This is a genomic window from Klebsiella sp. WP3-W18-ESBL-02, from assembly GCF_014168815.1.
Taxonomy (GTDB): domain Bacteria; phylum Pseudomonadota; class Gammaproteobacteria; order Enterobacterales; family Enterobacteriaceae; genus Kluyvera; species Kluyvera ascorbata_B.
The window spans coordinates 283,995-742,346 of record NZ_AP021972.1 but is presented as its reverse complement, the minus strand read 5'-3'; the positions used below and the strand labels follow the sequence as shown (position 1 = coordinate 742,346).

The window sequence follows — 458,352 nt, the reverse complement described above, 5'->3', positions numbered from 1 at the left end:
CGATCACCCCGGTTTGCAGACTGGCAAAAACGTCGCCAACCGGCAGCACGATGGGGTTCGCGCCCAGCGCTTTGAAGGTATCAAGGCCAATCGGGTTATTTTGCAGTCGGATCTTCACCCCTTTCAGATCCTCAAGCGTGGTAATCGGTTTTTTGGTGATCAAGCTGCGCGAGCCCGCATCCATCCAGCCAAGGAAGACCAGCCCGAGCTTACTGTCGGTGATCTCTTTCGCCAGCTTGCTGCCAACATCGCCATCCAGCACCTTATGCTGATGATCGGTATCGCGGAATACGAACGGCATGTTAAAGACGCTAACCTGCGGCAGGATGCCGCCAACCGGTGACATAGAGACGCGAAGAATATCAATAGCGCCCGCACGGGTCTTTTCCAGCGTGGTGCTTTCATCCCCCATCTGGCCGCTCGGGAACATACGAATGGACAGCCGCCCGTCGGTCTGTTGACTGAGCTTTTCCCCCATATGAATAACCGCTGCGGTAGTCGGGTAATCCGCCGGATGCACATCTGAAGCAATAAACACCGTTTTGGCCATTGCCGCCGCGGACCCCATCAGTAACGAGAAAGTTAAAGCGCTTACTGCCAGTTTTCTTCTTAACATAGACGATTCTCTTTTGATTAAAGATAAATTTCCCTATGCGAATCACTTGCCAGCATAGATTGACGTCCATGTTCAAAAGTGTGTGTTATATCCAGCGGAAGAATATGGTAGAAGTCATACAACTAAAGTGTGACCTGTCATACCAAATTTTAAAATGGCATTTCATAAAGTGCAGAAGTTAGAATTGAATCGATTAATTGACCCATTCAAAGGGTCGGTGAGGCGCGCGGCGGGTCATAAAAAAAGAGACGCAAGCGTCTCTTTTTTATTATCGCGGGTAGAGGCTGAGCATCAGGCTTCCAGATCGGCCATGTCACCTTTTTCCTGCAGCCAGTTACGACGATCTTCCGAACGCTTCTTGGCCAGCAGCATATCCATAGTGGCATCGGTTTGCTGTTCATCTTCATCGTTGATGATCAGCTGCACCAGGCGACGGGTGTTGGGATCCAGCGTAGTTTCGCGCAGCTGCATCGGGTTCATTTCCCCCAAACCTTTAAAGCGTTGCACGTTTGGCTTGCCCTTCTTACGCTTCAGCTGTTCCAGCACGCCCGCTTTTTCCTCTTCGGTCAGGGCGTAGTAAACCTCTTTCCCCAGATCGATACGGTACAGCGGCGGCAGCGCCACGTACACGTGGCCTTCTTTGACCAGCGCGCGGAAGTGCTTCACAAACAGCGCGCACAGCAGCGTGGCGATGTGCAGACCATCGGAGTCCGCATCCGCGAGGATACAGATTTTGCCATAGCGCAGCTGGCTGAGATCCGAACTGTCCGGGTCGATGCCAATGGCTACGGAAATATCGTGCACTTCCTGCGAAGCCAGCACTTCATCGGATGACACTTCCCAGGTGTTGAGGATCTTACCCTTCAGCGGCATGATCGCCTGATATTCGCGGTCACGAGCCTGTTTAGCAGAGCCGCCCGCCGAGTCACCTTCCACAAGGAACAGTTCGGTGCGGGCCAGATCCTGCGCGGTACAGTCAGCCAGTTTACCCGGCAGCGCCGGGCCGCTGGTGAGCTTTTTACGCACGACTTTTTTCGCCGCGCGCAGACGACGCTGGGCGCTGGAAATGGCCATTTCGGCCAGCAGCTCGGCGGCCTGCACGTTCTGGTTCAGCCACAGGCTGAAGGCATCTTTCACCACGCCGGACACGAAGGCCGCGCACTGACGTGAGGAAAGGCGTTCTTTCGTCTGCCCCGCAAACTGCGGATCCTGCATTTTTACCGACAGCACGTAGGCGCAGCGATCCCAGATATCTTCCGCCGACAGCTTCACGCCGCGCGGCAGAATGTTGCGGTATTCGCAGAACTCACGCATCGCATCCAGCAGTCCCTGACGCAGGCCGTTTACATGAGTACCGCCCTGCATGGTCGGAATCAGGTTGACGTAGCTTTCGGTCAGCAGCTCGCCGCCTTCCGGCAGCCACAGCAGCGCCCAGTCGACCGCTTCGCTGTCGCCGGAGAAGTTACCGACAAACGGTTTTTCCGGCAGCAGCGGCAGGCCGTTTACGGCCTCGCACAGATAGTCGTTCAGGCCGTCGGCGTAGCACCAGGTCTGTTCGGTGTCGTTAACCTTGTCTTTAAACACAATTTCAACGCCCGGGCACAGCACCGCTTTCGCCTTCAGCAGATGGCTGAGGCGGGAGACGGAAAAGCGCGGGCTGTCGAAGAAGCTTTCGTCCGGCCAGAAGTGGACGCTGGTCCCGGTATTGCGTTTACCGCAGGTGCCGGAAACGTGCAGCTCTTCAACCTTGTCGCCATTTTCAAAAGCGATAGTGTAGATCTGACCATCGCGGCGAACGTTTACCTCAACGCGCTTCGACAGGGCGTTAACCACCGAGATCCCCACGCCGTGCAGGCCGCCGGAGAACTGGTAGTTTTTGTTGGAGAACTTGCCGCCCGCGTGCAGGCGACAAAGGATCAGTTCTACCGCCGGTACGCCCTCTTCCGGGTGAATGTCGACGGGCATGCCGCGACCGTCGTCGATAACTTCCAGCGACTGATCGGCATGAAGGATAACCTCAACACGCTTTGCGTGCCCGGCCAGCGCTTCATCCACACTGTTATCAATAACTTCCTGACCCAGGTGGTTTGGACGTGTGGTATCTGTGTACATCCCCGGACGGCGGCGAACCGGCTCAAGCCCGGTGAGTACCTCAATGGCATCAGCGTTATAAGAAGATTGCGTCATGATCTATTCGTAGGTAGTTGGCGCTGCTTAATGCAACCCCAGAAAATCGATAATCTGTGTGAAGTGATCTTCAAAGCCGGTAAATGCGTGATTACCGCCCTCCTCTACCGTTTGCCGGCAGGAGGCGAAATAGTCCACGGCCTGGCGGTAATCAAGCACTTCGTCGCCGGTTTGCTGAAGCAGCCAGATGAGATCGGGCGCCTCAAGGGGGTCGACTTGCATCACTTTGAGATCGTAAATATGGCGAGACTCTAGCACATATTGCTGCCCGGTGTAGGGATTCTCGTTCGGGCCGAGGAAATTCACCAGCAGCTCAAACGGGCGTACCGCCGGGTTCACCACCACTGCGGGCAGCATAAAGCACTGCGACAGCCAGGTGGCGTAATAGCCCCCTAGCGATGAGCCCACAATGCCGAGCGTCTCGCCGCCATGCTCAAGCACCAGCGCTTCGAGCATTTCCGCCGCTTCCGCCGGGTAGGCCGGCAGCTGCGGGATCAGCATGTTGACGTCAGGATAGTGCTCTGCCAGCCACTGCTTAAGCGCCGTGGCCTTAGCCGACCACGGTGAGCTGTTAAACCCATGCAGATAAAGAAGCGTCGACATCAATAGCCTTCAGATGCGGTATCAGGGTGGAATTTCACCCCGGCAAGACGGCACACGTCGGTGGTTAATGAACCATCGGCATGTAGCTCAAGCCAGCGCCAGCCGGGAGAAACGGTGTCCAGCGTAAAGTTAGCGCAGTGCGGTTTAAACTGCACGCAGGTTGACGGTGTCGCCATAATGCGGCGGCCGTTCCACTCGACGTCCAGCTCCTGATGAATATGGCCGCAGAGCAGATGTTTCACCCGCGGATAGCGCACCAGCACGTTATCAAGCGACGCGGCGTTACGCAGGCTGTGCTGATCGAGCCAGCTACAGCCAGCCGGCAGAGGATGATGGTGCAGTAGCAGCAGCGTATGACGCTCCGGTGCTTCCGCCAGCCGTTTTTCTAACCATTCCAGCTGAAAGTCGCTCAGCTCGCCGTGCGGCACGCCAAAAACCTGGCTGTCGAGCAGCAGGATCTGCCAGTGTTCGCCGACCAGTACGCGCTTCGCCGGCGAGATACCCGCATCCTGCAAGGTGCTGTACATGGAGGGCTGGAAATCGTGATTACCCGGAAGCCAGACGCAGGGCGCAGTAAAGCTCGCGATGCCCTCAGCGAAGTGCTGATAGGCCGCGGCGGAGTGATCCTGTGCTAAATCGCCCGTCGCAACGACAAGGTCAACGTCACGCGCCGAGGCATGGATGGCCTGCAGTACAGCGTGGTAGCTTTCCCAGGTATTGACGCCCAACAGCGTTTCATTTTTTTCAGCAAACAGGTGAGTATCAGTAATTTGCAGTACCCTGACACTGGCCCCACCAGCCAGAGGAAGGTTTAAAAGGCTTTCCAAATGGTGTCCTTAGGTTTCACGATGCAAACATACACATCATCCTTTCAGGCAGCATCGTCGCTGGCAGCGCCTCAGTGGCAGCCTGAACGGTTCTATGTACAAACCGGAATCGCCATCGCTCCATGTGCTAAACAGAATCTAAGCCAGTCGGCCAGAAACTGATTAATTTGATGCTTTTCGTCGCGTTGATGCAACTTTTTATTTGGATAATCATATCGTGCTTTGAAGCGAAAGATCTGCTGAGTCGAACACACTTCAGCCACCATCGCGTCATGATACAGCCGCACGGTCATCGTTGGCAGGCTCCAGTAGCTCACCGCCGGGTGCGTTTGCTCAACCGTTACCAGCGTAGTGTAACGAGTCGATTCAACTATCGTTAAGCGATATTGCGCGTTGGCCACCTGATAGTTCACCGTTTCGCCGGCTTCGTCTACGCGCGGTAGCAAGCGGCGTAATTGTGCGAAGTTGGTTTCGCACAGACGCATCATTTCTGGGAAGTCAGGTGTATAGCGCTTCATTTTGCCCACTCTTTTCGTAAGTCCTGATAATGCAGCTGTAGCCATTGCAAAGCGATGACAGAAGCGGCGTTGTCAATTTTTCCCTCTTCTACACATTGATAAGCGTACTCCCGGCTTACCACATGAACGCGAATGTCTTCGTGTTCTTCCGCCAGGCCATGAATCCCCGTGGCCGTTGTTGCATCCACTTCACCCACCATAATGGTCAGACGCTCGCTGGTGCCACCGGGGCTTGCCAGATAGCTCAGGCACGGTTTGATGCGGCCCACGGAGAGGCCCGCCTCTTCCTGCGATTCGCGACGGGCGACGTCTTCCACGCTTTCGCCCTCTTCAATCATGCCAGCGACCATTTCCAGTAAATAGGGTGTCTCACTGGTGTCGTAGGCCGCAATGCGAATTTGCTCAATGAGCACAACTTCATCACGCACTGGGTCAAAGGGTAGCAAGACTGCGGCGTGACCGCGCTCAAAAATTTCGCGACGAACTTCGCCGCTCATCTCACCGTTGAAAAGGCGATGGCGAAAACGATACACATCAAGCGAAAAAAAACCGCGATATACCGTTTCTCGTGCAATAATTTCTACATCGTTTTTCGCAAGTGTGACCACTGGGTTATGTGATTGAGTCATGGACTGGCCTATGCAGTGATGGTGGTGAAATTGTCGATTTAAACTCTGTTTACCTTAGGATTCACTAACTCTATGGTAGATTGGTGCAAATTAACGCCGGATGGCACGTTACGCCAACTTTTTAACGTGGCGGACTCTGGTACAATCGGTGAATATTTTTTCTGTGAATGAGATCAGCGCTAAGCTTCACAACAAGGAATGCAAATGCAAATGAAGAAATTGCTCCCTATTCTTATTGGCCTGAGCCTTACCGGTTTCAGTACAATGAGCCAGGCAGAGAACCTGTTACAGGTTTATCAGCAGGCACGTACCAGTAACCCGGACCTCCGTAAATCGGCAGCAGACCGTGATGCGGCATTCGAGAAGATCAACGAAGCGCGTAGCCCACTGTTACCGCAGCTTGGTCTGGGGGCCGATTATACCTATACCAACGGCTTCCGCGACAGTAACGGCGTGAACTCCAACGTCACCAGCGGCTCTTTGCAATTAACGCAAACGCTGTTCGATATGTCCAAATGGCGTGCGCTGACTCTGCAAGAAAAAGCGGCAGGCATCCAGGATGTGACCTACCAGACCGACCAGCAAACGCTGATCCTCAACACCGCGACCGCTTACTTTAACGTGCTGAGCGCCATCGATTCGCTTTCCTACACCGAAGCGCAAAAACAGGCGATTTATCGTCAGTTAGACCAAACCACCCAGCGCTTTAACGTGGGCCTGGTTGCGATTACCGACGTGCAGAACGCCCGTTCTCAGTACGATACCGTGCTGGCAAACGAAGTCACCGCGCGTAACAATCTTGACAACGCCGTCGAAGCGCTGCGTCAGGTGACCGGTAACTACTACCCAGAGCTGGCGTCGCTGAACGTCGACAGCTTTAAAACCGACAAGCCGCTGGGCGTTAACGCGCTGCTGAAAGAAGCGGAAAACCGTAACCTCTCCCTGCTGCAGGCTCGCCTGAACCAGGACCTGGCGCGTGAACAAATTCGTCAGGCGCAGGACGGCCACCTGCCAACGCTGGATTTAACCGCGTCTACCGGGGTGTCTAATACGTCTTACAGCGGTTCTAAAACCAACGGTTCCCAGTACAACGACAACGACGCCGGCCAGAACAAAGTGGGCCTGAGCTTCTCCCTGCCGCTGTACCAGGGCGGGATGGTGAACTCGCAGGTGAAACAGGCGCAGTACAACTTCGTCGGCGCCAGCGAGCAGCTGGAAAGCGCGCACCGTTCCGTAGTGCAGACCGTGCGTTCCTCCTTCAACAACGTCAACGCGTCTATCAGCAGCATCAACGCCTACAAACAGGCCGTTGTCTCTGCGCAGAGTTCGTTAGACGCCATGGAAGCGGGCTACTCCGTCGGTACGCGTACGATCGTTGACGTACTGGACGCCACCACCACGCTGTACAACGCCAAACAGCAGCTCTCCAGCGCGCGTTACAACTACCTGATCAACCAGCTGAATATCAAAAATGCGCTGGGCACGCTGAACGAACAGGATCTGCTGGCGCTGAACAACACCCTGGGCAAGCCGGTTTCGACCGCCAATGCCACCATCGCGCCTGAAAATGCGCAGCAGGATGCCAGCGCCGACGGCTACACCTCTCCGGCCACCAGCAAAGCACGTCTCCGCTAAGATTCGCCTTTGCCGATCGTAGGGCCCGCCACGTGCGGGCCTTTTTATTGTGCCAACGTAAGGCAACGTAAAGATCGCCCGCTTTATCCCCTTCTTCGCTTCATTTTCAACCACTCATCCACTATCCTGAGCGCTAATGCAATACCATTCCACTGGGTCCAGGAAGAATAAAATGAAACGGACAAACAACATTCAGCACGCCGCTTTTCGTAAAAGCTGGGGCGCGCGCCACTTAACGCCGGTAGCCCTGGCCGTGACGGCCGTCTTTATGCTCGCGGGCTGTGAGAAAACCGACGAAACCGTCACCCTGTACCAGAACGCGGACGACTGCTCTGCCGCTAACCCGGGCAAGAGCGCCGAGTGTACAACCACCTTTAATAACGCGCTCAAAGAAGCCGAGCGCACCGCGCCGAAATATGCCAGCCGTGAAGACTGCGTAGCCGAGTTTGGCGAAGGCCAGTGTCAGCAGGCACCGGCTCAGGCGGGCATGGCGCTAACCGGCGAAGGTCAGGCACAGGCACAAAATCAGAGCAGCGGCAGCTTCTGGATGCCGCTGATGGCAGGCTACATGATGGGCCGCATGATGAGCGGCGGCATGGGCGGCTATCAACAGCAGCCGGTCTTCACCTCGAAGAACCCGTCCAGCCCGGCCTATGGTCAATACACCGATGCCAGCGGCAAAAACTATGGCGCCGCGCAGCCGGGCCGCTCGATGAACGTACCCAAAACCGCGATGGCGCCGAAGCCGGCCACCACCAGCACCGTCACCCGCGGCGGCTTTGGTGAGTCGGTGGCGAAGCAGTCCACCATGCAGCGTAGCGCAACGGGGACCACCTCCCGTTCAATGGGCGGCTAACGATCATGGAAAGAGTCAGTATCGTTGAACGCCCGGACTGGCGTGAAAAGGCGACCGAGTACGGTTTTAACTTCCACACCATGTACGGCGAGCCGTACTGGAGCGAAGAGGCTTATTACAAGCTCTCGCTCGCGCAGGTGGAAAAACTGGAGGACGTCACCGCCGAGATTCACCAGATGTGCCTGAAGGTGGTCGAGCGCGTTATCGCCAGCGATGAGCTGATGACGAAATTCCGTATACCCAAGCATACCTGGGGCTTTGTGCGCCAGTCGTGGCAGACCCATCAACCCTCGCTGTACTCGCGCCTCGATCTGGCCTGGGACGGTACCGGTGAGCCGAAGCTACTCGAAAATAACGCCGACACGCCGACCTCGCTGTATGAAGCAGCCTTCTTCCAGTGGATCTGGCTGGAAGATCAGCTCAACGCGGGCAACCTGCCTGCGGGTAGCGATCAGTTCAACAGCCTGCAGGAAAAGCTCATTGAGCGCTTTAACGAGCTGCGCGAGCAGCACGGCTTCCAGCTGCTGCACATGACCTGCTGTCGCGATACCGTTGAAGATCGCGGCACGGTGCAATATTTGCAGGACTGCGCCACAGAAGCTGGCGTCGCAACCGAATTCCTCTATATCGACGATATCGGGCTCGGTGAAAAAGGCCAGTTTACCGATCTTCAGGATCAGGTTATCGGCAACCTGTTTAAGCTTTATCCGTGGGAGTATATGCTGCGCGAGATGTTCTCTACCAAGCTTGAGGATGCCGGCGTACGCTGGCTGGAACCTGCCTGGAAGAGCATTATTTCGAACAAAGCGCTGCTGCCGCTGCTGTGGGAAATGTTCCCGGATCACCCTAACCTGCTGCCAGCCTACTTTGCCGAAGACGATCATCCGCAGATGGACAAGTTTGTGGTGAAACCGATCTTCTCCCGCGAAGGGGCAAATATCTCGATCGTAGAAAATGGCAAAACCATTGAGCAGGTAGAAGGGCCTTACGGCGAAGAGGGTATGATCGTCCAGCAGTTCCATCCGCTGCCGAAATTTGGCGATAGCTATATGCTGATTGGCAGCTGGCTGATTAACGATCAGCCAGCCGGAATCGGTATTCGTGAGGATAGAGCGCTGATCACTCAGGATCTGTCACGCTTCTATCCGCACATTTTCGTCGAGTAACCGTCAGCCTATCTGTACCGACAGCATGCTCAGGGAGCCCATTTCGATGCCATCAACCGGGATCGTGATGGGCTCTTCACCGTCCCACGCGCCCAGAACGTACAGCAGCGGCAGGTAGTGATCCGGCGTCGGGTTAGACAGCGAGCCGCCCTCATGCGCCAGATAGTTCACCAGCGGATGCTGCTCCGTTGGCCCTTTCCAGCCCAGGTTGGCTTTCACGTAGTCGTTAAACGACGTCGCCCACGGATAAGGCGCGGAATCGCCATGCCATTTCGCCGTACGCAGGTTGTGCACCACGTTACCGCTCGCCACCAGCATAATGCCTTCGTCGCGCAGGCTGGCCAGCTTTCGGCCCATCTCAAAATGCCAGGCCGCCGGTTTGGTGCTGTCAATGCTTAGCTGCACCATCGGAATATCGGCATTCGGGTACATTTTAATCAGCACGCCCCATGAACCGTGGTCAAAACCCCACGCTTCTTTATCCAGCGTCACCGGAACCGGGGCCAGCAGCTCAAGCAGCTGCTGCGCCAGCGCCGGAGAGCCCGGAGCCGGATAGTGCGTATCATAAAGCGCCTGCGGGAAACCGCCGAAATCATGAATGGTTTTTGGCGCTTCCATTGCCGTCACGCCCGTACCGCGGGTGAACCAGTGTGCGGACACCACGACGATCGCTTTCGGGCGCGGCAGCGTTTCGCCAAGGTGCTGCCAGGCGCGCGTATAAAGGTTATCTTCGAGCACGTTCATGGGGCTACCGTGACCTAAAAACAGTGCTGGCATTCGGCTACGAGACATGGTGTTATCCTTCCAGAGGTGTTGATTTAATAACACCACATTAACCTGTTTTCAGTGAGGATAAACTCAGATAAGCGTGATGATGATCTTCAGAAAATTTGAATGTAAGGATGACGTAAAGAATGCGTTCAGCCCTCGCAAGGGAAAACGATTTTCAATATCATGAATGATAATCATTATCATAAGGAGTGAACGATGTCGGTACCCCTGATTCTGACATTATTGGCCGGCGCAGCGACGTTTATTGGCGCTTTTCTCGGGGTGATTGGTCAGAAACCGTCTAACCGCGTGCTGGCGTTTTCCCTCGGCTTTGCCGCCGGGATTATGCTGCTGATCTCCCTGATGGAGATGCTGCCCGCAGCGCTTGATGCGCCGGGCATGTCACCGGTGCTGGGCTACGGCATGTTTGTCTTCGGGCTGCTCGGCTACTTCGCGCTGGACCGCGTATTGCCGCACGCCCATCCGCAGGACCTGGTGCAAAAAAATACTCCACCGCTGCCGCGTAATATTCGCCGTACCGCCGTTTTGCTGACCCTGGGCATCAGCCTGCACAACTTCCCGGAAGGTATCGCCACCTTTGTGACTGCCAGCAATAATCTTGAACTCGGTTTTGGTATCGCGCTGGCCGTTGCGCTACACAATATTCCTGAAGGGCTGGCGGTCGCCGGGCCGGTGTACGCCGCGACGGGATCGAAACGCAAGGCCGTATTCTGGGCCGGTATTTCCGGTATGGCTGAGATCCTGGGCGGCGTGCTGGCATGGGCAATTCTCGGCAGCATGGTATCGCCGGTGGTGATGGCATCAATCATGGCAGCGGTGGCCGGTATTATGGTCGCACTGTCCGTCGATGAGCTTATGCCGCTGGCAAAAGAGATCGACCCCAACAACAATCCAAGCTACGGCGTGCTGTGCGGAATGTCGGTAATGGGGTTAAGCCTGGTGATACTGCAATCCATGGGAATCGGCTAACCTGCTGATATCTCCCTTAAATAAGTCAAAATATTTAACAGGAGCGCACGCTGCGCTCCTATTCATTTATTGAATATATTTACATAAATAATTTATTATTCAAAAAGCGCGCACAATAATCATATAAATAAATTCCCATTTTCTCTGTTTACATTCCTTCATAGCGATAAAATCCTTTATTATCCGCAACAACGTTTATTTAATATGAAATTAGTTACTACCGTAATGCGTTCAATTAACGATAAAACACGCTTAAACAATAAACGGAAATTATCATTTTGATTTCGAATTTTATTTCCCAGAAATAAAATATGAGAAATAAATGAATTAACCTGGCAATACTACAAATGAAGGATCTTGATATGAATATGGGAAAAACAGCGCTGTTTGCACTGATTACGGCAGCCTTATCATCAACCGCAGCGCTGGCTGACGTGGACGGCGGCTCCGGCAAAATCACCTTTACCGGTGACGTTATCGCCGCACCTTGCGCCATCAAAGCGGAAGACGTCGACAAGCAGGTTGACCTCGGCGAAGTCCCGGCTAGCTATATCAACTCAAAGGGCCACTCTGACGCCGTGGATTCCAGCATTCATCTGGTCGATTGCGACCTGCCGAGCTCAGACAACGGCCAGGGCTCCCCGATCACGAAAGTGGATGTGACCTTCACCAGCACCGCGGTGACGACTGAAGGCGAAAGCCTGCTGTCCAACACCATGACCGGTGGCGCAACCGGCGTGGGCGTACGTCTGCTGGACGGCACCGGCCAGAATATCACCCTTGGCACCGCCAAAGAGATCGCGCTGGTTCAGGCCTCTTCAGAACAAACGCTGCCGTTCCAGGCCTATATGGAGCTGGTTGACGGTACGAAAGCCACCCCTGCCACCCCTGGCGCGGTGAATGCGAACGCCACCTACGTCCTGTCTTACAAATAAGATACCGGGCGGCCGCCAGGCCGCCTTTTTCCAGATAATCAGGTAGGGACGCCGTGAATATCGACAAAATTACTGCATCAGGCTGCGGTTTATTATTCGCCTGCTCGGCTAGCGCGACGGAATTCAACCTTAACGTGCTGGATAAATCTATGCGTAATAGCGTTGATGTCTCCCTTTTAAAAGATAAACCTGCGGTGCTGCCCGGCGATTATTTCGTCTCGATTGCCGTGAATAAAAATAAAATATCCTCTGGCCGGTTGCTCACCTGGCGACAAGAAGAACAAAACGTAGAACCCTGTATTCCGGTCGATTTGGCCGACAGTTTAGGGTTGAAAGACGAATTTCTCCGCACGCTGCCGGTCGATAACGGCTGCGTCAGTTTTCGCTCACATCCGGAAATGACGCTGAAGCTCGACTTAGCGCAACAGCAGCTCGATATTGCTATTCCACAGGCCTGGATGAACCGGAAGGTCAATGGCTGGATGCCGCCCGCAACGTGGAACGATGGCGTCGCCGGTTTTCTGCTCGACTATAATCTTTTCGCCAGCCGCTATCGTCCGCACGACGGCGGCCACAGCGAAAACCTTAATGCCTACGGCACCAGCGGCATAAACGCTGGCGCGTGGCGGCTGCGCAGCGACTATCAGCTTAGCCAGACCCGCAGCGACGATAGCAGCGAAAGCGCACACACCATTTCCAGAACCTACTTATTCCGCCCGCTCACCGCATTAGGCGCGAAATTAACGCTTGGCGAAACGGACTTTAGCTCCGATATTTTCGACGGTTTCTCCTATGCAGGCGCATCGCTGGTTAGCGACGATCGTATGCTCCCCTGGGAACTGCGCGGCTATGCGCCGCAAATCAGCGGGGTCGCGCAAACCAACGCCACCGTCGCGGTAAAACACGATGGCAGGATCATTTATCAAACCAAAGTCGCGCCGGGGCCGTTTATCATCAGCGACCTCAACCAGTCGGTACAAGGTACGCTGGACGTCGAAGTCACCGAAGAGGACGGCCGCGTCAATACCTTTCAGGTTTCTGCCGCTTCCACGCCATTCTTAACCCGTCAGGGCCAGATTCGTTATAAAGTCACCACCGGGCGTATGCGCCCCGACCTTTCACACAGCGTGGTAGACGACACCTTTATCAGCGGGGAGGCGTCCTGGGGGGCGCTCTCAAATACGTCGCTGTATGGCGGCCTGCTGGCAGCTGGCAGCGACTATCGTTCCGCCGCGCTTGGCGTGGGGCAAAATATGCTCTGGCTAGGCGCGGTTTCCTTTGATGTCACGCACGCCGTCAGCCAGTTTGATAACGGCCAGCAAGATAAAGGCTCCAGCTACCGGCTGAACTACAGTAAACGCTTCGACGCCACCGACAGCCAGGTTTCGCTGGCCGCCTATCGGTTTTCCGAACGGACGTTTCACAGCTACGCCAATTTTGTCGACCACCAGATCGATAGCGACAATACGCAGGACGAAAAGCAAACCATCAGTATTTCCGCCAGCCAGCCTATTGATGCACTGAACATGAATCTCTACGTCACCGCGCTGCGCCAGCTGTGGTGGGACGGCGATGCCTCCACGTCAGCCAGCGTGACCGCCGGTTTTAATTTCGATGCCGGTAGCTGGAAGAATATCTCACTGACCACCACGTTCAGCACCACGCACTATGAAGAGAGTGACAACGATAATCAGATCTACGTCTCTGTTTCCGTGCCATTCGGTTTCGCCCAGCGCTTAAGCTACGATATGCGCAACGGCGACAATACCAGCCATACGGTCTCATGGAACGATTCGTCCGATGCGCACAATACCTGGGGCGTTTCCGCCGGCGCGGCAACCGATAGGCCGGATAATGGCGCCCAGTTCCGCGGTAATTATCAGCATCGCTCTACCGTCGGCGACCTACAGCTTTCCGGCAGCTATGCCGCCAGCGATTACACCTCCGCCAGCGCCAGCTGGAACGGCTCTTTCACCGCCACTCGCCACGGGGCGGCGTTCCACCGTCGCAGTATCAGTAATGAACCACGGCTGATGGTCAGCACCGACGGGGTTGCCGATATTCCGGTACAGGGCGATTTTAATGCCACCAACCTGTTCGGCTACGCCGTCGTTCCAATGATCGCCAGCTACCAACCGACCACCGTCGCCGTCAATATGGACGCCCTGCCGGACGGCGTGACGGTAAGTGAAAACGCGCTGAGAGAAACATGGACCGAAGGCGCGATTGGCTATAAAACGCTGGCTTCACGCGCGGGGATGGACGTTAACGCGCTCATTCGCGCCGTCGACGGTAGCTACCCGCCGCTGGGGGCCGTCGTTCACGGCGAGGAAGGGAAAAGCGATGTCGGCATGGTCAGCGAAGAAGGCCACGTCTGGCTAAGCGGCGTCAACGCTGGCCAGCAATTTACCGTTCAATGGGCCGAGACTCGCTGTCGTATTACGCTGCCTGACTCACTCACCGCTATTCCGCAGCCATTAATGCTGCCCTGTCATTGATTAAGGATGAAGAAATGACGCCCATCGTAAAAAATCTGTTTTGTCTGGCGCTTGTCGCGCCGCTCATCGCTCAGGCGGCGGTGTCTCCCGATCGCACCAGAGTGATTTTTAATGGTGCCAACAAAGCCGCCAGCCTGAAGTTGACCAACGCCAGCCAGGAGCTCCCCTATCTGGCGTACTCGTGGATTGAAGATGATAAGGGAAAGAAGAGCGACGCTTTTTTTGCCGCCCTGCCGCCGATGCAGCGGCTGGAACCCGGTGCGATTAGCCAGGTGCGCATCGTCAAGCAGGGTAGCGCCGCCACGCTGCCGACGGATCGTGAATCGTTGTTTTACTACAACATTCGCGAAATCCCACCCACCCCAGAGAATGCTGATAACCACGCCGTCGTTCAGGTGGCGATGCAGTCCAGAATCAAGCTGTTCTGGCGGCCCGCTTCGCTGAAGAAAAAACCGGGCGACGCCACAGAGCAGCGCATGACATATCGCCTGAATGGCAAAACGTTGCAGGTGAACAACCCCACGCCTTACTACATTACGCTGGCCTATTTTGGTAAAGATCTCAACGGCGTGTTCCCCAGTTTTAAAACCACCATGCTGGCGCCGTTCACCGCCGCCAGCCTGAACGCGGGAGCGAACAGCGGGTCAGGATTCTATCTTGGCTATATGGATGATTATGGCGCCTTACGTATGCTGCGCCTGAACTGCCAGGGTAGCTGCAGCGCCACCGTGCCAGAGGCCAAAAAATGATCCGCCGATTAGCTTCGCTGCTGTTCTTGATGCTACTGCTGGCTCCCTTCGAGAACGCATGGGCCGTTCACTGCTACCTTGGCGCCTCCGGCGGTCCCACCGACAAATATCAAACCCTGGAAGAATTCGCCGTGCCGAATAACGCCCAGGTGGGGGATAAAATCTGGGAAAGCGGTGATATCAAAGTGCCGGTCTACTGCGACAACGGCGACCGGGAGGAGAGCGGTAAGCGCGTCGGAGAAAACGTGTTTGCCTGGGTAAACCCCTATTCCAGCGTGGATGACCCCCATTATCAATTGGGTGTGACCTATGCGGGCGTCGATTATGACGCGACACAGGGCGCGGTCGGCATTGATACCAACACCTGCATCGATAACGCTTATTATCAAAAATTCACAGCCGATCAAATCAGAGCATCGGGATGGGAAGATCGTCTCTGCAGCAAAAACGCTGACGATCCGCACTACTCGCGCACCTTTATGGCCCGCATGCGGCTGTACGTGAAAATAAAAACCATGCCGCCGCACGGCTATCAAAGTACGCTTGGCGACTTCACGCTGGTACAGTTTGACGGCGCCAACGGCTGGAACCAAAGCCCGGACGCCTATAACCTCAAATATCACGTTAACGGCCTGGAAAACATCCGCGTGCTCGACTGTAACGTCAACTTCAACATCGAGCCGGCCAACCAGGTGATTGATTTCGGTACGTTCACCCCCTACGACATCGACAGCGGCACGATGAACCGCACCTTTTCCATCACCACCACCAAAACCCAGGACGGCATGTGCAACGACGGGTTTAAGGTTTCGTCATCCTTCTATACCACCGAAACGCTCGTCGATGAGGATACCGCGCTGCTGATAGGCAACGGCCTGCGGCTGCAAATCCGCAACAGCGCGGATGATACGCTCAACACCTTTAACCAGTACGCGGAATATGCCGATTTCACCGGCTCGCTGCTGACGGTCACGCAGGACTATCAGGCTGAACTGTCAAAGGTCGCAGGGGAAGAGGTCAAGGTGGGCCACTTTGAATCCGTGGTGATCTTTAAGATTAACTACAATTAGAGACACAAAGGCCGGGATAACCCCGGCCTTCACGTTGACGGCACAAACCACGAAATTAGCTGGCTTTACGCTCGTGCTCGCGACGGTACGCCACCAGATCTTCAATGGTCACCAGCGCCATATTGTGTTCTTTCGCAAACTTGATGCACTCCGGCGCGCGCGCCATGGTGCCGTCGTCGTTGGTCAGTTCGCACAGTACGCCAGCCGGTTTAAAGCCCGCCAGGCTCACCAGATCGATGGTCGCTTCAGTGTGGCCGCCGCGGGTCAGAACGCCGCCCGGCTGCGCGCGCAACGGGAATACGTGGCCCGGACGGTTCAGGTCTGACGGCTTCGCGTTATCGGCAATCGCCGCACGCACGGTAGTCAGACGGTCAGCGGCAGAAACGCCGGTGGTCACGCCGTGTGCCGCTTCGATGGTGACGGTAAAACCGGTACCGTAGGCGCTGGTATTATTTTCGACCATCATCGGCAGATCGAGCTGTTTACGACGTTCGTCGGTCAGGCACAGACAAACGATGCCGCTACCGTGACGGATAGTCAGCGCCATTTGTTCAACGGTCATGTTTTCGGCGGCAAAGATCATGTCGCCTTCGTTCTCACGATCTTCGTCGTCCAGCACCATCGCGCCACGGCCTTCGCGCAGAGCAATCAGTGCGTTTTCAACGCGTTCAAACGGAGTACCAAAAGAGGAAAGTAGCGTCTGATTCATGGTAAAAAAACCTCATTAAAATTATGGTTACCAGAATCAGGGCAGTCTTAGGAGTGCCGACCAGCGGCAAATGGATAACGCGAGCGGGGTTTAACCCGACTGAATCGTTACTCTCTCCCATCCGGACTTTAACCGTCGGCCCCGGAATTACACCGGATCTGCTGACCCTCCCATTGGACATGGGAAGCGCTCGCGGGCTTTCAGCCGTAGCTGATTTACCGCCGGTGGGGAATTTCGCCCCGCCCTGAGAATAAGCGTACTTACTATAACGCTATTGATTATCTTCGGCAATGCATAAGCTTCGCACAATTCTGGTTTATCGCATCGGGAGAAGACACTACAATAACCGCAATGCCGACAGAATCAGGGAAACAGAGATGATCGACCCGAAAAAAATTGAACAAATCGCCCGCCAGGTCCACGAGTCCATGCCGAAAGGCCTGCGTGAATTCGGGGATGACGTAGAAAAGAAAGTTCGCCAGGTGATCCAGTCACAGCTGACGCGCCTTGACGTGGTCAGCCGCGAAGAGTTTGACGTGCAAACGCAGGTTCTGCTGCGCACCCGCGAAAAACTGGCGCTGCTGGAACAGCGGATTAGCGAGCTGGAAGCCCGCCAGACCCCGGCGACCAAAGACGAATCGGCCGCCGAACAGTAACAGCGTCGGCTTCGCCTCTTCGCGCGAGCAGCACAGAAACACCGCATCCCTGGCAGATAACGCCGGGGATTTTTTTAGCCAAAATTCGTCGGTCTGGAGCCACGCAAACCGTTTTTGCGTGCACGATTCCGCATTGAGAACGTGGAGAGAGAAAGGGCTTGTCGCTGGCAGTGCGTTCACCAACAATCGCGTTGTCAGCATGGGGCTGAAACGGGAAAGCCCCTACCGAAGAAGGGGCTTTGATAAGGAAAGGGTTATGATGAAGCAACTCATCATACTGGTTGTTCTGTTACTGATAAGTTTCGCCGCTTACTAACAGTCAATCAGAGGGGGGAGAAATCCTCTCTCACCCTTATTCCTTTAATCTAGGTCGAAAAGAGAACAGCGTCAACCGCAAGAGACGCAGCGCAGCAAAATGTTCGATGCGTCTCGCGCAATCACGACTTATCGCTGTCTTTTTGGATCTTCTTGATAATATTGGTGGTGGAACAGCCGTCTTCAAAGTTCAGCACCAGCACTTCACCGCCGTTGGCCCACACTTCTTCGCTGCCGGCAATCTGCTCTGGCTTATAGTCGCCGCCTTTAACCAGGCGATCCGGCAAGATCCCGGCAATCAGGCGCTGTGGCGTGTCTTCTTCAAAAGAGACCACCCAGTCGACGGATTCCAGCGCGCCCAGCACGATCATACGTTGATCCAGCGGGTTCACCGGGCGAGTCGGGCCTTTCAGACGTGCGGTCGACGCATCGCTATTAACTGCCACGATCAAACGATCGCCAAGCTTGCGGGCGTTCGCCAGGTAAGAAACGTGGCCTGCGTGCAGAATGTCGAACACGCCGTTGGTCATCACCACTTTTTCACCACGACGGCGCGCGGCAGCGACGGCCAGCTTCAGCTCTTCTTCGCTCATCACGCCAAAACCGGTATCGGCGCGACCACGCACGGCGTTTTCCAGCTCAATAGGCGAAACGGTCGAGGTGCCCAGTTTACCGACCACCACGCCCGCCGCCGCGTTGGCGAAGAAGCAGGCTTCTTCCAGCGTTTTGCCCGACGCCAGCGTGGCCGCCAGTACGCCGATCACCGTATCACCGGCGCCGGTTACATCGTACACTTCCTGCGCCTGAGTCGGCTGATGCAGCGGCGCTTTGCCCGGCTGTAGCAGCGTCATCCCCTGCTCGGAGCGGGTCACCAGCAGCGCAGCCAAATCAAAATCGGCAATCAGCTTCATACCGCGCTCGACGATCTCTTCTTCAGTTTTGCACTTGCCAACCACCGCTTCGAACTCAGAGAGATTCGGCGTCAGCAGCGTTGCGCCGCGATAGCGTTCAAAATCGGTGCCTTTCGGGTCAATCAGTACCGGTACTTTCGCCTGACGCGCCAGCGAAATCATCTGCTGCACGCTTTCCAGCGCGCCCTTGGCATAGTCGGACAGCACCAGCGCACCGACGGTCGGCAGCGCGCTCTGAATGCGATCGTGCAGCGGCTGCGGATCGACGCCCGCGAAGCCCTCTTCAAAATCGAGACGAATCAGCTGCTGGTTACGCGACAGTACACGCAGCTTGGTGATCGTCGGGTGCGTCGGCACGGAGACGAAATCACATTTGACGTTCACGTCAGCCAGCGCCTTATTCAGCGCGCGTGCCGCATCGTCGATGCCGGTCAGGCCCACGAGGCGCGAATTCGCCCCCAGAGACGCAATGTTCATCGCCACGTTCGCCGCGCCGCCGGGACGTTCTTCGATCGTTTCAACTTTGACCACGGGCACCGGGGCTTCCGGGGAAATTCGGCTGGTTGGGCCATACCAGTAGCGATCCAGCATCACATCGCCAACCACCATCACTCCTGCACGTTCAAATTCCGGCAGCGTCACTTTCATTCGTGTCTCCTGAGAGAATCAAAATTTTCGCGCGATAATAGCATACTTCACGGTTGGACCAGCCACTTCTGCCAGCTGGCGCTAACCAGCTCGCGCTCATGAGCGAAGCTCGCCAGATCGACATTGCCCGGCAGCTCTTGCAGCGCCAGGTGATGCAGCGCATCACGCAGCGTGGTGTAAGCGCGGGTCAACGCCAGCGCTTCCTGCTCGTCCATAATGTCATTTTGCGCCAGCAGTTCGAGAATGCGCACGTTATCCGACCAGCGCGTCAGCTTCGGTTTCTCGTGCGCGTAGCGCAGCACCAGATACTGGGTAATAAATTCAATATCGGTGATCCCGCCCGCATCAGTTTTGATGTCGAAACGGTCGCGCTGCTTGCCCCCGAGGTGGGCGCGCATTTTTTCCCGCATCTCGCGCACTTCGGTTTGCAGCGCCCCGCCGTCACGCACGTTGGTCAGGATCTGACGACGGATGGCATCAAACTGCTGCTGAAGCTGCGGATCGCCGTAGACCACGCGGGCGCGCACCAGCGCCTGATGCTCCCAGGTCCACGCTTCGTTTTGCTGATAGTCGGCAAACGCTTCGGCGGTGGTCACCAGCATTCCCGCCGCACCGGAAGGGCGCAAGCGCGCATCCACTTCATACAGAATACCGGACGACGTTCGGGTGCTGAACAGATGCATAATGCGCTGCGCCAGACGCAGATAGAACTGACGACCGTCGATTTCGCGCTCGCCGTCGGTCATCGCATCCATCGGGCAATCGTGCAGGAACACCAGATCCAGATCCGAGCTGTAGCCCAGTTCCCATCCCCCCAGCTTGCCGTAGCCGATGACCGCAAAACCGCGCCCGTGACGCTCGCGCAGATGCGTCGGCTGGCCGTAGCGAGCCACCATCTGCACCCACGCCTGCTGTACGACCGCATCGATCATCGCTTCCGCCAGCCAGGTTAAGTGGTCGCTCACCTTCATGACCGGCAGCGTACCGGCGATATCAGCCGCCGCAATGTGCAGCAGCTGTGCCTGTTTAAATTGCCGCAGCGCTTCCAGCTGCTGCTCTTCGTCCTCTTCCGGCACGCGCAGAAGATACTGGCGCAGCTCGTCACGGTAGGCATCGGTCGCCGTCGGCTGGTACAGCGTGTTCGGATCCAACAGCTCGTCCAGCAGCAGCGGATAGCGCGCCAGCTGGCTGGCCACCATCGGTGACGCGGCGCATAGACGAATCAGGTGTTTTAGGGTTCCGGGGTATTCGCTTAACAGCTCAAGATAGGTGGTTCGGGTGACGATACCGCTCAGCAACGGCGTAATACGCGACAGCAGCACCAGCGCATCTTCACGGGCGCATACTTCGCTGAGCAGGTGCGGCATCAACGAGTCCAGCACCTGGCGCCCGCGCGGGCCAATGGTGCGCTTATCAAGCTCTTTACGGAAATCGGTAATTTGCGCCAGCACGCGTTGGCCATCATCATGACTGAGGTGCATCAATACCGCTGGCGAATCTTCTTCCTGTAGCGCATCTTGCCACAGCTCGCGCCAGGCTTCTGACAGCTGCTCTTCCTGCGAGTTTTCTTCGTCATCGCCGATAAGTTCATTAAACACACGGCGTACCTGCGCCATCAGCGCATCCAGCCGTTCGGTGAGCGTCTGCCACTCGGCAAAGCCCATCCCCCACGCCAGTCGGGCGCGATTGAGCTCATCACCCGGCAGCGTTTGCGTCTGCTCGTCGTTGATGCTTTGCAGCAGGTTTTCCAGGCGGCGTAAAAACAGGTATGCCTCGCGCAGCGCGCGCGCATCATCTTCCGAGAGCAGGTGTAATGCCTCAATCGCCGTCAGGGTCGGCAGCAATGAGCGACTTTGCAGCGAAGGTTCGCGGCCACCGCGAATCAGCTGAAAGACCTGCACGATAAACTCAATTTCGCGGATCCCGCCTGCGCCGAGCTTGATGTTGTCTTTCAGGCCTCGGCGGCGGACTTCGCGGGTGATCATGCCTTTCATATTGCGTAAAGACTGGATCACGCTGAAATCAATATAGCGGCGGAAAACGAACGGGCGCAGCATCGCACGCAGCTCGCTGGTATACACGCCGTCATCATCGCCCATGATGCGGGCTTTGACCATCGCATAGCGCTCCCAGTCGCGCCCCTGCTCCTGGTAATAATCTTCCAGCGCCGCAAAGCTCAGCACCAGCGGACCGCTATCGCCGAACGGGCGCAGACGCATATCAACGCGGTAGACAAAACCGTCCTGCGTTGGTTGGTCGAGGACTTTAATCAGGCGCTGGCCCAGGCGGGTAAAGAACTGGGCGTTATCCAGCTCACGACGACCGCCCTGGGTGCTGCCGTGCTCCGGCCAGGCAAAAATCAGATCGATATCAGAAGAGAAATTCAGCTCGCCGCCGCCCAGCTTACCCATCCCGAGGATCAGCAGCGGCTGCGGAACACCGTCGGCGCTGCACGGCGTCCCCCAATCGCGGCAGCAGGCGTCATACAGCCAGTCGCGGGCGCTGACAATCAGCGTTTCCGCCAGATGGCTGAGCTGCTGAAGCGTCTCTTCTTCAGAAACCTGCGACAGCGCCTGCGCCCAGGCGATGCGTACCATCATCCGACGGCGGAACAGACGCAGCGCGCGCATCAGCGCCGCCTCGTCGTACACCTCTGCCAACTCGGCCTGCAGCCAGCCCGCGTATTGCCGCCATTCATCCGCCTGTGGCGGTTCGCTTTCCAGCGACGCCAGCCACGCTGGGTGCGCCGTTAAACTTTGCTGAACAAAATCACTGAAGGTGAAAACAGCCTGCGCCTCGGAACTCAACGACCGGATGGGAAAATCGTCCGGAGCGCGATCCACAAGCGTTTGCCAGTGCTGCTGTAACTGCGAAGAAAGCGGCGTCATACGCGGGTTCCCTGAAGTTAATTAACGTTTTCCGCTGTGTAGCCAGAACGGCTCAACCGACAGTGCCTCATTGCGGAAATGTTCAATTTCAATATGCTGGCGCGTTTCGATAGCGTGACGCAGGCCCTGCCAGTTCGCCAGCCAGTTAGCCGCCTGTTCGAGGGGATAATACCCAGCCAGCAGTTGAACGGTGTTGATGCCGCGCGTCAGACGCGGCAGCTGGTCGCCATAGGCATCACCCAGCGGGTAAGCGAAGGTGGTGCGCAACTCGGCGGCCTGACGTGAAAGGTGGATATCGGCAAAACGTTTAAAGGAGTCGGCCAGTTTGGCTTCGGCTTTTGCGTCGAGGAACGCCTGCCAGCCACGGGTCACCAACCACTCGGTGTAGGCCAGCTTGGTCAACGCAGTTTCACGGCTGAAAACGACATCCTGCGCGGAGGCATTGCTTGCCATCAGCGCATCAACCTGGGTCAACCCGTCGCGCAGGCTCGCGCTGGCTTTGCGCGGCACGATGCCGCCAAACAGCGTCAGAATATGACGCACCAGCCCCAAAGCGTTAACCACCTCGATCTTCGCTTTCTTATTGCCCCGCAGCCACAGCTCTTCGTGGTACTGCCAGTGGGCCAGCGCATTTTCCAGCGCGGCCTCCATCGCCTGCCCTACCGTCGATTTCGGCGGCAGGGTTAAAATCGCCAGCGGCTGAATCGGACGCTCCAGGTTGCCCTGCGCCAGGTGGTAGCCACGCGCGGCTTTGCTCAGGCTGCCCTGACGCAGCAGGCCGGTCTCAGCCAGCTGTTTCGCCAGCGCCAGTACGTCGGCAGTTTCACCGCTCAGCAGTTCCAGCTCCAGCTCGCAAATCGCTTCCTGGTGCTCGCCCGCTTTCACTTCCCCCTGATCCAGCGCGATCTCAATCCGGCTTCCGCCCTGCATAACCACCCACTTTTCACGATAAAAATCTGTGCTAAACAGCGGGTTAACCTGCGCGGCCAGCCCTTCAGGCATTTCACCGTTCGGACAGACCTCCGCCGGCAGCTTATCAAGCGCCAGCTCAGGGGTGTCGATAGCGATATTGTATTCCGGACGCTGATGCAGCCCGCCGACGGTACGCCCGGCGATTTTCAGCGTCATTTCATAACGGCCGTTATCGCCGCGAATGCGCAGCCCCATATCATGGCGACGCAGCCAGTTATCCGCAGTTTCGTAATAAATATTCAGCAACTGCCCCGGCGGGGTGTGCTCTGCGTTAAGGGTATGAAGGTGGTTGCGCAGCGTTTCAACGCCAGCGTCATCGACGATAAATTTGAGTTCGATTTCTTGAGCCATGACTGAATTCTTATGGTTTCGTTGCCGGAAAATACCTTTAGGGCGAACTTACAGGTATTCTTTTTGTCAGTAGATAGTATTTTGCGACAAATTGCCATGCAATGCGCAATTTGTCAGGCCAGCTGCTGATGACATTTTTACCTCCTGGAGGATTCTGATTGCCGCAGAATGCTTTGCGTCGTCAGACTGTTGCCACTACTATCGTTCCACTTTTATGACAAAAACGATGATCTGATGCCAAAATTACGCTTAATTGCCATTACTTTACTTGCACTTACCGCTTCAACCGTCACTCATGCCGATGAAAAGCGTTACGTTTCTGATGAACTGAACACCTGGGTTCGCAGCGGCCCTGGCGATAACTATCGCCTGGCGGGGACCGTCAACGCGGGTGAAGAAGTGACCCTGCTACAGACCAACGAAAACACCCAATATGGCCAGGTGCGCGACAGCAACGGCCGTACCGCATGGATTCCCCTCAAAGAGCTGACCGCGACGCCGAGCCTGCGCACCCGCGTGCCGGATCTGGAAAATCAGGTAAAAACCCTGACCGACAAGCTGAACAACATCGACACCACCTGGAACCAGCGTACGGCAGAAATGCAGAAAAAGGTCGCTGAGAGCGATGGTGTGATTAACGGCCTGAAAAACGAAAATCAGAAGCTGAAAAACGAGCTTATCGTGGCGCAGAAAAAAGTGAATGCCGCCAATCTGCAACTTGACGATAAGCAGCGCACCATCATCATGCAGTGGTTTATGTATGGCGGCGGCGTGCTCGGTATCGGCCTGCTTCTTGGCCTGGTGCTGCCGCACATCATTCCAAGCCGCAAGCGTAAAGATCGCTGGATGAACTAAGCCAACTCGCCTTAAGCCGACTTCTTTCGTATTATCAGAAGGAAATTGACGAGGAGAAGCGTGGCGTGAAGAGTTATCTGGTCGGCGGAGCGGTTCGGGATGGGTTATTAGGCCTACCGATCAAAGATAAAGATTGGGTCGTGGTCGGTGCCACGCCGCAGCAAATGCTGGATGCAGGCTATCAACAGGTAGGCCGTGATTTCCCTGTTTTCTTGCATCCCGAAAGCCACGAAGAGTATGCGCTGGCGCGCACCGAGCGTAAATCCGGCTCCGGCTATACGGGTTTTACCTGCTACGCTGCACCGGACGTTACGCTTGAACAGGATCTGCTGCGTCGCGACCTCACCGTTAACGCACTCGCTCAGGATGCCGACGGCACGATCATCGATCCGTACGGCGGCCAGCGCGATCTTCAGCAGCGCATTCTGCGCCACGTTTCACCCGCCTTCTCTGAAGACCCGCTGCGCGTCCTGCGCGTGGCGCGTTTTGCCGCACGCTATGCACATCTGAGCTTCCGTATTGCCGACGAAACCCTCGCGCTGATGCGTGCGATGGCCGACGCCGGCGAGCTGGCGCACCTGACGCCGGAGCGCGTCTGGAAAGAGACCGAGAGCGCACTCTCCACCCGCAACCCGCAGGTGTTCTTCCAGACGCTGCGCGACTGCGGCGCGTTAAAGGTGCTGTTCCCGGAAATTGACGCGCTGTTTGGCGTCCCGGCACCGGAGAAATGGCACCCGGAAATTGACACCGGCGTCCACACGCTGATGACCGTCTCTATGGCAGCCATGCTGAGCCCGGATATCGACGTCCGTTTCGCCACCCTGTGCCACGATTTAGGCAAAGGGCTGACGCCTAAAGAATTCTGGCCTCGCCATCACGGCCACGGCCCGGCGGGCGTCAAGCTGGTCGAACAGCTGTGCCAGCGTCTGAAAGTGCCGAATGACATGCGCGAGCTGGCGAAGCTGGTTGCCGAGTTCCACGATTTAATTCACACCCTACCCATCCTCCAGCCGAAAACGCTGGTGAAACTGTTTGATGCCATCGACGCCTGGCGTAAACCGCAGCGCGTAGAGCAAATCGCGCTGACCAGCGAGGCGGACGTGCGCGGGCGCACCCGCTTTGAGGCCTGTGATTACCCGCAGGGGCGCCTGCTGCGCGAGGCCTGGGCCGTTGCCAAAAGCGTAGGGAACAAAGAGGTGATTGAGGCCGGATTTAAAGGCCCGGCAATCCGCGAGGAGCTGACGCGACGCCGCATTCAGGCGGTCGCAAACTGGAAGGAAAAGCGTTGCCCCCAGCCGAAAGACTGAGGGCGCGTCTTCAGAAGAAGACCACGTACACGGCAGCCGCCACAATAAAGCGGTAGATGGCGAACGGAATAAACGAAATACGTTTAATCAGCTGCAGGAAGGTCTTGATGGCCACCAGCGCCACCAGGAACGCCATCACAAAACCGACGGCGAACATCGGAATATCGCCTGCGGTCAGGAAGTGCCAGCTCTTGTAGAGATCCAGCACGGTGGCGCCCATCATCATGGGCACCGCCAGCAGGAACGAGAACTCGGACGCCGCGTAGCGGCTCACGCCGACCAGCATACCGCCGGAAATGGTCGCTCCGGAGCGAGAGAAGCCCGGCCACAGCGCCAGACACTGGAAGCAGCCAATCATAAACGCCTGGCGATAGGTCATGTCGTCAACGCCAACCGCGCGCGGATTTTTCGGCTTCAGGCATTCGGCAGCAATCAACAGCAGGCCGCCAACCACCAGCGCATACATCACGTTAATGGGGTTAAACAGCGATTTAATAGCGTCGTGGAACACCAGTCCCAGCACCACTGCCGGCACCATCCCCAGCAGAATATGAATGAGCGACAGGCGACCTGTACCATTACCCTCGTGCACCGGAGGGCGACCGAAGTGGATGCCAATCAGACCAAACAGGCGGCGCCAGAACATGACCACCACCGCGAGGATCGACCCCAACTGGATCACCACCTCAAACGTCTTTGCCGTATCCCCTTCAAAGCCCAGCAGGTGGCCAACGATAATCATATGGCCGGTGCTGGAAACGGGCAGAAATTCCGTCAATCCTTCGACCACACCCAGAATGGCCGCTACCAGCAGCGAGTGTATATCGCTCATTAAATAAACCCTTAAAAAGTAACCAATAAAATAAACCCGGCACTAAGACCGGTATAAATCACTTTGGTTTAAGTTATATGACGAATAATAAGATTAATTAGGATTATGGCCACGCTGGATGATAACGCCAACGTTAGCCGCGCGCGCCACCGCGCCCGGCTTGCTGACCTTAATACGCACCCACGGTGAGCGGAAACGCGCCATCAGCAGGTCGGCGACCTCCTCAGCCACGCGCTCCACCAGCGCAAAACGGCTGCCTTCCACGTGTTTCACTACCGCCTCGCTGATATCAGCATAGCTCAGGCAATCTTCCACGTTATCGCTGGCGGCGGCTTTACGGTTATCCCAGCCTAATTCGATATCGAACACCAGCTTCTGTTCAATGGTTTGTTCCCAGTCATAAACACCGATAGTGGTGATTACCGAAAGTTGCTCTATAAATACAATATCCATCACGACCTGCTTGGTTTTAGGCTAAACCGGATACCACTTCCGGCGAATTATGCGTATTATCCACAGATGCAGAGAATACTTCGACATTTTCACAATGGAACAGCGTTATGAGTGCAATCGAGCCTGGAATGATCCTCCTTGCCTACCTTTGCGGCTCAATTTCCAGCGCCATTTTGGTCTGCCGCATTGCGGGGTTACCTGACCCGCGCACCAGTGGTTCCGGCAATCCCGGAGCCACAAATGTGCTGCGCGTCGGCGGTAAAGGCGCTGCCGTAGCCGTCCTGGTTTTCGACATCCTGAAAGGGATGCTGCCCGTCTGGGGTGCCTATGCCCTAGGCTTATCCCCCTTCTGGCTTGGGCTAGTGGCGATTGCCGCCTGTCTGGGCCATATCTGGCCGGTATTCTTCCACTTTCAGGGTGGAAAGGGCGTCGCTACCGCGTTTGGTGCCATTGCGCCTATCGGCTGGGATCTCACCGGCGTGATGGCCGGCACTTGGTTACTGACGATTTTATTAAGCGGCTACTCATCGCTGGGCGCCATCGTCAGCGCGCTGGTTGCGCCGTTCTACGTCTGGTGGTTTAAGCCCCAGTACACTTTCCCTGTCTCTATGCTTTCCTGCCTGATCTTGCTGCGTCACCATGACAACATTCAGCGTTTATGGCGACGCCAGGAAACCAAAGTCTGGGCGCGATTTAAAAAAAGTAAGAACCTATCCCAAAAGGAATTGTCAGATAATAAAATATGATAATTTCTGAGGGCGAAGCGTGGCGGGCAACAAGTGGCAGATCAGTGATGGACTCTGGGAGAAAATGGCTCCACTCATCCCGGAGCATAAAACTCAACACCCGCTGGGTACGCACCGCAAGCGGGTTGATAATCGCGCTGCAATGAACGCCATTTTCTTCGTACTCAGGACGGGCTGCCAATGGAATGCGCTGAATGCCACCGGTATATGCTCGTCAAGCTCTGCTCATCGCCGATTTCAGGAGTGGCGAGATGCTGGAGTATTTGAACGCTTCTGGCAAAATGGGTTGCTTGCTTGCGAACAGTTGGACTCTATTGACTGGTCGTGGCTGTCGATGGATGGTTGTATAACCAAATCACCGCTGGCAGGCTCAAAAAAACAGGCAGGAACCCTACAGACCGGGGGAAACAGGGCGTAAAGCGCAGTCTGATGACTGACGGGAACGGGCTACCGCTTGCACTGGTTGTTGCCGGAGCAAATACGCACGACATAAAGTTGGTTACGGATACGCTCGATGCCCTCCAGACGGGCAGACCGGGCAAGAGGCTCCGGTTGTGCATGGACAAAGGGTATGAAGCGGAATGGCTGGAATCGTATCTGAAAAGTCGTCGCTATGAACCTCATATCCAGTCACGAAAGGATGAGTCAGAGGCCATCAAATACACGGATTTTAAGGCTCACCGCTGGGTTGTAGAGAGAACACACAGTTGGATGAATCGCTACCGCCGTGTCCTGACTCGTTGGGAGAAGAAGGTCGAGAATTATGAGGCGATGCTGCATTTTGCCTGTGGTGTCATTGTCTGGAACAAAACCCTATTGGGATAGGCTCTAAGCCAAAAGACGCCGAATAGCCGACATAAAAAAGCCCTCCTGTTACAGAGGGCTTTTTTCATCGTGATGACCATGACTCAGGCCGCAGGCAGCTCAGCCAGCGGCCAGCGCGGACGGACGGTCACGCCAAGCGACGCGTTCACGCCGGTTTTCAAGCGCACCATTCCGGCATAGGCAATCATCGCGCCGTTGTCGGTACAAAATTCAGGGCGCGCATAAAACACTTCGCCACCGCGTTTGTGCATCATTTCCGCCAGCTTCGCGCGCAGCGTGCGGTTGGCGCTCACGCCGCCAGCCATCACCAGGCGCTTGAAGCCGGTTTGATCCAGCGCGCGTCGGCATTTGATCATCAGCGTATCCACCACCGCATCTTCAAATGCACGGGCAATATCGGCTCGCGTTTGATCGTCGTTACCGTTATTACGAATGGTATTGGCCGCAAAGGTTTTCAGACCAGAGAAGCTGAAATCCAGCCCCGGACGGTCGGTCATCGGGCGCGGGAAGACAAAGCGCCCTTCTGTTCCCTGTGAGGCCAGCTTCGACAGCATTGGGCCACCGGGATAATCCAGGCCGAGCAGCTTGGCGGTTTTGTCAAAGGCTTCCCCTGCCGCATCGTCAATCGACTCGCCCAGCAGCGCGTACTGACCGATGCCGGTCACGCTAATCAGCTGCGTGTGTCCGCCAGAGACCAGCAGCGCAACGAACGGGTATTCCGGCGGGTTGTCTTCCAGCATCGGCGCCAGCAGATGCCCTTCCATATGGTGTACCGGAATCGCCGGCACGTTCCAGGCGAACGCCAGCGAACGGCCAACCGTTGCGCCAACCAGCAGCGCGCCAACCAGACCCGGACCGGCGGTATAGGCCACCGCATCGATATCTTTGGCCGTCAGATTCGCTTCTTGTAATGCCGCCTGAATCAGGGGAACCGTTTTACGCACGTGGTCGCGCGAGGCCAGCTCAGGTACCACGCCACCGTAGTCAGCGTGCAATTTCACCTGACTATACAGCTGGTTGGCTAAGAGACCTTTTTCGTCGTCATAAATCGCGATGCCGGTTTCATCGCAGGATGTTTCAATACCCAGTACACGCATGGCTAAATTTACCTCGTTTCAATACCGCGCAGTGTAGGGCCAATGCCGGTTGATGTAAAACTTTGTTCGCCCCTGGAGTTCCGCTCGTGTATACTCCCTGTCCTTATAAAAGTCCCTCTCAAAATCGCGTCGGTGCTTTACAAAGCAGCAGCAATTGCAGTAAAATTCCGCACCATTTTGAAATAAGCTGGCGTTGATGCCAGCGGCAAACCGAATTTATTAAAGGTGAGAGTTACATGCCGGTAATTAAAGTACGTGAAAACGAGCCGTTCGACGTAGCACTGCGTCGCTTCAAGCGTTCCTGTGAAAAAGCGGGTGTTCTGGCGGAAGTTCGTCGTCGTGAGTTCTATGAAAAACCGACTACCGAACGTAAGCGCGCTAAAGCTTCTGCAGTGAAACGTCACGCGAAGAAACTGGCTCGCGAAAACGCACGCCGTACTCGTCTGTACTAATCTGTTGAGAGCATCGGCTCTCAGGTTGCAGACCGAGTTGTAGTTGCAAGGCCGTGCTTCCGAAAGGAATGCGCGGCTTGTTTTCGTTTATAAGTCTTCAAATAAACGGGGCCTATGGCTGGACGAATCCCACGCGTATTTATTAATGATCTGCTGGCTCGCACCGACATCATCGATCTGATCGATGCACGGGTGAAGCTAAAAAAGCAGGGCAAAAATTACCATGCGTGCTGTCCGTTCCATAACGAGAAAACCCCCTCTTTCACCGTCAACGGTGATAAGCAGTTTTACCACTGCTTTGGCTGCGGCGCGCACGGCAATGCCATCGACTTTTTAATGAACTACGACAAGCTCGAGTTCGTTGAAACCGTTGAAGAACTGGCGGCCATGCACAATCTTGAAGTGCCGTATGAAGCCGGAACAGGCCTTAGCCAGATAGAGCGTCATCAGCGCCAGAATCTCTATCAGCTAATGGAAGGGTTAAATGATTTTTATCAGCAATCCTTCGCCCAACCCATTGCCGAGCCAGCACGCCAGTATCTGGAGCAACGCGGCCTGAGTGCCGAGATTGTCCAGCAGTTTGCTATTGGTTTTGCACCGCCGGGCTGGGATAACGCCTTAAAACGTTTCGGGGGTAATGTCGACAACAGAAAGCTGTTGCTCGATGCCGGAATGCTGGTCAATAACGACCAGGGAAGAACCTACGACCGTTTCCGCAATCGCGTGATGTTCCCGATTCGCGACAAACGAGGCCGGGTAATAGGTTTTGGTGGCCGCGTACTCGGTAACGATACGCCGAAATACCTGAACTCCCCGGAAACCGATATTTTCCATAAGGGTCGCCAGCTGTATGGCCTTTATGAAGCCCAGCAGCATAACGCTGAACCACCGCGGCTGCTGGTTGTCGAAGGATATATGGATGTCGTCGCGCTGGCGCAATACGGTATTAACTACGCCGTGGCCTCGCTGGGTACGTCGACCACTGCTGACCACATCCATATGTTATTCCGTGCGACAAACAACGTGATTTGCTGCTACGACGGCGACCGTGCCGGCCGCGACGCCGCTTGGCGCGCGCTGGAAACCGCCATGCCGTACATGACCGACGGTCGTCAGCTACGCTTTATGTTTCTACCCGAAGGTGAAGACCCGGATACGCTGGTACGCAAAGAAGGTAAAGAGGCTTTTGAAGCACGGATGGAGCACGCACAGCCGCTCTCCGTCTTCTTATTTAACAACCTCTTACCACAGGTTGACCTGAGTACGCCGGACGGCAGTACCCAGCTCGCCGCGCTGGCGCTGCCGTTGATAAGCCAGGTCCCGGGCGACGCGCACCGTATTCAGCTGCGCCAGACGCTGGGCCTGAAGCTCGGCATCTTCGACGATGCGGCGCTTGATCGTTTAATGCCAAAACAGGCAGAAAGTGGCGTGGTACGCCCGCCTCAGCAGATAAAACAGACGCCTATGCGTATACTTATAGGGCTACTGGTGCAAAACCCGAATCTTGCACCGCTCGTCCCTCCTATGCATGGGCTCGCGCAGGCAAAGCTGCCGGGGCTCAACCTGTTCACCGAGCTGGTGAACCTGTGTGTTGCGCAACCGGGCCTGACGACCGGCCAGCTGTTGGAGAATTATCGCGGAGCAAGTGAATACGCAACACTTGAAAAACTCTCAACCTGGAACGATATAAAGGATGAGAACGTTGAAAAAATGTTCACCGACACGCTAAACCGAATTTTTGATTCAATGCTTGAACAGCGACAGGAAGAGTTGATAGCTCGCGATCGCACGCACGGTTTGAGCAGTGAAGAGCGCAGGGAATTCTGGGAAATAAGACAGGCCCTGGAAAAAAAGTGAATTTAACGGCTTAACTGCCGAATACCTATCGGGAAGCCCCCGACAGCCGCCCGAGGCGCAGCGGCACGAATATAAGTACGCCCTCGCTTTAAATGTCGGCGGTTCGTTCGCCGACCGACACCAATCAAATGAATTAAGTGTGGATACCGTCTTATGGAGCAAAACCCGCAGTCACAGCTCAAGCTTCTTGTCCAACGTGGTAAGGAGCAAGGCTATCTGACCTATGCCGAGGTCAATGACCATCTGCCGGAAGATATCGTCGATTCAGATCAGATCGAAGACATCATCCAAATGATCAACGACATGGGTATTCAGGTGATGGAAGAAGCACCGGATGCCGATGATCTGTTGCTGGCTGAAACCTCCAACAACACTGATGAAGACGCTGAAGAAGCGGCTGCACAGGTTCTGTCCAGCGTGGAATCTGAAATCGGGCGTACGACCGACCCGGTGCGCATGTACATGCGCGAAATGGGTACCGTAGAGCTGCTGACCCGCGAAGGCGAAATCGACATCGCCAAACGTATTGAAGACGGGATCAACCAGGTACAGTGCTCCGTTGCCGAATACCCGGAAGCGATCACCTATCTGCTGGAACAGTACGATCGCGTTGAAGCGGAAGAAGCCCGTCTGTCCGACCTGATCACCGGTTTCGTCGATCCGAATGCCGAAGAAGATATGGCACCGACCGCTACGCACGTTGGCTCCGAGCTGTCTCAGGAAGAGATGGACGACGACGATGAAGACGAAGACGAAGACAGCGACGACAACAGCGACGACGACAACAGCATCGACCCCGAGCTGGCGCGTGAGAAATTCGCCGAGCTGCGTACTCAGTACGAAGTGACGCGCGACACGATCAAAGCCAAAGGCCGCAGCCACGCTGCCGCTCAGGAAGAGATCCTGAAGCTGTCCGAAGTGTTCAAGCAGTTCCGTCTGGTACCGAAACAGTTCGACTACCTGGTCAACAGCATGCGTACCATGATGGACCGCGTGCGTACCCAGGAACGTATCATCATGAAGATGTGCGTTGAACAGTGCAAAATGCCGAAGAAAAACTTCATCACGTTGTTCACCGGCAACGAAACCAGCGAAACCTGGTTCAACGCGGCTATCGCGATGAACAAACCGTGGTCTGAAAAGCTGCACGACGTAAAAGAAGACGTTATGCGCAGCCTGCAGAAACTGCAGCAGATTGAAGAAGAAACCGGCCTGACCATCGAGCAGGTGAAAGACATCAACCGTCGCATGTCCATCGGTGAAGCGAAAGCCCGCCGTGCGAAAAAAGAGATGGTTGAAGCGAACTTACGTCTGGTTATCTCTATCGCCAAAAAATACACCAACCGTGGCCTGCAGTTCCTGGATCTGATTCAGGAAGGCAACATCGGTCTGATGAAAGCGGTTGATAAGTTTGAATACCGTCGTGGTTACAAGTTCTCCACCTATGCAACCTGGTGGATCCGTCAGGCGATCACCCGTTCTATTGCGGATCAGGCGCGTACCATCCGTATCCCGGTACATATGATTGAGACCATCAACAAGCTCAACCGTATCTCCCGCCAGATGCTGCAAGAGATGGGCCGCGAGCCGACGCCGGAAGAGCTGGCTGAACGCATGTTGATGCCGGAAGATAAGATCCGTAAAGTGCTGAAGATCGCTAAAGAGCCTATCTCCATGGAAACGCCGATCGGCGACGATGAAGATTCGCATCTGGGTGATTTCATCGAGGATACCACCCTCGAGCTGCCGCTGGACTCTGCGACCACCGAGAGCCTGCGTGCCGCCACGCACGACGTTCTGGCCGGCCTGACCGCCCGTGAAGCGAAAGTCCTGCGTATGCGTTTCGGTATCGATATGAACACCGACCACACGCTGGAAGAAGTGGGTAAACAGTTCGACGTGACCCGCGAACGTATCCGTCAGATCGAAGCGAAAGCGCTGCGTAAGCTGCGCCACCCGAGCCGCTCTGAAGTGCTGCGTAGCTTCCTGGACGATTAATCGCCCGGGTAAAATGCAAAAAAGCTCCCTTTTGGGAGCTTTTTTTTGCCTGTTAAGCGCGGAACATTCCCCGGCGGCGCTGCGCCTGGCCGGGCGACTCTGGCCTGTACGCCGCCATCCGGCAATCTGCACAGGCTCTGCCGGATGGCGCTTCGCTTATCCAGCCTACAAGCCCCGCACCTTCAACGCCACGTCCAGTTCCTGATACGCCTCTACCAATTTATCCAGCGTAATCCGGCTCAATCCGCTCGGATTCGGTAATACCCACACTTCGGTATCGCCAATCATGTACGTCTGCTTGCCCCACGTCGCCCCGCGCTGCCCTAAGCCGCGTTCAAAGGCCTGCTTACCCAGAACGGCTAATGCAGCAGGTTTGTAGTGCTCAACTTTCTCAATCAGCGCCTGCCCGCCGCTGCGTAACTCCTGCACGCTGACCTCACTCGCCTGCACCGTCGGGCGTTCAACCAGCTTGGTCACGCCACAGCGAAATTCCAGCATCTGCTCCGCCTCTTCCGGCTTTAGCTGGCGTTCGGTAAACCCCGCCAGATGTAGCACCTTCCAGAAACGGTTTGCCGGGTGCGCAAAGGGGTAGCCCAGTGAGGAAGACGACAGCCCCGGGTTAATACCGCAGAACAGCACCCGCAGCCCCGAATCAATAATGTCCTTAACCATAATATCCTCGACTAATACATCGTGAGACGAGTATAACGAATTGAAAATGCATTGTTTATAAAAACAGCATGTGCGCGCTTAACGCTGGATTGGTGGCCGCTGTTACATTATAATCGTCGGCTACCTGGCCCCTTAGCTCAGTGGTTAGAGCAGGCGACTCATAATCGCTTGGTCGTTGGTTCAAACCCAACAGGGGCCACCAAATTTTAGCTTTAACGTCATATCATTAAGCCACTTCCAGCGAAGTGGCTTTTTTGTTGGTTTTCCTACCCGGCTCCTTTTTGTCCCCACCGCGGCCCATCATCACAGAACGTAGGCAGTTCACAACTCTGCAGTCCCTCAATTACGCTGCGGATTTTCGCATGATAGGCTTTCCGAACGACCCTTTTCAGCTCAGGCCGCTGCGGATCCTATGAAACTCAAATTATCCTTCCAGGTGAAGCTCTTTCTCGCACTGGTGGTTTTTTCCTGTCTGCTGCTGGCGCTATTGGGCACGCTGCTCTTCCACTTTATTGACCGCCAGTTGCACCATGATTTAGGTCAGCGCGCCCGCGTACAGGCTAGCGAGATAGCATTAATGCCCGGGCTTGCGGAAAAGGTGCTGCAGCGCGATATTCCCGGCATTGCGCGGCTTATTCAGCCGCTGCGCGCCGAAAGCGATGCCAGCTATATTGTGATTGGCGACGTTCACGAACAGCATCTGTACCACTCGGAATCACCGGAGCGCCTTAATCTGCCGATGATCGGCGGGGATAACCGCGACGTACTCAACGGCAAAACCATTATCTCGGTGCGTAAAGGAGGGATTGGCGTGTCGCTGCGCAGCAAAGCCCCCATTTTCGATAGCCAACATCGGGTTATCGGTATCGTCTCCGTTGGCTACCTCACCTCTTATATCGCCAATATTAACGCCCGTTTGCTATGGCGAACCGCGCTGTATGGCTTCGCCCTGCTCCTGATGCTGTTTATCTTTTCCTGGCTGCTGGCTCGCACGCTGAAAAAGCAGATGTTCGGCCTGGAGCCCAAAGATATTGCCCAACTGGTATTGCAGCAAAAAGCGCTGCTTGAGGCCATGTATGAGGGGGTGTTTGCGGTCAACGTCGATAAACAATTAATCCTGATCAACCGCGCCGCGAGGGAAATGCTCAATATTCCCCACAGCGAGCAAGCGCTGCTGGGCAAGCCGCTTGATGAGGTTATTCAACTGCCGCCGTCGTTTTTTGCGCCGGGTAATACCGCTTATGATAGCCGCCATCACGATCACATCACCGTCCTGAATCAACGGGAAACCATCGTCAACCGGGTCGCCATTGAAGTCGAGCCCGGGGTTCCCAGCGGCTGGGTATTCAGTTTTCGCGATAAAAACGATATCAATACGCTCAGTAGCCAGCTGAGTCAGGTAACCCGCTACGCCGATAATCTGCGCATCATGCGCCATGAGCAGCTTAACTGGACCGCCACGCTGGTCGGCCTGCTGCAAATGCAGCGCTATGACGATGCGCTACGCTACATTCAGGTACAGGCGGAAGGTGCCCAGCAGGTGCTGGATTTTCTCTCCACGCAGTTTGTCTCTCCTGCCCTGTGCGGCCTGCTGCTGGGGAAATATGTTAGCGCCCGCGAAAAGGGCGTAGAGCTACTTTTCGACCCGGCCTGCCAGCTTTCTCGTCTGCCGGAAGGGCTGAGCGAAACCGAGCTGATGTCAGTCATCGGCAACCTGGTGGATAACGCCGTCGATGCCACGCTAAAAACATCCGCACGCGCCACGCCGGTTGACGTCTACATTTCAGATAGAAACCACGAGCTGGTTATCGAGGTCGCCGACCAGGGCTGCGGCGTCGATGAAAGCATGAAGCCGTATATCTTCGAGCAAGGCTTCACCAGCAAGACGTCCACAGGATGCGAACTCACCGGTGCAGAACATGGCATCGGCCTCTACCTCGTGGCGGGCTACGTCCGGCGTGCCGGCGGCAGCATCGAAATGAGCGATAACGCTCCGCAGGGAACCGTGTTTACGGTTTTCCTCCCATTCAATGCCCCTCCTTGTGCAGGATTTTCCTATGACTGATATCCGTCCTCTTGAGGTTGTGATTGTTGAAGATGAGCCGCATCTGGCGCAGCTGCATCGGGAGTATATTGAGCAAAATTTTCATCTGCGAGTGGTCGGCATCGCCGGTTCGCTGGAACAGGCCCGCGAGCTGATTTCCCGCCACCAGCCGCGTCTGGTACTACTGGACAACTATTTACCGGATGGTCAGGGCGTTGAACTCATCGACAGCCCGCTGCTCAAGCAGTTTAGCTGTGCCGTCATTTTTATAACCGCCGCCAGCGATATGCAAACCTGTAGCCATGCCATGCGCAGCGGCGCGTTTGACTATCTCATTAAGCCGGTTTTTTCCCATCGTCTGCGCGCTTCGCTTGAACGCTTTATGCTGTTGGAGCACACGCTGCGCCAGGTGAAGGTTGTCGACCAGCGCGCGCTGGACAAACTGTTTAATTTACCCGCAGGCGATGCCTCAGCAGCACCGTCGACAAAGGGGATCGAGCCCGCCACGCTGGCACGCGTCAAACGTCTTTTCAGCGAGCGCCCGGAGTTTAGCTGGTCCGTCGAACAGATCGTAGAAGAAGCCGGGATAAGCAAAACGACAGGACGTCGCTATCTGGAATACTGCGTGGAAATCGGCTTTATTACCATCGAAATTCAGTACGGCAATATTGGTCATCCACGCCGTTTATACCGTAAAAAAAACGACGCTAATTAACTTCGCGCACGCGGTTTCTATGGTGTTAATTGCTGAAAAAACGCCAACTATCACATTTCGGCCAGCCCGCGCTGGCCCCCCTCTTGTCACCTTTGCCGCGTCAGCTATGTTGACTTTTAGTTCCTCAAACGTAACTAAAAGGTTAATAATAATGTCGAACGTATTCCGTATTTCTCTGCTCTCTGCTGCTGTGTTCATGTCATCCTCCGCGCTGTCCGCTCTGCCGCAGGGCTATCCGGCCGACTATCAGAAGGTCGTTGATGCCGCCACGAAAGAAGGCAAAGTGGTGATTTACTCTACCACCGACACCAAAGCGGCCGGGCCGCTTATTCAGGGTTTTGAAGCCCTCTATCCCGGCATCAAAGTCGAATACAACGATATGAACAGCACCGAGCTGTACAATCGCTTTATCAGTGAACAGGCCGCCGGTGGCGGCAGCGGCGACGTCGTCTGGAGCTCCTCGATGGACACCGCGCTGAAGCTGGCGACCGACTACGCCCAGCAGTACGTTTCGCCGGAACAAAGCCAACTGCCAAAATGGGCGGTCTGGAGCAATAAAGCCTATGGCACCACCTACGAGCCGGTGGTGTTTATCTACAATAAGCGCCTCATCCCGGTGAATGAAGTGCCGGATTCTCACGCCGCGCTGGCCAAGCTGATCGCCAGCCAGGTCGACAAATTTAAAAGTAAGGTCACCACTTACGATATCGAAAAATCCGGGCTCGGCTTCATGTTGTCGGTACAGGATTACAAGGCCGATCCGCACTACTTCAAAACGCTGGCCGATGTCGCTAAAGGCGGCTTAGCCGTGCAGTCATCTACCGGCACGATGATGGAGCGGGTATCCTCCGGCGAAAACTTAATTGGCTTCAATATCCTGGGGTCCTACGCTGAAGCGCGAGCCAAAACCGATCCGTCGCTGGGCATTGCCTATCCGAAGGACTACACCCTGGTGCTGTCGCGCGTCTCCTTCATCAGCCAGCAGGCAGAACATGCTAACGCCGCAAAACTGTGGCTGGACTACGTTCTGTCTGAAAAAGGGCAAAACATTCTGGCCAACCAAGCGGATATCCCCTCCATCCGTAACGACATCGATGGCAAAAATGACATCGACGGCATGACCAAAATGCTGGGCAACGCGCTGAAACCGATCCCGGTTGATGAGTCGCTGCTTGAATACCTGCAGCCGAAAAAACGTCTGGACTACATCAAACAGTGGCGTGAAGCCGCGGCCAAATAAACGCGTAACCTAAGCGCGCCGTTCGCCGGCGCGCTTGCTGCTCGCTACCTGAATTCGTGTTATCGGATCTCTTCGCTTATGAATGCATTACGCAGAAAGTGGCAAAGCCTGCCGCGCGGCGTCGTCGTGCTGCTCACCGCGCTGGTTATCTACACGCCGCTGTCCTTTATTGTGATCCAAGGCTTCCTGTCCGCGCCCTTCTTTTCACCGGCAAAGACCTGGAGCCTGGAATCCTTCGGCTTCATTTTTACCGACCCTGACTTCTACAAGGCGCTGAAAAGCGGGTTTATTCTGGCTTTCGGCCTCGTCATCATCGCCATCCCTCTCGGCGGCGTGCTGGCGTTTCTGATGGTGCGCACCGATCTCCCCGGCAGACGGTTAATTGAACCGCTGATCCTGGTCCCCATTTTTGTCTCGCCGATGGTGCTGGCATTTGGCTACGTGGTCGCCGCCGGTCCCGTGGGTTTCCTGTCGCTGTGGGCGCAGTCGCTGATCGGCTTCGTCCCGTGGAACATTTACGACATGTCGAGCATCGTGGTCATCGCCGGGCTGACCCACGTTCCGCACGCCTATCTGTACATCTCTTCGGCGCTGCGCAGCGTGAGTTCGGACGTCGAAGAAGCCGCGCGGATCGCCGGTGCGTCTCCGCTACAGGTCATGACCTCGGTCAGCCTGCCGATGGTCCGGCCGTCCATTCTGTATGCCATTGTGCTGCTGTTTTTCCTCGGCCTGGAAGTCTTCGGCCTGATGCTGGTGCTGGGCGATCCGGAAGGCAACATGGTACTGGCGACTTACCTGTATCAGCTCACCAATAAGCTTGGTACGCCGTCTTACCATCTGATGGCCGCGGTGGCGGTGGTGCTTATCTGCCTGACTATTCCGCTTGTCATGCTGCAACGCCGCCTGATGCGTACGGCGAACCGCTTTGTCACCATGAAGGGAAAGGCCTCACAGGCGCGCGCGCTGCCGCTGGGGAAATGGCGCTGGGTGGCAGGGGCGGTAGTCGCCTTCTGGCTCACCGTGACCATCGGCGTCCCGCTGATGGGCGTGGTGCTCCGCGCTTTTATCTCCAACTGGGGCGTTGGCGTGTCGCTCTGGGACGAGCTCTCGCTCAATACGTTCCGCACCATCTGGGCGCAGCCGAACCTGCTGCGGGCCATCGTCAACTCCATGGCCATTGGCGTGATCGGCGGCGCGCTGGCGGTGGGCTGCTATCTGTTTATTGGCATCGCGATGCACCGTAAACCGGATAACACCACGCGCTTCCTCGACTACAGCGTGCTGGTCCCCCGTGCGGTACCAGGCCTGCTCGCCGGTCTGGCATTTCTGTGGGTCTTCCTGTTTTTGCCGATGTGGCTCGATAACGCGCTGAAATCCGGCTGGCTTTCGGGCATGCCGTGGTCACAGTGGCTGCGCGATACCCTGATAGTCTGGCTGCGCTCGTTACGTAGCACCATTTTCAGCGTTTGGCTGGCCTACACGGTAGTGTGGATGGCCTACGGCCTGCGGCTGATTTCCTCAACGCTCCTGCAGGTCGGGCCGGAGCTGGAAGAAGCGGCGCGCAGTACCGGCGCGACGCGTGGACAAATCACCCGCCACGTCACCATTCCGCTTTCACGCTACGGCCTGATTGGTTCATGGCTGCTGATGTTCCTGATCTTCGAACGGGAATACTCAACGGGCGTTTACCTGCTGTCGCCGGGGACGGAAACCATCGGCTCGATGCTGGTGTCCCTGTGGGCGGCTGGCGCAATTGATATCGTTGCTGCGCTCTCGTTTATTAACATTCTGTTGGTGGTGGTCGGTCTGGGTGTGGCCCTTCGTTTTGGAGTGAAATTACATGATTGAATTATCGGTCGAAAACCTGCACTTAACCTACGGCGATAACCCGGTGTTAAAGGGCGTGACCATGAACCTTAAACGCGGCGAAGTGGTTTCTCTGCTGGGCCCCTCGGGCAGCGGGAAAACCACGCTGCTACGGGCGGTGGCCGGGCTGGAAAAGCCCACGCAGGGCGCAATTACCATCGGCAATCGCAAAGTCTACGACGGCACGCCGCGCAGCGAAATTCCGGCCGAAGAGCGCAATCTGGGGCTGGTGTTCCAGTCTTACGCCCTGTGGCCGCACAAAACCGTCTCTGAGAACGTGGCCTATCCGCTGAAGCTGCGCAAGGTTCCCGGCCCGGAGATCAACAAACGCGTGCAGGACGTGCTGGATCAACTGGGTCTGGGACACCTGGGCAAGCGCCACCCGCACCAGCTTTCCGGCGGCCAACAACAGCGCGTCGCCATTGGCCGCGCGCTGGTCTACAACCCGCCCGTGATTCTGCTCGATGAACCGCTGTCCAACCTTGATGCGAAGCTGCGCGAAGAGGCGCGCGTGTTCCTGCGCGAGCTGATCATCAAACTGGGGCTTTCTGCGCTGATGGTGACCCACGATCAGAACGAAGCGATGTCAATTTCCGATCGTATTCTGCTGCTCAACAACGGCAAAATTGAGCAACAGGGCACGCCGCAGGAGATGTACGGGTCACCGAAAACGCTCTTCACGGCCGAGTTTATGGGCAGCAACAACCGGCTGCACGGCAAAGTGACCGAGATTCGGGACGGCAAAGCGCGTATTGAAGGCCAGGGCTGGACGCTGTGGGGCCAGGCGGGTGAAGGGATACAGGTGGGTCATGAAGGCACCGCGGTGATCCGCGTCGAGCGCGTGGCGCTGGTCGAGGGACCGGGGGAGAATCAGCTGGCGCTGCCGCTGCTCACCAGCATGTATCTTGGTGACCGCTGGGAGTACCTGTTCCGCACGCCGGGCGATAACTTTGTTATCCGCGCTTACGGTAACGATGTACGCGGTTCACAGCACTGTCATCTGGCACTGCCGGAACAGCACGTCTGGGTGTTTCCAAAATCCTGACGACAAACAGGGGCGGCGATTGCCGCCCCGAAGCCCGATCATAAGCGGCATCCCGCCATCGCGCTTAGCGGGCCCCGCCATCGTTACCGATTTCGTAACCGTCCAGATATGCCTGCGCCATCGCTTCGTGGTTGACTAAAAAACGCGACTGCTCCAGGCTCGGATGCAGTCTGTGGGACTCGGTTTCGACATTTTCAAATAACATAGTGAGTTTGCCCGTGTCGTGGTGATGGCCTTGCGTCATACCGTCCATACAAGCCTCCATCAGCATGCCGGACGTTTCATTCGTACGAACGGGGGAATATGCCAGTTCGGGCTTCTCTTTTAGCGCTTGTTCAATAAAGGCATAGGCCTGGCCCACGACCTGCAGACAATCATCGGCGTGCTGTTTTGCCCAAGCGGTATGTGACGCGGTAGTTATGACTATGGCAGCCAGAATGTGAAATCTCATTAGTAATATCTTGTTAAACTTATAATAAAGTAAAACCGGCGCCAGAAGTGCGCTGGTTTTTTAGCCTGTCGCTGTGAATGTTGAAATGGGTAACGCTAACCACATCATGCGTGAAATCAGGGGTTAAAACTGCTCGCATTAATATTGGAATGTTTCATCGGCATCACGCTCAAACAACATTAATAAATAAACACATGAACATGTATAAAATAAGATCATAACGCTAAAAAAACGCCATGTTATTTATACTTTGTTATTCAATGGAAATAATATTGTTAAAAAATAACAAATGATTCAACACAATGAATTTCGAACGAAATCCATTTAATAGAAATGCCCCTTTACTGTTTCGTGAATAATATTGCCACGTTACGCACCGGATAAGGCATTATTTTTCAGAAGAACATTGAAATAATTAACTGACTAATGAATCTTTCACAGTGCGCTTGCCGCCTGCACCTTCTTGCCTTCCTGACAATCAAAGCAGGAGAAGATGAAAATAAGGTTTTGAATAATTCATATTTTAATCAATGCATCTGAAATCATAATAAAAACCAATTCAGGATAATTCCGCTGTTCACCACAAAATATATCCACAATGCAGTTCACGGCAACTGAATCACATTTATGGCATAGCTTAACCGCCGTAGAGATTAAATAACCGCCATCATCGTATTCGCTGTCCGGGCTATTTATCGGTATTTGAGGCAACAAAAAGCCACTACAATGAGTGGCTTCGGCAGGCGGATGCTTTCACATCCGCCCTATCGGCATACAGGACTGTTTATACCAGAGCGCGCAGCTCTTCACGTATGTAATCGGAAAAATATTCCGGGTTTTTAATCAGCATATGATCGCCAGAGCCGACCTTCTCGGCCCAGCCCACAACCTTCTGGGTAAACCCGGCGTTCCAGCCATCGCGATCGCCTCGTGCCGTAATGTCGGCAGCGCTCACCGGCGTACCCAGTTCGTTCAAATACTTGAGAATTCCCTTCGCTGTACTTTCGTCCATAGACTGTGGCACCGGCTCAGACGTATTCATACCACCAATAAAATCCAATGCTTTATCAATGACTGCTGGCATATTCATGTCCTTAAATTAACCACGTAGTAAACAAGTCTATACTATTGCCCGGAATCAGCAGCGATTACAAAGAAACAGCTCACGTTATTGCACTTTTTCGTGAAGTATCCCCCGTTTTATCGTTTTACGGACAAAAAAAAGCCGGCACCCAAGCGCCGGCTGATACCGCAGAAAGAACAATCAGGCGTGAGTGGTCGGGCTCTGCTCCGCGCTGGATTTGCTGTTTTCCAGCATCCGGCGTACCGGCACAATCAGCACGCACAGCACTGCCGCGCAAATCAGCAGCGCGATAGAGCAGCGGGCAAACAGATCCGGCAGCATGTCCAACTGGTCAGCCTTAACGTGGCCACCAATCAGGCCCGCTGCCAGGTTACCCAACGCGCTGGCGCAGAACCACAGGCCCATCATCTGGCCGCGCATTCTTTCCGGCGCCAGCAGCGTCATGGTCGCCAGGCCAATCGGGCTCAGGCACAGTTCACCGAGCGTCAGCATCAGGATGCTGCCCACCAGCCATAGCGGCGATACGCCAGCCCCGCCGTTGCTCAACACGTTCTGTGCCGCCAGCATCATCAGGCCAAAGCCCGCCGCCGCACACAGAATACCGATAACAAACTTGGTGATACTGCCTGGACGCACGTTCCGACGCGCCAGCGCAGGCCAGGCCCAGCTAAACACCGGAGCCAGCAGAATGATAAACAGCGCGTTAATCGACTGGAACCACACCGCCGGGATCTCGAAATCACCGATCATGCGGTTAGTGTAGTCGTTAGCAAACAGGTTGAAGGAGGTGGGCTTCTGCTCGAACGCCGACCAGAAAAACGCGGCGGACACCAGCAGGATAAAACACACCAGCAGGCGCGCGCGTTCTTTACGGCTCAGGCCCGCAAAGGCAAACAGATAAACGAAGTACAACGCGACCGACGCGGCGATCACGTACACCAGCACGCTCGCCACCGCGACCGGGTTAATCACGATGATACCCTGGGCAATCAGAGTGATAATGACCGCTACGCCAACCGCCAGCGCCAGCAGCCAGGCCCCCACGCCGTTCTTCTTAGCGACCGGGCTATTCCAGGTGGAATCCAGCCCAACTTCGCTGTCGTAACGTTTCATCGCCGGCACAGCGAACACGCGGAAGATAACCAACGCCACCAGCATCCCGATACCGCCGATACCGAAGCCCCAATGCCAGCCGTGTGACTTGATCAGCCAGCCGGAAATCAACGGCGCGATAAACGAGCCCATGTTGATGCCCATGTAAAACAGCGAGAAACCGCCGTCGCGGCGGGCGTCGCCTTTTTTATACAGCGTACCGACCATCACGGAGATACAGGTTTTAAACAACCCCGATCCCAGAACGATAAACATCAGGCCGATAAAGAACAGGTTGTCGCCCATAAAGGCGGAGAGCGCAATCGACAGGTGACCCAGCGCAATCAGAATTGAGCCGTACCATACGGCTTTTTGCTGACCAAGCCAGTTATCTGCCAGCCAACCGCCCGGCAGCGCCGCCAGGTACATCGTGCCGGCAAAGATACCCACAATGGCCGACGCATTCTCACGCGCTAACCCCATGCCGCCGTCATACACGGTCGCGGCCATAAACAGGATCAGGAGCGGGCGAATGCCGTAAAACGAAAAGCGCTCCCACATTTCGGTAAAGAACAGCGACCCGAGCGGATACGGGTGACCGAAAAAGGTACGGCTTTCGTGTTTGTTAACAGAGGAATGCATAGTTTCTCCAGAGAAGGTGCGTTGTAACGCAGGTAAGTCGTGTAAGCAGGCTAGTCATTTTCTAATTTTGTCGAAATTTCACATTAAGCTCGGTGTTTTTTAACCATTTGATAACCATAATATGGTCATGTCTAGCCCCTTCACCGCTATTTTTAGATTAAAACTCGACAAACATCTAGTTTTATAGATTTTGCATTGGCAAAACGCTTAAGGTGATTGACATCACAATATCATGCAAACATTGTTTTATTTACCATATAAAACAAACAATTATCAAATCAAAACTCGACAATAATTGCGTCAAAGATGGGGAAAATAAAAGTATAAAAAGTAGGGAAAATAGCCTCTTCAACGGTACATAACCGATAAGTGGCAATAATGATCGCAGCAAGATTGCTGCTGTCGGGAGGCCTTGAAAATGGCGCAAGAACGCGCCATTGATATCGGCAGCCGCAGCAAAATCATCGGCGGCCGCAGGAGGAAAAATAGCGTTATTTTGCGTGCCAGTAGGCGCTGGAACGCACCAACTGAGGGTCGAGGTCGTCGGTCACAAAATCGTCGGTCAGTTTTTTGACCACCTTACCCTCGCCGGTCAGCCAGATAAAGTAATCTGACTCAGGAACCTTAAGCTGCGCCAACCGCGCGGCCACGGCGGCGCTATCATATCCACTAATCCACTCGATGTTCACGTCATCAAATCCGGCCAGATAGGCTTTGTCCGCCGTATTCCCCACCATCACCAGCGCAGTCACCTGCGGGCGCTTTGCTAGCGCACTCAGCGCTATCAAGCGGCGACGCAGCGCCGGCAGACCGGTTTCATCGCAAACGTAAAGCTGCCATGCATAATCTTCTGGCACAATCAGCGAGCCGCGCGGCCCGCCGAGGGTTAACGTATCGCCCACTTTGGCATTCATCGCCCAGCGGCTGGCGACGCCCCCTTCGTGAATAAAGAAATCGTAGGCCAGTTCATGACGCTCAGCGTTGTACAGCGGCGTGTAGTCTCGCGACGGTGGGCGAACGCCTTCGGCCCACACAATCCCTTCATCAGTCACCGTCGGCGGCGTGATGTTCATCCCGGCCTCAGGGAAAAACAGCTTGGTGTGGTCATCAAAACCGCGCGAGCTAAAGCCATCAAGCGCTTCACCGCCCAGCACAACGCGCTGAAAAGCGTCGCTGATACGCTCGACGCGCAGCACCGTCAGTTCGCGAAAGCGAAGTTCATTACGTACGCGCTGTGGGTACTTTTTTTCTTTCATCTGGCGTCTCTCTCATAAATAGATATATCTAAACAATTTGCAAATGATAATGATTGCTAGTTAAACAGAAAGCAAGCAGTTTTTATGATATAGCGATAAATGAGTAACAAAAAACCGACACAACAAAAAATAACAAATATTATCAATCAATTAAAAAAATTACTTATTTCTGCATTGCTAAATCATCATTATTAGATATAAATTAGATATATCTAAATAACGATAAGGAAAAAACAATGAAACCTTTCTCTGATACTGAACATCGTGGCCGTGGTCATCGCGGCGGGCATCGCGAGTGCGAACACCGCGGCGGGCATGGTGAGGGCCACGGCGGCGGACGTCGCCAGCGTTTCTTCGGCCACGGTGAGCTTCGTCTGGTCATTCTCAACATCGTGAAGGATAACGCCAGCCACGGCTACGAGCTGATTAAGGCCGTTGAAGCCTTGACCCAGGGCCACTATAGCCCGAGCCCGGGAGTGATCTATCCGACGCTTGATCTGTTGCAAGATCAGGGGCTGATTACCGTGCACGAAGAGGATGGCGGCCGCAAAAAGATCGCCATTACCGCCGAAGGAACGCAGGCGCTGGCGGAGAGCGAAGAACAGCTGGCGCAGATTCAGGTGCGTCTGAAGGCCAGAATGGTCGGTCACGAACTGCGTAAGCACCCACAAATGAAGCGCGCCCTGGATAACTTCAAGGCCGTACTCGACCTGAAAGTTAACCAGGAAGAAATCAGCGACGCGCAGCTCAAGCAGATTGTCGGCGTCATCGACCGCGCGGCGCTGGAGATTTCACAGCTGGATTAGTGCAGTACGGTGACGGCATCCTGAAGTCGGCTGGCGCGGTGCTTAACCATCGCCGATACGTTGGCGCTTTCCGCCACCAGCCCGGCATTCATCTGGGTGATTTCATCGAGCTTCGATACCGCACGGGTTAACTCAGAAAGCCCGGTCGCCTGCTCGGAGGTTGACTGGCTAATCTGTGCAATCAGTTGGGTGACATTCTGTACCTGCGAGACAATGTCATCCATCGTTTGCCCTGCCGCATGCACCTGCTCGGATCCCGACCGTACCTTGCTGGCGCTGGCTTCTATCAGTTGACGAATTTCGTTGGCCGCCGTTGCGCTTCGACTGGCCAAATGTCTCACCTCGCCGGCCACGACCGCAAACCCTTTCCCCTGCTCTCCCGCCCGCGCGGCTTCTACTGCCGCATTTAGCGCCAGGATATTGGTCTGGAAGGCAATATCGTTAATCAACGTCGTAATCGAGCCGATACGCTGGGTGCTGTCGGCAATCTCTTCCATCGTCTGTACCACCCGGTGCATCGCCTGGCCGCCCTGCGCCGCCGCGCCGCTGGCGGCCAGCGAGAGCTTGTCGGCCTCCGCTGCGGTCTGCGAGTTATTCTGCACCGACGTGGCCATCTGGCTCATGGTGGCCACGGTCTGCTGGACGTTAACCACCGTTTCCTGCGTGCGCTGATTCAGGTCTTCGTTACCGCGCGCCAGCACATCACTGCCGTTGCTCACGCTATTGACCTGGCTTGAGACATCGTTAATCAGCCAGCGGCACATCAGGCCCAGCTGGCCTACGGCGCGCAGCATCAACCCCAGTTCATCGCTACGCTGCAGATGCTCTACGCTATTACGCTCGCCGGTCGCAACGCTCAGCGCCTGACGCGCAACGTTTTCAATCGGGCGAACGATCTGCCATTCAAACACCGCCGTTGTCAGCAGCAGAATCAGCGCTGACACCAGTACCGCCGACACCGGCGCGCTCAGCGCCAGCAGACTCGCCGCCAGCAGCAGATAAAATCCCAGCATTACGCTTCTGGCGCGCCAGCGCAGCGGGAGCGCAGACAGACGGCCCCACCAGCGTTTGCTTACGACCAGACCTTTATCGAGGCGTTTATGGCTGCGCGCTTCACGCAGCGCCTGATACAGCGGCTCGACGGCGGCCACCTCTTCGGCCGTCGCACGCGTCCGAATCGACATATAGCCGATCGTTTTACCATTACGCACCTGCGGGATAGCGTTCGCGCGCACCCAATAATGGCCGCCGTTTTTTGGCTGATTTTTGACAATGCCGCTCCACGGTTCCCCCTGCTTGAGCGTGCGCCACATATCGGCAAACGCCGCCTTGGGCATATCCGGGTGGCGCACCAGGTTGTGCGGTTTGCCGTGCATCTCTTCGCGGCTGTAGCCGCTGACCTTCACAAAGTCATCGTTGACGTGGGTAATGTAGCTATTGAGGTCGGTGGTCGACATAAGCGTGGTGTGTTCGTCCAGCAGGGAGGCGGACGCGTTCAGATCGGACAGGGTAGACATACGGACATCCTTTTCAGGTGCAGAAAGAAAATGTATTACAATTGTTATATCGGAGGGATTTTAATTAATCTTAATTGTTAATTTTGCGTTAGATCGCAAAATGAGCAAAAGCCCTACTTTTTTTATGCCGCGCTATCCTGGCGCAAAACCTGCCCTCTCATGGCGCAGCGTGCCCTCTGCCGATACCGCCCCCAAATGCCCCTCCGCTGCGCTGGACGATTAAATCTTGTACACCCCCGTTCTTCACAGGCGTTTATCCCGATTTTCATTGCCGCCACTGAAGTGGCGTAATCCCTGCAATACTTAATCTCAGTATCGTGTGATACGTGACCCCCAGGAGCATATTTTGAACAGGTTACCTTCCAGCGCATCGGCTTTAGCCTGCAGCGCACACGCACTGAATCTCATTGAAAAGCGCACGCTTGACCATGAGGAGATGAAAGCACTTAACCAGGAGGTCAGGGAATACTTTAAAGAGCATGTGAATCCGGGGTTTTTAGAGTACCGAAAATCTGTAACTGCCGGTGGGGATTACGGAGCCGTAGAGTGGCAGGCGGGAGGATTAAATACGCTTGTCGACACCCAGGGCCAGGAGTTTCTGGATTGCCTGGGCGGTTTTGGTATTTTCAACGTGGGGCACCGTAATCCAACTGTGGTTTCCGCCGTACAGAATCAGCTCGCCAAACAGCCGCTTCACAGCCAGGAACTGCTTGATCCGCTGCGCGCCATGCTCGCCAAAACGCTGGCCGCACTGGCACCGGGCAAACTGAAATACAGCTTCTTTAGCAACAGCGGCACCGAGTCCGTCGAAGCCGCCCTGAAGCTGGCGAAGGCGTATCAATCGCCGCGCGGCAAATTTACCTTTATCGCCACCAGCGGTGCGTTTCACGGTAAATCGCTTGGCGCGCTTTCCGCCACCGCCAAGTCAACCTTCCGCAAGCCCTTTATGCCGTTGCTGCCAGGCTTCCGCCACGTACCGTTCGGCAATATTGACGCGATGCGCACGATGCTCAGCGAGTGCCAGAAAACGGGCGACGACGTCGCGGCGGTAATTCTGGAGCCTATTCAGGGTGAAGGCGGTGTGATCCTGCCGCCGCAGGGATATCTGCCCGCGGTGCGTAAGCTGTGCGACGAGTTTGGCGCGCTGCTGATTTTTGATGAAGTGCAAACCGGCATGGGCCGTACCGGTAAAATGTTCGCCTGTGAGCATGAAAACGTGCAGCCGGACATTCTGTGCCTGGCGAAAGCCCTTGGCGGTGGCGTCATGCCGATCGGTGCCACAATCGCCACCGAAGAGGTGTTCTCCGTGCTGTTCGACAACCCGTTCCTGCACACAACCACCTTTGGCGGCAATCCGCTGGCCTGCGCGGCAGCGCTGGCAACCATCAACGTACTGCTGACTGAAAATCTGCCTGCCCAGGCGGAACAGAAGGGCGATATGTTGCTGGACGGTTTCCGCTCAATGGCGCGTGAATATCCAGACCTGGTGCGGGAAGCGCGCGGTAAGGGGATGCTGATGGCTATCGAGTTTCTCGATAACGAAATCGGCTACAACTTTGCCAGCGAGATGTTCCGCCAGCGCGTTCTGGTGGCCGGCACGCTCAACAACGCGAAAACTATCCGCGTTGAGCCGCCGTTAACGCTGACGATGGAACAGTGTGACCAGGTGCTGAAAGCGGCACGTAAAGCGCTGGCAGCTCTGCGCGTTAGCCAGGATCAGCTTACCACCGAGCAGTAAACTCACGCCCCCTACGACAGCGTAGGGGGGCGTTCTTTGAATCCCATCACAATCATCGCAATCCCCTTTTCCCTTTTCCCCGCCGACGGCTAAATTAGTAACTCATCCGACCACATAACAATAATTTCACATACTGGACATTCTTATGAGCTATCCGTCGCTGTTCGCCCCGCTCGATCTGGGTTTTACCCAGCTGAAAAACCGTGTGCTGATGGGGTCTATGCATACCGGGCTGGAGGAGTACCCTGACGGCGCTGAGCGCCTGGCCGCCTTTTACGCCGAGCGCGCGCGCCACGGCGTGGCGCTGATCGTCAGCGGCGGGATAGCCCCCGATCCCACCGGCGTAGGCATGGCGGGCGGCGCGATGCTTAACGATGTCAGCCAGTTGCCGCATCACCGCACGATTACCGATGCGGTACACCAGGAAGGCGGTAAAATTGCCCTGCAAATTCTGCACACCGGCCGCTACAGCTATCAGCCAAACCTGGTGGCACCCTCGGCCCTTCAGGCGCCGATCAACCGCTTCACCCCACACGCGCTCACCCACCAGGAAATCCTGATGCTGATCGACGATTTTGCCCGCTGCGCTCAGCTGGCCCGGGAGGCAGGCTATGACGGCGTGGAGGTGATGGGATCGGAAGGCTACCTGATCAACGAATTTCTCGCCGCCCGCACCAACCTGCGCGACGATCAATGGGGCGGCGACTACGCCAACCGCATGCGCTTTGCCGTCGAAGTCGTTCGCGCGGTACGCCAGCGGGTAGGTAACGATTTTATTATCATCTATCGCCTGTCGATGCTCGATCTGGTCGATAAGGGCAGCATCTTTGATGAAACCGTCCAACTGGCACAGGCGATTGAAGCGGCAGGCGCAACGCTCATCAATACCGGTATTGGCTGGCACGAAGCGCGGATCCCCACCATTGCGACGCCGGTGCCGCGCGGTGCGTTTAGCTGGGTGACGCGCAAGCTGAAAGGCCGGGTGACGATCCCGCTGGTCACCACCAACCGTATTAACGATCCGCAGGTCGCTGATGACATTCTGTCGCGCGGCGACGCCGATATGGTGTCGATGGCACGCCCGTTCCTCGCCGACGCCGAGCTGCTGTCCAAAGCACAGTCCGGGCGCGCCGACGAGATCAACACCTGTATCGGTTGTAATCAGGCCTGCCTGGATCAGATCTTCGTCGGTAAAGTGACCTCGTGCCTGGTGAACCCGCGCGCCTGTCATGAAACCAAAATGCCGATCGTCCCTGCCGTCGTGCGTAAAAACCTGGCGGTGGTCGGCGCGGGTCCCGCGGGCCTTGCCTTTGCGATCAACGCCGCTGCACGCGGCCATCACGTCACGCTGTTCGACGGCAGCGCCGAGATCGGCGGGCAGTTTAATATCGCCAAACAGATCCCCGGCAAAGAGGAGTTTTACGAGACGCTGCGCTACTACCGCCGCATGATCGACGTCACCGGCGTGACCCTGGAGCTAAACCGGCGCGTTAACGCCGACGACTTACTCGGCTTTGATGAAGTGATCCTGTCCACCGGGATCTCGCCACGCACGCCGCCGATCGAGGGGATCGACCATCCGAAGGTGCTGAGCTATCTGGACGTACTGCGTGACAAAGCGCCGGTTGGGCAACGTGTGGCCATTATTGGCTGCGGCGGCATCGGTTTTGATACGGCCATGTATCTCAGCCAGCCGGGCAACCCCACCAGCCAGAATATTGCCGAATTCTGCGTGGAATGGGGGATCGATACTAGCCTGCAGCAGGCGGGCGGCCTGCGCCCGGAAGGTCCGCATTTGGCCCGCAGCCCGCGACAGATTGTGATGCTACAGCGTAAAGCCAGCAAACCGGGCGAGGGGTTAGGCAAAACCACCGGCTGGATCCACCGCACCACCCTGCTTTCACGCGGCGTGAAGATGATCCCGGCAGTCAGCTATCAGAAGATCGACGATGCGGGATTACACGTGGAAATCGGCGGCGAAAGTCAGCTGCTGGCGGTAGATAGCGTCATTATCTGCGCCGGGCAGGAACCGAACCGCGCGCTGCAAGAACCGCTGCTGGCGGCAGGGAAGATTGTGCATTTGATTGGCGGCAGCGATGTGGCCGGTGAACTGGACGCACGACGGGCTATTGCGCAGGGAACGAAGCTGGCGCTGGGGATTTAGCGGTTAATCAATAAATAACGCGGGTGAAATGCCAAATCGAGCGGCCAGCTTTTTGACATGATCCAGCGTTAATTTTCTTTGACCGCTGAGTACGCGTGAAACCATCGACTTGCTGCCAATCTCATCGGCAAAATCGGAAAGCGTCAGTTTATGCTGCTCCATCAGGGTTCGCAAAATCGCGATGCCCGTGGGAATAGCCTCAATCTCTTCACGTAACGCACGTAATTTCGGCTGGTTGTCCTCATACGCACGGATGCGAACGCACAGTAGATCAACCAACGGATTTGTTGGGTCGTCCATCAGCAGTTCAGCCAGCAGTTCCAGTGCGTCACGATGATCGGCCTCTGTGGGGTTATCTCCCAGAAGAGGAATTTCAGCAACCAGCGTTTTTGTGGCTTTCAGGGCTTTTGCCGTCATCATAATCATGATTTATTCCCCTTCGTTCTGTGTTTATCTGTGAACCTATCGTACTCAGCGTGGTTAAAAATGTGCCGGATATAAAACTTCTGGCTTTCGAAAAAAATCAACGCAATCACCCTGATATTGTTGTTAGCAATGTTCACAACATAGTGTTTATCAAGATATTTGAAGTTATCCAATGAGGGATAAAATGCCCTCAACGCTTCTGGCGTTGGACAGTTTGCTTTCGCAATCACCTTACCTAACAGCTTAATTTCTTTCGCAAACTGGGGAAATCTGCCACATCCCTCGTCAATTGCAGCCATTGATATCAGATGCATTCTTTATCACGTCCGTTGACAAATTGGCAACATAATAACATGAGTTGCCAATTTGGCAACTCATGACCTTGTAGGAATCAACGTGACGATACGCCAGAGATAACAAGAGAAGGAGGGGGGATAACGGGGAGAATTTATCGTTTGCGAACACGATTCCAGAACCAGGCCGGATAAGACGTTCATGTCTTGTCCGGCACCGATATTTAGCTATTTAACGACGACGGCCCAGCTTCACCGCCTTCAGAATCACAAACTTATTGTTCGTGGCGATGGTTTCGCAGTTACCGAAGATCTTCTTCAGCTTGTGGAAATAATCGAGATGGCGGTTGGCCACGATATACAGCTCGCCGTTAATCTTCAGGCAGCGACGGGCGTGATGGAACATCTCCCAGGCGATGTTATCAGTCAGCGCGTGCTTCTGGTGGAACGGCGGGTTACAGAACACGGCGTTGAAGCGGAACGGCTCGACGCCGGAGAGCGCGTTGTTGATCATAAACTCACTGCGGTCCAGCGCGTCCGGCAGGTTGGTTTCCACGTTCAGACGGCTTGACGCCACCGCCATCGGTGATTCGTCAACGAATACCACGCTAGCCTCCGGGTTCTTCGCCAGCAGCGTCATGCCCAGCACGCCGTTGCCGCAGCCCAGGTCAACAATCTCCCCTTCGAGGTTTTCCGGCAGATGCTCGATAAAGAAGCGCGCACCAATATCCAGCCCGGTACGGGAGAAAACGTTAGCGTGGTTGTGAATGGTCCAATCGGTGCCTTCCAGCTTCCAGCTCAGCGTTTGCGCGGTTTCAGCCAGTTCAGGCCTGGTGAAAGTACCGTTAATCAGACGCGCCTTTTTCCACGCCAGCGTGGTCGTCGTCGGGCCAAGCACTTTTTCAAACAGCTCCAGCGTGGAAGTGTGAATATCACGGGCTTTAGCCCCGGCGATAATCCGCGTTTGTGGCGTCACCACGTCGCGCAGCGCGCGCAGCTGCTGTTCCAGCAGCGCCATGGTTTTCGGAATTTTAATCAGTACGACGCCCGGTGCCTGCGGGTACTCCGCGGTGCTATCGAGGAATTTCACGCTCGATTCGGCGATATCGTTATGGCGCAGGTTTTCACGCGTTGCCAGTTCGCTCAGGTAGGAGTCGCCAATGCTGTATGGCGTGTGCTCCGCCAGCGCACAGGCCAGCGCGCCAAAAGTATCATTCAGGAGAAGCACTGGGCCGCTAATCTCGGTATCGTCCAGCTGTTGCAGCAGATATTCATCTGCCGCTTCCCACGCCAGCAGCGGGTTAACGTCGTCCGTCTCCGGGAAACGTTTAAGTGTCAGTGAACGGAAACCGTTGTCTGTGTGGCTCATCGGCCCTCCTGAATGGTAAAATTTCGGCGTATCCCTGAAAAGGGTGCGTGAGTATACACTTTTTATGATTGGCATGGGCAAAGATGAACCAACTAACTTACCTCCAGGGCTATCCCGAGCATCTGCTTTCTCAGGTACGTACGCTGATTGCGGAGCAGCGCCTGGGGGCGGTGCTGGAAAAGCGCTACCCGGGCACGCATGATTTCGCCACCGACAAAGCCCTCTGGCAGTACACACAGGATCTCAAAAGCCAATATCTGCGCAACGCACCGCCGATCAATAAAGTGATGTACGACAATAAGATCCACGTGCTGAAGAACGCGCTCGGGCTGCATACCGCCGTGTCGCGCGTGCAGGGCGGCAAACTGAAAGCGAAAGCGGAAATTCGCGTCGCGACCGTGTTCCGCAACGCCCCGGAAGCCTTTTTGAAGATGATCGTGGTGCACGAGCTGGCGCACCTGAAAGAGAAGGATCACAACAAGGCCTTCTATCAGCTGTGCTGTCATATGGAGCCGCAGTACCATCAGTTGGAGTTTGATACTCGTCTGTGGCTGACGCACCTTTCGCTAAAGGAAACTGCGTAGTCGGGCACTGGCATTGTCATAAAGGCATGGTACATTGACCAAAGAATCCCTTTATGGAGCCTGAAGGCGTTTATGATACGTTTCGCTGTGATTGGAACAAACTGGATCACCCGCCAGTTTGTCGATGCCGCCCATGAGACCGGCAAGTATAAGTTGACCGCCGTTTATTCCCGCAGCCTTGAGCAGGCGCAAAGCTTCGCCAATGATTATCCCGTTGAGCACCTTTTCACCTCGCTGGAGTCTATGGCGCAGAGCGACGATATTGATGCGGTGTACATTGCCAGCCCAAACTCGCTCCACGCTCCACAGACCGAGCTATTCTTGCGACATAAAAAGCACGTTATCTGCGAGAAGCCTCTGGCCTCCAATATTGACGAAGCCGAGCGGGTCATTGCCGCTGCGCGCGAAAACCAGGTGGTGCTGTTCGAAGCGTTTAAAACCGCCAGTCTGCCAAACTTCCAGCAGCTTCAGCAGGCGCTGCCGAAGCTGGGGCAGATTCGTAAAGCGTTCATCAACTACTGCCAGTACTCTTCACGCTACCAGCGCTACCTTGATGGCGAAAACCCAAACACCTTTAACCCGGCCTTCTCGAACGGCTCGATTATGGATATCGGCTTTTATTGCCTGGCCTCGGCCATTGCGCTGTGGGGCGAGCCAAAGCAGATTCAGGCTTCAGCAAGCCTGCTGGACAGCGGCGTAGACGCCCACGGCGTGGTGGTGATGGACTACGGCGACTTCAGCGTGACGTTACAGCACTCGAAAGTCAGCGATTCCACGTTGCCGAGCGAAATCCAGGGGGAAGCGGGCGCGCTGGTGATTGAGAAAATCTCCGAGTGCCAGAAGGTTTCCTTCGTGCCGCGCGGCAGCAAAGCGCAGGATCTTAGCCAGCCGCAGCATATTAATACTATGCTGTATGAAGCCGAGGCGTTTGCACGGCTGGTCGAAAACAACGAAGTGGACCACCCGGGGCTTGAAGTCAGCCGTATTACCGCCAAAGTTCAGACCGAAATTCGTCGCCAGACCGGCGTCGTGTTCCCGGCGGATGCGCCTGCTGCGTAAAGCAACGTAAACGGATATTGTCGGCCATTGACGAAATCAATGGCCTGTCATATTTTGTTACGTGCAAAGGGGAGTAACTTCCTTGTCGGTGGATCGTCATTACGATACGTGCAAAACCGTATCCGGTCGCCGGGCAACGAAAAAGGAATGCGTCAGCGCATTCTTTTTTTGTTGTAAGTGAGACCTTGCCGGAAGGCGAGGTCTATGCATAAAAAAGCAGCGGCTATCGTCTTCTGACGTTAGCCGTTTTTTTTATGCGTAAGGAAATTTCTATGAATACTGTCGGCACACCGTTGCTCTGGGGCGGATTCGCTGTCGTCGTGGTGATCATGCTTGCCATCGATCTGTTATTACAGGGGCGCCGTGGCGCTCACACCATGTCAATGAAGCAGGCGGCAAGCTGGTCGCTGGTCTGGGTTACCCTCTCGCTGCTGTTTAACGCCGCATTCTGGTGGTATCTGGTGCAAACCCAGGGGCGCGCGGTCGCCGATCCACAGGCGCTGGCGTTTCTCACCGGCTATCTGATCGAAAAATCGCTGGCAGTGGACAACGTCTTCGTCTGGCTGATGCTGTTTAGCTACTTCTCGGTGCCTGCGGCGCTGCAGCGTCGGGTGCTGGTCTACGGGGTGCTTGGCGCGATTGTGCTGCGTACCATCATGATCTTCGCCGGAAGCTGGCTGATTTCCCAGTTTGAATGGCTGCTGTACGTGTTCGGCGCGTTTCTGCTGTTCACCGGCATCAAGATGGCGCTGGCAAAAGAAGACGAAGGCGGCATCGGCGACAAACCGCTGGTACGCTGGCTGCGCGGGCATCTGCGCATGACCGACAAAATCGAAAACGAGCACTTCTTCACGCGTAAGAACGGCGTACTGTTTGCCACGCCGCTGCTGCTGGTGCTGATTCTGGTCGAACTGAGCGATGTGATCTTCGCGGTCGACAGCATCCCGGCCATCTTTGCCGTCACCACCGATCCGTTTATCGTACTGACTTCGAACCTGTTCGCTATCCTCGGCCTGCGTGCGATGTACTTCCTGCTGGCGGGCGTAGCAGAGCGCTTCTCGATGCTGAAGTACGGTCTGGCGGTGATCCTGGTGTTTATCGGCATCAAGATGCTGATCGTCGAGTTCTACCATATCCCTATCGCCATCTCACTCGGCGTCGTGGGTGGGATCCTGGTCGTTACGCTCCTGATCAATGCGTGGGTTAACCATCGCCATGATATAAAAAATAAAGCCCTGTAATGGCGTCCCCGGCAGAGCACTGCGATGCCGGGGATATCTCCTACCACATCCCCCGGCGTGAACGCCTCGCCCTGCCCCTCTTTTGTACGCGATTGGCGTCACGAAATGTGAATTATTGGTTAAAAAATATGACGCATGGCGTAAATTCCAGCATTTTGTACTTCCCCAAACGACGACTTTCCTTATACTCGATCTGGCAAACATTTTTTTACATCCAGACATAAACGTAACAAATAATACGTCACTGGAAAGACACGACACATCACATTAAGGAATGCATAAATGACAACAAAATCCTCGCTTCCCGGATTTTTGCGTGTACTGATGGCTGGTAGCCTGGTGAAACAAATTCTGGTGGGTTTGATCCTGGGCGTACTTCTCGCTGTCGTTTCCAAGCCTGCCGCCGAGGCCGCTGGGCTGCTGGGCACGCTGTTCGTTGGCGCGCTGAAGGCGGTTGCGCCGGTGCTGGTACTGATGCTGGTTATGGCCTCTATTGCTAACCATCAGCAGGGGCAAAAAACCAATATCCGCCCCATTCTGTTTCTCTATCTGCTGGGGACGTTTGCCGCGGCATTAACGGCCGTTTTGTTCAGCTTCCTTTTCCCGTCTACGCTACACCTCAGCGCGGCAGCAGAAGATATTGCACCGCCTTCCGGCATCGTTGAGGTGCTGCGCGGCCTGCTGATGAGCATGGTATCTAACCCGATTGCCGCCCTGCTTAACGCCAACTACATCGGTATTCTGGTATGGGCGGTCGGCCTTGGCTTCGCCCTGCGCCATGGGAATGAAACCACGAAGAATTTAATCAACGACATCTCTCATGCCGTGACCTTTATCGTGAAGGTGGTGATTCGCTTTGCGCCGCTGGGGATCTTCGGTCTCGTGGCCTCGACGCTGGCCACGACCGGGTTTAGCACGTTGTGGGGCTACGCACAGCTGCTGCTGGTACTGATTGGCTGTATGTTCCTGGTTGCGCTGGTCATTAACCCGCTGCTGGTGTTCTGGAAGATTCGCCGCAACCCTTACCCGCTGGTGATGACCTGCCTGCGTGAAAGCGGCGTCTACGCCTTCTTTACCCGTAGCTCAGCGGCCAATATTCCGGTCAATATGAGCCTGTGCGAAAAACTGAACCTCGACCGCGACACCTACTCCGTGTCCATCCCGCTGGGTGCAACCATCAATATGGCCGGTGCCGCTATCACCATTACCGTGTTGACGCTGGCGGCCGTGCATACCCTCGGTATTCCGGTCGATCTGCCGACCGCGCTGCTGCTGAGCGTCGTGGCCTCACTGTGCGCCTGCGGCGCTTCCGGCGTAGCGGGCGGTTCCCTGCTGCTGATCCCGCTGGCTTGTAACATGTTCGGTATTCCGAACGATGTGGCCATGCAGGTCGTTGCCGTGGGCTTTATCATCGGCGTCCTGCAGGATTCCTGTGAAACCGCGCTGAACTCGTCAACCGACGTACTGTTTACCGCGGCAGCCTGTCAGGCGGAAGACGAGCGTCTGGCGAAAAACGCGCTGCGCAGCTAATCACACCAGCCCCTTTGCCGTCAGGCGGAGGGGTTTTCTTCCTGCACTTTCTTCTCGACGTTAAACGGATCGATGCCTTTGCGCTGCATGCGCCAGAAGCGAATGATGTTCAGCCCGTTCATCACCAGGAAACTCCCCTCAATCAGCGTGCCGCCAATCGAACCAAGCCAGAAGTTGTGGATTACCCAGCAGGCGGTAGAGCACCACATCACGCTGCGTACCGTGAGCCCCTTACAGCGGAACAGCGCCCAGGTGCTGGCAACGGTACCGGCAATCGGCAGCAGCTCCATGGCGTGTTGAAGTTTGCCCAGCCCCAGGATCAACGTCAGCGCGATAAACACAAACATCACCCAGATACGACGCGTATAGACCGAAATAATGGTACGAATGACGTTCAGCTCGGCGCTCATTCCGGCGGGAAATGCCCCCATCAAAAAGAAGTGCACGCCAATCGTAGCGCTGTAGAGAGACAGCTGAAATTTAAAGCGTCGTTCATCGCGGTTGATAAAGGTGGTAATACCAATCAAAAACGCCAGAACGCCTACGCCCTGGGCAAGCCAATACGCAGTCATGGAGGGGGTCCTTGTTAAACAAGCATAAAAAAACGGCGCTTCAAAAGATGAAACGCCGTTTTATCGTATCAGATCACACTTTGATTACAATGTGACGCCGCTCTTAAAGATAGCCAGCTCGCGGAAGTCGTTGCGCTCGTTGCAGGTCTGCTTGCCGTTGGCGAAGTCGACGATAACGTCAACGAACTCTTCCAGCAGTTGAGGCATCGCTTTACCGTGAATCAGCTGGCCGGCGTTGAAGTCGATCCAGTGTTTCTTCTTCTCGGCCAGCTCGCTGTTGGTGGCGATTTTCACCGTAGGCACAAAGCCGCCGTAAGGCGTGCCGCGGCCGGTGCTGAACAGCACCATATGGCAGCCCGCGCCCGCCAGCGCGCTGGTGGCAACCGCATCGTTGCCCGGTGCGCTCAGCAGGTTCAGGCCGTGGGTTTTCAGACGCTCGCCGTAGCGCAGCACGTCAACCACCTGGCTGGAGCCCGCTTTTTGCGTACAGCCCAGCGATTTATCTTCAAGCGTGGTGATCCCGCCTGCTTTGTTACCCGGCGATGGGTTCTCGTAGATGGGCTGGTCATGAGCAATGAAGTACTGCTTGAAGTCATTGACCATGGTCACCAGCTTCTCGAAGGTCGCCTCATCGCGGCAGTGATCCATCAGCAGTTGCTCGGCACCGAACATTTCCGGCACTTCGGTCAGCACGGTGGTGCCACCATTGGCAATCACGTAGTCAGAGAAACGGCCCAGCATCGGGTTGGCGGTAATACCGGACAAGCCGTCAGACCCGCCGCATTCCAGACCAAACTTCAGCTCGCTCAGTTTGCCCGGCTCGCGCTTATCATTGCGCATCACGCTGTACAGCTGATGGAGATGTTCGATCCCGGCTTCCACTTCGTCTTCCTGGTGTTGGCAGACCATGAAGTGAACGCGCTCAGGATCGAACTCGCCAAGGGTTTCGCGGAACGCATCTACCTGGTTATTTTCGCAGCCCAGGCCCACCACCAGCACCGCACCCGCGTTCGGATGACGCACCATATTTTGCAGCATGGTACGGGTGTTGATATGGTCGTCGCCCAGCTGCGAACAGCCGTAAGTGTGGCTGAAGAGATGCACGCCATCGATACCTTCGGCGTCATTGGTCTCTTTCAGGAAACGGTTCTGCATCTGGCGCGCCATCGCATTAACGCAGCCGACGGTCGGCAGGATCCACAGTTCGTTACGTACCCCAACCTCACCGTTTGCGCGGCGATAAATCTGCACGTCGCGATCGGCTGGCTGGGCGACTTCGGCCTGGAAATCCGGTTGGTAGCGATACGTGTCCAGGTCGCTCAGATTGGTGCGCGTGTTATGGGCATGAATATGCTCACCCGCCGCGACGTCCACCAGCGTATGACCAATTGGCAAACCGTATTTAATGACGTTTTCACCTTTCGCAATATTGCATAAGGCGAATTTATGGCCACGGGACACCGCCTGGCGCAAGGTGACCACCTGACCGTCAACGGTGACTTCGGTTCCTTCAGCCAAATCAGCGAGCGCTACCGCGACGTTATCCAGCGCATGGATCTTGATGTATTGCATACCTTCACCCAGACCTTAGTTCAATTCAATGGCGAAATAGTCACGCGCATTGTTAAAGCAAATGTTTTTCACCATCTCACCCAGCAGTTGGATGTCGGCAGGCGCTTCGCCCGCAGCAACCCAACGGCCGATCATCTGGCACAGAATACGGCGGAAGTATTCGTGACGGGTGTAAGACAGGAAGCTACGGCTATCGGTCAGCATACCGACGAATCGGCTCAGCAGGCCGAGCTGTGCCAGCTGCGTCATCTGACGTTCCATACCGTCTTTCTGATCGTTGAACCACCAGCCGGAACCGAACTGCATTTTGCCCGGCATACCTTCGCCTTGGAAGTTACCGATCATCGTGCCCAGCACTTCGTTATCGCGCGGGTTCAGGCAGTAAAGAATGGTTTTCGGCAGCAGGTTCTGTTCGTTCTGTTTGCTCAGCAGCTTAGACAGTTCTTCCGCCATCGGACGGTCGTTAATGGAGTCAAAGCCAACGTCCGCGCCCAGCAGTTTGAACTGGCGCAGGTTGTTGTTACGCAGCGCGCCGATGTGGTACTGCTGTACCCATTCACGACGAGCATATTCCGCACCCAGGAACACCAGCACGGCAGTTTTGAACTGCGCCACTTCATGCTCGCTCAGCGTTTCGCCGCCCAGGCGACGGGCCAGAATGCTGTCCAGCTCGGCTTCGTTAGATTCCGCGAACAGGACAACGTCCAGCGCATGGTCAGAAACTTTACAGCCGTGAGCCGCGAAGTGATCCAGACGCTTGGTCAGTGCAGTTTGCAGGTCAGCAAAACGGCGGATGTCGGTGTCAGACACTTCACCCAGCTTCGCCATGTAGTCGTTGAAGGTCGCTTGTTCAATGTTGAAGGCTTTATCCGGGCGCCAGCTCGGCAGCACTTTCACGTCGAAGGAACCGTCTTTCGCGACGGTCGCGTGATGCTCCAGAGAATCGATCGGATCATCGGTAGTGCCGACCATTTTCACGTTCATCTGCTTCATGATGCCGCGCGCGGAGAATTTGTCCTGCGCCAGCAGCTCATTACATTCGTCCCAGATTTCACCTGCGGTTGCCGGAGACAGCAGTTTACCGGTAATGCCGAACGGACGGCGCAGCTCCAGGTGAGTCCAGTGGTATAACGGGTTACCGATAGTGTGCGGAACGGTCGCCGCCCACGCGTCAAACTTCTCGCGGTCAGACGCATCGCCGGTACACAGACGTTCTGCTACGCCGTTGGTACGCATCGCGCGCCACTTGTAGTGGTCGCCCTTCAGCCAGATGTCATACAGGTTTTTAAAACGATAGTCTTCAGCAACCTGCTGCGGCGGCAGGTGGCAGTGATAGTCGAAAATCGGCTGGTCTTTTGCGTAGTCGTGGTACAGACGGCGAGCAAATTCGGTATCTAACAGGAAATCTTCAGTCATAAACGGGGTCATTATCGTCTTCCTCTCAGCGAGTGGGTCAGATGTTTATCTGTAATGCAGACAAAGTTATCACACCAATTTCGCCAGACCGAAGATTTTTTCGTGAGTTAGATCAATAAACCTTGACAAAAAATGACATAAAAATCGCCAAAACAACGCTGCAAGCCGCGCCACGCCTGGTGTGCCCTATCTACCCCTTAAACTCTATGGAAAATACCTCTTTTGTGACGGTATTCACCTTTTAAAGTTGTATGACAAGTTATCTTGCCCTCCGTCGAAACACATTGAGCGACAGAATACATTAGCGGTGGTCGATACAGACACTTGATTGAGCGGTACGGATACCGAATTAAGCACGCTGATTTACTGGCAAGTTCGGGCCGTACCGGGGATCATTTCCACGGTAAGCCCTTCGAGAATGACATCTTCCGAGCAAACGGGAAGATGGCTGCAGGACCCGCAGTTATAACAACACGATGAGGTTTACATGCGAAAAATTAAAGGATTACGTTGGTACATGATCGCACTGGTGACGATGGGCACCGTGCTGGGCTACCTGACACGTAATACCGTGGCAGCAGCGGCGCCAACGCTGATGGCAGAGCTGCACATTTCCACACAGCAATATTCATACATCATCGCTGCTTATTCCGCAGCGTACACCGTGATGCAGCCGGTTGCCGGCTATGTTCTGGATATCCTCGGTACCAAAATTGGCTACGCCTTCTTCGCCGTTGCCTGGGCTATTTTCTGCGGCGCAACCGCGCTGGCAGGCAGTTGGGGCGGACTGGCTATCGCACGTGGTGCGGTAGGTGCCGCTGAAGCCGCAATGATCCCTGCGGGCCTGAAAGCCAGCTCCGAGTGGTTCCCGGCAAAAGAGCGTTCTATCGCTGTCGGCTACTTCAACGTCGGTTCTTCTATCGGCGGCATGATTGCTCCGCCGCTGGTGGTCTGGGCTATCGTGATGCACAGCTGGCAGATGGCGTTCATCATCTCCGGTGCGCTGAGCTTCATCTGGGCAATGTGCTGGCTGGTATTCTACAAACACCCACGCGATCAGAAAAAACTAACCGACGAAGAACGTGAATACATCATTGGCGGTCAGGAAGCAGCACACCAGACCAACAACGCGAAGAAAATGTCTCCGTGGCAGATTATTCAGACCCGTCGTTTCTGGGGTATCGCCCTGCCGCGCTTCCTAGCAGAACCAGCATGGGGTACCTTCAACGCCTGGATCCCGCTGTTCATGTTTAAAGTGTACGGCTTCGACCTGAAAGAAATCGCGATGTTTGCGTGGATGCCGATGCTGTTTGCTGACCTCGGCTGCGTTATCGGTGGTTACCTGCCGCCGCTGTTCCAGCGCTGGTTCGGCGTTAACCTGATTGTGTCCCGTAAAATGGTTGTAACCATGGGTGCGCTGCTGATGATTGGCCCTGGCCTGATCGGTCTGTTCACCAGCCCTTACATTGCCATCGCCCTGCTGTGCCTCGGTGGCTTTGCTCACCAGTCCCTGTCCGGCGCGCTGATTACGCTCTCTTCTGACGTCTTCGGTCGTAACGAAGTGGCAACGGCAAACGGCCTGACCGGGATGGCGGCGTGGATGGCAAGCACCATGTTTGCCCTGGTCGTTGGCGCCCTGGCCGACACCATTGGCTTCAGCCCGCTGTTCGCCGTACTGGCTATCTTCGACCTGTTAGGCGCAGTGGTTATCTGGACCGTCCTGCAAAATAAACAGGCTGACGACGGTCAATCCGGCGCTAACCGTCCGGCTCAGCAGGCGACGCAAAACTAAGTCTGCGAGCGAAGTAGGTTTTCTCCTAAGCCGCCTTGATCAAGGCGGCTTTTTTCATGTCAAATTGTGGTTAGCTGCTCGTAAAAGTGGTATAACAAATTCATTCTGCCGTACCCTGCCTGGAGAGCATATGGAAATCGCCGACGCACGTCGCTTGTATCAGCAACTGGCCGCTGAGCTAAAAGAACGCATTGAGCAAGGCGTTTACCTTGTGGGCGACAAGCTTCCCGCTGAGCGTTTTATTGCTGATGAAAAAAGCGTCAGCCGCACCGTCGTGCGTGAAGCCATCATCATGCTCGAAGTGGAAGGGTACGTTGAGGTTCGTAAAGGCTCCGGCATCCACGTTATTTCTAATCAGCCGAAGCACCACCAGGCACCGGACGAAAATCTGGAATTTGCCAACTACGGTCCTTTCGAACTGCTGCAGGCGCGTCAGCTCATTGAGAGCAATATCGCCGAATTTGCCGCCACCCAGGTCACCAAGCAGGACATCATGAAGCTGATGGAGATCCAGGAGAAGGCGCGCAAAGAGAAATGCTTCCGCGACTCCGAGTGGGATCTCCAGTTCCACGTGCAGGTTGCGCTGGCGACTCAGAACACCGCGCTGGCCGCCATCGTTGAAAAAATGTGGACCCAGCGGGTGCATAACCCGTACTGGAAAAAACTGCACGACCACATCGATGCCCGCACCGTCGATAACTGGTGCGATGACCACGATCAGATCCTCAAGGCGCTGATTCGCAAAGACCCGCACGCGGCGAAGCTGGCCATGTGGCAGCATCTGGAAAATACCAAGCTGATGCTGTTCAACGAAACCAGCGATGATTTTGAATTCAACGCCGACCGCTATCTGTTCGCTGAGAACCCGGTCGTCCACCTTGATACCGTCGCCCTCGGCGGTAAATAAGTCTCTCAGTTGTTCAACGAGGCTTGCCCGACATTCTGTGTGGGTAAGCCTTTGTAAATCCCCTAGCCTCTCCCCGCGCTAAACCGCAAAATCAAACAGCAACACATTGCAATTTCTATGACGGAAAACTGCACCGTTTGTTACAATTGAATGCATTTTGTCGCTTCGACAATCCGTTTGAGATTATTTCGCCAAAACAGGGACTGTTCAGCGCGTATTTACCGCGATGCTATTAAAATAGAAATAGAGAAGATATCGCAGCGCATTCAGGCATGACCTTAATCGAAGTACCAGGAATCGTGAATGGAACTACTAACCCAACTCTTAAATGCCTTATGGAGCCAGGATTTCGAGACGCTCGCGAATCCCTCCATGATCGGCATGCTGTATTTCGTCTTATTTATGATCCTGTTTCTGGAAAACGGGCTGCTGCCGGCCGCCTTCCTGCCGGGCGACAGCCTGCTGGTGCTGGTCGGCGTTCTCATTGCTAAAGGTGCAATGGGCTTCCCGCAGACGATTATACTGCTGACGGTTGCAGCCAGCCTCGGCAGCTGGGTGGGCTACATCCAGGGCAACTGGCTAGGTAATACCCGTGTCGTCCAGAACTGGCTGTCACACCTCCCCGCTCATTATCATCAGCGGTCGCATCATCTTTTCCACAAACACGGCCTCTCTGCACTGCTGGTAGGGCGCTTCATTGCCTTTGTTCGCACATTGCTTCCTACCATCGCGGGCCTGTCCGGCCTGAGCAACGCACGCTTCCAGTTCTTTAACTGGATGAGCGGCCTGCTGTGGGTGTTGATTCTGACCACCCTGGGCTTCCTGCTGGGCAAAACGCCGGTGTTCCAGAAGTATGAAGACGCACTGATGTCCTGCCTGATGCTGCTGCCAGTGGCGCTGCTGATTTTTGGCCTGTGCGGTTCGTTGGTCGTGGTGTGGAAGAAAAAATACGGTAACCGAGGCTAACTATGGTGCCGAGCCGCATTCATCTTCGCCGGTTTGCATTCAGCATGAGCGTGCTGCTGTTGTTATGCGCGCTTCTCTGGATGTGGGCCGCGCTGCAGCGTGAAGAGTCTACGCTGGCGATTCGCCCGATGAGCCAGTCCAGCATGCCCGATGGTTTTTCTATCTCACACCATCTGGATGCCAACGGTATTCGTTTTAAGAGCATCACCCCGCACAATGATTCGCTGCTGATCACCTTTGAATCCAGCGAACAAAGCGCTGCGGCGAAGCGCGTGCTGGATAGCACGCTGCCGCACGTCTACGTCGTTTCGCTACAGGAAGAAGAAAACGACCCCGTGGGCTGGCTATCACTGCTGCGCGATACGTCACACCGATTTGGCTAAAAACTTCCAGGAATCTGAATAGTTTCACTTACTTTGGTCATTTCGCCTTTTACTTACTATGCTTAGTAATGTGAGCGCCATCGCGGTGCTCACTTACTGGGAAAGTACATTCCAGATGTACTACGCAAAATGGAAGATTCATACATGAAATACCGCATCGTCTTTGCGCTCGCCCTCGCGTCTCTTAGTGCGAGTGCAGCAGCAACATCACTCTGTCAGGAAAAAGAGCAAGACATTCAGCGTGAAATTGGTTATGCCGAAAAGCATAACAATCAGAACCGCATTAGCGGCCTGAAAAAGGCGTTAAGCGAAGTCAAAGCTAACTGTACTGACAGCAAGCTTCGCGCCGACCATCAGGAAAAAATTGCCGAACAGAAAGACGAAATTCGCGAGCGCGAACACGATCTGCGTGAAGCAAAACAGAGCGGCGATGCGGAAAAAGTGGCTAAACGCGAGCACAAGCTTCAGGAAGCCAAAAAAGAACTTAACGCGCTGGAATCCCGCGCGTATTGAGTAAGTGGAACCTAAACAGGAGAGAGACGATGGCGAAAGATTCAACCTCAGATCAGTTACGTGCAGAGCTGAAGGCCCTGTCAGATACCCTGGAAGAAGTCCTGAACGCTTCCACCGATAAATCGAAAGAAGAGATGAGTAAGCTGCGTAGCAAAGCGGAAAGCGCGCTGAAAGAGAGCCGTGACCGTCTGGGCGAAACGGGGGATGCTATTGCGAAGCAAACCCGCGAAGCGGCGGCTAAAGCCGATGGCTATGTGCGTGAAAACCCGTGGACCGGCGTGGGCATCGGTGCCGCAGTCGGTCTGGTGCTGGGCGTACTGCTGACGCGTCGCTAAGCATGAGTGATTCTCAGCACGCGCCGGGGCCGGGGAAAAACGTCCTCGGCATTGGCCAGCGCATCGTCACCCTGCTGGTTCAGATGGTTGAAACGCGGCTGCGCCTGGTCGTCGTTGAGCTGGAAGAGGAGAAAGCGAACCTTATTCAGCTGCTGTTGATGGCCGGGTTAACCCTGCTGTTTACTGCCTTCGGCCTGATGAGCCTGCTGGTACTGATAATGTGGGCCGTTGACCCGCAATATCGGCTTCACGTGATGATTGCCACCACCGTTACGCTGCTGCTGCTGGCGTTGATTGGCGGCATCTGGACGCTGCGTAAAGCGCGCCGCTCCACGCTGCTGCGCCATACGCGCCACGAGCTCGCTAACGATCGCACCCTGCTGGAGAACGACGAACCATGAGCCCACGCCAGGAGCGCGAACAGCGCAAGGCCGCGCTGCTGCGCCAGATTCAGCAGCAGCGGCTGGATCTCAGCGCCAGCCGTCGCGACTGGCTGAACGCAACGCAGATCTATGACCGTGGCTGGAGCCGGCTGGTCAGCCTGCGCTCGTGGGCGATGGTCGCCAGCAGCGCCATGGCCGTAGTGTCACTGCGCCACCCACGTTTTCTGGTTCGCTGGGCGCGTCGTGGCCTTGGCGTCTGGAGCACATGGCGGATGGTTAAAAGCCTGCTGCATAAGCCAGTCTGACGGCGTCTAGCGGTTTATTTCAGCCAGTTCTTCTATCGACAGCCCGGTCGTCTGCGCGATGGTTTTCAGCGCAACGCCGTGGCTGATTAGGGCGCGGGCAATTTTCAGCGTTGTTTGCTGCTCACCTTCATTTCTACCCTCGTCATGCTGTATTTCAGCCCACTCCATTAGCGTCAGTTTCTTTTTCATCATCTTCTCCTCACGGGGCGTCATCCCCCCCGCCAGCTGTCGAAAGAACGCCTCCGGCTGCGTGGCTCTTCCCGTCTCGGCCAGATAGTGAATTAGCGCACGGAACTGGCTGTCGGTGGTGTACCCCGCGCGCAGCAACCTAAGCAGGTTTTCCGTCATCTCCATCAGATCGCGACGGCGAATATTTTTCTGTAAAAACTCCAGCAGCGCGATACGCCGATGCCCCATGATGTCATCATCCGACAGCACGGTGAGATCGACCAGAGGAAGCACGCCGTCATAGAGTACCCGCGCAACCTCGGGTTCAGCAAACGCATCCAGCCAACGCATGGAGAACGGATACGGACTTTTTTCTCCGTGGTAAAACAGCATGGGAATCACCAGTGGAAGCGTATCGTGCCCAGCCTCCAGATGCCGCTGCATGGCGGCAAAGGCATAGCGCATTAAGCGAAAAGCCATATGCTTATCCGGCGAACTCTGATGCTCAATCAGCGCATAGACATAGCCCACGCCGTCGCAGGTTTGCAGCGACCACAGCACATCGGAATAGCTTGCCCTGAGAGACTCATCAATAAAACTCCCCGACGCCAGCTTCAGCGTTTTCAGGTCGCAAAGGGCCAGCAGCTCTGCCGGTAGGTGTATTCCCAGAAAATCGCCCACCGTCTCGGGATGCGACATAAAGGTCTTAAAGAGTGCATCATGCGGGGTGTTCACCATCGCGTTTCGTCCCTGATAACCAGCCTGCCGCGAGTATCCTCCAGGGTCAGAAAGGCGCAATCGCACAAGTGCTTCTTTGCGTAGCGGCTCGGGAAAAATTGCGGAGTCGTACATCATTACTCAGATTCTTTGAAGGAGTTCAACAGTTTTCCTTGCTAACAATTGTCATACACCGCAGTTATATTGCTCTTCATCGACAGCAGCTACGCGCTATCGACGTGTAAATGCTCAATAAAATGGTTTAACTGCCCGCAAGGTTCTCTGGAGTGTAAGATGAAAAAATTAGAAGATACTGGTTTCCTGGTTGCTCGTATTCTGATGCCAATTCTGTTTATCACGGCTGGCTGGGGCAAAATCACCGGGTATGCGGGTACACAGCAATATATGGAAGCCATGGGCGTCCCAGGGTTCCTGCTGCCGCTGACCATTCTGCTTGAGTTTGGCGGCGGTCTGGCCATTCTGTTCGGTTTCCTGACCCGTACCACCGCGCTGTTCACCGCGGCGTTCACGGTACTGACCGCGTTTATCTTCCACAGCAACTTTGCGGAAGGCATGAACTCGCTGATGTTTATGAAAAACCTGACCATCGCTGGCGGCTACCTGCTGCTGGGCATCACCGGTCCGGGCGCCTTCAGCATCGACCGCGTGCTGAATAAAAAGTGGTAAGCGCACTATACTGAATACACAAAGCGAGGAGATATCTCCTCGCTTTTGCTATCTAAAGGAGAACATGATGGGACAACTTATTGACGGCGTCTGGCAGGATACCTGGTACGACACCAAATCCACCGGCGGACGTTTCCAGCGTTCAGTCTCCGCCTTTCGCAACTGGCTGACCGCCGACGGCGAGCCAGGCCCAACCGGCAGCGGTGGCTTTGCCGCCGAAAAAGATCGCTATCATCTGTACGTTTCCCTCGCCTGCCCGTGGGCGCACCGCACGCTGATTTTACGCAAACTGAAAGGGCTGGAGCCGTTTATCTCCGTGTCCGTCGTTAACCCACTGATGCTGGAAAACGGCTGGACCTTCGACGCGGACTTCCCGGCGGCGACCGGTGATGCGCTCTATCAGCATCAGTTTTTGTATCAGCTCTACCAGCACGCCGACCCGACCTACTCCGGGCGCGTAACCGTGCCGGTGCTGTGGGACAAGAAAAATCAAACCATCGTCAGCAACGAATCTGCCGAAATTATTCGCATGTTTAACACCGCGTTTGATGCCCTGGGCGCCAAAGCGGGGGATTACTATCCACTGGCGCTACGCGAACAAATCGACGAGCTGAACGGCTGGATCTACGACACGGTCAATAACGGTGTCTACAAGGCCGGTTTCGCCACCAGCCAGGCAGCCTACGATGAGGCGGTGGAAAAGGTCTTTATCTCGCTCGATCGTCTGGAAAATATTCTCGGCACGCAGCGTTACCTGACCGGCAATCAGCTTACCGAAGCCGATATCCGCCTGTGGACGACGCTTATCCGTTTCGATCCGGTGTACGTAACCCACTTTAAGTGCGACAAGCACCGCATCAGCGATTACCCCAATCTGCATGGCTTCCTGCGCGATATCTACCAGATGCCGGGCATTGCGGAAACCGTCGATTTTGGCCACATCCGCAATCACTATTTCCGCAGCCACAAGACCATTAACCCGACCGGGATTATTTCGGTTGGCCCGTGGCAGGATCTGGACCAGCCGCACGGTCGCGACGTTCGTTTTCGCTAAACCTTCAGGGTGCCGTCCATCGGCGCCCTAATTTATTCGCCTCATCAATATTTACCTCATTTTCATTCGCGACTATCCTTAGCTTGATCGCTTTAAAAACAAGTGATTAATGATCAACTGAGGCAAAAAAATGGATTGGTATCTCAAGGTTATACGTAACTACATTGGCTTTGGCGGCCGCGCCCGCCGCAAAGAGTACTGGATGTTCGTCCTGGTGAACGTGATTTTTACGCTCGTGCTGGGCGTAGTCGATAAGATGCTTGGCTGGCAGCGCGCCGGCGGTGAAGGGATCCTCACCACTATTTATGGGGTGCTGGTTTTCCTGCCGTGGTGGGCCGTGCAGTTCCGTCGTCTGCATGACACCGACCGCTCGGCATGGTGGCTACTGCTGCTGATTATTCCGGTGATCGGCTGGATCGTAATTTTGATCTTCAACTGTCAGAGCGGCACGCCGGGCAATAACCGTTTCGGGCCCGATCCGAAGGGGATTTCCTGATCCCAACCAGGCACAACGCGGGTCTGGTAGGCCTGATAAGCGCAGCGCCATCAGGCTATTCGGCACAAATCGCCGGATGGCGGCGTAAACGCCTATCCGGCCTACTGCTTTATTTTGCGGTTAACAGTTTCTGAATTTCGCGCAGACACCACGATTTCGCTTCGCCCATGCTGTCGCGGCGCCACGCCATAATAATGTCAATCTCTTTGCTGTACTCCGGGCTCACCACCCGCAGACGCCCTTGCGCAATATCCTCTTCAACCAGCTGATACGGCATGGTCGCCACGCCGAGCCCGGCGAGCAGCGCCTGACGCTTCTCTTCCATCGATGTCACCGTCAGACGCGGCTGTTTGTCCAGCAGCTGCACCGTCAGTACCGGGCGCTCCCGCGCGGTATCCGCAATCGCTACCCCACGATATTTCACGCGCGTCACTTCAGACAGCGGTTCCGCCTCCTGATGAATCGGATGATCCGGCGCCGCCACGTAAACGCTCATCAGCGAGTAGAGCTTGCGCGAGTTAATTTCCGTGGAAGAACGGAAGTGCATATCCGGTGCGATCACGATGTCCGCTCGCCCCTGCTCCAGACGCTCCCAGGCGCCCGCCAGCACTTCGGTGATAATCGACAGCTGGGTGTTAGACTTCGCCGCCAGCTTTTCCACCAGCGGGAACAGCGTTGCCGTTGGGATCAGCGCTTCCGCCACAATGGTGAGGTGCGTTTCCCAGCCGCGCGCCAGCGCTTCGGCATCGGTGGTCAGCTTATCTGCCGCCTCCAGCAGGACGCGACCACGTTCGAGGAGCATACGCCCGACGTTAGTGAATTTTGTTCGATGACCTGAACGGTCAAAAAGCACAACGTCCAGCTCTTCTTCCAGCTTTTGCATGGTATAGCTCAACGCCGAGGGCACGCGCCCAAGCTCATCCGCCGCGGCGGCGAAGCTGCCGCGTCGGTCAATGGCGTCCATTACTCGTAGTGCTTCCAGCGTCAGTGCTCTCTCTTTAGCCATGGCTTGCTCATTCAGGAAATTTGAACATACCGGGCAGAATATCTGGCTAACAATGCAGCGTCCATACCTTTACCATTGATTTAATGTAAAGGAGGGTCAAGAAGATGATTACCACAAGAACAGCGAAACAGTGCGGACAGGCGGACTTCGGTTGGCTTCAGGCCCGCTATACCTTCTCTTTTGGACACTACTTCGATCCGAAACTGCTGGGCTATGCGTCTCTGCGCGTGCTGAATCAGGAAGTCCTTGCTCCCGGCGCGGCCTTCCAGCCGCGGACCTATCCGAAGGTCGATATTCTGAATCTGATTCTGGAAGGCGAGGCCGAGTACCGCGACAGCGAAGGCCACCATATTCAAGCGAAGGCCGGTGAAGCGCTGCTGATTGCAACCCAGCAGGGTGTCAGCTATAGCGAACATAACCTGAGCAAAGACAAGCCGTTAACCCGGATACAAATCTGGCTGGACGCCTGCCCGGAACGCGATAATTCGCGGGTACAGAAACTGAAGCTGAAAGATACCGCGCACCAGCTGCTGGCCTCGCCGGACGGCAGTCAGCATAGTCTGCAGCTGCGTCAGCAGGTGTGGCTACACCATATTGAGCTGGCAAAAGGCGAGCAGGTTTCTCTGTCACTGCACGGGCCGCGCGCCTATTTACAGTCGATTCACGGCACCGTACATGCGCTGGCTAACGACGCAGAAAACAAATCGCTCACCTGCGGCGATGGGGCATTTATTCGCGATGAAGCCAATATCACACTCGTTGCTGATACCCCACTGCGCGCTTTGCTGATAGATTTACCTGTGTAGGTCTATTCAGGATAGCGGAAGCAAAAATGAGTAAGAGAAACAATAAAAAGCAGCAGACGATGAAGGTGGCCAACGCCCCTCAACCCACCAACGCGGCACCGGAGTTTGGTCTGGAAGACATGCTGAGCGAACTGGAAGCCATCGTGGCCCAGGCTGAGAGCAGCCAGGCGGAAGAACAGACCGCCTGAACAAATGCCCTGGTTTGGTAACCGGGGCTGACCGCCTCGCCATCCTCGCTCTGTCGGTGCGCGGCAGGGTACGTCAGAAAGCAAAAACCCCGCCATCAAGGCGGGGTTTTTTAAGAAGTGAAACTGACCGATAAGCCGGGTTCTGTCGTGGACAGTCATTCATCTAGGCCAGCAATCGCTCACTGGCTCAAGCAGCCTACCCGGGTTCAGTACGGGCCGTACCTTATGAACCCCTATTTGGCCTTGCTCCGGGTGGAGTTTACCGTGCCACGGACTGTTACCAGCCGCGCGGTGCGCTCTTACCGCACCCTTTCACCCTTACCTGATCCCGCTTGCGCGGGCCATCGGCGGTTTGCTCTCTGTTGCACTGGTCGTGGGCTGTGACACCCCCCAGGCGTTACCTGGCACCTTGCCCTATGGAGCCCGGACTTTCCTCCCCTCCGCCCGTCTCCCCCGAAGAGGACGACGACGAAGCGGCGACTGTCTGGTCAGCTTCGGCGCGAAGTATAGAGGGTTTACGAGCCAATGTCACCTTTCCGTCTGCATTCCCACCTGAAGGGTGGCAGCGATATTACGGGAAGTGAGATAAATATTGTCCGCCGCCTCACGGAACGCCTCTTCCAGCGAGCCAATACGGTTCAGCACGCTGAACACAGAATCAATGCCGTACTGGTGTACAACGCCGACATCGCGGGTCAGGCTACCGGCAATACCGATCACCGGCTTATGGTATTTCTTTGCCACGCTGGCCACCCCAACGGGCACCTTACCGTGAATGCTCTGGCTGTCCAGCCGCCCTTCACCGGTCACCACCAGCGTGCAGTCGTGAATATGCTCTTCGAGATTTAACGCCTGAGTGACTATCTCAATGCCGCTGCGCAGCTCTGCGCCGAGAAACGCCATCAGCGCGCCGCCCATTCCCCCCGCCGCGCCAGAGCCCGGCACCTCTTTAACATCCACCCGTAGCGATTTTTTAATCACCTCGGCATAGTGCGCGAGGTTGCGGTCCAGCTCGGCGATCATCGCCGCGGTAGCGCCTTTCTGCGGCCCAAAAATACAGGACGCGCCAGACGGCCCGGTTAACGGGTTGGTCACATCGCAGGCTACGCGAATTGTGCACGCCTGCAGGCGCGCATCGAGTCCGGAAATATCAATATGATTAAGGCTCATCAGGCTACCGCCGCCGAAACCAATCGGCGAACCGTTGGCGTCGCATAACTTTGCGCCCAGCGCCTGTACCATCCCCGCCCCGCCGTCGTTCGTGGCGCTGCCGCCGATACCGATAATAATGCTCTTCACTCCACTTTCCAGCGCCTGGAGGATCAGCTCACCGGTACCATAGGACGTGGTGATCAGCGGGTTACGACGTTCAGGCGGTACCAGCGCCAGGCCGCTGGCGGCGGCCATTTCGATAAATGCCGTACCGCCGTCGCCGGAGATGCCCCACTGAGCCTGCACGGGGTCGCCAAGCGGGCCGGTTACCGTCGACATCACCGCGCGCCCCTGAGTGGCCGCAATCATCGCCTCAACCGTACCTTCGCCGCCGTCGGCAACCGGTACAGACACAAACTGCGCTTGCGGAAAGATTTCCCGAAATCCTTTTTCTATCGCCTGTGCTACCTCGGTGGCAGAAAGGCTTTCTTTATAAGAGTCTGGGGCGATTACGATTTTCATATCTGAGCCTATTAGCGCGCGACGCCGGATGGCGCATAACTTATCCGGCCTACCTTGCCGGCCCGGCAGGCTAACGCCGCCGGGCGCAACGTCCTTAACGAGTCACTTCAACTTTCGCCAGTTTTTCGTAGTAGCACGCCAGGGCACTATGGTCGGCCGTGCCCAACCCATCGGCACGCAGCGCCTGCATCATTTCCATCACCGCTGCGGTCAGCGGCAGCTGCGCCCCAACGCCGTGGGACGTATCCAGCGCGTTGGCCAGATCTTTAATATGCAGATCGATACGGAAGCCCGGCTTGAAGTTACGATCCATAACCATCGGCGCCTTGGCATCCAGCACGGTGCTGCCCGCCAGACCGCCGCGGATGGCCTGATAAACCAGGTCAGGATTCACACCCGCTTTGGTCGCCAGGGTCAACGCTTCCGACATTGCAGCGATGTTCAGCGCGACAATCACCTGATTCGCCAGCTTGGTGACGTTACCCGCGCCAATCTCCCCGGTATGCACCACGGAGCCGGCCATCGCTTTCATCAGGTCATAATACTTGTCGAAAATCGCTTTATCTCCACCAACCATCACCGACAGCGTGCCATCAATGGCTTTCGGTTCGCCGCCGCTTACCGGCGCATCAAGCATATCTACGCCTTTTGCTTTCAGCGCCTCACTAATTTCGCGGCTCGCCAGCGGCGCAATTGAGCTCATATCGATCAGTACAGTGCCCGGTTTGGCACCTTCGATAATGCCATTTTCCCCCAGCGCCACTTCTTTTACGTGCGGCGAGTTTGGCAGCATCGTGATGATGACATCGCACTGCTCGGCAATGGCTTTCGCCGTGGTCGCCGTTTCCGCTCCGGCGGCAATCACTTCGGCAATCGTTTCAGGATTACGGTCCGACACCACCAGCGAGTAACCCGCTTTCAGCAGGTTTTTACTCATCGGTTTACCCATGATACCCAGGCCAATAAAACCAACTTTCATCGTCATTTCCTCAATATTGCGTTAATCGGTGGTGGTTACTTTTTAAAAGCATCAGCCAGTTTTTGAGTACCGGCGCGGAAGACGCCCAGGTCGCTGCCAACGGCCACAAAGGTGGCTCCCCACTCGAGGTAGCGGCGCGCGTCGGCTTCAACCGGTGCCAGGATGCCGCTTGGCTTGCCGTGGGCTTTCGCACGGGCAAAAATATGCTGAATGGCTTTCTGAACCTCCGGGTGCGAAGCATTACCCAGATGCCCCAGCGCGGCGGCCAGGTCGCTTGGCCCGACAAAGATGCCATCCACGCCTTCCGTTGCCGCGATGGCATCCACGTTATCGACGCCCAGCTGGCTTTCAATCTGCACCAGAATGGTGATGTTTTTGTTGGACTGCGCGAAGTAGTCCGGTACGGTGCCAAACATATTGCCGCGATGCGAAACGGATACGCCGCGAATCCCCTCCGGCGGATAGCGCGTGGAAGAGACCGCCTGCGCCGCCTGCTCCTGCGTCTCCACAAACGGAATCAGGAAGTTATAGAAGCCGATATCCAGCATACGCTTGATAATGACCGGCTCATTGGTCGGAATACGTACGACCGGCGCGCTCTGGCTGCCTTTCAGTGCCATCAGCTGTGGGATTAACGTCGTCACATCGTTCGGCGCATGTTCACCGTCCAGCACCAGCCAGTCGAAACCGGCCAGGCCTAACACTTCAGTACTGATCGGGCTGGAGAGGGCTGACCAGCAGCCAATCTGAACCCGTTGAGCAGCCAGCGCCGCTTTGAATTTGTTAGGAAAAATCGCGTTATCCATTTTTTATTACCTTACGTTAGTCGCGGCTTACTTCCGCAGTTCCAGACGTTTGATGTCGCCGACCACGACGAGGTAGCAAACCATCATCATCAGCGCGGAACAGCCGACAAAAATCAGTGCGCCATTAAAGGAGTGCAGTTCACTTACGATATAACCAATCACCAGCGGCGTAACGATAGAGGCGACGTTACCAAAGACGTTAAACACCCCACCGCACAGCCCAACAATCTCTTTTGGCGCCACGTCGGAGATAACCGGCCACCCCAGTGCGCCAAAGCCTTTGCCGAAGAACGCCAGCGCCATTAATCCTACGACCAGCGCCGTGTTGTCGGTGTAGTTACACAGAATAATCGTCGACGCCAACAGCATGCCCAGCACAATAGGCAGTTTACGTGCAAAGGTCAGCGTACAACCGCGGCGAATCAGGTAGTCGGAGAACAGCCCGCCCAGCACACCGCCGGCAAAACCACACAGCGCAGGGATAGACGCCACCATACCCACTTTCAGAATCGACATACCTTTGTCCTGCACCAGGTAAATCGGGAACCAGGTGAGGAAGAACCAGGTGATGGTGTTTAAGAAGTACTGGCCGAAGAAGATACCTAACATCATACGGCTGCTAAGCAACTGTTTGATGTAATCCAGTTTCGGACCTTTTGCCGCGTCGCTGCCCGGCTTTTTGTGGTCCATATCAACCACTGCGCCGTTATCCGCAATAAACTTCAGCTCTTCTTTGGTCATTCGTGGATGATCGGTTGGGTTGTGTACGAACTTCACCCACAGCCCGGTCAACACAAAGCCAATCACCCCCATCACGGTAAAGACGTGCTCCCAGCCCCAGGCGAAGGTCAGCCAGCCCAGCAGCGGCGAGAACAGCGCTAAAGAGAAATACTGCGCGGAGTTAAAAATAGCCGAGGCGGTACCGCGTTCTTTGGTTGGGAACCAGGCCGCAACAATACGCGCGTTTGCCGGGAAGGAAGGCGCTTCGGAGAAGCCCAGCATAAAACGCATGAAGAACATAGAAACGCCGGCCCATGCTAGCGGGAAGAAACCGACAAAGCCCTGCAGGAAGGTAAACAGAGACCAGAAGAACAAGCTATAGGTATAAACTTTCTTCGAGCCGAATTTATCCAGTAACCAACCACCGGGGATCTGCATGAGCAGGTACGCCCAACCGAATGCAGAGAAGATATACCCCATAGAAATCGCACTAAGTTCCAGTTCCTTAGCGACAGACGTACCGGCAATGGAAAGCGTTGCGCGGTCTGCGTAGTTAACGGCCGTAACAATAAAAATAATGAATAGAATTAAATAACGGGTAGGCATACCCTTTTTTGCTTCAACAACATCAGCAGTATCGTGTATCATTTTATTATCCTCGGGTACAGGATGCTTTAATTTTATTGTTTTTATTAAAGCGAATTTCGCTGATTATTTAATTACCAATGAATCTCGTAATAAAAAATCAGACGCCATGAATTCGAGGTTCAGTATAATCAGGATATCTCGCTCGCACATTGTGCAAATCACCAATTTAAACGCGCAATAAATTCATTTTATTGACCATATGCACACAGCACTGGGCGCTGATGCACAATTTCAGCCATTGACTCCCTTGTCTCCCGCGGCATGAAGGCGATAGGTGATCTTCATCACATTTTTATGGTTCAACTCCTGACATTCTTTATTTCATGTAGCAATGGGTATTTTATTTTCCATTACCAGAAACAAACCATAAATAACCCTAATTCTTTTACCCCCTGGCTGGAGAATGCTGGACAATGGCTAACATTGAAATCAGACAAGAATCGCCGACGGCTTTTTATATAAAAGTACATGAAACAGATAATGTCGCGATCGTTGTTAACGATAACGGATTAAAAGCAGGAACGCGTTTTCCTGACGGTCTGGAATTAATTGAACATATTCCCCAGGGGCATAAAGTTGCGCTGGTGGATATTCCTCAGAACGGTGAAATCATCCGCTACGGCGAAGTCATCGGTTACGCGGTGCGCGATATTGCTAAAGGTAGCTGGATTGACGAATCCACGGTTGTGCTACCGGAAGCGCCGCCACTCAACACCTTGCCGCTGGCGACCAAAGTCCCGGAGCCGCTGCCGCCGCTCGAAGGCTATACCTTCGAAGGTTATCGCAACGCCGACGGCAGCGTCGGCACCAAAAACCTGCTGGGCATTACCACCAGCGTGCACTGCGTAGCGGGCGTGGTGGACTATGTGGTGAAAATCATTGAGCGCGATCTGCTGGCAAAATACCCCAACGTCGATGGCGTGGTTGGTCTGAACCACCTGTACGGCTGCGGCGTGGCAATTAACGCACCGGCGGCGGTGGTCCCCATTCGCACCATCCATAACCTCGCGCTAAACCCCAACTTTGGCGGTGAAGTGATGGTCGTGGGACTGGGCTGTGAAAAGCTACAGCCAGAACGCCTGCTCGAAGGCACGGAGGATGTACAAAGCATCGCGGTCGACAGCGCCAGCATCGTGCGCCTGCAGGATGAGCAGCACGTCGGCTTTCAATCGATGGTCGACGATATCTTACAGGTTGCCGAACGCCACCTGCAAAAGCTCAACCAACGTCAGCGCGAAACCTGCCCAGCTTCCGAGCTGGTGGTTGGCATGCAGTGCGGCGGCAGCGATGCGTTCTCCGGCGTGACCGCCAACCCGGCGGTCGGCTACGCTTCCGATCTGCTAGTGCGCTGCGGCGCCACGGTTATGTTCTCTGAAGTCACCGAAGTGCGCGATGCCATTCATCTGTTAACGCCACGCGCGGTGAATGAAGAGGTGGGCAAACGTCTGCTTGAAGAGATGGCCTGGTATGATAACTACCTCAACATGGGGCAAACCGATCGCAGCGCCAACCCATCTCCAGGCAACAAGAAAGGCGGCCTTGCCAACGTAGTGGAAAAAGCGCTGGGCTCAATCGCCAAGTCTGGCAAAAGCGCCATCGTCGAAGTGCTGTCACCGGGCCAACGTCCGACCAAGCGCGGCCTGATTTACGCCGCGACGCCGGCCAGCGATTTCGTTTGCGGCACTCAACAGGTTGCTTCCGGCATCACCGTACAGGTGTTTACTACCGGGCGCGGTACGCCGTACGGCCTGGTTGCGGTACCGGTCATCAAGATGGCCACCCGCACCGCGCTGGCGAACCGCTGGTATGACCTAATGGATATTAACGCGGGCACCATCGCCACCGGCGAAGAGACCATTGAAGAGGTGGGGACGAAGCTATTCCACTTTATTCTCGATGTGGCCAGCGGGCGTAAAAAAACCTTCTCGGATCAATGGGGGCTGCACAACCAGCTGGCGGTGTTCAACCCGGCGCCGGTAACCTGACGGCAGACGGCCAATCGAAAATACGTAGGCCGGATAAGCAAAGCGACATCCGGCCTACCGTTCCTGCCCTGACTTCAACGCCTTAACGGACCAGCATTACGCCAGGGCGCCCCTTTTTTATTCCGACAGCGCCACCAGAATCACGTCGATACCGCTCTTACGTAATCCGTCGAGGCTCTCCTGCGGGATCCCCTCATCCACGATGATCATATCCACACGCTGCATATCAATAATCTTATGCAGGCTTGAGCGATTAAATTTGCTGGAGTCGGTCACCACGATGATCTTCTCAGCCACTTCGCTCATGCGCCGGTTCAGCCGCGCTTCATCTTCATTATGCGTGCTGATTCCACGCTCCAGATCGATAGCATCAACGCCGAGAAACAGCATGTCAAAGTGGTAGTTTTGCAGCGATTGCTCAGCCTGATCGCCATAGAACGACTGCGATTGGCGGCGCAGATGCCCACCGGTCATCAACAGCTCAACGCCTTCTGCTTCCAGCAACGCATTGGCGACATTCATACCGTTAGTCATAGCAATCACATCGCTGTGATGACGCATCAGCCGCGCGATTTCATAGGTTGTAGTGCCCGAATCCAGAATCACCCGATGCCCCGGCTTAATAAACTCAACGGCGGCCCTGGCGATACGCCGTTTCACCGCCGTATTCAGCGAACTTTTATCTTCAACGGAGGGTTCTGCGCCCGGCGTATTACCGTCGCAAATCAGCGCACCGCCGTAGGCCCGCACGGCAATACCCTGCTTTTCAAGAAAGGCCAGATCGTTGCGGATCGTCACGGTCGAAACGCCAAACAGCACGGAAAGATCGTTGACCTGCACGCTTCCCTGCTGTCGCAACCGCTGGATGATCTGCTCACGCCTTTCGCTGGTTCCAGGCACCCGCTTATCCGCAGAAGAGTCGGTGTTGCTCATAAGTAATCCTTTGATCAATTTCTTTCGTTTCATTTCGTTTGGCTTATTAACGCCTTTCTTTTATCGGAATGCAAGCCTTAAAAAGCCGAAAGAATGGCCGCAACACCGGGCACAAACCTTTCATTATGTTTCTTTTGTGAAACAGATCGGAAAACTATTATCTTTCGTTTTATTTTTAACACACCATGATGCAGTATCAAATGAAACAAAACGAAAGAACGATGTCACCATCATCTGACCTGGAGAGGAAAGTGAAACATCTGACTAACATGGTGGAGCAGCATAAACGGGGGAAGGCAAACGGGATTTATGCCGTTTGTTCCGCGCATCCACTGGTACTGGAATCTGCCATACGCTACGCCCACGCCAACCAGGCGCCGCTGCTGATCGAAGCAACCTCAAACCAGGTTGACCAGTTTGGCGGCTACACCGGCATGACGCCAGCCGATTTTCGCGGCTTTGTCTGCGGGCTGGCCGACGCGATGCATTTTCCCCAAACGCAGCTGATCCTCGGCGGCGATCATCTCGGTCCCAACCGTTGGCAGGATCTGCCAGCAGAGATCGCGATGGCTCACGCTGACGATCTGATCAAAAGCTATGTGTCCGCTGGATTTAAAAAGATCCACCTCGATTGCAGCATGTCCTGTCAGGGCGATCCGGTTCCGCTCACCGACGAGATCGTCGCCGAACGCGCCGCGCGTCTGGCAAAAATCGCCGAAGAAACCCACGCCGCGCTGTTTGGCGAATCGGATCTGGTCTACGTGATCGGGACCGAGGTGCCGGTACCCGGCGGTGCCCATGAAACCTTAACCGAACTGGCGGTCACCACGCCTGAAGCAGCACGGGCCACGCTGGAAGCCCATCGCCACGCGTTTGAAAAGCAGGGGCTGAACGCCGTGTGGCCACGCATTATTGCGCTGGTCGTACAGCCCGGCGTCGAATTCGATCATACCCATATCATTGATTATCAGCCGCAAAAAGCCGTCGCGCTGAGCAAGATGGTGGAAGCCTATGACACGCTGGTGTTCGAAGCGCATTCCACCGATTACCAGACGCCACAATCGCTGCGCCAGCTGGTGGTCGATCACTTCGCCATCCTGAAAGTGGGTCCGGCGCTAACCTTCGCCCTGCGCGAAGCGCTGTTTTCACTGGCGGCGATCGAAGAAGAACTGCTGCCCGCTAAAGCCTGTTCTGGCCTGCGTAACGTTCTGGAGAGCGTCATGCTCGATCGCCCGGAATACTGGCAGAGCCATTATCACGGTGACGGCAACGCGCGGCGACTGGCGCGCGGCTATAGCTATTCCGACCGCGTGCGCTACTACTGGCCTGATGGGCAGATTGATGATGCCTTCGCGCGGCTGGTGCGCAATCTGGCGGACGAACCTATTCCGCTACCGCTCATCAGCCAGTATTTACCGTTGCAGTACGTCAAAGTCCGCGAGGGAGATCTCAACGCAACGCCGCGAGAACTCATCATCAGCCACATTCAGGACATACTGCAGCAGTACCATGCCGCCTGTCAGGGCGTTACCCCCCATAACGGATAACAACAAAGAGGAAAACGCGATGCCAAATATTGTATTAAGCCGCATAGATGAACGCCTGATCCACGGCCAGGTTGGCGTGCAGTGGGTAGGATTTGCGGGGGCAAATCTGGTGCTGGTCGCCAACGATGAAGTCGCAGAAGACACCGTTCAACAGAACCTGATGGAAATGGTGCTGGCTGAAGGGATCGCCGTGCGCTTCTGGTCGCTGCAAAAAACGATCGACAACATCCACCGCGCCGCCGACCGGCAGAAAATTTTACTGGTGTGCAGAACGCCGGGGGATTTCCTTACGCTGGTTGAGGGCGGTGTCCCCATCACGCGCATCAACGTAGGCAACATGCACTACGCCGAAGGAAAAACACAAATTGCCAAAACGGTTTCTGTCGATGCCAACGATGTCCACGCGTTCAACGGCCTGAAGGCCGCCGGCGTGGAATGTTTCGTTCAGGGCGTGCCCACAGAACCTGCTTTGGATCTCTTTAAACTACTTTGAGGGATTCACAATGGAAATTAGTCTGTTGCAGGCTTTTGCATTAGGCATTCTTGCCTTTATTGCGGGTCTGGATATGTTCAACGGCTTAACCCACATGCACCGCCCGGTGGTGCTTGGGCCGCTGGTCGGCCTGATCCTCGGCGATCTGCATACCGGTATTTTAACCGGCGGTACGCTGGAGTTGGTGTGGATGGGCCTGGCCCCGCTGGCGGGCGCTCAGCCGCCAAACGTGATTATCGGCACCATCGTCGGTACCACGTTCGCCATCACTACCGGCGTGAAACCTGACGTCGCCGTCGGGGTCGCGGTACCGTTCGCCGTAGCGGTACAGATGGGGATTACTTTCCTGTTCTCGGTCATGTCCGGCGTGATGTCTCGCTGCGACCGTATGGCGGCAAACGCCGACACCGACGGTATTGAACGGGTTAACTATCTGGCGCTGCTGGCGTTAGGCACGTTCTACTTCCTGTGCGCTTTTTTACCGATTTACTTCGGGGCTGAACACGCCAAAACCGCCATTGACGTGCTGCCGGAACGCCTGATTGACGGCCTGGGCGTCGCGGGCGGCATCATGCCAGCCATCGGCTTTGCCGTCCTGCTGAAAATCATGATGAAAAACGTCTACATTCCGTACTTCATTATCGGTTTCGTTGCCGCGGCCTGGCTCAAGCTTCCCGTGCTGGCTATCGCCGCTGCGGCGCTGGCGATGGCGCTGATTGACCTGCTGCGTAAATCCCCTGAACCGACCCAACCTGCGGCACAGAAAGAGGAATTCGAAGATGGCATCTAATCAACAGACTCTGCCGAATGTTTCCGAGAATGAAGAAACGCTGCTGACCGGCGTAAACGAAAACATTTATGAAGATCAAACCATTGGCGCTGAGCTGACCAAAAAAGATATCAACCGCGTCGCCTGGCGTTCCATGCTGCTACAGGCGTCCTTTAACTATGAACGTATGCAGGCCTCCGGCTGGCTTTACGGCCTGCTGCCTGCGCTGAAAAAAATTCATACCAACAAGCGCGATCTGGCGAGAGCCATGAAAGGCCACATGGGATTCTTCAACACCCACCCTTTCCTGGTGACCTTTGTCATCGGCATCATTCTGGCGATGGAGCGCTCCAAACAGGACGTTAACAGTATTCAAAGCACCAAAATTGCCGTCGGCGCGCCGCTGGGCGGGATTGGCGATGCCATGTTCTGGTTAACGCTGCTGCCTATTTGCGGCGGGATTGGCGCCAGCCTCGCGTTACAGGGATCCATTCTTGGCGCCGTGGTGTTTATCGTGCTGTTTAACGTGGTGCATCTCGGCCTGCGCTTCGGCCTGGCCCACTATGCCTACCGAATGGGCGTGGCGGCGATTCCGCTTATCAAGGCCAACACCAAAAAAGTCGGCCACGCCGCCTCTATCGTCGGGATGACGGTGATTGGTGCACTGGTGGCAACCTACGTTCGCCTGAACACCACGCTCGAAATTAAAGCCGGCGATGCGGTCGTCAAACTGCAGGCCGACGTTATCGACAAGCTCATGCCCGCCTTTTTACCGCTGGTCTACACCCTGACGATGTTCTGGCTGGTACGCCGCGGCTGGAGTCCGCTGCGCCTGATCGCCATCACCGTGGTGCTGGGCGTCGTCGGTAAATTCTGCCACTTCCTGTAAAGCAAAAGAGGTCCTCGATGTTAGGTATTATTTTGACCGGTCACGGCGGCTTCGCCAGCGGAATGGAAAAAGCCATGCGGCAGATCCTCGGTGAGCAAACGCAGTTTATCGCGATTGATTTTCCGGAAACCTCAACCACCGCGCGGCTTACCGAACAGCTGGAACAGGCGGTGGCTACGCTGGATGCTGAAGAAGATATCGTGTTTCTGACCGACCTGCTCGGCGGCACGCCATTTCGCGTGGCATCAACCCTGGCAATGCAAAAGGCCGGGCGCGAAGTGATCGCCGGCACCAACCTCCAGCTGCTGCTGGAAATGGTGCTGGACCGCGATGGATTAAGCGGCGAGGCCTTCCGACTACAGGCGCTGGAGTGCGGGCATCGCGGCTTAACCAGCCTGGTCGACGAGCTGGGACGCTGTCGCGAGGCGTCCCCCGTAGAGGAAGGCATATGACGCAAATTCTCCGCGCTCGCCGCCTGTTAACGGAGTACGGTTGGCAGGATGATTGTCAGTTGCGTATTGAAGCGGGCACGATCGCCGCAATAGAACCGATACCGGCGGGTATTGTCTGGCGTGATGCTGAGCTGCTTTGCCCCGCGTATATCGATGTTCACGTTCACGGCGGCGCGGGCGTTGATGTGATGGACGATGCGCCAGGTACGCTGGATAAACTCGCCCACCATAAGGCGCAAGAGGGCGTCGCCGCCTGGCTGCCCACGACGGTGACTGCGCCGCTGGCGTCGATTCACCGGACGCTGGCGCGCATTGCCGAGCGCTATCATTCAGGCGGGCCGGGCGCCCAGGTACTGGGGAGCTATCTGGAAGGGCCTTACTTTACGCCACAGAACAAAGGCGCCCATCCCCCCGAGCTATTTCGCGAGCTGGACGCGGATGAACTGGATACGTTGATAGCCGTATCCCGACATACCCTTCGCGTGGTGGCGTTAGCGCCGGAAAAACCCGGTGCGCTGCGGGCTATCCAGCATCTCAAACAGCAGGGCGTGCGGGTTATGTTAGGGCATAGCGCGGCAACCTGGGCGCAAACCCGCGCCGCGTTTGACGCAGGGGCGGACGGGTTAGTGCACTGCTACAACGGCATGACCGGGCTGCATCATCGCGAACCGGGAATGGTGGGCGCGGGGCTCACCGATCCGCGCGCATGGCTTGAGCTCATCGCCGACGGCCATCATGTCCATCCAGCGGCGATGCGGCTCTGCGGCATCTGCGCAAAAGAGAGAATTGTGCTGATTACCGATGCCATGCAGGCGGCCGGAATGCCCGACGGCCGCTACACGCTCTGCGGCGAACAGGTCGACATGCGCGGCGGGATCGTTCGCACCGCCTCGGGTGGCCTGGCCGGAAGTACCCTGTCGGTTGACGCTGCCGTACGTCATATGGTCGAACTCGCGGGAATGACGGCGGAAGACGCGATCCACATGGCTTCGCTGCATCCGGCTCGCCTGCTCGGTATCGATAGTCAGTTGGGGTCGCTCAAACCAGGCAAGCGCGCCAACATCATTGCGCTCGACGGCGGCCTGCATCTGCAGCATCTCTGGATCCAGGGCCAGCCTTATACCCATTAATCCTTTCGTTTTTTCCTGCCAGGCCTTCGCTTTATCCGCGCAAGGCCTTTCTTTTCCTTTCCATCAGTAACAGCGCCATTTAGCGAAAATCTATATTAATCGTTATATATCAAATATATAAATATATCTTTCGTTTTGCGATCACAGTTTTCGTTTTATTTCTACGCACGCCATTGACCTTTCGATTTCTTTTCTATAGATTTTAATCAACCGCTAAAGTTAACAAGTGAAACAAAACGAAAGATAACAGCTTTTGCCAGCGTCTGATGTGGAATTAACAAGACTAAGGACCTACGTTATGCCAGAAACCTATACCCCCGCTGCCGCGACCACCGGCACCTGGACCGAAAAAGAGATCCGCCAACAGCCCGCTAGCTGGATCCGCTCACTCAAAAATATTGATGCAAACCGCTCGGCGATCGACGGTTTTCTTGCGCCGCTGCTGCGCAAACCAAACCTGCGGATCGTCCTGACGGGCGCCGGAACGTCGGCCTTTATCGGCGAGACGATTGCCCCCTGGCTTTGCCACCAGACGGGGAAAAATATCAGCGCCGTACCCACCACCGATCTCGTCACCAATCCAATGGACTATCTGAACCCGGCACATCCGCTGCTGCTGGTTTCATTTGCCCGCTCGGGCAACAGCCCGGAGAGCGTGGCTGCCGTTGAGCTGGCCAACCAGTTCGTTCCTGAGTGCTACCACCTGTCAATTACCTGTAACGAAGCGGGCAGCCTGTACCAAAATCTGGTCGACAGCGATAACGCTTTCGCCCTGCTGATGCCGGCCGAAACGCACGATCGCGGCTTTGCCATGACCAGCAGCATCACCACCATGATGGCAAGCTGTCTGGCGGTATTCGCGCCGGAGATCATTAACAGCCAGACCTTCCGGGACGTGGCCGATCGCAGCCAGGCGATCCTCGACTCACTCGGTGATTTTAGCCTGGGTGTCTTTGGCGACGGCGCCTGGAAACGCGTCGTCTATCTGGGCAGCGGCGGATTACAAGGTATCGCGCGTGAGTCTGCGCTGAAGGTGCTGGAGCTAACCGCCGGCAAACTGGCGGCCTTCTACGACTCGCCAACCGGTTTCCGCCACGGACCAAAATCGCTGGTCGATAACGAAACGCTTATCGTGGTGTTCATCTCCAGCCACTCTTACACGCGCCAGTACGACCTGGATCTGCTGGCGGAACTGCGCCGCGATCGTCAGGCAATGCGCGTGGTCGCGATTGCCGCGGAAACGGATGCCATCATCGAAGCTGGCCCGCATATTCTGCTGCCTCCTTCCCGTTCGTTTATCGACATGGAACAGGCGTTCTGCTTCCTGATGTACGCCCAGATCTTTGCGCTGACTCAGTCAATTCGTGTTGGCAATACCCCAGATACCCCCTCTGCCAGCGGCACGGTCAATCGTGTTGTGCAAGGCGTGATTATTCATCCGTGGCAGGCTTAAGAGGATCTCCATATGAGCATTATCTCAACGAAATACCTTCTGCAGGATGCGCAGGCCAACGGCTACGCCGTGCCGGCGTTTAACATCCACAACGCCGAAACGATCCAGGCGATCCTCGAGGTGTGCAGCGAAATGCGCTCGCCCGTGATCCTCGCGGGGACTCCCGGCACGTTCAAACACATTGCCCTGGAAGAGATCTACGCCCTGTGCAGCGCGTATTCGCTCACTTACGACATGCCGCTGGCGCTGCATCTCGATCATCACGAATCGTTGGATGACATTCGCCGTAAGGTTCATGCCGGTGTACGCAGCGCGATGATCGATGGCAGCCACTATCCGTTTGAACAAAACGTGAAGCTGGTGAAATCGGTGGTTGACTTCTGCCACCTCAACGATTGCAGCGTTGAGGCCGAACTGGGCCGTCTGGGCGGGGTAGAAGACGACATGAGCGTCGACGCGGAAAGCGCCTTTCTCACCGACCCGCAGGAGGCGAAACGCTTTGTTGAGTTGACCGGTGTTGACAGCCTTGCCGTGGCTATCGGCACGGCACATGGCCTCTATACCAAACGACCAAAAATCGACTTCCAGCGGCTGGCAGAAATCCGGGAAGTGGTGACGGTGCCGCTGGTGCTGCATGGCGCAAGTGATGTGCCGGATGAATATGTTCGCCGCACCATCGAGCTGGGCATCTGCAAAGTCAACGTCGCAACCGAGTTGAAGATCGCCTTCTCTGACGCCGTCAAAGCCTGGTTTGCTGAAAATCCGCAGGGCAATGACCCGCGCTTTTACATGCGGGTTGGCATGGACGCCATGAAAGAAGTGGTCAGAAGCAAAATCGCCGTCTGCGGCTCAGCGAATCGGTTACGGCTACCGGCGGAGGCCTGATCTTACAGCGTATTACAGCAATATCTCAAAATAACTATAAGCCTCGCAAATATGAAGGCGCGCCCTTAAACCGGGTAGCGCCTTCCATTATCCTAAAAATCCGAGGGTCCCTACATGACACAGAAAAAATCTTTTAAGTCAAAATCATGGGAGTTTTTCCAAAGTCTGGGAAAAACCTTTATGTTCCCGGTTTCACTTCTTGCCTTTATGGGATTGCTGCTGGGTATCGGTAGTTCAGTGACCAGCCCTTCCACCATTACGAGTTTTCCCTTTCTGGGCGGCGAATTTACGCAGTTGACCTTTGGCTTTATCGCCATGGTCGGTGGCTTTGCATTTACCTATCTGCCGCTGATGTTTGCCATGGCGATCCCCATGGGGCTTGCCAACCGCAACAAGGCGGTCGCCGCCTTTGCCGGGTTCGTTGGCTACATGCTGATGAATATGAGCATTAACTATTACCTGACGGCTACCCACCAGCTTGCCGACCCCGCCACCATGAAACAGGTGGGACAATCGATCGTGCTGGGCATTCAAACCCTGGAGATGGGTGTACTGGGCGGCATCGTGGTTGGGGTTATCACCTATTTTCTGCACGAACGTTTTCAGGACACGGTTCTGCACGACGCCTTCGCGTTCTTTAGCGGCATTCGTTTTGTGCCGATTATGACCGCTCTTACCCTGTCGCTGGTGGGTCTGTTCATTCCTCTTCTGTGGGAATACGTCGCGCTGGGTATCGCGGGTATTGGGCATATCATCCAGAGCACCAGCGTTTTCGGCCCCTTCCTCTACGGCGTGGGCGTGCTGCTGCTGAAACCTTTTGGTCTGCACCACATCCTGCTGGCGATGGTGCGTTTTACCCCAGCAGGCGGCATTGAAATGGTGAATGGCCATGAGGTCGCCGGGGCGCTGAATATCTTCTACGCAGAGCTTAAAGCCGGCCTGCCGTTTAGCCCGCACGTTACCGCGTTTCTGTCACAAGGGTTTATGCCGACCTTTATCTTCGGTTTGCCCGCTGTGGCTTACGCCATCTACCGCACCGCGCGTCCGGAAAATCGGCCAGTCATTAAGGGGTTGCTGCTTTCCGGCGTGCTGGTTTCCGTCGTCACCGGTATTTCAGAGCCGATTGAGTTCCTGTTCCTGTTTATCGCCCCCGCGCTTTACGCCTTCCATATCGTCATGTCTGGCCTGGCGCTGATGGTAATGGCCCTGTTGGGGGTGACCATTGGCAATACCGATGGCGGCATTCTGGATCTGCTGATTTTCGGCGTGATGCAGGGCATGTCGACCAAATGGTATCTGCTGTTCCCGGTCGGTATTGCCTGGTTTGCCATCTACTTCTTTGTCTTCCGCTGGTACATCCTCAAACACGACATCAAAACGCCGGGCCGCGAGGTGGATGCTCAGGGGGCGCAGCAAGCCGTCGAGGCTAACACCCGCGCGCGTGGAAAATCAAAATACGATCATGGTCTTATCCTGCGTGCGCTCGGCGGTAAAGAGAACATTGAGTCGCTTGATAACTGCATTACCCGCTTGCGTCTGGTGGTGAAAGATATGGGCCTTATCGATCAACAGGCGCTGAAAGCGGCCGGCGCGTTGTCGGTGGTGGTGCTTGATGCTCACAGCGTACAGGTGATCATCGGCCCGCAGGTACAGAGCGTCAAAACCGGCATTGAAGCCTTAATTTAACAGGGGGAGTGATGTTTGATTTCGACAAAATCATCGAGCGCCAAAGTGATAAGTGCCGTAAATGGGACCATGCCTTTGTGTGCTCACGTTTCGGTGACGTCCCGCAGTCCTTTATCCCCCTGTGGATAGCCGATATGGATTTCACCTCGCCGCCTGCGGTGATTGACGGCTTCCGGCGCATCGTGGAGCACGGCACCTTTGGCTATACCTGGTGCTTTGATGAATTCTACGACGCGGTTATCGCTTTCCAGCGTAAACGTCATCAGGTTGAGGTAGAAAAGTCGTGGATCACGCTAACCTACGGCACCGTCTCTACGTTGCACTACACGGTTCAGGCGTTCTGCAAACCGGGTGACAGCGTGATGATGAACACGCCGGTCTACGATCCTTTTGCGATGGCGGCACAGCGCCAGGGCGTGCAAGTACTTGCTAACCCGCTTCGCGTGGAGGACAACCGCTATCAGCTTGATTTTAATCTGATAGAAGAACAGCTCAAAACCCACCGTCCAACGCTGTGGTTCTTCTGCTCGCCGCATAACCCGTCCGGCAGGATCTGGCGCGCGGAAGAGATACGTCAGGTGTCCGATCTCTGTCAACGCTACGGTACGATTCTGGTAGTCGATGAGGTTCACGCCGAGCACATTCTGGATGGCAAATTCGTCAGTTGCCTCACCTCTGGCTGTGCCGCACAGGACAACCTGATCGTGCTCACGTCACCCAACAAGGCGTTCAATCTGGGCGGGCTGAAAACCTCCTACTCCATGATTCCGAACGGCTCGCTGCGCCAGCGCTTCCGCCAACAGCTTGAGAAGAACTCCATTACCTCGCCCAATATGTTCGGGGTATGGGGAATTATTCTGGCCTATCAGCAGGGTCTGCCATGGCTCGACGCGCTGAACGGTTATCTGCAAGGCAACGCCCGTTATCTGGCGGAGGCCATTACGACCCACTTCCCGGCGTGGAAGATGATGAATCCGGAATCGTCGTATCTGGCGTGGATAGACGTGAGCGCGGATGACCGTAGCGCAACGCAGCTAACCCAACATTTCGCACAGCAGGCGGGCGTAGTCATAGAAGACGGCAGCCACTACGTACAAAACGGCGAAAACTACCTGCGGATTAATTTTGGCACCCAGCGCTACTGGCTGGAGCAGGCCATTAACCGAATGCTGAAAAATTACAAATAAGGATCTTACCCACAATGAAAAAGGTGCTCACTCTCTCACTGCTGGCTCTCTGTGTTTCTCATGGCGCAGTGGCGGCAAACTACGCGCTCAATAACGACAATATTGCTCTCTCATTCGATGATACCAACTCAACGGTCGTGGTGAAGGACAACAGGGCTAACCATCCGCTCACGCCGCAGGAGTTGTTCTTTCTGACGCTACCGGATGAGAGCAAAATCCACACCGCGGATTTCAAAATCAAGCACGTTGAAAAACAGGGCAACGCGATTGTCATCGACTTTACGCATCCGGATTTTAACGTCACGGTGAAGCTGAACCTGGTGAAGGGAAAATACGCCAACATCGGCTACACCATTGCCGCCGTTGGGCAGCCGCGAGACGTGGCTAAAATCACCTTCTTCCCAACCAAAAAGCAGTCTCAGGCTCCTTACGTAGATGGCGCAATCAATAGCTCACCGATCGTTGCCGACTCGTTCTTTATCCTGCCGGATAAACCGATCGTCAATACCTACGCCTATGAAGCCACAACCAATCTCAACGTAGAACTGAAAACGCCGATTCAACCAGAGGCCCCGGTCAGTTTTACCACCTGGTTCGGCACTTTCCCGGAGACCAGTCAGCTGCGCCGCAGCGTGAACCAGTTTATTAATGACGTACGTCCACGGCCCTACAAGCCTTATCTGCACTACAACAGCTGGATGGATATCGGCTTTTTCACTCCCTACACCGAACAGGATGTGCTGGGGCGTATGGACGAATGGAACAAGGAGTTCATTACGGGCCGCGGCGTGACCTTAGACGCCTTCTTGCTGGACGATGGCTGGGACGATCTGACCGGACGCTGGCTATTTGGCCCGGCATTCAGCAACGGTTTTAGCAAAGTCAGGGAGAAAGCCGACAGCCTGCACAGCTCCGTTGGGCTATGGCTTTCTCCGTGGGGCGGCTACAACAAACCGCGCGATGTTCGCGTTTCGCATGCAAAAGAGTATGGGTTCGAAACCGTGGACGGCAAGCTGGCGCTGTCGGGAGCGAACTACTTTAAAAACTTCAATGAGCAGATCATCAAGCTTATCAAAAACGAGCACATCACCTCGTTTAAGCTCGACGGGATGGGTAACGCCAGTTCACATATCAAAGGCAGCTCGTTCGCCTCAGATTTCGATGCGTCAATCGCCCTGCTGCACAATATGCGTAGCGCAAACCCGAATCTGTTTATCAACCTGACCACCGGCACCGACGCCAGCCCGTCCTGGCTGTTCTACGCTGATTCAATCTGGCGTCAGGGGGATGACATCAACCTGTATGGTCCTGGCACGCCGGTACAGCAGTGGATGACCTACCGCGATGCCGAGACGTACCGCTCCATTGTCCGTAAAGGCCCACTGTTCCCGCTGAACTCGCTGATGTACCACGGGATAGTCAGCGCCGCGAATGCCTATTACGGGCTGGAGAAGGTGCAAACGGACAGCGATTTTGCCGATCAGGTCTGGAGCTACTTCGCGACCGGCACCCAGCTGCAGGAGCTGTATATTACCCCGTCCATGCTGAACAAGGTGAAGTGGGATACGCTGGCGAAGGCAGCAAAATGGTCGAAGGAAAACGCCAGCGTGCTGGTTGATACCCACTGGATTGGCGGCGACCCGACGGCGCTTGCCGTGTACGGCTGGGCCTCCTGGAGCAAAGACAAGGCCATTCTCGGTTTGCGCAACCCGTCGGATAAGCCACAAACCTACTATCTGGATTTAGCGAAAGATTTCGAAATACCAACAGGAGACGCGGCGCAGTTTAGGCTGAAAGCGGTATACGGCAGTAACAAAACCGTGCCCGTTGAGTATAAAAACGCGACGGTAATTACGTTACAGCCGCTGGAAACGCTGGTGTTTGAGGCGGTGCCCGTTAACTAAAGGCCTGCACCAATGAGTCGCCGGATAAAGCGCAACCGCCACCCGGCAAAACCGGCAGCAGGGGTTACTTACTCCCCCTGCTGCTCCAGCGCATACTTATACAAGGCATTCTTCTTCACGCCGTGGATCTCCGCCGCCAGCGCCGCCGCTTTCTTCAACGGCAGCTCCGCCTGCAACAGCGCCAGCGTACGCAGCGCATCGGCGGGCAGTTCGTCGTCCTGAGCTTTATGGCCCTCAACAATCAGCACCATCTCACCTTTGCGGCGATTTTCATCCTCTTTCACCCACGCCAGCAGTTCGCCAACCGGCGCGCCGTGAATGGTTTCCCAGGTTTTGGTCAGCTCACGCGCCAGCACCACATAGCGCGCTTCGCCCCACACCGCCACCATGTCTTCCAGGCTATCGAGCAGACGGTGGGTTGATTCATAAAAAATCAGCGTGCGCGGCTCGTCTTCAATCGCCTTCAGCGCGTCGCGACGGCCTTTTGACTTGGCCGGCAGGAAACCTTCATAGCAAAAACGGTCCGATGGCAGACCGGCGGCGCTCAGCGCGGCGATCGCAGCGCACGGGCCCGGCAGCGGCACGACCCGGATACCCGCTTCGCGGCAGGTACGCACCAGATGATAGCCAGGATCGTTAATCAGCGGCGTGCCCGCGTCGGACACCAGCGCAATGTTTTGCCCTTCTTTCAGTTTTGCCACCAGCGTTTCGGCCTTTTGCTGCTCGTTATGATCGTGCAGCGCAAACAAACGGGCGTTAATGGCGAAGTGTTGCAGCAATAAACCTGTGTGTCGGGTGTCTTCAGCCGCAATTAAATCAACAGCTTGCAATACTTCGAGCGCTCGTTGGGTAATATCAGCCAAATTTCCGATAGGAGTAGGTACAATAAAGAGCTGGCCTTGAGAATTATCCGCCGATTCGTGTTGTTTCATTGTTTCGTCCGTATTGCCGATTTAATATTGAGCATTGCGTAAAAAATATCACTGGATACAGTATGGTACCCTCAACATTTTCTCGTATGAAAGCCGCGCGTTGTCTGCCGGTTATCCTGGCTGCGCTGATTTTCGCAGGCTGTGGAACCCAGCAGGCTTCCGATCAGAGTGCCACCCAGCTTCAGGGGGCGTCGCAGGCTGATTCCGGCTTTTACCTGCAGCAGATGCAGCAAAGTTCGAATGATAGCAAGACCAACTGGCAATTACTCGCCATTCGTGCACTGCTGAAAGAAGGCAAAAGCCAGCGGGCGCTGGAGCTGTACAATCAGTTGCCTAAAGAACTCAATGCTGCCCAGCGTCAGGAGCAGTCTCTGCTGGCCGTCGAAATTAAGCTGGCGCTGAAGGATTTTGCGGGCGCAAAAGCGCTGCTGCAGCCGCTGAAGGCGAGTGATTTCGACAGTGCATTACAGGCGCGATTCTGGCAAGACACTATTTCGGCAGAACAGGGAAAACCCTCACTCACGCTGCTGCGCGCCCTGATTGCACAGGCCCCGTTGCTCGCGTCACAGCAGGAAAAACAGCAAAACAGCGACGCAACCTGGCAGACGCTGTCCTCAATGACCCAACAGCAGGCTAACGCGCTGGTGATCAATGCCGATGAAAACGACCTGCAGGGCTGGCTCGACCTGCAGCGCATGTGGTTTGACAATCGCAACGATCCCACCATGCTGAAGGCCGGTATTAAAGACTGGCAGACCCGCTACCCGCAAAACCCGGGCGCGAAAGTGCTGCCGTCGCAGCTGGCTAACGTGCAGAATTTTAAACCGGCTTCGGTCAATAAAATTGCCCTGCTGCTGCCGCTGAGCGGCCAGGCGTCGGTCTTTGGCCGCACCATCCAGCAAGGCTTTGAAGCGGCGAAAAACGGTACGACGCCGGTCACCGGAAGCGCTGTCCCGCAGCAGGTTGCCCAGGCGGCTAACGCCGCGGTCGTCAGCCCGTCACAGGCGGAAGTCACCGATCTGACCAGCCCGCAAACTCAGGCACCGGTTCAGGCACCTGCCGCCGCAGCCCCGGTCGAAGCCGCCGCACAGCCGCAAGCCGACGCGGAGCAGACTAACCCGGCCCCCGTTCCAGCATCTACTGCCCCCTCATCGCCGCAGCCGGTCGCCAGCGTAGCGGCCAATCCGTCTGCGGAGCTGAAAATCTATGACACCTCATCCCAGCCGCTAAACCAGATTCTGGCGCAGGCGCAGCAGGACGGCGTCAGCCTGGTGGTCGGCCCGCTGTTAAAAAATAACGTTGATGAGCTGCTCAAAAGCAATACCACGCTGAACGTGCTGGCGCTTAACCAGCCGGAGTCGGTCACCAGCCGCGCCAACGTGTGCTATTTTGCCCTTTCGCCAGAAGATGAGGCCCGCGATGCCGCGCGCCATATCCATGACCAGGGTAAACAGTCGCCGCTGCTGCTGATTCCGCGTAACGCCCTCGGCGATCGCGTCACCAAAGCCTTTGCCGACGAATGGCACAAGCTGGGCGGCGGTACCGTGCTGCAGCAGAAATTTGGTTCGCTCTCTGAGCTGCGCGGCGGCGTCAACGGCGGTTCCGGTATTTCGCTGTCAGGTACGCCGGTTGCCGCTTCTCAGGCGCAGGGTGTAACCATCGGCGGCTTAACGATTCCGGCAGCGCCAACCGATGCGCAGATTACCGGCAGTAGTAAAGTTGATGCGGCCTACATTGTGGCAACGCCGGAAGAAATCGCCTTTATCAAGCCAATGATTGCGATGCGTAACGGCAGCCAGAGCGGCGCGCTTTTGTATGCCAGTTCCCGCAGCGCACAGGGCACTGCGGGCCCGGACTTCCGTCTGGAAATGGAAGGTTTGCAGTACAGTGAAATCCCGATGCTGGCCGGCAGCAATCCGGCGCTGATGCAGCAGGCGCTACGCGCGGTCAACAACGACTACTCGCTGGCGCGCCTGTACGCAATGGGCGTCGATGCCTGGGCGCTGGCGAATCATTTCTCTCAGATGCGCGGTGTACCGGGCTTTGAACTGAACGGCAACACCGGCGATCTGAGCGCGAATCAGGACTGCGTGATTAACAGGAAGTTATCATGGCTCAAATACCAACAGGGGCAAGTCGTCCCGGCAAACTGACCGCCAGGCAGACCGGCGACGCCGCCGAACAACGCGCGCGTCGCTGGCTGGAACACCAGGGACTGGTGTTTATCGCCGCCAACGTGCATGAGCGCGGCGGCGAAATCGATCTGATTATGCGTGAAGGAGCGGTAACGGTTTTCGTCGAAGTCCGTTATCGTTCTTCCGGTGCCTACGGCGGCGCAGCCGCAAGCGTGACCCGGAGCAAACAAAACAAACTGTTACAAACTGCCCGCTTGTGGCTTGCACGTCACAATGGGAGTTTTGACACTGTGGATTGCCGTTTCGATGTGATAGCCTTCACGGGCCATGAGATCGAATGGTTTCAAAACGCTTTTAGCTCATAGAATGTAAAGGGATATCGTGCTCGAAAGAATCAAAGTGTGCTTCACTGAAAGCATCCAGACCCAAATTGCGGCGGCGGAAGCGCTCCCGGACGCTATCTCCCGAGCAGCGATGACCCTGGTACAATCGCTGCTGAACGGCAACAAAATTCTCTGTTGTGGTAACGGTTCATCCGCGGCCAACGCACAGCATTTTGCGGCCTGCATGATTAACCGTTATGAAACCGAGCGTCCCGGTTTACCCGCGATTGCACTTAATACTGATAACGTGGTCTTAACGGCAATCGCCAACGATCGTCTGCATGATGAAATTTATGCCAAGCAGGTACGCGCGCTGGGCCACGCCGGGGACGTTCTGCTGGCGATTTCCACGCGCGGTAACAGTCGCGATATTGTGAAAGCGGTCGAAGCCGCGGTGACCCGCGATATGACCATCGTGGCCCTGACCGGCTACGACGGCGGCGAGCTGGCGGGCCTGCTGGGCCAGCAGGATGTGGAAATTCGCATCCCGTCGCATCGCAGCGCGCGCATCCAGGAGATGCACATGCTCACGGTTAACTGCCTGTGCGATTTAATTGATAACACCCTTTTCCCACACCAGGACGACTAAGGAGAACACATGAAGGTAATTTCGACCCTCGCGGTCCTTATTTCCGCACTGCTGCTCCAGGGATGCATTGCAGCCGCCGTTGTCGGCACCGCTGCAGTGGGGACCAAAGCCGCAACTGACCCGCGAACGGTGGGGACTCAGGTCGATGACAGCACGCTGGAGCTTCGCGTGAACAGCGCTCTGTCAAAAGACGAGCAGATTAAAAAAGAAGCGCGCATTAACGTGACGGCTTATCAGGGCAAAGTCCTGCTGACCGGCCAGGCGCCGGACCTCAGCCTCGCCACCCGGGCGAAGCAGATTGCGGTGGGCGTCGATGGCGCGACCGAGGTGTTTAACGAAGTGCGCCAGGGCCAGCCGATTAGCCTGGGGACCTCGTCGTCCGATACCTGGATCACCACTAAAGTACGTTCGCAGCTGTTAACCAGCGATCAGGTCAAATCGTCCAACGTGAAGGCCACCACCGAGAATGGAGAAGTGTTCCTGATGGGCCTGGTGACCGACCGCGAAGGGAAAGCAGCGGCTGACATCGCCAGCCGCGTGAGCGGCGTGAAGCGCGTCACCACCGCATTTACCTACATTCAGTAATCCGTACGTTCGCCCGGTAGGTTCACTGCCGGGCAGTTTCTCTGAGCTGGCGTGACGTCAGAATCGTTACCGGTGATGTCCCCGGATTCTTCGCCATTTTCAGCATCGCTTTCGCCACATCCTGAGCAGCAATGGATTTCCAGTTCCCCGGTAGCAGGCTGAACAACGGTGCCAGCAGGCGCTCGTTTAAGCGCGGCGCGCGGCGTTCGCCCAGCAGCATCGAAGGACGCACAATCGTCAATCGCGGCCAGCCTTGTTCAATTAAGGCCGACTCCATTTCACCCTTCACGCGATTGTAGAAAAACGGTGAATGGGCGTTAGCCCCCATCGCGCTCACCACCAGCATTTGCTTTGCGCCCAAGCGTAAACCGGTTTGTGCGGTCTCCAGCACCAGATCGTAGTCAACGTGGGTGAACGCGGCTTTTGAACCTGCGTCGCGTATCGTCGTGCCAAGACAGCAAAAGACGATATCGATCGGTGAGTCTATCTGCGCCAGCGCGGCGCTGAGATCCGGATGATGCGGATTATCGATGCCGAAGACATCCTCCAGCGGATGGCGCGTAGGTGCGACGATGGATTCAACCTGCGACGCCCGGCGAAGTAAGTTAAGTAAGTGCCCACCAACAAGGCCGGTGGCACCGGTAATGAGGACGTGGTGCATGAGGGTCTCCCTATTTCCCTGGAATCGAATAGTTCACCGTTTGTAGTTTGTAGGCATGATAAGCGCAGCGCCATCAGGCAATACGGTGCACATTGCCGGATGGCGGCGTAACCGCCTTATCCGGCCTACAAACTACGCCTGTGCCGATGTAACCATATCAATTTATAGGCTGCCGGAATGATAAACAACGACAGCAGCGGCGCAGTGATCATCCCCCCTATCATCGGCGCGGCGATGCGGCTCATCACCTCAGATCCTGCGCCTGTCCCCCATAGTATGGGCAATAACCCGGCAATAATCACGGCAACCGTCATCGCCTTTGGCCGCACGCGCAGCACCGCCCCATGGTACAACGCGTCGTCCAGCCCTTGCTCGGTAAAAGTTTGCGGGCGCTGCAGTTTAGGGTCGGCCTCGACGGCGTGGCGCAGATACATCAACATCACCACGCCAAACTCTGCCGCCACCCCTGCCAGGGCGATAAACCCGGTGCCGGTCGCTACCGACATATGGAACCCTTGCCAGTACAAGAACCAGATACCGCCCACCAGTGCAAACGGCAGGCTCATCAGGATCAGCATCGCCTCTTCTACCCGCCGGAATGCCAGATAGAGCAGAATGAAGATAATCATTACCGTCATCGGCACCATCAGCTTAAGCTTTTTATTCGCGTGCTCCAGCAGTTCAAACTGGCCGGAAAACGCCACGCTGGTCCCCGGTTTGAGGGTGACCTGCTGGCTAATCGCCGTTTGCAGGTCATGCACCACAGACACCATATCGCGGCCGCGGGCGTCGATGTAAATCCAACTGGTGGGACGCGCATTTTCCGTTTTCAGCATCGTTGGCCCGGAAACCACCTTCACCTGCGCCACATCACCCAGCGTAATCTGCTGCTTTGCCGGCGTCAGAATCGGCAGCTGGCGCAGCGCCGTTGGGCCATCGCGGAAGCCCTGCGGATAACGAATATTAATCGGGTAGCGTGCCACGCCCTCCACGGTCTCCCCCACCGTCGTGCCGCCGATCGCCGATGAGACGAACAGCTGTACATCGCCAACGGTCATGCCGTAACGGGCCGCTTTCTGCCGGTCGATATCCACATCAATATAGCGCCCACCTTCCAGCCGCTCTGCCAGCGCAGAGACGACCCCGGGCACGGTTTTCGCCACGGTTTCAATACGCTGCGCCACGTCATCGATATCCGCCAGCGACGTGCCCGACACTTTGATACCAATGGGACTTTTAATGCCGGTAGAGAGCATATCGATACGGTTACGAATCGGTGGCACCCACAGGTTCGCCAGGCCCGGCAGGCGCACGGTGGCGTCCAGTTCATCAATGATTTTGTCGAGCGTCATCCCCGGGCGCCATTGATCCTGCGGCTTGAGCTGGATGGTGGTTTCAATCATCTCCAGCGGCGCGGAGTCGGTCGCCGTTTCCGCTTTTCCCGACTTGCCAAACACCGATGCCACCTCCGGTACCGTCTTTATCAGCTTATCAGTCTGCTGTAGCAGCACCGCCGCCTGGCCCGGAGAAATGCCCGGCAGCGTGGAGGGCATGTAGAGCAGATCGCCTTCGTTAATTTTCGGCAGAAACTCGCCGCCCACCTTGCTAAGCGGCCAGAGCACGGTCAACATCGACAGCAGCGCGACCACCAGCGTCAGCTTTGGCCAGCGCAATACATTCAGCAGCAGCGGATGATACAAGGCTATCAGCACGCGGTTCAGCGGATTGCGCGACTCTGCCGGGATCCGGCCTTTGATCCAGAACCCCATCAGGATAGGGATCACCACGATCGCCAGCGCCGCAGCCCCGCCCATGGCGTAGGTTTTGGTAAACGCCAGCGGGCCAAACAGCCGCCCCTCCTGCCCTTCGAGGGTAAAGATCGGGATAAACGACAGAGTGATGATCAGCAGGCTGATAAACAGCGCCGGCCCGACTTCGACCGCCGCGTCGGTAATCTCTTTCCAGCGCGTGGCGTTATCCATCTGCACGTTGGGATGCGCTTCCTGCCAGTGCTCCAGCCGCTTGTGGGCGTTTTCGATCATCACGATCGCCGCGTCCACCATCGCCCCAACCGCAATCGCAATACCGCCGAGCGACATGATATTGGCATTCAGCCCCTGGAAGTGCATGACGATAAAGGCAATGCACAGCCCCAGCGGCAACGAGACAATGGCCACCAGCGCCGAACGGACGTGCCAGAGGAATAGCGCACACACGACCGCCACAACGATAAATTCCTCAATCAGCTTGCCGCGCAGATTGTCAATTGCCCGGTCAATCAGCTGGCTACGGTCGTAGGTGGTCACCACCTCAACGCCATCAGGCAGGCTTTTTTGCAGCGCGGCCAGCTTGTCTTTCACCGCCGTAATCACTTCTCGGGCGTTCTTGCCCGAACGCAGCAGGACAACGCCGCCCGCCACTTCGCCTTCACCGTTTAGTTCGGCAATACCACGACGCATTTCCGGACCGATCTGCACGCGCGCCACATCCTGCAGATACACCGGTACGCCGTCGGTACCCGCCTTCAAAACGATATGGTTAAAGTCTGCCAGGCTCTTCAGGTATCCGGTTGCGCGAACCATGTATTCGGCTTCGGCAATCTCTACTGATGAACCGCCCGCCTCCTGGTTAGACGTGCTGAGCGCCTGTTTGACGTCGCTGAGGCTGATGCCGTATTGGGCGAGCTTCATCGGGTCGACCTGCACCTGATACTGTTTTACCACGCCGCCGATTGACGCCACTTCGGCAACGTTAGGGATCGTTTTCAGCTCGTACTTCAGGAACCAGTCCTGTAACGATCGCAGCGCGGCCAGATCGTGCTTACCGCTTTTGTCCACCAGCGCGTACTCAAAGATCCAACCGACGCCGGTCGCATCAGGGCCAATCTCCGAGCTGACGCCCTGCGGCAGTTTCCCCTGCACCTGGTTGAGGTACTCCAGCACGCGCGAGCGCGCCCAGTACAAATCCGTCCCGTCTTCAAAGATGACGTACACGTAAGAGGCCCCAAACTGCGAGAAGCCGCGGACAGTCTTCGCCCCCGGGACCGAAAGCATGGTGGTCGTCAGCGGATAAGTCACCTGGTTTTCCACAATCTGCGGCGCCTGCCCTGGATAGTTAGTTTTAACGATAACCTGTACATCCGAGAGGTCCGGCAGCGCATCCACTGGCGTATTCAGTATGGTCCAGCCTCCCCAGAGGCTTAAAAACAGCACGCCCATCATGACCAGGAAACGGTTTGCCACCGAGCGCCGGATTATCCATTCAATCATTACCGCCTCCTGAGTGCCCGGCGTGGGCGTCGGCGGCGCGGCGCATACGGTCTAACGCGCCGCTGATGTTCGCTTCAGAGTCAATCAGGAACAGGCCGTTGAGGACCACCGACTCCCCCTCGACCAGACCACCGGCAATCCCCGTCTGCTGCCGGGATTCGTGCAGCACCTGGATTGTCTTCGGGATAAATTCACCGTCCGGGCCAACGGTAATGACCCGCTGCTCGTCACCGGTATCAATCACCGCCTGCGAGGGGATGAGCAGCATCTCATCGCTTTGGCTTTGCAGTTTCAGCGAGGCATTCATGCCGGGCTTAAGCAGCCCATCGCGGTTATTGACCTGCAAACGTACCTGTACGGTACGCGTCGTCGGATCGACGCTCGGCAGTACCGACCACGTCTGGATAGGGAAAGTTTTATCCGGATAAGCAGGGATCGCGATGCGGAACTGGGCGGCATTCTTCAGTTGCCAGGCCATCGACTCCGGTACGGCGGCGCTGATCCAGACCGGGTCCATGCCCTGGATTTGTGCCACCACGTTGTCTTTGGCGATATTCATGCCGCTTTTCAGGCTAAAGGCGGTCAGCACGCCATCAATTGGTGCGGTGAGCGTAAAGCGCGTCTGCACCCGGCGAGTGGCACGCATACGCTGGATGTCTGCCTCCGGCATCCCCGCCAGCCGCAGGCGCTCGAGCACGCCATCCAGCTGAGTTAGCGTTCCGCCCGAGTTCGCCAGCAGCAGGTATTCACTCTGCGCCTCGACCCACGATGGGATAGTGACCTCGACTAAGGGCGCGCCCTTGTGGACCGTATCCCCCACCGTCAGCGGATAAACCTTTTCGATAAAGCCTTCCGCACGCGCCTGTACAATCACAAACTGGTACTCGTTATAGCTGACGTTAGCCGGGAGCGTCTGGCTGTCGCTCAGCCGCCCCTTGCTGACCGCCACGGTGCGTAGCCCTAAGTTGTGCACCTGAGTAGGGTCGATGCGTACGCCATTCGCGGAGGCCTCACCGCCCTCGTCGGCGTACTTTGCCACCAGATCCATATCCATGAACGGAGACTTACCCGGTTTATCAAAGCGGACATCCGGCTTCATCGGATCGTACCAGTAGAGCACCTTACGCTCGGCTGGCTGCGCATGGGCATGTTCCGCCGGGGTCGACAGGTGGCCCATCATCACCACGGCTATTCCGCCGACTATCAGGCTACAGACGATCGTCACGGCGTATTTGAATTGTGCGTTGGTCATAGCGTTCAGCGCGTCTTAATGTCCTGAAGAAGGGAAATATTTCCCTGTTGGATAAAGCTGAAATCCACCTGGCTACCCGCTTTAAGCTGCTCGATTGCCGCCGTCGGTTCAGCGTAGGTAAAACGCATGGTCATCGCCGGCCAGCCGATTGCCGCAATCGCATCGTGCGCAATGGTGATTTTCTTCGCCTGTCGATCAATTAACTTCACAATCCCGGTTCCCTGAATAACCGTGGGTTGCGCATTCATCGTCGTCATGGATCCATGACCGTCATGCTGCATTTCTGTCGCCTGAACGTTCATCGTCATAACCATAAAAATACCGCCAAGCAGAGTGGTAAAGTGACGCATATTTAAGACTCCTGAATAAGTTTTATGCTTTCCAGCCGCCGCCAAGGGCGGTGAATAAATTGATTTCGTTAACCTGTTGGGAATAAATTAAATCGAGAATGGCTTGCTGCGTGGTGAATATTGAGCGCTCAGCATCGAGCACCTCGATATAGCTCACCGCACCGCTGGCATATAAACCACGTGCGCGTTGTAGGGTGATTTGCAGCGAGGATAAATAACGCCGCTGGGCCGCCAGCTGCCCCTGAATACTGTCGCGCAGCGAGAGTGCGTCGGCCACATCCTTAAACGCCGCCTGAATTTTTTGCTCATAGGCCACCACGGCCTGACGCTGCTTCACGTTTGCCAGCGCCAGATTGGCTTCATTACGCCCGGCGTTGAAAATGGGCAGATCAACCTTCGGCACAAAGCTCCACATACCGCTTGCTGCGTTAAACAGGCTGGAGAGCGCCGAGCTGCTGGTTGAGACACCGCTGGTTAGGGTGATGGAGGGGAAAAATGCCGCACGCGCCACGCCAATATTGGCATCAGCGGCACGCAGCTGGTGCTCCGCCGCCATGATGTCCGGGCGCTGAAGCAGAATCGCTGACGGCAGGTTTGCTGGCAGCACCAGCGGGTTCACCGCCTCACTTTGCGCGCTATCGCTTAGCGGCGTGCTGTAGGTACCCAGCAGTTGCTGCAGTAAATGGCCGGCCTGCGCCAGCTCGCCTTCACGCTTAGCGATGTCCGCACGGGTGCTTTCTATCACGCCGCGCGCCTGTTCCAGAGCCAGCACATTGGTACTGCCGGTGACCAACTGCTGTTCAACAAAACCGTACGACTGCTGATAGTTACGCAGCGTCTCTTTGGCGATCGCCAGCTGTGCGGCCAGCCGACGCTGGTTGAAATAGGCCTGCGAAACGCTGGTCACCAGGGTAATTTGCGCGGCGCGCTGGGCCGCCTGACTGGCGAAGAGGTTCTGCCTGTCAGCTTCGCTCATGTTTTTCAGCTTGCCGAAAAAGTCGAGCTCATAGCTCAGGTTCAACCCGGTCGCGTAGCCTTTATCGGTGGGGTTATTGTCCTGCAGGTCGCCTTTATAGCTGGCGTCCGCAGTGCCATCCAGCTGCGGATAACGCCCGGCGTCGGTGACCTGATACTGCGCGCGCGCGGCCTCAACGTTGAGTACCGCCATACGTAAGTCACGGTTGTTACGCAGCGCAATGTCAATCAGCCGCTTTGCCTGCGGATCGGCGAAAAACGATTGCCAGCCGGTCTCCTGCCAGCGGGTGCCGGTTGGCACCAGCGCTCCCGAAGACAGCGAGAATTGCTCGGGCACGGTATTTTCCGGCTGTTGATAGTCCGGCGCCAGCGAGACGCACCCGGCCAGAAACAACGCCATCAGCAGCGTCAGCGGTTTTACTTTCAACATGTCACGTCCTGTATGGCCAAGGAAAAGGGCTGGCCTGGCAATTACCTTACGGGAGCGACTCTGTTTGCAGCCTGACAGGATAATGACAAAGTTGTCATTTAAGGCCTGAGATAACGTGATCCGCACAGCGAAAAGTCGTGCAGAAAAAATAAATTAGCTTTTACGAACATAAAAAAAGGGAATATCGGTGGAAAGAAATTAACCGCGATCACATTTATTCAATAATATGCCAGATTGCTCACAAATTAACGTCTGAATGACAAATAAGTATTTTTATTAAAAAAAAGCAAGATAACTTTTTCAAGAGGTTATATTTCCCCGAAAGAATTCTCTGCATTTTCTCTGTGAGACGCACCGCATAACGATACGATATTTACCGGTTAGCCATAATAGAACATTGTTTCATACAAATAGCGCTCCTATCATCACTTTCGTTTTCCTTTTCAGCAATCCTTACCTCTGTTCAGGGATGAAAATAATACCTATCGCAAAACCGGAGTCTCTCTATGAAATTCAGAACAAAAGCGCTTGGTTTAGCCTTGTTATGTGCCCTTTCACAAAATGCCTTCAGCGAACAGCTCGACGTCTGGATACGCGCCAGCAATGATTCAAAAGTGATTTACCAAAAACTCGCCGACCAGTTCCAGAAAGAGACAGGGATATCCATCAAGTACTTCAACGCCGTCACCGACTTTGACCAGCGACTGGCGCGCGCGGCAACCGGCAACGCGCTGCCGGACGTGGTTTTCAACGACGCCATTATTGTCGGCCAGATGGTGCAGCTAGGTATCGTCGATGAAATCAAACCCGGCGAACTGAAAGGCGGCGGCGATGTTTACGAGACGGCGTGGAAATCCGCACAGCTCCCGGACGGTAAGTACTACGGCGTCCCAACGTCGGCGCATACCTATGCGCTGTTTATCCGCCAGGATTGGCTCAACAAGCTTAACCTCAAGGCCCCCACCAATTGGGATGAACTGAAAAACGTGGCGCAGGCGTTCACCCGCAACGATCCTGACGGTAACGGTAAGAATGATACCTACGGCTTTACCATGCCGCTATCGACCACCCGCGGCTATGCCAGCTCATTTTCATCTTCCTATCTGTGGCAGGCGGGCGGTAATTATCTGGTTGCCACCCAGCCGGGAAAATTTAAGGCCGCGCTCAACGGCCAGGAAGCGGTCGCCGCCATGACATTTATGCGAAGCATGGTTTGCGAAGGGCTTGCACAGCCGGGCGCGATTAATCACACCACTGCCGATGCGAACACGGCCTTCCGTTCCGGACAAAGCGGGATGTACTCCTCCGGCCCGTACCATATTGCCCTGTTTGATAAAGATCCGGGTAAAGCGACCTATACCGTAGTCCCCCCGCCGGCGGGCCCCGGCGGCGCAGCGTCGATGGCCGAAGGCACCACGGCATTCCTGATGAAAACCAGCCAGCGCAAAGCGGCGGCTAAAAAATTCCTCGAGTTTTTAATTTCACCAGAAGGCCAGAAGATCGGTATGGCGATCGACAGTACCTCGATGCCGATCGTCCGCCTGCCGATCAATAAAACGCTGAACATCAAGGATTACCATGACGATCCGCGCTGGGAAGTGTTTGCGGAAACCTACGCGAAGGAAGGGCGCTACATGCCGCAGATCCCAAACTGGATCCCGGTAAGGCAGATCACCGCCGACGGTTTTAACAAAATTTATGCCGATTGCGAGGGCGATATTCCGGCGGTACTCAAGACGCTCAACGACAAGGTCAACGAGGAGCTGAAACGGCAGAACGCGTGGGCGGAGTAATACCAACGCTTGTAGGCCTGATAAGCGTAGCGCCATCGGGCTGCCTGGCTCAGGCTGCCCGATGGCGGCGTCACTGCTCTGCGGACTACAGGTAACATCAGGACGGGCTTTTTTCTTCCGTCACTCCTTACACCTCATTAGAATGGCCCCATCACACAGCAGCGACGGAGGACGCGTGAAAATTCTGGTGGTAGAAGACGAAGTCAAAACCGGGCAGTACCTGTGCAAGGGGCTGACGGAAGCAGGCTTCGTGGTGGATCACGCCGACAATGGCCTCAACGGCTATCATCTGGCCATGACCGCCGATTACGATCTGATTGTGCTGGATATCATGCTGCCGGACGTTAACGGCTGGGATATCGTGCGCATGCTGCGCGCCGCCAATAAAGGGATGCCGATTCTGCTGCTCACCGCGCTGGGCACAATTGAGCAACGGGTGAAGGGGCTGGAACTGGGTGCCGACGATTATCTGGTCAAGCCGTTCGCCTTTGCCGAACTGCTGGCGCGCGTGCGCACTCTGCTGCGGCGCGGCGCGGCCGCCATTGTCGAAAGTCAGTTTCAGGTGGCCGACCTTACGCTCGATCTGGTCTCGCGCAAAGTCACCCGCGGCGATACCCGCATCACGCTAACCAGTAAAGAGTTTACGCTCCTGGAGTTCTTTCTCCGCCATCAGGGAGAAGTGCTGCCCCGCTCGCTCATTGCTTCACAGGTCTGGGATATGAACTTCGACAGCGACACCAACGTTATCGACGTCGCCGTCAAACGTCTGCGTGCCAGAATTGATAACGACTTCTCGCCCAAACTGATTCAGACCGTACGCGGCGTGGGCTACGTGCTTGAGGTTCGGGATGAAGGCTAGCCTGCGCCGCCCGTTCTCGCTGGCAACGCGTCTGACCTTTTTTATCAGCCTGGCCACCGTCATCGCCTTTGCCGCCTTCACCGGCATCATGCTGCACTCGGTGGAGCAACACTTCGCTGAGCAGGATGTCAGCGACCTGAAGCAAGTCAACGCGACGCTGAACGCGCTGCTGACCGCACCTGATACCTCAGAAGCGGAGAAGCTCGCGAATATTAACAATGTGCTGGCGGGCTATCGCAACACCGCCGTGCTGCTCGCCACGCCGGATAACGCCCATCTCTACCACTCACCGGGCGGGCCGGATCTGTCGCCGATTCTCACCAGCGATCGTTTCACTCGTGAACGTCAGTCCGGGCAAATGTTCCGCTGGACCGGCAGCGCGATGCGTCCGATGGCAGAACATGCCGTGAGCGCTCAGCACCCCACAACCTATCGGGTCATCGCCTCCACCCTCCAGGCAAAGGATCGGACCTACACCCTGCTGACCGCGCTGTCGATCGACTTTCATCTGCATTATCTCGATGCGCTAAAACGCAACCTGATGATGATTGCTGCCGTCATCAGCCTGTTGATTATCGTGATCGTGCTGATCGCCGTGCGCAAGGGCCACCAGCCGCTGCGCGACGTCAGCCATGAGATTAAAAGTATTACCTCAGAAAATCTCGACGTGCGGCTGGATCCGTCCAGGGTGCCGATCGAACTGGAACAGCTGGTGATGTCGTTCAACCAGATGATCGGCCGGATCGAAGATGTATTCCGTCGACAGGCCAACTTCTCGGCCGATATCGCCCATGAAATCCGCACGCCGATTACCAATCTGCTGACTCAAACCGAAATAGCGCTCAGCCAGCCGCGAACGGTCAAGGAGCTGGAAGACGTGCTGTACTCCAGCCTCGAAGAGTACAACCGGATGGCGAAGATGGTCAGCGATATGCTATTTCTGGCGCAGGCCGATGAAAATCTGCTGATCCCCGAGCGTGTACCGCTGGATCTGCAAAGTGAAACGATGAAGGTATTTGAGTTCTTTGAAGCCTGGGCGGAAGAACGTGAAGTGACGCTGAGGTTTGCAGGGCAGCCGTCGTTGATATCGGGCGATCCGCTTATGATTCGCCGGGTGATCAACAACTTGCTCTCCAATGCTATCCGTTACACTCCGCGTGGAATGTCGGTCACCGTACAGGTCAGCGAGAAAGGCGGCTGGGTGGAGTACTGTGTCGAGAATCCCGGTACGCCGATTGCGGCAGAGCATCTGCCGCGTTTGTTCGATCGTTTTTACCGGGTCGATCCGTCGCGCCAGCGGAAAGGGGAAAACAGCGGGATTGGTCTGGCGATCGTAAAATCGATCGTACTGGCGCATCGCGGGAAAATTGGCGTGACCTCCGATACCGTCGCCACGCGCTTTACGCTGGAGCTGCCGCGGCTTTAGTCGCGCAGCCAGTGTAGTTTTTTGCCGAAGCCAAGGGTATTGTCGGTAAACTTTAGCTCGTCGAGACGTAGCTCCCATACCGGGGCAGAGAGCATGCGGGCCACCGGGAAGCGACGGACGTATAGCGCGCGCTTCTCATCGGCCTCTTCGCCCTCAAGCAGACGAATTTGCCCTTTAAACTGCACGCCGCGAATCAGCGCCACCGTTTTCGGCTGGCCGTTGACCGTCCCGGCCACCGAGGCCTGTTTGCCGGTCATCTGGCCATGGCGGGTGGTTTCTTCGCTCAGCAGATAAAACGCCACCCTCTGCGGGTCGTAGACGTAGAACGCATTGGCACACCACAGCTCGCCCTCATTCGCTACGCACCAGCCTACGACATGTTGTTTCGACAGCCAGCGGCTGATGGTTGCCAGCGTTTCCATCTGTTCTCTCCGATATGCTATGGTGCGCTCACCTACACAGACAGGTTGGCACACGTGCGTTGGTTTCTTTATCTTGTCCGCACCGAGGACGACAAATTGTACACCGGTATCACCACCGATGTTGAACGGCGATTTCACCAGCATCAGAGCGGTAAAGGCGCGAAGGCGCTGCGCGGCAAAGGCGCGCTGCGGCTGGCATTTTCCGGTGAAGTGGGCGAGCACTCGCTGGCACTACGCCTGGAGTACCGCATTAAACAGCTAACGAAGCGCCAGAAAGAGCGCCTCGTCGCAGGTGACGGTTCGTTTGAAACGTTACTGGACAGCCTTAGAAACGGTTAAAGTGGTCAGAGTATTCCACCAGGCCGTGCACGCCGTTTAACGCATCGTCGGCCAGACGGTGCACCATAAACGCTTCTTCGGTCCCCGGCCAACGACAGCGCAGATCGTACTGGGACGCCCGTTCGAAGCCGAAGCGCCCGTACAGCGCCGGATCGCCAAGCGTGACGACCGCCGCATAGCCGAACTCGTTGAGTGAATCCAGACCTTCATAGACCATCTGACGCGCCAGACCCTGGCCGCGATAGGCTTCATCGACCGCCAGCGGAGCCAGACCGACCCACTGTAGCTCTTCGCCTTCGATGCTGACCGGGCTAAATGCCACATAGCCCACCACATGGCCTTCATCATCCGTAGCCACCAGGCCCAGCGTGATCAGACCGTCTTCGCGCAGCTCGCGTACCAGATTGGCTTCGCCGTCACGGTTGAAGGTCCGACGCAGCAGCGCGTCGATGCCAGGGGCATCAATTCCAATTTCTACTCGAATCAGCATGGCTCACCTACCGATGTATGTTTAGTTTCTGATGGTGATTTTAGGCCAGCTTCAACGAAATCAGCCAGCTGCATCAGCATCACGCGCAGCGCTTTTGGCATCTGCTCAAGCTCGATAGCATCCATCAGATTTTTGACATAAAGACCCAGCTCCGTGTCGCCTTCAATCACCAGCCGACGCTGGAAAAAGAGCGTATCCGGGTCCTGTTTACGCGCGGCGATCATCAGCAAATCGCTGGCGTCCGCGCTAAAGCTCACGTCTGCCTGGGCAGCATCGCTCACGATAAGACGTTCATTCTCAACGGAGGTGAACCATTTCAGGCCAATATCACGCACCTCAATGCTTAACCAGCGGCCGTCGAGAAAATCCAGTTCGCCATCGTTTAGCGCCTGGCGGAACTGCCAGCTTAACACCTGTTGTAGCACCTGACGCTTAAGCGCGAACGGCGTCAATTTTACCGGAACGCTCATTAAAGTCGGAGCAACATGAACCAGACGTGAACGCAGTTTATCCAACACAAGCTTTACTCCCTGAATGCAATAGTTCCGTTATTTTGCCATATCAGATAAACGACATAGCGGCGTAAATCAACAATTATGTCGTGAGACAGAGGGATTATTGGCGCAATCAATACGCTTTTGTCTGCCTCAAATCAAAAATGATTAGCGATAGGTTAACTAAAATCCCCATTCATTAACAATAATGCGCCCTGCTGGGCCGCTAACTCAGGAAGAATTATGGAGTTGCTCTGCCCTGCCGGAAACCTCCCGGCGCTAAAAGCGGCTATCGAAAACGGCGCGGATGCGGTGTACATCGGGCTGAAAGACGATACCAACGCCCGCCATTTCGCTGGTCTGAACTTTACCGAAAAGAAATTGCAGGAAGCCGTCAGCTTCGTGCATCAACACGGCCGTAAGCTGCATATCGCCATCAACACCTTCGCGCACCCGGACGGCTACGTGCGCTGGCAGCGCGCCGTAGACATGGCCGCCCAGTTGGGTGCCGATGCGCTGATCCTTGCCGACCTCGCCATGCTTGAGTATGCCGCAGAGCGCTACCCGCATATTGAGCGCCATGTCTCCGTTCAGGCATCCGCGACGAACGAAGAGGCGATTCAGTTCTATCATCGCAACTTTGACGTTGCCCGCGTAGTGCTGCCGCGTGTGCTGTCGATTCACCAGGTGAAACAGCTGGCTCGCGTCACGCCGGTGCCGCTGGAAGTGTTCGCCTTCGGCAGTCTGTGCATTATGGCCGAAGGCCGCTGCTACCTCTCGTCTTATTTAACCGGCGAGTCGCCGAACACCGTGGGTGCCTGTTCACCGGCCCGCTACGTACGCTGGCAGCAAACGCCGCAGGGGCTGGAGTCACGGCTTAACGAAGTGTTGATTGACCGCTATCAGGACGGCGAAAACGCCGGATACCCAACGTTGTGCAAAGGCCGCTATCTGGTAGACGGCGAGCGCTATCACGCGTTGGAAGAGCCCACCAGCCTTAACACGCTGGAGCTGCTGCCGGAACTGCTGGCCGCGAACATCGCCTCGGTGAAAATTGAAGGCCGCCAGCGCAGCCCGGCGTACGTTAGCCAGGTGGCCAAAGTCTGGCGTCAGGCGATCGACCGCTGTATGGCCGATCCGCAGAACTTCGTTCCGCAGGCCGCGTGGATGGAAACCCTCGGCTCGATGTCCGAAGGCACCCAGACCACGCTCGGCGCGTATCACCGTAAATGGCAGTAGGAATTCCCATGAAATATTCATTAGGGCCGGTGCTTTACTACTGGTCAAAAGAGACGCTGGAAGATTTCTACCAGCAGGCCGCCATCAGCAACGCCGACACCATTTATCTGGGTGAAGCCGTATGCAGCAAACGCCGCGCCACCAAAGTGGGCGACTGGCTGGATATGGCCAAATCGCTGGCCGGTAGCGGTAAACAGGTGGTGCTCTCCACCCTCGCGCTGGTCCAGGCATCGTCCGAGCTGGGCGAGCTCAAGCGCTATGTTGAGAACGGTGACTTCCTCGTTGAAGCCAGCGATTTGGGCGTGGTTAACCTGTGCGCTGAGCGTAAGCTACCGTTCGTCGCCGGCCATGCGCTGAACTGCTATAACGCGGTCACCCTGCGCCTGTTGCAAAAGCAGGGCATGGTTCGCTGGTGCATGCCGGTTGAGCTCTCGCGCGATTGGCTGGTAAACCTGCTCAATCAGTGTGAAGAGCTGGGCATCCGCGATAAGTTTGAAGTGGAAGTGCTGAGCTACGGTCACCTGCCGCTGGCCTATTCCGCCCGCTGCTTTACCGCGCGCTCAGAAGATAAGCCAAAAGATGAGTGCGAGACCTGCTGCATCAAGTACCCTAACGGGCGCAGCATGCTGTCGCAGGAGAATCAGCAGGTGTTCGTGCTGAACGGTATTCAGACTATGAGCGGCTACGTTTACAACCTCGGCAACGAACTGACATCGATGCACGGACTGGTTGATATGGTGCGTCTGTCGCCGATGGGCAATGAGACCTTCGCCATGCTTGACGCCTTCCGCGCTAACGAAAATGGCGCAGCCCCGCTGCCGCTGACCGCCAACAGCGACTGCAACGGCTACTGGAAGCGTCTGGCCGGGCTGGAGCTACAGGCCTGATAAAACCGCTCACTTTGTTAACAACTGTCGTCAGATTTTAATGCATTATTAAAGATGCAGCTTTTCTGGCCGGGTGACCCCGGCGGGAACAAGACCTTCAATCTGATGACTATGCTGTAGCAAAGTGAGCCTTTATGACTGACAAAACCGTTGCCTTCTCGGTGCTCGACCTCGCGCCGATCCCTCAGGGCTCCTCCGCGCGAGAAGCCTTCTCCCATTCTCTCGATCTCGCACAGCTCGCTGAAAAGCGCGGCTATCACCGCTATTGGCTGGCAGAACACCACAATATGGTCGGTATCGCCAGTGCGGCAACTTCGGTACTGATTGGCTATCTCGCCGCCCACACGACTACGCTACATCTGGGTTCAGGCGGCGTGATGCTACCTAACCACTCACCGCTGGTGATTGCCGAACAGTTCGGGACGCTGAATACGCTGTATCCGGGACGTATCGATCTCGGCCTTGGCCGCGCGCCGGGTAGCGACCAGCCGACGATGCGCGCGCTGCGTCGTCATATGAGCGGGGATATCGATAACTTCCCGCGCGACGTGGCGGAACTGGTGGACTGGTTTGATGCGGCCGATCCTAACCCACAGGTGCGCCCGGTACCGGGCTATGGCGAGAAAATACCGGTGTGGCTGTTAGGCTCAAGCCTGTACGGTGCGCAGCTGGCGGCACAGCTTGGCCTACCGTTTGCCTTCGCCTCGCACTTTGCACCGGATATGCTGTTCCAGGCCTTGCACCTCTACCGCACTCACTTCCAGCCGTCAGCGCGGCTCGAGAAACCGTATGCAATGGTGTGCATTAATATTATCGCCGCCGACAGCAACCGCGATGCCGAATTCCTCTTCACTTCTATGCAGCAGGCCTTCACCAAACTGCGCCGTGGTGAAACCGGGCAGTTGCCACCGCCGGTGCAGCAAATGGAACATTTCTGGACGCCGTCGGAAAAATACGGTGTCGATCAGGCGCTGCGGATGTCACTGGTAGGCGATAAAGCGAAGGTGCGCCACGGGCTGGAGTCGATTCTGCGGGAAACACAGGCGGATGAGATTATGGTTAACGGCCAGATTTTCGATCACCAGGCGCGGCTGCATTCGTTTGGGTTGGCGATGGATGTGAAGCGGGAACTGTTGGGGTAGTGTGGTTTGTGCCGGATGGCGGCTGCGCCTTATCCGGCCTACACAAGAATGTAGGCCCGGTAAGCGTAGCGCCACCGGGCGAATGCCTTACTGATAAACCGGCAGCAGGTTAAAGCTCGACAGCACATGCACCAGCGCGTTACCCACGCCAAACACCAGAATCAGCGCTATCATCGGCTTGCCGCCCCAGACGCGGAATTTCGGGCTACCGAAGCGTTTACGGGATTTGCGCGCCAGCAGCGCCGGAACAATTGCCGCCCAGATCGTTGCCGCCAACCCTGCGTAACCAATGGCGTACAGGAAACCGTTCGGCCACAGCAGGCCGCCGATAATCGGTGGCAGGAAGGTCAGCAGCGCCGTTTTGAAGCGACCCAGCGCAGAATCATCAAATTTGAACAGATCCGCCAGATAGTCAAACAGGCCTAGCGTCACCCCGAGGAATGAACTCGCCACCGCAAAGTTGGAGAACACTACCAGCAGCAGATCCAGGCCACGGCTATTGAGCACGCCGCTCAGCGCCTGTACCAGCACATCAATGTTACCGCCCTTCTGCGCAATACCGATAAATTCCGGACGCGGGATGTTGCCCATCGTCCCCAGTAGCCATACGGTGTAGAGCACCAGCGCCAGCAGCGTGCCGTACACCAGGCATTTCACGATGGTCTTCGGATCTTTGCCGTAGTACTTCATCAGGCTCGGCACGTTGCCGTGATAGCCAAAGGAGGCCAGACAGAACGGCAGCGTCATCAGCAGATAAGGCGTATAGCTGGCGTGACTCTCAGCAACGTTAAACAGCGTCGCGGGCGTAACATGTCCCATCAGGCTACCGAAGGTCAGGAAGAAGGTGATCACCTTCGCGCCCAGCACAATCGCGGTCATACGGCTCACCGCTTTGGTGCTCAGCCACACCACAAAGGCCACCAGCAGCGCGAAGCCAACGCCCGCCGCACGCGCCGGGACGTTTAGCGACATCTCAGAGAACGTGTGGTGCAGAATCGACCCGCTCGCTGAAATATAGGCGTAGGTCAGAATATAGAGCACGAAGGCGATGGAGATACCGTTCACCACGTTCCAGCCTTTACCCAGCAGATCCCTGGTGATGGTGTCGAAGCTGGAGCCAATGCGATAGTTCAGGTTAGCTTCCAGAATCATCAGCCCGGAATGCAGCATGCAGAACCAGGTAAACACCAGCGCCGCCATTGACCAGAAGAACCACGCACCGGACATCACCACCGGCAGAGAAAACATCCCCGCACCAATGATTGTGCCGCCGATGATCACCACGCCGCCAAGCAGCGAAGGTGACGTTTGGGTGGTGGTTAGTGTCGCCATACAGCCTTTTCTCCAGTGTATTATTTTGCTACTGCATTTTAATGTGTTGCACTGTACCAGTACATGAGTACAAAAGGAATAAAAAAAGCCCCAATCGTCACGATCGGGGCTGTATATTTTACTTTACGCTTTTAAGCCGTTGGGCTTATGCGTCACCGCCGAAACGACGACGGCCTGCGGAGTCATCACGACGCGGCGCAGCAGCATCATCACGACGCGGAGCACGGCTGCCTTCACGACGTTCGCCGCTGAAACGACGACCATCACCACGACCGCCTTCACGACGCTCGCCGCCGAAGCCACGACCGCCTTCACGACGTTCGCCACCGAAGCTACGACCGCCTTCGCGACGTTCGCCGCCGAAGCTACGACCGCTGCGCTCTGGACGAGGCTGCGCGTCGCCGATCAGCTGCATGTTCATCGGTTTGTTCAGGATGCGGGTACGAGTAAAGTGCTGCAGTACTTCGCCAGGCATGCCTTTTGGCAGTTCGATAGTAGAGTGGGTACCGAACAGCTTGATGTTACCGATGTAACGGCTGCTGATGTCGCCTTCGTTCGCGATAGCGCCAACGATGTGACGAACTTCAACGCCATCATCACGACCCACTTCAATGCGATACAGTTCCATATCGCCAACGTCACGACGTTCGCGTTTAGGACGATCTTCGCCACCACGCTCATTACGATCGCGCGGACCACGGTCGTTGCGGTCACGACGTTCGAAACGATCGTCACGGTCACGGAACTCACGCTTAGGACGCATTGGCGCATCGGGTGGAACGATCAGAGAACGTTCGCCCTGTGCCATTTTCAGCAGCGCAGCGGCCAGCGTTTCAACGTCCAGCTCTTCGCCTTCCGCGGTCGGCTGGATTTGCGCCAGCAGTGCACGGTACTGATCCAGATCGCTGCTTTCCAGCTGCTGCTGTACTTTCGCGGCGAATTTTTCCAGACGGCGTTTGCCCAGCAGTTCTGCGTTCGGCAGCTCAACTTCTGGAATGGTCAGCTTCATCGTGCGTTCGATGTTGCGCAGCAGACGACGTTCGCGGTTCTCAACGAACAGCAGCGCACGGCCAGCACGACCCGCACGACCGGTACGACCGATACGGTGAACGTAAGACTCGGAGTCCATCGGGATGTCGTAGTTAACGACCAGGCTGATACGCTCAACGTCCAGGCCACGGGCCGCAACGTCGGTCGCGATCAGGATGTCCAGACGACCGTCTTTCAGACGATCCAGAGTCTGTTCACGCAGAGACTGGTTCATGTCGCCGTTCAGCGCGGCGCTGTTATAGCCGCTGCGTTCCAGCGCTTCAGCCACTTCCAGGGTCGCGTTTTTGGTACGTACGAAGATAATCGCCGCATCAAAATCTTCCGCTTCCAGGAAACGTACCAGCGCTTCGTTTTTGCGCATGCCGTACACGGACCAGTAGCTCTGGCTGATGTCCGGACGCGTAGTGACGCTGGACTGAATGCGCACTTCCTGCGGCTCTTTCATAAAGCGACGGGTAATACGACGGATAGCTTCCGGCATGGTTGCAGAGAACAGCGCGGTCTGATGACCTTCTGGAATCTGCGCCATAATGGTTTCAACGTCTTCGATAAAGCCCATGCGCAGCATTTCATCTGCTTCGTCCAGCACCAGGCCGCTCAGTTTGGAGAGGTCCAGGGTGCCGCGCTTCAGGTGGTCCAGCAGACGACCCGGGGTACCGACAACGATTTGCGGCCCTTGACGCAGGGCGCGCAGCTGCACGTCATAACGCTGGCCGCCGTACAGGGCAACCACGTTTACGCCGCGCATATGTTTAGAGAAGTCCGTCATGGCTTCAGCCACCTGAACCGCCAGTTCGCGGGTCGGGGCCAGCACCAGAATCTGCGGTGCTTTCAGCTCAGGATCGATATTGTTCAGCAGCGGCAGAGAGAACGCTGCGGTTTTACCGCTACCAGTCTGGGCCATGCCCAGCACGTCACGACCAGAAAGCAGGTGCGGGATACACTCTGCCTGGATCGGAGATGGTTTTTCGTAACCCAGATCGTTAAGGGCTTCAAGGATAGGAGCCTTCAGGCCCAGATCTGCAAAAGTGGTTTCGAATTCAGCCATGTAGTACAAGTGCCTCGATATTAATGGCGGCCAGTCTACATAACTCATCATGAAATTGATCTGCAATTTTCATTGAAAAGTGTGAACCGGCTCAAAGTAGGTGTATTAACGAACAACAACGCCCTCACCCGCGAAGGTGATGGCAATCAAAAAAGATTACGGGCTGATGTAGTCGTCAGCTATTGCTGGTCCGATTCTGCCAGGTCATCTTGGTCCTGGCCCAGGAGCGATAATTCCAACAATGCGTATCGGTGCTCAACGTAGTTATGTACGTTGTTGGCAACCGCCAGTTTGAACAGTGCCGTAGCGCTGTCCCTGTCCCCAAGACTTAGGTAATACTTACCTAAATAGAAGTTGGTTTCACTGAGATGCTCAGCGAGCGAGGTGTTATCCGTTGCGTCCGCCTTCAGGCGCTCCATTAACGTTTTTTCGTCAATGTTGCCTAAGTAGAACTCGACAATGTTCCATCCCCATTGCTCTTTATCCGATTTATCGAAGCGTTGCTTCAACGCGACTTTTGCCTGCTTCTCATCGAGCTTCTGCTCGGCAAGATAAAGCCACAGGCTGCGGAAAGGATCATTGGGATCGTCTTGATAAAACGCCAGCAGATCATCTTGCGCTAACTTCGCACGGCCACCGTAATAAAGCGCGATGCCGCGATTCAAGTGCGCATAATTGTAAGTTGGATCAAGCTCAAGTACAGAATCAAACGCTTCATAGGCAGCATCAAAATTGCCTGCCTGCGTTAAATAAATGCCTAAGTAATTGAATACTTCAGGCATATCGGGTCGGATTGCCAGCGCTTGCGAGAAATCGTTGCGCGCTAATGCCCTCAGACCGAGACTATCATACAACACTCCGCGCTCATATAAAAGCTGTGCGCGTTCGTCATCGGTTAAAGCCCGACTGGCAAGTATTTGTTCCATGCGCGCCAGGATTACTTCCTGCTGTAAAGTCGGTTGCAATGGCACCGCGAGGACTTCACTCTTACGCCAGGCAGAGTTGCTGCATCCTGCCAGCGTGAGTGCTGTCGCAACGAAACACCAGCGCAAAAAAGGCTTCATTTCCCACTCCCGAAGACAACAATTGGATGAACGTCCTGTCCCCCGCCTGCAAACAAGGCATCCCGCCAGCGAAATGTGCCCTCCGCAAGCGCGGAGGGCAAAAGGCAAACCTTACTCGCCCTGTTCCGCTGCCGGAGCTTCCGGTGCGGCGGCAGGCTGAGACTGCTCGGTTGCTTCTTTAATGCTCAGACGGATACGGCCCTGACGGTCAACTTCCAGAACTTTAACCGGCACTTCCTGATTCATCTGCAGGTAGTCAGTCACTTTCTCAACGCGCTTGTCGGCGATCTGGGAAATGTGGACCAGACCTTCTTTACCGCCACCGATGGCAACGAATGCGCCAAAGTCAACGATACGGGTCACTTTACCATTGTAGATACGACCGACTTCGATTTCAGCAGTGATTTCCTCGATACGACGGATAGCGTGTTTTGCTTTCTCGCCGTCGGTTGCTGCGATCTTCACGGTACCGTCATCTTCGATTTCGATGGTGGTGCCGGTTTCTTCGGTCAGTGCACGGATAACAGAACCGCCTTTACCGATAACGTCTTTGATCTTGTCCGGATTGATCTTGATGGTGTGGATACGCGGAGCGAACTGAGAAATATCGCCACGCGGTGCGTTGATCGCCTGTTCCATCACGCCCAGGATGTGCAGACGCGCACCTTTAGCCTGGTTCAGAGCAACCTGCATGATCTCTTTGGTGATACCTTCAATTTTGATATCCATCTGCAGCGCAGAGATACCGTCGCGGGAACCCGCTACTTTGAAGTCCATATCGCCCAGGTGATCTTCGTCGCCCAGGATGTCAGACAGAACAACAAAGTTGTCGCCTTCTTTCACCAGACCCATCGCGATGCCCGCTACGGCCGCTTTAATCGGCACGCCTGCGTCCATCAGCGCCAGGGAAGCGCCACATACGGAAGCCATAGAAGAAGAACCGTTAGATTCGGTGATTTCAGAAACCACACGAACGGTGTACGGGAACTTGTCGCCTTCCGGCATCACTGCCAGCACGCCGCGCTTCGCCAGACGACCGTGACCAATTTCACGACGCTTCGGAGAACCGACCATGCCGGTTTCCCCTACGGAGTACGGAGGGAAGTTGTAGTGGAACAGGAAGTTGTCGGTGCGCTCGCCCATCAGTTCATCAAGAACCTGTGCATCACGTGCGGTACCCAGGGTCGCGGTAACCAGCGCCTGAGTTTCGCCACGGGTGAACAGTGCGGAGCCGTGAGTACGCGGCAGTACGCCAGTGCGCACGTCCAGACCACGGATCATGTCTTTTTCGCGGCCATCGATACGCGGTTCGCCAGCCAGTACGCGGCTACGCACAACGTTTTTCTCGATAGCGTGCAGGATTTCACCCAGTTCGTTCGCGTCCAGGGTTTCGTCTTCAGCCACCAGCGTCGCGATGGTTTCAGATTTGATCACGTCAACCTGAGCGTAACGCTCTTGTTTGTCGGTGATGCGGTAAGCGTCGCTCAGGCGAGATTCAGCCAGTGCAGCAACGCGCGCGTTCAGCGCTTCGTTAACGGCTTCCGGCTGCCAATCCCAACGCGGTTTACCGGCTTCTTTCACCAGGTCGTTGATGTTCTGAATAACGATCTGCTGCTGCTCGTGGCCGAATACGACCGCGCCCAGCATGGTGTCTTCGCTCAGCAGTTCTGCTTCGGACTCAACCATCAGTACAGCGGCTTCAGTACCGGCAACCACCAGATCCAGCTTGCTCTCTTTCAGTTCGTCCTGAGTCGGGTTCAGCACGTACTGGTCGTTGATGTAACCGACGCGTGCGGCACCGATCGGGCCGTTGAACGGAATACCGGACAGAGACAGCGCAGCGGATGCACCGATCATTGCCACGATATCCGGGTTAACCTGCGGGTTAACGGAAACGACGGTCGCGATGACCTGAACTTCGTTGACGAAGCCTTCCGGGAACAGCGGACGAACCGGGCGGTCAATCAGACGCGCGATCAGGGTTTCGCCTTCGCTCGGACGGCCTTCACGGCGGAAGAAGCTACCCGGGATACGGCCAGCAGCGTAGGTACGCTCCTGATAGTTAACGGTCAGCGGGAAGAAGTCCTGGCCTGGTTTCGCTTTTTTCTGACCCACAACGGTAACGAATACCGCAGTGTCATCCATGCTAACCATAACAGCGGCAGTCGCCTGACGTGCCATCATGCCGGTTTCCAGCGTAACGGTATGCTGACCGTACTGGAACTTACGAACGATCGGATTAAGCAAAATTCTATCCTTTCTTAATGAACGGCGGCACACCCTGTGGCGTGCCGGCCAATGAAACCGATCTTCTTTGCATCCTCGCGACTAATGACAACCCTAACCCGATGCGGGTAAAGCCTCTCATTAGCCGCGCGAACCTCTGCAATGAAGAATATGTACAACAACAATACATTATACCCGCTATCTTTCAAAATACTGCTGTGTTGGTAATTTCAGCTCAATTTTGTCTAAACGCATTGCAGACAAACGAGATTACCACAACACCAGGCAGCGTTTTGACGGGTACTCTTTCTGATAAATAGCGGTCGTCCGGTGGAAAAAAGGGGCCATAAAGGCCCCTCTTTCTGAAACTCGCTAGAGTTAGCGACGCAGACCCAGACGCTCGATCAGCGCGGTGTAGCGTGCAACATCTTTACGTTTCAGGTAGTCCAGCAGCTTACGACGCTGAGAAACCATGCGCAGCAGACCACGACGGCTGTGGTGATCTTTTTTGTGCTCTGCAAAGTGACCCTGCAGGTGGTTGATCTGTGCAGTCAGCAGTGCAACCTGAACTTCGGTGGAACCGCTGTCGTTCGCGCCACGACCGAACTCAGAAACGATTTGTGCTTTAGCTTCAACGCTTAGAGACATTTTGAACTCCAAATTTAAAAGAAAGAAAGGGTGCCGATCTCTAATTCAGCAGCCCCTGAGATAACGCTTGCCAATTGTTAAACAATTAAGCAGACGTTAAGCCGCGACATTCTACCCGCAGCGCTCTGTTATCGCAAGCCACACAATCTGACTTACTCGGTGTATTCGACCACCAGACGGCGCGGAGCCACGCGGCCTTCATCATCGATTTCACCCATTCCGAGGAATTTGCCTTCTTCGCCTTCCGTCACGCGCACCAGCCCTTCCAGCGGTGCGCCGGAGGTCCGTACCGGGTTACCATTTTTAAAGTAAACCGATGACGTTAAAGGAATATTCACAATCGGATAGTCCGAAGCGGGACTGTCCATCGGCATCAGTAACGGATCGAGTAGCTCCGCAGCCGGGATCCCCTGCTGCTCGGCCTGTTCAACCAGCTCGCGCAAATGCTCCAGCGTCACCATACGTTCGACCGGGTATTTGCTGACCGCCAGGCGACGCAGGAAAATCACGTGCGCGCCGCAGCCGAGCTTCTCACCCAGATCGTCAATAATGGTACGAATATAGGTGCCTTTAGAGCAGTGAATTTCCAGCTCCAGCTCGTGACCTTCATGGCGAATAAACAGCAGTTCGTAGACGGTAATCGGGCGCGCTTCGCGCGGCACTTCGATACCCTGACGCGCGTATTCGTAGAGCTTTTTGCCCTGGTACTTCAGCGCCGAGTACATCGACGGCACCTGCTGCGTATCGCCACGGAAGCTTTCCAGCGCATCGGCCAGCTGCGCCTCGCTAAAGGTCACCGGACGCTCTTCCACGATCTGCCCATCGGCATCCGAGGTATCGGTACGCTGGCCTAAACGCGCAATCACCCGATAGCGTTTATCGGAGTCCAGCAGATACTGGGAAAACTTGGTGGCTTCACCGAGGCAAATCGGCAGCATACCGGTTGCCAGCGGATCCAGCGCGCCGGTATGCCCGGCGCGGTTGGCGTTATAAATACGCTTCACCTTTTGCAGCACATCATTGCTGGACGCACCCTGCGGTTTATCCAGCAACAGCACGCCGTGAATGTCACGGCCGCGACGACGAGGACGACTCATCAGTCCTCCTTGCTGTCGTCCGGGTTAACACGACGCTCTTCGTCATGCTTCACCACGTTGGTCACCAGGTTGGACATGCGCATACCTTCAACCAACGAGTTGTCGTAGAAGAAGGTCAGTTCCGGCACGATACGCAGGCGCATGGCTTTGCCCAGCAGCGAGCGAATAAAGCCAGAGGCTTCCTGCAGCGCTTTGATGCCCGCTTTCACCGCGGCTTCATCCTGATCGTTCAGGAAGGTGACAAATACTTTGGCATAGGCCAGGTCGCGGGACATTTCAACGCCAGAAACGGTGGTCATCATGCCCAGACGCGGGTCTTTAATTTCGCGCTGCAGGATGATTGCGATCTCTTTTTGCATCTCCTGGGCCACGCGCTGCGGGCGACCAAATTCTTTCGCCATAATAAATTCTCCAGACAAAAAAGGGGCTATCAGCCCCTTTTGAAATTCATGCCGGGTGGCGCTTCGCTTACCCGGCCTACAATCGGCAATCTTAACGAAGATTAAGCGATGGTACGTTGGATCTCGATGATTTCGAACACTTCGATCATATCGCCAACGCGAACGTCGTTGTAGTTCTTCACGCCGATACCACATTCCATGCCGTTACGGACTTCGTTGACGTCATCTTTGAAGCGGCGCAGGGATTCCAGCTCGCCTTCGTAGATAACCACGTTGTCACGCAGAACGCGGATCGGGTTGTGACGTTTGATGGTGCCTTCGGTAACCATACAGCCCGCGATCGCACCGAATTTCGGTGATTTAAACACATCACGAACTTCAGCCAGACCGATGATCTGCTGTTTCAGTTCCGGAGACAGCATGCCGCTCATCGCCGCTTTCACTTCGTCGATCAGGTTATAGATGACGGAGTAGTAGCGCAGATCCAGGCTTTCCGCTTCGATCACTTTACGTGCAGAGGCATCAGCACGGACGTTGAAGCCAACCAGAATCGCGTTGGATGCCGCCGCCAGGGTTGCGTCGGTTTCGGTGATACCACCTACGCCAGAACCGATGATCTTCACTTTCACTTCGTCGGTAGACAGTTTCAGCAAGGAGTCGGAGATCGCTTCCACAGAACCCTGAACGTCGGCCTTCAGGACGATGTTCACTTCGTGAACTTCGCCTTCGGTCATGTTGGCGAACATGTTCTCGAGTTTAGATTTCTGCTGACGAGCCAGTTTAACTTCACGGAATTTGCCCTGACGATACAGCGCAACTTCACGGGCTTTCTTCTCGTCACGAACGACGGTCACTTCGTCACCCGCAGCCGGAACGCCGGACAGGCCGAGGATTTCCACCGGAATAGACGGACCTGCTTCCAGGACTTCCTGACCCAGTTCGTTACGCATTGCACGAACGCGACCGTATTCGAAGCCACACAGAACGATATCGCCCTTGTGCAGCGTACCTTCACGAACCAGTACGGTAGCAACCGGACCACGACCTTTATCCAGGAAGGATTCGATAACCGCGCCGCTCGCCATGCCTTTACGGACCGCTTTCAGCTCCAGAACTTCAGCCTGCAGCAGGATAGCGTCCAGCAGCTCGTCGATACCGGTACCGGCTTTCGCAGATACGTGAACGAACTGGCTTTCACCGCCCCACTCTTCCGGCAGGATGCCGTACTGGGACAGTTCGTTTTTAACGCGATCCGGATCCGCTTCTGGCTTATCGATTTTGTTCACTGCAACCACAACCGGCACACCCGCCGCTTTCGCGTGCTGGATTGCTTCGATAGTCTGCGGCATCACGCCATCGTCTGCTGCGACAACCAGAACAACGATATCCGTTGCCTGCGCACCACGAGCACGCATTGAGGTAAACGCGGCGTGACCCGGGGTGTCCAGGAAGGTGATCATACCGTTGTCGGTTTCAACGTGGTATGCACCGATGTGCTGGGTAATGCCGCCCGCTTCGCCAGAGGCCACTTTCGTGGAACGAATGTAATCCAGCAGAGAGGTTTTACCGTGGTCAACGTGACCCATGATGGTCACAACCGGTGCGCGCGGTTCAGCCGCAGCGCCGGTGTCACGGTCGCTCATTACCGCTTCTTCCAGCTCGTTTTCACGACGCAGGATAACTTTGTGGCCCATCTCTTCGGCAACCAGCTGTGCGGTTTCCTGGTCGATGACCTGGTTGATGGTGGCCATGGCGCCCAGCTTCATCATCGCTTTGATGACCTGAGAACCTTTCACCGCCATCTTGTTAGCCAGTTCGCCAACGGTGATGGTTTCGCCAATCACAACGTCACGGTTAACGGCCTGAGCTGGCTTCTGGAAGCCCTGCTGCAGTGCGGAACCTTTACGCTGCTTGCCGCCTTTACCCCCGCGAACAGCGGCGCGCGCTTCTTCACGATCGGCTTTGGATTCGGCGTGTTTGTTGCCTTTTTTCGCCGGGCGGGCGGCTTTCGTATTACGGCCACGACCACGACCACCTTCGACTTCACGGTCGTTTTCGTCTTCAGCCTGGCGTGCGTGCTGAGAAGTGGTGACGTGATAATCGCTGGTGTCTTCAGTTGGCTCAGCGGTATTCACACCGTTCTTCTCGTTTTCTTCTGCCATACGGCGCGCTTCTTCAGCCACGCGGCGAGCTTCTTCTTCCAGCTTACGGCGGGCTTCTTCTTCCGCTTTACGCTTCAGCTCGGCAGCTTCATTTTCACGGCGGGCTTTTTCAGCCTGGGCGGTTTTGGTCATATCGTCGGTCTGTTGATTGCTCACTTTGTCTTTTTCCGCAGCTTCACGTTTCGCTTTATCAGCGGCTTCACGATTAGCTTTTTCTGCGGCCTCACGTTCAGCTTTTTGTTGCGCCTCGCGTTTAGCTGCTTCTTCAGCTTCACGACGGGCTTGCTCTTCCGCTTCACGCTGCGCCTGCTCTTCCGCGGCCAGGCGTTCAGCCTCTTGCGGATCGCGTTTCACAAAGGTGCGTGTCTTGCGGACTTCGATTTGTACCGATTTGCTTTTTCCACCGGTACCTGGAATGTTGAGAGTACTGCGCGTTTTGCGCTGCAAAGTCAACTTATCCGGCGCAGAACCGTTTTCGCGGTTCAGGTGCGCCAGTAAGGTTTGCTTCTCTTGTGCGGACACAGAGTCATCTGCAGACTTCGGGATACCCGCATCAGCAAATTGCTGTACCAGGCGATCCACCGAGGTCTGTATCTCTGCGGCCAGCGTTTTTACGGTTACATCTGTCATGCTGTTCCTTCCTGCTACAGTTTATTACGCTTCGTCGCCGAACCAGCAAATATTACGCGCAGCCATAATCAGCTCACCCGCTTTCTCGTCGGTTAACCCTTCGATGTCAGACAGGTCGTCAACGCCTTGTTCAGCGAGGTCTTCCAGCGTACAAACGCCACGAGCGGCCAGTTTGAAAGCCAGTGCGCGATCTAACCCTTCCAGGTTCAGCAGATCGTCAGCCGGTTTGTTATCACCGAGGCTTTCTTCCTGGGCAAGTGCCAGAGTGGTCAGGGCGTTTTTCGCACGTTCGCGCAGCGCCTCAACGGTCGCTTCGTCCAGACCATCAATTTCCAGCAGTTCTTTCATTGGCACATAGGCCAGTTCTTCAAGCGTGGAGAAGCCTTCTTCTACCAGCACGGTCGCGAACTCTTCATCAATATCGAGATATTTGGTGAAGGTATCGATCGCCGCGTGCGCTTCCGCCTGATGCTTCGCCTGCAGGTCGTCAACGGTCATTACGTTGAGTTCCCAGCCGCTCAGCTGAGAAGCCAGACGCACGTTCTGGCCGTTACGGCCGATCGCCTGCGCCAGGTTACCTGCTTCTACCGCGATATCCATGGTGTGCTTGTCTTCATCAACCACGATGGATGCCACATCAGCAGGTGCCATAGCATTGATCACGAACTGCGCCGGGTTGTCGTCCCACAGCACGATATCGATACGCTCGCCGCCCAGTTCGGTAGAAACCGCCTGCACGCGTGCGCCGCGCATACCTACGCAAGCGCCGACCGGGTCGATACGTTTGTCGTTGGTTTTTACCGCGATTTTGGCACGAGAGCCCGGATCGCGAGCGGCCGCTTTAATTTCAATCACTTCTTCACCGATTTCCGGCACTTCGATGCGGAACAGTTCGATCAGCATCTCCGGCTTAGAACGGGTGACGAACAGCTGTGCGCCGCGCGCTTCTGGGCGAACGGCGTACAGTACGCCGCGGATGCGGTCGCCCGGACGGAAGTTTTCACGCGGCAGCATGTCTTCACGCAGGATTACGGCTTCAGCGTTCCCGGCCATCCCTTCGGATTTCACTTCCAGAGAGATGTTGTCGCGGTTCACTTTCTTCACTACGCCAGTGACGATTTCGCCTTCCTGATCGCGGAACTGATCGACAACCATCGCGCGCTCGGCTTCACGGACCTTCTGCACGATAACCTGTTTTGCCGTCTGAGTCGTAATACGGTCAAAGGTGACGGATTCAATCTGATCTTCAACGTAATCGCCTACGTTCAGGCTTTCGTCTTCGAAGCGTGCCGCTTCGAGCGTAATTTCTTTGGTTGGCTGGGTAACTTCTTCAACAATGACCCAGCGACGGAAAGTATCGAAGTCGCCGCTGCGGCGATCGATTTCAACGCGTACGTCGATTTCCTGTTCGTATTTTTTCTTTGTCGCCGTTGCCAGCGCACTTTCCAGCGCTTCGAAAATCTTCTCACGCGGCAGCGCTTTCTCGTTGGAGACGGCTTCAACAACAGCCAAAATTTCTTTGTTCATCGGGGCCTTTCACCTCAATCCAGACTGTTAAAAGTGGGGAACCAGGTTCGCCTTCTGGATGTTACTCAGCGCGAACACTTCATCTTTGCCTTCGACTGTCACAGTGATCATCTCACCGTCTACCGCTTTGATAATGCCCTGCCATTTACGACGGTTCTGTACCGCCATGCGCAGGACCAGCGTCACCTCTTCACCCAGGAAACGCACATAGTGTTCCGCGGTGAACATCGGACGATCGAGGCCCGGAGAGGAAACTTCCAGGTTGTAAGCGACGGTAATCGGATCTTCAACGTCCATCACCGCGCTTACCTGGTGGCTCACATCAGCACAATCATCAACATTGATGCCATCTTCACTATCAATATAGATGCGCAGTGTGGATGTGCGACCGCGAATAAATTCGATGCCGACCAGTTCGTAGCCCAGGGCTTCAACCGGCGCTGTAATCATCTCTGTTAATTTTTGCTCTAATGTGGACAAACCCACCCCCAAGACATAAAAAAAGGGCCTAAAGCCCAGTTATTCTGTAGTCAGATAACAAAAAACCCCGATAAATCGGGGCTTTAGATAACTGAACCCTATAGCCGCAACTGCGGCCTGGAGAACCTTCCGAAAGAATTTTTTTTCAAATCCAGCTACGAAGGCCTAAGTCTTCACAGTATATTTGAAAATGAACTCTAAGGGAAAGTGGTTGCGGGGGCCGGATTTGAACCGACGACCTTCGGGTTATGAGCCCGACGAGCTACCAGGCTGCTCCACCCCGCGCCTGAAACGTGGCAAATTTTACGCGTTTTGAGTAAAAAATGCAAATAATGCTGGGATTTGGTACCGAGGACGGGACGTAAAACCGGCCACCATTATAGTGAGCATTATCACAACTTGTCAACCTCACATTCTATGCAGAAGAAATGCGCCGGCCATCGCGCTAAGGTACGCCTGACAACCTTCGCTGGCAGTGCGGATTTTTTGAATAAAAATGCATGAATGTCTTCCTGTCACAGATAAAACGTGATTAAATGAAAACTCATTTATTTTGCATAAAAATTCACTGACAGCGGAACGTAATTTCTCCTTCAGTCAATCAAGCAGGGTTTTACTTTATGACGACGATTCTCAAGCATCTTCCGGTAGGTCAACGTATTGGTATCGCCTTCTCTGGCGGTCTTGACACCAGCGCAGCGCTGCTGTGGATGCGACAAAAAGGCGCTGTCCCTTATGCATATACTGCAAACCTGGGTCAGCCGGACGAAGATGATTATGATGCAATTCCTCGTCGTGCTATGGAATATGGCGCAGAGAACGCTCGTCTGATCGACTGTCGTAAACAGCTGGTTGCCGAAGGCATCGCCGCTATCCAATGCGGTGCTTTCCACAATACTACCGGCGGCCTGACCTACTTCAACACCACTCCACTGGGCCGTGCGGTTACCGGCACCATGCTGGTCGCCGCCATGAAAGAAGACGGCGTTAACATCTGGGGCGACGGCAGCACCTACAAAGGTAACGATATTGAGCGTTTCTATCGCTACGGCCTGCTGACCAACGCCGAGCTACAGATTTACAAACCGTGGCTGGATAGCGATTTTATCGATGAGCTGGGCGGCCGTCATGAAATGTCAGAGTTTATGATCTCCTGCGGTTTCGACTACAAAATGTCCGTGGAGAAAGCCTACTCAACCGACTCCAATATGCTTGGCGCAACGCACGAAGCAAAAGATCTGGAATTCCTGAACTCCAGCCTCAAAATCGTTAACCCGATTATGGGTGTGAAGTTCTGGGACGAAAACGTAAAAGTGCCGGCAGAAGAAGTGACCGTGCGTTTTGAGCAGGGCCATCCGGTTGCGCTTAACGGTAAAACCTTCAGCGACGACGTAGAGATGATGCTGGAAGCCAACCGCATCGGCGGGCGTCATGGTCTGGGCATGAGTGACCAGATTGAAAACCGTATTATCGAAGCGAAGAGCCGTGGTATCTACGAAGCGCCGGGGATGGCACTTCTACACATCGCTTACGAGCGTCTGCTGACCGGTATTCACAACGAAGATACCATTGAGCAGTATCACGCTCACGGTCGCCAACTGGGCCGCTTGCTGTATCAGGGCCGTTGGTTTGACTCCCAGGCGCTGATGCTGCGTGACTCTCTGCAGCGTTGGGTGGCCAGCCAGATTACGGGTGAAGTCACGCTGGAACTGCGCCGCGGTAACGACTACTCCATCATGAATACCGTGTCTGACAACCTGACCTATAAAGCAGAACGTCTGACCATGGAAAAAGGTGACTCTATGTTTAGCGCTGAAGACCGTATCGGCCAGCTGACTATGCGTAACCTGGACATTACCGATACCCGCGAGAAGCTGTTCGGCTACGCCCAGAGCGGGCTGCTGACCGCCTCTTCTGCAACCGGCCTGCCGCAGGTTGAGAATCTGGAAAACAAAGGCAAATAAGCCTGTGTAAACGCCATCAAGGGCCGCCTGTGCGGCCTTTTTTATTGCTATCGCCGCCGCCACTCTCCCGGCGTCAGGCCGTAGTACTTTTTAAAGCTTTTTGAGAATGAGGCCAGCGATTGAAATCCGCAGCGTTCGGCGATCGCCTCCACCCGCGCCTGTCGGTCCTGGTGAAGTAACCGCGCGGCCATCACCATACGCAGCTGCGTCAGCCAGGCCTGAGGTGTCAGGTGGTAGACGCGAGCAAAGTGGCGGGCAAACGTGGCACGTGATAAAAACGCCCGGGAAGCCATTGTCTCCATGGTCCACGGTTGTTCTGGTGCCGCGAGTACCGCAAGCACCGCGGGCATCAGTCGCTCATCGCTCATTAACCGTAGCAGTCCGCCCGGTGGTGCTTTCGCCGCCAGCAACGTGCGCATCAGTAGTACCAGCAGCGTATCGCCCAGGCTGCGTACGATAGCGGCAGCGCCCGGCCGCTCAGCCAGACTCTCACGAACCAATACGTTCAGCATCGTCTCCAGTTCAGGGCAGTCTTCCCGTTCGCGGGTATGCAGATGGATGAGTTCACTGTCTTCGCTGAACAGCCAGTTTACGTGCGGCCCGAAGTAGAACTCTCCGCACAGCATCTCCAGCGCATTGCTGTCTGATGCTGTGCGCATCTCGGTCAGCGTACCGTTAAAGCGATGGGCGACCGGCAGCACCTGCCCCCACTCGACCAGGCTTTCCATCAGATGTGGTGAACCGTGCGGCAGCAGGATAACGTCTCCCGTATGCATCTGACGCGTTTCCTTCCCCACGGTGAGTCGCCCCTCTCCGCGCAGTACAAAGTGCCAGGGAACGACGCCCGTCCGCATCTGGCTATGCCCCGCCTGCCAGCGTCCGCCAAAGCGGCAGTGCAGATTCACTTCACAGCGCGGTGCCAGCAGCGTTAAGAGATGGCTAAGACTGTCCATACAGCTCCTGAGACGATAAGACAAAAAGATGAGACGAATCGCGCCAGTCTATCACGTCAACCTGTCCTATGAAGTTTCCATTGCCACAACAAACCCTCGAACGACAGGAGAAGATGATGAGCCGTTTAACAGACATTCGCGAACAAGATGCAACGGGCAAAGCCGCAGAACTTTTCAGCGGGATCAAAAAAGCAGTGGGTAAAGTACCGAACGCCTATCTGACCATTGGTGGGCATTCACCGGAGGCGCTGCAGCAGGTGCTGGCGCACAACGCCATGCTACATAAAGGCAGCCTGAACGCTAAAATGCTGGAAGCAATTAACCTGTCCGTGAGCGAAGCGACGCAGTGCGATTACTGCCTGGCGGCCCATACGCTGATGGCAAAAAAGGCGGGCTTTAGTAGCGAGCAGATCCACGCGCTACGTCGTGGAGAATACGCCGAAGATGCACAGCTTGATGCGCTGGTGAAATTTGCACAAACCCTGGTCACCACCACCGGTACGCTGCCGGAAGCCAACGTGACCGCGCTGAAACATGCAGGCTTCAGCGATCGTCAGATCGTTGAGATTATCAGCGCAATCAGCGCCATTCTGTTTACCAATATGGTGAACCGGGTGAACGACACGGTGGTAGATTTTCCTAAGGCGGATTAACCGTGTTTTGCGGGTAAGGGAGCTGCGGCCCGTATACCCCGAGGAAAGAAGGGATAAAAGATACGGACGAAAAAAAGACGCTTTTCAGCGTCTTTCTTTCGGAATATTGGTACCGAGGATGGGACTCGAACCCACAAGCCCGTTAGGGCACTACCACCTCAAGGTAGCGTGTCTACCAATTCCACCACCTCGGTACAGAATACTTAGTGCGGGATATCGCTGGTCGGCTGAGCCGGTGCCGCTGGCTGAGTCGTTTGCTCAGTCTTCGGTGCAGTCAGGTTATCCCACTCACTTCCTTTATTGGTCTTGTTGCTGTTGATGTTACCCAGCACCAGACTGATAATGAAGAACAGCGTCGCGAACACAGCGGTCATGCGGGTCATGAAGTTACCTGAACCACTTGAACCAAACAATGTGCCGGAAGCGCCTGCTCCAAAGGAGGCTCCCATATCAGCGCCTTTACCTTGTTGCAGCATAACGAGGACCACAAGGCCAATCGCTACAATAAGGAAAACAACTAAAAGAGCTTCGTACATAATCAACCTGTTCCTTGCGGGAATGCCGCGTACCAAGTGCTTCGACCAATAAAGCGGGACATTTAAGTTTCCCACTGAAGCGGGTGTGAATACTAACCAAAGCGAATGACCTTCGCAAGGGCAATTTCCACACATTGTATCAACTGCGGAAAAAAACAGCAAAACTGTCTCGGTTAATGAGAAAAAGGCGGCAAGCGCCGCCTTTTTAATCACTTAGCCTGTCTGTCAGGCCGCTTTAACCGCGTCGGCGATGCGATGCGCAAGCTCGGTTACCTGCGCTTCATCTTCCCCTTCAACCATCACCCGAATCAGCGGCTCGGTGCCTGATTTACGCAGCAGTACGCGGCCACGATTACCCATCGCTGCTTCTGCCGCCAGGGCCGCCGCCTTCACCGCCTCGTTGTCCAGCGGGTTCGATTTGCCATCGGTATAGCGCACGTTTACCAGCACCTGCGGGAACATTTTCATACCGCTGCTCAGATCGTGCAGGCTCATGTGGTTACGCACCATGGCCGCCACCACCTGCAGGCCCGCCACAATACCGTCGCCGGTCGTGGTTTTGTCCAGCAGGATCACGTGGCCGGAGTTTTCCGCACCGATGCGCCAGCCTTTCTCCTGCATTTTTTCCAGCACGTAGCGGTCGCCCACTTTCGCGCGGGTAAACGGAATGCCGAGCTGCTTGAGCGCCACTTCCAGCCCCATATTGCTCATCAGCGTACCAACAACGCCGCCGCGCAGCTGGCCCTGGCGCAGCGCTTCGCGGGCGATGATATACATAATCTGATCACCATCGATTTTATTACCCTGGTGATCAACCATGATGACGCGGTCGCCGTCACCGTCCAGCGCGATGCCCACATCGGCTTTCTCAGCCAATACGCGCGCCTGCAAAGCGCGGACGTCGGTGGCCCCCACTTCTTCGTTAATGTTGACGCCGTTCGGTTCGCAGCCGATGGCGATCACGGTGGCGCCCAGTTCGCGCAGCACATTCGGCGCAATGTGGTAGGTTGCGCCGTTGGCGCAGTCAACGACCACTTTCAGCCCGTTCAGGCTCAGCTCGTTCGGGAAGGTGCCTTTGCAGAACTCAATATAGCGGCCCGCCGCATCAACGATGCGGCTAGCTTTACCCAGCTCGGCGGAATCAACGCAGGTGATCTCTTTTTCCATCTCGGCTTCAATGGCCTCTTCCACTTCGTCGGGCAGCTTGGTGCCGTCGATGGAGAAGAATTTGATGCCATTGTCATAAAACGGGTTATGCGATGCGGAGATAACGATACCGGCTTCCGCGCGGAACGTGCGGGTCAGGTAAGCCACCGCCGGCGTCGGCATCGGCCCGGTGAAAGAGGCCGACAGCCCCGCGGCCGCCAGACCGGCTTCCAGCGCGGACTCCAGCATATAGCCTGAGATACGGGTATCTTTACCAATAATAATTTTACGCGATCCGTGGCTTGCCAGTACCTTGCCTGCCGCCCAGCCGAGCTTCAGAACAAAATCAGGGGTAATCGGCGCATCACCTACGCGACCACGAATCCCATCGGTACCAAAATACTTGCGATTACTCATAACGTTTATTTCCCTTCGCAGACAAGGTGGCCTCAACCACACGCATCGCTTCAACAGTTTCTTTGACGTCGTGGACGCGAACAATATGCGCGCCCTGCATGGCAGCAATCACCGCGCACGCCAGGCTGCCGCTAAGGCGCTCCGACGGCCCCACGTTCAGCAGTTGACCAATCATTGATTTACGCGACATGCCGACAAACAGCGGCAGGCCGAAATGATGGAACTCTGACAAACGCGCCAGTAATGCATAGTTATGGGACAGATTTTTACCGAAACCGAACCCCGGGTCGAGCAACAATTTATCTTTTGAGATTCCTGCCCGTTCGCAGCGGGCAATCTGTTCAATAAAATACTGATTTACCTCAGCAAAGACATCGTCATACTTCGGCGCATCCTGCATGGTTTTTGGGTTGCCCTGCATATGCATCAGCGAAACGGGCAGTCCGGTTTCGGCCGCAGCTTCGAGCGCGCCCGGCTCGCTGAGCGAGCGGATATCGTTAATGATGTGCGCTCCGGCACGGGCAGACTCACGAATCACTTCAGGCTTAGACGTATCGACAGAGATCCACACTTCAAAGCGCTGGGCGATCGCTTCCACCACTGGGATAACGCGATCAAGCTCTTCTTCCACGCTCACGTCCAGCGCGCCCGGGCGAGTGGACTCGCCGCCTACGTCAACGATGGTCGCGCCCGCGTTAATCATCAGGTTCGCATGTTTCACCGCCTCAACCAGCGTATTGTGCGTGCCACCGTCGGAGAAAGAGTCCGGCGTGACGTTGAGGATCCCCATCACGTGTGGATGGGAGAGATCCAGGATGGAGCCCTGGGCGGTGAGTTTCATATCGAATCCTTTTAATTATTGATTTCTGAATATAAAAAACCCCGGGGCAAGCCCCAGGGTTTCAGGTACAACGCAGTCTTCCACGGGGGAGAACTTATTTGTCGCCCAGTTGCTCTGACATGGTGCCAGAGTCCGGCGCACGTGGTTCATCAACCGGACGCGGCGCACTTGGTTTACCGGTGCTGCCCGAGTTGTTGTTGGATGAACCCGGTTCTTCCCAACCTGCTGGCGGACGCACGTCGCGGCGAGCCATCAGGTCGTCAATCTGCGGTGCATCGATGGTCTCATATTTCATGAGCGCATCTTTCATGGCATGCAGAATGTCCATGTTGTCGTTCAGAAGCTGGCGCGCGCGGTTGTAGTTACGTTCCACGAGCGACTTCACTTCCTGGTCGATGATACGCGCGGTTTCATCGGACATATGTTTCGCTTTCGCGACGCTACGGCCCAGGAATACTTCGCCCTCTTCTTCTGCATACAGCAACGGACCGAGTTTGTCGGAGAAGCCCCACTGGGTGACCATGTTACGCGCCAGGTTGGTCGCGACTTTAATGTCGTTCGACGCACCGGTGGATACATGCTCAACGCCGTAGATGATCTCTTCCGCCAGACGACCGCCGTACAGGGTCGAGATCTGGCTTTCCAGCTTCTGACGGCTGGCGCTGATCGCATCGCCTTCAGGCAGGAAGAAGGTTACACCCAGCGCACGGCCGCGCGGGATAATCGTTACTTTGTGCACCGGATCGTGTTCCGGCACCAGGCGACCGATAATCGCGTGGCCCGCTTCGTGATACGCGGTAGATTCTTTCTGCGCTTCCGTCATCACCATGGAGCGACGTTCCGCACCCATCATGATTTTGTCTTTCGCTTTCTCGAACTCAACCATCGACACAACGCGTTTGTTGCCACGAGCAGCAAACAGCGCCGCTTCGTTCACCAGGTTCGCCAGGTCTGCACCGGAGAAGCCCGGAGTACCGCGAGCAATGATTGCCGCATCGATATCCGGCGCCAGCGGTACGCGACGCATATGCACTTTCAGAATCTGTTCACGACCGCGAACGTCTGGCAGACCGACCACAACCTGACGGTCGAAACGGCCTGGACGCAGCAGCGCCGGGTCAAGTACGTCTGGACGGTTAGTTGCCGCGATAACGATGATACCTTCGTTACCTTCGAAGCCATCCATCTCAACCAGCATCTGGTTCAGCGTTTGCTCACGTTCATCGTGACCACCGCCCAGCCCTGCGCCACGCTGGCGACCGACGGCGTCGATTTCATCGATGAAGATGATGCACGGTGCTGCTTTCTTGGCCTGTTCGAACATGTCACGCACACGAGATGCGCCGACGCCCACGAACATTTCCACGAAGTCAGAACCGGAAATGGTAAAGAACGGCACCTTGGCTTCGCCGGCAATGGCTTTCGCCAGCAGCGTTTTACCGGTACCCGGAGGACCGACCATCAGGACGCCTTTCGGAATCTTACCGCCCAACTTCTGGAAACGGCTCGGCTCACGCAGGTATTCAACCAGTTCGCCCACTTCCTCTTTCGCTTCGTCGCAGCCCGCAACATCGGCAAAAGTGGTTTTGATCTGATCTTCCGTCAGCATGCGCGCTTTGCTCTTACCGAACGACATGGCACCTTTGCCACCGCCGCCCTGCATTTGACGCATGAAGAAGATCCAGACGCCGATAAGCAGCAGCATCGGGAACCAGGAAATGAAGATCGACGCCAGCAGGCTCGGCTCTTCTGGCGGCTCGCCAACCACTTTGACGTTTTTCGTCAGCAGGTTATCAAGCAGCTTCGGATCGTTAACCGGGATGTAGGTCGTGTAACGGTTACTATCTTTCTTGGTAACGTTGATCTCACGTCCGTTGATACGCGCTTCGCGAACCTGGTCGTTATTGACCTCTTGCAGGAAGGTAGAATAATCCACCTTATGGCTGTTCGATTCGCTGGGCCCAAAGCTCTGGAATACTGACATCAGCACAACGGCAATGACCAGCCAGAGTATTAGGTTTTTCGCCATGTCACTCAAGGGATTAACCTCTTATTACAACTGTGTTAAAAACAGCGTCAGGATACTCTATATCCAGTTTCTTTCAAAACTTTCGTTTGAAAAACCACCGTCTATGATTTTCGCCCGGTCGCTACAATGTACACTTCGCGTGAACGCGCACGCGAAGAGTCCGGCTTACGAACTTTAACCTTCGTAAACAGGGAGCGAATTTCCCTTAGATACTCATCGAAGCCTTCGCCCTGGAACACCTTCACTACAAAACTTCCGCCTGGCGCAAGCACATCACGCGCCATTTCAAGCGCCAGCTCCACCAGATACATGGCCCGGGGAATGTCTACCGCCGGCGTTCCGCTCATGTTTGGTGCCATATCTGACATGACAACTTGTACTTTACTGTCACCCACGCGTTCGAGTAATGCCTGCATGACGAGTTCATCACGAAAATCGCCCTGAAGGAAGTCCACACCAACGATTGGATCCATAGGTAAAAGATCGCAAGCGATGATGCGGCCTTTGCCGCCAATCTGCGTGACCACGTGCTGTGACCAGCCTCCTGGCGCAGCACCGAGATCGACAACCGTCATCCCCGGCTTAAAAAGTTTGTCACTTTGCTGTATTTCATCAAGTTTAAACCAGGCACGGGAACGTAACCCCTTTTTCTGTGCCTCTTGAACATATTTATCGCTAAAGTGTTCCTGAAGCCAGCGGCTTGAGCTGGCAGAACGCTTTTTACCTGTCATTTAACATTCCCATCGGGACAGTTCATCGTAACCTTTTGGCGTAAATTTCTACGCGCCATTTGGCGATATATGGGAGATGGCGGTAGAATGACCCGTTTTCAATCCCAACGTAAGCAAAAATATACGATGAATCTGAGTACTAAACAAAAACAGCACCTGAAAGGTCTGGCACATCCGCTCAAGCCGGTAGTTATGCTTGGCAACAATGGTTTGACCGAAGGGGTACTGGCCGAGATTGAACAAGCGTTAGAGCACCATGAACTTATCAAGGTGAAAATCGCCTCGGAAGATCGCGAGACCAAAACCTTGATCGTGGACGCTATCGTGCGCGAAACCGGCGCCTGTAACGTACAGGTCATCGGCAAAATGCTGGTGCTTTATCGCCCTGGTAAAGAACGCAAAATCTCGCTGCCACGTTAAGAATATCCTAATTTCTGACACAACATTGTGTTAAATGAGGGTTTTCCTTTACGAGGGCTAGCAACATGCCACGCTCTTATGCTTGATAAAAGGCCGCTATGCGGCCTTTTTCTTATCTTTACACTCAGTCAACATTTTCAGTGTTGAACAAAATTTACAGATAATCCACTTTGATGATTTCGTACTCAACTTCACCACCCGGCGTACGGATAGTCACGACATCGTCCTGTTCTTTGCCGATCAGGCCGCGGGCGATAGGTGAGTTCACAGAAATCAGATTCTGTTTGAAGTCAGCCTCATCGTCACCGACGATGCGATAGGTCTGCTCTTCATCGTTGTCCAGATTCAGTACCTTCACGGTAGAACCGAAAATGACGCGGCCGTTATTCGGCATTTTGGTGATGTCGATAACCTGCGCGTTGGACAGCTTCGCTTCGATATCTTTGATACGACCTTCGCAGAAGCCCTGCTGCTCACGAGCAGCATGATACTCAGCGTTCTCTTTCAGGTCGCCGTGCTCGCGCGCTTCGGCGATGGCCGCAATAATCTCTGGGCGACGTACGGACTTCAGAAAATCCAGTTCTTCACGCAGTTTTTCTGCACCACGAAGGGTCATCGGAATAGCTTGCATTGTTATACCTCTTGAACATTCCTGTTGGGAGCGGTTAGCTCCGCTCCGGCTACTCAGCCCGCCTGGGTTGCTATCAACGCCAGGCCAGAAGCAAAAGAAAACCGACCCGGGTACAAAGCCCCAGGTCAGCAGTAATTTTTAATTTGATACGCATTTTACCCTGAAGTTCACTACGGGTCATCGTTTACTTTACAGGGCGTTGCGCCGTAGTATGACGGCTTGTTTCCAGGTTGTTAGCGCGAGAATATGCGATTTTCCAGATTTATCATCGGATTGACCACCAGTATAGCGTTTAGCGTTCAGGCCGCGAATGTTGATGAGTATATCAATCAACTTCCTGCCGGGGCCAACCTCGCGCTGTTGGTGCAGAAAGTGGGCGCCCCTGCGCCACTGATTGACTACCATGGCCAGCAGATGGCGCTACCGGCCAGTACCCAAAAGGTGCTCACCGCGCTGGCAGCGCTGTTGCAGCTCGGGCCTGATTTTCGTTTTACCACCACGCTGGAGAGCAAAGGCAGCATTGATAACGGGACGCTTAAAGGTGACCTGATTGCGCGATTTGGTGGTGATCCTACGCTAAGACGCCAGGATCTTCGCAATATGGTCGCAGCGCTGAAAAAGGCCGGCGTGCAGACCATTGAGGGCAACGTACTGATCGACACCTCGATTTTTGCCAGCCACGATAAAGCGCCCGGCTGGCCATGGAACGACATGACCCAGTGCTTCAGCGCACCGCCAGCCGCCGCCATCGTTGACCGCAACTGCTTCTCGATCTCGCTTTACAGCGCGCAAAAAGCCAACGATCTGGCGTTCATTCGCATCGCCTCTTACTACCCGGTGACCATGTTCAGCCAGGTGCGAACGCTGGCGAAAGGCTCACCGGAGGCACAATACTGCGAGCTGGACGTGGTGCCGGGCGATCTCAACCGCTATACGCTCACCGGCTGTCTGCCACAGCGTGCCGAACCGTTGCCGCTGGCGTTCGCCATTCAGGATGGCGCAAGCTATGCCGGGGCGATTATCAAAGATGAGCTTAAGCAAGCGGGTATCACCTATAGCGGCACCCTGCTGCGCCAGACGCTGGTCAACGAGCCGGGAACGGTGATTGCCAGCAAACAGTCCGCGCCGCTGCACGATCTGCTGAAGATTATGCTGAAGAAATCCGACAACATGATTGCCGACACGGTATTCCGCATGATTGGCCATGCACGCTTTGGTGTGCCCGGTACCTGGCGTGCGGGTTCCGATGCGGTACGGCAGATTCTGCGCCAGCAGGCAGGGGTTGATCTCGGTAATACGATTATCGCCGACGGCTCCGGGCTTTCACGTCATAACCTGATTGCCCCCGCCACTATGATGCAAGCGCTTCAGTACATCGCCCAGCATGATAATGAGCTGAACTTTATCTCGATGCTGCCTCTCGCCGGCCACGACGGTTCACTGCAGTACCGCGCTGGCCTACACCAGGCAGGCGTTGACGGCAAAGTATCGGCAAAAACCGGTTCATTGCAGGGCGTATACAACCTGGCGGGCTTTATCACCACCGCCAGCGGGCAGCGGATGGCCTTCGTGCAGTATCTCTCGGGCTATGCCGTGTCGCCGGCCGATCAGCGTAACCGCCGTATTCCGCTGGTGCGCTTTGAAAGCCGATTGTACAAAGATATTTATCAGAATAACTGAGTGCGCGCTTGCCGGATGGCGACGCTAACGCGTCTTATCCGGCCTACAAGCACATAACAAAACGGGCCGCATTTGCGGCCCGTTGCATATTGTAGGCCGGATAAGCGCAAGCGCCATCCGGCTACGAGGAGATTAACGCTTGTAGATGAACTCAACGCCTTCTTCGTCGTCTTCATCCCAGTCGTCATCCCACTCTTCGTCTTCCGCTTCTGCGGCGACTTCGTCAAGCTGCTGGCGGTGGTAGTCATCCCACATGAACTCGACTTTCTCAGGCTGTTTAGCTTCTTCAGCCTGAGTAATTGGGTTTTCAATGATAAAGTTCATCACATCCCAGCACAGGTCTTTTACGCCAACCTGGCTTGCTGCTGAGATCAGATAGTACTTATCTTCCCAACCCATCGCTTCGGCAATCGCTTTAGCTTTCGCTTCGGCTTCTGCTTTGTCCATGGTGTCGATCTTGTTGAACAGCAGCCAGCGTGGCTTATTCGCCAGCTTCTCGCTGTATTTCTCCAGCTCGCCAATGATAATTTTTGCGTTCTCAGCCGGATCGGAACCGTCAATCGGATCGATATCGATAATGTGCAGCAGCACGCGGCAGCGCTCAAGGTGCTTCAGGAAGCGGATACCGAGGCCAGCGCCTTCGGACGCACCTTCAATCAGCCCCGGGATATCGGCGATCACAAAGCTCTTCTCGTTGTCGACACGCACCACGCCAAGGCTTGGTACCAGCGTGGTAAACGGGTAGTCCGCCACTTTCGGCTTGGCCGCAGACACGGCGCGGATAAAGGTGGATTTACCGGCGTTCGGCATCCCCAGCATCCCCACGTCCGCCAGCAGCATCAGTTCGAGCTGCAGGTCACGTTTATCGCCCGGCGTACCCATGGTCTTTTGACGCGGCGTACGGTTCACGGAAGATTTGAAACGGGTGTTACCCAGACCGTGCCAGCCGCCTTTAGCGACCATCAGACGTTGACCGTGTTTGGTCATATCGCCCATGGTTTCGCCGGTGCCCTGATCGATAACGCGGGTACCCACTGGCACCTTGATGGTGACGTCTTTACCACGTTTACCGGTACAGTCACGGCTCGCGCCGTTCTGACCGCGCTCGGCACGGAAGGATTTTTCGAAACGGTAGTCGATCAGGGTGTTCAGGTTCTCGTCGGCTTCCATCCAGACGTCACCGCCGTCGCCGCCGTCACCGCCGTCCGGGCCACCTTTCGGAATATATTTTTCACGGCGGAAGCTTACGCAACCATTACCGCCATCACCTGCTACGACCAGGATCGTTGCTTCATCAACAAACTTCATTTTACTCTCCGTAAATCATTCGCCTGCGCGGGGTAACGGAACAACCGCTTCACGCTTACGCCACCGCCCCCATAGACGATGACCAATGGCGGAATACATCGCGCCCGCAACCACGACAAACGCACCGAGGTAACCTAAAAGGTTCAACATCGGTCTGGCGAAGAAATCGGGCCAGGCCATTGATAATAAATCTGAAAATAACAGGGTGAACAGGGGAGTCAGCGTAACTAACGCGCTCACCTGCGCCGCCTGCCAGCGCGCCATGGCTTCCGCCAGCGCCCCATAGCCGACCAGTGTGTTCAGACCACAAAAGATCAGACAGGCTAGCTGCCAGTCGCTCAGTTGCCCGATGACACCGGGTTTTGCTAACGGCAGCAGTGCAATTGTACATAAAGTGTACAATAAAAAGAGAATCTGCTGTGAGGCCATCCGTCGCAATAACACCTTTTGCGCGACGCCGTAGCTCACCCAGACCATCGCCGCACCGACACCGAAGATAACGCCCCAGGTGTAATCGGTCAGACGGGTAAAAATTTCAATCAGGCTGGTGTTAAAGAACATCACCAGCCCGCAGATCAGCATGGTCGCGCCGATAATCTGCGTGCCGCGCATCTTTTCTTTGAGGATAAAGACGCTCGCCACCATCATGCCGACGGGCGAGAGCTGGCCAATCACCTGCGACGCCGTCGGGCTGACGTACTGTAGCGAAGAGCTAAACAGCACGAAGTTGCCAAACAGACCGCCGGTGGCAATCAGCAGCAGCACCAGCCAACGCGGGTTGCGAAAAAGCTGCAGAGAGGGCAGCTTGCGCTTCCAGGTCAAAATCAGGCCCAGACCACAGCTGGCCATCAAAAAACGGTAGAACACGACGGTAGGCGGTTCCATGACCTCCAGAACCTGCTTCATCGCAATCGGCAGTGCACCCCAGCATATCGCCGTGGTGAGCGCCAACAGAATACCTATACCCGCCTGTTGCTTCATACCGGATTCTCTAGCGCGACAAACTATCATTTTCCTGGCGTCGAATGTAAAAAGCCCCGCAACGTGTTGCGGGGCTTTTATCCGTTACCGGGACGCGAATAACTTATTCAGCAACGATGCTGATATATTTACGGTTATTCGGACCTTTAACTTCAAATTTCACTTTACCGTCTGCTTTAGCAAACAGAGTGTGGTCTTTGCCGCAACCAACGTTGGAGCCAGCGTGGAATTTGGTACCACGTTGACGAACGATGATGCTACCAGCCAGAACTGTTTCACCGCCGAAGCGTTTTACGCCCAGACGTTTAGCTTCTGAATCGCGACCGTTACGAGTCGAGCCGCCAGCCTTTTTATGTGCCATTTAATCTGCTCCCCTTAACTTAAGCGCTGATGCCAGTGATTTTCACATCAGTGAACCACTGACGATGGCCCTGCTGCTTACGGTAGTGTTTACGACGACGAAACTTAACAATTTTAACTTTCTCGCCACGACCGTGAGCAACAACTTCAGCTTTGATAACGCCGCCATCAACGAAAGGAACGCCGATTTTGACTTCTTCACCGTTTGCGATCATCAGAACTTCAGTGAAATCAACAGATTCACCAGTTGCGATGTCCAGCTTTTCCAGGCGAACGGTCTGACCTTCGCTTACTCGGTGTTGTTTACCACCACTTTGGAAAACCGCGTACATATAAACTCCGCTTCCGCGCACATCTTCGTGTGATTCAGAGTGCGCTATAAATATTCACAATAGGGCGCGAATATTACGCAAAACGCGAGCCTTTGACAAGTGCTACCATCAATAGATGCAGAAAAAAAACACAACGCACACGGCAACGTTTATCTGGCGCGTTTTTTCAGTACAATCGTACTTACAACTCTAACGTAAAACCTTCGTTATCCCGTATGGATAAGTGGTAAACAGGACATTAAGCCCGGCTTTTGCGATGAATTTACAAAAAATCAATGAGTTAACCGCGCAGGATATGGCGGGAGTCAATGCGACGATTCTTGAGCAGCTCAACTCGGACGTCCAGTTGATCAACCAGCTAGGCTATTACATCGTGAGCGGCGGTGGAAAACGGATTCGTCCGATGATCGCCGTGCTGGCCGCCCGCGCCGTTGGCTATCAGGGAAATGCCCATGTCAAAATCGCCGCGCTGATCGAATTTATTCATACCGCAACGCTGCTGCATGACGATGTGGTTGATGAGTCCGATATGCGCCGCGGCAAGGCCACGGCCAATGCCGCCTTTGGCAACGCGGCCAGCGTGCTGGTTGGCGACTTTATCTACACCCGCGCCTTCCAGATGATGACCAGCCTCGGTTCACTGAAGGTGCTGGAAGTCATGTCCGAAGCGGTCAACGTCATTGCCGAAGGCGAAGTCCTTCAGTTGATGAACGTTAACGATCCGGACATCACCGAAGAAAATTACATGCGCGTGATTTATAGCAAAACTGCGCGCCTGTTCGAAGCTGCCGCTCAGTGTTCCGGACTGCTCGCAGGCTGTACGCCAGAGCAGGAAAAAGGTCTGCAGGACTATGGCCGCTACCTGGGCACCGCCTTCCAGCTGATCGACGATCTGCTCGACTACAGCGCCGATGGTGAGACGCTGGGTAAAAACGTTGGCGACGACCTGAATGAAGGCAAACCGACGCTGCCGCTACTGCACGCCATGCGTAACGGTACGCCGGAACAGGCGCAGCTGATTCGCGGTGCCATTGAGCAAGGTAACGGCCGCCATCTGCTGGAGCCGGTGCTGGAAGCTATGGCCGCCAGCGGTTCACTGGAGTGGACCCGCCAGCGCGCCGAAGAAGAAGCCGATAAAGCGATTGCTGCCCTGGCACCGCTGCCTGACTCCCCATGGCGCGACGCGCTCATTGGGCTCGCCCATATTGCCGTTCAGCGCGATCGTTAATCCTTTCCCCGCGCATCGCGCGGGAAAGTTCTTAAAAGCATCCAATAACGTCTATTCACGCCTGAAAATTAACGTTTTCCTAATTTTCCATAACTTACACGAACTTTTTAGAATCTTCATGAAAAGCGCGATAAAGTACATTCTTCGCCCAATCTGGCGATTTAAACAGCGCTCTCAGGGAGGAAGTATGGATAAATTTATCGACTGGCATCCGGCGGACATCATCGCCGGGCTACGCAAAAAAGGCACCTCAATGGCCGCAGAATCGCGCAAAAACGGCCTGAGCTCATCAACGTTGGCTAACGTGCTCTCACGCCCCTGGCCAAAGGGAGAAGTGATTATTGCGAAGGTTCTGGAGACGGAACCGTGGGTCATCTGGCCGTCGAGATATCACGACCCGGTGACGCATGAGTTTATCGACAGAACGCAGGCGATGCGCCAGCCAAAGAAGGACACCGCATAAAAAAGCGCCCTCCGGGGTTCCGGAGGGCGCTTCACAACGGCGGGCAGAGATTACTCGCCTTTAACGCGTTCGATGTTTGCGCCTAACGCACGCAGCTTATCTTCAATGCGTTCATAGCCGCGATCGATGTGATAGATACGGTCAACAACGGTGGTGCCCTGAGCAATACAGCCCGCCAGCACGAGGCTTGCGGAAGCACGCAGGTCGGTTGCCATCACCTGAGCGCCGGAGAGCTGCTCAACGCCGTGGCAAATCGCGGTGTTGCTTTCGATTTCCGCGCGTGCGCCCATACGGATCAGTTCCGGAATGTGCATGAAACGGTTTTCGAAGACGGTTTCCGTGATCACGCCGGTCCCTTCCGCCACCATATTCAACAGCGTGAACTGCGCCTGCATGTCGGTCGGAAACGCCGGGTGCGGCGCAGTACGCACGTTCACCGCTTTCGGGCGCTTGCCGTGCATATCAAGGCTAATCCAGTCGTCACCCACTTCAATGTCGGCACCGGCTTCACGCAGCTTGGCCAGCACCGCGTCCAGCGTATCCGGCTGTGCGTTACGGCAGACAATTTTACCGCCGGAGATCGCCGCCGCCACCAGGAAGGTGCCGGTTTCGATACGGTCAGGCAGGACGCGATAAACGCCGCCGCCCAGACGTTTCACGCCTTCGATGGTGATACGGTCGGTACCCTGACCAGATACCTTGGCGCCCATCGCGTTCAGGAAGTTCGCCGTATCGACGATTTCCGGCTCGCGCGCGGCATTTTCAATAATGGTGGTGCCTTCCGCCAGCGTCGCTGCGGTCATGATGGTGACGGTCGCGCCTACGCTGACCATATCCATAACGATATGCGCGCCTTTCAGACGACCGTTGACGGACGCTTTGACGTAGCCCTCTTCCAGCTTAATTTCCGCGCCCAGCTGTTCAAGACCAGAGATGTGCAGATCGACCGGACGCGCGCCGATGGTGCAACCGCCCGGCAGCGAAACCTGACCCTGACCGAAACGCGCCACCAGCGGGCCCAGCGCCCAGATAGACGCACGCATGGTTTTAACCAGCTCGTAAGGGGCACAGAACACGTTAACCGAGCTGGCGTCAATCCATACGGAACCGTTGCGTTCAACCTTCGCACCCAGCTGCGTCAGCAGCTTCATGGAGGTATCCACGTCTTTCAGCTTCGGTACGTTCTGGATCTCTACCGGGTCTTCAGCCAGCAGTGCGGCAAAAAGAATCGGCAGGGCAGCATTTTTGGCACCGCTAATGGTGACCTCACCCTGAAGGCGAGTTGGCCCCTGCACACGAAATTTATCCATCAAATCTTATCTCTGTTAAGTATTCACGTTCGCCACCGGAAAAGTGTTCACACTTTTCCCATGGCTCAAAAGCCGTTGAGTTTGCGATCGCGCGCCCATTCTTGCGGGGTATACGCTTTGATCGACAGGGCATGAATGCGGTTGTCCGCAAGGTACTCCATCAGCGGGCCATAGATAGTCTGCTGCTTCTTAACCCGGCTCATGCCGTCAAACATCTCACCCACGGCAATCACCTGGAAGTGGCTACCGTCGCCAGAAACGAGAACTTCCTGAAGGGAGAGTGCATTCATCAGCACGGTCTGAATTTCATTATTTTCCATAGGTTCACATTTCATTTGAGAGTGAAAACAGCCCCACATCTTAGAGGAAAGTGGCGCAGTCTTAAACAAGCAAAAAGCCCCATCGTTAAGATTGATGGGGCTTTAGGAGTATTGGAAACAATAACGTGCTGAAATTTTTAAGGGATCATATCTTCAGGTAGATTATACAACCCTTTCAGCGTCGCCACTTTTTCGCTTACGCCCTCCAGCGTCACCTTGCGTCCCTGAGAGCGAATCAGATCGACCAGGTGCACCAACAGGGCCAGACCGGCGGTATCGACGCGGCGAAGATCGCTGAGGTCTATCACCGACACGCCCTGCGTCGCCTCGTTTCTGGCCTCCCATAGCGGCACCAGAAAGTCCTGATCCAGTTCGCCGTGCAGCGCAAGGCGTTCACCTTCGCGCGTCCAGCTCAGCGATTCGGCCATTATTTTTTCTGTTCCAGGGTAATCGGCTGCGCAGAGATGGATTTCAGCTGCGCGGTCAGGCCGTCAATGCCTTTAGTACGCAGCAGGTCGCTCCATTCGTTCTGCTTGGTGGTGATCATGCTCACCCCTTCCGCAATCATATCAAACGCCTGCCAGTTACCCGTCTGGGTATTTTTACGCCACTGGAAGTCCAGTCGTACCGGCGGGCGGCCGTTCGGATCGATGATGGTAACGCGGATAGGCAAAATGCTCGCATCGCCCAGAGGCTGTTCCGGCGCAATCTGGTAGGTCTGACCGTGGTACATCGCCAGCGCCTGACCGTACGCCTGTTTCAGGTATTCACGGAAAGCAGCGAAATAGGCTTCGCGCTGCGCCGGGGTCGCATCTTTGTAGTAACGGCCCAGCACCAGCGCACCGGCATATTTTACCTGCACATACGGCAGCAGTTCCTGATCGACTACCTCACGCAGGTAGTTCGGATTAGCGCGAATTTTAGGCTGCTCATTCTTCAGGCGATCGAATGTTTTCTGCGCCGCTTCGTTCATCAGCTTGTAAGGGTTAGATTGGTCCGCCGCCGTCGCCGCCGTTAACGGTGCAATCACCAGCATGGCGACCATCAGTAAACGTTTAAACATATCGAGTATCTCCTGAGATTAATTCGTCGCGCCAGTTGCCGGCGTCGCCGTATCAGTATGTCCATCTGTGGATGCCGGCGCATCGCCTGAATTCTTATTGTCGCCACCTTTGCTGTTGTAAAGGAACTGCCCAATAAGATCTTCCAGCACCATCGCTGATTTGGTGTCCTGAATGACGCCGCCGTCTTTAAGAATAGACGTTCCCAGCTCTGGGTCTTCAAAACCCACGTTCAGCGCCAGATACTGCTCGCCCAGCAGGCCCGAAGTTCGAATCGCCAGCGAACTGGTATCGGGGATGTGGTTGTAGCGATCTTCAATATCAATAGCCACGCGGGGTAAGTAGGTTTTCGGATCCAGGCTAATATCGGCCACCCGGCCAATGACCACGCCGCCAATCCGCACCGGCGAACGCGCCTTCAGGCCGCCGATGTTATCGAAGGTGGCGTAAATGCGGTAGGTTGGCTCTGATTTTATGGACGACACGTCCGCCGCCTTCAGGCAGACAAACAGCGCCGCCAGCAGGGCCACCAGCAGAAAAATACCGACCCAGATTTCACTCTTTTTCGTTTGCATTCACTCAATTCCCAAACATCAGTGCCGTCAGCACAAAGTCCAGCCCAAGAACCGCCAGCGACGCATGCACCACGGTACGGGTGGTCGCCCGGCTGATTCCGGCAGAAGTGGGGATCGCATCGTAACCGTTAAATAACGCAATCCATGTCACCGTAATGGCGAAAACCAGGCTCTTAATCAGGCAGTTCACCAGATCGAGACGCCAGTCCACCGCATTTTGCATTGCCGACCAGAAGAACCCGGCATCAATGCCTTTCCAGCTTACGCCCACCAGCGAACCGCCCCAGATGCCCACCGCCACAAAGATAATCGTCAGCAGCGGCAGCGAGATCACCCCCGCCCAGAAGCGCGGCGAGATGACCCGACGCAGCGGATCCACCGCCATCATCTCCATACTGGAGAGCTGTTCGGTGGCACGCATCAGGCCAATTTCCGCCGTTAGCGCTGAACCGGCACGGCCGGCAAACAGCAGCGCGGCGACAACCGGCCCCAGCTCGCGCAGCAGCGACAGCGCGACCAGCATACCGAGACTGGTCTCTGCGCTGTAGGTGGTCAGCACCAGATAGCCCTGCAGGCCCAGCACCATGCCGATAAATACGCCCGACACAATGATGATAACCATAGACAGCACGCCGACGTTATACAGCTGGCGCACCAGCAACGGCGCGTGCTTGCGGAACTCCGGCTTGCCAACGATGGCATTGAACAACATTAACCCGGCTCGCCCGAACGTCGCGATGGTCTTGATCCCGCGATGTCCAAGCGCTGCCAGTGCATTTAACAGCATGAGTCGATTAACTCCCTGTGCCGATGAGGTCGCGGCGATAGTCGCCCGCAGGGAAACGGAACGGCACCGGGCCGTCGGCGATCCCGTCGAGGAACTGACGCACTCGAGGATCGTCATTTTCCTGCAACGAAGTGGCGCTGCCGTGAGCGATGATTTTGCGATCCGCCATGATATAGGCAAAATCAGCAATACTCAGCACTTCCGGCACGTCGTGGGAAACCACAATACAGGTGACACCCAATGCGCTGTTGAGTTCAGAAATCAGCTTCACCAGCACGCCCATGGTGATCGGATCCTGGCCGACGAAAGGCTCATCGAACATGATCAGATCCGGCTCCAGGGCAATCGCCCTGGCCAGCGCAGCGCGCCTGGCCATCCCGCCGGAAAGCTCGGAGGGCATCAGTTTCGCCGCCCCGCGCAGGCCAACGGCCTCCAGCTTCATCATCACCGTACTTTTTAATAACGGCGCGGGCAGCTGGGTGTGCTCGCGGATCGGGTACGCCACGTTGTCAAACACGTTCATGTCGGTAAACAGCGCACCGGACTGAAACAGCATACTCATCCGTTTACGGACAGTATAAAGACGGGAACGCGACATGTGCGGCACGTTCTCGCCATCAAAGAGGATCTCTCCGCTGTCCGGGGGAATTTGCCCGCCGATCAGGCGCAGCAGCGTGGTCTTGCCAATCCCCGACGGCCCCATAATCGCGGTAATTTTTCCGCGCGGCACCGACAGCGAGATATTGTCGAAGATCACCCGACTGCCACGGCTGAACGTGACGTCGCGCATATCGACCAAATTCTCGATAGTGTGGCTCATAGGCTTACCTTTCCAGGTCCTTAAGGGGAATCATTTCCCACTCGATTGCGCATTCTTACAGAATCCTAGCCGCACGGGTTAACGAAATCTGGCATTTGTTTTACTTTTACGGCTCATAAAGTCAAAATTAAGAATTCGTTACGTCCAGACGTGCGGACCGACGATTATACCTGAAGAAAGGACTTTAGATGCTCTTAGCCACGGCTCTGTTAATTATTGGTTTACTTCTGGTGGTCTACAGCGCCGATCGCCTTGTGTACTCCGCCTCCATTCTGTGCCGTGCTCTGGGCGTTCCTCCGCTGATTATCGGTATGACCGTGGTCAGCATCGGTACTTCGCTGCCGGAAATCATCGTCTCCGCCGCCGCCTCGTTGCATGGCCAGGTTGACGTCGCCGTTGGCACCGCCATCGGATCCAATATCGTCAATATCCTGCTGATCCTCGGCCTGACCGCGTTGTTCCACCCTTTTACCGTGCATTCTGATATCCTGCGCCGCGAAATACCGCTAATGTTGGTCGTGAGCCTGCTGGCCGGGTATGTTCTCTATGATGGCGAACTCTCGCGGTTTGACGGTATCTTTCTCATCGTTCTGGCGGCGCTATGGCTGCTGTTTATCATTAAGATAGCGCGCCTGGCCGAACGTCAGGGCAATGATAAATTTACGCAGGAGCAGTTGGCCGAGCTGCCGCGCGACGGTTCGCTCCCCGTCGCCTGCTTATGGCTTGGCGTTGCGCTGATTATTATGCCGATGGCAACCCGAATGGTGATTGATAACGCCACGGTGCTGGCGAACTTTTTTGCCATGAGCGAACTGACCATTGGTCTGACAATCATTGCACTTGGCACCAGCCTGCCGGAGCTGGCAACCGCCATCGCCGGCGTGCGCAAAGGTGAAAATGATATTGCGGTCGGTAATATCATCGGCTCGAATTTCTTTAATATCGCTATCGTTCTGGGCATCCCCGCCCTTATCGCACCGGGGTCGTTTAACCCGCTCGCGTTTACCCGGGACTATGGCGTAATGGTTGTGGTGAGCGTGGTCTTCGCCCTCCTGTGCTGGCGTCGACGCCAGATAGGCCGCGGCGCGGGCTTACTGTTGATCGGCGGGTTTGTTGCGTGGCTGGCGCTGCTCTATGGGGCAATGCCGCTCTTCATCGAATGAATCGGGATAACACTATGTCGCAAATAGATTTGCAGCCAAATTTCGACTTCCAGCATGCCGGAAGAGACGTTCTGGCGATTGAACGGGAAGGGCTGGAACAGCTCGATCAATACATTAACCAGGATTTCAGCGACGCCTGCGAGAAGATCTTCTACTGCACCGGCAAAGTTGTGGTCATGGGGATGGGGAAATCAGGCCACATCGGCCGCAAAATGGCGGCCACCTTCGCCAGCACCGGCACCTCTGCCTTCTTCGTCCATCCCGGCGAAGCGGCGCACGGCGATTTGGGCATGGTCACGCCGCAGGATGTGGTTATCGCGCTGTCTAACTCCGGCGAATCAAACGAAATTCTGGCGCTCATTCCGGTACTTAAACGCCTGCGTGTGCCGCTGATTTGCCTCACCAGCCGCCCGGATAGCAGCATGGGCCGCGCGGCGGATATTCACCTGTGCGTGAAGGTGCCGCGAGAAGCCTGTCCGCTCGGGCTGGCGCCGACGTCCAGCACCACCGCTGCGCTGGTGATGGGCGATGCGCTGGCCGTCGCGTTACTCAAGGCCCGCGGGTTTACCGCCGAAGATTTTGCTCTCTCACACCCCGGCGGCGCACTGGGTCGCAAGCTTCTCCTGCGCGTTAACGATATTATGCATACTGGCGATGAAATTCCGCACGTCAGTCCGGACGCATCGCTGCGCGATGCGCTGCTGGAAATTACCCGCAAGAATCTGGGGATGACGGCCATCTGCGACGACAATATGCAGATTAAAGGTATTTTCACCGACGGCGACCTGCGACGCATTTTCGACAATGGCGTCGACGTGCGCAGCCTCGGCATTGCCGACGTCATGACGCCGGGCGGTATCCGCATTCGTCCGGGTATCCTGGCGGTCGACGCGCTGAACCTGATGCAATCACGTCATATCACCTGCGTGCTGGTTGCCGATGGCGACCATCTGCTAGGTGTGATACATATGCACGACCTACTGCGCGCAGGCGTAGTGTAATCAAGGATATAAATAATGAGTAATGCTGTCGCATCGGTCGCTACCTGCTACGGGCCGGTGAGTCCACAATTTATCGCGAAGGCGGAGAAAATCCGCCTGCTGATCCTCGACGTCGATGGAGTGCTGTCCGATGGCCTTATCTACATGGGCAACAACGGCGAAGAGTTGAAGGCCTTCAACGTTCGCGATGGTTACGGCGTACGCTGTGCCCTTACCTCCGACATCGAAGTGGCGATTATTACCGGGCGAAAAGCTAAACTGTTAGAAGACCGCTGCGCGACGCTCGGCATCACGCATCTCTATCAGGGTCAGTCGGATAAGCTCATTGCCTACCGTGAACTGCTGGCGAAGCTTGATCTTCAGCCAGAGGAAGTGGCCTACGTGGGCGACGATCTGATCGACTGGCCGGTCATGGCAGAAGTCGGTCTCAGCGTCGCGGTAGCGGACGCGCACCCGCTGCTGCCACCGCGCGCTGATTACGTCACGCGTATTGCGGGAGGCCGCGGCGCGGTTCGTGAAGTCTGCGATCTGCTGCTGCTGGCGCAAGGGAAGCTGGACGAAGCCAAAGGGCAATCCATATGAGTAAAACCAGACGTTGGGTTATCATTCTGCTATCGCTGGTGGCGCTTGTCCTGATCGGCCTTAATCTTGCCGATAAAGAAGACAGCGGCCCGGTGACAACAAACGCTGGCGATCCAACTTATAAAAGCGAGCATACCGATACGGTGGTGTACAGCCCCGAAGGCGCGCTCTCCTACCGGTTAATTGCCGAACACGTGGAGTATTTTTCCGATCAGAGTCTGTCGTGGTTTACTCGCCCCGTACTGACAACATTTGACGCCGCCAAGGTGCCAACCTGGTCGATTAAAGCCGATAAAGCGAAGCTGACCAACGACCGCATGCTGTACCTCTACGGGCACGTTGAAATCAACGCGCTGACAGAAGACGCACAACTGCGTAAGATTACGACGGATAATGCCCAGGTAAACCTGATAACTCAGGATGTTTCCTCTGACGATCTGGTGACGTTATACGGCACAACATTTAATTCCAGCGGCCTGAAAATGCGCGGCAATTTACGCAGCAAAAACGCCGAGCTGATTGAAAAGGTTAGAACCTCTTATGAAATTCAGAACAAACAAACTCAGCCTTAAGCTGGCGCTCGTCGCTTCTCTGCTGGCCGCTAGCCTGCCGGCCATGGCGGTGACCGGCGATACCAATCAACCGATTCACATTGAATCCGATCAGCAGTCGTTGGATATGCAGGGCAACGTCGTGACCTTTACCGGCAACGTCGTCGTCACCCAGGGCACAATCAAAATTAACGCTGACAAAGTGGTCGTGACCCGCCCTGCGAATCAGCAGGGTAAAGAAGTTATTGAAGGCTACGGCAATCCGGCCACCTTCTACCAGATGCAGGACAACGGCAAACCGGTGAAAGGCCATGCGTCGAAAATGCGCTATGAGCTGGCGAACGACTTCGTGGTGCTGACCGGCAACGCTTACCTTGAGCAGCTCGACAGCAACATCAAGGGCGACAAGATCACGTACCTGGTCAAGGAACAGAAAATGCAGGCGTTTAGCGATAAAGGCAAACGCGTGACCACCGTTCTGGTGCCATCCCAGCTGCAGGACAAGTCCAAAGATCAGGCTCCGGCACAGAAGAAGAGTAACTAATCCGTTATGGCGACATTAACTGCAAAAAATCTGGCGAAGGCCTACAAAGGCCGCCGCGTAGTGGAAGATGTCAGTCTGACCGTGAATTCCGGTGAGATTGTGGGTCTGCTTGGGCCAAACGGCGCGGGTAAAACCACCACCTTCTACATGGTGGTTGGGATCGTGCCGCGCGACGCGGGCAATATCATCATTGATGACGAAGACATCAGCCTGCTGCCGCTGCACGCGCGCGCGCGCCGGGGTATCGGCTATCTGCCGCAGGAAGCCTCTATTTTCCGCCGTCTGAGCGTTTACGATAACCTGATGGCCGTGCTGCAAATCCGCGACGATCTGAGCAACGAACAGCGTGAAGACCGTGCTAAAGAGCTGATGGAAGAGTTCCACATCGAGCATCTGCGCGACAGTCTGGGCCAGGCGCTATCCGGCGGGGAACGCCGCCGCGTCGAAATCGCCCGCGCGCTGGCGGCAAACCCGAAATTTATCCTGCTGGATGAACCGTTTGCCGGCGTAGACCCGATTTCGGTTATCGACATTAAACGTATTATCGAACACCTGCGCGACAGCGGCCTTGGCGTACTGATTACCGACCACAACGTCCGTGAAACGCTGGCGGTGTGTGAACGCGCTTATATCGTCAGCCAGGGGCATCTGATTGCCCACGGTACCCCTCAGGAGATCCTACAAGACGAACATGTTAAACGCGTGTATCTTGGGGAAGACTTCAGACTCTGATAGGGTAGTGGTTAACGACGTTAGCGGGAGATATTCGTTCTGAACATGAAGCAAGGTTTGCAATTAAGGCTCAGCCAACAGCTTGCCATGACGCCACAGCTGCAGCAGGCTATTCGTCTGCTGCAGCTGTCTACGCTGGAACTTCAGCAGGAACTCCAGCAGGCGCTGGAGAGCAACCCCCTGCTCGAGCAAACCGATCTTCACGAAGAAGTAGAAACTCAGGAAGCCACCGATCACGAAACGCTGGACAGCGTTGACGCGCTGGAAAAGCCCGATATGCCCGAAGAGCTGCCGCTTGACGCCAGCTGGGACGAGATCTATACCGCCGGGACGCCTTCCGGCACCGGGGCCGACTACCAGGACGACGAGCTGCCGGTTTACCAGGGCGAAACAACCCAGTCGCTGCAGGATTACCTGATGTGGCAGGTTGAACTGACGCCGTTTACCGATACCGACCGCGCCATCGCCACCTCCATCGTCGACGCGGTGGACGACACCGGCTACCTCACCGTTTCCGTGGAAGATATTCGCGAAAGCATCGGCGACGACGAGATTGGCCTCGATGAAGTGGAAGCGGTGTTGAAGCGTATCCAACGCTTCGATCCGGTAGGCGTCGCCGCCAAAGATCTCCGCGACTGTTTGCTGATCCAGCTTTCCCAGTTCTCACCTACGACGCCGCGTCTTGATGAAGCTCGCCTAATCATCAGTGAGCATCTGGATCTGCTCGCCAACCATGACTTCCGTTCGCTGATGCGCGTCACGCGGCTGAAAGAAGACGTGCTGAAAGAAGCGGTCGATCTGATCCAGTCATTAGATCCGCGCCCCGGCCAATCGATCCAGACCGGTGAACCTGAATACGTCATTCCTGACGTGCTGGTGCGTAAGGTGAACGATCGCTGGGTGGTGGAACTGAACGCCGACAGCATCCCGCGTCTGCAGATTAACCAGCACTATGCGGGCATGTGCAATAACGCCCGCAACGACGCCGACAGCCAGTTTATCCGCAGCAACCTGCAGGAAGCGAAGTGGCTGATTAAGAGTCTGGAAAGCCGCAACGACACGCTGCTGCGCGTCAGCCGCTGCATCGTTGAACAGCAGCAGGCCTTTTTCGATCTTGGCGAAGAGTATATGAAACCGATGGTGCTGGCGGACATCGCCCAGACCGTCGAAATGCACGAGTCCACGATTTCGCGTGTTACCACGCAGAAGTATTTGCATAGCCCACGGGGCATTTTCGAGCTTAAGTATTTCTTCTCCAGCCACGTCAGCACCGAGGGCGGCGGCGAAGCCTCGTCCACGGCGATTCGTGCACTGGTGAAGAAATTGATTGCCGCGGAGAATCCCGCAAAACCACTGAGCGACAGTAAACTGACCACCATGCTCTCTGAACAGGGTATCATGGTGGCACGGCGCACCGTTGCAAAGTACCGAGAGTCTTTATCCATTCCGCCGTCTAACCAGCGTAAACAGCTGGTCTGACACTACTGATAAGGAAGACACTATGCAGCTCAACATCACTGGACACAACGTCGAAATTACCGAGCCAATGCGCGAATTCGTGAATGCGAAATTCAGCAAGCTGGAACAATTCTTCGAGAGGATCAATCAGGTCCATATTGTGTTAAAAGTGGAGAAATTGACGCACATCTCGGATGCTACACTGCACGTTAACGGGGGCGAACTTCATGCCAGCGCGGAAGGGCAGGATATGTACGCCGCTATCGACGGTTTAATCGATAAACTGGCGAGACAGTTAAACAAGCACAAAGATAAACTAAAACAACATTGATTGTCCGAGCAGCCGCCCGATATGCCCGGCATATCGGGCGGCGCTTAGGTGAAATTATGACAAATAACGATTCGGCTCTACAACTGAGCAATGTCCTTAACCAGGAATGTACCCGCAGTGCAGTACACTGCCAGAGTAAAAAACGCGCGCTTGAGATCATCAGCGAGCTGGCGGCTAAACAACTTAGCCTGCCGCCGCAGGTGGTGTTTGAAGCCATTCTGACCCGTGAAAAAATGGGCAGTACCGGCATCGGTAACGGTATCGCGATCCCGCACGGCAAGCTGGAAGAAGATACGCTGCGCGCCGTCGGCGTGTTTGTGCAGTTGGAAACGCCAATCGCCTTCGACGCCATCGACAACCAGCCGGTCGATTTACTCTTTGCGCTACTGGTGCCGGCAGACCAGACCAAAACCCACCTGCATACGCTTTCCCTGGTGGCAAAACGTCTGGCGGATAAAACCATTTGTCGCCGCCTGCGCGCCGCGCAGAGCGACGAAGAGCTGTATCAAATCATCACCGATACGGAAACCCACGATGATGCATAATGGACATCACATCGTACTGAGGAGAAACGGTACATGGTACTGATGATCGTCAGCGGCCGCTCTGGCTCGGGAAAATCAGTGGCCCTGAGGGCGCTGGAAGATATGGGCTTCTACTGCGTGGATAACCTGCCGGTGGTGCTGCTGCCGGAACTGGCGAAAACGCTGGCTGACCGCGAGATATCGGCCGCCGTCAGCATTGACGTGCGTAACATGCCCGAAACGCCGGAAATCTTCGAACGTGCAATGGAGAACCTGCCGGACAACTTCTCCCCGCAGCTTCTGTTCCTCGATGCCGATCGCAATACGCTGATTCGTCGCTACAGCGACACCCGTCGTCTGCACCCCCTCTCAAGTAAGAATCTGTCGCTGGAAAGCGCCATTGATGAAGAGAGCAACCTGCTGGAGCCGCTGCGCTCTCGCGCCGATCTGATCGTCGATACCTCCGAGATGTCCGTTCACGAGCTGGCGGAAATGCTGCGTACCCGTCTTCTGGGTAAACGCGAGCGTGAGCTGACGATGGTATTTGAATCCTTCGGCTTCAAGCACGGTATCCCTATTGACGCCGATTACGTTTTCGACGTGCGCTTCCTGCCGAACCCGCACTGGGATCCGAAGCTGCGTCCGATGACCGGCCTCGACAAACCGGTCGCCGCGTTCCTCGACAGGCACACCGAGGTTCACAACTTTATTTACCAGACCCGCAGCTATCTTGAGCTATGGTTACCTATGCTGGAAACCAACAACCGTAGCTATCTGACGGTGGCCATTGGTTGTACCGGCGGTAAACACCGTTCGGTTTACGTTGCCGAACAGCTGGCTGACTACTTCCGCTCACGCGGTAAGAACGTGCAGTCTCGTCATCGGACGCTGGAAAAACGCAAATCATGACCGTAAAACAGACCGTTGAAATCACTAATAAGCTGGGCATGCACGCTCGCCCGGCGATGAAGCTGTTTGAGCTGATGCAGGATTTTGACGCGGAAGTCTTGCTGCGTAATGACGAAGGCACCGAAGCGGAAGCCAACAGCGTGATTGCGCTGCTGATGCTCGACTCCGCCAAGGGTCGCCAGATTGAGGTTGAAGCCACCGGCCCACAGGAAGTGGAAGCGCTGGCGGCGGTGATTGCGCTGTTTAACGCCGGGTTTGACGAAGACTAGTCTCGTAGGCCGGATAAGGCGTTTACGCCGCCATCCGGCAATACAGCGGTGCTTTACGAATGCCAGATGGCGCTACGCTTATCAGCGCCTACAAAACTCACCGCAACCTGCAGCTAATACAGCTTATTTTCCCGCATAAACCCTTCCCCGCCCAGCTGACGCATCTGGCGTAAAATCCACGCCTGACGGCTGCGTACATACCCTGACGGCGCGCTGGCCTTAAAGCGAATGGGGTTTGGCAACACGGCCGCCAGCAGCGCAGCCTCCGCCATCGTCAACTTACTGGCCGGTTTATGGAAAAAGCGCTGCGACGCAGCCTCCACGCCAAAAACGCCGTCGCCAAACTCAGCGATATTCAGGTAGACGGTCAGAATGCGCTTCTTGCTCCACACCGTCTCAATTCCCAGCGTGAGACCCGCCTCCAGCCCTTTACGCAGCCAGCTGCGCCCGTCCCACAGGAACAGGTTCTTTGCCGTCTGCTGCGACAGCGTTGATGCGCCGCGGATGCGGTTTTCGTTGCGCTCATTGTGCGCCAGCGCCTTCTCAATTGCCGTGACGTCAAAGCCCCAGTGATCGGGGAACTTTTGGTCCTCGGCGGCAATCACCGCGAGCCCCATCCACGGCGAAATGTCATCCATGCTGACCCAGTCCGAATGGGCAACATAGCCGAAGTCTCCCGACAGCCATGCCCCCACCTGGCGCTCAATCATCACGGCAGAAAATGGTACCGGCAGAATACTGAACGCGGCAATGCCGCCGCCCCATGCCAGCACCAATAGCAGCAGCAGCCGCAAGACCAGACGTTTTAGCCCAGCTACACTCCTCAAAGCCATCTCGTTCTCGCTAACTCTCTGACGCTGATTAATATTTCTGATTAAGCGTTACGCTTCACACATTTTACTGATTCACGTAACAAACATTTTAAGTTTTGCTATCTTATTGAGCGTGCAATCGTATTTCAGGTTGTGTCAAACAAACAAAATCAAGCCAATCATCTGACGCAGCCACCAGTTCCCTGGTGTTGGCGCAGTATTCGCGCACCCCGGCTAGACCGGGGTCATTTTTTATCAACGTTGGCTACCCACGCTTTCAATACCGCCACATCGTGCTGCCATTCCGACTTCATTTCTTCAACCCATTCACCTACGTTATCCCACCATGCCGGCAGGTCCGGTGACTGGATCTGTTGCCCTAGTTGCTGAAGGTGACGAAGCCCTACGGAACCGGCAGCCCCCTTAATCTTGTGTCCTTCCTCGACAATGCCTTTTTGGTCACGGGCGGTCAGGTTTGACTCCAGCACCGCCAGGTAGCCCGGCATCATTTTTTCAAACACGGCCAGGCCATCGGTAATCAGCTTCGGCCCTACCAGTTCGATATACTGCTCCAGCATCGGTATATCGAGCAGCTGCTGCGACTTGCCGTTATCACTCTGGCTCACGGTACTCTCCTCTTCGTCTTCAGCGGTATCCCAGAACTTCTTGATCATCGCCGTCAAGGCCGGTACCGAGAGCGGTTTACTCAGCACATCGTCCATGCCAGCATCCAGATATTCTTTCTTATCCTTCAGTACGTTGGCCGTCAGTGCCACCAGCGGCGGCAGATCGTCGGCATGATATTTACGCGTCAGCTCGCGGGAAATATCCAGACCGGTCATGTCCGGCAGTTGGATATCCAGCAGCACCAGGTCATATTCACCCGGCGTAAACATCTCCAGCGCGGCTTTCCCGGTCATGGCGACGTCTACGCTATTCCCCAGTTTTTCCAGCACGGAGCGGGCAACAATCACGTTCAGCTCAATGTCTTCCACCAGCAGCACGTGCAGTGCGGGCAGCGGCATATCGTCTTCTTCCAGCGTATCTTCGACTTCCTCAGCCACCGCCGGCGCATGCACCGTCAGGGTAAAGACAGAGCCGTGGCCCGGCTGGCTGGAGACGTCGATATCCCCGCCCATGCTTTTCGCCAGACGCTTCGACACGGCAAGACCGATCCCGGTACCGGTGGCCGGTTTACCGCCCTGGCTATCTTTCACCTGATAATACATGGCAAAGATTTTATCCTGCTCCTCCTGCGGGATACCGATACCGGAATCCTCCACCTCGAAGTGCAGCATATCGCCCTCGTCATAGCGCACGCGGACCACCACGTTGCCCTGCTGGGTAAACTTCACGGCGTTGCTGATCAGGTTCCACAGAATCTGTCGCAGGCGGGTACCGTCGGTAATCACTTTATGCGGCAGCGGCAACGTTGGCTCCATAATGAAGCGAAGCCCCTTTTGCTGGGCCTGCAAACCGGAAAGGTTTTCGAGATCCGCCAGGAAGCCGGTGAAATCAACCTCCTGGTTATCCAGTTGCACCTTGCGGCGCTCCATCTTATCCATATCAATAATATCGTTGAAGATATTGCCCAGCGTGACCGCCGACACGTGGATGGTTTTCAGGTATTTCTCCTGTTCTGCCGTCAGGTTAGTGTCGAGCAGGATTCGGCTAAGCCCCACGATGCCGTTAAGCGGCGTGCGCAGTTCATGGCTGATGGTGGAGATAAAGGTCGTTTTGTCGCGGCTGGCGCGTTCCAGTGCGTCCTGGTAGCGCTTGCGTTCGGTAATATCGCGACCAAAGCCCATCAGGCCGTGGCGTTTCCCCACGCGGTCGTAGTACGGCACTTTACGGATCTCAAAACACGCTTTGCGTCCGTCCGGGTAATCGAGCCATTGTTCGTAGGTGAGCGAGACATTATGACGGAAGACTTTTTCATCGGTTTCAATGACTTTTGCCGCCGCCTCTGCGCTATACACCTCTTCAGGATGCAGGTGAATCAGCTGCTTTTCACTTTTACCCGTCAGTAGCTCCATCGCCCGGTTACAGCCGGAAAATTCTTTATCTTCATTGCGATAGAAAACCAAATCCGGCGATGCGTCGAGGAACGAACGCAGGAAGGAGGACTGCTGCTCAAGGCGGATCTGCGTCTCTTCGCGCTCCTGTACCTCAATACGCAGCTGTTCAAGGGTAGCCAGACGTTCCGCTTCCGCTTTTTCACGGTCGCTGATCTCCTGGTTAAGCTGGGAAATATTGTCTTTCAGCTGAACGTTGAGCTTAAGGTCGCGTTCGCGCATCTCTTCAAGCTTTTCAACCAGCCGGGACAGACGCTGCCGCGACTCTTCAAGCTGCTCAACCACCACCGACAGAAAATACACTGCCCATGGGGTAATCAGCAGGCCGAAGAAGATGGAGCGAATAACATCGATACTCTCCACCTGGCCATGCAGCACCATGGTGACGGCCATCTGTACCACAATCGCCAGTACCACCAGCGCCAGCGCGAGCAACAGAGAGAAACGTACCAGACCCAGCTTCATCATCAGGTCGACGTAATACTGCGCCAGCATACGGATTTGCTTCATAAGGGATTCCTTAACGACAACGTCGTTCAATCATACCCAATTCTGAGCGCAGCGCGGTAGGTTGTGTAAAAAATGCGAGGATTATCTGTGAAGTCGGTGTTGTAGGCCTGATAAGCGCAGCGCCATCAGGCAATGTGATCCTGACAGCCTGATGGCGCTGCGCTTATCAGGCCTACACGGCGGCGAGGCGTGACGACACTACGGCTGCACCCAAGGCGTGCCCAGCGCCGAGCCCTGCACACCGTGTTCATTCAGGTATTTATCCAGCTCGACCATCCCGGTCCAGCGGTTCTCACACCATAGCGGCGCCAGCAGCGTTGGCCGGCGAGCGCTGGCGGAAATACGGTGATAAATCACCTCCGGCGGCGTATGACGAATCATCTCGCCCGCGGTCACCGTATAGTCGTCCAGCGCAATGCCGTTCAGACGACCGGCTTGCCAGGCCTTCGCCATAATGCTACCGGTGACAATATGCAGCGGATGCAGCTTAATGCCGTCAACGCCCGTCTCAACCACCTGCTGGAGCGTCTCCAGGCATTCGCTCTGCCCTTCCCCGGGCAGGCCGACAATCAGGTGACTGCACACCTTCAGGCCGCGTTCACGTGCCAGACGCGTCGTATTCTGGTAACAGGCAAAGTCGTGGCCGCGGTTAATCCGGTGCAGCGTTTTATCGTGCGCGGTTTGCAGCCCCAGCTCCAGCCACACTTCATAGCCCTGCTCGTGGTACTCACTCAACAGGTCTAGTACCGCCTCCGGCACGCAGTCCGGGCGCGTACCCACGCACAGCCCGACGATATTGGCCTGGCTTACCGCCTGCTGGTACATCGAACGCAGCACCTGCACTTCGGCAAAGGTGCTGGTATAGGCCTGGAAATAGGCCAGATAGCGCTTTGCGCGGTTCACCAGCTGCGCCTGATGGGCAAGCTGCTCGGCAATCGACTTATGCTGCTGCGCTTCATCGGCAAACGAGGCGACATTACAGAACGTACAACCGCCCCGGCCAATGGTGCCATCGCGGTTTGGGCAGCTGAATCCACCATGCAGCGTCAGTTTATGAACCTTTTCGCCGTAACGACGCGTAAGATCCCCACCAAACATATTGACTAATTTTTGTAACTGCATAATCTGATAGACCGGCCTGAAGAAAGGGCCCAAGCCTGCCACTTTTAGTCTCGATCGGCGATGACCTGGATCAATCGCCATGTAGACCCTTTACCTTATTGCATAACAAATCAAAATTATTGCAATTTCATTCAGAGGAAGCGTGATTATTTTTGCTTATGTCAGTACCGTTATTTGCAATAATCCAGCGCCCGTTGAAAAACAGAGCGATCATATACCCCCACTGTCAATACCAGCATTAAATGCTACTTTTAATATCCAAAACAGCACATGAAGATTAAAAGCGCGCTTACAGATAGTGAGACAGATCACACTCATTGCGGCATCCCCATCAGGTCCTTAACCGAGAAAAATGCATTATTTTTTATATTAATCATCATGTTAACTTCTCTATAGCACATTTCTGTATAAATAAGATTGCCATTTGACCTATGTAGCGATTCCCGATAAGTTGGGAATCCGCTGGAAGCTTTCTGGATGAGCAGCCTGCTCATCATATTTATGCAGTAATTGAGATTCCCTCTTAAGCAAGTCCTCAAACTTGTGCGACCTACGCGAAAAGGATAAAAGAGGGCGAATGCGAGGTTAGGCAAAGAGTGCCTCACCCCGTCGCCATGCTCTTGCTGTGCCTTGCGCGCAATCGATTAAGGGGGCGTCCCGTAGAGCCTGGGGAGGTTCACTGATATGTTGTACGATAAATCCCTTGAGAGGGATAACTGTGGTTTCGGCCTGATCGCCCACATAGAAGGCGAACCTAGCCACAAGGTAGTGCGTACCGCGATACACGCACTGGCCCGAATGCAGCACCGCGGCGCAATACTCGCCGACGGTAAAACCGGTGACGGTTGTGGCCTGCTGCTGCAAAAACCTGACCGTTTCTTTCGCATCGTCGCCGAAGAGCGCGGCTGGCGCTTAGCGAAAAACTATGCCGTTGGGATGCTGTTCCTGAATAAGGATCCTGAACTGGCAGCGGCGTCTCGCCGTGTTGTAGAAGAAGAACTACAGCGTGAAACCCTGTCTATCGTCGGCTGGCGCGATGTGCCAACCAATGAAGGCGTACTGGGTGAAATCGCCCTCTCCTCTCTGCCTCGCATTGAACAAATTTTCGTTAACGCCCCTGCGGGCTGGCGTCCGCGCGATATGGAACGCCGTCTGTTTATCGCCCGTCGCCGTATCGAAAAACGCCTCCAGGAAGATAAAGACTTCTACGTTTGTAGCCTGTCGAACCTGGTCAACATCTATAAAGGTCTGTGTATGCCGGCGGATTTGCCGCGCTTCTACCTGGACCTCGCGGACCTGCGTCTGGAGTCGGCCATCTGCCTGTTCCACCAGCGCTTCTCCACCAACACCGTTCCACGCTGGCCGCTGGCTCAGCCGTTCCGCTATCTGGCGCACAACGGCGAGATCAACACCATCACCGGTAACCGCCAGTGGGCACGCGCGCGTACCTATAAGTTCCAGACCCCGCTGATCCCGGATCTGCACGACGCTGCGCCTTTCGTTAACGAAACCGGCTCCGACTCCAGCTCCATGGATAACATGCTTGAGCTGCTGCTGGCAGGCGGGATGGACATCATTCGCGCCATGCGTCTGCTGGTACCACCGGCCTGGCAGAACAACCCGGATATGGACCCGGACCTGCGTTCGTTCTTCGACTTTAACTCCATGCACATGGAGCCGTGGGACGGCCCGGCAGGTATCGTCATGTCTGACGGTCGCTATGCCGCCTGTAACCTCGACCGTAACGGTCTGCGCCCGGCGCGCTACGTCATCACCAAAGACAAGCTCATCACCTGCGCTTCTGAAGTCGGTATCTGGGATTACCAGCCTGACGAAGTGGTTGAAAAAGGCCGCGTAGGCCCAGGCGAGCTGATGGTTATCGACACCCGCAGCGGCCGCATCCTGCATTCTGCTGAAACCGACAACGATCTGAAAAGCCGCCACCCGTACAAAGAGTGGATGGAGAAGAACGTTCGCCGCCTGGTGCCGTTTGAAGATCTGGCCGATGACCGCGTTGGCAGCCGTGAGCTGGACGACGATACGCTTGCCAGCTATCAGAAACAGTTTAACTACAGCGCTGAAGAGCTGGATTCCGTTATCCGCGTGCTCGGCGAAAACGGCCAGGAAGCGGTCGGCTCAATGGGTGACGATACCCCGTTTGCCGTGCTCTCCAGCCAGCCGCGTATTATTTACGACTACTTCCGCCAGCAGTTTGCGCAGGTGACTAACCCGCCAATCGACCCGCTGCGTGAAGCGCACGTGATGTCGCTGGCGACCAGCATCGGCCGTGAAATGAACGTCTTCTGCGAAGCGGAAGGCCAGGCGCACCGTCTGAGCTTCAAATCACCGATTCTGCTGTACTCCGATTTCAATCAGCTCACCACGATGAAAGAGGAGCACTACCGCGCCGATACGCTGGATATCACCTTCGACGTGACGGAAACCGATCTCGAAACGACGGTAAAAGCGCTGTGCGATAAAGCCGAAGAGATGGTGCGCAGCGGTACCGTACTGCTGGTGCTGTCCGATCGTAACATCGGCAAAAATCGTCTGCCGGTACCGGCCCCGATGGCGGTAGGCGCTATCCAGACCCGTCTGGTTGATAAGAGCCTGCGCTGCGATGCCAACATCATCGTCGAAACCGCCAGCGCCCGCGACCCGCACCACTTTGCGGTACTGCTCGGCTTCGGCGCAACGGCTATCTACCCGTATCTGGCTTATGAAACCCTGGGACGTCTGATTGATACGCATGCTATCGAGAAAGACTACCGCACGGTGATGCTGAATTACCGTAACGGCATCAACAAAGGCCTGTACAAGATCATGTCCAAAATGGGCATCTCGACCATTGCCTCCTACCGCTGCTCCAAGCTGTTTGAAGCGGTTGGCCTGCACGACGATGTGGTCGCTAACTGCTTCCAGGGCGTGGTCAGCCGCATTGGCGGCGCGTCGTTCGACGACTTCCAGCAGGATCTGCTGAACCTGTCGAAACGTGCCTGGCTGGCGCGTAAACCGCTGGATCAGGGCGGGCTGCTCAAATACGTTCACGGCGGCGAATATCACGCTTATAACCCGGACGTGGTGCGCACCCTGCAACAGGCAGTACAGAGCGGTGAGTACAGCGATTACAAAGAATATGCCGAGCTGGTGAACAACCGTCCGGCGGCGACGCTGCGCGATCTGCTGGCGATAACCCCGAACGGGGAAACCGTCAACCTGGCCGACGTTGAACCAGCAAGCGACCTGTTCAAACGTTTCGACACCGCCGCGATGTCTATCGGCGCACTGAGCCCGGAAGCACACGAAGCGCTGGCGGAAGCGATGAACAGCATCGGCGGTAACTCGAACTCCGGCGAAGGCGGCGAAGACCCGGCGCGTTACGGCACCAACAAAGTATCGCGCATTAAGCAGGTGGCTTCCGGTCGCTTTGGCGTGACGCCAGCGTATCTGGTTAACGCCGACGTGATTCAGATTAAAGTTGCCCAGGGCGCGAAGCCAGGCGAAGGTGGTCAGTTGCCGGGTGATAAAGTCACCCCGTACATCGCCAAACTGCGCTATTCCGTACCGGGTGTGACGCTGATTTCACCGCCACCGCACCACGATATTTACTCTATCGAGGATCTGGCGCAGCTGATTTTCGACCTGAAACAGGTCAACCCGAAGGCGATGATCTCCGTGAAGCTGGTTTCCGAACCGGGCGTCGGCACTATCGCCACGGGCGTAGCGAAAGCTTACGCTGACCTGATTACCATCGCTGGCTATGACGGCGGCACCGGCGCAAGCCCGCTGTCTTCCGTCAAATACGCGGGCTGCCCGTGGGAGCTGGGCCTGGTGGAAACCCAGCAGGCGCTGGTTGCCAACGGCCTGCGTCACAAGATTCGTCTGCAGGTAGACGGCGGCCTGAAAACCGGCGTCGACATCATTAAAGCGGCGATCCTCGGCGCGGAAAGCTTCGGCTTCGGCACCGGTCCAATGGTCGCGCTGGGCTGTAAATACTTGCGTATTTGCCACCTGAACAACTGCGCAACGGGTGTGGCAACTCAGGATGAAAAACTGCGTAAGAACCACTATCACGGCCTGCCGTTCAAAGTGACTAACTACTTTGAATTTATCGCCCGTGAAGTGCGTGAGCTGATGGCCTCGCTGGGCGTAACCCGCCTCGTAGACCTGATTGGCCGCACCGACCTGCTCAAAGAGCTGGATGGCTTCACCGCCAAGCAGCAGAAGCTGGAGCTGTCTCGTCTGCTGGAAACCGCCGAGCCGCATCCTGGCAAAGCGCTGTACTGCACCGAGAACAACCCGCCGTTTGATAACGGCGTGCTGAACGCGCAGCTGCTGCAGCAGGCAAAACCGTTTGTTGATGAGCGCCAGAGCAAAACCTTCTGGTTCGACATCCGCAACACCGATCGTTCCGTGGGCGCATCGCTATCGGGCTACATCGCCCAGACGCATGGTGACCAGGGGCTGGCGGCAGACCCGATTAAGGCGCACTTCAACGGTACCGCGGGCCAGAGCTTCGGCGTGTGGAACGCCGGCGGCGTTGAGCTGTACCTGACCGGCGATGCCAACGACTACGTCGGTAAAGGCATGGCGGGTGGTCTGCTGGCGATCCGTCCTCCGGTGGGTTCTTCCTTCCGCAGCCACGAAGCGAGCATTATCGGCAACACCTGCCTGTACGGCGCAACCGGTGGTCGTCTGTACGCCGCAGGGCGTGCGGGTGAACGTTTCGGCGTACGTAACTCCGGGGCGATTACCGTGGTGGAAGGTATTGGCGACAACGGCTGTGAATACATGACCGGCGGCATCGTCTGCGTGCTGGGCAAAACGGGCGTTAACTTCGGCGCCGGTATGACGGGCGGCTTCGCCTACGTACTGGATGAAGACGGTGATTTTCGTAAACGCGTGAACCCGGAACTGGTGGAAGTGCTGGATGTCGACTCGCTGGCGATTCACGAAGAGCACCTGCGCGGTCTGATTACCGAACATGTGCAGTTAACCGGTTCTTCCCGCGGCGAAGAGATCCTGGCGCACTGGCCGTCTTACTCCGCGAAGTTCGCGCTGGTTAAGCCGAAGTCCAGTGATGTGAAAGCCCTGTTGGGTCACCGTAGTCGTAGCGCAGCTGAGCTGCGTGTGCAGGCGCAGTAAGAGGTCATCATGAGTCAGAACGTTTATCAATTTATCGACCTGCAGCGCGTTGATCCGCCGAAGAAACCGCTGAAGATCCGCAAGATCGAATTTATTGAGATCTACGAGCCGTTTTCCGAAGGCCAGGCCAAAGCACAGGCAGACCGCTGCCTGTCCTGCGGTAACCCGTACTGTGAGTGGAAATGTCCGGTACATAACTACATCCCTAACTGGCTGAAGCTCGCCAACGAAGGACGTATTTTTGAGGCAGCCGAGCTGTCGCACCAGACCAACACCCTGCCGGAAGTCTGCGGGCGCGTTTGCCCGCAGGACCGCCTGTGCGAAGGTTCCTGTACGCTGAACGACGAGTTCGGCGCAGTGACCATCGGCAACATCGAGCGCTATATCAACGATAAAGCGTTTGAGATGGGTTGGCGTCCGGATCTGACCGGCGTGAAGCAAACCGGCAAGAAAGTCGCCATCATCGGTGCGGGCCCGGCGGGCCTGGCATGCGCCGACGTACTGACCCGTAACGGCGTGAAAGCGGTGGTCTTTGACCGTCACCCTGAAATCGGCGGTCTGCTGACCTTCGGTATCCCGGCCTTCAAGCTGGAAAAAGAGGTGATGACCCGCCGCCGCGAAATCTTCACCGGGATGGGCATTGAGTTCAAACTGAATGTCGAAGTGGGACGCGACGTGCAGCTCGACGATCTGCTGAAAGATTACGACGCCGTCTTCCTCGGCGTGGGCACCTATCAGTCCATGCGCGGCGGCCTGGAGAACGAAGACGCGTCTGGCGTATTCGACGCTCTGCCGTTCCTGATTGCCAACACCAAGCAGATCATGGGCTTCGGCGAAACCGCCGAAGAACCGTACGTCAGCATGGAAGGCAAGCGCGTGGTGGTACTGGGCGGTGGTGATACTGCGATGGACTGCGTGCGCACCTCCATTCGTCAAAATGCGGCTCACGTTATCTGTGCTTATCGCCGTGACGAAGAGAACATGCCGGGTTCGAAACGCGAAGTGAAAAACGCGCGTGAAGAAGGCGTGGAATTCCAGTTCAACATCCAGCCGCTGGGCATTGAAGTGAATGCTAATGGCAAAGTAAGCGGCGTGAAGATGGCGCGCACCGAAATGGGACAGCCGGATGCGAAAGGCCGCCGTCGCGCGGAGATCGTCGCCGGTTCCGAGCATGTCATCCCGGCCGATGCCGTCGTGATGGCGTTTGGCTTCCGTCCACACAGCATGGAATGGCTGGCGAAACACAGCGTTGAGCTGGACTCTCAGGGCCGCATCATTGCGCCTGAAGGCCACGAAAACGCCTTCCAGACCAGCAACCCGAAAATCTTCGCCGGTGGTGACATCGTGCGTGGTTCGGATCTGGTGGTGACAGCAATTGCCGAAGGCCGTAAGGCGGCTGACGGGATTATGAACTACCTGGAAGTGTAAGAAGGCTCTTCTCTGGCCCCTGTCCACATTTGCGGACAGGGGCTTTTTTCTTCGTATATCCCCGCCATTCTTTGAAAGCTACTCGCAATTCAGACTGCAAGTCTTTGTAATTAGTAGAACGCGGATTGATCACTTCAGCGCCCGGGCGTATTGATAGCGGCAAAATTTCACATTGCGACTATCACTACAGGGATGAAATATGAACACGCCGGCGGCACCTCAAAACGCAGATGATTATCAGCAGATCCATGACGGTATTATCCATCTGGTCGATTGCGCACGAACTGAAATAGTTCGCAGCGTTAACGCACTCATGACCGCGACATACTGGGAAATTGGCCGACGCATTGTCGAATTTGAGCAAGGTGGTGAAACCAGAGCGGCTTATGGTGAACAGCTCATTGATCGTTTATCGCAGGATTTAAGCCAAAGGTATAAACGCGGTTTTTCTACAAGAATCCTGTGGCAAATACGCACTTTTTACATTTATTTTCAACATATTGAAATTCCGCAGACGGTGTCTGCAGAATCTAAATATCTCATACAACTGGCCAAGTTTTTCCCGCTTCCCTGGTCTGCATACGTCCGCCTTCTGTCGGTAAAAAGTCCCGATGCGCGCAGCTTTTACGAGAAAGAGACGCTCCGCTGCGGATGGTCAGTACGGCAGCTCGATAGGCAAATCGCTACACAATTTTACGAGCGGACGCTGCTGTCTCGCGATAAAACGGCCATGCTACAACAGGCTGCGCCCGCCGCCGCCGAGGTTACGCCAGAGCAGGCAATACGCGACCCGTTCATTCTGGAATTTCTGGACCTGAAAGACGAGTATTCAGAGTCCGATCTTGAAGAGGCCCTACTCAACCACCTGATGGACTTTATGCTGGAACTCGGTGATGACTTTGCATTTGTAGGCCGTCAGCGTCGCTTGCGGATTGACGACAGCTGGTTTCGCATCGACCTGCTATTTTTCCACCGGAAATTACGCTGTCTGTTGGTTATCGACCTGAAAGTAGGCAAATTCAGCTATGCCGATGCGGGACAAATGAATATGTACCTGAACTATGCCAAAGAGCACTGGACTATGCCGGGAGAAAATCCGCCCGTGGGGCTCATTCTGTGTGCGGAGAAAGGGGCTGGGGAAGCGCACTACTCACTGAACGGTCTACCCAATACCGTGATGGCAAGCGAATACAGAGTACAGTTGCCTGATGAAAAGCGGCTGGCAGATGAGCTGATTCGCTCACAAAAGGCATTGGCCGCGCAGGGTAACTTATTATCAAACTGACATAACAAAACAGGCCCCAAAGGGCCTGTTTTTTATTTCACAACGCGCAGCGCCGGTCGCCCGCCGCGAGGCGGCGGTGGCGTGTCGTCCGGCTCGTCGCCGTCATCGCTATCCGGTTTGTTGCCGTCAATGACCGACATCACCGTTTCGCTTCCAGCGTTGTCCACGTTCTCATCATCGTTGAAGCTTTCGGCATCTTCATCGTAAGCTGCTTCGGGTTCAAACATGGTTCCAGCACCGTTTTCGCGAGCATAGATAGCCAGCACGGCCGCCAGCGGGACGGAAACCTGACGCGGCACGCCGCCGAAGCGCGCGTTAAAGCGCACTTCATCATTGGCCAGCTCAAGGTTGCCCACCGCGCGCGGCGCGATGTTCAACACGATCTGCCCGTCACGCGCGTACTCCATCGGCACGTTCACGCCCGGCAGCATAACATCTACCACCAGGTGCGGCGTCAGCTGGTTATCCAGCAGCCACTCATAGAACGCGCGCAGCAGGTACGGACGACGCGGAGAAAGCTGTGATACTTCCATTCAATTAACCCCGGCCAAGGCGCATTTCGCGCTCGGCTTCCGTTAAGGAGGCGAGGAAAGAGTCACGTTCGAAGACACGGGTCATATAGCCTTTCAGCTCTTTCGCACCCGCGCCGCTCAGCTCGATACCCATTACCGGCAGACGCCACAGCAGCGGAGCCAGGTAGCAATCAACGATGCTGAATTCGTCGCTCAGGAAGAACGGCTTCTGAGTGAAGACCGGCGCAATCGCCAGCAGCTCTTCACGCAGTTGTTTACGCGCGGCGTCTGCCTGCGCGGCGGAACCGGTCATCACGACGTTCATCAGTGAGTACCAGTCTTTCTCAATACGGTGCATATACAGGCGGCTTTCGCCACGTGCAACCGGGTAAACCGGCATCAGCGGCGGGTGCGGGAAACGCTCATCAAGATATTCCATAATGATGCGTGATTCCCACAGCGTTAGCTCACGATCTACGAGTGTCGGAACGCTTTGATTCGGGTTGAGGTCAATCAGATCCTGCGGTGGATTGTCCTTTTCCACGTGCTCTATCTCAAAGCTGACACCTTTCTCAGCCAGCACGATGCGGACCTGATGGCTATAGATGTCAGTAGGACCAGAAAACAGCGTCATTACCGAACGTTTGTTGGCAGCGACAGCCATGAAAACCTCCAGGTATAATCAGAATTTGTACTGCTGCCAGCCACAACGGCGGCCAGCCAGACGATAAGCCTCATCTGCACGCTGGCGACATTCTCGTTCACGTTCTAAACAAAAAATGAACAATCGCGCGCATTTGGGCAGAAAATTGGAAGATAGTCTACCAGATTTTGAACGACTTGTGGTGAGGGGATTCCGGAAAAGCGGAAAAAGAGCCCGGCAGCCCGGCTTTACGGGCATAAAAAAACCCGCCGAAGCGGGTTTTTCGCCAATGATTGTCTGCCGAAGCAGAAACCAATTAACGTTTGGAGAACTGCGGACGACGACGTGCTTTACGCAGGCCGACTTTCTTACGTTCAACCTGACGAGCATCACGAGTAACGAAGCCAGCTTTACGCAGTTCGCCACGCAGGGACTCGTCGTACTCCATCAGAGCGCGGGTGATACCGTGACGGATCGCACCAGCCTGACCAGAGATACCACCACCTTTAACGGTGATGTACAGATCCAGTTTCTCAACCATGTCGACCAGTTCCAGCGGCTGACGAACTACCATGCGGGCAGTTTCACGACCGAAGTACTGTTCCAGAGAACGTTGGTTGATAACGATTTTGCCGTTGCCCGGTTTGATGAACACGCGAGCTGCGGAACTTTTGCGGCGACCAGTGCCGTAGTATTGATTTTCAGCCATTGCCTATAATCCCGATTAGATGTCAAGAACTTGCGGTTGCTGTGCCGCGTGGTTGTGCTCGTTGCCAGCGTAAACTTTCAGTTTACGGAACATAGCACGACCCAGCGGGCCTTTTGGCAGCATGCCTTTAACCGCGATTTCAATCACACGCTCAGGACGGCGAGCAATCATCTCTTCAAAGGTCGCTTGTTTGATACCACCGATGTGGCCGGTGTGATGATAGTACACTTTGTCAGTACGCTTGTTGCCGGTTACAGCAACTTTGTCAGCGTTCAGAACGATGATGTAATCACCGGTATCTACGTGCGGAGTGTATTCCGCTTTATGCTTACCGCGCAGGCGCAGAGCCAGTTCAGTAGCCAGACGGCCCAGAGTTTTACCGGTCGCGTCAACAACATACCAGTCGCGTTTTACGGTTTCTGGTTTAGCTGTAAAAGTTTTCATTAAAAGCTTACCCAAATAAATAAGTTACACGTTGGTGAACACCCAAACGTTTAGTCAGTTGAGGTTCACACGACATTGTCCAGCAAACCTACCCCTTCGAATAGCCTATGCCGGCGCAGAGAAAGTTTCGGGAAAAAAACTCTCTTGTAACGTGGGGTCGCAAGATTATAGAGAAGTCGGGGTCAAAGATCGACCCCTTTATGTGATTTGCTGCGGGTTTTTCAAGGTTTGGAGCGGTGTGGCCCGCTGGCCACATCCTCAGCCCCTCTCCCACGGGGAGAGGGTGGCATTCAGGGCATATGCGCGCGCTTCAGGTACTCTTCGCTCTGCATTTCCTGCAGACGCGACAGGCAGCGCTGGAACTCAAATTTCAGCCGCTCGCCCTGGTAGATGTTGTACAGCTCAACCTCAGCGCTGACCACCAGCTTGACGTGACGCTCGTAAAACTCGTCCACCAGCGCGATAAAGCGCCGAGCCTCGCTCTCCAGCAGCGGCGTCATCACCGGTACGTCGTACAGCATGACGGTGTGGAACAGGCGGGAGAGCGCAATGTAGTCGTGCTGGCTGCGCGCATCAACGCACAGCGTGGTAAACGAGACCGCCAGCGTTTGGTTCTCTACGCCGAGCGTCGGCAGCGGACGGTGGTTAATTTCCAGCGTCGTGTGGTTCTGCTGCGGCGTACCTGCCAGCGCCAGCCACAGTTTATTCATCTGCGCGCGCGTCGCCTCGTTTAACGGCGACAGCCACAGGTGAGCCTGGGTGAGCGTGCGCAGACGATAGTCAATGCCAGCGTCCACGTTCATGATATCGCAGTGCGTTTTGATCGCCTCAATCGCTGGCAGGAAGCGCGCGCGCTGGAGGCCATTACGGTACAGCTCATCCGGCGGAATGTTGGACGTTGCGACCAGCGTAATACCGCGCGCAAAAAGCGCTTTCATCAGGCCGCCGAGCAGCATGGCGTCGGTGATATCCGAGACAAAAAATTCGTCGAAGCAGAGCACGTCGGTTTCTGCTTTAAAGCGCTCGGCGACAATTTCCAACGGGTCACTGTGCCCCTGCAACGCCGACAGCTCCTCATGCACCCGCAGCATAAAGCGGTGGAAGTGCAGGCGCTGCTTCCGCTCGCCGGGCAAGCTTTGATAGAACATGTCCATCAGCCAGGTTTTGCCGCGCCCCACGCCGCCCCACATATAAAGGCCACGCACGGCCTGTGGTGCATCGGGTTCTTTTTTGCCCAACAGCTTACCAAAGCGCGCGCGCAGGCCGCCGCCGGGGGCCGCTGCGGGCATTTTGTGCTGGAGTTCCTGGTAAATGGTGTCGAGGCGATTAACCGCCTCACGCTGGACATCGTCGGGTTGATGACTGCCCTCTTCAAGGGCCTGAAGATAGCGCGATGTGGGGGACTGGCTTTGCATGATCTAATTGTTATTCCTTTGAAAACCGGTATGTCTTACTTCACGATTGACTAAAAAAAGTCCGTTCTACACTACGCGATGATGCGTCAGGATTCCACTTCTACAGGATTAGCGGTTATAGTGGCACTATCGGGCGCAGGCACGGAGTTGCCTTATAGCCAATACCCTACGGAACAACAAAACAACGGGAGATGTTCATGACCTGGGAATACGCGCTAATTGGGTTAGTTGTCGGTATCATCATCGGTGCCGTGGCCATGCGTTTTGGTAATCGCAAACTACGCCAGCAGCAGGCGCTGCAATACGAGCTCGAAAAAAACAAAGCCGAGCTGGAAGAGTATCGCGAAGAGCTGGTCAGCCATTTTGCCCGCAGCGCCGAGCTGCTGGATAACATGGCCGATGATTACCGCCAGATTTACCAGCACATGGCGAAAAGCTCCAGCAACCTGCTGCCGGGCATGTCAGCGGAAGCCAACCCGTTCCGCAACCGTCTCGCGGAATCCGAAGCCGGTAACGATCAGGCGCCGGTGCAGATGCCGCGCGACTATTCAGAGGGCGCATCCGGCCTGCTGCGCAGCGGTGCCAAACGCGATTAATCTGCATTCCACAAATATTTTACGGGCGCATGACCTGCGCCCGTCCTCTTCTGCTCACGCCGTCTATATTTACTTCAATAACATCAGTCTTTTCGGGAAGTCATATTCTTGCATCCAGGGTCATGAGGGCCAGCATCAATGAATAAATCAACGTTACTGTTAAGTGCATTGGCATTCAGCGTGGGGTTATCCGTTGCCGCACCGTCGCCGGTGTTCGCGTCACTGCCGACGCAGGTTCCGGGCCAGGGCGCACTGCCTAGCCTCGCGCCGATGCTGGAGAAAGTGCTGCCTGCGGTGGTGAGCGTACAGGTAGAAGGCACGGCCCCGGTGAACCAGCAGGTCCCGGATGAGCTGAAAAAATTCTTTGGCGATGACGGCGGCAATGCAACCAACGAGCCGGGCCAGCAGTTTGAAGGGCTTGGCTCTGGCGTGATCATTGATGCGATTAAAGGCTACGTGCTAACCAACAACCACGTCATCAGCGACGCACAGAAAATCAGCGTGCAGCTGAACGATGGCCGCGAGTTTGAAGCGAAGCTTATCGGCAGTGACGATCAAAGCGATATCGCGCTGCTGCAAATTCAAAAAGCCAGCCATCTGACGCAAATCGCCATCGCCGACTCCGACAAACTGCGCGTAGGCGACTTTGCCGTCGCCGTCGGCAACCCGTTCGGCCTGGGGCAGACCGTCACCTCCGGCATTGTCTCCGCGCTGGGCCGCAGCGGCCTGAATCTGGAAGGGCTCGAGAACTTTATTCAGACCGACGCCGCCATTAACCGCGGTAACTCCGGCGGTGCGCTGCTCAATCTCAATGGCGAACTGATCGGCATTAACACCGCCATTCTGGCGCCCGGCGGCGGCAGCATCGGCATCGGGTTTGCCATCCCCAGCAACATGGCACAGACCCTGGCCCAGCAGTTGATCCAGTTCGGCGAGATCAAGCGTGGCCTGCTTGGCATTCGCGGCATGGAGATGAATGCCGACATTGCCAAAGCGTTTAACCTCGACGTACAGCGCGGCGCTTTCGTGAGCGAAGTGCTGCCAGGCTCTGGCTCCGCAAAAGCAGGCATTAAATCCGGCGACGTGATTACCAGCCTCAACGGCAAGCCGCTGAGCAGCTTCGCCGAGCTGCGCTCGCGCATTGCGACAACGGCGCCAGGTTCAAAAGTGAAGCTGGGGCTGTTACGCGACGGTAAACCGCTGGAAGTCGAAGTCACGCTGGATAAAAGCACCTCCGCAACCGCCAGCGCGCAGCTGATTATTCCGGCGCTGGAAGGGGCATCGCTGAGCGACGGCCAGGCGAAAAATGGCACCAAAGGGGTGGTTATCTCTAACGTTGAGAAAGGCAGCCCGGCCGCGCAGATTGGCCTGCATAAAGACGACGTTATCATCGGTATTAACCGCCAGACCACGCAGTCTATTGCTGAACTGCGTAAAGTGCTGGAGGCCAAACCAGCGGTTATCGCGCTGAACGTGATGCGCGGCGGCGAAAGTATTTATCTGCTTCTGCGGTAATGACCTGAGCCGGTCATCCGTTACCCTGCGTCAGCCAATACTGGCGCAAGCTGTCGCCTTTTGACGCTCCAGGCTCAAGGATGAGCCTTCGACAGCCAGCTCACGGGGCGGATGCAGCGTATACGCTGTATGTCCGCTTAACTCGTGGTATGCTTCGTCCAGTTTCCTTATCAACGATGCCTGTATCATGCTTGTAAAGCTCTTACGTTCGGTTGCAATTGGTTTACTGGTCGGCGGCATATTGATTGTCTCCGTCCCCTCGTTACGTCAATGGAACCCTATTTCCGCTCCGCGCTTTAGCAGCACGGATGAAACGCCCGCCAGCTACAATGCCGCGGTGCGCCGTGCCGCGCCGGCGGTGGTGAACGTCTATAACCGTAGCCTGAACAGCAGCAGTAATAATCAGCTGGAGATCAAAACGCTCGGCTCCGGCGTCATTATGGACGAACGTGGCTACATTATTACCAACAAGCATGTCATCAACGATGCGGATCAGATCATCGTCGCCTTACAAGACGGCCGCGTATTTGAGGCCCTGCTGGTTGGTTCTGATAGCCTGACCGACCTGGCGGTGCTGAAAATCAACGCCACCGGTGGCCTACCGGTCATTCCGATCAACCCGGCGCGTACGCCGCACATCGGCGACGTCGTGCTGGCGATCGGCAACCCGTATAACCTGGGTCAGACCATTACCCAGGGGATTATCAGCGCCACCGGGCGTATCGGCCTCAACCCAAGCGGGCGACAAAACTTCTTACAGACCGATGCCTCAATCAACCACGGTAACTCCGGCGGCGCGCTGGTGAACTCGCTGGGCGAGCTGATGGGGATCAACACCCTCTCCTTCGATAAGAGCAACGACGGCGAAACGCCAGAAGGTCTGAGCTTTGCCATTCCGTTCCAGCTGGCAACTAAAATCATGGATAAGCTGATTCGCGACGGACGCGTTATTCGTGGCTTTATCGGCATCAGCGGGCGAGAGATCGCGCCGCTGCGTTCGCAGGGCGGCGGTATCGACCAGATTCAGGGCATTGTGGTTAATGAAATTGCGCCAGACGGCCCGGCGGCGCAGGCGGGCATTCAAAATAATGACGTGATTATCTCGGTGAACGGTAAACCGGCGGTGTCTGCGCTGGAGACAATGGACCAGGTGGCAGAGATTCGCCCGGGGTCCGTTATCCCGGTCGTCGTGATGCGTGACGATAAAAAGCTGACGATGCAGGTGACTATCCAGGAATACCCGGCGTCAAACTAAACGCTCACCGAAAAAGCAAAGGGGCCATTGGCCCCTTTGTGACATCTCAGGCTTCACGACTTACTTATTAATAAAGTCTTCACCCAGCTGAATATCTTTTCTCAGCGTCTCCAGCATACCTTCCAGCGCCTGCTGCTCGTAAGCGCTGAGCTTGCCGATAGACTGACGCTCTTCCACCCCGTTTTTACCCAGCAGCAGCGGCTGCGAGAAGAAGCGCGCATATTGACCGTCGCCTTCCACATAGGCGCATTCCACCACGCCCTTCTCGCCCTGCAGCGCACGAACCAGAGACAGACCGAAACGCGCCGCCGCCTGCCCCATAGAGAGCGTTGCCGACCCGCCGCCCGCCTTCGCTTCCACCACTTCAGTGCCCGCGTTCTGGATGCGTTTGGTCAGATCGTTTACTTCCTGATCGGAGAAGCTCACGCCGGAAATTTGCGACAATAAAGGCAGAATGGTGACGCCGGAGTGGCCGCCAATTACCGGAACTTCCACCTCACCGGCGCTTTTATCTTTGAGCTCCGCCACAAAGGTATTGGAGCGGATGATATCCAGCGTGGTCACGCCGAACAGTTTATTCTTATCGTACACGCCCGCTTTTTTCAGCACTTCCGCAGCAATAGCGACGGTGGTGTTGACCGGGTTGGTAATAATACCAATGCAGGCTTTCGGCGCGGTTTTTGCAATTTGCTGCACCAGGTTTTTCACAATCCCGGCGTTAACATTAAACAGATCGGAGCGATCCATACCGGGCTTACGAGCAACCCCGGCAGAAATCAGGACAACATCCGCCCCAACCAGCGCAGGCGTCGCATCTTCGCCGGAGAATCCTTTGATTTTGACATCAGTAGGAATATGGCTGAGATCGACCGCCACGCCCGGTGTGACGGGGGCAATATCATAGAGGGAGAGTTCTGAACCTGAAGGCAGTTGGGTCTTTAGTAGTAGGGCAAGCGCCTGGCCAATACCGCCGGCGGCACCAAGGACTGCGACTTTCATCCTAAACTCCTTATTATGGTTAATGACATTCAGGCAACAACCTGTCGTGGACCGCATAACCAACGCAGGAGCTACCTGTTGTTACTCCGTTGCGGCGACCTTAATTCACAAGGTAAATAATTACAATATAATTGCTTACAGAATGCGGGCTATCCAACAGCATCCGCACTACTCCCAGAAAAAGGCCTTTCTACGAAACCAAACTTTCATCAACTATCGATTACAATATACTCAGCGAATTGGGTAAAACAACAGCAATTTAATAACATTTCATTTACTTTTAACTTATTTGGATCCCGTGATATAGGCATGTTTCTTAGGCCTGAATTTTGCTAAAATCCCGCCTTTCTGTATTTGCTCGGGTCTCCTGGAGCAAATTATTTTGCATAAATATTCGCCTATATGCATAATAATGTTAATTTCACCACCATAATCGGGTGACTTATGCGAAGTTCAACGAAACAAGAAGAATTAGTTAAAGCCTTTAAAGCATTACTGAAGGAAGAAAAATTCAGCTCTCAGGGCGAAATTGTTCAGGCCTTGCAGGAAGAAGGCTTCGATAATATTAACCAATCCAAAGTTTCTCGCATGCTGACCAAGTTTGGCGCCGTGCGTACCCGCAACGCCAAAATGGAAATGGTTTACTGTCTGCCGGCCGAACTGGGCGTGCCGACCACCACCAGCCCGCTGAAGAATCTGGTACTGGATATCGATTACAACGATGCCGTGGTGGTTATCCATACCAGCCCAGGCGCAGCGCAGCTGATTGCTCGTCTGCTGGACTCATTGGGCAAAGCAGAGGGCATTCTCGGCAGCATCGCCGGTGATGACACCATCTTCACGACGCCGGCCCGTGGCTTTACCGTAAAAGACCTCTATGAAGCCATCCAGATTCTGTTCGAGCAGGAACTGTAAATCCTCCGCCGTTCTCCTCTGGACCACCAGAGGAGCTGCTTTTCCCGCCCTTCTCCACAGGTTCCACTGCCGTTTCGTTAGCATTTAGTGCGATTCTTCGACCTAACGCATAGATTCAGTGAATATATCCTTTACTCACCGCACGAAAAATCAAAAAACGATATCTTTTTGATTTTACGCACTATTTTAACAAGACTTTGCCAGAATTTGGCTTTTTTTATACAAATCTGTTCTAAAAATGACGATTCCTGACGTCTAATTACAGACGAAACAATTAGCGGGGTATTAATATTTCATGTGATTAGTGTATACTTAATTTCGTGATGAGGGTCACAAAACAAAGACCTTCCAAAAAAATTCGACGAGGTGAGTATCATGAAAATCAAATCAACTGTTGCCGCTCTGAGCATCCTTTCCGTTATCTCATTTGGCGCGTTTGCCGCTGATTCTATCAACAGCGATCAGGCGCAAAATCGCCAGCCAATCGGCACCGTTTCTATCGGTTCCGTCGGTTCATCCCCGATGGATATGCACGAAATGCTGAACAAAAAAGCGGAAGAACAAGGTGCGTCATCCTATCGCATCATTGAAGCCCGTACCGGCGCTCACTGGCACGCAACAGCAGAACTGTACAAATAAGACAGCGCGCAGTTAAACGTCGGCAGTTTTAAAAGTTAACGACCCAGCGGTCCAGGAATCTGAAGTATGTCCTCTCACCGCTGAAGAATGAAAAATAAGGTGAGGAGTAAAGAATTATGAAAAGCGCAATGATCATCGCATCTCTTGGTCTGGCATCCGTACTGTCCTTTGGCGCCAGCGCAGCAGTGCATCAGGTAAACGCTGAACAAGCGCAAAACCTGCAATCCATGGGCACCGTATCTGTCTCTCAGGTTGGCAGTGACCCAATGGATATGCGCAGCGCATTAGCCGCTAAAGCAGAAAAAGAAGGTGCCAGCAGCTACCGCGTAATTGAAGCCCGTACCGGCGACCATTGGCACGCTACGGCTGAGCTGTACAAATAAACCCTCGTCGTCTTGTCCGACGACTTGCCCTCGCCCTTATGCGAGGGCTTTTTTTATCCGCGCTGAACGTTAAAGCGCAGCATCCCTTCCAGCTCTTCTTCCGCTTCATCAAACAGCAGAATCAGCGCACCGTAGCGGCGGCGCTGCTTTTCGCTCAGATGGCTAAACTCGATCTCCAGCGGCAGCGGCATGTGTGGCCCCGTGACCACGCTCCACAGCGCGTCTAAATCGCGAATAGACTCACGATCGAGGGCAAAGAGTCGGGCGAACTCTCGATAAAAATCGCCCTGATCCTCTATCTCGTCAAAATCAAAAGTATAGATTTTCATCTCACGCCCCCTTCCCAGCCAGCAAGCTTAAAGTCCCCCGATGTGCAGCGTTTTCACCTCAAGGTACTCTTCCAGACCCAGCACCGAACCTTCACGTCCCAATCCGGACTCTTTCACACCGCCGAACGGCCCCAGTTCGGTGGATACCGCACATTCGTTAATGCCAATCATCCCGCTCTCCAGCGCCTGCGCGACGCGGAAGACGCGTGGCAGGTTCTGGGTATAGAAGTAGGCGGCCAGGCCATAAGGGGTATTATTCGCCCGCTGAATGACCTCTTCTTCATCCTGAAAACGGAAACAGGCCGCCAGCGGTCCAAAGGTTTCTTCCTGCGCCAGCAGCATGTGTTCGTTGCAGTCTCCGAGCACCGTCGGCTGCCAGAAATTCCCTCCCAGCGCATGCGACTGCCCGCCGACCAGCACCTGTGCGCCTTTCGCAACGGCATCTTCCACGTGTTCACGTACCTTCCTGACCGCCGCAGGCTCGATGAGTGGGCCAACCACCACGCCATCATCCAGGCCATTGCCCACCTTCAGCGCCTTCACGGCGTCAGCAAGCTGGCGGGTGAAGCGGTCATAGACGCTGTCATGAATATAAAAACGGTTCACGCTGACGCACACCTGCCCGGCGTTACGGAACTTATTCGCTACCGCCCCCTGAACGGCTGCGTCGATATCGGCATCCTCAAACACGATATAAGGCGCGTTGCCGCCCAGTTCCATCGATACCTTCTTCATCGTTTCCGCCGCGTTGCGGACCAACGTTTTCCCAACCGACGTCGAGCCGGTGAACGAGATTTTGCGTACCTCGTGGCTGGCCATAATCGCGTCGCTGATTTCCTGCGTATTACCCGCAACGGCGTTCAGTACGCCATCGGGAATACCGGCCTTTTTCGCCAGCGTCAGCAGTGCAAATGCACAAAGCGGTGTGTTATTCGCCGGCTTTATCACGCCAGTACAGCCCGCGGCCAGCGCGGGTCCTAGCTTACGCGTGAGCATCGCCATCGGGAAATTCCACGGTGTAATCGCCGCGACGACGCCAATTGGCTCCCGCGTAGCCAGAATTCGCGAACCGGGTTTTGCCGGAGGAATGATTTCACCGTTCGCCCGTTTTCCCTGTTCGGCAAACCACTGAATGAAGCTTGCCGCATAGTCCACTTCGCCTTCCGCCTCTTTCAGCGGCTTCCCCTGTTCAATGGTCATGAGCTGCGCCAACCAGCTTTTATGCTCAACGATCAGCTGATACCAGCGGTAAAGCAACTCTGAACGCGCTTTCGCCGTTTTGGCCCGCCAGAGCGGGAACGCGTTTGCCGCTGCTGCAATCGCCTGCTCGGTTTCTGTTTTCCCAGCCTTCGCCACCTTTGCCACCACATCGCCCGTTGCCGGGTTCAGCACATCAAAGGTCGCATCAAGACGGCGCCATTCACCGTTGACCAGGTAACCGGTTTGAAAAAGCTCGTTGTCCTGTAGCGCTTGCGTGGTCATTACACCCTCCTGAAAAGTGTTTCCAGTTAAGTATAGACAGCGCTTTTGCGGGGATAGGAAGTGAAAGGGAAAGATCCCGACCTCGTATCGACGTCGGGAGTCCGATTAATGAATGGTTAACGCACTTTGATACTTGTGCAGCATCGCCACCAGCCGCTCAACCGGCTGTGTCACCTGGACCGGTGCTTCCCACACCCGCAGCTTTTGCTGGTACACCTCAAGCTCTTCAAGCAGACGCGAGAAGTAGTAGCGGCGCTTATCGTCGCTGCTCGCCGAAATCACCCGATCGGCGGTACGGCGCAGCTGGCGGTGGAACGCCGACAGGTCATCGTTGATAGGGATCGGCGCATCGCGCAGGCGCTGGTGCGCAATAATGAGCGTCAGCGCAAGACGGAACTTGGCAATATCACCCGGAAACTTGTTGAGCAGCAAAAAGAGCTGCTGATAGAGCGCCGGCAGGTGATTCTCTTTACGCCGCGCCATATTGGTGGTCATCGCCGAGACGGCGGCAAACACAAACTGGTTCAGCAGCACCCGACCGGTACGCAGACGCGAGTTATCGCGGATCAACAGGATCACAATCAGCGCCATAAAGCAGCCGACAATTTGCCCCAGCGCGCTGTCGAGAAACTGGCTGAAGTGGAAGGTCATCGGATTATCGAGCACCAGAATGTTGATGGTACTGGCCAACGCGCCGAGCGACCCCAGCCGACGCTTCTGTACTTCAATGCCGATAAAGAAGCACATCACCGCCAGACTCAGGCACAGCAGCAGCATACTTTGCTGTGTGGCAGGCATAATGACCAAGAAGTAGAGCGACCCGATCGGTAACGCGGCAATCGTGCCGTAAAGAAAGTCAATCGCCACCATGCGCGGGTTGGGCAGACGCATCGCCAGCGAGGTCACTACCGCGATCATCACCATCGCCCCGCTGCCGGAGGTCCAGCCGGTCCACAGCCAGAACAGGATCCCCAGCGCGCAGGAGACGGTGGTACGCCAGAAGTTAACCATCGCGTGATGGCGTTCGGCCGACTCGGGACGCACCACCACTTCGCTTTGCAGAATTTCTTCTTCCCGGGCGCTGATTTTCGCGTTGCCAATCACCCCGCGCTTCAGCAACAGATAGCGCGTGGCGGCGCCCACCCAGCTGTAAATCGTCACCGGCGTATCGTGCTCACCGGTCCACGCCAGCACCCGGCGCATACGTTTAAGCTGACGGTGTACGTCCTGCACCGTTTCGACCGGTTCAGCAAACAGTTCGCGATAGGCATCCGTCACCAGCTCCGGCCGCGAGTTTTGCATAATAAACGTTTCACAGGCCTGGGTGATCATCGTCAGCGATACGGTATTCAATGCCTTCAGACGACGGTTGGCGCGCACCCAGCGTGAGGATTCCATATTGAGGTTGCTGCGCATGCCCTCCATCGCGGTGGCGCGACGCACCAGCGCGTGCCAGGCACGGTCCATTTCATCGCTGTCGCCGTGCTTGATGCACAGCTGCATCAGGCGATACTGATCGACGAGCATGGCATCCAGTTCGTGATCGATCTCTTTTTTGATCGAGCGCGGTGAAAACAGCAGATCCGCAACGATCGCACAAACGATACCGATCACGATCTCGCTGCAGCGTTCGACGGCAAACTGCGGCGTGAGCAGCGGCTCGGACTGAATAGTGATGACAATAATGAGCGCGGTATAGCCGGAAAGCCCCCAGGCATAGGAGTTCTCGACGCGTACCAGCGATGAGATCCAGGTACAGAACCCGGCCCAGATACTGCACACCAGCAGCATCAGCAGCGGTGCGCGGATCATGGTGATAATGATCGCCAGCGCGGCGATACAGCCGATAAAGGTGCCGACGATACGCAGCATCCCGCGATAGCGAATGGCCCCCGCATAAGGTTCCCCACCGGCTGCAAACGCGGGGCCAGCGGCGACAATCGCCGCCGTCAGTACCGCCCAGCGGGGCGTTTCAAGCTGAAAATGAAAGCCGACAAACAGCGCCAGCACCACCGCGCAGGCCAGCTTGATGGCAAAGCGGATGTGCTGGTTGGCAATACTGAAGATGCCCATGACGATTAACCGAATTCACGCAGGCGCAGCGCCAGTTTCTGGAAGAAGGTCATCTGGCGCGCATCGCGATCCTTCGCACCGGTGATCACCACCGTCGCGGTTGTCCCCGCGGGCCATAGGTTGCCCGGCTCGTCATCAAGATGGATACGTACCGGCACGCGCTGCGCCAGACGCACCCATTCCAGGTTAGAGTCAATGGTGGCCATCCCCTTGCTGTCAACGCTGCTGCTGGCGTTGGTCACGCCCGCCGCCACGCTATCAACGGTGCCTTTCAGTACTCGGTTGCTGCCCAGAGGGGTAATTTCCGCACGATAACCGGGACGTACGTGCTCGAGCTTGGTTTCTTCCAGGTAGGCCATCACGTAGAAAGAGTGCTGTTTAACGAGCGCTACCGCCGTCGAGCCACGGGTAATAAATTCACCGGCATACACGTTCAGGTTGGTCACCCAGCCGTCGGCCGGGGCGCGGATCACGGTACGATCGAGGTCAAGACGCGCCAGGTCACGCGTGGCCTGTGCTTTCGCCAACTGGTGCAGAACGGTTTGCAGCACGTTATTCGACTGATCGATTTCTTCGCGCGACATGGCGCTGACACCCAGCTGGTTACGACGGCTGGCTTCACGCCCTTTTTCAGCGGCCAGCGCCTGATAATAGGCCACATCCGCTTCCGCTTCCGCGAGCGCCTTCTGATAACGCGGCTGGTCGATAACAAACAGCACCTGATTTTTGCTAACCAGTTGGTTATCCTTAACCTGTACCCCGGTAATCAGGCCCGAAACGTCAGGGGCAATCGCCACGACGTCCGCGCTAAAGCGAGCGTCACGCGTCCAGGGCGATTCGGTGTAATAGACCCAGGCGCGAAAGATTGCGATGAACGCCAGGATGACCAGTATCACCGTAATGGCGGTACGGGATAGATTTCTTGTTAGTGTTTTCACATCCACCTCAAACGAACAAACGTGATATCAAATAAAACAGGCAGCAATAAAGCGCGGTGTTGAACAACGCAGGATGCCAGACAAAATCGTAGATCCCGGTTGGCGTCAGCACGCGACGCACCAGCCAAAAAATGGCGAGCGATAAGAGCAGCTCAAAGAAGATCGGCGGAAAAGAGAGACCGAAAATCACGATGACAGGAAACAGGCTCATGTTGACCTTACTAGACTAGCGTGCAGGTGAGATTGGAACTTTAGTTATTCAACTAACAGTATATTAACGTAACTGTTATGGCCTTATCTACATAGTGTGATGCAAATCACTTTTAAGCCAGAGTGAACAATGGAACGACTAAAACGGATGTCGGTATTTGCCAAGGTTGTCGAGCAAGGCTCCTTTACCGCCGCGGCCCGGCAGCTACAAATGAGCGTCTCTTCCATCAGCCAGACTGTCTCTAAACTGGAAGATGAGCTCCAGGTCAAGCTGCTTAACCGCAGCACGCGGAGCATTGGCCTCACCGAAGCCGGTAAAATTTACTACCAGGGCTGCCGGCGTATGCTGTTCGAAGTCCAGGACGTTCACGAGCAGCTTTACGCTTTTAACAATACGCCGATCGGTACGCTGCGCGTCGGCTGCTCTTCAACTATGGCACAAAATGTTCTCGCCAGGATCACCGCAGATATGTTGAAAGAGTACCCTGGCCTGACCGTGAACCTGGTGACAGGGATCCCCGCACCGGACCTGATTGCCGATGGCCTGGACGTGGTGATCCGCGTGGGGGCGCTGCAGGATTCCAGCCTCTTCTCGCGCCGCCTCGGCGCGATGCCGATGGTGGTCTGTGCGTCAAAAAAATACCTCGCACAGTATGGCGTGCCCGAAAAACCGGCCGACCTGAGCAACCATTCATGGCTGGAATATAGCGTCCGTCCGGATAACGAATTTGAGCTGATAGCGCCCGAAGGGATATCCACCAAGCTGCTGCCACAAGGTCGGTTTGTCACCAACGATCCGATGACCATCTCACGCTGGCTGGTTGCCGGTGCCGGCATTGCCTACGTGCCGCTGATGTGGGCGATCAATGAGATCAACAGCGGCGAGCTGGAGATCTTGTTCCCGCGCTATCAGTCCGATCCTCGCCCGGTATACGCGCTGTATACCGAAAAGGACAAGCTGCCGCTGAAGGTGCAGGTCTGTATTAACTATCTGACCGACTATTTTGTGGAAGTGGCGAGACTGTTCCAGGGAATGCGAGGGAGAAGTAAAGAATAGCGGTAGGCCCGATAAGCGTTGCGCCATCGGGCATTTCGGACGTTGTCATCCGTCTCAATGCACCTCACAAGGAGGTGCATTTTTTCAGATCAGGCGGTACCGCCCACCGTTAAATTATCGACCTTCAGCGTCGGCTGGCCGACGCCCACCGGCAGGCTCTGGCCTTCTTTACCGCAGACGCCCACGCCGTTATCCAGCTTCAGATCGTTACCGACCATCGACACCTGCTGCATGGTTTCAATGCCGGAGCCAATCAGCGTTGCCCCTTTCACCGGCTTGGTCACCTTACCGTTTTCAATCAGGTAGGCTTCTGAGGTCGAGAACACAAACTTACCGGAGGTGATATCGACCTGGCCGCCGCCAAAGTTAGGCGCATACAGGCCGTACTCCACGGATTCAATAATTTCCTGCGGCGTCGATTTCCCGGCCAGCATGTAGGTATTGGTCATGCGCGGCATTGGCAGGTGCGCATAGGATTCACGACGGCCGTTACCGGTTGGCGCGACGCCCATCAGGCACGCATTGAGCTTATCCTGCATATAGCCTTTCAGAATACCGTTTTCGATCAGCACGTTGTACTGACCCGGCGTACCTTCATCATCGATTGCCACAGAACCACGGCGATCGCCAAGGGTGCCGTCATCAACGATAGTACACAGCTCGGAAGCCACCAGTTGACCCATCTGACCGCTGAAGACCGACGTTCCGCGACGGTTAAAGTCGCCTTCCAGCCCGTGCCCTACCGCTTCGTGCAGCAGCACGCCCGGCCAGCCCGCCCCCAGAACAACCGGCAGGGTTCCCGCAGGCGCAGCCACCGCAGACAGGTTGACCAGCGCCATACGTACGGCTTCTTTCGCCCACGCATCGGCGCGCACCTCACCGTCGAGATCGGCAAGGAAGTAGTCATAGCCAAAACGACCGCCGCCTCCGCTGGCACCGCGCTCGCGCTTACCCTCTTCTTCGACCTGCACGCTAACAGACAGACGCACCAGCGGGCGCACATCCGCCGCCAGCGTGCCGTCGGTGGCGGCCACCAGAATCAGCTCATAGACGCCGGTCAGGCTGGCTGTCACTTCCTGCACGCGCGAATCCGCCGCACGCGCAACGCTGTCCACGCGGCGCAAAATATCCAGCTTCTCTTCACGGGTCATACTCTGCAGCGGATCGAGAGAGGTATAGAGCGCAGGATGTTCTACCGCGCCGAGCGTCTGCACTTTGCCATCGCCCGCATCGCGCACAATAGTCCGCGCGGCCTGTGCGCTCTGTTCCAGCGCCAGCAGGCTTATCTGGTCGGCATAGGCAAAGCCCGTTTTCTCGCCGCTAACGGCACGGACGCCGACGCCCTGATCGATATTATAAGAGCCGTCTTTGATGATGCGGTCTTCTAAAACCCAGGATTCGTGATAGCTGGACTGAAAATAGAGATCGCCATAGTCCAGCCGACGCTCCGTGAGTTGACCAAGAATGGCAAACAGATCCTGATGATTCAGGCCGTTCGCCGCCAGCAATTGTTCACTTACCAGGTTTAGACTCATTATTTCGCTACTCGTTAATGCCCGCTTGCCTGACGCACGGCGGGCCTGTATTCCGGGTGTTTGTCGTATGAGATTGAGGCAATTTGAGGCTTGCGTCAAATCATGGCTTTTTATCGCTGCGCGCCTGGCGCAGCACTTCGTTAATTTGCGGCTTGTCGATTGGACCGGTGATGCGGTAGCGCAGGATCGACACCTTGTTCCACAGCGGCCCCAGCACTTTCGTCGCGGCAAACACCGCCGCGCCGATAATCGGGTTCACCGCGAAGGCGGTCGCAACGCCGACCGTCGCCGAGATTTCCGGCGCGACGATCGCTTCCATATTCAGCTCGCGGCGCACCAGGTTAACCGAACCTTTCATGGCGATATCGGCCTCCAGACCGTCCACCAGCGTATCGTCGGTGTTCAGCACCCCGTCTTTAATCCAGGCGGTGCTGCGGATGGAGTCAAAGTAAAAACCTTCGCTGAAGGTGTCGCTAAAGTCAAAGCGCAGCTTGCGCAGCAGCGCATCTACGCTCAGCAGGCGCAGCAGCTGCCCGGCATGGCCGGTAGAAATATCGGTAAACTGGCCCTTGCTGACGTGTGTCTTAAGAATGCCATTCAGCGAAGCGACATCAGGCTGCCACGGTTTATCGCGCCAATGTAAATCGTAGTCGACATCAACGGCGGCGTCGCGAATTGGCGTAGACACGCCGAAGAAAGCGACGGCATCATCAACGTTTTTGCCATGGATTTTCCCCTTCAGCGAGGTACGCTGCTCGGCGGGCGCATTCACCCATAAGCCGTCGGCGGTCAGGCGCCCGAAGCCGGTATCGATCAGGCCGTTTGCCAGCGATAGCGTATCGCCTTTTACGCTGAAATCACCGTCGATACGCCCGTATTTCTGCCCCCACAGCCAGCATTCCGCACAGCGCAGCTGGAGATCCGGCCAGCCGTGGAAATCAATCTGGCTCGCGGCGCTTGCGCTACCCGTGGTAGATACGCCAGCCGTCTGCGCCAGCGGGTTAGCCGATGGGTTGTAGTAGAGATAGCGCACCGCGGCCTGCCACGGCGCGCCGTTTTTCATGGTCAGGCTGGCGTTAATTTCACGCCCCTGCGCTTCAACCTGTTTGCCTTCAGCCGTTGGCCTGGAGACCAGGCTCAGGTTATTCCACTGCTGGCCAGCAAAGGTGAGCGATGGCGTACGCAGCGTCACGCTTTCCGGGAAAGCAGCGGCCGAACTCACGCTGTCCGCCGCGCCGTGCTGGAACAGCGCCAGCCACTGCGCGCCGTCCATCGGCGGCAGGTTCAGCTCAATCCCCGGAGTTTGCGGCAACGGCGGCACCGTACGGCTATCCGACGTCAGAATGGCGCTCTCCAGCGCCAGCTTATTGCCCAACCGCCAGCGGCTGTTGATATGATTGCCAGGGCCAACGCTGCCGGTCAGATCGAAACTGCGTAGATTCCCGTCGACGTTAATCTTCAGCGGCAGCGCCTGACCCGCCGCTTTATCCGCCGGAGGCGGTAAGCTACTGCTCATATTTTGCAGGTCGCCGGTGATACCCACCTTGTAGGTGGCACCACTATGATACGGTAGCTCAATGGCAACGTTGCCTTTCCACGGTACGCTGCCCTTCAGCGCATCGTTAAGCTGCCGCGGCAGTACCCCGGTTTTTGCCGGCTGCCAGTCGGCCTGCATATTGACGCCCACCTGATAGGCTTTGGCGCCTTCGGTGGTCGTAAAATCAACTTTAAGCGGCTGATTAAACCAGGTTGCGGTCAACGGCTCGCTGGTGAGGTTACCGTTCTCAAAGCTGAACGCGCCTTTCAGGTTGTGCAGCGTGCTGTCCAGCGGCTTGATAAACAGACTGTTGTTATTGAGCGCGACTTTGCCTTTCGCGGTGACCAGCTCGCCGTCGAGCGGGATATCAAGATGTAAGCGAGCGCTTACATCACCATCTATCTGCAGCTCCTCAAGCGCCGCCGCCAGCGAATCGTGCAGCGGGGTATCCTGGAAATACGGGCCAACCGCCTTACCCGGACCATTGATATCAGCATCAATCAGCAGCTTTTCTTTCTCATAGTCCGGAATGGCCGCCTCAAGATTGCTGGCCATCACGCCGCCGAGCGCCGCTTTGTCGGCCTTCATCCACAGGCCATCGTTGATAAAGTTGAGCTCAATATTGAGGTTGGTCAACGCCGGCCAGTCAGGCTGGAAGGCAAAGGTCGCGTCATGCAGCGGAACGTAGACCTGGAACTGGCCCTCGTTGTGCTTATAGGGGAACAGATGCGGATTACCGCCGTACACCAGCGTCGCGTTTTCCGCCTTTCCGGCTTTAATGGCGCCGCTCAGGTAGTCGACCAGCTTGGTACCCATCAGGTTTTCCGGGAAATAGCGCCATGCCTGGCCACCGTCGTCGGTGCTGATACCGGCAAGGATCCCCAGCCAGGGCTGATCGTCTTTCGGCTGCAGGTAGCGGAAGCCGCCCGCCGCGCGCACGCCGGTCGCCTGCACGTCGATATTGCGCCCGTCCAGCATAAAGCCGCGATCGTCATTGACCCAGTTCAGGGTCGCCGTACCGTCCGCAATTTCCAGCGGCGCACGGAAAACGTGCTCGTAGGGCATCAGCGCTTTTTGCATCGCCACGCGCAGCGTGCCGTTCTCGACGCTCCCGGCCACGCTGCCGGAGACATGTTCAGCGCCGGGCAGAAGTTTCCATTGCTTCCACGCCAGCCCATCCCAGCTCGCGTTAAAGCGCGTTTTTCCGGCGTCCTGAATCGGGATATCGACAGCCAGCGCATCAATCATCCCCGTCGGCTGCGCGGTGTGCCAGATGTCGGCGACGTCCGGCGAGATCCTGGCGGCGATCGGCAACAGGCCATTAAGCCCGGCCAACGACAAATGGCTGGCACGAATGCGCAGTTCATCGCTACGCTGATGATCCTTGCCGCCCACTTCCTGCGCGGGAATCCACGCCAGCGCCAGCGCGCCGCGCGGCCACGGCGTATCGTCGATGGTGATGCGAGTATCAGGGATCCGCAGCTCCCAGCCTTCCTTTTCCCGCGACAGATGCGCGGTGAGGTTATCCACCGACAGCCGATGCGTCTGCGCGTCGCCCTGCCAGCTGGCGCCGCCCTTTTTCAGCCACACGTCGCCGCTGGCGATCTCGCCCTTGTCCACCGACGCCCAGCCCTCAAGGCTAAAGCGGGCGCTGGTCAGCGCGATATTGTCCTGCATCCACTGGCCCAGCCACGGCTTCACGTCGATATCGTCGGCCTGCAGCCACAGCCGCCCTTTGTTCAGCAGGCCATTTTCGTCGCGCAGATCCATGCGAACCTTCATCACCCCGTGCTGGCCGGTGAGGCTTGACAGGCTCAGTTCGCCTTCGGCACGGTGACGATTTTTATCGTTCACCCACGTCAGCTGCGGAACCGCCAGCTCGGCGCGCTGGCCGGAGAGAGTCAGGAAGCTAAGGTGGCTATCGCGCAGGGTAAAATGATCAAACTGGCGCAGAAACAGATCGCTGATACGGTCGCCCTTAAGGCCACCGTCGCCGTCGTTATTCTGCAGCGGGGTATTGGTGCGGACCTGCAGCTGCCAGAAGGTCAGCTCACGAAATTGCCAGCGCAGGTGCAGCAGGCTCTGCCAGACATCCAGCGCCATCGAGGCACGTTTAATGGAGAGTTCGCCGCCGTCGTTCAGCCCAGCCTTGATGTCACGAACCTCAAGCGTCGGACCGAAGGTCTGCCAGTTGGCCTGAATTTGTGAAGCAGAGACGGGCAGCCCGGTGGCGGCTTCAATTTTCGCCAGCAGCGTCGGGCGCCATTGGTCCAGATGCGGCAAGGCAAGACGCAGGCCGCTCACCAGCAGCGCGACAATGACAATCAGTGTAGCAACGGTGAGCAGTAGTATCCCCGGCAATCGCCTCACGCATCTCTCCTTGGGTTGCAGCAGGCTGCGTTATTACATCATGACCACATCGAACTGCTCCGGGTTATAGAGCGGTTCAATCTGTACTTTTACCTGCTTGCCGACAAATATTTCGACTTCCGCCAGCGCATGGGACTCTTCGCCCTTCAGCGTTTCCGCCACAGATGGAGAAGCATAGACCAGGAAACGATCGGAGTCGTAGGCATGATGCACGCGCACAATTTCACGCATGATTTCGTAGCACACCGTTTCGACTGTCTTCACCGTACCGCGACCGTGACAGGTCGGGCATTCCGTGCACAGCACATGTTCAACGCTTTCGCGGGTGCGCTTGCGGGTCATCTCAACCAATCCGAGCGGCGAGAAACCGTTGACGCTGGTTTTGACGCGGTCTTTGCTCAGCGCCTGCTCCAGCGAATGCAGCACGCGACGACGGTGGTCTTCGTTATTCATATCGATAAAATCGATGATGATAATCCCGCCGAGGTTACGCAGGCGCAGCTGGCGAGCAATCGCCTGGGTCGCTTCGATGTTGGTGTTGAAGATGGTGTCATCGAGATTGCGATGGCCAACAAAGGCTCCGGTATTAATGTCGACGGTGGTCATGGCCTCGGTCTGGTCGATAACCAGATAACCACCTGACTTGAGTTCTACTTTACGCTCCAGCGCACGCTGGATTTCATTCTCAACATCGAAGAGATCAAAGATAGGCTGGCGACCGCTGTAGTGTTCAAGCTTATTGGTCATTTCAGGCATATATTCAGCCGTAAATTCCATTAACGCTTCGTAGGTCAAACGCGAGTCAACGCGAATTTTATCCAGTTGGGCGTCAGCAAAGTCGCGCAGCACACGCTGCGCCAGCGCCAGTTCACCGTACATCTGGTAGCGGGTCTGCGGGCGCTTTTTGCGCTCCATCACTTTGGTCCAGACGCGTTTAAGGTAGGCGGCATCTGAGGCTAAGTCCTCTTCACACACGCCTTCTGCCGCCGTACGAATAATAAAGCCGCCCTGCTCATCGCAGTATTCGGCCACCACCTTCTTTAGGCGGTCGCGTTCGGCTTCGCTTTCAATACGCTGCGACACGCCGACGTGCGAGGCACCCGGCATAAACACCAGATAGCGGGAGGGTAAGGTAATGTCAGTGGTCAGACGCGCGCCTTTGGTGCCCAGCGGATCTTTTACCACCTGCACCATCAGATCCTGGCCCTGGCGTACCAGCTCGGAGATGTCGCGCACGGTGAATTGTTTTTGTTCTTCGCCGGCGACACATTCGGTGTGCGGCATGATATCGGAGGCGTGAAGGAACGCCGCCTTATCCAGACCAATATCTACAAAAGCCGCCTGCATACCCGGCAAGACCCGACTGACACGACCTTTGTAGATATTGCCTACTATTCCGCGTCGCGCTTCACGCTCAATATGAATTTCCTGCAAAATGCCGCCGTCGATATACGCCACCCGCGTCTCCGATGGCGTCACGTTAACTAATAATTCAGCCGTCATGTTTATCCCTTTTTTCACGTAGCGAGTTAAAGTTACTCAGCAACTCATACGTTTCCACCAGCGGTAAGCCGACTACGGCGTGATAGCTGCCATTGATCTTCCTGACGAAACAGCCACCCAACCCTTGAATACCGTATGCACCTGCTTTATCTAAAGGTTCTCCGCTCGCAACATACGCTGCGATATCATCATCAGAGAGCGTCCGGAAGGTCACCTCGGTGACCACCAGACAGTCGAGCGTGTGCTGGCGGTCAGCCAGCGCAACGGCGGTCATCACCTGATGGGTATTCCCTGAGAGCATACGCAGCATAGCGGCTGCATGTGCTTCATCGCGCGGTTTCTCCAGCACTTCACCGTTAAGGATAACAATGGTATCCGCCCCCAGAACCGGGCGATCCTCACACACGAGGGCAACGCCCGCCTGCGCTTTTTCTCGCGCCAGCCGCGCCACGTAGTGCTGAGCCTCCTCATGAGGACGGCGCACTTCTTCAATACCCGGAACCACTTTCTCAAACGAGATGCCAAGCTGAGTAAGCAGTTCCTGGCGACGCGGGGAACCTGAAGCAAGATAGAGAGATACCATAACGACCTTATTGAACGGCAAATTGCTGACGAACTTTACGCATCAGTAGAAATATCCATGGCCAAAGCACGCCGTTTACTACACTACTCCAGAACACTTCAGGTCGGAAAGAGACGTTGATCACTAAAAACTCTGCCCAGAAAACAATAATATCCGTCGCGAGCGAGAGTAGCATAACGACCAGCGCCTGCTGCCAGAGCGCCAGGTTGCGGAACAGCTGATACTTTAGCGCCACCAGATACGCCACAATGCTCAACGACAGCGCGCGCACGCCGAGCGTTGAACCACTGATCAGATCCAGTATGGCACCCATCACGAAGCCCGTGCCCACATTCACCCGGTGCGGTAGCGCCAGCGACCAGTAAAGCAGAATAAGCAGGACCCAGTTCGGCCGGAAAACCGTGAGGTCATCCGGCCAGGGCATAACTTGTAGCAACAGTGCGATAAGAAACGAGAGCCAGATTACCCAGCGTCCCTGGCTACGGTAACTTGCCACTATTGCCCTCCTGAGGGGAGCTGAGGTGGCGGTGTATCCGCAGAGGGGGCGCTCATACCGGTTGCTGGCGCAGGCAGCTGTGGCCCCATCGCTTCCGGCGACGGCAGCACCTGCGGCATCATCTGCATCAGGCGTTCGTTAGCAACGCGATGTACCTCTTCCGGGGTCATCGGGTTAGTGCCATTCCGATCGGCGCCCCACAGCAGCAGCAGATAGCGCAGACGCTGCAGGCCCGCCGTTGGGCGCGCCTGAATAACGGTATAGGCACGCTGAGTGTCCAGCTTAACCGACGAGACAACGCCGACCGGATACCCTTCCGGGAATCGGCCGCCCAGACCGGAGGTAACCAGCACATCGCCGACGCGAATGTCGGTGTTGGCCGGCAGATGCTCCAGCTGTAAATCGTCGGTGCAGCCGTTACCGGCGGCAATCACGCGGATATCGTTACGCAGCACCTGAATCGGCAACGCGTGGGTTGCATCGCAAATCAGCAGGACGCGGCTGGTCAGTTTTGCCACCGCGACAACCTGACCCACAACGCCTTTGTCGCTGATGACCGGCTGGCCTTCATAGACGCCGTTGACGGTGCCTTTATCGATAACAACCTGATCGCTGTACGGATCGTTAACCGTTGAGATCACCTGCGTCACCATTTTTTGTTCGTCCTGGCGCAGCGGTGAACCTAACAGTTCGCGTAAACGGGCATTTTCCTGTTTGTACTGACCCAGCATCAGCAGGTCGCTGTTTTTCAGCAGCAGCTCCTGACGTAATGCACGGTTTTCAAGCTCGAGCTGGTCGCGTGATGCCAGCGTTTGCGAGACGCTATCGAGCAGTTCACGGGGACCATTAGAAACAAAATAGAAAGGACTGACGGCAGTATCCATGTATGTTCGGATTTGACTGAACATACCCAGGCGGCTGTCGGCGATAATGACACCCAGCGCCACCAGCACCGCCAGAATAAGGCGAATCTGCAGCGACGGGCCACGGCTAAAAATGGGCTTCATAGGCTATGCGTATTCTCGTGTCAGTGAAATTAAGGGTAGCCTGCTGGCTACCCTGAACCTCATGCTGACTACTCTTCGCTAAACAAATCGCCGCCGTGCATGTCGATCATTTCCAGCGCCTTGCCGCCGCCGCGCGCTACGCAGGTCAGCGGATCTTCAGCAACGACAACTGGAATACCGGTTTCTTCCATCAGCAGGCGATCGAGGTTGCGCAGCAGCGCGCCGCCGCCGGTCAGCACCATACCGCGTTCGGAGATGTCGGAAGCCAGTTCTGGCGGGCACTGTTCCAGTGCAACCATCACGGCGCTTACGATACCGGTCAGCGGTTCCTGCAGCGCTTCAAGAATTTCATTGGAGTTCAGCGTGAAGCCACGCGGAACACCTTCTGCCAGGTTACGGCCACGGACTTCGATTTCACGCACTTCGTCACCCGGGTAAGCGGAGCCGATTTCGTGCTTGATACGTTCTGCGGTCGCTTCACCGATCAGAGAGCCATAGTTACGACGAACGTAGTTGATGATCGCTTCGTCGAAGCGGTCGCCGCCGATACGGACAGAGGAAGAGTAAACCACGCCGTTCAGAGAGATAACGGCGACTTCGGTAGTACCACCACCGATATCCACAACCATAGAACCGGTTGCTTCAGAAACCGGCAGACCCGCACCGATTGCCGCAGCCATCGGTTCTTCAATCAGGAAGACTTCACGGGCGCCAGCGCCCTGAGCGGATTCACGGATTGCGCGGCGTTCAACCTGGGTTGCGCCAACCGGCACACAAACCAGCACGCGCGGGCTCGGGCGCATAAAGCTGTTGCTGTGAACCTGTTTGATGAAGTGCTGGAGCATTTTCTCGGTCACGAAGAAGTCAGCGATAACGCCGTCTTTCATCGGACGAATGGCCGCGATGTTGCCCGGCGTACGGCCCAGCATCTGTTTAGCGTCATGACCTACGGCGGCCACGCTTTTCGGTGAACCGGCACGATCCTGACGAATGGCGACCACGGAAGGCTCATTCAATACGATGCCTTGTCCTTTTACGTAAATCAGGGTATTCGCGGTACCCAGGTCAATGGACAGGTCATTGGAAAACATGCCACGAAATTTTTTCAACATACTAAGGGATAATCCTGAAAGCTGGGGCGGAAAACAAAATCCGCTTACTTTACCAACCACACGCAGCAGCGACAAGGCGCAAAAATCATCTGCAACGGTGAAAATTAGTGCAGTTCGTTACCTTTGTTACAAATCCAACCTGACTCCTTCAGTGCAGGGAGACTCACTGCCGCTCCTTCCTGGATTTGTACCTGTCAAAGGACCTCACATGCATGGTGCGTCTTTTTTTCCGGCGAGCAGACATGCACACCCCCAGAAAAAACCGCGCGCGTTATTCTACGTGATAAACACGTTAAACAGCAGGTCAAACCGAATATCTTTGCGAATATTTTTTCACATTTGCGTCAAGTGGCTGTGAAGCAGCAAAAAAATCGCCCTGGCCGCCGAAAACTCCGCATTCCGTTAAAACCTGCCACTCGCCGCGGCTGCGGACGCCGGCGGCAAACACCTGGATAGAAGTGCCCTTGCAGGCCTCGACCAGGCTTTGTACCAGCAGCTGGTTTTGGCTGCGCTTTTCAATATTCCGCACCAGCACCGGATCGAGCTTAATCAGTTCAATCTCAAGCTGTTTAATCCAGGTGGTGCTGACAAGCGCTAAACCCGCTTGGGTAACGGCAACCCGAACGCCTAAAGCATGCAATAAACGGACGACGGGCTGAAGACGCGTCATATGTTGACAGACATCTACCTCAGCAAGTTCAAAAATAATCCGTCGGCGATGCGATTTTTCGCACTGCATTAATACATCACGGAGCCAGCGTTGAAAGCGCGGGCGAATCAGCGACTCAACCGTGACCTGAATGGCCAGATTTTCTTCAGGCCAGAATCCCAGGAAAGGAACCAGACGGGTAATCTGTTGGCGGTCGTACTCTTCACCTAAGCCAAACTCCAGCACCATCGGCATATACTCGGCGGCAATCACTTCCTCTTTGCCGTCAAAAATGCGACACATCAGCTCACGGTGATGCACGCTACCGTCGCGCATGACGGCCGGTTTTTGATAAATACGCGGGCCGCCGCGGCTGAGCATCTGCTCGATGAGCGTACGCCAGCGCACGTTGCCACGGCCTTTTTCCGGCAGCGAATCATCATAGATAGCCCAGCTGTTGCTGCCTTGCAGCACCGCATTACGCACCGCGGCTTCAGCGTGCTCCATCACCTGTTCGGTGGTTTGTCCGCTGCGCCAGGCGCAAATACCGATATGCATCATATCGTCACGGTCGAGAATTTTGGCCAACGGCAGACCGTCTATCGCCTTCAGCAACTGCCCGGCGATGCTGTCCGCCTCTTTCAACGTGCGATGCGGCAACAGCACCGTAAAGTCGCTGCGGCGGTAGCGCGCCAGCAACGCGCCAGGGTAGCGCATAATAAAGGTAGAAAGCAGATTGATGAGCGTAAAGACATGCTCTTCCGCTGCTGCGCGGCCCCAGTTATCGCGCAGGAAATCAAAATCTGGCAGGCGAATCATCATCACGATGCCATGCGAGCCGACGTTTTCCTGGTCATCCAGCAGCGTGGCCAGTTGGTTATCAAAGAACAGGCGATTGCTTAGACCGGTTTTCGCATCCTGCGCGGCGTAGGAGCGGATCAGCGTATCCAGGCGGCTGCGCTGATCGCTGGCGAACTGCAGATCCGACAGCAGCATATCCAGCGCCGAACTGGTGCGCGCTGGCCATTCATGAATGCTGCCTTTTACCTTCGCGCCGCGTTCGCCGTTGAGGATGCGCGTCGCTCGCTGTTCCAGCAGCTCTTCACCGGCCAGCTGGCGACGCAGCCAGCGCACGGCGATAAACACCACCAGCACCATAAAGGCAATGGTGATCGTCAGCGGTGCGGTCGTCATCAGCGAACGGAAATAGTTGGCCATCGGGTCCTGATAGACCAGATGAATCGTCATTCCCGGATGTTTAAGCGATGGCACGGACATTTCGCGGAACTGATAATGGCTGCCCATCGGCAAATAGCTACTGCTGCGCGTATGGCTGAACAGCGATTTACCGTTGAGAGTAAAGTCGATATGCACGATGTCGAGCGGCACCATGATTTCATCAAGCTGATTATCCAGCTTATCAAATGAGGTGCTGACCAGACGGTTATCCAGAACCGTCGCGACAGCCTGAACGCGGCTGGCTATCTTATACTGTATGCCGTTATAGAAACTCAGCGAGGAGCCGATTAACGTCACAAAGATGGTAAGCCCAGTTAAGAGCGTAAAAAAGGCTGAGAACTTCGTCGTTAATCGCATCCCTGAGTTAACTCCGCGGGTTATTCGTCTCCCGACAGCAGGTCGGGTGCCAGCATCCGTGTCTTACAAGAAGTAAGCACTAACATATCAAACCAGGTCGGCATACTACCAAACCTGGCGGATCTGGCAATTTATTGCGCCAAATCGGCATCAAATTATGATAAGCGAGTATAGTCCCGGGTTAATTTTTTCACTATCAGTCCATGTAAGTAAGGAAAGGGTTATGCAGGCACTCATCTTAGATCAGCAGGATGGCAAAACCATCGCCGCAGTGAAGGCCGTTGACGACAGTCTGCTGCCGCAGGGTAACGTCACCGTGGATATCCAGTGGTCCAGCCTGAACTACAAAGACGCGCTGGCCATTACCGGCAAAGGAAAGATTATCCGTAACTTCCCGATGGTGCCGGGTATCGACTTCGCCGGTACGGTGCACGCCAGCGACGACGCGCGCTATACCCCGGGTCAGCCGGTTCTGCTGACCGGTTGGGGCGTGGGCGAAAACCACTGGGGCGGGCTGTCCGAGCGCGCACGCGTCAACGGCGACTGGCTGGTGCCGCTGCCGGCAGGTCTTGATGGGCGTAAGGCGATGATCATCGGTACTGCGGGCTTTACCGCCATGCTCTGCGTCATGGCGTTAGAAGACGCGGGCGTGCGTCCTGACGACGGGGAAATCGTGGTGACCGGCGCCAGCGGCGGCGTGGGCAGCACCGCGATCGCCCTGCTGCACAAGCTGGGTTATCAGGTGGCGGCGGTTTCCGGGCGAGAAAGCACTCACAACTATCTGCGCGCGCTCGGCGCAAACCGTATTCTGAGCCGCGATGAATTTGCCGAAACCCGTCCGCTGGAAAAACAGATTTGGGCCGGTGCCGTGGATACGGTTGGCGACAAAGTGCTGGCGAAAGTACTGGCGCAGATGAACTACGGTGGCTGCGTTGCGGCCTGCGGCCTGGCGGGCGGTTTTGCCCTGCCGACTACCGTCATGCCGTTTATTCTGCGCAATGTCCGTCTTCAGGGCGTCGACTCGGTCATGACGCCAGCGGCGCGGCGCGCTGAAGCCTGGAAGCGTCTGGTTGTCGACCTGCCGGAATCGTTCTTTGCGCAGAGTGCGACGGAGATAGCGCTCGAAGACGCACCGCGCTTCGCCGACAAAATCATTAACAACCAGATTCAGGGCCGTACGTTGGTCAAAATCGCCTAATCTGCAATTTTTCGTGACATATTCGCATTAACCCGTTGCCTCCGTCATGCTTAGAAAAAAAGCATGACGGAGTGCATCATGAGCTACAAAAAACTGACCGAAGCAGACGTCACGGCCGAGTCCGTGTTTATGCTCAAGCGCCGCCAGGTGCTGAAAATGCTAGGCCTCGGCGCCGCCACGGCCTCGTTTCCGCTTCACGCCTCCAGCCTCACCGACTGGTTTAAAGGTAATGACCGTCCCGCCGCCCCCTCCGGTGCGCCGCTGACCTTCACGCAGCCCACGCAATGGCAAAATAAGCTGACGTTAACGCCGGAAAATAAAGTCACCGGCTACAACAACTTCTATGAGTTTGGCCTTGATAAAGCCGACCCGGCGGCCAACGCCGGAAGCTTGCCGACCAACCCGTGGACGTTGACCATCGGCGGTGAAGTCGCGAAACCCTTAACGCTTGACCATGACTCTCTGACAAAACGTTTTCCGCTGGAAGAGCGAATTTACCGTATGCGCTGCGTTGAAGCTTGGTCGATGGTGGTTCCGTGGATTGGCTTCCCGCTGCATAAGCTGCTGGCTGCCGTCGAGCCCACCAGCAACGCCAAATATGTCGCCTTCAAAACGCTCTACTCGCCGGAAACCATGCCCGGACAGAAAGACCGCTTTATCGGCGGCGGCCTCGCGTATCCTTATATAGAAGGGTTACGCCTCGACGAGGCGATGCACCCCCTGACGCTGCTGACCGTAGGCGTCTACGGCAAAGCGCTGCCGCCGCAAAACGGCGCACCGATCCGCCTGACCGTGCCGTGGAAATACGGTTTTAAAGGCATTAAATCGATCGTCAGCATTATGCTCACCCGCGAGCGGCCTCATTCAACGTGGAACCTGGCGGCGCCGGATGAATACGGGTTTTATGCCAACGTTAACCCACACGTCGATCATCCGCGCTGGTCGCAGGCCAGCGAGCGTTTTATTGGCGCAGGCGGCATCCTCGACGTCCAACGCCAGCCGACGCTGCTGTTTAACGGCTATGCCGATGAAGTGGCATCGTTGTATCGCGGCATGAACCTGCGGGAGAACTTTTAATGCGTTTAACGGCTAAACAGGTTATCTGGCTGAAAGTTTTCCTGCATCTGGCGGCATTTTTGCCCTTTGTCTGGCTGTTCTGGGCGGTTTCTCACGGCCAGCTTAGCGCCGACCCGGTGAAGGATATTCAGCATTTTACCGGTAGGATGGCTCTGAAATTACTGCTGGCGACCTTGTTAGTCGCTCCGCTGGCGCGCTACGCTAAACAGCCGCTGCTGATTCGTACGCGCCGATTACTGGGGCTGTGGTGCTTTGCGTGGGCGACGATCCACCTGACCAGCTACAGTTTACTGGAGCTCGGCATCCGCAATGTGTCGCTATTAGGGCAGGAGATTGTTACCCGGCCGTATTTGTTGCTGGGTTTCGCCTGCTGGTTAATCCTGCTCGCGCTGGCGGTGACCTCTACTCAGGCTATGCAGCGAAAATTAGGTCGGCGCTGGCAGCTTTTGCACAATTTCGTCTATCTTGTCGCGATCCTCGCGCCGATACATTACCTATGGTCGGTGAAGATAATCTCACCCCAGCCGCTTCTCTACGCTGGGTGCGCCATCGTGCTGTTGGCCTGCCGATACAAGAAGTTTCGCCAATGGTGGCGATGATGTCGCGATATGTGCGGTTTACCACAATTCACTTATAGTCAGACGTTCTTTACACGATAGCGGTTGATAATCTTCCCTGATAAGACCAGTATTTAGCTGCCAAATGCTACGAAATAGTTATAATGTGCGACCTTGGTTTTCCTGGAGGGGGTTTTAAGCCTCTGAAAAGGTGACAATCGCGCATCGAAGGTATATTTTGTTTTTTACCCGAGAATTGCAGGAGATAGCAGCACAATGACTGACAAGTTTCGCATTTTGCTTTTGAACGGCCCGAACCTGAATATGTTAGGCACCCGTGAGCCAGAGAAGTACGGCACGCTGACGCTTTCCCAGATCGTAAGCCGCTTAAACGCGGAAGCCGAAGCCTTGAACGTCACGCTCGATAGCCTGCAATCCAACGCCGAGTACGTCCTCATCGACCGTATTCATCAGGCTAAAGACAATATTGACTATATCCTGATCAATCCGGCCGCGTTCACGCACACGAGCGTTGCCCTTCGCGATGCGTTGCTGGCGGTGAGCATCCCGTTTATCGAGATTCACCTGAGCAACGTTCATGCGCGCGAACCATTCCGCCATCACTCGTATCTGTCTGATATCGCTTCCGGCGTTATCTGCGGACTCGGGGCTGACGGCTATTCATACGCTTTACAGACGGCGGTAAAACGCCTGTCACAATCAAACTAAACAAAGAGTACGGAACCCACTCATGGATATTCGTAAGATTAAAAAACTGATCGAGCTGGTCGAAGAGTCTGGCATCAACGAACTGGAAATTTCTGAAGGCGAAGAGTCTGTACGCATCAGCCGTTCAGCACCGAACACCGGCATTCCAGTGATGCAGCAGGCTTATGCAGCGCCTGTAATGCAACAACAGGCACCTGTCGCGGCAGCACCAGCTGCAGCTGAAGCTCCGGCTAAAGCTGAAATCAGTGGTCACATCGTACGTTCCCCGATGGTTGGTACTTTCTATCGCACCCCAGGCCCGGATGCTAAAGCATTCGTGGAAATTGGTCAGAAAGTTAACGTGGGCGACACCCTGTGCATCGTTGAAGCGATGAAAATGATGAACCAGATCGAAGCTGACAAAGCAGGGACTGTGAAAGCAATCCTGGTAGAAAGCGGTCAGCCGGTTGAATTTGACGAGCCTCTGGTCGTCATCGAGTAACGAGGCGAAGATGCTGGATAAAATTGTCATCGCGAACCGCGGCGAGATCGCACTGCGTATTCTGCGTGCCTGTAAAGAACTGGGCATTAAGACCGTCGCTGTACACTCCACTGCGGACCGCGATTTAAAACACGTACTGCTGGCGGATGAGACGGTTTGTATCGGCCCGGCTCCGTCCGTAAAAAGCTATCTGAACATCCCGGCTATCATCAGCGCCGCTGAGATCACCGGGGCCGTTGCGATTCACCCAGGCTATGGCTTCCTCTCTGAGAACGCCAACTTTGCCGAGCAGGTTGAACGTTCTGGCTTTATCTTCATCGGCCCGAAAGCCGATACTATTCGCCTGATGGGCGACAAAGTGTCTGCAATCACCGCGATGAAGAAAGCCGGCGTACCAACCGTTCCGGGCTCTGACGGCCCGCTGGGCGACGACATGGACGCTAACCGCGCACATGCGAAACGCATCGGCTACCCGGTCATTATCAAAGCCTCCGGCGGCGGCGGCGGTCGCGGTATGCGCGTGGTGCGCAGCGATGCCGATCTGGCGCAGTCCATTGCCATGACCAAAGCGGAAGCGAAGTCTGCTTTCAACAACGACATGGTGTACATGGAGAAATACCTGGAAAATCCTCGCCACGTCGAGATCCAGGTGCTGGCTGATGGCCAGGGCAACGCTATCTATCTGGCTGAACGCGACTGCTCCATGCAGCGTCGTCACCAGAAAGTCGTCGAAGAAGCGCCAGCGCCGGGCATTACCCCGGAACTGCGTCGCTACATCGGCGAACGCTGCGCGAAAGCGTGCGTGGATATCGGCTACCGCGGCGCGGGTACTTTCGAGTTCCTGTTTGAAAACGGCGAGTTCTACTTCATTGAAATGAACACCCGTATCCAGGTAGAACACCCGGTTACCGAGATGATCACCGGCGTTGACCTGATCAAAGAGCAGCTGCGTATCGCTGCGGGTCAGCCGCTGTCCATCAAGCAAGAAGAAGTTCAGGTTCGCGGCCATGCGGTGGAATGCCGTATCAACGCCGAAGACCCGGATACCTTCCTGCCAAGCCCGGGTAAAATTACCCGCTTCCACGCGCCGGGCGGTTTTGGCGTTCGTTGGGAATCTCATATCTACGCCGGCTACACCGTACCGCCGTATTATGACTCAATGATCGGCAAGCTCATCTGCTTCGGTGAGACCCGTGACGTGGCGATTGCTCGCATGAAGAATGCGCTGCAGGAGCTGATCATCGACGGTATCAAAACCAACGTTGATCTGCAGATGCGTATTATGAGCGACGAGAACTTCCAGCATGGTGGTACTAACATCCACTATCTGGAGAAAAAACTCGGATTGCAGGAAAAATAATCCTGTTCTCGCAGCAAAAGGCCGGATTTTCCGGCCTTTTTTGTTTTTCTCTCCCCTCATCTTTTCCTTGCGGTACAATCCCCGCTTTCTTCATCCACAAGGGACAAAAAATGGACAAGCGTTTTGTTCAGGCCCATAAAGAGGCGCGCTGGGCGCTGGGGCTAACCCTTCTTTATCTTGCAGCATGGTTAGCAAGCGCTTACATACCAAGCTCAATGCAGGGCTTCACCGGCCTGCCGCGCTGGTTTGAAATGGCCTGCCTGCTGATGCCGCTGGTGTTTATCCTTCTTTGCTGGCTGATGGTGCGCTTTATCTTCCGTGATATTCCTTTGGAGGATAACGATGCAAACTGAGATTATCGTTGTCCTGGTGCTGTACCTGTTCGTGGTGTTCGGCCTGTCGCTGTACGCCATGCGTAAACGCAGCACCGGCTCCTTCCTCAGCGAGTATTTTCTCGGTAGCCGTTCGATGGGCGGTTTTGTGCTGGCAATGACGCTGACCACCACCTATATCAGCGCCAGCTCGTTTATCGGCGGGCCAGGCGCCGCCTATAAATACGGGCTAGGCTGGGTGCTGCTGGCGCTGATTCAGGTGCCGACTATCTGGCTATCGCTGGGGGTATTGGGCAAGAAATTCGCCATTCTGGCGCGCCGTTATAATGCCATTACCCTTAACGACATGCTGCAGGCTCGCTACCAGAATCGTGCTGTCGTCTGGATCGCCAGTATCAGCCTGCTGATTGCGTTTGTGGGGGCGATTGCCGTCCAGTTTATCGGCGGCGCGCGGCTGCTGGAAACCGCAGCGGGGATTAAGTACGAAACCGGGCTACTGATCTTTGGTATCACCATCGCACTGTACACCGCCTTTGGCGGCTTCCGCGCCAGCGTGCTCAACGACACCATGCAAGGGATGGTGATGCTGATTGGCACCATCGTGCTGCTGGTTGGCGTGGTTCATGCCGCCGGTGGTCTGCATAACGCGGTCAATACGCTGGAACAGATCAACCCGCAGCTGGTCTCTCCACACGGTGCGGACGATATCCTGACGCCAACCTTTATGACCTCGTTCTGGGTACTGGTCTGCTTTGGCGTGATTGGCCTGCCGCATACTGCCGTTCGCTGCATCTCCTATAAAGACAGTAAGGCGGTGCACCGCGGGATTATTATCGGCACTATCGTCGTCGCAATTTTGATGCTGGGGATGCACCTGGCGGGCGCGCTCGGGCGTGCGGTGCTACCACACCTCACCGTACCGGATCTGGTGATCCCGACGCTGATGGTACAGGTTCTACCGCCGTGGGCCGCCGGCCTGTTTCTTGCCGCACCGATGGCGGCGATTATGTCGAACGTAAACGCCCACCTCTTGCAGGCGTCGGCGACGATCGTTAAAGATCTGTGGCTCAGTTCGCAGCCGACTAAAATACATAACGAACACCGCCTGAAACGCATCTCAACCTGGACCACGTTGGTACTGGGTATTCTGATGATGCTGGCCGCCTGGCGACCGCCGGAGATGATCATCTGGCTGAACCTGCTGGCCTTTGGCGGGCTGGAAGCCGTATTCCTGTGGCCGCTGGTGCTTGGCCTCTACTGGGAGCGCGCGAACGCCGCCGGTGCATTAAGCGCGATGATCGTCGGCGGCGTACTTTACGCCGTGCTGGCGACGTTTAAGATTCAGTACCTGGGCTTCCATCCGATTGTGCCCTCGTTACTGCTAAGTTTGCTGGCGTTTGTGGTCGGGAACCGTTTTGGTCACCCAGCACCGCAGGCTGCCGTAATTTCTACTGATAAATAAAGAGTTTTGCCATGCCGTGGATCCAACTGAAACTGAACACAACCGGCGAGAATGCCGAAGATCTTAGCGATGCGCTGATGGAAGCCGGTTCGGTCTCCATCACCTTCCAGGATACGCATGACACGCCGGTCTTCGAGCCGCTGCCGGGTGAAACTCGCCTGTGGGGCGATACCGACGTTATCGGCCTGTTCGACGCAGAAACTGACATGAAAGAGGTCGTTGCCCTCCTGGAACAGCATCCGCTGCTGGGCACAGGCTTTGCGCATAAAATCGAACAGCTGGAAGACAAAGACTGGGAACGCGAGTGGATGGATAACTTCCACCCCATGCGTTTTGGCGAACGTCTGTGGATCTGCCCAAGCTGGCGCGACGTGCCGGACGAGAACGCGGTCAACGTCATGCTCGATCCGGGTCTGGCGTTTGGCACCGGCACCCATCCAACAACCTCTCTGTGCCTGCAGTGGCTGGACGGTCTGGATCTGGCGGGTAAAACCGTGATCGACTTCGGCTGCGGTTCAGGGATCCTTGCGATCGCCGCACTGAAGCTGGGTGCCGCGCGCGCAATCGGGATCGATATCGATCCGCAGGCTATTCAGGCGAGCCGCGATAACGCCCAGCGTAACGGCGTTTCTGAGCGTCTGGAGCTGTATCTGCCGCAGGACCAGCCAGAAGCCATGAAAGCCGACGTGGTGGTCGCTAACATCCTGGCCGGCCCGTTACGCGAGCTGGCGCCATTAATCAGCGTACTGCCGGTTACAGGCGGCCTGCTGGGCCTTTCCGGTATTCTCGCCAGCCAGGCGGAAAGCGTGTGCGAAGCGTACGCTGACCTTTTCGACCTCGATGCTGTAGTCGAAAAAGAAGAGTGGTGCCGGATTACCGGACGCAAAAAATAATCTTCTCTCAATGCGGCCTGCGGGCCGCATTTTCCCCTACCTGTTCTCTTTTCCCCGCCATAAATGCGAGACAGATCTCATTTAGCTCTTCAATATTGTTCATAATATCATCGTTTTATCGTTCAGACGTTGGCCATTACGTAAGAATGCGAGAGAAGTTTGATGATTTTATCAATGCGCACAAATCATCCACTTTTATTTAATTTTATGATTAATATAGAAATTTATCTTCGAATCGCTTTCAGGACTGAGATTCATTGATCTACAACATCTGATTGCTCAAAGTTTGGCCTTTCATCTCGTGCAAAAAATGCGTAATATACGCCGCCTTGCAGTCACAGTATGGTCATTTCTTAACTCATGCGCATCGGACAACACCAGCTCAGAAATCGCCTGATCGCAGCGCCCATGGCTGGCATTACTGACAGACCATTCCGGACGTTGTGCTACGAGATGGGGGCAGGCCTAACCGTATCAGAGATGATGTCCTCCAACCCACAGGTGTGGGAGAGCGACAAGTCCCGGCTACGGATGGTGCACGTGGATGAGCCAGGTATTCGCACGGTGCAAATCGCCGGTAGCGATCCTGAAGAAATGGCCGGAGCCGCCCGCATTAATGTGGAAAGCGGCGCCCAGATTATTGATATCAATATGGGCTGTCCGGCAAAAAAGGTGAATCGCAAGCTCGCAGGCTCAGCCCTACTGCAATACCCGGATCAGGTGAAGGCTATCCTGAACGCGGTTGTAAAGGCGGTGGACGTTCCTGTCACACTCAAGATTCGCACTGGCTGGGCTCCTGAACACCGTAACTGTGTAGAGATTGCCCAACTGGCTGAAGATTGTGGCATTCAGGCTCTGACTATTCACGGACGCACTCGCGCCTGCTTGTTTAACGGAGAAGCTGAATACGACAGCATTCGGACAGTTAAGCAGAACGTTTCCATTCCGATTATCGCGAATGGTGACATTACTGACCCGCTTAAAGCCAGAGCTGTACTCGACTATACGGGGGCTGATGCCCTGATGATAGGCCGTGCGGCTCAGGGAAGACCCTGGATCTTTCGGGAAATCCAGCATTATCTGGACACTGGGGAGCTGCTGCCCCCGCTGCCTTTGGCAGAGGTTAAGCGCTTGCTTTGTGCGCACGTTCGGGAACTGCACGACTTTTATGGTCAAGCAAAAGGCTACCGAATCGCGCGGAAACACGTCTCCTGGTATCTCCAGGAGCACGCTCCAAATGACCAGTTTCGGCGCACATTCAACGCCATTGAGGATGCCAGCGAACAGCTGGAGGCGTTGGAGGCATACTTCGAAAATTTTGCGTAATAGAAATAAAGAGCTGACAGAACTATGTTCGAACAACGCGTAAATTCTGACGTACTGACCGTTTCTACCGTTAACTCTCAGGATCAGGTAACCCAAAAACCCCTGCGTGACTCGGTTAAACAGGCACTGAAGAACTATTTTGCTCAACTGAACGGTCAGGACGTTAATGACCTGTATGAGCTGGTACTGGCTGAAGTAGAACAGCCCCTGTTGGACATGGTGATGCAATACACCCGTGGTAACCAGACCCGCGCAGCCCTGATGATGGGCATCAACCGCGGTACTCTGCGTAAGAAACTGAAAAAATACGGCATGAACTGATACTAATCAGTTATGTTGTTGATAGAAAAGGCGCTACTCGGCATGGGGATGCGCCTTTTTTATTGCCTGCTTATGCTTCGCAATACACCATACGATAGCCCTGACCTTCAGGGATGACCCGCGCGAAGCCAGACCCGCCAAAGTGCATTCCCGCCACCAGCAGCTTTTCCTGCACCGCCTGAGCCAGAATCCGTTTACGTGATGCCTTCGCCTGCTCAGGATCGATATCAAACGCAATAGACACATCCGGCTGCGCGGTCTGAATATAGGGGAAATGTACGATGTCCCCCCAGATAATCAGGCTTTCCTGCGGCGAGTCAATCCGATAGCCCGTATGCCCCGGCGTATGGCCCGGTAGTGCAACAGGCCGAATGCCTTCTACGATCGGCTTGTCGTCCAGCAGATGGACCCTTTCGCCGTATACCGCCAGCGTCCGCCTTGCCCGGGTGAAATTGCGCTGCGCCCGCTCGTTCGCCTGCGCCAGACGTTCATCATCTTGCCAGAAAGCGACTTCATTCGGATGGAGGTACAGCTGTGCATTGGGATACACCGCATCGCCCGCCTCGTTCAGCAGACCGCCGATATGGTCCGGATGCGCATGCGTCAACAGCAACGTGTCTACCGCCTGCGGCACAACCCCAAAGTCCTGTAAATGCCCAGCGAGCTGGCCACCGACGTTGTTTGCTCCTCCCGTACCAGAATCAACCAGAATCGTTCGCCCGCGCCCGCGAATCAGATAGCCATAAATGTGCAGGTTGCCGGGATCCGTTACGCCAGCGCTGCGCTGAATCTCGCCGGCATCCGTTGTCGTAATGCCTGAGAGCAAATCCAGACTGGCGGACATGTTTCCGTCGCTCAATGCAATGACTTCAAAATCGCCAATCTGGCGAGACACACATTTCATAAGCACCTCATGATAAGCACGGTAAGTTATCGATAAGATGACAGATTGCGCATGGCCGCAACAGGGAAAGCGTAACGAGATGAAATCTTTTCAGCCCCGTTCGCGAGGCCAAAATCAACCCTTCGCCGCCCGTACCGGCGAGGCAGCCCAAAGATGTGAGTCGCAGAGAACAGACATAATATTATCCACCAGCAGCGGAGCCTGCTGATAGAGATCAAATTGCCGTGGTTCCATAAGCCAGTTTTTAATGATGCCGATAAATGCGCTATGCAAGACAATCAATATAATCTCAATATTTGTATCTACAGGTAATAATCGGTTACGTACGCATGTCTGTAAAATACCCCGCACGGTATTATAGTCAAACCCGATTTTCTGCCTGATATCCTGCTCCGACATCATATCGCTGGTAAATTCACACTTGTGATACAAAATTTGCATCAGCGCTTTCTGCCTCGGCGTTTCGGCTATATATTGCAGCCCCGCCACGAATTTATTCCTCAGCGCCAGCAACGGATTTTCATGCTCTATTGGTATCAATTTATGATGAATAAGATCGCGCAGCGGGAGCTGCGCTTGCCACATGGCATTAAACAGCTCACTCTTACTGACGAAATGCCAATATACGGCACCGCGCGTCACGCCGGCAGCCGCGGCGATATCGGTCAGCGTCGTGTTACTGACTCCGCGTAACGCGAACTGCTCAATTGCCACGTCCAGCAGCAGCTGGCGCGTTTTGAGCGCCTCTTCCCGTGTTTTTCTGGCCATACCATCGGTCGCCTGCCGCTGAATAAGCGGTGAATGGAATACTCCAGCTAATTTACCACCGCGTGACAGATAAATTTTACCAAAAAGTTTGATGGTTATTGAAAATTAATAAATCAAAAATACATATATTTCACGCAATCATATTCACCACGCAAATAACAACCACCTCTATTTTATCTGGAGAATTCTCCATTCCTGCTATTTTTGTGTTTCCGTGCCCTGGCATTCTGTTAAAAATAACTATCACTTACATCCACCGATATTTATTTGTAGGATATCGAACTGTTTCTATTCTCCCTTTCTTTCTCAGATTCGTGGTCAAAAATGGCTATCAATCTATAAGGAACCGCAATGACGAGCCACGCCAGGATTACACTCTTATCCAGCTTAATTATCTCTGCGACATTACTGAGCGGCTGCGATAATTCTGGAGATCAGCAGGCGCATGCGCCCACACCTCAGGTCATCGTTCACATCGTGAACAACGCACCGCTCTCTATCACCACGGAACTGCCGGGCCGTACTTCCGCGTTTCGCGTCGCGGAGGTGCGACCGCAGGTCAGCGGCATTATTCTGAAGCGCAACTTTGTAGAAGGGAGCGATATTGAAGCCGGGCAATCGCTTTATCAGATAGACCCTGCAACCTACCAGGCTGCGTATGACAGCGCCAAAGGCGATGCATCTAAAGCGGAAGCCGCCGCCGCCATCGCGCATCTGACGGTCAAACGCTACGTCCCGCTGCTGGGAACGAAATATATCAGCCAGCAGGATTACGATCAGGCCGTGGCTACCGCGCGCCAGGCTGACGCCGATGTTATGGCCGCGAAAGCCGCCGTTGAGAGTGCGCGTATTAATCTGGCCTACACCAAAGTGACCTCTCCCATTACCGGCCGTATCGGTAAATCCAGCGTAACGGAAGGCGCGCTGGTTACCAACGGCCAGGCGGAAGCCATGGCCACGGTGCAGCAGCTCGATCCCATCTACGTCGATGTGACTCAGTCCAGCAGTGATTTTATGCGTCTGAAACAAGAAAGCCTGCAACAGGGCGAAGGTGCCAAAAGCGTTCAATTGCTAATGGAAAACGGTCAACCCTACGCGCTGAAAGGTTCTCTGCAGTTTTCTGACGTCACCGTTGATGAGAGCACCGGCTCCATTACGCTACGCGCACTATTCCCTAACCCTCAGCATACGCTGCTGCCGGGCATGTTTGTACGCGCGCGCATCGATGAGGGAGTCAACCCGAGCGCAATGCTGGTACCACAGCAGGGCGTCACCCGTACGCCGCGCGGCGATGCCACCGTACTGCTGGTGAACGACAAAAATCAGGTAGAAATCCGCAACGTGGTGGCGGCGCAAGCCGTAGGCGACCAGTGGCTGGTCACCAGCGGCCTGAAGGCCGGTGAGAAGGTTATCGTCAGCGGGCTGCAGAAAGTACATCCGGGCGTCACCGTCAAAGCAGAAGAGGACACCGCGGCTCCGGCTGCGCAATAAGGTAGCTATCCTATGTCTAAGTTTTTTATCCATCGCCCGGTATTCGCCTGGGTTCTGGCGATCATTATGATGATTGCGGGTGGGCTAGCTATTTTACAGCTGCCTATCGCCCAGTATCCGACCATTGCGCCGCCTGCCGTGGCGATTTCTGCCAACTACCCCGGAGCAGACGCGCAGACCGTGCAGGATACCGTGACGCAGGTTATCGAACAGAATATGAACGGTATCGATAACCTGATGTATATGTCCTCAACCAGCGACTCCGCGGGATCGGTGACCATTACCTTGACCTTTAATTCAGGGACCGATCCGGACATCGCACAGGTGCAGGTGCAGAACAAGCTGCAGCTGGCTACCCCTCTCTTGCCGCAGGAAGTACAGCAGCAGGGAATCAGCGTTGAGAAATCAAGCAGCAGCTTCCTGCTGGTTGCCGGGTTTATCTCCGATAACCCGAAGACCATTCAGGACGATATTTCTGACTATATTGCTTCCAACGTAAAAGACCCCATCAGCCGACTGAACGGCGTGGGCGACGTGCAGCTGTTCGGTGCTCAGTACGCAATGCGTATCTGGCTCGACAACAATCAGCTCAACAAGTACAACCTGACGCCGGTTGACGTGATCAATCAGTTGAAGGTGCAGAATAACCAGATTGCCGCGGGCCAGTTGGGCGGTACGCCTGCCGTGAAGGGGCAGCAGCTCAACGCCTCAATCATTGCCCAAACGCGGCTGAAAGATCCGGCGGAGTTTGGCAATATTACCCTCCGCGTCAACGCCGACGGTTCTGTCGTTCACTTGAGCGATGTTGCAAAAATTGAGCTGGGCGGCGAGAACTACAACGTGGTTGCCCGCATCAACGGAAAGCCAGCTTCGGGGCTCGGTATTAAGCTTGCCACCGGCGCGAACGCGCTGGATACCGCCAATGCCATTAAGGCGAAGCTGGCGGAGCTGCAGCCGTTCTTTCCGCAGGGAATGAAGGTCGTCTATCCCTATGACACCACGCCTTTCGTCACTATTTCGATTCATGAAGTGATCAAGACGCTGTTTGAGGCCATCATTCTCGTCTTTCTCGTGATGTATCTGTTCCTGCAAAATATGCGCGCCACGCTGATTCCGACCATTGCCGTGCCGGTGGTGCTGCTGGGCACCTTCGCCGTGCTGGCGATGTTCGGCTATTCGATCAATACCCTGACGATGTTCGGTATGGTGCTTGCAATAGGCCTGTTGGTCGACGATGCCATTGTGGTGGTCGAAAACGTCGAGCGCGTGATGGTGGAAGAGCGGCTCTCTCCGGTCGAAGCAACGGAAAAATCGATGTCGCAGATCCAGGGGGCGCTGGTTGGTATTGCCATGGTGCTGTCGGCGGTCTTTGTACCGATGGCCTTCTTCGGTGGCTCTACTGGTGCCATTTATCGACAGTTTTCCATTACCATCGTGTCGGCAATGGCGCTGTCGGTGCTGGTTGCGTTGATTCTGACACCTGCGCTGTGCGCGACATTACTGAAGCCCAGCGCGGCCGGGCATCACGAAAAGAAAGGGTTCTTCGCGTGGTTCAACAATAAATTTGATCGTAGCGTAAACCATTACACCCACAGCGTAAGCGGCATTCTGCGCAATACCGGGCGCTATCTGGTTATCTACGTGCTGATCGTGGTAGGGATGGCGCTGCTGTTTGTCCGTCTGCCCACCTCGTTCTTACCGGATGAAGATCAGGGCGTATTCCTGACGATGGTCCAACTGCCCGCCGGTGCGACGCAAGAACGTACGCAGAAGGTGCTGGATACGGTCACTCAGTATTACCTGAACAACGAGAAGGCCAACGTTGAAAGCGTCTTTACCGTCAACGGTTTTAGCTTCAGCGGCCAGGGTCAGAACGCAGGCATGGCCTTCGTTAGCCTCAAGCCCTGGGAGACGCGCAGCGGTGATGAAAACAGCGTAGGGGCTATTATCAAGCGGGCGACGATGGCCTTTAGCCAGATAAAAGACGCCATGGTGTTCCCTTTCAACATGCCGGCGATTATCGAGCTGGGCACGGCAACCGGGTTTGACTTCGAGCTCATCGATCAGGGCAACCTTGGCCACACGGCGCTCACTCAGGCACGCAATCAGCTGCTGGGTATGGTGCAGCAGCATCCGGACCAGTTAGTGCGCGTACGCCCTAATGGTCTGGAAGATACCGCACAGTTCAAACTTGAAGTCGATCAGGAAAAAGCGCAGGCGTTGGGCGTTTCGCTGTCGGATATTAACCAGACTATCTCGGCGGCGCTAGGTGGCGCCTACGTTAACGACTTTATCGATCGCGGTCGTGTGAAGAAGGTGTATGTTCAGGCAGATGCCAAATTCCGCATGCTGCCGGGCGATGTCAACAATATGTATGTGCGCAGCAGCAATGGCGAAATGGTGCCATTCTCCGCTTTCGTCAGCTCACGTTGGGTTTACGGCTCTCCACGCCTGGAACGCTACAACGGCCTGCCTTCCATGGAAATTATGGGGGAAGCGGCACCGGGTAAAAGTACCGGCGAGGCGATGGCGCTGATGGAACAACTGGCCAGCAGGCTGCCGTCTGGCATCGGCTTCGATTGGACAGGAATGTCGTACCAGGAACGCTTATCCGGAAACCAGGCGCCAGCGCTTTATGCTATTTCGCTGATTGTGGTCTTTTTGTGCCTGGCCGCGCTCTATGAGAGCTGGTCAATCCCATTTTCGGTCATGCTGGTTGTTCCGCTGGGCGTTGTGGGTGCGCTGCTGGCAGCCTCATTGCGCGGTCTGAATAACGACGTTTACTTCCAGGTGGGTCTGCTGACGACGATAGGCCTATCGGCGAAGAACGCCATTTTGATCGTCGAGTTCGCCAAGGATCTCATGGAGAAAGAGGGCAAAGGGGTTATTGAAGCTACGCTTGAAGCGTCACGCATGCGCCTGCGCCCCATTCTGATGACCTCGCTCGCCTTTATTCTCGGCGTTATGCCGTTGGTCATCAGTCGAGGTGCAGGGAGCGGCGCGCAGAATGCGGTCGGCACCGGTGTTATGGGTGGGATGTTGACGGCTACCTTGCTTGCCATCTTCTTCGTACCAGTGTTCTTCGTCGTTGTCAGACGACGCTTCAGTCGACACCGTGAGTAATCGACAAAATGCTTCATGACAGGGCGCCTTCGGGCGCCTTTTTTATATCCAAAGTTTCGCAATCGCAGTAAACTCAATACATTAGCAATCACATCCACCGACAGTGCTAACCAATACACCATTCCGTTATTTTCTTCTGCATTATTTCTGCATAATCCGGCGGATAATCTCTCGTCTTCTCCATGATATTTACGTAACACATAAATTGAGATTATTTCCCCTATCAGAAAGCCCGTGTACAGGTGATAAAATAAGCCATTCCGTAATACGTTCCTGACGGGCGTAATGAAACGGATTATTCAGAGGCTATATCATGAAAAAATTTATTCTGGTGACGCTGCTGGCAACGCTGCTGGCAGGCTGTGCGCACGACTCCCCTTGCGTACCGGTCTATGACGACCAGGGACGACTGGTTCACACCAATACCTGCATGAAAGGCACCACGCAAGATAACTGGGAAACAGCTGGCGCGATCGCCGGCGGCGCAGCGGCGCTGGCAGGGTTGACGTTGGGCATTGTAGCGCTGACGAAATAACCTAATGGTGGGAGGATGCCGTTCCTCCAGACCTCCTCTCGCGCTGGCTATTATTGTGAAGATAATACCAGCGCGTTTTTTATGCGTAATAGATCTGTATTGTTTATTCTGTTCAGAATAAATAACGTCATAAAGAATAAAGAGATAACACATCTCTTTATTTCCCATCTAGCGTTAACATTCTATTAAATATTTAACGGGTAATACCCTGCAGGTTAATCTGTAAACCGGATAACGCACGTCGAGGAGGTCAGCATTACGTAAATGATAATTCAGTCAGACACCTGGGCTAGGTAGACAACCGGAAACAGTGCTTTTTTATTTTTTTCGCCAACGCAAAAAGGCCATCCTTTCGGATGGCCTTCTGCTTTATTTGATGCCTGGCAGTTCCCTACTCTCGCATGGGGAGACCCCACACTACCATCGGCGCTACGGCGTTTCACTTCTGAGTTCGGCATGGGGTCAGGTGGGACCACCGCGCTACGGCCGCCAGGCAAATTCTTTACTAAGCGCCGAACTTTAACCTAAAAAAGTGGTGCTGATACCCAGAGTCGAACTGGGGACCTCACCCTTACCAAGGGTGCGCTCTACCAACTGAGCCATATCAGCACGCTAAATTTGATGCCTGGCAGTTCCCTACTCTCGCATGGGGAGACCCCACACTACCATCGGCGCTACGGCGTTTCACTTCTGAGTTCGGCATGGGGTCAGGTGGGACCACCGCGCTACGGCCGCCAGGCAAATTCTGTATTAACCCGCTTTTCGCCGGTCAATGTAATCTGTAATCAATGCTGAAAATCGTCTCAATTTCGCCAAAACAGCTTCGGCGTTGTAAGGTTAAGCCTCACGGTTCATTAGTATCGGTTAGCTCAATGTATCGCTACACTTACACACCCGACCTATCAACGTCGTCGTCTTCAACGTTCCTTCAGGAGACTTATAGTCTCAGGGAGAACTCATCTCGGGGCAAGTTTCGTGCTTAGATGCTTTCAGCACTTATCTCTTCCGCATTTAGCTACCGGGCAATGCCATTGGCATGACAACCCGAACACCAGTGATGCGTCCACTCCGGTCCTCTCGTACTAGGAGCAGCCCCCCTCAATTCTCCAGCGCCCACGGCAGATAGGGACCGAACTGTCTCACGACGTTCTAAACCCAGCTCGCGTACCACTTTAAATGGCGAACAGCCATACCCTTGGGACCTACTTCAGCCCCAGGATGTGATGAGCCGACATCGAGGTGCCAAACACCGCCGTCGATATGAACTCTTGGGCGGTATCAGCCTGTTATCCCCGGAGTACCTTTTATCCGTTGAGCGATGGCCCTTCCATTCAGAACCACCGGATCACTAAGACCTGCTTTCGCACCTGCTCGAGCCGTCACTCTCGCAGTCAAGCTAGCTTATGCCTTTGCACTAACCTCCTGATGTCCGACCAGGATTAGCTAACCTTCGTGCTCCTCCGTTACTCTTTAGGAGGAGACCGCCCCAGTCAAACTACCCACCAGACACTGTCCGCAACCCGGATCACGGGTCTACGTTAGAACACCAGCCATTAAAGGGTGGTATTTCAAGGTTGGCTCCACACGAACTGGCGTCCGCGCTTCAAAGCCTCCCACCTATCCTACACATCAAGGACCAGTGTTCAGTGTCAAGCTATAGTAAAGGTTCACGGGGTCTTTCCGTCTTGCCGCGGGTACACTGCATCTTCACAGCGAGTTCAATTTCACTGAGTCTCGGGTGGAGACAGCCTGGCCATCATTACGCCATTCGTGCAGGTCGGAACTTACCCGACAAGGAATTTCGCTACCTTAGGACCGTTATAGTTACGGCCGCCGTTTACCGGGGCTTCGATCAAGAGCTTCGCGTTGCCGCTAACCCCATCAATTAACCTTCCGGCACCGGGCAGGCGTCACACCGTATACGTCCACTTTCGTGTTTGCACAGTGCTGTGTTTTTAATAAACAGTTGCAGCCAGCTGGTATCTTCGACTGATTTCAGCTCCATGGGTAAACCACTTCACCTACATATCAGCGTGCCTTCTCCCGAAGTTACGGCACCATTTTGCCTAGTTCCTTCACCCGAGTTCTCTCAAGCGCCTTGGTATTCTCTACCTGACCACCTGTGTCGGTTTGGGGTACGATTTGATGTTACCTGATGCTTAGAGGCTTTTCCTGGAAGCAGGGCATTTGTTACTTCAGCACCGTAGTGCCTCGTCATCACACCTCAGCGTTAAAAGAAGTCCGGATTTACCTAAACTTCCCGCCTACATGCTTAAACCGGGACAACCGTCGCCCGGCTAACATAGCCTTCTCCGTCCCCCCTTCGCAGTAACACCAAGTACAGGAATATTAACCTGTTTCCCATCGACTACGCCTTTCGGCCTCGCCTTAGGGGTCGACTCACCCTGCCCCGATTAACGTTGGACAGGAACCCTTGGTCTTCCGGCGTGCGGGTTTTTCACCCGCATTATCGTTACTTATGTCAGCATTCGCACTTCTGATACCTCCAGCAAACCTCACAGTTCACCTTCAACGGCTTACAGAACGCTCCCCTACCCAACAACACATAGTGTCGCTGCCGCAGCTTCGGTGCACAGTTTAGCCCCGTTACATCTTCCGCGCAGGCCGACTCGACCAGTGAGCTATTACGCTTTCTTTAAATGATGGCTGCTTCTAAGCCAACATCCTGGCTGTCTGAGCCTTCCCACATCGTTTCCCACTTAACTGTGACTTTGGGACCTTAGCTGGCGGTCTGGGTTGTTTCCCTCTTCACGACGGACGTTAGCACCCGCCGTGTGTCTCCCGTGATAACATTCTTCGGTATTCGCAGTTTGCATCGGGTTGGTAAGTCGGGATGACCCCCTAGCCGAAACAGTGCTCTACCCCCGAAGATGAATTCACGAGGCGCTACCTAAATAGCTTTCGGGGAGAACCAGCTATCTCCCGGTTTGATTGGCCTTTCACCCCCAGCCACAAGTCATCCGCTAATTTTTCAACATTAGTCGGTTCGGTCCTCCAGTTAGTGTTACCCAACCTTCAACCTGCCCATGGCTAGATCACCGGGTTTCGGGTCTATACCCTGCAACTTAACGCCCAGTTAAGACTCGGTTTCCCTTCGGCTCCCCTATACGGTTAACCTTGCTACAGAATATAAGTCGCTGACCCATTATACAAAAGGTACGCAGTCACCCCATAAAGAGGCTCCCACTGCTTGTACGTACACGGTTTCAGGTTCTTTTTCACTCCCCTCGCCGGGGTTCTTTTCGCCTTTCCCTCACGGTACTGGTTCACTATCGGTCAGTCAGGAGTATTTAGCCTTGGAGGATGGTCCCCCCATATTCAGACAGGATACCACGTGTCCCGCCCTACTCTTCGAGTTCACAACCTGTGCATTTTGGTGTACGGGACTATCACCCTGTACCGTCGGACTTTCCAGACCGTTCCACTAACACACAAGCTGATTCAGACTCTGGGCTGCTCCCCGTTCGCTCGCCGCTACTGGGGGAATCTCGGTTGATTTCTTTTCCTCGGGGTACTTAGATGTTTCAGTTCCCCCGGTTCGCTTCATTACGCTATGTATTCACGTAATGATAGTGTGACGAATCACACTGGGTTTCCCCATTCGGAAATCGCCGGTTATAACGGTTCATATCACCTTACCGACGCTTATCGCAGATTAGCACGTCCTTCATCGCCTCTGACTGCCAGGGCATCCACCGTGTACGCTTAGTCGCTTAACCTCACAACCCGAAGATGTTTCGTAAAACACCATCGTGTTGCGAAAATTTGAGAGACTCGAACACACCGCTTATCTGTTCTTATTACGGAGAACAGACACAGTGTGTCGTTTCAATTTTCAGCTTGATCCAGATTTTTAAAGAGCAAATATCTCAAACAAGACTCGGAAGTCTGTTTTGAGATACTAAGGTCGGCGACTTTCACTCACACTAACCAGCAAGTGGCGTCCCCTAGGGGATTCGAACCCCTGTTACCGCCGTGAAAGGGCGGTGTCCTGGGCCTCTAGACGAAGGGGACACTGAAGTCTCAATCGCAAGACGCCTTGCTATTTACTTTTCATCAGACAATCTGTGTGAGCACTTCAAAGAACGCTTCTTTAAGGTAAGGAGGTGATCCAACCGCAGGTTCCCCTACGGTTACCTTGTTACGACTTCACCCCAGTCATGAATCACAAAGTGGTAAGCGCCCTCCCGAAGGTTAAGCTACCTACTTCTTTTGCAACCCACTCCCATGGTGTGACGGGCGGTGTGTACAAGGCCCGGGAACGTATTCACCGTAGCATTCTGATCTACGATTACTAGCGATTCCGACTTCATGGAGTCGAGTTGCAGACTCCAATCCGGACTACGACATACTTTATGAGGTCCGCTTGCTCTCGCGAGGTCGCTTCTCTTTGTATATGCCATTGTAGCACGTGTGTAGCCCTACTCGTAAGGGCCATGATGACTTGACGTCATCCCCACCTTCCTCCAGTTTATCACTGGCAGTCTCCTTTGAGTTCCCGGCCGGACCGCTGGCAACAAAGGATAAGGGTTGCGCTCGTTGCGGGACTTAACCCAACATTTCACAACACGAGCTGACGACAGCCATGCAGCACCTGTCTCAGAGTTCCCGAAGGCACCAAAGCATCTCTGCTAAGTTCTCTGGATGTCAAGAGTAGGTAAGGTTCTTCGCGTTGCATCGAATTAAACCACATGCTCCACCGCTTGTGCGGGCCCCCGTCAATTCATTTGAGTTTTAACCTTGCGGCCGTACTCCCCAGGCGGTCTATTTAACGCGTTAGCTCCGGAAGCCACTCCTCAAGGGAACAACCTCCAAATAGACATCGTTTACGGCGTGGACTACCAGGGTATCTAATCCTGTTTGCTCCCCACGCTTTCGCACCTGAGCGTCAGTCTTCGTCCAGGGGGCCGCCTTCGCCACCGGTATTCCTCCAGATCTCTACGCATTTCACCGCTACACCTGGAATTCTACCCCCTCTACGAGACTCAAGCTTGCCAGTTTCAAATGCAGTTCCCAGGTTGAGCCCGGGGATTTCACATCTGACTTAACAAACCGCCTGCGTGCGCTTTACGCCCAGTAATTCCGATTAACGCTTGCACCCTCCGTATTACCGCGGCTGCTGGCACGGAGTTAGCCGGTGCTTCTTCTGCGAGTAACGTCAATCACTAAGGTTATTAACCTTAATGCCTTCCTCCTCGCTGAAAGTACTTTACAACCCGAAGGCCTTCTTCATACACGCGGCATGGCTGCATCAGGCTTGCGCCCATTGTGCAATATTCCCCACTGCTGCCTCCCGTAGGAGTCTGGACCGTGTCTCAGTTCCAGTGTGGCTGGTCATCCTCTCAGACCAGCTAGGGATCGTCGCCTAGGTGAGCCGTTACCCCACCTACTAGCTAATCCCATCTGGGCACATCCGATGGTGTGAGGCCCGAAGGTCCCCCACTTTGGTCTTGCGACGTTATGCGGTATTAGCTACCGTTTCCAGTAGTTATCCCCCTCCATCGGGCAGTTTCCCAGACATTACTCACCCGTCCGCCACTCGTCACCCGAGAGCAAGCTCTCTGTGCTACCGTTCGACTTGCATGTGTTAGGCCTGCCGCCAGCGTTCAATCTGAGCCATGATCAAACTCTTCAATTTAAGTTTGATGCTCGTGAATTAAACTTCGTAATGAATTACGTGCTCACTCAGAGACTTGGTATTCATTTTTCGTCTTGCGACGTTAAGAATCCGTATCTTCGAGTGCCCACACAGATTGTCTGATAAATTGTTAAAGAGCAGTGCAACACGGCTTTCGCTCACTGTTGCGAGGTGGCGTATATTACGCTTTCCTCTTTCAGAGTCAACCCTGATTTTCAGGATTTTTTCTCTTCAACCGAACCGGCTATTTAGTGTGAAGTGATTCACGTTTGCCGTCTCAGTGGGTGCGCATTATAGGGAACTTTGCTTTTTGCACAACCCCTTTTCTCAACTTTTTTTCTAAGTGTCGTTTTTTCACACTTTTCGCGCTGTAAGTGTTCAATTTGCTTAATTTTTGAGATGAGAAACCGACAAATTGAGCTGATAATGAACAGCTATTCCACCATGACACCGTTTTAATGAGGTAAACATGTCAGCCGTTTTACGCCGCTATAAAGATTTATTCCCCGTCATCGGCGATCGCGTGATGATTGATCCTACCTGCGCGATCGTAGGTGACGTCCGCCTGGCCGACGATGTCAGCATCTGGCCACTGGTTGTCGCACGCGGCGACGTTAACTACATCCAGATCGGCGCGCGCAGCAATATTCAGGACGGCAGCGTGCTCCATGTGACGCATAAGTCAGAAAAGAACCCGGTAGGCAATCCGCTGATCGTCGGCGAAGACGTTACCGTCGGTCATAAAGTGATGCTGCACGGCTGCACCATTGGTAATCGGGTATTGGTCGGTATGGGTTCTATTCTACTGGACGGCGTAATCGTTGAAGACGACGTCATGATTGGTGCTGGTAGCCTGGTGCCTCAGCATAAACGTCTGGAAAGCGGTTATCTTTATCTGGGAAGCCCGGTCAAACAGATTCGACCGTTGAAAGAGGCCGAACTGGAAGGATTGCGCTATTCGGCCAATAACTATGTGAAGTGGAAAGACGACTATCTGGATCAGGAAAGCCAGACCCAGCCCTGATCGTCCTCCTGTTGGTCGCGAATAAGATCGCTGGCTTCTTCTTCCAGATCCCAGCGATTCTCGCTAAACAGCGCCAGCCACTGCCGAGGTTCGTCCCCGCCAAAGCGACGAACCATGGTTTCCGCACTTAAAGCACACATTAACTGCATACCATTCACCAGCGCTGGAAAACAAACCGCCTGGAGGTCAGCACGCCACTCTTCGCGGTCAGGAAACTGGATCGCCTGATTCATGCGCCTAGCTCACGTTTGAGAGATGCAATGACCGGTTCAACGTCTGGTAAAACGCCATGCCACAGCAGAACCGCATGCGCCGCCTGGCCCACCAGCATCCCTAATCCATCTGCATAACGTTTTGCGCCATGCTGAATGCACCAGGCCAGAAAGGCCGTATTACCCTTTTGATAAAACATGTCGTAACAGCAAACCTGCGGGCCCACCAACGACGCCGGAATTGATGGTATCTCACCTGAAATTCCGCTGGATGTCGCATTAATGATCAGATCAAATGCATGCTCAGCTAGCTCAGACATCGGCTGCGCGCTCACGCTGCCGGTATGACGAAACAGTTCAGCGAGCGTTTGCGCTCTCGCATATGTACGGTTAGTGATGGTGACATGGCAGTCGAGCGAGAGCAGCGGCAACAGCACGCCGCGCGCCGCGCCACCAGCACCAATCAGTAAAACACGACAGCCCGGTTTAATCAGATGAAGCCGTTCCAGATCGCTCAACAGGCCGATGCCGTCGGTGTTATCACCGAGAATACGCCCATCATCGAGACGCTTGAGCGTATTGACTGCGCCTGCCAGAGCGGCGCGCTCAGTCAGCTCGTCGGCACGAGCGAATGCTTCTTCTTTAAAAGGAACCGTAACGTTCGCCCCTTTACCGCCCTGCTGGAAAAAGGCTTCCAGCGTCGGAACAAAACAATCTAACGGCGCCAGCATGCGGCCATACGGGTGCGCAATCTTGAGCTGTTCGGCAAACTGCTGATGAATAAACGGCGATTTGCTGTGTGCAATCGGGTTACCAAAAACGACGTAGCTTTCCATACGTTACCCCTGGCGAAAACGTTCACCCGTCAGGGCATCAAGAATTTCTGACGGATTCATCCGCCCCCCGGTTGGCGCATCAACAACGGGGAAGTCATCGCCAAATTGCGTGAGCACTTCCGCCGTAGTGCGGCACGGAGGCAGACCCGTCAGGTTAGCACTGGTCGACACCAGCGGTTTACCATAGGCCTTGCAGAGCGCAATCACGACAGGGTGATCGGTAACACGCACGGCCAGAGAGTTAAAGCGGCCGGTCAGCCAGGCAGGCGTCGTTGGCTTCGCCGGGAAGACAAACGTCACCGGCCCCGGCCAGCGAGCGAAGACCGTTGCGCGCTGCGCTTCGGTTAGCAGGCTGTCGTCAATATACGGTTGGAGCTGTTCAAAGCTAGCGGCAATGAGGATTAATCCTTTTTCAACCGGGCGCTGCTTCAGCGCCAGCAGACGCATAACCGCTTCTTCACTATCAGGATCGCAGCCGACGCCGAACACGGCTTCGGTCGGATAAGCGATGACTTCTTTATTATTCAGAGCAACAACCGCACGCTGTACGGCCTCTGAGGGCAGGTTTTTATTCACTGATTTGTTTCGCCGGAACCGGCTTTCCACATTGTTTACTGGCACAAAAACGTTTTACGCCCTGCGCCGTTTTCTTTTCGATAAGCAGCGGGTAGTGGCACTCAGGGCACTCTCCCGCAACCGGAGTGAAGTTAATGACGAACTGACATTCCGGATAGCGATCGCAAGAATGAAAGGTTTTGCCATAGCGGGAACGACGCTGCACCAGCTTGCCTTGCTGACAGGCCGGACAGGAAATTGCCGTTTCATCTGGCTTATCAATAACTTCAGTATGCTCACATTCCGGATACTGGCTACATCCGATGAACATACCAAAACGCCCTTGACGCAGCACCAGCACGGCACCACACGCGGGACACAGCTGCCCCTCCAGAATCTTCACGATATGTCCGTCCGCCTGGCTTTTCAGGGGACGGACATAATCGCATTCCGGATAATGAGAGCAGCCCAGGAACGGCCCATGCTTGCCGGACCGTATGACCAGTTCGGCCCCGCACTGTGGGCAGGGCTCGTGTTTAGGCACCGAAAACAGCGCTGATTTGACCATAACAACTCTTGATGCCGCATAATGAATTAATGCAGCATACCTTCATTCGTCTCGAAGAGTAATTCTTCCATTTGTTGATACGCGTTTTCACAGCCTGGAAGATTGAATAGCACCATTAAAATGACCCATTTCAGCTCTTCCAGCTCAAACTCTGCGGTATCCAGAGCCATCACGCGCTCAATAACCATTTCCCGCGTTTCGAGGTTTAGCACCTGAATCTGCTCGAGAAATAACAGGAACCCGCGACAGCTGGCATCCAGACGTTGGCTCTCTTCCTGAGTAAAAATACGCACGGAGAGAGGATCGGACGCAAGTTGCATCGGTTCAGCGAGGCCTTCCTGATAGTCGGCGAGCTTTTCCAGCCATATCAGCGCGTTGAAGATATCTTCACGTTCGAACCCTGCATCGGTGAGATCCCGAGTCAGTTTGTCCTGATCTACGCGCATGTCTGTTTCGTTATGGATGTAGGTCTCAAACAAATACATTAGTACGTCGAACATGGCCTGCCCTCCTTAATCGGACATAGCCGCCGGGTACAGCTGCGATCCATCCTGCTAACTCCAGTTCAAGTAGCTGGGCCACGGTCACTGGCACAGGTTGGCCGGCACGTTCAGCGACGACGTCAACAGGTGTTACCTCATCTCCTACGTTAGCCAGGAGCTCAGGAAATGGCAATGCTACGGATTCCTTATCTGCACAATAATTTGTCATTTCGGCACAATCAGGCAACTGTTTGTTTAGGCCCTGAAAAAATGCCAGAACATCTTCAGGCTCCGTCACCATCACGGCGCCCTGTTTAATCAGCCAATGTGGCCCTTCCATTCCCGGGTGGCCGATCGGGCCTGGAATGGCGAAAACCTCTCTGCCTTGCTCAAGCGCACAGCGTGCAGTCACTAACGAACCACTGCGCAGCGCCGCCTCCACAACCAGCACGCCATGGCTTAGCCCGCTGATGATGCGATTTCGTCGTGGGAAATGGTACGGCGCAGGCGTAGCCGCCAGAGGGAATTCAGACACCAGCGCGCCGCCGCACGCAACAATATCGTCAGCCAGAGCACGATGCCGACGAGGATAAATATGGTTCAGCCCGCTGCCAAGGACGGCGATCGTACCGCCTCCCGCCCGCAGCGCACCACGATGAGCCACGCCGTCAATACCCAGAGCCAGCCCGCTGGTAATCGTCATGCCGCGTTTTACCAACGCTTCGCAAAGATAGCGCCCCCAACGTTCACCATAGAGTGAATGCTGCCGGCTGCCGACAACGGCAAGCTGCGGCGACGACAGCAGCGGCAAATTGCCGCGCACGCACAACACCGCCGGATAATCAGCAATCGATCGCAGCGCCTCTGGATAGCGTGGCGAATCCGCATAGAGAAGATGGTTGCCTGGTTCTGCGAGCCAGCGGTTGGCCTCAACCATCTCAGTTGAGGAAAAAGCGAAAAAGCGCTCAGCCTGTTTCACGGTAAAGCCCAGCGAACAAAGCGTCTGGCGGGTAATAGCGGCCTGCTGGCGCAGCGCGCACAGCACATGCAGCATACCGTCGCCGTATAAATCATTTACCTTCAACAAACGAAAGGCCAATTCCTCGGGTGACATCCTTTCCCCCTTGCCACATGCGGCATGAGCAATCTTTGCGATTGGTCAGTGACTCTGTCAATTAGAGGGGGTTTTGTCTAGAATAGAGGTAATAATGTTTCCTACTCCTGAACAGAACTCTGGATATTTATGGCAGTTTTGCAAGTATTACATATCCCGGACGAGCGTCTTCGCAAAGTCGCCGCCCCGGTAAAAGAAGTAAATGACGAAATTCAGCGTATTGTCGACGATATGTTCGAAACCATGTACGCCGAAGAAGGTATTGGCCTGGCCGCGACCCAGGTCGATATTCATCAGCGTATTATCGTTATCGATGTTTCTGAGAATCGTGACGAGCAGCTGGTGCTGATCAACCCGGAGCTGCTGGAAAAAGACGGCGATACAGGTATTGAAGAAGGCTGTCTGTCTATTCCCGAGCAGCGTGCACTCGTACCGCGCGCCGAGCGTGTTAAAATTCGCGCTATCGGCCGTGACGGTAAGCCGTTTGAACTGGAAGCCGATGGCCTGCTGGCTATCTGTATTCAGCACGAGATGGACCACCTGGTCGGTAAGCTGTTTATCGATTATCTGTCGCCGTTAAAACAGCAGCGTATTCGTCAGAAAGTTGAAAAACTGGATCGCCTGAACGCGCGTGCCTAAGGATAAGGATTAACGTGTCAGACTCCCTACGTATTATTTTCGCGGGTACGCCCGATTTTGCAGCGCGTCATCTTGACGCGCTGCTGTCGTCTGAGCATCAGGTCGTTGGCGTGTTTACCCAGCCCGATCGCCCTGCCGGTCGCGGCAAGAAGCTGATGCCGAGCCCGGTCAAAGTCCTGGCAGAAGAGAAAGGGATCCCCGTCTTCCAGCCGGTTTCCCTGCGCCCAGAAGAAAACCAGAAGCTGGTTGCTGACCTGCAGGCCGACGTCATGGTCGTGGTCGCCTACGGGCTCATCCTGCCGAAAGCCGTGCTGGCGATGCCACGCCTCGGCTGCATCAACGTTCACGGTTCCCTGCTGCCGCGCTGGCGCGGCGCGGCGCCGATTCAGCGCTCGCTATGGGCCGGTGACAGCGAAACAGGCGTCACCATCATGCAGATGGACGTAGGTCTGGACACTGGCGACATGCTGCACAAGCTTTCCTGCCCGATTACCGCTGACGATACTAGCGCCAGTCTGTATGACAAGCTGGCTGAACTCGGCCCACAGGGTCTGCTGCATACGTTGCATCTGCTGGCCACCGGTACGGCGAAGCCTGAAGTTCAGGATGAAGCGCTGGTGAGCTATGCCGAAAAGCTCAGCAAAGAAGAAGCCCGGGTAGACTGGACGCTGGGCGCTGCTCAGCTAGAACGCTGCATCCGCGCCTTTAACCCATGGCCGATGAGCTATATCGTCATTGACGAACAGCCGGTCAAAATCTGGCAAGCAACGGTAATTGATAAGCCTGCAAACGCCGAGCCAGGGACCATTCTTGAAGCCAGCCGCCAGGGGATACAGGTCGCCACAGGTGACGGCATCCTGAATCTTCTCTCGCTGCAGCCAGCAGGTAAGAAAGCCATGAGCGCCCAGGATCTGCTGAATTCACGCCGGGAGTGGTTCGAGCCCGGAAACCGTCTGCTCTGACGGTTCGTACCTTTTTAAAGCCCGGAGTCTCCGGGCATTTTTATTTTTACGGTTATGAAAAAATATCTTAATTTACGCAGTATGGCGGCCCAGGCCGTTGAACAGGTTGTCGAAAAAGGGCAGTCTCTAAGCAACGTGCTACCGGCATTACAGCAAAAAGTGGCCGATAAAGATAAAGCGCTGCTGCAGGAACTGTGCTTCGGCGTGCTGCGCACGCTTTCGCAGCTTGAGTGGATGATCCAACAGCTGATGGAACGCCCGATGACGGGCAAACAGCGCACGGTTCACTACCTGATCATGGTTGGTGTTTACCAGCTGCTGCATACCCGTATTCCCCCACACGCCGCGCTGGCCGAAACCGTTGAGGGCGCGGTCGTCATTAAGCGTCCTCAGTTGAAAGGGCTAATCAACGGCGTGCTGCGTCAGTTCCAGCGCCGCCAGGAAGAGCTACTGGCCGAATTCGCGCAAAGCGATTTGCGTTTCCTTCATCCTTCCTGGCTGGTGAAGCGTATTAAGTCTGCCTATCCCCAGCAGTGGGAAGCCATTCTCGAGGCCAATAATCAGCGCCCGCCAATGTGGTTGCGCGTCAACCGCAACCATCATACGCGTGACGCCTGGCTTGGCCTGCTCGCGGAAGCCGGCATGACGGGTTACCCCCATCCAGAGTATCCGGATGCCGTGCGTCTGGAAACGCCAGCACCCGTGCACGCCTTGCCGGGGTTTGACGAAGGCTGGGTGACCGTACAGGATGCGTCCGCTCAAGGGTGTATAAACTATCTGCTGCCGGAAAACGGCGAACAGATCCTCGATCTGTGCTGTGCGCCAGGCGGTAAAACAACTCATATTCTGGAAGTCGCACCACAGGCCGATGTTATGGCGGTGGACGTCGATGAAAAGCGGCTTTCACGCGTTTATGACAACCTGAAGCGCCTGGGAATGAAAGCGACGGTAAAACAAGGCGATGGTCGTTATCCTGAGCAATGGTGCGGCGAGCAGCAGTTCGATCGTATTCTGCTGGATGCGCCGTGTTCTGCGACCGGCGTCATTCGCCGCCACCCTGATATTAAATGGCTGCGCCGGGATCGAGACATCGCCGAGCTGGCCCAGCTACAGGCCGAAATACTCAATGCCACCTGGGCGCATCTGAAACCAGGCGGTACGCTGGTGTACGCCACCTGCTCCATTCTGCCGGAAGAAAACCAACAGCAAATTGCCGCATTCCTGGCCCGTACGCCGGATGCCGTACTCTGCGAGACCGGCACGCCCGAGCAGCCAGGCCGCCAGAATTTACCCGGTGCCGAAGAAGGTGATGGCTTCTTCTACGCTAAGCTAATCAAAAAGTAATGAGATAACGGGTCGCAACTGATGAAAATTATCATTCTGGGCGCCGGACAAGTCGGCGGCACGCTGGCGGAAAACCTGGTCGGGGAAAACAACGACATCACCATCGTTGACACCAACGGCGAGCGCCTGCGCAGCCTGCAGGACAAATTCGACCTCCGCGTTGTGCAAGGCCATGCCTCACATCCTCGCGTGCTGCGCGAGGCGGGTGCTGACGATGCCGATATGCTGGTTGCTGTGACCAGTTCGGATGAAACGAATATGGTCGCCTGCCAGGTCGCCTACTCATTATTCAATACGCCTAACCGTATCGCACGAATCCGCTCACCGGACTATGTGCGCGACGCCGATAAGCTGTTCCAGAGCGACGCCGTACCGATCGACCATCTCATCGCGCCTGAGCAGCTGGTCATTGACAACATCTACCGCCTGATCGAATACCCGGGTGCGCTGCAGGTCGTCAATTTCGCCGAAGGCAAGGTCAGCCTGGCAGTAGTGAAGGCGTATTACGGTGGCCCGCTGGTGGGTAATGCCCTGTCGACTATGCGCGAGCATATGCCGCACATTGATACCCGCGTGGCGGCCATCTTCCGTCATGATCGCCCTATTCGTCCGCAGGGTTCCACTATCGTGGAAGCCGGGGATGAAGTGTTCTTTATTGCCGCATCACAGCATATTCGCGCGGTCATGAGCGAGCTTCAGCGGCTGGAAAAACCGTATAAGCGCATCATGCTGGTTGGCGGCGGTAATATCGGCGCCGGCCTGGCACGCCGTCTGGAAAAAGATTACAGCGTGAAGCTGATTGAACGTAATCAGCAGCGCGCGGCCGAACTGGCAGAGAAGCTGCAAAATACCATCGTCTTCTTTGGTGATGCATCGGATCAAGAGCTGCTGGCGGAAGAGCATATCGATCAAGTTGATCTGTTCATCGCCGTCACCAACGACGATGAAGCGAATATCATGTCCGCAATGCTGGCCAAGCGGATGGGCGCCAAAAAAGTGATGGTGTTGATCCAACGCCGCGCCTATGTCGATCTGGTTCAGGGCAGCGTTATCGATATTGCGATCTCGCCACAGCAGGCCACGATCTCTGCGCTGTTGAGCCACGTGCGCAAAGCGGATATTGTTGGCGTCTCGTCACTGCGTCGTGGCGTTGCCGAGGCAATTGAAGCCGTTGCTCACGGTGATGAAAGCACATCGCGGGTGGTTGGGCGCGTGATTGACGAAATCAAACTGCCGCCGGGTACGATTATCGGCGCAGTGGTCCGCGGGAATGACGTTATGATTGCCAATGATAATTTGCGCATTGAACAAGGCGATCACGTCATTATGTTCCTGACCGACAAAAAATATATTTCCGACGTAGAGCGATTGTTCCAGCCCAGCCCCTTCTTCCTTTAATTTTCCAAAGGCGCTCAAAAGGGCGCCTTTTTATTAACCCTCTCATATTTCAGGGTTAATTAATGCCGTCATATTTATTATCACCAATGGAAATTAGATAAACATTTGTTAAACTTATAAACGTCAGCTAGCACAAGGGAGAATAAAATGAGCATTATTAAAGAGTTTCGCGAATTCGCGATGCGGGGAAATGTTGTTGATTTGGCAGTGGGTGTCATTATTGGTGCGGCGTTTGGCAAGATTGTGTCATCCCTCGTTGCAGACATCATCATGCCGCCGCTGGGTCTTTTAATCGGTGGGATTGATTTCAAACAGTTTGCAGTGACGCTGCGTGACGCACAGGGTGATATTCCTGCCGTGGTCATGCATTACGGCGTATTCATCCAGAACATATTTGATTTTATTATTGTCGCTTTCGCTATCTTTATGGCCATTAAGCTGATGAACAAGCTTAACCGTAAGAAAGAAGAACCGGCTGCCGCTCCGGCGCCAACAAAAGAAGAAGTGCTGCTGTCCGAAATTCGCGATCTGCTGAAAGAACAGAATAACCGTTCTTAATCAGGCCGCAGAAAGCAGAAAGCCAGTGGTAAAAAAGCACATTGCTTGTTTGCCACTGGCCTCCCGACCATATTGTTTACCGTGTTTTTCCTTACGTAAGTAGCTCCCTTTCCCTTTTTTGTTTTTCTCAACGCGCTGACGAAACAGCGGGTCATGCAACAGCGCTTCAAGCGCATTATCTTTAATCTGCCCCTTCGTATGCTGATAGCGGCTCATAAAATATCTCCAGTTGGGGTTATTGATACGCGGCGAGTGTAGATCTCATGGTTCAAAAATTCAACAATGATTTCACGACGCCCCAGCGCCCTGTTCAAGAATACTGAGAATGGAGCAAAATTCACTGCTGTGCGCGCTTCCACAGCAGGCATCATTCAGCTGTTTGAGCGCGTGCTGCATCGACTGCAGCTCTTCAATACGCAACTCCACTTCGCTGAGTCTGGCCTGGACAATGCTCTTAGATTCCTGGCAGGTATGGTGTTCCGGATCCACACGGATCGACAACAATTCGCGGATCGATTCGAGTGTAAAACCAAGCTGCCGCGCATAACGAATGAACTTCAGACGTTGAAGATCGTCGGCAGTATAGAGCCTGAACCCGCCTTCGGTGCGTACATCATGGCTCATCATCTGCTGCTTTTCATAATAACGGACGGTGTCAGGCGTGACACCTGCCTGTTTTGCCAGCTCGCCAATTCGGTACATTGCTACTCCTCGTTAATTTTTTGCATGAGTTTATCGGCATAATCACCGCGCAAAAACTCGGTGCTCAGTCCCGCCTGCTGGAGCTTTAGCTCCATCAGCGCCAGCCTACGGCTCAGCTCATGGTAACGCCCGTCCTCCCGACGAATGCCTTTCAGCAGGTCGGCCAGCGCCATCGCCTCTTTACGTTGTTCAAGCTCAGGAGGTAAACAGCCTGCATTCTTCAACAGCCGGTAGCCGGAACGCAGTTCTGCCGGTACGGCGGAATCATCATCTAGGCTCAGCGGTTCACCCTGACCAGGAAGGTTATCAAATTCGCCTTTACGCTGGGCATCGCTGATATGACGTTCAGCCCATTGGTCCAGTAGCCACATCATTCGACTCCGTTGAATTGAACAAAAACAATACGGCTATTGTAGATAGGATGGGGGAAGAGGGGATATAAAAAAACCCGCCGAGGCGGGTTTTTTTACTTTACTGCAAATTACTCTGCAGCTGCTTCTGCTTTCGGCTCAGCACGATCAACCAGCTCGATGTATGCCATCGGCGCGTTGTCGCCTGCACGGAAGCCACACTTCAGAATGCGAGTGTAACCACCGGTACGGCTCGCGAAACGCGGGCCCAGCTCGTTAAACAGTTTTGCCACGATCTCGTTATCACGAGTACGGGCGAATGCCAGACGACGATTAGCAACGCTATCAGTCTTGGCAAGAGTAATCAGCGGCTCAACTACGCGACGCAGTTCTTTCGCTTTAGGCAGGGTCGTCTTGATGATTTCATGACGAACCAGAGAACCTGCCATGTTGCGGAACATAGCCTGGCGATGGCTGCTGTTGCGGTTCAGTTGACGACCACTCTTACGATGGCGCATGACCTTATCCTTCTCAGTAAAACCTTAACCTGTGATCCGGTTACTCGTCAGCAATGCTTGCCGGCGGCCAGTTTTCCAGGCGCATGCCCAGAGACAGACCACGTGAAGCCAGCACGTCTTTAATCTCGGTAAGAGATTTTTTACCCAGGTTCGGCGTTTTCAGCAACTCAACCTCGGTACGCTGTACCAGATCACCGATATAGTGGATAGCTTCTGCCTTGAGGCAGTTAGCAGAGCGGACAGTCAATTCCAGATCGTCAACAGGGCGCAGCAGGATCGGATCGAATTCTGGTTTCTCTTCTTTCACTTCCGGCTGACGTACATCACGTAAATCAACGAAAGCTTCCAGTTGTTCTGCCAGGATGGTTGCCGCACGACGAATCGCCTCTTCAGGATCGATTGTGCCGTTGGTTTCCATTTCGATGACCAGCTTGTCCAGGTCGGTACGCTGTTCTACACGCGCTGCTTCAACATTGTAGGCAATACGCTCTACAGGGCTGTAGCAGGCGTCGACCAACAGACGGCCGATCGGGCGCTCATCTTCTTCCGAATGAATTCGGGCAGAAGCCGGCACATAACCGCGACCGCGCTGAACTTTGATACGCATGCTAATAGCGGCGTTCTCATCGGTCAGGTGGCAGATCACGTGCTGCGGCTTGACGATTTCGACATCCCCATCATGGGTGATATCGGCTGCGGTCACAGGGCCAATGCCAGATTTATTCAAGGTAAGAATAACTTCATCTTTACCCTGAACTCTCACCGCCAGCCCTTTCAGGTTGAGCAGGATTTCAAGGATATCTTCCTGAACGCCTTCTTTGGTGCTGTACTCATGAAGTACACCATCAATCTCAACCTCGGTCACCGCGCAACCCGGCATCGATGAGAGCAGAATACGGCGCAGTGCGTTACCCAGAGTATGGCCAAAGCCACGCTCTAAAGGCTCAAGGGTCACCTTGGCGTGCGTCGAACTCACTTGCTCGATATCTACCAGGCGCGGTTTTAGAAACTCTGTCACAGAACCCTGCATTGTGTCCTCTCTTTGGTACTAAGCTTTACTTGGAGTAAAGCTCGACGATCAGGTGTTCGTTAATGTCCGCAGACAGATCAGAACGCTCAGGCTGACGCTTGAACGTGCCTTCCATCTTGCCAGCATCAACTTCCAGCCAGGTTGGCTTTTCACGCTGTTCAGCCAGCTCCAGAGCGGCTTTAACGCGAGATTGCTTTTTCGCTTTCTCACGGATGCTAACAACGTCATTCGCTTTAACCTGATAAGAAGCGATGTTAACAACACGACCGTTTACCATGATTGCTTTATGGCTAACCAGCTGACGTGCTTCTGCACGAGTGGCGCCGAAGCCCATACGGTATACTACGTTGTCCAGACGACCTTCCAGCAGAGCCAACAGGTTTTCACCGGTGTTGCCTTTCAGACGTGCTGCTTCTTTGTAATAGTTACGGAACTGACGCTCCAGCACGCCGTAGATACGACGAACTTTCTGCTTTTCACGCAACTGCACACCATAGTCAGACAGACGCGGTTTACGCGCACCGTGCTGGCCAGGAGCTTGTTCAATTTTACACTTGGTATCGATCGCGCGAACGCCAGACTTAAGGAATAAGTCGGTGCCCTCACGACGGCTCAGCTTGAGCTTAGGACCCAAATATCTTGCCATTTTCTTTCTCCAACAAACCTGGAAAACGAAGCGTTATACGCGACGTTTCTTCGGCGGACGACAACCGTTATGAGGGATCGGAGTCACATCAGTAATATTAGTGATGCGGAAACCAGCGGCGTTCAGAGCACGAATAGTAGATTCGCGGCCTGGACCCGGACCTTTAACCATAACTTCCAGATTCTTGATGCCGTATTCTTTAACGGCGTCAGCGCAACGCTCTGCTGCAACCTGAGCTGCAAACGGAGTGGATTTACGCGAACCACGGAAACCGGAACCACCGGCTGTTGCCCAACCCAGCGCGTTACCCTGACGATCAGTAATGGTAACGATGGTGTTGTTGAAAGAAGCATGGATATGAGCCACGCCGTCAGAGACTTGCTTTCTTACACGTTTACGTGCACGAATTGGTGCCTTTGCCATTATTCAATCACCCCGATTATTTCTTGATCGGTTTGCGCGGACCCTTACGGGTACGTGCGTTGGTCTTGGTACGCTGACCGCGAACCGGGAGACCACGACGATGACGCAAACCGCGATAGCAACCAAGATCCATCAGGCGCTTGATGCTCATGCTAATTTCACGGCGCAGATCACCTTCAACGACAAATTTGGCAACTTCGTCACGCAGCGTGTCGATTTGTCCTTCAGACAGCTCACTGATCTTAACATTTTCAGCGATACCCGCTGCAGCCAGAATGGCTTTAGAACGGGTCTTACCGACGCCGTAGATCGAGGTTAACGCGATCACAGCATGTTTCTGATCAGGAATGTTAATGCCTGCTATACGGGCCACTATGCACTCCTACTATTTAATATGTACGCACCATGCTGAAAAGCCCGTTTTCAGGATACTCAAATGGAAACGTACAGACATACAAAAGATTGGCTGGCTAATCTAGCCAGCTCAACCCAACTTTGCAAGAAAAATATGCGAAAAAATCAGCCTTGGCGCTGTTTATGCTTCGGCTCGGCACTGCAAATCACACGGATGACACCATCACGCTTAACGATTTTGCAGTTACGGCATAATTTCTTGACGGAAGCACGAACTTTCATTTTTACTCTCCGTAACTTCTCGGGCGACCAATTAACGGCCGTAGCCTTTCAGGTTCGCCTTCTTCAATGCAGACTCGTACTGACTTGACATCATCAGAGTTTGCACTTGAGCCATAAAGTCCATAATCACGACAACAACGATCAGTAGCGATGTCCCACCGAAGTAGAACGGCACTTTCATTGCATCACGCATGAACTCCGGGATCAGGCAGATAAAAGTAATATACAATGCACCAACGAGTGTCAGGCGAGTCATTACTTTATCGATATACTTCGCCGTTTGCTCTCCCGGACGAATTCCTGGTACAAATGCACCGGACTTCTTCAGGTTATCTGCTGTTTCACGCGGGTTGAAGACCAACGCCGTGTAGAAGAAACAGAAGAAGATGATTGCAGACGCATAGAGTAACACATAAAGCGGTTGCCCAGGCTGCAAATACAGCGAAATTGTTGTCAGCCAGTTCCAACCGGTACCGCCCCCGAACCATGACGCGATGGTCGCAGGGAACAGAATAATACTGGAAGCGAAGATTGCCGGGATTACCCCTGCCATATTCACTTTCAGCGGTAAATGTGTGCTCTGTGCAGCATAGACACGACGACCCTGCTGACGTTTCGCGTAGTTTACCACAATGCGGCGTTGACCACGTTCAACAAATACAACAAAGAACGTCACTGCAAACACTAATACTGCAACCAACAGCAACAGGAGGAAGTGCAGGTCGCCTTGACGCGCTTGCTCGATAGTATGGGCAATGGCTGGCGGGAGTCCCGCAACGATACCAGCGAAGATAATGATCGAGATACCGTTACCGATACCGCGTTCAGTGATCTGTTCGCCGAGCCACATCAGGAACATGGTCCCTGTAACCAGACTTACAACAGCGGTGAAATAGAATGCAAAGCCTGGATTGATTACCAGGCCCTGCATACCAGGCATATTCGGCAGACCGGTAGCAATACCGATCGACTGGAATATCGCCAGCACCAGAGTACCGTAGCGGGTGTACTGGCTGATCTTACGACGACCAGACTCCCCTTCTTTCTTGATTTCAGCCAGCGTTGGATGAACCACCGTCAGCAGCTGGATAATGATCGACGCCGAAATATACGGCATGATCCCCAGAGCAAAAATAGAAGCACGGCTGAGAGCACCACCAGAGAACATGTTGAACATTTCAATGATGGTGCCTCGCTGTTGCTCAAGCAGTTTGGCAAGTACAGCGGCATCAATACCAGGGATCGGAATAAAAGAGCCAATACGGAACACAATAAGCGCACCGATTACAAACAACAGTCTGCGTTTCAGCTCGCCTAAGCCACCTTTGGCACTTTGAAAATCTAATCCCGGTTGTTTAGCCATCTGCTACTTATTCCTCGATTTTACCGCCAGCAGCTTCGATAGCAGCACGAGCGCCTTTAGTAACACGCAGGCCACGAACAGTTACCGGAGTAGAAACTTCACCAGCCAGGATCACTTTCGCGAACTCGATCTGGACACCGATAATGTTAGCTGCTTTCAGCGTGTTCAGGTCAACAATACCGCCTTCCACTTTCGCCAGGTCAGACAGACGGATTTCCGCTGTGATCGCTGCTTTGCGAGAAGTGAAGCCGAATTTCGGCAGACGACGGTACAGAGGCATCTGACCACCCTCGAAACCACGACGTACGCCACCGCCAGAACGAGACTTCTGACCTTTGTGACCACGACCGCCGGTTTTACCGAGGCCAGAACCGATACCACGACCCAGACGGCGACCCGCCTTTTTAGAGCCTTCGGCCGGAGACAGAGTATTTAAACGCATCTCTTACTCCTCAACTTTAACCATGAAGTAAACCGCGTTGACCATACCGCGAACAGCAGGAGTATCCTCGCGCTCTACGGTGTGACCAATACGACGCAGACCCAGGCCAAGCAGCGTTGCCTTGTGTTTCGGCAGACGACCGATTGCACTGCGGGTTTGAGTAATTTTAATAGTCTTTGCCATGGTTTATTTCCCCAGAATTTCTTCAACGGATTTACCACGCTTGGCAGCGACCATTTCCGGAGATTTCATATTTTCCAGACCGTCGATAGTTGCACGAACCACGTTAATCGGGTTAGTGGAACCATACGCTTTAGCCAGAACGTTACGAACTCCAGCGACTTCCAGAACGGCGCGCATTGCACCACCGGCGATGATACCGGTACCTTCGGAAGCCGGCTGCATGAATACACGAGAACCCGTGTGAGTACCCTTAACCGGGTGCTGCAGGGTGCCAGTATTCAGCGCGACGTTAATCATATTGCGACGGGCTTTTTCCATCGCTTTCTGGATCGCTGCTGGAACTTCACGCGCTTTACCGTAACCAAAACCAACGCGACCGTTACCATCGCCTACTACAGTCAGAGCTGTGAAGGAGAAAATACGACCACCTTTAACGGTTTTAGATACGCGGTTTACCGCGATCAGCTTTTCCTGCAGTTCGCCAGCTTGTTTTTCGATGTGAGCCATCTTACACCTCTACCTTAGAACTGAAGGCCAGCTTCACGGGCAGCATCTGCCAGTGCCTGGACACGACCATGATATTGGAACCCGGAACGGTCAAAGGACACATCTTTGATGCCTTTTTCCAGAGCGCGTTCGGCGACAGCTTTACCCACAGCTGCAGCAGCGTCTTTGTTACCGGTGTACTTCAGTTGTTCAGCGATAGCTTTTTCTACAGTAGAAGCAGCTACCAGAACTTCGGAACCGTTCGGTGCAATTACCTGTGCGTAAATATGACGCGGGGTACGATGTACCACCAGGCGAGTTGCGCCCAGCTCCTGGAGCTTGCGGCGTGCGCGGGTCGCACGACGGATACGAGCAGATTTCTTATCCATAGTGTTACCTTACTTCTTCTTAGCCTCTTTGGTACGCACGACTTCGTCGGCGTAACGAACACCCTTGCCTTTGTAAGGCTCAGGACGACGGTAGGCGCGCAGATCCGCTGCAACCTGACCGATCACCTGCTTATCAGCGCCTTTCAGCACGATTTCAGTTTGAGTCGGACATTCAGCAGTAATACCTGCCGGCAGCTGATGTTCAACCGGGTGAGAGAAACCTAAAGACAGGTTTACTACGTTCCCTTTGACCGCTGCACGATAACCTACACCAACCAGCTGCAGCTTCTTAGTGAAGCCTTCGGTAACACCGATAACCATTGAGTTCAGCAGGGCACGCGCGGTACCAGCCTGAGCCCAACCGTCTACGTAACCATCACGCGGACCGAAGGTCAGAGCATTATCTGCATGTTTAACTTCAACAGCATCGTTGAGAGTACGAGTCAGCTCGCCGTTTTTACCTTTGATCGTAATAACCTGACCGTTGATTTTTACATCAACGCCGGCAGGAACAACGACCGGTGCTTTAGCAACACGAGACATTTTTTCCTCCGATTAGGCTACGTAGCAGATAATTTCGCCACCAAGACCAGCCTGGCGCGCTGCACGATCAGTCATAACACCTTTAGAGGTAGAAACAACTGCGATACCCATGCCTGCCATAACTTTCGGCAGCTCGTCTTTACGCTTATAAATGCGCAGACCTGGGCGACTGACACGCTGAATGCTTTCTACAACAGCTTTACCCTGGAAATACTTAAGAGTCAGTTCCAGTTCCGGCTTGGTGTCGCCTTCAACTTTAAAATCTTCAATAAAACCTTCTTCCTTCAGCACGTTGGCAATTGCCACTTTCAGCTTGGAGGAAGGCATGGTGACCGCAGCTTTATTCGCGGCCTGACCGTTACGGATACGGGTCAGCATATCCGCGATCGGATCTTGCATGCTCATCTGTCTTTACTCCCGTGATTCAATTGGTAATTACCAGCTAGCCTTTTTCAAGCCCGGTACTTCACCGCGCATAGCGGCTTCACGAAGCTTAATACGGCTCAACCCGAACTTGCCCACATAGCCATGCGGACGACCTGTTTGACGGCAGCGTTTACGCTGACGAGACGGGCTGGAATCACGCGGCAGAGACTGCAGCTTGAGAACTGCGTTCCAACGATCTTCGTCGGTCGCGTTCACATCAGAGATAATAGCTTTCAGTTCAGCGCGTTTTGCGAAGTACTTATCAGCTAAAGCTACGCGCTTTACTTCGCGTGCTTTCATTGATTGCTTAGCCATTCAGTAACCCTACCTTACTTGCGGAACGGGAAGTCAAAGGCAGCCAGCAGAGCACGGCCTTCTTCGTCAGATTTCGCAGTAGTGGTAATGGTAATATCCAAACCACGCACGCGGTCGACTTTATCGTAGTCGATTTCTGGGAAGATGATCTGCTCACGGACACCCATGCTGTAGTTACCACGACCGTCGAAAGACTTAGAGGACAAGCCACGGAAGTCACGGATACGCGGTACAGCAATAGTGATCAGGCGCTCAAAGAACTCCCACATGCGTTCGCCACGCAGAGTTACTTTACAGCCGATCGGATAGCCCTGACGGATTTTGAAGCCTGCAACTGATTTGCGTGCTTTGGTGATCAGCGGTTTTTGACCGGAGATTGCTGTCAGATCAGCTGCTGCGTTATCCAGCAGTTTCTTGTCAGCGATCGCTTCACCAACACCCATGTTCAGGGTGATCTTCTCGACCCGAGGGACTTGCATGACAGAATTGTAGTTAAACTCAGACATGAGTTTAGCGACTACTTCGTCTTTGTAGTAATCATGCAGTTTCGCCATCGTACTACTCCAAATTACTTGATAGTTTCGCTGTTAGACTTGAAGAAACGGACTTTTTTGCCGTCTTCGAATCTAAAGCCTACACGGTCAGCCTTGCCGGTAGCCGCATTGAAGATTGCAACGTTGGAAACCTGAATAGCGGCTTCTTTTTCAACGATGCCACCCGGTTGGTTCAGGGCCGGAACCGGCTTCTGATGTTTCTTAACCAGGTTGATACCTTCAACGACAAGTTTGCCGGAAGACAGAACATTTTTTACTTTACCGCGCTTACCTTTATCTTTACCGGTTAACACGATAACTTCGTCATCACGACGGATTTTAGCTGCCATGATTCGCTCCTTAGAGTACTTCTGGTGCCAGAGAGATAATTTTCATGAACTTCTCGTTACGAAGTTCACGAGTTACCGGCCCAAAAATACGCGTACCGATAGGCTGCTCGCTGTTATTGTTTAAAATAACGCATGCATTACCATCGAAGCGAATGACAGAACCGTCCGGGCGACGAACACCCTTCTTGGTGCGCACCACTACCGCCTTCAGCACATCACCTTTTTTGACCTTACCACGCGGAATTGCTTCTTTGATGGTGATCTTGATGATGTCGCCTACGCCTGCGTAGCGACGGTGCGAGCCACCCAGAACCTTGATACACATTACGCGACGTGCACCGGAGTTGTCGGCGACGTTCAGCATAGTCTGTTCTTGGATCATTTTAGTGCTCCGCTAATGTCAACTACTACTGAGACCCGAATTCAGGTCGTTAAAAAGCCCCATATCGAGGGCGCGGCATTATAACACCGCTTCAACGATAAGGGTAGAAAAAATAAACGGCTCATCGCTGAGCCGTTTATTCGTATCGAGAACGAGTACTGTATTACAGAACCGCTTTCTCTACAACGCGAACCAGCGTCCAGGATTTAGTCTTGGACAGCGGACGGCATTCGCGGATTTCAACCACGTCGCCCATGCCGCATTCGTTGTTCTCGTCATGTACGTGCAGTTTGGTCGTACGTTTGATGAATTTGCCGTATACCGGGTGTTTCACCATACGTTCGATAGCAACAACAATGGATTTCTCCATTTTTGCGCTAACTACGCGACCTTGCAGAGTACGGATTTTATCGGTCATTACGCACCCGCCTTCTGAGTCAGTAAAGTCTTAACGCGTGCAACATCACGACGAACCTGCTTCAGCAGGTGAGTCTGTTGCAGCTGGCCACTTGCAGCCTGCATGCGCAGGTTGAACTGCTCACGCAGCAGGTTCAGCAGCTCAGCGTTCAGCTCTTCAACGCTTTTTTCACGCAGCTCTTTTGCTTTCATTACATCACCGTCTTAGTTACAAAGGTGGTTTTGATCGGCAGTTTCGCTGCAGCGAGGCCGAATGCTTCACGGGCCAGCTCTTCCGGAACACCGTCCATTTCATACAGGACTTTGCCCGGTTGGATCAAGGCAACCCAATACTCCACGTTACCTTTACCTTTACCCATACGCACTGCCAGCGGTTTTTCGGTGATCGGTTTGTCCGGGAATACACGGATCCAGATCTTACCTTGACGCTTAACTGCACGGGTCATTGCACGACGTGCTGCTTCGATCTGACGGGCAGTCAGACGACCACGGCCAACAGCTTTCAGGCCGAAGCTGCCGAAGCTAACATCCGTACCCTGCGCCAGACCGCGGTTACGGCCTTTGTGCACTTTACGGAATTTTGTACGCTTTGGTTGTAACATCAGCGACGCTCCTTATTTACGGCCTTTACGCTGCTGCTTTTTAGGTTGAGCAGCCGGTTCCGGTTGTTCAACAGCAGCCATACCACCCAGGATCTCACCTTTGAAGATCCATACCTTAACGCCGATTACACCATAAGTGGTGTGCGCTTCAGAGGTGTTGTAGTCGATGTCAGCACGCAGAGTGTGCAGCGGTACGCGACCTTCGCGGTACCATTCGGTACGTGCGATTTCCGCGCCGCCCAGACGGCCGCTAACTTCAACTTTGATACCTTTAGCGCCCAGACGCATTGCGTTCTGTACAGCACGCTTCATAGCACGACGGAACATAACGCGACGTTCCAGCTGAGAAGTGATGCTGTCAGCAACCAGTTTTGCGTCCAGTTCAGGCTTACGCACTTCGGCGATATTGATCTGGGCAGGAACGCCAGCAATATCAGCTACGACTTTGCGCAGTTTTTCTACGTCTTCACCTTTCTTACCGATCACGATACCCGGGCGAGCAGTGTGAATGGTCACACGGATGCTCTTAGCCGGACGTTCGATAACGATACGAGATACGGACGCCTTCGCCAGTTCCTTAGTCAGGTACTGACGTACTTTAAAGTCGCTGTCCAGGTTGTCAGCGAATTCTTTGGTGTTCGCAAACCAGGTTGAGTTCCATGGTTTTACAATACCCAGGCGAATACCATTAGGATGTACTTTCTGACCCATTGCTAGTCTCCAGAGTCTCAGCGATCGGACACAACCACAGTGATGTGGCTGGTGCGCTTCAGGATGCGATCTGCACGACCTTTCGCACGCGGCATAATGCGCTTCATGCTCGGGCCTTCGTCTACGAAAATTTTCGTAACTTTCAGATCGTCAATGTCAGCGCCATCGTTGTGTTCAGCGTTAGCAATGGCAGATTCCAGAACTTTCTTGACCAGTACAGCCGCTTTCTTATTGGTGTAGGTCAGAATTTCCAGTGCCTGCGACACTTTCTTACCGCGAATCAGGTCAGCAACAAGGCGAACCTTCTGAGCAGAAGAACGAGCATGGCGATGTTGAGCTAAAGTTTCCATCTCTTCCTCCTACCTTATTTCTTCTTCGCTTTTTTATCAGCAGCGTGGCCGCGATAAGTACGAGTCGGTGCGAATTCACCCAGTTTGTGACCAACCATTTCGTCGGTAACAAAGACTGGAACGTGCTGACGACCATTATGGACAGCGATGGTCAAACCGATCATGTTAGGAAAGATCGTTGAACGACGGGACCAAGTGCGCAGGGGCTTCTTGTCTCCGCTTTCCACCGCTTTCTCTACCTTCTTCAGCAAGTGCAGGTCAATAAAAGGACCTTTCTTGAGAGAACGTGGCATGGCTTATCCTCTAAAATTATTTGCTACGGCGACGTACGATGAATTTATCAGTACGCTTGTTGCTGCGGGTCTTTTTACCTTTGGTCTGAACGCCCCACGGGGATACCGGGTGCTTACCAAAGTTACGACCTTCACCACCACCATGTGGGTGATCGACTGGGTTCATCGCGGTACCGCGAACGGTCGGACGAACACCACGCCAGCGTGCAGCACCGGCTTTACCCAGAACGCGCAGCATATGCTCAGCATTGCCAACTTCGCCCAGAGTTGCACGGCAGTCTGCTTCGACTTTACGCATTTCACCAGAACGCAGACGCAGGGTGACATAAGCACCATCACGAGCAACGATCTGAACGTAAGTACCAGCGGAACGTGCCAGCTGACCGCCTTTACCTGGTTTCATTTCTACGTTATGAACGGTAGAACCAACCGGGATATTGCGCATCGGCAGGGTGTTACCTGCTTTGATTGCAGCATCAACGCCAGACTGAATCTGGTCGCCAGCTTTCAGGCCTTTCGGGGCCAGGATGTAACGGCGCTCGCCGTCTTTGTACAGAACCAGCGCGATGTTCGCGGAGCGGTTCGGATCGTACTCAAGACGTTCAACAACTGCCGGGATACCATCTTTGTTGCGTTTGAAGTCAACAATACGGTAAGCCTGCTTGTGACCACCACCAATGTGACGAGTGGTGATACGGCCATTGTTGTTACGACCACCGGATTTGCTGTTTTTTTCCAGCAGCGGAGCAAAAGGTTTGCCCTTGTGCAGCTCAGGGTTAACCACTTTAACAACGTGGCGACGACCCGGAGATGTCGGTTTACATTTAACAACTGCCATTGTATTACTCCTCCGACTTACTCAGCGCCGCCAACGAAGTCCAGATTCTGGCCTTCCTTCAGGGTGACGTAAGCTTTTTTCCAGTCGCTACGACGACCGATACGCTGTCCGTGACGTTTAACTTTCCCTTTAACAACCAGGGTGTTAACGACTTCGACTTCGACTTCAAACAGTTTCTGCACAGCAGCTTTGATTTCTGCTTTGGTCGCGTCTTTAGCAACTTTGAGAACGATGGTGTTAGTTTTTTCCATCGCAGTAGACGCTTTTTCAGAAACGTGCGGTGCGCGCAGCACCTTCAGCAGACGTTCTTCACGAATCATGCCAGCATCTCCTCAACTTGCTTAACAGCATCAGCAGTCATTACGACTTTGTCGAAGGCGATCAGGCTAACCGGGTCGATACCAGTTGCATCGCGTACGTCAACCTTGTGCAGGTTGCGCGCAGCCAGGAACAGGTTTTCGTCCAGCTCACCGGTGATGATCAGCACATCTTCCAGAGCCATGTCTTTCAGTTTCTGTGCCAGCAGCTTAGTTTTAGGCGCTTCAACAGAGAACTTCTCGACAACGATCAGACGATCCTGACGTACCAGTTCGGACAGGATGCTTTTCAGCGCGCCGCGGTACATCTTTTTGTTAACTTTTTGACTGTGGTCCTGCGGACGAGCAGCGAAGGTCACGCCACCAGAACGCCAGATCGGGCTCTTGATAGAACCTGAACGCGCACGGCCGGTACCTTTCTGGCGCCATGGTTTTTTACCAGAACCAGTTACTTCAGCACGAGTCTTCTGAGCACGAGTACCCTGACGAGCACCAGCTGCATAAGCAACAACAACCTGGTGAACCAGCGCTTCGTTGAAATCACGACCGAAGGTAGTTTCGGAAACAGTCAGCGCGCTCTGCGCGTCTTTCAATACTAATTCCATTGCTATCCCCTTACGCCTTCACAGCTGGTTTAACGATCAGGTCGCAACCGGTCGCACCCGGAACACCACCTTTAACCAGCAGCAGGTTGCGCTCAGCGTCAACACGTACTACGTCCAGGCTCTGAACAGTGACGCGTTCGTTGCCCAGCTGACCTGCCATTTTCTTGCCTTTGAACACTTTGCCCGGAGTCTGGTTCTGACCGATAGAACCCGGAACGCGGTGGGACAAGGAGTTACCGTGAGTAGCGTCCTGGGTACGGAAGTTCCAGCGCTTAACGGTACCAGCGAAACCTTTACCTTTAGAGGTACCGGTTACGTCAACTTTTTTAACGTCAGCAAACAGTTCTACGCTGATGCTCTGACCTACGGTGTATTCTTCACCATCAGCCAGACGGAATTCCCACAGGCCGCGACCGGCTTCTACGCCAGCTTTAGCGAAGTGGCCAGCTTCCGGCTTAGTTACACGGTTAGCTTTTTTAGCACCAGTGGTAACCTGAACAGCGCGATAGCCATCGTTAGCCAGATCTTTGATCTGAGTAACGCGGTTTGCTTCAACTTCGATAACGGTTACTGGGATAGATACGCCATCTTCAGTGAAGATGCGGGTCATACCCACTTTTTTACCGACTAAACCAATCATTGTATCAACCTCTCAATCGCTCGATGACCTGATTAACCCAGGCTGATCTGCACGTCTACACCGGCAGCCAGGTCCAGACGCATCAGAGCATCAACGGTTTTTTCAGTTGGCTCAACGATGTCAACCAGACGCTTGTGAGTACGAATCTCGTACTGATCACGCGCGTCTTTGTTAACGTGCGGAGAGATCAGAACGGTGAAACGCTCTTTGCGGGTCGGCAGCGGGATCGGACCACGGACTTGCGCACCAGTGCGCTTAGCAGTCTCGACGATTTCCGCGGTTGATTGATCGATCAGACGATGATCAAACGCTTTCAGGCGGATACGGATTCTTTGGTTCTGCATGAGACCAGAGCTCCAATTATTTTATAGACGAAATAGTTACTCCTCAAACCCATTACGATTGATGGGAGAGTGTAACCGTTCTTACAGAGTTCCCCAATTGGGAACATTGTCTGGTATCGCTTTCGCAGTACCTGGTTCAGATTGAACCGCCTGTCAATATTAGACAAGCCCGCGCATTATACACAAATGCCCATGTGAAGCAAGTCGTGTTTATTAAATAGTCACCTTATTCTGCGGAAAGAGGCGCAAAGCAGCCTGCAAAACGGCAAGCCGCGCAATTTTTCTGGATAACGCCTCGCACAGCGTGATGTTGCCGTTTGCCACCCTTCTCCCCTCCCGCCACACTCGCCCAATATTTCCAGACCGGTATCCAAACAATGACGCTTATCGCCTTTCCTTTCTTTATTGCCTACGTGCTGTTGAGCAGCGCCCTGTGCTGGCATGACGCTCGCACGGGGTTGCTGCCCGACCGTCTCACCTGCCCTCTCCTGTGGGCGGGGCTGCTCTTTCAGCTGAGCCTGCGGCCGGCTAACGTTAATGATGCACTATGGGGAATTTTTGCCGGCTATGGTGCCATGGCCATGATTTATTGGGGATACCGGGGGCTTCGCGGGCGTGAGGGATTAGGCTACGGCGACGTAAAATATCTGGCGGCGTTGGGAGCGTGGCATGGCTGGCCATCGCTGCCGGTTTTAGTGCTAACGGCCAGCACGATGGCTGCGATATACGTATTCAGCACAGCCTGCTGGCAACGCTCGTTGGCGGGCATAAAAAACCCGCTGCCGTTCGGTCCATTTCTGGGGGCTGCGGGTTTTATTGTTGCCGGCGTGTCGGGGTTTAATCTTCGACTTTGATCTGCGACTGAAGGTAGTTCTGCAGGCCAATTTTACTAATCAAATCCAGCTCGGTTTCCAGCCAGTCGATGTGATGTTCTTCCTCAGTCAGGATATTGATCAGCATATCGCGACTGACATAATCATGAACACTATCGGCATAGGCTATCGCTTCACGGAGATCTTTCGCGCCGTCCAGCTCAAGCTTAAGGTCAGACTGCAGCATCTCCTCGACGTCCTCGCCGATATGCAGCTTGCCCAGGTCCTGCAGATTGGGGATCCCTTCAAGAAACAGAATACGCTCGATGTAGCGATCGGCGTGTTTCATTTCATCGATGGATTCGTGATACTCAATATCGTTGAGGCGCATCAGGCCCCAGTTTTTGAACATTCTCGCGTGGAGAAAGTATTGGTTTATTGCGACAAGCTCGTTTCCCAATAATTTATTGAGATAATTTATTATCTTAACATCACCTTTCATTTTATAGACCCTCCGCTTCCACATATTGAAGCGTAGAACGGACTACAGGGATGTCAAAAAAGAAATCCGGGCTCAGGCAATCTCTTTGAACTCTGGCATTTGCATTAATTCGTCTTCCATCACCTCACGGGCCGCACGAACGCATTTACCGCATTGATTTCCAATAGGAATACATTTTCTTAACTGCTGGAAAGACTGCGGATGAAACTGGCGTACTGCCTGGCGAATTTTTTTATCGCTGACGCCATTACATAAACAAACGTACATACCCACTCCCGTTCAATTTCTGAACAAAGTGTAAGTGAGAATAATTATGATTACAATAGCGACATGCAAATTGCAGCACGAAAGAGATAAAGAGAGCGGTTAAAAATGCGTAGTAATAAACATCAGAAAAGCAAAAAGGGCGCCGAAGCGCCCTTTTTAAGCTCAAAGCTAATTAAGCAATAATTAGCTCATTACTTTAGCAACAACGCCCGCACCTACAGTACGGCCGCCTTCACGGATTGCGAAACGCAGACCGTCGTCCATCGCGATCGGGTGGATCAGGGTAACAACCATTTTGATGTTGTCGCCCGGCATGACCATCTCAACGCCTTCCGGCAGTTCGATGGTACCAGTCACGTCAGTAGTACGGAAGTAGAACTGCGGACGGTAGCCTTTGAAGAACGGAGTATGACGGCCGCCTTCGTCTTTGGACAGGATGTACACTTCAGATTCGAACTTGGTGTGCGGCTTGATAGAACCCGGCTTAGCCAGTACCTGACCACGTTCGATTTCTTCACGTTTGATACCACGCAGCAGAACACCAACGTTCTCACCAGCACGGCCTTCGTCCAGCAGTTTGCGGAACATTTCAACGCCAGTACAGGTAGACTTAGCAGTCTCTTTGATACCAACGATTTCAACTTCTTCGCCAACTTTGATGATACCGCGTTCTACACGACCGGTAACAACGGTACCACGACCGGAGATGGAGAATACGTCTTCGATCGGCAGCAGGAACGGCTTATCGATAGCACGTTCTGGTTCCGGGATGTAAGAATCCAGGAAGCCAGCCAGTTCGATGATTTTCGCTTCCCACTCTGCTTCGCCTTCCAGCGCTTTCAGAGCAGAACCACGAACGATCGGAGTGTCGTCGCCCGGGAAATCGTACTGAGACAGAAGTTCACGAACTTCCATTTCAACCAGTTCCAGCAGCTCTTCGTCATCAACCATGTCGCATTTGTTCAGGAACACGATGATGTACGGAACGCCTACCTGACGACCCAGCAGGATGTGCTCACGAGTCTGCGGCATCGGGCCGTCAGTCGCAGCAACAACCAGGATCGCGCCATCCATCTGCGCAGCACCGGTGATCATGTTTTTAACATAGTCGGCGTGGCCCGGGCAGTCTACGTGTGCGTAGTGGCGAGTCGGGGTGTCATATTCAACGTGAGAAGTGTTGATGGTGATACCACGAGCTTTTTCTTCCGGCGCGTTATCGATCTGGTCGAAAGCACGAGCAGCACCGCCGTAGGTTTTAGCCAGTACGGTGGTGATTGCAGCGGTCAGGGTAGTTTTACCGTGGTCAACGTGGCCGATGGTGCCGACGTTAACGTGCGGTTTTGTACGTTCAAATTTTTCTTTAGACACGGCTATATTCCTTACTATAGTGCTCTCCCCTTTGGAGAGAGCACGGGACTTAGGTTTTAATCCTGTGGATTATTTACCACGGGCTTCAATAACGGCCTGAGCAACGTTGTTCGGCGCATCGTCGTACTTCAGGAACTCCATGGAGTAAGAAGCACGGCCTTTGGTCAGTGAACGCAGCTGAGTTGCATAACCGAACATTTCGGACAGCGGAACTTCAGCGTGGATCACAACGCCAGTCACGTTGGATTCCTGACCTTTGAGCATACCACGACGGCGGCTCAAGTCACCGATAACGTCACCAGTGTTCTCTTCCGGAGTCTCTACTTCAACCTTCATGATCGGTTCAAGCAGAACTGGTTTTGCTTTCTTAAAGCCATCTTTGAAGGCGATAGAAGCGGCCAGTTTAAACGCCAGTTCAGAGGAGTCAACGTCATGGTAAGAACCGAAGTGCAGACGAACACCCATGTCAACAACCGGGTAACCAGCCAGCGGGCCAGATTTCAGCTGTTCCTGGATACCTTTATCAACGGCCGGGATGTATTCGCCAGGGATTACACCACCTTTAATGTCGTTGATGAACTCGTAGCCTTTCGGGTTGGAACCCGGCTCCAGCGGGTACATGTCGATAACAACATGACCGTACTGACCGCGACCACCAGACTGCTTAGCGTGTTTACCTTCGATATCGGTAACTTTCGCGCGAATCGCTTCACGGTAAGCAACCTGAGGTTTACCGACGTTCGCTTCAACGTTGAATTCACGTTTCATACGGTCAACGATGATGTCGAGGTGCAGCTCACCCATACCGGCGATAATGGTCTGGTTAGATTCTTCGTCGGTCCATACGCGGAATGACGGGTCTTCTTTAGCCAGACGGCCCAGAGCCAGACCCATTTTTTCCTGGTCAGCTTTGGTTTTCGGTTCTACTGCGATGGAGATTACCGGCTCAGGGAATTCCATACGTTCCAGAATGATCGGCGCATCCGGGTCACACAGGGTGTCACCAGTGGTTACGTCTTTCAGACCGATTGCAGCAGCGATGTCGCCCGCGCGAACTTCTTTGATCTCTTCACGTTTGTTAGCGTGCATCTGAACGATACGACCGAAACGCTCACGTGCAGTTTTCACGGAGTTCAGTACGGTATCACCAGAGTTAACCACACCGGAGTACACACGGAAGAAGGTCAGGTTGCCCACGAACGGGTCGGTAGCAATTTTGAACGCCAGTGCAGAGAACGGCTCGTCGTCGCTTGCGTGACGCTCAGCCGGGGTATCTTTACCGTCGTCCAGGATGCCGTTGATCGCAGGTACGTCAACCGGGGATGGCAGGTAATCAATTACCGCATCCAGCATCGCCTGAACACCTTTGTTCTTGAACGCAGAACCACAGGTTACCAGGATGATTTCGTTGTTCAGAACGCGCTGACGCAGAGCTTTTTTGATCTCTTCTTCAGTCAGTTCTTCACCACCCAGGTATTTCTCCATCAGCTCTTCAGAAGCTTCAGCAGCGGATTCGATCAGGTTCTGGTGCCATTCGTCAGCCAGTTCCTGCATGTCAGCCGGGATATCTTCGTATTCGAAGGTAACGCCCTGGTCTGCATCGTTCCAGTTGATGGCTTTCATTTTCACCAGGTCAACAACACCGGTGAAACCTTCTTCAGCACCAATTGCCAGCTGCAGCGGAACCGGGTTCGCGCCCAGACGGGTTTTGATCTGACCAACAACTTTCAGGAAGTTAGCACCCATACGGTCCATTTTGTTAACGAACGCGATGCGTGGAACTTTATATTTGTTAGCCTGACGCCATACGGTTTCAGACTGTGGCTGAACACCACCAACTGCGCAGTAAACCATTACTGCACCATCAAGAACACGCATGGAACGTTCTACTTCGATAGTGAAGTCAACGTGCCCCGGGGTGTCGATGATGTTTACGCGGTGCGGTTCATACTGCTTAGCCATACCAGACCAGAATGCAGTAGTCGCTGCGGAAGTGATGGTAATACCACGTTCCTGCTCCTGCTCCATCCAGTCCATGGTAGCGGCGCCGTCGTGAACTTCACCGATTTTGTGGTTTACACCGGTGTAGAACAGAATACGTTCGGTAGTAGTGGTTTTACCGGCGTCGATGTGCGCACTGATACCGATGTTACGGTAGCGTGCGATGGGTGTTGTACGAGCCATTTGATTCCTCGTTTATCTTTTTAGGCGTTCAGTTAAGTAACCCAAAGCGGGCTGCTTCGCTGAAGCGCCCGCCTGGTGACTAATACTCCGAAGGGATTACCAACGGTAGTGTGCGAACGCCTTGTTGGCTTCTGCCATACGGTGAACGTCTTCACGTTTCTTAACTGCAGTACCTTTGTTGTCTGCAGCGTCAGAAAGTTCGTTCGCCAGGCGCAGAGCCATGGATTTATCACCGCGTTTACGAGCAGCTTCTACGATCCAACGCATTGCCAGGGCATTACGACGAACCGGACGAACTTCAACTGGAACCTGATAAGTAGAACCACCTACGCGGCGGGACTTAACTTCGACAGTCGGGCGCACGTTTTCGAGCGCAACTTCGAATGCTTCCAGTTCATTTTTACCAGAACGCTGAGCCAGGGTCTCCAGCGCGCTGTATACGATTGATTCTGCAGTAGATTTTTTACCATCTACCATCAGGATGTTAACAAATTTAGCCAGCAGTTCTGATCCGAACTTAGGATCCGGCAGGATTTTACGCTGACCAATGACGCGACGACGTGGCATGGAAATACTCCGTTGTTAATTCAGGATTGTCCAAAACTCAAAGAGTTTAGTTTGACATTAATATAAAACGTTTGGCCTTACTTAACGGAGAACCATTAAGCCTTAGGACGCTTCACGCCATACTTGGAGCGAGCTTGCTTACGGTCTTTAACGCCGGAGCAGTCAAGCGCACCACGAACGGTGTGGTAACGAACACCCGGAAGGTCTTTTACACGACCGCCACGGATCAGGATCACGGAGTGCTCCTGCAGGTTGTGACCTTCACCACCGATGTAGGAAGTCACTTCAAAACCGTTAGTCAGACGAACACGGCAAACTTTACGCAGTGCGGAGTTCGGTTTTTTAGGAGTGGTAGTATATACACGAGTACATACGCCACGTTTCTGCGGGCAGGCTTCCAGTGCAGGCACGTTGCTTTTTGCAACTTTGCGAGCACGTGGTTTGCGAACCAGCTGGTTAACTGTTGCCATTAAATAGCTCCTGGTTTTAGCTTTTGCTTCGTAAACACGTAATAAATCGCCTCATATAATATGAGGACGCGAAATTTTAGGGCCATGCCGAAAGGGTGTCAAGAAATATACAACGGTATGGCATTACCAGGACATCTGAACCGGGTGTTTTACCGTTAACCTGACGAAGTCAGTATAGCTGACCATGATGACATCGCTCGAAATTTGAGCACAAAGACCGCGCGCTTGCACATCTACATTCAACACGTGGATGGATATGGGGGCAGCGCGCAGAATTTCAAGGAAGTGGCTGTTTTCAACCGCCGCCAACACACCGTCGGCGATCAGCAGCAGGTCGTCGCCTTCAGCCATCATGCGGATCATGCCCGCGATGTCTGAATGCCAGGGAGAAGTACTGAGCGTATGCAGCATAAGGGCCTCAGAAGCGCAGAATCACATCGTAACCGTTAAGCCGGTCGCGCAGGGCATCCGGTTCTAACGGCTCAACGTCGGCGACAAACGTCGTCTCTGCCGCCAGACCACGCTCACGCATCGAGGCGGCGCAAATCCAGCAGTTTTCAATATCGTAGAGCGCCAGCAGTTTGAACGTGGCGATGTAGTCTCGGGCCAGAATAACGCCAGGCGTCTGCTGGCTGAGCAGTTGAAACACGCCGTCGCCGATGAAAAAGACGCCTAAGTCTTCGCTCAAGGCCGACGTCGCCAGCAGCGCATCCAGCCCTTCACGGCCCGCAGCGCTGCCGTGCGGCGCGCTGGAAAAAACAAACGCAACGCGTTTCATCAGAACTGCACCATTCGATCGCAGGTCAGCGCAGCTTCAGCCAGCGAACCCAATCCGCTTAGCAAGAAACCCGGCTGTAGGTTAAACATGGGAAGGCCAAGCTGGCCGGCTTGCGTTTCATCGGACACGCCGCGACGCAGTGCCGCCGCCACGCAAATATGCAGCGCCACGCCATGCGTATCATGCAGCGACTGCCACGCGCGAACTAAATCAAACTCATCGCTGGCAGGAGACGTCAGCTGATTGGCGTTATACACCCCTTCACGATAGAAAAAGACGCAGGCTATCTCATGACCTTCCGCCAGCGCCGCCTGCGCGAACTGCAGCGCGCTGCTGGCCTGCTGCGTGCCGTAGGCAGGGCCGGTCACCATCAGGGCAAAACGCATTACTTATCCTGTCCCAGGAAATCGCCGTTCTTAAACTGGCGAATGTAGAGGTAGACGGTGTGTTTGGAGATGTTCAGACGATCGGCGACCTGGTTGATGGCGTCTTTGATATCAAAGATACCCTTCTCGTAAAGGTTGAGCACAATCTGGCGATTTTTGGCGTTATTGGAAACGTTGCGATCGGCATTCACCTCTTCAATGGTGAATTCCAGCGTCTGGGTGACCAGATCCTCAACCGAGGAAGCAAAGTTAACCGCAGAGCCTACTTCCGGTGTTTCAGGCGGAATAAAGGTATTCATGATCTGCGAGAACGGTACATCAAGATTCATATTGATGCACAGCAGGCCAATCACGCGCTGATCGCGATTGCGAATAGCGATGGTAACCGACTTCATCAGCACGCCACTTTTGGCGCGAGTAAAGTAGCATTTGGAAACGCTGCTATCCGCCCCGGTCATATCATGCAGCATCCGCAGCGCGAGGTCGGTAATGGGCGAGCCAATTTTACGCCCGGTATGTTCGCCGTTAGCGATACGAATAGCCGAACATTTGAGATCCTGAAGTGAATGCAGCACGATTTCGCAGTGGGAACCAATGAGCATCGCCAACCCGTCCACTACCGCTTCATAGGATTTCAGGATATCGAAGTCGGTTTGATCGAAAGGACGTTGATCCAGTAAATCAAGCTCACTGGTTTCGTTGGTTAAAAGCGACCTGGACATGAAAAAAAGCACTCCTTTTCAGGAGCCTGTCGTTATGTTGTCAGGGCAGGCTCATCACTATTAGGGGCATCTAAAGTAATACAGCGCATAAGGCGCTTTCCAGCATTAATTATACCCTGCCGATAATAAAAAGCCGCCGCCCAGTGGGCGGCGGCAATCTGACTATTATTTTTTGCTCGCGGCAGCGGCCTTGTCTGCCGGTGCAGCTTCAGGCTGCGCTTCGGCTTTCGGTGCCGGTTTCACGTCTAACAGCTCAACGTCGAAGACCAGCGTTGAGTTAGCCGGAATACCCGGAACACCGGTTTTACCGTAGGCCAGATCTGGTGGGATAACCAGCTGGATTTTACCGCCTTTCTTGATGTTTTTCAGGCCTTCAGTCCAGCCAGGGATAACACCATCAAGACGGAAGGACAGCGGCTCACCGCGGGTGTAGGAGTTATCGAACTCTTTACCGTCGATCAACGTACCTTTGTAGTTTACCACCACGGTATCGCTGTCTTTCGGCGCTTCGCCGGTGCCTTCTTTCTCTACTTTGAACAGCAGACCGGTTTTAGAGGTCTTCACGCCTTTTTCTTTGGCAAACTTCTCACGGAAGGCTTTGCCTTTCGCTTCGTTGTCAGCGGCGTCTTTTTCCATCTTCGCCTGAGCGGAGGCCTTCACGCGAGTCTCAAAGGCCTGCAGAGTTTGTTCGATTTCCTGATCGGACAGTTTGCTCTTGTCAGCAAACGCGTCCTGAACGCCGGCGATCAGCTGGTCTTTATCCAGTTTGATACCCAGTTTTTCCTGTTCTTTCAGGGAATTTTCCATGTAACGACCCAGCGATGCGCCCAGCGCATAAGCAGATTTCTGGTCGTCATTTTTGAATGACGCTTTGCTCTCTGCTGCCGGTGCTGCTTTCGCCGCCGCGTCAGCCGCGAAGGTCATCGGCGCATTCAGTGCAACGGCCATTGTGGTTGCCAGAAGCGTTACTTTAAACAGTGATTTCATCCATCTCTCCAGGGCCGGGGCCTCTCGCCCCATGTTAACAAAATGAGAAGCGTACTATAGAACGTTGTAGAGGAAATCTACATACGAACGCGCCTTATATCGACCCTTTTCAGACTCTTTTTGTTTAAATAAGTTTCCGCTCACGTACGGCAGTGCTGCACGGGTGGATAAAGTTGCGTAGAATCCGCCGCGGCGGTAACGCTTTTGCCGATAACAGGGGAGAGAGACATCATGCAGGAAACGACAATCGAGGCGCGTCTGGCTGAGCTGGAAAGCCGACTGGCCTTCCAGGAAATCACCATTGATGACCTCAACCAGACGGTCACTGCCCATGAAATGGAAATGGCCAAACTGCGCGAGCATCTGCGCCTGCTGACGGAAAAGCTGAAAGCCAGCCAGCCGTCAAATATCGCGTCTCAATCCGAAGAGACGCCGCCGCCCCATTATTGAGGCGTAAAAAAAGCGGGTTTCCCCGCTTTTTTTGTGCCGGATAATGACGTCAACGTCTTATCCGGCCTGCCGTAGGCCTGATAAGCGCAGCGCCATCAGGCAAACAGACGGCTTAGTGGCAACCGCAGCCGCCGTTGCCTTTACCGCCACCGCCGCAGCAGCCTTCGCCGCCGTGGTCGTGACCGTGGTCATGGCCGTGACCACCACAGCAGCCATCTTCACCGTGATCGTGGTGATGATCGTGCGCACCGTGTACGTGGCCGTGAGCCAGTTCTTCTTCGGTTGCTTCACGGATAGCGACAACTTCCACGTTGAACTTCAGGTTCTGGCCAGCCAGCATGTGGTTGCCGTCAACCACAACGTGATCGTCTTCCACTTCGGTGATTTCAACCGGAACCGGACCCTGGTCGGTTTCTGCCAGGAAGCGCATGCCAACCTGCAGTTCGTCAACACCCATGAACACGTCTTTAGGAACGCGCTGCACCAGGTTTTCATCATACTGACCGTAAGCGTCGTTAGCTTGAACAGCAACGTCGAATTTATCACCCACTTCGTGACCGTCCAGCGCGTTTTCCAGGCCGGAGATCAGGGAACCGTGACCATGCAGGTAGTCCAGCGGAGCACTTACCGGAGACTCATCAACCAACACACCGTCTTCTGTACGTACCTGATAGGCCAGGCTGACCACCAGGTCTTTTGCTACTTTCATGATATCTCCTGAGCATGGGAATATTTTAGTGGCGCAGATTGTAGCGGAATTCTACACCCGTGTACCCATAAGCTTAAAAAAAGACAGCACGGATCGCTACTCCGGATGAAAAATACCGATCACTTGTTCCTCTTTGCGCACATGATCGCGCGCCTCTTTATCGGCCTCGCGCATCTGATGCCCGCACTTAACACATTCAACTACATCAATATTATTTTCGCGCCACATCGCCATCGAGTCCTGCGCCTGACACGACGGGCATTTTGCGCCCGCGATAAAACGTTTACGTACCGCCATGCTTCACCTTCTATTCAAATTCATCCCAGCCGTCCAGCTGCCGTCGCTCTTGCTGCATTTCACGCTGGAAGATCTCCTCCAGCTCGCGCCGCGCTTCCCGCACGCGCGAAATTTGTTGGGTGTCGCTGTGTACCGGCATGAGTTCACGCAACATACGCATATCCAGCCGCTTAAAATGCAGCTGCGCGCGCTGTGCCTGATGCGGATGCATACCGGTCGAGATAAGTGCCTTACGCCCCAGCTCAAGCGCGCTGGAGAAGGTCTCGCGGGAAAACTGTACCACGCCCGCCTGCAACAGTTCGTGCGCCTCCACACGTCCTCGCGCACGGGCCATAATTTTCAGGTGCGGGAAGTGCTGCTGGCAGATCTCCACCAGCTTCATGGTATCTTCCGGCTCGTTGCAGGTGATAACGATCGACTGCGCCTGCTCGGCCCCAGCTGAACGCAGCAGCTCAACCTGAGTCGCATCGCCGTAATACACCTTGTAGCCGTATTTACGCATCAACTTAACGGCGCTGATATCGCGCTCAAGTACGGTAATGCGCAGCTTGTTAGCCATCAGCAGGCGCCCTATTACCTGACCAAAACGACCAAAACCTACGACGATCACCTGCGGTTTATCGTCATCCACCCACGGCGCTTCATCCTCTTCTTCCGGCCCGTTAAAGCGGCGCGCCAGCACCCGGTCAACCACCTTCATCAACAGCGGTGTCGTCATCATTGATAGGGTGACGGTCACCAGCAGTAGCGACATCTGGTCGCCCTTAAAGACCTTAAACGACGATGCCGCGGAGAACAGCACAAAGGCAAACTCCCCGCCCTGGCTCAGCACGCCGGCAAACTGCATCCGCTCCGCGCTGCGCATCCCGTTAAGATGGGCCAATAGATACAGCACCATCGTTTTCACCGCTACCAGCAGCGTCACGCAGCCAATGACCAACAGCAGGTGGCTGTAAAGCACGCCGAGATTGAGCGACATGCCCACCGAAATAAAGAACAGGCCCAACAGCAGCCCTTTAAACGGCTCAATGGCGATTTCCAGCTCGTGACGGTATTCGCTTTCCGCCAGCAGCACGCCCGCAATAAAGGTCCCCAGGGCCATCGACAGCCCCAGCGCATCCATAAACAGCGCCGAGCCCAGCACCAACAGCAGCGTGGCGGCGGTAAACACCTCGCGCACGCCTGAGCTGGCAATAAAGCGGAATACCGGACGCAGCAGGTAGCGCCCACCGATCAGCATGCCGGCAAAAGCCAGCACCTTCAGCCCCACGGTCTGCCAGTTAAAATGCTCGTCACCGGCCCCCGCCAGCAGCGGCACCAGCGCCAGCGCCGGAATCACCGCCAAATCCTGAAACAGCAGCACCGAGAAGCCGAGCTGCCCCGCTTCGCTGCGATTCATGCCCTTTTCACGCATCAGCTGCAGGGCCATCGCCGTTGACGACATCGCCAGACCAATCCCGCCAATTGCCGCCGCCTGCCACGAGAAGTTAGTTAGCATCAGCAGACCGCCGAGGATTGCCGCGCTGAAAATAACCTGAGCGGCCCCGATGCCAAAAATGGGCCGCCGCAGCTGCCACAGCTTGGCCGGGTTCAGCTCCAGGCCGATGATAAACATCAGGAACACCACGCCCAGTTCAGAGAAATGGAGAATTTCGTCAACGTCGCTAATAAACCCGAGCCCCCAGGGGCCAATTGCTATCCCCGCCAGCAGGTAACCTAACACCGCACCGATCCCAAGCCGCGCTGCCAACGGCACCGCGGCGACCGCCGCAAAGAGGAACAGTACGCCCGCAAGCAATAAATCAGAGCCTTCCATCATCGCCCTCCTGCCGTTATCGGCGCCGCCAGCCAGTCGGCGTAGGCTTTCGCCTGGCTTGCCAGTTCATTAGGCGGCTGACGTCGCGCCCAATAAACAATTATCGGACTCATCCAGTGCATATGGCACATAGCGGCGGTGAGTTCAAACGGGCGCAGAATATCGCTCATCGGATAACGGTTGAGCCCGTCATGACGATAGGCGCTTTCCGGTTCACCGGTTGTGATAACGCTGCGCCAATACTTTCCTGCCAGCTGATTGCCACCAATACCGCTGGCAAAGCCGCGGCTGAGTACGCGGTCAAGCCACTCTTTGAGCAGCGCCGGGCAGCTGTAGGTATAAAGCGGGTGCTGGAAGACAATGACATCATGCTCGCGCAGCAGCGCCTGCTCGCGCGGGATATCAATAAAAAAATCAGGATAGTGCGCGTACAGATCGTGCACGGTCACGTTACTTAACTGCAAAGCCGGCTTGAGCAAAACCCGGTTAGCGACCGAGTCCTGTGATTCCGGATGGGCATAGATCAGCAATACTTTCGCCGTCTGCGTCATTATTCCCCTCCCGGGCGTCAATCACATCCTCTTTCGGGTCGCTAAACGCAACCTGAATGATTTTGTGTATAGTCATCGTTTTGGGCTACCATTGCGGCCCGGTCTAGCGATTCGCTTACCACATTACATTACCACAATGACAATTTAACATATTCAGAACATACGGCGCCTTATGATTGTTTTCTCCTCGTTACAAATTCGTCGCGGCGTGCGTGTCCTGCTGGATAACGCATCGGCCACCATCAACCCAGGGCAGAAAGTCGGCCTGGTGGGGAAAAACGGCTGTGGCAAATCCACGCTCCTCGCGCTGCTGAAAAACGAGATAAGCGCCGACGGCGGCAACTTTACCTATCCCAGCAGCTGGCAACTGGCGTGGGTAAACCAGGAAACCCCTGCGCTGCCTCAGCCCGCTCTGGACTATGTCATTGACGGTGACCGCGAATATCGCCAGCTTGAAGCTCAGCTCAACGATGCTAACGAACGCGATGATGGCCACGCCATTGCCACCGTTCACGGCAAGCTGGACGCGATTGACGCGTGGACTATCCGCTCTCGTGCCTCCAGCCTGCTGCACGGTCTGGGCTTCAGCAACGAACAGCTCGACCGCCCGGTCAGCGACTTCTCGGGCGGCTGGCGTATGCGCCTTAACCTGGCGCAGGCGCTGATTTGCCGCTCCGACCTGCTGCTGCTCGATGAACCGACTAACCACCTCGACCTTGATGCGGTGATCTGGCTGGAGAGATGGCTGAAGAGCTACCAGGGCACGCTGATTCTGATTTCCCACGACCGCGACTTCCTCGACCCGGTGGTGGACAAAATTATTCATATCGAACAAGAAACGATGTTCGAATACACCGGCAACTACAGCTCGTTTGAAGTACAGCGCGCGACGCGCCTGGCGCAGCAACAGGCGATGTACGAAAGCCAGCAGGAGCGCGTGGCGCATCTGCAAAGCTATATCGACCGTTTCCGTGCGAAGGCTACGAAGGCCAAGCAGGCACAGAGCCGTATCAAGATGCTTGAGCGTATGGAGCTAATTGCCCCGGCCCACGTCGATAACCCGTTCCACTTCAGCTTCCGCGCGCCGGAAAGCCTGCCGAACCCATTGCTGAAAATGGAAAAAGTCAGCGCGGGTTACGGCGATCGCACGATCCTCGAGTCGATCAAACTGAACCTGGTGCCGGGCTCGCGTATCGGCCTGCTGGGCCGCAACGGCGCGGGTAAATCGACGCTGATTAAGCTGCTGGCGGGCGAACTGGAGCCGCTGCACGGCGAAATCGGCCTCGCCAAAGGCATTAAGCTCGGTTACTTCGCCCAGCATCAGTTGGAATTCCTGCGCGCGGACGAATCGCCGTTGCAGCATCTGGCGCGTATGGCGCCACAGGAGCTGGAGCAGAAGCTACGCGACTACCTCGGCGGCTTCGGCTTCCAGGGCGACAAAGTGACCGAACACACCGCCCGTTTCTCTGGCGGCGAGAAAGCCCGTCTGGTGCTGGCGCTGATCGTCTGGCAGCGCCCGAACCTGCTGCTGCTCGATGAACCGACTAACCACCTGGATCTCGATATGCGCCAGGCGCTGACCGAAGCGCTGATCGATTTCGAAGGCGCGCTGGTCGTGGTCTCGCACGATCGCCACCTGATCCGCTCCACCACTGACGATCTGTATCTGGTGCACGACAAAAAGGTCGAGCCATTCGACGGCGACCTGGAAGATTATCAGCAGTGGCTGAGCGACGTGCAAAAACAGGAAAACCAGGCCGACGAAGCGCCAAAAGAAAACAACGCCAACAGCGCTCAATCGCGTAAAGACCAGAAGCGCCGTGAAGCCGAGCTACGCACGCTGACCCAGCCGCTGCGCAAAGAGATTACCCGCCTGGAAAAAGAGATGGAGAAACTCAATGCCCAGTTGGCGCAGGCGGAAGAAAAGCTGGGTGACAGCAGCCTTTACGATCCGAGCCGCAAAGCCGAAATGACCGAATGCCTGCAGCTTCAGGCCAGCGCCAAATCCGGGCTGGAGGAGTGCGAAATGGCGTGGCTGGAGGCGCAGGAGCAGCTCGAACAAATGATGCAAAACGACTGACAAGAAGGGCGGACGATGAACCTGTCAATCACCGACGACATTACCTTCCGCAAGCTCACCATCTTCATGACCTTTATGGAGAAGGGCAACATCGCCCGTACCGCTGAGGCGCTGAATATCAGCGGCGTCAGCGTGCACCGGGCGCTGCATACGCTGGAAGAGAACGTGCGTTGTCCGCTGTTCGTGCACAAAGGGCGTAATCTGCTTGCCCAACCGGCGGCGTGGACGCTGCTGGAATACTGTCAGGAAGTGACGCAACTGATGGAACGCGGGCTGGAAGAAGCTCGCAAAACGGCAGGCGTCGGACAAGGCCGTCTGCGCGTTGGCACGCTGTATTCGCTGACGCTGGAGACGGTGCCGCGGCTGATTATGGGGATGAAACTGCGTCGTCCGGATCTCGAGATGGATCTCACGATGGGTTCAAATGAAGCCCTGCTGAAGATGCTGGAAGACGGCACCCTCGATGCGATTCTGATCTCCATTTCAGAAAGCGAAATCGATCGTAACAGCCTGGAAGTACTGCCGCTGTTTCACGATGATATTTACCTTGCTGCGCCGATCACTTCGACATTGGATACGCATAAAACGGCGGATCTGCGCGATTATCGCAACGAGAAGTTTGTCTCACTGGCCGAAGGGTTCGCCACCTATGCCGGATTCCAGGAAGCGTTTCATATCGCCGGGTTCGAACCGGAAATTGTGACCCGCGTAAACGATATTTTCTCAATGCTGAGTCTGGTGCAGGCAGGCGTCGGGTTTACCCTGATGCCGGGGCGAATGAAAAAGATGTATGAAAATACGGTGCATCTGCAAAAACTGGCGGACCCGTATCAAATGCGGCAGCTGATTGCGATTGTCTTTGCCCGTAACCGCGAACGCGACCCTAGCTTGCTGGCGCTGGCCGCCGAAGGCCGCATGTATGCGCGTAGCCTCAACCCCAACGCCTGATTGCCGAATGGCGATGCTACCGGCCCACAAACGACACAGCCTGTAGGCCCGGTAAGCGCAGCGCCATCGGGCAATCACATCACGCACGAAGACGCTTCGCCAGGTGCACAGCCACATCCACGCCGCTGCGCTCCAGAGAAATAGACTCCCCTTCCCACGCCGCCTGACGCGTTAAGCAGGTCAGTATGCCACCGGGCGGCATTTCAATCGCCAGCCGTGCTTCACGTTCGTTGGCGGAAATCACCGCCTCCTGCCAGCGCACCGTGCGCGCCATATTCATCGCCAGATCGTCAGCAATACGTTCCGGCTGCCACAGCACGCGACCGGTGCTACCGCTCAGGTAGGCGTAGCGCGGGCGGGAAAGCGTCACATGGCTGAACGCCTCAACCAGCTTTTGCGCGGGCTCGGCCAACAGTGCACAATGCGACGGCACGCTCACCGCCAGGCGAGGCGCCTTACTGGCCCCTTTGGCCATCGCGCGTTTCGCTACTTCGGCCATCGCGTCATCAGGACCGGCAATCACTATCTGCGTTTCGGCGTTCAGGTTAGCGGTATAGGTTCCGCTGCCTTCGACCAGGCTTTCCACCTGACTCAGCGTTAGCCCCATGATTGCCGTCAGGCCGTAGCCGTGCGGGTAGGCCAGCTCCATTAAGTCACCGCGCAGCGCGACCAGCGTCAGCGCGTCGGCGAAGTCGAGCGCACCGGCAACCACCGCCGCCGGGTACGCGCCAATGGAGAGTCCACTGACGATATCAGGCGCTACGCCACGACGCTCTAGCTCGCGCGCCCATGCAACGCCAGCAATCAGCAGAGACAGTTGAACGGCTCGGGTATGTTTGAGCGCCTCAGGGGTATCCAGCGTATCAACCTCAGCGCCAAGCACCTCACGCGCCTGGGCCAGTTCCGTCCCCGGAAGGTTTTGCAGCATTCCTGCGTGCTGCGTCCCCTGCCCCGGGAAGGTAAACAGAATTTTCATCACTCCTCCCTGCCCCACGGGTCGCGAACCAACTGCGGCCCCTGCGAGGTTTTTAATAGTGCTTTTCCATCGCGCAGCCATTCATTGAGGGCAAAGCCGCCGCGCGGCGTATCCACCTGGGTATCCGCTCGGCAAAGTCCGGCGGTGAGCTGCTGCTGCCACGTTTCCAGCGCTTCACGGGAGAGCGGCTGCGGCGCGCGGATCAACAGATCCAGATCGCTTGCGGCATGGATAACCGGGATCCCGGTCGCCAGCGCATAGCCAGTACTGCCGGTAATCCCCCACGTCCACGGCCATGCCTGCTGCGCCAATAACAAAGCCACCTGAACCGGTGGCTGAGAGATAAAGGGCGAGCGCAGCAGCGACAGCGGGTCTACCAGCGATTCCGGCGAGCAGACGCGGACGACCGCCTCTGCTTTCACCCAACCGGCGGCGCGCTGGTCGCGCTTCATCCCGCGGACGCCCACCGGAATGCGCCCCTGCGCATCAACATCACGTCGCACCACTACCGGCAAGCCGCTATGCCAGACGGTATCCACCCAGGATTCCGTGACATCTTCAAGCGCGTCGCGCGCATTCAGCCAGATAAGGTCGTGTGGACGTAATGTTGTGCTCATGATTTAGATTCCTGAAGTCAGCGAGATAAACAGCGGCAGCGACAGGATACACAGTACGGAGCTCAACAGCAGCACGGCTTCTGCATCCGGCGACTGCACGCCAAAGCGGTTACCGAATACCACGCCGAAGAAACCGGCGGACAGCGCAATCATCAGGATCGCGGTAATCGCCACCGAGCCATGCAGGCCGAGAACAAGAACGATAGCCCAGGCAATCGCCGGTTGAATCAGCAGCTTAGCGAGGGTTGAGGTAATCACGACGGTGTTGATCTGCAATTTACGTGCAGACAGAATCACCCCGGTCAGGAACAGCGCAGCCGCGGTCGCAGACAGGCCCAGCGGTTTGATCGCCGCCAGCACCAGGTCCGGCATTTTGATGCCAATTGCGGAGAGAATAACCCCCAGCAGCGGGCCCATTACGATCGGTTTTTTAATTGAACGCCACATCAGTACCGGCAGCATAGACAGCGTAGAACCGGAGTTGCCACCTTCCGCACGCGCTTTTTCACGTTCCAGAATCAGCAGGCAGAACGGCGTCATCAACACAGAACCACAAGCGATGGAAACGGCAACGGAAAGCGATGTAGACGAGGTTTCACCCAGCACGCTCCCCAGAATCGGCAGGCCCAGCGCAGCGTAGTTTGGCAGCGCCACGGTCAGGGTCAGCACGGCGGCATCCTGCGGTGATTTATTGAACAACTTGGTCGCCATAAAGTAGATAGCGGCATAGGTAATCCACATCGCCAGCGTCAGCACCACAATCAGCGGTGACTGCGCCACGATGCCGGCCCACGGCGTTTGTACGGTAGCGCTAAACAGCGCGGCGGGCAACGCGAAGTCCATCACGAAGATATTGAGCAGGGAGACATTTTTGTTATCGACCATTTTGGCCTTCCCGGCCCAGAATCCCAGCAGCATGATGACGAAAATCGGAGCAAGAGCATGAACAATTACGTAAGTCATATTTCACCTGTAATGAAAAAAAGTTAGCACTGGCGCGATGATTATTATTTTTCAGATGCAAGTGCCCGCATGGGCGCTGGGAAGCGCCCATGGAGCCGTACATCCGGCAGGTCTCTTTTTTCTTACCAGCTTGCCCGCATGCGTTCGCGTACGAGGGCAGAGCTGCGGCGATTGTCAGCGCCCAGACGGCTTTTCAGCGTCGGGTCCTGACGAGCGTCTTTGATGGCCTGTTGCAAGGTGTTCACCACCAGCGTCAGATCGTTTGCAGATGGCGCATCCGGATTGCTGATATCCAGCAGATTTTCCAGCAGCCCCAGCGTGGCGTAGTTGCTGATGTCATACGCCATTGGCGGAATCGTCGCCGCCAGTTTTTCCAGCGCGTCAACGGTACGCAGGGTGATACGCGCCGCCGACTCTTTACCCATGGCGTGAATCAGCACGCCTTTGTCGTTGAAGGCGATCAGGCGATTCGCCTGGTAGCCGTGCGCCAGAAACGCACCGGACATCGCTTTACCGACAATCAGGCCAATCACCGGGTGACCTGCCAGGCGCGCGTTGGCATACGCCGCTGCGGCACCGGCCAGCGCCTGGTGAATACCGAAAGCTTCTTCACGGCGACCGTAGGCCTGGCTTGGTACATCAATCACCGCCACAATCGGACGTTTCACCGCTTTATCAGCGTCTGCGGCGATGGTTTCACTGACCACTTTTGCCAGCGTCCAGCCTTCCAGCAGACCGACTTCCCCTTTCGCTGCGCGCGGGAAGTGGTTATTGGCATCCGGCACCACGGCAACAAAACGCACCGTTTCACCGTTAAGTTCGCCGTCAGCAGCCTGCACAGACGGGCACAGCCCTTCGATTCGTTTGGCGTTCGGAACCAGCGTTTCCAGCCATAATTCGCCACGGCTCATTGCGTTACTCATCATTTCACCTCCCGGGCGAAGAGCGCATGAATCTGTTCGGTATCCGCCTGTTTGCGGGTATCGAAATTCGTCAGACGGTCGAGATACCAGGCATAGTTATCGGTGCGATGTTTCGCCGGAACGCCTTTCGCCAGCGCCTCATGCATCGCCGCTTTGACTGCGTTGACGCCGTCGCCAACCAGTGCTTCCACCAGGCCGCTTTGGTAGCGAATTTCGCCACCGGTCATGCTCCAGATAAACGGACGATCGCGGGAGTCATACTCTTCAATACCGGCTTCCTGTTCGATAACCTGCGGGCCGTTCAGGCCGAGACGCGCTTCGCGGGTCACAATCAGATAGCTACACAGCGCCGCCGCGATGGACATCCCACCGAAGCAGCCCACGGTACCGGCCACAATGCCAACCACCGGGGTATAACGACGCAGGTCAACAATCGCCGCGTGGATATCGGCAATCGCCGCCAGGCCCAGGTTCGCTTCTTGTAAACGTACGCCGCCGGTTTCCAGACTCAGAACGGCCTGCGTTGGGATGCCGTTGCGGTTATCTTCCGCCGCCAGCTCCAGCGCCGCCGCCATTTTGGCACCGGACACTTCGCCCATGCTGCCGCCCTGGAATGCGCCTTCAATCGCCACCACCACGGCCGGTTTGCCATTGATGGTGCCTTTTGCCACGACCATGCCGTCATCGGCCTGCGGAACGATGCCCTGCGCGCCCAGCCACGGCGACATCACGCCTTCAAACGGGTCGAGCAGTTCACGGTAGCTGCCTTCATCCAGCAGCGCATGCGCATGCTGGCGCGCTTTTAATTCGATAAAACTGCGGTCATCACGCATAGCTCACCTCTTCAAAAACCTGTTCGATACGGATGCGCGCCACGCCCGGCGTCGCGCCGAAGTCGTGGATGGTCAGCGTGCCAGCCGGCAGGCTGCTGACGGTTTGCAGACGGTTAATCAGCGCTTCCCAGCGGCTGCGGCTGTTATCGACAGAAGTGGTGATATCGACGGTTAACGTCTGGCCCTGGTCGGCGGTGAATAACACCTCCATATCCCCGGAGCCCACAACGCCTGCCAGCGCTTTACCGCGTAAGGTGCGGCTGGCCGGTACGGTTAACGTAATGTGTTCCATAACATCCTCTTAATGCTTTAAATAAGGCGATTCGATGCGATCGAGAAACAGGGTCGCGGCCAGCAGATCCGCCGCGCCGCCCGGCGAGGCGTTCAGCGCCAGCATGTGGCGATCGAGCGCGGCCAAGGCTTGTTGCCCTGCCGGATGGGCGCTGCCGCCGGCGCTGAGCACCGCACGTGCGCCGTCCTGCATAGCGTCCAGCCCTTCCAGACCCGCGCGCGACAAAACGCAGGTGTCGGTCAGCGAAGTCATGATCGCCATCAGCGCGTCGAGCCGGGCGTGCGTTTCGCTGCTGCCGTTAAGGCGGCTCAGCCGTAGCTGGGGCAGCGCACGCTGCATCACGTGTGGAAACGCCTGCTGCGCTTCTTCGCGCGCGCCGGGCACCTGATAACGATGCGTAGCGCGCAGCCCTTTACTGAAGACCTTCGGTGCGGCAGCATCGGGCAGCTTCGCCAGCTCGGCGGCGGTGGCCGCAACCTGCTGCGCACTGCCGGTACCGCCGTGCATGGCCACCGCGCTCACCAGCAGTCCCAGCGCCCAGATCGCGCCGCGGTGGGTGTTTACGCCGTCGGTAGCGGCCATCATCTGTTTCTCACCCGCACGGCCGAGTCGCCCTACGGTTTGTCTCAGCGCAATATCCGCCGGACGCTGCCAGCTTTGTTGCGCTAGCGCCTGAAACGTGGGGGTCAGGCTGTGCGCCGAACGCTCCATCAGCGCGAGCGATAAATCGTGGTGCGCGCCGTTCCCCCGACTGTCCACCAGACCGGGTTTCGGGCTTAATCGTGCTTCGTCAATCAGACACTGCGTGGCGGTTCGCGCCAGCCATTCGGCACCGCCTTCAACCTGAATCTGGGGCAGAAGTTTCATTACCAGCTCCGGAATTTCGCAGGTGGGTTGTACAGACCGCCAGACCATTCAACCAGGTCAGCAACGCTGCTGGCCGCCAGCAGAGAACGGGTCGCGTCGGTACGACGGATACCCATATCTTCCGGATAGACCACTTTGCCACTCTGACGCAGTTCAGCCACGCGTTTAGCATCAACGCCCAGGCCGATGTCGGTGATACCGGCAACCGCCGCCACCATCGCACGACGTTCTTCGAGATCTTTCGCACGATAGAGGTAAGCGATACCTTCTTCGGTCAGGACGTGGGTCACGTCGTCGCCGTAGATCATGACCGGCGCTAACGGCATGCCGGAGGCTTTCGCCACGTCAACCGCGTCCAGTTTTTCGACGAAGGTCGGTTTCGCGCCGGCCTGGAAGGTTTCGACCATCTGCACAACCAGTTTTTTACCGCGCTGCATGGGGTCTGGCTCAGTGATCATATTCAGCCACGCCGGTGTCGCATGACGACGACCGTGCGGGTCATGACCCATATTTGGCGCACCGCCGAATCCGGACAGACGACCGCGGGTCACGGTAGAGGAGTTGGCCAGGCCATCAACCTGAAGGGTTGAGCCGATGAACATATCGACCGCGTACTGCCCCGCCAGCTGACAGAAGGCGCGGTTAGAGCGCATAGAGCCGTCGGCACCGGTGAAGAACACGTCAGGACGGGCGCGGATGTATTCTTCCATCCCGAGCTCGCCGCCGAAGCAGTGCACGCTTTCTACCCAGCCGCTTTCAATCGCTGGAATTAGCGTCGGATGCGGGTTGAGCGTCCAGTGTTTACAGATTTTGCCGCGCAGGCCCAGCTGTTCGCCGTAGGTCGGCAGCAGCAGCTCGATGGCGGCGGTGTTAAAACCGATACCGTGGTTCAGGGACTGCACCTGGTGTTCGGCATAGATACCTTTGATGGCCATCATCGCCATCAGGATATGTTCCTGTTTGATCAGGCGCGGGTCACGGGTAAACAGCGGTTCGATAAAGAACGGCTTGTCGGCAACCACAACGTAGTCAATCCACGACCCAGGAATGTCGACGCGCGGCAGGTCGCACTCGTCGTCCACCAGCTCGTTAACCTGTGCGATAACGATGCCGTCGTGGAATGCGGCAGCTTCCACCAGCGCCGGGGTATCTTCGGTACTCGGCCCGGTGTAGAGGTTACCTTTACGGTCGGCTTTGTAGCCAGCGATCAGCGCCACGTTCGGGGCGAGGTCAACATACAGGCGGGAGTAAAGTTCGATGTAGGTATGGATGGCGCCGATTTCCAGCTGGCCATCCTCCAGCAGCTGCGAAATACGCAGGCTCTGGGTACCGGAGAAAGAGAAGTCGAGTTTACGCGCGATGCCCTTCTCGAAAATATCCAGATGCTCGCTGCGCCCGACGCTTGGCATAATCATGTGCAGGTTGTGCACAATCTGCGGGTTAACCTCAGCCAGCATGCGGGACAGGAAATCTGCCTGCTTCTGGTTATTGCCTTCTAATACCACGCGGTCACCCGGCGCGATCAGTTTTTCCAGCATCGCGGTCAGGTCTGCGGTCGGCAGAACCTTACCCTGCACCGGAACGGAAGCCAGACGGCGCTGTTTTTCCGTGCGGCGCGTGTTCCAGACGCGTGCTGGCGTTTGCCCAGATAACATTATTAACCTCCTGATTCAGCTAATCATTTTGATTGCTTAACACAGATAAGAGTGTGCACTCTGGTGAGAAAGTCATCAATTAAGCGTAGGAAAGAATCATTAGCTTGAGAGTAATAATTGAAGTAACAATTTGTGAGGAGGATCAGACTCCAAAGGGATAAAAAGCGCTACGCATGCCTCATTTTCATAAACACAAGGGCAAAGTGACGGTATAGTAGGCGGCAGATTAACGAGTAAACATCGCGTAGCCATGACTGAAACCACCCACCACGACCTCAACATCGACACCTGCAGCAGCGCCACCTTCGTGCCGATGCGCGGCGTCAGCAATCGCCATCTGCAAACGATGCTGCCGCGCCTTATTCGCCGTAAGCTGCAGTTCACGCCGCACTGGCAGCGTCTTGAGCTGCCGGACGGCGACTTTGTCGATCTGGCGTGGAGTGAAGACCCGCAGGCCGCGCGCCATAAACCGCGCCTGGTGGTGTTCCATGGGCTGGAGGGCAGCCTGTACAGCCCGTATGCTCACGGTTTAATTAATGCGGCAAAAGAACAGGGCTGGTTGGGCGTCGTGATGCACTTTCGCGGCTGCAGCGGCGAGCCCAACCGCCTGAACCGTATCTATCACTCCGGTGAAACGGAAGATGGCACTTGGTTCCTGCACTGGCTGGCGCGCGAATACGGCCATGTGCCGACCGCAGCGGTGGGCTATTCGCTGGGCGGCAATATGCTCGCCTGCCTGCTGGCGAAAGAAGGTGATAACGTCCCGGTGGATGCCGCGGCGATCGTCTCAGCGCCGTTTATGCTGGAAGCCTGTAGTTATCATATGGATAAGGGCTTTTCCCGCGTCTACCAGCGCTACCTGCTCAATCTGCTCAAGGGCAACGCGGCCCGCAAGCTCAAGGCCTATCCCGGCTCGCTGCCGGTAGATTTACGCCAGCTGAAAAGCATGCGTCGCATCCGCGAGTTTGACGACTCGATTACCTCAAAAATTCACGGCTTCGCCGATGCCATTGACTACTATCGTCAATGCAGCGCGATGCCTATCTTAAGCAAAATCACCAAGCCGACGCTGATCATCCACGCTAAGGACGATCCGTTTATGGATCATCATTCTATTCCCGCCCAGGAAGAGCTGCCGGATAACGTCGAGTATCAGTTGACCGAGCACGGCGGGCACGTGGGCTTTATCGGTGGGACTCTCCGCCACCCGGAAATGTGGCTGGAGAAACGCATCCCCACCTGGCTGATGCGCTGGCTGGGGACGAAAGGATGATCATTCCATGGCAGGACCTCGACCCGCAAACGCTGGATAACCTGATTGAAAGCTTTGTCTTGCGCGAAGGCACTGATTATGGTGAATATGAGCGTTCACTTGCGCAAAAGGTCGCCGACGTCAAACAGCAGCTACAAACAGGCGAAGCGGTGCTGGTCTGGTCAGAACTTCACGAGACCGTCAATATCATGCCCCGTAACCAATTCCGCGGTTAACTATACTAGTGACAGGAAGCACGCTGCTTGCTGTCACGTATTCAGGGAGTTATTCGCATGTCTGCCAAACACCCGGTTATTGCCGTTACCGGCTCCAGCGGAGCGGGTACGACCACCACCAGCCTCGCATTCCGTAAAATCTTCGCCCAGCTTAACCTGCGATCCGCCGAGGTCGAAGGTGACAGCTTCCACCGCTATACACGCCCGGAAATGGACATGGCGATCCGCAAGGCCCGCGATCTGGGCCGCCATATCAGCTACTTCGGTCCGGATGCCAATGACTTTGGTCTGCTGGAACAGACTTTTCGCGATTACGGCCTGACCGGTAAAGGGAAGTCGCGCAAATACCTGCACACCTACGACGAAGCGGTACCGTGGAACCAGGTGCCCGGCACGTTCACACCCTGGCAGCCCCTGCCGGAGCCTACCGACGTGCTATTCTACGAAGGGCTCCACGGCGGCGTGGTGACGCCGCAGCACGACGTGGCCCGCCACGTGGATCTGCTGGTCGGCGTGGTGCCGATCGTAAACCTTGAGTGGATCCAGAAGATGATTCGCGACACCAGCGAACGCGGCCACTCGCGCGAAGCGGTCATGGACTCGGTGGTGCGCTCAATGGAAGACTACATCAACTACATCACCCCGCAGTTTTCACGCACACACATCAACTTCCAGCGCGTGCCCACGGTCGACACGTCTAACCCCTTCGCCGCGAAAAGTATTCCATCGCTGGACGAGAGCTTTGTGGTGATTCACTTCCGTAATCTTAAAAACATCGACTATCCGTGGCTGCTGGCCATGCTTCAGGGATCGTTTATTTCGCATATGAATACGCTGGTCGTTCCCGGCGGGAAGATGGGGCTGGCAATGGAATTGATTATGACGCCGCTGGTGCAGCGTTTAATGGAAGGCCGCAACTAAACCTTAAGCCTGATGGTGCTTCGCTTATCAGGCCTACAGGATATTGCGAAACGAGTAGGTCGGGTAAGGCGTAGCCGCCACCCGACAGTCGCACGGCATACGCCCTTGTTAAGGGTTTACCCCTCAATCACTTCGTAAGAGTGGGTGATATTCACCGCTTTTTCGAGCATCAACGCAACCGAACAGTATTTCTCCGCCGACAGATCGACCGCACGAGATACCGCCGCATCCTTCAGCGCTTTACCGGTGACAATGAAGTGCAGATTAATATGGGTAAACAGTCGCGGCGCTTCTTCACGGCGCTCGGACGTCAGCTTCACTTCACAATCGGTGACGTCATTACGGCCCTTTTGCAGAATAGACACCACGTCGATAGCACTACAGCCACCAGCGGCCATCAGCACGACTTCCATCGGGCTTGGCGCTTTATCGCCAGAGTTGCCGTCCATCAGAATCTGGTGGCCGGAAGCGGACTCGCCAAGGAAGGTTAACCCTTCAACCCATTTCACACGCGCTTGCATAATTTTTAACTCCGAGGTTGCAATATTCTTCTCAGATTACGCGCACATAACAATTCTCGCAATGGAAGGCGATCGCCGTCATGCTGAAGCGAGACACCAGGAGACACACGGCGAAAGCTATGCTAAAACAGTCAGGATGCTACGGTAATACATAAACGTACTGCATGTATGCAGAGGACATCACATTACAGGCTGCGGCGTAACTCGACAGCCGACTTCCCAGGTAACGGGAAGGATACTATTGCAACCGGTGGCCGTCAGGTTTTTGCCGCCGGGAAGAGCTTATAACAGAGGATAACCGCGCATGGTGCTTGGCAAACCGCAAACAGACCCGACTCTCGAATGGTTCTTGTCTCATTGCCATATTCATAAGTACCCCTCGAAGAGCACGCTGATTCACCAGGGTGAAAAAGCAGAGACGCTGTATTACATCGTAAAAGGCTCAGTGGCAGTTCTCATCAAGGACGAAGAAGGCAAAGAGATGATCCTCTCTTACCTCAACCAGGGCGATTTTATCGGCGAGTTAGGCCTGTTTGAAGAAGGCCAGGAACGCAGCGCGTGGGTACGGGCAAAAACCGCTTGTGAAGTGGCTGAAATCTCTTATAAAAAATTCCGTCAGCTGATCCAGGTTAACCCGGACATTCTGATGCGTCTCTCTTCGCAAATGGCGCGTCGTCTGCAGGTTACCTCTGAGAAAGTCGGCAACCTGGCGTTCCTCGATGTGACGGGTCGTATCGCGCAGACTCTGCTGAACCTGGCCAAACAGCCGGATGCGATGACCCACCCGGACGGCATGCAGATCAAAATTACCCGTCAGGAAATCGGTCAGATCGTGGGCTGCTCCCGTGAAACCGTGGGCCGTATCCTGAAGATGCTGGAAGATCAAAACCTGATCTCCGCACACGGCAAAACCATTGTCGTTTACGGTACCCGCTAATCCAGCCTAAACGGCGTATTGCCAGGCAATACGCCGCTTTTGTTTTCCCCTATGTGGCGCAGGCTGATTTACCACCCAGAAATCAACTATGCACTACGGCAAACGCTGGTGCTGTGTTTGCCCGTGGCTATTGGCCTGCTTTTCGGCCATCTTCAGCAGGGCCTGCTGTTCTCGCTGGTGCCCGCCTGCTGCAACATCGCCGGTCTCGACACCCCACATAAGCGCTTTTTCAAACGCCTGATTATCGGCGGCAGCCTGTTTGCCGGGTGCAGCCTTGCCGTGCAGCTGCTGCTGGCGCGCGACGTTCCCCTGCCGCTGATCCTGAGCGGGCTAGCGCTGCTGCTGGGCGTAACGGCGGAGATCAGCGCGCTGCACGGGCGGCTACTGCCCGCCTCGCTGATCGCCGCCATTTTTACGCTCAGCCTGGCCGGCAATATGCCCATCTGGCAGCCGCTGCTCATCTACGCGCTGGGCACCCTGTGGTACGGATTATTCAACTGGTGGTGGTTCTGGATATGGCGCGAACAGCCGCTGCGTGAATCGTTAAGCCTGCTCTACCGTCAGTTGGCCGACTATTGCGAAGCAAAATATAGTCTGCTGACGCAGCATACCGACCCCAGCAGCGCACTCCCGCCACTGCTCACTCGCCAGCAAAAGGTGGTGGATCTCATTTCCCAGTGCTACCAGCAGCTGCATATGCTGGCTGCTAACCAACATAACGACTACAAGCGGCTGCTGCGTGCTTTCCAGATGGGGCTGGATTTGCAGGAACATATCTCCGTTAGCCTGCACCAGCCGGAAGAGGTCCAGAAGCTGGTTGAACAAAGCCACGCCGAAGCGGTGATCCGCTGGAACGCGCAGACCGTTTCCGCGCGCCTGCGCGTGCTGGCGGACGATCTTCTCTATCATCGCTACCCCACGCGCTTCACGATGGACAAACAGATTGGCGCGCTGGATAAAATTGCCCGCCAGCATCCGGATAACCCGGTCGGCCAGTTTTGCGCCTGGCACTTCAGCCGTATTGCCCGCGTACTGCGTAGCCAGCGCCCACTTTACCCACGTAATCTGATGGCCGACAAAGAGCGCCGCCTGCCGCTCATCCCGGCGTTAAAAAGCTATCTGTCGCTGAAGTCGCCCGCGCTGCGCAACGCCGCACGCCTCAGCGTCATGTTAAGCATTGCCAGCCTGATGGGGATGGCGCTGCATCTGCCGAAACCCTACTGGATCCTGATGACGGTCCTGCTGGTCACGCAAAACGGCTACGGCGCTACGCGCGTAAGGATTTTCCATCGTGCGGCAGGGACTCTGGCCGGGCTGGTCATCGCCGCTATCGCCCTACACTTCCACACGCCACAAGGGTGGGCGCTGGCTGGGATGCTGATCGTGACGCTGGTAAGCTACTTGATTATTCGCCGCAGCTACGGCTGGGCCACCGTGGGCTTCACGATTACGGCGGTGTATACCTTGCAGCTTCTGACGCTCAACGGCGAAGAGTTTATTATCGCCCGCTTTATCGACACCCTGATCGGCTGCCTGATTGCCTTTGGTGGGATGATCTGGCTGTGGCCGCAGTGGCAGAGCGGCCAGCTGCGTCAGAACGCTCAGGCGGCGCTGGAGGCTGACCAGGAGGCCATTCGTCTGATCCTCAGCCCCGACCCGCAGGCGCCTAAGCTTGCCTATCAGCGCATGCGCGTCAACCAGGCGCACAATACGCTGTACAACACCCTCAACCAGGCCATGCAGGAACCGGGATTTAACTCTCGCTATCTCGAAGACATGAAGCTGTGGGTCACCCACAGCCAGTTTATCGTCGAGCACATCAACGCCATGACGACCCTGGCACGCGAGCACAACATGCTGACGCCGGATCTGGCCCAACGCTATCTGGAGTCGTGTGAAATCGCGCTCCAGCGCTGTCAGCAGCGTCTGGAATACGATGAGGCGGGAAGCAGCGGCGAGGTGAACATTATGGAAGCGCCGGACGCGCTGTCCCACGGGCCGTTGAGCACCATGGAACAGCATCTCCAGCGTATTTTAGGGCACTTAAGCACCATGCACACCATCTCGTCGGTGGCCTGGCGCCAGCGCCCGCGGCACGGCGGCTGGTTGAAACGGCAGTCTAGCTGATCAATGCTGCCACGGCTTGTGCAAAGCGCTGCATACCGTCGTCGATATCCTGTTCTTCCACCACCAGAGATGGCGCAAAGCGCATCACGTCCGGGCCCGCATTCAGCACCATCACGCCAGCATCCGCCGCAGCATACAGGAAGTCGCGCGCGCGGCCTTTATACTTCGCGTTCAGTTCTGCACCTATCAGCAGACCCATGCCGCGCACATCGCTGAAGACATCGTACTTCGCGTTAATGTGCTGCAGATGCTGAACAAAGCGCTCACGTTTAGCATTCACGCCGTTAAGGACTTCGGGGGTGTTAATGATATCGAAGGCCGCCCCGGCCACGGCACAGGCCAGCGGGTTACCGCCGTAGGTGGAACCGTGTGACCCCACGTGGAAGGCACTGGCAATCTCTTCGGTGGTGAGCATAGCGCTGACCGGGAAACCGCCGCCCAACGCCTTGGCGCTGGTCAGAATATCCGGCGTCACGCCGTAGTGCATGTAAGCGAACAGCGAGCCGGTACGGCCCATGCCGCTCTGCACTTCATCAAACACCAACAGCGCCTGGTGCTTATCGCACAGCGCGCGCAGGCCTTTGAGGAATTCTGGCGTTGCCGCCAGTACGCCGCCTTCACCCTGAATAGGCTCGACCACGACCGCGCAGGTATGATCGTCCATTACCGCTTCTACCGCATGCAGATCGTTAAACGGTACGTGGACAATATCGGCCGGTTTCGGGCCAAAACCATCGGAATACTTCGGCTGACCGCCCACGGAAACGGTGAACAACGAACGTCCGTGGAACGCGTTATGGAAGGCAATAATTTTGGTTTTGTACGGGCTATGGCGGGTAGACGCGTAGTAACGCGCCAGCTTAAAGGCGGTTTCGTTGGCTTCCGTTCCGGAATTCATGAATACCACACGTTCCGCGAAGGTAGCATCCACCAGCTTCTGCCCCAGGCGCAGCGCCGGTTCGTTAGTAAACACGTTGCTGGTATGCCACAGGGTTTCACCCTGGGTTTTCAGCGCGTCCACCAGTGCCGGATGACAGTGGCCCAGCGCCGTCACCGCAATACCGCCTGCAAAATCAACGTACTCTTTGCCTTGCTGATCCCAGACGCGGCTGCCCTTGCCCTTCACCGGAATAAACTCGGCCGGTGCATAAATTGGCAAAATGACCTGATCGAAGGTCGCGCGGGTGATCGCAGGTTGTTTGGTTACCATGTCATGCCCTTCTTCAACGATGCAGCAATGATTGTGAGAATCTATCCACAAAATATGCATAAAAAATCACATCATGGCAACTACTATCGATGGAGAAAGTTGGCCAGCAGCGCGTGTCCTTGCTCGCTAAGAATGCTTTCCGGGTGGAACTGTACGCCTTCGAGATCCCACTCGCGGTGACGAATCCCCATGATTTCACCGGCTTCGCTAAGCGCGGTAACCTCAAAGCAGTCCGCCAGGGTACCCGGCTGAATCAGCAGCGAATGATAGCGGGTAACCGTCAGCGGGTTATTCAGCCCGCGAAAGACGCCCTGCTGCTGATGGAAAATCGGCGAGGTTTTGCCGTGCATGACCTGAGCGGCGCGAACGATACGCGCGCCAAAGGCCTGAGCGATAGCCTGATGACCTAAGCAGACGCCAAGAATGGGAATTTTGCCGGCGTAGCGGCGAATAACGTCAAGTGAAATACCGGCATCATCCGGCGTGCAGGGGCCTGGAGAGATAACGATTTTCTCCGGTGCCAGCAGGGCGATTTCCTCGAGAGTGATGTCATCGTTACGTCTGACCGTTACGCTGGCGCCCAGCTCACAGAAATACTGGTAAAGGTTCCAGGTAAAGGAATCGTAATTATCAATCAGCAGGATCATGGCGGCTCCGGTTATCTTTCTGCCGCCATTCTACCGGGTGACATCCACTTTAGCGATACGGGCGACGGCCTCATGCCTGACGCCGCCCGATATGGCTTACGGCAGGACTTTCGCGGAAAGGATCACGACCGGCTTGGTCGGCACATTCTGGTACGGCCCGACGTTATGGCTCGGCACCTGGGAGATTTTATCCGCCACGTCCATGCCCTTCACAACCTTGCCGAATACCGCATAGCCGAAATCACGCTGACCGTGATCAAGGAAGGCGTTATCGGCCACGTTGATGAAGAACTGGCTGGTTGCGCTATCTTTATCAGCAGTACGCGCCATCGCGATAGTGCCGCGAGTATTACGCAGGCCATTGTCAGCTTCGTTTTTAATCGGCGGGTTCGGCTGCTTCTGCTGCATCTGCTCGTTAAAACCGCCGCCCTGAACCATAAAGCCCGGGATCACGCGGTGGAACGTCGTGTTGTTGTAAAAGCCGCTATTAACGTATTTCAGGAAGTTTTCAACGGAAACCGGCGCTTTCTGGCTATCCAGCTGCAGCTCGATATTACCCGCGGAGGTCGTCAGCAGTACGTGCGGATTCTGGGTTGCTGCTAAAGCCGCAGGAGCCATCGCCGAGAGAGCAAAAACAGCCGCCACGGCCGCCAGAGTTGATTTGAGCATGAGAATTCCTTTAACAGGTGCAGTAGAGAAAGCAAGTGGCTTGATTCTAAAGAGGGACAGCCCCTCAGGCCAGTGCTTTACCAAAGTTTACCTGGGCTCAACGCTTATAATGAGCGTGGTAAGCATTGCCACATTTGATTTTGTGATCCAGATCACAATGAAAAGTGTAATACGCCAACGTTTGCGTAATAAAACTATGAATACGTCACTTCAGTGACTAAAATCTGCCCGCTCAGCGCAGTGTCAACGCGCTTTACACAACTATTCACAGGCCAGTCATGACTAACAGCAACCGTATCAAGCTCACATGGATTAGCTTCTTCTCCTACGCCCTTACCGGTGCGTTGGTGATCGTCACCGGGATGGTGATGGGGAACATCGCCGATTACTTCAATCTGCCCGTTTCCAGCATGAGTAACACCTTTACCTTCCTGAACGCCGGTATTCTGATCTCGATTTTCCTCAATGCATGGCTGATGGAAATTGTTCCCCTGAAGACGCAGCTGCGTTTTGGCTTCATTCTGATGGTACTGGCGGTGGCCGGCCTGATGACCAGCCACAGCCTGGCGCTGTTCTCGGCGGCCATGTTCGTGCTCGGTCTGGTCAGCGGGATCACCATGTCGATCGGTACCTTCCTGATTACCCATATGTATGAAGGCCGTCAGCGCGGCGCGCGCCTGCTGTTTACCGACTCCTTCTTCAGCATGGCGGGGATGATTTTCCCGATGCTCGCCGCCTGGCTACTGGCTCGTACCATCGAGTGGTACTGGGTCTATGCCTGCATTGGCCTGATCTACGTCGCGATTTTCGTGCTGACCTTCGGCTGCGAGTTCCCACTGCTGGGGAAAAAAGCCCAACAGAACGACCAGCCAGTGGTCAAAGAGAAGTGGGGCATTGGCGTGCTGTTCCTGTCCATCGCCGCCCTGTGCTACATCCTCGGCCAGCTGGGCTTTATCTCCTGGGTGCCGGAATATGCTAAAGGCCTGGGCATGAGCCTTGGTGACGCGGGTAAACTGGTCAGCGACTTCTGGATGTCTTACATGTTCGGCATGTGGGCCTTCAGCTTCATCCTGCGCTTCTTCGACCTGCAGCGTATCCTGACCGTGCTGGCTGGCATCGCGACCGTGATGATGTACCTGTTCAACCACGGCGAACCGCAGCATCTGGCATGGTTTATTCTGACCCTGGGCTTCTTCTCCAGCGCCATTTATACCTCAATTATCACCCTGGGTTCGCTACAGACCAAAGTCGCCTCCCCAAAACTGGTTAACTTCGTGCTGACCTGTGGCACCATCGGCACCATGCTGACCTTCGTGGTAACCGGCCCGATCGTTGCCAGCAGCGGCCCGCTGGCTGCGCTCACCACGGCGAACGGACTCTACGCTGTCGTGTTTGTGATGTGTCTGATCCTCGGCTTCGTTAGCCGCCACCGTCAGCATGCTACGGTTGCCGGACACTAATCCTTACCGCCCCTTTTCAACCTGAAAAGGGGCACCTTTCTCCAGCTCTGCCCCCCGCCGCTTATTTGCTCATTTCGAACAAAAAACAAACACCAAAGAAAGTTGTGTATTATCCGCAACTTACAAAACCACTTTAAAATCATAGCCATACCCATTAAGTGGTAGGTAAAGGCTAAATTGATTTGAATCAATAATCCCCCTAGCTGAATCGTTAAGGTAGGCAGTATTAGAATAGAAATCGAGGCAAAAATGAGCAAAGTCAGACTCGCAATTATCGGTAACGGCATGGTCGGCCACCGTTTTATCGAGGATCTTCTCGATAAATCCGATGCCAGCCACTTCGACATTACCGTCTTCTGTGAAGAACCCCGCATCGCCTACGACCGCGTCCACCTCTCCTCCTACTTCTCACACCACACGGCGGAAGAGCTGTCGTTGGTCCGTGAGGGCTTCTATGAGAAGCATGGTGTGAAGGTACTGGTCGGCGAACGCGCCATCACCATTAACCGTAAAGAGAAGGTGATCCACTCCAGCGCGGGTCGTACCGTCTTTTACGACAAGTTGATTATGGCGACCGGTTCTTACCCGTGGATCCCACCGATTAAAGGGTCTGAAACTCAGGATTGCTTCGTTTACCGTACCATTGAAGATCTGAACGCCATTGAATCCTGCGCCCGCCGTAGCAAACGCGGTGCGGTGGTCGGCGGCGGCCTGCTCGGCCTCGAAGCAGCCGGCGCGCTGAAAAACCTCGGCGTTGAAACCCACGTGATCGAATTCGCCCCGATGCTAATGGCGGAACAGCTCGATCAGATGGGCGGCGAGCAGCTCAAGCGCAAAATCGAAAGCATGGGTGTGAAGGTTCACACCAGCAAAAACACCAAAGAGATCGTGCAGGAAGGCGAGAACGCCCGTAAAACCATGCGCTTTGCCGACGGCAGCCAGCTGGAAGTCGACTTTATCGTCTTCTCTACCGGCATTCGCCCGCGCGACAAGCTGGCCACCCAGTGTGGTCTGGAAGTCGCCCAGCGAGGCGGCATCATGATTAATGACCGCTGCCAGACCTCCGATCCGGATATCTACGCCATCGGCGAATGCGCCAGCTGGAAGAACCGCGTCTACGGCCTGGTGGCGCCGGGCTACAAAATGGCTCAGGTTGCCGTTGACCACATCCTCGGCAGCGAAAACAGCTTCCAGGGTGCCGATATGAGCGCCAAGCTGAAGCTGCTTGGCGTTGACGTAGGCGGTATCGGCGATGCGCATGGCCGTACGCCGGGTGCGCGCAGCTACGTCTACCTCGACGAAAGCAAAGAAGTCTACAAACGCCTTATCGTCAGCGCAGATAACAAAACGCTGCTCGGCGCGGTGCTGGTCGGCGACACCAGCGACTACGGCAACCTGCTGCAGCTGGCGCTGAACGCCATCGAACTGCCGGAAAACCCGGATTCGCTGATTCTGCCGGCGCACGCCAGCAGCGGTAAACCGTCTATCGGCGTCGATAAGCTGCCGGACAGCGCGCAAATTTGCTCCTGCTTCGACGTCTCGAAAGGCGATCTGATCGCCGCGATTAACAAAGGTTGCCACACCGTGGCGGCGCTGAAAGCCGAAACCAAAGCCGGTACCGGCTGCGGCGGCTGTATTCCGCTGGTCACCCAGGTCCTCAACGCCGAGCTGGCGAAACAGGGTATTGAAGTCAACCACAGCCTGTGTGAACACTTTGCGTTCACCCGCCAGGAGCTGTATCACCTGATTCGCGTGGAAGGCATCAAAACCTTCGACGAGCTGCTGGCAAAATACGGCAAAGGCTACGGCTGTGAAGTCTGCAAACCGACCGTGGGGTCCCTGCTGGCTTCCTGCTGGAACGAATATATCCTCAAGCCGCAGCATACGCCGCTTCAGGACACCAACGACAACTTCCTGGCCAATATCCAGAAAGACGGTACCTACTCGGTGATCCCACGCTCCGCCGGCGGTGAAATCACCCCAGAAGGCCTGGTGGCCGTTGGCCGTATCGCGCGAGAATTCAATCTGTACACCAAAATCACCGGCTCCCAGCGTATCGGCCTGTTCGGTGCGCAGAAAGACGATCTGCCGGAAATCTGGCGTCAGCTGATTGAAGCAGGCTTCGAAACCGGTCACGCCTATGCGAAAGCGCTGCGTATGGCCAAAACCTGCGTCGGTAGCACCTGGTGTCGTTACGGCGTGGGCGACAGCGTGGGCTTCGGCGTGGAGTTAGAAAACCGCTACAAAGGCATTCGTACGCCGCACAAAATGAAGTTTGGCGTCTCCGGCTGTACACGCGAGTGTGCAGAAGCGCAGGGCAAAGACGTTGGCATCATCGCCACCGAGAAAGGCTGGAACCTGTACGTCTGCGGTAACGGCGGCATGAAGCCACGTCACGCGGATCTGCTGGCGGCCGACCTCGATCGCGAAACGCTGATCAAATACCTCGATCGCTTCATGATGTTCTACATCCGTACCGCCGATAAGCTGACGCGTACCGCGCCGTGGCTGGATAACCTGGAAGGCGGTATCGACTACCTGCGTTCCGTGATCATCGACGACAAGCTGGGCCTGAACGAACATCTGGAAGCTGAAATCGCCCGTCTGCGTGAAGCGTTTGCCTGCGAATGGACCGAGGCCGTAAACGACCCGGCCGCTCAGGTACGCTTCAAACACTTTATCAACAGCGAACAACGTGACCCGAACGTCCAGGTGGTTGCCGAGCGTGCCCAGCACCGCCCTGCTACGCCGTATGAACGTATTCCGGTCACTCTGGTGGAGGAAAACGCATGAGCCAGTGGGTAAATATCTGCAAAATTGACGCTATTGTCCCAGCGACCGGCGTCTGCGCCTTGCTGGGAGACCAGCAGGTGGCGATCTTCCGCCCGTATGCCGATGATCGGGTCTTTGCCATCAGCAACATCGACCCGTTCTTCGAATCGAGCGTGCTGTCTCGCGGCCTGATTGCCGAACATCAGGGCGAGCTGTGGGTAGCAAGCCCGCTGAAAAAACAGCGCTTCCGTCTGCGTGATGGGCTGTGCATGGAAGATGAGAGCCATTCCGTCGCCCATTACGAAGCGCGCGTTAAAGACGGCCAGGTGCAGCTCAAGGCCTGAACGTTCAGGCATAAGTAATACCAAAAACTTATGACCTTAAAGGGGTAACAGCAGGAAAAATCGTGTATTCCGTACGATGTCTGCTGTTATCCTTACCCGCATTATTCATTCCCCGCATTTCTATTGCTAATTCCGTGAGGTTGCCCCGTGGATCACTTACCCATCTTTTGCCAACTGCGCGATCGCGAATGTTTGCTGGTCGGCGGCGGTGATGTTGCCGAACGCAAGGCGCGTCTACTGCTGGACGCCGGCGCTCGCCTCACGGTAAATGCGCGGGATTACGTCCCGCAGTTCCACGTCTGGGCCGAGGCGGGAATGCTGACGCTGGTCGCGGGCGACTTCCAGCCCGCTCTGCTCGACCCCTGCTGGCTGGCCATTGCCGCCACCGACGACGATGCGGTCAATCAGCAGGTCAGCGATGAGGCGGAAGCTCGACGCATTTTCTGCAACGTGGTGGATGCGCCGAAAGCCGCAAGCTTTATCATGCCATCAATTATCGACCGCTCGCCGCTCATGGTAGCGGTCTCCTCCGGCGGCACCTCACCGGTGCTGGCACGCCTGCTGCGCGAGAAGCTGGAAGCGATGCTGCCACAGCATCTGGGCCAGGTTGCGGCCTATGCCGGAAAGCTACGCGAACGGGTGAAAAAACAGTTCTCCACGATGGGCGAACGCCGCCGCTTCTGGGAAAAAATGTTCATGAACGATCGCCTGGCGCAGTCGCTGGCTAACCAGGACCGCCAGGCCATTGAAGAAACGACCGAACAGCTGCTGACCGCCCCGCTCGACCACCGTGGTGAAGTGGTGCTGGTCGGCGCCGGGCCGGGCGATGCCGGGCTCCTGACGCTCAAAGGGCTACAGCAGATCCAGCAGGCTGACGTCGTGGTATACGACCGACTGGTCTCTGATGACATCATGAATCTGGTTCGCCGCGACGCAGACCGCGTATTCGTCGGTAAACGCGCGGGCTACCACTGCGTACCGCAGGATGAAATTAACCAGATTCTGCTGCGTGAAGCACAGCAGGGTAAACGCGTGGTGCGCCTGAAAGGCGGCGACCCCTTTATTTTTGGTCGCGGCGGTGAAGAACTGGAAACCCTGTGCGATGCGGGTATTCCTTTCTCGGTGGTGCCGGGGATCACGGCCGCTTCAGGCTGCTCGGCTTACTCCGGCATTCCGCTGACCCATCGCGACTACGCACAAAGCGTACGCCTGGTCACCGGCCACCTGAAGACCGGCGGCGAACTGGACTGGGAAAACCTGGCGGCAGAAAAGCAAACGCTGGTGTTCTACATGGGGTTGAACCAGGCAGCCACTATTCAACAGAAGCTGATTGAGCACGGAATGCAGGGCGATATGCCGGTCGCCATCGTCGAGAACGGTACGGCGGTGAACCAGCGCGTGGTCGATGGTCAGTTGACGCAGCTCGGCGAGCTGGCGCAGCAGATGGCGAGCCCGGCGCTGATTATCGTTGGGCGCGTGGTTGGGCTTCGCGACCGGTTGAACTGGTTCTCCAACCATTAAACGTAAAAAAACCGGGATTATCCCGGTTTGAAGTTGGTGACAAAATAGCTGCCTGATGGCGCTTCGCTTATCAGGCCTACATAAACCCACACAACCCACTGATATTGCAGAGCATGTAGGCCGGGTAAGGCGCAGCCGCCACCCGGCAATTTGCGCTAATGCTTACGGTTTGGCCACAAAGCCAATCGCTTCGTACACCGCCTTCAGCGTCTGAGATGCACGCGCGCTGGCCTTCTCTGCGCCTTCTTTCATGATCTTCTGCAGGAAAGCTTCGTCGTTACGGAAGCGATGATAACGCTCCTGCAGTTCGCTCAGCATACCGGAAACGGCTTCCGCCACTTCCCCTTTCAGGTGGCCGTACATCTTGCCTTCGAAGTGTTTTTCCAGCTCAGGAATGCTCTGGCCGGTTACGCCGGAGAGAATATCCAGCAGGTTAGAAACGCCCGCTTTCTCTTTCTGATCGTAGCGAATAACCGGCGGCTCTTCAGAGTCGGTCATCGCACGTTTGATCTTTTTCACTACCGATTTCGGGTCTTCCAGCAGGCCAATCACGTTGTTGCGGTTGTCATCGGACTTGGACATCTTCTTGGTCGGCTCAAGCAGCGACATCACGCGCGCGCCGGACTTCGGAATAAACGGCTCAGGCACTTTGAAGATATCGCCGTAGATGGCGTTAAAGCGCTGGGCGACATCGCGGCTCAGCTCCAGGTGCTGCTTCTGGTCTTCACCAACCGGCACCTGATTGGTCTGGTACAGCAGGATGTCTGCCGCCATCAGCACCGGGTAGTCAAACAGGCCGGCGTTGATGTTTTCCGCGTAGCGGGCAGATTTATCTTTGAACTGAGTCATACGGCTCAGCTCGCCGAAATAGGTGTAGCAGTTCAGCGCCCAGCCCAGCTGTGCGTGTTCCGGCACGTGAGACTGTACGAAGATGGTGCTTTTTTCCGGGTCGATTCCGCAGGCCAGATACAGCGCCAGCGTGTCGAGCGTCGCCTTACGCAGCGCCTGCGGGTCCTGACGTACGGTAATCGCGTGCTGGTCAACGATGCAGTAGATGCAGTGATAGTCATCCTGCATGTTGACCCACTGACGCAGTGCACCCATGTAGTTACCGATGGTCAGTTCACCTGACGGCTGTGCGCCGCTGAATACGATGGGCTTAGTCATGTTCTGATTCCTGATTTTCACTGTTTGCAAGCCCGAGAGCGGGCAAAAGTTCATTGAAGTGGTCAAAGACGACGTCCGGCTCGCTCAGCGCGATGGCTTCGCCATAGTTGTAGCCGTAGGTCAGACCAACGGAGGTGCAGCCCGCAGCCTTAGCGGCCTGAATATCATTGCGCGAGTCACCGACAAACAACAGCGCTTCCGGGGCCAAAGAAAGCTTTTCCGCTACCTTCAGCAGCGGCTCGGGATGCGGCTTCTTGTTCTGCACGTCATCCCCGCCAATCACCACGGAGAAATAGCTGTCGATGCCCAGCGACGCCAGTATCGGTGCCACGAACGGCGTTGGCTTGTTGGTCACCAGCGCCAGCGGTAAGCCGCTGGCGTGCAGCGCGGCCAGCGTTTGCTCAACGTGCGGGAACAGGAAGCTACCCTCTTCGGCAAACTCGGCATAATAACGATCGAACAGACGTCGCAGCACGCGAAGCTGCTCGTCTTGCGGAATATCGTGGCTATCGACGGAGGGTTTCCCCTGCGCCGCGCGCTGGGAAGCACGTTCCTGGCGGGCCCAGTTCAGCGCCCGTTCCATCAGAACGTCGGCACCGTTGCCAATCCAGGTAACGACGCGGTCTTCGCCCGCGACCGGAAGCTCCAGCGCATACAGGGCGCTATCCACCGCCGCCGTCAGCCCCGGCGCGCTGTCGACCAGCGTACCGTCGAGGTCAAACGCGACGCCGCGAATGGTTTGCAATTTATCCATGACTTACCTTTGCCAGCTCACTGCGCATTTCATCAATGACTTTGTTGTAGTCTGGTTGGCCAAAAATCGCCGACCCGGCGACAAACATATCCGCCCCGGCCGCCGCGATTTCGCGAATATTATTCACCTTCACGCCGCCGTCGACTTCCAGACGGATGTCATAGCCGGACGCATCAATGCGGCGACGCACTTCCCGCAGCTTGTCCAGCGTATGTGGAATAAAGGACTGACCGCCGAAGCCTGGGTTAACCGACATCAGCAGGATGACGTCCAGCTTGTCCATCACGTAGTCGAGGTAGCTTAGCGGCGTAGCCGGGTTCAGCACCAGACCCGCTTTACAGCCATGTTCTTTGATCAGCTGCAGCGTACGGTCAACGTGTTCAGAGGCTTCCGGATGGAAAGTGATGATGCTGGCGCCTGCGGCGGCAAAGTCCGGCACCAGACGGTCAACCGGTTTCACCATCAGGTGCACATCAATAGGGGCGGTAATGCCGTAATCACGCAGCGCTTTCAGCACCATCGGTCCGATGGTCAGGTTAGGCACGTAATGGTTATCCATAACATCGAAATGAACCACGTCCGCCCCGGCGGCCAGCGCACGGGCCGTGTCTTCCCCCAGGCGGGCAAAATCGGCCGACAAAATTGAAGGGGCAATCAGGTACTGTTTCATCCGCATCTCCTCAGAGCCTATCCATTAGGGTCTTTAACGTTGTTTTTTGCCTGGCGGGCGATACAGCGCCAGCAGTTCGTCCACCTTTTTACGCGTGCCGCCGTTGCGGCTAATACTGCGTCGAACCTTGACGACGTGCGTATCCGTCGCGTTTTTATACCATTCCAGCGTCAGCGGCGTACGATGGTTCGAAATCAGTACCGGGATCCGCTTCGCCATCAGCTCCTCCGCCTTTCGCGCCAGAATCTCCTGCTGCTCCAGGCTGAAGCTATTGGTGTGATAAGCCGTAAAATTGGCCGTAGCTGACAGCGGCGCATAGGGCGGATCGCAGTAGACTACGGCATTTTTGCCGGCGCGCTTCATGCAGTCTTCATAAGACTCGCAGTAGAATTCGGCGTTTTGCGCCTTCTCAGCGAAATGGCGCAGCTCGGCTTCCGGGAAATAGGGCTTCTTATAACGGCCAAACGGGACGTTAAACTCACCGCGCAGATTATAACGGCACAGGCCGTTGTAGCCGTGGCGGTTGAGGTACAAAAACAGCACCGCGCGACGGAACAGGTCGGTACTGGCGTTAAACTCTTCGCGGAATTGATAGTAGCGCTCGGCGTTATTGGTTTCGGGAACAAACAGCGTCCTCGCCTGCTCAACGTACTCATCGGCGCGCGTTTTAACGATTTTATAGAGCTCAATGAGATCGCTGTTGATATCAGCCAGAATATAACGCGAAAAATCGGTATTCAGGAATACCGATCCAGCACCAACGAAGGGTTCAACCAGACAATCGCCCTCGGGCAGATGGCCTTGAATTTCATCGAGCAGCGGGTACTTTCCCCCTGCCCATTTCAAAAAAGCGCGATTTTTTTTCATGCGGCCTGACTACTTACACTCTCTCCGGCTGTGGAGAAAGCTCCGACAGCATCCTGCGCTTCTACGCCCCGCCTATACCATGCGATATAGACGGGGCGGTCGACAACGAAACGACGGTTACTTCAGGTCAGACTGTACCTGATGCAGCGGTTTCGCCCACGGGTTTTTGGCCTGTACGTCGGCTGGCAGCGTGGTCACGGCGCGTTTGGCATCATCTTTCGATGCGTAGATGCCGCTGACCAGGACATACCACGGCTGGCCATTGCGAGAGGTTTCATACACCACGTAGTTTTTCAGGTTCTCTTTCTTCGCCCAACCGTTGAGGTTGTCGTAGTTAGAAGAAGAGCTGAGCTGCAGCGTGTAATGTGAGCCAGAAGCTGATTTCAGCGAGCCCACGTCGCCCGCCGACTTGCCGGTTGCCGTCGCGGCAGGCGCTGCGGTTGCCGTCGCGGCAGGCGCTGCGGTTGCAGCGGCCGTAGCCGTCGTGGCGGTAGCCGCAGGCGCAGCGGTGGTTGCCGCCGGTTTTGCCGCTTCAGCCGCAGGCGCTTTTGCCGGCGTTGAGGTGGCCGCCGTTACGGTCTGTTTCGGCGCAGTGGTCACCGGCTTCGTTTCAACCGGTTTGCTCTGCGCGGCCGGAGCCTGCTTTTTCACCGTGGCCATCGGCTGCGGTTTGGTTTCGATAACCGTATGCTTACGTTCCGGACGCGGAGCCGTCGCGGTCTGACGCGGCGTTTCCACCGGCGCAGTGACCGCAGGGCGCGCACCGTTACGAATCGGTGCCACGGTAGCCGGTTCCGTCGGCAGCGTAGAGTTCACGACCGTGTCGTCGCTCTGGCCCTGCGGCTGCGTCAGCGCATTGTTCAGGTCACCCTGAACTTCGACGCGCTGCTGACCGTCCGGCGCAGCGGTCTGCTGGCCCTGGGTCGGCGTAGAGGAGATTGGCGGCAGCGTGACGTCCTGCTGCGGGTTGTTTTCCTGTGCAGGCTGAGGCTGAGAAGCATTGGCCTGATCGGTATTATCGCCCGACAGAGAGATGCTCTTCTCCGACGATGCGCTTTGATCGTTTGAAGAAGGTGCTTTCAGTGCCGAACCGATGCCGACAATCAGCACCAGCAGCACAACCACGCCCAGCCCCATCATAATGTACTGGCGGGAAGCCGGTTTACGCGGCGCGGCATTTTTACGTTTACGCGGGCGGCGCTCTACCACTTCCTCTGCGTCAGCGTCATCGGCTTCTTCAGATTCGTAGTATTCGTCTTCCGGCTCGGCTTCTTCACGTGCTTTGCGACTACGGGACGGACGACGCTCATCCGCATCGAGTTCCACATCATCAAAGTTGATCTGTGGCTCGCTGTCACGATCGGAAGATTGACGAGAGCGACCAGTACGACGATCGCTGGGATCGGGTTTCAGCTCGTCTTCTGGTTTAAATTCATCCATTTAACACCCCACTAAAAGGCTTATGCCACGACAATTGCACATCACCTGAAGTTAAAACACCGCACGAACGCGGCTAGACCTTTCTTATAGTTGCGCCTGCTGGGTATCAGCAATAGCGCCAAGAACCACATCGTGGGATACGCCACCGCGTACCTCACTTTTCCCGATAGCCAGCGGCAGCACTAAGCGCATTTCGCCAGCCAGGACTTTTTTATCTCGCAGCATGTGCGGCAGATAGGCTTGCGCCGTCATCTCCTGCGGACCCGCAACCGGCAGCCCTGCGCGCTTAAGCAGTGCGATGATGCGCTGAGTATCCTGAGCGTCAAACTGGCCCAGGCGCTCGGAGGCGTGAGCCGCCATCACCATACCCGCCGCCACGGCTTCACCGTGCAGCCAGTTGCCATAACCCATCTCGGCTTCAATGGCGTGGCCAAACGTATGCCCAAGATTGAGTAAAGCACGTAACCCGGTTTCGCGCTCGTCGGCAGCCACAACATCGGCTTTCAGCTCACAACAACGGCGAATACAGTACGCCATCGCTTTTTCATCCAGCGCCATCAGCGCGTCGATGTTCGCTTCCAGCCAGTCGAAGAACGGCGCATCCAGGATGATGCCGTACTTAATGACTTCGGCAAGGCCAGAGGAGAGCTCGCGTTTCGGTAGCGTTTTCAGGCAGTTCAGGTCAACCACAACGGAGGCCGGCTGCCAGAATGCGCCAATCATATTCTTACCAAGGGGATGGTTGACCGCGGTTTTGCCGCCAACCGAAGAATCCACCTGCGACAGCAGAGTGGTAGGCACCTGGATAAAGCGTACGCCGCGCTGATAGCTCGCCGCCGCAAAACCGGTTAAGTCACCGATCACACCGCCGCCCAGCGCCACCAGCGTAGTATCACGACCGTGTGGTTTCTGCAAAAGCGCGGTGAAAACGGTATCCATGACGGCCAGGCTTTTATACTGTTCGCCGTCCGGCAGAATGACGCTATCAACCTTCACGCCAGCCTGCTCGAGCACGGAGCGAACCTGGTCCAGATAAAGCGGTGCCAGCGTTTCGTTGGTGACCAGCATAACCTGATCGCCGGACTTGAGCGGTAAGAAGGAAGCTGGGTCGTTAAACAAACCAGCCGCGATGGTAATCGGGTAACTACGTTCCCCGAGAGTTACTGTAAGCCTCTCCATAACGCGACGTCCACCTTAGTGACTGTTATTCGCTGGCATTCTACTTTTCAGGCCAGTATTAGTTGCTTTCCAGCATATGGATGATCTGGTTAGCGACAACTTTTGCGCTCTGATCGTCAGTACGAATAGTGACGTCAGCAATCTCTTCATACAGCGGATTACGTTCGTCGGCCAGCGCTTCGAGCACTTCGCGCGGCGGCGTTTCAACCTGCAGCAGCGGGCGCTTTTTATCGCGCTGAGTGCGAGCGAGCTGTTTTTCAATGGTGGTTTCCAGATAGACAACCACGCCACGAGCGGAGAGACGATTGCGCGTTTCGCGTGATTTTACAGAGCCACCGCCTGTTGCCAGAACAATACCCTGCTTTTCCGTTAACTCATTGATGATTTTTTCTTCGCGGTCACGGAAACCTTCTTCGCCTTCGACATCAAAGACCCAGCCCACGTCAGCGCCTGTTCGTTTCTCAATCTCTTGATCAGAATCGTAAAATTCCATATTGAGCTGTTGAGCCAGCTGGCGCCCAATAGTGCTTTTGCCGGCACCCATGGGCCCAACCAGAAAGATATTGCGTTTCTCTGCCATTTTTTTGGTACTACTAAGACTATTCGTTAATGATAAATCCGCGCCGCAGAACATCACGCGTCGCAGGACATGAACTGAAACCTCTTATGCAATAGAGCGAGAGTCAGACTGAAAATTATCTCAATACTCCGGCTGGTTTGGCAACAGATTAAATCAGCAGACTACAGGAGTACGAGCGGCATACGCTGACACTCAAATCGGTACTCCTTGTATGCTAAATCTGCTCCCACGTCAAACCCACGGCGCACCTTCGCTGCTAAATTCGCATGATTACTCGCTGCTATTGCACAGAAATAATACGTGGCGTGATAAACACCACCAGTTCACGTCGTTCATTGTCTTTCCCATCACGGCGAAAAAGATGACCCAACAAAGGGATATCGCCTAAAAAAGGCACACTGTCGCTGGCGTTTTTATTCTTCTGCGAAAAAATGCCGCCCAGCGCCAGCGTTTCGCCACTTTTAACCTCAACCTGGGTTTCAATCTCCTGCTTGTCGATGGCCAGCACTTCGCCATCCGCCTGCTGTAGCACCTGGCCCGGCATATTTTCGCTGATATGCAGCTTCAACCGAACCCGACCATTCTGTAGCACCGTCGGCGTCACCTCCATGCCCAGCACCGCTTCTTTAAATTCGACCGAAGTGGCCCCGCTCTCTCCGCTCGAGACCTGATAGGGAATCTCGCTACCCTGCTTAATGCTCGCGGGCTGCAAATGTGAAGCCAGAAGCCGCGGGCTGGCGATAATATCCACCTTTTGCTTTTGTTCCAGCGCGGACAGCTCCAGCTCAAGCAGGCGACCATTGATGCGGCCAATATTAAAACCACCGCGCGTTGTGGCATCGGCTACCGACAGATCGCTACTCAGCGAGGTGATTTTACCAACCCCTATTGCCCCTTCAGCCTCGGCGAGGCTCCATTTCACACCCAGCTCACGTAGGCTGGTTTCATTGATAGTGACGATATGTGCAGCCAGCTCAACCTGGCCGACGGGAATATCCATCTCCGTTGCCCACGCGCTAAACGCCTGAAGATGTTCACCGTCATCGCGAACGATGAGCCGGTTGGTGCGCTTGTCAACGGTCAGCGTGCCGCGCGCGCTGAGAAGTTTGCCTCCGGACTTTGCCAGTTCGCTGGCATCAGCGTACTGCAGCACAATACTGGCGTGTTTCAACGGCAGCGTCTGCTGACGGCGCACCTGTTCCGCCAGCGCTCGCGCCTGCTTCTCTTCACGCCAGCGCTGCGAATAGACGAAGAGCACGCTTCCCTCCTGATGCATAACCAGCCCGGTGCTGGTCATCACCGTCTGTAACGCCTGTTTCCACGGTAAATTACGCAGCTGCAGCGAGAGCGAGCCCTGCACATCGGGTGCAATCACCAGATTCTTCTGTTCAAGGTCGGCCAGGCTTTGCAGCACCTGGGCCACCGGCACGTCGTCCACCACCAGCGTGACGTTTTTCGCCGGGCTCAGCGGCGCCAGAAGCAGCAGTATTAGCAGGCTTATCCTGTTCATGTTTTGTCGTTCCTTCTCTTGTCCATTGCCAGCGCTGCGGCTCGCAGCCCGTACCCGTCTCGACCATCAGATTTTCCGGCGTTACCTGCAATACACGCCAGCCGGTATGCAGCACGGCATCTTTTTCTACCCTCTGCCATTTATCGTCACCGCGCTGAACGATACCGATCAGACGATCGCCCGACGCCGCCGCCCCGCGATAGCGCCACAGGCTGAGCTGTGCGTGATGACACGGGTCTTCAATGGGAACAAAAGGATCGCGCATGCCGCACAGCAGCGGCACCGCAACGATCACAGCCAGCGGAAGCTTAAGGTTCATCGTTGCGCACCAGCCCTAACGTCAAGCGCAGCGTACCGTTCTCCCCAGTAAGCGCGAATGCCGTAACCTGCATACCGCACGCAGCCAGCCGCAGGAAGGTCGGGGCCACCTGTGCCCACGGAGTGTCCAGCACCAGCTCGCCGCCCTTGTCTGAAGGAAGCCAGCTCACCAGCCGGGCCCCGGACTGTTGGAATGCCGTTGGCGAAAAGCGAACATAAGGATCTGAGCGTGCCGGTGAGAGGACTCGCGCCGCACGCAACGGCATGAGCCGACGCCAGCTTGCCGCGTACTGCGCGTGCTGACGCTGTCGGGCCTCAGATTCGGTCGTCTGTAACGCCGATGCCCCGAGGCGATAGCAAACACTCGCCCCCGCCAGCGCAGCGGCTAGCGCCGTCAGGCGCAGCGCATTCAGCCGCGAGAGCGGCCACCAGCCGTCAGGGAGCCGCATCGTCAGTCTCCTCCTGCAACTGATAGTGAACCTGCCAACGGCCAGCGTTATCGCGCTGAATTTTTCCCGCCGTTGCGGGCTGGAAACCGGGTAGCGCCGTCAGCACCTGCTCGACCCCCGCCAGAGCCGCAAACTGTATGAGCGTCCCCGATAACAGCAGCGTGCGCTCGCGGTAAACCAGCTCGTTAAGCCACGCCTGGGGAGGAAGTTGCTCAGCCAGCGTGCTCAACCGCGCCGCCCAGGCTTCCGTGGTACGTCGGTGTGCTAACCGCTGCGCGAGCAGAGCCTGCTGCTGCGCCCGCGCCGCCCATTCACGTTCGCGCGCCGCCAGTTGCTGCGTTATCTGCCGCTCCGCGTCGGCGTGAATGTCGTCTCCAGCCCGCCTCGCCTTGCCGCTGAGCTGGCAGGAAAATGCCACCGCCATACTCAGCAGCCAGCATGCCGCCACGCCGGCCACCCAGCGCCGTAGATGCCGATAGAATCGGGCTCGCCGCCACGGCAGAAAATTAACCGTATGAACTATCGCCATACCGCCCCCATCGCCAGTGCAATTGCCACGGCAAAGGCATCACCACAGGTGGGTAGCGGCGGCTGCTTTTGCGCGATGGCGCTCCAGGGGTCGAAACAGGGGCCGCCGAGATCATTGGCGCCAATGTGCACCAGCCGTGCCGGGTCAACGTCCAGCCGCTCAGCCAGCAGCAACGGTGATGCAGTGTCGCTTAACGCACCGCTTCCCCAGCCTTCCCTGTGCGCCCACAGCCAGTGCGATGCGTCTCGCCAGACCAGTACGGCTCGCGGGTCTACCATTAGCGGGAGGAAAACCTGGAGCGCGCAGGCATCCGGCGTAATCGCCGCGGTGTGTAAGCGCAGGCGGCGCAGCAGCTGCTGTAGACTGGCCACCTCGCGCTGCTGCGCGGCGGTGACGTTCCACTGCCCCGCGGGCTCCGCCAGATGATAGTCAAAACACAGTGCATCGACAGGCATCTCAAGCTGCTGCGACATCGCGCTGGCAATCCATTGACGCTGCTCGTGCTCCTGCAGGGTGATGGCCGCGCCCGGCAGACTTTTTTGCAGCGTGCGCCGGGCGGGAAAGGCTACGCTCACTGTATGCTGCCAGGGCAGCTCGTGACGCCACGGCGCCAGCGCGGCCAGCAGGCGTTCATCTTGTTCATGGGGTGACGCCGAGGAAGACAGCGGTAGCTGCCACCAACGGCGCAGAGACCAGCCGCTGCGCGCGCGCTGGAGTGCGATGATAAAGATATTATCTTGCTGAATATGAAGCCCGACCTGCCAGCAGTTGAAAGCCATTTCACGATTCTCCTTACGCCACCAACAGCGTGACGGCTATATCAATGAATCAGGCTTGCCTTTATACTACCGCGCGTTTGTTTATAAACTGCCCAAATGCCACTCAATGGGAAATCTCCGGTGAAGTTCGTAAAGTATTTATTCATCCTTGCAGTCTGTTGCATTCTGCTGGGAGCAGGCTCGATTTATGGCCTCTACAAATATATTGAGCCGCAGCTGCCAGACGTCGCTACGCTGAAAGACGTGCGCCTGCAGGTACCTATGCAGGTCTATAGCGCAGACGGCGAGCTCATTGCGCAGTACGGCGAGAAGCGTCGTATTCCAATGACCCTTAGCCAGATCCCACCCGAAATGGTGAAAGCGTTCATTGCCACCGAAGATAGCCGCTTCTATGAGCACCACGGGATTGACCCGATTGGTATCTTCCGTGCCGCCAGCGTCGCGCTGGTCAACGGCCACGCCTCTCAAGGGGCCAGTACCATTACCCAGCAGCTTGCGCGTAACTTCTTCCTCAGCCCTGAAAAAACGCTGATGCGCAAAATTAAGGAAGCCTTTCTGGCCATCCGTATTGAGCAGTTGCTGAGTAAAGATGAAATTCTTGAGCTGTACCTGAACAAGATCTATCTCGGCTACCGCGCTTACGGCGTGGGGGCTGCGGCACAGGTGTACTTTGGCAAGCCGGCCGACCAGCTGAGTCTGAGCGAAATGGCGGTGATTGCAGGCCTGCCGAAGGCGCCGTCTACCTTCAACCCGCTCTACTCGCTTGACCGCGCCACCGCTCGCCGCAACGTGGTGCTGTCGCGTATGTTGAGCGAAGGCTATATCACCCAGGCACAGTACGACCAGGCGCGTAACGAAGCCATTGACGCCAACTACCATGCGCCGGAAATCGCCTTCTCTTCACCGTATCTGACGGAGATGGTGCGCCAGGATATGGTCAAGCAGTACGGTGAACAGGCCTACGAAGACGGCTACCGCGTTTACACCACGATTACGCGTAAGAACCAGCAGGCAGCCCAGCAGGCGCTGCGCAATAACGTGATGGATTACGACATGCGTCACGGCTACCGCGGTCCGGCCAACGTGCTGTGGAAAGCAGGTGAAACGCCGTGGGACAGCAAGAAAATTCGCGCCTCGTTGCGCCCTCTGCCTTCTTATGGCCCGCTGCTACCGGCTGCGGTGACCGCCGCTAACCCGCAGGAAGCTACCGTCATGTTAGCCGACGGCACATCGGTCTCGTTAACGATGGAAGGGATGCGCTGGGCGCGGCCTTACCGCTCCGATACTGCGCAGGGACCCACCCCGCGTAAAGTGACCGATGTCGTGCAGGCCGGGCAGCAGATTTGGGTGCGTCAGAATGGCGACAGCTGGTGGCTGGCGCAGGTGCCGGACGTCAACTCCGCGCTGGTGTCAATTAACCCGAAAAACGGTGCGATCATCGCGCTGGTCGGCGGCTTCGACTTCAACCAGAGTAAGTTTAACCGCGCCACCCAGGCGCTGCGTCAGGTCGGCTCTAACATCAAACCGTTCCTCTATACCGCGGCGATGGATAAGGGCTTAACTCTCGCCAGCATGCTCAATGACGTGCCTATTTCCCGCTGGGATGCTGGCGCCGGTTCCGACTGGCAGCCCAAAAACTCCCCGGCACAATACGCGGGCCCGATCCGCTTGCGCCAGGGGCTGGGCCAGTCTAAGAACGTGGTGATGGTACGCGCCATGCGCGCCATGGGCGTGGACTATGCCGCAGAGTATTTGCAGCGTTTCGGCTTCCCGGCTGAAAATATTGTGCATACGGAATCGCTGGCGCTGGGATCTGCGTCCTTTACCCCGCTGCAGGTCGCGCGCGGCTATGCGGTGATGGCCAACGGCGGCTTCCTGGTGGAGCCGTACTACATCAGTAAAATTGAAAACGACCAGGGCGGCGTGCTGTTTGAAGCGAAACCAAAAATCGCCTGCCCTGAGTGCAATCTGCCGGTGATCTACGGCGACACGCCGAAATCGAACGTTCTGGAAAATCAGGATGTTGAAGATGTTGCCGTATCACAAACGCCGCAGAATGCCGTCGTTCCCATGCCGCAGATTGAGCAGCCGAATCAGCCGCTGGTTGCTCAGAACGGTGCCCAGGAGTACGCCCCGCACGTGATCAACACGCCGCTGTCGTTCCTGATTAAGAGCGCGCTGAATACCAACATCTTCGGCGAACCAGGCTGGCAGGGTACGGGCTGGCGTGCCGGTCGCGATCTTGGCCGCCACGACATCGGCGGCAAAACCGGGACCACCAACAGCTCAAAAGACGCATGGTTCTCCGGTTACGGTCCGGGCGTGGTGACCTCCGTATGGATTGGCTTCGACGATCACCGCCGTGACCTGGGGCGCACCACGGCTTCAGGCGCAATTAAGGATCAGATTTCAGGCTATGAAGGCGGAGCCAAGAGCGCTCAGCCTGCCTGGGATGCCTTTATGAAGGCCGTGCTGGCCGGGGTGCCTGAAGAACCGCTGACCCCGCCGCCGGGGATTGTGACGGTCAATATTGACCGCAACACCGGGCAGCTCGCCAATGGCGGCAGCAGTCGTCAGGAATACTTCATTGAAGGAACGCAGCCTACACAGCAGGCGGTTCACGAGGTCGGTACTGAAGTGATTGATAACGGGGAAACCCACGAGCTGTTCTGACCCGTAACGCGGGCAACTGACCCCGACGGCACGCTGCCGCGCGGGGTCATAAAAAAAGGCGCCGTTGGCGCCTTTTTTTATGACAATCTGCCCTGTGCCCTCAGCCACTCGCGTAGCAGGAACAGCGCGCTCACGTTGCGCGCCTCGCTAAAGTCAGGATCGTCGAGCAGATCCATCAGGTTAGCCAGCGGCCAGCGCACCTGCGGCAGCGGTTCTGGCTCATCGCCCGGCAGGGATTCCGGGTAGAGGTTTTCCGCCACAACGATATTCATTTTGCTGGAAAAATAGGATGGCGCCATGCTGAGCTTTTTCAGGAACGTCAGCTCATGCGCGCCAAAGCCCACTTCTTCTTTTAGTTCACGGTTAGCCGCCTGCATGACCGTTTCGCCAGGATCAATCAGCCCCTTCGAAAAACCCAGCTCGTAAGATTCTGTTCCCACCGCGTATTCGCGAATCAAAATGACGTGTTCATCGACAATAGGCACAATCATTACCGCTTCGCGCGAGGAGGGTTTCATCCGCTCATAAACGCGACGGACGCCGTTGCTGAACTCGAGATCGACGCTTTCCACATTAAACAGGCGCGACTTTGCGACGGTTTCAACATGGAGGATGGTAGGTTTTTGTAATGATTTGCTCATTGGGCCGGGGTCTTTGCTGTGGTGACTTTTATCATTGTGCGATAGGTACGAGGTTCCAGCAATGTATAAAGCGTTTTATTTACACCGTTGCAACGTTCATGTTCTTCCATCTCTCATTTCTGGATAAATGTCAAGAGGTTGAATTACAATTGGGAATTTACTGATACTCGTTGGCAAAGGGGTTTGTTATGCTTACGTTTTGCGAGAGTCTATAAACTCTTTTTATCACCTCTGTAATATGTGCCGATGATGTATAAAAAAAGCAGGCAACTTAAGAGACCTCTAAGAAAAAGTATGATGGGAAAAGCATGGGCACATTGATGATCTTTACCGTAGCGATACTGATCTGCGCCGTGCTGGTCGGTTGGTTCTTCCGTAAAAGGGCAAAACGCCTTCATCTGCCGTGGCTGCACTTGTTTCCTGGCGCGACCACGCGCAAGCTCACCGACGAAGAGCGCCAGGGCGTTGAAAACTATCTCGACGATCTGAACCGCGACCTGCAGCTTCCGCCGTCCGGTTCGACGATCGCGCCAACCGCGCTGACGCTCAATGCGCAAAGCGGTACCGTATTCACGCTGACCCGCGCCATCACTCGCTATGGCATTACCACCGACGATCCCAACAAATGGCGTTATTTTCTCGACTCTGTGGAAGTGCACCTGCCGCCGTTCTGGGAGCAGCACATCACTGATGCAAACAGCATCGATCTTATCGTTACCGACGATATGCCGCTGGTCATCGCCCTGAACGGCCACTCGCTGAAGACCTACTCACGCGAGAAGCAACGGCTGGCGCTGGAGTCGACAAGCTCAACGCAGGCGTCGATCCGTGGCGAGGAAAGCGAACAAATCGAGCTGCTCAATATTCGCCAGGAAACGCATGAAGAGCACGCGCTCGGCCGGCCGGACGGGCTGCGCGAGGCGCTGCTGATCGTCGCGGCGTTTGTCCTGTTTTATTGCAGCCTGATTGCCCCTGCGGTGTTCACGCCCTGGGTACTCGGCGGTGCGCTGCTGCTGCTCGGCGGCGGGCTATGGGGGCTCTTCGCCCCGCCAACAAAATCATCCCTGCGCGAGATCCACTGCCTGCGCGGCACGCCGAAGCGCTGGGGGCTGTTTGGCGAAAACGATCAGGAGCAGATTAACAACATTTCGCTTGGCATCATCGATCTCATCTATCCGCGCCACTGGCAGCCCTTTGTCGCGCAGGATTTGGGGCAGAAAACCGATATTGATATCTACCTTGACCGTCACGTCGTCCGTCAGGGTCGCTTCCTTTCTCTGCATGATGAAGTGAAAAACTTCCCGCTACAGCACTGGCTGCGCAGCGCCGTTATTGGTGGCGGTGCGCTGCTGGTGGCCGTGATGATGTGGATAAGCGTGCCGTTAAACATGCCGTTTAAGTTTACAATTTCATGGCTGAAAGGCGCGCAAACCGTAGAAGCAAAAGACGTGCGCCAGTTGGAAAAGGCGGGCGTTCGCGTCGGCGATACGCTGCATCTCAGCGGCATCGGGATGTGTAACATTCATTCGCCCGGCACCTGGACGGCCCAGGAGAGCTCGCCGTTCCTGCCGTTCGACTGTTCGCAAATTATCTGGAACGATGCGCCGCGCCTGCCGCTGCCGGAATCGGAAACCGTGAACAAAGCCACGGCGCTGGTACAGGCGGTGAATCGTCAGCTGCACCCAGCCGAAGGCGACGACTCGCGCGTCAGCCCGGCGCTGCGCTCGGCGATTCAGAAGTCCGGCATGGTGCTGCTGGATGATTTTGCCGATATCGTGCTGAAAACCAAAGATCTCTGCTCCGCCGCCGACGACTGCGTGCGGCTGAAGAACGCGCTGGTTAACCTGGGTAATACCCGCGACTGGGATGCGCTGGTCAAACGCGCCAATTCCGGCAAGCTGGACGGCGTGAATGTCCTGCTGCGCCCGGTTAGCGCCGGGTCGCTGGATAACCTGGTCGATACCTCCACCGCGCCGTTTATCCTGCGCGAAACGGCCCGCGCAGCACAGGCGTTAAACAGCCCGGCGCCGGGTGGTTTCCTTATCACCAGCGATGAAGGCAGCGATTTCGTCAGCCAACCGTACCCCACCGCCAGCCTGTACGACTACCCCGCCCACGAGCAGTGGAACGAATTCCAGCGCCTGGCAGGGATGTTGATGCATACGCCGTTCCACGCTGAAGGGATTGTCACCAATCTCTATACCGACGCCAACGGCACGCAGCATATCAATCTGCACCGGATGCCCGACAGCAGCGGGCTGTGGCATTATCTGGCCACCACGCTGCTGATGCTGGCGATGGTTATCTGCGCCGTTTATAACGGGGTGCAGGCGCTGCGCCGCTATCACCGTCATCGCGAGCGTCTGGCGCAAATTCAGAAATATTACGAAAGCTGCACTACCCCGGCACTGCTCTCATCGCCGGACGATTTTACGTCCGACTTCCCGACCCGCTAGCCGCCTCCCCCGCCGCGGCAGAGTTATGTTACTCTGTCGCGCATTTCTTCCGTCTGGAGATTTACCATGCATTTTGATATCGCCTGGCAGGAGGTAGATACCGTCCTTCTGGACATGGATGGCACGCTTCTCGACCTCGCCTTCGACAACTATTTCTGGCAAAAGCTGGTGCCGGAAACCTACGGCGCGAAGCTGGGGATCAGCCCGCAGGCAGCACAGGACGCTATTCGCCAGGAGTACCACGCGGTGCAACATACGCTAAACTGGTACTGTCTGGACTACTGGAGCGAACGGCTGGGTCTCGATATTTGCGCGATGACCAGTGAACAGGGCCCGCGCGCGGCGCTGCGCGATGACACCGTTCCCTTCCTCAATGCGCTGAAGGCCAGCGGTAAACGCCGCATTTTGCTGACCAACGCCCATCCGCACAACCTGGCGGTGAAGCTGAAACACACGGGCCTCGACGCACACCTTGATTTATTACTTTCCACCCATACATTTGGTTATCCGAAAGAGGATCAGCGGTTATGGCAAGCGGTGACAGAACGGACGGGCCTGGAGGCCGAACGCACGCTGTTTATCGATGACAGCGAGCCGATTCTGGATGCCGCCGCACGCTTTGGTATCCGCTATTGCCTCGGCGTCACCAACCCCGACTCGGGTATGGCGGATAAAGCGTATCTGCGTCATCCCGCACTTAACGATTATCGTCATCTGATCCCCTCACTGCACGTGAAGGAGTGACAATGAAAGAGAAATCCACCGACGGCGTCAGGCTGGATAAGTGGCTGTGGGCTGCGCGTTTTTACAAAACCCGCGCGCTGGCACGAGAGATGATTGAAGGCGGTAAGGTTCACTATAACGGGCAGCGCTCCAAGCCCAGTAAAGTTGTCGAACTGAACGCCCAGCTGACGCTGCGCCAGGGAAATGACGAACGCACCGTGGTCGTGAAAGCCATCACCGAGCAGCGACGTCCGGCGACGGAAGCCGTCAACCTGTACGAAGAGACGGCAGAGAGTATTGAGAAGCGCGAAAAAGTCGCGCTGGCGCGCAAGCTCAACGCGCTGACGATGCCGCATCCGGACCGACGCCCGGATAAAAAAGAGCGGCGCGACCTGATGAGATTTAAATACGGTGACAGCGAATGACTGCCGCCTCAAGAGAGAAAATTATGACTCAACACGATCAATTACATCGCTATCTGTTTGAAAACTATGCCGTACGTGGCGAACTGGTCACCGTATCCGAGACGCTCGAACAGATCCTGGCAGGCCACAGCTATCCGCAGCCGGTCAAAAACGTGCTGGCGGAACTGCTGGTGGCAACCAGCCTGCTGACCGCAACGCTGAAGTTTGAAGGCGACATTACCGTGCAGCTGCAGGGCGACGGTCCGATGACGCTGGCGGTGATCAACGGTAATAACCACCAGCAGCTGCGCGGCGTCGCGCGCGTGCAGGGCGAGATTCCGGCGGATGCTGACCTGAAAACGCTGATCGGCAACGGCTACCTGGTGATTACCATCACCCCGGCCGAAGGCGAACGTTATCAGGGCGTGGTGGGTCTGGAAGGCGATACGCTGGCGGCGTGTCTGGAAGATTACTTCCAGCGTTCCGAGCAGCTGCCGACACGCCTGATCATCCGTGCCGGCGAGTCTGAAGGTAAGCCGGCCGCAGGCGGTATGCTGCTGCAGGTGATGCCAGCGCAGAACGCGCAGGCGGAAGATTTTGAACACCTGGCGGCGCTGACCGACACCATTAAAGCCGAAGAGCTGTTCACGCTGCCGGCGAACGATGTGCTGTGGCGTTTGTACCACGAAGAAGAAGTCACGCTGTACGATCCGCAGGGCGTCGAGTTCAAGTGCACCTGTTCTCGCGAACGCTGTGCTGGCGCGCTGAAAACGCTGCCGGATGAAGAGATCAACAGCATTCTGGAAGAAGAAGGCGAGATCGATATGCACTGCGACTACTGTGGTAGCCACTACGTCTTCAACGCGATGGATATCGCCGAAATCCGTAATGACGCCTCTCCGGCGGATCCGCAGGTGCATTAAAAACAGCGCCGGATGGCGGCTTCGCCTTATCCGGCCTACTGGGGATCTGTAGGCCTGATAAGCGTAGCGCCATCAGGCGTTGCCAGGTGGCAATTTAGCGAGTTTCCAGCGTTTGATCGCCAATAACCAGATCCCGCCACACTTTTGGCTTCGACGACAGCTTACCCTCTTCTACGGCACGCATAACCGTCTGCGGCGTTAGCGTTTGAGGTAACCGAATATACCCCTGACGATCCCATCCTTTCTTCGCGGGATCGTAGGTATAGATCGAGCCAGAATTGTCCTCAAACACCAAAAAGATCCGCTCCTTGAGACCATCGTTATTCAGATCCTGCTCAATCAGCATGCAGGCATTTTTCTCCGCACAGCTTGCCAGCCTGTAGCGTTCCCCGTGAACACGCTGCCAGAAAGCAATATCCGGTTTATCCGCACCGGGGGCGATCCATGCCTTCTCCGCCAGCGTTTCAGCGGTGAGTGAATCCGTGTTTTTCCGCTCGCCTTCTAAAAGAGTATTCAGGTAGCGCTTACGGTTCCTGTCTTTCATAAATTCCGCATCGTCTTTCAGCGACGTCAGGGCCTCCCGTCCATAACGACCGCTGTTCACCAGCATGTGCAACGTCAGATCGTCAGGCTTAATTTTACCGCTGTGATAACGCGCCATCTGGCTATTTACGCTGATTCGCCAGCTATCCAGTACCGGCGAATTCAGTAGCATAAGCACGACGAGCACCAGCAGCGACAGCGCCTGATTCACTTTCCCCTGAAGCGACAAAGGGTTTATCGCCTTGCGCCGAACGATACTCAGCAGATAACCGACAGACCATACCAGCAGCACCACAACCACCAGCACGCCGTGCAGACGCTCCGCCGTCCAGCCATGCTGCGCCACGCGAACCCACAGCGCCCATCCGGCAATCAGGACATAAACGGGTGCCACCAGCAGCGAGGTTTTAATCAGACAGCGCAGCACGCCCGGATAGGGCAACGATGCTTTTTGCGGATCGCGGACAATCGCCATCAGCAGCAGGAGAATCAGCGTCAATGAAGAGAGTAAACCGGCAGCGGAGACGTGGCGGGAAATCGACGCTACCCCGGTAAACGGCAGCGTAACGATAAACAGCAGCGTCAGCAGCGATACCAACGGCAGCAAGCCGGTGGCAATCAGCGTCAGCAGCTTTTGGATGGCGGCAATCAAGCGGAACTGCGTACGCGCCAGGATCACCGACAGGGCGGTAATCAGCCCGATAGTGAGATAAATAAACCAGTCGGTATTAAAAAAGAGCGTATGGAAAAAAGCGATCCCCACCAGCCTGAACAGCTCACTCCAGAGCAGTAGCACCAGCCACACCAGGCCGTTGGCGATAACGATCACTAACAGCGTTAACGCGTTATGCCACATCAGGTGGTAAAACCGCTCGTAACGCCCCCCTTCCTGCCGTGGATTGAGCTGCTGCTGCATCCACGGCAACAGCATCAGCACCATCAGCAACAGGTAGCAGCTAAAAGCCCAGAGCGCGCTGCTGGCTCTCCAGCCTTCCATTCCGGCCATCAGCCACTTTTGCCAGCCGCTCATCGCCAACACGGCGATAAAAATAATCGCCAGCCAGCACCATAAGCGCGCCTGTTTAAACGAGGTGACGGAAAAAAGCAGTGCCGAAGAGAAGGCAAGGGTCGCGGGCATCCCATAAAACATCCAGCCGCTGTTTATTGGCGCAAGCCAGGTCATCAGCAGATAGCACACCAGCCCCTGAACCAGGCCGGTTGCCACCATTCCCCATCGGGTGGGACGAGAGAGTTCAACGTTATCCATGTTGCTATCCGATATCAGTAGAGTGCGTCATTATCGCATCACATCTTAGAAATCGATTCAAAAGGCAAAAAATTCGGAAAACAGCTCAGCGAGGTGAATCGATTTTTGTCCTGAAAGCATTACGTAATTTTCTTTCATAAATGCGATTCGATTCACATTTACACCGTCATTTAAACCATTTTGTAACCATTTGAGAACATTCGCGCCAAATATGCGGTGTTTCCTGTCATAATCCCTGACGCTTCGTGACAGGAGTCACAATGTTTTCGTAAGTAAGACGTTTGTCGGGATACGTAAATCTATGAGCCTGGTCGCGGTCAACACCCCTAAAATACCCATAGAATTTATGGTAGTACATATTGGCTAAGGAGCAGTGAAATGCGCAACGGTATAACCCCGCAGGACCTCAAGGCTTATGGTATTAACGACGTACAGGATATCGTCTACAACCCCGATTACGATACATTGTATCGAGAAGAACTCGATCCTAACCTGGAAGGTTATGAGCGTGGTGTACTGACGAACCTGGGAGCCATTTCTGTCGACACCGGTATCTTTACCGGCCGTTCCCCGAAGGACAAATATATCGTCCGCGATGACACCACCCGCGATACGGTATGGTGGTCTGATAAGGGCAACGGGAAAAATGACAATAAACCTCTCTCTCCTGAAATTTGGCAACACCTGAAAGGTTTAGTTTCCAATCAGCTATCCGGCAAGCGCCTGTTTATCGTTGACGCGTTCTGCGGCGCGAACGAAGACACCCGCCTGTCCGTGCGTTTCATCACCGAAGTGGCCTGGCAGGCGCACTTCGTCAAGAACATGTTTATTCGCCCAACCGACGAAGAGCTGAAGACGTTTAAGCCCGACTTTATCGTCATGAACGGCGCTAAATGCACTAACCCACAGTGGAAAGAGCAGGGCCTCAACTCGGAAAACTTTGTCGCATTTAACCTGACAGAGCGTATCCAGCTGATTGGCGGCACCTGGTACGGCGGCGAAATGAAGAAAGGGATGTTCTCGATCATGAACTACCTGCTGCCGCTGCAGGGCATCGCCTCCATGCACTGTTCCGCTAACGTCGGCGAAAAAGGTGACGTAGCGGTGTTCTTCGGCCTGTCCGGCACCGGTAAAACCACCCTCTCTACCGATCCGAAACGTCGCCTGATTGGCGATGACGAACACGGCTGGGACGATGACGGCGTGTTTAACTTTGAGGGCGGCTGCTACGCCAAGACCATCAAGCTGTCGGAAGCGGCGGAGCCGGATATCTATCACGCCATTCGTCGTGATGCGCTGCTGGAAAACGTGGTGGTACGCGCCGATGGCAGCATTGATTTCGATGACGGCTCAAAAACCGAAAACACCCGCGTGTCGTACCCGATTTACCACATCGACAATATCGTGAAGCCGGTGTCAAAAGCGGGCCATGCGACCAAGGTTATCTTCCTGACCGCTGATGCTTTCGGCGTGCTGCCGCCAGTATCACGCCTCACCGCGGACCAGACGCAGTATCACTTCCTTTCCGGCTTTACGGCCAAGCTGGCAGGCACTGAGCGCGGCGTTACCGAGCCCACCCCAACCTTCTCTGCCTGCTTCGGCGCAGCATTCCTGTCGCTGCACCCGACGCAGTACGCTGAAGTGCTGGTGAAACGTATGCAGGCTGCAGGCGCTCAGGCTTACCTGGTGAATACCGGCTGGAACGGCACCGGCAAACGTATTTCTATTCAGAATACGCGCGCCATTATCGACGCCATCCTCGACGGCTCGCTGGACGAAGCGGAAACCTTCACTCTGCCGCTGTTTAACCTGCAGATCCCAACCGCGCTGCCGGGCGTGGATACTCACATCCTCGATCCGCGCAACACCTACGGTTCGCCGGAGCAGTGGCAGGAAAAAGCCGAAACGCTGGCTAAGCTGTTCAAAGAGAACTTTGAGAAGTACACCGACACCCCGGCAGGCGCAGCGCTGGTGAGCGCAGGGCCAAAGCTGTAGTTCAGGCTAATGCCCGGTGCCGTTTGTGGCCGGATAAGGTGTTTACACCGCTATCCGGCACCAAGCCACACCGTGCCTGATGGGCTGCGCTTATCAGGCCTACAATATGGGGTCGCGAAACAAAAACCGCCGGGTTTCCCCCAGCGGTTTTTTTTAGCTCTCTTTCGTCGGCCCCGGCATGCGGTTTGCCGGTATCGGCAGCCACGCGCGTATCAGCAACCCACCGCGTTCGCTGGTATCCAGCTCCAGCAGCCCGTTGTGGTTATCGATAATACGCTGCACGATAGCCAATCCTAGCCCCGTTCCGCTGATGGTTCGCGCGCTGTCGCCACGCACGAACGGCTGGAACAGATGCTTACGCTGCTCGGGCTTGATACCCGGGCCGTCGTCCTCCACCTGGAACCAGGCGCGATGCGCTTCACGGCCGCTGCTGACTTTAATCCAGCCGTTGCCGTAGCGCGCGGCGTTCACCACCATATTGGCCAGCGCGCGCTTGATGGACAGCGGGTGCACGCGTACCGGAATATCCCCTTCCAGCAGGTTGGTCTCTATTTCACGCTCGTAGCCGCTTTCTGCGGCGATCACCTCACCGAGCACGGTATTGAGATCGATACACTCCAACGGCATTTCCTGACCGGTGCGCAAATAATCAATAAACTGCTCAATGATGGCATTGCACTCTTCAATGTCTTTATTGATCGATTCCGCCAGATAGCCGTCCTGCTCGCCCATCATCTCCGTCGCCAGACGAATACGCGTCAGCGGCGTACGCAGGTCGTGGCTGACCCCGGCCATCAGCAGCGTGCGGTCGTCCGAAAGCTGCTTGACGCCCGCCGCCATGTGGTTGAAGGCTCGGGTCACCGAACGCACCTCCGACGCGCCATACTCGCGCAACGGTGGTGGAATAATCCCTTTACCGACCTGAAGCGCCGCGTGCTCCAGGTCGACCAGCGGTCGGTTCTGGATACGGATAAACAGCCACGCGCCGCCTATCGCCAGCAGCATAATCGCCAGGGTATAACGGAAGAGCGGGGAGAAGTCCCCCTGATGGATTTCGGTCAGCGGTACGCGCACCCAGATGTTGGGTGACAGCCAGGTCTTCAGCCAGACAACAGGCGAACTTTTATTCACTTCCACGCGCACTTCGGTCGGCCCGCCGAGCTGCTGGGCCATCTGCTGGCTCAGAAACTCGTAGTGCTGCGCCCAGCGCAGGCCTGCCTCTTCTGCGGCTTCATCGGAATAGAGCGAAATGCCCAACTCACGATAAATCTCGCGGCGAAACGCCGGCGGCACAACGAGCTGCGTGCCGTCCTCCAGCTGCAGCTTATCGGTCATCAGCATACGGACTTCGTAGGCTAAAACCTTATTAAACTGCTGCAAACTGGGCAGAATCGCGAAGTTCAGCACCACAAGATAGGTTGTCACCAGGCTGACAAACAGCAGGGTGACAATCAGCAATAACGTGCGGGCAAATGAACTTCGTGGCGAGAAGCGCAGTCGCCTCATGCTTTAGAACCGTCCGGGACGAAGACGTAGCCCAGACCCCACACGGTCTGAATATAGCGCGGGTGCGCTGGATCCTCTTCCACCATGCGGCGCAGGCGAGAAATCTGCACGTCGATGGAACGTTCCATCGCAGAGTATTCGCGACCACGGGCCAGGTTCATCAGCTTATCGCGTGACAGCGGTTCACGCGGGTGGCTCACCAGCGCTTTCAACACCGCAAACTCACCGCTGGTCAGCGGCATCGGTTCATCTTCACGGAACATTTCACGGGTGCCAAGGTTTAGCTTGAATTTGCCAAAGGCAATCACCGCCTCTTCCTGAGAAGGAGCGCCCGGCAGCTCGTTCGCCTGACGACGCAGTACCGCACGAATACGGGCCAGCAGCTCACGCGGGTTGAACGGCTTCGGAATGTAGTCGTCGGCGCCGATTTCCAGCCCTACAATACGGTCAACCTCTTCCCCTTTCGCCGTCACCATAATGATCGGCATCGGGTTGCTCTGGCTACGCAGACGGCGGCAGATGGAAAGACCATCTTCGCCTGGCAACATGAGATCCAACACCATCAGGTGGAACGACTCACGGGTCAGCAGTCGGTCCATCTGTTCGGCGTTAGCGACGCTTCGAACCTGGAAACCCTGCTCGGTCAGATAACGCTCCAGCAGCGCGCGCAGGCGCATATCGTCATCCACAACCAGAATCTTATAATTCTCTTGCATTGTTTTTACTCCCAAAGGTTCGCAACAATTATCCGCATGTATTCTCAAAAAAGCCTGCGCTGGCGACCAGCTAAATCTGGTATAAATTCCAGGCTAAATTGTTACAAAGCATATTTAACAGCGAGTTAAGTATACAATGAATCTTAATACACATTATTTATTCTGTCGGTATGCTCACGTAATACGTATTGTGCGCAATGGTTCCTCGGCAGCAGGTAAGCACTTAAGATGAAAACACCGTTGATCACCCGCGAAGGGTACGAAAAGCTCAAACAAGAGATGGATTATCTCTGGCGTGAAGAACGTCCGGAGGTAACGAAAAAAGTGACCTGGGCCGCGAGCCTTGGCGATCGCAGTGAAAATGCTGACTATCAGTATAATAAAAAACGCTTAAGGGAAATTGACCGCCGCGTTCGTTATTTAACCAAATGTCTGGAGAATCTGCGGATTGTCGATTATTCGCCGCAGCAGGAAGGCAAAGTCTTTTTTGGCGCCTGGGTCGAGATTGAAAACGACGACGGCGACATCAAGCGTTTTCGTATCGTTGGCTACGATGAAATATTTGGTCGCAAGGACTATATCTCCATCGATTCGCCGATGGCCCGCGCGCTGCTGAAAAAAGAGGTGGGTGACCTGGCGGTGGTGAACACCCCGGCGGGTGAAGCCAGCTGGTACGTGAATGCGATCGACTACGTAAAATAGCGCCGGAACAATCCGAAGCCCCCGCTGATGACTGGCATTTTTGCCAGTCAATCCGTATAACTGTCCCCTGATTTTATGACCTAACAGTGAAACCAAGCCATGATGAATGATTCGCTCTGCCGCATTATTGCGGGTGAACTTCAGGCCAGAGCCGAACAGGTGGTTGCCGCCGTTCGCCTGCTTGATGAAGGGAACACCGTGCCGTTTATTGCACGTTATCGTAAGGAAGTCACCGGCGGTCTGGATGATACGCAGCTGCGTAATCTGGAAACCCGACTGGGGTATTTGCGCGAGCTGGAAGACCGCCGTCAGGCCATTCTGAAATCCATCGGCGAACAGGGCAAACTCACCGAGTCGCTGGAAAAAGCGATCAACGGCACGCTCAACAAGACCGAGCTGGAAGACCTCTACTTACCGTACAAACAAAAGCGCCGCACCCGTGGGCAGATTGCCATTGAAGCGGGCCTTGAGCCGCTGGCGGACCTGCTGTGGAGCGAGCCGTCCCACGACCCGGAAACCGAAGCAGCCAAATTTATCGATGCCGATAAGGGCGTTGCGGACACCAAAGCGGCCCTTGATGGCGCACGCTATATCCTGATGGAGCGCTTCGCCGAAGACGCAGGCCTGCTGGCCAAAGTGCGTGACTACCTATGGAAGAACGCCCATCTGGTTGCCAAAGTCGTCAGCGGCAAGGAAGAGGAAGGCGCGAAATTTCGCGATTATTTCGACCATCACGAACCCATTTCCACCACCCCTTCTCACCGTGCGCTGGCGATGTTCCGCGGGCGTAACGAAGGCGTGCTGCAGCTTTCGCTCAACGCAGACCCACAGTTTGATGAGCCGCAGAAAGAGAGCTACTGCGAACAAATTATTATCGATCACCTCGGTCTGCGCCTGAACAACGCTCCGGCGGACAGCTGGCGCAAGGGCGTGGTGAGCTGGACCTGGCGCATCAAAGTGCTGATGCACCTCGAAACCGAGCTGATGAGCACTGTGCGCGAGCGCGCCGAAGACGAAGCCATTAACGTTTTCGCCCGTAACCTGCACGATCTGCTGATGGCCGCTCCGGCGGGGCTGCGCGCCACCATGGGCCTCGATCCCGGGCTGCGTACCGGCGTGAAGGTAGCGGTGGTTGACGGCACCGGCAAACTGGTCGCCACCGACACCATCTACCCGCACACCGGCCAGGCGGCGAAAGCGGCCGTTGCCGTTGCGGCGCTGTGTGAAAAACACAACGTTGAACTGGTAGCCATCGGCAACGGTACTGCCTCACGAGAAACCGAGCGCTTCTTCCTTGATGTGCAGAAACAGTTCCCGAAAGTCACCGCTCAGAAAGTGATCGTCAGCGAAGCGGGCGCGTCCGTCTACTCCGCCTCCGAGCTGGCGGCGCAGGAGTTCCCGGATCTCGACGTTTCCCTGCGCGGCGCGGTCTCTATCGCCCGTCGTTTACAGGACCCGCTGGCCGAGCTGGTGAAAATCGACCCGAAATCGATCGGCGTCGGCCAGTACCAGCACGACGTCAGCCAAACGCAGCTGGCGCGTAAGCTGGATGCGGTGGTAGAAGACTGCGTGAACGCCGTCGGCGTTGACCTGAACACCGCGTCCGTGCCGCTGCTGACCCGCGTAGCGGGCCTGACGCGCATGATGGCGCAGAACATCGTCGCCTGGCGTGACGAAAACGGTCAGTTCCAGAACCGCCAGCAGCTGCTGAAGGTAAGCCGTCTGGGGCCAAAAGCGTTCGAACAGTGCGCGGGCTTCCTGCGCATCAACCACGGTGATAACCCGCTGGACGCCTCTACCGTTCACCCGGAAGCGTATCCGGTGGTTGAGCGTATTCTGGCGGCAACCCAGCAGGCGCTGAAGGATCTGATGGGCAACAGCAGCGAGCTGCGCGGCCTGAAGGCCTCAGAGTTTACCGACGAGCGTTTCGGCGTACCGACCGTCACCGACATCATCAAAGAGCTGGAAAAACCGGGCCGCGACCCGCGTCCGGAGTTCAAGACCGCGAAGTTCGCCGATGGTGTCGAAACCATGAACGACCTGCTGCCGGGTATGATCCTCGAAGGCGCCGTGACCAACGTCACCAACTTTGGTGCGTTTGTTGATATCGGTGTACACCAGGACGGCCTGGTGCATATCTCTTCGCTGGCGGATAAGTTTGTCGAAGATCCGCACACCGTTGTGAAAGCGGGCGACATCGTGAAGGTGAAGGTGCTGGAAGTCGATCTGCAGCGTAAGCGTATCGCCCTGACCATGCGTCTGGACGAGCAGCCGGGTGAAACCAACGCCCGTCGCGGCGGTAACGAACGCCCTCAGGGTAACGCGCGCCCGGCGGCAAAAGCCGCGAAGCCGCGCGGTCGTGACGCTCAGCCAGCCGGTAACAGCGCCATGATGGACGCCTTAGCCGCAGCCATGGGTAAAAAACGCTAACCGATAAACGCCTTATCCGTTTGTAGGCCGGATAAGGCGTGTACGCCGCCATCTGGCAACGTGCTCGCATTGTGCCTGATGGCGCTACGCTTATCAGGCCTACCTTTCCTTCCTCGATATATGACGAGCCTTAGCCATTATTACTTTCATATCGGTTTTTAATAATAAGCCTCATCATGTTTTATTTTCTTAACCAATGAAACCTTAATTAAACATTAAGAACAGAAAATAATATTTAATACATTTATCGCTACAATGCATTGCTTGAGTCATATCAAAAAAAGTGCAAATAATGCGCGAAATTATCGCCAATCGCATATTATGTATTGATGATAAAAACCATTCTCATTATCATCATTTACAGTACTTTTAGACCTTAATTCGTTGACGATGCCCTTGCAGCCAGCAGACCGCATGCGGCACCCCCTCGTCCAGCTAGCGATACTACAAGTAGGTTCTATGCAATTTACACCGGATACTGCGTGGAAGATTGTTGGTTTTTCCCGCGAAATTAGCCCCGCTTATCGTCAGAAACTGCTCTCCCTGGGCATGTTGCCAGGCTCATCATTTAATGTGGTTCGCGTTGCGCCGTTAGGTGACCCCATTCACATTGAAACGCGCCGCGTTAGCCTGGTACTGCGTAAAAAAGATCTCGCGTTAATAGAATTAGAGTCCGTCGCATAATAACTTCAGCCCGGCACTAAGAGTCTGAAAAATGAAAAAATTAACCATCGGTTTAATTGGTAATCCTAATTCCGGCAAGACAACATTATTCAATCAGTTAACCGGCGCACGTCAGCGCGTGGGCAACTGGGCAGGGGTCACGGTAGAACGTAAAGAAGGGGCCTTCGCCACCACCGATCATCAGGTCACGCTGGTTGACCTGCCGGGCACCTACTCGCTAACCACCATCTCTTCGCAAACCTCACTGGATGAACAGATTGCCTGCCACTATATTCTCAGCGGCGATGCCGATCTGCTGATTAACGTGGTCGACGCCTCCAACCTGGAGCGTAATCTGTACCTGACCTTACAGCTGCTCGAATTGGGTATTCCGTGCGTGGTTGCGCTGAACATGCTCGATATCGCTGAGAAACAGCAGATTCGTATCGACGTTGATGCCCTTTCCGCCCGCCTCGGCTGCCCGGTGGTTCCGCTGGTATCTACCCGCGCCCGCGGCATTGAAGCGTTGAAAATGGCCATCGACCGTCACCAGGGCAATCAGCCGCTGGAGCTGGTGCATTACCCGCAGCCGCTGCTGCGTGAGGCCAGCAATCTGGCGAAAGAAATGGCGCAGGATATTCCTGAACGCCAGCGCAACTGGCTGGGCATGCAGATGCTGGAGGGCGATATCTATAGCCGCGCCTACGCCGGTGACGCCGCGCATAAGCTGGACGTTTCGCTGGCCCACCTGAGCGAAGAGCTCGATGACCCGGCGTTGCACATCGCCGATGCGCGTTACCAGAGCATTGCCGCTATCTGCGATGCCGTCAGCAACACGCTGACCGCTGAGCCAAGCCGCTTCACCGCCGCGATGGATAGAATCGTCCTCAACCGCGTGCTGGGTCTGCCGATTTTCCTGTTTGTGATGTACCTGATGTTCTTGCTGGCGATTAACATCGGCGGCGCGTTGCAGCCCATCTTTGACGGCGGTTCCGTTGCTATCTTTATCCACGGTATTCAGTGGGTTGGGTACCAGCTGCACTTCCCGGACTGGCTGACCGTTTTCCTGGCTCAAGGGATTGGTGGCGGTATCAACACCGTGCTGCCGCTCGTGCCGCAAATCGGCATGATGTACCTGTTCCTCTCCTTCCTTGAAGATTCCGGCTACATGGCCCGTGCCGCATTCGTCATGGACCGCCTGATGCAGGCGCTGGGCCTGCCGGGTAAATCGTTCGTGCCGCTGATCGTCGGCTTCGGCTGTAACGTACCGTCGGTTATGGGCGCGCGGACCCTCGATGCCCCGCGTGAACGCCTGATGACCATCATGATGGCGCCGTTTATGTCCTGCGGCGCGCGTCTGGCTATCTTCGCCGTCTTCGCCGCCGCCTTCTTTGGCCAGGGCGGCGCGCTGGTGGTCTTCTCCCTGTACGTGCTCGGTATTGTTATCGCCATTCTGACCGGCCTGATGCTCAAATACACCATCATGCGCGGCGAAGCGTCTCCGTTCGTGATGGAACTGCCGGTGTACCACGTACCGCACATTAAGAGCCTGATTATCCAGACCTGGCAGCGCCTGAAAGGCTTCGTACTGCGTGCAGGTAAAGTTATCGTTATCGTCAGTATCTTCCTGAGCGCGCTGAACAGCTTCTCCTTCAGCGGTAAAATCGTCGACAACATCAACGATTCCGCACTGGCCTCCGTCAGCCGCGCGATCACCCCGGTGTTTAAACCGATTGGCGTGCATGATGATAACTGGCAGGCCACCGTGGGTCTGTTTACCGGTGCAATGGCGAAAGAAGTGGTGGTCGGTACGCTGAACACCCTCTACACCGCCGAAAACATTCAGAACGAAGAGTTTAACCCACAGGAGTTCAGTCTGGGTGAAGAGCTGATCGCCGCAGCAGATGAAACCTGGCAAGGACTGAAAGATACCTTTAGTCTGAGCGTACTGGCTAACCCAATCGAAGCCAGTAAAGGCGACGGCGTGATGGAAACCGGCGCGATGGGCGTGATGAGCAGTAAATTCGGCAGCGCGGCAGCAGCCTACAGCTACCTGATTTTCGTTCTGCTCTATGTTCCGTGCATCTCGGTGATGGGGGCGATTGCCCGTGAGTCGAGCCGCGGCTGGATGACCTTCTCCATTCTGTGGGGTCTGAACATCGCCTACTCACTGTCTACGTTGTACTACCAGGCGGTGAGCTTCAGCCAGCACCCACGCTACAGCCTGGTGTGCATCCTGGCGGTGATTCTGTTCAACGTGGTGGTGATTGGTCTGCTGCGCCGTGCCCGTAGCCGTGTGGACGTTTCCCTGCTGGCAACGCGTAAAACGCCGACCTCATGCTGCTCAAGCCCGACCGGCGATTGCCACTAAGGAGCGATGATGGCGTCATTGATTGAAGTACGCGATATGCTGGCGCTGCAAGGACGCATGGAGGCCACACAGCTCAGCGCCCAACTGCACACGCCGCAAGCGCTGATCGACGCCATGCTAAGCCGATTAGAAGCCATGGGTAAAGTGGTGAAAATCAACGAAGAGCCCGACGGTTGTCTGACCGGCAGCTGCAAAAGCTGCCCGGAAGGGAAAGCCTGCTTACGAGAGTGGTGGGCGCTTCGTTAGCACAGAACTCCGGCGCGACGCGTCGCGCCGGAGCGAAATGACCCCGAACTTATTTATACACGTCCGCATTCGCGTGAACGGTTTTCTCGTTTTTCTCTCCCGCAATCACCACGAAGTATTTCCCGCCCATTTCATCCGCTTTCTTCGACAGATCGCGTTTTGCGTCCATCGGCGAGGTGGTACGCGAGGTGGTGATATTGCCAACTTTGGTCAAATTCATCTTCGCGACATCATCCTTTTGAATCTCTTTTGCTGCAAACGCGCCAAAAGACAGGGAACCAATCACCAGAGATGCAACAATACCTGTAACAAGTTTCATCGTTCTACTCTCCTTAAGGTTGTTATTTGCGCTGCGCTCGTCGAGTGAAACTTTCACCTGCGCAACAGCTTAAGTATTGCTACGAAAATCTTTTTTACCACGTGGCGACATAATTAATTCTGCAATTGCGTTTTCAGCGCGAGCAGCGGCGCGCAGAACGCCAGCGGGTGCGAGATAAACGGCGCATGGGCTGCCTTATCAAACACCTGCGATTGGCTCTGCGGCCACAGGGCGTCCAGCTGCGGGATGATCCTGCGCGGCACCAGGCCGTCGAGCCGGCCGTACAGGCGCAGGAACGGCACGGTCAGCGCGGCCAGCGGCTCGCGCAGATCGGCGGTTTTGAGGATCTCAAGGCCGCCGTTGAGCACCTCTGATGACGGCATCGGCAGCGACAGCACCGTTTGCTTGAGCGCCCGCGCATCCTGACGTGCGCTTTCGGTGCCCAACGTTTGCAGCGCCAGGAAACGTTCCACGGTCCGCTGGAAATCTTCGCTCAACTGCTGCTGGAAGCCGCTCAGGACCTCCGGCTTGATGCCCGGCCAGTCGCCATGAGCGCTAAAGCACGGGGACGAGGCCACGGTGACCAGCGCCTGCACGCGCTGCGGATGGCGCAATGCCACCTGGCTTGCGACCAGCCCGCCCAGACTCCAGCCCAGCCAGATAGCGCGTTCTGGTGCGCTTTCCAGCACCTTTTCAGCCATATCCTCCAGGCTCAGCGCGCCGAATCCGCCGCTGCGTCCGTAGCCCGGTAGATCGACCCGGTGTAGCGTAAAGTGCGCGTTTAATTCCGGCGCAATGCAATCCCAGACCTGCGCATTCAGCCCCCATCCGTGCAGCAGCACAAGATGACAATTTCCTTCGCCCGTGGTTTGCCACCAGATGTCGTTCATCAGCTATCGTTCTCATTTCTTCGCCTTAAGGAGGGATTATGCTAACAGTCCACAGCGCGTGCTGGCTATGCCAAATGCCGCTGGCGCGGCCGGCATGGGGCATCTGCTCACGCTGCACCCGGGCGCTGTTTGCCCGTCAGGGGCGTTGCCCGCAGTGTGGTTTACCCTCGGCAACGGCGCATACGCCGTGCGGCCGTTGTGTACAAAAACCGCCGCCGTGGCAGCGTCTGGTGGCAATTAGCGATTACCACCCGCCGCTGAGCACGCTGATTCATCGTTTTAAATTCAGCGGCACGGCCGAGCTGGCGCCGGCCCTCGCGCGGCTACTGCTGCTTGCCGTACGCCAGCGCAGCGATTTGCCCGCCCCACAGCAGCTCATCAGCGTGCCGCTGTGGCAGCGCCGCCACTGGCGGCGAGGTTATAATCAAAGTGAACTACTGTGCCGCCCGCTGGCGCGCTGGCTGAGCCTCCGCTATCAGTCGCGGGCGATGACGCGCGTTCGCCCCACTGCCACGCAGCATCAGCTCAGCGCCAGGCTGCGTAAACACAACCTGAAGCACGCCTTCCAGCTTGAATTACCGTTGCAGGGTCGCCATATGGTTATTGTGGATGATGTCGTCACCACGGGCAGTACCGTTGCCGAGATTTCCCGCCTGCTTTTGCAAAACGGCGCGGCGAGCGTTCAGGTATGGTGTCTGTGCCGCACCTTGTAGACCCCCAGCGATGGGCGTATTATAACCAACTAAAGTAGTCAACTATTAGGTCAAAGCTATGATCCGTATTTCCGATACTGCGCAAGCGCACTTTGCCAAACTTCTGCAAAATCAGGAAGAAGGGACACAAATCCGCGTATTTGTGATTAACCCTGGTACGCCTAACGCAGAATGCGGCGTTTCTTACTGCCCGCCGGATGCGGTGGAAGCAAGTGATACAGCCCTGAAATTTGAACAGCTCACCGCCTATGTCGACGAGTTGAGCGCTCCGTATCTGGAAGATGCGGAAATTGATTTCGTTACCGATCAGTTGGGCTCCCAGCTGACGCTGAAAGCGCCAAACGCCAAAATGCGTAAAGTGTCCGACGACGCCCCGCTGATGGAGCGCGTGGAATACATGCTGCAGTCGCAGGTTAACCCGCAGCTGGCAGGCCATGGCGGCCGCGTGTCGCTGATGGAAATCACCGACGACGGTTACGCCATTCTGCAGTTTGGCGGCGGCTGTAACGGCTGCTCGATGATCGATGTCACGCTGAAAGACGGCATTGAGAAACAGCTGCTGGCCGAGTTCCCTGACCTGAAAGGCGTGCGCGATCTCACCGAGCACCAGCGCGGCGAGCACTCCTACTACTAAGCTATCGGCCAGACGCCGTCATGTGCCGGAGCGATATCACGTCGGCTCCGGATGGCGGTCAACGCGGCCTGGGTGAGGCGTTTTCGTCGCTCCCGGGCCTTTTTTTTGCTAACGATAATCATTCTCCACTTCGGCATTTCTACCTGATTTTTAACGCCTTCCTCGATGTTACCGCGCAACATTCCGCGCAAATGCCACCTCGCAACGCTGCAAAAATCCCGTGAATAGTTTGACTAAGGTCGCATATTTCACATTTCCAGGCCTGGGGATATTCTCAACCCTACTATGTTACCCGTATCATCCATTCCAGCATCATCACGTTAAATAATAGCCAGCTATTCTTACAGTCAGGCCCACAACATAACGATGATGTGAAGAAACGAGTACCTATTCCCTCTGTAGGGACAATTGGACGTTGTCGCAACAACAGTGAAGTTACCCATAACAAATTAAAGGCTGGATAAGTTATGCCATTAATCATCGTAGCTATCGGGGTTATCCTCTTATTACTGCTGATGATCCGTTTCAAAATGAACGGGTTCATCGCTCTGGTGCTGGTCGCGCTCGCGGTCGGTTTAATGCAGGGTATGCCGCTGGACAAAGTGATCGTCTCCATTAAAAATGGCGTCGGCGGCACCCTTGGCAGCCTGGCGCTGATTATGGGCTTCGGCGCTATGCTCGGCAAAATGCTCGCCGACTGCGGCGGCGCACAGCGTATTGCCACCACCCTTATTGATAAATTTGGTCGCAAGCACATCCAGTGGGCGGTCGTACTGACCGGCTTCACCGTGGGCTTCGCGCTGTTCTATGAAGTGGGCTTCGTGCTGCTGCTGCCGCTGGTGTTCACCATCGCCGCTAACGCGCGTATTCCGCTGCTGTACGTCGGTGTCCCGATGGCTGCCGCACTGTCCGTGACTCACGGCTTCCTGCCGCCGCACCCGGGTCCGACCGCTATCGCCACCATCTTCCATGCCGATATGGGTAAAACCCTGCTGTACGGTACCCTGCTGGCTATCCCAACGGTGATTCTGGCTGGCCCGGTTTACGCCCGCTGCCTGAAAAGCATCGACAAGCCGATTCCGGAAGGTCTGCACAACCCAAAAACCTTTACCGAAGAAGAGATGCCGTCCTTTGGCGTCAGCGTCTGGACATCCCTGGTTCCGGTTATTCTGATGGCCATGCGCGCCATTGCTGAAATGGTGCTGCCAAAAGGCCACGCCCTGTTGCCTGCCGCTGAGTTCTTCGGCGACCCGGTGATGGCGACGCTGATCGCGGTGCTGATTGCTATCTTCACCTTTGGCCTGAACCGTGGCCGCTCGATGGACAGCATCAACGATACGCTGATCTCCTCGATTAAAATCATTGCCATGATGTTGCTGATCATCGGCGGCGGCGGCGCCTTCAAGCAGGTGCTGGTCGACAGTGGCGTTGATAAATACATCGCCTCCATCATGAACGAATCCAACGTTTCACCGCTGTTTATGGCGTGGTCTATCGCCGCCGTACTGCGTATCGCACTGGGTTCTGCCACCGTTGCCGCAATTACCGCAGGCGGCATCGCGGCTCCGCTGATTGCCACCACCGGCGTAAGCCCGGAGCTGATGGTTATCGCGGTCGGTTCCGGTTCCGTTATCTTCTCGCACGTGAACGATCCGGGCTTCTGGCTGTTCAAAGAGTACTTTAACCTGACCATCGGCGAGACCATCAAGTCCTGGTCAATGCTGGAAACCATTATTTCGGTATGCGGTCTGGTAGGCTGTCTGCTGCTGGGGATGGTGGTGTAATACCACAAACTCTGGATACAACAATGCCGGGCTTGCCCGGCATTTTTATTGGCAGGCCTGCTAAGCGTAGCGCCATCAGGCAACGACAGCGCGCAGCATTGCCGGATGGCGGCGTTGCCTTATCCGGCCTACGTGACCTCGTCCTGCCCGGCGCGTGCCCCAATCCCATTATTTCGGTGTGCGGTCTGCTGCCGGGGATGGTGGCGTCATACCACAAACTCTGGATACAACAATGCCGGGCTTGCCCCGGCATTTTTATTGGCAGGCCTGATAAGCGTAGCGCCATCCGGCCTACGTGACCTCGTCCTGCCCGGCGCGTGCCCCAACCCCATTATTTCGGTGTGCGGTCTGCTGCCGGGGATGGTGGTGTCATACCACAAACTCTGGATACAACAATGCCGGGCTTGCCCGGCATTTTTATTGGTAGGCCTGATCAGCGTAGCGCCATCAGGCAACGACAGCACGCAGCATTGCCGGATGGCGGCGTTGCCTTATCCGGCCTACGTTACTACTTCTTGCTTGCCGCTTTCCGGCGCTTATCCAAATCTTTAATCAGCTTATTCACACCCTCATCGGCAAACATCGCTTCCAGCGAGGTTGAGAGCTTGCGACGCCAGTTCGGATACTCGGTGCTGGTGCCGGGAATGTTGACCGGCGCGGACATCTGCAGCCAGTCTTCCGGCTGCAGGCCCAACAGCGCGCTGTTGCTGTCGGCAATATAACGCTGCATGCCGCGGCTCAGGGTTGACGTCATCGACATCAGCGATGCCTTATGCCCTGTGCGCTTAGGCAGCGCACCGTATTTATGCAGCGCATCCAGCAGCCCCTGCTTCGCCCGCTCACGGTCCTGATACAACCCGCGCAGCACATCGGCATCCGGATAGAGACCCAGTTCATTACCGAGCGTCAGATCGCCGCTTTCCCAGTAGCCGCGCAGCGTTGGCAGGTCGTGGGTCGTGGCTACAGCCATTGACTGTTCCGGATAGGCTTTCGGCGCACGGAAGGTTTTCTCGCTGTCGTTCTCAAAATAGAGCACTTTGTACGAGTAGACGCCGCTCTTACGCAGTTTGCCAACAATTTCAACCGGCACCGTCCCCAGATCTTCACCAATCACCATACAGCGGTGACGCTTACTTTCCAGTGCCAGAATCGACAGCAACGCATCCACCGGATACTGCACATAAGCCCCGTGATCGGCGGTTTCACCATACGGGATCCACCACAGGCGCAGCACGGACATCACGTGGTCGATACGCAGCGCGCCGCAGTTCTTCATGTTGGCACGCAGCAGCTCAATAAACGGTTCGTAGGCGCGCGCAGCAATGATATGCGGATCCATCGGCGGCAGGCCCCAGTTCTGCCCCAGCGGGCCAAGGATGTCCGGCGGCGCGCCGACGGAGGCCTTCAGGCAGTATAGCTCGCGATCGCACCAGGTTTCCGCGCCGCCTTCGGCCACGCCCACCGCCAGATCGCGGTAGAGGCCAATGGGCATCGCGTCGCGCTGGCTGGTCTCCCAGCACTCGGCAAACTGGGTGTAGGCCAGCCACTGCAGCCAGAGGTAAAAATCGACCTCATCGGCGTGCTTTTTACAGAACGCGTGGACCTCCGGGCTTTCGATATTCTGATACGCCTTCGGCCAGGCCGGCCAGCCCCAGCGCAGCTTATCTTCCTTCACCTGCTGAGCGTGCAGCGCGTCAAACGCCGCCTGCCAGTACAGGCTTTCGCCCTCTTTGTCGACAAAGTAGCGGAAGGCGGTCATCTGCTCATCACTACGCAGTGCAAAACGTTTCCACGCCATGCGCAGCGCGGTCATTTTCAGTTCGGTTACGGCGGTGTAATCCACCTGTTCAACGTCACGGGCGGCTTTCAGCTTCTGCTGAGTGGCGGGCAGCTTCCACCACGCCTGCGCCTCTTCGCTCAGGCGGAAATCCTCGACCGCATTCACGTCAATGTAGATAACGTTCATCCAGCGGCGCGATGACGGGCTGTACGGGCTGGCGCTTTCCGGGTTTGCCGGGTACAGCGCGTGAATCGGGTTGAGGCCGATAAACGCCCCGCCGCGCTTCGCCACTTCCGGCAGCATCGCCTTCAGGTCGCCGAAGTCGCCGATGCCCCAGTTCTTTTCCGAACGCAGGGTGTACAGCTGCACGCAGGCGCCCCACAGCTTTTTCGCTTCTTTCAGCGGCTGTGGTTCATAGCAGCGCTCGGGCGCAATAATCACCCGGCAGTGCCAGCGCTGGTCATCCTGGGTCAGCGTTAAGGAGTGATACCCCTCCGGCAGGCGCGTCGGCAGGCTAAGATTCTTGCCGCCCTCCGCCTTACCGTGGTGCTGATTGCCCTCTTCGGTGGTGAGGATCCAGTTGAATTCGCCGCTGCCGGAAACCGGCAGCGCCATTTTCTTACCGTGCGTCCAGACCATCACGTTCGGTATCGGCGTCGCCGCGACCGCATCGGTCGCGGGACGGTGCATCGCGTCAAGCAAGCGCCGCTTCGTGTCCGCGCCGATAGACTGCGGCTTGCCGTGCGCATTGATATAGTCAGGGCTAATACCCGCCGCCAGCGCGGCATTATCGAGGCGTTTGCTTTCCATAGGCCAGTCCTTAGCGTTTTGCCTGCCAGATACGTTTTTGGTAATCGCGAATCGAGCGATCGGAGCTAAACATGCCGCAGCGCGCGGTGTTCAGGATGGCGGCGCGGGTCCAGGCTTCCTGGTCGCGGTAGAGCACGTCAACCTGTTTCTGCGCTTCAACATAGGCGGCGAAGTCGGCCATCACCAGATACGGGTCACCGCCTTCCTTGCCGATGCTGTGCAGCATCTGGTCAAACGTATGCTTGTCGCCATCGCTGTACTTGCCGCTCTCCAGCTCTTTGAGCACTGCGTCCAGCAGTTTGTCGGCTTTACGCCATTTCAGCGGATCGTAGCCTTTGGCCTTGAGCGCTTTCACCTGCTCGACGGTATGACCGAAGATGAAGATGTTCTCGTCGCCCACTTTCTCGGCGATTTCCACGTTCGCACCATCCAGGGTACCGACGGTCAGCGCGCCGTTGAGCGCCAGCTTCATGTTGCCGGTGCCGGAGGCTTCTTTACCGGCAGTAGAGATCTGCTCGGACACGTCCGCCGCCGGGATCAGCATCTCGGCCGCCGATACGCAGTAATCCGGCAGGAATACCACTTTGAGCTTGTCGCCCACTTTCGGATCGTTGTTTACGGCCTCAGCGACCTTGTTAATCGCCAGGATAATGTTCTTCGCCAGATAGTAGCCCGGCGCCGCCTTCGCCCCGAACAGGAACACGCGCGGTACGCGGTCGGTCTGCGGGTTTTCGCGAATCTCTTTGTACAGCGCGAGGATGTGCAGCAGGTTCAGGTGCTGGCGTTTGTACTCGTGCAGACGTTTGATTTGAATATCAAAAATGGCGTTGCTGGAAATCTCAATGCCGGTACGCGCCTTAATAAACTTCACAAGACGCTCTTTGTTTGCCAGCTTGATGTCGCGATACTGCTGACGGAATTTCGCGTCGTCGGCGTATTTTTCGAGGTTGATCAGCTGATCGAGATCGTTCGCCCACTCTTTCTTCAGCGTTTTATCCAGCAGCGCGGCGAGCTGCGGGTTGCACTGTTTAATCCAGCGACGCGGCGTAATGCCGTTGGTCACGTTGTGGAAGCGGTTCGGCCACAGCTGATGGTATTCCGGGAACAGGTCCTTCACGACCAGGTCAGAGTGCAGCGCCGCGACGCCGTTAACCGCAAAGCCGCTCACGACGCACATGTTGGCCATACGCACCTGTTTATTGTGCACCACGGCAAGCTTCGCCCAGACGGCTTCATCGCCCGGCCAGGTTTTATCTACCAGCTTCTTAAAGCGGTCGTTGATCTCTTTGATAATCTGCATATGACGCGGCAGCAGCGCCTTCACCAGTTTCTCATCCCAGCACTCCAGCGCTTCCGGCATCAGGGTGTGGTTGGTGTAGGCGAACGTTTTGCTGGTAATCGCCCAGGCGTCATCCCAGCTCATCTGGTGCTCGTCAATCAGCACGCGCAGCAGTTCGGGAATAGCAATCGTCGGGTGGGTGTCGTTAAGCTGAATCACTTCAAAATCTGCCAGCTCGTGCAGCTTGCGGCCCGCCAGATGATGGCGACGCAGAATGTCGGCTACCGAGCAGGCGCACTGGAAGTACTGCTGCATCAGACGCAGTTTTTTACCCGCGGTGTGGTTGTCGTTCGGGTACAGCACCTTCGTCAGTTTTTCCGCATCAATGCCCTGCTGCTCAGCGCGCAGGAAATCGCCGTCGTTGAATTTAGTCAGGTTAAACGGGTGCGCGTGTTTGGCCTGCCACAAACGCAGCGGCTGCGCTACGCCATTTCGGTAGCCCAGTACCGGCAGATCCCACGCTTCACCGGTGAGGGTGAACGCTGGCTGCCATTCGCCTTTGACAACTTTACCGCCAATCTCGACCTGCACGTCGAGCGCCGCGTTGTGGCGGAACCACGGATAGCTGCCGCGCTGCCAGTCGTCCGGCGCTTCCATCTGGTGGCCGTCATCGAAGGACTGGCGGAACAGACCGTACTGGTAGTTCAGACCATAACCGGTGGCCGATTGGCCTACGGTCGCCATTGAGTCAAGGAAGCAGGCAGCCAGACGTCCCAGGCCGCCGTTGCCGAGCGCCGGGTCCGTTTCTTCTTCCAGCAGGTCGGTCAGGTTGATGTTGTAGGCTTTCAGCGCCTCGCTCACGCCTTCATACCAGCCCAGGTTAAGCAGGTTGTTGCCGGTCAGGCGCCCAATCAGAAACTCCATCGAAATGTAGTTCACGTGGCGCTGATCCTTCGCGGGCTTCGCTGCCGGTTGCGCCGACAGCTGTTCTGCCAGCGCGCCGCTCACAGCCTGCCACCATTGATGAGACGTCATTTCGGAAGCGGCCTGCAGGCCAAAACGCTGCCACTGACGCGTCAGGGCAGCCTGGAATGAATCGTGATTGAAAGTAGGCTGTGACATAGCGAAATCGAATCCTTTTTACATAAACATTAGCGGTAGTGTGCCTGGCTGAATGCATGACTTCCTCCTCCTGTCCTGGATTAGGCGGGGAGGAGTCGCAGGGATGAGCGAAAAGTGTGATCGCCGCCACTATAACGTTAGCCGCTGACGGCGAATTCGCGCATTTTTCAACCAGCATGAGACGGTCCTTTTGCTGTCCACAGTCTCGAGGATGATGGCCGCCGATTCTCCGCGCCAGGTCAAAAAATGAAATCATGTTCCGCGATAAATATGTAAATAGGGAAACAATTACCCTTCGAAAATAAGCAACAAATTAATACGTATTGTTTCTATGGAAAATGACCATGCAAGAAATTTCTTAAATGCGATTAATGACGTAAAACTGCGTAAATTTATTTCGTTCGTAAGCAGATGACCCTGCGAAACCTAGATTTTACGCACCCTACGGGGCCTAATACGTAGTGGGGAGGGAATATGAGAAATTGTGACATATAGCAAATTCGCAAGCATCAAAACAGGACATAACTTGCAATACATAGCTATTTGACCGACCTTTGTAAGGATTAATTACGAAGCGCAAAAAAAATCTCGTTTTCCAATCCTCACAGTGAAGTGATTAGCTATGTTGATTCCGTCAAAATTAAGTCGACCCGTCCGTCTCGAACACACCGTGGTTCGCGAGCGGCTGCTGGCGAAACTTTCAGGCGCGAACAATTATCGTCTGGCGCTGATAACCAGTCCGGCTGGCTATGGAAAGACAACGCTCGTGTCGCAATGGGCTGCAGGGATGAGTGACCTTGGCTGGTATTCGCTTGATGAAGGCGATAACCAGCAGGAACGCTTTGCCAGCTACCTGATCGCCGCTATCCAGCAGGCGACGGGCGGCCATTGCGAGGCGAGCGAAAACATGGTGCAAAAGCGCCAGTATGCGAGCCTGAGCTCCCTTTTCTCGCAACTTTTCATTGAACTCAGCGAATGGCAGCGTCCGCTCTATCTGGTCATTGATGACTACCACCTGATTACCAACCCGGTGATCCACGATGCGATGCGCTTCTTCCTGCGCCATCAGCCGGAAAATCTGACGCTGGTGGTGCTATCGCGCAACCTGCCGCAGTTGGGCATCGCCAACCTGCGCGTGCGCGATCAGCTACTGGAAATTGGCAGCCAGCAGCTCTCCTTTACGCACGCCGAGACCAAACAATTCTTCGACTGCCGTCTGGCCGCGCCGATTGAAGCGGCAGAAAGCAGTCGCCTGTGCGATGACGTCGCCGGCTGGGCTACCGCGCTGCAGCTGATCGCGCTATCCGCACGCCAGCGTAATAACGCGACCCAGCACTCTGCGCGCCGTCTGGCGGGCATTAACGCCAGCCATCTTTCCGATTATCTGGTTGATGAAGTGCTGGACAACGTCGACGCGCAAACGCGTAATTTCCTGCTGAAAAGTTCGCTGCTACGTTCCATGAACGACTCGCTCATCGCCCGCGTAACCGGCGAAGAGAACGGGCAAATGCGCCTGGAAGAGATCGAGCGTCAGGGGCTGTTTATTCAGCGCATGGACAACTCCAGCGAGTGGTTTAACTACCATCCGCTGTTCTGCAGTTTCCTGCGCCAGCGCTGCCAGTGGGAGCTGGCGACCGAACTGCCGGAAATCCACCGCGCGGCGGCGGAAAGCTGGATGGCGCAAGGTTTTCCGAGCGAAGCCATCCACCACGCGCTGGCGGCAGGCGATCCGAAAATGCTGCGCGATATTCTGCTTAACCACGCCTGGGGTCTGTTCCATCATAGCGAACTGGCGCTGCTCGAAGAGTCACTCTCCGCGCTACCGTGGGAAAGCCTGCTGGAAAATCCGCGCCTGGTCCTGCTGCAGGCCTGGCTGATGCAAAGCCAGCACCGTTACAGTGAAGTCAACACCCTGCTGGCTCGCGCCGAGCAGGAGATGACGTTTGAGATGGACACTTCGCTGCACGGTGATTTCAACGCGCTGCGGGCGCAGGTTGCCATCAACGACGGCGATCAGGATGAAGCCGAGCGCCTGTCCACCGTGGCGCTCGAAGAGCTGCCGCTGGCAAACTTCTACAGCCGCATCGTCGCCACCTCGGTGCACGGTGAGGTCCTGCACTGCAAAGGGCTGCTGAGCCAGTCGATTGCCGTCATGCAGCAGACTGAACAAATGGCGCGCCGCCACGATATCTGGCACTACGCCCTGTGGAGCCTTATCCAGCAGAGTGAAATTCTGTTTGCTCAGGGTTTCCTGCAGGCCGCCTGGGAGTGCCAGGAGAAAGGCTTCCAGCTGATTCACGAGCAACACCTTGAACAACTGCCGATGCATGAATTCCTGCTGCGCATTCGCGCACAGCTGCTGTGGGCGTGGGCGCGTCTCGACGAAGCGGAAACCGCCGCCCGCACCGGGATTGAAGTCCTGAGCGGCTTCCAGCCGCAACAGCAGCTGCAGTGCCTGACCTTACAGGTGCAGTGCTCGCTGGCGCGCGGCGATCTGGATAACGCCCGCAATCACCTGAACCGTCTGGAAAACCTGCTGGGCAACGGAGCCTATCACAGCGACTGGGTTTCTAACGCTGATAAGGTACGGGTGATTTACTGGCAGATGGTCGGCGACAAAAAAGCGGCGGCCAACTGGCTGCGCCACACGCCGAAGCCGGAGTTCGCCAATAACCACTTCCTGCAGGGACAGTGGCGCAACATCGCTCGCGCGCAGATTCTGCTGGGCGAGTTCAACTCGGCCGAAATGGTGCTCGAAGAGCTCAACGAGAACGCCCGAAGCCTGCGTCTGATGAGCGATCTCAACCGTAACCTGCTGCTGCTTAATCAGCTGCACTGGCAGGCAGGCAATAAGAACGAAGCTCAGCGCGTACTGCTGGAAGCGCTCCAGCTGGCGAACCGCACCGGGTTTATTAGCCACTTCGTGATTGAAGGTGAAGCCATGGCGCAGCAGCTGCGCCAGCTGATTCAATTGAATACGCTGCCGGAGCTGGACCAGCACCGCGCCCAGCGCATTCTGCGTGAAATTAACCAGCACCATCGTCATAAATTTGCCCACTTCGACGAGAGCTTCGTTGAACGCTTGCTCAACCACCCGGAAGTGCCGGAGCTCATCCGCACCAGCCCACTCACCCAGCGCGAGTGGCAGGTACTGGGGTTGATTTACTCGGGCTACAGCAACGAGCAAATTGCCGGCGAGCTGGACGTTGCGGCTACGACCATCAAAACCCATATTCGTAACCTTTATCAGAAGCTCGGCGTGGCACACCGTCAGGATGCGGTGCAGCACGCACAGCAGCTGCTGAAGATGATGGGGTATGGCGTGTAGTTTGTGCCGGACGGCGGCTGCGCCTTATCCGGCCTATACCAAGCGCGGGTTCGATATTAAACACCCCCTTTTGGCAGGCCGGATAAACGAAGCGCTATCCGGCGTTGCACGCGCCAGAGAGCAAAGAGATAGCCACGTCACATTAAAGAATTAACATAACCGCAAAGTGAAAAATTAGAATACTCAGGTTCATAGCCACCTTTTATAAAGGATGTCGTATGTTGGCACATATTATAAAAGGTGACCCTATGTCGGCATTAACCGCAAAAATCAGTAACAAGGAAAAGTTTGGATTTGGTCTGGGCGACGCCGCCAGCCATATCGTATTTGACTCCTCTGTCGCTATTCTCGCTTATTTCTATACCAATATTTATGGATTACCACCGGCAGTCATGGGGACATTATTTCTCGTCGTCAGGGTGCTGGATGCCATTACCGATCCAATAATGGGCGCTATTGCCGATCAAACCAAAAGTCGCTGGGGTCGCTTCCGCCCGTGGCTATTAATTATTTGTGTACCGTTTGCCGTAAGCTGCGTGCTGGTTTATTCCACGCCTAACTTTGAGCAAACGGGTAAAATTGTCTACGCCGTCGTGGCCTATATTTTTATGACCCTGATGTACACGGCGATTAATATTCCTTACTGCTCGCTTGGCGCGGCGATAACCGCCGATCCGAAAGAGAACCTGTCGCTGCAATCCTGGCGTTTTGCCGTCGCCCCTATTGGCGGCGCAATGGGTACCGCCCTGATTCTGCCGCTGGCAGACCTGCTTGCGCCGGGAGACCGGGCAAGCGGCATGCAGTGGGCGATGGGGATATTCGGCGCCATCGGCTGCGTGATGTTCCTGATCTGCTTTGCCACCACCAAAGAGCGTATTACGCCGGTGAAAGAAGAGAACCTGAACATTTTGCGCGACGTGCGTATTCTGATGAAAAACGACCAGTGGTGCGTACTGTCGATATATAACCTGGCGATGCTATGCGGCGTGGTGGTTCGCGGCGGCCTGCTGGTGTATTTCGTACAGTATATTCTGCAACAGGGCAGCAGCGTTATTTCTCTGTTTATGCTGGCGACGACCGTTGCTGCCGTGATCGGCAGCCTGGCGGCAAAACATGTGGGCTCATGGTTCTGTAAAATTCGCGCCTCGGTGTGGGTGAATATTCTCAGTGCACTATTCGGATTGCTGTTCCTGGTGCTGCCAACCGATTATTGGATGCCCGCGTTTATCGTCCACGTGATACTGAATATTTTGCAGGGGATTAACGCCCCGCTGCAGTGGTCGATGATTACCGACGCCAATAACTACGGCGAGTGGAAAACCCAGCGCCGTATTACCGGCATGAACGTCGCGGCAAACATCTTTATTATCAAACTCGGCGTTGCAATCGGCGGCGCGCTGACCGGTTGGGGGCTGGCATTTTACGGTTATCAGGCGGGGGTTGAGCAGCAGTCCGCAGAAGCCATTCGCGGCGTGCTCATACTGTTTACGGTGCTGCCGGCCATCTTCTATCTGATTACGGCCATTTCTATCCGCTACTATCGGCTGACCGAAGACCGCATGAACGTCATCGTCTCCGATCTGAGTCAGGGTAAATTCCAGCAGCAGATGTCATAACCCCCGGAACAGCAGTATTCGCGCGGAATGCCCCTCTCCCTTTTGAAGGCTGAGGGGCATTGCTTTTTCCCGCCAGTAAAATTGGCCGGATCCCCCTTAACAGAGTTCCAGCTGCACTTCATTTTCGGCAATCACCTGCATCACGCCCGGCGGCGGCAGAACGTCGGTAAACACCGCATCTACCATGCTGATGCTGCCCATATTGACCATGGCGTTCCGGCCAAACTTCGAATGGTCGACGACCAGAATCACGTGACGAGAGTTATCGATAATCGCGCGCTTGGTGCGCACCTCATGGTAGTCAAACTCCAGCAGCGAGCCGTCGCTGTCGATGCCGCTGATGCCCAGAATGCCGAAATCGAGGCGGAACTGAGAAATGAAGTCCAGCGTGGCCTCACCAATGATGCCGCCATCGCGGCTTCGCAGCTCACCACCGGCGAGAATAATGCGAAAGTCTTCTTTCACCATCAGCGTGTTGGCCACGTTGAGATTATTGGTCACGATGCGCAGGTCGCTGTGATTGAGCAGCGCGTGAGCCACCGCCTCCGGCGTAGTGCCAATATCGATAAACAGCGCTGAGCCGTTGGGAATCTGGCTGGCGACCTTTTGGGCGATGCGCTCTTTTTCCGCCGTCTGCGTCGCCTTACGGTCGTGCCAGGAGGCGTTTACCGAGCTCGACGGCAGCGCCGCGCCACCGTGATGGCGCAGGATCTTTTTCTGCTCCGCAAGGTCATTCAAATCACGACGAATGGTCTGCGGGCTAACGGAAAAGTGTTCCACCAGCTCTTCGGTACTGACATAGCCCTGAAGTTTTACCAGCTCGATTATCGCGTCATGACGTTGTGTTTGTTTCATGATGAATCCCTGGAAAAATTATGCTCGCTTTCGCACATTTAGCGTATCGACGAAGGCCATAGCCAGACCAATCACCAAACCGGTGACGTGAGCGCCGTTCGCAATCGACATTCCAAAAACGTTGAACCACCCGGCAACAAGCCAGATCAGAGAAAATATAATCAGCCCACGCGGCAGATAAATGCCGCTCTGCGGATCGCGTTCGCCGCGCAGCCAGGCATAGCCCATTAGGGCGTAAACCACGCCGGAGAGGCCGCCGAACCACGGACCGCTAAACTGGTGCTGAATAAAGCCACTGAGCAGCGCGCTGATGATGGTAATCACCACCAGTTTACCGCTACCGATGCGTTTCTCGATTGCCCCGCCCAGGTACCACCACCATAGCAGGTTAAAGAGGATATGGACGAATGAGAAATGCATGAAAGCATGAGTAAAATAGCGCCAGGCCTCAAATTTCAGCGAATCATCGTACGGCCAGGCAAGCCAGATCATCACTGGCTGATCGCCCACGATGTTCATCAGAATAAAGACCAGCACGCAGACTGCCATGATAACCATCGTCACCGGCCCTGCGCCCGCTTTTAGCGTGGCGAGAAACGGGAAATGACGGTAGTGCAAACCGCTGTTGGTCTGCCCGGACTGCCAGCTCGCCGCCAGATAACGCGGGTCGGCAGGATTGGCGAGAAAGCGTTCCAGCTCGCTACGGACGCGCGCTTCCTGCGCTTCATCAGAAAGCCAGACATCGCTGCGCGTATGCTGCTGGATAGTCAGAATAACGCCCTGCGTCGCCATGTAGTCAACAAAGGCCTGGGCCACGCGCGGGTTAGTAAAAGAGGTGATCATCAACATCAGCAGGTCGCTTCTATTCCAAACAAAAGGGGACAGTATATACCCAAACCCTGACAGATGCGTTGCAGCGCGCATTGCCGCCTGACGACAGGCGGCATCGGGAACGGGTGCTGGCGCTGTCTTAGAAAGCGGCGTGTTCCACTTCTGCCGGGAAATGGCGGTGCCAGGCATCAAAGCCGCCGTCCACGCTGTAAACCTGGTCATAGCCCTGCTGGAGCAGGTACTGCGCGGCACCTTTACTGCTGTTACCGTGATAGCACATCACCATGACCGGCGTTTCAAAATCGTTATCGCGCATAAACGCGCCCAGCGTGTCGTTCGTCAGATGAAACGCGCCCGGGGTGTGGCCCATCGCGAAGCTTTGCGGATCGCGAATATCCACCAGCACAGCGGCACTCTGCTGCAGCTTTTGGTGTGCCTGTTCTACGTTAATGCATTCAAACTGTTCCATGGTGCTCTCTTATCTTTATGGCAGGTATTGTGGCTCACGACATTTTATCGCCAAGTGTACGTCCTCAGGCCACGTAAACGCCAATATGTTATGCACATCACTCTAAAATGTTTTTTCTATGTTACCAAAAGCGCGTTTACTTGCTATTATGAGCGATATCGAACATTAATGAGCTATAACGAAAGTCCCTGAGGTAGCAATAATGGAAACCAAAGATCTGATTGTGATAGGTGGCGGCATTAACGGTGCAGGCATTGCGGCTGACGCAGCAGGGCGCGGGCTATCCGTGCTGATGCTGGAAGCCAGGGACCTGGCCTGCGCCACGTCCAGCGCCAGCTCGAAACTGATCCACGGCGGTCTGCGCTACCTTGAACATTACGAATTCCGCCTGGTCAGCGAAGCGCTGGCCGAACGCGAAGTACTGCTGAAAATGGCCCCCCATATCGCCATCCCGATGCGCTTCAGGCTGCCGCACCGCCCGCATTTGCGCCCGGCGTGGATGATTCGTACCGGCCTGTTTATGTACGATCACCTCGGTAAACGCACCAGCCTTCCCGCCTCTACCGGCTTGCGTTTTGGCGCAGAATCGGTCCTGAAGTCGGAAATTGTGCGCGGTTTCGAATATTCAGACTGCTGGGTCGACGACGCGCGGCTGGTGCTGGCTAACGCGCAGATGGTGGTGCAGAAAGGCGGTGAAGTCCGGACCCGCACTCGTGCTATCTCGGCAAAACGTGAAAATGGCCTTTGGGTTGTGGAAGCGGAAGATATCGACAGCGGTGAAAAATTCCGCTGGCAGGCGCGCGGTCTGGTCAACGCTACCGGCCCGTGGGTAAAACAGTTCTTCGACGACGGCATGCATCTGCCTTCGCCGTATGGCATTCGCCTGATCAAAGGCAGCCATATTGTCGTGCCACGCGTGCATACACAAAAGCAGGCCTACATTCTGCAAAACGAAGATAAGCGCATCGTGTTCGTGATCCCGTGGATGGATGAATTCTCAATCATCGGTACCACCGACGTGGAATACCACGGCGACCCGAAAAACGTTGAGATCGACGAAAGCGAGATTAACTATCTGCTGAAGGTGTACAACGGTCACTTTAAAAAGCAGCTGGCCCGCGAAGACATCGTCTGGACATACTCCGGCGTACGCCCGCTGTGCGACGACGAGTCTGATTCACCGCAGGCGATTACCCGCGACTACACGCTGGATATCCACGACGACCACGGTAAAGCCCCCCTGCTTTCCGTCTTTGGCGGTAAGCTCACCACCTACCGCAAGCTGGCGGAGCACGCACTGGAAAAACTGTCCCCATACTATCAGGGCATCGGCCCGGCGTGGACCAAAGGCGCAGTGCTGCCGGGTGGCGAGATCGGCGGCGATCGCGATGACTACGCAGCGAAACTGCGCCGCCGCTATCCGTTTATCAGCGAATCGCTGGCCCGCCACTACGCCCGAACCTACGGCAGCAATAGCGAGCTGATTATTGGCGATGCTCGCGACGTTACCGGGCTGGGCGACGATTTCGGCCATGAGTTTTACGAAGCCGAGCTGCGGTATCTGGTCGAACATGAGTGGGTACGCAGGCTCGATGACGCCATCTGGCGCCGTACCAAACAGGGGATGTGGCTGAATGCGGAGCAGCAGTCGCGGATAAGTGAATGGCTGGTGAAAACGCTGGGAAAGCCTGAGCTGGCGCAGGCGTCGTAATACGATCGCGCCGCGTCATGCCTGATAGCGCTGTGCTTATCAGGCATGCACGGGCGAAGGAAAAAAATGGGGCCATCCGGCCCCATTGTTGTTTTACAGCCTGACCGGCTCGATATACCAGATATGCTCGGCATACTCTTTGATCGTACGGTCGGAAGAGAAGTAGCCCATGTTGGCGATGTTGTGCATCGCTTTGGTGGACCACTCATCCGGCTCCTGGTACAGCTCATCAACCTTATCCTGGCAATCGACGTAGCTACGATAGTCAGCCAGCACCTGGTAATGGTCGCCAAAGTTGATCAGCGAATCCACCAGATCGCGGTAGCGACCCGGCTCGCCCGGACTGAATACACCGGTGGCGATTTGCGTCAGCACCTGACGCAGCTCGGCGTCCTGCTCGTAGTAGTCGCGCGGGCTATAGCCCTTGCGGCGCAGCGCCTCCACTTCTTCTGCGGTGTTGCCGAAAATAAAGAAGTTATCCGCGCCCACGTGCTCCTGCATTTCAACGTTCGCGCCATCCAGCGTACCGATAGTGAGCGCACCGTTAAGCGCAAACTTCATGTTACTGGTGCCGGAAGCTTCGGTCCCCGCCAGTGAGATCTGCTCGGAGAGATCCGCCGCAGGAATGATCATCTGCGCCAGGCTCACGCTGTAGTTGGGGATAAACACCACTTTGAGCTTATCGCCAATTTGCGGATCGTTGTTGATCACGTCCGCCACATCGTTGATCAGGTGAATGATGTGCTTCGCCATGTAGTAGGCCGAAGCCGCCTTCCCGGCGAAGATATTCACGCGCGGCACCCACTTCACGTCCGGATCGGCTTTGATGCGGTTATAGCGGGTGATGACGTGCAGCACGTTCATCAGCTGACGCTTGTACTCGTGAATACGCTTAATCTGCACGTCAAACAGCGCGTGCGGGTTGACCACCACGTTAAGATTCTGACCAATAAAGGCCGCAAGACGCTTTTTATTCTCCAGCTTGGCGCGCTGTACCGCCTGATTCACCTTCGGATAATCAATGTGCTGCTCCAGCTCGCTCAGCTGACTGAGGTCGGAGCGCCAGGTCTTGCCAATGTTGTCATCCAGCACCTCAGAGAGCGCCGGGTTCGCCAGCGCCAGCCAACGACGCGGCGTTACGCCGTTGGTGACGTTGATAAAGCGCATCGGGAAGATGTTGGCAAAGTCGGCAAACAGCGACTGCACCATCAGGTTAGAGTGCAGTTCAGAAACGCCGTTCACCTTCTTGCTCACCACCACTGCCAGCCACGCCATACGCACGCGGCGACCGTTGGACTCGTCAATAATGGAAGTGCGGCTCAGCAGGCCGGTATCGTTCGGATACTGCTCCTGTAATGTCTTCAGGAAGTAGTCGTTAATCTCGAAGATAATCTGCAGGTGACGCGGCAAGATTTTGCCCAGCATATCGACCGGCCAGGTTTCCAGCGCTTCGCTCATCAACGTGTGGTTGGTATAAGAGAAGACCTGGCAAGTCACGGTAAACGCTTCATCCCAGCTGAACTTATGCTCGTCAATCAGCAGGCGCATCAGCTCGGGAATGGACAGCACCGGGTGGGTGTCGTTCAGGTGAATAGCGATTTTGTCCGCCAGGTTGTCATAGGTTTTATGCAACATGTAGTGGCGGTTTAAAATATCCTGCACCGTCGCGGAAACCAGGAAGTACTCCTGACGCAGGCGCAGCTCGCGCCCGGAATAGGTGGAGTCATCCGGATACAGCACGCGGGATACGTTCTCAGAGTGGTTTTTATCTTCTACCGCAGCGAAGTAATCGCCCTGGTTAAATTTACCCAGGTTGATTTCGCTACTGGCCTGCGCATTCCACAGGCGCAGCGTGTTTGTGGCATCGGTGTCATAGCCAGGAATAATTTGATCGTAAGCAACCGCGAGGATCTCCTCGGTTTCCAGCCAGCGGCTGGTTTTGCCTTCCATCTGGACGCGGCCGCCGAAGCGCACCTTGTAGCGCGTGTTGTGGCGCGGGAATTCCCACGGGTTGCCATACTCCAGCCAGTAGTCCGGCGACTCTTTCTGGCGGCCTTCGACAATGTTCTGCTTGAACATGCCGTAGTCGTAGCGAATGCCGTAGCCACGGCCAGGCAGCGCCAGCGTCGCCAGCGAATCCAGGAAGCAGGCCGCCAGACGGCCTAAGCCGCCGTTGCCCAGCCCGGGGTCATTCTCTTCGTCAATCAACTCTTCGAGGTCCAGCCCCATCTCTTCCAGCGCGTTTTTTACGTCGTCATACAGACCCAACGACAACAGCGCATTGGAAAGGGTGCGGCCAATCAGAAACTCCATCGACAGGTAGTACACCTGCCGCGTTTCCTGGGAAAGCTGGGCGCGGTTAGAACGCAGCCAACGCTCGACCAGACGATCGCGAATGGCAAACAGCGTGGCGTTCAGCCACTCGTGTTTGTTGGCGATAGCGGGATCTTTCCCGATGATGAACATCAGCTTATAGGCAATAGAGTGCTTCAGTGCCTCAACGCTGAGGGTCGGTGATGCATACGTAAAGGGTGCATTCATAACTAAGATCCCCGTAGTTAAATCAGGCGTTGATAAAGCTCACGATAAGCGTGCGCAGCGACCTGCCAGCTAAAATCCATATTCATCGCCTGGCGCTGAACGTAGCGCCAGAGCGAAGGACGAGACCATAATACGAAGGCACGGCGGATAGCTCTGAGCAGCGACCAGGCGTTGCTGTCCTCAAAAACAAAACCGCTGGCGATACCGTCGGCCAGATTTTCCAGCGAACTGTCGGCAACGGTATCCGCCAGGCCGCCGGTGCGGCGAACCAGCGGCAGCGTGCCGTACTTCAGGCCGTAGAGCTGCGTTAAGCCACACGGCTCAAAGCGGCTCGGCACCAGGATGACGTCAGCGCCGCCGATAATGCGGTGCGAAAACGCTTCATGGTAGCCAATTTGTACCCCAACCTGCCCCGGATGCTCGGCGGCGGCGGCAAGGAAACCTTCCTGCAGCACCGGGTCACCTGCACCCAGCAGCGCCAGCTGACCGCCCTGCTCCAGCAGGCCTGGCAGAGCTTCCAGCACCAGGTCCAGCCCTTTCTGGCTGGTCAGGCGGCTCACCACGGCAAACAATGGTGCGCTCTCGTCCACCTTCAGACCCATGGCGATTTGCAGCTGCCGTTTGTTCTCCGCCTTCTTCTCTAGCGTATCGCGAGAATAGCTCGCTGGCAGCAGCATGTCCTTTTCCGGACTCCAGACGTTATCATCCACGCCGTTGAGAATACCCGACAGACGGCCCTCTTTATGCCGCTGACGCAGCAGGCCTTCCATGCCGTAGGCATACTGCGGCTCGGTTATCTCACGCGCGTAGGTCGGGCTGACGGCGGTGATGTGATCCGCGTAGAACAACCCGGCCTTCAGGAATGAAATCTGCCCGTGGAACTCCAACCCGTGCATGTTGAAAAACTCGCCCGGCAGCTGAATTTCACTCATATGATGGGCATAAAACAGGCCCTGATACGCCAGGTTATGCACCGTAAATACCGACTTCGCCGGACGGCCGCGGGCCGCCAGATACGCCGGTACCAGGCCCGCATGCCAGTCATGGGCATGCACAACCTCCGGACGCCAGAACGGATCCAGCCCGCTGGCCATTTCACTGCCCACCCAACCCAGCAGAGCGAAACGCTTCACGTTATCGGCATAGGCGTTCATGTTGGTGTCGTGGTACGGGCTCCCTGGACGATCGTAGAGATGCGGCGCATCAATCAGGTAAATGCCAACGCCGTTATAATGGCCGAACAGCAGCGTCATGCGCCCGGCAAAAGTCTCGCGACGGGTAACGACTTTGGCATCGGTAATCCCACGGCGAATGTCCGGAAACGCAGGCAACAGCACGCGTGCGTCGGTCCCTTCTGCAATCTGTGCCGCCGGCAGCGCGCCGATAACATCCGCAAGGCCGCCCGTTTTTAATAACGGGAACATCTCAGAACAAACATGTAAAACCTGCATTATCGCTCCTGTTTGTACCCCAACTGCCGCAACATCTCGCGCGTAACCAGCACGATTCCCTCTTCTGAGCGGTGGAAACGACGCGCATCCTCTTCCGCATCCTCACCAATCACCATGCCTTCCGGAATCACGCAGGCCCGGTCAATCACGCAGCGACGCAGACGCGAGGAACGCCCGACCCAGACGTCCGGCAATAAGACTGCCGAATCAATGTTACAGAACGAGTTCACGCGTACGCGGGGGAACAGCACCGATTGCACGACCACCGAGCCGGAAATAATACAGCCGCCGGACACCAGCGAGTTCAGGGTCATACCGTGGCTGCCGGAGCGGTCCTGAACGAACTTCGCCGGCGGTAGCGACTCCATGTGAGTACGGATAGGCCAGTGCTGGTCATACATATCCAGCTCTGGAGTGACCGACGCCAGGTCAAGGTTCGCCTTCCAGTACGCTTCCAGGGTACCCACGTCACGCCAGTACGGCTCGGCATCCGGGTCAGACTGCACGCAGGACAGTGGGAAAGGATGTGCATAAGCCGCGCCAGCTTTGGTGATTTTTGGAATTAAATCTTTGCCGAAATCGTGACTGGAGTTTTCGTCGCGGTCGTCCTGCTCCAGCAGCTCATAAAGGTAATCTGCATCAAAGACATAGATACCCATGCTCGCCAGAGACTTGCTCGGGTCGCTCGGCATCGCCGGCGGGTTAGCCGGTTTTTCCACGAAATCGATAATCTTATCGTTCGCATCGACCGCCATCACGCCGAACGCCGTTGCCTCTTCAATGGGCACCGGGATGCACGCAACGGTGCAGCGCGCGCCTTTTTCGACGTGGTCGATCAGCATGCGCGAGTAATCTTGTTTGTAGATGTGGTCACCGGCGAGGATCACCACATACTCCGCCTTGTAGCGGCGAATAATGTCGAGGTTCTGCGTGACCGCATCGGCGGTGCCGCGATACCAGTTTTCACCGTGCATCCGCTGCTGAGCCGGCAGCAGATCCACAAATTCGTTCATCTCTTCGCTGAAGAATGACCAGCCGCGCTGGATATGCTGCACCAGCGTATGGGACTGGTACTGCGTAATCACGCCGATACGACGGATCCCGGAGTTCAGACAGTTAGACAACGCAAAATCGATAATGCGGAATTTACCGCCAAAGTGGACGGCGGGTTTTGCCCGTTTATTGGTGAGATCCTTCAGCCGCGTGCCGCGTCCGCCCGCCAGAATCAGCGCGACGGATTTAATCGGTAACTGGCGAGCCAGCATTAAGGGATCGTTCTTTTCTAGCCTAACCATGATTAACTCCTTTTGATGCTCGTCCTTCCGGGTTATTAGGTTTCCTCGCCCGAGGGCGGGGTTCCGGGTAATTCAGAGACTATGACCTTTGAAATACGCAAACTCCGTGCGCGGGCCCATGCCAGACAGCCATGACCACCGGCTCCTCATTGCCGGTGAAAGGAGGAACAGCGCGCCATTCCCCCACGGGTAACTGCAAGTTTGCCGCGTCCTGCGTTGCATTAAGCGTAATCAGCCAACGATCGGAGAGCAGAATCTGCATCCGTCGCGCGCCGTGCTGCCACTCCTCGGCAGACAGCGGCTGCGCGTCCTGATTGAGCCACTGAACGTTGCCGTCTCCCTCCTGCCACCAGCGGTCGTCCGTTAAGGCCGGAATTTGCTGGCGCAGATGAATTAAGGCGGCGGTAAAGTCGGTCAGCGCATCATCCGCATTTTTCCAATCGAGCCAGGTCAACGAATTGTCCTGGCAGTAGGCATTATTATTACCTTGCTGACTGTGACCGTGTTCGTCACCGGCCAGCAACATTGGCGTTCCTTGCGATAACAGCAGCGTTGTCAACAGCGCCTGAACGCTCGTTCGCCGACGCGCCATGACGTCAAGGTTTGCTTCCAATCCTTCGATACCATGATTATTGCTATGGTTATTGCTTGTTCCGTCACGATTTTCTTCACCATTAGCGTCGTTATGCTTGTTATTGAAGCTAACGCAATCGCGCAGGGTGAACCCATCATGCGCAGTCACCAGATTGACGGCCGCGCGCGGGCGACGATCCTGATGCGCAAAGACGTCGCTCGACGCCGCGAAACGCTGGGCAAAATCCCCCAGCGATAACGACTCTTCAAGCCAGAATCGACGCATCGCATCGCGGAAGTGGTCGTTCCACTCGCTAAATGCCGGCGGGAAATTCCCCACCTGATAACCGCCTTCGCCGATATCCCACGGTTCGGCAATCAGCTTGACCGTAGACAGCACGGGATCGTCGTGGATAGCGTTAAACAACGGCGCATCCTGGCGATAGCCCGGCGTTCGGCCAATCACCGGGGCTAAATCAAAGCGAAAACCATCGACGTGGCAAACGTCTACCCAGAAGCGCAGACACTGGTGGGCGTACTCAACAACGCCCGGGTGGCTGAGGTTTAGCGTGTTGCCGCAGCCCGTCCAGTTTTGGTAATCGCCGTCTTCTCTCAACCAATAATAGCTGCGGTTATCAATCCCCCGCAGCGAGAAGGTCTGACAGTGAAGATCCAGCTCGGCGCTGTGGTTAAGCACCACATCGAGAATCACTTCGATGCCGGCCTTATGCAGCGCTTTCACCGCATCGCGAAATTCATCCAGCGCGCGCTCGGGCGCGCTGGCGTAACGCGGCGCCAGCGCAAACATCGCCAGCGGGTTATAGCCCCAGTAGTTGCTTAACCCCATACGCAGCAGGCGCTGCTCGTTAGCGAAATGCGCCACCGGCTGTAGCTCCAGCGCGGTGATGCCAAGCCGCTTGAAATAGGCAATCATCACCGGGTGGCCGAGCGCACGATAGGTGCCGCGAATCGCTTCCGGTAAACCCGGATGACGCAGGGTCAGACCTTTCACATGCGCCTCGTAGATAACCGTTTTGCCCCACGCGGTGCGCGGGGCGACGTCATCCTGCCAGTCGTAGCTCAGATCGACGACCACCGACTTTGGCGCCACCGGGGCACTGTCGCGGGTATCCGGTGCATCGTAACCGTCGTGAAAGCGCGGATCGTCGACCGGGTCGCCCTCAACGCGATAACAGCACGGGTCAAGCAGCAGCTTCGCCGGATTAAACCGGTAACCCTGCTGCGGTTCCCACGGACCATGGACCCGATAGCCGTAGCGCAGCCCGGGGCGCGCATCGGGCAAATAGCCGTGCCAGATGTCGCCGCTGCGGGCGGGAAGGTCATAACGCGTCTCATTGCCCTGCGCATCAAACACGCACAGTTCCACCCGCTGCGCATGCGCCGAGAACAGCGTGAAGTTCACGCCGTTGTCATCGGCGTGCGCGCCTAACGGCGCGGGTTTGCCTACAGCGAGTGGCCCCATGCTTAATCTCCTTCCCGAACCAGCCAAATCGTCGACAGCGGCGGCAGTGTCAGACTCAGCGACTGCGCGCGGCCGTGGCTGGCAATCTCATCGCTATGGACCACGCCGCCGTTACCGGCGTTGCTGCCATGGTAATGGGCCGAGTCGGTGTTCAGCACTTCGCGCCAGCGGCCGGGCTGGTTGATGCCGAAGCGGTAATCGTGACGCGGCACCGGCGTAAAGTTGCTGGCGACAATCACTTCGTTGCCGGCTTTATCACGGCGCACGAAGACGAACACCGAGCGGGCATGATCGTCCACCACCAGCCATTCAAAGCCGTAGGGGTCGAAGTCCAGCTCGTGCATCGCTTTGTGGTGGCGATAGGTATGGTTGAGGTCGCGTACCAGACGCTGCACCCCGTTGTGCCAGTTATCCTCGCCTTCCAGCAGATGCCAGTCGAGGCTGCCGTCAAAGTTCCATTCCCGCCCTTGAGCGAACTCATCGCCCATAAACAGCAGCTTTTTACCCGGGAAGGCGAACATCCAGCCGTAATAAGCGCGCAGGTTGGCAAACTTCTGCCACGCGTCGCCTGGCATACGGTCAAGAATCGATTTTTTCCCGTGGACCACTTCGTCATGCGACAGCGGCAACACGAAGTTTTCCGTGTAGTTGTACAGCATGCCGAAGGTCATTTTGTCGTGGTGATACTGACGGTGCACCGGGTCGAGCTTCATGTAGTCGAGGGTGTCGTGCATCCAGCCGAGGTTCCACTTAAACCAGAAGCCCAGGCCGCCCATATCAGACGGACGCGAAACCCCGGCAAAGTCGGTTGACTCCTCCGCCATGCTGACGGCGCCCGGCACCTGCTCACCCAGCACGCGGTTGGTGCTGCGCAGAAACTCAATCGCTTCAAGATTTTCACGGCCGCCAAACTCGTTAGGGATCCACTCACCCTCTTTACGACTGTAGTCGCGATAAATCATGGACGCCACGGCGTCGACGCGAAGCGCATCAATACCAAAACGTTCAACCCAGTACAGCGCGTTGCCGGTCAGGAAATTGCTGACCTCGCGGCGGCCGTAGTTGTAGATCAGGGTATTCCAGTCCTGATGGTAGCCTTCACGCGGGTCGCTGTGCTCGTACAGGTTGGTGCCGTCGAACTCGGCTAAGGCAAAATCATCGGACGGGAAGTGGCCCGGCACCCAGTCAAGAATCACGTTCAGACCGGCGGCGTGCGCGGCGTTGATAAAGTAACGGAAGTCTTCGCGGGTGCCGAAACGGCGAGTCGGCGCGTACAGTCCGGTCGGCTGATAGCCCCAGCTACCGTCGAAAGGGTGTTCATTAATCGGCAGCAGCTCCAGGTGGGTGAACCCCATCCATTTCGCGTAGGGCACCAGCTGCTCGGCCAGTTCGCGGTAGCTGAGCCAGTAGTTGTTATCGGTATGACGACGCCAGGAGCCCAGGTGCACTTCGTAGATAGAGATCGCCGCGTCGAACTGGTTCGCTTTTTTCCGCGCTTCGCTCTGCTCCACCTTTGGCGGCAGCCCGCAAATCAGCGAAGCCGTTTCCGGACGCATTTGCGCTTCGAAGGCGTACGGATCGGCCTTGATGCGCAGCGCGCCGCGAGCGTCGATCATCTCGAATTTATACAGCTGGCCGTTATGCGCGCCGGGGATAAACAGCTCCCAAATGCCCGTTTCCCGGCGCAGTCGCATCGGGTGACGACGGCCGTCCCAGTGGTTAAACTGCCCCACCACGGAAACGCGCTGAGCGTTAGGCGCCCAAACGGCAAAGCGTGTCCCGGTGACGCCGTCCATAGTATCCGCATGCGCACCCAGCTTTTCATACGGGCGCAAATGGGTTCCTTCGGACAGCAGCCATGCGTCCATCTCCTGGAGCAACGGGCCAAAGCTATAGGGATCGTCAATAAGGTTCTGTTGGCCATGCCAGACGACGGCCAACTGATAGCGAAACGCATTTTTACGGCGCGGCAGAATGCCGCTAAAGAAGCCACGTGAATCCACGCACTCCAGCTTGCCGACTTTACGGCCGGTTTTCGGTTCAATCACCCAAACATCAGTCGCGTCGGGCAACAGCGCCCGAACTTCCAATCCAGCTTCCGTTTTGTGCATTCCCAGAACGGAAAAAGGGTCTGCAAAATGGCCTGCAATCAGCGCATTAATCACGTCTCTATCAACACGATCGGACATGCTTCATCATCCTTTGTTTTGTCTCGCCTTAATCCAATTTTCATGGCGACATATGTGACCTGAACGGCACGGCACGAAGTTGTGTGCCTCTTTCAGCCCCGTCCAACCTTCAGTCAAGGTGACAGACCTTGATTAAAGCATAGTCAACGCTTTACCTGACTCCTGAGAGAAAAATAGACATCACTGCGTTTACTCCTTGTATTACGCAAAAAAAAGGGGTGGTTTGCCACCCCTCATCAATAACCAAATGTTTACGCCAGCTGGCGCAGCATACGGCGCAGCGGCTCTGCCGCGCCCCACAGGAGCTGGTCGCCAACGGTAAACGCTGACAAATATTCCGGCCCCATATTCAGTTTGCGCAGACGCCCAACCGGTGTGGTCAACGTACCGGTAACGGCGGCCGGGGTGAGTTCGCGCATCGTAATTTCACGATCGTTCGGCACGACTTTCGCCCACGGGTTATGCGCCGCCAGTAATTCCTCTACGGAACTAATGGAAATATCTTTTTTCAATTTCAGAGTGAATGCCTGGCTGTGGCAGCGTAGCGCGCCGACGCGCACGCAGAGGCCATCAACCGGGATGACGGAAGAGGTTGCCAGAATTTTGTTGGTCTCGGCCTGGCCTTTCCACTCTTCACGGCTCTGACCGTTGTCGAGCTGTTTGTCGATCCACGGGATCAGGCTGCCTGCAAGCGGTACGCCGAAGTTATCAACCGCCAGATCGCCGCTGCGGGTCAGGGTGGTGACTTTGCATTCGATCTCGAGGATTGCGGAGGCCGGATCGGCCAGCTCGCTGGCAACATGGTGGTGCAGTTGGCCCATCTGGGTCAGCAGTTCGCGCATATGGCGCGCGCCGCCGCCTGACGCTGCCTGGTAAGTCGCCACGGAGGCCCACTCAACCAGATCGTTGGCAAACAGGCCGCCTAATGACATCAGCATCAGGCTGACGGTGCAGTTGCCGCCGACGAAGGTTTTAATACCGTTGTTCAGACCGTCGGTGATGACCTGCTGGTTCACCGGGTCGAGAATAATGATGGCGTCATCTTTCATGCGCAGCGAAGAAGCCGCGTCAATCCAGTAGCCCTGCCAGCCGCTTTCACGCAGCTTCGGATAGATTTCGTTGGTATAATCGCCGCCCTGGCAGGTGACAATAATGTCGAGCGCCTTCAGCGCTTCAAGATCGTAGGCGTCCTGAAGCTTACCACCGGTGGTACCGCCGAACGACGGCGCAGCTTGACCTAACTGAGAGGTGGAGAAGAAGACCGGGCGAATGGCGTCAAAGTCGCGCTCTTCAACCATGCGTTGCATGAGTACAGAGCCGACCATCCCGCGCCAGCCGATAAAACCAACATTTTTCATAACGTGTTTTCCTGCGAATATGTGCTGTTAATGCGTACCAGTTCCACTGGGCATCCCTTCACATTACAAAAAGCAGCTAAAGTCGCAAGTGAAATTAATCAATGATTGCAAAGCAATCAGAAATGCAACTTATTCCCCCTACCCTGGGGGCCACATCTCTCCGCGTTGAACTCCGCAACAAAGAGGATGTGTAGAGCAGAAATTCCACAACAATTATCAGGGAATTTGAGTCATGAGTGAAATCTTTTCCGCCGCCGTTTTATTGATCTTGATTATGGATCCATTGGGAAATTTACCCATTTTCATGTCGGTGCTAAAGCACACCGAACCCAAGCGCCGCAAGGCGATCATGATTCGTGAGCTTTTAATCGCACTTCTACTCATGCTGATTTTTCTCTTCGCGGGCGAGAAGATTCTGGCCTTTTTAAACCTGCGCGCCGAAACGGTTTCCATCTCCGGCGGCATCATTTTATTCCTGATTGCCATTAAGATGATTTTCCCCAGCGCGACCGGCAGTAGCTCAGGGCTGCCGGCGGGCGAAGAGCCGTTTATCGTGCCGCTCGCGATTCCGCTGGTTGCCGGGCCGACGCTGCTGGCCACGCTGATGCTGTTGTCGCATCAGTATCCGAATAACCTGTCACACCTGGTCATTGCGCTGCTGATTGCCTGGGGCGGTACGGTGGTGATTTTGCTGCAGTCGTCGCTGTTCCTGCGTCTGCTGGGGGAAAAAGGCGTGAACGCGCTTGAGCGCCTGATGGGGCTGATTCTGGTGATGATGGCGACCCAGATGTTCCTGGACGGCATTCGGATGTGGATGAAGGGATAAAACAATTTGGCCGGGCAAGTGCCCGGCCAAATGCCCTCTGTAGGCCGGATAAGGCGTTTACGCCGCCATCCGGCAATGTGCGCTGAGCTGCCTGATGGCGCTGCGCTTATCAGGCCGACAAGTGGGGCATTAACTTAATAACGTAAACGCGATCATACCGATAATCGCCCCAACCGTACCGAGGATGGTTTCCATCATGGTCCAGGTTTTCAGCGTCTGGGCTTCGGTCGCGCCGGTAAATTTACCAAACAGCCAGAAGCCCGCATCATTGACGTGGCTCACCACGATAGAACCGCCGCCGATACAGATAGACAGTGCAGCCAGCTGCGCGCCATTGTAGTTCAGCTGTTCAATAACCGGCATCACCAGACCCACAGCCGTCAGACAGGCGACCGTTGCCGAACCCTGAATAATACGTACCGCAGCGGCCAGAATGAAGCAGGTCAGCGCAATCGGCAGGCCCATACCGGTGAGGGCTTCGCCCAGCGCCGGACCGACGCCAGAATCCACCAGCACCTGTTTGAACACGCCGCCCGCACCGATCACCAGCAGAATAATCCCCGCCGGCTGCAGCGCTGCGCCACAAATCGCCATCACTTTATCTTTCGCCATGCCCTGACGGAACGCCAGGCCATAAATCGCCACCAGGCAGGCAATCAGAATCGCGGTGAAAGGGTGACCAATAAATTCAAACCACTGATAGGTTTCTGACTCCACCGGCACAAAGCGCGCGGCGACGGTTTTCAGCCCCACCAGAACCAGCGGCAGCAGAATCAGCGCCAGGCTAAAGCCGAAGGACGGCATTTTGCCTTCGCCAAGATGCGGCTCGGTGATGTCATCAGGAATATTCAGCTCGACGTAGCGGCTGATAAAGTTGCCCCACAGCGGCCCGGCGATAATCATCCCAGGAATGGCTGCGCACAGGCCAATCAGAATCATCCAGCCAAAGTCGGCATGCATCTGAGATGCCAGCAGCATCGGCGCAGGCCCCGGCAGCAGGAACGCCGCAGCGGCGGCAACGCCCGCAAACAGCGGGATCACCAGTCTCACCAGGTTGGTCCCGGTGTGGCGCGCCATTGAGAAGGCGACGCTGATCAGCAGCACGATGGCCACTTCAAAGAACAGCGGCAGTGCGCAGATAAGGCCAGCAATACCGATCGCATAATGCGCACGGCTGTTGCCGAACGATTTCAGCATTTTGACGGCAATCTGATCGACCGCGCCGGTTTCGTGCAGCACTTTGCCGAACATCGCCCCCAGCGCAACAACGATAGCCAGGAAGCCCAGCGTACCGCCCATCCCTTTCTCCATGGTTTGCGCGATTTTAATCAGCGGCATACCGGAGAAAAGCCCGGCACCAATGGAAACCACCATCAAAGCCAGGAAGGCGTGCATACGCGCCTTCATGACTAAAAACAGCAGCAGCAAAACGGAGCCCACTGCGGTTAACACTAACGATAAAGTTGTCACGCTTTGCGGCCTTTGTTAATCACTTCAATCGTGCTGTCGATAACGCCGTCCAGCGGCTGATCGATATCAACCACCAGCACATCGCGTTCGTCAGCGCTCGGTTCCTGCAGCGTTTCAAACTGCGTCACCAGCATCTGCGTTTTGAAGAAGTGGCCTTTACGCGCCTTCAGGCGGCTCTCGATCAGGTCGAAATCCCCTTTCAGGTAAACGAAGGAGAGGTTCGGGTTACCTTCACGCAAAATATCGCGGTACGCTTTTTTCAGCGCGGAGCAGACAATCAGCGAAACCTTGTTGGTACGCTGCATGGCGAAGGCAGCATCGTTCAGCGCCTGCAGCCACGGTTTGCGGTCGTCGTCGTTCAGCGGCTCGCCGGAGGACATTTTGACGATATTGCTGCGCGGGTGCAGGAAATCGCCGTCCAGAAATGCGGCGTTCAGGCGATGCGCGACTTCGCTCGCAACGGCGGATTTGCCGCTGCCGGATACGCCCATCAGTACATAGACGTGGTGATCGTGGTTAGTCGTGCTCAAGGCGTCCTCCTGTTGGGCACTAGCAATGTGATTCGGGTAATTGTTACGGGTAACTGTTATCGGTAACATTGTCCCGCCGGGCAACTGGATAAGCAATAACCATTCGTGCCGGAAGTGAATTCTGAGTGAATATGTGTGATCTAGTTCAAATTTGTTAGGGCTAAATAGAACCGCCCGGTGACAAAGTGAAACCTAAATCTAACATTTTTGGCGTAACTGCTTCACCACGAATGCGCGCTAACAGGCGCTCTGCCCCGATACGCCCCATACGCTCACGCGGCGTCAGTACGCTGGCGAGGCGCGGCTCCATCACCTGGCCGATATCGTGACCGTGGAAACCGGCAATCGCGATGTCATCCGGGATCTTCAGCCCCAGACGCTGGCATTCAAATGCGGCGCCGACGGCCAGGTCATCGTTGGTGCAGAAAATACCGTCAAGCTGCGAGAATTCACGTCGCGCCTGGCGCATCAGCTCAATGCCCGAGGTGTACGACGACGACTGCTCAACCATCACGCTGTACGGCGTGAGGCCAGCGTCAAGCATGGCCTGCTCGTAGCCCTTTTGTTTGATGATAGTACGTTCATCAAGACGCGCGCCTAAATAGGCGATGTGCCGATGGCCGCGGGCGATAATCGCCGCCGTCATCTGCCGTGCGGCTTCAAAGTTATCAAAACCAACGGCAATATCGAGGCATGGCGACTGGCTGTCCATCAGCTCGACGACCGGAATACCGGCCACCTCAATCATCTTGAGCGTGCGGGGCGTGTGGGTGCGTTCGGTGAGAATCAGACCGTCGATGTTCCAGGAGAGCATGGATTCCAGACGCTCCTGCTCCATCTCCGGCTTATAGCCGTAGTGAGCCAGCATCGTCTGGTAGCCGTGGGCGTCGGTAACGCTTTCCACGCCGCGCAGCACTTCAGCGAAAACCTGGTTTGTTAATGAGGGTAATAGCACGCCGATGGCGCGACTGGTCGCATTGGAGAGAATATCGGGGGCCCGGTTGGGGATGTAGCCCAGATCGTCCAGCGCCGCTGCAATTTTGCCGCGTAACGCTTCAGACACTTGCTCCGGATTACGTAAAAAACGGCTAACCGTCATTTTGGTGACGCCCACGCGGTCGGCAACATCCTGCAGTACGGGTCTTTTCTTTTTCATCGTCCAAAGGCAAACAAATGTGAAGTATTTTTGAAGTTTACCACGGAGATGACGCAACCTCCCCGCTAGATTGGGGAGGTTGCGCTAATTATTTAAGCCTGATCAAACTGGCGGCAGATCGAAGAGCAAAATTTCGCTTTCGCTATCGGCATGGACCGAAATGGCCTGTTCATCCCAAATAGCCAGACCATCGCTGGTGGTGGCTTTGGTGCCATTAATGCTCACTTCGCCTTTCACGACCTGAATCCATACGCGGCGGTCGGCGGCAATCTGATGAACCGACTGTTCACCCTTTGCCAGCGCCCAGCGGTACAGCTCCATATCCTGATAAACCTTCAGCGAGCCTTCACGGGCGTCCGGCGACAGCACCAGTTGTTTACCCTGCGCAGCGTCGAAGCGGCGCTGTTCATAGCGCGGCGTGATGCCGGTTTTTTCTGGAATAATCCAGATCTGGTACAGGTGCAGCTTATCGGTGGCGCTCGGGTTGTACTCGGAGTGACGCACGCCGGTGCCCGCACTCATAATCTGGAACTCACCCGCCGGCACCTGTTCTTTGTTGCCCATGCTGTCCTGATGCTCTACCGCGCCTTCCAGCACGTAGGTCAGAATTTCCATGTCTTTATGCGGGTGGGTCCCGAAGCCCTGACCGGCGTCAATCACGTCATCGTTAATGACGCGCAGCGCGGAGAAGCCCATGTAATTTGGATCGTAGTAGTCGGCAAAAGAGAAGGTATGCCAGGAGTCCAGCCAACCATGATTCGCGTGACCACGTTCATTTGCTTTGCGTAAGAAAATCATTTGTTACCCCCTCATGTTTTCGATGAAACCAGTTTGGACGTAAATCGTGCAGGATGATAGTGGGTGAAAATTGACGCCTCTAGTCAAAAAATATGAATAAGATTAGAGACGCCAACGGTGCTGATGTTAGAGGGTTATCGTAGCCGGAGAAGGCTGCGCAAAGCCGCGTTCGAGTATCTCCATATTCGTCAGAGCATCAGATTCACTGACGAAGTTCTCGCGACCGTTGACGAGGGTGTCATACAGCGCATCGTATACGCGCCCGTAGTCGCCGGTTTCAATCATGACCTCTTCGCGTACGGTATTGCCGTCATCATCGACGTATTCCAGCAGGCCTACGCTATTGTCAGCGCCAAAACCCGGTTCTCCCGGCATGATATTCGCCTTCAGGCTGGTTTCCTGCTGATCGATACCGTATTTGATAAATGACCCTTTATGACCGTGGACGATAAATTTCGGGTAGGCCAGCTTCACCAGATGGCTGCTTTTGACGATGGCTTTCAGGTCGCCATAGAACAGCTGCGCTTCGAAGGTATCATCCGGGTTAGCTTTGTTACGCAGGTGGCGGATGTCATAAGAAACCTGCTGCGGGCGGCCGAACAGCGCAATGATTTGGTCCAGCGTATGCACGCCAAGGCCATAAAACACGCCATCCTGCGGCAGCCCCGGTTGACCCGCGTCTACGGGGCGATAGTTGTCAAAGTGGCTCTCAATTTCCACAATCTGCCCAAGCTTGCCGCTTTCGATGACTTTTTTCGTGGTCAGGAAACAGGAATCAAAGCGGCGATTTTGGTAAGGCGAAATCGTCAGGCCTTTACTTTTCGCCAGTGCAAACAGTTCTTTAGCTTCGGCCAGCGTCGGGGTGAACGGTTTTTCAACCAGAACATTTTTACCCGCTTCCAGCGCTTTTTTCGCGTACTCAAAGTGGCTGTCGGCGTGGGTACACACCACCACCAGCTTCACCTGCGGATCGTTCAGGATGTCGTCGAGCTCACTGGTAAAGTGGATGTGCGCATACTGCGGCGCCTGTTCGTCCGGCTTTGGGCTACGGCGATAGATGTGCGCCACGTGCCAATCGGCTTTACGGTGCAGAACGTAGGGAAGATGGTAGCGAGTGGTGCTTTTGCCAAAGCCAATGAAGGCACAGTGTAGAGTCATGGTTCAGTCCTTTTGAAGTGTTTACTGAACACCATAGCGCAACGACAGGCAAAAAAAAGCCAGCGTTAAGCTGGCTAAAGTAATACTGGAAGCAATGTGAGCAATGTCGTGCTTTCAGGTACTCCGCAAGGACGCCCTGAATGCAGGACAATAATAATCATTCTCATTCGCACTTGTCCAACACTTTTTTGCAAAAAAAGCGCATTGACGCACATTTTAAAATCAATGATGGTAAAGATGACTATCAACCACAGAGGATAAGATGAATGAGCGATATTGTGATACGCCACGCCGAAGCCAGAGATGCTGAACCTTTACGCCGCATCACCGCACATCCGGGGGTTTATCATGACACGCTACAAATTCCTCATCCGGCCATGGAAATGTGGGAAGAACGACTAAAACCGCGTCCAGGCCGTCGACATCTGGTGGCCTGCATCGACGAGCAGGTGGTCGGCCATCTGGTGCTGGATGTGGCGGATAACCCGCGCCGCAGCCACGTCGCCACCTTCGGCACCAGTATTTCCGCCGACTTTCAGGGGCGCGGGGTGGGCAGCGCGCTGATGCGTGAAATGATCAACCTGTGCGACAACTGGCTGCGCGTCGAGCGCATCGAACTGACGGTCTTCGTCGATAACCCCGCGGCGCTGGCGCTGTACCGTAAGTTCGGTTTTGACATTGAAGGCACCGGTAAGCGCTACGCGCTGCGTAACGGTGAGTATGTCGATGCCTACTTTATGGCGCGGCTGAAGACGGCGCACTGAACGGCTCCCTCTCCCTTACGGGGAGAGGGTTAACGTTAGGGTCAACTAGAACCCTGCGGTTAAGTCATCCGGCGAACGCGGGTCGGACGCACCGTACAGCGTGCCGTCCGGGTCGACCATAATGCTCTGCGTGCTGCCCATGGCCTCTTTCACCGCCACCTTCTGCCCTTTCGTTTCCAGCAGTTTAAGCGTATCCGGGCTGAACCCCTTCTCAACCCGCAGCTCGTCCGGCAACCACTGGTGGTGGAAGCGCGGCGCATTGGTCGCCTCAGCGACGTTCATCCCAAAATCAATGCTGTTCACGATCATTTGCAGCACCGTAGTAATAATGCGGCTCCCACCCGGGCTACCGGTGACCAGCCAGGTTTTACCGTCTTTCACCACGATGGTCGGCGACATCGACGACAGCGGGCGTTTTCTTGCCTCTACCGCGTTGGCATCACCGCCCACCAGACCATACACGTTCGGCACGCCGGGCTTGGCGGAGAAGTCATCCATTTCATTATTCAGCAGAATGCCGGTGTTCCCCGCCACAATGCCGGTACCGAAGGTGGTATTGAGGGTATAGGTTACCGCCACCGCGTTGCCGTCTTTATCCACTACTGAGAAATGGGTGGTCTGGTTACTTTCATATGGCGCCAGCTTGCCGGGTTTTATCTGGCTGGAGGGTTTGGCTTTGTTGATGTCAATCTGGTCGGCTATCGATTTAGCGTAGGCTTTGTTGGTCAGCGCCTGCCACGGCACCTTCACAAAATCCGGGTCACCAAGATATTCTGAGCGGTCGGCATAGGCGCGTTTTTCCGCTTCCGCCATCAGTTGCATCGCGTCGGCGCTGCCGAAGCCGTATTGATGCAGGTCGACGTTCTCAAGGATATTCAGGATCTGCACGATATGGATCCCGCCGGAGGACGGCGGCGGCATAGAGAAGATTTCATAGCCCCGATAGGTACCGCTAATCGGCGTGCGTTCGATGGCCTTATAACGAGCCAGATCCGCCTTGCTCATCAGCCCGCCGTTTTTGTGCATTTCATCGGCAATCTGATCGGCAATCGCCCCTTTGTAGAAGGCATCCGGGCCGTGTTCGGCAATCAACGCCAGGCTTTGCGCCAGATTAGCCTGCACCAGCTTGTCGCCTTTTTTCAGCGGCTCACCGTTTTTCCAGAAAATAGCTTTGCTATTGGCGTGATTCGGTAGCACTTCACTACCGTAAGTCTTGAGATCGTCGGCCAGCGCATCGTTCACGATAAAGCCGTCTTTCGCCAGCTTCATCGCCGGGTGGATCACTTTATTGAGCGGCATCGTGCCGTATTTTTCCAGCGCCAGTGAAAAGCCCGCAACGGTACCCGGCGTGCCTGAAGCCAAATGCGATGTCAGCGATTTTTTACTGTCCGGGTTGCCGTGCTCATCTAGGAACATATCGCGAGAAGCCTGCTCCGGGGCCATTTCACGAAAGTCGATCGCCGTAGTTTTACCGTCTTTGGTACGCAACAGCATAAACCCGCCGCCGCCGAGATTACCGGCCTGCGGGTGCGTGACCGCCAGCGCGTAGCCCACCGCCACCGCCGCATCGACGGCATTACCGCCCTGACGCAGAATATCCACGCCCACGCGGGTGGCTGCTGCATCGACGGATGCCACAATCCCCTTTTGGGCCCGTACGGGATGAAACACATCTTCTTCCACGCCGTAAGATACCGGGGGCGGAGGCGGAGGCGGGGCCGCCAGCGCGCTAAAACAGCTTCCTGAGAGCAGGGCGGCAAGCGCAACCCGGCGTAAAAACGTCAGCGTTATCATCATCATTATTCTCCAGACATGCAGGTATGGTCCGCACTAAGCCTGGTTCATAATGCTGAAATAATCCTCGTGACGGTGGGAAAGGAGTAAACTTAGAGTATCCCCTACAAGGAGGAAAGATGATGAAACGATTACTGATTGTCGCGGCGTTCTTGCCGTTCGCCGCGCTGGCCGCACCGCTGAACGTTGACAACAACCCAAACCAGCCGGGCTACGAAATTCCCAGCCAGCAGCGGATGCAGTCACGCATGCTCAACCAACAGCAGCAGCAGAAAGGCATGCTGAACCAGCAGCGGCAGGTGCAGACGCAGCAACAGCAGCAGCATCTGCAAAACCAGCTCAAAGCTAACCAGCAGCGCGTCCAGCAGGCGCAGCCCGGGATGCTCAATCAGCAGCAGCCGTTGCCCAATAACAACGGCGGCATGCTCAAATCCTATTAAGGCTGGAAGTCGGGTCCTATCACGTCAATCGCATCGGTACAGATGCAGTTTACGCCCCAGCGCAGCAGCTCCCGTGCGCGCTGGGGATTGTTTACCGTATACACCAGAATCTTCAGCCCGGCAGCGCGCAGCGCGTCCACCCGCGCTTCATCCAGCACACGGTGATTAAGGTGAATGGAGACGCAGCCCAGGCGTGAGGTCAGCGTCTGCCAGTCATCCCGCCACTCATCCAGCAGCAAACCGCGCGGCAGCTCGGGGGCCGCGAGCTGCGCGGCCTCAAGCGCATCGATTTCAAACGACGACAGCAGCGGCGGCGTCATATCGTTCCACAGCTCACGGGCGGCCAGCGCGATCGTTTTACCGGTCAGCGGCCCACAGCCGGTCGTCGGTTTAATTTCAATATTAGCCATCATGCCATGCCGACGGCAGCGTTCCGCCACCTCAGACAGCAGCGGCAGCGGCTCGCCCTTAAAAGCGCTGCTGAACCAGCTTCCCGCATCCACACGCAGCAGATCCTGCCAACTGAGATCGCCCGCTACGCCCCAGCCGTTGCTGGTGCGCTCAAGGTTATCGTCATGCAGTAAAAAAATCTGACCGTCCTGAGATAGCTTGGCGTCAAACTCAATCATGGTGTGGCCGTAGCGCGCGCCCACGTCGATCGCCGCCAGGGTGTTTTCCGGGGCTAATTTACCGCCGCCGCGGTGGGCGACGATGTGAGGATAAGGCCAGTTGCTCATACACGCATTCCTGTTTCACCTTCGAAGAGGTGCAGATGATCGTCCGGCAGATGCAGCCACAGCGTAGTGCCTGCGTGCGGGCGTAACTGATGCGGTAAACGCACCACCATTTTCTGTTCGCCAAAGCGCCCATGCGCCAGGTTATCTGCACCCAAAATTTCCAGCGTATCGACCACCATCGGCACGCCGTTTTCCGCCTGTGAGCTTAACGCAATATGTTCCGGACGAATACCCAGCGTCATGGCGCGTCCGGCATATTCACGCCGCGTCTCCGGCAGCGACAGCTGCATACCGTTTGCCAGCGCAAAGCGCGTGCCGGACGCGTCCAGCCGCCCGTCCAGCAGGTTCATCGCCGGGCTGCCGATAAAGCTCGCCACAAAGCGGCTGGCCGGCTTCTCGTACACTTCCACCGGCGTGCCGATTTGCTCGGCGATACCTTTGTTCATCACCATGACGCGCTGGGCGAGGGTCATCGCTTCAACCTGATCGTGGGTGACGTACAGCGAGGTGGTGTTCAGGCGGCGGTGAAGCTGCTGCAATTCAAGACGCATCTGCACGCGCAGTTTCGCATCAAGGTTGGAAAGCGGTTCATCAAACAGGAACACCGCCGGGTCGCGCACGATGGCGCGGCCCATGGCCACACGCTGACGCTGGCCGCCGGACAGCTCGCGCGGGCGGCGTTTCAATAGCCCATCCAGCTCAAGAATGCGCGCCGCTTCCCGGACCTTCTCAGCAATGTGCGCCTTGCCCAGACCGCGAATTTTCAGCCCCCAGGCCATGTTTTCTTCCACGCTCATGTGCGGATAGAGCGCATAGTTCTGGAACACCATTGCGATGCCGCGATCCTTCGGCTCCATCTCGGTGACGCGTTTACGGTCAATCCAGATATCGCCGCTGGTGACGCGCTCAAGCCCCGCCACCATGCGCAGCAGCGTCGATTTCCCGCAGCCCGACGGGCCAACCATCACAATAAACTCCCCGTCCGCCACGTCCAGCGTCAGCGGTTGAATGACCTGGGTTTTACCGTCCCAGCTTTTGCTTACTGCCTGTAGTTTTAAACCAGCCATTTTTATTTCTCACTGTCCACTAAACCACGCACAAATGCCCTCTGCATGGCTAAAACGATAACGACGGGGGGAATCAGGGTCAGCAGCATCGCCGCCATCACCTGGTTCCACTGCGTGGTGCCTTCACCGGTGGCGATCATCCCTTTGATGCCCGCTACGGCGGTGCCGAGATTGACGTCGGTAATAATCAGCAGTGGCCAGAGATACTGGTTCCAGCCGTAAATAAAGGTAATCACGAACAGCGCCGCCAGATTGGTTTTCGACAGCGGCAGCACGATGTCGCGAAAGAAACGCATCGGCGAGGCGCCATCGATTCGCGCCGCCTCAATCAACTCGTCCGGCAAGGTCATAAAGAACTGACGGAACAGGAAAGTTGCGGTTGCCGAGGCCATCAGCGGCAGCGTCAGCCCCGCGTAGCTGTCGAGCATCTTCAGGTTGGCAATCACTTCAACCGTCGGGAAAATACGCACCTCAACCGGTAACATCAGCGTGATAAAGATCATCCAGAAGAACAGGTTACGCAGCGGAAAGCGGAACCAGACGATGGCGAAGGCGGAGAGCATCGACACCGCGATTTTGCCGACGGTAATGGCAAACGCCATGATGAAGCTGTTAAGCATCATCAGCCAGAACGGCGCGCTGTTGGCACCCACGCCGTTGACCCAAATCGCCTGCATATTTTCCAGCAGATGCGTGCCAGGAATGAGCGTCATCGGCGTTTCAAACACGGCCTGGTTATCCAGCGTGGCCGCCGTAAACGCCACGTACAGCGGGAAAAGAATCACGATAATCCCGAGGATCAGCATGGTGTGGCTGAATATCGTCAGCCCGCGACGGTTCTCAATCATTGGTAGCGCACCTTTCTTTCCACGTAGCGGAACTGCACCACGGTCAGGATGATGACGAGGAACATCAGCACCACCGACTGGGCGGCAGAGGCTGAGAGGTCCAGCCCGGCAAACCCTTCGCGGTAAATCTTGTAAATCAGCGTGGTGGTGGCCTGCACCGGGCCGCCGGCGGTAGCCGCATCAATCACCGGGAAGGTGTCGAAGAAGGCGTACACCAGGTTCACCACCAGCAGGAAGAAACTCACCGGCGCAATCAGCGGCAGCGCCAGCTTGAAGAAGCGGCGAATCGGGCCCGCGCCGTCGATGGCAGCGGCCTCCACTAAGGAGCGCGGAATAGATTGCAGCGCGGCGAAGAAGAACAGGAAGTTGTAGCTGATTTGCTTCCACACCGAGGCGAAAACCACCAAGAACATAGCCTGACCGCTGTTTTGCGCATGGTTCCAGTCATAGCCGAACTCGCCGAGGAAATGGGTAATCAGGCCACGACCGGGGTTGAACAGGAAGATCCACAGCACGGCGGCCACGGCAGGCGCGACGGCGTAAGGCAGCAGCATCAGCGTCTGATAGAGACGGCTGCCGCGCACCACGTAATCCACCAGCGCGGCGAAAAACAGCGACACCAGCAGGCCGCTGACGGTGACCAGGGTGCTGAACTTCATCGTCGTCCAGAAGGAGTCGAGATAGTACGGATCGTGGAACAGCGTGACGAAGTTATCCAGGCCGACAAACTGGCTGGAGAGGCCAAACGGGTCGACGTTTTGCAGCGAGTACCACAGCGCTTCACCGGCGGGCCAGATAAAGAAAATAACGGTGATAATCAGCTGCGGGGCGACCAATGCGTAGGGCAGCCAGCGGGATTTAAACACCGGACGGGATGATGACATGAAGGTTTTATTCCTGAGCAGTGCCGGATGGCGCGATGCTTATCCGGCCTACATCAACGCGTAGGCCGGGTAAGGCGAAGCCGCCACCCGGCATTTCACATTAAGACTTGGTCGATTGCTCGAAGCGGCGCAGCAGCTGATTCCCGCGCTCTACCGCAGAGTCCAGCGCCTGCTGAGGCGTTTTCTTACCGGTCCACACGCTTTCCAGCTCTTCATCCACGATGGTGCGAATCTGCGGCATGTTGCCCAGACGCAGGCCTTTGGTGAACGGCAACGGCGGCTTGTTCAGCATCTGACGCGTGGCGATATCGGCGCCAGGATTCTTGTCATAGAAGCCCTGCTGACGCGTTAAATCGTACGCCGCGGTGGTGATCGGCAGATAGCCGGTTTTCTGATGCCATTCCGCGGCATTTTCCGGCTTCGCCAGGAACTCAAGGAACTTCGCCACGCCGGTGTAGGTTTCTTTGTCTTTACCCTGCATCACCCACAGGCTCGCCCCGCCAATGATGGCGTTTTGCGGCGCGCCCTTCACGTCGGCGTCGTACGGCATCATGCCCACGCCGTAGTTGAATTTGGCGTAATGACGGATGTCTGCCAACGAGCCGGAAGAAGCGGTGGTGATAGCGCAATCGCCGTTGTAGAACTTCTCGGTCGATTCGTCTTTACGGCCAAAGTAACTGAAATCGCCCTTCTTATTCAGCGCTTCCAGCAAGGCAATGTGTTTGACCTGCTCCGGCTTGTTGAACTCCAGTACCGCATCGGTACCGTCGAAGCCGTTGTTTTTAGTCGCGACCGGCAGACCGTGCCAGGCGCTGAAGTTTTCAATCTGGATCCAGCCCTGCCAGCCGCTGGCGTAGCCGCACTTCATACCCGCCGCTTTTAGCTTCGCGGTATACTCGGCCAGATCCTGCCAGGTTTTTGGCGGCTGCTCCGGGTCTAACCCGGCTTTCTTGAAGGCGTCTTTGTTGTAGTACAGCACCGGGGTAGAGCTGTTAAACGGCTGGGAGAGCAGGTGCCCGGTTTTCGCATCGGTGTAGTAACCGGAAACCGTCGGCACAAACTGAGATTCGTCGAACTTGATACCGGCATCGCTGAATACCTGATATACCGGCTTAATCGCCTTAGAGGCCATCATGGTGGCGGTGCCCACTTCATACACCTGCAGCAGCGCCGGGGCGTTGCCGGTACGGAAGGCGGCGATGCCTGCGCTCAGGCTCTGCTCGTAGTTGCCTTTGTACACCGGGGTAATTTTGTAGTCCGGGTTGGCGGCGTTAAAACGCTGCGCCAGGGAGTCAACTTCTTTGCCCAGCTCACCTTCCATTGAGTGCCAGAACGGAATCGTGGTAACCGCCATAGCCTGACCTGCGAATGCCAGACTCATTGCCAATCCTAAAGCTGTATGTCGTAACGATATCATCGGTTATCTCTCTTTTTGTGCCGGGATGCGCGATATCACGCGTTTTATGTTCGCGGGGGTAACATGACATGCTCGAATGACAGAAAAATAACTTTTTTATTACAAAAAAAAGATAGTAACGCGACAAAGGGATGGCAAGGCGGTGACGGTTGTGAGAAGGGAAAGTGGGAGCTGAGACACGTATAGGTGTCGTGTCAGTACCCGGGTCGGCGCTGGCACAGCACTATCGGGATCATCCACGGAGCCGGGCTGCTATCTGCTCCAGCGTGAGTTGCCCAGCGGCAGCCTCAACCGTCATCGCAACAAAATCAGGATTAGCCGGTAATGAAATGCCGTTACGCTTTAAAAACAGTAAGGTAATAAATAATGCCGTCCGTTTATTTCCGTCATTAAAAATATGCCCACGCGAAATCGCCAGCAGATGCATTGCCGCAAGCAGCCAGACATCTGTCACGCCTTGATATTCGATTTGATTGAGCACCCGGTACATCAGCGCTTCTGCGCGGCCAGGATCGGGCATTCCCTCTACGCCAGGCGTTACGCGGAGCAACCTGTCGTGAAACTGTATTATCTCTTCCGCTGAGATAATCTGAAGGGTCATTTATCTGCCAGCTCCCTGATTTCATTACCATGTATCGCCATGATTGCCGCGAATTCATCATCCATTCTGGCCGCCTGATAACGCTCAAATTCTTCCGCGCTGATAATCACCGCAGGCTTATGCCCTCGGCGCGTAATGGTGACAGGCCCCCCGCTGACGGCACTTTCCAGTACCTCCGCCAGATTCTGCCGCGCTTCACTGTAGTTAATCGTACGCATATTCACCTCCAAATATGTACAATACAATTGTACAGCCATATTGTACAAAAAGAGAGCCATGAGGCTCTCTTTTTGTTTGGCCCGGGCGCTGCTGAAAACTAACCGCCGAGGTACGCGCTGCGCACCGCTTCGTTAGCCAGCAGCGCATCACCCGTGTCTTCCAGCACCACGTGGCCGTTTTCCAGCACGTAGCCGCGGTCGGCAAGCTTCAGCGCCTGGTTGGCGTTCTGCTCGACGAGGAAGATGGTCATGCCCTGCTCGCGCAGCTGTTCGATGGTGTCGAAGATCTGCTGGATGATAATCGGCGCTAATCCCAGCGACGGCTCATCCAGCAGCAACAGGCGCGGCTGGCTCATCAGCGCACGGCCAATCGCCAGCATCTGCTGCTCACCGCCGGACATGGTGCCCGCTCGTTGGATACGGCGCTCAAGCAGGCGTGGGAACAGCTCGTAGACCCACTTGATGCGATCCTGGAACTGATCACGCTCGGCAAAAAAGCCGCCCATCGCCAGGTTCTCTTCCACCGTCATGCGCGAGAAGACGCGGCGCCCTTCCGGGACAATCGCCACCGCTTCGCGCATGATTTTCGCCGTCTGCCAGTCGGTAATGTCTTTATCATCAAAGACAATGCGCCCGCTGGTGGCGCGCGGATCGCCGCACAAGGTGCCGAGCAGCGTGGTTTTGCCCGCGCCGTTGGCGCCGATAAGCGTTACGATCTCACCCTGATTAATGTGCAGACTCACATCGTGCAGCGCCTGAATCTTACCGTAGTGGGCGCTGACTTTATCAAACGATAACATCACTTTATCCATATTATGCCTCACCCAGATACGCGCGGATCACATCCGGGTTGTTGCGGATCTCTTCCGGCGTGCCGTTGGCTAACGGCGTGCCCTGGTTCACCACGTAGATACGGTCGGAAATACCCATCACCAGCTTCATATCGTGTTCAATCAACAAGATAGTGGTGTTGTGATGATTACGCAGTTCGGCAATCAGCTCGTCCAGCTCTTTGGTCTCTTTTGGGTTAAGACCGGCAGCCGGTTCATCGAGCATCAGGATTTCCGGCTGGGTCACCATGCAGCGGGCAATCTCCAGGCGACGCTGGTCTCCATAGGCCAGGTTCGACGCCTGGCGGTTGGCGTGCTCAAGCAGGCCGATACGCTCAAGCCAGACGGCGGCGCGGTCCAGCGCTTCGCTCTGCGCGCGCCTGAACGATGGCGTTTTCAACAGCCCGGAGAAGACACCGGTTTTCAGCTGCTGATGCTGTGCCACCAGCAGGTTTTCAATCACCGTCATCTCGCGGAACAGGCGCACATGCTGGAAGGTACGTACCACGCCCATACGCGCAATCTGCTGGCCTGGCAGCCCTTCCAGATGCTTATCGCGCAGCATAATGGTGCCGCCAGTCGGCTTGTAGAAGCCGGTCAGGCAGTTAAAGACCGTGGTTTTTCCCGCGCCGTTCGGGCCAATCAGGGAGACGATCTCCTGAGGATGCAGCTCCAGCGCCACGTTGTTGACCGCCAGCAGGCCGCCAAAACGCATCATCAGGCCGTTAACGGATAATAATGGCTGACTCATACCTGCTCTCCTTCTTTCGCTTGCCCGTTTTTCAACTTCATCTGTACACGGGTCATCGGCAGAAGGCCCTGCGGACGCCAGATCATCATCAGCACCATCAGGCCGCCGAGCATCAGCATGCTGTATTCGTTAAAGTCACGCATCAGCTCGCGTGACACCACCAGCAGAATCGCCGCGAGGATGACCGCAAACTGCGAGCCCATCCCGCCCAGTACCACAATCGCCAGCACGAAGGCTGACTCGGCAAAGGTGAACGATTCCGGGCTAACAAAGCCCTGGCGCGCGGCAAACAGCGTACCGGCAAAACCGGCAAACGCGGCGCTGATGGTAAAAGCGGTCAGCTTGATGCGCGTTGGGCTCAGGCCCAGCGAGCGGCAGGCAATTTCATCTTCACGCAGCGCTTCCCACGCGCGGCCCAGCGGCATACGCAGCAGGCGGTTAATCACGAACAGGCTCAGCACCACCAGCAGCAGCGCGACCAGGTAAAGGAAGATAACGCGGTCGGACGGGTCGTACTTGACGTTAAAGAAGTTGCTGAAGGTATCCCAGCCACCTTCACGCGCGCTGCGGCTGAACTCAAGGCCGAAGAAGGTTGGCTTTGGAATCTGGCTAATGCCGTTCGGGCCGCCGGTGATTTCGGTGTTGTTAAGCAGCAGGATACGGACGATTTCACCGAAGCCCAGGGTCACAATCGCCAGATAGTCACCGCGCAGACGCAGCACCGGGAAGCCCAGCAGGAAGCCCGCCGCCGCCGAAACCAGCCCCGCTATCGGCAGGCAGGTCCAGAAGCCGAGGCCGTAATAGTGGTTCAACAGCGCGAAGGTGTAAGCGCCGATGGCGTAGAAACCGCCGTAGCCCAGCACCAGCAGGCCAGAGAGTCCCACCACCACGTTCAGACCCAGGCCGAGGATGATGTAAATCATGGTCAGGGTGGCAATATCCACCGTCCCACGCGACACCATAAACGGCCACGCCACGGCAATCACCAGCAGCGCAATCAGGAACAGCTTTTGTTTCACCGTCGAGCCGTCAATCGCCGGCAGGATAAACTTCGGCCCGGAGACGCTTTTCAGCCCTTTCTGGAACAGCGGGCGCAGCATCTGGAAGAAAAACACCACCGCCGTGCCGATAAAGATCCACTGCCAGCGGATATCCGCCGCGCTGCCGACCACCAGTTTGGTGCCATCAAGCTGCAACTGCACGCCCATAAAGACGCCTGCCAGCACAAAGAACATGGCGGCAGAGAGCAGCGCCATCGCAAATTGCATCGGTTTCATACTTTCTCTACCTCCGGGCGGCCCAGGATACCGGTTGGCATCACCAGCAGGACCACGATCAGCAGCGCGAACGACACCACGTCTTTATATTCGGTGCTCAGGTAGGCCGACGACAGCGCTTCCGCAATGCCGAGGATCAGTCCGCCGATCATCGCGCCTGGAATGCTGCCGATACCGCCGAGTACCGCCGCGGTGAAGGCTTTCATCCCGGCCATAAAGCCGATGTACGGGTTGATAACGCCGTAGAACTGGCCAAGCAGTACGCCCGCCACCGCCGCCATCGCCGCACCGATAACGAAGGTCAGCGCAATCACACGGTCGGTGTTGATGCCCAGCAGGCTGGCCATCTTCAGATCTTCGGCACAAGCACGGCAGGCGCGGCCCATCCGCGAGTAGCGAATAAACAGCGTCAGCGCCAGCATCGCGATAAAGGTCACAATCCAGATGACCAGCTGCATGGTGGTAATTGAAGCGGAGAAGTTATCGCTGCTGCCAACAATCCACTGACCGTTAAACAGGCTCGGCAATGCGACATCGCGCGAACCTTCGGTCAGGCTGACGTAGTTTTGCAGGAAGATAGACATCCCGATAGCGGAGATCAGCGCAATCAGACGCTTGGAGTTACGTACCGGGCGATAGGCTACCCGTTCGATACTCCAGCCGTAGGCGCTGGCAATGACGATCGCCCCGATAAAGCCAGCCGCCACCAGCAGCCAGCCGGTGTCGATGCCCATCATCATCAGCGCGGCGATGATCATAAAGGAGACATAACTACCGATCATGTACACCTCGCCGTGGGCGAAGTTGATCATGCCGATAATCCCGTACACCATGGTGTAACCGATGGCGATCAGTGCATAGGTGCTTCCCAGCGTTACGCCGTTAAACATCTGCTGCACAAAGTAGAGAACCTGCTCTGACATAAATTAGCCTTTTGCTACCCCTGCGGATCTTCGCCCGCCAGGGGGAAATGAAGGTTACTTCACCGCGCTGGATGAGCCGTCGGCGTGCCACTGGAAGACGCCAAATTCAAAGCCTTTCAGGTCGCCTTTTTCATCCCAGGACAGCGGCCCAATCACGGTTTTCGCCCCGTTGGCTTTTAAATCCTTAATCAGCGCCTGCGGCTCATCGCTGCCGGTACGTTCCATGGCGGTAGCCAGAGACTGCACGGCGGCGTAGGTGATCCACACGTACGGGCCGCTCGGATCTTTCTTCTGCGCTTTCAGGGCATCGACGATAGCGCTATTTGCCGGATCCTGGTCATAGCGTTTTGGCATGGTCACCAGCATACCTTCCGCCGCAGCGCCCGCGATGTTCGACAGCGACGCGTTACCCACCCCTTCCGGGCCCATAAACTGGGTTTTCAGACCCACGGCGCGCGCCTGACGCAGCATCTGGCCCATTTCCGGGTAGTAGCCGCCGTAGTAAACGAAGTCGATATTCTCTTTTTGCAAGCGGGCAATCAGCGCGGAGAAGTCTTTCTCCCCGGCGGTAATGCCGTCGAAGAAGACGATGTTGGCGCCGCCTTTTTTCAGCCCATCCTGTACGGAACGCGCCAGGCCTTCGCCATACTGCTGTTTGTCATGAATGATGGCGATACGCTGCGGTTTGACCTTATTCAGAATGTAGTTTGCCGCCGTCGGCCCCTGCGAAGAGTCCAGACCTGCGGTTCGCATAATGTACTGATAGCCGCGTTGGGTCAGCTCCGGGTTGGTGGCCCCTGGGGAGATCATCAGAATGCCTTCATCTTCATAAATGTCAGACGCAGGCTGCGTTGAAGAGGAGCAGAGGTGGCCGATGACGTATTTAATACCGTCATTGACGATTTTGTTGGCGACCGCCACCGCTTGTTTCGGGTCACAGGCGTCGTCGTACTCCACGCCCACCAGTTTATCGCCCTTAATACCGCCTTTGGCGTTGATATCTTTAATGGCCTGGCGCGCGCCGTTGAACTCCATGTCGCCCCACTGCGCAACCGGGCCGGACATCGCACCAACGACCGCAACCTTGATATCGTCAGCCAAAGCCCCTTGAGACATAGCCAGCGCGATCATCCCTGCGATTACTGTTTTTGTATTCCTTTTCATACTTCGGGATCCCCATTCGTGATGTCGTGTTTACACGTCGTGGCGTGTAGATATTTTGTAATGTTGTGGTTAAAAAGCATTCTGTACTTTTACTATACAACGCTATTTTTGCCATTATCTTTAATGGGTTAGCGCAGCTTTTTGAACAAAAACAGACTAAATTCTCTATTTTTCAGTCTATTAAGAAAAGATAATATTCTGATTTTTGCCATAGATAAACAAAAAAAAGTCCGCTATGCAGCATAAAATAACGGCACAAAGAGCCGAATAAAACGCTGGATTTTAGGTTAAAATTCTGTCGATTTTTCGATCCATGCTGTTTCGGACTGCCGCCGGAGTTATCGAAAAACGAATCACCTGGCTGCCAGGGCAAAAAAGAGAGAGCCTGCAGCAGAATAAATTGAGTACACTGACCGTCATTTCCGTGATTTGAGCCCATTGCCCATGAAGCTGACCATCATCCGTTTAGAGACCTTTAGCGACCAGGACCACATTTGCCTTGGCAAGATCTGGCCCGCCGGTACTGCCACAGAACGTGCGCTCGACGACGCTCACCGTCTGTATGCCGCCCGCTTTAATGAACGCCTGCTTGCCGCCGTGAAGGTGACGTTGAACGGTGCCCATGGCCAGCTTGATGATCTTTGCGTACGCGAAGTCACCCGCCGCCGCGGTGTAGGGCAGTATCTGGTGGAAGAGGTGATGCGCGATAACCCGCAGGTCAACCGCTGGACGCTGAGCAAGTCAGGTGTTGAAGAGAGCCTGGAAATGGCGGCGTTTGCGAAAGCACTGGGGTTTAAATCGCAGACAGACGGCTGGGTTCGCGGGTAGTGACGATCCCGGCGTCGGCTAACGCCTCGGCCGGGCGACATCTCATGCAGGCCTGATAAGCGCAGCGCCATCAGGCAGCGCTACGCACATTGCCGGATGGCGGTATACACCTTATCCGGCCTCCATTTGATGCGGTTCCGTAGCGCAATAAAGTCTTACTTCGCGTCGGTCGCCGTACCGTTCGCGTGCCAGTTGAAGACACCGAATTCGAAGCCCTTCAGGTCACCTTTCTCATCCCAGGACAGCGGCCCCATGACGGTATCGACGGTGTTGGCCTTCAGGAATTTAGCAATCTCAGCCGGATCGTCAGAGTGGTTCAGGCCCGCCTGCAGCGACTGCAGCGCCGCGTAGGTGGTCCACACGAACGCACCGCTCGGATCCTGTTTCTTCGCCTTAATCGCATCAACGATCGGTTTGTTCGCTGGAACCTGGTCGTAGTTCTTAGGTTTCGTCACCAGCAGACCTTCCGCAGAATCGCCCGCGATATTAGACAGCGACACGTTCGCCACGCCTTCCGGCCCCATGAACTGGGTTTTCAGACCAGCAGCCCGAGCCTGACGCAGGATCTGGCCCATCTCAGGGTGGTAACCGCCGAAGTAAACAAAGTCGATGTTCTCTTTCTTCAGTCGCGCAACCAGCGTAGAGAAGTCTTTCTCACCAGCGGTAATACCGTCAAAGAAGACCACATTCGCGCCGCCCTTCTTCAGGCCGTCCTGCACCGCGCGCGCCAGGCCTTCACCGTACTGCTGCTTATCGTGAACGACTGCGATGCGCTGTGGCTTCACTTTCTCGAGGATGTATTTCGCGGCGGTCGGGCCCTGGTCGGAGTCCAGACCGGTGGTGCGCAGAATCAGCTTATAGCCGCGAGCGGTCAGTTCCGGCGCCGTCGCTGCCGGAGTAATCATCAAGATACCTTCATCTTCATAGATATCAGACGCAGGCTGTGTAGAGGAGGAGCAGAGGTGACCGATAACGTATTTGATCCCGTCATTCACCACTTTGTTTGCCACCGCAACCGCCTGTTTCGGATCGCAGGCGTCATCATATTTGACGATTTCCAGCTTATTACCTTTGATACCGCCTTTGGCGTTAATATCGGCAACCGCCTGAGTCGCACCGCTGAACTCCTGGTCACCGTACTGCGCCACCGGGCCGGACATTGCGCCAACAACAGCAACTTTAATATTTTCTGCTAATGCCATATTGCTGAATGCCAGTGCAATACATCCTGCCAGTAACGCTTTACCCTTCATTTTCATCCTGAGGTTCCCCATTGTTATGGTTATTGCATTTGTTGTGATGTTGTTATTTAGCACATTATTCTTATATCAGACGCATGGTAAGTATAAGATATTAATATTAAGGGACACTGCCTGTGCTTTTGCAGCATACTCTGCTAAAACATACCCCATTTTTATGAATTTGAAACGTTAATTTTGACGGATTTGTAACGCGAAAATGACAAAAAAAAGCCACTCATCGGAGTGGCTTAAATGTTCGGGTGACAACATAAAGTAGGCCGGATAAGGCAACGCCGCCATCCGGCAATGCACATGGCGCTGCGCTTATTCCGCCAGCGCCCGGCGAATCACCTCCAGCGCCTGCTGGAACTGTTTCTCTGGAATGGTGAGCGGATAAAGGAAGCGGATGACGTTGCCGTAGACGCCGCAGCTCAGCAGCAGCACCCCTTCCGCCAGCGCGCGCTCCTGCACTAATTTGGTGAATTCCGGTGACGGCTCGCGGGTTTGCGGGTCGACAAACTCGACGGCCACCATCGATCCCACGCCGCGCACGTCGGCAATCGCCGGGCAGCTTTCTCGGGTCTTGTTCAGCACTTCAATGAGATGCTGGCCCAGGTGATTCGCCCGCGTGCACAGCGCTTCTGCGTCAATCACGTCCAGCACCGCATGGGCGGCAGCAATCGCCAGCGGGTTACCGGCGTAGGTACCGCCAAGGCCGCCCGGCGCAGGCGCATCCATCACTTCGGCACGCCCGACCACGCCTGAAAGCGGGAAACCGCCGGCCAGGCTTTTGGCCATCGTGATCAAATCCGGCTTCACGCTGTGGTGTTCCATCGCAAAGAGCTTGCCGGTACGGGCAAAACCGGTTTGCACCTCATCGGCAATCAGCAGAATACCGTGGGTATCGCACAGCGTACGCAGCGCCTGCATAAAGTCAGGCGGCGCAACGTTAAAGCCCCCCTCTCCCTGCACCGGCTCAAGAATAATGGCCGCAACTTGATCTGCTGCGATGTCGGCTTTGAAAATGTGGTTCAGGCTTTTCAGGGCCATATCGGTCGTCACACCGTGTGCAGCGTTTGGATAGAGCGCATGGTAGACCGAACCGGGGAACGGGCCAAAACCGATTTTGTAGGGCGCCACTTTGCCTGTCAGGGCCATCGTCATAAAGGTACGGCCGTGGAAACCACCGCCGAAGGTAATCAACCCCGGACGCCGGGTGTAGGCGCGGGCAATTTTTACCGCATTCTCTACGGCTTCAGCCCCGGTGCTGAAGAACGCCGTTTTGGCATTTCCAGCAATCGGCGCCGCTGCATTAATACGTTCTGCTAATGATACATAGCTTTCGTAGGGGACAATCTGATAGGCGGTATGGGTGAAAGCCTGAAGCTGTTTCTCCACCGCAGCCATCACCTGCGGGTGACGATGGCCGGTATTCAGCACCGCAATCCCGGCGGCAAAATCGATATACTCATTCCCTTCAATATCCCACAGCGTGGCGTTCTCAGCGCGATCCGCATAGAATCCGCACATCACGCCAACCCCGCGCGGCGTCGCCTGCAAACGCCGATGATTCAGTGACTCGTTACTCACGGTAAACCCCCTGCCGTTAAAAGACGGAAAAATTCGTAGCGCTTATTGAGTTTTTGCCATTGGCTGAATTAACGCCAGCGGCAAACGCGAAATAAGCAGAGGAAAGCGTGATGACGGTGAGATTATCTGGAGGACGAGCCCGTAGCGGGGCCGATTGCCGGATGGCGGATGCACCTTATCCAGCCTACAAAACAAAAACCCCCGAATTCACATTCGAGGGTTCATTGGGTACGACGCCAAAAATCAGGCTTCGATAGCCGCACGCAGTTTTTTCATCGCGTTCTTTTCAAGCTGGCGCACGCGCTCAGCGGAAACGCCGTAACGATCGGCCAGTTCCTGCAGCGTAGACTTGTTGTCTTCATCCAGCCAGCGGGCACGGATGATGTCCTGGCTACGTTCGTCCAGGCCCTGCATCGCGTCGGTCAGCTTGTTGGCCGCCTGCTCTTCCCAGTTATCGTCTTCAATGCCGTCAGCAAAGTTTGACGATTTGTCCTGCAGATAGAGCACCGGGGCAACCGTCTGGCTGTCGGATTCATCATCCGAGGACATATCAAACGCCATGTCCTGCGCCGCCATACGTGATTCCATTTCACGCACGTCTTTGCTGGATACGCCCAGCTCGCGGGCCACCATTTCCACTTCGTCCTGATTGAACCAGCCCAGACGCTGCTTGGTTTTACGCAGGTTGAAGAACAGCTTACGCTGTGCCTTAGTGGTCGCAACTTTGACGATACGCCAGTTACGCAGCACATATTCGTGGATTTCTGCTTTGATCCAGTGCACCGCAAAGGAGACAAGGCGTACGCCCACTTCTGGGTTAAAACGACGCACCGCTTTCATCAGGCCAATGTTACCTTCCTGAATCAGGTCCGCCTGCGGCAGGCCATAGCCCGAGTAGTTACGAGCAATATGAACAACAAAGCGCAGGTGAGACAGGATCAGCGTTTTAGCTGCTTCCAGATCGCCCTGGTAATGCAGCCGTTCAGCAAGCGCCTTTTCTTCATCAGCCGTCAACATCGGCCATGCGTTCGCAGCCCGGATATAGGATTCCAGGTTACCAACAGGGGCTAACGCTAAATTTTGCATTTCTTTGGTCATTCAAATCCTCTCAATTCACTTCATACTGACGTGGTTTGTTCCCGAGGGCAACAAACATGCCAGGCTCGATGAGCAACGAGAATATCATCCGCTCTTTTATCAGACAGTGAGTTTATCCACAAGTTCCATGCAACAGTGTGAATAAATTGCGCACAAAATGTGACACGCGATAGCCGCGAGGGCAGAAAGATGGGGTTTAAAACGGCATCCCCTGCGGACGGAAGTCGTCGCAGGGGAAGAGTATAACAGAACTTTTTTAGTCGGGGGTAAAGTGGCGTAAATGTTGTACCGTGGCAAGCCAGGCTGCCACCCAACCAATCATCGAACACAGCAGCAGCAGCAGCAAACATTCATCGAAGGACAGGCCGCTCAACTCGAACTGCGTACCGAACACCCGCGCCACTTCGGTCACCGCTGACGACAGGCGCATCACCAGAATCTCCGACAAAATCAGCGACAGGAACGCGCCGGCAAAACCGAGCAGCGCGCCGCCGTACAGAAACGGACGCAGAATAAAGCCATCGGTCGCGCCAATCAGCTTCTGCACGTTAATGGTATCGCGACGAGCAAAGATGCTCAGACGCACGCTGTTACCAATGACGAGGAACACCGCCGCCACCATCAGCACGCCGATCATCGCCGCCACGCGCCCTACCAGCCCGGTAATCGAAGCCAGACGCGCAAACCAGCTGTCATCCATGCGCACTTCGTTGACGCCCTGAATCTGCGCCACGCGGTCGCGCAGCGTATTCAGCGCTTCCGTCGTCTGGAAGTCGATTTTCGGAATAACGACCGCTACCGCGGGCAGCGGGTTCTCTTCCAGCATATCCAACGCGCCGCCAAAACCCGACCAGTTGCGGAATTCGCCCAGCGCCTCGTCGCGGGAAAGATAGTTCACCTTATCCACGCCCTGCTCGGCCTGAAGCTGGCCCACGACTTTCGCCGCCGCGTCGTCATCCAGCGTTTTTTCCAGATAGACGGTAATCTGCGGGGACGGATAGTACTGGGACGCCGCGGTGTTCACGTTCTTGTACACCATGTAGCAAACGCTTGGCAGCGTCAGGGAGATAGCGATAACCATCACCGTCAGGAAGGTGGCGAACGGTTTGCTTTTCAGATCCTGCAGCGCGCCCTGCCACGCATAGCGCACCTGCTCATTGAACACGTTGGTTTTGCGTGAATTCGGCTTCGGCGCGGGCTTGCTGCGCTTCGGCGCATTGCGCCCGCCGTCCCCCCCCGAGGTCACAGACTGACGGAAACGATCGAGGCGTCCGCCAAACTGGCGAATCTGGTTGATTGCATCGCGCTTATTCACTTGTCAGGCCTCCGTGCAAGTGGCCGTCGCTCAGCGTTAGCATGCGATACGAACGGCTGGAGATCAGTCCAATATCGTGGGTTGCCATCAGTACCGTTACGCCCACGCGGTTAAACTCTTCAAACAGCCGCAGGATGCCTTCCGACAGCGCGTTATCCAGGTTACCGGTAGGTTCATCCGCCAGCAGTACCGCGGGTTTATTCACCACCGCGCGCGCGATGCCCACGCGCTGCTGCTCACCGCCGGAAAGCTGGATCGGGAAGTTTTTCGCCTTGTCCAGCAGCCCGACTTTATCCAGCGCGGCCGACACGCGGCGACGGATATCGTCGGCGCTGGCACCCGCAATAATCAAAGGGATCGCGACGTTGTCAAAAACGGTACGGTCCATCAGCAAATGGTGATCCTGGAAAATCATGCCGATCTGACGGCGCAGAAACGGCACCTCGCGGTTCTTCAGGCGGCTGATATCGTGGCCGCTGAAGAAGATTTTGCCAGCGCTCGGCCGTTCAATCCCACAGATAAGCTTCAGCAGGGTACTCTTACCCGCGCCGGAGTGGCCGGTCAGAAATGCCATCTCGCCCGGCTGCAGGTGGAAAGTGACGCCCTGCAGCGCTTGTCTCCCGCCGAGATAGGCTTTGCTGACGTGTTCAAAGCGAATCATTGTTAGTCCTCTCGGGCAAAAAGTGCCTCAATAAAATCGCCCGCTTTAAACGGACGCAAGTCCTCTATACGTTCGCCGACGCCGATATAACGAATCGGGATACCGAACTGGTCCGCCACGGAGAATATCACCCCACCTTTGGCGGTACCGTCGAGTTTAGTCAACGTAATGCCGGTCAGGCCCACAGCCTCATGGAACAGTTTGGCCTGGCTGATAGCGTTCTGCCCGGTGCTGGCGTCAATAGTCAGCATCACCTCATGCGGCGCATCCACGTCGAGTTTCTTCATCACGCGGACAATTTTCTTCAGCTCTTCCATCAGGTGCGATTTGTTCTGCAGGCGCCCGGCGGTATCGGCAATCAGCACATCGACGTTACGCGCTTTCGCAGCCTGAATAGCGTCAAAGATGACCGAAGCCGAGTCTGCGCCGGTGTGCTGCGCAATCACCGGAATGTTGTTGCGCTGGCCCCAGACCTGCAGCTGCTCGACAGCCGCGGCGCGGAAGGTGTCGCCTGCCGCCAGCATGACGGATTTACCCTGCTGCTCAAACTGGCGTGCCAGCTTGCCGATGGTGGTGGTTTTACCCACGCCGTTGACGCCGACCATCAGAATGACGAATGGCGTTTTGCCTTCAATATTAAGCGGTTCATCAACTTTTGCGAGAATTTCACCCATTTCTTCTTTCAGCAGACCGTACAGCGCTTCGGCATCGCGCAGCTGTTTACGGCTGGCGGTGTCGGTCAGGCTACTGATAATTTTACGGGTGGTCTCCACGCCAACGTCGGCAATCAACAGCTGTTCTTCGAGCTCTTCAAATAGATCGTCGTCGATTTTCTTGCCGCGGAACAGACTGATAAATCCGGAACCGAGATTTTCTTTTGTTTTCAGCAAACTGCGCTTCAGGCGCGCAAAGAAACCTTCTTTGGTTGGTTTTTCCTGCTCCTGCTGGGCATCGTCGGACGACGCATCATCTTGTGCTTCGATGTCGTCTTCGGACTGTGTCGCCAGCGCCTGTGCTTCCAGTTCTTCGTCGGTTAGCGCAGGCTCAACGTCGTCAATCACCTCTGGCTGGATTTCCTCGACCGCTTCCGGCTGTGCTTCAACAACCGGCTGGATTTCTTCAACCACCTCCGGCTGCACTTCGGCAACCGGCTGGATTTCTTCAACCGCTTCCGGCTGCGCTTCGACAACCGGCTGGATTTCTTCAACCGCTTCCGGCCGCGCTTCGACAACCGGCTGGATCTCTTCAACCGCTTCCGGCTGCGCTTCAGCAACCGGCTGGATCTCTTCAACCGCTTCCGGCTGCGCTTCGGCAACCGGCTGGATTTCTTCAACCGCTTCCGGCTGCGCTTTTTCGCTTTCCGCGACCTGCTCGGTCACTTCCACGACTTCAGCAGCAAAAGCTTCGCTCTCGGCAACCGTATGGCCGTCTTCAGCGGCAGGTGTCGGTTCGGCAACGACTTCCGGCTCGGCAGCAGGCGTATCTTCTACCGGCTGCGATTCGATTTTTTCTTCTGATTCAACAACCTGTTCCTGTTCTTTTTGCCCAAAGCCCAGCCAGGAAAAAAAGCCACGTTTTTTTTCTTTTGCCATTTGCTACCACACTCCCCGCTGTTTTTGATGGCGCCACTTCGCCACAATCGACGCGAAGGCTAAAATTAAGGATGAAATTAGTGGCTTAGTCTACCACTTAACTTCCCTGTCTTCACCGCTTTCACCCAGCAGAGCAGATCGCTAGAATAGCAGGCCGAAAGAGCGACCAGAGCAAGCAAATGAAAAAACCAACTTCCGGCGGCAGTGGCCAGATTCGCATTATTGGCGGTCAGTGGCGCGGCCGTAAACTCCCCGTTCCTGATAGCCCAGGATTGCGCCCCACCACCGACCGGGTGCGCGAAACGCTATTCAACTGGCTGGCCCCGTCGATGGTCGACGCCCGTTGCCTGGACTGCTTCGCGGGCAGCGGCGCGCTGGGGCTGGAAGCGCTCTCTCGCTACGCCGCCAGCGCGACGCTGCTGGAGATGGAGCGTCATGTCGCCCAACAGCTGCAAAAAAATCTTGCGACGCTGAAGGCCGGGCATGGCAAAGTGGTCAATACTAACTCCCTTACCTTCCTCAACCAGGCCGGTACGCCGCACGATATCGTGTTTGTCGATCCGCCGTTTCGTAAGGGGTTACTGGAAGAGACGCTACGCCTGCTTGAGAGCAACGGCTGGCTGGCCGACGGCGCGTTAATCTACGTCGAAAGCGAAGTCGAAAACGGACTGCCGCCGGTGCCCGCAGGCTGGGATCTGCACAGAGAAAAAATAGCGGGTCAGGTGGCCTACCGCCTCTATCATCGTGAAGAACAGGGAGAAAAGGATGCTGATTAATCTGGGTCGCTTATTGATGCTGTGCGTGTGGGCGTTTCTGGCGCTCAACCTGTTCCATCCGTTCCCGCGCCCGCTGAATATTTTCGTCAACGTCGCGCTGGTCTTTATGGTCCTGATGCACGGTATGCAGATGGCGCTGCTGCAATCGACGCTGCCAAAAGATGGACCGCAGATGACGCGCGGTGAAAAGGTCCGTATTTTCCTTTTCGGCGTCTTCGAACTGCTGGTGTGGCAGAAGAAAATTGGCGCCAGCCTGAAGAAGAAATAATCGGCCGGCCTGGCGCTACGCCAGGCCGCGTTGCCTTACTCGGCGTGAAACGCCACGAAGCACGAGCCTTTGTAGCTCAGGGTCCCTTTGTCCCCCACCGTCAGTTGATGATACTGCGCGGCATCGACCCGAAAACTCACCTCCAGCCCCCCCTGCTCCGGCTTAAAGCCGACGTCATAGCGCATTTCACTGCCCGCAGGCGTCACCGTCTGCTGACGAGAGCGACGATCGTTAAGCACCTTCTCGCGTTTATTGCTAACGACCACCCGCTTTTGCATCAGCGGCGCGGCATCGTTGTCCATCTTTTCTCGCCGCTGCTGCACATAGCGAAAAGACGCCGCCACCACGATAACGGCTACGACCACGATGAAAAAAAGGGGCATTTTGCTCATTTCAGGTTCTCTTAAGAATTTACGCAAATGATAGTAAAGGGCGCGGTCAGCCATTGTCATCAGGTCGCCAGCCCGACTACACTGAATATTCAGGACTGGCTATACAGTACCCATCAATGATAACAGGGACTTAATATGCTTTGGTCGTTCATCGCCGTTTTCTTCTCAGGCTGGCTCTATGTCGATGCCGCCTACCGTGGCCCTACCTGGCAGCGCTGGGTCTTTAAACCCATCACGCTTATCTTATTGCTGTTTCTCGCCTGGCAGGCGCCCATGTTTAACGCCATCAGCTACCTGGTGCTGGCGGGCCTGTGCGCCGCATTGGTCGGCGATACCCTCACACAGCTACCGCGTCAGCGGATGCTGTACGCCGTAGGGGCATTTTTCCTCTCGCACCTGCTGTATACCATCTGGTTCGCCAGCCAGCTGACCTTCACCTTCTTCTGGCCGCTGCCGGTAGTGCTGTTGGTGATTGGCGCGCTGTGGCTGGCGGTCATCTGGACGCGGCTTGAAGAGATGCGCCTGCCGGTACTGGCCTTTATCGGCATGACGCTGGTGATGGTGTGGGTAGCGGGTGAACAGTGGTTCCTGCGGCCAACGGACACCGCGATGTCCGGTTTCCTCGGCGCCTCGCTGCTGCTTATTGGTAACATTGTGTGGCTGTTCAGCCAGTATCGCCGCCGCTTCCGCGCCGATACCGCAATTTATGCCGCCTGCTACTTTGCCGGACATTTCTTTATCGTTCGCGCGCTGTATCTGTAATTTCCTGCTTGACTCTGGAGTCGACTCCAGAGTGTATGCTGCGCTTAATGAATCAACGATCATTAACCGGAGGATACCATGTCGACTCCAGAGACACAGGGCAAGAAGCCCCCTCAGTTCACCTCATTCAAGCCCGCGCTCGTACCGCAGGATGATTGCTGCTGCGACAGCCAGTGCGCGAGCACAGTAGCGCCGGCCGACGCCGTGCTCGACGCCCGCTACAGCTGGGTCGTCAACGGTATGGACTGCGCCGCCTGCGCCCGTAAAGTAGAGACGGCAGCCGCCCAGGTGGCCGGCGTGAAAAAAGCGAAGGTGGTCTTTGCCACCGAAAAACTGCTGGTTGAAGCCGATGAAGACGTACGCACACAGGTGGAAAAGGCGGTCAGCGCCGCTGGCTACACGCTGCGTGGCGAAGATACCCCTCAGGCCAACGCCGCGGACTCCCGCTGGAAAGAAAACCTGCCGCTGATAGTGCTGATCGTCATGATGGCGATCAGCTGGGGGCTGGAACAGTTTAATCATCCGTTCGGCAACCTTGCGTTTATCGCCACTACGCTGGTCGGCCTGTACCCTATCGCCCGCCAGGCGCTGCGCTTAATCAAGAGCGGTAGCTGGTTTGCCATTGAAACGCTGATGAGCGTCGCAGCCCTCGGCGCGCTGTTTATCGGCGCAACGGCCGAAGCAGCCATGGTGCTGTTGCTGTTTTTAATCGGGGAACGGCTAGAGGGCTGGGCGGCAAACCGCGCGCGTCAGGGCGTAAGCGCACTGATGGCGCTGAAGCCAGATACCGCCGTGCGCGTGCGCGACGGCCAGCGTGAAACCGTAGCCCAAAAGGACCTGCAGCCGGGAGACGTGATTGAAGTCGCTGCCGGCGGCCGTCTGCCTGCCGACGGTAAATTGTTAACGCCTTTCGCCAGCTTTGATGAAAGTGCTTTAACCGGCGAGTCGATTCCCGTTGAGCGTAGCGCCGGAGAAAGCGTACCGGCAGGCGCGACCAGCGCTGACCGTCTGGTGCAGCTGAGCGTCATCTCGAAGCCGGGCGATAGCGCCATTGACCGCATCCTGCGCCTGATTGAAGAGGCCGAAGAGCGCCGCGCGCCTATCGAGCGCTTTATCGACCGCTTCAGCCGTATCTACACCCCGGCCATTATGGCGGTTGCGCTGCTGGTCACGCTGGTGCCGCCGCTGCTGTTTGCCGCGTCATGGGAAGAATGGATTTACAAAGGGCTGACTCTGCTGTTGATTGGCTGCCCGTGCGCGCTGGTCATTTCTACACCTGCAGCAATAACCTCTGGCCTCGCCACTGCAGCGCGTCAAGGCGCGTTGATAAAAGGCGGCGCGGCGCTCGAGCAGCTCGGCCTGATTCGCCAGATGGCGTTTGATAAAACCGGTACCCTGACCCTCGGGAAACCGCAGGTCACCCGTATTATCCCTGCCGCCGAACTGGCTGAAGATGCGCTGTTGGCGCTGGCGGCCTCCGTTGAGCAAGGATCCACGCATCCGCTGGCGCAGGCGATTGTTCGCGAAGCGCAGCAGCGTCAGTTGGCTATCCCACAGGCCAAAGCGCAGCGTACGCTGGTCGGTTCAGGGATTGAAGCGGAGGTCGATGGCCAGTCCATCGTGATTTGCGCAGCAGGAAAAATCCCGGCAGATGCGCAGCAGGCGCAGATTCAGCAGCTGGAAAATGAAGGTAATACCGTGGTGTTGGTCACCCGCGACGAGACGCTGTTGGGCATTCTGGCGCTGCGCGATACGGTACGTCAGGAAGCGCGGCAGGCAGTGGACGGCCTGCGTGAACTGGGGATTCAGGGTATCATCCTCACCGGCGATAACCCACGGGCCGCGAAGGCGATTGCCGACGAGCTGGGGATGACGTACCGCGCGAATCTGCTGCCTGCCGACAAGGTCAAAGAGGTCACTGCGTTGAACGCACAAGGGCCGCTGGCCATGGTTGGCGACGGCATCAACGACGCTCCGGCAATGAAAGCAGCGGCAATGGGGATTGCGATGGGCAGCGGTACCGACGTCGCGCTGGAAACCGCCGACGCGGCGCTGACCCACAACCGCCTGACCGGGCTGGTGCAAATGATCCGTCTGGCGCGCGCGACCCATGCCAACGTACGGCAGAACATCGCCATTGCGCTGGGGCTGAAGGGCATATTCCTGGTCACCACCCTGCTCGGTATGACCGGATTATGGCTGGCGGTGCTGGCCGATACCGGCGCAACGGTACTGGTGACGCTGAACGCGCTGCGGCTACTGCGAAGGAAATAACCGCGCAGTCCTGTCTGCCGGGTGGCGGCTACGCCTTACCCGGCCTACGGGTTACCTACCCTGTAGGCCTGATAAGCATAGCGCCATCAGGCAGTTCGGCACAGAGCGCGGATGGTGCACTGCACGCTTATTCGTTGATCGCCTCAAGCATCACCAGCCGATCGCTCACCCGCTTTTTCGCCGACGGCGAGGTAGCAGCTGCGAGCTCAGCCTGTAACGCTGCCTGTTTTTGCTTCTTCGCCTGCGGGTCGCTAAACAGCAGCGTTTTCACATTCAGCGACGCGACGTTGCTATAGCGGCCATCATCGCTGGTCGGCACGCTGATTTTGCCTTCATTCAGCAGATTTTCGACAATTTTACGTTCACGATCGTAGCCTTCTAGCCCTGCCAGCTTCCAGCGCTGCACCGTTTGTCCCTGATATTTACCGTGCTTCACTTCGCTCAGATAGCGAATCGTTAAATTGCGGATAGTCCCCGCCTCTTCGCCATACTCAGCTTTGCTGTCCGACAATACCGGGAACTGCATCCCTTCCAGCGCGCCGCCCTTTTGCGTCAGGTGGCCCATGCGATAGCTGTTCATACCAAGACGAATCGGCGTGCTGTCCGTTACCGGCGTGCCATCGGCCATTTTCAGATCGCGAATGCGCTGCCCGGCGGGCTGGCGCAGATCGATAGTGTAGGTGACGCCATCAAAGAAATCGTTGGTGGAATATTTAGAGGCCCGTCGCTGCGGATTAAAACTGTAAGTGACGTCGCCGTCATGCACTTGGTTAAAGTAGCCCGCCGACCACTCCATGTACTTTTTCAGCTCTTTGCCGGTCAACTGATACACGGTGATTTCGCCGCCCGCATACTGATAGTTAAAGGCAATATCTTTCGCCTTAATGGTTCCAACGTTGAGCTTAGGCTGGTCATTATCGATCTGCAGTGCGATAACCTGCGCTTTTGGCGCGAAGTGGCGGCTGGCATCCTGATACAGCTTGCTGATACCGGTATCCTGAATATGTACCTGTGGAATCCCCTTCACCGCATCCGGCGGGACCAGGTCCTGGCCGCTCAGTTCGGCAATGGGTCGATTAGCGTTGGCGCGCAGAATTTTATGATAAGGCTGATATACCGTTTCCAGCGCTTTATCCGATGCCATCCCTTTAATGCTATAGGTGTAACTGTCTTTGTTGATCAGCACATATTTGCCGTCGCGCAGCTCAAACTGCAGATCGATTCGCGACAGCGCGCGGCCGTATTTATCCGGTTCGGTGATAATCACGCCGTTAATCACTTCTTTGTCGACCTTCACGTGCATGTGTCCGGCGACGATAGCCGCCAGTTCAGGGTTAGCGCGCGCAATATCGCCCACCCCGGTGCCCGGCCGCTGGTTCTCGTTATCAATCCCCATGTGTGCCACCAGCACAATAGCGTCTACCTGGCCCTGAATCTTCTGGATGGCCTGTTTTACCGCATCAACCGGATCGGTAAAGTTCAACCCTTTTACCCGGTCAGTGCCTTTGGCAAATTCGGCGGTCATCGGCGTATCCATGCCGATCACGCCAATTTTTACGCCCTGGCGTTCAATAATCTTATAAGCAGGAAGGTAAGGCTTGCCGCTGTCCCACAGGATATTCCCGGCCAGCGCCGTGCCCTTAAACTGGTTGAGCGAAGTCGACAGCGATTTCAGGCCAAAATCGAATTCGTGGTTGCCCATCACCCACACGTCATAGTCCATGGCGTTAAAGCCGAGGATCATCGGGCTGGTTTTGTCGTTCTTAAAGGTTTCAACAAAATTGCCCTGTATGGTATCGCCCGCGTCGACCAGGATGACGTTTGGCTGCTGGCTACGCACCTGGCGAACCTGGGTGGCAATCTGACTCAGGCTTCCGGCCAGGTTTTCCGTATCCGTCGAATAATCCCACGGGACGAAGGTGCCGTGGAGATCGGAAGTCCCGAGAATCGTGATATTGACGGGTTCAGCCATCGCCGCAGAAGTACCCAAGCAGAGTAAGAGCGCAAGAAGTGATTTTTTCATTTTTATTGATGTGCCCAAAGGGGAATGAGGCAAAATTATGCGATTCACATCAATAAGTTTACTAGCAGCTTTACAGGGTAAACATGAAAAGTGAGAGACAGCTCAAGCTTGTTAAGCTGTCGAGACGGCGGTAATTAGTGGCTTTTGCGTAACAGATAACGGTACGGCAGCGCGTCGATCTGCTGGGCAATCAGCTCATGTTCCATAAAGCGACAAAAGCCCGGAATATCGCGCGTCGTGGCGGGATCGTCAGCGATAATCAGCAGCGTTTCGCCCACCGGCATCGTGCGCACGGTTTTACGCACCATCATTACCGGCTCGGGACAGCGCAGCCCTTGCGCGTCCAGGGTGTGGTCGGGGCTGGAGAACAAATCGGTCATTATCTTCTCGTCATCATCAAAAAACGCGCTTAGTTTACGCTGACCGCGTGATGAAGCAACCAGGTTAACGATTGCGCGAAAAACAACCATTGCAATGACGCACGAAAGCAGTATCATTCCGGCCCTGCAATAGGTTTGCAGATTATTGGGTTCCCTCACCCCACCGCTAAAAAGGTACAATATGACTCTCTTTACCGCGACACAGCGCCGTCACGCGCTGGTCTGGCTATCGCTATTTCATCTGGTGGTGATCACCTCCAGTAACTATCTGGTGCAGCTGCCGGTCAGCATTTTCGGCTTCCACACCACCTGGGGCGCATTTAGCTTCCCGTTTATCTTCCTCGCCACCGATCTGACCGTGCGCATTTTTGGCGCGCCACTCGCGCGACGCATCGTGTTTGCGGTGATGATCCCGGCGTTGATGATCTCATACGTCATTTCATCGCTGTTCTACATGGGCGAATGGCAGGGCTTTGGCGCACTGGCGCACTTCAACCTGTTCGTCGCTCGTATTGCCGCCGCGAGCTTTATGGCCTACGCGCTGGGGCAGATCCTCGACGTTCACGTGTTTAATCGCCTGCGCCAGAACCGCCGATGGTGGCTTGCGCCGACGGCCTCGACGCTGTTCGGCAACATCAGCGACACGCTGGCCTTCTTCTTCATCGCGTTCTGGCGCAGTACCGACCCGTTCATGGCCGATCACTGGGTTGAAATCGCCCTCGTCGACTACAGCTTTAAAGTACTTATCAGCATTGTTTTCTTCCTGCCGATGTATGGCGTACTGCTGAATATGCTATTGAAAAAGCTGGCAGATAAATCTGATTTGTCGGCAATGCAGCCAGGTTAAGGGTTCATCTGACGGGTTGTGTTAAGATAGGCGCAAGAGCCGTTCATGGCTATTTATCGAAAGGAAGAAGTCAATGCGCAAATTGGTGAAATATGCTGGTATTGGCCTGCTGGTGATGGGGCTTGCTGCCTGCGACAACAGCGATACCAACGCCCCAGCCCAGGGTTCAGCTGCGGCAAGCGATGCCGCGGGCCAGTCGATTAACCTGCTCGACGGCAAGCTGAGCTTCACGCTGCCAGCCGGGATGACCGACCAAAGCGGTAAGCTGGGTACCCAGAGCAACAACATGCACGTTTACTCTGACGCCACCGGCCAAAAAGCGGTCATCGTTATCATCGGTGATAGCGCCAATGAAGAGCTGTCGGTCCTGGCAAACCGCCTGGAAGAACAGCAGCGCAGCCGCGACCCGCAGCTGCAGGTGGTGACCAACAAATCCATCGAGCTGAAAGGTCATACCCTACAGCAGTTGGACAGCATCATCTCTGCCAAAGGGCAAACCGCCTATTCTTCCATTGTTCTGGGCAAAATTGACAACAAACTGCTGACCCTGCAGGTTACGCTGCCGGCGGACAACCAGCAGCAGGCGCAGGCCGATGCTGAGAAAATCATCAATACGCTGGTTATCAACTAAGCCAGTCTGATGCCAATGCGGCCTCTTGCGAACCTACGCCAGAGGCCGTTTTTTTAGCCGCCATCCAAGCAGCAGCGCCACCGCCACCAGCCCTGCGGCAGCCAGATAGATTGTCGATACCCCCATCCACGCCATCATCAGCCCGGCCAGCGGCCCGGTAATGCCCAATGATAAATCCATAAACACGGTATACGTCGCCAACGCCGACCCCTGATTCTGCTGCGGCACCGCCTTGACCGCCACCACGCCCAGCGCGGGAAACACCAACGAGAAGCCCGCCCCGGCAAGGAAAGTGCCCAGCTTGGCCATCAGCGGCGTCGCCGCAACACCAACCAGCAGTAGGCCAGCAACCTCCACGGCAAAGCAGATCATCGCCACGTTCAGGCCACCAAGCCGGTTGATGCCGTTAGGGAACAACAGCCGCGTGCCCACGAAGGCGCAGCTGAACAAAGTAAGCGCAAAGGCAGCGCCGTCCCAGCCTTTAGCATCGTAGAACAGCGTGATAAAGGTCGCGATCACGCCAAATCCTGCAGAGGCCAGCGCCAGCGCCATGCCGTAGGGCCAGACGCGACCCAACACCGCGCGGAAGGACATAGCTTTGCCCTTTTTCGCCTTAACTTCATCACGGGGCAGCGCCGCCAGAATTGCCACGGCGGCGACCGCCATAATCGCCAGCGCCAGCCCATGCAGGCCGATGTAGCGGTAGCACAGCACGCCGAGCGGCGCGCCCATCGCCATTGCACCGTAGGTAACAATGCCGTTCCACGAAATCACTCGCCCGATGTGCGGCGAACCCACCACGCCAACGCCCCACAGCGTGGATCCGGTGCCGGCAAAGCTCTGGCCAATCCCCAAAATGACGCGCCCCACGCATAGCAGGACAAGGCTGAGCAGCGGCCAGCCGCCGCCGAATGCCGCCAGCAGGTAGCTCAGTCCACTGAGAAAGCAGCCGCATAAACCAAAAACGACGATTTTTTTCGGCCCCAACTGGTCAGCATAGCGCCCGGCATGGGGGCGGCTGAGCAGCGTAGCAAAATATTGCAGGCTAATGACCAACCCGGCCCAGAAGGCGCTAAACCCCATAACATCATGGACATAGCCTGGCAGCACCGCCAACGGCAGGCCGATGGTGAGATAGCTGGCAAAGTTGAATATAACGACGGAGACAATACGCAGATTGAGGCGCAGACCGCTTAGCTGCTCCTCCGCGTCGGCCACAGGCATGGCTAATCCCTTATAGACGCAACAAAAATGGCATTATTGCATATTTTGTCGCCGGGGCGAGGCTTATAGGATGCACGGCCTGATAGGCGCAGCGCCATCAGGCAGAATGGCGCAAATTGCCGGATGGCGACTTCGCCTTATCCGGCTTATGCGGTATGAGAGGGTTTGTTTGGCCAGAAGATAGTGAGCACGCCAGCGATAATCACGACAACGCCCAGCAGGCCCCGCCACGAAAAAGGCTCATGCCAGCCCGGCAGCAGAATTGCGGCCAGCCACACCACCATATAGCTAAGGCTGAGCAGCGCATAGGCTTTTGCCAGCGGCAGGCGCTTGAGGGCGAAGTACCAGCAAGCCATCGAGGCGACATAACCCAGCAGCCCCAGGAAGAGCCCCAGCGTCCCCGATTCAAAATGCAAAAGATGACCCAACAGCAGCAGCGGCTGCTCCGCCGACGGCAGCGTTGTCATTGCCGCGCGTAACGTCAGCTGGGCGGCGCTGACCAGCGCCACGCTCATTAACGCCCAGATAAGCCCCATCAGGCGCTGCTCCCCAGTAACATAATGCCAACGATAATCAACGTGACTCCCGCCCAGTGACGGCGGCTCACCGGCTCGTGCCAGATAGCGCGGGCCGCCAGCGTGACCCAGACAAAGTTAAGGCTGAGCATCGGATAAGCCACGCTGACCGGAATTTGCTGTAGCACCAGCAGCCACAGCAGCATCCCCAGACCGAGCATCGCCAGCGCCAGGCCAAGCCAGATCAGCAGATGGCGCCCGCGCTGCCCTTGAGGGGCAGGACGGGTCGCCTGTTTCTGGCACAGCTGCCCGCCGCAGCTTAGCAGGCTGGCGAGCAGCAGGCAGGCCCACGTGATCATTGCGGACGATACTGAATAAAGACGGTGCGACCCATGGCATATACCTCATCCGGTTTTGGCAGCGGCAGTTCCGCTAACTGTACGTCACGAGACAGCAGCAATACCAGTGAGATCGGCCCTTCCTGGCGATGTGCCGCCAGCCACTGCGGGAACGCTTCATACGAGACAAAGCTGCCCTTCGCGTCAGGATAAGAAAGACCATACTTCAGCTCACCCTGCTGACCGTACAGTATCACGTCGCTACGCTTCAGCTCCCAGGCCAGCCCCGCGGCCACGCCGACGCTGTTGCTCAGCACGTAGCGGCTCGGTGCCAGCGACTCGTTGACGATATCGACCAGGAACTGCGGCTGTTTGCTGTCGGTGACGCGATCGGGTATCGCCATGCCGACCAGCAGCGCCAGCGCCAGCGGGCACAGCGCAGCCAGCGTCCAGCGACGTGCATCGTGCTTGATAGACAGCCAGCCCATCAGCGCCCAGAAGAAGAACGCCACCGCCGCCAGCACGCATTTGTACAGCTCTATCTGCATCCAGACCGGGTGTTTCATCGGCCCCCATGGCGACACGACCGCCACCGCCACCAGGCCAACCACGCCAAAGACGATGTTGATGATCCCGTTGATTCGCAGCGCCCGAGAGCCGACTTTGGCGGCATCGACCGCATAGCGCGCCATCAGTATCGCCAGCGGCGCGAAGCACGGCAGGATATAAGTCGGCAGCTTACCTTTGGCGATGCTAAAGAACAGGAACGGCATCACCACCCAACCCAGCAGATAAAATGCCCCTCGCAGGCCTTCTCGTTCTTGCCAGCCGCGCTTGAACGCGCCGGGCAACAGCGCCAGCCACGGCAGGCTGCCAGCCACCAGGAACGGCAGGTAGTACCAGAACGGCGCTTTATGCTGCGCGTCACTCTGGGCGAAGCGTTGAATATGCTCAACCCAGAAGAAGTAGCGCCAGAAGTCGCCCTCGCGCGCAGCGATCGCCAGCCCCCACGGCAGCACCGTCAGCACACACACCAGCACCGACAGCCAGCCCCAGACCAGCACTTCCCGCCAGCGCTTTTGCACAATAACCCACGGCAGTACGCCAATCACCGGCACCGCCAGCGCCAGAAAACCTTTGGTCATCACGCCCATGCCGCAGGCGATACCCAGCAGCACGTAGCCCCAGGCGCGTTCAGCGGTGGTTTTCGCCTGCGCGGCCAGCCAGAAGCTGCACATCGCCAGCGTCATCCACAGGGTGATCATCGGATCGAGCACCGCGTAAGTGCCAATGCCGTAAACCAGGAAAGCGGTCAGGAAGATCGCGCCCGAGAGCACGGCCACCTTTTTGTCCTGCCAGATTTTCCACGCCAGCCAGGCAACCAGCAGCGCCGAGACGGTAATGGAAAACACGGCGCCAAAGCGCACGGCAAAGTTATTGTGGCCGAAAAGCCACTGGCCAATGCTGTTAATCCAATAACCGGCAATAGGCTTTTCAAAATAGCGCAGCCCCAGGAAGTGCGGCACCACCCAATCGCCGGTTGCCAGCATTTCGCGGCTGATTTCCGCATAGCGGGTTTCGTCCGGCTGCCACAGCAGCCGGAAGTTAAGCGGAACCAGATAGTACAGAACAAACAGTGCGGCTAACGAAATACCGTAGCGAAGGGATTTCATACATCAGAGCTCATCAGTTGTTGGCAGCCCAGCCAGCCTTCACGACCGGCGATTTCTCCGCGCACCACCTTCCCGACCGGCAGCTGACGGAAGTCATCCGGGAGAAGCTGGCCCAGCGGGCAAAAACGAATTTCCTGCTGCGCCGCAAGGGTCAGCAGATAGTCAAACTGCTCGGCGTAGGCGCCGCCTTCCACTTCAGCGTGGATGGTGTAAACCGGCGTCCCCGTGTCCTTGCGAATTTGTTCCAGCAGCCAGCGGTTAAAACCTTCTGCGCTCACCACGCTACCGACAACTTCGTCCCAAGTGGGCAGCGTAACGGGGATCTGCACGGTAGCCAGATCGCCGTTGCTGAGCTGAGGAAGGAACGGCTGCGTGCCGCGACAGTCGCTGTTGTAGAGAAAATCGAACGACTCTTTCGCCTTCACCACGCGCTGGTCGGCGCGCCAGCCTGCAACAGCCGAACAGGAGACCGGGCGGCCAAGAATGGCCTCCAGCTCGCTCAGCCCACGGCCGATTTCATCCACCAGCTGCTGTTCATTCCACATGCCGCTCCACTGCTGCCAGCGGTGGTGATCCCAGGCATGCAGGCCGACCTCATGCGCCTGCGCGACGCTGCGGATGATCTCCGCGTTAGCCGAACCAATGCGCCGCCCTGGCCACGCCGTTCCGGCCAGCAGAATATCCCAGCCATACAGCGATGCTGCGCGCGAGCGCAGCATCTTCCACAAGAACTTCGGTTTTACCAGGCGCCACAAGTGGCGCCCCATGTTGTCCGGCCCGACGCTGAAGAAAAAGCTGGCCTGCACGCGGTGCTTTTTGAGCACCGCCATCAGCCGTGGCACACCTTCGCGCGTTCCGCGAAAGGTGTCGACATCAACGCGCAAACCTACTTTTTTCATGATGGTTTTTCGTCCGTCAGTTCAACTGTGCGCAGGAAGAAGTCCAGCGTCTCTTCTACCGTTTGCTGCATCTCTACCGTCGGCTGCCAGTCGAGGCAGCGTTTAGCGTTGCGAATGCTCGGCTTACGGTGCTCAACGTCCTGGTAACCTTTGCCATAGTAGTCGCTGCTTTCCACTTCACGGAAGCCAGCAAACGGCGGGAAGCGGTCGCGCAGCGGGTGACGTTCGAAGCAGTCGAGCAGCATTTCGGCCAGCTCTTTGATGCTCGCTTCGTTGTCCGGGTTACCAATGTTGATGATCTGCCCATCGCAGCGACCGTCTTTGTTTTCAATAATGCGGAACAGCGCTTCGATGCCGTCGCTGATGTCAGTGAAGCAGCGCTTCTGCTTGCCGCCTTCGATCAGCTTGATCGGCGAACCTTCTACCAGGTTAAGAATCAGCTGAGTGATAGCACGAGAGCTACCGATACGCGCAGCGTTCAGGTTATCAAGGCGCGGCCCCATCCAGTTAAACGGACGGAACAGCGTAAACTTGAGGCCCGTTTTGTCGCCATAGGCCCAAATAACGCGGTCCAGAAGCTGTTTGGAAACCGAGTAGATCCAGCGCTGTTTGTTGATAGGACCGACCACCAGGTTGGAAGTATCTTCATCAAAGTTGGCATCCGTACACATGCCGTACACTTCGGAAGTCGACGGGAAGATGATGCGTTTGTTGTACTTCACGCAGTCGCGAATAATCTTCAGGTTCTCTTCGAAGTCCAGCTCGAACACGCGCAGCGGGTTACGGGTGTACTCAATCGGCGTGGCGATCGCAACCAGCGGCAGCACCACGTCGCATTTCTTAATGTGATACTCAATCCATTCTGAGTGAATGCTGATATCACCTTCCACAAAGTGGAAACGCGGGCAGTCGAGGAAGCGGCTGATAGCGTCAGAGCCAATATCCAGACCGTAGATTTCGTAGTTGTCGTCCGCCAGCAGACGCTCGGTGAGGTGGTTACCGATAAACCCGTTAACGCCGAGGATCAGTACGCGGGTACGGCGCTTCACGGCCGTGAACGGACGGCTGGAGAGCAGTGCGCCCGCCACCAGGCCCAGCGCAGGTGCCAGCTGTGCGCCCTGCATGTAAACGCCGTTGGCGCTTTGACCGGTAACGATTTCCAGCGCGCCTTCACCGCAGGCAATCACCAGCGGAGAGACCGACAGCACGGTACCCGGCTTCGCCGCCGGCATGTCGGTGCGCACGCGTGATTTCCAGACGATAAATTTATTGGTGCCGACAAAACCAAACGCGCCCGGCCACGGATCGCTCACCGCGCGGACCAGGTTATGCAGCGTCTGCGCCGGTTTTTCCCATTCCAGGCGGCCATCTTCCGGAGTACGGCGCCCAACGTAGGTCGCCTGTGAGTCATCCTGCGCACGTGCATCGACCTGGCCGCTGCGAATTTTCGCCAGCGCATCGCCGAGCAGCGTCTGCGACGCCGCGCACAGCTTGCGGTGCAGCGTCAGCGCCACGTCGGAATCGGCAATCGCCACGCTCTGCTGAGCCACGATATCGCCTGCGTCGGCGCGGTGGGTCATGCGATGCAGCGTAACGCCCGTCTCTTTCTCGCCGTTCACCAGTACCCAATTCAGCGGCGCGCGGCCACGATATTTCGGCAGCAGCGAACCGTGCAGGTTGAATGCGCCTTTTGGTGCCAGATTCAGGATTTCGTCGCTGAGCAGGTTGCGGTAGTAGAAGGAGAAAATCACTTCAGGTGCCATCGCACGGATACGGTCCACCCACAGCGGATGGTTAACGTCTTCCGGCGCATAAACGGTGATTCCCTGCTCGGCCGCCAGACGGGCTACAGAGCCAAAGAAGTTGTTTTCACCGGCGTTGTCCGGATGAGTAAAGATCGCCTCGATGTCGTATCCGGCGTCCAGCAGTGCCTGAATACCAGTGCAACCCATGTCGTGATAGGCAAATACAACAGCTTTCATTAACGATTTTCCTCTTCAGAAACCAGGCTTTCCTGGCGTACAACACGTTGAATAAAGTAACGGGGACGGGCACGCACGTCGTTGTAAATGCGGCCGATATACTCCCCGAGCAGGCCCATACCGATAAACTGGGCACCGATAAACATGAACAGAATAGCGAACAGCATGAACACACCGTCGCCCGCCCATTCCGGACCCAGCGCCAGACGCAGGACCACTAACAGAATGGAGAAGGCAAAACCGAGTACGGCGATAACGCTGCCGACCACGCTTAACAGACGCAGCGGCGTGGTGGTTAAACAGGTCACCAGGTCGTACATCAGGTTAATCAGGCGCATAAAGCTGTATTTTGAGTCACCGAACTCGCGCTCGGCGTGCAGCACCGGGATCTCCACGGCGCGGCGGGCGAAGGTATTCGCCAGGATTGGAATAAAGGTGCTGCGCTCGTGGCAGTTGAGCATGGCATCGACGATATGCCGACGATAGGCGCGCAGCATGCAACCGTAGTCGCCCATCGCTTTGCCGGTGGTGCGTTGAATCAGGCGGTTAATCATCTTCGATGCGGTTTTGCGGAAGATGCTGTCCTGGCGATTCTGCCGTACGGTGCCGACAACGTCGTAGCCTTCGTCTGCTTTTTCCACCAGCCGCGGGATCTCTTCCGGTGGATTTTGCAGGTCGGCATCCAGGGTAATAATCAGGTCGCCGGTGACGTGGCTGAAGCCCGCCATAATCGCCGAGTGTTGGCCGTAGTTACGGTTAAGCAGCACCGCCACAATATGGCTTTCCGGCGCCTCTGCAGCCTCAACCAGCATGCGCGCGGAGTCATCGCTGCTGCCATCGTCGACCAGCAGAATTTCATAGTCGCGGTTTAAGGTTGCGCAGGCCGCATCGGTGCGACGGATAAGCTCGGGCAGGCTGTCCTGCTCGTTGTAGACCGGTATCACTACCGAGACTTTTTTGACTAATGGGTACTCAAACATATTAGCGCTCCGCTAACTGACGGAGCGCCGTAATAACGCGCGTTGTGTCGTCATCGGTCATATCCGGGAAAAGAGGGAGTGAACAAATGCGCGCGCTGTTCCATTCGGTATTCGGCAATGACACCTCAGGGAAACGCTCGCGATAGTATTTCTGCGTATGGGCAGCGCGGAAATGCAGCCCGGTGCCTATGCCCTGGGCCTTAAGCTGTTCCATCAGCGCATCGCGGCTGATGCCGCAGCGCTGTTCGTCAACGCGGATGATAAACAGATGCCAGGCATGCAGATGCGGCCAGCTCGGCACGGCCAGCGGCTGGAACGGGGTATCTGCCAGCTCACGCACGTAGCGCTGAGCAATCTCGCTGCGGCGCTGGTTGGCCTGGCCCAGCTTACCTAGCTGCACCAGCGCCAGCGCGGCGTTAATGTCGGCGAGGTTATATTTGAAGCCGGGGCTTATCACCTCTGCCTGCGGCGCGCGGCCGTGGGTCTGGCGATCGTAGGCGTCAACGCCCAGGCCGTGAAATTTCAGGCTGCGAATGCGGTTCGCCAGCGGCTCGTCGTCGGTGACGATAAGCCCCCCCTCGGCGCAGGTCATGTTCTTGATGGCATGGAAGGAGAAAATCGCCGTTCCCTGTGCACCGATATGCTGGCCTTTATAGTACGTACCCGCCGCGTGCGCCGCGTCTTCAATCACCGGAATGCCGTGACGTTCAGCGACCGCACGAATACCGTCGATATCGGCCGGTGCGCCCGCGTAGTGCACAGGGATAATGGCTTTGGTACGCGGCGTAATGGCGGCTTCGATAGCCTCTGGGGTCACCATCAGGTTGTCACGATCGACATCGATCATCACCGGGGTCGCCCCCAGCAGGACAATCATATTCAGCGTAGAAACCCAGGTCTGGGAGGGGGTGATGACTTCATCGCCGGGGCCAATGCCCAGCGCCATGAGCGTGACGTGCATACCGCCGGTTGCCGAGCTGACGGCGATAGCAAAACGGTTACCCGTTAGCGCACAGAACGCCTCTTCCAGCGCCTGGTTTTTGGGCCCGGTGGTGATCCAACCGGATTGCAGCACTTCCTTGAGCGCCGCGAACTCCGCCTCGCCCATCGAAGGGCGGGAAAACGGCAGAAAATCACTCATGAATGTTCCTTACCCTATTACTCAAATGAGCAAACCTGCCTCATCAATAAATGATTCGAGCGTTGTTTTTGTTTAAAACAGGAATAGATAAACGTGATATTCAAACCGACAACATTCGATGGCGGTAAAAGTACCAATGTTATCTTAGGATAAGATTAAGAAAGTCACAGCGGCGGACGCAATAAATGATTGGTAAACGAAATCAATAGTTTATGAGGATATATCCAGACACGGATTTAATGTAAAAAAACGCCCAGATTACATCGTAACTGGGCGTTTGCTCACATGATTCAACACACGTTAAACAAGGGCTTTATACTCTCGACGATTTAACGTTCGTTGCATATTAGTGTAATAAACACGGTGTTGTGACCGTATTAATACTCAACGTAAATTTGCCGGGAAATCTTTTGGCAATTCGCTGGCCGCACGGTCGATCACGCTATCATTATTTGCGCCACAGTCACGAATGAAGGTAATTGTCGCAAATTCGTCAATGACTTCAGTTGGATACGCTGGGCCTTCATCACGATACGCGTTCATCAGCGGGATGTGGTCGTTCTGGAAGCAGACGGTTTTTTCCGGATTATTCATCACCCAGCGCGGGAAGAAGATGGTTCCATGGAACAGTTTGTCGCCGAGGTTCGCAATCAGGCTAACGTCCGTCCCGGTCGGTTCGGTCCAGGAAATTTTGTAGACGCTCTCAGCCACGCGGACGATGTAGGCGCGCTGATCTTTCACCCAACGGTTCGCCACGAGGCCGCTATGGATGCGGTAATCAAGGGTCTGCTCGTTTTTCACGTAAATTTCGTAGTTCCAGCCGTTGTCATAGGTGTAGACCAGATGTTTGCCAACGAAGCCGCTCAAATCATGTTTATCAAAGTTGCTCATCTTTAAATCTCCTTGTTTCGATGCAGAGATCATATTGCTTTAAAAAATAAATGAATAACGCTATGTTTGGATGAAATTCATCTAAATTTTAAATCAATTATGCATAAAACGACCCTTGAACAGTGGGCAATACTTGAAAAGGTAGTTGAACTGGGGAGCTTTGCGCGAGCAGCTGAAGAAACGCATCGTAGCCAGTCCTCGGTCAGCTACAACCTGTCGCTACTGCAAGAGCGCCTCGGCGTGGCGCTGCTGGTGCCTGAGGGGCGTCGCGCGGTGCTTACCCCAGCAGGTGAACTGCTGCTGGGCCAGGTGAAGCCGCTGCTTAAGGCTTTCGCCTGGGTAGAAAGCCGCGCCTTAACGCTGCGCGACGGGATGCGCACCCGGCTGGATCTGGTGGTCGACAGTATTTTTCCCCGCGAGCGGCTGTTCGCCATCCTGCGCCAGTTCCAGCAACGCTATCCGCAAACCCAGGTCCGCCTGACTGAAGTGCTGGAGAACGCCGGCGATAGCGACCTCGTACTGACCGAGGCCGATGTCATGGTCCTCACCCGCCGTCAGGACATAACCGGGCGCGGCGAGTGGCTAATGAATATTGACTTTATCGCGGTCGCCCACCGCGATCACCCCCTCGCCCAGCAGGAAGGGCCACTGAGCGAAGAGCAGCTGCGCCCGTGGCCGCTCATCCGTATGGCCGATAGCGACGGCAGCCGCCAGGACACGCGCGATGCGTGGACCTTCTCGACGATTGACGCGGCGATTGACGCCGTGATGTATCAGGTAGGGTACGGCTGGCTGCCGGAAGAGCGAATTCAGACGGCGCTGGCGCAGGGGCTATTAAAACCGCTGCCGCTCAGCCACGGCGGGCGTCGCGCGACGCCGCTGCACCTGATCGTCAAACGCGATTTAGCGCCGCTCGACGAACAGGTGGAAACGCTGCTGGCGCTGTTTAACCAGCAGGAGAAGTAGTTTATTCGGCCAGCGCCTGCGCGCACGCCCAGGCGCTGGACCACGCCCACTGGAAGTTATAGCCGCCCAGCCAGCCGGTCACATCCATCACTTCGCCAATAAAATACAGGCCCGGTGCTTTCTTCGCCTCCATGGTGCGCGACGACAATTCGTGAGTATCCACGCCGCCAAGGGTCACCTCCGCCGTACGATAGCCTTCGGTGCCGTTAGGCTGCACGCGCCAGCAGGTCAGGGTGTCTACCAGCGTCTGCTGCTCACGCACGTTCAGCTGTTTAAGCGTAACGTCCGGAATTTGCCTAAGCTGTTGCAGGCACTCAACCAGACGCTTCGGCAACAGTATCGCCAGCGTATTTTTCAGACTTTGGTTCGGGTGCGCCGCGCGCTGTTCATCAATAAAGGTGCTCAGATCCACGTCCGGAAGCAGATTAATGCTGACAAACTCACCGGCCTGCCAATAGCTGGAGATTTGCAGCACTGCCGGGCCGGACAGGCCGCGGTGGGTGAAAAGCAGGCTTTCGCGGAATACCGTACCGTCCTCAGCGGTTATCACCGACGGTACGGAGACGCCGGACAGAACCTGGAACTGTTCCAGCATTGGCTTATGCAGGGTGAACGGTACCAGTCCGGCGCGGGTCGGCAGGACCTTCAGACCAAACTGCTCGGCAATTTTATAGCCGAAAGGCGATGCCCCGAGGCCCGGCATCGATAGGCCGCCGCTGGCGATCACCAGCTTATCTGCCGCCACCGTGTCGCCATTCAGCGTTAGCGTGTAACCGGCATCATTACGGGCCACGCTGAGAATTTCACTGCGCAGGCGCGTCGTCACGTTACCCTTTGCACATTCAGCCACCAGCATCGCAACAATCTGTTCCGCGGAATCATCGCAAAACAGCTGCCCGAGGGTCTTCTCATGCCAGGCAATACCGTGCTTGCCGACCAAATCGATAAAGTCCCATTGGGTGTAGCGCGCGAGAGCAGATTTGCAAAAATGCGGGTTTTGACTGAGATAGGCCGCGGGCTCGACATAAAGGTTAGTAAAATTACAGCGACCACCGCCGGACATCAGGATTTTACGCCCCGGTTTTTTGCCGTTATCCAACAGCAAAACGCGGCGGCCAGCCTGCCCCGCCATGGCTGCACAAAACATTCCCGCCGCTCCGGCACCCACTACAATGGCATCAAACCTTTCCACGCACTATCCTCAACATAGGTATTGTCGGGAAGTGTAAATTTTTCATTGTTGTCATACCAGTGGAATCTCGACAAACCCGACTTATCTGATTGATACATCAGAAATAATTATTTTCAACCTTTTAACGAATACGGATAAATATCAAAAAAAGTAGAGATTTCACTTTGCCCGCGCCGCCAATGTCCCTGATAATGCCGCGCGTTCATGTCCTCAAAATGGCGTAACGTCCTATGTTACATTTGTTTGCAGGCCTGGATTTACACACCGGGCTGTTGTTAGTTCTGGCACTGATGTTCGTTCTGTTCTACGAAGCGATTAACGGCTTCCACGATACCGCGAATGCAGTTGCTACCGTAATTTATACCCGCGCTATGCGTTCGCAGCTTGCCGTTGCGATGGCGGCGATCTTTAACTTCCTCGGCGTCCTGTTGGGCGGTCTGAGCGTTGCCTATGCGATTGTGCATATGCTGCCAACGGACCTGCTGCTTAATATGGGCTCCGCACACGGCCTGGCCATGGTCTTCTCCATGCTGCTGGCGGCCATTATATGGAACCTTGGCACCTGGTATTTCGGTCTGCCAGCTTCCAGCTCCCACACGCTGATTGGCGCGATTATCGGTATTGGTTTAACCAATGCGCTGATGACCGGCACATCGGTGGTCGATGCGCTCAACATTCCGAAAGTCATTAATATTTTCGGCTCGTTGATCATTTCGCCCATTGTGGGTCTGGTCGTGGCCGGTGGCCTGATTTTCCTGCTGCGTCGCTACTGGAGCGGAACCAAAAAACGCGCCCGTATCCACCTGACGCCTGCCGAGCGTGAAAAGAAAGACGGTAAGAAAAAGCCGCCGTTCTGGACGCGTATTGCCCTGATTCTTTCCGCGATTGGCGTGGCATTCTCCCATGGCGCAAACGACGGTCAGAAAGGCATTGGCCTGGTCATGCTGGTACTGATTGGCGTCGCACCGGCGGGTTTCGTGGTTAACATGAACGCGTCCGGCTACGAAATCACCCGTACCCGCGATGCGGTCAACAACGTTGAAACCTTCTTCCAGCAGCGCTCAGAGCTGTTGCTGAAAGTGGCGAACAGCGCTGAGCCGCTAACCCCGGAAGCCGAGGCCGCCGTGGAATTCCACTGCCATCCGGCGAACACCATCAACGCGCTTGACCGTGCGAAAGCCATGCTGACCAACGTTGAGAGCTATGACACTCTTTCCGTGGAACAGCGCGGCCAGCTGCGTCGTATCATGCTCTGCATCTCTGACACCACGGATAAAGTGGCGAAGATGCCGGACGTGAACGCTGACGATCAGCGTCTGCTGAAGAAACTGAAAACGGACATGCTGAGCACCATCGAGTACGCGCCTATCTGGATTATTATGGCCGTCGCGCTGGCGCTGGGTGTGGGTACGATGATCGGCTGGCGTCGCGTCGCGACCACCATCGGCGAGAAAATCGGTAAGAAAGGCATGACCTATGCCCAAGGCATGGCGGCACAGATGACATCTGCGGTCTCCATCGGTCTGGCAAGCTATACCGGCATGCCGGTATCCACCACCCACGTGCTGTCCTCCTCCGTGGCGGGTACCATGGTGGTTGACGGTGGCGGTCTGCAAAGAAAAACCGTGACGAACATCCTGATGGCCTGGGTCTTTACGCTGCCAGCTTCTATCCTGCTGTCCGGCGTGCTCTACTGGCTGTCGCTCAAGCTTATCTAAACGCTACGCACAGTCGCAGTAAACAGAAAACGGGTCAGGAAACTGGCCCGTTTTTTTTACTTAGTGCCAAATCATCAGGGCAATCAAGCTAATCACCACCAGCCCGCATAGCGAACTGGTTAAAATAAACTGGCGACGAACCCGTTCACAGCGGCGAATAAACTCATCATCATGATGATCGCGGTATCGCTGCCCGTAGATATACCAGACCAGGCGCATTTGTTTACCCGGTTGACCGTGCGAAGTAAAAAAGCCACCGCCGTCAACATACTGATAAAGCAAGGGATCACAACCGCGTAGCACAACCAATAACGCACGCAACGATGAGAAGTAACGTGCCATATTAACTACACATACGACACACAGGGCCCAAAACAGCGCAATCGTGCTGATCATAACGCCTCCCCGGCGACCAGTCCTCGGAGACTTCGCAGGACATACCGCTCCCCAATAACCCACCCACACCAATAGAAAAAGAATGAGATTCGGATCACGTTAATTAATCCGATCGGCTCATTAAATAGTGTAGGAGATCAGTTAAATTTTTTACCACAAGGTTAATCGTTATCAATACGTAAGCAGGAAAAATTTGTTTAACTAATTGGCGAACCGGATGCATTGACGGCGCCCCAAGGCCGCTATAAGGTAGAAATATCTTCTACAATTAGGTCTTTAAGGGCAAATCCCGCGCGTTTAGCACGCAGGACGCGGGCAAGGGACAGCGCATGGGCTGTCTGGTCCACAGTCATCGACAACTTTATGGAAGGAGTAACACTATGGCTTACAAACACATTCTGATCGCGGTCGACCTTTCACCGGAAAGCAAAGTGCTGGTGGAAAAAGCGGTTTCAATGGCTCGCCCCTACAATGCAAAAGTCTCGTTGATCCACGTTGACGTGAACTATTCCGATCTCTATACCGGGCTTATCGACGTCAATCTGGGCGATATGCAGAAACGCATCTCCGAAGAGACCCACCACGCGCTGAGTGAGCTGTCCACCAACGCTGGCTATCCTATCACCGAGACCCTGAGCGGCAGCGGCGATCTGGGCCAGGTGCTGGTTGATGCGATTAAGAAATACGACATGGACCTGGTGGTGTGCGGCCATCATCAGGACTTCTGGAGCAAGCTGATGTCGTCCGCACGTCAGCTGATCAACACCGTCCACGTCGATATGCTGATCGTTCCGCTGCGCGACGACGAAGAAGAATAAATCTCGCGTTGAGCATAGTGAAACGCCTGCGCAAGCAGGCGTTTTTATTTCTCGCCTTTCCGCCCGGCAATCCACTCCTGCACTTCTACCACGAAGGTGTCCGGCGCTTTGCGGTACATCTTACGCGCCAGATCGAGAATCGTATGCTGGCCTAGCGCCTCTTCCATCCGCTGCTGCGCCATATCCATCACCGAACGTACGCCGCAAATGCCTTCGCATGCCCACTCCGGCGGCTGCTCATCAAACACCGCCAGCCGCTGACGGATCTCACGGCATTCAAAAATGCGTTTATCGCCGTCAATGGCGTTGGCCACGTCCAGCACGGTAATGTCTTCAGCCGGTTTTGCCAGCTGGAAGCCACCGCCCTTCCCTTCGCTGCTGCGCACCAGCCCAGCCTTCGACAGGCGGGTAAAGATTTTAGCCAGGTAGTCGTAGGGCACTCGCTGCAGTTCGGCGATTTCGCGCACGCTCATATCACGGGCGTCGCCTTTGCCATCCACCATACACATCAGACTATGAATGCCGTACTCAACCCCGGAACTGTAGAATGCCATGCTCTTATCTCAGCCAAAATGAATCTGAGTTTATTGTATCTTTTTCACGCCATGCAATCCAGACAGCGCGCTTAATCTCTCGAACACAAATAATTTAATTATCTACTTATCATATACATAATCCCAAATAACTCGTCAGGTTCGAGAAAAGGATCTAAATCCGATTGCTTTTCCAAACTACGACAAATAAAATCCGAGTCAATAAATCAACGTGACCCGTGAGATAACCGTAATGCAAAAACAAATTCTGATCGTCGGCGCTGGCTTTGCCGGTATGTGGGCAGCACTCAGCGCCGCACGTCTGGCGGATAAAAACCAGCAACCTATTGATATCACGGTCATTGCGCCGCAGCCGGAGCTGCGCGTACGCCCGCGCTTTTACGAAAATGCGGTCCAGACGCTGGTCGCGCCGCTGCAGCCTCTGTTCGATGTCACCGGCGTACGCTTCCTGCAAGGGCACGTCGAGCAGATCCTGCCAGGATCCAAAGAAGTGAGCTGGAAAGACGCCAGCGGTGAAAACCACCTGCATCATTACGATCGTCTGGTTCTCGCCAGCGGCAGCCAGGTCAACCGTGATATCGTCGCCGGTGCCGCCGAGCACGCGTTCGATCTTGACCAGCTGGAGAGCGCAACCGTTCTGGAGCAACACATTAACGATCTGGCGCAGCAGCCAGAGAGCGATGCCCGCAATACCGTGGTCGTTTGCGGCGGCGGCTTTACCGGCATTGAAATGGCGCTGGAGCTACCGGGCCGTCTGCGTAAGATTCTGGGTGCCGATGCTAAGACTAGAGTAGTCGTAGTTGAACGCGGCGCACAGCCGGGCGGGCGCTGGAGTAAAGCACTGCGCGATGTGATCATCGAAGCCTCCGCCGAACTGGGCGTAGAATGGAAGGTCAACGCTGAAGTCGAGCGCGTGGACGCCTCAGGCGTGACGCTGAAAGATGGCCTGGTAATTGCGTCCCAGACGGTTATCTGGACCGTCGGCGTACAGGCTAACGGCCTGACCGCGCAGATTGATGCTCCGCGCGATCGTCAGGGCCGTCTGCATGTCAATGCCAATCTGCAGGTGGTGGGCCATGAGGATATCTACGCCACCGGCGACGTGGCTTACGCCGCCACCGATGACAAAGGCAACCATGCGCTGATGACCTGCCAGCACGCCATTCTGCTGGGTAAATTCGCCGGTAACAACGCTGCCGCCAGCCTGCTGAACGTGGCACCGCTGCCGTATCGTCAGGAGATGTACGTCACCTGTCTGGATCTCGGCGCGTGGGGCGCGGTATATACCGAAGGATGGGATCAGCAGGTGAAACTGACGCGCGCAGAAGCGAAGAAGCTGAAGGTATCCATTGTGAGCGAACTGATTTATCCGCCGAAGGCGGAGCGTGCGGCAGCGTTTGAGGTTGCCGACCCTTATGCTCCGTTTGTTTAACCCGTGATGCCGGATGGCGGCTAACGCCTTATCCGGCCTACTGGCGGCACCGAACTGTAGGCCCGATAAGCGTAGCGCCATCGGGCACTATAGCTCACCATCTGGCCTAGGCCGTCCCCGCATAAATATCAAACCGATGCCCTTTGGTCACCACCGCATTCGGCGTTGCCACATCGGCCAGCGGCGGCGCGTAGTCCGGACGCTTCACCACCACGCGTTTAGTGGCCAATTGACGTGCCGGTTCCAGCAGCCCATCGGCGTCGAGATCCGGCCCCACCAGCGACTGAAACACGCGCATCTCTTTCTTCACCAGCGCGCTTTTCTGCTTATGCGGGAACATCGGATCGAGATACACCACCTGCGGGCGTGGCGTGATATCGGTTAACGCCGTCAGGCTTGAGGCGTGAATTAACTGCAAACGTTCCTGTAACCAAGAGCCAATTTCCGCATCGGCGTAACCGCGCGCCAAACCATCGTCGAGCAGGGCGGCAACCACCGGGTTGCGTTCCAGCATCCGCACGCGACAGCCCACCGAGGCCAGCACGAACGCATCGCGTCCCAACCCGGCGGTCGCATCGACCACGTCCGGCAGGTAATCGCCTTTAATACCGACCGCCTTCGCCACCGCTTCGCCACGCCCCCCGCCAAATTTGCGCCGGTGCGCCATCGCGCCGCCAACGAAATCGACGAAAATGCCGCCGAGCTTAGGTTCATCGCGTTTGCGCAGCTCAAGGTGTTCCGGCGTCATCACCAGCGCCATCAGGTTGTCTTCGTCATGTTCCAGACCCCAGCGGGCAGCCAGAACAGATAAGGCGCCGTCTCCGGCGCCCGTTTCATCAAGTAAACAGATTTTCACGCGAACGATCAGCCCTTGATACCGTAATGCGCCAGCATGGCGTCGAGCTGAGGTTCACGACCGCGGAAGCGTTTGAACAACGCCATCGGTTCTTCAGAACCACCGCGGGTCAGAATGTTATCGAGGAACGACTGACCGGTTTCACGGTTGAAAATCCCCTCTTCTTCGAAGCGGGAGAACGCATCCGCCGCCAGCACGTCGGCCCACAGGTAGCTGTAGTAACCCGCGGCATAGCCACCGGCAAAGATGTGGCTGAAGGCGTGTGGGAAACGACCCCAGGTAGGGCCAGGCACCACGGCGACCTGTTTCTTAATTTCAGCCAGCGTTTCAAGGACTTTCGCCCCCTGCTCCGGGTTGTACTCCGCATGCAGGCGGAAGTCGAACAGACCAAACTCCAGCTGACGCAGAATAAACAGCGCCGCCTGATAGTTTTTCGCCGCCAGCATTTTATCCAGCAGCGCCTTCGGCAGCGGTTCGCCGGTTTCATAGTGACCGGAGATAAACGCCAGCGCCTCCGGCTCCCAGCACCAGTTTTCCATAAACTGGCTCGGCAGTTCGACCGCATCCCACGGTACCCCATTAATACCGGAAACACCGGCAGTTTCGATACGGGTCAGCATATGGTGCAGACCATGACCGAACTCGTGGAACAGGGTAATCACTTCATCGTGGGTAAACAGCGCGGGTTTGCCGTTCACCGGACGGTTAAAGTTGCAGGTGAGATAGGCAACCGGCTTTTGCAGCGTGCCGTCGGTTTTACGCATCTGGCCGACGCAGTCATCCATCCACGCCCCGCCGCGTTTATGTTCACGGGCATACAGGTCGAGGTAGAAGCTGCCGCGCAGCGCGTTGTTTTCGTCATACAGCTCGAAGAAACGGACTTCCGGGTTCCAGACATCCACGTCGGTACGTTCTTTCGCGGTAATGCCATAAATTCGTTTAACCACTTCAAACAGGCCGTTAACGGCTTTGTTTTCCGGGAAGTACGGGCGCAGCTGCTCGTCGCTGATGCTGTAGAGGTGCTGTTTCTGTTTTTCGCTGTAGTAGGCGATGTCCCACGGCTGAAGCTCATCAACGCCAAACTCGGCTTTCGCGAAGGCACGCAGCTGGGCCAGCTCTTTTTCACCCTGCGGGCGGGCGCGTTTCGCCAGATCGGTTAAGAAATCGAGCACCTGCTGCGGATTCTCTGCCATTTTGGTGGCCAGTGATTTAAAGGCGTAGCTTTCAAAGCCCAGCAGTTGCGCCAGTTCGTGACGCAGGGCGAGGATCTCTTCCATCACCGGCGTGTTATCCCACTTACCGGCGTTCGGCCCCTGGTCAGAGGCGCGGGTGGAATAGGCGCGATACAGCTCTTCACGCAGCGCCTGGTTGTCGCAGTAGGTCATCACCGGCAGATAGCTCGGGATATCGAGCGTCAGCAGGTAGCCCTGCTGCTCTTTGGCTTCCGCCTGAGCCTTCGCCGCCGCCAGCGCGCTTTCCGGCATACCTGCCAGCTCGGCTTCATCGGTGACTAGCTTCGTCCAGCCCATCGTGGCATCCAGCACGTTATTGCTATACAGGTTCCCCAGCTCGGACAGGCGGGTGGCGATTTCGCCATAGCGCTGCTGCTTCTCTTTCGGCAGGCCGATACCGGACAGCTCAAAATCGCGCAGCGCGTTGTCGACCGCTTTTTTCTGCGCCACGCTCAGGGTGGCATAGGTGTCACCGTCCCGCAGGTCGCGGTAGGCCTTATACAGGCCTTCATGTTGGCCAACCCAGGTGCTGTATTCAGACAGCAGCGGCAGCGTTTGTTCGTAGGCTTCGCGCAGTTCCGGGCTGTTTTTCACCGAATTCAGGTGGCTGACCGGCGAAAAAATACGTCCCAGCACGTCGTCCACTTCGGCCAGCGGCTGGCAGAGATTTTCCCAGGTGTACGGCGCACCCTGCGCCACGACGCGTTCCACGTTTTCACGGCAATCGTTCAACGCTTTGGTCACGGCGGGAACAACATGCTCAGGCTGAATTTGGGAAAACGGCGGCAGTTCGAAGGGCGTCAGTAATGGATTGGTCATATGCGCAGTCCTGGTCTAAGAAAGAAATGAAGCGCTCAACGGCGCTTTAGCTATGGATCTAGAATGGGGGATAGTTGGCTGAATTTCAACGTCAGGGCAGGATGTTCCGCTCTCGATGGACGAGGGCGGCAATCCTGGCGGATCTGCGGTAAACTATCGGCTATCTTGTTTACTTCCCGGAATATCCGTATCCATGCTCAGTTATCGCCATAGCTTTCACGCAGGCAACCACGCCGACGTCCTAAAACACACCGTTCAGAGTCTGATCATCGAGTCGCTGAAAGAGAAAGAAAAACCGTTTCTCTATCTGGATACTCACGCCGGTGCCGGCCGCTATCAGCTGAGCGGCGAGCACGCCGAAAAGACCGGTGAATATCTGGAAGGGATCGCCCGCATCTGGCAGCAGGATGACCTGCCAACCGAGCTGGAGCCCTATATTTCCGTGGTTGAGCATTTCAACCGCAGCGGCCAGCTGCGCTACTACCCGGGTTCACCGCTGATTGCCCGCCAGCTGCTGCGCGAGCAGGACAGCCTGCAAATGACCGAGCTGCACCCAAGCGACTTCCCGCTGCTGCGCTCAGAATTCCAGAAAGACAGCCGCGCGCGCGTTGAGCGGGCGGACGGCTATCAGCAACTGAAAGCGAAGCTGCCGCCGGTTTCCCGTCGTGGTCTGGTTCTTATCGACCCGCCGTACGAAATCAAAAACGACTATCAGGCGGTCGTGAGCGGCATCGTTGAAGGGCACAAGCGCTTTGCGACCGGCACCTACGCGCTGTGGTATCCGGTGGTGCTGCGCCAGCAGATTAAGCGCATGATCCACGATCTGGAAGAAACCGGCATTCGCAAGATCCTGCAAATTGAGCTGGCGGTGCGCCCTGACAGCGACCAGCGTGGTATGACCGCTTCCGGCATGATCGTCATCAACCCGCCGTGGAAGCTGGAAGCGCAGATGAACAACGTGCTGCCGTGGCTGCACGCTAAGCTGGTGCCTGCGGGCATCGGCCACACGTTGGTGAACTGGATTGTGCCGGAGTAATCACAGGCATCGGTGGAACCTATCAGTTTCAGGTATACAATCGCGAGTATTTTGGCGGGGAGCATGACGCTCACCCGCTCGACATTGAACGTTTGAGGAGCGGCCATGACCAAACATTACGATTACATCGCCATCGGCGGCGGCAGCGGCGGTATCGCCTCGATTAACCGTGCGGCCATGTACGGCCAGAAGTGCGCGCTGATTGAAGCCAAAGATCTGGGCGGTACCTGCGTGAACGTCGGCTGCGTACCGAAAAAAGTGATGTGGCATGCCGCGCAGATTCGCGAAGCGATTCATCTGTATGGCCCGGACTACGGTTTCGATACCACCATTAATCATTTCGGCTGGGATAAGCTGATTGCCAGCCGCACCGCGTACATTGACCGTATCCATACCTCCTATGACAACGTGCTGGGCAAAAATAAGGTCGATGTCATTAAAGGCTTTGCGCGCTTCGTCGATGCGAAAACCATTGAAGTGAACGGCGAAACGATCACCGCCGATCATATCCTGATCGCAACCGGCGGCCGTCCGAGCCACCCGGATATTCCCGGCGTTGAGTACGGTATCGACTCCAACGGGTTCTTCGAACTGCCAGCGCTGCCGAAACGCGTCGCGGTAGTCGGTGCCGGCTACATCGCCGTTGAACTGGCTGGCGTGATTAATGGCCTGGGCGCAGAAACCCACCTGTTCGTGCGTAAACACGCGCCGCTGCGCAGCTTCGACCCGTTGATTGTCGATACGCTGGTGGAAGTGATGAACGCCGAAGGCCCGCAGCTGCACACCCACGCCGTTCCAAAGGCCGTGGTCAAAAATGCCGACGGCAGCCTGACGCTGGAACTGGAAGATGGCCGTAGCCAGACCGTTGATTGCCTGATCTGGGCGATTGGCCGCGAACCGGCGACCGACGATTTCAATCTGGCAGCAACCGGCGTAAAAACCAACGATAAAGGCTACATCGTCGTTGATAAGTTCCAGAATACCAACGTACCTGGCATTTATGCTGTGGGCGATAACACCGGCGCGGTTGAGCTAACGCCGGTGGCGGTCGCCGCAGGCCGTCGTCTGTCAGAGCGCTTGTTCAACAACAAGCCGGACGAGCATCTCGACTACAGCAACATTCCGACCGTGGTCTTCAGCCATCCGCCTATCGGCACCGTCGGTCTGACCGAGCCGCAGGCGCGTGAACAGTACGGCGACGACGCCGTGAAGGTGTACAAATCCTCCTTCACCGCCATGTATACCGCTGTAACGTCGCATCGCCAGCCTTGCCGTATGAAGCTGGTCTGCGTGGGCCCGGAAGAGAAAATTGTCGGTATTCACGGCATTGGTTTCGGGATGGATGAAATGCTGCAAGGCTTCGCGGTTGCACTGAAGATGGGCGCAACCAAGAAAGACTTCGACAACACCGTTGCTATTCACCCAACGGCTGCGGAAGAGTTCGTGACCATGCGTTAACGCGGGCCGCCTAGATGAAAAAGAGCCAGACTTCGGTCTGGCTTTTTTATGCCGGTGATCCGGTGAGCGGTAGGCCGAATAAGGCGTTTACGCCGCCATCCGGCAATCAGAACCGCCAGTTGATGCCGGTCAACAGAGTAAAGCTGTCATCGCGGTCGACCATCGGGCTGTTTTTAATTTCATTGGGCAGCACGCTATAGGTCGCATTCGCCATCAGAATCAGGCTACGGGTCAGCGGATATTTCACCGTCAGGCCTACGTACGGCATCCAGCTCTCCGCTGGCGACCACGTCGCTAAGCCGCTACGCCGGGACTCTGCGCCCGACACGCCATAGTAGTAGCGGTTAAAGCGGTCATCGTAATAATAGACACCCGCCGCGGGAATCACCGACAGCTTGCCCACCGGCAATACGCGGAACCAGGACAGCTCGCCAACCCAGCCATCGCTGTTGTCCAGAACATCCGCCGCCGCCGACAGCTTCAGGCTGCCCCACTTTTCATGGTGATACCATGCCATGCCCGCCATGGCGGTACTGTGACGCTTATCCAGCTGCTTCATGGCGCTATCGTCGTTATCCGACGGGTCAAAGGTAAGCGGCATCCAGGAAGCGGTCAGGCTGACTTCATCACGTGGGGTTTTAAAGAGCGCGTAGCCTAATGTGGTCTGCCGAATATAAAAAGAATCACCTTCATAATTTACGATAGGCACCGCATGGGTATTTTCATTATATCCACGCCAGGGTGATTCATTATAAATAACTCCGGCACCAACGGATAATTCTGATGCCACAACATTGGACATAAATGGCGCTAACAAAAGTAGCAGCGCGCTGTGCTTAATTGACATTCCCGTTCTTCCAACCTACTATCATATCCTGATAGAAAATATGATAATATTTGTATTTATATTGCTGCAATCGCAATATTTATATAGAACTATATCAATTTATATATAGAGCCAGGCAATGAAGAAACTCCAGATTAAGCCGCAAGAATTAAAAATAATATCGGTGATTGCTGCCAGCGAGAACGTCAGCCACGCCGCCACTGCGCTGGGCATGGCCCAGGGCAACGTAAGCAAGTATCTCGCTGATGTAGAATCTAAAATTGGCCTGAAGATTTTTGAACGCAGTTCCCGTAAACTGTCGCTAACCCGTTTTGGCGAGGCGCTGATCCCCTATGTCAACGAACTGCTGGAAAAAGAAACCCAGCTAAATAATTTCATCGCTGACTATAAGCATGAAAAAAAAGGTCGGGTCACGGTTTATGCACCGACGATGATTAACGCTTACCTGGCTCGTAACGTTGTCAATAAAATAAAAGATATCGGCAATATTAATTTATATTTAAAAACATTTAACCTGGAACGAAAGTCTTTATATGAGGGCTCTGATTTTCCTGATGATTGTGATATTTTGATTTCCTGCGTACAGCCTAAAAATGAATCGCTGGTCGCCAACTATATCACCAAATATGTCCTCAGCGCGTATGCCAGCCCTCGCTATCTGGCACAACATCCAATGAGTTCGCCGGACGAGTTGGCACAGCACTCCTGTATTCTGATGGATTCCATGATGATCGACGAGGCCAATATCTGGCGCTTTGGGCTAGCCGGCAGCGAGGCATACCGTGATTTTCGCGTTGAGGGTAACTACATTTGCGACAATACCCAGTCAGCGCTTGAATTGGCGCGTAACGATCTGGGGATCGTCTTTGCGCCAAAGAGTAGCGTACAGGCCGATATCGAATCCGGTCGTCTCGCACCCTGCTTTGCCCAACAGTATGAATGGTGGCTGGACCTGGTGGTCATCTACCGCAAGCGTGAGTACCAGCCCTGGCGAGTACAGTACATCCTGGATGAGGTGTTGGCTGAGCTTCGCCGTCAGGTGGCGCAAACCCAGCAGCCCTAGCGTCAGCAAAAAAACACCTCGGCAAACGCAGCAAAAGTTTGCTCATTTCATATAAATGATTACTATTCTCATTCTTATTAAAACTATCCCGACCTCAGTTTCGGGAAACGCTTATCTTATGATGGAGTTGAGAATGGTATCGTTCAGTCTGCGTAAAACGGTGCTCTGCGCCGCGCTCATCACCGCTTTTACCGTGCCCGCCCTGCCCGTAGCCGCCGAAAATACGCAGCCTGGCAACACTGCTGGCACGCTAAAAACGACGTCTTCTGTCACACAGCGTGAACTGGGCGATGGCCTGTATGAAATGGCGCTATTCCCGGCAGACCACGCGCTTTACGTAGCCAGCGCCCAGAGCTTTAAAGGGACCAACGGCGGCGTGATTTATCGTCTGGACCCGACCACCCTCGCAACCACCGGCATAACTCACACCGACCTCAAGAATTTCGGCATGGCGGTCGATGATGACGGCAAAACGTTCTACGTAACCAATTCACTGGACGGCGGTGTGTCAAAAGTGGACGCTAAAAGCGGTAAAGTGCTCCAGCGTCTGATCCTCGGCGGCAAAGGGAAAGAGGGTCATCCGGCCGGGGCGCGTGAAGTTCTGTTCCATAAGGGTATGTTGTTCATTGGCCGCGTGGCCGATCCGGGTTCTATTTCGGTCGTCGATGCCAAAACCATGACCCTGAAAGCCACTATTGATAATGCAGGTAAATGGGTTACCGGTATTATTTTCTCACCGGTCACCCAGCGCATTTATGCAACCAACGGCAGCGGCGAAGTGCTGGTTATTAACCCGCAAAACAACAAGATTGAACAGCGCTGGACGCCGGGCGATGGCAAAGAGTACCTGCTGCTGAATATGGCGGAAGACCCCAAAACCGGCCGTTTGTTCGTGACCGACGATTCGCAGGGTAAAACGACGCTGGTCTTTGATGAGCGCACAGGCAAAGTCATTAAGCGTATTGCCGGCGATGCGCTCGGTATTAAGTTCGATGCGAAACGCAACGCGATTTTCATCAGCCAGCGCGAGGCGAAAAAGGTGCTGCGTCTGGATGCTACCGACTATAGCGTGAAGCAGAGCTGGGATTTCGCTACGCGCCCGAATAGCCTGCTGCTTTCAAACGACGGCAGCGCGCTGTACGTGACGCTTAAGCAGGATTTCAACAAAGATCACTCAACGAAAGGGCCGGATAGCATCGTGCGGATCGCTCTGGATTAACCCTAACCTGCACGTCATCAGGCGTGCAGGTTTTCCGCCCTCGGTATCCTCGCCGCCGTTTATCACCGCTGTCCCCACCTAACCCTGAGAATAATGCAGTTTTTTACCCGCAGGACAATTAACCACTTTATTTTTATACTATTTTCTTATTCCTACCGCTGCGATTAATCATAAATTTAAAAAAATATAACCACCAATGATTATATTTATAACCCATAATGAGCACTCATCTACTACTTTATTTTTTATGCTACATACCCACCCTATCCATATCCGAAGTATGTTATTTTGTGAGCGCAGAAAATTAAACAATTCAACTTTCTGAATTAAACAATACGGTATATACAGGGATATTACCCCTACGTATAATTTCGCGCTGTCATACATTAAGGTCAGGTTATGCTCAAGCACGTTCAGGATATGGCGCTTTTTGCGCTGCAGGTAAAAAACGGTTCATTTACCAAGACCGCCGCTGAACTGGGCATGACCAAATCACGTATCAGCCAGAGAATCAGCGCCCTTGAGGAGTATCTCAATCTGCGTCTGCTCAATCGCACCACTCGTAAGATTTCACTCACCGCGGACGGCGAGCGCTATCTGGCCTACTGCCATGAGGTTGTAGATGCCAGCATCCGCGGTGATAAAACGGTACAGGCGCTGCAAAAGCGAACGGGCGGGAAGCTGAAAATCATTGCGCCACCTGGATTTATGGCCAGCATTTTACCCGCAGTACACCATCAGTTTTTGCAGACGCACTCGGATATTGAGCTTCAGCTGATTACCGCCGACTCCTTTTACGGCTCGGTTGGGGGTGAATTTGACGTTGCCTACCGAATCGGTAAGCCATCGGATGATACCTGTATTGGGCGCCACCTTGGGACCTTTAGCCGCTTCATTGTCTGTACGCCAGCGTATCTGGCGCAGCGCGATATCTCGCGTCCGGAAGCGCTTCAACGCGGCGATCTCATTACCCATCGTACCTGGAAAAGCATCTCGCTGTTCCGGAACGATGAATCCTATGAGCTCATCATGCCGCTACGGCATACCAGCGACAACCTGACCTACATTCTGCAGCAGGCGCTTCAGGGAACCGGCATCGCTATCCTCCCGGAGTATATTATTAAGCCTTATTTGCAAAGTGGCCAACTGGTCACGTTATTGCCACAATGGGCTGTGCAAAAAATAGATCTGTGGATGATTTATCAGAGCAAAACGCATAATCCCGCAGTACTACGCGACTATATTAACTTTATCACCCAATATGACGTTATTCATAACGTCATATAAAAATCGATGCCACTGCATCACATATTCCACCCATCAAATTGAATAAGTAACAAAAATGACAACAACCTCTCTCTCTTTGGAAGAAAAATCGCTACTGATTTTCAACCAGCAAATTAAAATGGATAAATACTGGAATACCTATTCCATGGAGCTTATCACTCAAATCACCGCAACCGGCCGGGTATACCATCATCATATTCAGCCCAGCGAAAAAGGCCGCCTGTGCGTAAATGTCTTTAACGGCGTGAACATCAATATCATTCGTTCACGCGTTTTTGGTGAAATTCAGATTCGGTTCGAAGTGGAATCCGAGGAGCTGGGACGCATCGATTTGCAGCCGGCCTGCATTGACGTCCACGGTCATCTCGATCGGCATATCCCGGTACAGGATAAAGTGAAGGTCTTCGAGCACTATCTGGAACGCCTTCAGGTAGTGTACGACACCATTTTAGCGCTATCACCCGAGAAGGCATAAAACCATGATCGTCAGGCCGGAGCAAAGCTGGTTGCGCAAACTGTTCTCATGGCGCGGTTCCATCATGAGAAAAATCGCTCCGCAGCTTTGTTTCTTTATCGTACTCAATATTGCCTATCTGTACTTACTGCCGCTGCTGCATCTGCACGGCATTATTGCCAAAGAAAGCTCGTTCTATTTTATCGGCATCTCAATATCCATCTCAGTGTTTCTTGGATTTCGCAACAACACCGCGTGGCTGCGTTACTGGGAAGCCCGTAAACTGTGGGGCGACCTGCTGATCGTCAGCCGCTCGCTGATGCGGGAAGCAATCAATACCACGACGGCAAGTACGAAGGATAAGAAAGAACTGCTGGATTTGGTCGTGACTTACTGCATCACGCTAAAGTCCAGGCTGCGCCACGGCCCGGTGCCGGTTTCCCGCATGCTGGGCTATCAGCAGCTCACCACCCCCTGCAACGCGCTACTGCAAAATATCGGGCTATGGCTTTATCAGCACCGGCCAAACGAACTGGTGTACCGCAACTTTAACCACTATCTCAATCAGATGGGGACCATTCAGGGCGGCTGCGAGCGCATTAGCAACACGCCAATCCCCTACGCGTATTCGCTGCTTCTGCATCGTACGATAGGCATCTTCTGCGCGATCTATCCGCTGCTGCTGATTCATGACTTCGGTTTTTTGACGCTGCTATTCTCCATCTTCACTACCTACGCGCTGCTGGCGCTCGACGCAATTGCCACCGAGCTGGAGGACCCTTTCGGTACCGAAGATAACGATCTGCCGCTCAGCGCCATTTGTAATGCCATCGAGATAGATCTGCGGGAGATGCTGCATGACGGACTCATCCCGCCGAAAATGAAACCGGACGCAAACTATCGCCTGCTGTAAGTGCGTTACGCGACGACGTCGCGTAACTCCGGTTAACGAATGACCTCGTAAATCGCCTTCTGTATCCTCAGCCATTTTTTACTCTCGGCATCGCCCGTCGCCTTGCTACGTCGCTGCGCGTTATCCACTGCCAGCCGCTGGCGGGCCACTACCGCCGGCGTGGTGCAAAAAGCCTGCAGATAGGATTTTCGTACCGTATTCAGCGGCGCGCCCTGAGACAGCTCGTGGGTCAGCGTGTTGATAAAGCGTCGACACGGCTTCGGCTCATTCATCTGGCGCCGATAACGCAGCAGCAAATTCAGCACTGTCTCGTGCCCTGCGGACATGGCCAGCTCGCTCCATGACACCTGCCAGTTCATGCCGCCGCGTAAAAACAGTTCGGCCACTTCGATATTGTTGCTATCGATAGCCGAACGCAGGGCGTTGCTGTCCCAGAGAATACCGCGGCGGGCCAGTATTTCCCGAGGAGAGACCGCTGCGAGCGGCTCGGCGACGATCGCTGCGCTGGCGACCGCTAGCGGCTGCGTTGGCTCCGGTTCCGGCAACGCCGTCAGCAACCCAATCGCCCCCAGCGTCATTCCCAGCACCGTGACCCCCACTGCACACCACAGCGTCACCGCGATCATCCGTTCACGCACATCAGAATGCCGTCGCGGCTGGTGTAACTCGCGCTCAATACTGTCTGGGATCGGCCGCGTATCCGGCCCATAAGCGTGTACGTAGTCCTGCGCCCGAGCCCAGAATTGCTGAACCTCACCGCCACCGGCAGCCATTAAACTTGTCGGGTTAACGCGGATGCGCCCCTGTTCATAGGCTCGCTGCACCGGCGCGGTGATCTGCTGGGCATAAAGATCCAACAGCAGGCATTCCATTTCACTCAGCGAATGACGGGCCAGCGCAGAATTGCGCATGCGGCGGATATCATCAAGAAACAGATGCAGCGTTACGCGCTGCTCAACCAGAAAAGTCAGCGCCGTCGCATAGTTAAACAGCGCGGCGTAATGGCGAGAGAACACCTTTTTATCGACAATCAGCAGCGCCACCTCACCGAAAGTCATGCCGCCCAGGCTCTCGCCCGACGGGCTACGAGAGGACCAGCGGGCGCAGGCCTGCGGGCCAAACAGCGACTTTAACGCATTGTGCAAATGCGCTTCGTCGGGCCAGGCCTGAACCACCAGGCCGCGCAGCGTCAGCTCGATAGTACGAATCTGGCGCAGCGCATGTTCCTGAAGCTGTTCGGCATCGTCGTCATAGCCCGTGTTATACATCAGCAGCGGCTGCTGCCGTTTGATGTGCTCTAACGTCACGACAAAACGCAGCGCGGCAATCAGCTGATTTTCCGTGGCCCCCTGCCCGTGTTCGTAGGAGGGAATGCCCTGTTGCAGATGGCGAAGTTGCAGCATAAATTCGCTCAGCTGGCTGTCGTTAATACGCAGCTGTCGGGCCACCGCGCCCCAGCCGCCAAGGTTCATCCGTGCCTGGTCTAACTGTTCCAGAAACCAGCGGGGATCTTTGCCTTCCGTCACGCGAAGCTTAAGCAGTGTGAGTATTTCAATGGAGGCCTGACGAATGATGCTCAAGCAATGTTCGAAGTGCTGAGCAACCTGACGCGATGACGTCGACATCTTCACGTTCCTTAACCAACAGCAAGGCCATTTCGCCTTTGGATTAATATGTTGTTTTTTTGTTATTTTTGTCGTTACACCATAGACCAAATCAGGCAAATTAGCAGTCCTGCCCCCTCCATGCGAATGTGAAATTATGACCGCGCTCACCACGAAACGATTAGTCTGCACTCCGCTTGTCGACAGCGACTGGCCTTTCTTCCTCTCTCTGCAGCAGGACCGTCAGGTGATGCGCTTCGTGGCAGACGATCGCCGCGAGCAGGAGATCCGCGCCGCCTTTGACGCCCGACTGCCCCACTGGTCCCCCGGCGATACGCACTGGCTGTGTCTGCTGGTGCGCGACGCGCAGAACGTGCCGCTGGGCATTACCGGCTATATCCATCGCGACGTCGACTGCGCAGAAGTCGGCTTTTTATTTGCACCGGTCGCGCAGGGCAAAGGCTACGGCAGCGAATCGCTGCGCGCGGTGTGCGATTTCGCTTTCAGTACGGGCGGTATACGCCGCCTGACCGCCACGGTGACGGCGGGCAATATCGCCTCCCGCCGCACGCTGGAAAGGCTTGGTTTCCGTCTGGAGGGCGAGCTACGAGAAAGCTATTTCCTTGCCGGTGAGTGGCGCAACGACTGGCTGTTTGGCCTACTCAGTCACGAATATGATAGTTCACCGTCATCCGGCCAATAGTCGGGGGCGCACGACTCTTTTACACTCCTTTCTTCACCAGAAGAGAGGGCTTCATGTTCACAGGCATCACCACGCCCAGCGCACAGGGGCTGGCATTGATTAAGCGCTTTCAGGGGCTTTCGCTGGAAAAGTATCGGGACGCGGAAGGGATGTGGCTGATCGGCTACGGGCATCTTATTCGCGACCAGGAGCGTTTCGACACACGCTTAACCTGCTCGCAGGCCGAAGCGCTGTTCCTGCAGGATGTGGAAGCCTATCGGCAGCGGCTTTGCCAGTGCATCGACGCACCGCTGGCGCAGCATCAGTTCGATGCGCTGCTGTCGCTGGCCTTCAGCCTCGGGCCAGAAGGCATCGTGCGTTCGGCCATCGTACAGGCTATCCAGCGACGGGATTTTCACGCGGCGCGGGTAGCCTGGCAGCAAGAAGGCGAGCGGAAAACCAGCCTGGCTGTACAGCGCCAGGCTGAAGCTGTGTTATTCCAGACAGCCCGGTGGTAAATCCTGACAATGGTTGAGCATCATCGCCGCCTGGGTGCGGTTTTTCACATCCAGCCGGCGGTATAGCGACTCAAGATGCGCTTTTACCGTACCGGCGCTGATATTCAGGGTTCGGCTAATCTGTTTATTGGTTTCACCGTTCGCCAGCAAAATTAATATTTCCCGCTGGCGCTGGCTTAAATGATATAGCCCCTGCCGGGTTTGTTCTTCATTCACCTGCCAGTCGCCCGGCAGGCAAATTAAGCCGCGCAGCACGCTTTTTATCGTCTGCACAAACACTTCCACGCTGGCGTCGCGCGGAATAATAGCCTGCACATTCAACGCCAGCATATTGCTGAGCCATGCCTGGCGGTATTCATTAACAATGATGATGCCTTTCGATTCCGGAAACTGCTGGAACTTCTCTTTTAACAGCCACTGACAGAAATCTTGGTCCATCTCGCCGTCAAGGATGAGCAGCGCATCCGGATTCTGCAGCAGTTGCCGCCACAGGTCATCGGCCTGGCTGACGGCGAAAATATCAATTCCCGGAATATGTTCCTGTAAGCTAACTTTCATTCCATGAATAAATATTGACTGCCTGTCAAACATGACTACCTGCATAACGCTTTCCCCATAGAAAAATCAACGCGTCTTATTGGCCGAAAGAGTAATCCTCGCGGTATAAAATAAGAACTCGCCGTTTGGCCTGGGGCATTCTACGTAGATATTGAGTAATCTAAACATTACGATTATGAATGCTTACAACCCTTGCTTTGCAAGCATACATTCATATAGCTCATTACATCTGAATTAAGGAAAAGATTAAGGCAAGGGCAAGGAATGAATATTAATTTTGAGGAATATAGCGAGTAGCCGGGCAAATAAAAGCCGGAGGCTGAAATAAATCCGGTTTCAGACTTATTTCAGCACAATTCGTTCAGCTAGCCCGATAACAGGGCCTGTGACCGTTTACAGGAACATGCCGCCCGAAACTTCAATCCGCTGCGCGGTCATCCAGCGTAGGTTATCGCTCAACAGCGCGGCAATTGCACCACCAATATCATCCGGCAAACCGGCGCGTCCCAGCGCCGTTTGCGAGGCGACGTATTTGTTGAGTTCTTCGTTATCACGCAGACGCCCGCCGCCGAAGTCGGTTTCAATCGCGCCCGGCGCGATACTGTTCACCGAGATTCCGCGCGCGCCCAACTCTTTCGCCTGATAGCGAGTCAGTACCTCCATCGCCCCTTTCATCGACGCATAGGCCGCATACCCCGGCAGAGCAAAGCGCGCCAGGCCGGTCGAAACGTTAAGAATTCGCCCACCGTCGGCCATCAGCGGTAGCAGTTGCTGAGTCAGGAAAAACGGCCCCTTAAAGTGGATGTTCATCAACTCATCAAACATGGCTTCCGACGTCTCGGCAAACGGGGCGTACAGGCCGATACCGGCGTTGTTCACTAAATAATCAAACGTCTCGCGTCCCCATACCTGCCGGAGCTGTTCTTTAACCTGTTGGGCAAAGTGAGAAAAGTCTGCGGTATCGCTGACGTTCAGCTGTAATGCCGCCGCTTTCGCGCCCATTTGCTCCACTTCGGCGACGACCTGTAGCGCAGCATCGCGCTGGCTGTGGTAGGTAAAAATAATATCCGTGCCCTGTGCGGCGAGCTTCAGCACCGCATTTTTTCCCAATCCGCGGCTGCCGCCGGTCACAATCGCAATACGCTGGTTCATAGGAAACCTCATTTCAGGTGGTGTGTACGTTGAGAACAAGCTTATTAGGTGATAAAAAAACAATAAATGCCCAAAATTGCGCTTCACTGTCTCAATTACGACAACAATAGGTCATCCTGATGGATAAAATTCACGCAGTGCAGCTGTTCATCCGCGTGGCAGAGCTGGAGAGTTTTTCACGCGCGGCAGAGACCCTGGGCCTTCCTAAAGGTAGCGTATCGCGGCAGATTCAGGCGCTGGAAAACCATCTGGGCAGCCGCCTGCTGCACCGCACCACCCGGCGCGTGCTGCTGACCCAGGACGGTATGGTCTACTTTGAGCGCGCCAAAGATCTGTTGAGCAACCTGGAGGAGCTGGACAGCCTGTTCCAGACCGACCCCAGCAGCGTTAGCGGACGTCTGCGGGTGGATATGCCGGTTGCCATTGCGCGCAATGTCGTCATCCCCCGGCTGCCAGATTTTTTACAGCACTATCCGGGCATTGAGCTGGAGCTCAGCAGCAGCGATCGCCTGGTGGATGTCATCCGTGAAGGTTTTGACTGCGTGGTGCGCGTCGGAGCGCTGAAAGACTCCGGGCTTATCGCCCGCCCGCTGGGAAAACTCACCGTCATTAACTGCGCCAGCCCGTCGTACCTTGCCCGCTTCGGGTATCCTGAATCACTGGAAGATCTCAGTAGCCATGCGCTGGTACACTATGCGGTAAATCTCGGCGTGCGGCCGCAGGGCTTTGAAGTGGCAAGAGATAACGGCAGCCAGTGGGTCAAAACCGGCGGCGTACTGACGGTGAACAGCACCGAGACCTATCATGCCGCCTGCCTGGCGGGGCTGGGGATTATCCAGGTACCGCGCGTCGGCGTACGCGAGGCGCTGCACGGCGGTAAGCTGATCGAGATACTGCCGCAGTATCGGGCAGAGCCAATGCCCGTATCGCTGCTCTACCCGCACCGCCGCAATTTGTCGCGCCGGGTACATCTGTTAATGGAATGGTTAACCGAGGTGCTGCGAGACTATGTTGATTGAGCTTTTCCGGATGGCGGCGTAAACGCCTTATCCGGTCTACAACCCCGTAATGCGCCAGCGTAGGCATGATAAGCGAAGCGCCACCAGGCGAGCCGAACGAGGCGAGCCGAACGAGCCGTGCACGCACCGACGTCGGGGAACCCTCTATACTTAAGTAAACGCAATAAAAAGGACATTCTTCCTGATGACGTCGGAAAACAACGACAAACGTCTACAGCAAAAGGCCAGCAAAGCGCTGGATACCGTCACCAGCACGGCGCAAAAAGTTCAGCGCAACCCGGTTATCGCCCACCTGCTCCGCGCCGCCGAACGCTTTAATGACCGCATGGGCAACCAGTTTGGCGCGGCAATCACCTACTTCTCGTTCCTATCGATGATTCCGATTCTGATGGTGTCGTTTGCCGCTGCCGGTTTTATCCTCGCCTCGCACCCGACGCTGTTGCAGGATATCTTCGATAAGATCCTCAACAACGTGAGCGATCCGACGATGGCGGCTACGTTAAAAAGCACGATCAACACCGCCGTACAGCAGCGCACAACCGTCGGGCTGGTCGGGCTGGGCATTGCCCTTTATTCGGGCATTAACTGGATGGGCAACCTGCGCGAAGCTATCCGCGCGCAGTCGCGCGACGTCTGGGAGCGTACGCCGCAGGATCAGGAAGCGATTTGGCTTAAATACGTGCGCGACTTTATTTCGCTGATTGGTCTGCTGATTGCGCTGATCGTCACGCTGTCGATTACCTCCGTCGCCGGATCCGCCCAGCAGATGATTATCTCTGCGCTGTATCTCGACAGCATCGAGTGGCTTAAGCCTGCCTGGCGACTGATTGGCCTGGCCATCTCTATTTTCGCCAACTACCTGCTGTTCTTCTGGATTTTCTGGCGTCTGCCGCGCCATCGGCCGCGAAAAAAAGCGCTGCTTCGCGGCACCTTTATCGCCGCCATCGGCTTTGAGGTGATTAAAATCATCATGACCTGGACGCTGCCGACGCTGGTGAAATCCCCCTCCGGCGCGGCGTTTGGCTCGGTACTGGGGCTGATGGCCTTCTTCTACTTCTTCGCCCGCCTGACCTTATTCTGCGCCGCATGGATTGCCACCGCCGAATACAAAGACGACCCGCGCATGCCGGGAAAACCCCAGCGTTAACGGCGCCGCTGGGCTGAAAATTTCAGTCCAGCGATTCGTTTTAGCATATAAATCCAGTTAGTAACTTTTATTTAACCAAAAACCAGTTTTATCATCCAAGTTATAAAAAATGTGAAGCATTTCATGGATGCTAAATTCCCGGTATAAAAATTATCCACTTTTTCGCCCGTTATACGCCATTTTACAATCCTGTTACAGATTGAAATGTCGCTTTTGCTATGTCTAATATGGCCTTTCGTTCGCTATAAATATTAGAAATCACTATGACCAGCACAACACTCGACAACGAACAGGCCACCGTACCGGTTAACTCGCGTAATAAGGTCGTCGTCGCTTCACTCATCGGCACTGCCATTGAGTTCTTCGACTTCTATATCTACGCTACCGCAGCGGTAATCGTATTCCCCCATATCTTCTTCCCGCAGGGCGATCCGACGGCGGCAACGCTGCAATCGCTGGCAACGTTCGCTATCGCCTTCGTCGCTCGCCCTATTGGCTCCGCGCTATTCGGCCATTTCGGCGATCGCGTGGGGCGTAAAGTCACGCTGGTTGCCTCGCTGCTGACCATGGGCATTTCAACCGTGGCGATCGGCCTGCTGCCGAGTTATGAAACCATCGGCATCCTGGCACCGGTACTGCTGGCGCTGGCGCGTTTTGGTCAGGGCCTGGGGCTGGGCGGTGAATGGGGCGGCGCGGCGCTGCTGGCCACCGAAAATGCCCCGGCGCGTAAGCGCGCACTATACGGCTCATTCCCTCAACTGGGTGCGCCAATCGGCTTCTTCTTCGCCAACGGGACCTTCCTGCTGCTTTCATGGCTGCTGACCGACGAGCAGTTCATGTCCTGGGGCTGGCGCGTGCCGTTTATCTTCTCTGCGGTGCTGGTGCTCATCGGCCTGTACGTACGCGTATCGCTGCACGAAACGCCGGTGTTTGCCAAAGTGGCCGCCGCCGGGAAACAGGTCAAAGTGCCGATGGGCACGCTGCTCAGCAAACATGTCCGCGTGACCGTACTCGGCACCTTCATCATGCTGGCGACCTATACGCTGTTCTATATTATGACCGTCTATTCAATGACCTACAGTACGGCTGCCGCACCGAACGGTCTGGGGCTGCCGCGTAACGAAGTTCTGTGGATGCTGATGCTGGCGGTGATTGGTTTTGGCGTGATGGTACCGATTGCAGGCCTGCTGGCGGACCGATTTGGCCGTCGCCCAAGCATGATCGTCATCACCAGCCTGATCATCCTCTTTGCCCTGTGCCTCTTCCAGCCGCTGCTGGGCTCCGGTAATCCGGCGCTGATTATGCTGTATCTGCTGGTGGGCTTGAGCCTGATGGGTCTGACCTTTGGTCCTATGGGGGCGCTGCTGCCGGAGCTGTTCCCGACAGAAGTCCGTTATACCGGAGCCTCCTTCTCCTACAACGTGTCGTCTATTCTGGGCGCATCCGTGGCACCGTATATCGCGGCCTGGCTGCAAAGCAACTACGGATTGTTCTACGTGGGTGTGTATCTGGCCGCCATGGCGGCACTGACCTTAATCGCACTGCTGTTGACGCACGAAACGCGTCACGAATCCCTGTAAGCACCTCTTCGCTGGCCTACGACGGCGTGGGCCAGCGTCATCCTAAATCAATCATCAGCGTGTCCAGCGTCGACATCGGCACCGGCCGGGACAGAAAATAGCCCTGTGCCGCATGCGCCGGCGATTGCTGAACTTCTCGCCACTCCTCCAGTGTTTCAACGCCTTCAACGATAACGCCTTCGCAGTAGCGGTTCATCAGCTCCAGCAGCAGGATAAACAACTTGCGACCTTCCGGGGTTTTGCGCAGCATGATGAACAGATCGCGCGCCACCTTGATATAGTCGTAGCGCACCTCATTGAGCGCCGAGAAGTTCGCCATCCCGGTACCAAAGTCATCCAGCCACAGCGGGCCGAATTCGCACAGCGACGCAACCGTTGAGTCCTGCGGCAGCGGCATATGTTCAACCAGCTCAAAACGCAGCCACGGCAGCGTTTCAATCATCGTTCTCAGGATCCTGTCCTGGCGCATTTCCAACAGCGTCGGCGCGTCGACGTTAACCGACGCCAGCACCTTGTTCTGCACAAAAAAGTGTTTCTTTTTTGCCAGCATCGCCACCTGTTCTTTGATGACGTGGATCCGCTGGCCGATAGAGACGGCGGCAAAGTAACGATCCGGGGCAATACGCTTTTGCGGTTGAGAGGGATGGGTCACTATCGTTAGCACTTCGATCGCCATCAGGCGGCCTTGGGTGGTGTAGATAGGCTGGTAGGTATAGACGCGCTCACACTCTTGCCAATAACGCAGCTGCTCGAGGCTTTCTCGCTCCGCATCAGGAACTCTCGCCCGCTGGCTCACCTGCTTTAACGTCATTTAAGCTTCCTGTGAATAGAGGGTCAGAGGGTCTGGTGTTTAGGTTATCGGCGTGCCGATTGAGAACTTTATGTTCAATGTCGCCATTTTATTTTTCGTAGACGATGACAAATACGTCGTAATACGCGCTAGCTCAAAAAAAATAATGGAACGTTGTTTTAATATAGTTGACCACCGATTAGCCACAGCGCACACTACGAAAAATTTACCGAATCAGGTTGATGACTATGTCTAAAAAAATTGCCGTGATTGGCGAATGCATGATTGAACTGTCCGAGAAGGGCGCACAAGTTAACCGCGGCTTTGGCGGCGACACCTTAAATACGTCCGTCTATATTGCGCGTCAGGTCTCCCCTGCAGAACTCAGCGTCAGCTACGTCACCGCGCTGGGTACCGACACTTTCAGCCAGCAGATGATGGACGCCTGGCAGGCAGAAAACGTTAAAACTGACCTGATTCAACGCATGAATGACCGTATGCCGGGCCTGTACTACATCGAGACCGATGACACCGGCGAGCGCACCTTCTACTACTGGCGTAACGAAGCGGCCGCCAAATTCTGGCTGGAGAGCGAGCAGTCTGCCGCTATCTGCGAGCAGCTGGCGAACTTTGACTACCTGTATCTGAGCGGCATCAGCCTGGCGATCCTCAGCCCGTCCAGCCGTGACAAGCTGCTGGCGCTGTTGAAACAGTGCCGCGCCAACGGCGGTAAGGTTATCTTCGACAACAACTACCGTCCGCGTCTGTGGGCTAGCAAAGAAGAGACCCAGCAGGTTTACCAGCAGATGCTGCAATGCACCGATATCGCTTTCCTGACCCTCGACGACGAAGACGCGCTGTGGGGCGAGAAGCCGGTTGAAGAAGTGATTGCCCGCACGCACGCCGCTGGGGTGAGTGAAGTCGTCGTGAAACGCGGTGCAGATTCATGCCTGGTCGCCATCAAGGGCGAAGCGCTGGTCGATGTCCCGGCAGTTAAGCTGCCGAAAGAGAAAGTCGTCGACACCACCGCCGCTGGCGACTCCTTCAGTGCGGGCTACCTGTCCGTGCGTCTGACCGGCGGCGATGCCGCTGCGGCGGCAAAACGCGGTCACCTGACGGCGAGTACCGTGATCCAGCACCGCGGAGCGATTATTCCACGCGACGCGATGCCTGCTTAAGGTTTCGGGTATAAAAAAACCTCTTCCGGTTGGGAGAGGTTTTTTTTCGTCTGGAGGGAGTGCCAGGAATTTGCACGCTCGGTTCCCTCTCCCCTTTGGGGAGAGGGTTAGGGTGAGGGGATACCGCGTGCTCACTGCGCCGGCGGAATATCCGTCACATCCAGGTGGCTATCCTCCGTCACCGCCCCGCCTTCCGGTTTGGTGGCCAGCATGATCTTGTTCCAGGTGCTCTGTAGATCCTTCATATTGAACTCGGGCTCACCCGTCGGCTGCTGTAAAATCAGCGCCATATCCTGCGACAGCTGCTGGCGAAGATCCTGATTCAGCATCTCCAGCGTCAGCGAGTCAAGGAAGCTCTGACGCAGCTTCTGGTACTGCTCCGGCGCGATATCCACCACCTGATTTTGCAGCGAACGCATACGCTGGCTAATCAGCACGTCGGTATCCATACGCGCGTAGGTCGTAAACAGCTTTTGCAGCTCCAGCTTTTTCTGCGCCACCAGCGCATCAAACTCATCTTCCGGCAGGCCGTTCTCACGGACCTCAGCCAGCTCGCGCGCCACCAGCCCCAGATTGCCTTCCAGTTTTTCACCCGGAGAATCGAGATTAATACCGCACTGCGCACGCAGGTACAGCACGCGGCAGTCAAAGCCGAGGCCGATATCCTTCATGTTAGTGCGGCTCAGCTTCTGCTGAACGTGCCAGAACAGCGCCTCGCGGGCCAGGTCTGCGCGCCAGTAGCGCAGCAGCGCTGCCGACTCACGAATCGGTTGCCACGGCGCATCCCACATAATCGAGAGACGGTCCTGGCGCACGGCATTGGTCATAATGCTGACCGCTTCCGGGCGCAGCGGTGACAGCGTCGGCACGGCCGCCGGCGTTTCGCGTTTGCCCTTCAGCCCGCCGAAGGCTTTGCTGATTTGCTCGATGGTTGCACGGCTGTCGACGTTACCCACCACGATCAGCGTCATCGCGTCCGGGGTGTACCATTTCTGGTAAAACTCCGCGACCTGTTTGGCATCCACCGGCATTTTCAGCGGCTCAGCCGGATCGTGCCCCAGCATGGTGGAGCCTTTCAGGCGATAGCGCCACCAGCCTTCTTTGGTATCCTGCGGCCAGGTTGCCACCATATCCTGCACGCCCAGCGCGTAGCTGACGGTTTTCTGGTCGATCTCGAGCTTACCCAGCGAACTGGACAGCCAGTTCAGCGCCTCTTTTTGCAGGTCGCTGCGGCTGTTAGGCAAGCTCAGGTTAAAACGGGTGTAATCATACGAAACAATCGCCGGCGGCAGCGGGCGCTTTGGGTCAATGCTCTGCTGCCACAGAGAACGCGCCTGCATGGTTGGCAAACCGCCGCTTTGCGTCAGCGCGATACGAGGAATAAGGTGGCTGTAGCCAATTTGCTGCGCGCTTTCATTAAGCGAGCCAATATCAACCGAGAGCCGGATTTCGACACGGTCACTCGGGCGCTGCGGCGTGGCCAGAACCTGCCACTGGAAGCCGTTAGGCAGCGTACCTTGTTGCCAGGCCGGGTCCGGCTGGAGCGTTTCTGCCTGCACATAGCTGGCTGCTGCCATCATCAGCAAACCACCGGCTAAAAGTCGAATTTTTGTGCCCTGCATGTGAACCCCTGATGAACGTTCCTGGTTACAAAGGCAACCGCACGCGGCGATTGCCTAAAATAATGAAGTAAATACGTCAGTTAGACCACACGATCGCGAAAACGTCACATGGCTGATAAAAATAAAATGCGCGACAGCCCCAGGCTATCACGGCCAATCAATGACGCCGCCTAATTATGCGCAGGAGCCCGCACTCCAGCAAGGGAGTACGGGCGTAACAGGAGGGATTAAGAGGATAATTCGTGCGATTTGTTCGCGGTCGGACGGTTATTGAGCACGTCGTCCATCTGTTTCGCATCAAGCTGCTTCACGCGCTTGGCAACGACGATGGTCGCCACGCCGTTACCAATCAGGTTGGTCAGCGCACGCGCTTCAGACATAAAGCGGTCAATCCCCAGAATCAGCGCCAGACCCGCCACCGGCAAATGCCCTACCGCCGAAATGGTGGCCGCCAGCACGATAAAGCCGCTGCCGGTAACACCCGCCGCGCCTTTTGAAGACAACAGCAGCACCACCAGCAGCGTCACCTGGTGGAAGATATCCATGTGGCTGTTGGTCGCCTGGGCGATAAACACCGCCGCCATCGTCAGATAAATCGAAGTGCCATCGAGGTTAAACGAATAGCCGGTTGGAATAACCAGCCCCACCACCGACTTGCGGCAGCCCAGCTTCTCCATTTTATCAAGCATACGCGGCAGCGCCGATTCCGAAGACGAGGTCCCCAGCACAATCAGCAGCTCTTCTTTGATGTAGCGGATAAATTTGAAAATGCTGAAGCCCGTCGCCCGGGCAATAGAGCCCAGTACCACGACCACAAACAGGATACAGGTGATGTAGAAACAGATAATCAGCTGCCCCAGTTGCACCAGCGTACCCACCCCGTACTTCCCGATGGTGAAGGCCATGGCGCCGAAGGCACCAATCGGCGCAAGGCGCATAATCATGTTGATAATGCCGAAGATCACCTGTGAGAAGCTTTCAATCACGTTGAAAATCAGCTGACCTTTATTGCCCAGACGGTGCAGCGCAAAACCAAACATCACCGCGAACAGCAGCACCTGCAGGATGTTACCGCTGGCAAACGCGCCGATGACGCTTGACGGGATAACGTCCATCAGGAAAGCGATAATTCCCTGATCTTTCGCCTGTTCCGCGTACATTGCCACCGCTTTTGCATCCAACGTCGACGGATCAACATTCATGCCTGCGCCGGGCTGAATCACGTTAACAATCACCAGGCCAATAATCAGGGCAATAGTACTGACCACTTCAAAATACAGCAGCGCCACCGCACCGGTACGGCCCACCGCCTTCATGCTTTCCATGCCAGCGATCCCGGTCACCACGGTACAAAAGATAACCGGCGCGATAATCATTTTAATCAGTTTGACGAAGGCATCGCCGAGCGGTTTCATTTGCGCGCCAATTTCCGGGTAGTAGTGACCGAGCAGCACACCGATCACTATCGCGGTCAGCACCTGGAAATAGAGGCTTTTGAAGAAAGAGGTTTTCATAGGATGTCCTTAAGCTATAGACACAGGAAAAGTAGGGTTTATTTTCGCCTGTGCGCACAAAATAACATCCAAGAAACATAATCGAAATATTTGTACGTTTATTTGATACTTAATTGTTAAATCTTTGAGCTGACACGCACAATCACAATCTTCAGTCGCTCGGCAGCAGTGATTTCTCCTGGCCCAGATAATCCTGCTCAAACACCTCCATCGGCACCGCGCGGGCAAATAAGAATCCCTGTAGGACATCGACATCTGCGGCACGCAGCCAGGCATATTGTTCTTCGTTTTCAACGCCTTCAGCAACCATTCTCAGGTTAAGGCTGCGCCCAAGCTGGATGATGGCCGCGACCATGCTGGCGTCCTCCGGCAGCGTATCAATAAAGATTTTATCAATTTTCAGGATATCGACCGGAACCGACTTCATATGCTGGAGCTGACGCAGCCCGGCATAACCCATGCCGAAATCATCCAACGCAATGCGTACTCCGGCATTGCGTAACGGACGCAGAATAGCGACCGCTGCTTTCGGATCGTCAATGCGGCGGCTCTCGGTCACTTCCAGTACCAGAGTGCCCGGCGCGATGCGGTAGCGGTTAAGCAGCGCCAGCATGTCGGACACCATATCGTGATGCAGCAGCTGCAAAGCAGAAATATTCACCGACAGCGGCAGCATAATCCCGCGCGATTGCCATACCGCCAGCTGACGACAGGCTTCTTCCAGCACCCAGTGACCAACGGTAACCATCAGCCCGCAGGATTCAATGCTATCAATCAAATCGTTCGGCAGCGCCCAGCTGCCGTCCGGCTGGCGCTGGCGCAGCAGCACCTCGGCGCTACAGACTTTACCGGTGGCCGTTTCAACCTGCGGCTGAAGCCAGAGAGAAAACCGCTGGTTATCGAGCGCCGTCAGAATATCGCTCTCTTCGGTGAGCCGTTTCTGCGCATTGGCCATCTGTTCCGGGTCGAAGAATTCAATCTGATTCTTCCCCTTGCGCCGCGCGGTAAAGGCGGCGGAAAGCGAGCGGCGATAAAGTTGCTCCGCCGTCAGGCCGTCGTTGTACATGGCAATACCAATGCTGGCGCTCGGGCGTAGCTGAATGCCCTGCAGCGGCAACCGTTCATTTATGGTAGTGAGCACTTGCTGACTTAACGTAATTGCATGCCACGGTTCTTTGATGCCGTAGGCCAGAATCGCAAAATCGTAGCCGCTGACCTGTGCCAACACCATACGTGGGGTGATCACCTGCTTAATTTTCTCAGCCAGCGTCAGCAGCAGCATCTCGCGCTGCGCCTCTTTCAACACGCCAGCGGTGTCCTGCAACGTTTCGCAGGCGATGGCCAGCAGCGCAACCGGCGATTTGCGTGCCAGACTCTGCTCCAGCAGCCCCAGCAAGAAGGCTTTATTCGGCAGATCCGAAACCGGGAATCGCGTTGACTGACTGCTCAGCTCGTCATACTGGCGCAACAGCGCCTGCTGGTTGCGGTTATAGCTGCGTACCAGCGTACCTATCTCATCGTCATGGTGCAGGCGCGGCAGCGCGAGCTGGTGCCCGATACGATCGGCCCCCGGCAAATCGTGAATTTCATAGGCAATGCTGCGCAGCGGCCTGACGATCAGCCTGTTGATGCACCAGGTCAGCGCAACGGTGAGGATCAGTACTAAAAGGAAGTAAGCAGTCACTATCGTTGCCAGGGCGCTCATCACAAACTTATACATGCGCCAGGAGTCAGCCTGAAGCACCAGATACGCCAAGGGCTGCGGATTTGCCGGGCGTTCCAGCGAATAGAGCGGCAGCGAAATCTGCACCGGCAGCTCGAAAATTCGCGTGATGTTCACCGGCACGGGACGCTCCGGAATAAAGCTCATGCGCAGCGCCTGAAACTGGTTGGGCAGGACGACATCCGCCCGGCTGACAATACCCGACGGCTGAATACGGCCAAGAATGGCTTCGGCTTCGGGAATATCAGCCTTAAGAATGGCAGCCGACAGGGGCTGGCGTACGGAGCGCGCGATACTCTCTAACTGCGTGGCCGTGTTATAGCGATCCTGCTGCACAAAGTGGAACAGTAAAATGAAGCAAAAAATAAATAAAAACAACATGGTAACCACAGCTACCATGGCCATTTGTTTTATAGTAAGTGAACGGCTGACGCGCAAAAGAGCTCTCCACAGGTACGAACGTATTGCTCAGGCATTGAGAATAACGAGGCTGGCGCCAAAGTCAAAATGGACTCCGGCGCAATAATTATAACCCGGCGTGATGCCGGGTTATATAAGACGAATACCTAATCCGGGTAGACGAATTACCAGTCGGCGTAAGGCACAAGCGGCTGGGGCGGCATATCGAGGTCACCCTGCCAGCCTGCAGCAGAGTAACGGACGTACAGCAACGCATGGCTTGGGGTGTAGTCTTTCGCCTGCTGAATATCCACGCCGGCACCGATAAACCAGTTGGACGTCACGCGACGTTCGATAATCGCCCGCGCGGTATAACCATAGCCCTGGCTGCTGTCGCCGTGGTTGACGTCATCGCTGGCATCTTCCTGCCACTGCGAAGGTATCAGATTCATCAGCGGATAACGCGGTTCAGTACGGGTACGCGAATGCGACCAGGAGACGGAACCGCCCAGCTCCCACGACCAGTTTTCCGTACGCTGACGCCAGTTTATCGGCACGGCGAAGGAAACGTACTCCTGCGGACTGTAGTAACCGCCCTGACCTAACGTATAACCGCTCAGATCCTTCTGGTAGTGCCAAATCATATTGTTCAGCCCAACGGTCACCCGACGGTTATTCTCATTAATGACCTTGTAGTAATAGCCGGTCATCCAGCGCACGCGCCAGTTGTCGGCAACGTTCTTGCCGGTTAACTGGTCGCCGCTTAGCGAGGCCCACACGCCGTTGGCTTCGCCTTTATCGTAGCTCAGACTGACGCCACCGCCGTTAGCGCGTACCCCGCCCCAGGTGGTGCCGGGATGGTCGCCGCTGCTGTTATCTTTTTGCCCGCCGAAGGCCAGCAGCGAGCTGGAGACCGGGCGACGATGCGCGTTCAGCGTATAGCCAAACGGGCCCAGATCGTTGCTGTAACTCAGGCTACCGACGATATCCACCACGTTAAAGCCAATCGGCGTGGTGCCAATGTCGGCGTTCCAGGTGTCATTTTTCCAGCCCACGGCCACGCTGGCCCCGCTGTCGCTCTGATTGGCCGAGCCATTACAGCGGGCCAAATCACAGGTCCCCCACTGTTCTTTGTGGTAGCCATTTTTGTCGGTCGAGAAGCTGCCGGCATCCATATTCACCAGATCGGAACGGAAGAACATGCGGCCATCGGCCAACGGCGCATCGACCTGAAGCATGGTGGTGTGCGCTTTCAGGTCCGAATAGCCGCCGGTGCCCTTGGAGCCCCAGTAATCGTGCTCCAGAGTCACGTTGAGATCCTGCTGACGGTACAGATCGGCGGCGTCGCTACGCACGCCGCGCTTGAGCCAGTCATCTTTCTCATCGTTGCGCGTCAGACGCGTAAAGGTGTCGTTATCCTGCGGGCGCGTTGGCGTAATGCCCGTTGCTACCATCGCATCTTTATACGTTTCCAGCGCCTGCTGCGGGTTACCGTCCTGCGCCTGATAGCGTGCCGCATCGCGCAGCACCATAGCGCTTTCCATCGACGGCGGCTGTGCTTTGGCCTGCGGCACTATCGCCGTCAGCATTTTCTGCGCCGTAGCGGTGTCACCCAGTTGCGCGTTCACCAGCGCGATACGGCGCTGGGTATTGAGCGAACGCTGCCCTTCCGCGGGGACTTCCGCAAGCTGTTGACGCGCCGCCAGACGGTTGCCATCAGCGGCATAGACTTCGGCCAGCCCCAGATGCGCATCTTCATCATGCGGATCTTTTGCCAGCACCGCGTTGTATTCAGCAAGCGCGGTGGCGCGGTCGCCCCGCTGCTGCGCCCAGTCGGCCAACGTCGAATGAATGCGCGCAGATTCCGGCTGTTGTTTCAGCAGCGCAATCGCCTGCGCCTCCTGTCCGCCGTCACGCAGGCGGTTCGCCTGCGCCAGCATCTGGTCGCTGCGCAAGCGCTGATCCAGCTCGCGAATGTTGTCGGTCCACTGCGATGACGGCAGCGCGGCCAGATGCGTTAGCGCTGCCTGGTCCTGACCGTTTCCGGAAAGATACAGTCCGTTGGCGTAGACCTGATCGGCATCGGTCGGTTTTTTACGCGCCAGGTTGAGCATCAGACGGTCGGCTTCGCCGCGCTGCCCTGCGCTCACCAAATCGCGTGAGAGACGATAGGTGATCCACACATCGTCAGGCGACAGCGCCAGACGCTGACGCTGTAGCGCCGCCGCCTGCGCCCACTGCCCGCTGTTTTCCAGCGCTTCCGCCTGCTGCGAAAGGCGATCGTTGGTCAGGCTGCGTTCAATATCATCAATACTACGACGCTGGCTGGCCGAGAGTCCGTTGATAAAGGCGGTGGCTTTCTCCGGTGACTGGGCGCGATAGATATTAGCCAGACCACGTACCGCGCTGCTGTTGCCGCGATCGAGACGCAGCGCCTGCTGGTAGTAGCGCTCCGCGCTGGCGCTGTCCTTACGCGCCATCGCCACATCGCCCAGCCCCAGCACCGCATAGCTGTCGGTCGCATCCAGCTTACGCGCCTGCTGATAGAAGCCCTCTGCCTGCGCCAGGTTGTTGGCCTTCAACGCCGCATCGCCTTTACGAATCAGCGGCCAGTACAGTTGCCAGGTTTGCGGTTTGTTCGCCTCGGCCTCGGCCTCTTTGGCTTTCGCGAGGAAAACCGGGTCCGCCAGCTGTTTTTGCTGCTCCGCCAGCAGCGCCCGTGCGCTGTCCGCCGATTCGCCGCTGGTAAAAATCAACAGATAGCGCTGAAGCGCCTGTACGCTTGACGGGCTGACGGGCTGAGCTTTGATAGCTTTAAACCAGATATCGCCTGCCGGCCCGCGGCCGCCCGCCGATTTCGCCATCTGTTCCAGCACCGCAAACGCCGCGTCGCGCTGGTTATCGCCCAGCAGCGTATTTGCCAGCGTCATTTGCAGGCCAACGTTTCCCGGGTTTTTCTGGTTCAGCGTCTGCAGATGTTTGAGCGCCTCATTGTGGCGCGCGGGCAGCTTCACCACCGCGGTCCAGTACTCAACGGCATAGTCGCCGTCCGGCGGCGGGCCATTGAATGCTTTCTCATATTCGGCCAGCGCTTCCGGCACGTGGCCGGTGGTCGCCAACAAACGCGCCTGCTGTAGCGCCTGGCGCCCGGCATCCGTATTGAGGCCAATTTCTGCGCGCGAAGCGTTATATTCAGCCGAATCTGGCGCCACCTGCCCCAGTTTTTTCAGCTGCTGCTGCGCGCCAGCGGTATCGCCCTGACGCAGCATGTAGCGCAGGCGAGCCGCCAGCACCTTCGGATTATTGGGGTTAATCAGCTCCAGACGATACAGCGACTGCTGGACCAAATCGTCGCGCTTACTGGCTTCCCCCAGGCGCACCTGGTTGAGCAACTGCTCTTCTGCCGACGTATCCGCGAAGGCCGGCTGCACCAGCGACAGACCCAGAGAGAGTGTGAGTAAACTTAGTGTGAATTTGCGCATTCCTGGCCCCAATCAGGTAGGAGTTCGCCGCGGGCGCTGAAGCGAAAACGATGTTGATCCCAGCCCTGACCAAAGAGGGTCAGAACATAACTGTAATAAGCATCCGCGCTGGGAAAATGGTCGGCAACGCGCTGGCGCTGAGCGGCCTGGACGTCACGATCTTGTAAGAACGGCAGAAGGGAAGCCGAAAAGCCCACCGGGCCATCGCCGGTCACTTTGCCCGTGGCGATCGCCACTTTTTCCGGCGGAAGCCCCTGTCTGGCGGTCTGCGCCGCCATGGCGTTAAAGCGTTTAAGCAGACGCGCTTTTTGCGGATCGGCATCGTGCATCATACCCACCCACAGGTAGACGCGAATGGCATCATAGCTGCCGATAATATTCGCGTCTTTCAGCTGCCAGCCCTTCCCTTTTTCGTAGCTCACCCAATCCGGGGAAAAGCCTTTCGGCGCGGTGTCGAGCAGCAGTTTGAGGTTAGTATCGCGCAGCGTCGTCCACGGCGCGCCGAAGCGGCTGAAGTACTGCGCCAGCTGCGGCGGGAGGTAGCTTGGGTTAAAGCGCCAGCGCGTCTCTTCGGCAAAGCCGACGCGGCCGGGCAGCAGCATCAGCCCCAGCCCCGGCACCTTCACCACTTCGTCGTCGGCAATCTTCGCCAGCAGCGCTTTGCCGGTCGCCGTATAGTCGTCGTTTTTCCACAGCCGACCGGCTTCCAGCAGCGTCCAGGCAATCCAGACATCAGAGTCAGAGGCAGAGTTGCTGTCCAGCACCGTCCATTCCTCATTGCTCTTTTTACCCCACAGCCAGGCCGGAAGTCGCTCGCGCAGCGAACCCTGCGCGAGGTTATTCTGCGTCCAGCTCAGCAGGGTGGCGAACATCTGCCGATCGTTCGCCGCCAGCGCAAAGAACAGCGCGTAGCTTTGCCCTTCCGAGGTCGTGATTTTGCGCGCATCGCTGGGATCGATCACGCGCCCTTCCGCGCTAACGTAATCCTTTTTAAACTGCTCCCAGGCAGGCCAACCGCAGGCGGCCTGCGCCTGGCCGCCCAAGGCGCACAGCAGAACGATCCAGCTCAGTATTTTCATTGTGGCTTACTCGTCTTCTGGATCCAGACGACGACGGCTGATGATACGCAGCAGACGCCACAGTACCCATGCCAGCAGCACAATGCTGATCGCCGCAAAGATAGCCAGCAGCACCGGATGGTTGGAGAGCGCGAACCAAACGCGTTCAAACCACGGCAGGTGCCCTACATAGTAAATATCGCCCACGCGCAGGCTGCTGACGCCCGATTCACGTATCACCGACACCGAACCGAACATCGCCGCACGTTTGCCGCTGTCGTTGAGCGCGCTGTTCAGCAGGCTGTAGCCGCTGCTGCTGTCGGCCAGCAGCGCGACGACGCTGCGCTGTTTGTAATACGGTGATTCAAAGCCGACGATGGCCGCCATTGGGCCGTCGGATGTAATCCCCGTCTTCACGCTTGGCTGGCGGTCATCCGCATCCAGGTAGATGCTCGGCAGATCGTTGTGGCGCACCGGCGTTTTCACCCAGCTCTGGGTGGCGTTCACCAGCAGGTCAACGTGCTTGTCATCCTTCAGCTGCTGCGGAATAGAGCCAATCAGCAGCAGGTCGGCGTCTTTATCCTTAATCTGGCTGCCGTCATCCACGATGGTCATGCCGGTCCCGGCGAGGCCGGTCTGGCCGCCAATCACGCCAACGGTATTCAGCAAGGTGCTAACCTGCGCTTCAGACGGCGTCTTCGGCATCACAATCACCGTATCAGACAGGTCAGCCATACGAGTGAACGGGAAGCCCGCGTTAGCAAAAGTACGCAGATCCGGCATCGGCAGGAAGTGATAGTACTGGGAGAAGTCAATGGTGGAGTCGTCGCCGATAACCACATGATTCAGCACCGGCTGGAAGGTCACGCAGTTATCGACCGAGCCGCCAGGCATCGGGTTCATATACTGGAAGTCAAAGCGCAGCTGGTTCATGGCCCCCAGACGCAGCGCCGGAATGCTGACGTCGTTTTTACCGTCCAGCAAACCCTGCAGAATAGGCAGACGCAGCAGCAGTTTGTTGACGTCCTGAGTACTGTCCAGGTTAAACGACTGTAAGAACTGGTTGTTGAGGCTGATATCCATGCGCGAGCTGTCTTTGACCGGCGGCATGGTGTAACGGTACTTCAGATCCATATCGATGCCGGTGCTGCGCAGCAGATACAGATCCGGCGGCAGATTCAGCGACAGGTTGATAGATGCAGGCTCCAGACCGCTGGACTGAAGCTGCTGTTCGTAGGTTTTCAGCTCGCCAAAGGTCACCGGACGGTCGGTGCGCACCCAGTTCGGCGCATCGTAAGGCACGCGCGGCTGCAGCGGCTTCACATCGTCCACCGTCACGCTATTGCCACGGAACAAAATGTTGCCTGACGCAATCCCCTGCGCCGCTTTCAGCAGGTCTTTATCATCACGCCCGAAGACCACCAGCAGCTTCAGGTACGGATTGTTCGGGTGGTCGATCATTTCGATCGTCGGCGCCTTCACCGCCGGATGATCGCGCAGGAAATCCGGGCGACGATCGTTCGTGGCAAAGACGATCGCGCTGCGCTCCGGCAGCGTGTTGTACAGCACCGGGAAGCTCTGACCGCGCCAGCCGGCTTTCGCGCCGAACCAGGAGGCAATAACCCCCGCAGCCTGCTGTTGCTGCAGGTCAGGCGATGCGGCGAAGACCATCGGCAGATCCAGCGTACGATTATCGCGGGCGTCAAAGAACGGCACCGGGAAATGCGACAGATCGTTGCGAACCTTCAGCGACTGATAGGTTAAGTCCAGCGAGCTGCTGCGCCCGACGTCCAGCCAGACGGTCGTGTTTGCCGGGTTTTCACACACGTCGCGATAGTGGCCAATAAACTCGAGGCGCACGCGGTTAAAATCGGTGATGTAAAGCGGATCGACGGCAATCTGCGCCGTGACCTTTTTGCCCAGCTGTTCTTTGGTAACCGGCAGCACATCCATCAGCTCATCGTTCAGATAAACCTTCAGCTGCGAGGTGACCGGCAGCAGCGACGGCGACGGCGTGTAAATCAGATTGAGCAGCGCCTTCGACACCACTTCGTCGCTGCGCATGCCAAACTCGATTCCGCCATCCGGGTTAGCACCGCGCAGCACCATACTTCCCGGCGGCGGCGCGATCTGAGCGAAAGACAGCTTAACGTCACGGGTCGGCGCATCTTGCACGACGACGGGTGCCGTATCGGCTGCTGGAGCCGCCGCATCCTGCTGAACGGACGGCGCAACCGACACATCAGTCGTCGGTGCTGAATACGTCGTGAGCGGCAGTAAACTGCCCATGCCCATCGCCACTGCACAAATCCAGGAAAGGTTTCTTTTCATCGCATAATCATCATTATTGTTGAGCCAAAGCCGATAGCGGGTGCTCGAGAGCCGCCTCACGTTCCGGACGACGCGGTACAAACGAGGCCACCCACGCCACCAGCAAGGTGAGCGACCGGAAAATTTCCTTCGCCACCGGCGGCGCAAACTCGGCCAGATGACGGTAACCACGGAAGCCTAACTTCAGAATATCGAACAAACTTTCCAGCGGTTTGTCTTCCGGGAAGCTGTCCTGCCACAGCGCCCACGTATCCGCGCACGCAAAGGTACACTGTACAAAATCAATATGCTGACGCGTGCTCATCGGCAGCAGCTTAAGCCCGACTTCGCTGCCCAGTACGCGCACGACCTGCGTTGGGAAGACGTATTCCTGCTGGCCGCGTTTAAGCAGCAGATTCACCTTCTGCTCTTCCAGCACCTGCGCGTCGCCGTTAATGCGAATGCCTACGCCACCGTCAGAGAAGTCGTGCACCGTACAGGAGAACAGGTGACCATCTTCGCGAGCAATCGCGCCCGGCATTTTGATCTCCACGCGATGTGAGCGGCGAACCTGTTTACTTTCCACCGACACGGCCACCGCGCCGCCAAGAATAATCAGGTTATAGAACACCCATATCAGGCTGATCCACACGGTGAGAACCTCGTTCTCCGGGCCATACATATAGCGCCAGATACCAAACGCCACGCCGACCAGGTTTAGCAACACGAGGAAGATATACGGCCGCGAGATAACCCAGTCGACGTACTCTTCCTCCACCAGCCCACCCTTGGCGGTAACGTTGAATTTACCTTTATGCGGGTTGAACAGCGCCACCATGGTGGGGGGCGCGATATACCACGCCAGCACCGTTTCATAGATTTCACTCCAGAACGAGTGGCGGTATTTGCCCTGAATTTTCGAGTTGGTCAGACTGGCGTGAATCATGTGCGGCAGCACGAACAGGGCGATCATCAGCGCAGGCGCATAGATGATGTAGGCGTGCAGCAGCAGGAAGGCCAGCGGTGCGGTCAGGAAGATCAGCCGCGGCACCCCCGATAAGAAGTGGAACATCGCATTAAGGTAGCAAAGCCGCTGCGGCAGCTTCAGTCCTTTGCCCAACAGCGGGTTATCGAGGCGGAAAATCTGCACCATTCCGCGCGCCCAGCGGATTCGCTGGCCGATATGCGCCGACAGGCTCTCCGTCGCCAGCCCCGCCGCCTGCGGTAGACGCATATAGGCGGAGGTGTAGCCAAGGCGGTGCAGGCGCAGCGAGGTGTGCGCATCTTCGGTGACCGTCTCGACGGCGATACCGCCGATTTCATCCAGCGGTTTACGACGAATAACCGCACAGGAGCCGCAGAAGAAGGTGGCGTCCCACATGTCGTTACCGTCCTGAACCAGGCCATAGAACAACGTGCCTTCGTTCGGCGTTTTACGGAAGCGCCCCAGGTTACGCTCGAACGGATCCGGCGAGAAGAAGTGGTGCGGCGTCTGCATCATCGCCAGCTTTTTGTCCTTCAGGAACCAGCCCATGGTCATTTGCAGGAACGAGCGCGTCGGCACGTGGTCACAGTCGAAGATAGAGACAAACTCACCTTTCGCCAGCTTCAGCGCATTGTTGATGTTCCCGGCTTTTGCATGTTCATGCGTGGCACGCGCAACGTATTCAACGCCAACATCTTTGGCGAACTGACGAAACTCCTCACGCGCGCCATCGTCGAGGATCCAGATTTTCACTTTATCTTTCGGCCAGTCGATGCCCAACGACGCGTAAACGGTATTTTTCACCACGTTCAGATCTTCGTTATAGGTCGGGACAAAAATATCGACGGTCGGCCATGCGTTCATGTCTTTCGGCAGTGGCACCGGGTGGCGGTTCAGCGGCCAGACAACCTGGAAATAGCCCAGCACCAGCACAATCCAGGCATAGGTTTCCGCAAACAGCAGAATCAGGCCGCACACCAGGCTCACAGGATCGTTCCAGTTCAGCGTAGACGTATAGCGCCACCAGATGTAGCGGCAGGAAACCGTCAGCGATAGCACAATCAGCATCAGCGCGGAGAAACGACCGGGAATGCGGCGAACCAGCAGCGCCACGCCCCACAGCAGCATCAGGAAAATAAACTGAGACAGTGGGTTAAACGGTTGGGTAATGCATACCAGCGCCAGCAGCAGCGACAGCCCGACCACGACGCCGAGAATAAACTGGCGCAGCTTCGGATTGAGGTGCGCCAGCTCCTTTTTATGGTCCAGATGGTCGGTTTGCGCATTGATGCGGCTAGGAAGCGCATCCGCCCACTGGTTGTAACGCTCGCGCAGGCGTCCTACGCTCGCGAATGGCCGCCAGCTGATGGGTTTACGCGTCTGCGGCGGTTTACTGGCAATAAGCCAGAATGCCTGTAGCATAAAGCGCAGCGGATCTAACGGCCGCGGGCGCGCGAAATGAATATGCGGGAACAGTTCGTCCTGTCGCGCGCTCAATGCCTGCCAGCACGGGTTCTCCAGCGGCAGGAAAATCCACGCCAGGCCCGTCCACCAACAGGCCAGCGTTGCGGCAAGCCAGGACGCACCGGCGCGCCGATAGCCGACGTAACGCTCGCGCAGACGCGCATAGACCGGCGGAGCAAAAATCACGCGGCCAAGGCGAATCATGATTCGCTCTCTTGCGCAGGGCGATGGCCGGCATAGTGCATCAAACACCAGTTCGCGAGGGTAATCATCTCTTCGGCAGCAAGCGAGTCGTGACGATACTCACCCAGCGGCTGCTTGCTCGCCAGGCTCTCAGCCATCGCTTCGTCGCGATGAACCACGATAGGTAACAGATGACGCTGCGTTTGTAGCCACACCTGGTAGAGGTCTTCCTGTAGCAGGCTGTTAACGCGCAGGTCATTGATAAGAATGTGCGTATTCTGCGGAAACACCTGCTGATGCAGACGAATATGACAGTTGGCATCAGGCTTGACGACGGTCAGCGTATAGTGACAGGCTTCAACCAGCGCAGGCATCCACGGATAGAATCCGTACGGCAGGTCAATCAGGATCCACTGATAGCGCCCTTCACGCTCCAGCGTTTGCGCAAGCGTCGTCACGATAGCCAGCGTTTCGCCCAGCGCCGCAATATGCTGCTGCTCTCCCGCGCGCAGTTTGCCAAACGGCAGTATGTCGATTTGCGCGGTATAGCGCAGCGCAGCATCCCGCCAGTCCTGGCCGTCCAGCGTCGCACGCGCCCAGCCGCTTTCACGAGCGATATCGTCGTTGAATGACAGGCGCAGCATATTATCAGGGCAAGCGTCAATGACCAGCACCGACTCCCCGAGCAGTTGCAATGACCACGCCAGGGCCGCCGTGATTGACGTTGTGCCTACACCACCTCGCACGCCCTGTAATCCCAGAATAGCCATGAGGCTTCCTTATTTTTGTTCGGCTTTTTGTTCTGCAAACTCTGATAGCAGCGGCCAACGCTTAAACGCCGCAGCTAATTTTTCACGCTGGGAAATATCAGTGTAATCTATATTAGGTAGAGAGAAAGCCCGGCTAAGCGCGAGAAAATCGTTCTGGAAAGTGTATCCGAGCTCCGAATCAACGGATGTCGTCGTTTCGTTATCTGGCATTGTTTACTCCCTCTGAAATCAAAGTACGAACGCACCACATCTGTTGAATGGCAACCTTTCCATGAAATTCGTTTATACTGATCATACTTCAGATGGCAGATGAGCCCGTCCGTTTTTACTCATTCCAGCCACATAGTTATGCAATTTTCAGGGGATTTACTCACTTATCGCCTGACGATAACTCGAATTATTTAGAGTATACATGCTAAATCTGATGCTATTTAATTTCAATATTAGGTTTATTCTAGCGATGACACTAGTAAACTTATACTCAGGATTTTCGTCGATAAGAGGGACACGATGAACCCCATATTTTCTATTGGTATCCAGTCACTGTGGGATGAAGTGAGTCATATGCCTGCGGGTGGCGTGTGGTGGGTGAATACTGACCGCCATGAAGATGCCGTGAGTCTGCTGAACCAGACGCTCAGCGCACAGGCCGACTCGGCCAAAGTCGCCGTGGTGAGTATGGGAGAAAATCCTAACGAGCTCATAGCGTTAAAGGAAAATGCTGGCCCGAAAAAAATTTCGCTTTTCGCCATGCATAATAGCCAGAATGGTCTAGACTTTATGCGCCGCGATTTGCTCTGTACGCTCGAACCAAAAGATTATTTCGTTATACTTTTGTGCTCTCACAATGCCTGGGAGAATATATCAGGTGAAAAACTCATCGATTGGATAAACAAATCTCAACGATGGGCTAAATACTACCATTGCACTCTTTTAGTTCTAAACCCCGGCAACAATGCGGACGCTCTGACTTCGCTTTTGTTAGGGAAGGTGCGAATAAGCGGGGAAATTCTTCTCGGCTGACTCAGCCATTTCATTTCTTCATGTTTGAGCCGATTTTTTCTCCCGTAAATGCCTTGAATCAGCCTATTTAGACCGTTTCTTCGCCATTTAAGGCGTTATTCCCAGTTTTTAGTGAGATCTCTCCCACTGACGTATCATTTGGTCCGCCCGAAACAGGTTGGCCAGCGTGAATAACATCGCCAGTTGGTTATCGTTTTTCAGCAACCCCTTGTATCTGGCTTTCACGAAGCCGAACTGTCGCTTGATGATGCGAAATGGGTGCTCCACCTTGGCCCGGATGCTGGCTTTCATGTATTCGATGTTGATGGCCGTTTTGTTCTTGCGTGGATGCTGTTTCAAGGTTCTTACCTTGCCGGGGCGCTCGGCGATCAGCCAGTCCACATCCACCTCGGCCAGCTCCTCGCGCTGTGGCGCCCCTTGGTAGCCGGCATCGGCTGAGACAAATTGCTCCTCTCCATGAAGCAGATTACCCAGCTGATTGAGGTCATGCTCGTTGGCCGCGGTGGTGACCAGGCTGTGGGTCAGGCCACTCTTGGCATCGACACCAATGTGGGCCTTCATGCCAAAGTGCCACTGATTGCCTTTCTTGGTCTGATGCATCTCCGGATCGCGTTGCTGCTCTTTGTTCTTGGTCGAGCTGGGTGCCTCAATGATGGTGGCATCGACCAAGGTGCCTTGAGTCATCATGACGCCTGCTTCGGCCAGCCAGCGATTGATGGTCTTGAACAATTGGCGGGCCAGTTGATGCTGCTCCAGCAGGTGGCGGAAATTCATGATGGTGGTGCGGTCAGGCAAGGCGCTATCCAGGGATAACCGGGCAAACAGACGCATGGAGGCGATTTCGTACAGAGCATCTTCCATCGCGCCATCGCTCAGGTTGTACCAATGCTGCATGCAGTGAATGCGTAGCATGGTTTCCAGCGGATAAGGTCGCCGGCCATTACCAGCCTTGGGGTAAAACGGCTCGATGACTTCCACCATGTTTTGCCATGGCAGAATCTGCTCCATGCGGGACAAGAAAATCTCTTTTCTGGTCTGACGGCGCTTACTGCTGAATTCACTGTCGGCGAAGGTGAGTTGATGACTCATGATGAACCCTGTTCCATGGCTCCAGATGACAAACATGATCTCATATCAGGGACTTGTTCGCACCTTCCTTAGGGGGATACGGATCTCTTTCCGGACTTGCGAATTTACGTTACCAGGGTGATAGTCAACTTCTGGATATATCTTATTGGGCGAATGAAAAAGGCGTTAGCGCTCGTCAACAGCTTTTAATTAAACAGAATGACAACGGCTGGCATTTAGCGCAAGACGAGGTCGCAAACGTTCAACCGCGCAGCGATGAAAAACAAGTATTGAGTAACATCGATATTCTTGAAGGGGCGCCAGCGCTTTCTGAACACTGGACGTTATTCGATACCAACGACGCGGTATTTAATGCTGCGCGCACGGCGCAGGCCGCCACGGTCATATTCTCACTCCGCCAGAATAGCCAGGTGGAACAGCTTGCCCATTATATTCACACCCTCCGTCGCCAACGCGGCAGCGCATTAAAAATCATCACCCGTGAAACCACGCCAAGCCTGCGCGCTACCGACGAACGTCTGCTGCTCAGCTGCGGCGCTAACCTGGTCATTTCTGCCAGCGCGCCGCTGTCGCGGAGCCTGACGTTAATTGAAAGCGTGCAAACACAGCAGTTCAATCGTCACGTTCCCGAAGACCTCACCACCTTATTGGCCAATACGGAGCCGCTGAAGCTTAAGGGCTATCAGAAGTGGGATGTATTCTGCGATTCGGTACAGAAGGTGATTAATAACACGCTGCTGCCCGCGGACAGCAAAGGTGTGATGGTCGCGCTGCGTCCTGCGCCAGGGCTGCGCGTCGAACAGGTGCTGACCCTGTGCCGGCCTCACCGCATGGGCGATATCGTGACCATTGCCGACCGGCGGCTGGTGATGTTTTTACCCTTCTGTCGGGTCAACGATCTTGATACGGCGCTGAACCATATTTTCCCGCTGCCTACCGGCGATATCTTCTCGAACCGTATGATTTGGTTTGAAGATAAGCAGATTGCCTCCGAGTTACTGATGATGCGTGAGGTCACGCCGGAACGGTGGACCCAGCCGCTTGATTTAGCGCCGAAACCCAAAAATGTGATTAACGCGACCTACGAAGGTAATAGCTGGCGACGCTACCCAGAACCTCATCGTTTGTCCGCCGATACCGAAGAGAAATCGTCATGATGTCGATAAGCGATATTGTTCAACTGGTTGTGCTATGCGCGCTGTTCTTTTTCCCGCTGGGGTACCTGGTGCGCCATCATCAACATCGTATTGAAAACACCTTCCGTTTGCTGTTTCTTAAACCCCGTTATGTTAAGCCGGTAGGCGTATTACGCCGCGATCTGGCCGTCAGGGCAAAATCAAAAAATGACTAAATCGACGAAAAACGCCGCCGCTACACCGTCCTCATCCTGGCACTACTGGCGGGGTCTGTCCGGCTGGAACTTCTATTTCCTGGTCAAGTTTGGCCTGCTGTGGGCGGGATACCTCAATTTTCACGCCATGCAGAACCTGGTTTTTATGGCCTTCCTGCTGTTCCCACTGCCCAATAGCCGGCTGCACCGCTGGCGGCAGTGGATTGCCATCCCGATCGGTATTGCGCTGTTTTGGCACGATACCTGGCTGCCGGGGCCGGAAAGCATTATGAGCCAGGGCTCGCAGATTGCGGGCTTCAGCGCTGACTATATCTGGGACCTGATCACCCGCTTTATTAACTGGCAGATGGTTGGCGCATTCTTTGTGCTGCTGGTGGCGTGGCTATTCCTCAATCAATGGATCCGCATAACGGTCTTCGTGGTTGCCGCCATGGTATGGATTAACCTGAGCACCCTGGTAGGCCCGTCCTTTAGCCTGTGGCCGACCGGGGAAAGCAGCAGCAGCGCCTCCGCCTCCGCGGCTCCCGTCGGTTCCGCCCCGGCCGCTGCGGCCAGCAGCGCGGCAACCAGCGCCGATATCCCAGCACAAACGGCAGCGCCGACGTCTGACAATCTCAACGCCTGGCTCAATAGTTTTTATGCGTCGGAAAGCAAACGCGCGACGGCCTTCCCGGCACAACTGCCCGAAGATGCCCAGCCGTTTGACCTACTGGTGATCAACATCTGCTCACTGGCAAACTCTGACCTCGAAGCCGCGGCCCTGATGCAGCACCCGCTGTGGTCGCACTTTGATATTCGCTTTAGCAACTTTAACTCCGCAACGTCCTACAGCGGTCCGGCGGCGATTCGCCAGCTGCGGCCAGCCGTCGCACACCAGCCTGTATCAGCCTGCGGGCAATCAGTGCTACCTGTTCGATAATCTGTCGAAGCTGGGCTTCACGCAGCATCTGATGCTGGATCACAACGGCGTATTCGGCGATTTCCTCAAGGAAGTGCGTGAAAATGGCGGTATGCAGAGCCCGCTGATGGATCAGAGCAAACTGCCAGTCAACCTACTGTCCTTCGACGGCTCGCCGGTGTACGACGACCTGGCGGTTCTCAACCGTTGGATGCAGTCGCCGGATATCAAACCAGGCGGACGCTCTGCGACCTTCTATAATATTCTGCCGCTGCACGACGGTAACCACTACCCGGGGCAGAGCAAAACGGCCGACTATAAGGCTCGCGGGCAGAAGCTGTTTGACGAGTTGGATGCCTTCTTTACCGAACTGGAGAAATCGGGTCGTAAAGTGATGGTGGTGGTCGTGCCAGAACACGGCGCTGCGCTACAGGGCGATAAAATGCAGGTTTCCGGTCTGCGCGATATTCCGAGCCCGTCGATTACTCACGTCCCGGCCGCCATCAAGTTCTTTGGCATGAAGGCCCCACATCAGGGAACCGCTATCGACATCAGCCAACCAAGCAGCTATCTCGCCATTTCCGAGCTGGTAGCCCGTGCGGTAGACGGCAAAATCTTCACCGAAGACAGCGTCGATTGGTCGGCATTCACTAGCAATCTGCCGCAAACCGCCGCCGTTTCGGAGAACTCCAACGCGGTCGTAGTGCAATACCAGGGTAAACCGTACGTTCGCCTGAACGGCGGTGCCTGGGTGCCGTACCCGCAATAACCACATGGCCCGGTCAAGTGATGTACCCCCGGCCGATGCACCTCACGAAAAAGGCCGCAGAGTTTCCCCTGCGGCCCGGTTCGGGCGCATGTTGCCATTACAGCAGCCACAACGCCCCGTCAGGTTAGAACTTGAAGAAGTGACGAATCAGCGCCACTACCAGTGGACCGACGATGGAAGTCACCACCGCAAGTGCTAACGCCTCATTGAGCGTCATATAACCGCCTGCGTTGCAATGGCAACAGTTCGCGGCTATTCTCTTGTTGTTCAGGCAAGTGATAGCCCCCGTTATGTTGCCGGTTTAGACCAGTCAACGTGCGGGGGTTTTCTCTTTCCAGCAACGTATGCCGCCGGGGATCAAGCCCCCGCAACATTGCGCCTCACCGGGAAGACCCGGCTTATATCCGATACTACTGCAAACTGTCCCGTCGCTCGCCGCCACCCGCTTACTTTCAGAATTGCGCCCGAAAACGAAAAAGGCCGCAGAGTTTTACCCCTGCGGCCCGGTTCGGGCGCATGTTGCCATTACAGCAGCCATAACGCCCCGTCAGGTTAGAACTTGAAGAAGTGACGAATCAGCGCCACTACCAGTGGGCCGACGATGGAAGTCACCACCGCAAGTGCTAACGCCTCATTGAGCGTCATATAACCGCCTGCGTTGCAATGGCAACGGTTCGCGGCTATCCTGTCTTTGTGAAGAGATGTGGATGCCCTCGTAAGTTGCCAGGTTAAAACCAAACAACGTGCGGGGGCTTTCTCTTTCCAGCAACATATGCCGCCGGGGATCAAGCCCCCGCAACATTGCGCCTCACCGGGAAGGCCCGGCTTACGTCCGATACTACTGCAAACCGTCCCGTCGCTCGCCGCCACCCGCTCACTTTCAGAATTGCGCCCGAGAACGAAAAAGGCCGCAGAGTTTTACCCCTGCGGCCGGTTCGGGCGCATGTTGCCATTACAGCAGCCATAACGCCCCGTCAGGTTAGAACTTGAAGAAATAACGAACCAGCGCGACCACCATTGGGCCGACGATGGACGTCACTACCGCAAGTAATAACGCCTCATTGAGCGTCATATAACCGCCTGCATTGCAATGGCAACGGTTCGCGGCTATCCTCTTGTTGTCTAGCAAGTGAATGGCCCTCGTTATGCTGCCGGTTTATACCCGTCAACGTGCGGGGGCTTTCTCTTTCCAGCAACGTATGCCGCCGGGGATCAAGCCCCCGCAACATTGCGCCTCACCGGGAAGACCCGGCTTATGTCCGATACTACTGCAAACCGTCCCGTCGCTCGTCGCCACCCGCTCACTTTCAGAATTGCGCCCGAAAACGAAAAAGGCCGCAGAGTTTTACCCCTGCGGCCCTGATACTGCGTCTATAGCAAGTTAGAGGCTTTTTTCCGGATTTTCATCCTGATCGACGGCGAAACACGCCACCAGCTGACCGCCATAATCTTTCAACTGCGGCTGGAGCTGTGTACATGGCCCAAAGCGGCGGCGGCAGCGGGCGTTAAACGCGCAGCCCGGCGGCGGGTTAAGCGGGCTTGGCAGCTCGCCGGTGAGTTTAATGCGCTCACGACGTTCGTCCGGATTCAGACGCGGCGTTGCCGACAACAGCGCCTGGGTGTACGGGTGCTGTGGATTATTGAAGATCTGATCCTTACTCCCCTTCTCCACGCAGCGGCCCAGGTACATCACCATGACTTCATCAGCAATATGCTCTACCACCGACAGGTCGTGGGAGATAAAAACATAGGACAGCCCCAGATCCTGCTGCAAATCCATCATCAGGTTCAGCACCTGCGCGCGCACGGAAACGTCGAGTGCGGACACCGGTTCATCGGCAATCACCACATCCGGATCCAGCATCAGACCGCGGGCGATAGCAATACGCTGGCGCTGACCGCCGGAGAACATATGCGGATAGCGATCGTAGTGCTCGGTTTTCAGACCCACCTTCGCCATCATCGCCAGCGCTTTTTCACGACGCTGCTCTTTGCTGAGCGGGGTGTTAATCAACAGCGGCTCTTCCAGAATCTGTCCCACTTTTTTACGCGGGTTCAGGGAACCGTACGGATTCTGGAACACAATCTGGATCTTCTGCCGGCGCAGCTTTTGCGCATGCGGGTCGTGCTTGAGCAAGTCCTGCCCCTGGTAATACAGCTCACCGCCGGTCGGCACTTCAATCATCGTTAACAGGCGACCCAGAGTGGATTTACCACAGCCGGATTCCCCCACCACCGCCAGCGTTTTACCGCGTTCGAGGGTAAAGGAGACGCCGTCCAGCGCCTTCACCAGCCGTTCCGGGGCAAACATGCCCTTCTTCACCGGGTAGTGTTTTTTCAAGTCAATGGCTTGCAGCAGCGGCTGCTGCGAGGTGGCCTCGTGCGTACTCATAGTGTGGGCCTCCCGGCATCATCGAGTGGATAGTGACATTTCGACTGGCGAGCACCGTCAACGGTGTTCAGCTCAGGCTCTACGCTGCGGCATTTTTCCGTGGCATACGGGCAGCGCGGGTTGAGCAGACAGCCATTCGGGCGGTCGTACTTACCCGGCACCACGCCCGGCAGGGAAGCCAGACGCGCTTTGTCCTGAGCAAACTCCGGCAGCGCGCGCAGCAAGGCCTGAGTATACGGATGGCGCGGCGCGCGGAAGATATCGCTGGCGGCGCCCGTCTCCACCACCTGACCGGCATACATGACGATAATTTTGTGCGCCGCTTCGGCCACCAGCGCCAGATCGTGAGTAATCAGGATCAGCGCCATATTCTCTTTTTGCTGCAATTCAAGCAGCAGCTCGATGATCTGCGCCTGGATGGTGACGTCCAGCGCGGTCGTCGGTTCATCGGCAATCAGCAGCTTCGGACGGCAGGCGATCGCCATCGCGATCATCACGCGCTGGCTCATCCCACCGGAAAGCTGGTGCGGATAAACATCCAGACGCGAGGCTGGATCCGGAATACCGACCTGGTTGAGCAGATCAATCGCCCGCTGGCGACGCGTTTTCTTATTGCCGCCCTGATGAACTTTAATCGCTTCCATAATCTGGAAACCGACGGTGTAGCACGGGTTCAGGCTGGTCATCGGATCCTGGAAGATCATCGCCACTTCGGCACCGACCAGGTTACGACGCTCCTTCTCAGAGATTCGTTTCAGATCCTGGCCGTTGAACTGCAGGCTTTCCGCCATTACGCGGCCCGGGTAATCAATCAACCCCATAATCGCCAGCGAGCTGACCGATTTACCGGAGCCGGACTCACCGACGATACCGACCACTTCCCCCTGGCTCACGCTATAGCTCACGCGATCCACGGCCTTAAACGGTGTGCCTTCATCGCCGAAGTGCACCGATAATTTATCTACATTTAATAACGCCATCTCGAACCTCTTACTGCTTCAGTTTGGGATCGAGCGCGTCACGCAGACCGTCACCCATCAGGTTAAATGCCAGCACCGTCAGCAGGATTGCCAGCCCCGGGAAGGTCACGACCCACCAGGCGCTTTGCGCAAACTGCAGAACGTCAGAGAGCATGGTGCCCCATTCCGGCGTGGGCGGCTGTGCGCCCATCCCCAGGAAGCCGAGGGCAGCCATATCGAGAATGGCGTTAGAGAAACCGAGCGAGGCCTGAACAATCAGCGGCGCAAGGCAGTTCGGGAAAATATTGACGAACATCTGGCGCATTGCGCCAGCGCCCGCGACGCGTGAGGCCGTAACGTAGTCGCGGTTCACTTCCACCAGCACGGCAGCACGGGTTAAGCGAACGTAGTGCGGCAGGGCCACAAACGTCAACGCCAGCGCGGCGTTACCAATTGATGGGCCGAAGATGGCCACCAGCACCAGCGCCAGCAGCAGGCTTGGCAGCGCCAGCATGATGTCGACGACGCGCATAATGATGTTATCGACCAGCCCGCCGAAATAACCGGCAACCAGCCCAAGAACGACCCCCATGATCAGCGACAGGACAACCACCAGGCACCCGACCAGCAGCGACAGGCGCGCGCCGTACATCAGCCGCGACAGTACGTCACGCCCCACATCATCGGTACCAAATAAGTGTGCCCACGAGCCGCCCTCCTGCCATGCAGGTGGCGCTAGCAGCGTATCGCGGAACTGATCCGCCGGGTTATACGGCGCAATCCAGTTGGCGAAAATGGCAATAAACAGCACGATGACCACGTACACCAGGCCAACGACCGCGCCCTTATTGCGTTTAAAGTAGTGCCAGAATTCCTGTAACGGGGTCATCGGCACCGGTGCTTTATTCTCAGTAACTTGTGACATGACGGCCCCTTACTTCTTATGACGAATGCGCGGGTTCACCACGCCGTACAGCAGGTCTACCAGCAGGTTGACGAGAATAATCATCGTCGCCACCAGCAGCACGCCGCCCTGCACTACCGGATAGTCACGGCGCTGCAAGGCATCAATCAGCCAGCGACCCAGACCCGGCCAGGAGAAGATGGTTTCCGTCAAAATTGCGCCTGCCAGCAGCGTGCCGACCTGCAGACCGATAACGGTGACAACCGGCAGCATGGCATTGCGCAGCGCGTGGACGATAATCACACGCATGCGGGTCAGCCCTTTGGCGCGCGCGGTACGGATGTAGTCTTCGCCCAGCACTTCCAGCATCGAGGAGCGCGTCATACGCACGATCACCGCCAGCGGAATGGTCCCCAGCACGATGGCGGGCAGAATCATATGCGCCAGCGCGTCGATAAAGTTGCCCTCTTCCCCCCAGATGGCGGTATCAATCAGCATAAAGCCGGTCAAAGGGTTTGAGTCGTCGAGAAACACCATGTCACTCACGCGCCCGGATACCGGCGTCAGGTTCCAGTGAACCGACACCAGCATAATCAGCATCATGCCCCACCAGAAAATCGGCATGGAATAGCCGGTCAGCGCAAGGCCAACGGCGGTGTGATCGAAGATAGAGCCGCGTTTAACCGCAGCCAGTACGCCCACCGGAATCCCCACGGCGACGGCGAAAATCATGGCGCAAATACCGAGTTCCAGCGTCGCTTTAAAGCGCGGCACGAACTCATCCCACACCGGGAGTCGGCTCTTTAATGAAATGCCTAAGTCACCGTGCAGTACGCCCCAGATATAGTGGAGGTACTGTTGCCACATCGGCTTATCCAGGCCGAGTTCGGCCAGAAGCTGGGCATGGCGCTCAGGGGAAATACCACGCTCGCCGGCCATAATCATCACCGGATCGCCGGGGATCATATGCACGAAGGCAAACGTAAGGAGGGTGATACCGATAAACGTTGGGATCACCAGACCCAACCGTTTGAGGATGAACTGCAACATAACCCTGATTCTCTCTAATGACGTCCCGCCTGGTCACAGGCCGTCTGTATTGCTCACAAATCTGCCGCCCTCGCCAAACGCGAGAGGCGCAGATACGGCGCGGCTTCCCACCCCAAGGGGGGCAGGAAGCATGCGCTGCCTGTTAAGGCGTCGTCTTTATTATTCGATAGATACGTTGTCGAAGTGGTGCTTACCTAACGGGTCAACCACATAGCCTTTGACTTCTTTACGCACCGGCTCGTATACGGTGGAGTGTGCAATGATCAGCGCCGGAGCCTGATCGTGCATCACCACCTGCGCCTGCTTGTACAGTTCAACGCGTTTCTCGTGGTTGTCGGTCGCACGTGCCGGCTGAATCAGGTCTTCAAACGGCTTGTAGCACCAGCGAGAGTAGTTAGAGCCGTCTTTCGCCGCCGCGCAGCTGAACAGCGTCGCGAAGAAGTTATCCGGATCCCCGTTGTCGCCGGTCCAGCCCATCATCACGGCCTGGTGTTCGCCCGCTTTCGCGCGCTTGAGGTATTCGCCCCACTCGTAGGTGACGATTTTGGCCTGCACGCCGATCTTCGCCCAGTCAGCCTGAATCATCTCCGCCATACGGCGCGCGTTCGGGTTGTACGGACGCTGTACCGGCATCGCCCACAGCTCAACGGTGAAGCCTTTATCCTGACCCGCTTCTTTCAGCAGCGCCTTGGCTTTTTCCGGATCGTAGCTGTAGTCTTTGACGTCGTCGTTATAGCCCCACATGGTTGGCGGGATCAGGTTTTTCGCGGCTACGCCAGCGCCCTGATAAACGGCCTTGATGATCGCTTCTTTGTTGACCGCGTAGGTCAGCGCCTGGCGCACTTTCACGTCATCAAACGGTTTTTTCTCGGTGTTGAAGGAGAGGTAACCCACGTTCAGGCCAGCCTGTTCCATCAGGTTGATGCTCTTGTCTTCTTTCATGCGCGCGATGTCGGCCGGGTTCGGGTACGGCATCACCTGGCACTCGTTCTTCTGCAGCTTGGCATAACGCACGGACGCGTCAGGCGTGATGGAGAAGACCAGACGGTCGATCTGCGGCTTGGTGCCCCAGTAGCCCGGGAACGCTTTGTACAGAATACGCGAGTCTTTCTGGTATTGCTGCAGCTGGAATGGACCGGTACCGATTGGGTTCAGGTCAACTTTCTCCGGCGTGCCGGCTTTCAGCATGTTGTCAGCATATTCTTTGGACAGAATAGACGCGAAGTCCATCGCCAGGTCAGCCAGGAACGGCGCTTCCGGGCGAGTCAGCACGAACTGGACGGTGTTATCGTCGACTTTTTTCACTTCGCTAATCAGGTCTTGCAGGCCCATACCTTCGAAGTATTCATAGCTGCCGCCAGAGACTTTGTGGTACGGGTTTTGTGCGTTTTTCTGACGGTCGAAGGAGAAGACGATATCGTCGGCGTTCATATCACGCGTCGGTTTAAAGTCTTTATTGTCCTGCCACTTCACGCCCTGACGCAGGTGGAAGGTATAGGTTTTGCCGTCCGGGCTGATGTCCCATTTCTCAGCCAGACCCGGGACGATTTCCGTGGTACCGGTTTTGAATTCAACCAGACGGTTATAAATAGGTACGGAGCTGGCATCATAGGTGGTACCAGACGTAAAGAGCTGTGGGTTAAAGCCTTCCGGCGAGCCTTCTGAACAATAAACCAGGGTTTTGGCCTGTACGCTGGCAGCAACGGTCATCGCGACCAGGCTGAGGCCCAGCTTCAGCATCCCTGACTTCTTCAAGGAAATACTCATTATTCTGCTCCAATGTGATATGTGTTGTTTTTACCCTTTGCATTGGGTTACACCGCCTGGCCTTATTTATTTTTTACCCGGCTTGGTCGATGCGTAGTAGAGGCGGGATTCCTTTCACTGGAACATCTGAGTTGCAGCGCGGATTCTCCATGAAATGCCCCTCATGCCCTACAATCTGTCAACAGAATGTGAAAACGTCAATACAGTTAACCGGGATTTGTATTGAAGGTGAGAATGGATGGGCAAAGATTAAAAAAACCCCGAAGCGCTATTTTCAGCAGAGAAATTTATGCTACGGGCAATAAGGCAGAGTTATCCACTTAATAATTCGCAACATTCAGTGATTAACAATTAGCCATAATGAGAAAAATTTCTTTCGATATGCTGATTATCTGAGCGATTAATGCCGCGAACGTTAAAACGCACAGGTGAAAATGCTGAGGTTACCCATAAGCAGCGTGAAAAAAGATCCCGCTATGCATATAAAAATACAATGGAATATGTCACAGAATTGTGAACAAACAGGTTAAGAGTTTGCGGCGAAGAGCGGGCCGAATGGGAGGTTGTTGCCGGATGGCGGCATGAATGCCTTATCCGGCCTACAGACTACAGATGCAAAAAAGCCGCTCATTGAGCGGCTTTTTCTAATTTGGTCGGTGATAGAGGATTCGAACCTCCGACCCCTTCGTCCCGAACGAAGTGCGCTACCAGGCTGCGCCAATCACCGAATGCGGCGCATCTTACTGCTGCGCCCCGCCCTCGTCAATCCCTTATTTTACAAAAGCCCTTCGTTCGGCCAGAAAGCCATCACTGCGCCGATTTTTTCGCCTCGGGGACATGACACCAGTTATTACGCTCGTTGATACCGCCATCCGGGGAAGTGTACCCCAGACAGCCCATGATAGTGTCATAAAGCTCAACGTGGCGCTTCGGCTGTTTCATTGCCGCCTGCTGTTGCAGGTAAGCGAATGACTTCGCATGGTCCGGGTTTTCCAGATACTTATCAGACATCCAGACCAGCATCGGGACACGGAACTGCTCCGGCGGAGCCATCTTACGCGGCGTGCCGTGCAGACGCTCGTGGTTGTTAATCGACTCGCCGTGGTCTGCGGCATAGAAGACGATCGCCTTCTTATCGCGCAGCTGATCGAAAATGTTCACCAGGAAATGGTCAACGTAGGTGATCGAGTTATCGTACGAGTTAATCAGCTCCGCTTTGCTGCACTTATCGTCCACGTTCACGCACTCCGGCGTCCACTTCGCAAAGCTGCGCGGGTAGCGCTGGGTGTAGTTAAAGTGCGACCCCTTCGTGTGGATAATAATCAGATGTTTACCATCAACGCCGGTGCGCGCCAGCACGTTTTTCATTTCGTCCGCCAGCAGCATGTCATCCACTGCCTTACCACGGTTACGCGGTTCGGCACCGATTTGCTCACGGTAGGCGATGTTATTCGCCATGGTGTTGCTGTAGAACCACAGCTCGCTCTGCATGGCCAGGAGATCGCCGGTAAAGCCTAGCTGATGGAGTACTGCAAACACGTTCTGCTCTTTCAGCGTCCGCTGCGGGTTATCGCTGGCCCCGCCCTGACGGACGAACATACAGCGCAACGAGAGCTTGGTAGCGGTGTCGCAGGAGTAGCCGCGGAACGCCACCAGATTTTTTTCCTTTGCCAGCCCCGGCGTGGTATCTCGCCCATAGCCAAACAGGCTCATATGATCCCAACGGGTCGTTTCGCCGATGACAAACACCAGATAGGTGTCATCAATATCTTTCGGCGCAACATAGGTAAACTTTTTCGCCGGATCGATAAGCTCGTTAGTATCAAGGGACTCATCGACCTGCGTCCAGCCGTACAGGCTCAGCGCAGAAACCCAGTTGCTCGGCAGATAAGAGTTAGCCAGTACGCCGCCATAGCTCGGCATATCCACCTGTGACAGCCGCTCAGTATCTTTCAGATGCGACTCCATCAAGCGAATAGGGCCCCATACCAGCAGTGCCGTCACCAGCACAATACCGACGCCGCGTAAACGCTGCCCCCGCGTCATAAGCTGATAGAGCAGCGTGTCACGCGCCTGGTTAAACCAAATAAACACCAGCGGTACGATGCTGGTCAGCACCAGCCAGGAAATAAAATGCCAGCCCACCACCTCTTTGGAAAGATCGATATCGGTGGTCATAACCGAAGCAATAATGCCATAGCCAATCACGACATTAAGGTTGGTCATGTAGTAGCTGGCACCGGAGGAGATTAGCACAACGGCCGTTGCCAGCACTTTCCACATCCGGCGTCCACCGAGCGACAGCAGGCGCAGTAAAAAGAACGTCACCAGCAGCGTGCCGACCAGCTCAATGACGATAGAAATCCCTTTCTCGACATTAAAGTCCGCAAGGTAGCCGCCAAAACGGCGAACCAACACGGAATAGTTCATAAACCAGCCGATGTACACTGCCAGCAGAAGGCTCAGCTTCTGCTGGGACATCGCTTTGATATATCTCATTCGAAAAACCCTGGAAAAAGGGGAAAAAAACCAGTTACAAATCACAGAATTAGTAAGCCAGTTAATAATATGCGTCATACCCACCGGGCCGCATTTGCAAGCGCGCTAAGTAGACAACAGGAAAGGGGAAAAGTATTCGCTACGAATGTGATCAGGCCAAATATTTACAAAAATATTTGGCCTGAATCATTTTATTGAGGAGGGCAATACGATTAGGCGTGGGCCTGATGCAACATTTCGGTTCGCGGCTGACGAATGGTGGTGGACAGCGCCAACGAGATAATCAGCAGAGCGAAAATCACGCAGAAGGTCACGTAGAAGCCGCCGAACAGGGAAGCAATCAGCGAACCGCAGATGCTGCCGATACCGAAGCCTAAGTAAATCACGCCGTAGTTTTTCGCCAGATTGTTCAGGCCGAAGAACTCGCTCACCAGCGATGGGAATACGGTGATAGTCCCGCCGAAGTTAAAGGCGACACAGGCGATAGCGGCGAAGAAAGTCACTTCATTGAGCGGAGCGAATAGCAGCGCCGCCATGCCCACCAGCGAGATAATCTGACCGATAGTAATCACGCGAATTCGTGCGATTTTATCGGACAGGATACCCAGCACCAGACGACCGCTGAGGTTAGCAATAGAGATGACGGTGACAGCATTTGCCGCAGTCGCCAAATCCAGATGAACCATGCCCTGAGCAATATCTTTCGCTACGCCAATGACATACAGGCCGCTCATGCAGGCGGTCAGGAACATAACTGCCAGCATCCAGTACTGTGGTTTACGCATGGACTCAGCCAGCGTAAAGTCGTTCGCCACCACGCCATTGCTGCTTTTCACTTCCTGATTTGGCGCATCTTTCATCAGCATCGCGCCGAAGACAATCATCACCAGCACAATCGCGCCCCAAATCATAAAGGTATTTTCCAGGCCGACGGTTGCCAGCAGGTGGCTATCGATAAATTTAAATCCGAGGCTACCCAGACCATACGCACCGATAGCAAAGGCGGAAATTAACCCTTTACGTTCCGGGAACCATTTCACGCAGTTGGAGAGCGTGAGCAGATAACCTGCACCGTCCGCCAGGCCAACAATGATCCCTGCGCTGAGCCACAGCATCATCAGGCTGTTCGCATGGGCAGTCAGGAAGAAGCCCACGCCTAACAGGATGCCGGAAGCAATGGTGACATTCTTCACGCCAAAGCGTTCTTGCAGTTTACCGGCAACGGAAGAGGACAGCGCCAGACCCAGGCTTAGCAAACCGAAAGAAAATGCCACCTGGCTGACCGACGCGTCCAGCTTGCTGGACAACGCGCTGTTAAACAGGCTCCAGGTATAAACGGAACCTAAGGCAAACTGAGTAATAATGGTGCCGAGCAATGTCAGCCAGCGGGTGTGATTTTGGGTTGCAGCGTTCATGATGAAGATGCCTTCTTGAATTAACTGCTGCTAACGATAACGAAGTTAGCATTTTCGCAGGTCCAAAAAGGCATGAAATGCATTCAGAGCGGAATAAAATGCATCAGCAGCGGAATGAATGACATTGAAAAAACAATTACTCCACTGAATATATCGCGTGTTTAAAAGCGCGCGCTAACGCCCATGGTATAAAGATAATTCGCCCCCGCCGCCATATTGTCCGCCTGCGACAACGCCGCATAGGCCGCCAGATGTGAGTTCAGTAACATGTCGGCCCCGACGGTCACATCAACCCAGTTACCGTCCTGCGTCGTCGTGGGCATCCGATTGAGGCCGGACTGCGCTTTCCACTGATTCTCGCCAAACTGCTGGTTGTAGCTGACCTGAGCCCACGGGCGAATGCCCAGCCACGGGTGCGAATCAACGCGCCACCCGAGCGTACTGACGCTCGCATGCCAGAGCGGATCGGTCTGGCTACCGGCATTCGCCGTATCGCCAAACTCATTCCACATATAGCCCGGCGATCCGTCATAGTGCCACGTCACAACCGGCCCGGTGGTCATGCTCTCGGTCAGCGGAAAATTCCAGCCAACGCTCATGGTTTTGGTCGCATCCAGCGGCGTCGTATCCGGAAGGTTCATATTCAACCCCGCGCCGGTTTGCACGGCTTCAATACGCTCAGCCAGAATGTCATCGTACCGCGGTTGGTGATCGCTATCCCATGTATAGCGCGCCGCAGTATTACTTTTCGCATCAGTCACGATATATTCCTGTTGCCAGGCATTCGCATGTGGTGATAGTAACATCCACACGAAAACCGACGCTGGCGCAGCACATCGCCAAAGGCCATTGCATTTCTTATTATTCATTAAGTGACTCCAGAAAAGAGCCAGTTTTGGCAGTTATTGTTATGTTTTTAGGGATAAAGCGCCCTGTATTAACTATTGTCGCTTTATGAGCGACGTCAAGAGCAGTACAGAGTTTTATTATCAGACATGCGTGAATGACAAAAAGGGAGAAGCACATGCAGCGCTGTGGTTGGGTAAGCCAGGATCCGCTTTATATTGCGTATCACGATAACGAGTGGGGCGTCCCGCAAAGAGACAATCAAAAACTGTTCGAGATGATTTGCCTGGAAGGCCAGCAGGCCGGGCTTTCCTGGATAACCGTGCTGAAAAAGCGCGAAAACTATCGTCGCGCCTTCCACGATTTCGACCCGGTAAAAGTGGCCGCCATGAGCGAAGAGGACGTCGAACGATTGGTACTGGACGCCGGTATCATTCGCCATCGGGGAAAAATTCAGGCCATTATCGGCAACGCGCGCGCCTTCCTGGCGATGGAAGCTCACGGTGAATCCTTTAACGACTTCGTGTGGTCGTTTGTCGATAACGCGCCCATCGTTACTCAGGCGGCGACGCTTGGCGAAATCGCCACCTCAACGCCGGCGTCAGATGCGCTATCAAAAGCGCTGAAAAAACGCGGTTTTAAATTTGTTGGCACCACCATCTGTTATTCCTTTATGCAAGCCTGCGGGCTGGTCAACGATCACGTGACCGTCTGCTTCTGCCATCCTGGAGTTCAGCATGATCAGAAAATGGAACACTGACCAGTTCGATCCCTTGCTCACGCTGTGGCTGGACAGCACCACCTTTGCGCACCCGTTTATCCATACGCAGTACTGGCAGGAGAGTTTAAGCCTTGTGCGCGATACCTACCTTCCCGCAGCCGAAACCTGGGTGTGGGAAGAGGGGCCTCGCTTGCAAGGGTTTATCAGCGTGATGGAGTCGCGTTTTGTCGGCGCGCTGTTCGTTGCCCCGGATGCCATCCATCGGGGAATCGGCCGGGCGCTGCTCGATGTCGTCAAGCAGCGCTTCTCCGACCTCAGTCTTGAGGTGTACCAGAAAAACGGTCGGGCGGTGAATTTCTACCACGCGCAGGGTTTTCGTATTGAAGACAGCGCCTGGCAGGATGAGACCCGACATCCCACGTGGATCATGCGTTGGCAGGCGGATCAAACGCCGTTAGCGTAAGCGCCGGGCCATCATATTTCTCAATCCACGCCAGCGCGGTATTCCCTGCGCAGCCGTTCCCCAGCCGTGAGCTGGGGATGTCTTTCGTCAGCACGTTAACCGCCCCATTCTTACAAATGCCGCCCGCCTCCGGCGCGAAGTCGGGCCACGCCCCTTCGTGCAGGCAGATGACGCCGGGTTTGATGTCTTCACTCACCGCAGCCCCCGCCAGCACCTGGCCACGGGCGTTCCACACGCGCACCAGGTCGCCATCGCGAATCTGCCGCGCCTGCGCATCCTGTGGATGCAGCGTAATCGGCTCGCGCCCGGCCACCGCGTAACGTTCACGCAGGGAAGTATGATTAAGCTGACTGTGCAGGCGGTGCGCCGGATGCGCCGACAACAGCTGTAGCTGCCCAGGCTGCGCGTTACCGTGCCATTCATCCGGTGCCAGCCACATTGGGTGCGGCGGACAGTCGGAGTACTGGAAGCTAGCAATACGCTCAGAGTAAATTTCGATTTTCCCGCTCGGCGTTTTCAGCGGGTTAGCCAGCGGATCGGCGCGGAAATCGCTAAAGCGCACAAAGGCGGCATTCTGCGCGTTTTCCGGCATTTCAATCAGTTCATTATCCTGCCAGAAGCGCTCAAACGACGGCAACGTTACCCCCATGGGTGCACCGCGCTGCCCGGCGATGTTGTAGAACGTTTCCAGCCACTGCAAATCATTCTTGCCTTCGGTAAAGCGCGCCCGGCCGCCCGATTCCCAGCGCTCGCTCAGTTCGGCAAAAACCTCAAAATCGTCTCGCGCTTCATCACGCGGTGCCACCACACGCTTCATCGGTACCAGATGCTGGTTGCTGTAATCTCCGGTCATGGTCAAATCGTTGCGTTCGAACGAGGTCGTCGCCGGCAGCACGATATCGGCATGTCGGGCCGCCGCCGTCCAGTTGCATTCGGATATCACCACCAGCTCGGGCTTCTGCCAGGCGCGAATCAGCCGGTTGGTATCCTGATGATGGGTAAAGTTAGCGCCGCCCGCCCACCAGACAAAGCGGATATCCGGGAAGTGGCGATCCATGCCGTTATGCTGATACGGCGCGCCGGGGTTTTCCAGCGCCTCGACGATACGCGCCACCGGGATTTTATCGACGGCATCAACGCCGCCTTTCACGGTGCCCTGCATCGATGCCAGCACCGCCGCGCGCCGTGTCGGGTTGCCGCCGTTTGCAAAGTGATAAGAGAGGCCAAAGCCACCGCCCGGCGTACCAATCTGGCCCAGCATGGCGGCGAGCGTCACCAGCATCCAGTGCTTCTGTTCGCCAAACTGCTGGCGCTGCATTCCCCAACCGGACATCAACATCGTGGTATTTTTATGAAAAATATCCGCTAGTTCGCGAATTTTATCCGCGCTAACGCCGCAAATCGCTGCCGCCCACTCGGCGGACTTCGCCTCACCGTCTTTTTGACCCAGCAAATAATCGGCAAACGTCGGGAAACCGGTGGTACACCGCGATAAAAACTCGGCATCGTGCCAGTTATTGGTCAAAAGCGTATGGGCGATGCCCAGCATCAGCGCCACGTCCGTGCCCATATGCGGCGCAATCCACTCCATCGATTCACCGAAAAAGGCGACGGTTTCCGATCGCATCGGATCGATGCAGATCAGGCGTTTACCGCTGTGCCGCAGCTGTTCAAAATAGGGCAGCCCCTGCTCGTCGGAAGCATTCCAGGCAATTTTCAGCGTATTCATTGGGTTGGCGCTCCAAAGCACCACCACATCGGTATGTTCGAGCACCATCGGCCAGCTGGTTTGCTGTTGATAGACCTCATTGCCACCGACCACATGCGGCATGATCGCCTGTGCTGCGCCGGTGGAGTAGTCCCCCAGATGGCCGGTGTAGCCGCCAGCCAGGCTCATATAACGCTGAAGCAGCGTCGCCGCCTTATGCAACACTCCGTTGGAACGCCAGCCGTATGATCCGGCAAAAATCGACGCCGGCCCGTAACTTTCGCGAATACGGCGGTGCTGGCGATCGATCAATGCCAGCGCGTCATCCCAACTGACCCGAACAAACTCATCCTGCCCGCGTATGCCCTGCGGGCTCTCCGGCGAGGCGAGAAAACCCTTACGTACCATCGGATAACGCACGCGGGTTTTGCTATGCACCTGGTCGCGTACCACGCTTTGCAGCGAGTTGGTAAACGAAGTCTGTAGCGCACCGCGTGAGGCGAGCACCTGCTCGCCGTCGGTGTCGACAAGAATCGGGCCCCAGTGGGCAGCGGTTAAAACGGTATAGGGAGAAGATGGCGTAGACAAATGAGCGCTCCTGCAGGTGGCGTCGGTTATATATTGCGCCGTTCAATGTTACTTACAAATTTCAGAGAGTTCCCAAGAATTTTCGTCTGTTTCGCACGTCATAATGACGCGCCACGGTCGCTGTGGCGAAAAATAAGAACGTCATTAAGGAATTAAGATGAAAAAACGTGTATTTGCGATTGCTGCCATCGTCAGCGGCGCGCTGGCAATCTCAGGCTGTACCACCAACCCTTACACCGGCGAGCGCGAAGCGGGTAAATCCGGCATCGGCGCGGGCATTGGTTCACTGGTCGGCGCAGGCGTCGGCGCCCTTTCGTCGTCGAAGAAAGATCGCGGTAAAGGCGCACTGATTGGCGCGGCAGCAGGCGCTGCGCTCGGCGGCGGCGTGGGTTACTACATGGACGTGCAGGAAGCGAAGCTACGCGAAAAAATGCAGGGGACCGGCGTCAGCGTCACCCGTAACGGTGACAATATCGTGCTGAATATGCCGAACAACGTCACCTTCGACAGCGCTTCCGCCACCCTGAAACCGGCGGGTGCCAACACGCTGGTTGGCGTGGCGATGGTGCTGAAAGAGTACGAGAAAACGGCTGTCAACGTCATCGGCTATACCGACAGCACCGGCAGCCAGCAGCTCAACATGAAGCTGTCTCAGCAGCGCGCCGATTCGGTGGCCAGCTCGCTGATTACCCAGGGCGTAGCCGCTACACGCGTACGCACCTCCGGTATGGGCCCGGCGAACCCTATCGCCAGCAACAGTACCGAAGAGGGTAAAGCGCAGAACCGTCGCGTGGAAATTACCCTAAGCCCGATGCAGTAATGCCATTGCCGGGCGGCCATGCCGCTCGGCAAAATGCTTGATTAGCCAGATTTTCGCGCTAAGGTGTTGTCACTTTCAGGCGAGAGAACACTCATGGCAAAATCAGCGCGACCTACCATCAGCGATGTGGCGAAAGCCGCGAAAACCGGCAAAACCAGCATTTCCCGCTACCTCAATGGCGAAAAGCACCTGCTTTCCGACGCGCTGCTGGCACGTATTGAAGCGGCGATTGCCGAGCTCGACTATCGCCCCAGCCTGATGGCTCGCAGCCTGAAGCGCGGCCGCACCCGCCTGATTGGCCTGATTATCGCCGACATTACCAACCCTTATTCCGTCAACGTGCTCAGCGGTATTGAAGCCGCCTGCCGTGAAAAGGGATTCACCCCGCTGGTGTGTAATACCAATAACGAGGTTAACCAGGAGCTGCATTATCTTGATCTGCTGCGCAGCTACCAGGTCGAGGGGATCGTCGTGAATGCCGTCGGCATGCGGGAAGAAGGGCTACAGCGCCTGCAACAGTCCGCACTGCCCATGGTGCTTATCGACCGTAAAATTCCTGATTTTGCCTGCGACGTCGTCGGGCTGGATAACGCCCAGGCCGCCACAACCGCCACTGAACACCTGATTGAGCAAGGCTTTGAAGCCCTGCTGTTTCTCAGCGAACCGCTGGGCACCGTCAATACCCGCCGCGAACGACTCAGCGCCTTCCGGGCAACGCTGGCCCGCTACCCAGGCGTCGTGGCAGAAAACGCCGAAGTGCCGCTTGCCGAGAACGCACAGTTGGATAACACCCTGCGTCAGTTCCACCAGCAGCACCGCGGCATGCGTAAAGCCGTGATATCCGCCAACGGCGCGCTCACGCTTCAGGTGGCCCGCTCGCTAAAACGCATCGGCCTGAACTGGGGCAGCGATATCGGCCTGCTGGGGTTTGATGAGCTGGAGTGGGCAGAGCTGGCGGGCGTCGGCATTACCACCCTCAAGCAGCCCACCTGGCAAATAGGCTATGCCGCCGTCGAACAGGTCGTGCGCCGCATTGAAGGTGGCGCAGATGCTATTCATGAGCAGGTTTTTTCCGGTGAACTGATCGTTCGCGGATCGACTGCACGTTAATCTTCCTTCGTGATAGAGATCATAAATTCAACACAGCATGATTTTCTTTGGAACCGATTCCATTTAGCGTATTAGACATAGCGTTAAATTCGGAGTACCTATGCAAAGAAAAATTATGGTGGTGACCGCCGCGTATGGCCATGACGCCGTCCGCGCGGCCGGTGGACAAGGGGCAATGCTGCCGGTCATCGCCGATGCCGGGGCCGACGGCGTTGAAATCCGTCGCGAACTGTTGACCTCCGCCGAGCTTCAATCACTCCCAGCCCTGGCCGCCGCCATCGCCTCATCCAACCTGACCGCCTGCTATTCCGCGCCCGAAGCGCTGTTTATGACCGACGGTACGCTCAACCCCCAGCTTCCGGAATTACTGCGCGAAGCCACAACGCTGCGCGCACAGTGGCTGAAAGTATCGCTCGGCCACTTTAGCCACACATGGCAGCTCAGCACGCTGCGCGACTGGCTGGAGAGCAGCGGCATGAAACTGGTGGTAGAAAACGATCAAACCCCCTGCGGACGGCTGCCGCCAATGCAGCGCTTTAGCGCCGCTTGCCACACCCAGAAGCTGCCAGTGCAGCTCACGTTTGATATGGGTAACTGGCTGTGGGTCGGCGATTCCCCGGAAGCCGCCGCTGAACAGCTGGCGCCGTCAGTCGGCTATATCCACGTCAAGGCCGCGATCGCGCACCGCGACAGCTACCGGGCCGTACCGCCCGATACCGCCGATGCCCGCTGGCTGGCGTTACTGAATCAGTTACCCATCGACGTGCCGCGCGGTATTGAGTTCCCGCTGGAAGGGGACAATCTGACCGCCGTGACGCGCCGCTATGTTGAATTGTTACGTAAGGAGTAAGCGATGAACCCTTCTCTGGATGTCATCACCATCGGCGAAGCGATGGCCATGTTTGTCGCCAGGCAGACCGGCGATTTAGAGGACATTGAACAGTTTATTAAGCGCGTTGCCGGGGCCGAACTTAACGTCGCCACCGGGCTGGCGCGCCTTGGGTTGAAGGTAGGCTGGGTCAGCCGCGTGGGCAACGACAGTTTTGGCCGCTTTGTACTCAATAGTCTGCGTAAAGAAGGCATTGATGCCTGCGCCGTGACCGTCGACAGACAGCACGCAACCGGCTTTCAGCTAAAATCCAAAGTCGAAAATGGAACCGATCCCATTGTAGAGTATTTCCGTAAAGGCTCGGCGGCAAGCTACCTGTCGGTTGAGGACTACAACGAAACCTACTTCGCCAGCGCTCGCCATCTGCACCTTAGCGGCGTGGCGGCGGCCCTTTCCGCCAGTTCCTATACGCTGCTCGACCACGCTGCGCGCACGATGAAGGCTCAGGGTAAGACCCTCTCCTTCGACCCAAATCTGCGCCCGGTGCTATGGAAGAGCGAAGCAGAGATGGTCGAAAAACTCAACCAGCTGGCCTTCCAGGCCGACTGGGTTCTACCGGGATTGAAAGAGGGCATGATCCTGACCGGGAAACAAACCCCGGAAGGTATTGCCGATTTCTATCTCCACCGCGGCGTGAAGGCCGTCGCCATTAAAACCGGCGCCGACGGAGCCTGGTATAAAACCGTCGACGGCGAGCAGGGTCACGTAGCCCCCGTCAAAGTCGACAACGTGGTTGACACCGTTGGCGCTGGCGATGGTTTTGCCGTTGGCGTGGTCAGCGCGTTGCTCGAGGGGCGCACGCTGCATCAGGCCGTGGCTCGCGGCAACAAAATTGGCGCACTGGCGATTCAGGTTCAGGGCGACAGCGAAGGTTTACCCACCCGTGAAGCGTTAGGCGAATAACGTCACGTTACGATAACAGCCCCCCCTGTACCCTACATGCAGCGGCGGCGAAGCGACAATAGAGGCAGGCCTATGAACAGCTCAACAAACGCAGCAAAACGTTGGTGGTACATCATGCCGATCGTGTTTATCACGTACAGCCTGGCGTACCTTGACCGCGCGAACTTCAGTTTCGCCTCCGCAGCCGGAATTACCGAAGATCTCGGCATCACCAAAGGGATCTCTTCCCTGCTGGGCGCCCTCTTCTTCCTCGGCTACTTCTTCTTTCAAATCCCCGGCGCTATCTATGCCGAACGCCGCAGCGTACGCAAACTGATCTTTACCTGCCTGATTTTATGGGGCGTTTGCGCTTCGCTCACCGGCATGGTGACCAACATTCCGGCGCTGGCGGCGATTCGCTTTGTTCTGGGCGTCGTGGAAGCCGCCGTTATGCCCGCAATGCTGATTTACATCAGCAACTGGTTTACCAAATCCGAACGTTCGCGGGCCAACACCTTCCTGATCCTCGGGAACCCCGTCACCGTACTGTGGATGTCGGTGGTGTCAGGCTATCTGATTCAGGCGCTCGGCTGGCGCGAGATGTTTATTATCGAGGGCTTCCCGGCCATTATCTGGGCCTTCTGCTGGTGGGTGCTGGTCAAAGACAAACCATCGCAGGTCGGCTGGCTGAACGCATCGGAAAAAGCGGCACTGCAGGCCCAGCTGGAACAAGAACAACAGGGTATTAAAGCGGTACGCAACTACGGTGAAGCCTTCCGCTCACGCAACGTGGTTCTGCTTTGCATGCAGTACTTTGCCTGGAGCATCGGCGTATATGGTTTTGTACTGTGGCTGCCGTCAATCATCCGCAGCGGCGGCGCAAACCTGGGTATGGTTGAGGTCGGCTGGCTCTCTTCCGTACCTTACCTCGCCGCGACGATAGCGATGATTCTGGTGTCCTGGGCATCCGACAAACTGCAAAATCGTCGACTGTTCGTCTGGCCGCTGCTGCTGATCGCTGGCTTTGCGTTTATTGGCTCCTGGGCCGTTGGCGCAGACCATTTCTGGATCTCTTATAGCCTGCTGGTGATCGCTGGCGCGGCCATGTACGCCCCGTATGGCCCGTTCTTCGCCATCATTCCGGAGATGCTGCCGCGCAACGTCGCGGGGGGCGCGATGGCGCTAATCAACAGCATGGGGGCGCTGGGCTCGTTCTTCGGTTCCTGGTTCGTTGGCTATCTCAACGGTGCCACCGGCAGCCCATCTGCATCATACATTTTTATGGGGGTGGCGCTTTTCGCCTCAGTATGGCTAACTCTTATTGTTAAGCCTGCTAATCATCAGCCGCTGCCCGTTGGCGCACGCCACGCTTAAACTTTTAACTTACGGAGATTCGCATGAAGCCGTCTATTATTCTCTATAAAGCGCTACCTGACGATTTACAGCATCGCCTGGCAGAACATTTTACGGTCACCCAGGTACCGAACCTGCGCCCGGAAACGGTCGCGCAGCATGCGGAGGCTTTCGCCAACGCGGAAGGTTTGCTGGGCTCTAGCGAAGCCGTCAATACCGCCTTGCTGGAGAAAATGCCCAAGCTTCGCGCAACGTCCACCATCTCCGTGGGTTACGATAACTTTGACGTCGAGGCCCTGAACGCTCGCCGGGTGCTGCTGATGCACACGCCGACGGTGCTGACGGAAACCGTGGCCGATACGCTCATGGCGCTGGTGCTCAGTACCGCCCGCCGCGTGGTTGAAGTGGCGGAGCGCGTGAAGGCCGGCGAGTGGACAAAAAGCATCGGTCCGGACTGGTTTGGCACCGACGTGCATCATAAAACGCTGGGTATTATCGGCATGGGCCGCATCGGCATGGCGCTCGCCCAGCGCGCCCACTTTGGTTTCAACATGCCGATTCTCTACAACGCGCGCCGTCGTCACGAGCAGGCGGAAGAGCGGTTTAACGCCCGCTACTGCGACCTGAACACGCTGCTGGATGAAGCGGATTTTGTCTGCCTGATCCTGCCGCTGACCGACGAAACGTACCACCTGTTCGGCGCCGAGCAGTTTGCGCGCATGAAGTCTTCAGCCATCTTTATCAACGCCGGCCGCGGCCCGGTGGTGGACGAGAAAGCGCTTATCTCCGCGCTGCGTAACGGTGACATTCATGCCGCAGGGCTGGATGTCTTCGAGCAGGAGCCGCTGCCTGCCAGCTCCCCGCTGTTGAAGCTGCCGAACGTTGTTGCGCTGCCGCATATCGGGTCCGCGACGCATGAAACCCGCTACAACATGGCGGCCTGTGCGGTGGATAACCTGATTGATGCGCTGCAAGGGAAGGTAGAGAAGAACTGCGTGAATCCGC

The 458,352-nt window shown here is 55.8% G+C and carries 430 protein-coding genes, 6 tRNA genes, 4 rRNA genes, 1 other RNA gene, 5 pseudogenes and 1 riboswitch (2 of these 447 running past the window's edge); of the genes and pseudogenes, 183 read left to right on the top strand and 263 right to left on the bottom strand.

Translation table 11 applies throughout. From position 1 onward, the window contains the following. The 6 genes from H7R56_RS03640 to nudF all read right to left on the bottom strand — a co-directional run. Positions 1 to 616, bottom strand: the 5' portion of a protein-coding gene (locus H7R56_RS03640; protein WP_106929653.1) for a TRAP transporter substrate-binding protein. 362 nt of this gene lie to the left of the window's left edge; 616 of the gene's 978 nt are visible here — the first part of the coding sequence; it begins with the start codon at positions 614 to 616; the stop codon falls past the left edge of the window. Positions 617 to 907: 291 nt separating this feature from the next. Further along, a complete protein-coding gene (parE, locus tag H7R56_RS03635) occupies positions 908 to 2,803 on the bottom strand; it encodes a DNA topoisomerase IV subunit B (protein WP_106929651.1) in 1,896 nt (631 codons plus the stop codon). A gap of 27 nt (positions 2,804 to 2,830) precedes the next feature. Further along, entirely contained in the window at positions 2,831 to 3,406 is a 576-nt protein-coding gene (gene yqiA / locus H7R56_RS03630; RefSeq protein WP_106929649.1) for an esterase YqiA, read from the bottom strand. Continuing rightward, a complete protein-coding gene (gene cpdA / locus H7R56_RS03625; protein ID WP_106929647.1) occupies positions 3,406 to 4,233 on the bottom strand; it encodes a 3',5'-cyclic-AMP phosphodiesterase in 828 nt (275 codons plus the stop codon). Before cpdA ends, yqiA begins: the two co-directional genes overlap by 1 nt. Before the next feature lie 92 nt (positions 4,234 to 4,325). Further along, positions 4,326 to 4,751, bottom strand: a complete 426-nt coding sequence (locus H7R56_RS03620; RefSeq protein WP_106929646.1) for a DUF1249 family protein — start codon at positions 4,749 to 4,751, stop codon at positions 4,326 to 4,328. Beyond that, positions 4,748 to 5,380 carry an ADP-ribose diphosphatase gene (gene nudF, locus H7R56_RS03615; protein WP_106929644.1) on the bottom strand — a complete coding sequence of 211 codons (633 nt, stop codon included), beginning with the start codon at positions 5,378 to 5,380 and terminating at the stop codon, positions 4,748 to 4,750. The genes H7R56_RS03620 and nudF overlap by 4 nt, the downstream gene beginning before the upstream one ends. Positions 5,381 to 5,590: 210 nt before the next feature. Between nudF and tolC the strand changes: the two genes are divergently transcribed. The 3 genes from tolC (at position 5,591) to H7R56_RS03600 (ending at position 9,037) form a co-directional block, all read left to right on the top strand. Beyond that, on the top strand, positions 5,591 to 7,015 hold the full coding sequence (gene tolC / locus H7R56_RS03610; protein ID WP_106929759.1) for an outer membrane channel protein TolC: 1,425 nt from the start codon (positions 5,591 to 5,593) through the stop codon (positions 7,013 to 7,015). A gap of 172 nt (positions 7,016 to 7,187) precedes the next feature. After that, the gene (locus H7R56_RS03605; RefSeq protein WP_106929642.1) at positions 7,188 to 7,871 is read left to right on the top strand and encodes a DUF1190 family protein; all 684 of its coding nucleotides are present in this window, start codon (positions 7,188 to 7,190) and stop codon (positions 7,869 to 7,871) included. A gap of 5 nt (positions 7,872 to 7,876) precedes the next feature. After that, positions 7,877 to 9,037: a glutathionylspermidine synthase family protein gene (locus tag H7R56_RS03600; RefSeq protein ID WP_106929641.1), complete on the top strand. Its 1,161-nt coding sequence runs from the start codon at positions 7,877 to 7,879 to the stop codon at positions 9,035 to 9,037. A 3-nt stretch (positions 9,038 to 9,040) separates the two neighbouring features. Here H7R56_RS03600 and ygiD read toward each other — a convergent pair whose 3' ends face one another. Further along, positions 9,041 to 9,829, bottom strand: a complete 789-nt coding sequence (gene ygiD / locus H7R56_RS03595; protein WP_106929639.1) for a 4,5-DOPA-extradiol-dioxygenase — start codon at positions 9,827 to 9,829, stop codon at positions 9,041 to 9,043. A 195-nt stretch (positions 9,830 to 10,024) separates the two neighbouring features. Here ygiD and zupT point away from each other — a divergent pair, with 195 nt between their 5' ends. The 5 genes from zupT (at position 10,025) to H7R56_RS03570 (ending at position 16,050) form a co-directional block, all read left to right on the top strand. Then, the gene (gene zupT, locus H7R56_RS03590; RefSeq protein ID WP_106929637.1) at positions 10,025 to 10,798 is read left to right on the top strand and encodes a zinc transporter ZupT; all 774 of its coding nucleotides are present in this window, start codon (positions 10,025 to 10,027) and stop codon (positions 10,796 to 10,798) included. A 362-nt stretch (positions 10,799 to 11,160) separates the two neighbouring features. Continuing rightward, entirely contained in the window at positions 11,161 to 11,733 is a 573-nt protein-coding gene (locus H7R56_RS03585; protein ID WP_106929636.1) for a fimbrial protein, read from the top strand. A gap of 53 nt (positions 11,734 to 11,786) precedes the next feature. Then, on the top strand, positions 11,787 to 14,231 hold the full coding sequence (locus H7R56_RS03580; protein ID WP_106929634.1) for a fimbria/pilus outer membrane usher protein: 2,445 nt from the start codon (positions 11,787 to 11,789) through the stop codon (positions 14,229 to 14,231). A 14-nt stretch (positions 14,232 to 14,245) separates the two neighbouring features. Beyond that, a complete protein-coding gene (locus H7R56_RS03575; RefSeq protein WP_106929632.1) occupies positions 14,246 to 14,980 on the top strand; it encodes a fimbrial biogenesis chaperone in 735 nt (244 codons plus the stop codon). Beyond that, positions 14,977 to 16,050 carry a fimbrial protein gene (locus H7R56_RS03570; RefSeq protein WP_106929631.1) on the top strand — a complete coding sequence of 358 codons (1,074 nt, stop codon included), beginning with the start codon at positions 14,977 to 14,979 and terminating at the stop codon, positions 16,048 to 16,050. Before H7R56_RS03575 ends, H7R56_RS03570 begins: the two co-directional genes overlap by 4 nt. Before the next feature lie 55 nt (positions 16,051 to 16,105). On the opposite strand, the gene ribB is transcribed toward H7R56_RS03570, so the two are convergent. Further along, positions 16,106 to 16,759 carry a 3,4-dihydroxy-2-butanone-4-phosphate synthase gene (ribB, locus tag H7R56_RS03565; protein WP_035893704.1) on the bottom strand — a complete coding sequence of 218 codons (654 nt, stop codon included), beginning with the start codon at positions 16,757 to 16,759 and terminating at the stop codon, positions 16,106 to 16,108. A 105-nt stretch (positions 16,760 to 16,864) separates the two neighbouring features. Continuing rightward, positions 16,865 to 17,015: riboswitch (FMN riboswitch) on the bottom strand. 121 nt (positions 17,016 to 17,136) lie between these two features. On the opposite strand from ribB, the gene ubiK reads away from it, so the two are divergent. Both ubiK and H7R56_RS28000 read left to right on the top strand, forming a co-directional pair. Further along, a complete protein-coding gene (ubiK, locus tag H7R56_RS03560; RefSeq protein WP_106929629.1) occupies positions 17,137 to 17,415 on the top strand; it encodes a ubiquinone biosynthesis accessory factor UbiK in 279 nt (92 codons plus the stop codon). Between the two features lie 199 nt (positions 17,416 to 17,614). Then, complete coding sequence (locus tag H7R56_RS28000; protein ID WP_353654618.1) at positions 17,615 to 17,731, top strand: type I toxin-antitoxin system Ibs family toxin; 117 nt, start codon at positions 17,615 to 17,617, stop codon at positions 17,729 to 17,731. Positions 17,732 to 17,852: 121 nt separating this feature from the next. Here the strand turns inward: H7R56_RS28000 and hldE are convergent, their stop codons facing one another. The 3 genes from hldE to H7R56_RS03540 are packed head-to-tail and all read right to left on the bottom strand — an operon-like array spanning position 17,853 to position 23,500. Beyond that, a complete protein-coding gene (gene hldE, locus H7R56_RS03550) occupies positions 17,853 to 19,289 on the bottom strand; it encodes a bifunctional D-glycero-beta-D-manno-heptose-7-phosphate kinase/D-glycero-beta-D-manno-heptose 1-phosphate adenylyltransferase HldE (RefSeq protein WP_106929625.1) in 1,437 nt (478 codons plus the stop codon). 47 nt (positions 19,290 to 19,336) lie between these two features. After that, positions 19,337 to 22,177 carry a bifunctional [glutamate--ammonia ligase]-adenylyl-L-tyrosine phosphorylase/[glutamate--ammonia-ligase] adenylyltransferase gene (gene glnE, locus H7R56_RS03545; RefSeq protein ID WP_106929623.1) on the bottom strand — a complete coding sequence of 947 codons (2,841 nt, stop codon included), beginning with the start codon at positions 22,175 to 22,177 and terminating at the stop codon, positions 19,337 to 19,339. 21 nt (positions 22,178 to 22,198) lie between these two features. Continuing rightward, positions 22,199 to 23,500 (bottom strand): CYTH domain-containing protein, encoded by a 1,302-nt coding sequence (locus H7R56_RS03540; RefSeq protein WP_106929622.1) that lies wholly within the window; start codon positions 23,498 to 23,500, stop codon positions 22,199 to 22,201. Between the two features lie 234 nt (positions 23,501 to 23,734). Between H7R56_RS03540 and H7R56_RS03535 the strand changes: the two genes are divergently transcribed. Together H7R56_RS03535 and H7R56_RS03530 are read left to right on the top strand one after the other, a co-directional pair. Continuing rightward, positions 23,735 to 24,355 carry a TIGR04211 family SH3 domain-containing protein gene (locus tag H7R56_RS03535; RefSeq protein ID WP_106929620.1) on the top strand — a complete coding sequence of 207 codons (621 nt, stop codon included), beginning with the start codon at positions 23,735 to 23,737 and terminating at the stop codon, positions 24,353 to 24,355. Between the two features lie 65 nt (positions 24,356 to 24,420). Then, on the top strand, positions 24,421 to 25,662 hold the full coding sequence (locus H7R56_RS03530; RefSeq protein WP_106929619.1) for a multifunctional CCA addition/repair protein: 1,242 nt from the start codon (positions 24,421 to 24,423) through the stop codon (positions 25,660 to 25,662). Positions 25,663 to 25,672: 10 nt separating this feature from the next. On the opposite strand, the gene bacA is transcribed toward H7R56_RS03530, so the two are convergent. Both bacA and folB read right to left on the bottom strand, forming a co-directional pair. Next, positions 25,673 to 26,494 carry an undecaprenyl-diphosphate phosphatase gene (gene bacA / locus H7R56_RS03525; protein ID WP_106929617.1) on the bottom strand — a complete coding sequence of 274 codons (822 nt, stop codon included), beginning with the start codon at positions 26,492 to 26,494 and terminating at the stop codon, positions 25,673 to 25,675. Positions 26,495 to 26,587: 93 nt separating this feature from the next. After that, a complete protein-coding gene (gene folB, locus H7R56_RS03520; protein WP_106929616.1) occupies positions 26,588 to 26,947 on the bottom strand; it encodes a bifunctional dihydroneopterin aldolase/7,8-dihydroneopterin epimerase in 360 nt (119 codons plus the stop codon). A 107-nt stretch (positions 26,948 to 27,054) separates the two neighbouring features. Here folB and plsY point away from each other — a divergent pair, with 107 nt between their 5' ends. Next, entirely contained in the window at positions 27,055 to 27,693 is a 639-nt protein-coding gene (gene plsY / locus H7R56_RS03515) for a glycerol-3-phosphate 1-O-acyltransferase PlsY (protein ID WP_182928509.1), read from the top strand. 19 nt (positions 27,694 to 27,712) lie between these two features. Beyond that, positions 27,713 to 28,518, top strand: a pseudogene (locus H7R56_RS03510) (IS5 family transposase). 83 nt (positions 28,519 to 28,601) lie between these two features. Here the strand turns inward: H7R56_RS03510 and tsaD are convergent. Next, positions 28,602 to 29,615, bottom strand: a complete 1,014-nt coding sequence (gene tsaD, locus H7R56_RS03505; protein WP_106929612.1) for a tRNA (adenosine(37)-N6)-threonylcarbamoyltransferase complex transferase subunit TsaD — start codon at positions 29,613 to 29,615, stop codon at positions 28,602 to 28,604. 236 nt (positions 29,616 to 29,851) lie between these two features. Here tsaD and rpsU point away from each other — a divergent pair, with 236 nt between their 5' ends. The 3 genes from rpsU to rpoD all read left to right on the top strand — a co-directional run bounded on the left by rpsU (position 29,852) and on the right by rpoD (position 33,922). Beyond that, the gene (gene rpsU, locus H7R56_RS03500; RefSeq protein WP_001144069.1) at positions 29,852 to 30,067 is read left to right on the top strand and encodes a 30S ribosomal protein S21; all 216 of its coding nucleotides are present in this window, start codon (positions 29,852 to 29,854) and stop codon (positions 30,065 to 30,067) included. Between the two features lie 114 nt (positions 30,068 to 30,181). Then, positions 30,182 to 31,924: a DNA primase gene (gene dnaG, locus H7R56_RS03495; RefSeq protein WP_106929610.1), complete on the top strand. Its 1,743-nt coding sequence runs from the start codon at positions 30,182 to 30,184 to the stop codon at positions 31,922 to 31,924. A gap of 153 nt (positions 31,925 to 32,077) precedes the next feature. Next, a complete protein-coding gene (gene rpoD, locus H7R56_RS03490; protein ID WP_106929608.1) occupies positions 32,078 to 33,922 on the top strand; it encodes an RNA polymerase sigma factor RpoD in 1,845 nt (614 codons plus the stop codon). Positions 33,923 to 34,087: 165 nt separating this feature from the next. On the opposite strand, the gene mug is transcribed toward rpoD, so the two are convergent. Further along, entirely contained in the window at positions 34,088 to 34,594 is a 507-nt protein-coding gene (gene mug, locus H7R56_RS03485; RefSeq protein ID WP_106929606.1) for a G/U mismatch-specific DNA glycosylase, read from the bottom strand. Positions 34,595 to 34,720: 126 nt separating this feature from the next. Between mug and H7R56_RS03480 the strand changes: the two genes are divergently transcribed. The 6 genes from H7R56_RS03480 to H7R56_RS03455 all read left to right on the top strand — a co-directional run bounded on the left by H7R56_RS03480 (position 34,721) and on the right by H7R56_RS03455 (position 41,504). Next, a tRNA-Ile gene (locus H7R56_RS03480) sits at positions 34,721 to 34,796 on the top strand. Between the two features lie 210 nt (positions 34,797 to 35,006). Then, the gene (locus H7R56_RS03475) at positions 35,007 to 36,659 is read left to right on the top strand and encodes an ATP-binding protein (RefSeq protein WP_106927072.1); all 1,653 of its coding nucleotides are present in this window, start codon (positions 35,007 to 35,009) and stop codon (positions 36,657 to 36,659) included. After that, positions 36,652 to 37,353 (top strand): response regulator, encoded by a 702-nt coding sequence (locus H7R56_RS03470; protein ID WP_106927073.1) that lies wholly within the window; start codon positions 36,652 to 36,654, stop codon positions 37,351 to 37,353. The genes H7R56_RS03475 and H7R56_RS03470 overlap by 8 nt, the downstream gene beginning before the upstream one ends. Positions 37,354 to 37,549: 196 nt before the next feature. After that, on the top strand, positions 37,550 to 38,593 hold the full coding sequence (locus H7R56_RS03465; RefSeq protein WP_413774315.1) for an ABC transporter substrate-binding protein: 1,044 nt from the start codon (positions 37,550 to 37,552) through the stop codon (positions 38,591 to 38,593). Positions 38,594 to 38,671: 78 nt separating this feature from the next. After that, positions 38,672 to 40,441, top strand: coding sequence for an ABC transporter permease (locus H7R56_RS03460; RefSeq protein WP_106927077.1), 1,770 nt, complete (start codon positions 38,672 to 38,674; stop codon positions 40,439 to 40,441). Next, positions 40,434 to 41,504 carry an ABC transporter ATP-binding protein gene (locus tag H7R56_RS03455; protein WP_106927079.1) on the top strand — a complete coding sequence of 357 codons (1,071 nt, stop codon included), beginning with the start codon at positions 40,434 to 40,436 and terminating at the stop codon, positions 41,502 to 41,504. The genes H7R56_RS03460 and H7R56_RS03455 overlap by 8 nt, the downstream gene beginning before the upstream one ends. A 64-nt stretch (positions 41,505 to 41,568) precedes the next feature. Here H7R56_RS03455 and H7R56_RS03450 read toward each other — a convergent pair whose 3' ends face one another. From H7R56_RS03450 to H7R56_RS03435, 4 genes are all read right to left on the bottom strand, one after another. After that, positions 41,569 to 41,955: a hypothetical protein gene (locus H7R56_RS03450; protein WP_106927081.1), complete on the bottom strand. Its 387-nt coding sequence runs from the start codon at positions 41,953 to 41,955 to the stop codon at positions 41,569 to 41,571. Positions 41,956 to 42,739: 784 nt separating this feature from the next. After that, on the bottom strand, positions 42,740 to 43,039 hold the full coding sequence (locus H7R56_RS03445) for a DUF1889 family protein (RefSeq protein ID WP_106927083.1): 300 nt from the start codon (positions 43,037 to 43,039) through the stop codon (positions 42,740 to 42,742). A gap of 180 nt (positions 43,040 to 43,219) precedes the next feature. Then, positions 43,220 to 44,773 (bottom strand): peptide MFS transporter, encoded by a 1,554-nt coding sequence (locus H7R56_RS03440; RefSeq protein ID WP_106927085.1) that lies wholly within the window; start codon positions 44,771 to 44,773, stop codon positions 43,220 to 43,222. A gap of 491 nt (positions 44,774 to 45,264) precedes the next feature. Further along, positions 45,265 to 46,029, bottom strand: coding sequence for a siderophore-interacting protein (locus tag H7R56_RS03435; RefSeq protein ID WP_106927087.1), 765 nt, complete (start codon positions 46,027 to 46,029; stop codon positions 45,265 to 45,267). A 236-nt stretch (positions 46,030 to 46,265) separates the two neighbouring features. Here H7R56_RS03435 and H7R56_RS03430 point away from each other — a divergent pair, with 236 nt between their 5' ends. Beyond that, on the top strand, positions 46,266 to 46,835 hold the full coding sequence (locus tag H7R56_RS03430; protein WP_106927089.1) for a PadR family transcriptional regulator: 570 nt from the start codon (positions 46,266 to 46,268) through the stop codon (positions 46,833 to 46,835). On the opposite strand, the gene H7R56_RS03425 is transcribed toward H7R56_RS03430, so the two are convergent. Then, positions 46,832 to 48,352, bottom strand: coding sequence for a methyl-accepting chemotaxis protein (locus H7R56_RS03425; protein WP_106927091.1), 1,521 nt, complete (start codon positions 48,350 to 48,352; stop codon positions 46,832 to 46,834). The two genes, H7R56_RS03430 and H7R56_RS03425, sit on opposite strands and share 4 nt — an antisense overlap. Before the next feature lie 346 nt (positions 48,353 to 48,698). Between H7R56_RS03425 and ygjG the strand changes: the two genes are divergently transcribed. After that, positions 48,699 to 50,090, top strand: coding sequence for a putrescine aminotransferase (gene ygjG / locus H7R56_RS03420; RefSeq protein WP_181358002.1), 1,392 nt, complete (start codon positions 48,699 to 48,701; stop codon positions 50,088 to 50,090). A 145-nt stretch (positions 50,091 to 50,235) separates the two neighbouring features. Then, a complete protein-coding gene (locus H7R56_RS03415) occupies positions 50,236 to 52,254 on the top strand; it encodes an NADPH-dependent 2,4-dienoyl-CoA reductase (protein ID WP_106927095.1) in 2,019 nt (672 codons plus the stop codon). Between the two features lie 3 nt (positions 52,255 to 52,257). On the opposite strand, the gene H7R56_RS03410 is transcribed toward H7R56_RS03415, so the two are convergent. From H7R56_RS03410 to rlmG, 3 genes are all read right to left on the bottom strand, one after another. Next, positions 52,258 to 52,674, bottom strand: a complete 417-nt coding sequence (locus H7R56_RS03410) for a helix-turn-helix domain-containing protein (RefSeq protein ID WP_181358007.1) — start codon at positions 52,672 to 52,674, stop codon at positions 52,258 to 52,260. Between the two features lie 2 nt (positions 52,675 to 52,676). Next, positions 52,677 to 52,994 carry a type II toxin-antitoxin system HigB family toxin gene (locus tag H7R56_RS03405; RefSeq protein ID WP_106927099.1) on the bottom strand — a complete coding sequence of 106 codons (318 nt, stop codon included), beginning with the start codon at positions 52,992 to 52,994 and terminating at the stop codon, positions 52,677 to 52,679. A gap of 211 nt (positions 52,995 to 53,205) precedes the next feature. After that, entirely contained in the window at positions 53,206 to 54,342 is a 1,137-nt protein-coding gene (gene rlmG / locus H7R56_RS03400) for a 23S rRNA (guanine(1835)-N(2))-methyltransferase RlmG (protein WP_106927101.1), read from the bottom strand. A gap of 83 nt (positions 54,343 to 54,425) precedes the next feature. On the opposite strand from rlmG, the gene H7R56_RS03395 reads away from it, so the two are divergent. The 4 genes from H7R56_RS03395 to sstT all read left to right on the top strand — a co-directional run bounded on the left by H7R56_RS03395 (position 54,426) and on the right by sstT (position 58,756). Further along, positions 54,426 to 54,926 (top strand): M48 metallopeptidase family protein, encoded by a 501-nt coding sequence (locus H7R56_RS03395; protein WP_106927103.1) that lies wholly within the window; start codon positions 54,426 to 54,428, stop codon positions 54,924 to 54,926. A gap of 72 nt (positions 54,927 to 54,998) precedes the next feature. Then, positions 54,999 to 55,985, top strand: coding sequence for a Gfo/Idh/MocA family protein (locus H7R56_RS03390; RefSeq protein WP_106927105.1), 987 nt, complete (start codon positions 54,999 to 55,001; stop codon positions 55,983 to 55,985). 272 nt (positions 55,986 to 56,257) lie between these two features. Then, complete coding sequence (locus H7R56_RS03385) at positions 56,258 to 57,226, top strand: TerC family protein (RefSeq protein WP_106927107.1); 969 nt, start codon at positions 56,258 to 56,260, stop codon at positions 57,224 to 57,226. A 282-nt stretch (positions 57,227 to 57,508) separates the two neighbouring features. After that, a complete protein-coding gene (gene sstT / locus H7R56_RS03380) occupies positions 57,509 to 58,756 on the top strand; it encodes a serine/threonine transporter SstT (protein WP_106927109.1) in 1,248 nt (415 codons plus the stop codon). Between the two features lie 20 nt (positions 58,757 to 58,776). Here sstT and H7R56_RS03375 read toward each other — a convergent pair whose 3' ends face one another. The 3 genes from H7R56_RS03375 to uxaC all read right to left on the bottom strand — a co-directional run bounded on the left by H7R56_RS03375 (position 58,777) and on the right by uxaC (position 62,328). Next, entirely contained in the window at positions 58,777 to 59,328 is a 552-nt protein-coding gene (locus H7R56_RS03375) for a YgjV family protein (RefSeq protein WP_106927111.1), read from the bottom strand. Positions 59,329 to 59,412: 84 nt separating this feature from the next. Further along, positions 59,413 to 60,900, bottom strand: coding sequence for a UxaA family hydrolase (locus H7R56_RS03370; protein ID WP_106927113.1), 1,488 nt, complete (start codon positions 60,898 to 60,900; stop codon positions 59,413 to 59,415). A gap of 15 nt (positions 60,901 to 60,915) precedes the next feature. Beyond that, entirely contained in the window at positions 60,916 to 62,328 is a 1,413-nt protein-coding gene (gene uxaC, locus H7R56_RS03365) for a glucuronate isomerase (protein WP_106927115.1), read from the bottom strand. Between the two features lie 475 nt (positions 62,329 to 62,803). Here uxaC and H7R56_RS03360 point away from each other — a divergent pair, with 475 nt between their 5' ends. From H7R56_RS03360 to H7R56_RS03325, 8 genes are all read left to right on the top strand, one after another. Further along, positions 62,804 to 64,108: an MFS transporter gene (locus tag H7R56_RS03360; RefSeq protein WP_106927117.1), complete on the top strand. Its 1,305-nt coding sequence runs from the start codon at positions 62,804 to 62,806 to the stop codon at positions 64,106 to 64,108. Positions 64,109 to 64,238: 130 nt separating this feature from the next. Continuing rightward, on the top strand, positions 64,239 to 65,015 hold the full coding sequence (exuR, locus tag H7R56_RS03355; protein WP_106927119.1) for a transcriptional regulator ExuR: 777 nt from the start codon (positions 64,239 to 64,241) through the stop codon (positions 65,013 to 65,015). 303 nt (positions 65,016 to 65,318) lie between these two features. Further along, positions 65,319 to 65,981: a DedA family general envelope maintenance protein YqjA gene (gene yqjA, locus H7R56_RS03350; protein WP_106927121.1), complete on the top strand. Its 663-nt coding sequence runs from the start codon at positions 65,319 to 65,321 to the stop codon at positions 65,979 to 65,981. Positions 65,982 to 65,983: 2 nt separating this feature from the next. Next, positions 65,984 to 66,364, top strand: a complete 381-nt coding sequence (gene mzrA / locus H7R56_RS03345) for an EnvZ/OmpR regulon moderator MzrA (protein ID WP_106927123.1) — start codon at positions 65,984 to 65,986, stop codon at positions 66,362 to 66,364. A gap of 144 nt (positions 66,365 to 66,508) precedes the next feature. Further along, positions 66,509 to 66,877, top strand: coding sequence for a DUF1090 domain-containing protein (locus H7R56_RS03340; protein ID WP_106927125.1), 369 nt, complete (start codon positions 66,509 to 66,511; stop codon positions 66,875 to 66,877). A 29-nt stretch (positions 66,878 to 66,906) separates the two neighbouring features. Continuing rightward, positions 66,907 to 67,212 (top strand): ElaB/YgaM/YqjD family protein, encoded by a 306-nt coding sequence (locus tag H7R56_RS03335; RefSeq protein WP_106927127.1) that lies wholly within the window; start codon positions 66,907 to 66,909, stop codon positions 67,210 to 67,212. A 2-nt stretch (positions 67,213 to 67,214) separates the two neighbouring features. Beyond that, a complete protein-coding gene (locus H7R56_RS03330; RefSeq protein WP_106927129.1) occupies positions 67,215 to 67,613 on the top strand; it encodes a phage holin family protein in 399 nt (132 codons plus the stop codon). Then, the gene (locus tag H7R56_RS03325) at positions 67,610 to 67,900 is read left to right on the top strand and encodes a YqjK-like family protein (protein WP_106927131.1); all 291 of its coding nucleotides are present in this window, start codon (positions 67,610 to 67,612) and stop codon (positions 67,898 to 67,900) included. Before H7R56_RS03330 ends, H7R56_RS03325 begins: the two co-directional genes overlap by 4 nt. A 6-nt stretch (positions 67,901 to 67,906) precedes the next feature. Here the strand turns inward: H7R56_RS03325 and H7R56_RS03320 are convergent, their stop codons facing one another. Next, on the bottom strand, positions 67,907 to 68,806 hold the full coding sequence (locus H7R56_RS03320) for an Rpn family recombination-promoting nuclease/putative transposase (RefSeq protein ID WP_106927132.1): 900 nt from the start codon (positions 68,804 to 68,806) through the stop codon (positions 67,907 to 67,909). A gap of 273 nt (positions 68,807 to 69,079) precedes the next feature. On the opposite strand from H7R56_RS03320, the gene H7R56_RS03315 reads away from it, so the two are divergent. The 3 genes from H7R56_RS03315 to H7R56_RS03305 all read left to right on the top strand — a co-directional run bounded on the left by H7R56_RS03315 (position 69,080) and on the right by H7R56_RS03305 (position 71,022). Then, positions 69,080 to 69,472, top strand: a complete 393-nt coding sequence (locus tag H7R56_RS03315) for a DoxX family protein (protein WP_106927133.1) — start codon at positions 69,080 to 69,082, stop codon at positions 69,470 to 69,472. 67 nt (positions 69,473 to 69,539) lie between these two features. Continuing rightward, entirely contained in the window at positions 69,540 to 70,526 is a 987-nt protein-coding gene (locus H7R56_RS03310; protein WP_106927134.1) for a glutathione S-transferase family protein, read from the top strand. Between the two features lie 130 nt (positions 70,527 to 70,656). Then, positions 70,657 to 71,022 carry a DUF805 domain-containing protein gene (locus H7R56_RS03305; protein WP_106927135.1) on the top strand — a complete coding sequence of 122 codons (366 nt, stop codon included), beginning with the start codon at positions 70,657 to 70,659 and terminating at the stop codon, positions 71,020 to 71,022. Positions 71,023 to 71,131: 109 nt separating this feature from the next. Here the strand turns inward: H7R56_RS03305 and H7R56_RS03300 are convergent, their stop codons facing one another. Continuing rightward, a complete protein-coding gene (locus tag H7R56_RS03300) occupies positions 71,132 to 72,028 on the bottom strand; it encodes a LysR family transcriptional regulator (RefSeq protein ID WP_106927136.1) in 897 nt (298 codons plus the stop codon). Between the two features lie 104 nt (positions 72,029 to 72,132). Between H7R56_RS03300 and H7R56_RS03295 the strand changes: the two genes are divergently transcribed. Together H7R56_RS03295 and H7R56_RS03290 are read left to right on the top strand one after the other, a co-directional pair. Then, positions 72,133 to 72,834 carry a pirin family protein gene (locus tag H7R56_RS03295; protein WP_106927137.1) on the top strand — a complete coding sequence of 234 codons (702 nt, stop codon included), beginning with the start codon at positions 72,133 to 72,135 and terminating at the stop codon, positions 72,832 to 72,834. Between the two features lie 26 nt (positions 72,835 to 72,860). Continuing rightward, positions 72,861 to 73,022, top strand: a complete 162-nt coding sequence (locus H7R56_RS03290; RefSeq protein WP_181358003.1) for a hypothetical protein — start codon at positions 72,861 to 72,863, stop codon at positions 73,020 to 73,022. 115 nt (positions 73,023 to 73,137) lie between these two features. Here the strand turns inward: H7R56_RS03290 and rnpB are convergent. The 5 genes from rnpB to H7R56_RS03265 form a co-directional block, all read right to left on the bottom strand. Beyond that, positions 73,138 to 73,518: RNase P RNA component class A (rnpB, locus tag H7R56_RS03285), an RNA gene on the bottom strand. 32 nt (positions 73,519 to 73,550) lie between these two features. After that, entirely contained in the window at positions 73,551 to 74,696 is a 1,146-nt protein-coding gene (gene garK / locus H7R56_RS03280; RefSeq protein ID WP_106927138.1) for a glycerate 2-kinase, read from the bottom strand. 94 nt (positions 74,697 to 74,790) lie between these two features. Beyond that, a complete protein-coding gene (garR, locus tag H7R56_RS03275; RefSeq protein WP_106927140.1) occupies positions 74,791 to 75,681 on the bottom strand; it encodes a 2-hydroxy-3-oxopropionate reductase in 891 nt (296 codons plus the stop codon). A gap of 29 nt (positions 75,682 to 75,710) precedes the next feature. Further along, entirely contained in the window at positions 75,711 to 76,481 is a 771-nt protein-coding gene (gene garL, locus H7R56_RS03270) for a 2-dehydro-3-deoxyglucarate aldolase (protein ID WP_106927142.1), read from the bottom strand. Between the two features lie 27 nt (positions 76,482 to 76,508). Beyond that, complete coding sequence (locus tag H7R56_RS03265) at positions 76,509 to 77,849, bottom strand: MFS transporter (protein WP_106927144.1); 1,341 nt, start codon at positions 77,847 to 77,849, stop codon at positions 76,509 to 76,511. A 413-nt stretch (positions 77,850 to 78,262) separates the two neighbouring features. Between H7R56_RS03265 and garD the strand changes: the two genes are divergently transcribed. After that, positions 78,263 to 79,834, top strand: coding sequence for a galactarate dehydratase (gene garD / locus H7R56_RS03260; protein ID WP_106927146.1), 1,572 nt, complete (start codon positions 78,263 to 78,265; stop codon positions 79,832 to 79,834). Between the two features lie 117 nt (positions 79,835 to 79,951). Here the strand turns inward: garD and H7R56_RS03255 are convergent, their stop codons facing one another. Next, complete coding sequence (locus H7R56_RS03255; RefSeq protein ID WP_106927148.1) at positions 79,952 to 80,767, bottom strand: DeoR family transcriptional regulator; 816 nt, start codon at positions 80,765 to 80,767, stop codon at positions 79,952 to 79,954. A 269-nt stretch (positions 80,768 to 81,036) separates the two neighbouring features. Here H7R56_RS03255 and kbaZ point away from each other — a divergent pair, with 269 nt between their 5' ends. The 11 genes from kbaZ (at position 81,037) to H7R56_RS03200 (ending at position 93,162) form a co-directional block, all read left to right on the top strand. After that, a complete protein-coding gene (kbaZ, locus tag H7R56_RS03250) occupies positions 81,037 to 82,314 on the top strand; it encodes a tagatose-bisphosphate aldolase subunit KbaZ (protein WP_258182277.1) in 1,278 nt (425 codons plus the stop codon). A gap of 19 nt (positions 82,315 to 82,333) precedes the next feature. After that, positions 82,334 to 82,807 carry a PTS N-acetylgalactosamine transporter subunit IIB gene (gene agaV, locus H7R56_RS03245; RefSeq protein WP_106927152.1) on the top strand — a complete coding sequence of 158 codons (474 nt, stop codon included), beginning with the start codon at positions 82,334 to 82,336 and terminating at the stop codon, positions 82,805 to 82,807. 10 nt (positions 82,808 to 82,817) lie between these two features. After that, entirely contained in the window at positions 82,818 to 83,597 is a 780-nt protein-coding gene (gene agaW, locus H7R56_RS03240; protein ID WP_106927154.1) for a PTS N-acetylgalactosamine transporter subunit IIC, read from the top strand. Further along, on the top strand, positions 83,587 to 84,465 hold the full coding sequence (gene agaE, locus H7R56_RS03235) for a PTS N-acetylgalactosamine transporter subunit IID (RefSeq protein WP_182928508.1): 879 nt from the start codon (positions 83,587 to 83,589) through the stop codon (positions 84,463 to 84,465). Before agaW ends, agaE begins: the two co-directional genes overlap by 11 nt. Before the next feature lie 17 nt (positions 84,466 to 84,482). After that, positions 84,483 to 84,917, top strand: coding sequence for a PTS galactosamine/N-acetylgalactosamine transporter subunit IIA (agaF, locus tag H7R56_RS03230; RefSeq protein WP_106927156.1), 435 nt, complete (start codon positions 84,483 to 84,485; stop codon positions 84,915 to 84,917). Further along, the gene (gene nagA / locus H7R56_RS03225; protein ID WP_106927158.1) at positions 84,914 to 86,047 is read left to right on the top strand and encodes an N-acetylglucosamine-6-phosphate deacetylase; all 1,134 of its coding nucleotides are present in this window, start codon (positions 84,914 to 84,916) and stop codon (positions 86,045 to 86,047) included. The genes agaF and nagA overlap by 4 nt, the downstream gene beginning before the upstream one ends. 298 nt (positions 86,048 to 86,345) lie before the next feature. Continuing rightward, positions 86,346 to 87,500 carry an AgaS family sugar isomerase gene (locus H7R56_RS03220; protein WP_106927160.1) on the top strand — a complete coding sequence of 385 codons (1,155 nt, stop codon included), beginning with the start codon at positions 86,346 to 86,348 and terminating at the stop codon, positions 87,498 to 87,500. Positions 87,501 to 87,512: 12 nt separating this feature from the next. Next, complete coding sequence (kbaY, locus tag H7R56_RS03215; protein WP_106927162.1) at positions 87,513 to 88,385, top strand: tagatose-bisphosphate aldolase subunit KbaY; 873 nt, start codon at positions 87,513 to 87,515, stop codon at positions 88,383 to 88,385. Positions 88,386 to 88,499: 114 nt separating this feature from the next. Further along, on the top strand, positions 88,500 to 90,071 hold the full coding sequence (malX, locus tag H7R56_RS03210; protein WP_106927164.1) for a maltose/glucose-specific PTS transporter subunit IIBC: 1,572 nt from the start codon (positions 88,500 to 88,502) through the stop codon (positions 90,069 to 90,071). 11 nt (positions 90,072 to 90,082) lie between these two features. Then, the gene (locus H7R56_RS03205) at positions 90,083 to 91,258 is read left to right on the top strand and encodes a MalY/PatB family protein (protein ID WP_106927166.1); all 1,176 of its coding nucleotides are present in this window, start codon (positions 90,083 to 90,085) and stop codon (positions 91,256 to 91,258) included. 14 nt (positions 91,259 to 91,272) lie between these two features. After that, entirely contained in the window at positions 91,273 to 93,162 is a 1,890-nt protein-coding gene (locus H7R56_RS03200; RefSeq protein WP_106927168.1) for an alpha-galactosidase, read from the top strand. 68 nt (positions 93,163 to 93,230) lie between these two features. Here H7R56_RS03200 and rsmI read toward each other — a convergent pair whose 3' ends face one another. Next, entirely contained in the window at positions 93,231 to 94,094 is an 864-nt protein-coding gene (gene rsmI / locus H7R56_RS03195; protein ID WP_106927170.1) for a 16S rRNA (cytidine(1402)-2'-O)-methyltransferase, read from the bottom strand. Between the two features lie 62 nt (positions 94,095 to 94,156). On the opposite strand from rsmI, the gene H7R56_RS03190 reads away from it, so the two are divergent. Genes H7R56_RS03190 through dolP form a run of 4 tightly spaced genes read left to right on the top strand, consistent with a single transcriptional unit; the run spans position 94,157 to position 97,786 of the window. Beyond that, positions 94,157 to 96,247: a penicillin-binding protein activator gene (locus H7R56_RS03190; RefSeq protein ID WP_106927172.1), complete on the top strand. Its 2,091-nt coding sequence runs from the start codon at positions 94,157 to 94,159 to the stop codon at positions 96,245 to 96,247. Beyond that, a complete protein-coding gene (locus H7R56_RS03185; RefSeq protein WP_106927174.1) occupies positions 96,205 to 96,594 on the top strand; it encodes a YraN family protein in 390 nt (129 codons plus the stop codon). The genes H7R56_RS03190 and H7R56_RS03185 overlap by 43 nt, the downstream gene beginning before the upstream one ends. Before the next feature lie 16 nt (positions 96,595 to 96,610). Next, positions 96,611 to 97,201 carry a DnaA initiator-associating protein DiaA gene (diaA, locus tag H7R56_RS03180; RefSeq protein ID WP_064542037.1) on the top strand — a complete coding sequence of 197 codons (591 nt, stop codon included), beginning with the start codon at positions 96,611 to 96,613 and terminating at the stop codon, positions 97,199 to 97,201. A 9-nt stretch (positions 97,202 to 97,210) separates the two neighbouring features. Continuing rightward, positions 97,211 to 97,786, top strand: a complete 576-nt coding sequence (dolP, locus tag H7R56_RS03175) for a division/outer membrane stress-associated lipid-binding lipoprotein (RefSeq protein WP_106927175.1) — start codon at positions 97,211 to 97,213, stop codon at positions 97,784 to 97,786. 22 nt (positions 97,787 to 97,808) lie between these two features. Here the strand turns inward: dolP and H7R56_RS03170 are convergent, their stop codons facing one another. The 5 genes from H7R56_RS03170 to H7R56_RS03150 form a co-directional block, all read right to left on the bottom strand. Then, entirely contained in the window at positions 97,809 to 98,447 is a 639-nt protein-coding gene (locus H7R56_RS03170; RefSeq protein WP_106927178.1) for an NAD(P)H-binding protein, read from the bottom strand. A gap of 125 nt (positions 98,448 to 98,572) precedes the next feature. Continuing rightward, a complete protein-coding gene (locus H7R56_RS03165) occupies positions 98,573 to 101,716 on the bottom strand; it encodes a CusA/CzcA family heavy metal efflux RND transporter (protein WP_106927180.1) in 3,144 nt (1,047 codons plus the stop codon). Continuing rightward, positions 101,709 to 102,968: an efflux RND transporter periplasmic adaptor subunit gene (locus H7R56_RS03160; RefSeq protein WP_106927182.1), complete on the bottom strand. Its 1,260-nt coding sequence runs from the start codon at positions 102,966 to 102,968 to the stop codon at positions 101,709 to 101,711. The genes H7R56_RS03165 and H7R56_RS03160 overlap by 8 nt, the downstream gene beginning before the upstream one ends. Positions 102,969 to 102,973: 5 nt before the next feature. Then, positions 102,974 to 103,318 carry a copper-binding protein gene (locus H7R56_RS03155; RefSeq protein ID WP_106927183.1) on the bottom strand — a complete coding sequence of 115 codons (345 nt, stop codon included), beginning with the start codon at positions 103,316 to 103,318 and terminating at the stop codon, positions 102,974 to 102,976. 22 nt (positions 103,319 to 103,340) lie between these two features. Continuing rightward, the gene (locus H7R56_RS03150) at positions 103,341 to 104,723 is read right to left on the bottom strand and encodes a Cu(I)/Ag(I) efflux RND transporter outer membrane protein (RefSeq protein WP_106927185.1); all 1,383 of its coding nucleotides are present in this window, start codon (positions 104,721 to 104,723) and stop codon (positions 103,341 to 103,343) included. A gap of 506 nt (positions 104,724 to 105,229) precedes the next feature. On the opposite strand from H7R56_RS03150, the gene H7R56_RS03145 reads away from it, so the two are divergent. From H7R56_RS03145 to H7R56_RS03135, 3 genes are all read left to right on the top strand, one after another. Further along, positions 105,230 to 106,516, top strand: a complete 1,287-nt coding sequence (locus H7R56_RS03145) for an ABC transporter substrate-binding protein (protein WP_182928507.1) — start codon at positions 105,230 to 105,232, stop codon at positions 106,514 to 106,516. Between the two features lie 175 nt (positions 106,517 to 106,691). After that, a complete protein-coding gene (locus H7R56_RS03140) occupies positions 106,692 to 107,375 on the top strand; it encodes a copper/silver response regulator transcription factor (RefSeq protein ID WP_106927189.1) in 684 nt (227 codons plus the stop codon). Continuing rightward, positions 107,365 to 108,801 (top strand): Cu(+)/Ag(+) sensor histidine kinase, encoded by a 1,437-nt coding sequence (locus H7R56_RS03135; protein ID WP_106927191.1) that lies wholly within the window; start codon positions 107,365 to 107,367, stop codon positions 108,799 to 108,801. Before H7R56_RS03140 ends, H7R56_RS03135 begins: the two co-directional genes overlap by 11 nt. Here H7R56_RS03135 and H7R56_RS03130 read toward each other — a convergent pair. After that, positions 108,798 to 109,223, bottom strand: a complete 426-nt coding sequence (locus tag H7R56_RS03130) for a YhbP family protein (RefSeq protein ID WP_106927193.1) — start codon at positions 109,221 to 109,223, stop codon at positions 108,798 to 108,800. The two genes, H7R56_RS03135 and H7R56_RS03130, sit on opposite strands and share 4 nt — an antisense overlap. A gap of 54 nt (positions 109,224 to 109,277) precedes the next feature. Here H7R56_RS03130 and H7R56_RS03125 point away from each other — a divergent pair, with 54 nt between their 5' ends. Continuing rightward, a complete protein-coding gene (locus H7R56_RS03125; protein ID WP_106927195.1) occupies positions 109,278 to 109,562 on the top strand; it encodes a GIY-YIG nuclease family protein in 285 nt (94 codons plus the stop codon). On the opposite strand, the gene H7R56_RS03120 is transcribed toward H7R56_RS03125, so the two are convergent. Together H7R56_RS03120 and ubiT are read right to left on the bottom strand one after the other, a co-directional pair. After that, entirely contained in the window at positions 109,549 to 110,052 is a 504-nt protein-coding gene (locus tag H7R56_RS03120) for a GNAT family N-acetyltransferase (RefSeq protein WP_106927197.1), read from the bottom strand. The genes H7R56_RS03125 and H7R56_RS03120 overlap by 14 nt on opposite strands. Next, entirely contained in the window at positions 110,046 to 110,570 is a 525-nt protein-coding gene (ubiT, locus tag H7R56_RS03115; RefSeq protein ID WP_106927200.1) for a ubiquinone anaerobic biosynthesis accessory factor UbiT, read from the bottom strand. The genes H7R56_RS03120 and ubiT overlap by 7 nt, the downstream gene beginning before the upstream one ends. A 219-nt stretch (positions 110,571 to 110,789) precedes the next feature. Here ubiT and ubiU point away from each other — a divergent pair, with 219 nt between their 5' ends. The 3 genes from ubiU (at position 110,790) to H7R56_RS03100 (ending at position 113,814) form a co-directional block, all read left to right on the top strand. After that, positions 110,790 to 111,785: a ubiquinone anaerobic biosynthesis protein UbiU gene (ubiU, locus tag H7R56_RS03110; protein WP_106927202.1), complete on the top strand. Its 996-nt coding sequence runs from the start codon at positions 110,790 to 110,792 to the stop codon at positions 111,783 to 111,785. Positions 111,786 to 111,793: 8 nt separating this feature from the next. Beyond that, positions 111,794 to 112,672: a U32 family peptidase gene (locus H7R56_RS03105; RefSeq protein WP_106927204.1), complete on the top strand. Its 879-nt coding sequence runs from the start codon at positions 111,794 to 111,796 to the stop codon at positions 112,670 to 112,672. Positions 112,673 to 112,806: 134 nt separating this feature from the next. Next, the gene (locus H7R56_RS03100; RefSeq protein ID WP_106927206.1) at positions 112,807 to 113,814 is read left to right on the top strand and encodes a luciferase-like monooxygenase; all 1,008 of its coding nucleotides are present in this window, start codon (positions 112,807 to 112,809) and stop codon (positions 113,812 to 113,814) included. 87 nt (positions 113,815 to 113,901) lie between these two features. On the opposite strand, the gene mtr is transcribed toward H7R56_RS03100, so the two are convergent. From mtr to H7R56_RS03040, 12 genes are all read right to left on the bottom strand, one after another. Further along, the gene (gene mtr, locus H7R56_RS03095) at positions 113,902 to 115,146 is read right to left on the bottom strand and encodes a tryptophan permease (protein ID WP_106927208.1); all 1,245 of its coding nucleotides are present in this window, start codon (positions 115,144 to 115,146) and stop codon (positions 113,902 to 113,904) included. A 145-nt stretch (positions 115,147 to 115,291) separates the two neighbouring features. Further along, complete coding sequence (locus H7R56_RS03090) at positions 115,292 to 117,244, bottom strand: DEAD/DEAH family ATP-dependent RNA helicase (protein WP_182928506.1); 1,953 nt, start codon at positions 117,242 to 117,244, stop codon at positions 115,292 to 115,294. Further along, entirely contained in the window at positions 117,237 to 117,317 is an 81-nt protein-coding gene (gene yrbN / locus H7R56_RS03085; protein ID WP_100249910.1) for a protein YrbN, read from the bottom strand. The genes H7R56_RS03090 and yrbN overlap by 8 nt, the downstream gene beginning before the upstream one ends. A gap of 106 nt (positions 117,318 to 117,423) precedes the next feature. After that, complete coding sequence (gene nlpI / locus H7R56_RS03080) at positions 117,424 to 118,308, bottom strand: lipoprotein NlpI (protein ID WP_106927212.1); 885 nt, start codon at positions 118,306 to 118,308, stop codon at positions 117,424 to 117,426. Positions 118,309 to 118,419: 111 nt separating this feature from the next. Next, positions 118,420 to 120,555, bottom strand: a complete 2,136-nt coding sequence (gene pnp, locus H7R56_RS03075) for a polyribonucleotide nucleotidyltransferase (RefSeq protein ID WP_106927214.1) — start codon at positions 120,553 to 120,555, stop codon at positions 118,420 to 118,422. Positions 120,556 to 120,912: 357 nt separating this feature from the next. Beyond that, on the bottom strand, positions 120,913 to 121,182 hold the full coding sequence (gene rpsO / locus H7R56_RS03070) for a 30S ribosomal protein S15 (protein ID WP_035891092.1): 270 nt from the start codon (positions 121,180 to 121,182) through the stop codon (positions 120,913 to 120,915). Between the two features lie 152 nt (positions 121,183 to 121,334). Continuing rightward, positions 121,335 to 122,279 (bottom strand): tRNA pseudouridine(55) synthase TruB, encoded by a 945-nt coding sequence (gene truB, locus H7R56_RS03065; RefSeq protein ID WP_106927216.1) that lies wholly within the window; start codon positions 122,277 to 122,279, stop codon positions 121,335 to 121,337. Continuing rightward, on the bottom strand, positions 122,279 to 122,680 hold the full coding sequence (gene rbfA, locus H7R56_RS03060; RefSeq protein WP_106927218.1) for a 30S ribosome-binding factor RbfA: 402 nt from the start codon (positions 122,678 to 122,680) through the stop codon (positions 122,279 to 122,281). Before rbfA ends, truB begins: the two co-directional genes overlap by 1 nt. 101 nt (positions 122,681 to 122,781) lie before the next feature. Then, on the bottom strand, positions 122,782 to 125,472 hold the full coding sequence (infB, locus tag H7R56_RS03055; protein WP_106927220.1) for a translation initiation factor IF-2: 2,691 nt from the start codon (positions 125,470 to 125,472) through the stop codon (positions 122,782 to 122,784). 24 nt (positions 125,473 to 125,496) lie between these two features. Then, positions 125,497 to 126,999, bottom strand: coding sequence for a transcription termination factor NusA (gene nusA, locus H7R56_RS03050; RefSeq protein WP_106927222.1), 1,503 nt, complete (start codon positions 126,997 to 126,999; stop codon positions 125,497 to 125,499). Positions 127,000 to 127,026: 27 nt separating this feature from the next. After that, positions 127,027 to 127,479: a ribosome maturation factor RimP gene (gene rimP / locus H7R56_RS03045; protein ID WP_064541967.1), complete on the bottom strand. Its 453-nt coding sequence runs from the start codon at positions 127,477 to 127,479 to the stop codon at positions 127,027 to 127,029. 208 nt (positions 127,480 to 127,687) lie between these two features. Then, positions 127,688 to 127,764: transfer RNA gene (locus H7R56_RS03040), tRNA-Met, on the bottom strand. Between the two features lie 335 nt (positions 127,765 to 128,099). Here H7R56_RS03040 and argG point away from each other — a divergent pair. Further along, positions 128,100 to 129,443 (top strand): argininosuccinate synthase, encoded by a 1,344-nt coding sequence (gene argG, locus H7R56_RS03035; protein WP_106927224.1) that lies wholly within the window; start codon positions 128,100 to 128,102, stop codon positions 129,441 to 129,443. A 47-nt stretch (positions 129,444 to 129,490) separates the two neighbouring features. Here argG and H7R56_RS03030 read toward each other — a convergent pair whose 3' ends face one another. Beyond that, on the bottom strand, positions 129,491 to 130,396 hold the full coding sequence (locus H7R56_RS03030; protein ID WP_106927226.1) for an AraC family transcriptional regulator: 906 nt from the start codon (positions 130,394 to 130,396) through the stop codon (positions 129,491 to 129,493). Between the two features lie 116 nt (positions 130,397 to 130,512). Here H7R56_RS03030 and H7R56_RS03025 point away from each other — a divergent pair, with 116 nt between their 5' ends. Continuing rightward, positions 130,513 to 131,049: a carboxymuconolactone decarboxylase family protein gene (locus H7R56_RS03025; RefSeq protein ID WP_106927228.1), complete on the top strand. Its 537-nt coding sequence runs from the start codon at positions 130,513 to 130,515 to the stop codon at positions 131,047 to 131,049. 107 nt (positions 131,050 to 131,156) lie between these two features. Here the strand turns inward: H7R56_RS03025 and H7R56_RS03020 are convergent. The 6 genes from H7R56_RS03020 to rlmE all read right to left on the bottom strand — a co-directional run bounded on the left by H7R56_RS03020 (position 131,157) and on the right by rlmE (position 136,749). Further along, positions 131,157 to 131,243 (bottom strand) — tRNA-Leu (locus tag H7R56_RS03020). A gap of 9 nt (positions 131,244 to 131,252) precedes the next feature. Further along, on the bottom strand, positions 131,253 to 131,585 hold the full coding sequence (gene secG / locus H7R56_RS03015) for a preprotein translocase subunit SecG (RefSeq protein WP_106927230.1): 333 nt from the start codon (positions 131,583 to 131,585) through the stop codon (positions 131,253 to 131,255). Between the two features lie 225 nt (positions 131,586 to 131,810). After that, on the bottom strand, positions 131,811 to 133,148 hold the full coding sequence (gene glmM, locus H7R56_RS03010; RefSeq protein ID WP_106927232.1) for a phosphoglucosamine mutase: 1,338 nt from the start codon (positions 133,146 to 133,148) through the stop codon (positions 131,811 to 131,813). Next, positions 133,141 to 133,989, bottom strand: coding sequence for a dihydropteroate synthase (folP, locus tag H7R56_RS03005; RefSeq protein ID WP_106927234.1), 849 nt, complete (start codon positions 133,987 to 133,989; stop codon positions 133,141 to 133,143). The genes glmM and folP overlap by 8 nt, the downstream gene beginning before the upstream one ends. 94 nt (positions 133,990 to 134,083) lie before the next feature. Then, positions 134,084 to 136,018, bottom strand: a complete 1,935-nt coding sequence (gene ftsH, locus H7R56_RS03000; protein ID WP_106927236.1) for an ATP-dependent zinc metalloprotease FtsH — start codon at positions 136,016 to 136,018, stop codon at positions 134,084 to 134,086. Positions 136,019 to 136,119: 101 nt separating this feature from the next. Then, positions 136,120 to 136,749 carry a 23S rRNA (uridine(2552)-2'-O)-methyltransferase RlmE gene (gene rlmE, locus H7R56_RS02995; protein ID WP_182928505.1) on the bottom strand — a complete coding sequence of 210 codons (630 nt, stop codon included), beginning with the start codon at positions 136,747 to 136,749 and terminating at the stop codon, positions 136,120 to 136,122. A gap of 126 nt (positions 136,750 to 136,875) precedes the next feature. Here rlmE and yhbY point away from each other — a divergent pair, with 126 nt between their 5' ends. Further along, positions 136,876 to 137,169, top strand: coding sequence for a ribosome assembly RNA-binding protein YhbY (gene yhbY / locus H7R56_RS02990; protein WP_024133059.1), 294 nt, complete (start codon positions 136,876 to 136,878; stop codon positions 137,167 to 137,169). Positions 137,170 to 137,323: 154 nt separating this feature from the next. Here yhbY and greA read toward each other — a convergent pair whose 3' ends face one another. After that, positions 137,324 to 137,800 (bottom strand): transcription elongation factor GreA, encoded by a 477-nt coding sequence (gene greA, locus H7R56_RS02985; RefSeq protein WP_106927240.1) that lies wholly within the window; start codon positions 137,798 to 137,800, stop codon positions 137,324 to 137,326. 246 nt (positions 137,801 to 138,046) lie between these two features. On the opposite strand from greA, the gene dacB reads away from it, so the two are divergent. After that, entirely contained in the window at positions 138,047 to 139,480 is a 1,434-nt protein-coding gene (gene dacB / locus H7R56_RS02980) for a serine-type D-Ala-D-Ala carboxypeptidase (protein WP_106927242.1), read from the top strand. A gap of 132 nt (positions 139,481 to 139,612) precedes the next feature. Here the strand turns inward: dacB and cgtA are convergent, their stop codons facing one another. From cgtA to rplU, 4 genes are all read right to left on the bottom strand, one after another. Then, positions 139,613 to 140,788 carry an Obg family GTPase CgtA gene (gene cgtA / locus H7R56_RS02975; RefSeq protein WP_106927244.1) on the bottom strand — a complete coding sequence of 392 codons (1,176 nt, stop codon included), beginning with the start codon at positions 140,786 to 140,788 and terminating at the stop codon, positions 139,613 to 139,615. A gap of 15 nt (positions 140,789 to 140,803) precedes the next feature. Next, a complete protein-coding gene (locus H7R56_RS02970) occupies positions 140,804 to 141,769 on the bottom strand; it encodes a DMT family transporter (protein ID WP_106927246.1) in 966 nt (321 codons plus the stop codon). 103 nt (positions 141,770 to 141,872) lie between these two features. Beyond that, positions 141,873 to 142,130 (bottom strand): 50S ribosomal protein L27, encoded by a 258-nt coding sequence (gene rpmA / locus H7R56_RS02965; RefSeq protein ID WP_064541895.1) that lies wholly within the window; start codon positions 142,128 to 142,130, stop codon positions 141,873 to 141,875. Between the two features lie 19 nt (positions 142,131 to 142,149). Continuing rightward, complete coding sequence (gene rplU, locus H7R56_RS02960) at positions 142,150 to 142,461, bottom strand: 50S ribosomal protein L21 (protein ID WP_106927248.1); 312 nt, start codon at positions 142,459 to 142,461, stop codon at positions 142,150 to 142,152. Positions 142,462 to 142,717: 256 nt separating this feature from the next. On the opposite strand from rplU, the gene ispB reads away from it, so the two are divergent. Together ispB and sfsB are read left to right on the top strand one after the other, a co-directional pair. Continuing rightward, on the top strand, positions 142,718 to 143,689 hold the full coding sequence (gene ispB, locus H7R56_RS02955; protein ID WP_106927250.1) for an octaprenyl diphosphate synthase: 972 nt from the start codon (positions 142,718 to 142,720) through the stop codon (positions 143,687 to 143,689). Between the two features lie 187 nt (positions 143,690 to 143,876). Continuing rightward, on the top strand, positions 143,877 to 144,152 hold the full coding sequence (sfsB, locus tag H7R56_RS02950; protein WP_106927252.1) for a DNA-binding transcriptional regulator SfsB: 276 nt from the start codon (positions 143,877 to 143,879) through the stop codon (positions 144,150 to 144,152). A 50-nt stretch (positions 144,153 to 144,202) separates the two neighbouring features. Here sfsB and murA read toward each other — a convergent pair whose 3' ends face one another. From murA to mlaF, 7 genes are all read right to left on the bottom strand, one after another. Further along, entirely contained in the window at positions 144,203 to 145,462 is a 1,260-nt protein-coding gene (gene murA / locus H7R56_RS02945; protein ID WP_106927254.1) for a UDP-N-acetylglucosamine 1-carboxyvinyltransferase, read from the bottom strand. A 65-nt stretch (positions 145,463 to 145,527) separates the two neighbouring features. Then, on the bottom strand, positions 145,528 to 145,782 hold the full coding sequence (ibaG, locus tag H7R56_RS02940; protein ID WP_035891140.1) for a BolA family iron metabolism protein IbaG: 255 nt from the start codon (positions 145,780 to 145,782) through the stop codon (positions 145,528 to 145,530). A 137-nt stretch (positions 145,783 to 145,919) separates the two neighbouring features. Continuing rightward, on the bottom strand, positions 145,920 to 146,210 hold the full coding sequence (gene mlaB / locus H7R56_RS02935) for a lipid asymmetry maintenance protein MlaB (RefSeq protein ID WP_106927258.1): 291 nt from the start codon (positions 146,208 to 146,210) through the stop codon (positions 145,920 to 145,922). Then, positions 146,210 to 146,845, bottom strand: coding sequence for a phospholipid-binding protein MlaC (gene mlaC / locus H7R56_RS02930; RefSeq protein ID WP_106927260.1), 636 nt, complete (start codon positions 146,843 to 146,845; stop codon positions 146,210 to 146,212). Before mlaC ends, mlaB begins: the two co-directional genes overlap by 1 nt. Before the next feature lie 18 nt (positions 146,846 to 146,863). Then, positions 146,864 to 147,418, bottom strand: coding sequence for an outer membrane lipid asymmetry maintenance protein MlaD (mlaD, locus tag H7R56_RS02925; RefSeq protein ID WP_106927262.1), 555 nt, complete (start codon positions 147,416 to 147,418; stop codon positions 146,864 to 146,866). 4 nt (positions 147,419 to 147,422) lie between these two features. Then, positions 147,423 to 148,205, bottom strand: a complete 783-nt coding sequence (mlaE, locus tag H7R56_RS02920; protein WP_106927265.1) for a lipid asymmetry maintenance ABC transporter permease subunit MlaE — start codon at positions 148,203 to 148,205, stop codon at positions 147,423 to 147,425. Between the two features lie 7 nt (positions 148,206 to 148,212). Continuing rightward, positions 148,213 to 149,025, bottom strand: coding sequence for a phospholipid ABC transporter ATP-binding protein MlaF (gene mlaF, locus H7R56_RS02915; RefSeq protein ID WP_106927267.1), 813 nt, complete (start codon positions 149,023 to 149,025; stop codon positions 148,213 to 148,215). 188 nt (positions 149,026 to 149,213) lie between these two features. Here mlaF and H7R56_RS02910 point away from each other — a divergent pair, with 188 nt between their 5' ends. The 11 genes from H7R56_RS02910 to npr are packed head-to-tail and all read left to right on the top strand — an operon-like array spanning position 149,214 to position 157,089. After that, complete coding sequence (locus H7R56_RS02910; protein ID WP_106927269.1) at positions 149,214 to 150,188, top strand: calcium/sodium antiporter; 975 nt, start codon at positions 149,214 to 149,216, stop codon at positions 150,186 to 150,188. A 14-nt stretch (positions 150,189 to 150,202) separates the two neighbouring features. After that, the gene (kdsD, locus tag H7R56_RS02905) at positions 150,203 to 151,189 is read left to right on the top strand and encodes an arabinose-5-phosphate isomerase KdsD (protein WP_106927271.1); all 987 of its coding nucleotides are present in this window, start codon (positions 150,203 to 150,205) and stop codon (positions 151,187 to 151,189) included. A 15-nt stretch (positions 151,190 to 151,204) separates the two neighbouring features. After that, complete coding sequence (kdsC, locus tag H7R56_RS02900; RefSeq protein WP_106927273.1) at positions 151,205 to 151,771, top strand: 3-deoxy-manno-octulosonate-8-phosphatase KdsC; 567 nt, start codon at positions 151,205 to 151,207, stop codon at positions 151,769 to 151,771. After that, on the top strand, positions 151,768 to 152,343 hold the full coding sequence (gene lptC, locus H7R56_RS02895) for an LPS export ABC transporter periplasmic protein LptC (protein WP_106927275.1): 576 nt from the start codon (positions 151,768 to 151,770) through the stop codon (positions 152,341 to 152,343). The genes kdsC and lptC overlap by 4 nt, the downstream gene beginning before the upstream one ends. Then, the gene (gene lptA / locus H7R56_RS02890; RefSeq protein WP_106927277.1) at positions 152,312 to 152,866 is read left to right on the top strand and encodes a lipopolysaccharide ABC transporter substrate-binding protein LptA; all 555 of its coding nucleotides are present in this window, start codon (positions 152,312 to 152,314) and stop codon (positions 152,864 to 152,866) included. Before lptC ends, lptA begins: the two co-directional genes overlap by 32 nt. A gap of 6 nt (positions 152,867 to 152,872) precedes the next feature. Then, the gene (gene lptB, locus H7R56_RS02885) at positions 152,873 to 153,598 is read left to right on the top strand and encodes an LPS export ABC transporter ATP-binding protein (RefSeq protein ID WP_035891167.1); all 726 of its coding nucleotides are present in this window, start codon (positions 152,873 to 152,875) and stop codon (positions 153,596 to 153,598) included. A gap of 45 nt (positions 153,599 to 153,643) precedes the next feature. Next, a complete protein-coding gene (gene rpoN / locus H7R56_RS02880) occupies positions 153,644 to 155,077 on the top strand; it encodes an RNA polymerase factor sigma-54 (protein ID WP_106927279.1) in 1,434 nt (477 codons plus the stop codon). A 22-nt stretch (positions 155,078 to 155,099) separates the two neighbouring features. Next, on the top strand, positions 155,100 to 155,387 hold the full coding sequence (gene hpf / locus H7R56_RS02875) for a ribosome hibernation promoting factor (RefSeq protein WP_106927280.1): 288 nt from the start codon (positions 155,100 to 155,102) through the stop codon (positions 155,385 to 155,387). 56 nt (positions 155,388 to 155,443) lie between these two features. Continuing rightward, positions 155,444 to 155,932 carry a PTS IIA-like nitrogen regulatory protein PtsN gene (ptsN, locus tag H7R56_RS02870; RefSeq protein ID WP_035891171.1) on the top strand — a complete coding sequence of 163 codons (489 nt, stop codon included), beginning with the start codon at positions 155,444 to 155,446 and terminating at the stop codon, positions 155,930 to 155,932. 33 nt (positions 155,933 to 155,965) lie between these two features. Further along, complete coding sequence (gene rapZ / locus H7R56_RS02865) at positions 155,966 to 156,820, top strand: RNase adapter RapZ (RefSeq protein ID WP_106927282.1); 855 nt, start codon at positions 155,966 to 155,968, stop codon at positions 156,818 to 156,820. Beyond that, positions 156,817 to 157,089 carry a PTS phosphocarrier protein NPr gene (npr, locus tag H7R56_RS02860; RefSeq protein ID WP_052283608.1) on the top strand — a complete coding sequence of 91 codons (273 nt, stop codon included), beginning with the start codon at positions 156,817 to 156,819 and terminating at the stop codon, positions 157,087 to 157,089. Before rapZ ends, npr begins: the two co-directional genes overlap by 4 nt. 113 nt (positions 157,090 to 157,202) lie before the next feature. Here npr and mtgA read toward each other — a convergent pair whose 3' ends face one another. From mtgA to H7R56_RS02845, 3 genes are all read right to left on the bottom strand, one after another. Further along, the gene (gene mtgA / locus H7R56_RS02855) at positions 157,203 to 157,922 is read right to left on the bottom strand and encodes a monofunctional biosynthetic peptidoglycan transglycosylase (RefSeq protein ID WP_106927284.1); all 720 of its coding nucleotides are present in this window, start codon (positions 157,920 to 157,922) and stop codon (positions 157,203 to 157,205) included. 224 nt (positions 157,923 to 158,146) lie between these two features. Continuing rightward, the gene (gene arcB, locus H7R56_RS02850) at positions 158,147 to 160,486 is read right to left on the bottom strand and encodes an aerobic respiration two-component sensor histidine kinase ArcB (RefSeq protein ID WP_106927286.1); all 2,340 of its coding nucleotides are present in this window, start codon (positions 160,484 to 160,486) and stop codon (positions 158,147 to 158,149) included. Between the two features lie 198 nt (positions 160,487 to 160,684). Next, positions 160,685 to 161,608 (bottom strand): tRNA modification radical SAM protein MnmL/YtqA, encoded by a 924-nt coding sequence (locus H7R56_RS02845; protein WP_106927287.1) that lies wholly within the window; start codon positions 161,606 to 161,608, stop codon positions 160,685 to 160,687. A gap of 684 nt (positions 161,609 to 162,292) precedes the next feature. On the opposite strand from H7R56_RS02845, the gene gltB reads away from it, so the two are divergent. The 3 genes from gltB (at position 162,293) to H7R56_RS02830 (ending at position 169,466) form a co-directional block, all read left to right on the top strand. Then, on the top strand, positions 162,293 to 166,753 hold the full coding sequence (gene gltB, locus H7R56_RS02840) for a glutamate synthase large subunit (protein ID WP_106927289.1): 4,461 nt from the start codon (positions 162,293 to 162,295) through the stop codon (positions 166,751 to 166,753). A gap of 9 nt (positions 166,754 to 166,762) precedes the next feature. Beyond that, on the top strand, positions 166,763 to 168,181 hold the full coding sequence (locus H7R56_RS02835) for a glutamate synthase small subunit (protein WP_106927291.1): 1,419 nt from the start codon (positions 166,763 to 166,765) through the stop codon (positions 168,179 to 168,181). A gap of 199 nt (positions 168,182 to 168,380) precedes the next feature. Then, positions 168,381 to 169,466: a PDDEXK nuclease domain-containing protein gene (locus H7R56_RS02830; protein WP_106927293.1), complete on the top strand. Its 1,086-nt coding sequence runs from the start codon at positions 168,381 to 168,383 to the stop codon at positions 169,464 to 169,466. A gap of 32 nt (positions 169,467 to 169,498) precedes the next feature. Here H7R56_RS02830 and sspB read toward each other — a convergent pair whose 3' ends face one another. From sspB to zapE, 5 genes are all read right to left on the bottom strand, one after another. Then, on the bottom strand, positions 169,499 to 169,999 hold the full coding sequence (sspB, locus tag H7R56_RS02825; protein WP_106927295.1) for a ClpXP protease specificity-enhancing factor: 501 nt from the start codon (positions 169,997 to 169,999) through the stop codon (positions 169,499 to 169,501). A gap of 4 nt (positions 170,000 to 170,003) precedes the next feature. Continuing rightward, the gene (sspA, locus tag H7R56_RS02820; RefSeq protein WP_106927297.1) at positions 170,004 to 170,642 is read right to left on the bottom strand and encodes a stringent starvation protein SspA; all 639 of its coding nucleotides are present in this window, start codon (positions 170,640 to 170,642) and stop codon (positions 170,004 to 170,006) included. A gap of 295 nt (positions 170,643 to 170,937) precedes the next feature. Then, a complete protein-coding gene (gene rpsI, locus H7R56_RS02815; RefSeq protein WP_000829815.1) occupies positions 170,938 to 171,330 on the bottom strand; it encodes a 30S ribosomal protein S9 in 393 nt (130 codons plus the stop codon). Positions 171,331 to 171,345: 15 nt separating this feature from the next. Next, positions 171,346 to 171,774, bottom strand: coding sequence for a 50S ribosomal protein L13 (gene rplM, locus H7R56_RS02810; protein ID WP_000847556.1), 429 nt, complete (start codon positions 171,772 to 171,774; stop codon positions 171,346 to 171,348). A 290-nt stretch (positions 171,775 to 172,064) separates the two neighbouring features. Beyond that, positions 172,065 to 173,189 (bottom strand): cell division protein ZapE, encoded by a 1,125-nt coding sequence (gene zapE, locus H7R56_RS02805; RefSeq protein ID WP_106927299.1) that lies wholly within the window; start codon positions 173,187 to 173,189, stop codon positions 172,065 to 172,067. A 197-nt stretch (positions 173,190 to 173,386) separates the two neighbouring features. Between zapE and zapG the strand changes: the two genes are divergently transcribed. The 3 genes from zapG to degS all read left to right on the top strand — a co-directional run bounded on the left by zapG (position 173,387) and on the right by degS (position 176,555). Next, a complete protein-coding gene (gene zapG, locus H7R56_RS02800) occupies positions 173,387 to 173,785 on the top strand; it encodes a Z-ring associated protein ZapG (protein ID WP_106927360.1) in 399 nt (132 codons plus the stop codon). A 138-nt stretch (positions 173,786 to 173,923) separates the two neighbouring features. Then, positions 173,924 to 175,300, top strand: coding sequence for a serine endoprotease DegQ (gene degQ / locus H7R56_RS02795; RefSeq protein WP_106927301.1), 1,377 nt, complete (start codon positions 173,924 to 173,926; stop codon positions 175,298 to 175,300). Positions 175,301 to 175,487: 187 nt separating this feature from the next. Further along, positions 175,488 to 176,555: an outer membrane-stress sensor serine endopeptidase DegS gene (gene degS, locus H7R56_RS02790; protein ID WP_106927303.1), complete on the top strand. Its 1,068-nt coding sequence runs from the start codon at positions 175,488 to 175,490 to the stop codon at positions 176,553 to 176,555. Positions 176,556 to 176,615: 60 nt separating this feature from the next. On the opposite strand, the gene mdh is transcribed toward degS, so the two are convergent. Then, positions 176,616 to 177,554 carry a malate dehydrogenase gene (gene mdh / locus H7R56_RS02785; RefSeq protein ID WP_106927305.1) on the bottom strand — a complete coding sequence of 313 codons (939 nt, stop codon included), beginning with the start codon at positions 177,552 to 177,554 and terminating at the stop codon, positions 176,616 to 176,618. Positions 177,555 to 177,998: 444 nt separating this feature from the next. Here mdh and argR point away from each other — a divergent pair, with 444 nt between their 5' ends. The 3 genes from argR (at position 177,999) to yhcN-B (ending at position 179,491) form a co-directional block, all read left to right on the top strand. Next, positions 177,999 to 178,469: a transcriptional regulator ArgR gene (argR, locus tag H7R56_RS02780; RefSeq protein ID WP_106927307.1), complete on the top strand. Its 471-nt coding sequence runs from the start codon at positions 177,999 to 178,001 to the stop codon at positions 178,467 to 178,469. 375 nt (positions 178,470 to 178,844) lie between these two features. Beyond that, positions 178,845 to 179,108, top strand: coding sequence for a peroxide/acid stress response protein YhcN (gene yhcN / locus H7R56_RS02775; protein ID WP_106927309.1), 264 nt, complete (start codon positions 178,845 to 178,847; stop codon positions 179,106 to 179,108). Positions 179,109 to 179,224: 116 nt separating this feature from the next. After that, positions 179,225 to 179,491: a DUF1471 family stress response protein YhcN-B gene (gene yhcN-B, locus H7R56_RS02770; RefSeq protein WP_106927311.1), complete on the top strand. Its 267-nt coding sequence runs from the start codon at positions 179,225 to 179,227 to the stop codon at positions 179,489 to 179,491. A 53-nt stretch (positions 179,492 to 179,544) separates the two neighbouring features. On the opposite strand, the gene H7R56_RS02765 is transcribed toward yhcN-B, so the two are convergent. The 5 genes from H7R56_RS02765 to aaeX all read right to left on the bottom strand — a co-directional run bounded on the left by H7R56_RS02765 (position 179,545) and on the right by aaeX (position 184,524). Next, positions 179,545 to 179,820, bottom strand: coding sequence for a barstar family protein (locus H7R56_RS02765; protein WP_106927313.1), 276 nt, complete (start codon positions 179,818 to 179,820; stop codon positions 179,545 to 179,547). A gap of 27 nt (positions 179,821 to 179,847) precedes the next feature. Beyond that, on the bottom strand, positions 179,848 to 181,302 hold the full coding sequence (locus H7R56_RS02760) for an NAD-dependent succinate-semialdehyde dehydrogenase (protein ID WP_106927315.1): 1,455 nt from the start codon (positions 181,300 to 181,302) through the stop codon (positions 179,848 to 179,850). Between the two features lie 105 nt (positions 181,303 to 181,407). Further along, entirely contained in the window at positions 181,408 to 183,375 is a 1,968-nt protein-coding gene (aaeB, locus tag H7R56_RS02755) for a p-hydroxybenzoic acid efflux pump subunit AaeB (RefSeq protein WP_106927318.1), read from the bottom strand. A gap of 5 nt (positions 183,376 to 183,380) precedes the next feature. Continuing rightward, the gene (gene aaeA / locus H7R56_RS02750) at positions 183,381 to 184,313 is read right to left on the bottom strand and encodes a p-hydroxybenzoic acid efflux pump subunit AaeA (RefSeq protein ID WP_106927321.1); all 933 of its coding nucleotides are present in this window, start codon (positions 184,311 to 184,313) and stop codon (positions 183,381 to 183,383) included. Between the two features lie 7 nt (positions 184,314 to 184,320). Next, the gene (gene aaeX / locus H7R56_RS02745; protein WP_035891204.1) at positions 184,321 to 184,524 is read right to left on the bottom strand and encodes a p-hydroxybenzoic acid efflux pump operon protein AaeX; all 204 of its coding nucleotides are present in this window, start codon (positions 184,522 to 184,524) and stop codon (positions 184,321 to 184,323) included. A 129-nt stretch (positions 184,525 to 184,653) separates the two neighbouring features. On the opposite strand from aaeX, the gene aaeR reads away from it, so the two are divergent. Further along, complete coding sequence (gene aaeR / locus H7R56_RS02740; RefSeq protein ID WP_106927323.1) at positions 184,654 to 185,580, top strand: HTH-type transcriptional activator AaeR; 927 nt, start codon at positions 184,654 to 184,656, stop codon at positions 185,578 to 185,580. An 89-nt stretch (positions 185,581 to 185,669) separates the two neighbouring features. Here aaeR and tldD read toward each other — a convergent pair whose 3' ends face one another. From tldD to csrD, 8 genes are all read right to left on the bottom strand, one after another. Next, positions 185,670 to 187,115 (bottom strand): metalloprotease TldD, encoded by a 1,446-nt coding sequence (tldD, locus tag H7R56_RS02735; RefSeq protein WP_106927325.1) that lies wholly within the window; start codon positions 187,113 to 187,115, stop codon positions 185,670 to 185,672. A 100-nt stretch (positions 187,116 to 187,215) separates the two neighbouring features. After that, a complete protein-coding gene (yhdP, locus tag H7R56_RS02730) occupies positions 187,216 to 191,022 on the bottom strand; it encodes an AsmA2 domain-containing protein YhdP (RefSeq protein ID WP_106927327.1) in 3,807 nt (1,268 codons plus the stop codon). A 33-nt stretch (positions 191,023 to 191,055) separates the two neighbouring features. Next, positions 191,056 to 192,525 (bottom strand): ribonuclease G, encoded by a 1,470-nt coding sequence (gene rng / locus H7R56_RS02725; protein ID WP_106927329.1) that lies wholly within the window; start codon positions 192,523 to 192,525, stop codon positions 191,056 to 191,058. Next, positions 192,515 to 193,108: a Maf family protein gene (locus H7R56_RS02720; RefSeq protein ID WP_106927362.1), complete on the bottom strand. Its 594-nt coding sequence runs from the start codon at positions 193,106 to 193,108 to the stop codon at positions 192,515 to 192,517. The genes rng and H7R56_RS02720 overlap by 11 nt, the downstream gene beginning before the upstream one ends. A gap of 7 nt (positions 193,109 to 193,115) precedes the next feature. Then, positions 193,116 to 193,604 carry a rod shape-determining protein MreD gene (gene mreD, locus H7R56_RS02715; protein WP_064541739.1) on the bottom strand — a complete coding sequence of 163 codons (489 nt, stop codon included), beginning with the start codon at positions 193,602 to 193,604 and terminating at the stop codon, positions 193,116 to 193,118. Next, positions 193,604 to 194,611, bottom strand: a complete 1,008-nt coding sequence (gene mreC / locus H7R56_RS02710) for a rod shape-determining protein MreC (RefSeq protein WP_106927331.1) — start codon at positions 194,609 to 194,611, stop codon at positions 193,604 to 193,606. The genes mreD and mreC overlap by 1 nt, the downstream gene beginning before the upstream one ends. A gap of 68 nt (positions 194,612 to 194,679) precedes the next feature. Next, positions 194,680 to 195,723, bottom strand: coding sequence for a rod shape-determining protein MreB (mreB, locus tag H7R56_RS02705; RefSeq protein WP_000913396.1), 1,044 nt, complete (start codon positions 195,721 to 195,723; stop codon positions 194,680 to 194,682). Between the two features lie 304 nt (positions 195,724 to 196,027). Continuing rightward, a complete protein-coding gene (csrD, locus tag H7R56_RS02700) occupies positions 196,028 to 197,968 on the bottom strand; it encodes an RNase E specificity factor CsrD (RefSeq protein ID WP_106927333.1) in 1,941 nt (646 codons plus the stop codon). A 223-nt stretch (positions 197,969 to 198,191) separates the two neighbouring features. Here csrD and H7R56_RS02695 point away from each other — a divergent pair, with 223 nt between their 5' ends. The 11 genes from H7R56_RS02695 to fis all read left to right on the top strand — a co-directional run bounded on the left by H7R56_RS02695 (position 198,192) and on the right by fis (position 207,704). After that, the gene (locus tag H7R56_RS02695; protein WP_106927335.1) at positions 198,192 to 199,166 is read left to right on the top strand and encodes an acrylyl-CoA reductase (NADPH); all 975 of its coding nucleotides are present in this window, start codon (positions 198,192 to 198,194) and stop codon (positions 199,164 to 199,166) included. 78 nt (positions 199,167 to 199,244) lie between these two features. Further along, the gene (msrP, locus tag H7R56_RS02690; protein WP_106927337.1) at positions 199,245 to 200,243 is read left to right on the top strand and encodes a protein-methionine-sulfoxide reductase catalytic subunit MsrP; all 999 of its coding nucleotides are present in this window, start codon (positions 199,245 to 199,247) and stop codon (positions 200,241 to 200,243) included. Beyond that, positions 200,243 to 200,842 (top strand): protein-methionine-sulfoxide reductase heme-binding subunit MsrQ, encoded by a 600-nt coding sequence (gene msrQ / locus H7R56_RS02685; RefSeq protein ID WP_106927339.1) that lies wholly within the window; start codon positions 200,243 to 200,245, stop codon positions 200,840 to 200,842. Before msrP ends, msrQ begins: the two co-directional genes overlap by 1 nt. Before the next feature lie 234 nt (positions 200,843 to 201,076). Then, positions 201,077 to 201,529 carry a type II 3-dehydroquinate dehydratase gene (gene aroQ / locus H7R56_RS02680; RefSeq protein ID WP_106927341.1) on the top strand — a complete coding sequence of 151 codons (453 nt, stop codon included), beginning with the start codon at positions 201,077 to 201,079 and terminating at the stop codon, positions 201,527 to 201,529. A gap of 22 nt (positions 201,530 to 201,551) precedes the next feature. After that, positions 201,552 to 202,010 carry an acetyl-CoA carboxylase biotin carboxyl carrier protein gene (gene accB, locus H7R56_RS02675; protein WP_106927343.1) on the top strand — a complete coding sequence of 153 codons (459 nt, stop codon included), beginning with the start codon at positions 201,552 to 201,554 and terminating at the stop codon, positions 202,008 to 202,010. 10 nt (positions 202,011 to 202,020) lie between these two features. Next, a complete protein-coding gene (accC, locus tag H7R56_RS02670) occupies positions 202,021 to 203,370 on the top strand; it encodes an acetyl-CoA carboxylase biotin carboxylase subunit (protein WP_106927345.1) in 1,350 nt (449 codons plus the stop codon). Positions 203,371 to 203,480: 110 nt separating this feature from the next. Further along, complete coding sequence (locus tag H7R56_RS02665; protein ID WP_106927347.1) at positions 203,481 to 203,723, top strand: YhdT family protein; 243 nt, start codon at positions 203,481 to 203,483, stop codon at positions 203,721 to 203,723. After that, positions 203,713 to 205,164: a sodium/pantothenate symporter gene (gene panF, locus H7R56_RS02660; RefSeq protein WP_106927349.1), complete on the top strand. Its 1,452-nt coding sequence runs from the start codon at positions 203,713 to 203,715 to the stop codon at positions 205,162 to 205,164. The genes H7R56_RS02665 and panF overlap by 11 nt, the downstream gene beginning before the upstream one ends. A gap of 11 nt (positions 205,165 to 205,175) precedes the next feature. Continuing rightward, on the top strand, positions 205,176 to 206,057 hold the full coding sequence (gene prmA / locus H7R56_RS02655; RefSeq protein WP_106927351.1) for a 50S ribosomal protein L11 methyltransferase: 882 nt from the start codon (positions 205,176 to 205,178) through the stop codon (positions 206,055 to 206,057). Between the two features lie 360 nt (positions 206,058 to 206,417). Beyond that, entirely contained in the window at positions 206,418 to 207,383 is a 966-nt protein-coding gene (gene dusB / locus H7R56_RS02650) for a tRNA dihydrouridine synthase DusB (protein ID WP_106927353.1), read from the top strand. Positions 207,384 to 207,407: 24 nt separating this feature from the next. Continuing rightward, entirely contained in the window at positions 207,408 to 207,704 is a 297-nt protein-coding gene (fis, locus tag H7R56_RS02645) for a DNA-binding transcriptional regulator Fis (protein WP_000462905.1), read from the top strand. 70 nt (positions 207,705 to 207,774) lie between these two features. On the opposite strand, the gene H7R56_RS02640 is transcribed toward fis, so the two are convergent. Continuing rightward, positions 207,775 to 208,608: an MBL fold metallo-hydrolase gene (locus H7R56_RS02640; protein WP_106931001.1), complete on the bottom strand. Its 834-nt coding sequence runs from the start codon at positions 208,606 to 208,608 to the stop codon at positions 207,775 to 207,777. Between the two features lie 114 nt (positions 208,609 to 208,722). Next, positions 208,723 to 209,376, bottom strand: a complete 654-nt coding sequence (gene envR, locus H7R56_RS02635) for an acrEF/envCD operon transcriptional regulator (protein ID WP_106931003.1) — start codon at positions 209,374 to 209,376, stop codon at positions 208,723 to 208,725. A 351-nt stretch (positions 209,377 to 209,727) separates the two neighbouring features. Between envR and H7R56_RS02630 the strand changes: the two genes are divergently transcribed. The 3 genes from H7R56_RS02630 (at position 209,728) to H7R56_RS02620 (ending at position 214,525) form a co-directional block, all read left to right on the top strand. Further along, positions 209,728 to 210,867, top strand: coding sequence for an efflux RND transporter periplasmic adaptor subunit (locus H7R56_RS02630; RefSeq protein ID WP_106931005.1), 1,140 nt, complete (start codon positions 209,728 to 209,730; stop codon positions 210,865 to 210,867). 12 nt (positions 210,868 to 210,879) lie between these two features. Beyond that, on the top strand, positions 210,880 to 213,990 hold the full coding sequence (locus H7R56_RS02625; RefSeq protein ID WP_106931007.1) for an efflux RND transporter permease subunit: 3,111 nt from the start codon (positions 210,880 to 210,882) through the stop codon (positions 213,988 to 213,990). 313 nt (positions 213,991 to 214,303) lie between these two features. Then, positions 214,304 to 214,525, top strand: coding sequence for a lipoprotein (locus H7R56_RS02620; RefSeq protein ID WP_035891258.1), 222 nt, complete (start codon positions 214,304 to 214,306; stop codon positions 214,523 to 214,525). A 378-nt stretch (positions 214,526 to 214,903) separates the two neighbouring features. Here H7R56_RS02620 and rrf (H7R56_RS02615) read toward each other — a convergent pair. The 6 genes from rrf (H7R56_RS02615) to H7R56_RS02590 all read right to left on the bottom strand — a co-directional run bounded on the left by rrf (H7R56_RS02615) (position 214,904) and on the right by H7R56_RS02590 (position 220,184). Beyond that, positions 214,904 to 215,019: ribosomal RNA gene (rrf, locus tag H7R56_RS02615) — 5S ribosomal RNA — on the bottom strand. 39 nt (positions 215,020 to 215,058) lie between these two features. After that, positions 215,059 to 215,134 (bottom strand) — tRNA-Thr (locus tag H7R56_RS02610). 14 nt (positions 215,135 to 215,148) lie between these two features. Then, a 5S ribosomal RNA gene (gene rrf / locus H7R56_RS02605) occupies positions 215,149 to 215,264 on the bottom strand. A 94-nt stretch (positions 215,265 to 215,358) separates the two neighbouring features. After that, positions 215,359 to 218,265 (bottom strand): 23S ribosomal RNA (locus H7R56_RS02600). 219 nt (positions 218,266 to 218,484) lie between these two features. Then, positions 218,485 to 218,560 (bottom strand) — tRNA-Glu (locus H7R56_RS02595). 85 nt (positions 218,561 to 218,645) lie between these two features. Then, positions 218,646 to 220,184 (bottom strand): 16S ribosomal RNA (locus H7R56_RS02590). Together the 16S, 23S and 5S rRNA genes with 2 tRNA genes alongside form the textbook arrangement of a ribosomal RNA operon. A gap of 469 nt (positions 220,185 to 220,653) precedes the next feature. Here H7R56_RS02590 and H7R56_RS02585 point away from each other — a divergent pair. Then, the gene (locus H7R56_RS02585) at positions 220,654 to 221,208 is read left to right on the top strand and encodes a gamma carbonic anhydrase family protein (RefSeq protein WP_106930870.1); all 555 of its coding nucleotides are present in this window, start codon (positions 220,654 to 220,656) and stop codon (positions 221,206 to 221,208) included. Here the strand turns inward: H7R56_RS02585 and H7R56_RS02580 are convergent. Genes H7R56_RS02580 through dprA form a run of 6 tightly spaced genes read right to left on the bottom strand, consistent with a single transcriptional unit; the run spans position 221,184 to position 224,975 of the window. After that, positions 221,184 to 221,441 carry a DUF1488 family protein gene (locus H7R56_RS02580; RefSeq protein ID WP_106930868.1) on the bottom strand — a complete coding sequence of 86 codons (258 nt, stop codon included), beginning with the start codon at positions 221,439 to 221,441 and terminating at the stop codon, positions 221,184 to 221,186. The two genes, H7R56_RS02585 and H7R56_RS02580, sit on opposite strands and share 25 nt — an antisense overlap. Then, positions 221,438 to 222,256 (bottom strand): shikimate dehydrogenase, encoded by an 819-nt coding sequence (gene aroE, locus H7R56_RS02575; protein ID WP_106930866.1) that lies wholly within the window; start codon positions 222,254 to 222,256, stop codon positions 221,438 to 221,440. Before aroE ends, H7R56_RS02580 begins: the two co-directional genes overlap by 4 nt. A gap of 3 nt (positions 222,257 to 222,259) precedes the next feature. After that, positions 222,260 to 222,832, bottom strand: a complete 573-nt coding sequence (gene tsaC / locus H7R56_RS02570) for an L-threonylcarbamoyladenylate synthase type 1 TsaC (RefSeq protein WP_106930864.1) — start codon at positions 222,830 to 222,832, stop codon at positions 222,260 to 222,262. Beyond that, a complete protein-coding gene (locus tag H7R56_RS02565) occupies positions 222,825 to 223,379 on the bottom strand; it encodes a DNA topoisomerase family protein (protein ID WP_106930862.1) in 555 nt (184 codons plus the stop codon). Before H7R56_RS02565 ends, tsaC begins: the two co-directional genes overlap by 8 nt. A gap of 26 nt (positions 223,380 to 223,405) precedes the next feature. After that, entirely contained in the window at positions 223,406 to 223,879 is a 474-nt protein-coding gene (smg, locus tag H7R56_RS02560; protein ID WP_106930860.1) for a DUF494 family protein Smg, read from the bottom strand. Continuing rightward, on the bottom strand, positions 223,851 to 224,975 hold the full coding sequence (dprA, locus tag H7R56_RS02555; RefSeq protein WP_106930858.1) for a DNA-protecting protein DprA: 1,125 nt from the start codon (positions 224,973 to 224,975) through the stop codon (positions 223,851 to 223,853). Before dprA ends, smg begins: the two co-directional genes overlap by 29 nt. Positions 224,976 to 225,104: 129 nt before the next feature. Here dprA and def point away from each other — a divergent pair, with 129 nt between their 5' ends. The 5 genes from def to mscL all read left to right on the top strand — a co-directional run bounded on the left by def (position 225,105) and on the right by mscL (position 229,876). Further along, positions 225,105 to 225,614, top strand: coding sequence for a peptide deformylase (gene def / locus H7R56_RS02550; RefSeq protein ID WP_106930856.1), 510 nt, complete (start codon positions 225,105 to 225,107; stop codon positions 225,612 to 225,614). A gap of 14 nt (positions 225,615 to 225,628) precedes the next feature. Further along, positions 225,629 to 226,576: a methionyl-tRNA formyltransferase gene (gene fmt, locus H7R56_RS02545; RefSeq protein ID WP_106930854.1), complete on the top strand. Its 948-nt coding sequence runs from the start codon at positions 225,629 to 225,631 to the stop codon at positions 226,574 to 226,576. A gap of 54 nt (positions 226,577 to 226,630) precedes the next feature. Beyond that, the gene (gene rsmB, locus H7R56_RS02540; RefSeq protein WP_106930852.1) at positions 226,631 to 227,920 is read left to right on the top strand and encodes a 16S rRNA (cytosine(967)-C(5))-methyltransferase RsmB; all 1,290 of its coding nucleotides are present in this window, start codon (positions 226,631 to 226,633) and stop codon (positions 227,918 to 227,920) included. Between the two features lie 21 nt (positions 227,921 to 227,941). Then, positions 227,942 to 229,318 (top strand): Trk system potassium transporter TrkA, encoded by a 1,377-nt coding sequence (gene trkA, locus H7R56_RS02535; RefSeq protein ID WP_106930850.1) that lies wholly within the window; start codon positions 227,942 to 227,944, stop codon positions 229,316 to 229,318. Between the two features lie 147 nt (positions 229,319 to 229,465). Beyond that, entirely contained in the window at positions 229,466 to 229,876 is a 411-nt protein-coding gene (gene mscL, locus H7R56_RS02530) for a large-conductance mechanosensitive channel protein MscL (RefSeq protein ID WP_106930848.1), read from the top strand. Here the strand turns inward: mscL and H7R56_RS02525 are convergent, their stop codons facing one another. The 31 genes from H7R56_RS02525 to rpsJ form a co-directional block, all read right to left on the bottom strand. Next, positions 229,877 to 230,092 (bottom strand): alternative ribosome-rescue factor A, encoded by a 216-nt coding sequence (locus H7R56_RS02525; protein ID WP_106930846.1) that lies wholly within the window; start codon positions 230,090 to 230,092, stop codon positions 229,877 to 229,879. Positions 230,093 to 230,164: 72 nt separating this feature from the next. Then, complete coding sequence (gene zntR, locus H7R56_RS02520; RefSeq protein ID WP_106930844.1) at positions 230,165 to 230,578, bottom strand: Zn(2+)-responsive transcriptional regulator; 414 nt, start codon at positions 230,576 to 230,578, stop codon at positions 230,165 to 230,167. A 2-nt stretch (positions 230,579 to 230,580) separates the two neighbouring features. Beyond that, complete coding sequence (locus tag H7R56_RS02515) at positions 230,581 to 230,949, bottom strand: DnaJ family domain-containing protein (RefSeq protein WP_106930842.1); 369 nt, start codon at positions 230,947 to 230,949, stop codon at positions 230,581 to 230,583. Positions 230,950 to 231,059: 110 nt separating this feature from the next. Then, the gene (gene rplQ / locus H7R56_RS02510) at positions 231,060 to 231,446 is read right to left on the bottom strand and encodes a 50S ribosomal protein L17 (RefSeq protein ID WP_064541646.1); all 387 of its coding nucleotides are present in this window, start codon (positions 231,444 to 231,446) and stop codon (positions 231,060 to 231,062) included. A gap of 40 nt (positions 231,447 to 231,486) precedes the next feature. Then, positions 231,487 to 232,476, bottom strand: a complete 990-nt coding sequence (locus tag H7R56_RS02505; protein WP_002919219.1) for a DNA-directed RNA polymerase subunit alpha — start codon at positions 232,474 to 232,476, stop codon at positions 231,487 to 231,489. Positions 232,477 to 232,501: 25 nt separating this feature from the next. After that, positions 232,502 to 233,122, bottom strand: a complete 621-nt coding sequence (rpsD, locus tag H7R56_RS02500) for a 30S ribosomal protein S4 (RefSeq protein WP_038158499.1) — start codon at positions 233,120 to 233,122, stop codon at positions 232,502 to 232,504. A 33-nt stretch (positions 233,123 to 233,155) separates the two neighbouring features. Then, positions 233,156 to 233,545, bottom strand: a complete 390-nt coding sequence (gene rpsK / locus H7R56_RS02495) for a 30S ribosomal protein S11 (protein WP_001029684.1) — start codon at positions 233,543 to 233,545, stop codon at positions 233,156 to 233,158. Positions 233,546 to 233,561: 16 nt separating this feature from the next. Further along, positions 233,562 to 233,918, bottom strand: coding sequence for a 30S ribosomal protein S13 (gene rpsM / locus H7R56_RS02490; RefSeq protein WP_013364454.1), 357 nt, complete (start codon positions 233,916 to 233,918; stop codon positions 233,562 to 233,564). A 146-nt stretch (positions 233,919 to 234,064) separates the two neighbouring features. Beyond that, positions 234,065 to 234,181: a 50S ribosomal protein L36 gene (rpmJ, locus tag H7R56_RS02485; RefSeq protein ID WP_000868187.1), complete on the bottom strand. Its 117-nt coding sequence runs from the start codon at positions 234,179 to 234,181 to the stop codon at positions 234,065 to 234,067. Between the two features lie 31 nt (positions 234,182 to 234,212). Further along, on the bottom strand, positions 234,213 to 235,544 hold the full coding sequence (gene secY / locus H7R56_RS02480; RefSeq protein WP_015962746.1) for a preprotein translocase subunit SecY: 1,332 nt from the start codon (positions 235,542 to 235,544) through the stop codon (positions 234,213 to 234,215). Positions 235,545 to 235,551: 7 nt separating this feature from the next. Beyond that, positions 235,552 to 235,986 carry a 50S ribosomal protein L15 gene (rplO, locus tag H7R56_RS02475; protein ID WP_106930840.1) on the bottom strand — a complete coding sequence of 145 codons (435 nt, stop codon included), beginning with the start codon at positions 235,984 to 235,986 and terminating at the stop codon, positions 235,552 to 235,554. Positions 235,987 to 235,989: 3 nt separating this feature from the next. Then, positions 235,990 to 236,169, bottom strand: a complete 180-nt coding sequence (gene rpmD / locus H7R56_RS02470; protein ID WP_003863301.1) for a 50S ribosomal protein L30 — start codon at positions 236,167 to 236,169, stop codon at positions 235,990 to 235,992. A 3-nt stretch (positions 236,170 to 236,172) separates the two neighbouring features. After that, a complete protein-coding gene (gene rpsE, locus H7R56_RS02465; protein WP_015962744.1) occupies positions 236,173 to 236,676 on the bottom strand; it encodes a 30S ribosomal protein S5 in 504 nt (167 codons plus the stop codon). Positions 236,677 to 236,690: 14 nt separating this feature from the next. Further along, the gene (rplR, locus tag H7R56_RS02460; RefSeq protein ID WP_000358960.1) at positions 236,691 to 237,044 is read right to left on the bottom strand and encodes a 50S ribosomal protein L18; all 354 of its coding nucleotides are present in this window, start codon (positions 237,042 to 237,044) and stop codon (positions 236,691 to 236,693) included. Positions 237,045 to 237,053: 9 nt separating this feature from the next. Continuing rightward, entirely contained in the window at positions 237,054 to 237,587 is a 534-nt protein-coding gene (gene rplF, locus H7R56_RS02455) for a 50S ribosomal protein L6 (RefSeq protein WP_106930838.1), read from the bottom strand. A gap of 12 nt (positions 237,588 to 237,599) precedes the next feature. Then, complete coding sequence (gene rpsH / locus H7R56_RS02450) at positions 237,600 to 237,992, bottom strand: 30S ribosomal protein S8 (RefSeq protein WP_003031127.1); 393 nt, start codon at positions 237,990 to 237,992, stop codon at positions 237,600 to 237,602. 30 nt (positions 237,993 to 238,022) lie between these two features. Further along, positions 238,023 to 238,328, bottom strand: coding sequence for a 30S ribosomal protein S14 (gene rpsN, locus H7R56_RS02445; protein ID WP_064541637.1), 306 nt, complete (start codon positions 238,326 to 238,328; stop codon positions 238,023 to 238,025). 14 nt (positions 238,329 to 238,342) lie between these two features. Then, the gene (rplE, locus tag H7R56_RS02440; RefSeq protein WP_106930836.1) at positions 238,343 to 238,882 is read right to left on the bottom strand and encodes a 50S ribosomal protein L5; all 540 of its coding nucleotides are present in this window, start codon (positions 238,880 to 238,882) and stop codon (positions 238,343 to 238,345) included. Between the two features lie 14 nt (positions 238,883 to 238,896). Next, positions 238,897 to 239,211 carry a 50S ribosomal protein L24 gene (gene rplX, locus H7R56_RS02435; RefSeq protein ID WP_003863287.1) on the bottom strand — a complete coding sequence of 105 codons (315 nt, stop codon included), beginning with the start codon at positions 239,209 to 239,211 and terminating at the stop codon, positions 238,897 to 238,899. Positions 239,212 to 239,221: 10 nt separating this feature from the next. Then, a complete protein-coding gene (rplN, locus tag H7R56_RS02430; RefSeq protein WP_000613954.1) occupies positions 239,222 to 239,593 on the bottom strand; it encodes a 50S ribosomal protein L14 in 372 nt (123 codons plus the stop codon). A 163-nt stretch (positions 239,594 to 239,756) separates the two neighbouring features. Further along, positions 239,757 to 240,011 (bottom strand): 30S ribosomal protein S17, encoded by a 255-nt coding sequence (gene rpsQ / locus H7R56_RS02425; RefSeq protein ID WP_035894980.1) that lies wholly within the window; start codon positions 240,009 to 240,011, stop codon positions 239,757 to 239,759. Beyond that, positions 240,011 to 240,202, bottom strand: a complete 192-nt coding sequence (gene rpmC / locus H7R56_RS02420; protein ID WP_002919754.1) for a 50S ribosomal protein L29 — start codon at positions 240,200 to 240,202, stop codon at positions 240,011 to 240,013. The genes rpsQ and rpmC overlap by 1 nt, the downstream gene beginning before the upstream one ends. After that, a complete protein-coding gene (rplP, locus tag H7R56_RS02415) occupies positions 240,202 to 240,612 on the bottom strand; it encodes a 50S ribosomal protein L16 (RefSeq protein WP_035894979.1) in 411 nt (136 codons plus the stop codon). The genes rpmC and rplP overlap by 1 nt, the downstream gene beginning before the upstream one ends. A 12-nt stretch (positions 240,613 to 240,624) precedes the next feature. Further along, positions 240,625 to 241,323 carry a 30S ribosomal protein S3 gene (gene rpsC / locus H7R56_RS02410; protein ID WP_006817277.1) on the bottom strand — a complete coding sequence of 233 codons (699 nt, stop codon included), beginning with the start codon at positions 241,321 to 241,323 and terminating at the stop codon, positions 240,625 to 240,627. A gap of 17 nt (positions 241,324 to 241,340) precedes the next feature. Beyond that, positions 241,341 to 241,673: a 50S ribosomal protein L22 gene (gene rplV / locus H7R56_RS02405; RefSeq protein WP_035894978.1), complete on the bottom strand. Its 333-nt coding sequence runs from the start codon at positions 241,671 to 241,673 to the stop codon at positions 241,341 to 241,343. 14 nt (positions 241,674 to 241,687) lie between these two features. Then, positions 241,688 to 241,966 carry a 30S ribosomal protein S19 gene (gene rpsS, locus H7R56_RS02400; protein WP_001138117.1) on the bottom strand — a complete coding sequence of 93 codons (279 nt, stop codon included), beginning with the start codon at positions 241,964 to 241,966 and terminating at the stop codon, positions 241,688 to 241,690. 16 nt (positions 241,967 to 241,982) lie between these two features. Next, complete coding sequence (gene rplB / locus H7R56_RS02395) at positions 241,983 to 242,804, bottom strand: 50S ribosomal protein L2 (RefSeq protein WP_008457150.1); 822 nt, start codon at positions 242,802 to 242,804, stop codon at positions 241,983 to 241,985. A 17-nt stretch (positions 242,805 to 242,821) separates the two neighbouring features. Next, a complete protein-coding gene (rplW, locus tag H7R56_RS02390) occupies positions 242,822 to 243,124 on the bottom strand; it encodes a 50S ribosomal protein L23 (protein ID WP_000617546.1) in 303 nt (100 codons plus the stop codon). Continuing rightward, on the bottom strand, positions 243,121 to 243,726 hold the full coding sequence (rplD, locus tag H7R56_RS02385) for a 50S ribosomal protein L4 (protein WP_000424395.1): 606 nt from the start codon (positions 243,724 to 243,726) through the stop codon (positions 243,121 to 243,123). Before rplD ends, rplW begins: the two co-directional genes overlap by 4 nt. A gap of 10 nt (positions 243,727 to 243,736) precedes the next feature. Then, the gene (gene rplC, locus H7R56_RS02380; RefSeq protein WP_064541630.1) at positions 243,737 to 244,366 is read right to left on the bottom strand and encodes a 50S ribosomal protein L3; all 630 of its coding nucleotides are present in this window, start codon (positions 244,364 to 244,366) and stop codon (positions 243,737 to 243,739) included. Between the two features lie 32 nt (positions 244,367 to 244,398). Further along, positions 244,399 to 244,710, bottom strand: coding sequence for a 30S ribosomal protein S10 (gene rpsJ / locus H7R56_RS02375; protein WP_001181005.1), 312 nt, complete (start codon positions 244,708 to 244,710; stop codon positions 244,399 to 244,401). 377 nt (positions 244,711 to 245,087) lie between these two features. Between rpsJ and H7R56_RS02370 the strand changes: the two genes are divergently transcribed. After that, positions 245,088 to 245,564 (top strand): prepilin peptidase, encoded by a 477-nt coding sequence (locus H7R56_RS02370; RefSeq protein ID WP_106930834.1) that lies wholly within the window; start codon positions 245,088 to 245,090, stop codon positions 245,562 to 245,564. On the opposite strand, the gene bfr is transcribed toward H7R56_RS02370, so the two are convergent. The 11 genes from bfr to fkpA all read right to left on the bottom strand — a co-directional run bounded on the left by bfr (position 245,548) and on the right by fkpA (position 253,753). After that, positions 245,548 to 246,024: a bacterioferritin gene (gene bfr / locus H7R56_RS02365; protein ID WP_106930832.1), complete on the bottom strand. Its 477-nt coding sequence runs from the start codon at positions 246,022 to 246,024 to the stop codon at positions 245,548 to 245,550. The two genes, H7R56_RS02370 and bfr, sit on opposite strands and share 17 nt — an antisense overlap. A gap of 72 nt (positions 246,025 to 246,096) precedes the next feature. Continuing rightward, positions 246,097 to 246,291, bottom strand: a complete 195-nt coding sequence (gene bfd / locus H7R56_RS02360; RefSeq protein ID WP_035894970.1) for a bacterioferritin-associated ferredoxin — start codon at positions 246,289 to 246,291, stop codon at positions 246,097 to 246,099. 183 nt (positions 246,292 to 246,474) lie between these two features. After that, entirely contained in the window at positions 246,475 to 247,659 is a 1,185-nt protein-coding gene (gene tuf / locus H7R56_RS02355) for an elongation factor Tu (protein ID WP_003031109.1), read from the bottom strand. Between the two features lie 69 nt (positions 247,660 to 247,728). Next, positions 247,729 to 249,843: an elongation factor G gene (fusA, locus tag H7R56_RS02350; RefSeq protein WP_106925172.1), complete on the bottom strand. Its 2,115-nt coding sequence runs from the start codon at positions 249,841 to 249,843 to the stop codon at positions 247,729 to 247,731. A 96-nt stretch (positions 249,844 to 249,939) separates the two neighbouring features. Continuing rightward, the gene (gene rpsG, locus H7R56_RS02345; protein ID WP_035894363.1) at positions 249,940 to 250,410 is read right to left on the bottom strand and encodes a 30S ribosomal protein S7; all 471 of its coding nucleotides are present in this window, start codon (positions 250,408 to 250,410) and stop codon (positions 249,940 to 249,942) included. 95 nt (positions 250,411 to 250,505) lie between these two features. Next, the gene (rpsL, locus tag H7R56_RS02340) at positions 250,506 to 250,880 is read right to left on the bottom strand and encodes a 30S ribosomal protein S12 (RefSeq protein WP_000246815.1); all 375 of its coding nucleotides are present in this window, start codon (positions 250,878 to 250,880) and stop codon (positions 250,506 to 250,508) included. A 123-nt stretch (positions 250,881 to 251,003) separates the two neighbouring features. Further along, positions 251,004 to 251,291 (bottom strand): sulfurtransferase complex subunit TusB, encoded by a 288-nt coding sequence (tusB, locus tag H7R56_RS02335; protein ID WP_106925171.1) that lies wholly within the window; start codon positions 251,289 to 251,291, stop codon positions 251,004 to 251,006. A 7-nt stretch (positions 251,292 to 251,298) separates the two neighbouring features. After that, positions 251,299 to 251,658, bottom strand: a complete 360-nt coding sequence (gene tusC, locus H7R56_RS02330) for a sulfurtransferase complex subunit TusC (protein WP_106925170.1) — start codon at positions 251,656 to 251,658, stop codon at positions 251,299 to 251,301. Beyond that, a complete protein-coding gene (tusD, locus tag H7R56_RS02325) occupies positions 251,658 to 252,044 on the bottom strand; it encodes a sulfurtransferase complex subunit TusD (RefSeq protein WP_106925169.1) in 387 nt (128 codons plus the stop codon). The genes tusC and tusD overlap by 1 nt, the downstream gene beginning before the upstream one ends. Further along, positions 252,044 to 252,766 (bottom strand): helix-turn-helix transcriptional regulator, encoded by a 723-nt coding sequence (locus tag H7R56_RS02320; protein ID WP_064541597.1) that lies wholly within the window; start codon positions 252,764 to 252,766, stop codon positions 252,044 to 252,046. The genes tusD and H7R56_RS02320 overlap by 1 nt, the downstream gene beginning before the upstream one ends. A 165-nt stretch (positions 252,767 to 252,931) precedes the next feature. Beyond that, positions 252,932 to 253,753, bottom strand: a complete 822-nt coding sequence (gene fkpA / locus H7R56_RS02315) for an FKBP-type peptidyl-prolyl cis-trans isomerase (RefSeq protein ID WP_106925168.1) — start codon at positions 253,751 to 253,753, stop codon at positions 252,932 to 252,934. A gap of 231 nt (positions 253,754 to 253,984) precedes the next feature. On the opposite strand from fkpA, the gene H7R56_RS02310 reads away from it, so the two are divergent. Next, positions 253,985 to 254,203, top strand: a complete 219-nt coding sequence (locus H7R56_RS02310; protein ID WP_106925167.1) for a protein SlyX — start codon at positions 253,985 to 253,987, stop codon at positions 254,201 to 254,203. Positions 254,204 to 254,315: 112 nt separating this feature from the next. Here the strand turns inward: H7R56_RS02310 and slyD are convergent, their stop codons facing one another. From slyD to kefG, 4 genes are all read right to left on the bottom strand, one after another. Beyond that, positions 254,316 to 254,912: a peptidylprolyl isomerase gene (slyD, locus tag H7R56_RS02305; RefSeq protein ID WP_106925166.1), complete on the bottom strand. Its 597-nt coding sequence runs from the start codon at positions 254,910 to 254,912 to the stop codon at positions 254,316 to 254,318. Positions 254,913 to 255,008: 96 nt separating this feature from the next. Beyond that, on the bottom strand, positions 255,009 to 255,209 hold the full coding sequence (locus H7R56_RS02300) for a YheV family putative zinc ribbon protein (RefSeq protein WP_106925165.1): 201 nt from the start codon (positions 255,207 to 255,209) through the stop codon (positions 255,009 to 255,011). 10 nt (positions 255,210 to 255,219) lie between these two features. Next, a complete protein-coding gene (gene kefB, locus H7R56_RS02295; protein ID WP_106925164.1) occupies positions 255,220 to 257,025 on the bottom strand; it encodes a glutathione-regulated potassium-efflux system protein KefB in 1,806 nt (601 codons plus the stop codon). Continuing rightward, positions 257,025 to 257,579 (bottom strand): glutathione-regulated potassium-efflux system ancillary protein KefG, encoded by a 555-nt coding sequence (gene kefG / locus H7R56_RS02290; protein ID WP_106925196.1) that lies wholly within the window; start codon positions 257,577 to 257,579, stop codon positions 257,025 to 257,027. Before kefG ends, kefB begins: the two co-directional genes overlap by 1 nt. A 169-nt stretch (positions 257,580 to 257,748) precedes the next feature. On the opposite strand from kefG, the gene H7R56_RS02285 reads away from it, so the two are divergent. Then, positions 257,749 to 259,656: an ABC transporter ATP-binding protein gene (locus tag H7R56_RS02285; protein ID WP_106925163.1), complete on the top strand. Its 1,908-nt coding sequence runs from the start codon at positions 257,749 to 257,751 to the stop codon at positions 259,654 to 259,656. A gap of 15 nt (positions 259,657 to 259,671) precedes the next feature. Next, positions 259,672 to 260,604, top strand: coding sequence for a LysR family transcriptional regulator (locus H7R56_RS02280; protein WP_106925162.1), 933 nt, complete (start codon positions 259,672 to 259,674; stop codon positions 260,602 to 260,604). Positions 260,605 to 260,683: 79 nt separating this feature from the next. On the opposite strand, the gene mdcH is transcribed toward H7R56_RS02280, so the two are convergent. The 8 genes from mdcH to mdcA form a co-directional block, all read right to left on the bottom strand. Then, on the bottom strand, positions 260,684 to 261,580 hold the full coding sequence (mdcH, locus tag H7R56_RS02275) for a malonate decarboxylase subunit epsilon (protein WP_182928504.1): 897 nt from the start codon (positions 261,578 to 261,580) through the stop codon (positions 260,684 to 260,686). Beyond that, positions 261,580 to 262,197 carry a malonate decarboxylase holo-ACP synthase gene (locus H7R56_RS02270; protein ID WP_035894378.1) on the bottom strand — a complete coding sequence of 206 codons (618 nt, stop codon included), beginning with the start codon at positions 262,195 to 262,197 and terminating at the stop codon, positions 261,580 to 261,582. The genes mdcH and H7R56_RS02270 overlap by 1 nt, the downstream gene beginning before the upstream one ends. Positions 262,198 to 262,200: 3 nt before the next feature. Continuing rightward, positions 262,201 to 263,160: an AEC family transporter gene (locus H7R56_RS02265; RefSeq protein WP_106925160.1), complete on the bottom strand. Its 960-nt coding sequence runs from the start codon at positions 263,158 to 263,160 to the stop codon at positions 262,201 to 262,203. 122 nt (positions 263,161 to 263,282) lie between these two features. After that, positions 263,283 to 264,083, bottom strand: a complete 801-nt coding sequence (gene mdcE / locus H7R56_RS02260; RefSeq protein ID WP_106925159.1) for a biotin-independent malonate decarboxylase subunit gamma — start codon at positions 264,081 to 264,083, stop codon at positions 263,283 to 263,285. Beyond that, positions 264,083 to 264,916 (bottom strand): biotin-independent malonate decarboxylase subunit beta, encoded by an 834-nt coding sequence (locus tag H7R56_RS02255; RefSeq protein ID WP_182928503.1) that lies wholly within the window; start codon positions 264,914 to 264,916, stop codon positions 264,083 to 264,085. The genes mdcE and H7R56_RS02255 overlap by 1 nt, the downstream gene beginning before the upstream one ends. Then, positions 264,909 to 265,208, bottom strand: coding sequence for a malonate decarboxylase acyl carrier protein (gene mdcC / locus H7R56_RS02250; protein WP_106925157.1), 300 nt, complete (start codon positions 265,206 to 265,208; stop codon positions 264,909 to 264,911). Before mdcC ends, H7R56_RS02255 begins: the two co-directional genes overlap by 8 nt. A gap of 9 nt (positions 265,209 to 265,217) precedes the next feature. Then, positions 265,218 to 266,075, bottom strand: coding sequence for a triphosphoribosyl-dephospho-CoA synthase (locus H7R56_RS02245; RefSeq protein WP_106925156.1), 858 nt, complete (start codon positions 266,073 to 266,075; stop codon positions 265,218 to 265,220). Continuing rightward, positions 266,075 to 267,730, bottom strand: coding sequence for a malonate decarboxylase subunit alpha (mdcA, locus tag H7R56_RS02240; RefSeq protein WP_106925155.1), 1,656 nt, complete (start codon positions 267,728 to 267,730; stop codon positions 266,075 to 266,077). Before mdcA ends, H7R56_RS02245 begins: the two co-directional genes overlap by 1 nt. A 250-nt stretch (positions 267,731 to 267,980) precedes the next feature. Here mdcA and H7R56_RS02235 point away from each other — a divergent pair, with 250 nt between their 5' ends. The 3 genes from H7R56_RS02235 to H7R56_RS02225 are packed head-to-tail and all read left to right on the top strand — an operon-like array spanning position 267,981 to position 270,139. Then, a complete protein-coding gene (locus H7R56_RS02235) occupies positions 267,981 to 269,003 on the top strand; it encodes a hydrolase (protein ID WP_106925154.1) in 1,023 nt (340 codons plus the stop codon). Then, positions 269,000 to 269,218, top strand: coding sequence for a YheU family protein (locus H7R56_RS02230; protein ID WP_106925153.1), 219 nt, complete (start codon positions 269,000 to 269,002; stop codon positions 269,216 to 269,218). Before H7R56_RS02235 ends, H7R56_RS02230 begins: the two co-directional genes overlap by 4 nt. 57 nt (positions 269,219 to 269,275) lie before the next feature. Beyond that, positions 269,276 to 270,139: a phosphoribulokinase gene (locus H7R56_RS02225; RefSeq protein ID WP_106925152.1), complete on the top strand. Its 864-nt coding sequence runs from the start codon at positions 269,276 to 269,278 to the stop codon at positions 270,137 to 270,139. A 116-nt stretch (positions 270,140 to 270,255) separates the two neighbouring features. Here the strand turns inward: H7R56_RS02225 and H7R56_RS02220 are convergent, their stop codons facing one another. Continuing rightward, positions 270,256 to 270,660, bottom strand: a complete 405-nt coding sequence (locus H7R56_RS02220) for an OsmC family protein (RefSeq protein ID WP_035894387.1) — start codon at positions 270,658 to 270,660, stop codon at positions 270,256 to 270,258. A gap of 304 nt (positions 270,661 to 270,964) precedes the next feature. Between H7R56_RS02220 and crp the strand changes: the two genes are divergently transcribed. Then, positions 270,965 to 271,597 (top strand): cAMP-activated global transcriptional regulator CRP, encoded by a 633-nt coding sequence (gene crp / locus H7R56_RS02215; RefSeq protein WP_000242758.1) that lies wholly within the window; start codon positions 270,965 to 270,967, stop codon positions 271,595 to 271,597. 51 nt (positions 271,598 to 271,648) lie between these two features. Then, positions 271,649 to 273,724 carry a YccS/YhfK family putative transporter gene (locus H7R56_RS02210; protein WP_106925151.1) on the top strand — a complete coding sequence of 692 codons (2,076 nt, stop codon included), beginning with the start codon at positions 271,649 to 271,651 and terminating at the stop codon, positions 273,722 to 273,724. On the opposite strand, the gene argD is transcribed toward H7R56_RS02210, so the two are convergent. From argD to ppiA, 3 genes are all read right to left on the bottom strand, one after another. Further along, positions 273,717 to 274,934, bottom strand: a complete 1,218-nt coding sequence (gene argD / locus H7R56_RS02205; RefSeq protein ID WP_106925150.1) for a bifunctional acetylornithine/succinyldiaminopimelate transaminase — start codon at positions 274,932 to 274,934, stop codon at positions 273,717 to 273,719. The two genes, H7R56_RS02210 and argD, sit on opposite strands and share 8 nt — an antisense overlap. 83 nt (positions 274,935 to 275,017) lie before the next feature. Continuing rightward, positions 275,018 to 275,581, bottom strand: a complete 564-nt coding sequence (gene pabA, locus H7R56_RS02200) for an aminodeoxychorismate synthase component 2 (RefSeq protein WP_106925149.1) — start codon at positions 275,579 to 275,581, stop codon at positions 275,018 to 275,020. A gap of 96 nt (positions 275,582 to 275,677) precedes the next feature. After that, the gene (ppiA, locus tag H7R56_RS02195) at positions 275,678 to 276,250 is read right to left on the bottom strand and encodes a peptidylprolyl isomerase A (RefSeq protein WP_106925148.1); all 573 of its coding nucleotides are present in this window, start codon (positions 276,248 to 276,250) and stop codon (positions 275,678 to 275,680) included. 278 nt (positions 276,251 to 276,528) lie between these two features. Here ppiA and tsgA point away from each other — a divergent pair, with 278 nt between their 5' ends. From tsgA to cysG, 4 genes are all read left to right on the top strand, one after another. After that, entirely contained in the window at positions 276,529 to 277,710 is a 1,182-nt protein-coding gene (tsgA, locus tag H7R56_RS02190; protein WP_106925147.1) for an MFS transporter TsgA, read from the top strand. 249 nt (positions 277,711 to 277,959) lie between these two features. Continuing rightward, complete coding sequence (nirB, locus tag H7R56_RS02185) at positions 277,960 to 280,503, top strand: nitrite reductase large subunit NirB (RefSeq protein ID WP_106925145.1); 2,544 nt, start codon at positions 277,960 to 277,962, stop codon at positions 280,501 to 280,503. Then, positions 280,500 to 280,826, top strand: a complete 327-nt coding sequence (nirD, locus tag H7R56_RS02180) for a nitrite reductase small subunit NirD (protein ID WP_106925144.1) — start codon at positions 280,500 to 280,502, stop codon at positions 280,824 to 280,826. The genes nirB and nirD overlap by 4 nt, the downstream gene beginning before the upstream one ends. 147 nt (positions 280,827 to 280,973) lie before the next feature. Next, positions 280,974 to 282,347 carry a siroheme synthase CysG gene (gene cysG, locus H7R56_RS02175; protein WP_106925143.1) on the top strand — a complete coding sequence of 458 codons (1,374 nt, stop codon included), beginning with the start codon at positions 280,974 to 280,976 and terminating at the stop codon, positions 282,345 to 282,347. A 162-nt stretch (positions 282,348 to 282,509) separates the two neighbouring features. On the opposite strand, the gene trpS is transcribed toward cysG, so the two are convergent. The 12 genes from trpS to H7R56_RS02120 form a co-directional block, all read right to left on the bottom strand. Continuing rightward, positions 282,510 to 283,514 carry a tryptophan--tRNA ligase gene (trpS, locus tag H7R56_RS02170; protein ID WP_106925142.1) on the bottom strand — a complete coding sequence of 335 codons (1,005 nt, stop codon included), beginning with the start codon at positions 283,512 to 283,514 and terminating at the stop codon, positions 282,510 to 282,512. Continuing rightward, on the bottom strand, positions 283,507 to 284,268 hold the full coding sequence (gph, locus tag H7R56_RS02165) for a phosphoglycolate phosphatase (RefSeq protein WP_106925141.1): 762 nt from the start codon (positions 284,266 to 284,268) through the stop codon (positions 283,507 to 283,509). The genes trpS and gph overlap by 8 nt, the downstream gene beginning before the upstream one ends. Beyond that, complete coding sequence (gene rpe, locus H7R56_RS02160; protein ID WP_106925140.1) at positions 284,261 to 284,938, bottom strand: ribulose-phosphate 3-epimerase; 678 nt, start codon at positions 284,936 to 284,938, stop codon at positions 284,261 to 284,263. Before rpe ends, gph begins: the two co-directional genes overlap by 8 nt. Positions 284,939 to 284,971: 33 nt before the next feature. Beyond that, on the bottom strand, positions 284,972 to 285,805 hold the full coding sequence (gene dam, locus H7R56_RS02155; protein WP_106925139.1) for an adenine-specific DNA-methyltransferase: 834 nt from the start codon (positions 285,803 to 285,805) through the stop codon (positions 284,972 to 284,974). A 117-nt stretch (positions 285,806 to 285,922) separates the two neighbouring features. Further along, entirely contained in the window at positions 285,923 to 287,245 is a 1,323-nt protein-coding gene (gene damX, locus H7R56_RS02150; RefSeq protein ID WP_106925138.1) for a cell division protein DamX, read from the bottom strand. Positions 287,246 to 287,329: 84 nt separating this feature from the next. Continuing rightward, complete coding sequence (aroB, locus tag H7R56_RS02145; RefSeq protein ID WP_106925137.1) at positions 287,330 to 288,424, bottom strand: 3-dehydroquinate synthase; 1,095 nt, start codon at positions 288,422 to 288,424, stop codon at positions 287,330 to 287,332. Positions 288,425 to 288,482: 58 nt separating this feature from the next. After that, on the bottom strand, positions 288,483 to 289,004 hold the full coding sequence (aroK, locus tag H7R56_RS02140) for a shikimate kinase AroK (protein WP_035892101.1): 522 nt from the start codon (positions 289,002 to 289,004) through the stop codon (positions 288,483 to 288,485). A gap of 280 nt (positions 289,005 to 289,284) precedes the next feature. Continuing rightward, on the bottom strand, positions 289,285 to 290,505 hold the full coding sequence (hofQ, locus tag H7R56_RS02135) for a DNA uptake porin HofQ (protein ID WP_223878916.1): 1,221 nt from the start codon (positions 290,503 to 290,505) through the stop codon (positions 289,285 to 289,287). Beyond that, a complete protein-coding gene (locus H7R56_RS27585) occupies positions 290,393 to 290,833 on the bottom strand; it encodes a HofP DNA utilization family protein (RefSeq protein ID WP_106925135.1) in 441 nt (146 codons plus the stop codon). Before H7R56_RS27585 ends, hofQ begins: the two co-directional genes overlap by 113 nt. Then, positions 290,823 to 291,281: a HofO family protein gene (locus tag H7R56_RS02130; RefSeq protein WP_106925134.1), complete on the bottom strand. Its 459-nt coding sequence runs from the start codon at positions 291,279 to 291,281 to the stop codon at positions 290,823 to 290,825. The genes H7R56_RS27585 and H7R56_RS02130 overlap by 11 nt, the downstream gene beginning before the upstream one ends. Beyond that, the gene (locus H7R56_RS02125; protein WP_146145696.1) at positions 291,268 to 291,810 is read right to left on the bottom strand and encodes a PilN domain-containing protein; all 543 of its coding nucleotides are present in this window, start codon (positions 291,808 to 291,810) and stop codon (positions 291,268 to 291,270) included. Before H7R56_RS02125 ends, H7R56_RS02130 begins: the two co-directional genes overlap by 14 nt. Continuing rightward, positions 291,801 to 292,589, bottom strand: a complete 789-nt coding sequence (locus H7R56_RS02120; RefSeq protein WP_106925132.1) for a pilus assembly protein — start codon at positions 292,587 to 292,589, stop codon at positions 291,801 to 291,803. Before H7R56_RS02120 ends, H7R56_RS02125 begins: the two co-directional genes overlap by 10 nt. A gap of 120 nt (positions 292,590 to 292,709) precedes the next feature. On the opposite strand from H7R56_RS02120, the gene mrcA reads away from it, so the two are divergent. Further along, positions 292,710 to 295,262, top strand: a complete 2,553-nt coding sequence (gene mrcA / locus H7R56_RS02115) for a peptidoglycan glycosyltransferase/peptidoglycan DD-transpeptidase MrcA (RefSeq protein ID WP_181357972.1) — start codon at positions 292,710 to 292,712, stop codon at positions 295,260 to 295,262. Between the two features lie 77 nt (positions 295,263 to 295,339). Here the strand turns inward: mrcA and nudE are convergent, their stop codons facing one another. Next, positions 295,340 to 295,903, bottom strand: a complete 564-nt coding sequence (nudE, locus tag H7R56_RS02110; RefSeq protein WP_106925130.1) for an ADP compounds hydrolase NudE — start codon at positions 295,901 to 295,903, stop codon at positions 295,340 to 295,342. A 308-nt stretch (positions 295,904 to 296,211) separates the two neighbouring features. On the opposite strand from nudE, the gene H7R56_RS02105 reads away from it, so the two are divergent. The 4 genes from H7R56_RS02105 to hslO all read left to right on the top strand — a co-directional run bounded on the left by H7R56_RS02105 (position 296,212) and on the right by hslO (position 300,409). After that, the gene (locus H7R56_RS02105) at positions 296,212 to 298,359 is read left to right on the top strand and encodes an intracellular growth attenuator family protein (RefSeq protein ID WP_182928502.1); all 2,148 of its coding nucleotides are present in this window, start codon (positions 296,212 to 296,214) and stop codon (positions 298,357 to 298,359) included. 66 nt (positions 298,360 to 298,425) lie between these two features. Then, the gene (gene yrfG / locus H7R56_RS02100) at positions 298,426 to 299,103 is read left to right on the top strand and encodes a GMP/IMP nucleotidase (RefSeq protein WP_106925128.1); all 678 of its coding nucleotides are present in this window, start codon (positions 298,426 to 298,428) and stop codon (positions 299,101 to 299,103) included. Between the two features lie 2 nt (positions 299,104 to 299,105). Continuing rightward, positions 299,106 to 299,507, top strand: coding sequence for a ribosome-associated heat shock protein Hsp15 (gene hslR, locus H7R56_RS02095; RefSeq protein WP_106925127.1), 402 nt, complete (start codon positions 299,106 to 299,108; stop codon positions 299,505 to 299,507). A 23-nt stretch (positions 299,508 to 299,530) separates the two neighbouring features. Next, complete coding sequence (gene hslO / locus H7R56_RS02090; RefSeq protein ID WP_106925194.1) at positions 299,531 to 300,409, top strand: Hsp33 family molecular chaperone HslO; 879 nt, start codon at positions 299,531 to 299,533, stop codon at positions 300,407 to 300,409. A 94-nt stretch (positions 300,410 to 300,503) separates the two neighbouring features. Here the strand turns inward: hslO and H7R56_RS02085 are convergent, their stop codons facing one another. Then, positions 300,504 to 302,219: a DUF4153 domain-containing protein gene (locus H7R56_RS02085; protein ID WP_106925126.1), complete on the bottom strand. Its 1,716-nt coding sequence runs from the start codon at positions 302,217 to 302,219 to the stop codon at positions 300,504 to 300,506. Between the two features lie 378 nt (positions 302,220 to 302,597). Here H7R56_RS02085 and pckA point away from each other — a divergent pair, with 378 nt between their 5' ends. After that, positions 302,598 to 304,214 carry a phosphoenolpyruvate carboxykinase (ATP) gene (pckA, locus tag H7R56_RS02080; protein WP_106925125.1) on the top strand — a complete coding sequence of 539 codons (1,617 nt, stop codon included), beginning with the start codon at positions 302,598 to 302,600 and terminating at the stop codon, positions 304,212 to 304,214. Positions 304,215 to 304,367: 153 nt separating this feature from the next. Here pckA and envZ read toward each other — a convergent pair whose 3' ends face one another. Next, positions 304,368 to 305,720: a two-component system sensor histidine kinase EnvZ gene (gene envZ, locus H7R56_RS02075; protein WP_106925124.1), complete on the bottom strand. Its 1,353-nt coding sequence runs from the start codon at positions 305,718 to 305,720 to the stop codon at positions 304,368 to 304,370. Continuing rightward, the gene (gene ompR / locus H7R56_RS02070; protein WP_001157751.1) at positions 305,717 to 306,436 is read right to left on the bottom strand and encodes an osmolarity response regulator transcription factor OmpR; all 720 of its coding nucleotides are present in this window, start codon (positions 306,434 to 306,436) and stop codon (positions 305,717 to 305,719) included. The genes envZ and ompR overlap by 4 nt, the downstream gene beginning before the upstream one ends. A 228-nt stretch (positions 306,437 to 306,664) precedes the next feature. Between ompR and greB the strand changes: the two genes are divergently transcribed. From greB to feoC, 5 genes are all read left to right on the top strand, one after another. Next, positions 306,665 to 307,138 carry a transcription elongation factor GreB gene (gene greB / locus H7R56_RS02065; RefSeq protein WP_106925123.1) on the top strand — a complete coding sequence of 158 codons (474 nt, stop codon included), beginning with the start codon at positions 306,665 to 306,667 and terminating at the stop codon, positions 307,136 to 307,138. A 99-nt stretch (positions 307,139 to 307,237) separates the two neighbouring features. Next, positions 307,238 to 309,568 carry a Tex family protein gene (locus H7R56_RS02060; RefSeq protein ID WP_106925122.1) on the top strand — a complete coding sequence of 777 codons (2,331 nt, stop codon included), beginning with the start codon at positions 307,238 to 307,240 and terminating at the stop codon, positions 309,566 to 309,568. 459 nt (positions 309,569 to 310,027) lie between these two features. Next, complete coding sequence (gene feoA, locus H7R56_RS02055; RefSeq protein WP_106925193.1) at positions 310,028 to 310,252, top strand: ferrous iron transporter A; 225 nt, start codon at positions 310,028 to 310,030, stop codon at positions 310,250 to 310,252. A 31-nt stretch (positions 310,253 to 310,283) separates the two neighbouring features. Then, positions 310,284 to 312,602, top strand: coding sequence for a Fe(2+) transporter permease subunit FeoB (gene feoB / locus H7R56_RS02050; RefSeq protein ID WP_106925121.1), 2,319 nt, complete (start codon positions 310,284 to 310,286; stop codon positions 312,600 to 312,602). Between the two features lie 9 nt (positions 312,603 to 312,611). Then, the gene (gene feoC, locus H7R56_RS02045) at positions 312,612 to 312,848 is read left to right on the top strand and encodes a [Fe-S]-dependent transcriptional repressor FeoC (protein WP_106925120.1); all 237 of its coding nucleotides are present in this window, start codon (positions 312,612 to 312,614) and stop codon (positions 312,846 to 312,848) included. A 49-nt stretch (positions 312,849 to 312,897) separates the two neighbouring features. Here feoC and H7R56_RS02040 read toward each other — a convergent pair whose 3' ends face one another. After that, positions 312,898 to 313,167 (bottom strand): YdgH/BhsA/McbA-like domain containing protein, encoded by a 270-nt coding sequence (locus H7R56_RS02040; RefSeq protein WP_106925119.1) that lies wholly within the window; start codon positions 313,165 to 313,167, stop codon positions 312,898 to 312,900. Between the two features lie 113 nt (positions 313,168 to 313,280). Further along, positions 313,281 to 314,057: a pimeloyl-ACP methyl ester esterase BioH gene (bioH, locus tag H7R56_RS02035; protein ID WP_106925118.1), complete on the bottom strand. Its 777-nt coding sequence runs from the start codon at positions 314,055 to 314,057 to the stop codon at positions 313,281 to 313,283. A 38-nt stretch (positions 314,058 to 314,095) separates the two neighbouring features. Here bioH and gntX point away from each other — a divergent pair, with 38 nt between their 5' ends. From gntX to H7R56_RS02015, 4 genes are all read left to right on the top strand, one after another. Further along, entirely contained in the window at positions 314,096 to 314,770 is a 675-nt protein-coding gene (gene gntX / locus H7R56_RS02030) for a DNA utilization protein GntX (protein WP_106925117.1), read from the top strand. Between the two features lie 58 nt (positions 314,771 to 314,828). Further along, on the top strand, positions 314,829 to 315,404 hold the full coding sequence (nfuA, locus tag H7R56_RS02025; RefSeq protein ID WP_106925116.1) for a Fe-S biogenesis protein NfuA: 576 nt from the start codon (positions 314,829 to 314,831) through the stop codon (positions 315,402 to 315,404). 467 nt (positions 315,405 to 315,871) lie between these two features. After that, entirely contained in the window at positions 315,872 to 317,188 is a 1,317-nt protein-coding gene (gene gntT, locus H7R56_RS02020) for a gluconate transporter (RefSeq protein WP_106925114.1), read from the top strand. Between the two features lie 48 nt (positions 317,189 to 317,236). Then, positions 317,237 to 317,740 carry a hypothetical protein gene (locus H7R56_RS02015; RefSeq protein WP_182928501.1) on the top strand — a complete coding sequence of 168 codons (504 nt, stop codon included), beginning with the start codon at positions 317,237 to 317,239 and terminating at the stop codon, positions 317,738 to 317,740. Here H7R56_RS02015 and malQ read toward each other — a convergent pair. Further along, the gene (gene malQ, locus H7R56_RS02010) at positions 317,697 to 319,778 is read right to left on the bottom strand and encodes a 4-alpha-glucanotransferase (protein ID WP_106925112.1); all 2,082 of its coding nucleotides are present in this window, start codon (positions 319,776 to 319,778) and stop codon (positions 317,697 to 317,699) included. The two genes, H7R56_RS02015 and malQ, sit on opposite strands and share 44 nt — an antisense overlap. Positions 319,779 to 319,788: 10 nt before the next feature. Beyond that, on the bottom strand, positions 319,789 to 322,179 hold the full coding sequence (malP, locus tag H7R56_RS02005; protein ID WP_106925111.1) for a maltodextrin phosphorylase: 2,391 nt from the start codon (positions 322,177 to 322,179) through the stop codon (positions 319,789 to 319,791). Positions 322,180 to 322,801: 622 nt separating this feature from the next. Here malP and malT point away from each other — a divergent pair. Together malT and H7R56_RS01995 are read left to right on the top strand one after the other, a co-directional pair. Continuing rightward, entirely contained in the window at positions 322,802 to 325,507 is a 2,706-nt protein-coding gene (malT, locus tag H7R56_RS02000) for an HTH-type transcriptional regulator MalT (RefSeq protein WP_106925110.1), read from the top strand. A 248-nt stretch (positions 325,508 to 325,755) separates the two neighbouring features. Next, entirely contained in the window at positions 325,756 to 327,123 is a 1,368-nt protein-coding gene (locus tag H7R56_RS01995) for a glycoside-pentoside-hexuronide (GPH):cation symporter (RefSeq protein ID WP_106925192.1), read from the top strand. 96 nt (positions 327,124 to 327,219) lie between these two features. On the opposite strand, the gene H7R56_RS01990 is transcribed toward H7R56_RS01995, so the two are convergent. The 3 genes from H7R56_RS01990 to glpE form a co-directional block, all read right to left on the bottom strand. Beyond that, entirely contained in the window at positions 327,220 to 327,978 is a 759-nt protein-coding gene (locus H7R56_RS01990) for a DeoR/GlpR family transcriptional regulator (protein ID WP_106925109.1), read from the bottom strand. An 18-nt stretch (positions 327,979 to 327,996) separates the two neighbouring features. Then, entirely contained in the window at positions 327,997 to 328,827 is an 831-nt protein-coding gene (glpG, locus tag H7R56_RS01985) for a rhomboid family intramembrane serine protease GlpG (RefSeq protein WP_106925191.1), read from the bottom strand. 121 nt (positions 328,828 to 328,948) lie between these two features. Next, positions 328,949 to 329,278 (bottom strand): thiosulfate sulfurtransferase GlpE, encoded by a 330-nt coding sequence (gene glpE / locus H7R56_RS01980; protein WP_106925108.1) that lies wholly within the window; start codon positions 329,276 to 329,278, stop codon positions 328,949 to 328,951. Positions 329,279 to 329,480: 202 nt separating this feature from the next. Here glpE and glpD point away from each other — a divergent pair, with 202 nt between their 5' ends. After that, positions 329,481 to 330,989, top strand: a complete 1,509-nt coding sequence (glpD, locus tag H7R56_RS01975) for a glycerol-3-phosphate dehydrogenase (protein WP_106925107.1) — start codon at positions 329,481 to 329,483, stop codon at positions 330,987 to 330,989. A gap of 93 nt (positions 330,990 to 331,082) precedes the next feature. Here glpD and glgP read toward each other — a convergent pair whose 3' ends face one another. The 6 genes from glgP to asd form a co-directional block, all read right to left on the bottom strand. Next, positions 331,083 to 333,530 carry a glycogen phosphorylase gene (glgP, locus tag H7R56_RS01970; protein ID WP_106925106.1) on the bottom strand — a complete coding sequence of 816 codons (2,448 nt, stop codon included), beginning with the start codon at positions 333,528 to 333,530 and terminating at the stop codon, positions 331,083 to 331,085. Positions 333,531 to 333,547: 17 nt separating this feature from the next. Further along, positions 333,548 to 334,981, bottom strand: a complete 1,434-nt coding sequence (glgA, locus tag H7R56_RS01965; protein WP_106925105.1) for a glycogen synthase GlgA — start codon at positions 334,979 to 334,981, stop codon at positions 333,548 to 333,550. Beyond that, positions 334,981 to 336,276, bottom strand: coding sequence for a glucose-1-phosphate adenylyltransferase (glgC, locus tag H7R56_RS01960; RefSeq protein WP_106925104.1), 1,296 nt, complete (start codon positions 336,274 to 336,276; stop codon positions 334,981 to 334,983). The genes glgA and glgC overlap by 1 nt, the downstream gene beginning before the upstream one ends. A 79-nt stretch (positions 336,277 to 336,355) precedes the next feature. Next, positions 336,356 to 338,332 (bottom strand): glycogen debranching protein GlgX, encoded by a 1,977-nt coding sequence (gene glgX, locus H7R56_RS01955; RefSeq protein WP_106925103.1) that lies wholly within the window; start codon positions 338,330 to 338,332, stop codon positions 336,356 to 336,358. Positions 338,333 to 338,334: 2 nt separating this feature from the next. Further along, positions 338,335 to 340,521, bottom strand: coding sequence for a 1,4-alpha-glucan branching enzyme (gene glgB, locus H7R56_RS01950; RefSeq protein ID WP_106925102.1), 2,187 nt, complete (start codon positions 340,519 to 340,521; stop codon positions 338,335 to 338,337). 251 nt (positions 340,522 to 340,772) lie between these two features. After that, positions 340,773 to 341,879, bottom strand: coding sequence for an aspartate-semialdehyde dehydrogenase (asd, locus tag H7R56_RS01945; protein ID WP_182928500.1), 1,107 nt, complete (start codon positions 341,877 to 341,879; stop codon positions 340,773 to 340,775). A 232-nt stretch (positions 341,880 to 342,111) separates the two neighbouring features. Here asd and H7R56_RS01940 point away from each other — a divergent pair, with 232 nt between their 5' ends. Continuing rightward, the gene (locus H7R56_RS01940) at positions 342,112 to 342,705 is read left to right on the top strand and encodes a YhgN family NAAT transporter (RefSeq protein ID WP_106925100.1); all 594 of its coding nucleotides are present in this window, start codon (positions 342,112 to 342,114) and stop codon (positions 342,703 to 342,705) included. A 129-nt stretch (positions 342,706 to 342,834) separates the two neighbouring features. On the opposite strand, the gene gntU is transcribed toward H7R56_RS01940, so the two are convergent. The 5 genes from gntU to H7R56_RS01915 form a co-directional block, all read right to left on the bottom strand. Further along, the gene (gene gntU, locus H7R56_RS01935; protein ID WP_106925099.1) at positions 342,835 to 344,175 is read right to left on the bottom strand and encodes a gluconate transporter; all 1,341 of its coding nucleotides are present in this window, start codon (positions 344,173 to 344,175) and stop codon (positions 342,835 to 342,837) included. Continuing rightward, a complete protein-coding gene (gntK, locus tag H7R56_RS01930) occupies positions 344,172 to 344,705 on the bottom strand; it encodes a gluconokinase (RefSeq protein WP_106925098.1) in 534 nt (177 codons plus the stop codon). Before gntK ends, gntU begins: the two co-directional genes overlap by 4 nt. A 160-nt stretch (positions 344,706 to 344,865) precedes the next feature. Then, entirely contained in the window at positions 344,866 to 345,861 is a 996-nt protein-coding gene (gene gntR, locus H7R56_RS01925) for a gluconate operon transcriptional repressor GntR (protein WP_106925097.1), read from the bottom strand. Positions 345,862 to 345,963: 102 nt separating this feature from the next. Then, positions 345,964 to 346,659, bottom strand: coding sequence for a pirin family protein (locus tag H7R56_RS01920; protein WP_064541402.1), 696 nt, complete (start codon positions 346,657 to 346,659; stop codon positions 345,964 to 345,966). A gap of 126 nt (positions 346,660 to 346,785) precedes the next feature. Next, positions 346,786 to 347,817: an oxidoreductase gene (locus H7R56_RS01915; RefSeq protein ID WP_106925096.1), complete on the bottom strand. Its 1,032-nt coding sequence runs from the start codon at positions 347,815 to 347,817 to the stop codon at positions 346,786 to 346,788. Positions 347,818 to 348,083: 266 nt separating this feature from the next. Here H7R56_RS01915 and yhhY point away from each other — a divergent pair, with 266 nt between their 5' ends. Continuing rightward, complete coding sequence (gene yhhY, locus H7R56_RS01910) at positions 348,084 to 348,581, top strand: N-acetyltransferase (RefSeq protein ID WP_106925095.1); 498 nt, start codon at positions 348,084 to 348,086, stop codon at positions 348,579 to 348,581. A gap of 45 nt (positions 348,582 to 348,626) precedes the next feature. Here the strand turns inward: yhhY and ggt are convergent, their stop codons facing one another. Next, on the bottom strand, positions 348,627 to 350,375 hold the full coding sequence (ggt, locus tag H7R56_RS01905; RefSeq protein WP_106925190.1) for a gamma-glutamyltransferase: 1,749 nt from the start codon (positions 350,373 to 350,375) through the stop codon (positions 348,627 to 348,629). A 122-nt stretch (positions 350,376 to 350,497) separates the two neighbouring features. Between ggt and H7R56_RS01900 the strand changes: the two are divergent. Continuing rightward, a pseudogene (locus H7R56_RS01900) lies at positions 350,498 to 350,809 on the top strand (DUF2756 family protein); the annotation flags it as partial. A 2-nt stretch (positions 350,810 to 350,811) separates the two neighbouring features. On the opposite strand, the gene ugpQ reads toward H7R56_RS01900, so the two are convergent. From ugpQ to livK, 12 genes are all read right to left on the bottom strand, one after another. Further along, positions 350,812 to 351,552: a glycerophosphodiester phosphodiesterase gene (ugpQ, locus tag H7R56_RS01895; protein ID WP_106925094.1), complete on the bottom strand. Its 741-nt coding sequence runs from the start codon at positions 351,550 to 351,552 to the stop codon at positions 350,812 to 350,814. Beyond that, complete coding sequence (locus tag H7R56_RS01890) at positions 351,549 to 352,619, bottom strand: sn-glycerol-3-phosphate import ATP-binding protein UgpC (protein WP_106925093.1); 1,071 nt, start codon at positions 352,617 to 352,619, stop codon at positions 351,549 to 351,551. Before H7R56_RS01890 ends, ugpQ begins: the two co-directional genes overlap by 4 nt. A 2-nt stretch (positions 352,620 to 352,621) precedes the next feature. Continuing rightward, positions 352,622 to 353,467 carry a sn-glycerol-3-phosphate ABC transporter permease UgpE gene (ugpE, locus tag H7R56_RS01885; RefSeq protein WP_106925092.1) on the bottom strand — a complete coding sequence of 282 codons (846 nt, stop codon included), beginning with the start codon at positions 353,465 to 353,467 and terminating at the stop codon, positions 352,622 to 352,624. Next, a complete protein-coding gene (ugpA, locus tag H7R56_RS01880; RefSeq protein WP_106925091.1) occupies positions 353,464 to 354,351 on the bottom strand; it encodes a sn-glycerol-3-phosphate ABC transporter permease UgpA in 888 nt (295 codons plus the stop codon). The genes ugpE and ugpA overlap by 4 nt, the downstream gene beginning before the upstream one ends. Before the next feature lie 100 nt (positions 354,352 to 354,451). Continuing rightward, a complete protein-coding gene (gene ugpB, locus H7R56_RS01875) occupies positions 354,452 to 355,768 on the bottom strand; it encodes a sn-glycerol-3-phosphate ABC transporter substrate-binding protein UgpB (RefSeq protein ID WP_106925090.1) in 1,317 nt (438 codons plus the stop codon). Between the two features lie 232 nt (positions 355,769 to 356,000). Next, a complete protein-coding gene (locus H7R56_RS01870) occupies positions 356,001 to 356,369 on the bottom strand; it encodes a type II toxin-antitoxin system death-on-curing family toxin (protein WP_106925089.1) in 369 nt (122 codons plus the stop codon). Next, a complete protein-coding gene (locus H7R56_RS01865; RefSeq protein WP_181357971.1) occupies positions 356,366 to 356,587 on the bottom strand; it encodes a type II toxin-antitoxin system Phd/YefM family antitoxin in 222 nt (73 codons plus the stop codon). Before H7R56_RS01865 ends, H7R56_RS01870 begins: the two co-directional genes overlap by 4 nt. A 98-nt stretch (positions 356,588 to 356,685) precedes the next feature. Next, positions 356,686 to 357,399, bottom strand: a complete 714-nt coding sequence (gene livF / locus H7R56_RS01860; protein WP_106925088.1) for a high-affinity branched-chain amino acid ABC transporter ATP-binding protein LivF — start codon at positions 357,397 to 357,399, stop codon at positions 356,686 to 356,688. Between the two features lies 1 nt (position 357,400). Continuing rightward, positions 357,401 to 358,168 carry a high-affinity branched-chain amino acid ABC transporter ATP-binding protein LivG gene (livG, locus tag H7R56_RS01855; protein ID WP_106925087.1) on the bottom strand — a complete coding sequence of 256 codons (768 nt, stop codon included), beginning with the start codon at positions 358,166 to 358,168 and terminating at the stop codon, positions 357,401 to 357,403. Further along, positions 358,165 to 359,445 carry a branched chain amino acid ABC transporter permease LivM gene (livM, locus tag H7R56_RS01850; RefSeq protein ID WP_106925086.1) on the bottom strand — a complete coding sequence of 427 codons (1,281 nt, stop codon included), beginning with the start codon at positions 359,443 to 359,445 and terminating at the stop codon, positions 358,165 to 358,167. Before livM ends, livG begins: the two co-directional genes overlap by 4 nt. After that, positions 359,442 to 360,368: a high-affinity branched-chain amino acid ABC transporter permease LivH gene (gene livH, locus H7R56_RS01845; protein ID WP_106925085.1), complete on the bottom strand. Its 927-nt coding sequence runs from the start codon at positions 360,366 to 360,368 to the stop codon at positions 359,442 to 359,444. Before livH ends, livM begins: the two co-directional genes overlap by 4 nt. Before the next feature lie 54 nt (positions 360,369 to 360,422). Beyond that, a complete protein-coding gene (gene livK, locus H7R56_RS01840; RefSeq protein ID WP_106925084.1) occupies positions 360,423 to 361,532 on the bottom strand; it encodes a high-affinity branched-chain amino acid ABC transporter substrate-binding protein LivK in 1,110 nt (369 codons plus the stop codon). A 444-nt stretch (positions 361,533 to 361,976) separates the two neighbouring features. Between livK and panM the strand changes: the two genes are divergently transcribed. Then, positions 361,977 to 362,360: an aspartate 1-decarboxylase autocleavage activator PanM gene (gene panM, locus H7R56_RS01835; protein WP_106925083.1), complete on the top strand. Its 384-nt coding sequence runs from the start codon at positions 361,977 to 361,979 to the stop codon at positions 362,358 to 362,360. A gap of 155 nt (positions 362,361 to 362,515) precedes the next feature. On the opposite strand, the gene livJ is transcribed toward panM, so the two are convergent. The 6 genes from livJ to ftsY all read right to left on the bottom strand — a co-directional run bounded on the left by livJ (position 362,516) and on the right by ftsY (position 369,857). Beyond that, positions 362,516 to 363,619: a branched chain amino acid ABC transporter substrate-binding protein LivJ gene (gene livJ, locus H7R56_RS01830; protein ID WP_106925082.1), complete on the bottom strand. Its 1,104-nt coding sequence runs from the start codon at positions 363,617 to 363,619 to the stop codon at positions 362,516 to 362,518. Positions 363,620 to 363,925: 306 nt separating this feature from the next. Next, a complete protein-coding gene (locus H7R56_RS01825; RefSeq protein ID WP_106925081.1) occupies positions 363,926 to 365,191 on the bottom strand; it encodes a 4-aminobutyrate--2-oxoglutarate transaminase in 1,266 nt (421 codons plus the stop codon). Positions 365,192 to 365,434: 243 nt separating this feature from the next. Then, positions 365,435 to 366,289, bottom strand: coding sequence for an RNA polymerase sigma factor RpoH (gene rpoH / locus H7R56_RS01820; protein WP_106925080.1), 855 nt, complete (start codon positions 366,287 to 366,289; stop codon positions 365,435 to 365,437). 256 nt (positions 366,290 to 366,545) lie between these two features. Beyond that, the gene (ftsX, locus tag H7R56_RS01815) at positions 366,546 to 367,604 is read right to left on the bottom strand and encodes a permease-like cell division protein FtsX (RefSeq protein WP_106925079.1); all 1,059 of its coding nucleotides are present in this window, start codon (positions 367,602 to 367,604) and stop codon (positions 366,546 to 366,548) included. Then, positions 367,597 to 368,265, bottom strand: coding sequence for a cell division ATP-binding protein FtsE (ftsE, locus tag H7R56_RS01810; RefSeq protein ID WP_106925078.1), 669 nt, complete (start codon positions 368,263 to 368,265; stop codon positions 367,597 to 367,599). The genes ftsX and ftsE overlap by 8 nt, the downstream gene beginning before the upstream one ends. 2 nt (positions 368,266 to 368,267) lie before the next feature. Further along, positions 368,268 to 369,857: a signal recognition particle-docking protein FtsY gene (ftsY, locus tag H7R56_RS01805; protein ID WP_106925077.1), complete on the bottom strand. Its 1,590-nt coding sequence runs from the start codon at positions 369,855 to 369,857 to the stop codon at positions 368,268 to 368,270. A gap of 179 nt (positions 369,858 to 370,036) precedes the next feature. On the opposite strand from ftsY, the gene rsmD reads away from it, so the two are divergent. Next, entirely contained in the window at positions 370,037 to 370,633 is a 597-nt protein-coding gene (gene rsmD, locus H7R56_RS01800; RefSeq protein ID WP_106925076.1) for a 16S rRNA (guanine(966)-N(2))-methyltransferase, read from the top strand. Next, the gene (locus H7R56_RS01795) at positions 370,623 to 370,901 is read left to right on the top strand and encodes a DUF1145 family protein (RefSeq protein WP_106925075.1); all 279 of its coding nucleotides are present in this window, start codon (positions 370,623 to 370,625) and stop codon (positions 370,899 to 370,901) included. The genes rsmD and H7R56_RS01795 overlap by 11 nt, the downstream gene beginning before the upstream one ends. 35 nt (positions 370,902 to 370,936) lie before the next feature. On the opposite strand, the gene H7R56_RS01790 is transcribed toward H7R56_RS01795, so the two are convergent. Continuing rightward, positions 370,937 to 371,284, bottom strand: a complete 348-nt coding sequence (locus tag H7R56_RS01790; protein WP_182928674.1) for a DUF2500 domain-containing protein — start codon at positions 371,282 to 371,284, stop codon at positions 370,937 to 370,939. A 144-nt stretch (positions 371,285 to 371,428) separates the two neighbouring features. Here H7R56_RS01790 and H7R56_RS01785 point away from each other — a divergent pair, with 144 nt between their 5' ends. Further along, positions 371,429 to 372,055 carry a lysoplasmalogenase gene (locus tag H7R56_RS01785; protein ID WP_106925073.1) on the top strand — a complete coding sequence of 209 codons (627 nt, stop codon included), beginning with the start codon at positions 371,429 to 371,431 and terminating at the stop codon, positions 372,053 to 372,055. Positions 372,056 to 372,133: 78 nt separating this feature from the next. Continuing rightward, positions 372,134 to 374,329: a Zn(II)/Cd(II)/Pb(II) translocating P-type ATPase ZntA gene (gene zntA / locus H7R56_RS01780; RefSeq protein WP_106925072.1), complete on the top strand. Its 2,196-nt coding sequence runs from the start codon at positions 372,134 to 372,136 to the stop codon at positions 374,327 to 374,329. Between the two features lie 127 nt (positions 374,330 to 374,456). On the opposite strand, the gene H7R56_RS01775 is transcribed toward zntA, so the two are convergent. Together H7R56_RS01775 and tusA are read right to left on the bottom strand one after the other, a co-directional pair. Beyond that, complete coding sequence (locus H7R56_RS01775) at positions 374,457 to 376,352, bottom strand: bifunctional metallophosphatase/5'-nucleotidase (protein ID WP_182928499.1); 1,896 nt, start codon at positions 376,350 to 376,352, stop codon at positions 374,457 to 374,459. Positions 376,353 to 376,486: 134 nt separating this feature from the next. Beyond that, positions 376,487 to 376,732: a sulfurtransferase TusA gene (gene tusA / locus H7R56_RS01770; protein WP_106925187.1), complete on the bottom strand. Its 246-nt coding sequence runs from the start codon at positions 376,730 to 376,732 to the stop codon at positions 376,487 to 376,489. 181 nt (positions 376,733 to 376,913) lie between these two features. On the opposite strand from tusA, the gene H7R56_RS01765 reads away from it, so the two are divergent. After that, positions 376,914 to 377,579, top strand: coding sequence for a 7-cyano-7-deazaguanine/7-aminomethyl-7-deazaguanine transporter (locus tag H7R56_RS01765; RefSeq protein ID WP_106925070.1), 666 nt, complete (start codon positions 376,914 to 376,916; stop codon positions 377,577 to 377,579). Between the two features lie 73 nt (positions 377,580 to 377,652). Continuing rightward, on the top strand, positions 377,653 to 378,210 hold the full coding sequence (locus H7R56_RS01760; RefSeq protein ID WP_106925069.1) for a DcrB family lipoprotein: 558 nt from the start codon (positions 377,653 to 377,655) through the stop codon (positions 378,208 to 378,210). Positions 378,211 to 378,243: 33 nt separating this feature from the next. On the opposite strand, the gene H7R56_RS01755 is transcribed toward H7R56_RS01760, so the two are convergent. From H7R56_RS01755 to H7R56_RS01715, 9 genes are all read right to left on the bottom strand, one after another. Beyond that, the gene (locus H7R56_RS01755) at positions 378,244 to 379,434 is read right to left on the bottom strand and encodes an MFS transporter (protein WP_106925068.1); all 1,191 of its coding nucleotides are present in this window, start codon (positions 379,432 to 379,434) and stop codon (positions 378,244 to 378,246) included. A gap of 146 nt (positions 379,435 to 379,580) precedes the next feature. Then, positions 379,581 to 379,970, bottom strand: a complete 390-nt coding sequence (gene arnF, locus H7R56_RS01750) for a 4-amino-4-deoxy-L-arabinose-phosphoundecaprenol flippase subunit ArnF (protein WP_106925067.1) — start codon at positions 379,968 to 379,970, stop codon at positions 379,581 to 379,583. Then, complete coding sequence (gene arnE / locus H7R56_RS01745) at positions 379,970 to 380,308, bottom strand: 4-amino-4-deoxy-L-arabinose-phosphoundecaprenol flippase subunit ArnE (protein WP_106925066.1); 339 nt, start codon at positions 380,306 to 380,308, stop codon at positions 379,970 to 379,972. The genes arnF and arnE overlap by 1 nt, the downstream gene beginning before the upstream one ends. Beyond that, complete coding sequence (arnT, locus tag H7R56_RS01740; RefSeq protein ID WP_106925065.1) at positions 380,305 to 381,960, bottom strand: lipid IV(A) 4-amino-4-deoxy-L-arabinosyltransferase; 1,656 nt, start codon at positions 381,958 to 381,960, stop codon at positions 380,305 to 380,307. The genes arnE and arnT overlap by 4 nt, the downstream gene beginning before the upstream one ends. Continuing rightward, a complete protein-coding gene (gene arnD, locus H7R56_RS01735) occupies positions 381,957 to 382,859 on the bottom strand; it encodes a 4-deoxy-4-formamido-L-arabinose-phosphoundecaprenol deformylase (RefSeq protein ID WP_106925064.1) in 903 nt (300 codons plus the stop codon). The genes arnT and arnD overlap by 4 nt, the downstream gene beginning before the upstream one ends. Continuing rightward, on the bottom strand, positions 382,856 to 384,841 hold the full coding sequence (gene arnA, locus H7R56_RS01730) for a bifunctional UDP-4-amino-4-deoxy-L-arabinose formyltransferase/UDP-glucuronic acid oxidase ArnA (protein ID WP_106925063.1): 1,986 nt from the start codon (positions 384,839 to 384,841) through the stop codon (positions 382,856 to 382,858). The genes arnD and arnA overlap by 4 nt, the downstream gene beginning before the upstream one ends. Next, entirely contained in the window at positions 384,841 to 385,821 is a 981-nt protein-coding gene (gene arnC / locus H7R56_RS01725) for an undecaprenyl-phosphate 4-deoxy-4-formamido-L-arabinose transferase (RefSeq protein WP_106925062.1), read from the bottom strand. The genes arnA and arnC overlap by 1 nt, the downstream gene beginning before the upstream one ends. Position 385,822: 1 nt before the next feature. Then, a complete protein-coding gene (gene arnB, locus H7R56_RS01720) occupies positions 385,823 to 386,962 on the bottom strand; it encodes a UDP-4-amino-4-deoxy-L-arabinose aminotransferase (RefSeq protein ID WP_106925061.1) in 1,140 nt (379 codons plus the stop codon). Positions 386,963 to 387,346: 384 nt separating this feature from the next. Beyond that, on the bottom strand, positions 387,347 to 387,853 hold the full coding sequence (locus tag H7R56_RS01715; RefSeq protein WP_106925060.1) for a phenolic acid decarboxylase: 507 nt from the start codon (positions 387,851 to 387,853) through the stop codon (positions 387,347 to 387,349). A 99-nt stretch (positions 387,854 to 387,952) separates the two neighbouring features. Between H7R56_RS01715 and H7R56_RS01710 the strand changes: the two genes are divergently transcribed. Beyond that, complete coding sequence (locus tag H7R56_RS01710) at positions 387,953 to 388,819, top strand: LysR family transcriptional regulator (RefSeq protein ID WP_106925186.1); 867 nt, start codon at positions 387,953 to 387,955, stop codon at positions 388,817 to 388,819. A 1-nt stretch (position 388,820) separates the two neighbouring features. On the opposite strand, the gene H7R56_RS01705 is transcribed toward H7R56_RS01710, so the two are convergent. Beyond that, the gene (locus H7R56_RS01705; RefSeq protein ID WP_106925059.1) at positions 388,821 to 390,011 is read right to left on the bottom strand and encodes a BaiN/RdsA family NAD(P)/FAD-dependent oxidoreductase; all 1,191 of its coding nucleotides are present in this window, start codon (positions 390,009 to 390,011) and stop codon (positions 388,821 to 388,823) included. A 230-nt stretch (positions 390,012 to 390,241) separates the two neighbouring features. Between H7R56_RS01705 and pitA the strand changes: the two genes are divergently transcribed. Next, the gene (gene pitA / locus H7R56_RS01700) at positions 390,242 to 391,729 is read left to right on the top strand and encodes an inorganic phosphate transporter PitA (RefSeq protein WP_182928498.1); all 1,488 of its coding nucleotides are present in this window, start codon (positions 390,242 to 390,244) and stop codon (positions 391,727 to 391,729) included. 60 nt (positions 391,730 to 391,789) lie between these two features. On the opposite strand, the gene uspB is transcribed toward pitA, so the two are convergent. Then, positions 391,790 to 392,125 (bottom strand): universal stress protein UspB, encoded by a 336-nt coding sequence (gene uspB / locus H7R56_RS01695; RefSeq protein ID WP_035894834.1) that lies wholly within the window; start codon positions 392,123 to 392,125, stop codon positions 391,790 to 391,792. 380 nt (positions 392,126 to 392,505) lie between these two features. Between uspB and uspA the strand changes: the two genes are divergently transcribed. Continuing rightward, positions 392,506 to 392,943: a universal stress protein UspA gene (uspA, locus tag H7R56_RS01690; protein WP_106925057.1), complete on the top strand. Its 438-nt coding sequence runs from the start codon at positions 392,506 to 392,508 to the stop codon at positions 392,941 to 392,943. Between the two features lie 44 nt (positions 392,944 to 392,987). On the opposite strand, the gene H7R56_RS01685 is transcribed toward uspA, so the two are convergent. Next, entirely contained in the window at positions 392,988 to 393,497 is a 510-nt protein-coding gene (locus H7R56_RS01685) for an RrF2 family transcriptional regulator (protein ID WP_106925056.1), read from the bottom strand. Between the two features lie 232 nt (positions 393,498 to 393,729). On the opposite strand from H7R56_RS01685, the gene H7R56_RS01680 reads away from it, so the two are divergent. Next, a complete protein-coding gene (locus H7R56_RS01680) occupies positions 393,730 to 394,929 on the top strand; it encodes an NAD(P)/FAD-dependent oxidoreductase (RefSeq protein WP_106925055.1) in 1,200 nt (399 codons plus the stop codon). A gap of 106 nt (positions 394,930 to 395,035) precedes the next feature. Here the strand turns inward: H7R56_RS01680 and rsmJ are convergent, their stop codons facing one another. Together rsmJ and prlC are read right to left on the bottom strand one after the other, a co-directional pair. Beyond that, complete coding sequence (gene rsmJ, locus H7R56_RS01675) at positions 395,036 to 395,785, bottom strand: 16S rRNA (guanine(1516)-N(2))-methyltransferase RsmJ (RefSeq protein ID WP_106925054.1); 750 nt, start codon at positions 395,783 to 395,785, stop codon at positions 395,036 to 395,038. 8 nt (positions 395,786 to 395,793) lie between these two features. Continuing rightward, positions 395,794 to 397,836: an oligopeptidase A gene (prlC, locus tag H7R56_RS01670; RefSeq protein WP_106925053.1), complete on the bottom strand. Its 2,043-nt coding sequence runs from the start codon at positions 397,834 to 397,836 to the stop codon at positions 395,794 to 395,796. Positions 397,837 to 398,029: 193 nt separating this feature from the next. On the opposite strand from prlC, the gene H7R56_RS01665 reads away from it, so the two are divergent. Then, positions 398,030 to 398,872, top strand: coding sequence for a 23S rRNA (adenine(2030)-N(6))-methyltransferase RlmJ (locus tag H7R56_RS01665; RefSeq protein ID WP_106925052.1), 843 nt, complete (start codon positions 398,030 to 398,032; stop codon positions 398,870 to 398,872). Between the two features lie 105 nt (positions 398,873 to 398,977). Continuing rightward, a complete protein-coding gene (gorA, locus tag H7R56_RS01660; RefSeq protein WP_106925051.1) occupies positions 398,978 to 400,330 on the top strand; it encodes a glutathione-disulfide reductase in 1,353 nt (450 codons plus the stop codon). Between the two features lie 106 nt (positions 400,331 to 400,436). On the opposite strand, the gene H7R56_RS01655 is transcribed toward gorA, so the two are convergent. Beyond that, on the bottom strand, positions 400,437 to 401,177 hold the full coding sequence (locus H7R56_RS01655; RefSeq protein ID WP_106925050.1) for a MipA/OmpV family protein: 741 nt from the start codon (positions 401,175 to 401,177) through the stop codon (positions 400,437 to 400,439). Between the two features lie 118 nt (positions 401,178 to 401,295). Here H7R56_RS01655 and H7R56_RS01650 point away from each other — a divergent pair, with 118 nt between their 5' ends. From H7R56_RS01650 to H7R56_RS01630, 5 genes are all read left to right on the top strand, one after another. Beyond that, positions 401,296 to 402,240 (top strand): LysR family transcriptional regulator, encoded by a 945-nt coding sequence (locus tag H7R56_RS01650; RefSeq protein WP_106925049.1) that lies wholly within the window; start codon positions 401,296 to 401,298, stop codon positions 402,238 to 402,240. A gap of 133 nt (positions 402,241 to 402,373) precedes the next feature. After that, on the top strand, positions 402,374 to 403,459 hold the full coding sequence (locus H7R56_RS01645; RefSeq protein ID WP_106925048.1) for a YncE family protein: 1,086 nt from the start codon (positions 402,374 to 402,376) through the stop codon (positions 403,457 to 403,459). Positions 403,460 to 403,858: 399 nt separating this feature from the next. Further along, positions 403,859 to 404,746, top strand: a complete 888-nt coding sequence (locus tag H7R56_RS01640; protein WP_106925047.1) for a LysR family transcriptional regulator — start codon at positions 403,859 to 403,861, stop codon at positions 404,744 to 404,746. 55 nt (positions 404,747 to 404,801) lie between these two features. Then, positions 404,802 to 405,221 (top strand): hypothetical protein, encoded by a 420-nt coding sequence (locus H7R56_RS01635; protein WP_106925046.1) that lies wholly within the window; start codon positions 404,802 to 404,804, stop codon positions 405,219 to 405,221. A 4-nt stretch (positions 405,222 to 405,225) separates the two neighbouring features. Then, positions 405,226 to 406,113: a bestrophin family protein gene (locus H7R56_RS01630; RefSeq protein ID WP_106925045.1), complete on the top strand. Its 888-nt coding sequence runs from the start codon at positions 405,226 to 405,228 to the stop codon at positions 406,111 to 406,113. Positions 406,114 to 406,145: 32 nt separating this feature from the next. Here H7R56_RS01630 and H7R56_RS01625 read toward each other — a convergent pair whose 3' ends face one another. Beyond that, the gene (locus H7R56_RS01625) at positions 406,146 to 407,738 is read right to left on the bottom strand and encodes an STY4199 family HEPN domain-containing protein (protein ID WP_106925044.1); all 1,593 of its coding nucleotides are present in this window, start codon (positions 407,736 to 407,738) and stop codon (positions 406,146 to 406,148) included. Positions 407,739 to 407,874: 136 nt separating this feature from the next. Between H7R56_RS01625 and H7R56_RS01620 the strand changes: the two genes are divergently transcribed. Continuing rightward, positions 407,875 to 408,420 (top strand): GNAT family N-acetyltransferase, encoded by a 546-nt coding sequence (locus tag H7R56_RS01620; protein ID WP_106925043.1) that lies wholly within the window; start codon positions 407,875 to 407,877, stop codon positions 408,418 to 408,420. A 53-nt stretch (positions 408,421 to 408,473) separates the two neighbouring features. Continuing rightward, on the top strand, positions 408,474 to 408,917 hold the full coding sequence (locus H7R56_RS01615) for a lysozyme (RefSeq protein ID WP_106925042.1): 444 nt from the start codon (positions 408,474 to 408,476) through the stop codon (positions 408,915 to 408,917). Here H7R56_RS01615 and H7R56_RS01610 read toward each other — a convergent pair. Together H7R56_RS01610 and H7R56_RS01605 are read right to left on the bottom strand one after the other, a co-directional pair. Continuing rightward, complete coding sequence (locus H7R56_RS01610; RefSeq protein ID WP_106925041.1) at positions 408,894 to 409,520, bottom strand: response regulator transcription factor; 627 nt, start codon at positions 409,518 to 409,520, stop codon at positions 408,894 to 408,896. The two genes, H7R56_RS01615 and H7R56_RS01610, sit on opposite strands and share 24 nt — an antisense overlap. Before the next feature lie 348 nt (positions 409,521 to 409,868). Continuing rightward, positions 409,869 to 410,627 carry an SDR family NAD(P)-dependent oxidoreductase gene (locus tag H7R56_RS01605; RefSeq protein WP_106925040.1) on the bottom strand — a complete coding sequence of 253 codons (759 nt, stop codon included), beginning with the start codon at positions 410,625 to 410,627 and terminating at the stop codon, positions 409,869 to 409,871. A 119-nt stretch (positions 410,628 to 410,746) separates the two neighbouring features. Here H7R56_RS01605 and H7R56_RS01600 point away from each other — a divergent pair, with 119 nt between their 5' ends. The 3 genes and pseudogenes from H7R56_RS01600 (at position 410,747) to H7R56_RS01590 (ending at position 414,373) form a co-directional block, all read left to right on the top strand. Continuing rightward, positions 410,747 to 411,646 carry a LysR family transcriptional regulator gene (locus H7R56_RS01600; protein ID WP_182928497.1) on the top strand — a complete coding sequence of 300 codons (900 nt, stop codon included), beginning with the start codon at positions 410,747 to 410,749 and terminating at the stop codon, positions 411,644 to 411,646. A 199-nt stretch (positions 411,647 to 411,845) separates the two neighbouring features. Next, positions 411,846 to 412,793, top strand: a pseudogene (gene yhjD / locus H7R56_RS01595) (inner membrane protein YhjD); the annotation flags it as partial. A gap of 257 nt (positions 412,794 to 413,050) precedes the next feature. After that, on the top strand, positions 413,051 to 414,373 hold the full coding sequence (locus H7R56_RS01590) for an MFS transporter (RefSeq protein ID WP_106925038.1): 1,323 nt from the start codon (positions 413,051 to 413,053) through the stop codon (positions 414,371 to 414,373). 37 nt (positions 414,374 to 414,410) lie between these two features. Here the strand turns inward: H7R56_RS01590 and pdeH are convergent, their stop codons facing one another. Then, positions 414,411 to 415,184 (bottom strand): cyclic-guanylate-specific phosphodiesterase, encoded by a 774-nt coding sequence (gene pdeH / locus H7R56_RS01585; protein WP_106925037.1) that lies wholly within the window; start codon positions 415,182 to 415,184, stop codon positions 414,411 to 414,413. Positions 415,185 to 415,411: 227 nt separating this feature from the next. On the opposite strand from pdeH, the gene H7R56_RS01580 reads away from it, so the two are divergent. Next, positions 415,412 to 416,341: a 2-dehydro-3-deoxygluconokinase gene (locus H7R56_RS01580; protein ID WP_106925036.1), complete on the top strand. Its 930-nt coding sequence runs from the start codon at positions 415,412 to 415,414 to the stop codon at positions 416,339 to 416,341. 131 nt (positions 416,342 to 416,472) lie between these two features. Here H7R56_RS01580 and H7R56_RS01575 read toward each other — a convergent pair whose 3' ends face one another. The 9 genes from H7R56_RS01575 to bcsR form a co-directional block, all read right to left on the bottom strand. After that, positions 416,473 to 417,963, bottom strand: coding sequence for a M16 family metallopeptidase (locus H7R56_RS01575; RefSeq protein ID WP_106925035.1), 1,491 nt, complete (start codon positions 417,961 to 417,963; stop codon positions 416,473 to 416,475). 227 nt (positions 417,964 to 418,190) lie between these two features. Further along, a complete protein-coding gene (locus H7R56_RS01570) occupies positions 418,191 to 419,477 on the bottom strand; it encodes a dicarboxylate/amino acid:cation symporter (RefSeq protein WP_106925034.1) in 1,287 nt (428 codons plus the stop codon). A 151-nt stretch (positions 419,478 to 419,628) separates the two neighbouring features. Then, complete coding sequence (gene hmsP / locus H7R56_RS01565; protein ID WP_106925033.1) at positions 419,629 to 421,638, bottom strand: biofilm formation regulator HmsP; 2,010 nt, start codon at positions 421,636 to 421,638, stop codon at positions 419,629 to 419,631. Positions 421,639 to 421,784: 146 nt separating this feature from the next. After that, the gene (bcsC, locus tag H7R56_RS01560) at positions 421,785 to 425,081 is read right to left on the bottom strand and encodes a cellulose synthase complex outer membrane protein BcsC (protein WP_106925032.1); all 3,297 of its coding nucleotides are present in this window, start codon (positions 425,079 to 425,081) and stop codon (positions 421,785 to 421,787) included. After that, complete coding sequence (gene bcsZ, locus H7R56_RS01555; RefSeq protein WP_106925031.1) at positions 425,063 to 426,160, bottom strand: cellulose synthase complex periplasmic endoglucanase BcsZ; 1,098 nt, start codon at positions 426,158 to 426,160, stop codon at positions 425,063 to 425,065. The genes bcsC and bcsZ overlap by 19 nt, the downstream gene beginning before the upstream one ends. Before the next feature lie 6 nt (positions 426,161 to 426,166). Then, a complete protein-coding gene (gene bcsB / locus H7R56_RS01550; RefSeq protein WP_106925030.1) occupies positions 426,167 to 428,470 on the bottom strand; it encodes a cellulose biosynthesis cyclic di-GMP-binding regulatory protein BcsB in 2,304 nt (767 codons plus the stop codon). A gap of 13 nt (positions 428,471 to 428,483) precedes the next feature. Further along, on the bottom strand, positions 428,484 to 431,102 hold the full coding sequence (bcsA, locus tag H7R56_RS01545; protein WP_182928496.1) for a UDP-forming cellulose synthase catalytic subunit: 2,619 nt from the start codon (positions 431,100 to 431,102) through the stop codon (positions 428,484 to 428,486). Continuing rightward, positions 431,099 to 431,851, bottom strand: a complete 753-nt coding sequence (gene bcsQ / locus H7R56_RS01540) for a cellulose biosynthesis protein BcsQ (protein ID WP_106925028.1) — start codon at positions 431,849 to 431,851, stop codon at positions 431,099 to 431,101. The genes bcsA and bcsQ overlap by 4 nt, the downstream gene beginning before the upstream one ends. Before the next feature lie 9 nt (positions 431,852 to 431,860). Further along, complete coding sequence (gene bcsR, locus H7R56_RS01535; RefSeq protein ID WP_106925027.1) at positions 431,861 to 432,061, bottom strand: cellulose biosynthesis protein BcsR; 201 nt, start codon at positions 432,059 to 432,061, stop codon at positions 431,861 to 431,863. 300 nt (positions 432,062 to 432,361) lie between these two features. Here bcsR and H7R56_RS01530 point away from each other — a divergent pair, with 300 nt between their 5' ends. Then, positions 432,362 to 432,874: a BcsE family c-di-GMP-binding protein gene (locus H7R56_RS01530; protein WP_182928495.1), complete on the top strand. Its 513-nt coding sequence runs from the start codon at positions 432,362 to 432,364 to the stop codon at positions 432,872 to 432,874. Positions 432,875 to 432,982: 108 nt separating this feature from the next. Here H7R56_RS01530 and H7R56_RS01525 read toward each other — a convergent pair whose 3' ends face one another. Continuing rightward, entirely contained in the window at positions 432,983 to 433,963 is a 981-nt protein-coding gene (locus H7R56_RS01525; protein ID WP_000019402.1) for an IS5-like element IS5 family transposase, read from the bottom strand. 62 nt (positions 433,964 to 434,025) lie between these two features. On the opposite strand from H7R56_RS01525, the pseudogene bcsE reads away from it, so the two are divergent. From bcsE to bcsG, 3 genes and pseudogenes are all read left to right on the top strand, one after another. After that, positions 434,026 to 435,120, top strand: a pseudogene (gene bcsE / locus H7R56_RS01520) (cellulose biosynthesis protein BcsE); the annotation flags it as partial. Beyond that, positions 435,117 to 435,314 carry a cellulose biosynthesis protein BcsF gene (gene bcsF, locus H7R56_RS01515; protein WP_106925025.1) on the top strand — a complete coding sequence of 66 codons (198 nt, stop codon included), beginning with the start codon at positions 435,117 to 435,119 and terminating at the stop codon, positions 435,312 to 435,314. The pseudogene bcsE and the gene bcsF, both read left to right, overlap by 4 nt. Beyond that, positions 435,307 to 436,981: pseudogene (gene bcsG / locus H7R56_RS01510) on the top strand (cellulose biosynthesis protein BcsG). Before bcsF ends, bcsG begins: the two are co-directional and overlap by 8 nt. A gap of 1,381 nt (positions 436,982 to 438,362) precedes the next feature. Here bcsG and dppF read toward each other — a convergent pair. From dppF to H7R56_RS01460, 9 genes are all read right to left on the bottom strand, one after another. Next, on the bottom strand, positions 438,363 to 439,373 hold the full coding sequence (gene dppF, locus H7R56_RS01500; protein WP_106925023.1) for a dipeptide ABC transporter ATP-binding subunit DppF: 1,011 nt from the start codon (positions 439,371 to 439,373) through the stop codon (positions 438,363 to 438,365). Then, complete coding sequence (gene dppD, locus H7R56_RS01495; protein WP_106925022.1) at positions 439,370 to 440,353, bottom strand: dipeptide ABC transporter ATP-binding protein; 984 nt, start codon at positions 440,351 to 440,353, stop codon at positions 439,370 to 439,372. Before dppD ends, dppF begins: the two co-directional genes overlap by 4 nt. 10 nt (positions 440,354 to 440,363) lie before the next feature. Beyond that, positions 440,364 to 441,257 carry a dipeptide ABC transporter permease DppC gene (gene dppC, locus H7R56_RS01490; protein ID WP_106925021.1) on the bottom strand — a complete coding sequence of 298 codons (894 nt, stop codon included), beginning with the start codon at positions 441,255 to 441,257 and terminating at the stop codon, positions 440,364 to 440,366. Between the two features lie 9 nt (positions 441,258 to 441,266). Continuing rightward, the gene (dppB, locus tag H7R56_RS01485; protein WP_064541180.1) at positions 441,267 to 442,286 is read right to left on the bottom strand and encodes a dipeptide ABC transporter permease DppB; all 1,020 of its coding nucleotides are present in this window, start codon (positions 442,284 to 442,286) and stop codon (positions 441,267 to 441,269) included. 159 nt (positions 442,287 to 442,445) lie between these two features. Continuing rightward, complete coding sequence (dppA, locus tag H7R56_RS01480; protein WP_106925020.1) at positions 442,446 to 444,053, bottom strand: dipeptide ABC transporter periplasmic-binding protein DppA; 1,608 nt, start codon at positions 444,051 to 444,053, stop codon at positions 442,446 to 442,448. Between the two features lie 650 nt (positions 444,054 to 444,703). Continuing rightward, positions 444,704 to 444,780, bottom strand: a tRNA-Pro gene (locus H7R56_RS01475). Between the two features lie 80 nt (positions 444,781 to 444,860). After that, a complete protein-coding gene (gene eptB / locus H7R56_RS01470) occupies positions 444,861 to 446,552 on the bottom strand; it encodes a kdo(2)-lipid A phosphoethanolamine 7''-transferase (protein WP_106925019.1) in 1,692 nt (563 codons plus the stop codon). A 212-nt stretch (positions 446,553 to 446,764) separates the two neighbouring features. Next, positions 446,765 to 447,967 (bottom strand): L-lactate MFS transporter, encoded by a 1,203-nt coding sequence (locus H7R56_RS01465; RefSeq protein WP_106925018.1) that lies wholly within the window; start codon positions 447,965 to 447,967, stop codon positions 446,765 to 446,767. Between the two features lie 161 nt (positions 447,968 to 448,128). Beyond that, positions 448,129 to 448,836, bottom strand: a complete 708-nt coding sequence (locus tag H7R56_RS01460; RefSeq protein ID WP_106925017.1) for an autotransporter outer membrane beta-barrel domain-containing protein — start codon at positions 448,834 to 448,836, stop codon at positions 448,129 to 448,131. Positions 448,837 to 448,991: 155 nt separating this feature from the next. Here H7R56_RS01460 and tag point away from each other — a divergent pair, with 155 nt between their 5' ends. Continuing rightward, complete coding sequence (gene tag, locus H7R56_RS01455; RefSeq protein ID WP_106925016.1) at positions 448,992 to 449,573, top strand: DNA-3-methyladenine glycosylase I; 582 nt, start codon at positions 448,992 to 448,994, stop codon at positions 449,571 to 449,573. Beyond that, entirely contained in the window at positions 449,551 to 449,997 is a 447-nt protein-coding gene (locus tag H7R56_RS01450; RefSeq protein ID WP_106925015.1) for an N-acetyltransferase, read from the top strand. The genes tag and H7R56_RS01450 overlap by 23 nt, the downstream gene beginning before the upstream one ends. On the opposite strand, the gene H7R56_RS01445 is transcribed toward H7R56_RS01450, so the two are convergent. Next, positions 449,960 to 452,293 (bottom strand): molybdopterin guanine dinucleotide-containing S/N-oxide reductase, encoded by a 2,334-nt coding sequence (locus H7R56_RS01445; RefSeq protein ID WP_106925014.1) that lies wholly within the window; start codon positions 452,291 to 452,293, stop codon positions 449,960 to 449,962. The genes H7R56_RS01450 and H7R56_RS01445 overlap by 38 nt on opposite strands. A gap of 157 nt (positions 452,294 to 452,450) precedes the next feature. Between H7R56_RS01445 and H7R56_RS01440 the strand changes: the two genes are divergently transcribed. The 6 genes from H7R56_RS01440 to ghrB form a co-directional block, all read left to right on the top strand. Further along, complete coding sequence (locus tag H7R56_RS01440; RefSeq protein ID WP_106925013.1) at positions 452,451 to 453,113, top strand: OmpA family lipoprotein; 663 nt, start codon at positions 452,451 to 452,453, stop codon at positions 453,111 to 453,113. A gap of 93 nt (positions 453,114 to 453,206) precedes the next feature. Continuing rightward, a complete protein-coding gene (locus H7R56_RS01435; RefSeq protein ID WP_106925012.1) occupies positions 453,207 to 454,223 on the top strand; it encodes a LacI family DNA-binding transcriptional regulator in 1,017 nt (338 codons plus the stop codon). Positions 454,224 to 454,323: 100 nt separating this feature from the next. Beyond that, on the top strand, positions 454,324 to 455,073 hold the full coding sequence (locus H7R56_RS01430; RefSeq protein ID WP_106925011.1) for a sugar phosphate isomerase/epimerase family protein: 750 nt from the start codon (positions 454,324 to 454,326) through the stop codon (positions 455,071 to 455,073). Between the two features lie 3 nt (positions 455,074 to 455,076). Next, positions 455,077 to 456,015, top strand: coding sequence for a sugar kinase (locus H7R56_RS01425; RefSeq protein WP_106925010.1), 939 nt, complete (start codon positions 455,077 to 455,079; stop codon positions 456,013 to 456,015). A 72-nt stretch (positions 456,016 to 456,087) separates the two neighbouring features. Continuing rightward, positions 456,088 to 457,368 carry an MFS transporter gene (locus tag H7R56_RS01420; RefSeq protein ID WP_106925009.1) on the top strand — a complete coding sequence of 427 codons (1,281 nt, stop codon included), beginning with the start codon at positions 456,088 to 456,090 and terminating at the stop codon, positions 457,366 to 457,368. Positions 457,369 to 457,391: 23 nt separating this feature from the next. Further along, on the top strand, positions 457,392 to 458,352 hold the 5' portion of the coding sequence (gene ghrB, locus H7R56_RS01415; RefSeq protein ID WP_106925008.1) for a glyoxylate/hydroxypyruvate reductase GhrB. The gene runs 14 nt beyond the window's last position; 961 of the gene's 975 nt are visible here — the first part of the coding sequence; it begins with the start codon at positions 457,392 to 457,394; its stop codon lies beyond the right edge, outside the window.

Excerpts from the sequence above, each read along its gene's own strand:
- ibaG (WP_035891140.1), bottom strand. The coding sequence starts at position 145,782 with ATGGAAAATAATGAAATTCAGACCGTGCTGATGAATGCACTCTCCCTT.
- H7R56_RS03150 (WP_106927185.1), bottom strand. The coding sequence starts at position 104,723 with ATGTTGAAAGTAAAACCGCTGACGCTGCTGATGGCGTTGTTTCTGGCC.
- H7R56_RS02910 (WP_106927269.1), top strand. The coding sequence starts at position 149,214 with ATGCTCTTAGCCACGGCTCTGTTAATTATTGGTTTACTTCTGGTGGTC.
- aroB (WP_106925137.1), bottom strand. The coding sequence starts at position 288,424 with ATGGAGAGGCTTACAGTAACTCTCGGGGAACGTAGTTACCCGATTACC.
- agaF (WP_106927156.1), top strand. The coding sequence starts at position 84,483 with ATGTTAGGTATTATTTTGACCGGTCACGGCGGCTTCGCCAGCGGAATG.
- trkA (WP_106930850.1), top strand. The coding sequence starts at position 227,942 with ATGAAAATTATCATTCTGGGCGCCGGACAAGTCGGCGGCACGCTGGCG.
- H7R56_RS01465 (WP_106925018.1), bottom strand. The coding sequence starts at position 447,967 with ATGAACGCTGCAACCCAAAATCACACCCGCTGGCTGACATTGCTCGGC.
- nirB (WP_106925145.1), top strand. The coding sequence starts at position 277,960 with ATGAGCAAAGTCAGACTCGCAATTATCGGTAACGGCATGGTCGGCCAC.
- H7R56_RS03425 (WP_106927091.1), bottom strand. The coding sequence starts at position 48,352 with ATGTCTACCCTGTCCGATCTGAACGCGTCCGCCTCCCTGCTGGACGAA.
- livK (WP_106925084.1), bottom strand. The coding sequence starts at position 361,532 with ATGAAAAGGAATACAAAAACAGTAATCGCAGGGATGATCGCGCTGGCT.
- H7R56_RS02620 (WP_035891258.1), top strand. The coding sequence starts at position 214,304 with ATGAAAAAATTTATTCTGGTGACGCTGCTGGCAACGCTGCTGGCAGGC.
- H7R56_RS01915 (WP_106925096.1), bottom strand. The coding sequence starts at position 347,817 with ATGACTCTACACTGTGCCTTCATTGGCTTTGGCAAAAGCACCACTCGC.
- H7R56_RS01600 (WP_182928497.1), top strand. The coding sequence starts at position 410,747 with ATGGATAAAATTCACGCAGTGCAGCTGTTCATCCGCGTGGCAGAGCTG.
- rpoH (WP_106925080.1), bottom strand. The coding sequence starts at position 366,289 with ATGACCAAAGAAATGCAAAATTTAGCGTTAGCCCCTGTTGGTAACCTG.
- smg (WP_106930860.1), bottom strand. The coding sequence starts at position 223,879 with ATGTTCGACGTACTAATGTATTTGTTTGAGACCTACATCCATAACGAA.
- nudF (WP_106929644.1), bottom strand. The coding sequence starts at position 5,380 with ATGACTCAATCACATAACCCAGTGGTCACACTTGCGAAAAACGATGTA.
- agaV (WP_106927152.1), top strand. The coding sequence starts at position 82,334 with ATGCCAAATATTGTATTAAGCCGCATAGATGAACGCCTGATCCACGGC.
- gph (WP_106925141.1), bottom strand. The coding sequence starts at position 284,268 with ATGGATAAATTGCAAACCATTCGCGGCGTCGCGTTTGACCTCGACGGT.
- nirD (WP_106925144.1), top strand. The coding sequence starts at position 280,500 with ATGAGCCAGTGGGTAAATATCTGCAAAATTGACGCTATTGTCCCAGCG.
- H7R56_RS01765 (WP_106925070.1), top strand. The coding sequence starts at position 376,914 with ATGACTCTCTTTACCGCGACACAGCGCCGTCACGCGCTGGTCTGGCTA.
- H7R56_RS01530 (WP_182928495.1), top strand. The coding sequence starts at position 432,362 with ATGAACCCCATATTTTCTATTGGTATCCAGTCACTGTGGGATGAAGTG.
- H7R56_RS01645 (WP_106925048.1), top strand. The coding sequence starts at position 402,374 with ATGGTATCGTTCAGTCTGCGTAAAACGGTGCTCTGCGCCGCGCTCATC.
- sfsB (WP_106927252.1), top strand. The coding sequence starts at position 143,877 with ATGGATAAATTTATCGACTGGCATCCGGCGGACATCATCGCCGGGCTA.
- malP (WP_106925111.1), bottom strand. The coding sequence starts at position 322,179 with ATGTCACAGCCTACTTTCAATCACGATTCATTCCAGGCTGCCCTGACG.
- asd (WP_182928500.1), bottom strand. The coding sequence starts at position 341,879 with ATGAAAAATGTTGGTTTTATCGGCTGGCGCGGGATGGTCGGCTCTGTA.
- H7R56_RS03375 (WP_106927111.1), bottom strand. The coding sequence starts at position 59,328 with ATGACTGCGTATTGGCTTGCCCAGGGCGTAGGCGTTCTGGCGTTTTTG.
- H7R56_RS03300 (WP_106927136.1), bottom strand. The coding sequence starts at position 72,028 with ATGGCTAAAGAGAGAGCACTGACGCTGGAAGCACTACGAGTAATGGAC.
- ftsH (WP_106927236.1), bottom strand. The coding sequence starts at position 136,018 with ATGGCGAAAAACCTAATACTCTGGCTGGTCATTGCCGTTGTGCTGATG.
- hslR (WP_106925127.1), top strand. The coding sequence starts at position 299,106 with ATGAAAGAGAAATCCACCGACGGCGTCAGGCTGGATAAGTGGCTGTGG.
- tusA (WP_106925187.1), bottom strand. The coding sequence starts at position 376,732 with ATGACCGATTTGTTCTCCAGCCCCGACCACACCCTGGACGCGCAAGGG.
- livM (WP_106925086.1), bottom strand. The coding sequence starts at position 359,445 with ATGAAACCGATGCAATTTGCGATGGCGCTGCTCTCTGCCGCCATGTTC.
- mscL (WP_106930848.1), top strand. The coding sequence starts at position 229,466 with ATGAGCATTATTAAAGAGTTTCGCGAATTCGCGATGCGGGGAAATGTT.
- H7R56_RS01575 (WP_106925035.1), bottom strand. The coding sequence starts at position 417,963 with ATGCAGGGCACAAAAATTCGACTTTTAGCCGGTGGTTTGCTGATGATG.
- def (WP_106930856.1), top strand. The coding sequence starts at position 225,105 with ATGGCAGTTTTGCAAGTATTACATATCCCGGACGAGCGTCTTCGCAAA.
- arnE (WP_106925066.1), bottom strand. The coding sequence starts at position 380,308 with ATGATCACGTGGGCCTGCCTGCTGCTCGCCAGCCTGCTAAGCTGCGGC.
- tag (WP_106925016.1), top strand. The coding sequence starts at position 448,992 with ATGCAGCGCTGTGGTTGGGTAAGCCAGGATCCGCTTTATATTGCGTAT.
- rpsL (WP_000246815.1), bottom strand. The coding sequence starts at position 250,880 with ATGGCAACAGTTAACCAGCTGGTTCGCAAACCACGTGCTCGCAAAGTT.
- rpoN (WP_106927279.1), top strand. The coding sequence starts at position 153,644 with ATGAAGCAAGGTTTGCAATTAAGGCTCAGCCAACAGCTTGCCATGACG.
- H7R56_RS01450 (WP_106925015.1), top strand. The coding sequence starts at position 449,551 with ATGATCAGAAAATGGAACACTGACCAGTTCGATCCCTTGCTCACGCTG.
- H7R56_RS03295 (WP_106927137.1), top strand. The coding sequence starts at position 72,133 with ATGATTACCACAAGAACAGCGAAACAGTGCGGACAGGCGGACTTCGGT.
- uspA (WP_106925057.1), top strand. The coding sequence starts at position 392,506 with ATGGCTTACAAACACATTCTGATCGCGGTCGACCTTTCACCGGAAAGC.
- tusC (WP_106925170.1), bottom strand. The coding sequence starts at position 251,658 with ATGAAACGCGTTGCGTTTGTTTTTTCCAGCGCGCCGCACGGCAGCGCT.
- H7R56_RS01865 (WP_181357971.1), bottom strand. The coding sequence starts at position 356,587 with ATGCGTACGATTAACTACAGTGAAGCGCGGCAGAATCTGGCGGAGGTA.
- H7R56_RS03605 (WP_106929642.1), top strand. The coding sequence starts at position 7,188 with ATGAAACGGACAAACAACATTCAGCACGCCGCTTTTCGTAAAAGCTGG.
- ubiU (WP_106927202.1), top strand. The coding sequence starts at position 110,790 with ATGGAGTTGCTCTGCCCTGCCGGAAACCTCCCGGCGCTAAAAGCGGCT.
- livF (WP_106925088.1), bottom strand. The coding sequence starts at position 357,399 with ATGGATAAAGTGATGTTATCGTTTGATAAAGTCAGCGCCCACTACGGT.
- H7R56_RS03395 (WP_106927103.1), top strand. The coding sequence starts at position 54,426 with ATGAACCAACTAACTTACCTCCAGGGCTATCCCGAGCATCTGCTTTCT.
- rsmB (WP_106930852.1), top strand. The coding sequence starts at position 226,631 with ATGAAAAAATATCTTAATTTACGCAGTATGGCGGCCCAGGCCGTTGAA.
- H7R56_RS01605 (WP_106925040.1), bottom strand. The coding sequence starts at position 410,627 with ATGAACCAGCGTATTGCGATTGTGACCGGCGGCAGCCGCGGATTGGGA.
- H7R56_RS01640 (WP_106925047.1), top strand. The coding sequence starts at position 403,859 with ATGCTCAAGCACGTTCAGGATATGGCGCTTTTTGCGCTGCAGGTAAAA.
- trpS (WP_106925142.1), bottom strand. The coding sequence starts at position 283,514 with ATGACTAAGCCCATCGTATTCAGCGGCGCACAGCCGTCAGGTGAACTG.
- livH (WP_106925085.1), bottom strand. The coding sequence starts at position 360,368 with ATGTCAGAGCAGGTTCTCTACTTTGTGCAGCAGATGTTTAACGGCGTA.
- agaW (WP_106927154.1), top strand. The coding sequence starts at position 82,818 with ATGGAAATTAGTCTGTTGCAGGCTTTTGCATTAGGCATTCTTGCCTTT.
- H7R56_RS01665 (WP_106925052.1), top strand. The coding sequence starts at position 398,030 with ATGCTCAGTTATCGCCATAGCTTTCACGCAGGCAACCACGCCGACGTC.
- H7R56_RS02845 (WP_106927287.1), bottom strand. The coding sequence starts at position 161,608 with ATGCAGTTACAAAAATTAGTCAATATGTTTGGTGGGGATCTTACGCGT.
- cgtA (WP_106927244.1), bottom strand. The coding sequence starts at position 140,788 with ATGAAGTTTGTTGATGAAGCAACGATCCTGGTCGTAGCAGGTGATGGC.
- H7R56_RS01890 (WP_106925093.1), bottom strand. The coding sequence starts at position 352,619 with ATGGCTGGTTTAAAACTACAGGCAGTAAGCAAAAGCTGGGACGGTAAA.
- H7R56_RS02525 (WP_106930846.1), bottom strand. The coding sequence starts at position 230,092 with ATGAGCCGCTATCAGCATACGAAGGGGCAGATTAAAGATAATGCGCTT.
- kbaZ (WP_258182277.1), top strand. The coding sequence starts at position 81,037 with ATGGTGGAGCAGCATAAACGGGGGAAGGCAAACGGGATTTATGCCGTT.
- dacB (WP_106927242.1), top strand. The coding sequence starts at position 138,047 with ATGCGATTTTCCAGATTTATCATCGGATTGACCACCAGTATAGCGTTT.
- lptC (WP_106927275.1), top strand. The coding sequence starts at position 151,768 with ATGAGTAAAACCAGACGTTGGGTTATCATTCTGCTATCGCTGGTGGCG.
- H7R56_RS02300 (WP_106925165.1), bottom strand. The coding sequence starts at position 255,209 with ATGGCGGTACGTAAACGTTTTATCGCGGGCGCAAAATGCCCGTCGTGT.
- garK (WP_106927138.1), bottom strand. The coding sequence starts at position 74,696 with ATGAAAATCGTAATCGCCCCAGACTCTTATAAAGAAAGCCTTTCTGCC.
- infB (WP_106927220.1), bottom strand. The coding sequence starts at position 125,472 with ATGACAGATGTAACCGTAAAAACGCTGGCCGCAGAGATACAGACCTCG.
- H7R56_RS02760 (WP_106927315.1), bottom strand. The coding sequence starts at position 181,302 with ATGACCACGCAAGCGCTACAGGACAACGAGCTTTTTCAAACCGGTTAC.
- rpsD (WP_038158499.1), bottom strand. The coding sequence starts at position 233,122 with ATGGCAAGATATTTGGGTCCTAAGCTCAAGCTGAGCCGTCGTGAGGGC.
- tsaD (WP_106929612.1), bottom strand. The coding sequence starts at position 29,615 with ATGCGTGTACTGGGTATTGAAACATCCTGCGATGAAACCGGCATCGCG.
- rsmD (WP_106925076.1), top strand. The coding sequence starts at position 370,037 with ATGAAAAAACCAACTTCCGGCGGCAGTGGCCAGATTCGCATTATTGGC.
- glgP (WP_106925106.1), bottom strand. The coding sequence starts at position 333,530 with ATGAATGCACCCTTTACGTATGCATCACCGACCCTCAGCGTTGAGGCA.
- malX (WP_106927164.1), top strand. The coding sequence starts at position 88,500 with ATGACACAGAAAAAATCTTTTAAGTCAAAATCATGGGAGTTTTTCCAA.
- mdcA (WP_106925155.1), bottom strand. The coding sequence starts at position 267,730 with ATGTTATCTGGGCAAACGCCAGCACGCGTCTGGAACACGCGCCGCACG.
- glmM (WP_106927232.1), bottom strand. The coding sequence starts at position 133,148 with ATGAGTAATCGCAAGTATTTTGGTACCGATGGGATTCGTGGTCGCGTA.
- fis (WP_000462905.1), top strand. The coding sequence starts at position 207,408 with ATGTTCGAACAACGCGTAAATTCTGACGTACTGACCGTTTCTACCGTT.
- H7R56_RS03305 (WP_106927135.1), top strand. The coding sequence starts at position 70,657 with ATGGATTGGTATCTCAAGGTTATACGTAACTACATTGGCTTTGGCGGC.
- rpsE (WP_015962744.1), bottom strand. The coding sequence starts at position 236,676 with ATGGCTCACATCGAAAAACAAGCTGGCGAACTGCAGGAAAAGCTGATC.
- ygiD (WP_106929639.1), bottom strand. The coding sequence starts at position 9,829 with ATGTCTCGTAGCCGAATGCCAGCACTGTTTTTAGGTCACGGTAGCCCC.
- glnE (WP_106929623.1), bottom strand. The coding sequence starts at position 22,177 with ATGACGCCGCTTTCTTCGCAGTTACAGCAGCACTGGCAAACGCTTGTG.
- rsmI (WP_106927170.1), bottom strand. The coding sequence starts at position 94,094 with ATGAAACAACACGAATCGGCGGATAATTCTCAAGGCCAGCTCTTTATT.
- fusA (WP_106925172.1), bottom strand. The coding sequence starts at position 249,843 with ATGGCTCGTACAACACCCATCGCACGCTACCGTAACATCGGTATCAGT.
- bcsR (WP_106925027.1), bottom strand. The coding sequence starts at position 432,061 with ATGCCAGATAACGAAACGACGACATCCGTTGATTCGGAGCTCGGATAC.
- rplF (WP_106930838.1), bottom strand. The coding sequence starts at position 237,587 with ATGTCTCGTGTTGCTAAAGCACCGGTCGTTGTTCCTGCCGGCGTTGAT.
- rpoD (WP_106929608.1), top strand. The coding sequence starts at position 32,078 with ATGGAGCAAAACCCGCAGTCACAGCTCAAGCTTCTTGTCCAACGTGGT.
- ubiK (WP_106929629.1), top strand. The coding sequence starts at position 17,137 with ATGATCGACCCGAAAAAAATTGAACAAATCGCCCGCCAGGTCCACGAG.
- argG (WP_106927224.1), top strand. The coding sequence starts at position 128,100 with ATGACGACGATTCTCAAGCATCTTCCGGTAGGTCAACGTATTGGTATC.
- envZ (WP_106925124.1), bottom strand. The coding sequence starts at position 305,720 with ATGAGGCGACTGCGCTTCTCGCCACGAAGTTCATTTGCCCGCACGTTA.
- garR (WP_106927140.1), bottom strand. The coding sequence starts at position 75,681 with ATGACGATGAAAGTTGGTTTTATTGGCCTGGGTATCATGGGTAAACCG.
- H7R56_RS02225 (WP_106925152.1), top strand. The coding sequence starts at position 269,276 with ATGTCTGCCAAACACCCGGTTATTGCCGTTACCGGCTCCAGCGGAGCG.
- parE (WP_106929651.1), bottom strand. The coding sequence starts at position 2,803 with ATGACGCAATCTTCTTATAACGCTGATGCCATTGAGGTACTCACCGGG.
- aroE (WP_106930866.1), bottom strand. The coding sequence starts at position 222,256 with ATGGAAAGCTACGTCGTTTTTGGTAACCCGATTGCACACAGCAAATCG.
- H7R56_RS03585 (WP_106929636.1), top strand. The coding sequence starts at position 11,161 with ATGAATATGGGAAAAACAGCGCTGTTTGCACTGATTACGGCAGCCTTA.
- yqjA (WP_106927121.1), top strand. The coding sequence starts at position 65,319 with ATGGAACTACTAACCCAACTCTTAAATGCCTTATGGAGCCAGGATTTC.
- mreC (WP_106927331.1), bottom strand. The coding sequence starts at position 194,611 with ATGAAGCCCATTTTTAGCCGTGGCCCGTCGCTGCAGATTCGCCTTATT.
- rpsK (WP_001029684.1), bottom strand. The coding sequence starts at position 233,545 with ATGGCAAAGGCACCAATTCGTGCACGTAAACGTGTAAGAAAGCAAGTC.
- H7R56_RS02695 (WP_106927335.1), top strand. The coding sequence starts at position 198,192 with ATGCAGGCACTCATCTTAGATCAGCAGGATGGCAAAACCATCGCCGCA.
- H7R56_RS03385 (WP_106927107.1), top strand. The coding sequence starts at position 56,258 with ATGAATACTGTCGGCACACCGTTGCTCTGGGGCGGATTCGCTGTCGTC.
- csrD (WP_106927333.1), bottom strand. The coding sequence starts at position 197,968 with ATGCGATTAACGACGAAGTTCTCAGCCTTTTTTACGCTCTTAACTGGG.
- murA (WP_106927254.1), bottom strand. The coding sequence starts at position 145,462 with ATGGATAAATTTCGTGTGCAGGGGCCAACTCGCCTTCAGGGTGAGGTC.
- H7R56_RS01635 (WP_106925046.1), top strand. The coding sequence starts at position 404,802 with ATGACAACAACCTCTCTCTCTTTGGAAGAAAAATCGCTACTGATTTTC.
- dppA (WP_106925020.1), bottom strand. The coding sequence starts at position 444,053 with ATGAGTATTTCCTTGAAGAAGTCAGGGATGCTGAAGCTGGGCCTCAGC.
- glgA (WP_106925105.1), bottom strand. The coding sequence starts at position 334,981 with ATGCAGGTTTTACATGTTTGTTCTGAGATGTTCCCGTTATTAAAAACG.
- H7R56_RS27585 (WP_106925135.1), bottom strand. The coding sequence starts at position 290,833 with ATGAACCTTAAGCTTCCGCTGGCTGTGATCGTTGCGGTGCCGCTGCTG.
- rpmD (WP_003863301.1), bottom strand. The coding sequence starts at position 236,169 with ATGGCAAAGACTATTAAAATTACTCAAACCCGCAGTGCAATCGGTCGT.
- mlaC (WP_106927260.1), bottom strand. The coding sequence starts at position 146,845 with ATGTTTAAACGTTTACTGATGGTCGCCATGCTGGTGATTGCACCGTTA.
- rplD (WP_000424395.1), bottom strand. The coding sequence starts at position 243,726 with ATGGAATTAGTATTGAAAGACGCGCAGAGCGCGCTGACTGTTTCCGAA.
- zapE (WP_106927299.1), bottom strand. The coding sequence starts at position 173,189 with ATGCAAAGCCAGTCCCCCACATCGCGCTATCTTCAGGCCCTTGAAGAG.
- H7R56_RS01870 (WP_106925089.1), bottom strand. The coding sequence starts at position 356,369 with ATGACCCTTCAGATTATCTCAGCGGAAGAGATAATACAGTTTCACGAC.
- livJ (WP_106925082.1), bottom strand. The coding sequence starts at position 363,619 with ATGAAAATGAAGGGTAAAGCGTTACTGGCAGGATGTATTGCACTGGCA.
- gntX (WP_106925117.1), top strand. The coding sequence starts at position 314,096 with ATGCTAACAGTCCACAGCGCGTGCTGGCTATGCCAAATGCCGCTGGCG.
- H7R56_RS01775 (WP_182928499.1), bottom strand. The coding sequence starts at position 376,352 with ATGAAAAAATCACTTCTTGCGCTCTTACTCTGCTTGGGTACTTCTGCG.
- H7R56_RS28000 (WP_353654618.1), top strand. The coding sequence starts at position 17,615 with ATGGGGCTGAAACGGGAAAGCCCCTACCGAAGAAGGGGCTTTGATAAG.
- H7R56_RS01650 (WP_106925049.1), top strand. The coding sequence starts at position 401,296 with ATGAAGAAACTCCAGATTAAGCCGCAAGAATTAAAAATAATATCGGTG.
- H7R56_RS02210 (WP_106925151.1), top strand. The coding sequence starts at position 271,649 with ATGTGGCGCAGGCTGATTTACCACCCAGAAATCAACTATGCACTACGG.
- rbfA (WP_106927218.1), bottom strand. The coding sequence starts at position 122,680 with ATGGCGAAAGAATTTGGTCGCCCGCAGCGCGTGGCCCAGGAGATGCAA.
- msrP (WP_106927337.1), top strand. The coding sequence starts at position 199,245 with ATGAGCTACAAAAAACTGACCGAAGCAGACGTCACGGCCGAGTCCGTG.
- zapG (WP_106927360.1), top strand. The coding sequence starts at position 173,387 with ATGACCTGGGAATACGCGCTAATTGGGTTAGTTGTCGGTATCATCATC.
- msrQ (WP_106927339.1), top strand. The coding sequence starts at position 200,243 with ATGCGTTTAACGGCTAAACAGGTTATCTGGCTGAAAGTTTTCCTGCAT.
- H7R56_RS03320 (WP_106927132.1), bottom strand. The coding sequence starts at position 68,806 with ATGGTGAACACCCCGCATGATGCACTCTTTAAGACCTTTATGTCGCAT.
- rpmC (WP_002919754.1), bottom strand. The coding sequence starts at position 240,202 with ATGAAAGCAAAAGAGCTGCGTGAAAAAAGCGTTGAAGAGCTGAACGCT.
- rlmE (WP_182928505.1), bottom strand. The coding sequence starts at position 136,749 with ATGACAGGTAAAAAGCGTTCTGCCAGCTCAAGCCGCTGGCTTCAGGAA.
- H7R56_RS03340 (WP_106927125.1), top strand. The coding sequence starts at position 66,509 with ATGAAATACCGCATCGTCTTTGCGCTCGCCCTCGCGTCTCTTAGTGCG.
- lptB (WP_035891167.1), top strand. The coding sequence starts at position 152,873 with ATGGCGACATTAACTGCAAAAAATCTGGCGAAGGCCTACAAAGGCCGC.
- H7R56_RS02245 (WP_106925156.1), bottom strand. The coding sequence starts at position 266,075 with ATGAAACTTCTGCCCCAGATTCAGGTTGAAGGCGGTGCCGAATGGCTG.
- mlaD (WP_106927262.1), bottom strand. The coding sequence starts at position 147,418 with ATGCAAACGAAAAAGAGTGAAATCTGGGTCGGTATTTTTCTGCTGGTG.
- ugpE (WP_106925092.1), bottom strand. The coding sequence starts at position 353,467 with ATGATTGAGAACCGTCGCGGGCTGACGATATTCAGCCACACCATGCTG.
- H7R56_RS02515 (WP_106930842.1), bottom strand. The coding sequence starts at position 230,949 with ATGTGGCTACTGGACCAATGGGCTGAACGTCATATCAGCGATGCCCAG.
- H7R56_RS03100 (WP_106927206.1), top strand. The coding sequence starts at position 112,807 with ATGACTGACAAAACCGTTGCCTTCTCGGTGCTCGACCTCGCGCCGATC.
- H7R56_RS02640 (WP_106931001.1), bottom strand. The coding sequence starts at position 208,608 with ATGAAATGTGTGTCTCGCCAGATTGGCGATTTTGAAGTCATTGCATTG.
- H7R56_RS03120 (WP_106927197.1), bottom strand. The coding sequence starts at position 110,052 with ATGCTGATTCGAGTAGAAATTGGAATTGATGCCCCTGGCATCGACGCG.
- prlC (WP_106925053.1), bottom strand. The coding sequence starts at position 397,836 with ATGACCAATCCATTACTGACGCCCTTCGAACTGCCGCCGTTTTCCCAA.
- yhhY (WP_106925095.1), top strand. The coding sequence starts at position 348,084 with ATGAGCGATATTGTGATACGCCACGCCGAAGCCAGAGATGCTGAACCT.
- H7R56_RS03185 (WP_106927174.1), top strand. The coding sequence starts at position 96,205 with ATGGCTCAAATACCAACAGGGGCAAGTCGTCCCGGCAAACTGACCGCC.
- mdh (WP_106927305.1), bottom strand. The coding sequence starts at position 177,554 with ATGAAAGTCGCAGTCCTTGGTGCCGCCGGCGGTATTGGCCAGGCGCTT.
- glgC (WP_106925104.1), bottom strand. The coding sequence starts at position 336,276 with ATGGTTAGGCTAGAAAAGAACGATCCCTTAATGCTGGCTCGCCAGTTA.
- glgX (WP_106925103.1), bottom strand. The coding sequence starts at position 338,332 with ATGGGGCCACTCGCTGTAGGCAAACCCGCGCCGTTAGGCGCGCACGCC.
- H7R56_RS02370 (WP_106930834.1), top strand. The coding sequence starts at position 245,088 with ATGACGCTTATCGCCTTTCCTTTCTTTATTGCCTACGTGCTGTTGAGC.
- aaeR (WP_106927323.1), top strand. The coding sequence starts at position 184,654 with ATGGAACGACTAAAACGGATGTCGGTATTTGCCAAGGTTGTCGAGCAA.
- H7R56_RS03410 (WP_181358007.1), bottom strand. The coding sequence starts at position 52,674 with ATGATGACGGCAAAAGCCCTGAAAGCCACAAAAACGCTGGTTGCTGAA.
- exuR (WP_106927119.1), top strand. The coding sequence starts at position 64,239 with ATGGAAATCGCCGACGCACGTCGCTTGTATCAGCAACTGGCCGCTGAG.
- H7R56_RS03130 (WP_106927193.1), bottom strand. The coding sequence starts at position 109,223 with ATGGAAACGCTGGCAACCATCAGCCGCTGGCTGTCGAAACAACATGTC.
- rapZ (WP_106927282.1), top strand. The coding sequence starts at position 155,966 with ATGGTACTGATGATCGTCAGCGGCCGCTCTGGCTCGGGAAAATCAGTG.
- H7R56_RS01755 (WP_106925068.1), bottom strand. The coding sequence starts at position 379,434 with ATGCCTGTGGCCGACGCGGAGGAGCAGCTAAGCGGTCTGCGCCTCAAT.
- mtgA (WP_106927284.1), bottom strand. The coding sequence starts at position 157,922 with ATGGCTTTGAGGAGTGTAGCTGGGCTAAAACGTCTGGTCTTGCGGCTG.
- rplB (WP_008457150.1), bottom strand. The coding sequence starts at position 242,804 with ATGGCAGTTGTTAAATGTAAACCGACATCTCCGGGTCGTCGCCACGTT.
- folB (WP_106929616.1), bottom strand. The coding sequence starts at position 26,947 with ATGGATATTGTATTTATAGAGCAACTTTCGGTAATCACCACTATCGGT.
- tsgA (WP_106925147.1), top strand. The coding sequence starts at position 276,529 with ATGACTAACAGCAACCGTATCAAGCTCACATGGATTAGCTTCTTCTCC.
- secY (WP_015962746.1), bottom strand. The coding sequence starts at position 235,544 with ATGGCTAAACAACCGGGATTAGATTTTCAAAGTGCCAAAGGTGGCTTA.
- H7R56_RS03450 (WP_106927081.1), bottom strand. The coding sequence starts at position 41,955 with ATGAGATTTCACATTCTGGCTGCCATAGTCATAACTACCGCGTCACAT.
- H7R56_RS01995 (WP_106925192.1), top strand. The coding sequence starts at position 325,756 with ATGTCGGCATTAACCGCAAAAATCAGTAACAAGGAAAAGTTTGGATTT.
- H7R56_RS03105 (WP_106927204.1), top strand. The coding sequence starts at position 111,794 with ATGAAATATTCATTAGGGCCGGTGCTTTACTACTGGTCAAAAGAGACG.
- bcsB (WP_106925030.1), bottom strand. The coding sequence starts at position 428,470 with ATGAAAAGAAACCTTTCCTGGATTTGTGCAGTGGCGATGGGCATGGGC.
- rpsU (WP_001144069.1), top strand. The coding sequence starts at position 29,852 with ATGCCGGTAATTAAAGTACGTGAAAACGAGCCGTTCGACGTAGCACTG.
- H7R56_RS03335 (WP_106927127.1), top strand. The coding sequence starts at position 66,907 with ATGGCGAAAGATTCAACCTCAGATCAGTTACGTGCAGAGCTGAAGGCC.
- arcB (WP_106927286.1), bottom strand. The coding sequence starts at position 160,486 with ATGAAGCAAATCCGTATGCTGGCGCAGTATTACGTCGACCTGATGATG.
- H7R56_RS03205 (WP_106927166.1), top strand. The coding sequence starts at position 90,083 with ATGTTTGATTTCGACAAAATCATCGAGCGCCAAAGTGATAAGTGCCGT.
- bcsZ (WP_106925031.1), bottom strand. The coding sequence starts at position 426,160 with ATGAAAATACTGAGCTGGATCGTTCTGCTGTGCGCCTTGGGCGGCCAG.
- accC (WP_106927345.1), top strand. The coding sequence starts at position 202,021 with ATGCTGGATAAAATTGTCATCGCGAACCGCGGCGAGATCGCACTGCGT.
- prmA (WP_106927351.1), top strand. The coding sequence starts at position 205,176 with ATGCCGTGGATCCAACTGAAACTGAACACAACCGGCGAGAATGCCGAA.
- H7R56_RS01620 (WP_106925043.1), top strand. The coding sequence starts at position 407,875 with ATGACCGCGCTCACCACGAAACGATTAGTCTGCACTCCGCTTGTCGAC.
- rplR (WP_000358960.1), bottom strand. The coding sequence starts at position 237,044 with ATGGATAAGAAATCTGCTCGTATCCGTCGTGCGACCCGCGCACGCCGC.
- slyD (WP_106925166.1), bottom strand. The coding sequence starts at position 254,912 with ATGAAAGTAGCAAAAGACCTGGTGGTCAGCCTGGCCTATCAGGTACGT.
- H7R56_RS03155 (WP_106927183.1), bottom strand. The coding sequence starts at position 103,318 with ATGCGTCACTTTACCACTCTGCTTGGCGGTATTTTTATGGTTATGACG.
- damX (WP_106925138.1), bottom strand. The coding sequence starts at position 287,245 with ATGGATGAATTTAAACCAGAAGACGAGCTGAAACCCGATCCCAGCGAT.
- rpsS (WP_001138117.1), bottom strand. The coding sequence starts at position 241,966 with ATGCCACGTTCTCTCAAGAAAGGTCCTTTTATTGACCTGCACTTGCTG.
- H7R56_RS01795 (WP_106925075.1), top strand. The coding sequence starts at position 370,623 with ATGCTGATTAATCTGGGTCGCTTATTGATGCTGTGCGTGTGGGCGTTT.
- H7R56_RS03360 (WP_106927117.1), top strand. The coding sequence starts at position 62,804 with ATGCGAAAAATTAAAGGATTACGTTGGTACATGATCGCACTGGTGACG.
- arnF (WP_106925067.1), bottom strand. The coding sequence starts at position 379,970 with ATGGGGCTTATCTGGGCGTTAATGAGCGTGGCGCTGGTCAGCGCCGCC.
- argR (WP_106927307.1), top strand. The coding sequence starts at position 177,999 with ATGCGAAGTTCAACGAAACAAGAAGAATTAGTTAAAGCCTTTAAAGCA.
- fkpA (WP_106925168.1), bottom strand. The coding sequence starts at position 253,753 with ATGAAATCACTGTTTAAAGTAACGCTTCTGGCAACCACAATGGCCGTT.
- zupT (WP_106929637.1), top strand. The coding sequence starts at position 10,025 with ATGTCGGTACCCCTGATTCTGACATTATTGGCCGGCGCAGCGACGTTT.
- H7R56_RS03315 (WP_106927133.1), top strand. The coding sequence starts at position 69,080 with ATGAAAAAATTAGAAGATACTGGTTTCCTGGTTGCTCGTATTCTGATG.
- H7R56_RS03265 (WP_106927144.1), bottom strand. The coding sequence starts at position 77,849 with ATGATACACGATACTGCTGATGTTGTTGAAGCAAAAAAGGGTATGCCT.
- mtr (WP_106927208.1), bottom strand. The coding sequence starts at position 115,146 with ATGGCGACACTAACCACCACCCAAACGTCACCTTCGCTGCTTGGCGGC.
- rlmG (WP_106927101.1), bottom strand. The coding sequence starts at position 54,342 with ATGAGCCACACAGACAACGGTTTCCGTTCACTGACACTTAAACGTTTC.
- H7R56_RS01570 (WP_106925034.1), bottom strand. The coding sequence starts at position 419,477 with ATGAAAACCTCTTTCTTCAAAAGCCTCTATTTCCAGGTGCTGACCGCG.
- H7R56_RS02835 (WP_106927291.1), top strand. The coding sequence starts at position 166,763 with ATGAGTCAGAACGTTTATCAATTTATCGACCTGCAGCGCGTTGATCCG.
- rplU (WP_106927248.1), bottom strand. The coding sequence starts at position 142,461 with ATGTACGCGGTTTTCCAAAGTGGTGGTAAACAACACCGAGTAAGCGAA.
- arnT (WP_106925065.1), bottom strand. The coding sequence starts at position 381,960 with ATGAAATCCCTTCGCTACGGTATTTCGTTAGCCGCACTGTTTGTTCTG.
- mug (WP_106929606.1), bottom strand. The coding sequence starts at position 34,594 with ATGGTTAAGGACATTATTGATTCGGGGCTGCGGGTGCTGTTCTGCGGT.
- hldE (WP_106929625.1), bottom strand. The coding sequence starts at position 19,289 with ATGAAAGTGACGCTGCCGGAATTTGAACGTGCAGGAGTGATGGTGGTT.
- H7R56_RS03325 (WP_106927131.1), top strand. The coding sequence starts at position 67,610 with ATGAGCCCACGCCAGGAGCGCGAACAGCGCAAGGCCGCGCTGCTGCGC.
- H7R56_RS02270 (WP_035894378.1), bottom strand. The coding sequence starts at position 262,197 with ATGAGCACAACATTACGTCCACACGACCTTATCTGGCTGAATGCGCGC.
- H7R56_RS03440 (WP_106927085.1), bottom strand. The coding sequence starts at position 44,773 with ATGCATTCCTCTGTTAACAAACACGAAAGCCGTACCTTTTTCGGTCAC.
- eptB (WP_106925019.1), bottom strand. The coding sequence starts at position 446,552 with ATGAGATATATCAAAGCGATGTCCCAGCAGAAGCTGAGCCTTCTGCTG.
- H7R56_RS02040 (WP_106925119.1), bottom strand. The coding sequence starts at position 313,167 with ATGAAACTTGTTACAGGTATTGTTGCATCTCTGGTGATTGGTTCCCTG.
- aroK (WP_035892101.1), bottom strand. The coding sequence starts at position 289,004 with ATGGCAGAGAAACGCAATATCTTTCTGGTTGGGCCCATGGGTGCCGGC.
- mzrA (WP_106927123.1), top strand. The coding sequence starts at position 65,984 with ATGGTGCCGAGCCGCATTCATCTTCGCCGGTTTGCATTCAGCATGAGC.
- H7R56_RS02580 (WP_106930868.1), bottom strand. The coding sequence starts at position 221,441 with ATGAATCAGGCGATCCAGTTTCCTGACCGCGAAGAGTGGCGTGCTGAC.
- dolP (WP_106927175.1), top strand. The coding sequence starts at position 97,211 with ATGAAGGTAATTTCGACCCTCGCGGTCCTTATTTCCGCACTGCTGCTC.
- bcsQ (WP_106925028.1), bottom strand. The coding sequence starts at position 431,851 with ATGGCTATTCTGGGATTACAGGGCGTGCGAGGTGGTGTAGGCACAACG.
- H7R56_RS02235 (WP_106925154.1), top strand. The coding sequence starts at position 267,981 with ATGACTGAAACCACCCACCACGACCTCAACATCGACACCTGCAGCAGC.
- H7R56_RS02085 (WP_106925126.1), bottom strand. The coding sequence starts at position 302,219 with ATGGATAACGTTGAACTCTCTCGTCCCACCCGATGGGGAATGGTGGCA.
- H7R56_RS01435 (WP_106925012.1), top strand. The coding sequence starts at position 453,207 with ATGGCAAAATCAGCGCGACCTACCATCAGCGATGTGGCGAAAGCCGCG.
- malQ (WP_106925112.1), bottom strand. The coding sequence starts at position 319,778 with ATGGAAAGCAAACGCCTCGATAATGCCGCGCTGGCGGCGGGTATTAGC.
- rplV (WP_035894978.1), bottom strand. The coding sequence starts at position 241,673 with ATGGAAACTTTAGCTCAACATCGCCATGCTCGTTCTTCTGCTCAGAAG.
- ftsE (WP_106925078.1), bottom strand. The coding sequence starts at position 368,265 with ATGATTCGCTTTGAACACGTCAGCAAAGCCTATCTCGGCGGGAGACAA.
- H7R56_RS01440 (WP_106925013.1), top strand. The coding sequence starts at position 452,451 with ATGAAAAAACGTGTATTTGCGATTGCTGCCATCGTCAGCGGCGCGCTG.
- bfd (WP_035894970.1), bottom strand. The coding sequence starts at position 246,291 with ATGTACGTTTGTTTATGTAATGGCGTCAGCGATAAAAAAATTCGCCAG.
- degS (WP_106927303.1), top strand. The coding sequence starts at position 175,488 with ATGCTTGTAAAGCTCTTACGTTCGGTTGCAATTGGTTTACTGGTCGGC.
- gntR (WP_106925097.1), bottom strand. The coding sequence starts at position 345,861 with ATGAAAAAGAAAAGACCCGTACTGCAGGATGTTGCCGACCGCGTGGGC.
- aaeX (WP_035891204.1), bottom strand. The coding sequence starts at position 184,524 with ATGAGCCTGTTTCCTGTCATCGTGATTTTCGGTCTCTCTTTTCCGCCG.
- rpsO (WP_035891092.1), bottom strand. The coding sequence starts at position 121,182 with ATGTCTCTAAGCGTTGAAGCTAAAGCACAAATCGTTTCTGAGTTCGGT.
- sspB (WP_106927295.1), bottom strand. The coding sequence starts at position 169,999 with ATGGAAGTATCACAGCTTTCTCCGCGTCGTCCGTACCTGCTGCGCGCG.
- H7R56_RS01680 (WP_106925055.1), top strand. The coding sequence starts at position 393,730 with ATGCAAAAACAAATTCTGATCGTCGGCGCTGGCTTTGCCGGTATGTGG.
- rpsH (WP_003031127.1), bottom strand. The coding sequence starts at position 237,992 with ATGAGCATGCAAGATCCGATCGCGGATATGCTGACCCGTATCCGTAAC.
- uspB (WP_035894834.1), bottom strand. The coding sequence starts at position 392,125 with ATGATCAGCACGATTGCGCTGTTTTGGGCCCTGTGTGTCGTATGTGTA.
- mdcE (WP_106925159.1), bottom strand. The coding sequence starts at position 264,083 with ATGAGTAACGCAATGAGCCGTGGCGAATTATGGCTGGAAACGCTGGTT.
- secG (WP_106927230.1), bottom strand. The coding sequence starts at position 131,585 with ATGTACGAAGCTCTTTTAGTTGTTTTCCTTATTGTAGCGATTGGCCTT.
- H7R56_RS01630 (WP_106925045.1), top strand. The coding sequence starts at position 405,226 with ATGATCGTCAGGCCGGAGCAAAGCTGGTTGCGCAAACTGTTCTCATGG.
- ugpB (WP_106925090.1), bottom strand. The coding sequence starts at position 355,768 with ATGATATCGTTACGACATACAGCTTTAGGATTGGCAATGAGTCTGGCA.
- H7R56_RS01760 (WP_106925069.1), top strand. The coding sequence starts at position 377,653 with ATGCGCAAATTGGTGAAATATGCTGGTATTGGCCTGCTGGTGATGGGG.
- H7R56_RS01525 (WP_000019402.1), bottom strand. The coding sequence starts at position 433,963 with ATGAGTCATCAACTCACCTTCGCCGACAGTGAATTCAGCAGTAAGCGC.
- H7R56_RS03090 (WP_182928506.1), bottom strand. The coding sequence starts at position 117,244 with ATGGCTGAATTCGAAACCACTTTTGCAGATCTGGGCCTGAAGGCTCCT.
- H7R56_RS02230 (WP_106925153.1), top strand. The coding sequence starts at position 269,000 with ATGATCATTCCATGGCAGGACCTCGACCCGCAAACGCTGGATAACCTG.
- ggt (WP_106925190.1), bottom strand. The coding sequence starts at position 350,375 with ATGATAACGCTGACGTTTTTACGCCGGGTTGCGCTTGCCGCCCTGCTC.
- H7R56_RS02255 (WP_182928503.1), bottom strand. The coding sequence starts at position 264,916 with ATGCGTGATGACCGCAGTTTTATCGAATTAAAAGCGCGCCAGCATGCG.
- H7R56_RS02120 (WP_106925132.1), bottom strand. The coding sequence starts at position 292,589 with ATGGCTTTCAACTGCTGGCAGGTCGGGCTTCATATTCAGCAAGATAAT.
- H7R56_RS03475 (WP_106927072.1), top strand. The coding sequence starts at position 35,007 with ATGAAACTCAAATTATCCTTCCAGGTGAAGCTCTTTCTCGCACTGGTG.
- H7R56_RS03170 (WP_106927178.1), bottom strand. The coding sequence starts at position 98,447 with ATGCACCACGTCCTCATTACCGGTGCCACCGGCCTTGTTGGTGGGCAC.
- H7R56_RS02130 (WP_106925134.1), bottom strand. The coding sequence starts at position 291,281 with ATGCGGCTCCCTGACGGCTGGTGGCCGCTCTCGCGGCTGAATGCGCTG.
- H7R56_RS03535 (WP_106929620.1), top strand. The coding sequence starts at position 23,735 with ATGCCAAAATTACGCTTAATTGCCATTACTTTACTTGCACTTACCGCT.
- H7R56_RS02665 (WP_106927347.1), top strand. The coding sequence starts at position 203,481 with ATGGACAAGCGTTTTGTTCAGGCCCATAAAGAGGCGCGCTGGGCGCTG.
- H7R56_RS01625 (WP_106925044.1), bottom strand. The coding sequence starts at position 407,738 with ATGTCGACGTCATCGCGTCAGGTTGCTCAGCACTTCGAACATTGCTTG.
- yrbN (WP_100249910.1), bottom strand. The coding sequence starts at position 117,317 with ATGAAAATTGCAGATCAATTTCATGATGAGTTATGTAGACTGGCCGCC.
- H7R56_RS03255 (WP_106927148.1), bottom strand. The coding sequence starts at position 80,767 with ATGAGCAACACCGACTCTTCTGCGGATAAGCGGGTGCCTGGAACCAGC.
- malT (WP_106925110.1), top strand. The coding sequence starts at position 322,802 with ATGTTGATTCCGTCAAAATTAAGTCGACCCGTCCGTCTCGAACACACC.
- zntA (WP_106925072.1), top strand. The coding sequence starts at position 372,134 with ATGTCGACTCCAGAGACACAGGGCAAGAAGCCCCCTCAGTTCACCTCA.
- H7R56_RS01425 (WP_106925010.1), top strand. The coding sequence starts at position 455,077 with ATGAACCCTTCTCTGGATGTCATCACCATCGGCGAAGCGATGGCCATG.
- degQ (WP_106927301.1), top strand. The coding sequence starts at position 173,924 with ATGAATAAATCAACGTTACTGTTAAGTGCATTGGCATTCAGCGTGGGG.
- livG (WP_106925087.1), bottom strand. The coding sequence starts at position 358,168 with ATGAGTCAGCCATTATTATCCGTTAACGGCCTGATGATGCGTTTTGGC.
- H7R56_RS02505 (WP_002919219.1), bottom strand. The coding sequence starts at position 232,476 with ATGCAGGGTTCTGTGACAGAGTTTCTAAAACCGCGCCTGGTAGATATC.
- H7R56_RS02125 (WP_146145696.1), bottom strand. The coding sequence starts at position 291,810 with ATGGCGATAGTTCATACGGTTAATTTTCTGCCGTGGCGGCGAGCCCGA.
- bcsF (WP_106925025.1), top strand. The coding sequence starts at position 435,117 with ATGATGTCGATAAGCGATATTGTTCAACTGGTTGTGCTATGCGCGCTG.
- rplP (WP_035894979.1), bottom strand. The coding sequence starts at position 240,612 with ATGTTACAACCAAAGCGTACAAAATTCCGTAAAGTGCACAAAGGCCGT.
- rplO (WP_106930840.1), bottom strand. The coding sequence starts at position 235,986 with ATGCGTTTAAATACTCTGTCTCCGGCCGAAGGCTCTAAAAAGGCGGGT.
- H7R56_RS01710 (WP_106925186.1), top strand. The coding sequence starts at position 387,953 with ATGCATAAAACGACCCTTGAACAGTGGGCAATACTTGAAAAGGTAGTT.
- plsY (WP_182928509.1), top strand. The coding sequence starts at position 27,055 with ATGAGTGCAATCGAGCCTGGAATGATCCTCCTTGCCTACCTTTGCGGC.
- rplM (WP_000847556.1), bottom strand. The coding sequence starts at position 171,774 with ATGAAAACTTTTACAGCTAAACCAGAAACCGTAAAACGCGACTGGTAT.
- yqiA (WP_106929649.1), bottom strand. The coding sequence starts at position 3,406 with ATGTCGACGCTTCTTTATCTGCATGGGTTTAACAGCTCACCGTGGTCG.
- ppiA (WP_106925148.1), bottom strand. The coding sequence starts at position 276,250 with ATGCTCAAATCAACTCTGGCGGCCGTGGCGGCTGTTTTTGCTCTCTCG.
- rplW (WP_000617546.1), bottom strand. The coding sequence starts at position 243,124 with ATGATTCGTGAAGAACGTCTGCTGAAGGTGCTGCGCGCACCGCACGTT.
- gntT (WP_106925114.1), top strand. The coding sequence starts at position 315,872 with ATGCCATTAATCATCGTAGCTATCGGGGTTATCCTCTTATTACTGCTG.
- H7R56_RS03445 (WP_106927083.1), bottom strand. The coding sequence starts at position 43,039 with ATGCCAGCAGTCATTGATAAAGCATTGGATTTTATTGGTGGTATGAAT.
- arnD (WP_106925064.1), bottom strand. The coding sequence starts at position 382,859 with ATGAAAAAAGTAGGTTTGCGCGTTGATGTCGACACCTTTCGCGGAACG.
- H7R56_RS03135 (WP_106927191.1), top strand. The coding sequence starts at position 107,365 with ATGAAGGCTAGCCTGCGCCGCCCGTTCTCGCTGGCAACGCGTCTGACC.
- yhcN-B (WP_106927311.1), top strand. The coding sequence starts at position 179,225 with ATGAAAAGCGCAATGATCATCGCATCTCTTGGTCTGGCATCCGTACTG.
- garL (WP_106927142.1), bottom strand. The coding sequence starts at position 76,481 with ATGGATAACGCGATTTTTCCTAACAAATTCAAAGCGGCGCTGGCTGCT.
- rplX (WP_003863287.1), bottom strand. The coding sequence starts at position 239,211 with ATGGCAGCTAAAATCCGTCGTGATGACGAAGTTATCGTGTTAACCGGT.
- H7R56_RS02105 (WP_182928502.1), top strand. The coding sequence starts at position 296,212 with ATGGGCACATTGATGATCTTTACCGTAGCGATACTGATCTGCGCCGTG.
- H7R56_RS02970 (WP_106927246.1), bottom strand. The coding sequence starts at position 141,769 with ATGAAGCAACAGGCGGGTATAGGTATTCTGTTGGCGCTCACCACGGCG.
- rplN (WP_000613954.1), bottom strand. The coding sequence starts at position 239,593 with ATGATCCAAGAACAGACTATGCTGAACGTCGCCGACAACTCCGGTGCA.
- arnC (WP_106925062.1), bottom strand. The coding sequence starts at position 385,821 with ATGTTTGAGTACCCATTAGTCAAAAAAGTCTCGGTAGTGATACCGGTC.
- kbaY (WP_106927162.1), top strand. The coding sequence starts at position 87,513 with ATGAGCATTATCTCAACGAAATACCTTCTGCAGGATGCGCAGGCCAAC.
- H7R56_RS01615 (WP_106925042.1), top strand. The coding sequence starts at position 408,474 with ATGTTCACAGGCATCACCACGCCCAGCGCACAGGGGCTGGCATTGATT.
- dusB (WP_106927353.1), top strand. The coding sequence starts at position 206,418 with ATGCGCATCGGACAACACCAGCTCAGAAATCGCCTGATCGCAGCGCCC.
- H7R56_RS03540 (WP_106929622.1), bottom strand. The coding sequence starts at position 23,500 with ATGGCTCAAGAAATCGAACTCAAATTTATCGTCGATGACGCTGGCGTT.
- gltB (WP_106927289.1), top strand. The coding sequence starts at position 162,293 with ATGTTGTACGATAAATCCCTTGAGAGGGATAACTGTGGTTTCGGCCTG.
- glpD (WP_106925107.1), top strand. The coding sequence starts at position 329,481 with ATGGAAACCAAAGATCTGATTGTGATAGGTGGCGGCATTAACGGTGCA.
- rpmA (WP_064541895.1), bottom strand. The coding sequence starts at position 142,130 with ATGGCACATAAAAAGGCTGGCGGCTCGACTCGTAACGGTCGCGATTCA.
- rpsN (WP_064541637.1), bottom strand. The coding sequence starts at position 238,328 with ATGGCTAAGCAATCAATGAAAGCACGCGAAGTAAAGCGCGTAGCTTTA.
- agaE (WP_182928508.1), top strand. The coding sequence starts at position 83,587 with ATGGCATCTAATCAACAGACTCTGCCGAATGTTTCCGAGAATGAAGAA.
- nfuA (WP_106925116.1), top strand. The coding sequence starts at position 314,829 with ATGATCCGTATTTCCGATACTGCGCAAGCGCACTTTGCCAAACTTCTG.
- envR (WP_106931003.1), bottom strand. The coding sequence starts at position 209,376 with ATGGCCAGAAAAACACGGGAAGAGGCGCTCAAAACGCGCCAGCTGCTG.
- rpsC (WP_006817277.1), bottom strand. The coding sequence starts at position 241,323 with ATGGGTCAGAAAGTACATCCTAATGGTATTCGCCTGGGTATTGTAAAA.
- feoC (WP_106925120.1), top strand. The coding sequence starts at position 312,612 with ATGGCGTCATTGATTGAAGTACGCGATATGCTGGCGCTGCAAGGACGC.
- H7R56_RS01460 (WP_106925017.1), bottom strand. The coding sequence starts at position 448,836 with ATGAATAATAAGAAATGCAATGGCCTTTGGCGATGTGCTGCGCCAGCG.
- ribB (WP_035893704.1), bottom strand. The coding sequence starts at position 16,759 with ATGAATCAGACGCTACTTTCCTCTTTTGGTACTCCGTTTGAACGCGTT.
- crp (WP_000242758.1), top strand. The coding sequence starts at position 270,965 with ATGGTGCTTGGCAAACCGCAAACAGACCCGACTCTCGAATGGTTCTTG.
- H7R56_RS03390 (WP_106927105.1), top strand. The coding sequence starts at position 54,999 with ATGATACGTTTCGCTGTGATTGGAACAAACTGGATCACCCGCCAGTTT.
- tldD (WP_106927325.1), bottom strand. The coding sequence starts at position 187,115 with ATGAGTCTAAACCTGGTAAGTGAACAATTGCTGGCGGCGAACGGCCTG.
- pckA (WP_106925125.1), top strand. The coding sequence starts at position 302,598 with ATGCGCAACGGTATAACCCCGCAGGACCTCAAGGCTTATGGTATTAAC.
- nusA (WP_106927222.1), bottom strand. The coding sequence starts at position 126,999 with ATGAACAAAGAAATTTTGGCTGTTGTTGAAGCCGTCTCCAACGAGAAA.
- H7R56_RS03160 (WP_106927182.1), bottom strand. The coding sequence starts at position 102,968 with ATGACCAACGCACAATTCAAATACGCCGTGACGATCGTCTGTAGCCTG.
- H7R56_RS03435 (WP_106927087.1), bottom strand. The coding sequence starts at position 46,029 with ATGAAAGAAAAAAAGTACCCACAGCGCGTACGTAATGAACTTCGCTTT.
- H7R56_RS01685 (WP_106925056.1), bottom strand. The coding sequence starts at position 393,497 with ATGGCATTCTACAGTTCCGGGGTTGAGTACGGCATTCATAGTCTGATG.
- H7R56_RS02765 (WP_106927313.1), bottom strand. The coding sequence starts at position 179,820 with ATGAAAATCTATACTTTTGATTTTGACGAGATAGAGGATCAGGGCGAT.
- H7R56_RS03455 (WP_106927079.1), top strand. The coding sequence starts at position 40,434 with ATGATTGAATTATCGGTCGAAAACCTGCACTTAACCTACGGCGATAAC.
- H7R56_RS03145 (WP_182928507.1), top strand. The coding sequence starts at position 105,230 with ATGAAATTCAGAACAAAAGCGCTTGGTTTAGCCTTGTTATGTGCCCTT.
- truB (WP_106927216.1), bottom strand. The coding sequence starts at position 122,279 with ATGAGTCGTCCTCGTCGTCGCGGCCGTGACATTCACGGCGTGCTGTTG.
- pabA (WP_106925149.1), bottom strand. The coding sequence starts at position 275,581 with ATGATCCTGCTGATTGATAATTACGATTCCTTTACCTGGAACCTTTAC.
- hpf (WP_106927280.1), top strand. The coding sequence starts at position 155,100 with ATGCAGCTCAACATCACTGGACACAACGTCGAAATTACCGAGCCAATG.
- H7R56_RS01655 (WP_106925050.1), bottom strand. The coding sequence starts at position 401,177 with ATGTCAATTAAGCACAGCGCGCTGCTACTTTTGTTAGCGCCATTTATG.
- yhbY (WP_024133059.1), top strand. The coding sequence starts at position 136,876 with ATGAATCTGAGTACTAAACAAAAACAGCACCTGAAAGGTCTGGCACAT.
- ispB (WP_106927250.1), top strand. The coding sequence starts at position 142,718 with ATGAATTTACAAAAAATCAATGAGTTAACCGCGCAGGATATGGCGGGA.
- aaeB (WP_106927318.1), bottom strand. The coding sequence starts at position 183,375 with ATGGGCATCTTCAGTATTGCCAACCAGCACATCCGCTTTGCCATCAAG.
- H7R56_RS01785 (WP_106925073.1), top strand. The coding sequence starts at position 371,429 with ATGCTTTGGTCGTTCATCGCCGTTTTCTTCTCAGGCTGGCTCTATGTC.
- arnA (WP_106925063.1), bottom strand. The coding sequence starts at position 384,841 with ATGAAAGCTGTTGTATTTGCCTATCACGACATGGGTTGCACTGGTATT.
- H7R56_RS03165 (WP_106927180.1), bottom strand. The coding sequence starts at position 101,716 with ATGATTGAATGGATAATCCGGCGCTCGGTGGCAAACCGTTTCCTGGTC.
- glpG (WP_106925191.1), bottom strand. The coding sequence starts at position 328,827 with ATGTTGATGATCACCTCTTTTACTAACCCGCGCGTGGCCCAGGCCTTT.
- H7R56_RS03465 (WP_413774315.1), top strand. The coding sequence starts at position 37,550 with ATGTCATCCTCCGCGCTGTCCGCTCTGCCGCAGGGCTATCCGGCCGAC.
- ugpQ (WP_106925094.1), bottom strand. The coding sequence starts at position 351,552 with ATGAGCAACTGGCCTTATCCTCACATCGTCGCCCACCGCGGCGGCGGT.
- H7R56_RS02625 (WP_106931007.1), top strand. The coding sequence starts at position 210,880 with ATGTCTAAGTTTTTTATCCATCGCCCGGTATTCGCCTGGGTTCTGGCG.
- H7R56_RS01610 (WP_106925041.1), bottom strand. The coding sequence starts at position 409,520 with ATGCAGGTAGTCATGTTTGACAGGCAGTCAATATTTATTCATGGAATG.
- rpe (WP_106925140.1), bottom strand. The coding sequence starts at position 284,938 with ATGAAACAGTACCTGATTGCCCCTTCAATTTTGTCGGCCGATTTTGCC.
- folP (WP_106927234.1), bottom strand. The coding sequence starts at position 133,989 with ATGAAACTCACCGCCCAGGGCTCCATCCTGGATCTCTCCCATCCACAC.
- dppB (WP_064541180.1), bottom strand. The coding sequence starts at position 442,286 with ATGTTGCAGTTCATCCTCAAACGGTTGGGTCTGGTGATCCCAACGTTT.
- arnB (WP_106925061.1), bottom strand. The coding sequence starts at position 386,962 with ATGAGTGATTTTCTGCCGTTTTCCCGCCCTTCGATGGGCGAGGCGGAG.
- bcsC (WP_106925032.1), bottom strand. The coding sequence starts at position 425,081 with ATGCGCAAATTCACACTAAGTTTACTCACACTCTCTCTGGGTCTGTCG.
- H7R56_RS03220 (WP_106927160.1), top strand. The coding sequence starts at position 86,346 with ATGCCAGAAACCTATACCCCCGCTGCCGCGACCACCGGCACCTGGACC.
- pitA (WP_182928498.1), top strand. The coding sequence starts at position 390,242 with ATGTTACATTTGTTTGCAGGCCTGGATTTACACACCGGGCTGTTGTTA.
- H7R56_RS03025 (WP_106927228.1), top strand. The coding sequence starts at position 130,513 with ATGAGCCGTTTAACAGACATTCGCGAACAAGATGCAACGGGCAAAGCC.
- ompR (WP_001157751.1), bottom strand. The coding sequence starts at position 306,436 with ATGCAAGAGAATTATAAGATTCTGGTTGTGGATGACGATATGCGCCTG.
- nudE (WP_106925130.1), bottom strand. The coding sequence starts at position 295,903 with ATGAGCAAATCATTACAAAAACCTACCATCCTCCATGTTGAAACCGTC.
- ftsY (WP_106925077.1), bottom strand. The coding sequence starts at position 369,857 with ATGGCAAAAGAAAAAAAACGTGGCTTTTTTTCCTGGCTGGGCTTTGGG.
- H7R56_RS02320 (WP_064541597.1), bottom strand. The coding sequence starts at position 252,766 with ATGTCCAGGTCGCTTTTAACCAACGAAACCAGTGAGCTTGATTTACTG.
- H7R56_RS02220 (WP_035894387.1), bottom strand. The coding sequence starts at position 270,660 with ATGCAAGCGCGTGTGAAATGGGTTGAAGGGTTAACCTTCCTTGGCGAG.
- aroQ (WP_106927341.1), top strand. The coding sequence starts at position 201,077 with ATGACTGACAAGTTTCGCATTTTGCTTTTGAACGGCCCGAACCTGAAT.
- H7R56_RS01430 (WP_106925011.1), top strand. The coding sequence starts at position 454,324 with ATGCAAAGAAAAATTATGGTGGTGACCGCCGCGTATGGCCATGACGCC.
- rpsG (WP_035894363.1), bottom strand. The coding sequence starts at position 250,410 with ATGCCACGTCGTCGCGTCATTGGTCAGCGTAAAATCCTGCCGGATCCT.
- bcsA (WP_182928496.1), bottom strand. The coding sequence starts at position 431,102 with ATGATTCGCCTTGGCCGCGTGATTTTTGCTCCGCCGGTCTATGCGCGT.
- dprA (WP_106930858.1), bottom strand. The coding sequence starts at position 224,975 with ATGTCACCCGAGGAATTGGCCTTTCGTTTGTTGAAGGTAAATGATTTA.
- H7R56_RS01420 (WP_106925009.1), top strand. The coding sequence starts at position 456,088 with ATGAACAGCTCAACAAACGCAGCAAAACGTTGGTGGTACATCATGCCG.
- H7R56_RS03200 (WP_106927168.1), top strand. The coding sequence starts at position 91,273 with ATGAAAAAGGTGCTCACTCTCTCACTGCTGGCTCTCTGTGTTTCTCAT.
- H7R56_RS03330 (WP_106927129.1), top strand. The coding sequence starts at position 67,215 with ATGAGTGATTCTCAGCACGCGCCGGGGCCGGGGAAAAACGTCCTCGGC.
- H7R56_RS03415 (WP_106927095.1), top strand. The coding sequence starts at position 50,236 with ATGAGCTATCCGTCGCTGTTCGCCCCGCTCGATCTGGGTTTTACCCAG.
- sspA (WP_106927297.1), bottom strand. The coding sequence starts at position 170,642 with ATGGCTGTCGCTGCCAACAAACGTTCGGTAATGACGCTGTTTTCTGGT.
- yhcN (WP_106927309.1), top strand. The coding sequence starts at position 178,845 with ATGAAAATCAAATCAACTGTTGCCGCTCTGAGCATCCTTTCCGTTATC.
- hslO (WP_106925194.1), top strand. The coding sequence starts at position 299,531 with ATGACTCAACACGATCAATTACATCGCTATCTGTTTGAAAACTATGCC.
- dppD (WP_106925022.1), bottom strand. The coding sequence starts at position 440,353 with ATGGCGTTATTAAATGTAGATAAATTATCGGTGCACTTCGGCGATGAA.
- accB (WP_106927343.1), top strand. The coding sequence starts at position 201,552 with ATGGATATTCGTAAGATTAAAAAACTGATCGAGCTGGTCGAAGAGTCT.
- panM (WP_106925083.1), top strand. The coding sequence starts at position 361,977 with ATGAAGCTGACCATCATCCGTTTAGAGACCTTTAGCGACCAGGACCAC.
- argD (WP_106925150.1), bottom strand. The coding sequence starts at position 274,934 with ATGGTAACCAAACAACCTGCGATCACCCGCGCGACCTTCGATCAGGTC.
- feoA (WP_106925193.1), top strand. The coding sequence starts at position 310,028 with ATGCAATTTACACCGGATACTGCGTGGAAGATTGTTGGTTTTTCCCGC.
- kdsD (WP_106927271.1), top strand. The coding sequence starts at position 150,203 with ATGTCGCAAATAGATTTGCAGCCAAATTTCGACTTCCAGCATGCCGGA.
- H7R56_RS02565 (WP_106930862.1), bottom strand. The coding sequence starts at position 223,379 with ATGGTCAAATCAGCGCTGTTTTCGGTGCCTAAACACGAGCCCTGCCCA.
- gorA (WP_106925051.1), top strand. The coding sequence starts at position 398,978 with ATGACCAAACATTACGATTACATCGCCATCGGCGGCGGCAGCGGCGGT.
- tusB (WP_106925171.1), bottom strand. The coding sequence starts at position 251,291 with ATGCTGCATACGCTCAGTACTTCTCCCTGGCATTCAGACATCGCGGGC.
- bacA (WP_106929617.1), bottom strand. The coding sequence starts at position 26,494 with ATGAGCGATATACACTCGCTGCTGGTAGCGGCCATTCTGGGTGTGGTC.
- rpsI (WP_000829815.1), bottom strand. The coding sequence starts at position 171,330 with ATGGCTGAAAATCAATACTACGGCACTGGTCGCCGCAAAAGTTCCGCA.
- H7R56_RS01940 (WP_106925100.1), top strand. The coding sequence starts at position 342,112 with ATGAGTGAAATCTTTTCCGCCGCCGTTTTATTGATCTTGATTATGGAT.
- rplQ (WP_064541646.1), bottom strand. The coding sequence starts at position 231,446 with ATGCGCCATCGTAAGAGTGGTCGTCAACTGAACCGCAACAGCAGCCAT.
- uxaC (WP_106927115.1), bottom strand. The coding sequence starts at position 62,328 with ATGACCCCGTTTATGACTGAAGATTTCCTGTTAGATACCGAATTTGCT.
- pdeH (WP_106925037.1), bottom strand. The coding sequence starts at position 415,184 with ATGACGTTAAAGCAGGTGAGCCAGCGGGCGAGAGTTCCTGATGCGGAG.
- H7R56_RS01790 (WP_182928674.1), bottom strand. The coding sequence starts at position 371,284 with ATGCCCCTTTTTTTCATCGTGGTCGTAGCCGTTATCGTGGTGGCGGCG.
- H7R56_RS03575 (WP_106929632.1), top strand. The coding sequence starts at position 14,246 with ATGACGCCCATCGTAAAAAATCTGTTTTGTCTGGCGCTTGTCGCGCCG.
- nagA (WP_106927158.1), top strand. The coding sequence starts at position 84,914 with ATGACGCAAATTCTCCGCGCTCGCCGCCTGTTAACGGAGTACGGTTGG.
- dppC (WP_106925021.1), bottom strand. The coding sequence starts at position 441,257 with ATGTCACAAGTTACTGAGAATAAAGCACCGGTGCCGATGACCCCGTTA.
- kdsC (WP_106927273.1), top strand. The coding sequence starts at position 151,205 with ATGAGTAATGCTGTCGCATCGGTCGCTACCTGCTACGGGCCGGTGAGT.
- rpsJ (WP_001181005.1), bottom strand. The coding sequence starts at position 244,710 with ATGCAGAACCAAAGAATCCGTATCCGCCTGAAAGCGTTTGATCATCGT.
- zntR (WP_106930844.1), bottom strand. The coding sequence starts at position 230,578 with ATGTACCGAATTGGCGAGCTGGCAAAACAGGCAGGTGTCACGCCTGAC.
- H7R56_RS02265 (WP_106925160.1), bottom strand. The coding sequence starts at position 263,160 with ATGACTTACGTAATTGTTCATGCTCTTGCTCCGATTTTCGTCATCATG.
- sstT (WP_106927109.1), top strand. The coding sequence starts at position 57,509 with ATGACAACAAAATCCTCGCTTCCCGGATTTTTGCGTGTACTGATGGCT.
- rplC (WP_064541630.1), bottom strand. The coding sequence starts at position 244,366 with ATGATTGGTTTAGTCGGTAAAAAAGTGGGTATGACCCGCATCTTCACT.
- dam (WP_106925139.1), bottom strand. The coding sequence starts at position 285,805 with ATGAAAAAAAATCGCGCTTTTTTGAAATGGGCAGGGGGAAAGTACCCG.
- H7R56_RS03290 (WP_181358003.1), top strand. The coding sequence starts at position 72,861 with ATGAGTAAGAGAAACAATAAAAAGCAGCAGACGATGAAGGTGGCCAAC.
- dnaG (WP_106929610.1), top strand. The coding sequence starts at position 30,182 with ATGGCTGGACGAATCCCACGCGTATTTATTAATGATCTGCTGGCTCGC.
- rplE (WP_106930836.1), bottom strand. The coding sequence starts at position 238,882 with ATGGCGAAACTGCATGATTACTACAAAGACGAAGTAGTCGCTAAACTC.
- H7R56_RS01990 (WP_106925109.1), bottom strand. The coding sequence starts at position 327,978 with ATGAAACAAACACAACGTCATGACGCGATAATCGAGCTGGTAAAACTT.
- dppF (WP_106925023.1), bottom strand. The coding sequence starts at position 439,373 with ATGAGTACGCACGAGGCCACCTCGCAGCAGCCGCTGCTGCAAGCCATT.
- H7R56_RS03600 (WP_106929641.1), top strand. The coding sequence starts at position 7,877 with ATGGAAAGAGTCAGTATCGTTGAACGCCCGGACTGGCGTGAAAAGGCG.
- bioH (WP_106925118.1), bottom strand. The coding sequence starts at position 314,057 with ATGAACGACATCTGGTGGCAAACCACGGGCGAAGGAAATTGTCATCTT.
- H7R56_RS03190 (WP_106927172.1), top strand. The coding sequence starts at position 94,157 with ATGGTACCCTCAACATTTTCTCGTATGAAAGCCGCGCGTTGTCTGCCG.
- mlaE (WP_106927265.1), bottom strand. The coding sequence starts at position 148,205 with ATGCTGTTAAATGCACTGGCAGCGCTTGGACATCGCGGGATCAAGACC.
- H7R56_RS02280 (WP_106925162.1), top strand. The coding sequence starts at position 259,672 with ATGAACCTGTCAATCACCGACGACATTACCTTCCGCAAGCTCACCATC.
- nlpI (WP_106927212.1), bottom strand. The coding sequence starts at position 118,308 with ATGAAGCCTTTTTTGCGCTGGTGTTTCGTTGCGACAGCACTCACGCTG.
- mlaB (WP_106927258.1), bottom strand. The coding sequence starts at position 146,210 with ATGGCCGAATCGCTGAGCTGGACGCGCGAAGGTGAACGCCTTGCGCTG.
- tusD (WP_106925169.1), bottom strand. The coding sequence starts at position 252,044 with ATGCGTTTTGCCCTGATGGTGACCGGCCCTGCCTACGGCACGCAGCAG.
- H7R56_RS02830 (WP_106927293.1), top strand. The coding sequence starts at position 168,381 with ATGAACACGCCGGCGGCACCTCAAAACGCAGATGATTATCAGCAGATC.
- H7R56_RS03470 (WP_106927073.1), top strand. The coding sequence starts at position 36,652 with ATGACTGATATCCGTCCTCTTGAGGTTGTGATTGTTGAAGATGAGCCG.
- garD (WP_106927146.1), top strand. The coding sequence starts at position 78,263 with ATGGCTAACATTGAAATCAGACAAGAATCGCCGACGGCTTTTTATATA.
- H7R56_RS01920 (WP_064541402.1), bottom strand. The coding sequence starts at position 346,659 with ATGATTTTCTTACGCAAAGCAAATGAACGTGGTCACGCGAATCATGGT.
- H7R56_RS01580 (WP_106925036.1), top strand. The coding sequence starts at position 415,412 with ATGTCTAAAAAAATTGCCGTGATTGGCGAATGCATGATTGAACTGTCC.
- greA (WP_106927240.1), bottom strand. The coding sequence starts at position 137,800 with ATGCAAGCTATTCCGATGACCCTTCGTGGTGCAGAAAAACTGCGTGAA.
- H7R56_RS03405 (WP_106927099.1), bottom strand. The coding sequence starts at position 52,994 with ATGCATCTGATATCAATGGCTGCAATTGACGAGGGATGTGGCAGATTT.
- ugpA (WP_106925091.1), bottom strand. The coding sequence starts at position 354,351 with ATGTCATCATCCCGTCCGGTGTTTAAATCCCGCTGGCTGCCCTACGCA.
- bfr (WP_106930832.1), bottom strand. The coding sequence starts at position 246,024 with ATGAAAGGTGATGTTAAGATAATAAATTATCTCAATAAATTATTGGGA.
- H7R56_RS02720 (WP_106927362.1), bottom strand. The coding sequence starts at position 193,108 with ATGGTATCTCTCTATCTTGCTTCAGGTTCCCCGCGTCGCCAGGAACTG.
- H7R56_RS02585 (WP_106930870.1), top strand. The coding sequence starts at position 220,654 with ATGTCAGCCGTTTTACGCCGCTATAAAGATTTATTCCCCGTCATCGGC.
- H7R56_RS01715 (WP_106925060.1), bottom strand. The coding sequence starts at position 387,853 with ATGAGCAACTTTGATAAACATGATTTGAGCGGCTTCGTTGGCAAACAT.
- H7R56_RS03430 (WP_106927089.1), top strand. The coding sequence starts at position 46,266 with ATGAAACCTTTCTCTGATACTGAACATCGTGGCCGTGGTCATCGCGGC.
- H7R56_RS03620 (WP_106929646.1), bottom strand. The coding sequence starts at position 4,751 with ATGAAGCGCTATACACCTGACTTCCCAGAAATGATGCGTCTGTGCGAA.
- H7R56_RS02310 (WP_106925167.1), top strand. The coding sequence starts at position 253,985 with ATGCAGGAAACGACAATCGAGGCGCGTCTGGCTGAGCTGGAAAGCCGA.
- H7R56_RS02060 (WP_106925122.1), top strand. The coding sequence starts at position 307,238 with ATGATGAATGATTCGCTCTGCCGCATTATTGCGGGTGAACTTCAGGCC.
- glgB (WP_106925102.1), bottom strand. The coding sequence starts at position 340,521 with ATGTCCGATCGTGTTGATAGAGACGTGATTAATGCGCTGATTGCAGGC.
- mlaF (WP_106927267.1), bottom strand. The coding sequence starts at position 149,025 with ATGAGCCACACTATCGAGAATTTGGTCGATATGCGCGACGTCACGTTC.
- H7R56_RS02630 (WP_106931005.1), top strand. The coding sequence starts at position 209,728 with ATGACGAGCCACGCCAGGATTACACTCTTATCCAGCTTAATTATCTCT.
- panF (WP_106927349.1), top strand. The coding sequence starts at position 203,713 with ATGCAAACTGAGATTATCGTTGTCCTGGTGCTGTACCTGTTCGTGGTG.
- H7R56_RS03030 (WP_106927226.1), bottom strand. The coding sequence starts at position 130,396 with ATGGACAGTCTTAGCCATCTCTTAACGCTGCTGGCACCGCGCTGTGAA.
- npr (WP_052283608.1), top strand. The coding sequence starts at position 156,817 with ATGACCGTAAAACAGACCGTTGAAATCACTAATAAGCTGGGCATGCAC.
- mdcC (WP_106925157.1), bottom strand. The coding sequence starts at position 265,208 with ATGGAACACATTACGTTAACCGTACCGGCCAGCCGCACCTTACGCGGT.
- H7R56_RS03570 (WP_106929631.1), top strand. The coding sequence starts at position 14,977 with ATGATCCGCCGATTAGCTTCGCTGCTGTTCTTGATGCTACTGCTGGCT.
- rng (WP_106927329.1), bottom strand. The coding sequence starts at position 192,525 with ATGACGGCTGAATTATTAGTTAACGTGACGCCATCGGAGACGCGGGTG.
- glpE (WP_106925108.1), bottom strand. The coding sequence starts at position 329,278 with ATGGAACAGTTTGAATGCATTAACGTAGAACAGGCACACCAAAAGCTG.
- rpsQ (WP_035894980.1), bottom strand. The coding sequence starts at position 240,011 with ATGACCGATAAAATCCGTACTCTGCAAGGTCGCGTAGTTAGCGCAAAA.
- ptsN (WP_035891171.1), top strand. The coding sequence starts at position 155,444 with ATGACAAATAACGATTCGGCTCTACAACTGAGCAATGTCCTTAACCAG.
- feoB (WP_106925121.1), top strand. The coding sequence starts at position 310,284 with ATGAAAAAATTAACCATCGGTTTAATTGGTAATCCTAATTCCGGCAAG.
- mreB (WP_000913396.1), bottom strand. The coding sequence starts at position 195,723 with ATGTTGAAAAAATTTCGTGGCATGTTTTCCAATGACCTGTCCATTGAC.
- kefB (WP_106925164.1), bottom strand. The coding sequence starts at position 257,025 with ATGGAAGGCTCTGATTTATTGCTTGCGGGCGTACTGTTCCTCTTTGCG.
- greB (WP_106925123.1), top strand. The coding sequence starts at position 306,665 with ATGAAAACACCGTTGATCACCCGCGAAGGGTACGAAAAGCTCAAACAA.
- H7R56_RS02285 (WP_106925163.1), top strand. The coding sequence starts at position 257,749 with ATGATTGTTTTCTCCTCGTTACAAATTCGTCGCGGCGTGCGTGTCCTG.
- rpmJ (WP_000868187.1), bottom strand. The coding sequence starts at position 234,181 with ATGAAAGTTCGTGCTTCCGTCAAGAAATTATGCCGTAACTGCAAAATC.
- yrfG (WP_106925128.1), top strand. The coding sequence starts at position 298,426 with ATGCATTTTGATATCGCCTGGCAGGAGGTAGATACCGTCCTTCTGGAC.
- H7R56_RS03310 (WP_106927134.1), top strand. The coding sequence starts at position 69,540 with ATGGGACAACTTATTGACGGCGTCTGGCAGGATACCTGGTACGACACC.
- lptA (WP_106927277.1), top strand. The coding sequence starts at position 152,312 with ATGAAATTCAGAACAAACAAACTCAGCCTTAAGCTGGCGCTCGTCGCT.
- mdcH (WP_182928504.1), bottom strand. The coding sequence starts at position 261,580 with ATGAAAATTCTGTTTACCTTCCCGGGGCAGGGGACGCAGCACGCAGGA.
- H7R56_RS03460 (WP_106927077.1), top strand. The coding sequence starts at position 38,672 with ATGAATGCATTACGCAGAAAGTGGCAAAGCCTGCCGCGCGGCGTCGTC.
- H7R56_RS03370 (WP_106927113.1), bottom strand. The coding sequence starts at position 60,900 with ATGCAATACATCAAGATCCATGCGCTGGATAACGTCGCGGTAGCGCTC.
- tolC (WP_106929759.1), top strand. The coding sequence starts at position 5,591 with ATGAAGAAATTGCTCCCTATTCTTATTGGCCTGAGCCTTACCGGTTTC.